This window comes from Dyella sp. 2HG41-7 (assembly GCF_021390675.1).
Lineage (GTDB): Bacteria > Pseudomonadota > Gammaproteobacteria > Xanthomonadales > Rhodanobacteraceae > Dyella_B.
The window spans coordinates 629,926-1,091,298 of the sequence record NZ_JAJEJV010000004.1 but is presented as its reverse complement, the minus strand read 5'-3'; the positions used below and the strand labels follow the sequence as shown (position 1 = coordinate 1,091,298).

395 protein-coding genes, 1 tRNA gene, 1 other RNA gene and 3 riboswitches (1 of these 400 only partly in view) are annotated in these 461,373 nt (G+C 60.4%); of the genes, 168 read left to right on the top strand and 229 right to left on the bottom strand.

Going from position 1 to position 461,373, the window contains the following annotated elements:
• The 3 genes from L0U79_RS06220 to L0U79_RS06210 form a co-directional block, all read left to right on the top strand.
• Positions 1–1,074 carry the 3' portion of an alpha,alpha-trehalase gene (locus L0U79_RS06220; protein ID WP_233841014.1) on the top strand. Its footprint begins 618 nt before the window's first position, so the window shows 1,074 of its 1,692 coding nt (coding positions 619–1,692); the start codon falls outside the window, past its left edge; the stop codon is at positions 1,072–1,074.
• An 82-nt stretch (positions 1,075–1,156) separates the two neighbouring features.
• The gene (locus tag L0U79_RS06215; protein ID WP_233841013.1) at positions 1,157–2,233 is read left to right on the top strand and encodes an alpha/beta hydrolase fold domain-containing protein; all 1,077 of its coding nucleotides are present in this window, start codon (positions 1,157–1,159) and stop codon (positions 2,231–2,233) included.
• Between the two features lie 79 nt (positions 2,234–2,312).
• On the top strand, positions 2,313–3,752 hold the full coding sequence (locus L0U79_RS06210) for a sigma-54 dependent transcriptional regulator (RefSeq protein WP_233841012.1): 1,440 nt from the start codon (positions 2,313–2,315) through the stop codon (positions 3,750–3,752).
• 44 nt (positions 3,753–3,796) lie between these two features.
• On the opposite strand, the gene L0U79_RS06205 is transcribed toward L0U79_RS06210, so the two are convergent.
• The 4 genes from L0U79_RS06205 to L0U79_RS06190 all read right to left on the bottom strand — a co-directional run bounded on the left by L0U79_RS06205 (position 3,797) and on the right by L0U79_RS06190 (position 10,212).
• A complete protein-coding gene (locus tag L0U79_RS06205) occupies positions 3,797–5,386 on the bottom strand; it encodes a response regulator (protein ID WP_233843845.1) in 1,590 nt (529 codons plus the stop codon).
• Between the two features lie 77 nt (positions 5,387–5,463).
• Positions 5,464–5,907, bottom strand: a complete 444-nt coding sequence (locus L0U79_RS06200) for a response regulator (RefSeq protein ID WP_233841011.1) — start codon at positions 5,905–5,907, stop codon at positions 5,464–5,466.
• Complete coding sequence (locus tag L0U79_RS06195; protein WP_345778420.1) at positions 5,904–7,739, bottom strand: ATP-binding protein; 1,836 nt, start codon at positions 7,737–7,739, stop codon at positions 5,904–5,906. Before L0U79_RS06195 ends, L0U79_RS06200 begins: the two co-directional genes overlap by 4 nt.
• Positions 7,740–7,875: 136 nt before the next feature.
• Positions 7,876–10,212, bottom strand: a complete 2,337-nt coding sequence (locus L0U79_RS06190; RefSeq protein ID WP_255682495.1) for a GH92 family glycosyl hydrolase — start codon at positions 10,210–10,212, stop codon at positions 7,876–7,878.
• 236 nt (positions 10,213–10,448) lie between these two features.
• Between L0U79_RS06190 and L0U79_RS06185 the strand changes: the two genes are divergently transcribed.
• From L0U79_RS06185 to L0U79_RS06170, 4 genes are all read left to right on the top strand, one after another.
• The gene (locus tag L0U79_RS06185; protein ID WP_233841010.1) at positions 10,449–11,498 is read left to right on the top strand and encodes a LacI family DNA-binding transcriptional regulator; all 1,050 of its coding nucleotides are present in this window, start codon (positions 10,449–10,451) and stop codon (positions 11,496–11,498) included.
• Between the two features lie 95 nt (positions 11,499–11,593).
• Positions 11,594–12,838 carry an L-fucose:H+ symporter permease gene (gene fucP / locus L0U79_RS06180; protein ID WP_233843842.1) on the top strand — a complete coding sequence of 415 codons (1,245 nt, stop codon included), beginning with the start codon at positions 11,594–11,596 and terminating at the stop codon, positions 12,836–12,838.
• A gap of 171 nt (positions 12,839–13,009) precedes the next feature.
• Entirely contained in the window at positions 13,010–13,987 is a 978-nt protein-coding gene (locus L0U79_RS06175; protein WP_233841009.1) for a carbohydrate kinase, read from the top strand.
• Positions 13,984–15,201, top strand: coding sequence for an AGE family epimerase/isomerase (locus L0U79_RS06170; protein ID WP_233841008.1), 1,218 nt, complete (start codon positions 13,984–13,986; stop codon positions 15,199–15,201). The genes L0U79_RS06175 and L0U79_RS06170 overlap by 4 nt, the downstream gene beginning before the upstream one ends.
• 61 nt (positions 15,202–15,262) lie before the next feature.
• Here the strand turns inward: L0U79_RS06170 and L0U79_RS06165 are convergent, their stop codons facing one another.
• Positions 15,263–16,258 carry a DUF4105 domain-containing protein gene (locus L0U79_RS06165; protein ID WP_233841007.1) on the bottom strand — a complete coding sequence of 332 codons (996 nt, stop codon included), beginning with the start codon at positions 16,256–16,258 and terminating at the stop codon, positions 15,263–15,265.
• 80 nt (positions 16,259–16,338) lie between these two features.
• Here L0U79_RS06165 and L0U79_RS06160 point away from each other — a divergent pair, with 80 nt between their 5' ends.
• A complete protein-coding gene (locus tag L0U79_RS06160) occupies positions 16,339–18,249 on the top strand; it encodes an alpha/beta fold hydrolase (RefSeq protein WP_233841006.1) in 1,911 nt (636 codons plus the stop codon).
• A 50-nt stretch (positions 18,250–18,299) separates the two neighbouring features.
• Here L0U79_RS06160 and ssb read toward each other — a convergent pair whose 3' ends face one another.
• Complete coding sequence (ssb, locus tag L0U79_RS06155; protein WP_233841005.1) at positions 18,300–18,800, bottom strand: single-stranded DNA-binding protein; 501 nt, start codon at positions 18,798–18,800, stop codon at positions 18,300–18,302.
• Positions 18,801–18,989: 189 nt separating this feature from the next.
• On the opposite strand from ssb, the gene L0U79_RS06150 reads away from it, so the two are divergent.
• The gene (locus tag L0U79_RS06150; protein ID WP_233841004.1) at positions 18,990–19,994 is read left to right on the top strand and encodes a polyprenyl synthetase family protein; all 1,005 of its coding nucleotides are present in this window, start codon (positions 18,990–18,992) and stop codon (positions 19,992–19,994) included.
• A gap of 73 nt (positions 19,995–20,067) precedes the next feature.
• Here L0U79_RS06150 and L0U79_RS06145 read toward each other — a convergent pair whose 3' ends face one another.
• The 3 genes from L0U79_RS06145 to ubiH form a co-directional block, all read right to left on the bottom strand.
• The gene (locus L0U79_RS06145) at positions 20,068–20,862 is read right to left on the bottom strand and encodes a dienelactone hydrolase family protein (RefSeq protein ID WP_233841003.1); all 795 of its coding nucleotides are present in this window, start codon (positions 20,860–20,862) and stop codon (positions 20,068–20,070) included.
• A 66-nt stretch (positions 20,863–20,928) separates the two neighbouring features.
• Positions 20,929–22,131 carry a UbiH/UbiF/VisC/COQ6 family ubiquinone biosynthesis hydroxylase gene (locus tag L0U79_RS06140; protein WP_233841002.1) on the bottom strand — a complete coding sequence of 401 codons (1,203 nt, stop codon included), beginning with the start codon at positions 22,129–22,131 and terminating at the stop codon, positions 20,929–20,931.
• A complete protein-coding gene (gene ubiH, locus L0U79_RS06135) occupies positions 22,128–23,354 on the bottom strand; it encodes a 2-octaprenyl-6-methoxyphenyl hydroxylase (protein WP_233841001.1) in 1,227 nt (408 codons plus the stop codon). The genes L0U79_RS06140 and ubiH overlap by 4 nt, the downstream gene beginning before the upstream one ends.
• A gap of 90 nt (positions 23,355–23,444) precedes the next feature.
• On the opposite strand from ubiH, the gene L0U79_RS06130 reads away from it, so the two are divergent.
• The 3 genes from L0U79_RS06130 to L0U79_RS06120 are packed head-to-tail and all read left to right on the top strand — an operon-like array spanning position 23,445 to position 25,558.
• Complete coding sequence (locus L0U79_RS06130) at positions 23,445–24,044, top strand: hypothetical protein (RefSeq protein ID WP_233841000.1); 600 nt, start codon at positions 23,445–23,447, stop codon at positions 24,042–24,044.
• Between the two features lie 15 nt (positions 24,045–24,059).
• Positions 24,060–24,626: a cob(I)yrinic acid a,c-diamide adenosyltransferase gene (locus L0U79_RS06125; RefSeq protein ID WP_233840999.1), complete on the top strand. Its 567-nt coding sequence runs from the start codon at positions 24,060–24,062 to the stop codon at positions 24,624–24,626.
• 11 nt (positions 24,627–24,637) lie between these two features.
• Positions 24,638–25,558, top strand: coding sequence for a histone deacetylase family protein (locus tag L0U79_RS06120; protein ID WP_233840998.1), 921 nt, complete (start codon positions 24,638–24,640; stop codon positions 25,556–25,558).
• Between the two features lie 262 nt (positions 25,559–25,820).
• Here L0U79_RS06120 and msrB read toward each other — a convergent pair whose 3' ends face one another.
• Positions 25,821–26,228: a peptide-methionine (R)-S-oxide reductase MsrB gene (gene msrB, locus L0U79_RS06115; RefSeq protein ID WP_233840997.1), complete on the bottom strand. Its 408-nt coding sequence runs from the start codon at positions 26,226–26,228 to the stop codon at positions 25,821–25,823.
• Between the two features lie 82 nt (positions 26,229–26,310).
• On the opposite strand from msrB, the gene lptD reads away from it, so the two are divergent.
• The 6 genes from lptD (at position 26,311) to L0U79_RS06085 (ending at position 33,434) form a co-directional block, all read left to right on the top strand.
• Positions 26,311–28,770, top strand: a complete 2,460-nt coding sequence (gene lptD, locus L0U79_RS06110) for an LPS assembly protein LptD (RefSeq protein WP_233840996.1) — start codon at positions 26,311–26,313, stop codon at positions 28,768–28,770.
• A gap of 108 nt (positions 28,771–28,878) precedes the next feature.
• Positions 28,879–30,225, top strand: a complete 1,347-nt coding sequence (locus L0U79_RS06105; RefSeq protein ID WP_233840995.1) for a peptidylprolyl isomerase — start codon at positions 28,879–28,881, stop codon at positions 30,223–30,225.
• Positions 30,226–30,247: 22 nt separating this feature from the next.
• Complete coding sequence (pdxA, locus tag L0U79_RS06100; protein ID WP_233840994.1) at positions 30,248–31,255, top strand: 4-hydroxythreonine-4-phosphate dehydrogenase PdxA; 1,008 nt, start codon at positions 30,248–30,250, stop codon at positions 31,253–31,255.
• On the top strand, positions 31,252–32,046 hold the full coding sequence (gene rsmA / locus L0U79_RS06095) for a 16S rRNA (adenine(1518)-N(6)/adenine(1519)-N(6))-dimethyltransferase RsmA (RefSeq protein WP_233840993.1): 795 nt from the start codon (positions 31,252–31,254) through the stop codon (positions 32,044–32,046). Before pdxA ends, rsmA begins: the two co-directional genes overlap by 4 nt.
• Positions 32,047–32,149: 103 nt before the next feature.
• Entirely contained in the window at positions 32,150–32,533 is a 384-nt protein-coding gene (apaG, locus tag L0U79_RS06090) for a Co2+/Mg2+ efflux protein ApaG (protein WP_233840992.1), read from the top strand.
• A gap of 52 nt (positions 32,534–32,585) precedes the next feature.
• The gene (locus L0U79_RS06085; protein WP_233840991.1) at positions 32,586–33,434 is read left to right on the top strand and encodes a symmetrical bis(5'-nucleosyl)-tetraphosphatase; all 849 of its coding nucleotides are present in this window, start codon (positions 32,586–32,588) and stop codon (positions 33,432–33,434) included.
• A gap of 102 nt (positions 33,435–33,536) precedes the next feature.
• Here L0U79_RS06085 and secA read toward each other — a convergent pair whose 3' ends face one another.
• Both secA and L0U79_RS06075 read right to left on the bottom strand, forming a co-directional pair.
• Positions 33,537–36,260, bottom strand: a complete 2,724-nt coding sequence (gene secA, locus L0U79_RS06080) for a preprotein translocase subunit SecA (protein WP_233840990.1) — start codon at positions 36,258–36,260, stop codon at positions 33,537–33,539.
• Positions 36,261–36,450: 190 nt separating this feature from the next.
• Positions 36,451–37,383: a M23 family metallopeptidase gene (locus L0U79_RS06075; protein WP_233840989.1), complete on the bottom strand. Its 933-nt coding sequence runs from the start codon at positions 37,381–37,383 to the stop codon at positions 36,451–36,453.
• A gap of 28 nt (positions 37,384–37,411) precedes the next feature.
• On the opposite strand from L0U79_RS06075, the gene L0U79_RS06070 reads away from it, so the two are divergent.
• On the top strand, positions 37,412–37,891 hold the full coding sequence (locus L0U79_RS06070) for a DUF721 domain-containing protein (RefSeq protein ID WP_233843841.1): 480 nt from the start codon (positions 37,412–37,414) through the stop codon (positions 37,889–37,891).
• 203 nt (positions 37,892–38,094) lie between these two features.
• On the opposite strand, the gene lpxC is transcribed toward L0U79_RS06070, so the two are convergent.
• The 17 genes from lpxC to rsmI all read right to left on the bottom strand — a co-directional run bounded on the left by lpxC (position 38,095) and on the right by rsmI (position 56,480).
• Positions 38,095–39,009 (bottom strand): UDP-3-O-acyl-N-acetylglucosamine deacetylase, encoded by a 915-nt coding sequence (gene lpxC / locus L0U79_RS06065; protein ID WP_233840988.1) that lies wholly within the window; start codon positions 39,007–39,009, stop codon positions 38,095–38,097.
• Between the two features lie 484 nt (positions 39,010–39,493).
• Entirely contained in the window at positions 39,494–40,675 is a 1,182-nt protein-coding gene (gene ftsZ, locus L0U79_RS06060) for a cell division protein FtsZ (RefSeq protein WP_233840987.1), read from the bottom strand.
• A gap of 123 nt (positions 40,676–40,798) precedes the next feature.
• Positions 40,799–42,031, bottom strand: coding sequence for a cell division protein FtsA (gene ftsA, locus L0U79_RS06055; RefSeq protein ID WP_233840986.1), 1,233 nt, complete (start codon positions 42,029–42,031; stop codon positions 40,799–40,801).
• Complete coding sequence (locus L0U79_RS06050) at positions 42,028–42,765, bottom strand: cell division protein FtsQ/DivIB (protein ID WP_233840985.1); 738 nt, start codon at positions 42,763–42,765, stop codon at positions 42,028–42,030. Before L0U79_RS06050 ends, ftsA begins: the two co-directional genes overlap by 4 nt.
• Positions 42,762–43,700, bottom strand: a complete 939-nt coding sequence (locus tag L0U79_RS06045) for a D-alanine--D-alanine ligase (RefSeq protein ID WP_233840984.1) — start codon at positions 43,698–43,700, stop codon at positions 42,762–42,764. The genes L0U79_RS06050 and L0U79_RS06045 overlap by 4 nt, the downstream gene beginning before the upstream one ends.
• On the bottom strand, positions 43,697–45,139 hold the full coding sequence (gene murC, locus L0U79_RS06040) for a UDP-N-acetylmuramate--L-alanine ligase (RefSeq protein WP_233840983.1): 1,443 nt from the start codon (positions 45,137–45,139) through the stop codon (positions 43,697–43,699). The genes L0U79_RS06045 and murC overlap by 4 nt, the downstream gene beginning before the upstream one ends.
• Entirely contained in the window at positions 45,136–46,209 is a 1,074-nt protein-coding gene (gene murG, locus L0U79_RS06035) for an undecaprenyldiphospho-muramoylpentapeptide beta-N-acetylglucosaminyltransferase (protein WP_233840982.1), read from the bottom strand. Before murG ends, murC begins: the two co-directional genes overlap by 4 nt.
• Positions 46,206–47,444, bottom strand: coding sequence for a putative lipid II flippase FtsW (gene ftsW / locus L0U79_RS06030; protein WP_233840981.1), 1,239 nt, complete (start codon positions 47,442–47,444; stop codon positions 46,206–46,208). Before ftsW ends, murG begins: the two co-directional genes overlap by 4 nt.
• 4 nt (positions 47,445–47,448) lie before the next feature.
• The gene (gene mraY, locus L0U79_RS06025) at positions 47,449–48,531 is read right to left on the bottom strand and encodes a phospho-N-acetylmuramoyl-pentapeptide-transferase (protein WP_233840980.1); all 1,083 of its coding nucleotides are present in this window, start codon (positions 48,529–48,531) and stop codon (positions 47,449–47,451) included.
• A complete protein-coding gene (gene murF / locus L0U79_RS06020) occupies positions 48,521–49,888 on the bottom strand; it encodes a UDP-N-acetylmuramoyl-tripeptide--D-alanyl-D-alanine ligase (RefSeq protein ID WP_233840979.1) in 1,368 nt (455 codons plus the stop codon). The genes mraY and murF overlap by 11 nt, the downstream gene beginning before the upstream one ends.
• Entirely contained in the window at positions 49,885–51,363 is a 1,479-nt protein-coding gene (locus L0U79_RS06015; RefSeq protein ID WP_233840978.1) for a UDP-N-acetylmuramoyl-L-alanyl-D-glutamate--2,6-diaminopimelate ligase, read from the bottom strand. Before L0U79_RS06015 ends, murF begins: the two co-directional genes overlap by 4 nt.
• Positions 51,360–53,180 (bottom strand): penicillin-binding protein 2, encoded by a 1,821-nt coding sequence (locus L0U79_RS06010; protein WP_233840977.1) that lies wholly within the window; start codon positions 53,178–53,180, stop codon positions 51,360–51,362. The genes L0U79_RS06015 and L0U79_RS06010 overlap by 4 nt, the downstream gene beginning before the upstream one ends.
• Positions 53,177–53,449 carry a cell division protein FtsL gene (gene ftsL / locus L0U79_RS06005; protein WP_255682470.1) on the bottom strand — a complete coding sequence of 91 codons (273 nt, stop codon included), beginning with the start codon at positions 53,447–53,449 and terminating at the stop codon, positions 53,177–53,179. The genes L0U79_RS06010 and ftsL overlap by 4 nt, the downstream gene beginning before the upstream one ends.
• A complete protein-coding gene (gene rsmH / locus L0U79_RS06000; RefSeq protein WP_233840976.1) occupies positions 53,446–54,384 on the bottom strand; it encodes a 16S rRNA (cytosine(1402)-N(4))-methyltransferase RsmH in 939 nt (312 codons plus the stop codon). The genes ftsL and rsmH overlap by 4 nt, the downstream gene beginning before the upstream one ends.
• Positions 54,385–54,434: 50 nt before the next feature.
• Positions 54,435–54,881 carry a division/cell wall cluster transcriptional repressor MraZ gene (gene mraZ, locus L0U79_RS05995; protein WP_233840975.1) on the bottom strand — a complete coding sequence of 149 codons (447 nt, stop codon included), beginning with the start codon at positions 54,879–54,881 and terminating at the stop codon, positions 54,435–54,437.
• Between the two features lie 311 nt (positions 54,882–55,192).
• Positions 55,193–55,554: RNase P RNA component class A (rnpB, locus tag L0U79_RS05990), an RNA gene on the bottom strand.
• Positions 55,555–55,640: 86 nt separating this feature from the next.
• A complete protein-coding gene (gene rsmI, locus L0U79_RS05985) occupies positions 55,641–56,480 on the bottom strand; it encodes a 16S rRNA (cytidine(1402)-2'-O)-methyltransferase (protein ID WP_233840974.1) in 840 nt (279 codons plus the stop codon).
• Between the two features lie 80 nt (positions 56,481–56,560).
• Between rsmI and L0U79_RS05980 the strand changes: the two genes are divergently transcribed.
• The 4 genes from L0U79_RS05980 to L0U79_RS05965 are packed head-to-tail and all read left to right on the top strand — an operon-like array spanning position 56,561 to position 60,791.
• On the top strand, positions 56,561–58,423 hold the full coding sequence (locus L0U79_RS05980) for a penicillin-binding protein activator (protein ID WP_233840973.1): 1,863 nt from the start codon (positions 56,561–56,563) through the stop codon (positions 58,421–58,423).
• Positions 58,423–58,779: a YraN family protein gene (locus L0U79_RS05975; RefSeq protein WP_233840972.1), complete on the top strand. Its 357-nt coding sequence runs from the start codon at positions 58,423–58,425 to the stop codon at positions 58,777–58,779. Before L0U79_RS05980 ends, L0U79_RS05975 begins: the two co-directional genes overlap by 1 nt.
• A gap of 33 nt (positions 58,780–58,812) precedes the next feature.
• Positions 58,813–60,183 (top strand): FAD-linked oxidase C-terminal domain-containing protein, encoded by a 1,371-nt coding sequence (locus tag L0U79_RS05970; RefSeq protein ID WP_233840971.1) that lies wholly within the window; start codon positions 58,813–58,815, stop codon positions 60,181–60,183.
• The gene (locus L0U79_RS05965; RefSeq protein WP_233840970.1) at positions 60,180–60,791 is read left to right on the top strand and encodes a uracil-DNA glycosylase family protein; all 612 of its coding nucleotides are present in this window, start codon (positions 60,180–60,182) and stop codon (positions 60,789–60,791) included. The genes L0U79_RS05970 and L0U79_RS05965 overlap by 4 nt, the downstream gene beginning before the upstream one ends.
• Here the strand turns inward: L0U79_RS05965 and rhtC are convergent.
• The gene (rhtC, locus tag L0U79_RS05960) at positions 60,774–61,403 is read right to left on the bottom strand and encodes a threonine export protein RhtC (RefSeq protein WP_233840969.1); all 630 of its coding nucleotides are present in this window, start codon (positions 61,401–61,403) and stop codon (positions 60,774–60,776) included. The two genes, L0U79_RS05965 and rhtC, sit on opposite strands and share 18 nt — an antisense overlap.
• A gap of 189 nt (positions 61,404–61,592) precedes the next feature.
• Here rhtC and L0U79_RS05955 point away from each other — a divergent pair, with 189 nt between their 5' ends.
• The 11 genes from L0U79_RS05955 to L0U79_RS05905 all read left to right on the top strand — a co-directional run bounded on the left by L0U79_RS05955 (position 61,593) and on the right by L0U79_RS05905 (position 78,504).
• On the top strand, positions 61,593–62,852 hold the full coding sequence (locus L0U79_RS05955) for a nucleoside permease (RefSeq protein WP_233840968.1): 1,260 nt from the start codon (positions 61,593–61,595) through the stop codon (positions 62,850–62,852).
• 57 nt (positions 62,853–62,909) lie between these two features.
• A complete protein-coding gene (gene dusB / locus L0U79_RS05950; RefSeq protein WP_233840967.1) occupies positions 62,910–63,896 on the top strand; it encodes a tRNA dihydrouridine synthase DusB in 987 nt (328 codons plus the stop codon).
• 80 nt (positions 63,897–63,976) lie between these two features.
• Positions 63,977–64,885: an alpha/beta hydrolase gene (locus tag L0U79_RS05945; protein ID WP_233840966.1), complete on the top strand. Its 909-nt coding sequence runs from the start codon at positions 63,977–63,979 to the stop codon at positions 64,883–64,885.
• 49 nt (positions 64,886–64,934) lie between these two features.
• Positions 64,935–65,765, top strand: coding sequence for a class I SAM-dependent methyltransferase (locus tag L0U79_RS05940; RefSeq protein ID WP_233840965.1), 831 nt, complete (start codon positions 64,935–64,937; stop codon positions 65,763–65,765).
• A gap of 198 nt (positions 65,766–65,963) precedes the next feature.
• A complete protein-coding gene (gene metK / locus L0U79_RS05935; RefSeq protein ID WP_233840964.1) occupies positions 65,964–67,166 on the top strand; it encodes a methionine adenosyltransferase in 1,203 nt (400 codons plus the stop codon).
• Positions 67,167–67,359: 193 nt separating this feature from the next.
• On the top strand, positions 67,360–67,875 hold the full coding sequence (locus tag L0U79_RS05930) for a hypothetical protein (protein WP_233840963.1): 516 nt from the start codon (positions 67,360–67,362) through the stop codon (positions 67,873–67,875).
• A 680-nt stretch (positions 67,876–68,555) separates the two neighbouring features.
• On the top strand, positions 68,556–71,579 hold the full coding sequence (locus L0U79_RS05925) for an N-6 DNA methylase (RefSeq protein ID WP_233840962.1): 3,024 nt from the start codon (positions 68,556–68,558) through the stop codon (positions 71,577–71,579).
• Positions 71,576–72,310, top strand: a complete 735-nt coding sequence (locus tag L0U79_RS05920) for a hypothetical protein (protein ID WP_233840961.1) — start codon at positions 71,576–71,578, stop codon at positions 72,308–72,310. The genes L0U79_RS05925 and L0U79_RS05920 overlap by 4 nt, the downstream gene beginning before the upstream one ends.
• Before the next feature lie 758 nt (positions 72,311–73,068).
• On the top strand, positions 73,069–73,656 hold the full coding sequence (locus tag L0U79_RS05915; protein ID WP_233840960.1) for a cysteine dioxygenase family protein: 588 nt from the start codon (positions 73,069–73,071) through the stop codon (positions 73,654–73,656).
• 45 nt (positions 73,657–73,701) lie between these two features.
• Positions 73,702–75,099, top strand: coding sequence for an FAD/NAD(P)-binding protein (locus L0U79_RS05910; protein ID WP_233840959.1), 1,398 nt, complete (start codon positions 73,702–73,704; stop codon positions 75,097–75,099).
• A 381-nt stretch (positions 75,100–75,480) separates the two neighbouring features.
• Positions 75,481–78,504: a TonB-dependent receptor gene (locus L0U79_RS05905; RefSeq protein WP_233840958.1), complete on the top strand. Its 3,024-nt coding sequence runs from the start codon at positions 75,481–75,483 to the stop codon at positions 78,502–78,504.
• Positions 78,505–78,886: 382 nt separating this feature from the next.
• On the opposite strand, the gene L0U79_RS05900 is transcribed toward L0U79_RS05905, so the two are convergent.
• From L0U79_RS05900 to L0U79_RS05880, 5 genes are all read right to left on the bottom strand, one after another.
• On the bottom strand, positions 78,887–79,060 hold the full coding sequence (locus L0U79_RS05900; RefSeq protein ID WP_233840957.1) for a hypothetical protein: 174 nt from the start codon (positions 79,058–79,060) through the stop codon (positions 78,887–78,889).
• 222 nt (positions 79,061–79,282) lie between these two features.
• Positions 79,283–79,771 (bottom strand): Hsp20/alpha crystallin family protein, encoded by a 489-nt coding sequence (locus L0U79_RS05895; RefSeq protein WP_233840956.1) that lies wholly within the window; start codon positions 79,769–79,771, stop codon positions 79,283–79,285.
• 213 nt (positions 79,772–79,984) lie between these two features.
• Complete coding sequence (locus L0U79_RS05890; protein ID WP_233840955.1) at positions 79,985–80,470, bottom strand: Hsp20/alpha crystallin family protein; 486 nt, start codon at positions 80,468–80,470, stop codon at positions 79,985–79,987.
• A gap of 154 nt (positions 80,471–80,624) precedes the next feature.
• A complete protein-coding gene (locus L0U79_RS05885) occupies positions 80,625–81,092 on the bottom strand; it encodes an Hsp20 family protein (RefSeq protein ID WP_233843839.1) in 468 nt (155 codons plus the stop codon).
• Between the two features lie 512 nt (positions 81,093–81,604).
• The gene (locus L0U79_RS05880; protein WP_233840954.1) at positions 81,605–83,854 is read right to left on the bottom strand and encodes an ATP-binding protein; all 2,250 of its coding nucleotides are present in this window, start codon (positions 83,852–83,854) and stop codon (positions 81,605–81,607) included.
• An 815-nt stretch (positions 83,855–84,669) separates the two neighbouring features.
• Here L0U79_RS05880 and L0U79_RS05875 point away from each other — a divergent pair.
• The 3 genes from L0U79_RS05875 to L0U79_RS05865 all read left to right on the top strand — a co-directional run bounded on the left by L0U79_RS05875 (position 84,670) and on the right by L0U79_RS05865 (position 88,481).
• Positions 84,670–85,770, top strand: coding sequence for a collagen-like triple helix repeat-containing protein (locus L0U79_RS05875; protein WP_233840953.1), 1,101 nt, complete (start codon positions 84,670–84,672; stop codon positions 85,768–85,770).
• Between the two features lie 125 nt (positions 85,771–85,895).
• Positions 85,896–87,581 (top strand): POTRA domain-containing protein, encoded by a 1,686-nt coding sequence (locus L0U79_RS05870; protein ID WP_233840952.1) that lies wholly within the window; start codon positions 85,896–85,898, stop codon positions 87,579–87,581.
• 501 nt (positions 87,582–88,082) lie between these two features.
• On the top strand, positions 88,083–88,481 hold the full coding sequence (locus L0U79_RS05865; protein WP_233840951.1) for a hypothetical protein: 399 nt from the start codon (positions 88,083–88,085) through the stop codon (positions 88,479–88,481).
• A 69-nt stretch (positions 88,482–88,550) separates the two neighbouring features.
• Here L0U79_RS05865 and L0U79_RS05860 read toward each other — a convergent pair whose 3' ends face one another.
• Both L0U79_RS05860 and L0U79_RS05855 read right to left on the bottom strand, forming a co-directional pair.
• Positions 88,551–89,720, bottom strand: coding sequence for a hypothetical protein (locus L0U79_RS05860; protein WP_233840950.1), 1,170 nt, complete (start codon positions 89,718–89,720; stop codon positions 88,551–88,553).
• A gap of 311 nt (positions 89,721–90,031) precedes the next feature.
• On the bottom strand, positions 90,032–90,313 hold the full coding sequence (locus L0U79_RS05855; protein WP_345778449.1) for a MerR family DNA-binding protein: 282 nt from the start codon (positions 90,311–90,313) through the stop codon (positions 90,032–90,034).
• 130 nt (positions 90,314–90,443) lie between these two features.
• Between L0U79_RS05855 and L0U79_RS05850 the strand changes: the two genes are divergently transcribed.
• A complete protein-coding gene (locus L0U79_RS05850; protein ID WP_233840948.1) occupies positions 90,444–91,061 on the top strand; it encodes a cation transporter in 618 nt (205 codons plus the stop codon).
• Positions 91,062–91,186: 125 nt separating this feature from the next.
• Here L0U79_RS05850 and L0U79_RS05845 read toward each other — a convergent pair whose 3' ends face one another.
• Entirely contained in the window at positions 91,187–91,456 is a 270-nt protein-coding gene (locus tag L0U79_RS05845; RefSeq protein ID WP_233840947.1) for a hypothetical protein, read from the bottom strand.
• Between the two features lie 387 nt (positions 91,457–91,843).
• Here L0U79_RS05845 and L0U79_RS05840 point away from each other — a divergent pair, with 387 nt between their 5' ends.
• A complete protein-coding gene (locus L0U79_RS05840) occupies positions 91,844–92,959 on the top strand; it encodes an RICIN domain-containing protein (RefSeq protein WP_233840946.1) in 1,116 nt (371 codons plus the stop codon).
• Here the strand turns inward: L0U79_RS05840 and L0U79_RS05835 are convergent.
• From L0U79_RS05835 to L0U79_RS05825, 3 genes are all read right to left on the bottom strand, one after another.
• The gene (locus L0U79_RS05835) at positions 92,920–93,135 is read right to left on the bottom strand and encodes a hypothetical protein (protein ID WP_233840945.1); all 216 of its coding nucleotides are present in this window, start codon (positions 93,133–93,135) and stop codon (positions 92,920–92,922) included. The genes L0U79_RS05840 and L0U79_RS05835 overlap by 40 nt on opposite strands.
• On the bottom strand, positions 93,135–96,068 hold the full coding sequence (locus tag L0U79_RS05830) for a UvrD-helicase domain-containing protein (protein ID WP_233840944.1): 2,934 nt from the start codon (positions 96,066–96,068) through the stop codon (positions 93,135–93,137). Before L0U79_RS05830 ends, L0U79_RS05835 begins: the two co-directional genes overlap by 1 nt.
• Before the next feature lie 243 nt (positions 96,069–96,311).
• A complete protein-coding gene (locus L0U79_RS05825) occupies positions 96,312–97,403 on the bottom strand; it encodes a hypothetical protein (protein ID WP_233840943.1) in 1,092 nt (363 codons plus the stop codon).
• A 749-nt stretch (positions 97,404–98,152) separates the two neighbouring features.
• Here L0U79_RS05825 and L0U79_RS05820 point away from each other — a divergent pair.
• Both L0U79_RS05820 and L0U79_RS05815 read left to right on the top strand, forming a co-directional pair.
• Positions 98,153–99,265: an IS1595 family transposase gene (locus tag L0U79_RS05820; protein WP_233840942.1), complete on the top strand. Its 1,113-nt coding sequence runs from the start codon at positions 98,153–98,155 to the stop codon at positions 99,263–99,265.
• Between the two features lie 163 nt (positions 99,266–99,428).
• Complete coding sequence (locus tag L0U79_RS05815) at positions 99,429–99,713, top strand: hypothetical protein (RefSeq protein WP_233840941.1); 285 nt, start codon at positions 99,429–99,431, stop codon at positions 99,711–99,713.
• A gap of 75 nt (positions 99,714–99,788) precedes the next feature.
• Here L0U79_RS05815 and L0U79_RS05810 read toward each other — a convergent pair whose 3' ends face one another.
• Together L0U79_RS05810 and L0U79_RS05805 are read right to left on the bottom strand one after the other, a co-directional pair.
• Entirely contained in the window at positions 99,789–100,337 is a 549-nt protein-coding gene (locus L0U79_RS05810) for a hypothetical protein (protein WP_233840940.1), read from the bottom strand.
• A 106-nt stretch (positions 100,338–100,443) separates the two neighbouring features.
• Positions 100,444–101,541, bottom strand: a complete 1,098-nt coding sequence (locus L0U79_RS05805) for a D-alanyl-D-alanine carboxypeptidase family protein (RefSeq protein WP_233840939.1) — start codon at positions 101,539–101,541, stop codon at positions 100,444–100,446.
• A 263-nt stretch (positions 101,542–101,804) separates the two neighbouring features.
• On the opposite strand from L0U79_RS05805, the gene L0U79_RS05800 reads away from it, so the two are divergent.
• Positions 101,805–103,688, top strand: a complete 1,884-nt coding sequence (locus L0U79_RS05800; protein ID WP_233840938.1) for an ATP-binding cassette domain-containing protein — start codon at positions 101,805–101,807, stop codon at positions 103,686–103,688.
• Positions 103,689–103,879: 191 nt separating this feature from the next.
• Here L0U79_RS05800 and ppc read toward each other — a convergent pair whose 3' ends face one another.
• Positions 103,880–106,603: a phosphoenolpyruvate carboxylase gene (gene ppc, locus L0U79_RS05795; RefSeq protein WP_233840937.1), complete on the bottom strand. Its 2,724-nt coding sequence runs from the start codon at positions 106,601–106,603 to the stop codon at positions 103,880–103,882.
• Positions 106,604–106,702: 99 nt separating this feature from the next.
• Positions 106,703–106,784, top strand: a riboswitch (S-adenosyl-L-homocysteine riboswitch).
• Positions 106,785–106,846: 62 nt separating this feature from the next.
• Here ppc and ahcY point away from each other — a divergent pair.
• Positions 106,847–108,280 carry an adenosylhomocysteinase gene (gene ahcY / locus L0U79_RS05790; protein WP_233840936.1) on the top strand — a complete coding sequence of 478 codons (1,434 nt, stop codon included), beginning with the start codon at positions 106,847–106,849 and terminating at the stop codon, positions 108,278–108,280.
• 56 nt (positions 108,281–108,336) lie between these two features.
• Here ahcY and L0U79_RS05785 read toward each other — a convergent pair whose 3' ends face one another.
• Together L0U79_RS05785 and L0U79_RS05780 are read right to left on the bottom strand one after the other, a co-directional pair.
• A complete protein-coding gene (locus L0U79_RS05785) occupies positions 108,337–110,472 on the bottom strand; it encodes a beta-galactosidase (protein ID WP_233840935.1) in 2,136 nt (711 codons plus the stop codon).
• Between the two features lie 63 nt (positions 110,473–110,535).
• Entirely contained in the window at positions 110,536–111,879 is a 1,344-nt protein-coding gene (locus tag L0U79_RS05780) for an amino acid permease (RefSeq protein ID WP_233840934.1), read from the bottom strand.
• A 164-nt stretch (positions 111,880–112,043) separates the two neighbouring features.
• A riboswitch (S-adenosyl-L-homocysteine riboswitch) is annotated at positions 112,044–112,126 on the top strand.
• Between the two features lie 18 nt (positions 112,127–112,144).
• On the opposite strand from L0U79_RS05780, the gene L0U79_RS05775 reads away from it, so the two are divergent.
• The gene (locus L0U79_RS05775) at positions 112,145–113,050 is read left to right on the top strand and encodes a hypothetical protein (protein WP_233840933.1); all 906 of its coding nucleotides are present in this window, start codon (positions 112,145–112,147) and stop codon (positions 113,048–113,050) included.
• 216 nt (positions 113,051–113,266) lie between these two features.
• A complete protein-coding gene (gene dinB / locus L0U79_RS05770; protein WP_345778419.1) occupies positions 113,267–114,367 on the top strand; it encodes a DNA polymerase IV in 1,101 nt (366 codons plus the stop codon).
• An 86-nt stretch (positions 114,368–114,453) separates the two neighbouring features.
• On the opposite strand, the gene lpdA is transcribed toward dinB, so the two are convergent.
• From lpdA to L0U79_RS05755, 3 genes are all read right to left on the bottom strand, one after another.
• The gene (gene lpdA, locus L0U79_RS05765; protein WP_233840932.1) at positions 114,454–116,271 is read right to left on the bottom strand and encodes a dihydrolipoyl dehydrogenase; all 1,818 of its coding nucleotides are present in this window, start codon (positions 116,269–116,271) and stop codon (positions 114,454–114,456) included.
• A 13-nt stretch (positions 116,272–116,284) separates the two neighbouring features.
• The gene (gene aceF / locus L0U79_RS05760; RefSeq protein ID WP_233840931.1) at positions 116,285–117,652 is read right to left on the bottom strand and encodes a dihydrolipoyllysine-residue acetyltransferase; all 1,368 of its coding nucleotides are present in this window, start codon (positions 117,650–117,652) and stop codon (positions 116,285–116,287) included.
• A 142-nt stretch (positions 117,653–117,794) separates the two neighbouring features.
• Positions 117,795–118,634: a mechanosensitive ion channel domain-containing protein gene (locus tag L0U79_RS05755; protein ID WP_233840930.1), complete on the bottom strand. Its 840-nt coding sequence runs from the start codon at positions 118,632–118,634 to the stop codon at positions 117,795–117,797.
• Between the two features lie 253 nt (positions 118,635–118,887).
• Between L0U79_RS05755 and L0U79_RS05750 the strand changes: the two genes are divergently transcribed.
• Positions 118,888–119,946 carry a hypothetical protein gene (locus L0U79_RS05750; protein ID WP_233840929.1) on the top strand — a complete coding sequence of 353 codons (1,059 nt, stop codon included), beginning with the start codon at positions 118,888–118,890 and terminating at the stop codon, positions 119,944–119,946.
• Positions 119,947–120,024: 78 nt separating this feature from the next.
• Here L0U79_RS05750 and L0U79_RS05745 read toward each other — a convergent pair whose 3' ends face one another.
• Positions 120,025–120,834, bottom strand: coding sequence for a DUF2884 family protein (locus L0U79_RS05745; RefSeq protein WP_233840928.1), 810 nt, complete (start codon positions 120,832–120,834; stop codon positions 120,025–120,027).
• Positions 120,835–121,055: 221 nt separating this feature from the next.
• Here L0U79_RS05745 and L0U79_RS05740 point away from each other — a divergent pair, with 221 nt between their 5' ends.
• Both L0U79_RS05740 and L0U79_RS05735 read left to right on the top strand, forming a co-directional pair.
• Positions 121,056–122,711: an FAD-binding dehydrogenase gene (locus L0U79_RS05740; RefSeq protein ID WP_233840927.1), complete on the top strand. Its 1,656-nt coding sequence runs from the start codon at positions 121,056–121,058 to the stop codon at positions 122,709–122,711.
• Positions 122,708–123,721 carry a 2-dehydropantoate 2-reductase gene (locus L0U79_RS05735; protein ID WP_233840926.1) on the top strand — a complete coding sequence of 338 codons (1,014 nt, stop codon included), beginning with the start codon at positions 122,708–122,710 and terminating at the stop codon, positions 123,719–123,721. The genes L0U79_RS05740 and L0U79_RS05735 overlap by 4 nt, the downstream gene beginning before the upstream one ends.
• On the opposite strand, the gene L0U79_RS05730 is transcribed toward L0U79_RS05735, so the two are convergent.
• The 7 genes from L0U79_RS05730 to L0U79_RS05700 all read right to left on the bottom strand — a co-directional run bounded on the left by L0U79_RS05730 (position 123,718) and on the right by L0U79_RS05700 (position 127,696).
• On the bottom strand, positions 123,718–124,056 hold the full coding sequence (locus tag L0U79_RS05730; protein ID WP_233840925.1) for a DUF2845 domain-containing protein: 339 nt from the start codon (positions 124,054–124,056) through the stop codon (positions 123,718–123,720). The two genes, L0U79_RS05735 and L0U79_RS05730, sit on opposite strands and share 4 nt — an antisense overlap.
• A gap of 50 nt (positions 124,057–124,106) precedes the next feature.
• Positions 124,107–124,691, bottom strand: coding sequence for a DUF924 family protein (locus L0U79_RS05725; RefSeq protein ID WP_233840924.1), 585 nt, complete (start codon positions 124,689–124,691; stop codon positions 124,107–124,109).
• 2 nt (positions 124,692–124,693) lie between these two features.
• Positions 124,694–125,131: a DUF2383 domain-containing protein gene (locus L0U79_RS05720; protein WP_233840923.1), complete on the bottom strand. Its 438-nt coding sequence runs from the start codon at positions 125,129–125,131 to the stop codon at positions 124,694–124,696.
• A gap of 108 nt (positions 125,132–125,239) precedes the next feature.
• Positions 125,240–125,992, bottom strand: a complete 753-nt coding sequence (locus L0U79_RS05715) for a DUF2884 family protein (protein WP_233840922.1) — start codon at positions 125,990–125,992, stop codon at positions 125,240–125,242.
• Between the two features lie 64 nt (positions 125,993–126,056).
• Positions 126,057–126,584 carry a hypothetical protein gene (locus tag L0U79_RS05710; protein ID WP_233840921.1) on the bottom strand — a complete coding sequence of 176 codons (528 nt, stop codon included), beginning with the start codon at positions 126,582–126,584 and terminating at the stop codon, positions 126,057–126,059.
• Entirely contained in the window at positions 126,584–127,132 is a 549-nt protein-coding gene (locus L0U79_RS05705; RefSeq protein ID WP_233840920.1) for a peroxiredoxin, read from the bottom strand. The genes L0U79_RS05710 and L0U79_RS05705 overlap by 1 nt, the downstream gene beginning before the upstream one ends.
• A gap of 105 nt (positions 127,133–127,237) precedes the next feature.
• Positions 127,238–127,696 carry a hypothetical protein gene (locus L0U79_RS05700; protein WP_233840919.1) on the bottom strand — a complete coding sequence of 153 codons (459 nt, stop codon included), beginning with the start codon at positions 127,694–127,696 and terminating at the stop codon, positions 127,238–127,240.
• 260 nt (positions 127,697–127,956) lie between these two features.
• Here L0U79_RS05700 and L0U79_RS05695 point away from each other — a divergent pair, with 260 nt between their 5' ends.
• Both L0U79_RS05695 and L0U79_RS05690 read left to right on the top strand, forming a co-directional pair.
• A complete protein-coding gene (locus L0U79_RS05695) occupies positions 127,957–128,373 on the top strand; it encodes a universal stress protein (protein ID WP_233840918.1) in 417 nt (138 codons plus the stop codon).
• 110 nt (positions 128,374–128,483) lie between these two features.
• Complete coding sequence (locus L0U79_RS05690) at positions 128,484–129,305, top strand: ferritin-like domain-containing protein (protein WP_233840917.1); 822 nt, start codon at positions 128,484–128,486, stop codon at positions 129,303–129,305.
• 288 nt (positions 129,306–129,593) lie between these two features.
• On the opposite strand, the gene L0U79_RS05685 is transcribed toward L0U79_RS05690, so the two are convergent.
• The 3 genes from L0U79_RS05685 to L0U79_RS05675 form a co-directional block, all read right to left on the bottom strand.
• Positions 129,594–130,067, bottom strand: a complete 474-nt coding sequence (locus tag L0U79_RS05685) for a DUF6491 family protein (protein WP_233840916.1) — start codon at positions 130,065–130,067, stop codon at positions 129,594–129,596.
• 72 nt (positions 130,068–130,139) lie between these two features.
• Complete coding sequence (locus L0U79_RS05680; RefSeq protein ID WP_233840915.1) at positions 130,140–130,874, bottom strand: hypothetical protein; 735 nt, start codon at positions 130,872–130,874, stop codon at positions 130,140–130,142.
• 60 nt (positions 130,875–130,934) lie between these two features.
• Positions 130,935–131,807: a LytTR family DNA-binding domain-containing protein gene (locus L0U79_RS05675; protein ID WP_233840914.1), complete on the bottom strand. Its 873-nt coding sequence runs from the start codon at positions 131,805–131,807 to the stop codon at positions 130,935–130,937.
• Between the two features lie 109 nt (positions 131,808–131,916).
• Here L0U79_RS05675 and L0U79_RS05670 point away from each other — a divergent pair, with 109 nt between their 5' ends.
• A complete protein-coding gene (locus L0U79_RS05670) occupies positions 131,917–133,161 on the top strand; it encodes an MFS transporter (RefSeq protein ID WP_233840913.1) in 1,245 nt (414 codons plus the stop codon).
• Positions 133,162–133,295: 134 nt separating this feature from the next.
• The gene (locus L0U79_RS05665; protein WP_233840912.1) at positions 133,296–133,610 is read left to right on the top strand and encodes a hypothetical protein; all 315 of its coding nucleotides are present in this window, start codon (positions 133,296–133,298) and stop codon (positions 133,608–133,610) included.
• Positions 133,611–133,711: 101 nt separating this feature from the next.
• On the opposite strand, the gene aceE is transcribed toward L0U79_RS05665, so the two are convergent.
• Positions 133,712–136,405 carry a pyruvate dehydrogenase (acetyl-transferring), homodimeric type gene (gene aceE / locus L0U79_RS05660; protein WP_233840911.1) on the bottom strand — a complete coding sequence of 898 codons (2,694 nt, stop codon included), beginning with the start codon at positions 136,403–136,405 and terminating at the stop codon, positions 133,712–133,714.
• Between the two features lie 399 nt (positions 136,406–136,804).
• Positions 136,805–139,093, bottom strand: a complete 2,289-nt coding sequence (locus L0U79_RS05655; protein ID WP_233840910.1) for an NADP-dependent malic enzyme — start codon at positions 139,091–139,093, stop codon at positions 136,805–136,807.
• Between the two features lie 233 nt (positions 139,094–139,326).
• Here L0U79_RS05655 and L0U79_RS05650 point away from each other — a divergent pair, with 233 nt between their 5' ends.
• Complete coding sequence (locus L0U79_RS05650) at positions 139,327–139,821, top strand: DUF2165 domain-containing protein (protein ID WP_233840909.1); 495 nt, start codon at positions 139,327–139,329, stop codon at positions 139,819–139,821.
• On the opposite strand, the gene L0U79_RS05645 is transcribed toward L0U79_RS05650, so the two are convergent.
• Positions 139,822–141,096, bottom strand: coding sequence for a flavohemoglobin expression-modulating QEGLA motif protein (locus L0U79_RS05645; protein WP_233840908.1), 1,275 nt, complete (start codon positions 141,094–141,096; stop codon positions 139,822–139,824).
• Between the two features lie 7 nt (positions 141,097–141,103).
• Positions 141,104–142,159 (bottom strand): ribosome small subunit-dependent GTPase A, encoded by a 1,056-nt coding sequence (gene rsgA, locus L0U79_RS05640; RefSeq protein WP_233840907.1) that lies wholly within the window; start codon positions 142,157–142,159, stop codon positions 141,104–141,106.
• Between the two features lie 214 nt (positions 142,160–142,373).
• Between rsgA and L0U79_RS05635 the strand changes: the two genes are divergently transcribed.
• From L0U79_RS05635 to L0U79_RS05620, 4 genes are all read left to right on the top strand, one after another.
• On the top strand, positions 142,374–143,621 hold the full coding sequence (locus tag L0U79_RS05635; protein WP_233840906.1) for an aminotransferase class I/II-fold pyridoxal phosphate-dependent enzyme: 1,248 nt from the start codon (positions 142,374–142,376) through the stop codon (positions 143,619–143,621).
• A 3-nt stretch (positions 143,622–143,624) separates the two neighbouring features.
• The gene (locus tag L0U79_RS05630) at positions 143,625–144,230 is read left to right on the top strand and encodes an SGNH/GDSL hydrolase family protein (protein WP_233840905.1); all 606 of its coding nucleotides are present in this window, start codon (positions 143,625–143,627) and stop codon (positions 144,228–144,230) included.
• Between the two features lie 268 nt (positions 144,231–144,498).
• On the top strand, positions 144,499–147,399 hold the full coding sequence (locus L0U79_RS05625) for a TonB-dependent receptor (RefSeq protein ID WP_233840904.1): 2,901 nt from the start codon (positions 144,499–144,501) through the stop codon (positions 147,397–147,399).
• Positions 147,400–147,511: 112 nt separating this feature from the next.
• Positions 147,512–149,359 (top strand): sulfotransferase, encoded by a 1,848-nt coding sequence (locus tag L0U79_RS05620; RefSeq protein WP_233840903.1) that lies wholly within the window; start codon positions 147,512–147,514, stop codon positions 149,357–149,359.
• Positions 149,360–149,368: 9 nt separating this feature from the next.
• Here the strand turns inward: L0U79_RS05620 and L0U79_RS05615 are convergent, their stop codons facing one another.
• The gene (locus L0U79_RS05615) at positions 149,369–150,679 is read right to left on the bottom strand and encodes an aspartyl/asparaginyl beta-hydroxylase domain-containing protein (RefSeq protein ID WP_233840902.1); all 1,311 of its coding nucleotides are present in this window, start codon (positions 150,677–150,679) and stop codon (positions 149,369–149,371) included.
• A gap of 169 nt (positions 150,680–150,848) precedes the next feature.
• Between L0U79_RS05615 and L0U79_RS05610 the strand changes: the two genes are divergently transcribed.
• The 3 genes from L0U79_RS05610 to L0U79_RS05600 all read left to right on the top strand — a co-directional run bounded on the left by L0U79_RS05610 (position 150,849) and on the right by L0U79_RS05600 (position 154,483).
• The gene (locus tag L0U79_RS05610; RefSeq protein ID WP_233840901.1) at positions 150,849–151,709 is read left to right on the top strand and encodes a UDP-2,3-diacylglucosamine diphosphatase; all 861 of its coding nucleotides are present in this window, start codon (positions 150,849–150,851) and stop codon (positions 151,707–151,709) included.
• 151 nt (positions 151,710–151,860) lie between these two features.
• Positions 151,861–152,790, top strand: a complete 930-nt coding sequence (grxD, locus tag L0U79_RS05605; protein WP_233840900.1) for a Grx4 family monothiol glutaredoxin — start codon at positions 151,861–151,863, stop codon at positions 152,788–152,790.
• Between the two features lie 97 nt (positions 152,791–152,887).
• On the top strand, positions 152,888–154,483 hold the full coding sequence (locus tag L0U79_RS05600; protein ID WP_233840899.1) for a sulfotransferase: 1,596 nt from the start codon (positions 152,888–152,890) through the stop codon (positions 154,481–154,483).
• Between the two features lie 109 nt (positions 154,484–154,592).
• On the opposite strand, the gene L0U79_RS05595 is transcribed toward L0U79_RS05600, so the two are convergent.
• Together L0U79_RS05595 and L0U79_RS05590 are read right to left on the bottom strand one after the other, a co-directional pair.
• The gene (locus L0U79_RS05595; protein WP_233840898.1) at positions 154,593–157,709 is read right to left on the bottom strand and encodes a TonB-dependent receptor; all 3,117 of its coding nucleotides are present in this window, start codon (positions 157,707–157,709) and stop codon (positions 154,593–154,595) included.
• 635 nt (positions 157,710–158,344) lie between these two features.
• Positions 158,345–159,019 (bottom strand): Fe2+-dependent dioxygenase, encoded by a 675-nt coding sequence (locus L0U79_RS05590; protein WP_233840897.1) that lies wholly within the window; start codon positions 159,017–159,019, stop codon positions 158,345–158,347.
• A 150-nt stretch (positions 159,020–159,169) separates the two neighbouring features.
• Between L0U79_RS05590 and L0U79_RS05585 the strand changes: the two genes are divergently transcribed.
• Entirely contained in the window at positions 159,170–160,732 is a 1,563-nt protein-coding gene (locus L0U79_RS05585; RefSeq protein ID WP_233840896.1) for a sulfotransferase, read from the top strand.
• 88 nt (positions 160,733–160,820) lie between these two features.
• On the opposite strand, the gene L0U79_RS05580 is transcribed toward L0U79_RS05585, so the two are convergent.
• Together L0U79_RS05580 and L0U79_RS05575 are read right to left on the bottom strand one after the other, a co-directional pair.
• On the bottom strand, positions 160,821–163,991 hold the full coding sequence (locus L0U79_RS05580; protein WP_233840895.1) for a TonB-dependent receptor plug domain-containing protein: 3,171 nt from the start codon (positions 163,989–163,991) through the stop codon (positions 160,821–160,823).
• A 352-nt stretch (positions 163,992–164,343) separates the two neighbouring features.
• Complete coding sequence (locus tag L0U79_RS05575; protein ID WP_233840894.1) at positions 164,344–165,132, bottom strand: AMP nucleosidase; 789 nt, start codon at positions 165,130–165,132, stop codon at positions 164,344–164,346.
• Positions 165,133–165,358: 226 nt separating this feature from the next.
• On the opposite strand from L0U79_RS05575, the gene L0U79_RS05570 reads away from it, so the two are divergent.
• Together L0U79_RS05570 and L0U79_RS05565 are read left to right on the top strand one after the other, a co-directional pair.
• On the top strand, positions 165,359–166,303 hold the full coding sequence (locus L0U79_RS05570; RefSeq protein ID WP_233840893.1) for a DegV family protein: 945 nt from the start codon (positions 165,359–165,361) through the stop codon (positions 166,301–166,303).
• Between the two features lie 45 nt (positions 166,304–166,348).
• Positions 166,349–166,975 (top strand): DUF4124 domain-containing protein, encoded by a 627-nt coding sequence (locus L0U79_RS05565; protein WP_233840892.1) that lies wholly within the window; start codon positions 166,349–166,351, stop codon positions 166,973–166,975.
• Positions 166,976–167,092: 117 nt separating this feature from the next.
• On the opposite strand, the gene L0U79_RS05560 is transcribed toward L0U79_RS05565, so the two are convergent.
• The gene (locus L0U79_RS05560; RefSeq protein ID WP_233840891.1) at positions 167,093–167,875 is read right to left on the bottom strand and encodes an SDR family oxidoreductase; all 783 of its coding nucleotides are present in this window, start codon (positions 167,873–167,875) and stop codon (positions 167,093–167,095) included.
• Between the two features lie 141 nt (positions 167,876–168,016).
• Here L0U79_RS05560 and L0U79_RS05555 point away from each other — a divergent pair, with 141 nt between their 5' ends.
• Together L0U79_RS05555 and L0U79_RS05550 are read left to right on the top strand one after the other, a co-directional pair.
• Positions 168,017–168,232, top strand: a complete 216-nt coding sequence (locus L0U79_RS05555) for a hypothetical protein (protein WP_233840890.1) — start codon at positions 168,017–168,019, stop codon at positions 168,230–168,232.
• A gap of 79 nt (positions 168,233–168,311) precedes the next feature.
• Positions 168,312–169,133 carry an ATP-binding cassette domain-containing protein gene (locus L0U79_RS05550; RefSeq protein WP_233840889.1) on the top strand — a complete coding sequence of 274 codons (822 nt, stop codon included), beginning with the start codon at positions 168,312–168,314 and terminating at the stop codon, positions 169,131–169,133.
• A 94-nt stretch (positions 169,134–169,227) separates the two neighbouring features.
• Here L0U79_RS05550 and sppA read toward each other — a convergent pair whose 3' ends face one another.
• Positions 169,228–171,102: a signal peptide peptidase SppA gene (sppA, locus tag L0U79_RS05545; RefSeq protein WP_233840888.1), complete on the bottom strand. Its 1,875-nt coding sequence runs from the start codon at positions 171,100–171,102 to the stop codon at positions 169,228–169,230.
• Positions 171,103–171,157: 55 nt separating this feature from the next.
• Complete coding sequence (locus L0U79_RS05540) at positions 171,158–172,564, bottom strand: MATE family efflux transporter (RefSeq protein WP_233840887.1); 1,407 nt, start codon at positions 172,562–172,564, stop codon at positions 171,158–171,160.
• Positions 172,565–172,665: 101 nt separating this feature from the next.
• Here L0U79_RS05540 and L0U79_RS05535 point away from each other — a divergent pair, with 101 nt between their 5' ends.
• Together L0U79_RS05535 and L0U79_RS05530 are read left to right on the top strand one after the other, a co-directional pair.
• Positions 172,666–173,841, top strand: a complete 1,176-nt coding sequence (locus tag L0U79_RS05535) for a DUF3667 domain-containing protein (RefSeq protein ID WP_233840886.1) — start codon at positions 172,666–172,668, stop codon at positions 173,839–173,841.
• 401 nt (positions 173,842–174,242) lie between these two features.
• A complete protein-coding gene (locus L0U79_RS05530; RefSeq protein WP_233840885.1) occupies positions 174,243–176,417 on the top strand; it encodes a primosomal protein N' in 2,175 nt (724 codons plus the stop codon).
• On the opposite strand, the gene L0U79_RS05525 is transcribed toward L0U79_RS05530, so the two are convergent.
• The 12 genes from L0U79_RS05525 to L0U79_RS05470 form a co-directional block, all read right to left on the bottom strand.
• Entirely contained in the window at positions 176,414–177,871 is a 1,458-nt protein-coding gene (locus L0U79_RS05525) for an efflux transporter outer membrane subunit (RefSeq protein WP_233840884.1), read from the bottom strand. The genes L0U79_RS05530 and L0U79_RS05525 overlap by 4 nt on opposite strands.
• The gene (locus tag L0U79_RS05520; RefSeq protein WP_233840883.1) at positions 177,864–179,066 is read right to left on the bottom strand and encodes an efflux RND transporter periplasmic adaptor subunit; all 1,203 of its coding nucleotides are present in this window, start codon (positions 179,064–179,066) and stop codon (positions 177,864–177,866) included. The genes L0U79_RS05525 and L0U79_RS05520 overlap by 8 nt, the downstream gene beginning before the upstream one ends.
• On the bottom strand, positions 179,056–182,292 hold the full coding sequence (locus L0U79_RS05515) for an efflux RND transporter permease subunit (protein ID WP_233840882.1): 3,237 nt from the start codon (positions 182,290–182,292) through the stop codon (positions 179,056–179,058). The genes L0U79_RS05520 and L0U79_RS05515 overlap by 11 nt, the downstream gene beginning before the upstream one ends.
• A gap of 326 nt (positions 182,293–182,618) precedes the next feature.
• Positions 182,619–184,022, bottom strand: coding sequence for a HAMP domain-containing sensor histidine kinase (locus L0U79_RS05510; RefSeq protein WP_233840881.1), 1,404 nt, complete (start codon positions 184,020–184,022; stop codon positions 182,619–182,621).
• Positions 184,015–184,689, bottom strand: coding sequence for a response regulator transcription factor (locus L0U79_RS05505; RefSeq protein ID WP_233840880.1), 675 nt, complete (start codon positions 184,687–184,689; stop codon positions 184,015–184,017). The genes L0U79_RS05510 and L0U79_RS05505 overlap by 8 nt, the downstream gene beginning before the upstream one ends.
• An 87-nt stretch (positions 184,690–184,776) precedes the next feature.
• Positions 184,777–185,634 (bottom strand): RNA polymerase sigma factor RpoH, encoded by an 858-nt coding sequence (gene rpoH / locus L0U79_RS05500; RefSeq protein ID WP_233840879.1) that lies wholly within the window; start codon positions 185,632–185,634, stop codon positions 184,777–184,779.
• A 198-nt stretch (positions 185,635–185,832) separates the two neighbouring features.
• Positions 185,833–186,714 carry a pirin-like C-terminal cupin domain-containing protein gene (locus L0U79_RS05495; protein WP_233840878.1) on the bottom strand — a complete coding sequence of 294 codons (882 nt, stop codon included), beginning with the start codon at positions 186,712–186,714 and terminating at the stop codon, positions 185,833–185,835.
• A 103-nt stretch (positions 186,715–186,817) separates the two neighbouring features.
• Complete coding sequence (gene ung / locus L0U79_RS05490) at positions 186,818–187,528, bottom strand: uracil-DNA glycosylase (RefSeq protein WP_233843837.1); 711 nt, start codon at positions 187,526–187,528, stop codon at positions 186,818–186,820.
• Positions 187,529–187,627: 99 nt separating this feature from the next.
• Positions 187,628–188,476 (bottom strand): response regulator, encoded by an 849-nt coding sequence (locus L0U79_RS05485; protein ID WP_233840877.1) that lies wholly within the window; start codon positions 188,474–188,476, stop codon positions 187,628–187,630.
• Positions 188,477–188,684: 208 nt separating this feature from the next.
• Positions 188,685–189,662, bottom strand: coding sequence for a permease-like cell division protein FtsX (gene ftsX, locus L0U79_RS05480; RefSeq protein WP_233840876.1), 978 nt, complete (start codon positions 189,660–189,662; stop codon positions 188,685–188,687).
• Positions 189,659–190,348, bottom strand: a complete 690-nt coding sequence (gene ftsE, locus L0U79_RS05475) for a cell division ATP-binding protein FtsE (RefSeq protein ID WP_233840875.1) — start codon at positions 190,346–190,348, stop codon at positions 189,659–189,661. The genes ftsX and ftsE overlap by 4 nt, the downstream gene beginning before the upstream one ends.
• Before the next feature lie 105 nt (positions 190,349–190,453).
• Positions 190,454–192,106: a DEAD/DEAH box helicase gene (locus tag L0U79_RS05470; RefSeq protein WP_233840874.1), complete on the bottom strand. Its 1,653-nt coding sequence runs from the start codon at positions 192,104–192,106 to the stop codon at positions 190,454–190,456.
• Between the two features lie 363 nt (positions 192,107–192,469).
• Between L0U79_RS05470 and trxA the strand changes: the two genes are divergently transcribed.
• The 6 genes from trxA to L0U79_RS05440 all read left to right on the top strand — a co-directional run bounded on the left by trxA (position 192,470) and on the right by L0U79_RS05440 (position 199,226).
• Complete coding sequence (gene trxA, locus L0U79_RS05465) at positions 192,470–192,796, top strand: thioredoxin TrxA (protein ID WP_233840873.1); 327 nt, start codon at positions 192,470–192,472, stop codon at positions 192,794–192,796.
• Positions 192,797–192,953: 157 nt separating this feature from the next.
• The gene (gene rho / locus L0U79_RS05460; protein WP_233840872.1) at positions 192,954–194,705 is read left to right on the top strand and encodes a transcription termination factor Rho; all 1,752 of its coding nucleotides are present in this window, start codon (positions 192,954–192,956) and stop codon (positions 194,703–194,705) included.
• Positions 194,706–194,905: 200 nt separating this feature from the next.
• Complete coding sequence (locus tag L0U79_RS05455) at positions 194,906–195,571, top strand: response regulator (RefSeq protein ID WP_233840871.1); 666 nt, start codon at positions 194,906–194,908, stop codon at positions 195,569–195,571.
• Between the two features lie 13 nt (positions 195,572–195,584).
• Positions 195,585–197,084 carry an ATP-binding protein gene (locus L0U79_RS05450; RefSeq protein WP_233840870.1) on the top strand — a complete coding sequence of 500 codons (1,500 nt, stop codon included), beginning with the start codon at positions 195,585–195,587 and terminating at the stop codon, positions 197,082–197,084.
• 139 nt (positions 197,085–197,223) lie between these two features.
• Positions 197,224–198,591 (top strand): glutamate--cysteine ligase, encoded by a 1,368-nt coding sequence (locus L0U79_RS05445; RefSeq protein ID WP_233840869.1) that lies wholly within the window; start codon positions 197,224–197,226, stop codon positions 198,589–198,591.
• On the top strand, positions 198,588–199,226 hold the full coding sequence (locus L0U79_RS05440) for a LysE/ArgO family amino acid transporter (protein WP_233840868.1): 639 nt from the start codon (positions 198,588–198,590) through the stop codon (positions 199,224–199,226). Before L0U79_RS05445 ends, L0U79_RS05440 begins: the two co-directional genes overlap by 4 nt.
• A gap of 16 nt (positions 199,227–199,242) precedes the next feature.
• Here the strand turns inward: L0U79_RS05440 and L0U79_RS05435 are convergent, their stop codons facing one another.
• Complete coding sequence (locus L0U79_RS05435; RefSeq protein WP_233840867.1) at positions 199,243–199,704, bottom strand: DoxX family protein; 462 nt, start codon at positions 199,702–199,704, stop codon at positions 199,243–199,245.
• A gap of 279 nt (positions 199,705–199,983) precedes the next feature.
• Here L0U79_RS05435 and L0U79_RS05430 point away from each other — a divergent pair, with 279 nt between their 5' ends.
• The 5 genes from L0U79_RS05430 to L0U79_RS05410 all read left to right on the top strand — a co-directional run bounded on the left by L0U79_RS05430 (position 199,984) and on the right by L0U79_RS05410 (position 203,959).
• Positions 199,984–200,253, top strand: a complete 270-nt coding sequence (locus L0U79_RS05430) for a hypothetical protein (protein ID WP_233840866.1) — start codon at positions 199,984–199,986, stop codon at positions 200,251–200,253.
• A 29-nt stretch (positions 200,254–200,282) separates the two neighbouring features.
• Positions 200,283–201,167, top strand: coding sequence for a DUF692 domain-containing protein (locus L0U79_RS05425; RefSeq protein WP_233840865.1), 885 nt, complete (start codon positions 200,283–200,285; stop codon positions 201,165–201,167).
• Complete coding sequence (locus tag L0U79_RS05420; protein WP_233840864.1) at positions 201,164–201,934, top strand: DNA-binding domain-containing protein; 771 nt, start codon at positions 201,164–201,166, stop codon at positions 201,932–201,934. The genes L0U79_RS05425 and L0U79_RS05420 overlap by 4 nt, the downstream gene beginning before the upstream one ends.
• A 76-nt stretch (positions 201,935–202,010) precedes the next feature.
• Complete coding sequence (locus L0U79_RS05415; RefSeq protein ID WP_233840863.1) at positions 202,011–202,976, top strand: AraC family transcriptional regulator; 966 nt, start codon at positions 202,011–202,013, stop codon at positions 202,974–202,976.
• Between the two features lie 188 nt (positions 202,977–203,164).
• Positions 203,165–203,959 (top strand): FadR/GntR family transcriptional regulator, encoded by a 795-nt coding sequence (locus L0U79_RS05410; protein ID WP_233840862.1) that lies wholly within the window; start codon positions 203,165–203,167, stop codon positions 203,957–203,959.
• 7 nt (positions 203,960–203,966) lie between these two features.
• Here the strand turns inward: L0U79_RS05410 and L0U79_RS05405 are convergent, their stop codons facing one another.
• The 4 genes from L0U79_RS05405 to L0U79_RS05390 form a co-directional block, all read right to left on the bottom strand.
• Positions 203,967–205,544, bottom strand: coding sequence for an exo-alpha-sialidase (locus tag L0U79_RS05405; RefSeq protein ID WP_233840861.1), 1,578 nt, complete (start codon positions 205,542–205,544; stop codon positions 203,967–203,969).
• 97 nt (positions 205,545–205,641) lie between these two features.
• Entirely contained in the window at positions 205,642–208,464 is a 2,823-nt protein-coding gene (locus L0U79_RS05400; RefSeq protein ID WP_233840860.1) for a TonB-dependent receptor, read from the bottom strand.
• A gap of 178 nt (positions 208,465–208,642) precedes the next feature.
• A complete protein-coding gene (locus L0U79_RS05395) occupies positions 208,643–209,827 on the bottom strand; it encodes a 1,4-beta-xylanase (RefSeq protein ID WP_233840859.1) in 1,185 nt (394 codons plus the stop codon).
• A gap of 45 nt (positions 209,828–209,872) precedes the next feature.
• A complete protein-coding gene (locus L0U79_RS05390; RefSeq protein ID WP_233840858.1) occupies positions 209,873–211,021 on the bottom strand; it encodes an aldose epimerase family protein in 1,149 nt (382 codons plus the stop codon).
• A gap of 326 nt (positions 211,022–211,347) precedes the next feature.
• Here L0U79_RS05390 and L0U79_RS05385 point away from each other — a divergent pair, with 326 nt between their 5' ends.
• From L0U79_RS05385 to L0U79_RS05350, 8 genes are all read left to right on the top strand, one after another.
• Positions 211,348–212,061, top strand: a complete 714-nt coding sequence (locus L0U79_RS05385; protein ID WP_233840857.1) for a FadR/GntR family transcriptional regulator — start codon at positions 211,348–211,350, stop codon at positions 212,059–212,061.
• Positions 212,058–213,014, top strand: a complete 957-nt coding sequence (locus L0U79_RS05380) for a 2-dehydro-3-deoxygalactonokinase (RefSeq protein WP_233840856.1) — start codon at positions 212,058–212,060, stop codon at positions 213,012–213,014. The genes L0U79_RS05385 and L0U79_RS05380 overlap by 4 nt, the downstream gene beginning before the upstream one ends.
• Complete coding sequence (locus L0U79_RS05375; protein ID WP_233840855.1) at positions 213,011–213,646, top strand: 2-dehydro-3-deoxy-6-phosphogalactonate aldolase; 636 nt, start codon at positions 213,011–213,013, stop codon at positions 213,644–213,646. Before L0U79_RS05380 ends, L0U79_RS05375 begins: the two co-directional genes overlap by 4 nt.
• Positions 213,643–214,791: a galactonate dehydratase gene (gene dgoD / locus L0U79_RS05370; RefSeq protein WP_233840854.1), complete on the top strand. Its 1,149-nt coding sequence runs from the start codon at positions 213,643–213,645 to the stop codon at positions 214,789–214,791. The genes L0U79_RS05375 and dgoD overlap by 4 nt, the downstream gene beginning before the upstream one ends.
• A 26-nt stretch (positions 214,792–214,817) precedes the next feature.
• Positions 214,818–215,582: an SDR family oxidoreductase gene (locus L0U79_RS05365; protein ID WP_233840853.1), complete on the top strand. Its 765-nt coding sequence runs from the start codon at positions 214,818–214,820 to the stop codon at positions 215,580–215,582.
• A complete protein-coding gene (locus tag L0U79_RS05360) occupies positions 215,579–216,469 on the top strand; it encodes an SMP-30/gluconolactonase/LRE family protein (RefSeq protein ID WP_233840852.1) in 891 nt (296 codons plus the stop codon). The genes L0U79_RS05365 and L0U79_RS05360 overlap by 4 nt, the downstream gene beginning before the upstream one ends.
• A gap of 70 nt (positions 216,470–216,539) precedes the next feature.
• Positions 216,540–217,928 carry a sugar porter family MFS transporter gene (locus L0U79_RS05355; RefSeq protein WP_233840851.1) on the top strand — a complete coding sequence of 463 codons (1,389 nt, stop codon included), beginning with the start codon at positions 216,540–216,542 and terminating at the stop codon, positions 217,926–217,928.
• A 162-nt stretch (positions 217,929–218,090) separates the two neighbouring features.
• On the top strand, positions 218,091–219,653 hold the full coding sequence (locus L0U79_RS05350) for an RICIN domain-containing protein (protein ID WP_233840850.1): 1,563 nt from the start codon (positions 218,091–218,093) through the stop codon (positions 219,651–219,653).
• Between the two features lie 70 nt (positions 219,654–219,723).
• On the opposite strand, the gene dcp is transcribed toward L0U79_RS05350, so the two are convergent.
• From dcp to L0U79_RS05310, 8 genes are all read right to left on the bottom strand, one after another.
• Positions 219,724–221,937, bottom strand: coding sequence for a peptidyl-dipeptidase Dcp (dcp, locus tag L0U79_RS05345; protein WP_233840849.1), 2,214 nt, complete (start codon positions 221,935–221,937; stop codon positions 219,724–219,726).
• Positions 221,938–222,054: 117 nt separating this feature from the next.
• A complete protein-coding gene (locus tag L0U79_RS05340; protein WP_233840848.1) occupies positions 222,055–223,167 on the bottom strand; it encodes a glycosyltransferase in 1,113 nt (370 codons plus the stop codon).
• A 176-nt stretch (positions 223,168–223,343) separates the two neighbouring features.
• Positions 223,344–224,486, bottom strand: a complete 1,143-nt coding sequence (hpnH, locus tag L0U79_RS05335; RefSeq protein WP_233840847.1) for an adenosyl-hopene transferase HpnH — start codon at positions 224,484–224,486, stop codon at positions 223,344–223,346.
• 132 nt (positions 224,487–224,618) lie between these two features.
• Positions 224,619–225,221, bottom strand: a complete 603-nt coding sequence (gene idi, locus L0U79_RS05330) for an isopentenyl-diphosphate Delta-isomerase (RefSeq protein WP_233840846.1) — start codon at positions 225,219–225,221, stop codon at positions 224,619–224,621.
• Positions 225,214–227,496 (bottom strand): hydroxymethylglutaryl-CoA reductase, degradative, encoded by a 2,283-nt coding sequence (locus tag L0U79_RS05325; RefSeq protein WP_233840845.1) that lies wholly within the window; start codon positions 227,494–227,496, stop codon positions 225,214–225,216. The genes idi and L0U79_RS05325 overlap by 8 nt, the downstream gene beginning before the upstream one ends.
• Before the next feature lie 103 nt (positions 227,497–227,599).
• Complete coding sequence (locus L0U79_RS05320) at positions 227,600–228,700, bottom strand: hypothetical protein (RefSeq protein WP_233840844.1); 1,101 nt, start codon at positions 228,698–228,700, stop codon at positions 227,600–227,602.
• Positions 228,697–229,725, bottom strand: a complete 1,029-nt coding sequence (mvaD, locus tag L0U79_RS05315) for a diphosphomevalonate decarboxylase (protein ID WP_233840843.1) — start codon at positions 229,723–229,725, stop codon at positions 228,697–228,699. The genes L0U79_RS05320 and mvaD overlap by 4 nt, the downstream gene beginning before the upstream one ends.
• Positions 229,726–229,786: 61 nt before the next feature.
• Positions 229,787–230,356, bottom strand: coding sequence for a DUF2147 domain-containing protein (locus L0U79_RS05310; RefSeq protein WP_233840842.1), 570 nt, complete (start codon positions 230,354–230,356; stop codon positions 229,787–229,789).
• Between the two features lie 81 nt (positions 230,357–230,437).
• On the opposite strand from L0U79_RS05310, the gene hpnI reads away from it, so the two are divergent.
• The 5 genes from hpnI to L0U79_RS05285 all read left to right on the top strand — a co-directional run bounded on the left by hpnI (position 230,438) and on the right by L0U79_RS05285 (position 236,147).
• Complete coding sequence (hpnI, locus tag L0U79_RS05305) at positions 230,438–231,592, top strand: bacteriohopanetetrol glucosamine biosynthesis glycosyltransferase HpnI (RefSeq protein ID WP_233840841.1); 1,155 nt, start codon at positions 230,438–230,440, stop codon at positions 231,590–231,592.
• A gap of 78 nt (positions 231,593–231,670) precedes the next feature.
• Positions 231,671–233,098, top strand: a complete 1,428-nt coding sequence (hpnJ, locus tag L0U79_RS05300) for a hopanoid biosynthesis associated radical SAM protein HpnJ (RefSeq protein ID WP_233840840.1) — start codon at positions 231,671–231,673, stop codon at positions 233,096–233,098.
• 137 nt (positions 233,099–233,235) lie between these two features.
• The gene (hpnK, locus tag L0U79_RS05295; RefSeq protein WP_345778448.1) at positions 233,236–234,111 is read left to right on the top strand and encodes a hopanoid biosynthesis-associated protein HpnK; all 876 of its coding nucleotides are present in this window, start codon (positions 233,236–233,238) and stop codon (positions 234,109–234,111) included.
• On the top strand, positions 234,108–235,130 hold the full coding sequence (locus tag L0U79_RS05290) for a flippase-like domain-containing protein (RefSeq protein WP_233840838.1): 1,023 nt from the start codon (positions 234,108–234,110) through the stop codon (positions 235,128–235,130). Before hpnK ends, L0U79_RS05290 begins: the two co-directional genes overlap by 4 nt.
• Before the next feature lie 15 nt (positions 235,131–235,145).
• Positions 235,146–236,147, top strand: a complete 1,002-nt coding sequence (locus L0U79_RS05285) for a ferritin-like domain-containing protein (RefSeq protein WP_233840837.1) — start codon at positions 235,146–235,148, stop codon at positions 236,145–236,147.
• 47 nt (positions 236,148–236,194) lie between these two features.
• Here the strand turns inward: L0U79_RS05285 and hpnA are convergent, their stop codons facing one another.
• On the bottom strand, positions 236,195–237,172 hold the full coding sequence (hpnA, locus tag L0U79_RS05280; RefSeq protein ID WP_233840836.1) for a hopanoid-associated sugar epimerase: 978 nt from the start codon (positions 237,170–237,172) through the stop codon (positions 236,195–236,197).
• A gap of 368 nt (positions 237,173–237,540) precedes the next feature.
• Here hpnA and L0U79_RS05275 point away from each other — a divergent pair, with 368 nt between their 5' ends.
• The 7 genes from L0U79_RS05275 to L0U79_RS05245 all read left to right on the top strand — a co-directional run bounded on the left by L0U79_RS05275 (position 237,541) and on the right by L0U79_RS05245 (position 246,868).
• Entirely contained in the window at positions 237,541–238,710 is a 1,170-nt protein-coding gene (locus L0U79_RS05275; protein ID WP_233840835.1) for a phytoene/squalene synthase family protein, read from the top strand.
• On the top strand, positions 238,707–240,683 hold the full coding sequence (gene shc / locus L0U79_RS05270) for a squalene--hopene cyclase (protein ID WP_233840834.1): 1,977 nt from the start codon (positions 238,707–238,709) through the stop codon (positions 240,681–240,683). The genes L0U79_RS05275 and shc overlap by 4 nt, the downstream gene beginning before the upstream one ends.
• Positions 240,680–241,405: a purine and other phosphorylase-like protein, family 1 gene (locus tag L0U79_RS05265; RefSeq protein WP_233840833.1), complete on the top strand. Its 726-nt coding sequence runs from the start codon at positions 240,680–240,682 to the stop codon at positions 241,403–241,405. The genes shc and L0U79_RS05265 overlap by 4 nt, the downstream gene beginning before the upstream one ends.
• A 47-nt stretch (positions 241,406–241,452) precedes the next feature.
• Positions 241,453–241,821 carry a copper resistance CopC family protein gene (locus L0U79_RS05260; protein WP_233840832.1) on the top strand — a complete coding sequence of 123 codons (369 nt, stop codon included), beginning with the start codon at positions 241,453–241,455 and terminating at the stop codon, positions 241,819–241,821.
• A 127-nt stretch (positions 241,822–241,948) separates the two neighbouring features.
• A complete protein-coding gene (locus L0U79_RS05255) occupies positions 241,949–243,604 on the top strand; it encodes a CopD family protein (RefSeq protein ID WP_233840831.1) in 1,656 nt (551 codons plus the stop codon).
• Positions 243,605–243,674: 70 nt separating this feature from the next.
• Entirely contained in the window at positions 243,675–244,577 is a 903-nt protein-coding gene (locus L0U79_RS05250) for a polyprenyl synthetase family protein (RefSeq protein WP_233840830.1), read from the top strand.
• 143 nt (positions 244,578–244,720) lie between these two features.
• On the top strand, positions 244,721–246,868 hold the full coding sequence (locus L0U79_RS05245; protein WP_233840829.1) for a site-specific recombinase: 2,148 nt from the start codon (positions 244,721–244,723) through the stop codon (positions 246,866–246,868).
• 18 nt (positions 246,869–246,886) lie between these two features.
• Here the strand turns inward: L0U79_RS05245 and L0U79_RS05240 are convergent, their stop codons facing one another.
• From L0U79_RS05240 to L0U79_RS05230, 3 genes are read right to left on the bottom strand one after another with little or no spacing between them, the layout of a single operon-like run.
• Positions 246,887–247,237 carry a hypothetical protein gene (locus L0U79_RS05240; RefSeq protein WP_233840828.1) on the bottom strand — a complete coding sequence of 117 codons (351 nt, stop codon included), beginning with the start codon at positions 247,235–247,237 and terminating at the stop codon, positions 246,887–246,889.
• A 52-nt stretch (positions 247,238–247,289) separates the two neighbouring features.
• Positions 247,290–247,967 (bottom strand): dethiobiotin synthase, encoded by a 678-nt coding sequence (gene bioD, locus L0U79_RS05235; protein WP_233840827.1) that lies wholly within the window; start codon positions 247,965–247,967, stop codon positions 247,290–247,292.
• Complete coding sequence (locus L0U79_RS05230) at positions 247,964–248,668, bottom strand: DUF1211 domain-containing protein (protein ID WP_233840826.1); 705 nt, start codon at positions 248,666–248,668, stop codon at positions 247,964–247,966. The genes bioD and L0U79_RS05230 overlap by 4 nt, the downstream gene beginning before the upstream one ends.
• 76 nt (positions 248,669–248,744) lie before the next feature.
• Between L0U79_RS05230 and L0U79_RS05225 the strand changes: the two genes are divergently transcribed.
• Positions 248,745–249,242 carry a GAF domain-containing protein gene (locus tag L0U79_RS05225; protein WP_233840825.1) on the top strand — a complete coding sequence of 166 codons (498 nt, stop codon included), beginning with the start codon at positions 248,745–248,747 and terminating at the stop codon, positions 249,240–249,242.
• An 18-nt stretch (positions 249,243–249,260) separates the two neighbouring features.
• Here the strand turns inward: L0U79_RS05225 and yihA are convergent, their stop codons facing one another.
• Positions 249,261–249,923 (bottom strand): ribosome biogenesis GTP-binding protein YihA/YsxC, encoded by a 663-nt coding sequence (gene yihA / locus L0U79_RS05220; RefSeq protein ID WP_233840824.1) that lies wholly within the window; start codon positions 249,921–249,923, stop codon positions 249,261–249,263.
• Positions 249,924–250,039: 116 nt separating this feature from the next.
• On the opposite strand from yihA, the gene L0U79_RS05215 reads away from it, so the two are divergent.
• From L0U79_RS05215 to L0U79_RS05195, 5 genes are all read left to right on the top strand, one after another.
• Complete coding sequence (locus L0U79_RS05215; RefSeq protein WP_233840823.1) at positions 250,040–250,828, top strand: c-type cytochrome; 789 nt, start codon at positions 250,040–250,042, stop codon at positions 250,826–250,828.
• Between the two features lie 57 nt (positions 250,829–250,885).
• A complete protein-coding gene (locus L0U79_RS05210) occupies positions 250,886–251,776 on the top strand; it encodes a thiol:disulfide interchange protein DsbA/DsbL (protein ID WP_233840822.1) in 891 nt (296 codons plus the stop codon).
• A gap of 87 nt (positions 251,777–251,863) precedes the next feature.
• Entirely contained in the window at positions 251,864–252,523 is a 660-nt protein-coding gene (locus L0U79_RS05205) for a thiol:disulfide interchange protein DsbA/DsbL (protein WP_233840821.1), read from the top strand.
• Positions 252,524–252,581: 58 nt separating this feature from the next.
• Positions 252,582–253,364 carry an endonuclease/exonuclease/phosphatase family protein gene (locus L0U79_RS05200; protein WP_233840820.1) on the top strand — a complete coding sequence of 261 codons (783 nt, stop codon included), beginning with the start codon at positions 252,582–252,584 and terminating at the stop codon, positions 253,362–253,364.
• On the top strand, positions 253,361–253,753 hold the full coding sequence (locus tag L0U79_RS05195; RefSeq protein ID WP_233840819.1) for a hypothetical protein: 393 nt from the start codon (positions 253,361–253,363) through the stop codon (positions 253,751–253,753). Before L0U79_RS05200 ends, L0U79_RS05195 begins: the two co-directional genes overlap by 4 nt.
• On the opposite strand, the gene L0U79_RS05190 is transcribed toward L0U79_RS05195, so the two are convergent.
• Positions 253,682–255,292: a glycoside hydrolase family 17 gene (locus L0U79_RS05190; protein WP_233840818.1), complete on the bottom strand. Its 1,611-nt coding sequence runs from the start codon at positions 255,290–255,292 to the stop codon at positions 253,682–253,684. The two genes, L0U79_RS05195 and L0U79_RS05190, sit on opposite strands and share 72 nt — an antisense overlap.
• A 166-nt stretch (positions 255,293–255,458) precedes the next feature.
• On the opposite strand from L0U79_RS05190, the gene L0U79_RS05185 reads away from it, so the two are divergent.
• The 3 genes from L0U79_RS05185 to L0U79_RS05175 all read left to right on the top strand — a co-directional run bounded on the left by L0U79_RS05185 (position 255,459) and on the right by L0U79_RS05175 (position 260,176).
• On the top strand, positions 255,459–257,555 hold the full coding sequence (locus L0U79_RS05185) for a transglycosylase SLT domain-containing protein (protein WP_233840817.1): 2,097 nt from the start codon (positions 255,459–255,461) through the stop codon (positions 257,553–257,555).
• A 421-nt stretch (positions 257,556–257,976) separates the two neighbouring features.
• Positions 257,977–258,924 (top strand): complex I NDUFA9 subunit family protein, encoded by a 948-nt coding sequence (locus tag L0U79_RS05180; RefSeq protein WP_233840816.1) that lies wholly within the window; start codon positions 257,977–257,979, stop codon positions 258,922–258,924.
• 19 nt (positions 258,925–258,943) lie between these two features.
• Positions 258,944–260,176 carry a multifunctional CCA addition/repair protein gene (locus L0U79_RS05175; RefSeq protein ID WP_233840815.1) on the top strand — a complete coding sequence of 411 codons (1,233 nt, stop codon included), beginning with the start codon at positions 258,944–258,946 and terminating at the stop codon, positions 260,174–260,176.
• 80 nt (positions 260,177–260,256) lie between these two features.
• Here the strand turns inward: L0U79_RS05175 and L0U79_RS05170 are convergent, their stop codons facing one another.
• From L0U79_RS05170 to L0U79_RS05150, 5 genes are all read right to left on the bottom strand, one after another.
• Positions 260,257–261,462 (bottom strand): SAM-dependent methyltransferase, encoded by a 1,206-nt coding sequence (locus L0U79_RS05170; protein ID WP_233840814.1) that lies wholly within the window; start codon positions 261,460–261,462, stop codon positions 260,257–260,259.
• Positions 261,462–262,223 carry a twin-arginine translocase subunit TatC gene (gene tatC, locus L0U79_RS05165; protein ID WP_233840813.1) on the bottom strand — a complete coding sequence of 254 codons (762 nt, stop codon included), beginning with the start codon at positions 262,221–262,223 and terminating at the stop codon, positions 261,462–261,464. Before tatC ends, L0U79_RS05170 begins: the two co-directional genes overlap by 1 nt.
• Entirely contained in the window at positions 262,210–262,572 is a 363-nt protein-coding gene (tatB, locus tag L0U79_RS05160; protein WP_233840812.1) for a Sec-independent protein translocase protein TatB, read from the bottom strand. Before tatB ends, tatC begins: the two co-directional genes overlap by 14 nt.
• Positions 262,573–262,589: 17 nt before the next feature.
• Complete coding sequence (gene tatA, locus L0U79_RS05155; RefSeq protein ID WP_233840811.1) at positions 262,590–262,832, bottom strand: Sec-independent protein translocase subunit TatA; 243 nt, start codon at positions 262,830–262,832, stop codon at positions 262,590–262,592.
• Between the two features lie 62 nt (positions 262,833–262,894).
• Positions 262,895–263,581: a lipid-binding SYLF domain-containing protein gene (locus tag L0U79_RS05150; protein WP_233840810.1), complete on the bottom strand. Its 687-nt coding sequence runs from the start codon at positions 263,579–263,581 to the stop codon at positions 262,895–262,897.
• A gap of 109 nt (positions 263,582–263,690) precedes the next feature.
• Here L0U79_RS05150 and hemH point away from each other — a divergent pair, with 109 nt between their 5' ends.
• Both hemH and L0U79_RS05140 read left to right on the top strand, forming a co-directional pair.
• Positions 263,691–264,746 (top strand): ferrochelatase, encoded by a 1,056-nt coding sequence (gene hemH / locus L0U79_RS05145; RefSeq protein WP_233840809.1) that lies wholly within the window; start codon positions 263,691–263,693, stop codon positions 264,744–264,746.
• Positions 264,743–265,612: an alpha/beta hydrolase gene (locus tag L0U79_RS05140; RefSeq protein WP_233840808.1), complete on the top strand. Its 870-nt coding sequence runs from the start codon at positions 264,743–264,745 to the stop codon at positions 265,610–265,612. The genes hemH and L0U79_RS05140 overlap by 4 nt, the downstream gene beginning before the upstream one ends.
• A gap of 6 nt (positions 265,613–265,618) precedes the next feature.
• Here the strand turns inward: L0U79_RS05140 and L0U79_RS05135 are convergent, their stop codons facing one another.
• Genes L0U79_RS05135 through L0U79_RS05115 form a run of 5 tightly spaced genes read right to left on the bottom strand, consistent with a single transcriptional unit; the run spans position 265,619 to position 269,973 of the window.
• Positions 265,619–266,794, bottom strand: coding sequence for an ABC transporter permease (locus tag L0U79_RS05135; RefSeq protein WP_233840807.1), 1,176 nt, complete (start codon positions 266,792–266,794; stop codon positions 265,619–265,621).
• Complete coding sequence (locus tag L0U79_RS05130; RefSeq protein WP_233840806.1) at positions 266,791–267,525, bottom strand: ATP-binding cassette domain-containing protein; 735 nt, start codon at positions 267,523–267,525, stop codon at positions 266,791–266,793. Before L0U79_RS05130 ends, L0U79_RS05135 begins: the two co-directional genes overlap by 4 nt.
• Positions 267,522–269,111 (bottom strand): alpha/beta hydrolase, encoded by a 1,590-nt coding sequence (locus tag L0U79_RS05125; protein WP_233840805.1) that lies wholly within the window; start codon positions 269,109–269,111, stop codon positions 267,522–267,524. The genes L0U79_RS05130 and L0U79_RS05125 overlap by 4 nt, the downstream gene beginning before the upstream one ends.
• A 7-nt stretch (positions 269,112–269,118) precedes the next feature.
• Positions 269,119–269,316 (bottom strand): helix-turn-helix transcriptional regulator, encoded by a 198-nt coding sequence (locus tag L0U79_RS05120; protein ID WP_233840804.1) that lies wholly within the window; start codon positions 269,314–269,316, stop codon positions 269,119–269,121.
• A 45-nt stretch (positions 269,317–269,361) separates the two neighbouring features.
• Positions 269,362–269,973 carry a hypothetical protein gene (locus L0U79_RS05115; RefSeq protein ID WP_233840803.1) on the bottom strand — a complete coding sequence of 204 codons (612 nt, stop codon included), beginning with the start codon at positions 269,971–269,973 and terminating at the stop codon, positions 269,362–269,364.
• Between the two features lie 492 nt (positions 269,974–270,465).
• Between L0U79_RS05115 and L0U79_RS05110 the strand changes: the two genes are divergently transcribed.
• The 5 genes from L0U79_RS05110 (at position 270,466) to L0U79_RS05090 (ending at position 276,167) form a co-directional block, all read left to right on the top strand.
• Positions 270,466–270,999: a hypothetical protein gene (locus tag L0U79_RS05110; RefSeq protein ID WP_233840802.1), complete on the top strand. Its 534-nt coding sequence runs from the start codon at positions 270,466–270,468 to the stop codon at positions 270,997–270,999.
• 91 nt (positions 271,000–271,090) lie between these two features.
• Positions 271,091–271,834, top strand: a complete 744-nt coding sequence (locus tag L0U79_RS05105) for a fimbria/pilus periplasmic chaperone (protein ID WP_233840801.1) — start codon at positions 271,091–271,093, stop codon at positions 271,832–271,834.
• Positions 271,835–271,905: 71 nt separating this feature from the next.
• A complete protein-coding gene (locus L0U79_RS05100; protein ID WP_233840800.1) occupies positions 271,906–274,617 on the top strand; it encodes a fimbria/pilus outer membrane usher protein in 2,712 nt (903 codons plus the stop codon).
• A 91-nt stretch (positions 274,618–274,708) separates the two neighbouring features.
• Positions 274,709–275,791, top strand: a complete 1,083-nt coding sequence (locus L0U79_RS05095; RefSeq protein WP_233840799.1) for a fimbrial protein — start codon at positions 274,709–274,711, stop codon at positions 275,789–275,791.
• Positions 275,792–275,888: 97 nt separating this feature from the next.
• Complete coding sequence (locus tag L0U79_RS05090) at positions 275,889–276,167, top strand: hypothetical protein (RefSeq protein WP_233840798.1); 279 nt, start codon at positions 275,889–275,891, stop codon at positions 276,165–276,167.
• 301 nt (positions 276,168–276,468) lie between these two features.
• Here the strand turns inward: L0U79_RS05090 and L0U79_RS05085 are convergent, their stop codons facing one another.
• Complete coding sequence (locus L0U79_RS05085) at positions 276,469–276,861, bottom strand: hypothetical protein (protein WP_233840797.1); 393 nt, start codon at positions 276,859–276,861, stop codon at positions 276,469–276,471.
• Between the two features lie 449 nt (positions 276,862–277,310).
• Positions 277,311–278,057 (bottom strand): FAD-binding oxidoreductase, encoded by a 747-nt coding sequence (locus L0U79_RS05080; protein WP_233840796.1) that lies wholly within the window; start codon positions 278,055–278,057, stop codon positions 277,311–277,313.
• A 96-nt stretch (positions 278,058–278,153) separates the two neighbouring features.
• Here L0U79_RS05080 and L0U79_RS05075 point away from each other — a divergent pair, with 96 nt between their 5' ends.
• From L0U79_RS05075 to L0U79_RS05065, 3 genes are read left to right on the top strand one after another with little or no spacing between them, the layout of a single operon-like run.
• Positions 278,154–279,104 carry an ABC transporter ATP-binding protein gene (locus L0U79_RS05075; RefSeq protein ID WP_233840795.1) on the top strand — a complete coding sequence of 317 codons (951 nt, stop codon included), beginning with the start codon at positions 278,154–278,156 and terminating at the stop codon, positions 279,102–279,104.
• Positions 279,101–279,877, top strand: coding sequence for an ABC transporter permease (locus tag L0U79_RS05070; protein ID WP_233840794.1), 777 nt, complete (start codon positions 279,101–279,103; stop codon positions 279,875–279,877). The genes L0U79_RS05075 and L0U79_RS05070 overlap by 4 nt, the downstream gene beginning before the upstream one ends.
• A gap of 11 nt (positions 279,878–279,888) precedes the next feature.
• Positions 279,889–280,608, top strand: coding sequence for a pseudouridine synthase (locus tag L0U79_RS05065; protein WP_233840793.1), 720 nt, complete (start codon positions 279,889–279,891; stop codon positions 280,606–280,608).
• Position 280,609: 1 nt separating this feature from the next.
• Here the strand turns inward: L0U79_RS05065 and L0U79_RS05060 are convergent, their stop codons facing one another.
• Positions 280,610–282,160 carry an MDR family MFS transporter gene (locus tag L0U79_RS05060; RefSeq protein WP_233840792.1) on the bottom strand — a complete coding sequence of 517 codons (1,551 nt, stop codon included), beginning with the start codon at positions 282,158–282,160 and terminating at the stop codon, positions 280,610–280,612.
• A 76-nt stretch (positions 282,161–282,236) separates the two neighbouring features.
• On the opposite strand from L0U79_RS05060, the gene L0U79_RS05055 reads away from it, so the two are divergent.
• On the top strand, positions 282,237–282,941 hold the full coding sequence (locus tag L0U79_RS05055; protein ID WP_233840791.1) for a TetR/AcrR family transcriptional regulator: 705 nt from the start codon (positions 282,237–282,239) through the stop codon (positions 282,939–282,941).
• Positions 282,942–283,059: 118 nt separating this feature from the next.
• Here the strand turns inward: L0U79_RS05055 and L0U79_RS05050 are convergent, their stop codons facing one another.
• From L0U79_RS05050 to L0U79_RS05040, 3 genes are all read right to left on the bottom strand, one after another.
• Positions 283,060–285,492, bottom strand: coding sequence for a protease pro-enzyme activation domain-containing protein (locus L0U79_RS05050; RefSeq protein ID WP_233840790.1), 2,433 nt, complete (start codon positions 285,490–285,492; stop codon positions 283,060–283,062).
• Positions 285,493–286,144: 652 nt separating this feature from the next.
• On the bottom strand, positions 286,145–286,843 hold the full coding sequence (locus L0U79_RS05045) for a helix-turn-helix transcriptional regulator (RefSeq protein WP_233840789.1): 699 nt from the start codon (positions 286,841–286,843) through the stop codon (positions 286,145–286,147).
• Positions 286,844–286,869: 26 nt separating this feature from the next.
• Complete coding sequence (locus L0U79_RS05040; RefSeq protein WP_233840788.1) at positions 286,870–287,823, bottom strand: LysR family transcriptional regulator; 954 nt, start codon at positions 287,821–287,823, stop codon at positions 286,870–286,872.
• A gap of 91 nt (positions 287,824–287,914) precedes the next feature.
• Between L0U79_RS05040 and L0U79_RS05035 the strand changes: the two genes are divergently transcribed.
• Entirely contained in the window at positions 287,915–288,889 is a 975-nt protein-coding gene (locus L0U79_RS05035; protein WP_233840787.1) for an NAD-dependent epimerase/dehydratase family protein, read from the top strand.
• Positions 288,890–288,994: 105 nt separating this feature from the next.
• Here the strand turns inward: L0U79_RS05035 and hrpB are convergent, their stop codons facing one another.
• From hrpB to gspE, 12 genes are all read right to left on the bottom strand, one after another.
• A complete protein-coding gene (hrpB, locus tag L0U79_RS05030) occupies positions 288,995–291,499 on the bottom strand; it encodes an ATP-dependent helicase HrpB (RefSeq protein WP_233840786.1) in 2,505 nt (834 codons plus the stop codon).
• An 88-nt stretch (positions 291,500–291,587) separates the two neighbouring features.
• On the bottom strand, positions 291,588–294,002 hold the full coding sequence (gspD, locus tag L0U79_RS05025; protein ID WP_233840785.1) for a type II secretion system secretin GspD: 2,415 nt from the start codon (positions 294,000–294,002) through the stop codon (positions 291,588–291,590).
• A gap of 3 nt (positions 294,003–294,005) precedes the next feature.
• A complete protein-coding gene (locus tag L0U79_RS05020) occupies positions 294,006–294,725 on the bottom strand; it encodes a general secretion pathway protein GspN (RefSeq protein ID WP_233840784.1) in 720 nt (239 codons plus the stop codon).
• Entirely contained in the window at positions 294,722–295,366 is a 645-nt protein-coding gene (gene gspM / locus L0U79_RS05015; protein ID WP_233840783.1) for a type II secretion system protein GspM, read from the bottom strand. The genes L0U79_RS05020 and gspM overlap by 4 nt, the downstream gene beginning before the upstream one ends.
• Entirely contained in the window at positions 295,363–296,523 is a 1,161-nt protein-coding gene (locus L0U79_RS05010) for a PilN domain-containing protein (protein ID WP_233840782.1), read from the bottom strand. Before L0U79_RS05010 ends, gspM begins: the two co-directional genes overlap by 4 nt.
• Complete coding sequence (locus L0U79_RS05005) at positions 296,520–297,395, bottom strand: type II secretion system protein GspK (RefSeq protein ID WP_233840781.1); 876 nt, start codon at positions 297,393–297,395, stop codon at positions 296,520–296,522. Before L0U79_RS05005 ends, L0U79_RS05010 begins: the two co-directional genes overlap by 4 nt.
• On the bottom strand, positions 297,392–298,114 hold the full coding sequence (locus tag L0U79_RS05000) for a prepilin-type N-terminal cleavage/methylation domain-containing protein (RefSeq protein ID WP_233840780.1): 723 nt from the start codon (positions 298,112–298,114) through the stop codon (positions 297,392–297,394). Before L0U79_RS05000 ends, L0U79_RS05005 begins: the two co-directional genes overlap by 4 nt.
• A complete protein-coding gene (locus tag L0U79_RS04995; RefSeq protein ID WP_233840779.1) occupies positions 298,111–298,521 on the bottom strand; it encodes a type II secretion system protein in 411 nt (136 codons plus the stop codon). The genes L0U79_RS05000 and L0U79_RS04995 overlap by 4 nt, the downstream gene beginning before the upstream one ends.
• Positions 298,518–298,970, bottom strand: a complete 453-nt coding sequence (locus tag L0U79_RS04990) for a GspH/FimT family pseudopilin (RefSeq protein WP_345778418.1) — start codon at positions 298,968–298,970, stop codon at positions 298,518–298,520. The genes L0U79_RS04995 and L0U79_RS04990 overlap by 4 nt, the downstream gene beginning before the upstream one ends.
• A 152-nt stretch (positions 298,971–299,122) precedes the next feature.
• Complete coding sequence (gene gspG, locus L0U79_RS04985) at positions 299,123–299,563, bottom strand: type II secretion system major pseudopilin GspG (RefSeq protein ID WP_233840778.1); 441 nt, start codon at positions 299,561–299,563, stop codon at positions 299,123–299,125.
• A 59-nt stretch (positions 299,564–299,622) separates the two neighbouring features.
• Positions 299,623–300,840: a type II secretion system inner membrane protein GspF gene (gspF, locus tag L0U79_RS04980; RefSeq protein WP_233840777.1), complete on the bottom strand. Its 1,218-nt coding sequence runs from the start codon at positions 300,838–300,840 to the stop codon at positions 299,623–299,625.
• A 171-nt stretch (positions 300,841–301,011) separates the two neighbouring features.
• Positions 301,012–302,745, bottom strand: a complete 1,734-nt coding sequence (gene gspE / locus L0U79_RS04975) for a type II secretion system ATPase GspE (protein ID WP_233840776.1) — start codon at positions 302,743–302,745, stop codon at positions 301,012–301,014.
• A 222-nt stretch (positions 302,746–302,967) separates the two neighbouring features.
• Here gspE and L0U79_RS04970 point away from each other — a divergent pair, with 222 nt between their 5' ends.
• Positions 302,968–303,753: a TatD family hydrolase gene (locus L0U79_RS04970; RefSeq protein ID WP_233840775.1), complete on the top strand. Its 786-nt coding sequence runs from the start codon at positions 302,968–302,970 to the stop codon at positions 303,751–303,753.
• 163 nt (positions 303,754–303,916) lie between these two features.
• On the opposite strand, the gene L0U79_RS04965 is transcribed toward L0U79_RS04970, so the two are convergent.
• The 3 genes from L0U79_RS04965 to L0U79_RS04955 form a co-directional block, all read right to left on the bottom strand.
• The gene (locus L0U79_RS04965; RefSeq protein WP_233840774.1) at positions 303,917–304,447 is read right to left on the bottom strand and encodes a pseudouridine synthase; all 531 of its coding nucleotides are present in this window, start codon (positions 304,445–304,447) and stop codon (positions 303,917–303,919) included.
• 49 nt (positions 304,448–304,496) lie between these two features.
• Entirely contained in the window at positions 304,497–305,408 is a 912-nt protein-coding gene (locus L0U79_RS04960) for a methyltransferase (protein ID WP_233840773.1), read from the bottom strand.
• A gap of 420 nt (positions 305,409–305,828) precedes the next feature.
• Positions 305,829–306,491, bottom strand: coding sequence for an NYN domain-containing protein (locus L0U79_RS04955; RefSeq protein WP_233840772.1), 663 nt, complete (start codon positions 306,489–306,491; stop codon positions 305,829–305,831).
• 180 nt (positions 306,492–306,671) lie between these two features.
• On the opposite strand from L0U79_RS04955, the gene L0U79_RS04950 reads away from it, so the two are divergent.
• Entirely contained in the window at positions 306,672–307,529 is an 858-nt protein-coding gene (locus L0U79_RS04950; protein ID WP_233840771.1) for an energy transducer TonB, read from the top strand.
• 7 nt (positions 307,530–307,536) lie between these two features.
• On the opposite strand, the gene L0U79_RS04945 is transcribed toward L0U79_RS04950, so the two are convergent.
• Complete coding sequence (locus L0U79_RS04945) at positions 307,537–308,454, bottom strand: LysR substrate-binding domain-containing protein (RefSeq protein WP_233840770.1); 918 nt, start codon at positions 308,452–308,454, stop codon at positions 307,537–307,539.
• 359 nt (positions 308,455–308,813) lie between these two features.
• Here L0U79_RS04945 and L0U79_RS04940 point away from each other — a divergent pair, with 359 nt between their 5' ends.
• Complete coding sequence (locus L0U79_RS04940; RefSeq protein ID WP_233840769.1) at positions 308,814–309,758, top strand: aldo/keto reductase; 945 nt, start codon at positions 308,814–308,816, stop codon at positions 309,756–309,758.
• Here the strand turns inward: L0U79_RS04940 and L0U79_RS04935 are convergent.
• The 11 genes from L0U79_RS04935 to L0U79_RS04885 form a co-directional block, all read right to left on the bottom strand.
• Positions 309,755–310,129 (bottom strand): DnaJ domain-containing protein, encoded by a 375-nt coding sequence (locus tag L0U79_RS04935; RefSeq protein WP_233840768.1) that lies wholly within the window; start codon positions 310,127–310,129, stop codon positions 309,755–309,757. The genes L0U79_RS04940 and L0U79_RS04935 overlap by 4 nt on opposite strands.
• A complete protein-coding gene (locus L0U79_RS04930; protein ID WP_233840767.1) occupies positions 310,126–310,848 on the bottom strand; it encodes a hypothetical protein in 723 nt (240 codons plus the stop codon). Before L0U79_RS04930 ends, L0U79_RS04935 begins: the two co-directional genes overlap by 4 nt.
• A complete protein-coding gene (locus L0U79_RS04925; protein ID WP_233840766.1) occupies positions 310,845–311,708 on the bottom strand; it encodes a DUF2167 domain-containing protein in 864 nt (287 codons plus the stop codon). Before L0U79_RS04925 ends, L0U79_RS04930 begins: the two co-directional genes overlap by 4 nt.
• A gap of 82 nt (positions 311,709–311,790) precedes the next feature.
• Positions 311,791–312,828, bottom strand: a complete 1,038-nt coding sequence (locus tag L0U79_RS04920; RefSeq protein WP_233840765.1) for a TraB/GumN family protein — start codon at positions 312,826–312,828, stop codon at positions 311,791–311,793.
• 148 nt (positions 312,829–312,976) lie between these two features.
• Entirely contained in the window at positions 312,977–315,202 is a 2,226-nt protein-coding gene (locus L0U79_RS04915; RefSeq protein ID WP_233840764.1) for an NADP-dependent isocitrate dehydrogenase, read from the bottom strand.
• Between the two features lie 223 nt (positions 315,203–315,425).
• Positions 315,426–317,483 carry a type II secretion system secretin GspD gene (gene gspD, locus L0U79_RS04910; protein ID WP_233840763.1) on the bottom strand — a complete coding sequence of 686 codons (2,058 nt, stop codon included), beginning with the start codon at positions 317,481–317,483 and terminating at the stop codon, positions 315,426–315,428.
• Between the two features lie 108 nt (positions 317,484–317,591).
• Positions 317,592–317,885, bottom strand: a complete 294-nt coding sequence (locus tag L0U79_RS04905; RefSeq protein ID WP_233840762.1) for a hypothetical protein — start codon at positions 317,883–317,885, stop codon at positions 317,592–317,594.
• A 23-nt stretch (positions 317,886–317,908) separates the two neighbouring features.
• Positions 317,909–320,287, bottom strand: a complete 2,379-nt coding sequence (locus tag L0U79_RS04900) for a DUF6531 domain-containing protein (protein WP_233840761.1) — start codon at positions 320,285–320,287, stop codon at positions 317,909–317,911.
• Positions 320,288–320,438: 151 nt separating this feature from the next.
• Positions 320,439–320,909 (bottom strand): hypothetical protein, encoded by a 471-nt coding sequence (locus tag L0U79_RS04895; protein ID WP_233840760.1) that lies wholly within the window; start codon positions 320,907–320,909, stop codon positions 320,439–320,441.
• Positions 320,910–320,953: 44 nt separating this feature from the next.
• Positions 320,954–321,226, bottom strand: a complete 273-nt coding sequence (locus L0U79_RS04890; RefSeq protein ID WP_233840759.1) for an RHS repeat domain-containing protein — start codon at positions 321,224–321,226, stop codon at positions 320,954–320,956.
• Positions 321,227–321,411: 185 nt separating this feature from the next.
• A complete protein-coding gene (locus L0U79_RS04885; RefSeq protein WP_233840758.1) occupies positions 321,412–322,158 on the bottom strand; it encodes a helix-turn-helix transcriptional regulator in 747 nt (248 codons plus the stop codon).
• Between the two features lie 326 nt (positions 322,159–322,484).
• Here L0U79_RS04885 and L0U79_RS04880 point away from each other — a divergent pair, with 326 nt between their 5' ends.
• Positions 322,485–322,883, top strand: a complete 399-nt coding sequence (locus L0U79_RS04880; protein ID WP_233840757.1) for a hypothetical protein — start codon at positions 322,485–322,487, stop codon at positions 322,881–322,883.
• Positions 322,884–323,400: 517 nt separating this feature from the next.
• Complete coding sequence (locus tag L0U79_RS04875) at positions 323,401–326,562, top strand: TonB-dependent receptor (RefSeq protein WP_233840756.1); 3,162 nt, start codon at positions 323,401–323,403, stop codon at positions 326,560–326,562.
• Positions 326,563–326,610: 48 nt separating this feature from the next.
• On the opposite strand, the gene L0U79_RS04870 is transcribed toward L0U79_RS04875, so the two are convergent.
• The 3 genes from L0U79_RS04870 to L0U79_RS04860 all read right to left on the bottom strand — a co-directional run bounded on the left by L0U79_RS04870 (position 326,611) and on the right by L0U79_RS04860 (position 334,609).
• Positions 326,611–329,754 carry an efflux RND transporter permease subunit gene (locus L0U79_RS04870; protein WP_233840755.1) on the bottom strand — a complete coding sequence of 1,048 codons (3,144 nt, stop codon included), beginning with the start codon at positions 329,752–329,754 and terminating at the stop codon, positions 326,611–326,613.
• 205 nt (positions 329,755–329,959) lie between these two features.
• On the bottom strand, positions 329,960–333,199 hold the full coding sequence (locus L0U79_RS04865) for an efflux RND transporter permease subunit (protein WP_233840754.1): 3,240 nt from the start codon (positions 333,197–333,199) through the stop codon (positions 329,960–329,962).
• 153 nt (positions 333,200–333,352) lie between these two features.
• Positions 333,353–334,609: an efflux RND transporter periplasmic adaptor subunit gene (locus L0U79_RS04860; protein ID WP_233840753.1), complete on the bottom strand. Its 1,257-nt coding sequence runs from the start codon at positions 334,607–334,609 to the stop codon at positions 333,353–333,355.
• 474 nt (positions 334,610–335,083) lie between these two features.
• On the opposite strand from L0U79_RS04860, the gene L0U79_RS04855 reads away from it, so the two are divergent.
• The 4 genes from L0U79_RS04855 to L0U79_RS04840 all read left to right on the top strand — a co-directional run bounded on the left by L0U79_RS04855 (position 335,084) and on the right by L0U79_RS04840 (position 338,164).
• Positions 335,084–335,605 carry a c-type cytochrome gene (locus L0U79_RS04855; protein WP_233840752.1) on the top strand — a complete coding sequence of 174 codons (522 nt, stop codon included), beginning with the start codon at positions 335,084–335,086 and terminating at the stop codon, positions 335,603–335,605.
• A gap of 102 nt (positions 335,606–335,707) precedes the next feature.
• On the top strand, positions 335,708–336,394 hold the full coding sequence (locus tag L0U79_RS04850; RefSeq protein ID WP_233840751.1) for an alpha/beta family hydrolase: 687 nt from the start codon (positions 335,708–335,710) through the stop codon (positions 336,392–336,394).
• 195 nt (positions 336,395–336,589) lie between these two features.
• Positions 336,590–337,699, top strand: coding sequence for a cell division protein ZapE (gene zapE, locus L0U79_RS04845; protein WP_233840750.1), 1,110 nt, complete (start codon positions 336,590–336,592; stop codon positions 337,697–337,699).
• A gap of 84 nt (positions 337,700–337,783) precedes the next feature.
• The gene (locus tag L0U79_RS04840) at positions 337,784–338,164 is read left to right on the top strand and encodes a peptidase C13 (RefSeq protein WP_233840749.1); all 381 of its coding nucleotides are present in this window, start codon (positions 337,784–337,786) and stop codon (positions 338,162–338,164) included.
• Positions 338,165–338,215: 51 nt separating this feature from the next.
• On the opposite strand, the gene L0U79_RS04835 is transcribed toward L0U79_RS04840, so the two are convergent.
• Positions 338,216–339,424 carry a glycoside hydrolase family 27 protein gene (locus tag L0U79_RS04835; RefSeq protein WP_233840748.1) on the bottom strand — a complete coding sequence of 403 codons (1,209 nt, stop codon included), beginning with the start codon at positions 339,422–339,424 and terminating at the stop codon, positions 338,216–338,218.
• A gap of 100 nt (positions 339,425–339,524) precedes the next feature.
• On the opposite strand from L0U79_RS04835, the gene L0U79_RS04830 reads away from it, so the two are divergent.
• Both L0U79_RS04830 and L0U79_RS04825 read left to right on the top strand, forming a co-directional pair.
• Positions 339,525–339,821, top strand: coding sequence for a hypothetical protein (locus L0U79_RS04830; RefSeq protein WP_233840747.1), 297 nt, complete (start codon positions 339,525–339,527; stop codon positions 339,819–339,821).
• A gap of 109 nt (positions 339,822–339,930) precedes the next feature.
• Positions 339,931–340,140: riboswitch (cobalamin riboswitch) on the top strand.
• 287 nt (positions 340,141–340,427) lie between these two features.
• Entirely contained in the window at positions 340,428–342,830 is a 2,403-nt protein-coding gene (locus tag L0U79_RS04825) for a ribonucleoside-diphosphate reductase subunit alpha (protein ID WP_233843835.1), read from the top strand.
• A gap of 93 nt (positions 342,831–342,923) precedes the next feature.
• Here the strand turns inward: L0U79_RS04825 and L0U79_RS04820 are convergent, their stop codons facing one another.
• Positions 342,924–343,217, bottom strand: a complete 294-nt coding sequence (locus L0U79_RS04820; RefSeq protein ID WP_233843834.1) for a GIY-YIG nuclease family protein — start codon at positions 343,215–343,217, stop codon at positions 342,924–342,926.
• Between the two features lie 178 nt (positions 343,218–343,395).
• Between L0U79_RS04820 and L0U79_RS04815 the strand changes: the two genes are divergently transcribed.
• Positions 343,396–344,355, top strand: coding sequence for a ribonucleotide-diphosphate reductase subunit beta (locus L0U79_RS04815; protein WP_233843833.1), 960 nt, complete (start codon positions 343,396–343,398; stop codon positions 344,353–344,355).
• A gap of 14 nt (positions 344,356–344,369) precedes the next feature.
• Complete coding sequence (locus L0U79_RS04810; protein ID WP_233840746.1) at positions 344,370–344,801, top strand: GNAT family N-acetyltransferase; 432 nt, start codon at positions 344,370–344,372, stop codon at positions 344,799–344,801.
• Positions 344,802–344,877: 76 nt separating this feature from the next.
• Here the strand turns inward: L0U79_RS04810 and L0U79_RS04805 are convergent, their stop codons facing one another.
• Positions 344,878–345,519: a DUF2076 family protein gene (locus tag L0U79_RS04805; protein WP_233840745.1), complete on the bottom strand. Its 642-nt coding sequence runs from the start codon at positions 345,517–345,519 to the stop codon at positions 344,878–344,880.
• Positions 345,520–345,733: 214 nt separating this feature from the next.
• On the opposite strand from L0U79_RS04805, the gene L0U79_RS04800 reads away from it, so the two are divergent.
• From L0U79_RS04800 to L0U79_RS04785, 4 genes are all read left to right on the top strand, one after another.
• A complete protein-coding gene (locus tag L0U79_RS04800; protein WP_233840744.1) occupies positions 345,734–346,120 on the top strand; it encodes a BlaI/MecI/CopY family transcriptional regulator in 387 nt (128 codons plus the stop codon).
• A gap of 1 nt (position 346,121) precedes the next feature.
• The gene (locus L0U79_RS04795; RefSeq protein ID WP_233840743.1) at positions 346,122–348,044 is read left to right on the top strand and encodes a M56 family metallopeptidase; all 1,923 of its coding nucleotides are present in this window, start codon (positions 346,122–346,124) and stop codon (positions 348,042–348,044) included.
• Positions 348,045–348,176: 132 nt separating this feature from the next.
• The gene (locus tag L0U79_RS04790; RefSeq protein WP_233840742.1) at positions 348,177–349,478 is read left to right on the top strand and encodes an ABC transporter permease; all 1,302 of its coding nucleotides are present in this window, start codon (positions 348,177–348,179) and stop codon (positions 349,476–349,478) included.
• Between the two features lie 7 nt (positions 349,479–349,485).
• A complete protein-coding gene (locus tag L0U79_RS04785) occupies positions 349,486–350,703 on the top strand; it encodes an FtsX-like permease family protein (RefSeq protein WP_233840741.1) in 1,218 nt (405 codons plus the stop codon).
• Positions 350,704–350,710: 7 nt separating this feature from the next.
• On the opposite strand, the gene L0U79_RS04780 is transcribed toward L0U79_RS04785, so the two are convergent.
• Complete coding sequence (locus L0U79_RS04780; RefSeq protein ID WP_233840740.1) at positions 350,711–351,676, bottom strand: hypothetical protein; 966 nt, start codon at positions 351,674–351,676, stop codon at positions 350,711–350,713.
• A 4-nt stretch (positions 351,677–351,680) separates the two neighbouring features.
• Positions 351,681–354,029 carry a S9 family peptidase gene (locus L0U79_RS04775; RefSeq protein WP_233840739.1) on the bottom strand — a complete coding sequence of 783 codons (2,349 nt, stop codon included), beginning with the start codon at positions 354,027–354,029 and terminating at the stop codon, positions 351,681–351,683.
• 207 nt (positions 354,030–354,236) lie between these two features.
• On the opposite strand from L0U79_RS04775, the gene L0U79_RS04770 reads away from it, so the two are divergent.
• From L0U79_RS04770 to L0U79_RS04725, 10 genes are all read left to right on the top strand, one after another.
• Positions 354,237–354,986 carry a glutathione S-transferase family protein gene (locus L0U79_RS04770; RefSeq protein ID WP_233840738.1) on the top strand — a complete coding sequence of 250 codons (750 nt, stop codon included), beginning with the start codon at positions 354,237–354,239 and terminating at the stop codon, positions 354,984–354,986.
• A 61-nt stretch (positions 354,987–355,047) separates the two neighbouring features.
• Positions 355,048–356,040 (top strand): aldo/keto reductase, encoded by a 993-nt coding sequence (locus tag L0U79_RS04765; protein ID WP_233840737.1) that lies wholly within the window; start codon positions 355,048–355,050, stop codon positions 356,038–356,040.
• Positions 356,006–356,440 carry a RidA family protein gene (locus tag L0U79_RS04760; RefSeq protein ID WP_233840736.1) on the top strand — a complete coding sequence of 145 codons (435 nt, stop codon included), beginning with the start codon at positions 356,006–356,008 and terminating at the stop codon, positions 356,438–356,440. The genes L0U79_RS04765 and L0U79_RS04760 overlap by 35 nt, the downstream gene beginning before the upstream one ends.
• Positions 356,441–356,508: 68 nt before the next feature.
• On the top strand, positions 356,509–357,333 hold the full coding sequence (gene queF, locus L0U79_RS04755) for an NADPH-dependent 7-cyano-7-deazaguanine reductase QueF (protein ID WP_233840735.1): 825 nt from the start codon (positions 356,509–356,511) through the stop codon (positions 357,331–357,333).
• A 387-nt stretch (positions 357,334–357,720) separates the two neighbouring features.
• Complete coding sequence (locus tag L0U79_RS04750; RefSeq protein ID WP_233840734.1) at positions 357,721–358,323, top strand: hypothetical protein; 603 nt, start codon at positions 357,721–357,723, stop codon at positions 358,321–358,323.
• 194 nt (positions 358,324–358,517) lie between these two features.
• Positions 358,518–361,076: a bifunctional lysylphosphatidylglycerol flippase/synthetase MprF gene (mprF, locus tag L0U79_RS04745; protein ID WP_233840733.1), complete on the top strand. Its 2,559-nt coding sequence runs from the start codon at positions 358,518–358,520 to the stop codon at positions 361,074–361,076.
• A complete protein-coding gene (locus L0U79_RS04740) occupies positions 361,073–361,873 on the top strand; it encodes a virulence factor (RefSeq protein WP_233840732.1) in 801 nt (266 codons plus the stop codon). The genes mprF and L0U79_RS04740 overlap by 4 nt, the downstream gene beginning before the upstream one ends.
• Before the next feature lie 230 nt (positions 361,874–362,103).
• A complete protein-coding gene (locus L0U79_RS04735; protein ID WP_233840731.1) occupies positions 362,104–362,331 on the top strand; it encodes a CsbD family protein in 228 nt (75 codons plus the stop codon).
• Between the two features lie 329 nt (positions 362,332–362,660).
• Positions 362,661–362,894, top strand: coding sequence for a CsbD family protein (locus tag L0U79_RS04730; RefSeq protein WP_233840730.1), 234 nt, complete (start codon positions 362,661–362,663; stop codon positions 362,892–362,894).
• A 90-nt stretch (positions 362,895–362,984) separates the two neighbouring features.
• Positions 362,985–363,158 (top strand): DUF1328 domain-containing protein, encoded by a 174-nt coding sequence (locus L0U79_RS04725; protein ID WP_204682777.1) that lies wholly within the window; start codon positions 362,985–362,987, stop codon positions 363,156–363,158.
• Positions 363,159–363,215: 57 nt separating this feature from the next.
• On the opposite strand, the gene L0U79_RS04720 is transcribed toward L0U79_RS04725, so the two are convergent.
• Positions 363,216–364,055, bottom strand: coding sequence for a class I SAM-dependent methyltransferase (locus L0U79_RS04720; protein ID WP_233840729.1), 840 nt, complete (start codon positions 364,053–364,055; stop codon positions 363,216–363,218).
• Positions 364,056–364,124: 69 nt separating this feature from the next.
• Between L0U79_RS04720 and L0U79_RS04715 the strand changes: the two genes are divergently transcribed.
• Entirely contained in the window at positions 364,125–364,586 is a 462-nt protein-coding gene (locus L0U79_RS04715; protein WP_233840728.1) for a GNAT family N-acetyltransferase, read from the top strand.
• Here L0U79_RS04715 and L0U79_RS04710 read toward each other — a convergent pair.
• From L0U79_RS04710 to L0U79_RS04695, 4 genes are all read right to left on the bottom strand, one after another.
• On the bottom strand, positions 364,581–365,462 hold the full coding sequence (locus L0U79_RS04710; RefSeq protein ID WP_233840727.1) for an alpha/beta hydrolase: 882 nt from the start codon (positions 365,460–365,462) through the stop codon (positions 364,581–364,583). The genes L0U79_RS04715 and L0U79_RS04710 overlap by 6 nt on opposite strands.
• Positions 365,463–365,576: 114 nt before the next feature.
• The gene (locus L0U79_RS04705; protein WP_233840726.1) at positions 365,577–366,323 is read right to left on the bottom strand and encodes a DUF4386 domain-containing protein; all 747 of its coding nucleotides are present in this window, start codon (positions 366,321–366,323) and stop codon (positions 365,577–365,579) included.
• 144 nt (positions 366,324–366,467) lie between these two features.
• Positions 366,468–366,544: transfer RNA gene (locus tag L0U79_RS04700), tRNA-Arg, on the bottom strand.
• A gap of 147 nt (positions 366,545–366,691) precedes the next feature.
• Entirely contained in the window at positions 366,692–368,596 is a 1,905-nt protein-coding gene (locus L0U79_RS04695) for a M61 family peptidase (RefSeq protein WP_233840725.1), read from the bottom strand.
• A 318-nt stretch (positions 368,597–368,914) separates the two neighbouring features.
• Between L0U79_RS04695 and L0U79_RS04690 the strand changes: the two genes are divergently transcribed.
• The 5 genes from L0U79_RS04690 to L0U79_RS04670 all read left to right on the top strand — a co-directional run bounded on the left by L0U79_RS04690 (position 368,915) and on the right by L0U79_RS04670 (position 372,196).
• Positions 368,915–369,559 (top strand): outer membrane beta-barrel protein, encoded by a 645-nt coding sequence (locus L0U79_RS04690; protein ID WP_233840724.1) that lies wholly within the window; start codon positions 368,915–368,917, stop codon positions 369,557–369,559.
• Positions 369,560–369,780: 221 nt separating this feature from the next.
• Entirely contained in the window at positions 369,781–370,143 is a 363-nt protein-coding gene (locus tag L0U79_RS04685; RefSeq protein ID WP_233840723.1) for a hypothetical protein, read from the top strand.
• Between the two features lie 360 nt (positions 370,144–370,503).
• Positions 370,504–370,956, top strand: coding sequence for a hypothetical protein (locus L0U79_RS04680; RefSeq protein ID WP_233840722.1), 453 nt, complete (start codon positions 370,504–370,506; stop codon positions 370,954–370,956).
• Positions 370,957–371,133: 177 nt separating this feature from the next.
• Positions 371,134–372,000, top strand: coding sequence for an SPFH domain-containing protein (locus L0U79_RS04675; protein WP_233840721.1), 867 nt, complete (start codon positions 371,134–371,136; stop codon positions 371,998–372,000).
• A 7-nt stretch (positions 372,001–372,007) separates the two neighbouring features.
• Positions 372,008–372,196: an Arc family DNA-binding protein gene (locus L0U79_RS04670; RefSeq protein ID WP_233840720.1), complete on the top strand. Its 189-nt coding sequence runs from the start codon at positions 372,008–372,010 to the stop codon at positions 372,194–372,196.
• A 55-nt stretch (positions 372,197–372,251) separates the two neighbouring features.
• Here L0U79_RS04670 and L0U79_RS04665 read toward each other — a convergent pair whose 3' ends face one another.
• The gene (locus L0U79_RS04665) at positions 372,252–373,286 is read right to left on the bottom strand and encodes an alpha/beta hydrolase (protein WP_233840719.1); all 1,035 of its coding nucleotides are present in this window, start codon (positions 373,284–373,286) and stop codon (positions 372,252–372,254) included.
• 308 nt (positions 373,287–373,594) lie between these two features.
• Between L0U79_RS04665 and L0U79_RS04660 the strand changes: the two genes are divergently transcribed.
• Complete coding sequence (locus L0U79_RS04660; RefSeq protein WP_233840718.1) at positions 373,595–375,364, top strand: alpha-glucosidase; 1,770 nt, start codon at positions 373,595–373,597, stop codon at positions 375,362–375,364.
• A gap of 457 nt (positions 375,365–375,821) precedes the next feature.
• Positions 375,822–376,118, top strand: a complete 297-nt coding sequence (locus L0U79_RS04655) for a hypothetical protein (protein WP_233840717.1) — start codon at positions 375,822–375,824, stop codon at positions 376,116–376,118.
• Positions 376,119–376,185: 67 nt separating this feature from the next.
• Here the strand turns inward: L0U79_RS04655 and L0U79_RS04650 are convergent, their stop codons facing one another.
• The 12 genes from L0U79_RS04650 to L0U79_RS04595 all read right to left on the bottom strand — a co-directional run bounded on the left by L0U79_RS04650 (position 376,186) and on the right by L0U79_RS04595 (position 388,568).
• Entirely contained in the window at positions 376,186–376,851 is a 666-nt protein-coding gene (locus L0U79_RS04650) for a hypothetical protein (protein WP_233840716.1), read from the bottom strand.
• A 303-nt stretch (positions 376,852–377,154) separates the two neighbouring features.
• On the bottom strand, positions 377,155–377,460 hold the full coding sequence (locus L0U79_RS04645; RefSeq protein WP_233840715.1) for an STAS domain-containing protein: 306 nt from the start codon (positions 377,458–377,460) through the stop codon (positions 377,155–377,157).
• 10 nt (positions 377,461–377,470) lie between these two features.
• Positions 377,471–378,652 (bottom strand): methyl-accepting chemotaxis protein, encoded by a 1,182-nt coding sequence (locus L0U79_RS04640; RefSeq protein WP_233840714.1) that lies wholly within the window; start codon positions 378,650–378,652, stop codon positions 377,471–377,473.
• Positions 378,653–378,668: 16 nt separating this feature from the next.
• Positions 378,669–379,766: a chemotaxis response regulator protein-glutamate methylesterase gene (locus L0U79_RS04635; RefSeq protein ID WP_233840713.1), complete on the bottom strand. Its 1,098-nt coding sequence runs from the start codon at positions 379,764–379,766 to the stop codon at positions 378,669–378,671.
• A gap of 55 nt (positions 379,767–379,821) precedes the next feature.
• Positions 379,822–380,478, bottom strand: coding sequence for a chemoreceptor glutamine deamidase CheD (cheD, locus tag L0U79_RS04630; RefSeq protein ID WP_233840712.1), 657 nt, complete (start codon positions 380,476–380,478; stop codon positions 379,822–379,824).
• Positions 380,475–381,350 carry a protein-glutamate O-methyltransferase gene (locus L0U79_RS04625; RefSeq protein ID WP_233840711.1) on the bottom strand — a complete coding sequence of 292 codons (876 nt, stop codon included), beginning with the start codon at positions 381,348–381,350 and terminating at the stop codon, positions 380,475–380,477. Before L0U79_RS04625 ends, cheD begins: the two co-directional genes overlap by 4 nt.
• Before the next feature lie 95 nt (positions 381,351–381,445).
• Positions 381,446–383,170 (bottom strand): methyl-accepting chemotaxis protein, encoded by a 1,725-nt coding sequence (locus L0U79_RS04620; RefSeq protein ID WP_233840710.1) that lies wholly within the window; start codon positions 383,168–383,170, stop codon positions 381,446–381,448.
• Between the two features lie 13 nt (positions 383,171–383,183).
• Complete coding sequence (locus L0U79_RS04615) at positions 383,184–383,669, bottom strand: chemotaxis protein CheW (RefSeq protein WP_233840709.1); 486 nt, start codon at positions 383,667–383,669, stop codon at positions 383,184–383,186.
• Between the two features lie 277 nt (positions 383,670–383,946).
• Positions 383,947–385,596 carry a methyl-accepting chemotaxis protein gene (locus tag L0U79_RS04610; RefSeq protein WP_233843832.1) on the bottom strand — a complete coding sequence of 550 codons (1,650 nt, stop codon included), beginning with the start codon at positions 385,594–385,596 and terminating at the stop codon, positions 383,947–383,949.
• Positions 385,597–385,725: 129 nt separating this feature from the next.
• Complete coding sequence (locus tag L0U79_RS04605) at positions 385,726–387,717, bottom strand: chemotaxis protein CheA (RefSeq protein WP_233840708.1); 1,992 nt, start codon at positions 387,715–387,717, stop codon at positions 385,726–385,728.
• 171 nt (positions 387,718–387,888) lie between these two features.
• Positions 387,889–388,251 carry a response regulator gene (locus tag L0U79_RS04600; protein ID WP_233840707.1) on the bottom strand — a complete coding sequence of 121 codons (363 nt, stop codon included), beginning with the start codon at positions 388,249–388,251 and terminating at the stop codon, positions 387,889–387,891.
• Positions 388,252–388,265: 14 nt separating this feature from the next.
• Entirely contained in the window at positions 388,266–388,568 is a 303-nt protein-coding gene (locus L0U79_RS04595) for an STAS domain-containing protein (RefSeq protein ID WP_233840706.1), read from the bottom strand.
• Positions 388,569–389,461: 893 nt separating this feature from the next.
• Here L0U79_RS04595 and L0U79_RS04590 point away from each other — a divergent pair.
• Both L0U79_RS04590 and L0U79_RS04585 read left to right on the top strand, forming a co-directional pair.
• Positions 389,462–390,592, top strand: coding sequence for a flagellar hook-length control protein FliK (locus tag L0U79_RS04590; RefSeq protein ID WP_233840705.1), 1,131 nt, complete (start codon positions 389,462–389,464; stop codon positions 390,590–390,592).
• Positions 390,589–390,867, top strand: coding sequence for a flagellar biosynthesis protein (locus L0U79_RS04585; RefSeq protein WP_233840704.1), 279 nt, complete (start codon positions 390,589–390,591; stop codon positions 390,865–390,867). Before L0U79_RS04590 ends, L0U79_RS04585 begins: the two co-directional genes overlap by 4 nt.
• Positions 390,868–390,993: 126 nt before the next feature.
• Here L0U79_RS04585 and L0U79_RS04580 read toward each other — a convergent pair whose 3' ends face one another.
• The 33 genes from L0U79_RS04580 to L0U79_RS04420 all read right to left on the bottom strand — a co-directional run bounded on the left by L0U79_RS04580 (position 390,994) and on the right by L0U79_RS04420 (position 422,129).
• Complete coding sequence (locus L0U79_RS04580) at positions 390,994–391,401, bottom strand: DUF2802 domain-containing protein (RefSeq protein WP_233840703.1); 408 nt, start codon at positions 391,399–391,401, stop codon at positions 390,994–390,996.
• Complete coding sequence (locus L0U79_RS04575) at positions 391,391–391,867, bottom strand: chemotaxis protein CheW (protein WP_233840702.1); 477 nt, start codon at positions 391,865–391,867, stop codon at positions 391,391–391,393. The genes L0U79_RS04580 and L0U79_RS04575 overlap by 11 nt, the downstream gene beginning before the upstream one ends.
• A gap of 9 nt (positions 391,868–391,876) precedes the next feature.
• Positions 391,877–392,971, bottom strand: coding sequence for a flagellar motor protein MotD (motD, locus tag L0U79_RS04570; RefSeq protein ID WP_233840701.1), 1,095 nt, complete (start codon positions 392,969–392,971; stop codon positions 391,877–391,879).
• Positions 392,968–393,708: a flagellar motor protein gene (locus L0U79_RS04565; protein WP_233840700.1), complete on the bottom strand. Its 741-nt coding sequence runs from the start codon at positions 393,706–393,708 to the stop codon at positions 392,968–392,970. Before L0U79_RS04565 ends, motD begins: the two co-directional genes overlap by 4 nt.
• A gap of 133 nt (positions 393,709–393,841) precedes the next feature.
• A complete protein-coding gene (locus tag L0U79_RS04560; RefSeq protein ID WP_233840699.1) occupies positions 393,842–395,779 on the bottom strand; it encodes a chemotaxis protein CheA in 1,938 nt (645 codons plus the stop codon).
• A gap of 25 nt (positions 395,780–395,804) precedes the next feature.
• Positions 395,805–396,449 (bottom strand): protein phosphatase CheZ, encoded by a 645-nt coding sequence (locus L0U79_RS04555; RefSeq protein WP_233840698.1) that lies wholly within the window; start codon positions 396,447–396,449, stop codon positions 395,805–395,807.
• Entirely contained in the window at positions 396,446–396,853 is a 408-nt protein-coding gene (gene cheY, locus L0U79_RS04550) for a chemotaxis response regulator CheY (protein ID WP_233840697.1), read from the bottom strand. The genes L0U79_RS04555 and cheY overlap by 4 nt, the downstream gene beginning before the upstream one ends.
• A gap of 254 nt (positions 396,854–397,107) precedes the next feature.
• Positions 397,108–397,842 carry an RNA polymerase sigma factor FliA gene (locus L0U79_RS04545; RefSeq protein ID WP_233840696.1) on the bottom strand — a complete coding sequence of 245 codons (735 nt, stop codon included), beginning with the start codon at positions 397,840–397,842 and terminating at the stop codon, positions 397,108–397,110.
• A gap of 1 nt (position 397,843) precedes the next feature.
• Positions 397,844–398,797 (bottom strand): P-loop NTPase, encoded by a 954-nt coding sequence (locus L0U79_RS04540; protein ID WP_233840695.1) that lies wholly within the window; start codon positions 398,795–398,797, stop codon positions 397,844–397,846.
• A 160-nt stretch (positions 398,798–398,957) separates the two neighbouring features.
• Positions 398,958–400,286: a flagellar biosynthesis protein FlhF gene (gene flhF / locus L0U79_RS04535; protein WP_233840694.1), complete on the bottom strand. Its 1,329-nt coding sequence runs from the start codon at positions 400,284–400,286 to the stop codon at positions 398,958–398,960.
• A gap of 208 nt (positions 400,287–400,494) precedes the next feature.
• Positions 400,495–402,585 carry a flagellar biosynthesis protein FlhA gene (gene flhA, locus L0U79_RS04530; protein WP_233840693.1) on the bottom strand — a complete coding sequence of 697 codons (2,091 nt, stop codon included), beginning with the start codon at positions 402,583–402,585 and terminating at the stop codon, positions 400,495–400,497.
• A gap of 30 nt (positions 402,586–402,615) precedes the next feature.
• The gene (gene flhB / locus L0U79_RS04525) at positions 402,616–403,755 is read right to left on the bottom strand and encodes a flagellar biosynthesis protein FlhB (RefSeq protein WP_233840692.1); all 1,140 of its coding nucleotides are present in this window, start codon (positions 403,753–403,755) and stop codon (positions 402,616–402,618) included.
• Between the two features lie 182 nt (positions 403,756–403,937).
• Positions 403,938–404,705 (bottom strand): flagellar biosynthetic protein FliR, encoded by a 768-nt coding sequence (gene fliR / locus L0U79_RS04520; RefSeq protein WP_233840691.1) that lies wholly within the window; start codon positions 404,703–404,705, stop codon positions 403,938–403,940.
• Positions 404,702–404,971 carry a flagellar biosynthesis protein FliQ gene (fliQ, locus tag L0U79_RS04515; RefSeq protein ID WP_233840690.1) on the bottom strand — a complete coding sequence of 90 codons (270 nt, stop codon included), beginning with the start codon at positions 404,969–404,971 and terminating at the stop codon, positions 404,702–404,704. The genes fliR and fliQ overlap by 4 nt, the downstream gene beginning before the upstream one ends.
• The gene (gene fliP / locus L0U79_RS04510) at positions 404,968–405,891 is read right to left on the bottom strand and encodes a flagellar type III secretion system pore protein FliP (RefSeq protein WP_233840689.1); all 924 of its coding nucleotides are present in this window, start codon (positions 405,889–405,891) and stop codon (positions 404,968–404,970) included. The genes fliQ and fliP overlap by 4 nt, the downstream gene beginning before the upstream one ends.
• Entirely contained in the window at positions 405,888–406,274 is a 387-nt protein-coding gene (gene fliO / locus L0U79_RS04505) for a flagellar biosynthetic protein FliO (protein ID WP_233840688.1), read from the bottom strand. Before fliO ends, fliP begins: the two co-directional genes overlap by 4 nt.
• Positions 406,271–406,627 (bottom strand): flagellar motor switch protein FliN, encoded by a 357-nt coding sequence (fliN, locus tag L0U79_RS04500; protein WP_233840687.1) that lies wholly within the window; start codon positions 406,625–406,627, stop codon positions 406,271–406,273. The genes fliO and fliN overlap by 4 nt, the downstream gene beginning before the upstream one ends.
• A complete protein-coding gene (gene fliM, locus L0U79_RS04495) occupies positions 406,624–407,640 on the bottom strand; it encodes a flagellar motor switch protein FliM (RefSeq protein WP_233840686.1) in 1,017 nt (338 codons plus the stop codon). Before fliM ends, fliN begins: the two co-directional genes overlap by 4 nt.
• A gap of 13 nt (positions 407,641–407,653) precedes the next feature.
• Positions 407,654–408,142: a flagellar basal body-associated FliL family protein gene (locus L0U79_RS04490; protein WP_233840685.1), complete on the bottom strand. Its 489-nt coding sequence runs from the start codon at positions 408,140–408,142 to the stop codon at positions 407,654–407,656.
• A gap of 289 nt (positions 408,143–408,431) precedes the next feature.
• Positions 408,432–409,778 carry a flagellar hook-length control protein FliK gene (locus L0U79_RS04485; RefSeq protein WP_233840684.1) on the bottom strand — a complete coding sequence of 449 codons (1,347 nt, stop codon included), beginning with the start codon at positions 409,776–409,778 and terminating at the stop codon, positions 408,432–408,434.
• Between the two features lie 97 nt (positions 409,779–409,875).
• Positions 409,876–410,310 (bottom strand): flagellar export protein FliJ, encoded by a 435-nt coding sequence (gene fliJ, locus L0U79_RS04480; protein WP_233840683.1) that lies wholly within the window; start codon positions 410,308–410,310, stop codon positions 409,876–409,878.
• On the bottom strand, positions 410,310–411,674 hold the full coding sequence (gene fliI / locus L0U79_RS04475; RefSeq protein WP_233840682.1) for a flagellar protein export ATPase FliI: 1,365 nt from the start codon (positions 411,672–411,674) through the stop codon (positions 410,310–410,312). The genes fliJ and fliI overlap by 1 nt, the downstream gene beginning before the upstream one ends.
• Positions 411,671–412,306 (bottom strand): flagellar assembly protein FliH, encoded by a 636-nt coding sequence (locus L0U79_RS04470; RefSeq protein WP_233840681.1) that lies wholly within the window; start codon positions 412,304–412,306, stop codon positions 411,671–411,673. Before L0U79_RS04470 ends, fliI begins: the two co-directional genes overlap by 4 nt.
• A gap of 214 nt (positions 412,307–412,520) precedes the next feature.
• Complete coding sequence (gene fliG / locus L0U79_RS04465) at positions 412,521–413,510, bottom strand: flagellar motor switch protein FliG (RefSeq protein WP_233843831.1); 990 nt, start codon at positions 413,508–413,510, stop codon at positions 412,521–412,523.
• Between the two features lie 10 nt (positions 413,511–413,520).
• Positions 413,521–415,218: a flagellar basal-body MS-ring/collar protein FliF gene (gene fliF, locus L0U79_RS04460; protein ID WP_233840680.1), complete on the bottom strand. Its 1,698-nt coding sequence runs from the start codon at positions 415,216–415,218 to the stop codon at positions 413,521–413,523.
• Positions 415,219–415,288: 70 nt separating this feature from the next.
• Complete coding sequence (locus L0U79_RS04455) at positions 415,289–415,459, bottom strand: hypothetical protein (RefSeq protein WP_233840679.1); 171 nt, start codon at positions 415,457–415,459, stop codon at positions 415,289–415,291.
• Between the two features lie 7 nt (positions 415,460–415,466).
• Positions 415,467–415,799, bottom strand: coding sequence for a flagellar hook-basal body complex protein FliE (locus L0U79_RS04450; RefSeq protein ID WP_233840678.1), 333 nt, complete (start codon positions 415,797–415,799; stop codon positions 415,467–415,469).
• Between the two features lie 36 nt (positions 415,800–415,835).
• Positions 415,836–417,296 (bottom strand): sigma-54-dependent Fis family transcriptional regulator, encoded by a 1,461-nt coding sequence (locus tag L0U79_RS04445; RefSeq protein WP_233840677.1) that lies wholly within the window; start codon positions 417,294–417,296, stop codon positions 415,836–415,838.
• 363 nt (positions 417,297–417,659) lie between these two features.
• Entirely contained in the window at positions 417,660–418,256 is a 597-nt protein-coding gene (locus tag L0U79_RS04440; protein ID WP_233840676.1) for a PilZ domain-containing protein, read from the bottom strand.
• 260 nt (positions 418,257–418,516) lie between these two features.
• Positions 418,517–418,822, bottom strand: coding sequence for a hypothetical protein (locus L0U79_RS04435; RefSeq protein ID WP_233840675.1), 306 nt, complete (start codon positions 418,820–418,822; stop codon positions 418,517–418,519).
• Positions 418,819–419,253, bottom strand: coding sequence for a flagellar export chaperone FliS (gene fliS, locus L0U79_RS04430; RefSeq protein ID WP_233840674.1), 435 nt, complete (start codon positions 419,251–419,253; stop codon positions 418,819–418,821). The genes L0U79_RS04435 and fliS overlap by 4 nt, the downstream gene beginning before the upstream one ends.
• 3 nt (positions 419,254–419,256) lie before the next feature.
• Positions 419,257–420,720, bottom strand: a complete 1,464-nt coding sequence (gene fliD, locus L0U79_RS04425) for a flagellar filament capping protein FliD (RefSeq protein ID WP_233840673.1) — start codon at positions 420,718–420,720, stop codon at positions 419,257–419,259.
• Positions 420,721–420,896: 176 nt separating this feature from the next.
• A complete protein-coding gene (locus tag L0U79_RS04420) occupies positions 420,897–422,129 on the bottom strand; it encodes a flagellin (protein WP_233840672.1) in 1,233 nt (410 codons plus the stop codon).
• A gap of 483 nt (positions 422,130–422,612) precedes the next feature.
• Here L0U79_RS04420 and L0U79_RS04415 point away from each other — a divergent pair, with 483 nt between their 5' ends.
• From L0U79_RS04415 to L0U79_RS04405, 3 genes are all read left to right on the top strand, one after another.
• Positions 422,613–427,616 (top strand): glycosyltransferase family 92 protein, encoded by a 5,004-nt coding sequence (locus L0U79_RS04415; protein ID WP_233840671.1) that lies wholly within the window; start codon positions 422,613–422,615, stop codon positions 427,614–427,616.
• A gap of 387 nt (positions 427,617–428,003) precedes the next feature.
• Positions 428,004–428,942, top strand: a complete 939-nt coding sequence (locus L0U79_RS04410; RefSeq protein ID WP_233840670.1) for a helix-turn-helix domain-containing GNAT family N-acetyltransferase — start codon at positions 428,004–428,006, stop codon at positions 428,940–428,942.
• A gap of 166 nt (positions 428,943–429,108) precedes the next feature.
• Entirely contained in the window at positions 429,109–429,411 is a 303-nt protein-coding gene (locus L0U79_RS04405) for a hypothetical protein (RefSeq protein WP_233840669.1), read from the top strand.
• Between the two features lie 179 nt (positions 429,412–429,590).
• On the opposite strand, the gene L0U79_RS04400 is transcribed toward L0U79_RS04405, so the two are convergent.
• The 6 genes from L0U79_RS04400 to L0U79_RS04375 form a co-directional block, all read right to left on the bottom strand.
• Complete coding sequence (locus L0U79_RS04400) at positions 429,591–429,863, bottom strand: hypothetical protein (RefSeq protein ID WP_233840668.1); 273 nt, start codon at positions 429,861–429,863, stop codon at positions 429,591–429,593.
• A gap of 877 nt (positions 429,864–430,740) precedes the next feature.
• Complete coding sequence (locus L0U79_RS04395) at positions 430,741–431,247, bottom strand: hypothetical protein (protein ID WP_233840667.1); 507 nt, start codon at positions 431,245–431,247, stop codon at positions 430,741–430,743.
• A 106-nt stretch (positions 431,248–431,353) separates the two neighbouring features.
• A complete protein-coding gene (locus tag L0U79_RS04390) occupies positions 431,354–431,743 on the bottom strand; it encodes a hypothetical protein (protein WP_233840666.1) in 390 nt (129 codons plus the stop codon).
• Between the two features lie 676 nt (positions 431,744–432,419).
• Entirely contained in the window at positions 432,420–432,815 is a 396-nt protein-coding gene (locus L0U79_RS04385; RefSeq protein WP_233840665.1) for a VOC family protein, read from the bottom strand.
• A gap of 205 nt (positions 432,816–433,020) precedes the next feature.
• Positions 433,021–433,305: a hypothetical protein gene (locus L0U79_RS04380; RefSeq protein WP_233840664.1), complete on the bottom strand. Its 285-nt coding sequence runs from the start codon at positions 433,303–433,305 to the stop codon at positions 433,021–433,023.
• A 65-nt stretch (positions 433,306–433,370) separates the two neighbouring features.
• On the bottom strand, positions 433,371–433,712 hold the full coding sequence (locus tag L0U79_RS04375; protein ID WP_233840663.1) for a hypothetical protein: 342 nt from the start codon (positions 433,710–433,712) through the stop codon (positions 433,371–433,373).
• Positions 433,713–434,011: 299 nt separating this feature from the next.
• On the opposite strand from L0U79_RS04375, the gene L0U79_RS04370 reads away from it, so the two are divergent.
• On the top strand, positions 434,012–434,824 hold the full coding sequence (locus L0U79_RS04370) for a YkgJ family cysteine cluster protein (RefSeq protein WP_233840662.1): 813 nt from the start codon (positions 434,012–434,014) through the stop codon (positions 434,822–434,824).
• A 227-nt stretch (positions 434,825–435,051) separates the two neighbouring features.
• On the opposite strand, the gene L0U79_RS04365 is transcribed toward L0U79_RS04370, so the two are convergent.
• A complete protein-coding gene (locus tag L0U79_RS04365) occupies positions 435,052–435,600 on the bottom strand; it encodes a GNAT family N-acetyltransferase (protein WP_233840661.1) in 549 nt (182 codons plus the stop codon).
• Between the two features lie 362 nt (positions 435,601–435,962).
• Between L0U79_RS04365 and L0U79_RS04360 the strand changes: the two genes are divergently transcribed.
• A complete protein-coding gene (locus L0U79_RS04360) occupies positions 435,963–436,487 on the top strand; it encodes a hypothetical protein (protein WP_233840660.1) in 525 nt (174 codons plus the stop codon).
• Between the two features lie 206 nt (positions 436,488–436,693).
• Here the strand turns inward: L0U79_RS04360 and L0U79_RS04355 are convergent, their stop codons facing one another.
• From L0U79_RS04355 to L0U79_RS04290, 14 genes are all read right to left on the bottom strand, one after another.
• On the bottom strand, positions 436,694–436,960 hold the full coding sequence (locus L0U79_RS04355) for a hypothetical protein (RefSeq protein ID WP_233840659.1): 267 nt from the start codon (positions 436,958–436,960) through the stop codon (positions 436,694–436,696).
• A gap of 295 nt (positions 436,961–437,255) precedes the next feature.
• Positions 437,256–437,978 carry a methyltransferase domain-containing protein gene (locus tag L0U79_RS04350; protein ID WP_233840658.1) on the bottom strand — a complete coding sequence of 241 codons (723 nt, stop codon included), beginning with the start codon at positions 437,976–437,978 and terminating at the stop codon, positions 437,256–437,258.
• A 29-nt stretch (positions 437,979–438,007) separates the two neighbouring features.
• Positions 438,008–439,246: a flagellar hook-associated protein FlgL gene (flgL, locus tag L0U79_RS04345; protein WP_233840657.1), complete on the bottom strand. Its 1,239-nt coding sequence runs from the start codon at positions 439,244–439,246 to the stop codon at positions 438,008–438,010.
• A gap of 16 nt (positions 439,247–439,262) precedes the next feature.
• A complete protein-coding gene (gene flgK / locus L0U79_RS04340) occupies positions 439,263–441,158 on the bottom strand; it encodes a flagellar hook-associated protein FlgK (RefSeq protein WP_233840656.1) in 1,896 nt (631 codons plus the stop codon).
• Positions 441,159–441,348: 190 nt separating this feature from the next.
• Positions 441,349–442,308 carry a flagellar assembly peptidoglycan hydrolase FlgJ gene (flgJ, locus tag L0U79_RS04335; protein WP_233840655.1) on the bottom strand — a complete coding sequence of 320 codons (960 nt, stop codon included), beginning with the start codon at positions 442,306–442,308 and terminating at the stop codon, positions 441,349–441,351.
• Positions 442,308–443,396 carry a flagellar basal body P-ring protein FlgI gene (locus L0U79_RS04330; protein WP_233843830.1) on the bottom strand — a complete coding sequence of 363 codons (1,089 nt, stop codon included), beginning with the start codon at positions 443,394–443,396 and terminating at the stop codon, positions 442,308–442,310. Before L0U79_RS04330 ends, flgJ begins: the two co-directional genes overlap by 1 nt.
• A 47-nt stretch (positions 443,397–443,443) precedes the next feature.
• Positions 443,444–444,139: a flagellar basal body L-ring protein FlgH gene (gene flgH / locus L0U79_RS04325; protein WP_233840654.1), complete on the bottom strand. Its 696-nt coding sequence runs from the start codon at positions 444,137–444,139 to the stop codon at positions 443,444–443,446.
• Between the two features lie 11 nt (positions 444,140–444,150).
• On the bottom strand, positions 444,151–444,936 hold the full coding sequence (gene flgG, locus L0U79_RS04320; RefSeq protein WP_233840653.1) for a flagellar basal-body rod protein FlgG: 786 nt from the start codon (positions 444,934–444,936) through the stop codon (positions 444,151–444,153).
• A 21-nt stretch (positions 444,937–444,957) separates the two neighbouring features.
• Positions 444,958–445,698, bottom strand: coding sequence for a flagellar basal-body rod protein FlgF (flgF, locus tag L0U79_RS04315; protein ID WP_233840652.1), 741 nt, complete (start codon positions 445,696–445,698; stop codon positions 444,958–444,960).
• A gap of 22 nt (positions 445,699–445,720) precedes the next feature.
• Complete coding sequence (locus tag L0U79_RS04310; RefSeq protein ID WP_233840651.1) at positions 445,721–446,947, bottom strand: flagellar hook protein FlgE; 1,227 nt, start codon at positions 446,945–446,947, stop codon at positions 445,721–445,723.
• Positions 446,948–446,989: 42 nt separating this feature from the next.
• Positions 446,990–447,676, bottom strand: a complete 687-nt coding sequence (locus L0U79_RS04305; RefSeq protein WP_233840650.1) for a FlgD immunoglobulin-like domain containing protein — start codon at positions 447,674–447,676, stop codon at positions 446,990–446,992.
• A 14-nt stretch (positions 447,677–447,690) separates the two neighbouring features.
• The gene (flgC, locus tag L0U79_RS04300; protein WP_233840649.1) at positions 447,691–448,122 is read right to left on the bottom strand and encodes a flagellar basal body rod protein FlgC; all 432 of its coding nucleotides are present in this window, start codon (positions 448,120–448,122) and stop codon (positions 447,691–447,693) included.
• The gene (gene flgB, locus L0U79_RS04295; protein WP_233840648.1) at positions 448,122–448,532 is read right to left on the bottom strand and encodes a flagellar basal body rod protein FlgB; all 411 of its coding nucleotides are present in this window, start codon (positions 448,530–448,532) and stop codon (positions 448,122–448,124) included. Before flgB ends, flgC begins: the two co-directional genes overlap by 1 nt.
• A gap of 190 nt (positions 448,533–448,722) precedes the next feature.
• Positions 448,723–449,649: a chemotaxis protein gene (locus tag L0U79_RS04290; RefSeq protein ID WP_233840647.1), complete on the bottom strand. Its 927-nt coding sequence runs from the start codon at positions 449,647–449,649 to the stop codon at positions 448,723–448,725.
• Positions 449,650–449,808: 159 nt separating this feature from the next.
• Between L0U79_RS04290 and L0U79_RS04285 the strand changes: the two genes are divergently transcribed.
• The 5 genes from L0U79_RS04285 to L0U79_RS04265 all read left to right on the top strand — a co-directional run bounded on the left by L0U79_RS04285 (position 449,809) and on the right by L0U79_RS04265 (position 454,218).
• Positions 449,809–451,119: a methyl-accepting chemotaxis protein gene (locus L0U79_RS04285; RefSeq protein ID WP_304488646.1), complete on the top strand. Its 1,311-nt coding sequence runs from the start codon at positions 449,809–449,811 to the stop codon at positions 451,117–451,119.
• Positions 451,120–451,313: 194 nt separating this feature from the next.
• Positions 451,314–451,997: a flagellar basal body P-ring formation chaperone FlgA gene (flgA, locus tag L0U79_RS04280; protein WP_233840646.1), complete on the top strand. Its 684-nt coding sequence runs from the start codon at positions 451,314–451,316 to the stop codon at positions 451,995–451,997.
• A gap of 92 nt (positions 451,998–452,089) precedes the next feature.
• Positions 452,090–452,401, top strand: a complete 312-nt coding sequence (flgM, locus tag L0U79_RS04275; protein WP_233840645.1) for a flagellar biosynthesis anti-sigma factor FlgM — start codon at positions 452,090–452,092, stop codon at positions 452,399–452,401.
• A 6-nt stretch (positions 452,402–452,407) separates the two neighbouring features.
• The gene (locus tag L0U79_RS04270) at positions 452,408–452,854 is read left to right on the top strand and encodes a flagellar protein FlgN (protein WP_233840644.1); all 447 of its coding nucleotides are present in this window, start codon (positions 452,408–452,410) and stop codon (positions 452,852–452,854) included.
• 77 nt (positions 452,855–452,931) lie between these two features.
• Positions 452,932–454,218 (top strand): HDOD domain-containing protein, encoded by a 1,287-nt coding sequence (locus L0U79_RS04265; RefSeq protein ID WP_233840643.1) that lies wholly within the window; start codon positions 452,932–452,934, stop codon positions 454,216–454,218.
• 221 nt (positions 454,219–454,439) lie between these two features.
• Here the strand turns inward: L0U79_RS04265 and L0U79_RS04260 are convergent, their stop codons facing one another.
• Both L0U79_RS04260 and L0U79_RS04255 read right to left on the bottom strand, forming a co-directional pair.
• Complete coding sequence (locus L0U79_RS04260) at positions 454,440–454,958, bottom strand: energy transducer TonB (RefSeq protein WP_233840642.1); 519 nt, start codon at positions 454,956–454,958, stop codon at positions 454,440–454,442.
• A gap of 5 nt (positions 454,959–454,963) precedes the next feature.
• Positions 454,964–456,250, bottom strand: coding sequence for an acetyl-CoA C-acetyltransferase (locus tag L0U79_RS04255; protein ID WP_233840641.1), 1,287 nt, complete (start codon positions 456,248–456,250; stop codon positions 454,964–454,966).
• 125 nt (positions 456,251–456,375) lie between these two features.
• Between L0U79_RS04255 and L0U79_RS04250 the strand changes: the two genes are divergently transcribed.
• Complete coding sequence (locus tag L0U79_RS04250; protein WP_233840640.1) at positions 456,376–457,518, top strand: hypothetical protein; 1,143 nt, start codon at positions 456,376–456,378, stop codon at positions 457,516–457,518.
• Between the two features lie 123 nt (positions 457,519–457,641).
• Entirely contained in the window at positions 457,642–460,128 is a 2,487-nt protein-coding gene (locus L0U79_RS04245; RefSeq protein ID WP_233840639.1) for a GGDEF and EAL domain-containing protein, read from the top strand.
• Between the two features lie 11 nt (positions 460,129–460,139).
• Here the strand turns inward: L0U79_RS04245 and L0U79_RS04240 are convergent, their stop codons facing one another.
• Positions 460,140–461,162 carry an HDOD domain-containing protein gene (locus L0U79_RS04240; RefSeq protein ID WP_233840638.1) on the bottom strand — a complete coding sequence of 341 codons (1,023 nt, stop codon included), beginning with the start codon at positions 461,160–461,162 and terminating at the stop codon, positions 460,140–460,142.
• Between the last annotated feature and the right edge of the window lie 211 nt (positions 461,163–461,373).

Here is a 461,373-nt window from a genome sequence, read left to right as displayed (position 1 = left end):
GAGAAGCGCGCATGGCTCGAAAAAGCGTACCCGCTCGCCGTGCGCAATCACGACATCTGGACGCGCCCGGAACACCAGGCCGGCAACACCGGCCTGGCGCGCTATTACGATTTCGGTAACGGCCCGGTGCTGGAAGCCCAAACCAGCAGTTACTACCGTGGTGTGATCAAATGGTTGATCGCGCATTCCACGGACAATCCCGGTTATCTGATCAAGGCGACCGAACATCCCAACGATGCCGAAGCGGAGCGCCTGAAAACGGAGAGCTGCGACGTTCGCGCATCCAAGGTGTGCGCAGACGATTGGTTCGGTGGATATCGCCTGACCGCCGACTACTACCACGGCGATCGCGCGATGCGCGAGTCGGGCTTCGATACCAATTTCCATTACGGCCCGTTCGCGGGATCGACGCATCACTACGCCGATGTGAGCTTGAACAGCCTGCTCTATCGCTACGAACTGGATTTGCACGACTTCGCCCAACAACTCGGCAAAACCGCCGACGCCACGCGCTGGGCGCAGGCTGCCGCCGCGCGCAAGGAAGCGATGGACAAATATTTGTGGCGCGCCGACGACGGCATGTACCGCGATTACGATTTCGTCGCGGGCAAGCCATCTAACTTGCCGTACCTCACGACGTTCTATCCGCTATGGGCCGGTGCGGCCTCGCCGCAGCAAGCCGCGGCAGTACGCAGCAAGCTTTCCATTTTCGAACTGCAAGGCGGATTGACGATGGATGATCGTCCCAGCGGCGCGCAATGGGACAATCCGTTCGGTTGGGCGCCCACCAATTGGCTTGCGGTGGCCGGTCTCGATGCCTATGGCTTCCACGACGATGCGCATCGCATCGCTGGTAAGTTCAGCGCCACGATCGATCGCAGTCTTGCCGCGGACGGCACCATTCGCGAGAAGTACAACATGGCGAGCGGCAATGCGGACGTAAAAATCATCGCGGGCTACACCACGAACGTGATTGGTTTCGGCTGGACCAATGGCGTGTATTTGATGATGGAAGAAATCCTTAGCGGCACGAAGACGAAGGCCGCCGTTCCCCCGCAATCGGCGACGCCATGATGTATTGCCCGTCGTTTCGGCACGCGCGGGAACGATGGGCGTTCGGCGTTTTATTCGCAAACGAGTCTTGAGGAAAAGCATCATGCGTGCATTGCGTTTCTCACTCTTCGCCTCAGCCTTGCTGTTAATCGTCAACGCAACAAGTTCAACGGCGTACTCGCAGGACAAAGCACCGAGCTTCCAACCCGACGGCAGCGTGACCTCGCCCGCGCTCTCCATTCCGTATTCCGTCTACGCGTCGCCGGAAGCGCGTGCGTTCTTTCCCAAAATGCTGGCCGCCGGCAGCAAGGCGCCGCCGCTTTCCGCGCCCATCGCGCAGAATCGCGCGTTCTACGACCGCATGAACAGCGATCGCGCGACGCGCATGGAGAAGATGTATCCCGTAAAGATCCACAGCGAGACGATCGCAGGCGTTGGCACCGATATCGTGCTGCCTGCGCAGGGCGTCTCCGAGGCGAACCTTCATCGCGTGCTGATCAATCTGCACGGCGGCGCGTTTCTCTGGGGCGCGCATAGCGGCGGTCTGGTAGAGTCGATACCGATCGCCAGCATCGGGCGCATCAAGGTGATCACAGTCGATTATCGCCAGGGCCCCGAACATACATTCCCCGCCGCGAGCGACGATGTCGAAGCGGTGTATCGCGCGCTGCTCAAGCAATACAAGCCCGATGAGATCGGCATCTACGGCTGCTCGGCCGGCGGCATTCTCACTGGCGAGGCGGTCGCGCGCCTGATCACCGACAAACTGCCGACGCCCGCCGCCATCGGCACGTTCTGCGGTTCGCTGTTGGATATCGATGGCGATGCCGCCTACGTCGCGCCGGTGTTGAACGGACAAGGCGTGCCCGAGCATCGCCTCACGTTCGCGGACCTGCCCTACTTCCATGGCTCCAATCCCCACGATCCGCTGGTGCAACCAGGCGTGTCGCCAACCCTGTTGGCTAAATTCCCGCCAACCCTGCTGATCACCGGCACCCGCGACGGCACGATGAGTTCGGTGCTCGCCAGCCAGCAATTGCTCGACCGGGCCGGCGTGCCGACCGAACTGCACGTATGGGAAGGGATGTGGCATTCCTTCTTTTCCGACCCGGAAATGCCGGAATCGCAGGATGCCTATCGCGTAATTGTGAGGTACTTCCTCAATCACCTTGGTCGCTGACTTACATGGACTCAAGATGCTTTGCCACTGGCGTGTGCGGCGAGTATCCTGAACGGCAACCCACCCTCGCCTCCGAATCATGAGCCAACAGACCGTACTGGTCATCGACGACGAACGCGACATCCGCGAGCTCCTGACGATCACCCTGGGCCGCATGGACCTGAAGGTCGATGCGGTCGGCACGGTGGCCGAAGCACGTCAGGCGCTTTCCGAGCGCAGTTACGATCTTTGCTTTACCGACATGCGTTTGCCCGACGGCAGCGGCCAGGAAATCGTCGAGCTGATCGCGGCCCAATACGACGAAACGCCCGTGGCGATGATCACCGCCTACGGCAACGTTGACGCAGCCGTCACGGCGCTGAAGGCCGGCGCGTTCGACTTTGTTTCCAAGCCCGTCGACATCCAAATGCTGCGCCGATTGGTACGCACGGCCTTGAAGCTGGCCGAAGAAAAGCGCACCGGCGCCGGCGCCAGCACCGCATCGACCGGCTCGGCCGAACGCCTGATCGGCGATTCGTCGGCCATGCAGCAGGTGCGCAACACTATTGTCAAACTGGCGCGCAATCAGGCGCCGGTGTACATCGCCGGCGAATCCGGCGTGGGCAAAGAGTTGGTGGCGCGTCTGATCCATGAGCAAGGGCCGCGCGCGACCGGGCCGTTTATTCCGGTCAACTGCGGCGCCATTCCGTCGGAGCTGATGGAAAGCGAATTCTTCGGTCACCGCAAAGGCAGCTTCACCGGCGCGGTCGCCGACAAAGAAGGTTTGTTCCAAGCCGCCCACGGCGGCACGCTGTTCCTCGACGAGGTGGCCGAACTTCCCTTGCATATGCAGGTGAAGTTGCTGCGCGCGATTCAGGAAAAAGCCGTGCGCCCGATCGGTGCGCGCGAGGAAATCGCGGTGGACGTGCGCATCCTGTCCGCCACGCACAAGAATCTCGCCGCGCTGGTCGAACAAGGTCAGTTTCGTCAGGACTTGTTCTACCGCATCAATGTGATCGAACTGCGCGTGCCGCCGCTGCGCGAACGTCGCGGCGACGTTCCCTTGCTCGCCGATTTCGTGTTGCGCCAATTGGCAAACAAAAGCGGCGCCAGCGCGCCGGTGCGCCTGTTGCCCGAAGCACGCCAAGCGCTGGAGGAATACGGATTCCCCGGCAACGTGCGCGAGCTGGAAAACATCCTGGAACGCGCGGTGGCGATGTGCGACGGCGATCGCATCGACGCCAGCGATCTGATGCTGCCGCAGCGCCCGCAAAACCACAGTGCGGATACCGGCGCCCCGATGCACGCCACGCATCACGCGCCTTCCGCGTTTTCGCCGAGCCATGTGCCTGCGTCGTCGCCCAGCACGAATACGCCTTCGAGCGAGCTGCCGCTGGACGACTACATCAGCAACCTCGAGCGCACCGCGATCATGAAGGCGCTTGAAGAATCGCGCTACAACAAGACGGCGGCGGCGAGGAAATTGGGCATTACGTTCCGCGCGCTACGCTACAAGCTCAAGAAGCTCGGCATCGATTGATGTAAATCGCCATCGCTCCTCCTCGGCCGTCGAGGAGGAGTGCGCTACGACCGCGGCTTTTCTTTATCGTGACCGCCTACGTGCAAGGTATGACGCACCGCCTGAAGCAGCGCGCGCGTGCTTACGGGCTTGTTCAATCGATGCACGCGGTTGCCGGGCATTTGCAGGTTGGTCGAATCCGCCGGACTGTTTGCGCGGCATAGCACCAGTACGCCGTTGCGATAGCCGTACTTGCTGAGCGCCGCGAGCGTGCGCTCGCTGGTGAATAGACTCATATCCGCGTCCAGCACCACCAGATCGGGCAGGCCGCAGGCTTCGATCCATTGCAGCGCGGCAGTGCCGCTCTGGCTGCCGTGCACTTCATAGCCCCAGGCGTCGAGCGTGTCGCTCAGCAGCGTAAGCTGGCCGGCTTCTTCCACTACCAGCAGCACATGCTCGGCATTGCCGTGCAGATGCGCATCGGTTTCGCTCAAATCGGATGTATCGGCGAGCGGGCGCGACAGCGGAATATACAAATCGAAGCACGAACCCTCGCCCACGATGCTGTCCATGCGCATCGCGCCGCCGTGGCTGTAGACGATGCGACGGCACGACAGCAGGCCCAAGCCCGTTCCGCCTTCCTTGGTGGTGAAGAACGGTTCGAACAGCCGACTGCGCACTTCTTCGGTCATACCCATGCCGTTGTCAGATACGGACAAGCGCACGAATTCGCCGGGTTGCGCCTCTTCGTGCTCCTGAAAAAAGCTCCGCTCCAACGGCACCTTGCTGGTGGACACACGCAACACACCGCCGTTGGGCATCGCTTGAATCGCGTTGAGGCAAAGATTGAGCAGGCACTGCTGCAGTTCGGTGTGATTGCCCTCGAAGGTGAGCTGCGGGTCGGCGACATCGATATCCAACGTCACACCACGCGGCACACTGCCCTGCAACAGCAGCGACAACGCATCGACCAGCGCCTGCACTTTGACCTGTTCGGCGCGGCGCGCGCCGCGCGCGAACGACAACATGGATTGCACCATTTCCAAACCGCGCCGACCGCAGTCGCGCACCAGCGCGCCCAAGCGCGCCAGGCGCGGATCGGATTGGTAATCCTGCAAGCTGTCGCCCGCCAGCAGCAGTGGCTGCAGCAAGTTGCGTAGGTCGTGGCTCAACCCACCCGCCAGCATGGCGAGGCTTTCGAAACGCTGGATGCGGATCAACTCCGCCTCGGCGCGCGCCCGTGCGCGCTGCTCGTCGGCTTCGCGCATGGCGCGACGCACCGCGCTCGCCAATCGGGCGGGATTCTGTTTGAGGATGTAATCGGTGGCGCCTTCGCGCAGCGCCGCGATGGCCGCTTCTTCGCCCAGCGTGGCGGACACGTAAATAAAAGGGATATTCGCGCTGTGTTCGCGCAGCAGTTCCAATGCGCGCTGCCCGGAGAACCCGGGCATGCTGAGATCCGACAGCACAATGTGCGGCCCGAAATCCTTCAGCGTCTGCACGTAGGCCGGCTCGTCGTCGACCAGGCGCACTTCGTAATCGATGCCATCGGCCTGCAGCTCGGTAAGGACCAGCTCCGCATCGAGCGGGCTGTCCTCGACCTGCAGAATCCGTATCCGCGGCAGCGAGCGCTGTTGATTGGACTTGTCCGGCATCCAATCATCATATTTCAATGCGCCACCGCTGGAAGAGGCGTTCACGCCCTCGGCGGCATTCGGGCCGTAACGGCGCTTCATTCGGGCTCCGGCGACTGATTCAGCACCGCCCAGAACTGGCCCAGCGTGCGCACTGCCTGAAAAAACTGGTCCACGTCGACGGGCTTGATGACGTAGGCGTTCACGCCCAGATCCCAGCTGCGCGCCAGATCGCTTTCCTCGCGCGAGGACGACAGGATCACCACCGGCGTGCGGCGGAATCGTTCGTCGGAGCGCATTTGCATCAGCACATCCAACCCGTTCATGCGCGGCATTTTGATGTCGAGCAGCACCACGGCGGGTTCGTCGTCCGGGCGTCCGGCGAAGCTGCCGCGCGCGTAGAGCCAGTCCAGGCAATCCACGCCGTCCTCCACGTGCACCACCGGATTGATCAGGTGTGCGTCGCGCAGGGCGTCCATGGTCATTTCCGCATCGACCGGACTATCTTCAACCAGCAAGATGGTTCGCAATGGACTGTTCATGGCGATGCCGTTGGCGGTTCGATGGCCGATAGCGTGAAGTGAAAGCGGGCGCCGACTCCCGGCTCGCCTTCTGCCCAGACGCGACCTCCATGACGCATCACGATACGCCGAACATTAGCCAGACCGATACCGTTACCCGGAAATTCGCTGGCCTTGTGCAGGCGCTGGAATACACCGAAAAGTTTTTCGATGTAGCGCATGTCGAAGCCCGCACCATCGTCGGCCACGGTGAATTCGTAGTCGCCGCCTTCGCTGCGCTGCACGGAGACGCTGATATTCGCGATGTCGCGTTGTCCGGTGTATTTGACGGCGTTGCCGATCAGATTTTGCCAGACCGTGCGCAGCATGTTTTCATCGCCCACCACCACCGGCAGCGATTCGATCTGCCACTGAATTTTGCGACCCGGCGCTTCGGATTCGGCGAACGAGCATGCTTCCTCGACGAGCGATTGCATATCGACCGCCTGCAGACGAAGCGCTCCGCGCCCCAGGCGCGAGAACACCAGCAAATCTTCGATCAGCTGCGCCATGCGATGCGAAGCTTCGCGAATCACGCTGAGATAGTGAAGCGCCGTGTTATCGGCGCCTTCGCCCAGATGCGTTTCCAGTTTTTGCGCGAAGGCCGTGATGTGTCGCAACGGTGCGCGCAGATCGTGCGAAACGGAATAACTGAAAGCTTCCAGTTCGCGGTTCACGTCGGAAATCTGCGCGACTTTGCTTTCGAGCTGATGATTGAGCTCCATCACTTGCTGCTCGACCAGCGCACGCGCGGTGACATCGCTGACTGTCAGCAGTAGCGCAGGATTTTGGCTGTCGCGCTGTTGCAACCGGCGCGCATTGATCACGACATGGCGCTCCACGCCATCGATGGTGCGCTGGGTGAGTTCGAAATCCCACAGCTCGCGATCGCGCGACAGCACATCGCGCAGACGCTGCAGCAACACTTCGTCCGCCCATGCGCCTTGGCCGATGTCTTCCAGGTATTCCTCACGGCTTTCCTCGGGAACGCCGTACAACTCGCTGAAAGCCGCGTTCACCAGCAAGGTGTGAAGATTATTGTCGAGCAAGGCGATGGGTTCGCGCACGGCCTGCAAAATCATCTGCGAGCGTTGCACGGCTTCGCGCTCGCGCACTTCGGCTTGCAGTCGCCGTCCAATCTGACGCTCGGACACCACCACCACGATTAGCAGCATCAGGAGCTGCGCCGCAGCGGTCATCGTGACGACCAGGCGACTGTTGTAGGACTGCTTTTTGGCGGCCTCGCGACGCTGCTGCAATGTCTCTTCCGCATTGGCGACGATCTTGTCGGTCACGTCGTCGATGTGGAACAGCGCGTCGGCATCGCGCAAGGCTTGCGTGGCGCCGGCGCGATCGTTCTGGCGATAGCGCTGGATCGCTTGATGCAACAACGCCAGGCGACCGTTTTCCACCGCGCCCAATTGATCCACCAGACGTTGCTGCATGACGTTGTCGGCGGTCATGCGGCGCAATTCGTCCAACAGGCCCGGCACCGTGCCCTCGGCGTTCAACGCCGTGGTTTCGGCGTGGGCGACCGGATCATCCGCGAGCAGATGCTGCAGCGCCGATTCGGCAGCGTGGGTTTGATCGGCAATGCGGTAAGCCAACGCTTTGACTTCCGCCGAACGGGTCACCAGTTCGCCGGCTTCGAAGGATTGCTGCGAACTGCCGCGCGTGATCATGTACGGCAACGCCACAATCACGAGCACAGCAAGCAGCAGGCCGCCGGTGCGCCATGGCATCGCCGCTACTTGTCGCACTCCCCCTGGAATCATCAACCGCCCTTGATTCGTAAGCGCTACGGCACAGTGCATGCATTCTGCGCATGTTTGCACTCGCTGACCAGTGCGATAGCACTTCGCTTACAAAAATATCCTGTTAGAGCGCGTTAACTCGCTGTTTCGGCGGTTTCGACGCCCTCTCCCATCCAGGAAAGGGCGTCCAATCGCATTATTTCTTGGAATAGGCGCTCATGGACGCAGGGCGCGCGGAGATTGCCTGGCCCCAGGTCTTGTTCGGCTGCGCCTGCATGGTGAAGTGCAGCTCGCCGCCGGCAAGGATGTCCGCGTGCTTCAGATAAACACGATCCAAAGGCTTGCCGTTGAGCGTGACATCGCCCACGAACGGATGCTCGCCATCCATCGGCGAGGCCGTGATGGTGAAGGTGTGGCCATTGCTCAAATGAATCGCGGCGCGCGGCACAAACGGCCGCCCGATGGCGTATTCGTCGCTGGCCGGGGTAACCGGATAGAAACCCAACGCGGTGAAGATGTACCAGGCAGACATCTGGCCCAGATCGTCGTTGCCGATCAAGCCGGCCGGACCCGGACCGTACTCGTTGTCCATGATCTGTTTGAGGCGTTGCTGCGTTTTCCACGGCTCGCCGGCGTAGTCGTACAGGTAGGCGATGTGGTGGCTGGGCTCGTTGCCGTGTGCGTACCAACCGATCAAACCTGTGATGTCCTCCACATTTTTGAAGATCGACGGATCGACCTTGGCGTCGAACATTTGATCGAGCTTGTTTGTGAAGGATTCGTCACCGCCCATCGCGGTGATCAATCCGGCCACGTCCTGCGGCACATACCAGGAGTACTGCCAGGCATTGGCTTCGGTGTAATCGTCGCCGTAGCCTGCACTGGTGGGATCGAACGGTTCGCGGAATTTGCCGTCGGTAAGTCGGGCGCGCATAAAGCCGGTCTTGGGATCCCATACGTTGCGCCAATACGTGGCGCGTTTGTCGAACGTGTTGACGATGTCGTGCTTGCCCATCGCCTTGGCCATCTGCGCGATGGCCCAGTCGTCATAAGCGTATTCCTGCGTCTTGGAACCGCCTTCCACTTCCTTGTCGATGGGCACGTAGCCGAGCTTCATGTAATCGGCGAGGTCACCGTAATCGCCGTAGGTGGCAGTGGACACCATCGCCTTCATCGCCTTGTCGGCGTCGAAGCCGCGAATGCCTTTGATATAGGCATCGGCGATGATCGCGACCGAGTGGTAGCCGGTCATGCACCACGTTTCCAAACCTTGATACGCCCACACCGGCAACATGCCGAACGGACTGGCCTGCTGCGAGGCGATCAGCGAGCGCACAAAGTCCACCGAGCGATCGGGATGCAGCAGGATCATCAACGGCTGTTGCGCGCGATACACGTCCCACACCGACCAGCTCGAATAAAAATCGAAGCCGTCGGCGTGATGCACCTGATAATCCGGTCCACGGTATTCGCCATTGACGTCGGTGCTGAGGCTCGGCGAGATCATCGCGTGATACAGCGCGGTGTAGAACTGCGTGCGCAAAGCTTTGGAGCCGTCGACATCGATGCCCGCCAGCGCTTTGTCCCACGCGGCGGCGGCATCGCTGCGGTGCGCGTCGAAATTCCAGCCCTGGCCATCGTGATCGAGATTGGCGATCGCATTGGCTTCGCTCACGGAAGAAATCGCCGTTTTCACCAACAGCGGTTGCTTGAGGTCGCCGAAGTCGAACACGCCGACGATGGCGCGACCGTTCTGCGCGTTGCTGTCCTGCGCTTGATAGCCCGGACCTTTGAAACCCTTGTAGAGAACATCGGATTCGCGGTTATAGAGCTCGCGCGACGTCATCGGCTGATTGAAGCGCATCGCAAAACACAGTTCGCGACCTGGCGCCCAACCGCGCGTCACGCGGCATCCGGTGACGGTGCCGTCCGCGCGCACCTGCAGGTTCGACCACACCACTTTGCCAGGATAGTCGTAGATGCTCGGGCGAAGATCGAGCAACAGATGCGCCGGTTTGCCGGTCGGGAAGGTGTAGCGATGCCAGCCCACGCGACGGCTGGCGGTCAGTTCGGCGCGGACACCGTAGTCGCTCAGCGTGACGGCGTAATAGCCGGCCTGCTCCACTTCGGTGTTGTGGTCGAAACGCGAGCGGTAGCCGCTGCCGGGCACGTTCTCATCGCCCGGATCGAGCTTCACATCGCCCGCGATCGGCATCACCAGCACATCGCCGAGATCGGAGTGACCGGAGCCGGAGAAGTGCGTATGGGAGAAACCCATGATGGTCGGGTCGTTGTACTGATAGCCGGCCGCCCACTTGTACGCGTGCTTGAAGTCAGGCATCGCCGTGTCGGGTGACAGCTGGACCATCCCGAACGGCACCGTGGCGCCTGGGAAAACGTGTCCGTCACCGCCCGTGCCAATACGGGGATCGACATCGGCGGCGTGCTGCTCGGCCGCCTGGGCCGCGGAAAGCGCCCCCAGCGATGCCATGATGGTCAGGACAAGACACGAGCGGATCAGGCGATGGTTCATGGGGATAGGGGCCTGTTAATGTCTTCGGGTTGGGATTGGCGAGCCAGCCGGTGGAACCTCGTAACTGGCCAAAGGTCCCTTTCGAGACGGGGTCAGCCGGGGGCCGGATGGTTTGGATCGTTCCAAATGGCGCAAACTACCATTTGGGGGAAGAACTTGGCATGTTGCAGTGCGTGATCACAAAAATGCCGGTTCGGGTAAATTTGGATCGTTCTAAAAGCGAGGACCTGGCATAAATGGGGAACACACCGCCGGTCGGCCGCAAGGTCACCCTTAGCGATATTGCCGCGGGCTGCGACGTCTCCCGGGCGACGGTGTCACTTGTCCTGCGGGGCAGTCCACTGGTCAACAAGCACACCCGCGCGCGCGTGGAAGAAGAACTTCGCCGCCAGGGCTACGTCTACAACCGCGCGGCGGCGAATTTGCGCCGGCGCACGTCGTCGAGCATAGCGCTCGTGCTCAACGATTTGGCCAACCCGTTCTTCGCGGAATTCGCGGCGGGGGTCGATGAAATTTTGGGCGACACCGGTTTCGTCACCTTGCTGGGCAGCACTGGCGAATCGACCGAACGCGAATTGGCGGTGCTCGGTTCGCTGATGGAACACGGACCGGCCGGCATCATTTTGTCGCCTGCCGAAGGAAGCGACGCGCAACAGTTGCTCTCCGCCGTCGGTTCGCAGACGCCGCTGCTGCTGTTCAACCGCGAAGTAAGCGGCGATGTCGCCGCGTGCGATCACTGGGATCGTCTGTTTCTGGACAACCAGCGCGGCGCGCGCCTCGCCACCGAACATTTGATCGGCCAAGGTCATAAACGCATTGCGTTCTACGGCGGCCATCAAGGTTCGAGTTCGTGCCGTCAACGTCGCAGCGGCTATGCCGACGCGATGCAAGCCGCAGGCCTGCAGGTCGAGTCGAACTGGGTGGTGGAATGCATTCCCAACCGTTTGGACGCTGTCGCGCAGAGCGATCAGCTGTTCAACGGCAAACACGCGCCCACCGCCGCCGTTTGCTACAACGATGCGGTCGCGCTCGGTTTGATGCTCGGCTTGCATCAACGCGGATTGCAGCCCGGCACCGATTTCGCGCTCACCGGCTTCGACGATATCGCCGAAGCGGCCGTCAGCGCGCCGCCGCTGACGACGCTTGCCGTAACGCCGCGCGATCGTGGCAGGCAGGCGGCGGAATTGATACTTCAGCGCGTACGCGATCCGTCCGCACCGCCGCACCAAACCACCGCACCTGTGCATTTGCTCGTGCGCGAAAGCAGCAGCCCGCCTCACGCCTGACCATCCGGAAACCACACATGGCATTTACCGCACCCACTGCGCCGTCTTCCGGAACGTCGACGGCATCAAGCGATTCTCGCTACACGTACTACCCGATGGCGCTCACCGTGATTACCACGGTGTTTTTCATGTGGGGCTTTCTGACGTGCTTGAACGATATTCTGATTCCGCATTTGAAAGCGGTGTTCGAGCTGAGCTACGCACAAGTGATGCTGGTGCAGCTCACCTTCTTCGGTACCTACTTCCTGATGTCGTTACCGGCCGGACGATTGGTCGCCCATCTCGGTTACAAGAAAAGCATCGTGACGGGCCTGGTAATTGCCGGCATCGGCGCGCTGGGTTTCTGGCCAGCGGCGGGACTGCGCTGGTATCCCGCATTTCTCGGTGCGTTTTTTGTGCTCGCAACAGGCATCACAGTGTTGCAGGTAGCGGCCAATCCTTACGTAGCGCTGCTTGGGCCCGAAAAAACCAGTTCCAGCCGACTCACCCTGGCGCAAGCGCTCAATTCGTTGGGCACAACGATTGCGCCTTGGTTCGGCAGCATGTTCATTCTTTCTACCCAGGTTAAAAGCGCGGCTGAAATCGCCAGCCTTTCCGCCACGCAGCAGATGCTCTATCGCACGCAAGAAGCGCAGGCTGTGCAAACGCCTTATATCGGCCTGGCCGTTGTGCTGATTTTGTTGGCCGTGTTTGTATGGATCTTCCGACTGCCGACGCTAAAAGAAAGCACCGAGCAGGCCGATACCGGTCATCACACGCTGTTGGATGCGTTGCGGTATCCACATGTGATGTTCGGCGTCTTCGCCATTTTTTTCTATGTCGGAGCTGAAGTATCGATCGGCAGCTTCATGGTGAACTATCTTTCAGGGCCGACGATCGGTCACATGACGGAACAAGTCGCGGCGAAATATGTGGGGCTCTATTGGGGCGGCGCGATGCTGGGCCGCTTTCTCGGTTCCGTGTTGCTCGCGAAATTCTCGCCGCGCAAGTTGCTAAGCATCTTTGCAGTGGTGAACGTGATCTTGTTGCTGACAACAATATCGACTAGCGGCGATGTGGCGGTTTACAGCATCGTGGCGATCGGCCTTTTCAATTCAATCATGTTCCCCACCATATTCTCGCTCGGCATCGAGCGCATGGGCCCGCTCACTGGCAAAGCCTCGAGTTTGCTGATCATGGCGATTGTCGGTGGCGCAGTGGTCCCTCAGTTGCAAGGTTTTCTGGCCGATCACATCGGCGTGCAGCATGCGTTCTATTTGCCGTTGCTGTGCTACGCGTACATCGTCTTCTACGGTTGGAGCGGCTCGAATATTCGCAGTGCGCCGGTCAATCCGGAATAGAAATTTGTTTTCTCTCCGTGTCGGGAGAGGTGATGTGAACAGCACGTTTGCGGCCACAACCGGAAACGCACCGCGGTCTCGATACCACGCACGATCGCCTGTCACTGCACCGCTCGTCACGACGCGGCAAGGAAGAAAGATCACAATTCGTTTTCAATTTGGGGTTTTTTGATGAAACGTTCCATCCTCTGCTTCGGCGAGGCATTGATTGACATGCACGGCGAGGGCGCCGACGGCCACGGCTTTGCACGTCACTTCATTCCTTTCGCCGGCGGCGCACCTGCCAATGTGGCGGTTGCGGTCGCCAAACTGGGTAGTCACGCGCGTTTTGCGGGTATGTTGGGGCTTGATCGTTTCGGCGATTTCTTGATGCACAGCCTGCAACAGGCGGGCGTGGATACGGCCGACGTCGCGCGCACCGGCGAGGCGAATACCGCCTTGGCGTTCGTTACCCTGGATGGACGCGGCGAGCGTAGCTTCGCCTTCTACCGTCCGCCATCCGCCGATCTGCTGTTCCGCATCGAGCATTTTCGTCCGCAGACGTTCGAGAACACTGCGGTGTTCCATATCTGCTCCAACAGCATGACCGATCCCGACTTGGCCGACGTCACGCTCACGGGCATGCGTCGCGCGCGACAGGCCGGCGCGCTGGTGAGTTTCGATCTCAATCTGCGCCCGGCGCTTTGGCCGCGCGGTTCCGAGCCGCGTTCCCATGTCTGGCCGGCGCTGCTGCAAGCCGATGTGGTGAAACTCAGCGCCGAGGAGTTCGACTGGCTGGCGGATGAGGGCGAAGAGGCGTTGCTCGAACGCTTGTGGAGCGGCACTGCGCGCTTGCTGATCGTGACGGACGGCCCGCATCCCTTGCGTTGGTTCCATCCGGATGCGCAAGGCGAATTGCCTTGCTACAACGTGCCGATGGTGGACAGCACTGGCGCCGGCGACGCGTTCGTCGGCGGCTTGCTCTATCAATTCGAGCATCAGGAAATCACCGCCGACAATCTCGACGCATGGGTCGCCACTCTGCCCCGCTTGCACGCCGCGCTGCGTTTCGCCAGCGCGTGCGGCGCGGTGGCGGTGACCCGTCACGGCTCGTTCGCTGCGATGCCTCACGCCGACGAAGCCATTCAGTTTATGGAGACTTACGCATGACCACGCCGGCTCATCCGGATTTTCGTTCCGAATCATTTCTGCGCGAGCACATCGCGCAAACCATGGCGTTCTACCATCCGCGCGCCATCGATCCCACCGGCGGCTTTTTCCATTACTTTCGCGACGACGGCACGGTGTACGACACCAGCCATCGTCATCTGGTAAGCAGCACGCGCTTCGTCTTCAACTACGCGATGGCCGCGATCGAATTCGGCAAGCAGGAATATCTGGACGCCGCCCATCACGGTCTGCGTTATCTGCGCGACGTGCATCGCGATCCATCCACAGGCGGATACGCCTGGACGCTGCGCGACGGCAAGCCGGAAGATCGCACCAATCATTGCTACGGCGTCGCATTCGTACTGCTCGCCTATTCCACCGCACTGAAGGCCGGCGTCAAAGAAGCCGCGGCGTGGATGGACGAAACGTGGCAGCTGCTGGAAAAACATTTCTGGGATGCGCAAGCAAACCTCTATCGCGACGAGGCTGATCCGCAGTGGAACTTCAGCACGTATCGCGGGCAAAACGCCAACATGCATATGTGCGAGGCGATGCTCGCTGCGTATCAGGCCAGTGACGAACCGCGTTATCTCGAGCGCGCGCTGACGCTTGCGCAAACCATGACGCAACGCCAGGCCAAGCTCGGCAACGGTCTGGTGTGGGAGCACTACCACGTCGATTGGACCATCGACTGGAATTACCACCTCGACGATCCCAAGCATTTGTTCCGCCCGTGGGGTTTCCAGCCCGGTCATCAAACCGAGTGGGCGAAGCTGTTGATGATCCTCGAACCGCTGCTGCTTGAACGCGGGCGCGAGGAAACGTGGATTCTGCCGACGGCGCAGCATTTGTTCGATACCGCGCTCAAATATTCGTGGGATTCGGTCAACGGCGGCATGTGCTACGGCTTCGCGCCGGACGGCACGGTGTGCGACGGCGATAAATATTTCTGGGTGCAGGCCGAATCGCTGGCCGCCGCTGCGTTGTTGCACGCACGCACGGGCGATGCGAAATACGACGAGTGGTACGGCAACTTGTGGGCCTACTCGTGGGATCACTTTGTCGATCACACCTACGGCGCGTGGTATCGCATCCTCACGCAGGACAACAAAAAGTACAGCGGTGAGAAAAGCCCCGCCGGCAAAGTCGACTATCACACCATGGGCGCGAGCTACGAAGTGATGGCCTTGATCCGCAGCGGCGGCAAGCCATAAGCCAACGTTGAAAACGGATGCGATGCGTATGCGAAGGCCCCGTTTCGGGGCTTTCGTGCTTTTACAGTCCCGGCTCCGGCGGTGTTCGAATCGCTCGCGAAAAATCGTCGCCCGGCTTGGTGGCGCGAGCGCGCATCGTGATATCGCCTTGCGCGGTCAAAACGGCGAGCGGATAACGTTTGTCCAGCGCGCCGACTTGATAGAGATAGCTGGGCAAATACGCTGTCAGCAGCAGGCGATAGTCGTACGGCAACTTCGGATCGATCTGCTTGGCCATGTCGTACACGATGCTTACGCAGTTCGACGTCGCGGTGTTGTAGAACGCCGGCTTCACGGTCAATTCGTTGGCTTCGCGTATGTAGGAAACAAACAGCGCGCGCATCGCTTGCTTGCTCATTTGCAAGTGATAGAGGTGGTCGGTTTCGCCGCGAACGTTGGTGCGCAAACGTATTACGTCGCTTTCGTCTGCGGCGACGATGGTGCGTTCGAAATGTTTGAAAAAGCCACCAATCGACGAAAAATCCTTATCCCTTTGCCGGCGCACTTCCACCGATAGCACCACGCGCGAACCGTCGTCGAAGCCGAAAGACATCAAGGCATGCACGATCCCCGGCATGCCCCACGATGAAAGAATCACATCGACGCCGGACAGACGATCCAGATCGTATTGGCGTGTTTCCCACCGGATGTCGTAGTCGGTTTCCGAGCGCCAGTTGAAGTCGCGCACGTTGTGCAAGGTGACACGACTCCCATCGATATCGCCCGTCATTGAACGCGCCACATCGTCCGCCCAGTCTCGATGATTGGAGGGCGCGATGGTGCTCCACCACGCCAACAACATCATGAAGCAGAGCGCATAAACGCCGATGGGCAAACCGGTACGGCGCACCCAGGCTGTCACAATCAACGCCACCACGAAAGCCGCCCAAACAATGCTGGCGATCCAGCGCGACGCCGTTTCGCCTGGAAATTGATACCAGATGGCCAGCGCGCCCCAGCCGCCGGAGAGCGCGGCCGCGACAACGGGCAGCACGTTCAAGGTCGACCGTACCCACATTCGCCTTCTCCGCGTCGCCAATGCATGGATAATAGAACGGCAACGACCGCTCATCCTGCTTCCATGACCGAGAAGAACCGATGAAAGGCCGCAAGGCAAACTGGATATTGCGCGTCGTTGCCATGACGCCCCTGCTGCTGTCCGCTGGATGCGCCATGGTGGGCATTCACCACGTGACGCAAAAAGACTATGCCGCGCAACGGCGCAGTGATGTGCTGAGTACGCGCGCCCTGAGCGACAGCACCATCCAATCGCTCAATGTGGTGGCGCTCAATCGCGATACATGCGCGGCAAATTTCCCTCGTTGCACCAACACTCTGCTCTACTCCGACGGATTGAATGACGAACGCCGCCTGTCCGCGCTTTCGGAATTGTGGTTGTCGTTTGCCATCCAGATCGATCGCGCCAGCAAAGGCGAACCCATCAGCGATACGGCACTCGATGCCTACCTGCAATCGGCGCGTTACGCCTACGCTTATTTGTTCTATACCGCGCGCGCGCCTGGCGAACGCGTCTTCGAAACGCGCCAATCGCAAGTACTGAGTTTTTACAACTACGCCACGCAACGCGCGGTGGCGAGCTTCTTCAAACTTCTTCCCAAGCTTGGCACGAATTGGACAAGTGCGCCCGTCGCGGGATGGCAACTGCTAAAGCCCGATTCCGATGTTTATCTCGGCTCCGGCGATCATATCCCGCACGATTTGATTCCCGCCGAAGGATTGCGCTTTAGCGGGCTGCGCAACGTGTATCGCCGCGACGGCTTCGGCTCGGAATTCGTCGCAATTGGCGCGACGCCTCCCGACACCGGTCCGTGGCGCGAATCCAATTACGTACCGATGACCGCCGTGCTGAAATTTCCGGGCGAAACGTTGCAAAGCGTGCTCGATACGCACGACGTCCGTGTGTACGCGAAAAATCCGTACATCGATAGCAGCATCTCTCTTGATAGCCAGAACATTCCGCTAGCCGCCAACTTCACTGCCGCGTACGGCGTCTGGCTCGCGCAGTCGGGCTTCGCAAAAGATTCCCTGCGTGCGCTGTTCGGTCGTGGTGGCATCAACAAACCCGAAGTTCTGCTGATGCAGCCCTACGACCCAAATCGGCTCACCGTGATCATGCTGCACGGCCTCGCCAGCAGCCCTGAAGCGTGGATCAACGTCGTCAACGAAGTGATGGGCGACGAACAACTGCGGCACACGTATCAAGTGTGGGAGGTGTATTACCCCACCAACGCGCCGGTGGCGGCCAACTTGATGCAAATCCGCAAGGCCATCGACGAAACCTTGCAGCACTTCGACCCCTCCGGACGTGCCACCGCATCCAACCATATCGTAGTGATCGGTCACAGCATGGGCGGCGTGATCGCTCGCTTGCTGGTTTCATCGAGCGACGACAAGTTGTGGAGCGTCGTGCCCGAGCGCCCCGGTTTGTCGGACGAACAACGTAAAGCGCTGCGGCAACGCCTTGCGCCTTATCTGCAATTCGAGCCGATGCCACAGGTTTCGCGCGCGGTATTTCTTGCCGCGCCGCACCGCGGGACGCCGGTCGCACAATGGAAGTTGGCACGCTGGATAGGTGGCTTGATCCGGCTGCCTCTGACGTTATTGGAAGAAGGCAAAAACATCACCGATTCGATGCAAGGCAAAAACGCCGAACCCGGCGCTGCGGCGCGCATCCCCAACAGCATCGACAACCTCAGCAACGAAGACCCTTTCATCAAGGCGTCCAGCACGCTGCCGATCTCGCCTGCCGTGCACTACCACACCATCGTAGGCATTTATAAATCGAACGGCCCGCTCGCCGAATCCGACGACGGTGTGGTGCCTTACGCAAGCGCGCATCTGGATGGCGCAGATTCCGAACTTTCCGTGCCGTCCTGGCACGATGTGCAGGAGACGCCACAAGCGATTATCGAACTGCGGCGCATCCTTCGCTTGCATGCCAACGAGCTGCATCGTCTATGGCCGGAAGGCGCAAATTCGCCGCAATAAAAAGCCCGCCATCTCGGCGGGCTTGTTTCGAACGTGTTGCATCGACGAAATCAGAACGGAATATCGTCATCGTCGAACTGATTGCTCATCTCCGGCGGCGGAGCCGACTGACGCGGCTGCGAGCTGGCGTATTCGCCGCCACCCTGACGCGGGCTGCTGCTCTGCTGGCGTTCGCGATAACCGCCCGCGCCGCCGCCCATGCCGCCGCCTTCGCCACCACCGCCCAGCATCTGCAGGTCGCTGGCGACGATGTCGGTGGAGTAACGCTCGACGCCGTCCTTACCGGTGTATTTGTCGGTGCGCAGCGAACCTTCGATATAGACCTGACGGCCCTTCTTGAGGTATTCGCCGGCGATCTCCGCCAGGCGACCGAACAGCTTGACGCGATGCCACTCGGTGCGCTCCTGCTTTTGGCCGCTTTGCTTGTCGGTCCACTGCTCGGAGGTCGCGACGCTCAGGCTGGCGACCGCGGTGCCGCCGGTGGTGTAGCGGACTTCCGGATCCGCGCCAAGGTTGCCGACCAGGATGACTTTGTTGATGCCGCGGGCCATGAGATCCTCGAAAACGATGCCTTATGAGGGCTGATCGAGCATGCTAACACACGGTCGGGGACCGCATCCGGCGGCCTTTTGGCCGCATCCGCGTCAGCCGCCGCTTGCTTGCGTGTAAATATCCGGCAAGATCACACGTAAAGCGATTGTGACCTCTATAATTGGGGTTCTATGTCCAGCCCCAGCCGCATGAACACCTCCGTTCTCCAGACTATCGATCCCGCTCGCGATTTTGCTGGGGTTCGCGCCCTCGCCGAAGGCGATATGCAGCGCATCGATGCCCTGGTGCGGCAACGACTCGCCTCCGACGTGGTGCTGATCAACCAGATCGCCGACCACATCATCGCCGGCGGCGGCAAACGCCTGCGGCCGATGCTGCACGCCTTGGCGGCCCGCACGGCTGGCTACGGCGGCGACAAGCACATCAAGCTGGCGGCGGTGATCGAGTTCATTCACACCTCCACCCTGTTGCACGACGACGTGGTGGACGAGTCGGATCTGCGTCGCGGCCGCAAAACGGCCAATGCGCTGTGGGGCAATGCAGCCAGTGTGCTGGTGGGCGATTTTCTGTATTCCCGTTCCTTCCAGCTGATGGTGGAGCTGGACGATATGCGCATCATGCGCATCCTGGCCGATACCACCAACACCATCGCCGAAGGCGAGGTGCTGCAGCTGCTCAATATCGGCAATGCCGATGTGGACGAGGCGGCGTATCTGGCGGTGATCGAGCGCAAGACCGCGGTGCTGTTCGCCGCCGCCACGGAACTGGGCGGACTGCTGGGCGGACTGCCCGACACGCAAGTGGCCGCGCTGCGCCGCTACGGCATGCAGCTTGGTTACGCGTTCCAGATCGCCGACGATTTACTCGACTATGTCAGCGATGCGCGCACGCTCGGCAAAAACATCGGCGACGACCTCGCCGAAGGCAAGCCCACGCTCCCGCTGATCTACGCCCTGCAACGCGTCGGCGCTGAGCAGGCGCGCGAAATGCGCCACGCCATCGAGCATGGCGGACTGGAATCGCTGGATCACATTCTTCTCGCCATTCGCGAATCCGGCGCCATCGAACGCACGCGCGAGTGTGCGCTACGGCATGCGCGGGCGGCGCGCGAAGCATTGGCGGCGCTGCCGCCTTCGTCATACCGCGATGCGTTGACGACGCTGGCGGACTACTCCGTCCAGCGCACGTTCTAGTTCAAGTTCATCGGATCATTCGCCAGATTGGGGCTTCGCTAAACGTCGCCCCAACCCATGCAGCGCACGACTCTTAGGGCGTGCCGCTGAATGCTGCGTGCAACCAGTCGTGCATCAACCGGTAGCTGCGCGCCGCCGCTCGCGGGTCGTACTTGCAGCCCGGCGAGTTTTCTTCCGTTTCGGTGAAGCAATGCACGGCATTGCCTAGCACCACGAATTGCCAATCGGCAGGGCTTGCGCGCATTTCATCCATGAACTTGTCGGCGTCGGGCATGGTGCCTTTGTCGTCGGCGCCGTTCATCACCAGCACGCGGGCTTTGATGTTCTTGGCCAGATCCGGGTCATCGGTCTTCAAGCCACCGTGGAAGGACACGACGGCCGCGATATCTGCGCCGCTGCGCGCCAGATCGAGCACGGCCGTGCCGCCGAAGCAGAAGCCGATCGCGGCGAGCTTGGTGGTGTCGATCGGCGCGTTTGCAGCTTGCGCTTTCAATTGCGCAAGCGCTTCGTCGATGCGTTTGCGCATCATCGCGCGGTCGCCGTACAGCGGCTTGGTGGCTGCCTGCGCCTGATCGGCATGCCCTTCTTGCGGCCGGACATTTTCGCCGTACATGTCAGTGAGCAGGATCACGTAATCCTTGCCCGCGATCATGTCGGCTTTTTTTACAGCCGTGTCGTTGATGCCGTACCAATTGGGCACCATCACCAAACCCGGACGTTTGGCATGGCCGGCGTCGTCGTACACCAGCACGCTTTTGAAATGCGTGCCGTCCAGGGTCCATTCCACTGGGCGATGCACCATTTTGGCCTGCGCGGCAACGCTCACGCCGGCGAGTAACGCAAGACAAACCACTCGAGCGAAACGCATGATGTGATCCCTCTGTTTGATGAAAAGCAGCAAAAAAACACGCCCGCTGCAATAGCGGGCGTGTAGTTATAGACCGGCCGCGTGCGACGCCAGCCGTCGTTTCAATGGCAGCAAACGATCGACGATGCGAACACCCATGCCGCGCGCCGCCACCCAAGGTGCGCTTTGCCAGGTGTAAATGCGCGCAAGCGCGTCGAATCCGTAGGCATCGAGCGTATCGGCGCTGCGACGGCGGCGCGCGTAACGGCGCAACACGTGCGCGGATGCGAAATCGCGCCCGTCATCACGCGCTGCGACCAGGGTATCGCGCAATTCGGTGACGTCCCGCAAACCCAAATTGGCGCCCTGCCCCGCCAGCGGATGCACGACATGGGCCGCATCGCCGAGCAGCACGAAGCGCTCCGCCTGATACGACTCGGCAAGCTGCAATTTCAAGGGAAATGCTGCGCGTTTCGTGGTGCCAGTGATGCGCCCGAGGCGAAAGTCGCTGGCGATGCCGAGCTCTTGCATAAAAGCCTCGTCGTTCAGCGCAAGCACGCGCTGCGCTTCGCTTTCCGGCAGCGACCAGACGATGGAACTGCGACCGTCCGCAAGCGGGAGCATGGCGAGCGGACCGGTAGAAAGAAAGCGCTGCCAGCACGTATGCGCATGCACGCGTTCGGTTTCTACGTTCGCCACGACCGCGCGCTGCGTGTAATCGCGTCCGCGCGTGGCGATGCCTGCGCGTTCGCGCAGCGGCGAGTTACCGCCATCGGCAGCGACCAGCAAGCGTACGGCGACGCTTTCGTCATCTGCCAATTCCAGCATGACGCGATCGGATCGCATCTCGAAATCTTTGACGGTGGCTGGGCACAACCGTTGCACGCCGGCGGCTTCCAGCGCCTGCCACAGCGTCCACTGCACCAGATTGTTTTCGACGATGTAACCGAGTTGATCGCGGCCTTCGCTCGCCGCATCGAAATCGATGGCGGCGCCGCTTTCGGCGTCCCATACATGCATATGCGCATAGGGACAGGCGCGCGCGTCGCGAATGGACGTCCAAACGCCGAGCTCATCCAGCAGCGCGATGGAGGACGGCGCCAAGCCGACCACGCGCAGATCCAACTCATCCTCAGGTTGCCATGCCGATGGCGCGCGCGACTCAAGCAACGCGGTATTGAAGCCGGCGCGACTCAACGCAAGCGCCGCCGCAGCACCCACCATGCCGCCGCCGACGACTGCGATATCCAACGCCGGCGCGCGACGCTGTCCTGCCGGAACAGTCCTCATGGCAAACGCTCCAACACGGCGCGCGGCGGCTCGCCACGGAATCCCATGCCGCGTTTGGCCAAGGCTTGTTGCAAGGGCGGCACGCGGTCGTAGGCCAATAGAGCGAGCGAACGGAAAGGCGCCAGCCAGGGTTGCGGCATGCAAGCGAAACGCACCAGATCGTGGCTCATCGCCATGGTGCCTTCGCGATCCGGCGCGCGGCGCGCGGCGTAGCGTTCCAGTAGTGCGCCGGAACCGGGGTCGGTGGTTTCAGCGATCAATTCCGACAAGGTCAACGCATCGCGCAAGCCGAGATTGAAACCTTGCGCGCCGATGGGATGCACGGTCTGCGCGGCATTCCCGACCAGCACGGCGCGCGGCGCGATCAAGCTGCGTGCGGCGACGCGGCGAATCGCATAGGGATGACGTTTGCCAGGGCGACTCAAGCGACCCAGTCGCCAGCCGAAGCGGCGTTGGGCCAACGCGATGAAATCCGCATCGTTCAATGCCGCGACTTCTGCACCAATATCTGAGGCAACGGTGAGCACCAGACCGCAGCGTCGTTCCGCCAGCGGCAGCATGGCGATGGGGCCTTCATCGGAAAAACGCTCCCATGCGCGGTTTGCATGGTCGCGTTCCGGCGTCACGGTGCATACGAACAACGTTTGTTCGTAGTCGTGCACATCGGCTTCGATGCCGAGTTGTGCGCGCACGAACGATTCCGTTCCATCCGCACCCACCAACAAGGCGGCATCGACATGCTGCATGCCTTCGGGCGTTTTGATGTCGGCGCGCCAGCCGTCCGCAAACTTGGTCAATCCCGTAAGGCTGGCCGGCGCGAGGCGAACCAGACGCTGGCAGCTGTCCAACCTTCGCAACAACGCGGCGCCCAGTTCGCGCGCCGGCAATGTCCAGCCCAGCGCATCGACGCCGTGTTTGGCGGCATCCAACCTCGCACTGCCGAACTCGCCCGCACGACTTACATGAATATGACGGATCGGCGTGGCTTGCGCCGCGGCGAGCGGCCATACGCCGATTGCCTCCAGACCGTTCACCGTAGCGCGCGCCAACGCGAGGTTGCGTTCGTCGTAACTGGGCTGGGCATCGGCGCGCGGCGCGGCGGCTTCGACCAAGGTGACGCGACATCCCGCCGCATCCAATGCGATGGCCAGGCTGGCGCCGACCAGTCCGCCTCCGACGACCAGCACGTTGCCTTCGGGTGAAAAGGGGGGAGAGATAGTCATAGGGGGATGATACGCGGTGCCTGTGTCACTTCGCATTGGGCTAAACTGGGTGTCTTCCTACGGGCTGTCTGCTTTTCTACGGAGTGTTTCATGGCTACAACACAGACCCAGCGTCTTGGCATTTTCGCAGCGCTCGCCTTGGTCATGGCGGCGACTCGCGTGCATTTGTCGCTGTTTCATCACGACATTTGGGATGCGTCGTGGGGCGTGTTCTTCTTGGCCGGCTTCTGGTTGAGCGGCTCCGCCCGCTGGGCCTTCCCCTTGCTGATGGCCGAGGCGGTGCTGGTCGACTACCTCGTTATTACCCATATGGGCATCAATTTCTGGACCCATTACTGCGTGTCGCTGGGTTACTGGTTCCTGGTTCCGGCTTATGGCGCTTTGTGGATCGGCGGCAGTTGGCTGGCGAAGCATCAGCGCGGCCTGAAGCTTTCTACGCTCGGCTGGGCGATCGCAGCCCTGCTGGTGAGCGAAAACGCCTGCTACATCATTTCCAATGGCAGCTTCTATTGGTTGAGCAGCCACGTGCCGGCGCCGAAGACCTTCGCGGCGTGGTTCGAAAATCTTGGCGACTGGTACCTGCCGTTCCTGCAGACGACTGCGCTGTATGTCGGCCTGGGCGCGGTGCTGCATGTGATGGCGGTGCAGCTGTCCCGCCTGTCGCAGCACAGCGGCCAGACGCAACACTGAGCTGACGCCTAAAACATGGGTAATCGGCTTTCGAAGATCTACACCCGCACCGGCGACGATGGCACCACCGGCCTGGGCGACGGTTCGCGCGTGCCGAAGGATTCCGCGCGCGTCAACGCCTACGGCACCGTCGACGAACTCAACAGCACGATCGGCATGATGCTGGCCTGCGAGGGCGTCGATGCGGATATCCGCGAAACGCTTACCCAGGTGCAGCATGAGCTGTTCGATCTGGGCGGCGAGCTGTGCATTCCCGGCATGGCGATGATCGAGGATGCCGACATCGACCGGTTGGAACAGGTGCTGGACCGTTTTAACGAGCCCTTGCCTCCGCTGAAGGATTTCATCCTGCCGGGCGGCGGCATGGCCGCGTCGTGCTGCCATTTGGCGCGCACGGTGTGCCGCCGAGCCGAACGCGAGGTCATTGCGCTGGCGCGCGTGGAAGCTGTCCGGCCGCAGGCGCAGCGCTATCTCAATCGGTTATCCGATCTGCTGTTCGTGCTGGGTCGCGTGCTCGCGCGTGCCGGGGGCCACGGCGAAGTGCTCTGGCAGCACGAGCGCCGCCGTAAGCCGACCGCTTAACGAGGCACGGCATGCTGCAGTTGTTTACCCACAGCATTTGCCTGCAGCACAACCCAGGGCCGGGTCACGCGGAATCGCCCGCCCGTCTGCGTGCGGTGCTGGACGCGCTGGATCAGGATCGTTTCGCCGCTCTCGATCGCGTGGAAGCGCCGCGGGCGACGCGCGAGCAACTGCTGCGCGTGCACACACCCGCTTATGTGGACCGCATTCTGGCGATCACACCCGAATCGGACACCGTTCGGCTGGATGAAGACACACTGATGTCGCCCGGTTCCGCCGAAGCCGGCTTGCGCGCGGCGGGAGCGCTGGTGGCTGCGGTCGATGCAGTGATGTCCGGACAAACCGCGCGCGCTTTCTGCGCCGTGCGACCGCCCGGTCACCACGCTACGCCCGATACCGCGATGGGCTTTTGCCTATTCAACAATGTCGCCGTTGGCGCCGCGCACGCACTGGCCGCGCATGGCATCAAGCGTGTGGCGATTGCGGATTTCGACGTGCACCACGGCAACGGCACGCAAGATATTTTCCAGCGCGAGCCGTGCGTGCTGTTTATCTCCTCGCACCAGTCGCCGCTCTATCCAGGCACGGGAATGCCCGACGAGCAAGGCGTGGGCAACATCGTCAACGCGCCATTGTCGCCGGGCGACGGTTCCGACGAATTCCGCAGTTTGTGGAACGACGCGTTGCTGCCGCGGCTGCATGCGTTCAAGCCGCAGCTGGTGATGGTGTCCGCAGGATTCGATGCACATCGCCAGGACCCGTTGGCGGACATCCGACTGCAAACCGAAGATTACGCCTGGATTACCGAGCGCCTGGTCGATCTGGCGCGTGCGCACGCGGACGGTCGGCTAGTCTCCACGCTGGAAGGCGGCTACGACCTACACGCACTGGCGGCGAGCGTTAGCGCGCACGTTAGTGCGCTCATGGACTAGGGCCTGTTCGCACTATTTGCGTAGCCCGCGTTGTCGATGAGTGTCCGACAGGTGGTAATGCGTGGCGCCGGCTTGACTGGCCGTCAAGCCAAGCCGCGCGCTGCCGCATGGCGGCCACTCATCGACAACCCGTAGGGCCGGGTCTGTTTGCACGCCATCCTGCGTCATCGCTCAGTCGTGTACGGACGTACACTCCCTCGCTCTCCCTTGGCTGGCGCGCAAACAGCTCCCTGCGCGGCTACGCAAATAGTGCGAACAGGCCCTAAAGCCCTTTGCTGGGCTCGAAATCCAACGCCAGCGAATTGATGCAGTAGCGCAACCCCGTGGGCTTGGGGCCATCCGGAAAAACATGCCCGAGATGGGAATCGCATTCGGCGCAACGCACTTCCGTGCGATGCATGCCGTGGGTTTTGTCGGGCACTAGGTTGATCCCACCTCGCTTGATCGGCTGAAAAAAGCTCGGCCATCCGGAACCGGAGTCGTATTTAGTTTCGGACGAGAACAAGGGCGTCCGGCACGCCACGCATACATAGGTGCCCAGTTCCTTATGGCGGTACCACTTGCCGCTGAACGGCGGCTCCGTCGCCGAGCAACGGCAGATGGCGAATTGCTCCGGAGTCAGGCTCGCTCGCCACTGCTCTTCGGTCTTGCCGGTCTTTTGCTCGTTCATGCGCTTACTCGCTCGGGAGGTCTGCCGTACGAAAGGGCTTTTCTGTTAGCTTAACGCCCTTCGTTGCCGATTGATCGCCTCCGTGAAGCCCAAGAGCCTGCCGCCCTCGCGTTCTCTGCCTCCACGCCGCCTGCTAGCAATCGCTGCTGCCGCTGCGCTGTTCAGCAGCCAGGGCGTTCATGCCGCATCCCAGAGCAAGCATCCGAAGGCCACGCTGGACGGCTCCGAAGTGGTCTGCCCGCTGGGCACCTTTATTTGTCCGCCCCGCCCCGACAACTTCGCGCTGTGCCGTCCCAACGGCATGCTTGAGTTCTACGACCCGTTCCTGACCAAAGATTCGTCGCTGCGCACCACCGCCAAGACCGATGTGGCGTCCGATCATGTGGAAAGCCCTGATCAGATCGTTTATCACCTGAGCGGCCACGTCAAAACCATTCGCGCCGACCAGGAACTGCACGCCGACTTCGCCGACTACAACAGCGACACCACCGACTACGACGCGCGCGGCGGCGTGCATTACCAAGAAGCCACGCATTTGTTGTCCGCCGATCACATCACCGGCAATACCGATAGCAGCACGGGCCTTGCCACCGGCAACGTGCGTTACCAAATGCTCGATTCGCACGGCAACGGCACCGCAGTGCAAGCGCAGATGCTCGACGCGGATCGCAACCGCTACACCGCCGCCTCGTATTCCACCTGCGACATCGGCAATCACATCTGGGAAATCCGCGCCAAAGAAATCGACACGGACGACACTACCGCTCGCGGCGTTGCGCACAGCGCGACCATGAGCATGTTCGGCGTGCCGTTCTTCTATTTTCCGTGGATGTCGTTCCCGCTCAACAACGATCGGCAGAGCGGCTTTCTGTATCCGTACTTCGAACATACGAGCCGTGCGGGCTATCAGTTCCGAATTCCGTACTACTTCAACCTGGCGCCGAACTACGACGCGACGCTGACGCCGCGTTACTACACCCAGCGCGGCGCGATGTTGGCCGGCGAAGTCCGCTACATGTTTCCCAGGACGAACGGCGAATTCGAAATCGAATTCCTGCCGCGCGACAATTACAACGACCAGAAGCTCACGTCGACTTCGATCGATACGCAAGGTCAGCAGCGTTACCTGTACAAGTTTGTCAACAACACGAGTCTTTGGCCCGGATGGTCGCTCAATACGAGCATCAATCGCGCGTCGGATCAAAATTATCTGCGCGACTTCGGCGACGATCTTTTCACCATTTCAACAGCGCAGCTGTTTTCCAGCATTTACGTGAACGGCTCAGGAAATTGGTGGAGCGCCTCGTTTGGCGGGGATGTGTGGCAGAACGTGGATCCGTCCGAGCCGAACAGCGTCGAGCCCTACAAACGTCTGCCGCGCGCCACGTTCAACGCGGATATTCCTTTTGCTCGCTGGTATGACGTCGGACTGACCAGTGAAGCCGTGGACTTCCACAAATTCAATCAAGTGGAAGGATCGCGACTCGATTTGTATCCCTATGTCGACGCGGACTTCCAAGGCCCCGCCTGGTTCATTCGTCCGAAGCTGGCGTATCGCTACACCACTTATTCACTCGACTCGGGTTACCAGCGTTACAGTTACTACGCGCCTGTCAGCAACGGAATAACGTCGCCGTTCACGCAAAGCAATCCGAGCCGTTCGCTACCGATCGTCAGCCTGGATCAGGGCCTGATTTTTGAGCGCAGCACGTCCATGTTCGGTTCGGACTACACGCAGACGCTGGAACCGCGGCTCTATTATCTCTACGTCCCGTACCGCAATCAGAACAACTTGCCACTGTTCGACACGGGACTGATGGCGTTCGACGACTGGATGTTGTTCGCCCCGAACCAATACTCGGGCGCGGACCGCCAGATGAACGCGAACAACTTGACGGGCGCGATCACCACGCGCCTGCTCGACGATGGCGGCGTGGAGCGTTTGTCGGCAACGTTCGGCCAGATTCGCTATTTCACGCCGCAGCGCATCCAGGCCCCGTGCACGGGCACGTCGACGCAAGGTTGTGCGCCGGTCACGGACTGGACCGGTTCGGACTACGTGGCTGAACTGAGCACGCAGTTGAACGACCAGTGGACGGCCAGCACGGAGTACCTCTGGAATCCCGTCACACGCAAAACCGATCTGGGCACCTTTACCATCCAGCGCCGCCTCGGCTTCGACGGCATCCTCAACTTTTCCTACCGGTTCCGTCGCGGTCTCTTGGAACAATACGACGTCTCGGCGGTCTATCCGCTCACGGAACGTTGGCGCCTGATCGGTGATTGGACGTATTCGGTGATGGACAAGCGCACCGTGGAAGCGGTCGCAGGCGTGCAATACGAAGGATGTTGCGTAAAGGTCAGCGTCATCGCCCGCCACTACGTCACCGGTTACGATGGTGTCATCACTAGCCTACCGCCGGGCCAGGTGCCTCCGGGCAGCGATACGGCCGTCATGTTCCAGTTGGAATTCAAGGGCATGGGTACGTTTAGCGGTCAGACGGACAGCATCCTGCGGCGTGATATCCTTGGCTATCAATAAGCGCGCCCACGAGGTCTGGGCGCCACTCGAGAACCAGGCCGGCGAGGCCGGATTTCGGGATTTATCTCCATAACCCCGTCGCCACCGGCGACAGAAGGCTGTTCACTGATGAAGCAGATTTTTGCATTATTCCTGCTGACGATCGCTTCGGCGATTCCGTCGCTAGCCCAGGCCCAGCTCCTGTCGCCGCAGGATTCAGGTCAACAGCCGGTCGATCGCATCATCGCCGTCGTCGAAGACGACGTTATCTTGCAAAGCGAATTGAACGACGCCGTCGCTGCGATCCAGCAGCAGTACGCCAATCAGCCCGGTCAGCTTCCGCCCATCGATGTGTTGCGCCGCCAAGTGCTCGATCGCCTGATCCTGATGAAGCTGCAGTTGCAGCGCGCCGACGACCAAGGCGTGCGCGTGTCCGATTCCGATGTCGATCAGGCTGCGCAGTCGGTCGCCGAACAAAACAAGATGACCCCCGACCAGTTGCGCGCCGCCGTGGAGCAGTCGGGCATGAGTTACGCTGCGTATCGCCAGCAGCTGCACGATCAGCTCGTGGTGCAGAAGCTGCATCAGAGCGTGGTGCGCGATTCGGTGAACGTCACGGAAAGCGAAGTCAACAATCTGCTCAACAGCTCCAACTACAAAACGGGCGAAGTGCATCTGGCGCATATCCAGATCACCATTCCCAGCGGTGCGTCGGCCGCCGACATTCAAGCCGCGCAAACCAAAGCCGAACAAGCGCTGGCCGCAGTTAAAGGCGGCATGGCGTTCAAGGCCGCGGCGATTCGTTTCTCCGACGCACCCGACGCACTCGATGGCGGCGATCTTGGCTGGCGTCGCATCGATGAAATTCCGTCCGCGTTCGTCGACACCATCAGCAGCCTGAAGCCGGGTGAAGTCAGCGGCATCCTGCATGGTCCGACCGGCTTCCACATCATCCAGTTGGAAGACCAGCGCGCGCAGTCCAAGCAGATGGTGACCGAGTTCCACGCGCGTCAGATTCTGGTCCGCCCCAGCGAATTGTTGTCGGCGACGCAAGCTCAGCAGAAAGCGCAAGACCTCTACAACCGCATCGTCAACAAGCACGAAGACTTTTCCAAAATCGCCAAAGACAATTCCAATGACGACACGACGGCTAACGCCGGTGGCGACATGGGTTGGTTCCAGCAGAACGAATGGGGCACCTTGGTCGCCCAGAAGTTGCAGGATTTGAAGGACGGTGAAGTCTCCCAGCCGTTCCAGAGCGAAGCGGGTTGGCACATCATCCAACGTCTCGGCACGCGCAGCAGCGATATGACCAACCAGATCGCACGCGATCAGGCGCGCCAATCCATCGGCAACCGCAAAGCCGACCAGGCCTACGACGATTTCCTGCGCGGCCTGCGCTCCAGTTCGTACGTGAAGATTCTTGCGCCCGAGCTGCAAGATCCCAACAGCACGGACACCAAGGCGTCGTCGTAATGACGACGCACACCGACTAGCCGTGAACCGTCACGCGCTTCCACGGCTCGCACTCACAGCAGGCGAGCCGGCCGGTGTCGGTCCCGAATTGCTCGTTCGATTGGCCGCCACATCCATGGCGGCCAATTTCGTTGCGATCACCGATCGTGCGTTGCTCGAACGTGCCGCCGCGCGTTGCGGCGCGGCGATTCAACTGATCGACGACGATGGGGCGGATGTCGAACATCGCACGCCCGGTACGTTACGCGTGCGGCACATTCCACTGATATGCGATGAAGTGCCCGGCTCTCCCGATCCGCGCAACGCTCAACACGTACTGGCGACGCTGACCGAAGCAGCAGACGGTTGCCTCGCCGGACTCTACGCTGCGGTCGTCACCGCGCCGTTGCAGAAATCGTCGATCAACGACGCGGGCATTCCCTTCCGCGGACATACCGAATTTTTCGCCGAGCGCAGTCGCACCGACGTGGTCATGATGCTCGCCAGTCCCGAATTGCGCGTCGCGTTGGCCACAACGCATTTGCCGTTGCGCGCCGTATCGTCCGCCATCGATGCCAACTCGCTAGAGCGCACGCTACGCATTGTTCACAACGAGCTGCGCGCGAAATTCGGTTTTGCGCAGCCGCGCATCGCGGTGTTGGGGCTCAACCCTCATGCCGGCGAAAGCGGTCATATCGGGCGCGAAGAGATCGAAACCATCATTCCGACCATGCACAAGCTGCGCAAAGAAGGCATGTCGCTGATTGGACCGCTGCCCGCCGATACAGCATTTGTGCCCGCGCAACGGCAGCATTACGACGCCGTGCTGGCGATGTATCACGATCAGGCACTGCCCGTGCTCAAAAGCGAAGCATTCGACCGCACCGTAAACATCACGCTCGGCCTACCCTTTATTCGCACCTCGGTCGATCACGGCACCGCGCTGGATCTCGCCGGCTCGGGCAAGGCCGATCCCTCCAGCTTAATCGCCGCCGCGCACATGGCGTTGAACCTGGTGGTGCGGCAACGCCCTGAAGAAGTCATCGCATGAGCGCTCGTCCCAAGAAAAGTTTCGGCCAGCACTTTCTGCACGAACGTCGCTATATCGAGCGCATTGTCGCGGCCATATCGCCTCGCCCGGACGACTTTCTGGTGGAGATCGGTCCCGGCGAAGGCGCGCTGACGTTTCCGCTGCTCGCTGCCGCCGGCAAGCTCACCGCCATCGAGCTCGATACGGATTTGATTCCTGAGCTCAATGCCCGCGCCGCCGACATCGGTTCGCTGACGATCGTGCATGCCGACGTGCTGAAAGTGGACTTCACCGCCATGGCGCACCGCGAAGGCGTGTCGCGACTGCGCATTGCAGGCAATTTGCCGTATTACATCTCCAGCCCGATCCTGTTCCACTGCGTCGCGCACGCGGCGGCGATCACCGACATGCACTTCATGTTGCAGAAAGAAGTCGTCGACCGCATGGCCGCCGAACCGGGCAGTAAGGTGTATGGGCGACTCTCGGTCATGTTGCAGCTTGCGTGTCGCGTCGAGCCGTTGTTCGATGTGCCACCCGGCGCATTTCGGCCGCCGCCCAAAGTAGATTCGTCCGTCGTAAGACTTATCCCGCTGTCGCCCGATGAGCGTCACGACGCGGACCCGGCGCGCTTGCACGCGGTTGTGAAGGCCGCCTTCGCCCAGCGCCGCAAGACGCTCTCCAACGCGCTGCGCCAGCTTATGGACGCAGAGGCCATCCGTTCCGCCGACGTCGACCCCAAGGCGCGCGCCGAGACGCTCGCGCCTGCGGACTTCGTTCGGCTGGCGAAAGTGCAAGTCGCCTCCGAACGATAGCGCAACCATGGCGCATAGGCGGACTCGGCCGTCACGCCGAATACCATTCACCGTGCGTGCGCGCGGCGATTCCCAGCGCCGATGACAACGGTACAATCGCGTTATGAATGAGAAATCCCCGTACACGATTGACGTGCAGGTGCAGACCCGCTTCGTCCCCGATCAGTCCGCTCCGAATGAGAATCGCTACGTATTTGCGTACACGATCCATTTGCACAATGCCGGCGGCGTTCCCGCGCGCTTGCTCACTCGTCACTGGGTCATCACGGACGCCAACGGCAAGGTGGAAGAAGTGTACGGTGAGGGCGTCGTGGGCGAGCAGCCGTGGATGCGCCCGGGCGACGACTACGAATACACCTCCGGCGCCGTACTGGAAACCGCGGTGGGTACGATGCAAGGCAGCTATCAAATGATGGCCGACGACGGCACGCGGTTCGAAGCCCCGATTCCGGCGTTCACGCTTTCCATTCCCCGCACGTTGCATTGATTGAGGAAACGCTCATGACATGCACGTGGCGCACCGTCGAGGCGATTCGCTGATGGCCATCTATGCAATCGGCGATATCCAAGGTTGCTATCCGGAACTGCAGCGCTTGATCGACAAGCTGCGCTTCGATCCGGCCTGCGATCAATTGTGGTTGTGCGGCGATCTTGTCAACCGCGGCGGCCAATCGCTGGAAACGCTGCGACTGGTGCATTCCCTGCGCGAAAACGTGGTGGTGACGCTGGGCAATCACGACCTTAGTCTGCTCGCGATCGGTCAACGCAAGCAGGACGCGCAGGCGCGCGTGAATCCGGAATTGCGCGAAGTGTTGTTCGCCGACGATTCACCCATATTGCTCGAATGGCTGCGCTGCCAGAAGTTGCTGCATCACGACGAAACCATCGGCTGGACGATGGTGCACGCCGGCCTCGCGCCGAGCTGGACCTTGAAGCAAGCACAGCGATGCGCCGCGGAAATCGAACGTGAACTTTCCAGTCCGCGTCATCCGCGTTTGCTGAAGAATCTATTCGGCAACCGCCCGGCTGCATGGGCAAGTCGCCTGCAAGGCATCGAGCGCATGCGCGCCTCGATCAATACGCTGACCCGCATGCGTTTTTGCGACGTCAACGGCCGCATCGATTTCGAAGGCAAGGGCGCGCCCGGCACACAAAAACCCGGCATGTATCCGTGGTTTGAAGTACCCGGCGTGCGTAAACGCGACACGCGCATCGTGTGCGGACATTGGTCGGCGCTGGGCCGATTCGTCGGTATGGGCGTTTACGGCATCGATACCGGTTGCGTGTGGGGCGGCAAACTCACGGCGTTGCGTTTGGATACCGAAGAGCCGCAGTACATCACGGTGGACGCCGAGCCGCATCGCAAGCGCTTACCCGGCGGGGACTGAGCGTCGCGATACGTGCTGCGCCTGTCGCGTTGCCGATCTCTCAAAAAGCAAAGGCCGGAAGCGCGCTCACGCGACGCTTCCGGCCTTTTATTTTCAGAGCGATCAGCTCAACTGCCCGTGGCAGTGCTTGTACTTTTTGCCCGAACCGCAGGGACACGGATCGTTGCGGCCCACCTTCGGACCGGCCGCCGCCGGGTCGGCCGTTATTGCACCTTGCGGCGCTGCATCCAGCCCTAAGGCGCCGCCGACCGGCGCGCCACCACCACTGGCCTGCATCTGGCGCTGCATGCGCTCGGCGATGCGTTGCTGTTCGGCCTCCATCGCAGCGACTTCTTCTTCGCTGCGAATGCGGATACGCGCGAGCATCTGCACCACTTCGGTCTTGATACGCGCCAGCATCTGCGAGAACAGCTCGAAGGATTCTCGCTTGAACGCCTGCTTCGGATCCTGCTGCGCATAACCGCGCAGATAGATGCCCTGGCGCATGTAATCCATGCTGGACAGATGTTCCTTCCACGCGTTGTCCACCACGCTCAGCATGATGTGCTTTTCGAGCTGACGCATGGTTTCGGGCGTGATCTGCTGTTCCTTAGCCTGGAACAAGCTTTCGACCAAGCCGTGCACGTGCTTCTTCACCGATTCGGCATCGGCTTCCGACTGATGCTCCAACCACGACTTCAGTTGTGCGGACAGGCCGAAATCGCTTTCGAGTTCGCGCTCCAGCCCAGCGAGATCCCATTGCTCGTCGATGCTGTCGGCAGGCACGTAACGACGCACCACATCCTCCACTACGTCCTCGCGAATATCGATGACGGTGGCGGAGACATCGTCTTCTTCAAGCAGTTCGTCGCGCTGGCGATAGATCACCTTGCGCTGATCGTTGGCGACGTCGTCGTATTCGAGCAGGTTTTTACGGATATCGAAGTTGTGCTGTTCGACCTTGCGCTGCGCCTTTTCGATCTGGCGGCTGATCATGCGATCTTCCAGCGCCTCGTCTTCCTTCATGCCGAAGCGCTTCATCCAGCGCACCAGGCCTTCGCCGCCGAAAATGCGCAGCAGGTTGTCCTGCAACGACAGATAGAAACGCGAGGAACCCGGGTCGCCCTGACGACCCGAGCGACCACGCAGCTGATTGTCGATGCGGCGCGATTCGTGACGCTCGGTGCCGACGATATGCAAACCACCGGCGGCGACGACTTGCTCGTGGCGCTTCTTCCATTCGGACTTGACGCGCGCGCGATCGGTTTCGCTGATGTCTTCCGGCAGCGCAGCGAGCGCCGCTTCCAGACTTCCGCCCAAGACGATGTCGGTACCGCGACCCGCCATGTTGGTGGCGATGGTCACGGCGCCCGGCGTACCGGCCTGCGCCACGATGTGCGCTTCGCGTTCGTGCTGCTTGGCGTTGAGCACTTCGTGCGGAATCTTTTCTTTGCCAAGCAACGTGGACAGCAGTTCGGAGACGTCGATCGACGCCGTGCCGACCAGCACCGGCTGACCACGCTTGTGGCAATCGCGAATGTCCTCGATAACAGCCTTGTACTTCACGTCCTGGCTGAGGAACACCATGTCCGAGTTGTCTTTGCGGATCATCGGCTTGTGGGTGGGAATCACCACCACTTCCAAGCCGTAGATCGACTGGAATTCGTAAGCCTCGGTGTCAGCCGTACCGGTCATGCCGGCCAGCTTTTTGTACATGCGGAACAGGTTCTGGAACGTCACCGTCGCCAGCGTCTGGTTCTCGCGCTGAATCGGCACGCCCTCTTTCGCTTCCACCGCCTGATGCAAGCCATCGGACCAACGACGACCCGGCAACGTGCGACCCGTGAATTCGTCGACGATGATGACTTCGCCGTCGCGCACGATGTAATCGACGTCGCGCTGATAAATCGCGTTCGCGCGCAGCGCGGCGTTGAGATGGTGGACGATGGCAAGGTTGCGCGCGTCGTACAGGCTGCCGTCTTCGTCGATGACCTTCGCCTGTTGCAGCAGTTCTTCAGCGTGCTGCATGCCCTCTTCGGAGAGATGCACCTGCTTTTGCTTTTCGTCGACCCAGTAATCGCCGGGGCCGTCTTCCACTTCCTGGCGCTTCATGCGCGGAACGATCTTGTTGACCGCGATGTAGAGCTGCGGCGAATCTTCCGCCGGACCGGAAATGATCAGCGGCGTGCGCGCTTCGTCGATCAGGATCGAATCCACTTCGTCGACGATGGCGTAGTGCAGGCCGCGTTGCGTGCGCTGCTCTTTGGACAACGCCATGTTGTCGCGCAGGTAATCGAAACCGAATTCGTTGTTGGTGCCGTAGGTGATGTCGGCGCCGTAGGCCGAGAATTTGTCGGCGTGATCCATGCCCGGATACACCACGCCCACGCTCATGCCGAGGAAGTTGTACAGCTTGCCCATCTGGGCGGCGTCGCGTTTGGCGAGGTAGTCGTTGACGGTCACGACGTGCGTGCCCTTGCCTTCGAGCGCATTCAGATACACCGGCGCCGTCGCGACGAGCGTCTTGCCTTCCCCCGTGCGCATTTCGGCGATCTTGCCCATGTGCAGCACCATGCCGCCAATAAGCTGCACGTCGTAGTGACGCATGCCGAGTACGCGCTTGGCGCCCTCGCGCACCACCGCAAACGCTTCCGGCAGCAATTTGTCCAAGGTTTCGCCCTTGGCCAGGCGTTGCTTGAATTCGTCGGTTTTGCCGCGCAATGCCTCGTCGCTGAGCTTTTCGAGTTCAGGCTCCAGCGCATTGATGCGCGCGACGGTTTTGGACAGCTGGCGCAGTACTCGTTCGTTACGGCTGCCAAAAAGACTCGTCAGGGCACGGTTGAGCATCGATCTTCCGGATCTGGAAATAAGGAACGCCCGCCGGGTCCAGCCCGGACGGACAAAGAGTTGATGATACTAGGGTCAGCCGGGTATCCCAAACGCGGGAACTCTCGGAAACGCCGTATCCCGGATCAAGGGGTGGCGGTGCTCTAGCGCGCTTTCAAGAGTGCCGCCCGGCGCTAAGGATACCTTGCGCTCAGCGATGGTCTTTCACGTACGCGAGCGGATTGACCACACGCCCGTTGTGCCAAACCTCGAAATGGACGTGCGAGCCGGTGGAGCGGCCGGTAGAACCGGCCTGGGCGATTTCATCGCCCACCCGAACGTGCTCGCCGGGGTGCACCAGGAGCTTGCTGTTGTGCGCGTAACGCGTCATGTAGCCGTTGCCATGGTCGATTTCCACGACGTTGCCATAGCCGCTGCGCACACCGGCGTAAGTCACCATGCCTTCGGCGACGGTATGCACCGGACTGCCGGCGGGCACCGCGATATCCAGCCCCGTGTGGCGCGCGGCAAGGCCGTCGAACGGATCGGCGCGCACGCCGAAGTACGAAGAGATGTAGCCATCCGCCGGCATGCCAGTCGGCTTCAAGTCGGAGTCGATACGCGCATTGAGCAAGAAGCTCTGCATGGCGGCGAATTGCGCCTGTTGCGTATCGAACTGGGTCGCCAGCTGATCGATGCTGGCATCCAACGTTTGCGGCAGCGCGTAGGCGCTGGTGCCCGTTGTCACTTCCACACCGCCGACCGGCGGCGGCTGATCGAAATTAAATTCGTTGCTATCGAGTTTGCCGACCTGCACCAGGCGTTCGCCCAGCGCATTGAGGCGGGTTGCCTGCGCCTGGAGCTGGCCAAGTTTGACGGCGAGCGCATCGAGTTGACGGTGCGCGTCGTCGCGCAGATCCCCGAGTTGCTTGTCTTGCGTCTTCACTTCTTGATGCAGCGTGCTGATTTCGGCCAAGGCGCGATCGCGCGGACTGGCTACAGCCAACGCCACGCCGGCGCCGAGACCGGCCAACGCCACGATCACCGCAGCTCCGATTCCCCACACGCGCCAACGAAGACGAGGGTTGGTGAGATCCAATGTCCTGGGCACCTTCCCTGCGCGTGAGACGAGTATGATTTGCATGTCGTTACCGGTTCGAAAGTTTTTATTGATGCAGCGCGATGTCCCGCCTTCCCACCGCACAGGTCATGGATTGAAATCCATCACCGATGTCGGACCTGTCGCCGCACTGGCCAAAAAGGCCGGCAAGCTGGAGGCATTGGACCGCGCACTACGCCAAACGTTGCCATCGCCGTTGCGCGAACAAGTCAGGTTCGCCAATCTGCGCGATGACCGCCTAGTTTTTTTGGCTTCCTCGCCGGCCTGGGCATCGCGTTTGCGTTTGCAACAGGCACAAATCCTCGCCGCCGCCCGCGCCATAGGCGCAAACGTCAGCTCAGTCATCGTGAAAGTGGCCCCCCTTCCTCCGCCTGATCCCCAGCCGGAGCAATCAAAACCGCTTTCAACCGCGGCGGCGCTTCATTTGAAGGCTGCCGCAAGTTCAGTCCACGACCCGGAACTCCGGGAAATGTTTCTCGAACTGGCGTCCATCGCCGAAACCTCGGATTCCCCCCCCGACAAGACGCCCTGAGCTGCAAAGCGTCGTTCCGGAAGGCGCGCAAAGACGCCTGCTCCGTTGCAGGATTTGGTTTTATACCATGCATTGCCCCACCCAGGTCTCTAGAACCCGTCGCGATATCGTGAACGTGGGGAAGGCAAAAGTGTGATCTTGATCACAAAAATGAACAGACCGGACCCAAGGGCCCGGTCTGAGGGGTGAAGCGGCTGACTTTTTTAGATCGCCTGGGCGGGGTGCGCGTAGGAGATCGGCGCGGTGGCCGGGTCGTCCTGATAGCTGACTTCTTCCCACGCCGTGACATCGGCCATCAGTGCGCGCAGCAACTTGTTATTGAGCTCGTGACCGGACTTATGCGCGTAGTACGCACCGATCAAACTGTGACCGAGCAGATACAGATCGCCGATCGCATCGAGAATCTTGTGTTTGACGAATTCGTCTTCGTAGCGAAGACCGTCTTCGTTGAGGACGCGATAGTCGTCGAGCACGACCGCGTTGTCCATCGAGCCGCCGAGCGCGAGATTGTGTTCGCGAAGCATTTCGATGTCGCGCATGAAACCGAACGTACGCGCGCGACTCACTTCCTTGACGAACGACGTGGTGGAGAAGTCGATCTCGGCGCGCGAGGTGCGCTTGGAAATGATCGGGTGATTGAACTCGATCGAGAAGCCGACCTTGAAGCCTTCAAACGGCTCAAAACTGGCCCATTTATCGCCTTCCTGCACTTTCACCGGCTTCTTGATGCGGATGAAGCGCTTCGGCACCGATTGCTCTTCAATGCCCGCCGATTGCAGCAAGAAGACAAACGGACCGGCGCTGCCGTCCATGATCGGCACTTCCGGTGCGGACAGATCGACATAAGCATTGTCGATGCCCAAACCCGCCATCGCGGACAACAAGTGTTCCACCGTTGAAACACGTACGTCGCCGTTGACGAGCGTAGTCGACAAACGCGTGTCGCCCACGTGGTCGGGACGTGCATGAATTTCTACCGGCGGATTGAGATCCGTACGACGGAAAATAATGCCCGTGTTCGCTGCGGCCGGACGCAACGTCATGTAGACCTTATCGCCGGTATGCAGACCGACGCCGGTGGCACGGATGATGTTTTTAAGCGTACGCTGCTTGATCATTTATTGGGTACCTGTAAGGGGCAGCAGCCAATTCGAGCTGGGATGCTAACACAGTCTTAACCTGCGGAAAAACAAACCGTACCGTACAGTCCGGTCAATCCTTCATTTTCCTTTCATCAAATAATGCGATTCATTCGCATTTTGACGATGCAAGCACCACAGGTAGATCAAGTACTTGCGATCTGACACAAAACCCCGCGCCGGGGACGGGAAATGATCCGGCAACGGGATTCTGGATCAGCGGCGCGAATCCCCCTCCACGCCTGCTGATCGTGCGCCATCCATAGGCCGCACTGTCTATCGCATTCAACGCGCGAACGCGACGCCAGCCGACATCAGATGCCCCCTTTTGCTGCCTGCAAACCGGCGGCAACCGGGCAACGGACAGGGAGGATACCCCTCCACGCCCGGCACAGGGAACTCTGACAAGTTAATGCGTCGTTAGTTCATGCTCTTCACACTTTTTCACATTTTTGAGTGCTCGTTAGTCGGCCTGACGGCGCAAGAAGGCCGGAATGTCCAGGTAGTCGAAGCTCGGATCGGCACTCTTGGCCGAGCCCTCGCCGCCGCGCGGGTTGCTGGTGACCATGTCCGGCTGGGCGTAATCCACCACTTCGTTGCCCGTACCGGTACGTAGCACCATCGGGCGCGGACGTTGGCGCATCTCGACCTGCTGGGTCACGACCGGACGAATCGGCTGACGGGCCGTCGCGCGGTTCAGCCCGGTGGCCACCACCGTCACGCGCACGTCGTCCTGCATTTCCGGATCGAGCGAGGTGCCGATCACCACGGTCGCGTCTTCGCTGGCGAAGTCGTGGATGATGCGGCCGATTTCGTCGAACTCGCGCATGGTGAGGTTCGGACCCGCGGTCACGTTGACCAGGATGCCGCACGCGCCGTTGAGGTTGACGTCTTCCAGCAGCGGATTGTTGATAGCGGCTTCGGCGGCAGCCTGCGCGCGATCATCGCCGCGAGCCGTGCCCGAACCCATCATCGACAGACCCATTTCACTCATCACCGTACGCACGTCGGCAAAGTCGACGTTGATCAGGCCGGGGCTGGTGATCAGATCGGCGATGCCCTGCACCGCGCCTTGCAGCACGTCATTCGCGGCTTTGAAGGCGTTGAGCAAGGTCACTTCGCGACCGAGGACCGACAGCAGCTTTTCGTTCGGCACCGTGATCAGCGAATCGACGTGCTGCGACAGGTCTTCGATACCCTTCAGCGCAACCTGCATACGACGACGGCCTTCGAACGGGAACGGCTTGGTCACCACCGCCACCGTCAGAATGCCCTTCTCTTTCGCCAACTGCGCCACGACTGGCGCCGCACCCGTGCCGGTGCCGCCACCCATGCCGGCGGTGATGAACACCATGTCGGCGCCTTCGAGCATTTCTTCGATACGCTCGCGATCTTCCAGCGCGGCCTGACGGCCGACTTCCGGATTCGCGCCGGCGCCCAGGCCCTTGGTGACGTTCGCGCCCAGTTGCAGATGCATCCGGCCGCCGCAGCCTTTCATGGCTTGTGCGTCGGTGTTGGCGACGACGAAGTCGACGCCTTCAATGTTGGAGTTGAGCATGTGCGCCACGGCGTTACCGCCGCCGCCGCCCACGCCGATGACTTTGATCACCGCATTGGGTGCCAATTTTTCGACCAATTCAAACATTTCCCGTCCTCCGTAGAGCTTTCGTTGTCGTTGTAACCGCGGTACGACTCCTGTCTTCCCGTGGTGGTGAGCGAACCTCCATTCGCCCTGGCTGCGCCTCCTGCGCGGCCGAAATTCGATGCTTTAAAAATTCTTGGTGATCCAGGTGCGCAACTTGTCGACCAAACCGCCCATGCTGCCGCCGCTGGGTCCGCTTACGCGCATGCCGCCCGACCGCGCGCCGTGCAACAGCAAGCCCACGCCGGTGGAATGCAGCGGATTGGCGATCACTTCGCCCAGACCATTCACGTGCTGCGGCACGCCGATGCGCACCATCTTGTGAAAAATCTCTTCGGCCAACTCCAGCGCGCCTTCCATCCGCGACGCGCCGCCGGTGAGCACTACGCCCGCCGCAACCAGACTGTCGTAACCGGAACGGCGCAATTCGTCCTGCACCATTTCGAAGATTTCCTCGTAACGCGCTTGCACGCTCTGCGCGAGCGACTGACGCGCAAGTCGGCGTGGCGGACGATCGCCCACGCTCGGCACCTGGATGGTTTCTTCCGCATGCGCCAGTTGCGCGAGTGCGCAGGCGTATTTGATTTTGATTTCTTCGGCATGCGCCGTCGGCGTGTGCACGCCGTAGGCGATGTCGTTGGTCACCTGATCGCCACCCACCGGCAGCGACTTGGTGTAGCGAATCGCGCCTTGCGTGTAGATCGCGATATCCGTGGTGCCCGCGCCGATATCGACCAGACACACGCCAAGTTCGCGCTCGTCGTCGGTCAGTACGGATTTCGCGCTCGCGACCGCCGACGGCACCAGCTCGTCCACCGAAAGACCGCAGCGCTGGATGCACTTGCTGATGTTCTGCACCGCCGCCGCGGCGCCGGTCACCAGATGCACCGATGCTTCCAGGCGCACACCGCTCATGCCCACGGGCGAGCGGATGCCGTCCTGGCCGTCGATGCGGTATTCCTGCGACTCCTTATATAAGACCTTTCGATCCGCCGGGATCGCCACCGCGCTCGCCGCTTCCAGCACTTGGTCCAGATCGCCTGGCGCGACTTCGCGATCGCGGATGGCGGCGGTGCCGTGCGAATTGCGCGTTTCCAGATGACTGCCGGAAATCGAGGCGTACACCGAGCGGATATCGCAGCCGGCCATGAGTTCGGCTTCTTCCACGGCACGCTGGATCGAGTGCACGGTGGATTCGATATCCACCACCGAGCCGCGCTTCATGCCGCGCGATACATGCGAGCCGATACCGATCACTTCGATCGGTTCGCCCGGTTCGTATTCGCCCACGATCGCCACGACTTTCGACGTGCCGATATCCAGGCCGACTACCAACTGCTTTTCGTTTTTGCCTTTCATGTGCGGGGCGTGCCTCCGGCGGTCGGGGCGGCCGGCGCTTGCGGCCATTTCACGGCAAAGCCGTTGGTGTAACGAAGATCGGCGTACTCGAAGCCTTGCGGATGACCGGCGACCACTTTTGCGTACACATCGAGGAAACGGCGCAGACGTCGACCGGCCTGATTGCGATCGCCGATCACGATTTGCGCGCCCGATTCGGTCGCCACGCTCCAGCTGCCGCGATCGGTCAGCGTTACGCCGACGATGCGCAAATGCTCGCTGGAGAATGCCCGCTGCACATCGGCGAAAAAGCTCACCACTTCGGCAAGGTGATCGTCGGGGCCGTGCAGATCGGGAAGCTGGTTGTAGGTCGCCGCATCCGGCACCGCGAAAACTTTGCCTTCGCGGCTGATCAACTGTTGCGAGTTCCAGCGCGCAAACGGCTGACGTTCGTAGATGCGCAACAGCAAGGTATCGGGCCAGCGTTTGCTCGCTTCCACCGATTCCACCCACGGCAACGCGGCGACCGCTTGTTGCACGCTGTCCAGATCCAATGCGAAGAAGCCTTTGCCCAGGCGCGGCAGCACAGCGGCGCGAATTTGATCCGCGCTCACGTGCTTGAACTCGGCCTGCACCGTCAACTGGGTGACCGGCCAGCGGTCGGCGGCGAACCAGCCGCGCAACACGCCGACGATCGGCAAGACCACCAAGGCGATGGCCAAGCACCAAGCGACGAGGCGAATGCTTCCCCTCATGCATCCTCCCTGAAACTGGTTTCGAGCACGCGCCAGCACAGTTCCTGGTAATCGATACCGGCAACCGCCGCGGCCTTCGGCACCAGCGAATGCGATGTCATGCCCGGCGCGGTGTTCACTTCCAGCAACCAGTTGCGGCCTTGGCGATCACGCATCACGTCGACGCGACCCCAGCCGTAGCAACCCAAGGCGTCGAACGCTTCGAGCGACAACGCGCGCAGCGTCGCTTCGGCTTCGCCTTCCAGACCGGGGCAGATGTAACGCGTGTCTTCGGCTATGTATTTGGCGTTGTAGTCGTAGAACGCGCCCTTCGGCACGATGTGGATGCTGGGCAGCACCTGGCGGCGAAGAATGCCGACGGTGAGCTCGTCGCCTTCAATGAGCGTTTCCATCAGCAGATCGCCGGGATATTTCTCGGCCAGCGCGACCGCCGAATCCAAGTCTTTTTCTTCGAACACGCGCGTCACACCGACGCTGGAGCCTTCGCACGCCGGCTTTACGATCAGCGGAAAACCAATCTGCTTGGCGGCCTCGTGCACGTCAGCGCCGCGCGGCAACGCGACGAATTTCGGCGTCGGCAGACCCAGCGATTGCCATACGCGCTTCGAACGCGTTTTGTCCATCGACAACGCGGAACCCAGCACGCCCGAACCGGTGTACGGCACATTGAGCGACTCCAGCGCGCCTTGCAGCACGCCGTCTTCGCCGCCGCCATGCTGGCCGTGCAGGATGTTGAACACGCGCGCGAAATGTCCGGCGCGCAAGGCGTCCAACAACGCGGGAATGCCGTCTATCGCATGCGCATCCACGCCGCGCGCTTGCAACGCGGCCAATACGTTGCGACCTGAGTCGAGCGACACCTCGCGCTCGGCCGAGCTGCCACCCATCACGACAGCGACGCGACCAAATTGTGCGGGGTCCGTGATTTTTTTCATGTCTCGCTCGTCCTCAATTGACCGATCTGCGCCAGCTCCACGGCGGCACTGCCGATATCGCCGGCGCCGAGCAGCAACAGCAAATCGCCGTCGCGCAGCAACGTCGGCAAGGTGTCTTTCAATTCGCGCGGATGGCTGATCAGCACCGGATCGACCTTGCCGCGCGCGCGCACCGCGCGCGCCAACGCACGACCGTCCGCACCGGCAATCGGCGCTTCGCCGGCCGGATACACTTCGGTAAGCACCAGCACATCGGCATCGGCCAATACATTGGCGAAATCGTCGAGCAGATCGCGCGTGCGGCTGTAACGATGCGGCTGAAAGCCCACCACGAGACGCCGCTCCGGCCAACCGCCGCGCACTGCCGCAAACACTGCGGCGATTTCGCGCGGGTGATGACCGTAGTCGTCGACCAGCATCGCCTTGCCCTGATCGAGCGCGATCTCGCCGCGACGATGGAAACGACGACCGACGCCCTGGAAGTTCGCCAACGCATGCGCGATGGCTTCCGCCTCCACGCCAAGCTGCCAACCGACCGATGCGGCGGCGAGCGCATTGAGCACGTTGTGGCGACCCGGCAAATTCAGCACCACCGGCATCGGCTTGCCGATGCCCGGCAGCAGCAGATCGAAGTGCATCTCGAAACCTTGCTGACGCACATTGATCGCGCGCACGTCGGCGTCGGAGGAATCGATGCCATACGTCATGACGCGGCGCGCGGTGATCTTGGCCAATTCCCGCACTTCCGGGTCGTCCACGCACAACACGGCCAGTCCGTAAAACGGCAAGCGATGCAGAAAATCCGAAAACGCCTTACGCACAAGCGCGAAATCGCCTTGATAGTTTTCCAGGTGATCCGCATCGATATTGGTGACCACAGCGATCACCGGCGACAGCAGCAAGAACGAACCGTCCGATTCGTCGGCTTCGGCGACCAGATACTGCCCCGTGCCCAAACGTGCGTTCGCGCCGGCCGCGTTAAGCTGTCCGCCAATCACAAAGGTGGGATCGTAATTGGCTTCGGCCAGCACGCTGGCAGCGAGGCTGGTCGTGGTGGTTTTACCGTGCGTGCCCGCGATGGCGATGCCGCGACGGAAGCGCATCAATTCGCCCAACATTTCCGCACGCGGAATCACCGGAATGCGTGCTTCGTGCGCAGCCATCAGTTCCGGATTATCGTTCTTGATCGCACTCGATGTGACTACGACATCCGCATCGCCGATATGAGCAGCCGCGTGACCGATGCGCACATCGATACCGAGCTGACGCAGGCGCTGCGCCGTCGACGATTCGCTGCGATCCGAACCGGACACCGCATAACCAAGATTGTGCAGCACTTCGGCGATACCGCTCATGCCGACGCCGCCAATGCCGATGAAATGCACGCGACGGAAGGTGCTCATCAAATCTTCATGGGCGAGCAAGCGACGCGGCGTCATGCGGCCACCTCCACACAGGCACGCGCAATAGCCGCGGCGGCATCGGGTTTGGCCAAGGTGCGCGCGGCTTCGGCCATCGCAAGCAAGGTGGCGCGATGGCCCAGCAACGTGGTCAATCGCTGCGCCAGATCGTTCGTATTCAGATCACGCTCCTGGATCAATTCGGCCGCGCCGGCAGCGACCAGCGCTTCGGCATTGCGTGTTTGGTGGTCGTCCACCGCGTGAGGGAACGGCACCAACACCGCGCCCAAACCGCATGCAGTGAGTTCGGCGAGCGTCAATGCGCCTGCGCGACACACCGCCAAGTCGGCCCACGCATACGTGCCCGCCATGTCTTCGATGAAGGGAACGATGTTCGCTTCCACGCCCGCATCGGCATATGCCTTGCGCGCTTCGTCGATGCCGCGATTGCCGCATTGATGCAACACGTCCGGTCGCTGATCGGCGGGTATTTGTGCAAGCGCTTGCGGAACGGATACGTTCAGCGCACGCGCACCGAGGCTGCCGCCCAATACCAGCAGACGCGGCTTGCCGTTACGACCGGCCATGCGCTGCGCCGGCGACGGCAACGAAGCGATCGTGCTGCGTACAGGATTTCCCACCCATTCCGCGTTCGGCAAGCTGTCGGCAAAACCCGCCATGACGCGACGTGCGTGAACCGCCAGCCTTCGATTGGTGAAACCCGCAACGCGATTCTGTTCGTGCACCAAGAGCGGCCGATGCAGCATGCGTGCGGCGATACCGCCGGGGCCTGCGACGTAACCACCCATCGACAACACGCTGCGCGGCTTCAAGCGAATCAACACTGCAAGCGACGACAGCAACGCGCGCAGCAACATCCACGGCGCGAGCAGTCGCGTCTTCAAACCTTTGCCGCGCAAACCGCCGACACTGATGGTGTGCAGCTCGATGCCGTGCGCGGGCACCACCTTGGTTTCCATGCCGCCCGCCGCGCCCAGCCACACCACCGGCACGCCTTGCGCGCGCAGCGTTTCGGCCACGGCAAGGCCAGGGAAGATGTGACCGCCGGTGCCGCCAGCCATGATCAACACGGGAGCCTGCGCGGTCATGCGGCCTCCGCTTCGCGCTCGCGCGCATTGGCAGGATTCGCATCGGACACCGTGGCTTCAGACACGCGTGTCGCCATATGCCGCGCGTCGAGCGCGCGGTTGATTTCGTACGTCGCGCGCAATAAGACGCCGGCCATCGCACAGGTCAGCACGATCGACGAACCGCCATAGCTGATAAGCGGCAAAGTGAGACCCTTGGTCGGTAGCGCGCCAAGGTTCACGCCGATCGACACCATCGTCTGCAGGCCGATCATCAGCGAGATGCCGAAGGCGATATATCCGGCAAATCGCTGCCCGACTTCCACACCTTTCAAACCCATATGCAAACCGCGCCACACGGTCAAGGCGAACAGCCCCATCACGGTGATGATGCCGACCAGGCCGAGTTCTTCGCCGATCACCGCAAAAATAAAGTCGGTATGCGCTTCGGGCAGATACGAGAGCTTCAAGACGCTCGAACCCAGACCCACACCCGCCCACTCGCCGCGGCCGATCGCCATCAGCGATTGCGTCAACTGGAACCCGTCGTCGAAGGGGTGATCCCACGGATGCAAGAAGGTGGTCAAACGCTTCATGCGATAGCTTTCGCTGGTCGCCGCGATCGCCAGCAATGGCATCAGCGGAAGCCCCATGATCAGTAGGAAGATTGGGCGCGCGCCACCCAACCAGACCATCGCGATCGTCACCGCAATAACCAGCGTGGCCGAGCCGAAATCCGGCTGCGCAAGCAGCAGCAACACGATGATGCCCGACACCGCAATCGGCTTGATCAAACCAAGGAAGCGCGTCTCGATACTTTCGCGGTGACGCACCAGATAGCTGGCGATATACACCACCAGGATCAGCTTCACCGCTTCGACGGGCTGGAACGACGTGACCAGCAAATTGAGCCAACGGCGCGCGCCATTGAGCCGCATGCCCAGATGCGGCACAAACACCGCCAGCAACATGATGAAGGCCACCAGCATCAGGAAGAAAGCGTACTTTTCCACCACTTTCAACTCGGTGCGCATCGCCACGCCGGCAGCCACCAGTCCCAACGACAGAAACATCAGGTGTTTCTTCAGAAAGTAGAACTCACCCCAATGCTGAGAATCGGCCACCGCGATGGAACTGGACGTCACCATCACCACGCCCACACACGCAAGACCGACCAAGGCCACCAGCAGCGGCAAGTCGAACTTGCCGCGCGGGCCTTGCCGGCGCTTTGCTTGCGTTGTGTCGAAACCGAACATTTTCTTAGCGCACCTTCAGCGTTGCCAAACCGATAAGCACCAGCACTACGCTGATGATCCAAAACCTCACGATGACCCGCGGTTCGGGCCAACCTTTCAATTCAAAGTGGTGATGAATCGGCGCCATGCGGAAGATGCGCTTGCCTGTCATCTTGAAGCTGGCGACTTGCATCATCACCGACACCGTTTCCATCACGAACACGCCGCCCATGATCAGCAGCACGATTTCCTGCCGCACGATCACTGCGATTGCCGCGAGCGCGGCACCGATCGCCAGCGCGCCGACGTCACCCATAAACACTTGCGCGGGATAGGTGTTGAACCAAAGGAAGCCCAACCCTGCGCCCGACAACGCGCCGCAAAGCACGGCGAGTTCGCCGGAACCGGGAATCGCGGGAATCGCCAGGTATTCGGAGAACACGCGGTTACCGGCGAGGTAGGCGAAAATGCCCAGCGCACCAGACACCAATACTGTCGGCATAATCGCCAGACCATCCAAACCATCGGTGAGGTTCACCGCGTTGGAAAAGCCCACCACCATGAAATACGCGGTCACTACGAAGAACGCGCCCAACGGCACCGCGACGTGCTTGAACACGGGTACATAGAGCGCCGTTTCCGCCGGCAGCGTTGCCGTGTGATAGAGAAACAACGCCGCGCCGAGGCCGAACACCGATTGCCAGAAATATTTCCAGCGCGACGCCAAGCCACGGCTGTCCTTCAACACCAGCTTGCGATAGTCGTCGTAGAACCCGATGGCGCCATAGCAAAGCAGCACCGCCAGCACGAGCCACACGTAACGATTGCCGAGATCCGCCCACAGCAGCGTGGACACGGCAACGGCCATCAGAATCATCACGCCACCCATCGTGGGCGTGCCGGCTTTGGATAGATGCGTTTGCGGACCGTCCTTGCGCACGACCTGCCCCGCTTTCAGCGCAGCGAGTTTGCGGATCAGCGCAGGACCGAACAGCAACGACATCGCCATCGCCGTCAACGTCGCCATGATCGTGCGGAAGGTGATGTACTGAAACAGGTGCGGCGTGGCGAAATGCCGTGCGAACCATTCGGCCAGTTCAAGCAACATGCGGCGCACCCTCCTCAGGTCGAGCACTCTTGAGCGCAGCCACCACCTTTTCCATGCCCGACGAATGCGAGCCCTTGACCAGGCACGTCACACCGGCATGCAATTGCGTGCGGAGCGCGTCGATCAGCGCCGCTTTGTCTGCAAAATGTTGTGCGCCTGCGCCGAACGCCTCGACCGCCGCCGCATTCAACGGTCCCACGGCGAAGAGTTTCTCGATGCCACGTTTGTGCGCGTGACGACCGACGCCGGCATGCAGCGCGCGCGCATCCGCGCCCAGTTCCGCCATATCGCCCAGCACTAGCCAGCGTTCGCCATCGGCGAGCGCCAAGGTGTCGATCGCCGCATGCATGGAGCTCGGATTCGCGTTGTAGCTGTCGTCGATCAGCGTCCAGCCTTGCGGCATCGCGATGCGCTTCAGCCGTCCTTCGACGGCAGTCGCCTGCTCCAGGCCTTCTACGATGGTATCGAGCGGCACATCCAGCGCGAGCGCAATCGCGCTGGCGGCGAGCGCATTGGCGATGTTGTGGCGACCGGCCAGCGGCAGCTGAACTTCCGCATCGCCATGTGGCGTGCTCAACACGAAATGCGAACCGTCGACGCGCTGTTCCAGAATATCCGCGCCGACATCGGCTTTGTGATCCAAGCCGAAACGCAGCACGCGGCGACCGCCCGCCAAGCCGGTGAAAAAGCTGGCGAACGCATCGTCGGCATTGATCACCGCCACGCCGTCCGCGGGCAGCGCGCGATACACCGCGCCCTTCGTTTCTGCGACGATTTCGATCGTGCCCATGCGCTCCAGATGCGCCGGCGCGATCAAATTCACCAGGCCGATATCGGGACGCGCAATCGCGGCGAGGTAATCGATATCGCCCGGTTTGCCGGCGCCCATTTCGAGCACGGCATATTCGGTGTCTTCCGGCATCCACAGCAAGGTGAGCGGCAAGCCGATCTCATTGTTATAGCTGCCTGTATTGACGTGCGTGCGGCCGTGGCGCGACAGGATGGACGCCGTAAGCGTCTTCACCGTGGTCTTGCCGTTCGAACCGGTGATGCCGATCACGCGGGCATTGCGCTGTGCGCGTACTGCGCTCGCCAAATCGCCCAGCGCCAGTTCCGCGCTCTTTACTTCGATCTGCGGCAGATCGCTTTCCACGCGATGCTCGACCAACGCACCCACCGCACCGCGCGCTTTCGCGTCGGCGAGATAATCGTGGCCATCCACGCGCTCGCCTTTAAACGCGACGAACAAATCGCCCGGCTTGATTTTGCGCGAATCGATCTCGATGCCGGTCACGCTGGCGTCGGCGCCAGTCATGTGTCCGTGGGTCCACATCGCGATGGTGCTCAGCCGCATCACGCGTGTCCCTCCAAGACGGTACGAGCTACGGCCATGTCGTCGAACGCGCGCTTGCCGCTTGCGCCTTCTTGATAGGTTTCATGGCCTTTGCCAGCGATCAATACGACATCTCCCGTGCGGGCCATCGCGATGGCGGCGCGGATCGCGACTTCGCGATCGCGCTGCACGGTGGCGGTTTGTGGCGACGACATGCCGGCGAGGATTTGCGCGACGATCGCGTCGCCATCTTCGCCGCGCGGATTGTCGTCGGTAACGATGGCGACATCGGCCAGGCGTTCGGCGATCTCGCCCATCTGCGGACGCTTGCCCGCATCGCGCTCGCCGCCGCACCCGAACACGCAGATCAATCGCGCGTCGCAATGCGCGCGAAGTGCGGTGAGCGCCTGTTCCAGTGCATCCGGCGTGTGCGCGTAGTCGACGACGACCAACGGCAACCCGTGCAAACCGCCGATGCGGTTCATGCGGCCGTTGACCGGCTGCAGCGTTTCGATGGCGTCGACGATGCGCTCGAACGATTCGCCAAGCGCACCGAGGCAACCTATCACCGTCAACAGATTCGCGACGTTAAAGCGACCGAGCAGATGACTGCGAACTTGCTTCTCGCCCCACGGCGTGCGCAGCTTGAATGCAACGCCTTCCGCCGACGTCTCAACGTCGCAGGCGGTGATGTCGGCGCCTGCATGTCCAGCGCTGCTCATGCGCAACGCTCGGACGCCCGGCGCCAGCGTGCCGATCAATTCACGACCAAAAGCATCATCCACGTTGATCACGGCCGCTTTCAGCCCCGACCATGCAAACAGCCGCGCTTTGGCGGCGCCGTAGGCTTCCATGCTGCCGTGGTAATCCAGATGATCGCGCGTGAGATTGGTGAACGCGGCGACCTTGAAAGCCGTCGCCGCCACGCGTCCTTGTTCGAGCGCGTGCGAGGAAACTTCCATCGCAACATGCGTAGCGCCGTCGCGATGGAATTCGGCGAAGAGCTGCTGCACGGCGATCGCATCCGGCGTGGTGCGGTCGCCTTCGCGCAGCTGACCATGCAGACCTGCGCCCAGCGTGCCGATGGTCGCGGCGCGATGACCGAGTTTTTCCAGCGCCTGCGCCAGCAATTGCACGGTGGATGTTTTGCCATTCGTGCCGGTTACGCCGATCACGCACATCGATTCGGATGGACGCCCGAAGAAGCGCGCGGCAATTTCGCCCACGAAGGTGTGCAGGCCATCGATCCAAAGCACCGGCACGCCCGGGTCTTCCAGATCTACCGGCTGCGGCGCTTCGGCCAGAATCACGCTGGCGCCACGTTGTACTGCGCCGCGCACGAATTCGATGCCGTGTCCGCGCGTACCGCGCAACGCGAAAAACGCGTCGCCGCTGCGCACCTGGCGCGAATCGAGCGCAAGCCCGGACACGAGCATCGGCCCGACGAAGTTGGTCTCGGCGATGCCCTGCAGCAGATGGTCGAGGCGTTGGCCACTCATGGTTCGGCCATCTCCGCTGCGCCCGCATCGTCCTGATTGTTTTGCTGGGGCACGCTGCCCGCCAATCCGCCGCCCGCTTGCAGGGGACCGCCGACGTACCAGCGGCCGATATTGTCAGGAGGCACATCCATCAGACGCAGCGCGCCGGTCATCACGCTTTGAAAAACCGGCGCGGAAACCAGGCCGCCGTAATAGATGCTGGACTTGGGATTGTTGATCACCACCACGCCCACCATCACCGGATCGGTCGCGGGGACGATGCCGGCGAACAGCGAGTTGTAACTGTTCTTGGCGTAACCGCCACCCGAGGCCAAGTGCGCCGTACCGGTTTTACCGGCGACGATGTAGTTGGCGATCTGCGCGCGCGTGGCCGAACCGCCCGGCGCCGTCACCGTTTCCAGCATGTCGACAAGTTCACGCGCAATGCGCGGCGAAATGATCTGCTTGCCTGCATCGCCGCCGCCTTTGATAAAGGTGGGCGTGTGCATGATGCCGCCATTCGCAAGCGTGGCGTACGCCGCGGCCAATTGCAGCGACGTAACGTTGAGGCCATAACCGTAACCCATGGTCGCTTTTTCGATCGGACGCCAGCTGTGTCCGACCTTGAGGAAACCGGAGGATTCGCCCGGAAAACCGCTGCCCGTGCTGTCGCCGAAACCGAACGCGCGATACGAGTCGTACAAGAATTTCGTATCCAGCGACAACGCGATTTTCGCGGCGCCAATATTGCTCGACTTAGTCAGCACGCCTGTCGGCGTCAGCATGCCGTTGCCGCCGGACTCCACGTCGCGGATGTCCTTGCCCATGAACATCCAGTGGCCGTTGCCGGTGTCGATCAACGGCGCCGTCGGCGTGTACTTGCCGCTGGCAAGACCGGCCGCCATGGTGAACGGCTTCATGGTCGAACCGGGCTCGACGACATCGGTCACGGTGCGATTGCGGCGTTGCGCCGGTTGACTGCCTGTCACCGCATTGGGGTTGTAGGTGGGCAAGCTCACCATGGCGAGAATTTCGCCGGTGCGCACATCCAGGATCACCATCGAGCCGGAATCGGCGTTGAGATCCTGCAACTGCTTTTTCAGTTCGCTGTATGCAAGGAATTGAATGCGACGGTCGATGCTCAGCGTAAGATTCTGACCAGGCTGCGGCGCGTGCACCTGCTCGACGTCTTCCACGATGCGGCCCATGCGGTCACGGATCACGCGCTTCGCACCCGGCTTACCGGACAGCCAGTTGTCGAAGGCCAGCTCCAAGCCTTCTTGACCGTGGTCGTCGACATTGGTGAAACCGAGCACGTGTGCAGTAACTTCGCCGGAAGGGTAATAGCGCTTGTATTCGCGCTGACCGTTGACACCGGGAACACTGAGCGCCAGCACAGCTTGTGCCGCATCCGGGCTCATCTGACGGCGCAAATAAGCAAATTCGCGGTCGGAACGCTGTTCGAGATACGACTTCAAATCGTCCGCCGTCGTACCCAGCGCCTGCGCCAGCGCGGGAATGCGATCGGCGTTGTCGAGCACTTCGGAGGGCACGCACACGATGGACACCATCGGCGTGGACACGGCGAGCGGCTCACCGTTGCGGTCGAAAATCGTGCCGCGCGACACCGGAATAGGCACCACGCGCAAGAAACGCGCATCGCCCTGATCCTGATAGAACTGCTTGCGCACCACCTGCAGATCGAACGCGCGCGCGACCAAACCCAGCGACGCCACCCCAAGCACACCGATCACCAGCAACATGCGCTGACGCGTGGTCGGCCCCGTCGCCTGGCGGCGCGCGGAGGATTTCGCGATGGGACGCTGCAGCCGGTTCATGGCCGCACCAACTGCACGTCCTGCGGACGCGGCGTAAACATGCCAAGTTTGGTGCGCGCCTCGCTATCGATGCGACGCGGCTCGGCCCAGGTGGCCTGCTCCAGTTCGAGCTGGCCGAATTCGATATTCAACGCATCGCGCTGGCTCTGCATCTGCGAAAGCTGCACAAACAGCGCGCGACTTTGATGCCGTGTCCAAACGACGGCAATCGCACTCACCATGACGGCAGCCAGCAGAAGAAGAAGCGAGAAGGTGCCAATCGCCTTCAAGCGCGGCCCTCCTCTGGCATTTTTTCCGCAACGCGCAGCACCGCCGAACGCGAGCGCACATTCGCGGTCTGCTCGGCGTCGGAAGGAAACTGCGCCTTGCCGATGGCTGTCAATCGCGCCGGCGCCGCCGCCACCGGCGGGCCGCGGCGACTGCCCTGCACGCGACCGGAATGGTCGCGGATAAACAATTTCACGATGCGGTCTTCCAACGAATGGAAGCTGATCACCGACAAGCGACCACCCGGCTTGAGGCGATCGAGCGCAGCGTCGAGTCCGCGCTGCAACGCTTCCAATTCGCCGTTGACGCGAATGCGCAGCGCCTGAAACGTGCGCGTGGCCGGATGCTTGCCCGGTTCGCGACGACCGATGGCGCGCTCGACCAAGGCCGCCAATTCGCCCGTTCGGGTGATCGGCGACTCATTGCGACGCTCGACAATGATGCGGGCAATCTTGCGGCTGAAACGTTCCTCGCCATAGATCCACAGCACATCGGCGATCTCGCGCTCGTCGGCGGTGTTGAGAAAATCCGCCGCGCTTTCGCCCTGGGTAGGGTCCATGCGCATATCGAGAGGCGCATCGGCCATAAAGCTGAAGCCGCGCGCGGCTTCATCCAACTGCGGCGACGACACGCCCAGATCGAGCAACACGCCATCCAGCCCCGGCGACGTTTCGTCCCATTCGGCCATCGTGGAGAAATTGCCGTGGCGAATCGCCACGCGCGAATCGGCGGCGAATTCCTTTTGCGCGGTGGCGATGGCTTGCGGATCGCGATCCATCAGCAGCAGTCGACCGTCGGAACCCAGGCGCGACAGCACAGCGCGGGCGTGACCGCCGCGTCCGAACGTGCCATCGAGATAACGCCCGCCTTCCCGCACGGCGAGACCCTCCACCGCTTCATTCAGCATCACCGGGATGTGCAGCAACGGATCGGCCATGCCGCTCTCCCGCTCTTATTCGTCTCCGCCCCGACCTTGACCGTCACCGGTCAAAGCCGCAGGTCCGCCATGTCATCGCTGATTTCGTCTTCGCCGATGGTCTGGCGGATCTTGGCCAGGTGGGCCTGTTCGCTCCAAAGCTCGAACTTGTTGCCCATACCCAGCAAAACCGCCTTTTTTTCGATGCCTGCAGCGGTGCGCTGACTGCCCGGCAACAAGATGCGCATCGCACCGTCCGGCTCAACCATCGCTGCGGCGCCGACCAACTTCATCTGCAAGGCACGGTGCACGGCCTTGACGTTCGGCAACGCGTTTACCTGGTCGCGCACCCGCTCCCATTCGGCGTGCGGGAACAGCCAGAGGCAGCCCGACTCGAAAGGGTTGTAGGTGATCACCAACCGATTGGCGCAGGCCTCCGTCACCAGCTCCCGATACGCAGTCGGAATAGCCAGTCGGCCCTTGTCGTCGACAGTGATGGCGGTTTCGCCCTGGAACACGACCCTGTAACTCCACGAAATCCCACGATTTCACACAGGGTCCCACGATAGTCTCGCCCCTTGAGACTGTCAAGCAATTTTTGCTTGTGAATCAAAGAGAAAGGCAACAGTGTGGCCAAATTTCCAGCGATTTCTAGGAAGCACTCAGAGGTGCTTGATCGTGGTGGATTTTTTGCTCACAGAAGCCTTTCCCTACAAACTCATCCAAACGCCAAAAAGCCATCCGCATGAACCGATTGTTCATGCGGATGGCGCAGCATGCGGATGAAACCATCCCGACGACGCGAGACGGCGACACCTACGACTGGAAGAGGCGGAGTCGGCCTGTAAGCCGGGTTCTGTACGCCTTTCGGCGCGACAGTCATTCCTCTCGGCCAGGCGTCACCGCCTGGCTCCAGCAACCTACCCGGGAACTACGCGGGCCGCGTCATCGTTCCCCTCTTGGTCTTGCTCCGGGTGGGGTTTACCGTGCCACGCGACGTTGTCCCCGCGCGCGGTGCGCTCTTACCGCACCGTTTCACCCTTACCTGTGCCCTTGCGGGCCATCGGCGGTTTGCTTTCTGTTGCACTAGCCGTCAGCTCACGCTGCCCAGGCGTTACCTGGCACCCTGCCCTATGGAGCCCGGACTTTCCTCGATGCGCTTGCGCGCGACGCGACTGTCCGGCCGACTCCGCCATTCATTATAGCGGCGGCGTGCGCGACCCGAAACGAAGAAAAATCCGAAAAACAGCAAAAAATGCGCGCGACGGCGCAACGGTTCAGCCGTCGCCTTTATCGCCGTACAGCAGTTTTCTCGGCGCACCGGTAATGGCTGCGGCCAACTTTGCCGCCTTTGCAGGCGGCAGCTCTTCGCGCAATAGCGCAAAGACGCGTTGGCCTTCCGCAAGTTTCGCATCCGTTTCTTCGCCACGACCGGCAACGAGAATCACGCATTCGCCGCGCTGTTGATTGGGATCGCTTACGACACGTGCTACCAACTCCGACAGCGGCTCGCCCAGTACGGTTTCGAACATCTTGGTCAGTTCACGCGCCAGCACCGCCTCGCGCTGCGCACCAAATACGTCGCGCATATCGGTAAGGCTTTCTACGATGCGATGCGAGGATTCGTAAAAAATCAACGTACGCGGATCGGCCGCAAGTTCTTCCAGACGCGTGCGCCGCGCAGCGGATTTGGGCGGAAGAAAACCCTCAAAAACGAATCGATCGCTCGGCAATCCCGCCACCGAAAGCGCTGCAATCGCCGCACACGCGCCAGGCACTGGAATGCATCGAATACCCGCTTCGCGCGCCGCGCGCACAAGACGAAAACCCGGATCGCTGATCAGCGGCGTGCCCGCATCCGAGATCAGCGCAACGGATTCGCCTTGTTCAAGACGACGTATCAACGCAGCCACCGCTTCGCGTTCATTATGTTCATGTAATGCCACCAGCGGCGTGCCGATATTGTGCTGAATCATCAGCGGACGACTATGCCGTGTATCTTCCGCGGCAATGACAGCGACGTTGCGCAACGTATCGATAGCGCGGGCGGACATATCGTCGCGGTGGCCTATTGGCGTGGCGACTACCCACAGCGAGCCAGTCTGGTTGGTTTGCATTCCGAATAACCTTTCGCGACGAAGCAACGGTGCGATCGGCTATGATCGCGCAATTACCCCTCTTGGATCGAGGAAACCCCATGCGCCCCAGTCGTCTGGTCGCGGCAGGATTGCTGATTTCGTTGATGGTGAGCGCCTGCGTACCGTCTGCCGTGCCGCGTTCGCCCGCCGAAATCGCCGCTGCGCAAAGCGCCGCCGACATGGTCAACCATGGGCAATTCGATCAAGGCGCACAAGCTTACGTCGCGCTCGCTCAGCAAACGTCGGGGCGTACCGATCATTACAATTTGCTTGCGGCCGAGGCTTATCGTCAAGGGAACGAACTCGATAAAGCCATGCCGTTAGTGGCGAATATCGACCGCGACCGACTCAGCGACGACGACCCCACGCGCCTGGATCTGCTTAAAGCGGAAATTGCGTTGAAGCAGCGCGATCCTGCGACAGCGCTGCGCCTCACCACGCAACCAAGCCTGAACGTTCCCGCCGACTTGCGCACTCGCCTGTTGATCCTGCGTGCGGACGCGCTGGCCGGCACCGGCGATTTGTGGGGCGCCGCACACGCGCGTATCGAGATGGACAATCTGCTGCAAGGCGACGATCGCACGCGCAACCGCGATCAAGCCGTCGCGCTGCTTGCGCGCATGGGAGCCGATCCGCTCAAGCAACGTGCCGCGGCAATGCAATCCGGCGACGCCATGCTGCCGTGGATCAACGAAGCACTGGGTCGTCTCGGTGTAACCGTAGCGCAAGCGCAACCCAATCTTGAGCAACCGGTGGGCACGCTGGTGGCAGGCAGCGGCGCCAGCGTTCGCGAAGGCTACAAAATGCCTGCGCACATCGCCTTGCTGTTACCGAACAACGATGGCCTGGTGTACGCAAGCACCGCCATTCGCGAAGGCTTTTTTGCCGCTTATTTCCAGGCCTCCGACACACACGCGCCGCGCGCCACCATTCGCGTATACGACAGCGGCGGCAACGCAGCCAGCGCGATCAAAGCCTATAACCAAGCGGTAACGGACGGTGCGCAAATGGTGGTGGGACCGCTGACGCGCGCCGAAGTGGTGGCGGTGCTCAGTCAATCGACGCTGCCTGTGCCGGTGCTTGCGCTCAATCACTCCGACAGCAAAACCTTGCCCGCAGGCACTGCCAGTGAGTTTGCATTGATGCCGGAAGACGAAGGCGCGCAAGCGGCCGATCACATGATCGATCGCGGCATTCACAACGCCTACGTCATCATTTCCGGCGACGATTTCGCCAAACGCGCCGCTGCCGCTTTCAAAGCGGAACTGGAAGCCAAAGGCGGTAAGGTCGCCGGCAACGCGCAGCTCCCTTCCAACGTCAATTACGGCGATGCCATTGCGGGATTGAATGCTGGCAGCGCAGACGCCGACGCAGGCATCTTTATCAGCATGCGCGTGGAACAAGCGCGCCTGCTCTTGCCGCAACTACGCGTCGCGCGCATCAGCTTGCCCGTGTTCGCCACGTCCCATATTTATGGCGGTAGCGACAACGCTACAGCGGACCGCGATCTGGAAGGCGTGGAGTTCTGCGACGCGCCATGGTTGTTCGATGCGCAAACCGGCTTGCCCAGCTATCAAGACGTCGCAACGCAATTGCCCGCCGCACGCGGCGGCACCGCACAACTGTTTGCCTTCGGCATGGATGCCTGGAATCTCGTGCCGTACCTCGATTGGCTACGCAATCATCCGGGCAGTTATTTGCCGGGCGCGAGCGGCCAGCTCGCCGCGGATACGTTTGGACATGTGAAGCGCGTGCTGACCTGGCTGAAATTCCAGGACGGCGTGGCGCGCCCCATGAACGGCACGCTGCAAATGGACAACGCGCCCGGCACGCCTGCGCCGAGCAGCACCGCGCCCGCGCCGGCCAACAGCGCACCGGCGCCCGCCAGCACTGCACCTGCCGCGCCAACTTCGGGCGGCTGATGCGCGCATCGGGAAGCGCGTTCGAGCAACGTGCATGCACGGAACTTGAACGCGCCGGACTCACGCTGCTCGTGCGCAACTACACGACGCGCTACGGCGAGCTGGATCTGGTGATGCGCGATCGCGACACCATTGTTTTCGTGGAAGTGCGGCATCGACTTCGCGCCAGCCATGAGACTGCCGCCGCGTCCATCACCGCCACCAAACAAGCGCGCCTTGTGCAGACCGCGCAGCTCTGGCTTGGCGCGCATCCGCAGCATGCACAACGGAGCTGCCGTTTCGACGTTGTCACCTATGACGGACCGGGCGATAACGCTCGGATGGAATGGCTGCGCAACGCCTTCGAGGCCGGCTGACGAACCGTCGACCTTGGTGGGATACTGAGAGCGATGAAACTTCCCACAGCCCTGCTCGAAACCCTGCGCTCGATCTTCGGCCCCGATGCATGCTCCACGCATGAGGCCGAACGACTGGCATACGCGTATGACAATTCGCGTCGCCATGCGTTGCCGGACGCTGTGGTTTTCGCACAGGAGCACGATCAGATCGAAGCGCTGATACGCGCCTGTCGCGAATATCGTGTGCCGGTGATCGCACGCGGTCGCGGCACCAACACGACTGGCGCTACGGTGCCGGTGGATGGCGGCGTGGTGGTGAGTTTCGAACGCATGAATCGCATTCTGCGTATCGATCCCGACAATCGCTTCGCAGTGGTCGAGCCCGGCGTGCTCAACGGCGATTTGCAGAAAGCGCTCGCCCCGCATGGTTTCTTTTGGCCGCCGGATCCGACGTCGTCGCCCTGGTGCAGCATCGGCGGCAATCTCGCTTGCAACGCGGCCGGACCACGCACCGTGAAGTACGGCAGTCCACGCGAGAACACGCTGGGGTTGCGTGCGGTAGCGGGCACGGGCGAAAGCTTTCGCTGCGGCACGTACACCAGCAAAGGCGCGACAGGCTATGACCTCACGCGCTTGCTTATTGGTTCTGAAGGCACGCTTGCGCTGATTACCGAAGCCACGCTCAAACTGACGCCCAAGCCGACAGGACTACGTACGCTGCGCGCCACCTACCGCGATGTCGGCAGCGCCGCGCACGCCGTCGCGCGCATCATGGCGCAGCCGGTCACTCCATGTGCGCTGGAATTCATCGACGATGTCGCCCTGAAACTTGCGCACGATCACGGCGGCGATACGGTTCCGCTCGCGGGCGCGATGCTGATGATCGAAGTGGACGGTGAGCCCGACACGCTTCCTTCCGCCGTTGAGGCCGTCTCGCGCGCGGCGCGTGGCGAAGGATTGGAAGAACTGCGCGTTGCGCAAACGGCGGAAGAGACACAAGCCTTGTGGTCCGCGCGCAAAGCGTTATCGCCTGCGCAGCGCACGATTTCGCCCAACAAGATCAATGAAGACGTGGTCGTGCCGGTCAGTCGCCTTCCCGAACTGGTAAGCGGCATTCGCGAACTTTCCCGCAAACACGACGTATTGATCGTCACGTTCGGTCACGCCGGAAACGGAAATCTGCACGTCAATCTGCTGCCGCGCGACGACGCAGAACGCGAGCGCGCACACGCCTGTCTCGCCGACGTGTTCGCATTGGTTATTGCGCTGCAAGGCACGTTATCGGGCGAGCACGGTATCGGTTTAGCGAAGCGCGAATTTATGCCGCTCGCGCTGGAAGCCGGCACGCTAGATTTGATGCGCCATGTGAAAGCCGCCTTCGATCCGGATGGCATTCTCAATCCGGGCAAATTGTTGCCGTGAAACAGACTGAATCGTTCGAGGCGCTGCTCGCCGAGATTCGTGCGTGCCAGATTTGCGCCGCGCATTTGCCGCATGGAACGCGCCCAGTCGTGCAAGCCAGCATATCGTCACGGCTGTTGATCGTGAGCCAAGCGCCGGGGCGCAAAGTTCACGAGACCGGGATTCCATTCAACGACGTCAGCGGCGATCGATTGCGCCATTGGCTCGGTATCGATCGAGAAACGTTTTACGACGCGCAACGCATCGCTATCGTGCCGATGGGCTTCTGCTTTCCCGGCAGCGGCCGCAGCGGCGATTTGCCGCCGCGAGCGGAATGCGCCCCAACTTGGCATCCGCGCATCATGCCGCAACTCAAACATATCGAACTGACGCTCGCGATTGGCCAATATGCGCAAGCCGGAATCTTAGGCGCGCAATGCGGGGCGTCGCTGACCGACACCATGCATCATTGGCGCGAACATCTTGCGCGCGGCATTCTGCCGCTGCCGCATCCGAGCCCGCGCAATCAGGCGTGGCTGAAACGTCATCCATGGTTCGAATCGGAATTGATTCCCGTGCTACGAGAACAGATCGCTGGAGTGCTGAATTCTTCAGGTCGTACGCGGTGAAAAAATCAGGTGCAAGCCGAACAACATGAATACCGCGCCTGCACAGCCGTCAATCCAACGGCTGATACGCAAATAGCCGCGACGCATCACCGGCAACGCAAAACATCCGGCGACAAACGAAAACCACAGGAACGTCTCGGTCACGACCAACGCCCACAATCCCCAGCGCGCGCCAGACGACACACCCGCGCCGACGAATGCGGAAAAAATGCTGCCGAAATAGATCACGACTTTCGGATTGGCGAGATTGGTGAGCAAGCCATTGCGCAAGGATCGCTTGGCACCCGCGAAAACCTGCACCGATTGCGCCGCTTGCGTTGTCGACGGTTTGCCTAACGCGCCGCGCAACATCTTCAATCCCATCCAGCACAGATAGAGACCGCCGCCGATCGCAATCAGGCGCTCCAGCCAAACCAAGCGTTGCAGCAGCAGCTGCAGGCCCAGCAAGGCCAGCGCCGCCCACATCGCGACGCCCAAGGTAATGCCGGCGACGCCCGCCATCGCTTCGTGACGCGAACGGCTCACGGCCGTTTGGGAAACAAAGAAGAAGTCCGGCCCGGGACTCATCAGGGCGATGATATGCACGATCGCGATGGTGATGAACAAGCTCATGGGCAGTCTCCGTCAAACAGAAACGCAGTGTAGCGGCACGGCGAGCACGCAGGTATCGGAAAATCCCTGGTTTTCCCGCGGAGAACCTTGCCGGCCAGCCGTAGCTTCCTCTACGCTGCCGAAGCTTTTTGGCGTGGGGACGGTCCCCTGGCCGCTACAGGGGAAGACACACATGCGGAAATCTAGCCCATGAGCCTGAAGTTGCGACTCATCGCGATGAATTTCCTGCAGTACTTCGTGTGGGGCGCGTGGTTGATCACCATCGGCGCGTATTGGTTCCAAAATCGGCATTGGTCGGGTTCGCAGTTCGGCGCGATCTTCTCGACCATGGGCATCGCTTCGTTGTTTATGCCCTCGCTGCTTGGCGTGGTCGCGGACAAATGGATTCGCGCCGAACGCTTGTATGGCTGTCTGCATATCGCCGGCGCCGCCGTGCTCTGCATCGTGCCGACGATCGACAATCCCAGCACGCTGTTCTGGGTGATGCTGGTGAACATGATGTGCTATATGCCCACCATTTCGCTGGCGATTACGGTGGCCTACAACGCGCTCAAGCGCGATGGCGCCGATGTAGTGATCGTATATCCGCCGATTCGCGTGTGGGGCACGGTCGGTTTCATAGCGGCGATGTGGGTGGTGAGCTTGCTGCATCTGGAGACCACGACGGGCCAGTTCTACGTCGCTGCGGGCGCCGCGCTGTTGCTTGGCATCTACGCATTTACGCTGCCGCCCTGCCCACCGCGTTTGCGCGGCCAGGATCATCGTTCGTGGCTGGATGCTCTGGGCCTCACGTCGTTCGCGCTATTCAAGCGCGGCAAGATGGCGGTCTTCTTTATCTTCGCGATGCTGCTTGGCGCAGCGCTGCAGCTCACCAACGCGTACGGCGACACGTTTCTGCACGACTTCGCGCACGTCGATGCGTATAAGAATCTGATCGCGGTGCGTTATCCCGCCATCATCATGTCGATTTCGCAGGTATCGGAAACGCTGTTTATTCTGGCGATTCCGTTCTTCCTCAAACGCTTCGGCATCAAGACGGTGATGCTGATCAGCATGCTGGCGTGGACGCTGCGCTTCGGCCTGTTCGCGTTCGGCGATCCCGGCTCGGGGCTGTGGATGATCGTGATGTCGTGCATCGTCTACGGCATGGCGTTCGATTTCTTCAATATTTCCGGTTCGCTGTTTGTGGAAGGCCAGAGCGATCCGGCGATCCGCGCCAGCGCGCAGGGTTTGTTTATGCTGATGACCAACGGCGTCGGCGCGGTGCTGGGCAGTTCGATCAGCGGTCTGGTGATCGATGCCTATTTCACGCGCGCCGATCATTCGCTCGATTGGCATGGCATCTGGATCTCGTTCGCCACGTATTCGCTGATCGTGGCGGTGCTGTTCGTGTTCCTGTTCAGGCACAAACACGAGCCGGAGGCGCTGCTGGCCGTCTCCGCGCACTGAATTCGCCGTTGCGCCCCCGTTTTAGGGGAGCCAGCCGATCGCAGTTACAATGCCGCGATGCAGATCGGCCCCTACCGTATAGACCCGCCCGTGGTGCTCGCGCCCATGGCCGGCGTCACCGACAAGCCTTTCCGCCTGCTGTGCAAACGGCTGGGCGCGGGCTTGGCCGTGTCCGAGATGACCACCGCCGATCCGCGCTTGTGGCAAACGCGCAAGTCCATCAAGCGCATGGATCATGAGGGCGAACCCGAGCCGATCAGCGTGCAGATCGCCGGCTACGATCCGACCATGCTGGCCGAGGCGGCGCGCTTTAATGTCGCCAACGGCGCGCAGATCGTCGATATCAATATGGGCTGCCCCGCCAAGAAAGTGTGCAACGTCTGGTCCGGTTCCGCGCTGCTGCAGGACGAACCGCTCGTGGCGCGCATCGTGAAGGCTGTGGTGGACGCGGTGGATGTTCCCGTGACGTTGAAGATTCGCACTGGCTGGGATCGTCAACACAAAAACGCGCTGACCATCGCGCGCATCGCCGAAGACAACGGCATTGCCGCGCTGGCGGTACACGGTCGCACGCGCGCCGACAAATACGAAGGCGACGCCGAATACGAAACCATTGCGGCAGTGAAAGCGGCCGTGCGAATTCCGGTGCTGGCCAACGGCGACATCAACACGCCGCAGCAAGCCAAACACGTGCTCGATGTAACACGCGCCGACGCGGTAATGATCGGCCGCGGCGCGCAGGGGCGTCCATGGATTTTTCGCGAGATCGCGCATTACCTCGCAACGGGCGAGCTTCTTCACCAACCTTCGCCCTCGGATGTATCGACCATCCTACGCGGCCACCTGGAACATCTCTACGCGTTCTACGGTGAGCAAGCCGGCGTGCGCATCGCACGCAAGCATCTGGGTTGGTACGCGAAAGATCGCCCGGAAAACGAAGCGTTCCGCGACGTGGTGAATCGCGCCGAAAACGCGGACGACCAACTGCGTCTTACCTACGACTACTTCGAAGCACTGCAGGAAACCTGGCGCATCGCAGCGTGACGCCAGCGGTTGGCAAGCGCCCGCAAACCCTTGCGACGTCGAAGCAGGCATCATCGGCAAGCCGCTTCCGACTATCGACAATGATGCATCCTCTGCTCGCTAACGTACGGCTACGCCCGATTCTCATCGGCATAGTGCTGTGTATCGCCGCGCTTCTTGGCGGTTGCAAAACGACTTTGTTTGCGGGCTTGAATGCAACCGATCGCCGCGCAGGCATCGAAGCGCGACACAACATCGTGTTCGATGCCGATCATCAGTTGAAACTGGATGTCTATCGCCCCGCGCACGCCACACATGCACCGATTGTGGTGTTCTTCTACGGCGGAAGCTGGGTACACGGCGAACGCGCGTGGTATCGCTTCGTAGGTACTGCGCTGGCTGCGGAAGGCATCGTTGCGGTAATTCCGGATTACCGTAAATATCCCCAAGTCACGATGGACGGCTTTATGCAGGATGCTGCGCGAGCCGTTGCGTGGACGCACGCTCATGCCGACGATCTTGGCGGCGCGGCGAACGATATCTTTGTGATGGGACATTCCGCGGGCGGCCAAATCGGCGCACTGCTGATGACCGACCCATCGTGGCTCGCGCCTTACGGCTTGCATCCGAACAATCTGGCCGGCTTTATCGGCTTGGCGGGTTGCTACGATTTCATGCCGATTCCCGCCAACGAAAAAGACATGCTGGGCGCTTTTGGACACGACGCCGCATCGCAAGCACGCGCGCAACCGGTGCGCTTTGTAAGCGACAAGGAGCCGCCCATGCTTCTGTTGCAGGGCGAAGCGGACCGTGAAGTTGCGCCGTCCAACGCGATATCGCTCGCGCACGTACTGCAAGCGCACCATGACGAAGTCACCTTGCGCCTATATCCCGGCGTGAGCCACAACGCACTGGTTTTTGCGCTGTCTCGCCCGCTCCGCGACGATGCGCCAACGCTGGAGGATGTGCTGACCTTCGTTCGCGCGCATCCCGGCGGTGGAGTAAAGTAGAAGCGCTGCGTGCGTCGTTCCATCGCCTCATTTTTGATGGATATTTGCCATGAGCAATATCGCGAAAGGCGACTTTCCATACATTCACGGCTTCTCCGACGAGGAGCAATCGCGCCTGATCCGACAAGCGCGCATGTTCGAAGGCACGTTGTTCAGCCATATCGATTACAGCGGCGTCACCCGTTTGCTTGAGGTCGGCTGCGGCGTCGGTGCGCAGACGGAGATTTTGCTTCGACGTTTTCCGGATTTGCATGTAACCGGCATCGACCGTTCGCCCATTCAACTGGCTGCCGCCGAACACAATCTTTCTTCCAGGGCATGGTGCGAATCGCGCTACACGCTGCGCCAAGCGGACGCAACGGATCTGCCTTTTCCCGATCGCAGTTTCGATGCAGCTTATTTGTGCTGGGTGCTGGAACACATGCCAAGTCCTGCGCGCGTGCTCAGCGAAGTGCGCCGAGTATTGAGCCCCGGCGCCGTCGTGTATGTCACTGAAGTGCTGAATTCGTCGTTCTTCCTCGACCCTTATTCGCCCAACTTGCTGCGCTATTGGATGGCGTTCAACGATCATCAATACGACACCGGCGGCGATCCTTTTATCGGCGCGAAGCTCGGCAACTTGCTGCTGGCTGGCGGCTATCGCGATGTGCGGACGGAAGTCATGAACATCCATCTCGACAACCGCCAACCGGGGCGGCGTAAGCAGATGATCGAGTTTTGGGAAGACGTGCTGCTTTCAGCCGCGGAGCAACTGATCGCCGCTGGCAAGACCGACGCCACCACGGCGGAGGGCATGCGCAGCGAGTTGCAGGCTGTGCGCAACGATCCGAACGCGGTGTTTTTCTTTGCGTTCGTGCAAGCGACTGCTCTCGTCTATTGAAGTCCGTCCAATTCGGCCTCACCTCCCCTGGCAACGCGTTTGGACGTCCATTTGGAGGCCTCAAGCGTCGCGCAGCCTGAACCCGGCCTCACCCGTCACATAGGTATGCCAGACTGGGCGGTGAAACCCGGGCCGGGTCCGTGTATCATTCGCGTTTTCCCCCTTTCATCTCTTTATCCGTAGAGAAGGATATAAGCCGTGACGAGCAACTTCCTCTTCACCTCCGAATCGGTCTCCGAAGGCCATCCGGACAAGGTCGCCGACCAAATTTCCGATGCGGTGCTGGACGCGATTCTGGCCCAAGATCAGCGCGCCCGCGTGGCCTGCGAAACCATGGTGAAGACTGGCGTCGCGATCGTCGCTGGCGAAATCACCACCAGCGCCTGGATCGACCTGGAAGCGCTCACCCGCAAGGTGATCGTGGACATCGGTTACGACTCCAGCGACGTCGGTTTCGACGGCGAGACCTGCGGCGTGCTGAACCTGATCGGCAAGCAGTCGCCGGACATCAACCAGGGCGTGGACCGCAAGAAGCCCGAAGAACAGGGCGCTGGCGACCAGGGCTTGATGTTCGGCTACGCCACCAACGAAACCAAGGATTACATGCCGGCGGCGATCTACTACTCGCACCGCCTGGTGGAACAGCAGGCCAAGGTCCGCAAGGCGAAGAAGTCGCCGCTGCCGTGGCTGCGCCCCGACGCGAAGAGCCAGGTCACCCTGCGCTATGAAAACGGCGTGGCGACGGCCATCGACGCCGTGGTGCTCTCCACCCAGCACGATCCGGACGTGAAGCAGAAGGACCTGGTCGAGGCCGTGCGCGAGCACATCCTCAAGCCCGTTTTGCCGACCAAGCTGCTGCACAAGGGCACCAAATTCCACATCAACCCGACCGGCAAGTTCGTGATCGGCGGCCCGGTGGGCGACTGCGGCCTCACCGGCCGCAAGATCATCGTCGACACCTACGGCGGCTGGGCCCGTCACGGCGGCGGCGCGTTCTCGGGCAAGGATCCGTCGAAGGTCGATCGTTCGGCCGCCTACGCCGCACGCTACGTGGCCAAGAACATCGTGGCCGCCGGCATCGCCGACCGTTGCGAAGTGCAGGTGAGCTACGCCATCGGTGTGGCTGAGCCGACCTCGATCTCGGTCACCACCTTCGGCACCGGCAAGATCAGCGACGACAAGATCGAAAAGCTGATCCGTAAGCACTTCGACCTGCGTCCGTACGGCATCATCAAGATGCTCGACCTGATCCACCCGATGTATCAGCAGACGGCCAGCTACGGTCACTTCGGCCGCACCCCGTACGAAGTGAAGGGTCCGGATGGCAAGACCTACACCGCGTTCTCCTGGGAGAAGACGGACAAGGCCGACGCCCTGCGCGCGGACGCCAAGCTCAAGTAAACCGGCATCCAAAGCTGCAAAAGAAAAACCCCGCGATATTCGCGGGGTTTTTTATTGGTCTATCGCCATTTGGTAGCAAATGCCCCAAGACAAGTTGGGGCGCATCCCTCGAACATTTCTAAGTGGGTCAGGAGTTTGAACGGCAGGCCGTCTGCCGTCATCTGGCCCACCTAGACCAAGAGGGCCGTTCGCTATGACCGACGCACCAACGATGCGCAAGGTTAGCTTTTACGAGATTTATGGCACACCGGAAGGCGACAAAGCTCGCCTAGGTACGGGAACCTTTCAAGAGGTCTTCTCACGCGACGTCGGTGCGCCTCGCATTGGCTGCTTTTTCAGCCATGCAACTGATGTCTATCTGCGCAACTTTGTGCGCTTTGGCCGAGCTCATTTTGATGAGCGAACTCAAAATTTTGTATCCCGCTACGGTAGTTCGCTCGAAGAGACCGGTGGTCCGTTTTGGTTGGTACACATGTCCGATGATCTCATCAGGACAGGACTGGCCCAAATACCCCACGACCTTTCTGTGCCACCTGAAGGTTACTGGATCAGAGCGATTTTGGAGCAGCAACCTCGTTTGATTGCCTCCGCACAGGCTCTTGCTGAACTAGCCGGCGAAGAATCGTCAGGAGACTCCCCCACTATCCATGTTCTTTTTCAAGGATCGCTGGCAGAGGTTATAGCGCTCGGCGACCCAGAACGGCACTAGTCGCAATCCGTTTCCGTGACCATGTTCTATGTCGCGCTGACCGGCGTCCGGGGTCATGGATGAGTGCGAATTTTAGTCGTTCACAACAAATCAATTCGTTGCTAATAACGAATTGATTTGTGACTATACTAAGCGCATGCGCTATCTGCCCGCTCAAGCCAAGGAGGCCCTCGGAATCTCAGAGGAGACCTTTCGCCATTGGAGGCGCGCCCTCCCTCCGTTGAAGGATAAGCGGGGGTATGGGCCCTGTTTCACGCCCGGAGACTTGCTGGCGTTAAAAGTAGTGGCCCAATTGCACCTCTTTGGAGTTCAAGTGCGCCATATCACTCCTCACGCCGAGGCGCTTTTTAGGGTATGCGCCCAGGGGCCTTGGTTTGGATTAGGCGATAAGGTCATGATTTACGATGGTCAGGGAATTGAATTGCTTAATGTGCAAGAGGAGCGTCGCTGGTCCGGACGGGCGCGGGTGATGATTCCTTTACTGCCTCTGATTGATCAGCTTCGCGTGTGTTTATCGGAGGAAGAAACGCGGCCCTCGCAGCCGGACATTGTGTTTCCACCCCTGGAGGTATCTCGCGGGAGGGCAGGATGAGTATTCGTCGCGATCACTGGTATGTCGATCCTTCGAGCGCGCATGGCCCCAATAGGTGCTCTACTCCTTTTAGTAAGGAGGTGCATTGATGTTGCCGCGTACTTTGACGCAACGAAGTCTCGCGAGTGCCCTGGGAACAGGCTCGGACGATGTCGTGGCGCTTTCATTAGGCAAGCGTTCCCTTGCACCTGAGCATTTGGATTTTCTGGGTCTCGTCCAAGCGCGCGCGCGACAGGAGCCAGCGCCCGACGCAGTCGTGTTGCGTGACGGGCAGCCATTGCTATACGTGTGGGACATGCGACATGACCCGACACATGATCCCATGGCATGGCGCCGTGATATGGAAAAACTCGCGCTTCGCTCGGATGCACCTTATGTCGCATTGCTTCGACCGGGTGTCGTGCAGATCTATGCCTTAGGTCAAGCGCGCGGTGAGGACGCTGAGCCCTTGCTCGAAGAGGCTGAGCTTCACCCGGGATTGCTGGCCAAACTCGCATTAGGGGATGTTCCACACCGTGCGGATGGCGTTAGCACGCATACCCTAATGCTTGAGCTCTTGAACGCGGTCACCGAAGAGCTGATCAAACTGCGCCGTGTGAGTAGCAAAGAAGCCTTAGCGCTCGTTGGCCGGGCACTATTTCTTCGATTCCTTCATGACCGAGGCATCCTTCCCGATATCAATCCAATGCCCGGCGTCCCCCGGTTCGTCGATTGCATGGCGACACCCGCGTACGCATCTGCGAGTTCACAATGGCTCGATGACACCTTCAACGGAGATTTGTTGCCGTTGCCAGAGCATGGAGCACAAGCGTATTTCAATTGCTTGCTGCGTCCCAACGGTACGTCTGCACTCGATGATCTGAGCGCAATCATTCGAGGCGACAAGCCGGTGGGTGATGGCGCATATCAGACCCAGTTTTCCTGGGCTGATCTGCATTTCGCCTATATTCCCGTAGGTTTGCTGAGCCAAGTCTATGAAGCGTACGTCCATCGTTTCGATTCCGACAGCGCAAAACAACAAAGCGTCTATTACACACCACGCCACTTAGCAGAGTATGTAGTCGATCACGCGCTGGCAATGCTTGGTGAGAATGCGCATCTTGCACGCATTTTGGATCCAGCAGCAGGTGGCGGCGTGTTTCTACTAGCTGCTTTGCGTCGTCTCGTGCAAGGGCGCTGGCGTGCCACGGGTAAACAACCGACGACGAAAGTCATCCGACATATCTTGAACACCCAACTGGTCGGCATGGACATCAACCCTGCTGCGAGGCAACTCAGTGCGTTGGCATTGTATTTGACGGCCCTAGAGTTGGACCCCCAAGTGAATCAGTTACGTCATCTGAAGTTCAAAGAGCTTCAGGGGCGCGTGCTACTCGGCACGGAAGATTGGATCGATGAAGATAGCGGACTGAAACTCGGAAGCTTGAGCCATCCTGCCGCTCATGCGTTGAACGGAAAATTCGACGTGGTGCTGGGAAATCCTCCATGGACCTCCGTGTCCGACAAACCCCTACAAAAGGCGTTCGAGCAAGTGGCGCAAGCCGCCATGACTGAGCGCGGCATGCAACCGGTAAGCAATCCAGATGGTGTGCCAGATCTTCCCTTCGTATGGCAGGCCACCCGCTGGGCGAAACCCGGTGGGGTTCTCGCCTTCGCCCTACATGCGCGATTGCTAATCAAGACCAGTCACTTGGGTCTGGCAGCGCGAAAGACAGTTTTTCGTGGGCTTGATGTGACGTATGTGGTCAACGGCATGGAGCTGCGCGGGTCGTCGGTTTGGCCCAACCATGACGCGCACTTCTGCTTGCTTTTCGCGAGGAACCAGGCGGCGAGCGATGAAAGCCGCTTCTATGCCGTGACTCCCGTAGTCGATCGCGCCTTAAACGATGAAGGGCGTCTCCGAATTGATAGCAAAGATGCGTGGGCATCGGATGCCTCAATGGTTGAACAGGTGCCACATCTTTTCAAAACACTTGCCAAAGGCAACGGCCTGGACGTTGCCTTGTTAGAAAAAATTCAGCGCAATACGCAGCGCGTACTGGATCCATCTGAAACGCTCCGTCCTACTCTTAAAGCCTACGCTGATCGTGTAGGGATTCATCATGGGCATGGTTATCAAACAAGTAGCGAAAACGAGGACGCTGGCTTTCTCAAAGGGCTGCCGATGATGCCTGATCCTCGTCAAGCCGTCTGGCCTATCGTCCCTGTAAAGGATCTTCCACCTTTCGAGCACGATCGGGTGCACCGAGCGCGCGAATCGGAGATCTACGACGCACCGTTAGTATTGCTGCGTAAATCGCCAAGTACACTTCCAAACGCACCCGTGGCAATGCTCGCCTTGAAAAGAGTGGCCTACCGCGAATCGTACATCGGCTACAGCTGTTCACAGATTGCTGAGCCGCACTTGATGGCCACCTATCTATGGGCGTTGCTCAATAGCAAACTGTTTCTTTACTACGCGCTCATGACCAGCAGTATTTTTGGTTGCGAACGCGCAGCGATGCAGAAATCCGACGTGGAGCAGTTTCCTATCGCACCATTAGAGTCATTGCCCGAAGTCCATCGGAAAGGTATTGCTACCCTTCTTAAAATGGTCAAGGAGGGCAATGTAGTGATGTCGGCAGTGAATGAAATCACGAATGCCATTTATGACCTGACGACGGCGGATGTCACACTCGTTGAAGATAGGCTCGCAACCGCGTTGCCGTTCACGCGCGTCAAGCGTGCTGCCGAGGCGCCGCCCAAGGAGGCGGAAGTAACGCGGTATCGTGAGACATTGACCAAAATCTTGAAACCTTTTGATTTAAGTGGCGACACGCTTGAAGTTACTGCATATCCGCAGAGTCCGTTATCGCCTTGGCGGTTCGTTCGCATTGGAGGGGCTTCGAGTGATGCAGCGCCACCGGTCTCCGACCTTCTAGGTGCAATCAATATGGCCGACGCCATGGATTGCTCGCTGGTGGAGTTCCATAGTGAGAACGCTGCCTATTTAGGTGTCCTCAATCAGCGTCGTTATTGGACGTCTACTGCAGCACGAACACTTGCACTCGACCTCATCAAGCGTAACGACCCCATACTCAATCGAGACCGCAGGAGCGCGCGTGCTTCATGATCGGTGCACACGGAAGTCCGGCCAAACTTATATCGAAGGACACAGGTTTTCCTCTAGTCCTTTCCTCGAACATCCTAGCTGTGGTCGGCAAGGCCCTTTATCAGGCATGGGAACTGATCTGTGCGGAACCACAGAAGCATTTAGCGCCATCTAAGCCAGGCAATCCCGAAGAAGATCGATATACGGATGCGCTCTGTGAGATTTTGCTCTACTGGCTGAAATCCCAGAGCCCAGTGGACGGATTCACCGCCGACGTTTTTGAAAACGTGGGCCGTGGTGAGAATTTGTCTAACTACAATGCCGAAAATATCAACAAGCAACCGGACTTGGTAATTCGGCTCGCCAACCCGCCACTGATTCAGGCCCGACGTTACGTGGGTATTTTCGCTGAGACCAAAATCGTCTCGGCGAAAAAACAGCTATCGCATTACACCGCGGATGGCATGGCTCGCTTTATTCGCGGCGATTATGCCTGGGCAATGCAGGATGGCGTCATGCTCGCGTATCAAAGGGAGCCCCATCGGTCCCTGTCAACGTTAGATACCAAGCTGAAAAAAGAAGCGGCGCTTCTAACCACGCAGCAGCAAGGTAGTTGCCTTATGACATCAGGTATCCCTGCGCAAATAGGTGCACTAAGTACACATGAGCGACAGTGGCTGTATACCGCCGGTGGAAAACCAGGTGCCGTTCGCATCTGGCATCTTTGGGAGTTTGGATTACCGTCTGAATAAGCCGTTTTTGCGTATTCGGTCTTCTCGCCTTTTCTACTCTATATGGTCATTTGGATGCTGCTGTTGATGGCGTCAGCTCGGCTAGCCGCTCGGCCGTGAACTTGGAACTTGTTCGGTGTCTTAGTGGATCATGGCGAGCGGTCTTTCCTCGGCGCGAGCGTTGGTCGAGGATGCGTCTGATCGCAACGCGTTTTTCCCTCGGAGCCTGTTTGGCCTACGCATTTGCCATCTTCCGTTGAGACGGCATGTGTAAATAGAAAACAAAGTTGTAGCGTGGAAATGCAGCAACTGATTGATTATGCGTTGTCGCAGAGTGATCCGCGGTCTTAAAGTTCTATCCTGACTCGCCCCAAGATCGATCTCCGCGCGAAAATAAAGTTCTTACGTCGCACATCTGGTCCGAGTAGCGCCGTGCTGATCAAACGGGCATGTTTCCTTAACGGCACTGCATCGCGATTCACGATTGGCAAAGGCTACACGTCCACCTGCGTTCGCACTTACACCGTTTTCTAACAAACCACCGCACAAAACTTTACGTTGGCTCGGCGCTTTTAGTACTTATTCGAAAATCCTATTTCGTGAGATGAAATTTATATCAGTTGCTTTTTGGGCCATTATTTTGGCTGCATCAACGCCAATTCGCGCGTGTATGTTCTTAATGGCATAACGACGTGCCATTTAGTTGGCGTGTTCTAGCGACGTTTTAACGATCCATGTGGTTCGCTTGATCCCGAGTACGCCAACACCTGGGGTCATCGATGTACGACGCACTCGCAATTTCTATCGACACGTGGCGCGAACGTGTTCTGACGACGATCGACGCGCACGTGGATCAGCGCGAGAACGTTGCCGTGAGCGACATTGTCGCCGCACTTTCGCACGTCGCGACATGGAGCGGCTGTCCGCACGCAGCCACGCTTTCCTCACCGTCGACGGCGCCATCGTATCGGCGAATACCGTTAGGTGTCGGCAAAGCGCGCAACTATGAAGCGCTGTTGATCACATGGCCACCTGGCTATGCGACACCCATCCACGACCACGACGGCCTGTGGGGCATGGAATTTGTGCTCGACGGCGCGCTGGAAGTGGAATCGTTCCAACTTTGCGCGACTCTCCCTATTCACTTGGTGCGCGATCACCGTCTGATCGTAGGTGTCGGCGATCACGTCGCATTTTCGCGCGCTGATTATGCACATCGGTGCCGCAATCTTTCCAAACATCGCCAAGCGCTTTCGCTGCATGTGTATGGTGGCGAGTTGAATCGCTATCGCAGTTTTGTGGACGACCAAGGACAATGGTTTTCCAAACTGCATCAAGCGGTGCGCGAAGATGTACCGACCACGTAAGTACGACTTTCCCACTTTCCGTACTCCGCAAAAAGGTCCTTCACCATGTCAGACATTGCAATCATCGGCGGCGGTGCGGCGGGAGCGTCGCTGTTTGGCGCGTTGCTTTCGCGTAAAACGTCAGAGTCCGTACACTGGATAACAGGCCGTTCGCCCTCCAAGGGGCTAGGTGTTGCCTACAGCACGCCCCACAATCATCACCTACTGAATGTGCGCGCTGCTGGCATGGGCCTGTATCTCGATGCAGACGAGGATTTCGTTGGATACAGCGCGCGATGTCGCCCCGGCTCCAAGCCGACCGACTTTCTTCCTCGCCAGCTGTTTGGTCAATACATCGATTCGCAACTGGCCAAACGCATTCATCGTGCGAAACATGACGATCGGCGCTTTGCCATCAGACCGTCCATCGCTTCAAGCATCAAACCTTCTGGCGACGGTTATGAGATCGCACTCGATGACGGCGAAAAAGTCACGGCGGAGCGTGTTGTCTTGGCGCTTGGCGCACTGCTGCCGCGTCCGTTGCGCACGATTTCCAAAGCCGCGCTTGCCAGCGGCGCGTATGTCGTGGACCCGTGGAGCCTCGACGCCCGCGCTAATCATCCGCGCCGGCTCATCGTGATCGGCACGGGGTTGACCGCGATCGACACGTTGATCTCCGCATCCATTCGCTGGCCGGATTGCGAGCTGATCGCCGTTTCTCGACACGGCTTGCTGCCGTTCGTGCACCCGACGCTTCCCATCGATCCGTTTCCCCGGCAGACGGAATTGAATTCGAGACTGCTGGCGTGCGACGGACCTGCGGCCATGCTTACCGAAATCCGCCGCGCATTCCGTGAGTACCAGGACACCGACTGGCGCAGCGTGATCGATGGCATGCGTCCGATTAACGCCAAACTTTGGCAAGCCTTCACGCCGCGTCACCGCAAACAGTTTCTGCGGCACGCACGATGGGTGTGGGAATCCTCGCGTCATCGCCTTGCGCCGCAATCGGCCGACATTATTCAGCAGCTGCGCGACGAGGGGCGACTTCAGGTCCACGCCGCTCGCGTACTTGACGTGGATGGCAAAGGCCCTCTTAGCGTTACGGTGCGTTCTCGCGCTCATCAGATCGTGACCAAGCTTGAGTCGGACATCGTCGTACAGGCCACTGGCTTGGACACCGCCGTGGCGTTCGCCGAGCACTCGCTGCTCTCGGGACTTTTGCAAGAGGGTCATGCCGTCGCGGACCCGCTACAGCTCGGCGTGTTGGCCGCGCCTGATGGACGATTGATCAACGCCACAGGCGAGATACAGTGCGGCCTCTACGCCATCGGATCGTTGCTTCGCGGGAACCTTTGGGAATGCACCGCCATGCCTGAGATTCGCGGCGCGGCTGACGCATTGGCAACGCAATTGACCTTGCCGCGCACCGAACCTAGCGGAAAGCGCCCGTTGCTCGTCTAACCGCTCGCTCTTAGCGACATCATCTGCGCGGGACGCTTCATGCGTTCCGCGTAACTCTATTTTTCTCACTCGCCTGCTCGCTGGCGAGACGGGCATGCTGCGCATTGCGATAGTCCTCGCTTATCACCAATGCTCATACCGACAGCGCAAACGCTCATCACGCACATGCAGCATTTTCGCTGTAATGCGGGTAACCATATAGACGTCCATTTGCGTCGGTGTGCCTTGCACATCAGGGGACGCATGGTGTCGGGATGTGCGGTCCCGCTCGATAAATCTACCGATTGCGCCGGAACGTAGGCTGACACGGACTCCCCCTCTCCGTGTCACGCACAGAAGCGTACCGACCTGACGTCAATCCACAAAATAGAGAGTGCACCTTTGAAAAAGATCTCCCCTACACTGAAGCGCCTTGCAGCGGCCCTAGCTGCCGGCTCGGCGTTTACCAGTCCGCTGGCGCTCGCGCAATCGACTACCGGCAGTATTTTCGGCGATGTGTCCGACGCGCAAGGCTCAACCATCCAGATCAAGAGCAACACGGGTGTTTCGCGTATCGTTTCCGTGGACAGTCACGGGCGCTTCGTCGCTACGCAGCTACCGCTCGGCACGTATACCGTTTCGCTGATCCGCCACGGCGCTGTCGTGGATACGCGCAACAACGTCTCGCTGAAGGTCGGCGCCGGGACAGAAGTGTCGTTTGCTCCTGTAACAACCACGACCCTTAGCGCCATCCACGTCAACGAGAATACGGCGCCCCCGATCGACGTGACGAGCGTGGACTCGCGCACTGTCGTCACCGCCAAACAACTCGCCGCACTGCCACTCTTTCGTTCGGCGGAGGCCATCGCGCAACTTGCGCCAGGTGTCGTGAACAACAGTGGCGGATACAGCGGCCCTACGGGGCAATCGCTGGTCAGTTTCGGCGGTTCGGCCGCCAGTGAAAATGCGTATTACATCAACGGATTCAACACGACCGAGCCGCAGCGTGGACTCGGCGGTATCACCTTGCCGTACGGCGCCATTGAACAGCAGGAAATTTATACAGGCGGCTACAGCGCCCAATACGGCCGATCCGACGGCGGCGTCATCAACATGGTGGGCAAGCGCGGCACGAACGATTGGCATTTTGGCGCCCAGGTGCTTTGGGAGCCCGATTTTGCACGGTCCGACCGCACCAATACGTATTACACAAACGGCCTGCCGCCCTCGCCCATCGCAGGCAATCTGTACGATCTCAATAGCAAAGACCGGCAATGGACACGCACTTACGATGCCTACGTGGGCGGTCCGCTTATCAAGGACAAACTGTTTCTGTTTCTCGCTGCGGAAACTTCCACGCAAGCCGGTGACACCGTCAATCCCGTCGCGACCAGCCAGAGCTACGGCGGTAGCACGCAAACGTATCAGCGTTTTCACGATAGCCTGCCCAAGTGGTACGGCAAGCTGGACTGGAACATCACCGACAGCAACATCCTGGAGTTGACAGGCGCGTCGAACCGTGAGGAAACACAAGGGAACATCTACGACTACAACTACAACACACAACAGCGTGGAGAGTTCATCAACGAAGCGGACACGATCAAAACCGGTGGCAGCCTCTACACCGCCAAATTCACCAGCTACATCACCGACAATCTCACGTTGACGGCGACGTACGGCAAGATGAGAACCGACAATTACGACTCGCCCGGCGGCTACAACGGCAACTTGACCTACGTGTCGGGCATTCAGAACCAAAATCCAGCGTTGAACGGCGGAACACCGATCGGCAATAGCCAGGTGACACAGTCGCTCTACAACCCTAACCGTCATGATCAAAGCAACAATCTGCGCATCGATCTGACGTACCAGCTCGGTCAGCACACGCTTTCGCTCGGCATCGATAACCAAAATGCCCGAGCCATCGATCAAGGTAGCCAGACGTCCGGTCCAGGCTACTACTGGGATTACGCCTACACCACCACGCCCAATATCGCGCTGATTCCCAACCTGGGTGTCGGCGCACCGGCTAACTATCCCCATGGCGCATCGGGCTACTACGCCATTCAGTACATCAACAGCTCGATCGCCAGCGTGCGCTCTGCGCAACGCGCGCAATACATTGAGGACAAGTGGCAGGTCAGCGATCGCTGGGTCGTGTCGTTAGGTTTACGCAACGACCAATTCACCGATTACAACGCGGACTCACAAGCCTATGTGTCCCAAACCAAACCGCAGTGGGCGCCGCGGCTGGGTTTTAGCTGGGATGTCAACGGCGATGCTAGCTTCAAGGTATTCGGCAACGCGGGGCGCTACTACCTGGGCATGCCGCTCAATCCCGCACTCAATGCTGCCGGTGCATACGTGGCCACCCAGCAGTACTTTACTTACGGTGGCATCGCTGCCGACGGTACGCCCACAGGTTTGACCGCCCTTTCCAACGCCGTCTCGCCCAACAATACCTACGGTGTATTGCCGGATCCTAAAACCGTCACGGCGCAAAACCTGAAGTCGGAATATCAAGACGAGTTTATTCTTGGCTTTACCAGAGCCATCGATAACCAATGGGTATACGGCGCTAAATTCACGCGACGTATTCTTCGTAACGATATCGATGACTATTGCGATGTGCAGGCGATCGAGAACAAGGCTTCCGAACTTGGCTATGTCGTCAATGCCACCAATAGTTGCTATTTGATCAATCCCGGCCGGGTTAACACGTTTACGGTGATCGACGCCAGCGGCGCCTATCGTAGCGTGCAACTCACGAATGCAGAATTCGGCTTTCCAGCGATGAAGCGCAAGTACTACGGGCTAGAAACGTTCCTCGAGCATCCGTTCGATGGAAAGTGGTACGGCAAGATCGACTACGTCTTCTCGCGCAGTTACGGCGATACAGAAGGACAGTTGCGCTCGGATATTCAACAGACCGCCGCGTCAACCAGCATCGACTGGGACTTCCCGGAACTGATGTCGTCCAGCAACGGCGCGCAAAGCAACGATCACACGCATCAGCTCAAAGTATTCGGCTATTACCAAATCACGCCGCAGTGGCTGGTCTCGGGCAACCTTCAGATCGTGTCAGGCAATCCGCGCAATTGCCTGGGCTATTACGGCCCCAACCAAACCGACCCCGATGGCTACGGTAGCTTTTACCACTGGTGCGGTGGACTGCCCTCACCACCTGGCACGTATCGCTTGCCGTGGAACAAACAGGTGGACGTGGGTATCACTTACGCACCTCCGGTTTCGGTTGGCAAATTGGCGTTCTCGCTGAACGTCTTTAATTTGTTCAACTCGCAGACCGTCCTGAACGCCTATCCGTATTTCCAGATTTCGCCAGGCACGCCCGATCCTTTATATGGGGCGGCAGTGGTTCGCCAACAGCCTCGCTACGTGCGCTTGAGCGCCACTTACGACTATTGATCGAACAACAGCCGTTGCCACGGATGGCAAGCGGCCAGCTGGGGCATCCATGCCGTACGCGCGCGAACATGTATCAAGCAATATTAAGCAGTAACGATTGGGCGTAGATCATCGGCATCGATGGCCTCGGCGCGCATCGTCAGCAACAGCTAGCAGCAGCGACGTTGGCCAAACTGCGACGGTTGGGCCATCCACGACGGTTTTTGTGCCAAATTGGTAGCTAAGAAAAATACGCCAATAACGTGATGACAATTGGAATGAGCAATTCTAATCGCTGCTTTCACCATGACATGTCGTTTCTCTAAGACTTCCTCCAGCAAGGAGGGCCTTCTCTGGGTCGAAGAATGCAGACATCAGAATTCCAGGTACGCAGCCAGAAGATTCAAGGCGCATCGGCGAGCGGCAACGCCCCGCCATCGACGATCGTGTTGTCGAGCGCAAGCGCGTTGAGACCTTCCACGCAACCGAGGTTGCCTCGGTAACGATCCTTGCCGTACTCACCAGTAACGGCACCGTACGTCGAGCTGCCGCAGGCATTGCAGAAGTAGTGACGCATGACTTTGTCGTTCCAAAGGTGAACGGTCAGGTCGCGCTCATCGGCGTGCGGCGTGAAGTCGGTGTCCGGAATGCAGAGTTATTAGAGCGGCCGGACTGTTAGTGGTTGTGCCCGCCACAGGTTGCTCCTGTCAAGCTTGAAATGACAGCGTCACACACACCTTGCTACCTGAACCTTCGTGATCAGAACGCGTCAAGACGTTTCAGATGCCAAGCAGCAACTTTACGCGGGCCGCCAGAGCGGTTTTATCGGGTCACCTTCACTGCGGCCATAGGCATGGGTGCCGACCTCGTCCATCCTGATTTGACGAGACGCGCTGGGCGGACGCTTGCGAACGATGACATACAAAATGCCATGGTGAGCCGTGACCGTCATGTTGTGTGGATCGGCGCTGCTAGGCAGCGCGAAGCGCCGGTGAAAGGTACCGTGCCGGCGTTCGATACGCATGAAGGAATCACGACTTTCCTGGGATTCGGTCTTGCGCTCGCCCTTGATGGTAAGCACGCCCCGCTCCATGTGCACGTCAACGGTCTTGAGGTCGATGCCGGGGGCATCCACGTAGAAAATGAAGCGATGTGGCTCTTCCTTGATGTCCACAAGAGGAACCCACTGGCGGGCAACAACGGTGGCGTCATTCGGTGAAACATCCTGACGCGGATGTCTCTCGAATACCCGGTCAAAGAGTTGTTTGACAGGGTCGTGCGGCCTCATGCGATCAGGCCATTCGGATGGAAGAAGTATTTGCTCTGGCATGGTAGTACGTCGTTAACAAAGGTGACAAACGAAGACACTGAAAATATCCCGCGCTTTTTTGGCGTCCTGCACCACTACTAGCTGCCTCCGACCTCTCGTGGAGGGAGGACGGAGATGGGCGCGGTATGGATGCGCCCATCCGTCAAGGTGGCTTAGCAAATGTCCAGCGCATCAGTGTTCATCCGCGCCCTTCTTGCCTACCCGGATGCGGCGCGGGGTGGTTTCGGGACGCTTGGGGATGATGATCTGCAGCACACCGTTGCGCCCCGTTGCCGTGATGCCATCCGGATCGGCGCTGTCGGGTAGCGCGAAGCGTCGATGGAAGGCACCGTAGCGCCGTTCGATACGGCTGAATTGCTTGTTCCCTTCCTCGTACTCAGTTTTGCGCTCACCTTTGATGGTGAGCATGCCCCTGTCCATCTGCACTTCGATCGCATCGGGTTCGACGCCAGGAATATCCGCGTAGAGAATGAAGCGCTGCGGCTCCTCCTTGATATCGACACGTGGCGTCCATTGGCTGGTGACCACCGAAGAATCGTCGGAGGAGTTGTTCTGAAAAAAACCTCCTTCAAACACGCGATCAAACAGTTGCTTGACAGGATCCAGTGCCATGGACTGGCTGGGCCATTCGGAACTGCGGATCATTTTGCCATTCATGGAAAAATCCTCCAGAAAACTGCCTATCGAACACGATCGGCCTTCATCCTGGTGCCTTAAAAAGGCCTGCGCGACGCGACAGGGGGTGCGCGCAGGCAAAAAAAGGCGCATACCAAAACCGCGTTACGTCATGTGAAACGGAACGGGATGGGGATTAAGCAGCGACCTGCTGCTCGATCTGCCGAACTTTCGCCACTACCGCGTCGCCGGTGTTGATCTCGATCCGGCGTGGCTTCATCGACTCGGGCAGTTCACGCTTGAGGCTGATGCTCAGCAAACCGTCGGCGAGATGAGCATCCGTGACGTGGACGTGTTCGGCCAGTTCAAAACGACGGATGAACGGACGGTAGGCAATGCCGCGGTGCAGGTATTCGCCTTCGACGTCGTTTTTGCGTTCACCGCGAATGACGAGCAGGTTTTCCTGCATGGAGATTTCGATCTCGTCACGCTTAAAGCCGGCCACCGCCATGCTGATGCGATAGCGATCGTCGGAAAGCTTCATGGTGTCGAAGGGCGGCCAATTGTCAGACGGCTGTGTCTGGGCCGCTTCGAGCAAACCGAAAATACGTTCAAAACCTATGCTTGAACGGTGCAGCGGTGAAAAATCAAGAACAGTGCGCATGGCCACATTCTCCTAAGAGCAACATGGAAAAGGACTATTCGCCGCGCCGCGGGCGGTCGCGGCAAGCTGGACCCGTAGCGCCCAGCGGGGAAGATTTTATGCATCCGAATCGCAATTTCAAGCCCGGATTTTTGGCATTCAACCTTTATTCAACTTGCTGAAAACGCGGCGTCACTTGTCGTTTTAGGAACCCGTACAAAGTGAAATTTTGAGCTTAGTTTCATCGCGGGTTCTCGGCTAGATGGCGGCACGCACAAGCTGTCGGCTGGTGATACGCGCTCGCGCTCATGCCCATGATCGCCGCTCGCTCAGCCCCTTGTCGATCATCTGGCGTACTCACTCACACCGGGTCGGTGCGCCGACGGTTTTTTTTCGCAGAACGTCCCGGATGACGGAACACCTATTTCGATAGCAGTAGGCGCCACGTTGGTGACAGCCTAGGCGCCAGCAAGCGCTGCTGGCTGAGCAGCTGCTGGAAACTCCGCTGTTGCCCTACGAACTCCCAATGCGGTCTATCTGTTCTCGTCGAGGGCATCCCTTACTTTTGCAGCTAAGTCATCGTATCGAAATGGTTTGGTTAAGAGTTTCACCCCTCGATCCAATCTTCCTTGATGAACAATCGCGTTTCTTGAATACCCAGTGGTGAAGAGGACCTTTACACCCGCCTGGATGGTTGCCGCCTCTCTCGCGATATCCGCACCCGTCATGCCTCCGGGGAGTACCACATCCGTAAAAATGAGATCGACTTTTTGATTCGAAAGTATCGCGATAGCTGAAGGGCCATCGGCAGCCTCAAACACGCGATAACCCAGACCGCACAACGCCGTAACGGAGTAGGCGCGGACAGCAGGATCGTCTTCAATGACGAGAATTGTCTCGCCCACGATGGCTTCCGGTACAACATTGCAGCTCTGTGTTGCGTCGCTGGCGAGGTCAACCTCAAGACGAGGCAAATAGATTTTAACGGTCGTTCCTTGCCCGAGCTCGGAGTAAATCTTTACGTGCCCGTTGGATTGTTTGACGAATCCGTAGACTTGGCTGAGTCCAAGACCCGTCCCTTTTCCTTCAGCCTTCGTCGTGAAGAATGGCTCAAAGACGCGGGAAAGGGTGTCCGGACCCATCCCCAAACCTGTATCGGTCATGCTTATAACGATGTACTGGCCTGCAACCACTTCCGCATGCTGACTGGCATAACCTTCATCGAGGTGTGCGTTGAACGTTTCAATCGTAAGTCTGCCACCGGAAGGCATCGCGTCACGCGCATTCACCGCTAAGTTGAGCAACGCGGTTTCTAGCTCGTTAGTATCGGCCTCTGCTTTCCAAAGTCCGGCACCCAGTACGGTTTCGACATCAATGGTTTCACCCAATATGCGATGGATCATTTCCGAGACACCTTTGACGAGAGTATTCACATCAATGGGCTTAGGGTTTAGTGGTTGGCGACGCGCAAATGCCAGCAAACGTTTGGTCAATGTCGTCGCTCGATCTGCACCCGCCATCGCATACGCGACGGCACGCCGCAAACGTGCCGGCTCCTCCGGTAGATCACGGGTGAGGAGCTCGAGATTTCCAACAATGATCTGCAGAAGATTATTGAAATCGTGGGCAATGCCTCCCGTCAGCTGTCCCACGGCCTCCATTTTCTGTGCTTGACGAAGGGACTCGGTACGCTCTTGCACCTCTCTTTCCAAATTTGCATTGAGTTCGCGCAACATGCCTTCGGCACGTCGACGCTCTTCAATCTCGATCTGAAATGCATGGAACAAGCGCACGTTGTCGATGGCGATAGCCGCTTCACCAGCAAGCCCATCTAGATTTTGTTCTGACCGGTCAGTAAACATGGCCTCCTTCGAATGACCGAAGAATAGGCCTCCAAGCACTTCGCCCGAGCGTGAAACTACGGGGACCGCAAGATAGCTTCGCACGGGGAGATGCCCTTCGGGCATGCCGTGATATGGGGCATTTTTCCCGTAGCGCGGGTCTAACATGATGTCATCGGAGCGAACGATACCTTCGCCATTGAACGTAATCGCGAACAGCGGAGAGTTGCGCGGCATGGGAAACTTAGCGAAGGCCTCTCGCGAAGCACCTGAGAGGGCGTAGAGCATGTAACGCTCGCCCGCATCATCAATGACGTTGTAGAAAAAGGCGCCGAACTCCGCGCCACTTAAGGCAACTCCAGCATCTGTAACAGCCTGTACGATTGCATCGAGGTTGTTTTCCCTCGCGAGAGTCGAGCCAGTGTGATTGAGGATTTCTAGTGCCTTCGTTTGCTCTCGTAGCCTTAACTGAATTTCATGTTCCGCTGTACGATCCCGCAGTATCTTTAATAATCCAATTACCTCTTGGCGATCATTGACCAGCGGCTTTGTTTCACCAATCGCCCACAGTCGTCGACCGCTTTTGTGAATACGCCATCCTTCCGACCCACCCCTGCCCGTCTGAAGCGCGTCTGCAATTTCATTCGTTAGGTGATTTTCACTGCCGCTTTCCAATGGAAATATTCGGTTCAGCGGCTCACCCACCATCTCGACTTCTGACCATCCCAGCACGTGCTGAGCGCCGTCACTCCAACCCGTAACGATACCGTGGCTGTCCATGGTGATGATGGCCGTTTCAGTAGCATTTTGGAGTATCTGCGCGTAGCGTTCGACGAGTGACGATATGGCGTGGTCCCCGTTCGAATCGATTTGTAACTCATGGAATTGAGCCTTGGACAGCGGGATCCTCGAAGAATATGGATGTCTCTCGTTCTCAGCCATGCCTTCTCTCGTCGATGTTATGCCGCATACAAGTTTGTCATGGCATCAAGCTACGGTGACGTAGTCGTTCCCGGTAGCACATGCGGCAGCGGTTGTTCCTTGATGACGCAAAAGCATAGGACACCCCATGCGGTGGAGAGAGAGAAACGGCCATGTTTCAGAAGGCTAAACTCGCTCACAATCCTTAACGGCATTTCTCACTTTCGTCACAACACCTTTACAGATGTGTATGCAGGATCAAAGTTGCCCGATTCCACTCATGTAGGCATTCAGGCACGTTAGATCTGTGCACGGGGGTTCAAGGTTGCACGCGACACCGGCATGCATGAGCCGGTCGGGGGATAGCGGTTTGCATTCATCGAGCGTGTCCACTTGGTGCAAGGCCAAGGAGGACGCGCGCACACATGGAGTGACGAGTCATGCGAAACACATCTTCGGGCAACATCCTCAAACAAACGCTTTTGGCGAGCCTAATTGCCGCGTCCGTCTTGTCAGTGGCGGCGTGCAGCGGATCAGGTGGCGTCCATCATTCATCCGGAGGCGTCGCTGTGGCTCCCTCCGGGAGCGGATCAAGCGGCACTGGGTCAGGTGGTTCTGGGTCGGAGGGCTCAAGCGCCTCCGGAAGCAGCGGCAACAGTGGGACTGGTAGCAGCGGTGGATCCGGAACGGGTGCCGGTTCTGGTTCAGGCGGAGGCGGGATCACCGGCACGGGCGGTAGCGGAAGCGGTGGTGGGGCCGGCGGAAACGGTGACGGAGGAAATGGCGGTGGTGGAAGCGGCTCTGGCACGCCCCCACCCAGCACTCTGCTCGGTAGCGTGGCGACCGGCGCGGGCGGAACGGTGGCCGGCCTTGGCGGTGCAGTCAGCACCATTGGCTCCCAACTTACCAATCAATCGGCGTTGGGCAACAACGGCGTCACCAAAGGGTTGAGCGGTGTCGTTACCAACACCGGTGACGCTGTGACGGCATTGGGCGATGGCGTAAGCAGTGGACTCGGCCAGATCGGTAGTAGCAAAGACCCGGTCGGCACGACTGTGCAAAGTCTGGGTGGTGGCGTCAACGATTCGGGCCAAGCCGTCAACGATCTCGGCCAGACTGTTGCCAGCGTCGGTTCCTTCCAGGGATCGCCGATCCAACCGATCACCTCTACGCTCGGCGGCGTCGTCTCAACGGTCGGCAATGACATATCGGCGGGCAGTACGCCGCTCGATCATAATCTCAGCACGGGGCTGGTGAAGGCGGTGACGCAGACCGCCAGTAACACACTGACACCCGTCGCAACACTGGGCCAAGGCAGCAGCAACGGTGCTGGCAATCTGGTCGCCGCGGTGTCACAAGCCGGCGGCAACGCCACCAGCGGCGTAGGTAGCGTTGTTTCGTCAGTGGGCGCGCAAGTGGCCAGCACCGGTTCGTCTGTGCCCGGCGCATCATCGGTCACACAACTGGTGGGCAACACCGTGCAAGGCACCGGGACTGCGGTCACGACACTCGGCACTGGCGTCACCGCCGGCTTGGGACAATCCGGCAACATTAGTAATCCGGTCGGCGTGACGGCAGCCGGTGCTACGAATGCGGTCACGGGTGTAGGCCAGACGCTGGCAAGTGCAGGCCAATCACTGACCAGCGCCACCAACTCTGGCGCTGCCTCGGGACTGGGCCCAGTCGCTGGCGCAGTGGGCACGACCGTCACCACCGTGGGCAACACGGTCGCCTCGGTGGGCGGCGCGGGTACCACCGGCGTGAATGGCTCGCTGCAACCGGTCACCCAGACGGCCAGCAATGTGGTCAATGGCGTAGCGAGTCTGACGGGCACCAGCGGCACCGGCGGTGTGCTAGGTGCCGTGACGGGCGGCACATCATCCAGCAGCAGTAAGGATCAGGGACTCACCGGTTTGCTCGGCAAGCACGGTCTCTGAGCACGGTGTAAGCGCACATGGAGCGAAGGCGACTTTCGGTCGCCTTCGCCGTATCGCTGCGCACGCACTCGCACGATCGATCGTTCCCCGCCTAACCACCAAGACCAAGACCACAGGGGCATTGCATGAAGGCATGGATCAGCCTGGCCATCGGCGTTTCGCTGGTGATGTCGATGCAAGTGGAAGCACAGGTGCGCCCACCTGCAAGCGCCAACCCGCTACAAAACCTGCCCCGGGTGGAAACGCCGACGGCACCCAAGATCAACACTCATGTGCAAACGCGAGCCGCCAATCCGCGCCTGGCTGCGCTGCTCGTCACACCCATCACGCCATCACGTTTCGATGTGGTCGGCGTGCATGCCGTACCGTTCAAGGACGTCGCGGTCTTGTTCAGTCGGATGACCGGCAAGACGGTACACGTTTCCGACGTGCTCGATGCCGCGGCGAAGATCAGCACCATTTACCAAACGCACGGTTATGCACTGTCGTTCGGCTACGTGCCCCCTCAGGATTTCGCCAAGGGCACCGTGCACATCACCGTGGTGGAAGGCTATGTGGCCGATGTCGACATTCGCGGCGACGCCGGCAATATGACATCGAAAATTCGTGTCATCGCGGCGCACATCATCAGGGATCGTCCGCTGCGCCAGGCGACGTTCGAGCGCTACCTGCAAGTGCTGGGCATGTTGCCCGGTTTGCACATTGATGCCAACGTCCCGGCACCGACCACCACCGACGGCGCCACGCACCTGGTGCTCACGGTCAAGCGCACGCGCTTCAACGCCACGACGGGCATCGATTTTGATCATCCTGGCGTGCAGGGGCTCACCACCCTTACCGAGAACGGCATGCTGCCTCTGGCCGAGCAGATCGGTCTTTCCACGTTGCTGCCTCCTGGTCCTGGGCATCAACATCTGTATGCGCTGACTTATTTGCAGTCATTCGGTTCGGATGGTGCGCAGCTGCACTTCAACGGTTCGCATTACCAAGGTAGCCCCAATACCGACAATCAACTGCCTTACTACCTTCGGCAAACCATGCATCAGGATCAATTCGCGCTCGCCGCGAGCTATCCCTTGCTGTTGGACAATCACACCAATGTCACCGCCACCGGTGGCGCGTACGTCACCACGCTCGACGAGACGTATACCAACACCATCACCGGCGCACGACTAACCCAACATGATGGGCTGCGCGTCTTCAATGGGAAGCTGGATTACTTGAAGACGGGTGGCACCAGCCTGCAAAAGATCAACATAGAGATCGCACGCGGCATCGATGGACTCGGCGCGAACGCCAACGTGATGACGCGCTTCGGCAACTTGGTGTTTGTCTCGCCGGTGGATCCGACCTTCACGCGTTATGACGCTACCTTCTTGCAAAGCAATGTTTGGCCGCATCGCTTCGGCACGGTGTTTAGCGTGACCGGCCAATACAGCCACAACACGTTGCCCACTACCGAACAGATCAGTTTCGGTGGTCCGCGTTATGGCCTGGCCTACGATCCGGGAGAAACCGTGGGCGACCGCGGCTGGGGGGCATCACTGGAAATAAACCAACGCTATGAGCTGTCGAACCGTTGGGTCAGGCAAGTGACGCCTTACGTCGTTACGCAGTTTGCGCGCGTATATCTCAACGTTGGCGAGCCGGCCCCGGCAAAGCTCGGCACGGCAGGGCTTGGCGTGCGATGGACAGACAAGCATTACTACGCATTTGACCTCACCGTGGCACAGCCCATCGGGGACAAACCGTTGGGCTCGGCCCATCGCTCACCGCGTGTGAACTTCACCTTCAGCTATCAGTTGCGTTGAAAGGGTCTCTTTAGACTGCTCCGGAAATCACGACACCGAAACCGTAACAGCGACGGTTATCGTGACGACACAAAATACGAATAGCTTTTGTCTGTTTTCGACCCAAGCAGACACCAAGGACACTTTGCGAAGTCGATGAGATGGTCCTCCAGTTCAGCATCAAGTCCTGAAGAGGCATTCGTCTCGCACCCATTCAAGTCGCTTACACGATCAACCAAATCCCCGGACAGCAATAGGAAAAGGCCGGTATACATCCTGATTGGAAATGGATTCCGGCCTTTGGAGACGACGGGCGGCTCTTTATTGATGCGAATCGCCGTATTCAACCACTGCAAGAAAAGGTCCCGTCTACAAGCTTCGGTTCCGTCGGGCAATCGATCACATCAGAGCCATCTCAGCAGTTCTATTTCCTCCGAGCCGGCGTCGCCATTGCGTGGATTCCTGCCTTACACGGCTCCCGATTTTTAAGACCAGTTCCCGAACCTCACGAATGAACAGGCGGTGTCGGTTGCAGAGCTCTACAAGGCACTCATCACGCCTGAGGCCCGGCATCCCATCGCCAAGGCTTTGCTGGAGACCCCTCGTGATGGCTACGCGCTTGCAACGCATCTTAGGGCCGAACACGGCATCGTGAAGTCCGCAGGCTTGGCAAACTATCTAAGCTTTGTTGCCATTGAAGTGGAAAACATTCATCGCCTCGCAGGGCTTGGCGTTGAAGAAGCACGCTGGGCCATTGGCACATGTGGCCTTGCTCCTGGCCTCAATCCTCACCACAAGCAGTTGGAGGGGAAGGTCTACAGCGTGCAAAAGGGATTACTTGTGAGAGGCTATTACATTCGTCCAAGTGCTGAACTCGGATGCACCTGCCATGGTTCGCCCGTCATTCCTGGGTTCAAATAACTCTCCTATTACGTAGCCCGAGAACGCTGGTGATTGCACGCACACCGCGTATATCTGGTGTTGACGCCGTCACGATGGCATAGGACGCCGTCTCGTCTCGCTCAAGTTGTTTTCCAGTTTCGCATTTGATGGCGACGTCGGGACGGTTTCGACCATCGCTGCATCGACTCTGTTCTGCAATCGAGGTCCAACGGTTCCCGTGTCGTCCCCCACATAAACATCCATCATTTTTTGAAGGTGAGGAAGTATCGCCTCTACGACTTCAACGCGAACTGTTGTCCACCCTTCGACCTTAGAGCTTGGGTCCCATGTGGAAGGCTCTAGCGTCTCTTCGTATTTGGGGCCGCTGACCCCATTGAGAAGAACATCAACAAATGGCTCTCTGTCTAGTCCATCCAGAAAAACATCATTGACGGTAAAAGATTCGTTCTCCAACTCTCTCCTCAATACCGCTTGGTCAAAGGCCGACAACGGAACACAAACAGCATCCTCGCCAACATAGCCGAGGTAGTGAATCCAATCCAAACTGCTGAGCAGGTCTTTTAAGGTATGTTCCTTGAAAAAAAGTTTTCCCTGAGCACAGTCTCGGGCGCTTTTTTCCCAATCATTTCCTTCATCAGTGATGCTTTGGGCAGGCACATCTTCGTTTGCAAAAAGAATTTCATGACCTGTTCTAACCAAGCGAACCAATTGCGACTCTCGCCACTCTTCAACAGGTTTACCGCGCCGTGGTGGTCGACGATGAACATTTAGAACGGGTCGTTTCTCCTGCGCCATGACATCGAACTTTCTTTCTCCACGGTTCGCCTCACCCCGACTGTCCTCTTCTAAAACATTATCGATGGTCACTTTCAAAAAGCGGAAGTCCGCCTTCTTAGCCTGAAAGATGGCGAGCCTGACATGGAGCTCGTCAATGCCGATGACCAAGGCAAAGTCGGCGCCGCGATAAGCCTCCGTATCGGGGTCCGAAGAGGAGGACCGCCCCGTGGACTTATGAAAGTGCCCCCACATGCACTGCACTTCACTGCTTTGCCCAGAACCGAAAATCAGAGAGCACAGTGGAAACGAAGCCGTCACGCCCCCAAGGAACGCCGCCGTGACAGTCTCCTCGTCCATCTGAGAAATCAATTTCAGCTTTTTGAATCGCTCGGCGACCGAACAAAATGACGCCTCTACGGGACCAGGGCTTGGTGATATCCGATGTCCATACTCGCCAAGCAAAGTCTCACGAATATCCATTCCGACCCCTACTCATCTGGAAGTAGAACCGTACTAGATTTGCTAAAGCGCCTACAAACAGTGTTGCTTGTAGCTGTACTTGATAGCCCTTTAACCCCGTCAAAGGCCAATCAGCGCTCGAAGCTTATACGTGGGCCTCAGGTGTTTTGAATGGCTACGCCTTCTGCACGTACCGAGGCGATTGCATCACGCGCTGACCAGACTATCGACCGGTCTAATCAAACGCAGCGCTGGCAACACGAGGTGGAGATCGTCGGCCTGATCGTCAGTTCACCGAGGATGACGCAGTCCGGTCCCTGGCCGCCGGCGCACTATCGATCGCAGCTCTCCACAAACGCCGCCACGCTGCGTTCCAGTTCCCTCAGCTCCACCAGTTTTTTCCTGATACCCGTCAGGTGTTGAGAGGCGATCTCCCGTACCTTCGTGCAGGAACGCCTCCCGTCATGCATCAACGACATCAACAGGCGGACCTGATCGATGGAAAAACCAAAATCACAGCACCGCCGGATGAAGGTCAGGCGGCGCACGTCCGCCTCACGATAGACCCGTTGGTTTGACGGATCAACTTCGTCGTGCGACGAGCAGCGACTGATTGATAGAACGTGTTGATAGAAAAGTGACCCATAGCGTCTGCAATCAGATCACTCGCCGCTGACCATTGTCTCCAATATGGCATCCATTACGCTATGGAGCCGGATAGTGACGATGTCATAGGAGTCGCGCTTGAACACAGTTACGGGCGAAGAGACAAACCGAGCGTTTCGACGAGCCGTGCTTGCGGTGATCTGCCTCAATTTAGGCTATTTCGGCATCGAGTTCGCGGTCGCCTTGCTCATCCGCTCCGTCTCTTTGTTTGCCGACAGTGTGGACTTCCTTGAGGACGCCTCCGTCAATCTGCTGATTCTGGTGGCTCTTTCATGGAGCATGCGCGCACGCGCGCGCGTCGGCATGATGCTAGCCCTGGTCTTGCTCGTCCCGGCGCTTGCTGCGCTTTGGTTCATCGTCACCAAGCTTCTGGGCACTTCTGTCGCTGCGCCCGCGCCGGTGCCACTCACATTGACGGGACTGGGGGCGTTGGTCATCAATTTCTCGTGTGCGCTATTGCTTGCGCGCTATCGCTTCCACCATGGCAGTTTGACGCGCGCGGCGTTTCTCTCAGCGCGTAACGATGTACTTGCCAACGTCGCCATCATCGTGGCGGGTGGCGTATCGGTTCTCTGGCCCACCCGATGGCCGGACCTCATCGTGGGCATCGGCATCATGATTATGAATGTGGACGCCGCGCGCGACGCCTGGCAAGCCGCGCGATCTGAGCATCGCCAATCAGAGATGCCGCGCTAACTGGCAAACTCGCACAAGAGCATGGGGACCTTCACTTGAGAACCTATAAGCTGGTGCGTCTCCGCACTTCACCGCCTCCGCAATGTTGGTGACCGGACCGCTAATCAATAACCGGACGTCCGCGATTAAGGGTGGACTAAACCGCCTTCTTCAAGCACCACTGCGACAGCCTCCATTCCTTTGGAGGTTAGCTCGAAAACATACTTATCCTCGGTTTGAATGAGCCCCTTCTCAAGAAGGCTGATCATCACACGCACTGATGAGCGCACTTCTTCCACCGTCGCGCAATCGAGCTGACCAAAGGACACTCGATTTTGCAAACGTTTGCCTGCTTGACGGGCGAACTTCACTAAGAAGTGCTTTTCCTGCGGGGTCAGGCACGCCACTCGCGCCATTGAAGTCCCTCCGAAGTCATGGATGACACTACATCCTACTCATCCAACTCTTAAGTTCGACAAAAGGAAAGGTGCCAATCTTGTGAATGCTTTGCTTGCTCGCGGCTAGATAAATGGGGAAACCATAAATTGGGAAACCCGATTGCACACAGAGCAAAGTAGCCCATCACGATAAATGCCGATCTGTGCGAGGAAGCAGACTCATCCGTTGAAAATGGGCGTGTAAATCTCTCACGCTCCATCAACTTATACCTGCATAAACTTATTGTTGGGAACAACCGCGTATATCAAACACGCCGCCGCGAATCGCAGCGGGGGGTATTTCGCACGTGCTCGTATGCGAGCCATTTGCGTCGTCAATAAGGGGTCAAATCAACGGAGGCATTCATGAAAGCGAAAAAGAGCTTGTATAGCTTGCCATTGCTTTTGCTGTTTCCATGCTTCGCCCACGCCGGCGACGTACCCGGCACCTATGTTACGTATCAATGGAGTTCTTCGGTTACCGGACTAACTTCGGTGGACTACGACATCAATGTGCAGGCCGATCCGGGTTATCGCGCGAATGTGCGCTTTGCGGATCATTTCCGCCTGGTCGGTAGCAGCAACGGCGGCTATGTCGGTATGGAGGACAGCAGCCGCGTCGGCCCTAACTTCGTGTTTACGGTACGGGGCGCGACGCAATATACATCCGGCGATCCCGGGAGCAGTTGCACTGTTTACAGAGGCGAAAACCCTCGTGTTACCTGCCGCATACCGATGTGGTCCACAGTCACTGAGTATCAATTCCACGTCGCCTACGAAGGCGGCCAGTGGCTGGGCGTTACGGTTACCGATCTCTACAACCCTGCCTTGTCTTTAAAGCTAGGCAGCATCCTTACTGACGCCACCAGTCTTTCACCGCAGGGTATGGTGAGCCGGACGACATATCTTGAAGGCCGCTCGCCCAATGCAAACTGCTACAACCAGCCATTCAGTGATGTGATATTCGATGCGCCCAGCAGCAACGGTGTCCAAGCCACCGTTTCAGGCACCGGGACGAACACAACGTGCAGCGACTTCAGCGATGTCCTGAATGGTGAGCAGTTCAACGGCGAAGGCAATTTGCTGCGCGGGCTGTACCAGGGCGACGATAGCCTTTGTGTGGATTCGGGTGATGACCACACCAACGATGTGCCGGCTACCACCCAGAGTTGCAACAAAAAGAAGGAAGCCCAAGCCTGGGTGCTCGGGAGAGACGGCACCATGCGGCTACAGAGCAATCTTTGCCTGGACGTCGCCACTCCCGACTCGCCATCCGGCGCGGCGGTGATGGTGGATCAATGCACGGGCAGCGCCAGTCAACAGTGGTCGATCGGGGGCGCCCGCAATCTTCTATTTAGCAACCTCGCCGGCACTCAGTATTGCCTGACGGAGGGGGCTGCCGGTACACAGTTGACGATACAGGAATGCACGGGAGCCACGGGTCAAAATTGGTCTATGCCAGTGTTGCCGGTGCTGCCGTAGACATAGTTCTGATGTGATCGATGGCCCGATGGAACCGAAGCTTGTAGATGGACCTTTTCTTGCAGCTGTTGGATATAGCGATTCGCATCAATAAAGAGTCGTTCGTCATCCCCGAAGGCCGGCATCCATTTCCAATCAGGAGGGATCCCGGCCTTCGTCCATTGCTTTCCGGTCATTAGTCGCTCCTATTTCGCGCTTGGTAGCCACAGCGAACGGATCGTGTGCAACGGCTGATACTGCTGTTGGGACGAGTTCGAAGCGACCCAACTTTGCACTTCGGACATGGCTTTCGGTTCAACCCTCCGTCCACGCATTCGATAAATCCGTAGTTCTGCGCTAGTTCCCAAAGCTCGAGCGCGTATTCGCTGGGTGCCTCGCCGTCCGCCAAGACAACGACTTGATGCCGCGCACGGGTCAGTCCTACATAAAATAATCGCCGCTCTTCCTCGTTGAGGTCTTGCAGTTTGGGTAATACGAGGTCCAATAAGGGTTCCGGAGGACGTTCGTCCGGGAATCCTCGAAAACCCGAATCCAGACCAACAAGTATGACAAAGTCGGCCTCCAATCCCTTTGAACCGTGCACACTCTGCACGTCGAGCTGAAGGCGCTTGGCGTAGCGGGCTCTAAGGTTCTTGGCGACCTCTTCGCTCTCAAATCCCCGCGGAGCGGTGGTATCTGCTGTCGTTCGCATGAGAATTTTCACAGTAGGCTTCGCAAGCTCCAGTTGACGCCCGGTCACGGCAATTTGATCAAGCTCCGCGATCACAGTCTCCAATCTCGCTCGATCATTGCCCTGATGGAAAACGACGCGCACGCAGTTGGGAAGTTTTGCAGCATAAGCGGTCACCTCCTTTTGCAACTGACTTGCGTTGCGCAGGACCAGTTCTCTGGAGATTTGGGCAATGCCGTCCGCACAGCGAAAGGTCTTGCGTAGCTTCACCTGTGCGACATGACGATTAAAGTAAGTTCCAATGCCGGTGAAGATACCGACGTCGGAGCCGGCGAAGCGATTGATCGTTTGCCAATCATCGCCCACGCAAAACACGATGGAATCATCGGATCCCTGGTCCAGCACGGAGCGGACCAAAGTCGCGCGTAATCGGGAGATGTCTTGGAACTCATCGACGAGAACAAACCGGAAGGGCGTTAGGACTCTCTTGTCTTGCAATAGCGACAAGGCGTCACGAAGCATATCCGCGTAATCGATCCGCTCCGCCTTCTTAAGTGAACGCTGGTAAGCCTGGAAGACTTCGAAAGCAACCCGCAGAAACAGCTTTGTCCGGTAGGGATGTGATTGCTGCGATGCTTCGGCCTCGACCTCGTTTTGGGTCAATCCAGACTCTTTGAATCGCAGCACGAAATCGATGATGAGTTTTTCCAAGTCCGTTGATTCGCGGAAGCTGGCGATCGCCTTCTTGTAAAGTTCCGGCGAAGGCTCCGACAGTTTGAGACCCACTCCACGCAATGCGTTCTCCAGATGGGTCCATATCGAACCATCCCGATATTGTGCACTGGTGGTTTCGATGAAGATCAAGCGTTTTTCCGATGGCTCTTTGCACCATCTGGCAAACATGTGCCGCTTGGTTTGCGCTTGTTTGGCATATTCATCGCCACCCATCCAGGAGGGTGCCCTACCGTCACTGTCCAACGCGAAGTGTTCGTGGACAACGCGAATGGTCTTCGTCTTTTCATTGGTAAGCTTTACGGTCCATTCGTAAGTAAAGTCGGGTTTATAGGGCCGGCGACTCATGCCCAGGCGTTTTGCACCGTCCCAATCCAATTTCTCATACTCGAAGGCGACACCACGTAGCATCAGCCAATTGGCGATGCTTCGTTCTTCGAGCGAACGAACGTGCAGGTTGACATCTAGAGTAGGTATGCTCGGCTCGTAGTACTTCTTTTGTTTGTCACGCTTCGCGCGAATTTTCTCGCGACAGCAATCCTCGTATAACTGAGCGCATTGTTCTAAATCACCGGCGACGCCGATCGGTTGCGGATCGTCGTAGGGAACCAGGAGAAGCCATTCTGCGAGCGCACCGCGGAAACGTGCGTCCGTTTCGAGCAGCGTGCTGATCGTATCCTTGAGAAATCTCCCCTCTTCACCCTTGTCTTCTTCGAGGACTTTCGGCTCATAGCTTTCGCCGTAATGTTCGACCATGACTGAAAGGCCGAATGAGTGAAAAGTTTTGGATTTAACGTGGACTTTCCGCCCCAGTGCTCTCTCCAATTTTACATTGAGGCGATCCGCGAGACTCTTTGCGGCGTCTTTGTTGTACGCGAGGGCGAGGATCTCGCCGTCGTTAAATAGCCCAGATTTGAGCGCGAATCCGATCTTGGCCACGATGCATGAGCTTTTGCCTGACCCGGCGGCAGCAAGCACCAACGTTGCGTCTTCAAAAGTAAGAACCGACGCAATTTGCTCCTCCGTCAGCTCGCTGCTCTCGACCGTTCTGAAGTAACCACCTTCCGCAATCTTCATGTCTGCGGCGTATGTCTTATTGTGGGTTTCGCGCGCCGCGGCCATGTCGTTGAAGTGGCCAGCCAGACCCTCGAGTCTTGCCAAGGACGCGGCGGCCTGACCCCTTTGCTCTTTGGTCAACCCGCTGTGCAGGCTGGTCGATTGCCATTGGGCTTGAAGATCGGCGTATTCCTTTTGTTGCTCGCGAATCAGTCGGGTCGCCGACGAGTGGCGCACGTAGCGCAAGGGGTTGTACACCTCTTCGACCTTCTCGATCAGCTGCGTCTTTCTCAATTCGAGTTGGATCAGTCGTTCGTTGATCCATGTGGCTATCGCGTTGTTGATGGAATGGCCAAACGCATTGACATCATGGTCTTCCATGACATAAGCAATATCGTGCCACTCTGGGCCGATACGAAATTGCACCCAAAGTTGACCGTAGCCGCGGCGCCGGAAAGGCCAGCGTGCAATTCGCCTTTTGAGTGCCGTTATGTCCTGAAAATCGACGCGCGCGCCGTCGAGGATGAGATAGGCTTTGTTAAAATGCAGCGTCCGGGCGCGGCGCAGATGCAGCCAAGCCAGCCACCACGTCTCTTTGTACTCCAACGCCACATTTGCAATAGCGTTATCGCGCGTCATTCCCTGCATCATGGTTCGATCGCTATCCCTGGCTAGCCGAGGCTAGGACCTCTTGGTCCTAATCTTTTGCTATCGGCCGATGTTGGCATTTCCTTCAGCGCTGAAAGGCTGCCTCTCACTTTGCTCTGGGCCGCGCATCGAGAATCATTGAGATTTCCTAATAAAGGGTCGCTTGTCAACGCGTTTGATCTGCGCAAACCCAATGGCGCCCATCGGTGACGTAGACGAAAAGGCCTAGTCCGAAGCGTGCTGTTTTTAATCCTCGGTCTCTATCGAACCATCAACCAAGTACGGGCGGGCACGATTATGACTGCGCGAACCTCGGCGTGGTTTGACGGGCAAGCAGAAACGGGTATCGCGCGGCGGTGGTCGGATGGTGTCGCGAATGTCTTGCTCGACCTGCCGCCATGCCTGAGCCTGTTGTTGACGCGCTTGCATGAGTTCTTCCCATTCGTCGCGCTCAAAAATGCCTCCCTCAAGGAAAACCTGGCCTCCAACAAGGTTGAAGACGCTTTGTTGGGCCAGCCCGATGCGGCTAGCCGCCAGTTCAAGCAGTTCCCGATTTTCAGCGAGCCATTTCAATCGGGGAGAGGGAAGCACGATCGGGAAAGAGGCGTTCTGCGGCTGAGAATAGGGAGACTGCTTCAAATGAGCATACGTGAGCGCCTTGACGTACTGACGCTGGTTCTGCGTTGCCTGGTCCAGGTTCGGCGTTTTCCAACTATTCCGCACCAGGCGGTCTTCCACCAGCTTCTGCACGAGCTCACGGACTTCATCAGGGAGTTCGATGGCATGCAACCACAGGGATGTGCATGCGCGCAGCGATGAACTCAGTTGAAGGGCTGTCTCAAGCGCCACCTCACCGAGTGCTTCGCGAAACAACGCCGCGAGTAATGCCACATGGTCCGCAGATGGATGCGATTCCAAATGCGTCAACATCGTGCTGTAGACATGATCCCGATCGGCGCTCTGGCCGAATGCGGGATCATCGCGGAAAAACACCCTGCCCAATTGTCGATCCTTCACCGATGCGCGATACCACCCGCGCGCTTGGATCAGCTCATCGATAAAGCGTTGGTAATCCTCAACAGTCCATGTAGGGGCCGCCAACATCGACCATAGCTTCGAATGAAATGCATCTCGGGCGACATCGAGGTTCGGGTCGCCGCCGCTGGCGTGAACCCGGTCAAACACGGACTCACCCTTCCATGTCTTGCGGGGAACAGAAGGGTCGCTACCCAGACTGCGCACCCGTTGAAAGAACCGCAGTCGCGCACCCTCGGCCGTGCCGTGCGGCAGATAGTCCTCATCCAATCGCTCGTCGGACTTGCCGGTGATCTGCTTCACCAACCAGTACCAAACCCAGTTTCTCAACCTCTGGGCGATGTCTTTGGGTGGCTGACCAGGATGGTTGCGAGGAGACGTGGACATGGAGTGGAGTATTCATGCAATTCGCTGGAATAGTAAATGCCAACAAGTCAGCCTTAAATGCTGGGCACGTCTTGCCCGCCGTCCGACACGGCCCACCTCGATAGGCAGTGCGATGGCTTCCCACCGGTCCCCAGCCTCCATCCAACCCATAGCGACCGTGCGCGGCGCCGATCTATGGCGAGCATTGGGGTTCGACAATGCGCGCGCCTTTCAGCGCGCCCACCAGGCAGGACGCATCGGTCTGCGCTTGTACCCCATACCGGGTCAGTCGCGAGGCCTGATGGCCCGCGCCGATGAATTGGCTGCCTATCTCGTCAAGACGGAAGGGAGCGCTCTGGCGTCGGCCGTGGCGGACCGTGCCGGGCCAAACGATGAACCGTCGTCGAAATGCGCGCGCGAGGAGGACATATGACGTAGCCCGTTCTTCCCATTATCCGGGCCCGTAACGCACGAAAGCCCAGAACCCTGGCAGGGGTTATCTGGGCTTTCGTAGAGGTGCAAGTTCTAAGGCCTGCACCCCTAGTGTGCGATACCGCGTCCGCTTTTGCAACGCGCCTCACCAAGGCGCGGCGGAAGCGTGCGCGCCCGGTGGACTGGTTCGCCCAGTCCGGCGGCCTGGCCGGTTGTTCGGCAGGCCTCGTCTTGACTCAAACCGGGTTCGACGCATGGCACAGCATTTTTTGCACGCCAAGGAATCACGTAATTTCGCACGCACGATTTCAAATCTCACCAATGACGAAGCCGAAAAGTTACTGGCTTTCGCTCGTTGGGGAAGTCCCGACAAACAGGGATGCCCTGAATGTGCATCCTTTCGCGAGCACCATAGGCGCGTCAAAAGACGGCGTTGGCGGTGCGCGGACTGTACGCACGAATTCAGCGTCACAAGCGGGACCCCGCTTCACGGGCACAAGTTGACGTTCATTGAAATGGTCCGACTCATCGCCGTGTTCGAGAACGGCGCGAAGGGCAAGGCTGCGCTGGAGGCAAGTCGAATCACGGGGCATACACCCAAGACCACTCAGGTGTTCTTCGGAAAAATCCGCGAGTGGATGATACACGCCATGGATCTCAATCCTTTGCACGGGATCGTTCACATTGATGGCGGGTATTTTGGTGGCAAGCCACGCAAGCCCAATCGGCGGACAAAAATGCCGAAGGATGCCCTCAAGGTGCGATTTGGCAAGAAACCTGCCAAGGATCCAAGCAAACCTTGGATTGAAGCCGGCATGACTCAACAGAATTGGCGCAAGCGTGCCAACAAGCGTGTCGTCATTTCCCTGTGCGAGTCTGCCGGACATGGACTGGGTTCCAAACGAGCCATGGCTTTTGTGTGCGCAGCGGAAAACGAGGCCGAGGTCGTGCGCCTTGTCAAACGTTTCGTCCAGCCGGGCTCCATCGTGATGAGCGATGAAAGCAGCGCGTACAGCACATTGAATGCCTTTGTCGATCACTACGCCGTTTCCCACGCCCACGAATTCAGCACGCCCGAAGGGGTATCGGACAACATGTGTGAAACGCTATTTAGCCGATTCCGGCGCGCCGAATACGGTGTTTACCATGGTTATCGTCCCAAGTATTTGCAAGATTACGCCTGCGAATTCGTGTGGCGCGAGAACCACCGTCGATGTGCCCAGAAAGAGCGCTACCAGTTGCTATTGAAGGAGCTGATGACGTCTCGCAAATCGGTATGGTGGCGTGGCTATTGGCAAGGCCGACATCGCACGCATGAGCTTGGCCTGGACTATTTTTGGAGGCGACTTGTAGCGTCGCCAACATAAAACTTGGCGCGGCACGCAAAAAAAGGGCATGCCAGGAACGGCTTGGCGATAGAAAAGCTCTTTCGGTGATCCCACTGCAAATCGTCTGCTTTCATCGCAAAGCCCGAGCGAGAATCGCACTCATTTATTGGACCTTTTATACATGAGCGATAAGTGAGCTACGATGGGCGGCGAGGCTGTGGGAGGGGTAGAAATGGGCACGCCGCCGATGAGTCTGAGCGAGTTCCAAAAGAGCATCCTCGCTACGGTAAAACGGCTTTGTCATCACTCTATTGTCGAAGTCGTACCGTTCGGCCAGATCGCTTCGGAGTACCAGCCGAAAGACCTTCTAACTCTCATTGAACAATTGCTCGTGCTTTGCGAGTTAGGTCTTTTGATTCAGAGTGACGGACTCATATTTTCCCTCTCTGAAAAGGGGAATGAAGCTGCGGGTTTAGTCGAGCGTTAGGGCTGCTTGAGACGGTCGTCGTATTGGTTGGTAAACAGTCGTGTACAAACCGTACCGCAGAACGAGGACAAGACGCTAGGTCGATAAATCCGAATCGGTTTGGTAACACCATGGATTTGCTGCCACGGTTGAAAGCCGCCAAAGCGTTTGCGTCACGCCATCATGACGCCCTCGATCGGATGCATCTACCTTGCGCTCAAGGATGCCTTTGGTGGCAAGCTGGCGTAACCGGCAGCGCACAGATCGTCGGACATATTCCGCATCCCACACTTGAAAGTGCTCACTGAGGTGAGATATCCGGCGAATGATTTCATTCGTGGTCATCCACCCATCATGCTCGCGGAGCACCTTCAGGATTGATCGCCCTAGTTGCCCAAAAGGAACGAGATAGGTATTGCTCTGCGGTTTCACCGGGCGAATATCTGTTGGTTCAATAACGATTTCGTGCAAGCGAATCGTTTCATCCAACGCGGCTAATTTGCTGCGGATTGCGCTGGCCTTGTTTTCCAGCTCTTGAATTTTTGATACCAATTCATCGCGGGTTTTTTCCAACTTAACAAGCGCTCCCGAGAACCGGGAGCGCTTGTTAATCAGCCATTTGAGCGAGGATGGTGTACGCCACATGCCTCAAAACTTAACCGAGACGCCGATCCATGGCTTGGGGCATTTGCTACCAAATGGCGTGGTCTATCGAACTGGGCTCAGGTATCTGCCGTCGCCGGTCGATCCGTCAATCGTGACTGTTGGATGCGGACGCCAGCACGACCTTCTTGCTGCTCTTGCGATGCGCAAGGCGACGCGTGCTCGAGTGCTTGGTCGTATGCGCCGCCTTGGCGACGCGCGGGCAGCTCTTGCTGCGATGCGCGGGACAGCTGCTGCGGCGATGCGCCGGCGCGGTTTCGTCCGCCTCCGCCGTTTCGATCGGCGACAGTGCGGCCAGAACGCGGCGGGTCGTGCTCGGTACGCCAGCGCGCGCCACCAGGGTATCGGGCGTCGGCTGATTGTCGAAGCCATCGTCCAGCAAGCGCGCCATCAGGTTATCGCGAGCCGATGCGGTGCGGCCGCCCAACACCACGGCGAACAGGCGACGGCCGTCGCGCACGGCGGTCGAGGCCAGATTGAAGCCCGACGCGTCGGTGAAGCCCGTCTTCAGCCCGTCCATGCCGGGATAACGGTCCATCAGATTGTTGTGGCCACGAATCAGCCGACCACGGAAGACAAAGTCCTTCGTGGCGAAGTAATGGGTGTACTGCGGAAAGTCGTGATACAGCGCCACGGCCAGCTTGACCATGTCGCGCGCGGAACTGAGGTTGTTGGGGTCCGGCAGGCCATTGGCGTTGGCGAAGTGAGTGGAGCTCATGCCGAGCAGCGCGGCCTGGGCGTTCATCATGTCGGCGAAGTGGCTTTCGTTGCCGCCAAGGCTTTCGGCCACGGTAGTCGCCGCATCGTTGGCCGACTTGGTCACCATACCGAGAATGCAGTCGTTCACCGACACGGTTTCGCCGGCACGCAGACCGAGCTTGGTCGGCGCGCGCGAAGCGGCCCAGGTGGAAACGGGAAGCTCTTGGTCGACTTTCAGCTTGCCGTTCTGCATCGCCTGGAAGGTGAGGTACAGCGTCATCATTTTGGTGAGCGACGCCGGGTAGTTCTGCTGGTCGGCGTTCACCGCGCTGAGCACTTCGCCCGTGGCGGGGTCGACGACGATGGCCGCATAGCCTGCATGCGCCACGGAAACGAACGCGCTGGCGCCGAGCAAAAGCAACGCCGCGAACAGGCCCCAAAGCCGGCTCAGCAACCGCATTGGCTGACTGGATTGGATGACTGCCACGGCCTCTTTCACTCCCAGGAACCGCGGTCTCGCCCGCGTTGCGCAACCTTAATGCATGGCGACTGCGAATTCCAGAGGAAAAGCTTTAATCGGCCATGCTAAGTACATGTTTTTCTAAATTTTACCGCCGCCGGAAGCGTAAATTTTCGTTATGCGCCGGTGACGACCTTCTGACTCTTTAGCGACATTTGGCCGTAAATTCTTTAGCGGAACCTTTCATGACACCCCCTCGGTGGACCCCGTCGACCGGCTAAAATGGGCGGATGTCTCTGATCCAACTTCAGCGTGTCGACTTCAGCGTCGGCGGCCCTCTTCTGCTCGAACATGTCGACCTCTCCATCGAGGCGAACGAGCGCGTATGCATCGTCGGTCGCAACGGCGAAGGCAAATCCACCTTGATGAAACTCATCGCGGGCGAACTCAAACCCGACGATGGCGAAGTGCGTGTGCAAAGCGGCGTTGTCGTCGCGCGCATGGCCCAAGAAGTTCCACAAGCCACCGCAGGCAGCGTGTTCGATGTCGTCGCCGAAGGTCTTGGCGATCTCGGTCATCTGCTCGCGCGTTATCACCATCTGCTTGCAGAAGGCGATCTCGATGCATTGGGCGACGTGCAAAATCAGATCGAAGCGCAACACGGCTGGGATTTGGATCGTCGCGTTTCCGACGTGCTGACAAAGTTGGAACTGCCTGCCGATACGGATTTTGCGGCACTTTCGGGCGGCATGAAACGTCGCGTATTGCTTGCGCAAGCATTGGTGCGCAAACCTGATGTCTTGCTGCTCGACGAGCCGACCAACCATCTGGATATCGAAGCGATCGGTTGGCTCGAAGGCTTTCTCAAACAATTCGTCGGCAGCATCGTATTCGTCACGCACGATCGCAGCTTTCTGCGCGCGCTCGCCACGCGCATCGTGGAAATCGATCGCGGCCAACTCACCAGTTGGCCCGGCGATTACGACAATTATCTGCGCCGTCGCGAAGAACGTTTGCACGCGGAAGCGCAAGCCAATGCGCTGTTCGACAAAAAACTGGCGCAGGAAGAAGTGTGGATTCGCCAAGGCATCAAGGCGCGCCGCACACGCAACGAAGGCCGCGTACGCGCGTTGAAAGCCTTGCGCCGCGAACGCGCCGAGCGTCGCGAATTGGGCGGTACTGCGAAGATGGCCCTCGCCAATGCGCAAGCGTCCGGCAAGAAGGTCATCGAACTCGACCGCGTGCATCAGTCCTACGACAACCGCGTACTGATCGGCGATCTCAGCACCACCATCATGCGCGGCGACCGCGTCGGCATCATCGGCCCGAATGGCGCCGGCAAGAGTACGCTGCTGAAAATTCTGCTCGGCGAACTGAAACCGCAACGCGGCGACATCACGCTGGGAACCGGGCTTGAGATCGCCTACTTCGACCAGCACCGCTCGCAACTCAACGACGCCTTGAACGCGCTGGACAACGTGGCCGAAGGTCGCGAGTACATCGAGCTCAACGGTCAACGCAAACATATCATCGGGTACTTGCAGGATTTTCTGTTTTCGCCCGAGCGAGCGCGAGCGCCGATCACGCGACTTTCCGGCGGCGAACGCAATCGATTACTGCTGGCGAAACTGTTTGCGCAGCCGTCCAATCTGCTGGTGATGGACGAACCGACTAACGATCTGGACGTCGAAACGCTGGAGTTGCTGGAAGAGTTGCTCACCGACTACAAAGGCACGCTGCTGCTGGTCTCGCACGATCGCGAATTTCTCGACAACGTCGTATCCAGCACGCTGGTGCTGGAAGGCGAAGGTACGGTCGGGGAATACGTGGGTGGCTATAGCGATTGGTTGCGGCAGAAGCCTGGCGAACGTGCGTCTGCGGAAGCCTCTACGCCAGCAACAAAATCCAGCAACCCGACTGCACCAACAATTGCGGCGGCCGATGCCGAAAAAACGAAACGGAAGCTTAGTTACAAAGACGCGCGCGAATTGGAGCAACTTCCCGCGCGCATCGAGCAACTCGAAGCAGATATCGCTGCACGCGCCGAGGCGATGAACGATCCGTCGTTCTATCAGCAGGACAGCGCCGCGATTCAACGCGCAAACGACGCACTGGCAAAAGTGCAGGCCGAGTTGGAAATCGCGTACGCGCGATGGTCGGAGCTCGAAGGCTGAAACATCGCGCGATGCAGATCCCCTCCCGTGCTTACTGGGGAGGGCTAGGGCGGAGTTGTATGCGCTCGCCGCACAGTTGTAGTTCATCGCGAGGTTGCATTACCCCACCCCAACCCTCCCCTACTTTGTAGGGGAGGGAGTCCATTCGCGATGCGCAGGGAATTCTTCGTCATCCCAAAGCACGTGCACGCTCAACCCGTATTCTGCAAACCCTGCGCCACGCCGTTCACGCAGGCGACTAGTGCGCGCAACAAATGCTCGTCATTGCGATCCGCCGCGCGCCAGCGCTGCAGCAAGTTGACCTGCAGCAAACTCATCGGATCGACGTAGGGATTGCGTAGCCGAATCGACAGGGACAAGCGCGGATCGCCGCGCAACAAATCGTCGCTCTGCTTTAACCGCAGAACCCAACGGCGCGTGCGTTCGAATTCCTCACGAATCATGCCGAAGAACGTTTCATGCAGCGGACCGGCCAATTTCGAGAACGCTTCGGCGATATCGAGATCGCATTTGGCGAGCACCATCTCGACGTCGTCGAGCGCGTTAGCGAAGAACGGCCAGTCACGCGCCATATCTACCAAGGCGGACTCGCCATGCTTCGTGGCGGCATCTTCAAGCGCGGTGCCCAGACCGTACCAACCCGTAATGATGGAACGGCATTGCGTCCACGCAAACACCCACGGAATGGCGCGCAGATCTTCCACGCCGCGCATGCTGCGGCGGCGCGAAGGACGCGAACCGAGCGCCATCTGTTCGATCACATCGATTGGCGTCGCCGCGCGGAAATAGTCGACGAATCCTTCGCGATCCACAAACGCGCGATACGCACGACGGCTTTCGGCCGCCATGGCGGTCATGATCTCGCGCCATTCGCCTTCGCGCGGCTCGTCGTCGCGCGGACGCACACTCGCACGCAGCACCGCGCCCACGGTCTGTTCGATATTGCGCAACGCCAGCGCGCGCACGCCGTATTTGCGATGGATGACTTCGCCTTGTTCCGTCACGCGCAGAATGCCGTTGACCGAACCTCGCGGCGACGACATCAGCGCCGGTGTAATGCGCGCGCCGCCGCGACTAGCGGAGCCGCCGCGGCCGTGGAAAAACGCCAGGCGAATGCCCGCCTCTTGCGCCACCTCCAGCAATTCCACCTGCGCGCGCTGAAGACCCCAACGCGACGCTAACGTGCCGCCGTCTTTGCCGCTGTCCGAATAACCCAGCATCACCCACTGACATTCGTCGCGCTCGCGCAAATGCGCGCGGTAAACGGGATCGTCCAGCAACGCGCGCAAGGTATTCGGTGCGTTTTTTAGATCGTCGACGGTTTCGAACAGCGGCGCGATATCGAGCGGCACGGCAATGCCCTCGCCCGTTTGCGTCGGCTTGACCAAACCGCCATAGCGCGCCAACGCCAGCACCGCCAACACGTCAGCGGCGGTGCGCGCCATGCTGATGATGTACAGACCGATCGCGTCTTCGCCGTAGTGTCCGCGCGACGTGTGCAAGGTCGCGAAGACGGCGCGCAGCGACTCGGCTTGCGCGTCGTCGACAACGTCCAGGGATTTTTCGCCGCTGGCGTAAGGCCGCAACGCGGCGACGCGTTCGGTGGGCGTGCGTTGCGTCCAGCTTTCATCGCGAAGCAACGCCGCCAACGCATCGTCGTGCACGCGCGAATCCTGGCGCACATCCAGGCGCGCCATATGGAATCCAAATGTACGTGCGCGCCAGATTAGACGGCGCACGGCGTACGCGCCTGCGTTCAAACCGCGATGATCGATCAGGCCGTGCACGATCAGCAGCAAGTCGTCCAGCAGTTCGTCGGCGGAGCGATAACCTTCGACGTGCCCTTCCTCCAATGTCGCTTCGAGGCGCGCACGAATCAGGGTGAGAAAGCAGCGATACGGCATATCCGCATGACGCGGGCGAATCGTGGCAGCGGCGCGCGGAAACTGTTCGCGATAATCGGCAAGACGCTTCAACAGCGCTTCATCGAAATCCACGCGATCGTCGGTTTGACTGAGTTGACGCGCGAGTCCGTCCACATCGGCGATGTAATGTTCCAACACATGCGCGCGTTGCGTCGCCAAGCTGTTGGCGATGGTGTCCGCGCCCACATTCGGATTGCCGTCCATATCGCCGCCCACCCACGTGGCGAAACTCAGCAGCCGCGGCAACGGCACGGCGACGCCGTACACGTTTTGCAGCGCATCGGCGAGCACTTCGTAGAACGCGGGAACAATGCGATAAATCGGATTGGCGAGATAGAAGCCGACGTGATGATGTTCATCCTGCACGCTCGGGCGAATCGGCGATGCTTCGGCCGTCTGCCAACCGGCGGAGAGCGCCATATAAATGCGGTCGTCGTCTTCCTTGCGTTCCTGCGGCGTGCGGGTGGGATCGAAGTTGTCGACCAGCGCGCGCACGATCGCTTGTTCTTTTTCGAGCAACGAACGTCGTATCGCTTCGGTGGGATGCGCGGTAAAAACGGGCTCGACTTTCAGCTTGTACAACCACTGCAGCAATTCGTCGGGGCCGACGCCCTGCGCCTTCAAGCGCTGCAACACATCGAGCAGCGATTCGGGTTGCGTGGCGGCGCCTTCGCGCTGGTAGTCGCGGCGACGGCGGATGCGATGCACCCGCTCGGCCGTGTTCACGGCCTGGAAGTACGCGGCGAACGCGCGCGCCAGCGCTTCGGCGGCCTCGGCATCCAGATCGGCCAGCGATTCGGCCAGATCGTCCACGGCCCGCCCCTCGCGACGGCGACGGATAGAGGCGGTGCGCACCTGCTCGACCCGCTGAAAGAAGCCTTCGCCACCCTGCTCGGCCAGCATGCGCCCCACCATCGCGCCGAGACGATGCACGTCTTCGCGCAGCGGGCCATCGTGGGGCAGAAATTCCGGGTCGCGACTAGCTTCCATGGGGCCTCCAGGGGATCAGTCCCCTAGCCTAACCAATTTATGACGCAATGCAGCGTTCCAAGTCGTCATAAGTAACCATCTATGGATAAAATGGGCGTCTTCGCCGAGGGGCGCTGCGACCGTAGGGAATGTCTACGGCCAGGCTCGGTGGATGCTTCGACTGAAACGGCGCTCATGACGCGAACCTCGCGTCGGCCTGGCCTTCCGGGCCGGGTTTCCCCATGAGACTCGGAGACATCCTCCATGAATGCTGTTACTAACGATTCCGCAACGCACGACTACAAAGTCCGCGATATCGCGCTGGCCGAGCTCGGCCGCCGCCGCATCCGCATGGCCGAAGAAGAAATGCCCGGCCTGATGTCGATCCGCGCGCGCTACGCCACCAGCAAGCCGCTGAAGGGCGTGCGTCTGTCCGGTTCGCTGCACATGACCAAAGAAACCGCTGTGCTGATCGAGACGCTGAGCGCCCTCGGCGCGTCGGTGCGCTGGGCCTCGTGCAACATCTTCTCCACCCAGGACGATTGCGCCGCCGCCGTGGCCGCTGCCGGCATTCCGGTGTTCGCATGGAAAGGCGAGACGCTGGAAGAATATTGGGATTGCACGCTCGACATGCTCACCCATCCGGGCATGAAGGGTCCGGAGCTGATCGTCGACGACGGCGGCGACGCCACGCTGCTGATCCACAAAGGCGTGGATATGGAAAACGGCGACAACTGGGTGAACACGCCCAGCGGCAACCATGAAGAACAGGTCATCAAGGATCTGCTCAAGCGCACCGCGAAGGAGCGTCCTGGTTTCTGGAAGAAAGTCGCGGCCGACTGGAAGGGCGTTTCCGAGGAAACTACCACCGGCGTGCATCGCCTGTATCAGATGATGGAAGCCGGCAAGCTGCTGGTGCCCGCCATCAACGTCAACGACTCGGTCACCAAGAGCAAGTTCGACAACCTCTACGGCTGCCGCGAATCGCTGGCCGACGGCATCAAGCGCGCGACCGATCTGATGGTCGCCGGCAAGGTGGCCGTGGTGTGCGGTTACGGCGACGTGGGCAAGGGTTGCGCGCATTCGCTGAAGGGCTTCGGCGCACGCGTCATCGTCACCGAAATCGATCCGATCAATGCGCTGCAGGCGGCGATGGAAGGCTTCCAGGTCACCACCGTGGAAGACACGCTCGGCATCGCCGACATCTACGTCACCACCACCGGCAACAAGGACATCATCACGCTGGAACACATGGCGGCGATGAAGAACAACGCGCTGGTGTGCAACATCGGCCACTTCGACAACGAGATCCAGATGGATCGCCTGAACACGGCCAAGGACGTGACGCGCGAAAACATCAAGCCGCAGGTGGATCGCTACACCTTCGGCAAGACCAATCACAGCATCTACATGCTGGCCGAAGGTCGTTTGGTGAACCTCGGTTGCGCGCACGGCCATCCGAGCTTCGTGATGTCCAACAGCTTCAGCAACCAAACGCTGGCGCAGATCGACTTGTGGGCGAACAAAGACACGTATGAAAAGACGGTCTACCGCTTGCCCAAGCAGCTGGACGAAGAAGTGGCGCGCCTGCATCTGGAACAGATCGGCGTGAAGCTCACCAAGCTGACGGCAGATCAGGCCGCCTACATCGGCGTGCCGGTGGAAGGTCCGTACAAGCCGGATCACTATCGTTACTGATCGCGGGTCGCAGCGTCGATCCTACGAGCCCCTCTTCCTCTGGAAGAGGGGCTTTTTTAATGGCTCACTTCGGCGTTCGTGCTGCGCACGGCATCGACAAAGGTGCCGAACGGAATATCGGTAATCCCAACCAAACCGATATGGCTGTTCTCGCCGTCGAGCACACGCCCCGTCACGGGCTGATCGACATATTCGAACCAATGCGTGCCGACAATCGACCGATCGCTCGCGGCGGCGTGCACGAATCGCGCATACGCTTCACCGCGTTGCTGCTCGTTCCACACCGACACGACGCCCTTACCGAATGGGCCGCGATCGTTCGAGCCAAAATGGAACTCGGTGATCAGCACAGGCTTGTCGAGTTTATGCAGCGCGTCCATATCGACGCCGTGCTGCGGCACATCCGTATACGTGTTGAAGCTGATGACATCGCAATACTGCGCGCACGCCGCGACGGCTTCAGGAGTATTCACCGCAAAGCGACCGCCGAGAAACAGATGATGTGGATCGTGACGATGCAGCGCCGCCGCGACGAGGCTGAAGTATTGATCGGCGTAGCGGCGCAGCCATGCGCTGTAATCCTCGGCGATCGCCGGATGCGCCTCATTCGGTTCGGGCGCCGGAAAATTCGCGGCGTCCAGCGCGGACCAATCGGCGAGCGCGATGCCCCATGCCGCCGCCAATTTGGAGGCTGTACCGTATTTCTTTTTCAGCGCGGCGATAAACGCCTGCTTCGCATCGCTGCGCGCTTCGCCGCGCAACGTGCCCATCGCCAAACCCCACCGGCCTTGCGGCCCCTGGCCGGCCCAGGCCAGTTCGTTATCGGCGAAATACCCAAGCAACCACGGATCGTCACGCAATGCAGCCGTCGCGTTTGTCACCGCCTTTTCCACCGCTTGGGCAAAGCGCGGGTCGAAGGGATCGGGCATGCGCCCCCAATAATCGTATCCGCTGGAAACATTGCCGAAGTCGCCGTCGATAGGCATGGACTTCGTGTACGCCAAGCGATGCATCTTGCCGAACGCGTCATCGCTCCAGTTTCCCAGCGTATTGAATCCCCAGGCCTGCAGGCGATCCATCGTGCGCGTGCGCCACGCAGCGCGCCTTCCATCCCCATCGATGCGATAGAGATTGGCGGCGTAGAAATCGAACCAACGTCCGTGATTGCCGCCGATACCCGAGCTCGCGAGGCGCTGAGGATCGCGGCTGTCGCTGGAGCCGTAGAACGCGCTCCACGGCGCGCGATCCGGCGGAAGATCCACGAACATAAATTCGCGCCCTTCCACATAGGTGCGCGTGTCGTCTGCCGTGACCGTGTCGACACCAAGCGAAAAGAAAGCGTGTCCGTCGGGCGTGACGAGCTGCCACCGACCGTTTGCTTTTTGCGTGTGGAACCAGCCGGTGCGCGTCAATGCAAGGCTCTCGCGACCGCCGTACGTATCCAAGCCGCGTCGCGCACCCAGTTGCGTCTCCAGATGTTGGCTTTCTTGCCGATGCGCGTTGCGCAAGGCGGCATCGCTATCGATCTTTTCCGGCCACTTGCCGCGCGTGAATTGGCCCCACTGATCGACAATGCCCCGATACGCATCCTGCATCGCGTTATCGTCGGCGACCGTGTCCATCTTGCCGAGCAAAACCTGCTGCGCCGCTTGCGGCGCCGGCATGCTGAAGCGGATCGCGCGCACCTGCGCAAGGTCGATAGAACCTTCGACGGTGATCGCCACAAAGACGGGACGGCCGTGATCGTCGAATGGCATCGGCGGTCCCACCTGCATGCCTTGCGCACGCGACGATGTCGCATGCAAAGGAATGATCGCGGTTTGTTCCGGGCCCGCTGGCAAACCTAGCACCGCATGCAGATGTCCACCATGATTGTCCTCAAGATCGACATCAAGCGTGATGGCCCACGGCATCGCGTTCTGCACCTGAATTTGTAGCGCGCCCTGCCCCGAAAAATTCCATGCGCCGGTACTTGGCGTCACCGCAAGCTGCGGTTGCGGCGACGGCTGAAACGCATAGCGCCCCAGCTGCGTGCCGCGCGCATCGTGCTCCATCTGCCCGACGCGCTGCACATGCTGCGTTTGAATCTGCACGCCCGTGGAAGCCGATGCGAGATTGGCGACCTCGCCTGCCGTGCCGTCGAATGACGACAACCCCAGAATCATCCCCATGCAAAGCGCGGTGCGTTTCATCAGTCCCTCGCGGTCAATGGATCGCTTCAGTATGCAGAGCGATCCATCACTTCGATGTGCAGATCATGATCCTCTTGCGCGCAGGCGGCTCCATCCGCGCCACGCGGCGTAGACGGGAATGCCGCAAGCGATGATCAGCAAACTCATTCCCGCGTCGCCAGGTGTATTGATCACCGTGGCCGCGATGACGCCCAGCACCGTGCACACGAACACAAACGGCAAAACCGGATAAAGCGGCACGCGAAACGGCGAACTTTCCGCACCGAATTTGCGCCGATACCAGAACAACGTGGCGATGCCGAACGCATGCCCCAACCATTCGCCGACCGTCGTGTAGTTGACCAATTGATCGAACGTGCCGGTAAGAATCAGCACGATCGCCCACACGCCCAGTACCGCAAGCGCCACCTGCGGCGAACGCCAGCGCGGATGAATTTGTCCCACGGACCGAAAGAACATGCCATCGGAACCCATGGTTTGCAGCACGCGCGCGCCACCGGCGATGGCGATGCTGCAGTAACCAAAGGTGGAGCATGCAATGCCAATCGCCATGATCGTCGCGCCATGCGGTCCGAAGATGTTGCTCATCAAATCGGCGGCCGGCGCCTTGCTTGCCGCAAGCCCCGCGTGCCCAAGGCCCACGAGGTAGGCCACATTGACCAACACGTAGCACACCGCGACGCCAACCAGGCCCAACGTGAGCGCGCGCGGCAAGGTGCGCTGCGGGTCGCGCACTTCGCCGGCCATATCGTTGAGATAGTGGAAACCGCCGTACGTAAACAGCACCGGCAACAACGCGCCGATCCATGCGCCGCCGGACACCTGATGCGTCGTATCGATAGCGAGTATGCCGCCCAGATGGCCGTGCGCCAGCGCCAGCCCCACCACCAGCAACAACGCGATTGCTGCAAGCTTCAGCAGCGTAAACACGTTTACCAGCCACGATCCGGCGCGAATGCCGAATAAGTTGATGCCGACGATAAAGACGATCGCGCCCGCCGCCACCGGCTTGACCCACCAGACCGGCAAACTCACGGCCCGGCAGGCGTAATCGGCAAACGTCACTGCCACCGCCGCCACGCTGCCCGGATAATTGATCAGCGCCATCGTCCAGCCGAACAGAAACGCCGGCAGCGATCCGAAGGCATCGCGCAGGTAAAGATAGATGCCGCCCGCTTGCGGACGTCGTGCGCCGAGCTCGCCGTAACACAGCACGCCGGCCAATGTGAGCAATCCGCCCAGCGCCCACAGCGCCAGCAATGGCAGGCCGGATGACGTGCGTTCGGCCACGGTGGCGGGCGTGCGGAATATGCCGCTGCCGATCACGCCGCCGACCACGATGGCCGCGCCGCTCCAAACGCCGAGGCTGCGCAGATAGGAAGGAGAGGACGAGGTGTCGTTAGTCATAAGTGTCGACATTAACCCGAGTCGGCACCGAATGTCCGGTGACCTTTGCCCTATCTCCCGCGGGTTCGCATCGCCACGCAATGACCACCGTCACATTGACACGTCGAAATCGGAGCTCCGATACTTGAGTGGTCACGCGCCGTGACCTACTACGACGGCGCATCGGCCCCGAGGGGTGCTGCGACGGACATCGGTCCGCCACGCTCGGTCCGCCGACCACCCCAAGATGCAAGGGCGCCCACCCCAATCATTTGGAGGTGTTTGTATGTCTGCGCCCGTTTCCGAAATTCGTCTTGCCATCGCCTCGTCCCACGAGTTTCCCAACGTCCATGTGGACGATGTCGTGTTCGTTGCGATGTTGGAATTGCTGGATATTCAACCCACGGTATGCGTGTGGAACGATCCTGCTGTCGATTGGACCGCGTTCGACGCCGTGTTGATACGCACCATCTGGGACTACTTCGAGCACTACGACGCATATCTCGCTTGGCTGCAAACGCTAGAACGACAAGGCGTCACCACCATCAACGACACGCAAACGCTGCGCTGGAACGGCGACAAGCGTTATCTACTCGATCTCGAACGGATCGGTATCCCGATAATTCCAACGCGCGTGGTGCATGGACGCGACTTGCAGGAAGCATCGCTCTCCTTATCGGATCGTCATGTGGTGATCAAACCCACCGTAAGCGGCGGTGCTTGGCATACCGTGCGAGGGGAAACGGGCACAGCGGAATTTCAACATGCGCTGACGCAGTTGCCGAAAGAATTCGACTATCTCGTGCAACCGTTCGTACCCGAGGTCGCCAGTAACGGCGAATGGTCGCTGCTCTATTTCGACGGCGCGTATAGCCACGCTGTTCTCAAACGTCCGACAACGGGCGATTACCGCGTGCAAGAAAAACACGGCGGCACCATGGAGCAAGCCACACCCGACGATGCCATCTTGAACGCCGCCGGCAAAACGGTTGCCGCGGTCTCGGCCTTGGGTTTTCGCAAACCTGCCTACGCCCGTGTCGACGGCGTGGTGGTCGGCGATCAATTCCTCATCATGGAATTGGAGTTGATCGAACCGTCGCTGTTCCTGGCCGAACGACCCGACGCCGCCGAACGTTTCGCAAGGCATATCGCTGAACGCGTGCAACGTTTAGCGCGCGAAGACGCGATGTAACAGTGTCGATAGCGCATCCTGCGCCCGTCTTATCGCGGCGGGCGCAGGTGTGTTTGCAATAGGTCAGCCGACTATCAATACTAATCGCGCATGGATCGCGCTGGACGTTCGGTCCATAACTTTCCGAAACGCCGGTACGCCGCGCGACTGGCATCAGGACAACCGAGCTACGGCTTCTCTCATCAACTTCGTCGTTAACCTTCTATCGCCACGCTTGTGCCCGACGCGCCACGCAAGATTCTTCACGTCGACATGGATGCGTTCTACGCATCGGTGGAGCAGCGCGACGATCTTTCGCTGCGCGGCAAGCCCGTCGTTGTAGCGTGGCGCGGTGCGCGTTCGGTGGTATGTGCGGCGAGCTATGAGGCGCGCAAATTCGGCGTGCGTTCGGCCATGCCAGCGGTGCGCGCGGAGCGACTTTGTCCTCAAGCGATTTTCGTGCCGCCGGATTTCGTGCGTTACAAAGCGGTGTCGCGGCACGTGCGTGAGATCTTTGCGCGCCATACCGATCTGATCGAACCGTTGTCGCTCGACGAAGCGTATCTCGACGTCACCGCGACCAAGACCGGCTTGCCAAGCGCAACCGCTACCGCCGAAGCGATTCGCGCCGCGATCCGCGAAGAAACGCAACTCACCGCGTCGGCCGGCGTCGCGCCGAATAAGTTTCTCGCCAAGATTGCTTCGGATTGGAAGAAGCCGGACGGATTGTTCGTTATTCGCCCACATCAAATTCTCGATTTTTTAGCCCCATTGCCGGTGAATCGCCTGCCCGGCGTGGGCAAGGTGATGGAGACGAAATTGGCGGCGCTTGGCATTCAAACCGTCAACGAATTGCGCGCGTTCACGCTTGCCGATTTGGAGTTCCGCTTCGGCCGCTGGGGTCGTCGCCTACACGAACTCTCGCTAGGCATCGACGATCATCCCGTGCAACCGAATCAGCTGACGATGCAGGTGTCATCCGAAGACACCTTCGAAAACGATTTGACGCTCGACGAACTCGAACCACATATTCGTCGGCTTGCGGAAAAAACCTGGACTGCGCACGAACGCGAAGCGCAACGCGGACGTATTGCGCGCACCATTGTGCTGAAACTCAAGACGTCCGACTTTCACACGCTTACGCGTAGTTTGACGCCATCCATCCGTCCGCACTCGGCGAACGCATTGGCGGATATCGCATGCGCGCTTCGCGATCGAGTGGAGCGTCCTGCCGACAGCCGCTATCGCCTCGTCGGCGTCGGATTGTCGAGCTTTGTCGATCAGGACAGTTTTGTGTCGCAGAGCGATTTGTTTATCGAAGACGATACGGCTCGGTAAAATGCCGCACGTCATGCGGCGTTCGCCCAAAAAGAAAAGCCCGGATCGCTCCGGGCTTTTTTGTGCTGCGATCAACGCAACGCGTGTTACTTTTTCTTCGGCATGTACAGATCGGTAATGGTGCCTTCGTAAGCTTCGGCAGCCATGCCGACCGATTCGCTGAGCGTCGGATGCGGATGAATCGTCAAACCGATATCCGCCGCCTCCGAACCCATTTCGATCGCCAAGGCGATTTCCGAAATCAGATCGCCCGCATGCGGACCCACGATGGCGCCGCCGACGACGCGATGCGTTTCTTCGTCGAACAGCAACTTGGTGAAGCCTTCGGTGCGATCAATGCCAATGGCGCGACCGCTGGCGACCCACGGGAACTTGCCCACGCCGATCTTCAAGCCTTTTTCTTTCGCTTCGCGTTCGGTGACGCCGACCCAGGCGATTTCCGGATCGGTGTATGCCACCGACGGAATCACGCGCGCATCGAAATGGCTCTTCATGCCGGCGACGACTTCCGCGGCGACTTTCGCTTCGTGCGTGGCCTTGTGCGCCAGCATCGGCTGGCCGACCAGATCGCCGATGGCGAAGATATGCGACACGTTGGTGCGCATCTGCGTGTCGACGTTGATAAAGCCGCGCTCGGTCACCGCAACGCCGGCCTTGTCCGCACCGATCTTGTTGCCGTTCGCCGAACGCCCCACGGACACCAGCACGCGATCGAACACGGTGGTCGCCGGAATGCTTTCGCCTTCGTAGCTGACTTCGATGCCTTTCTTGGTGGCTTTGGCTTCCACCACCTTGGTCTTCAAGTGCACGCCCTTGAGCTTGCCGCCCAAACGTTTGGCGAGCGGCTTGATCAAGTCGGCATCGGCGCCGGGAATGATCTGGTCCATAAATTCGACTACGGTCACTTCGCTGCCGAGCGCGGCGTACACGGTCGCCATTTCCAGACCGATGATGCCGCCGCCGACCACGAGCAATTTCGCCGGAACGTCTTTCAATTCCAGTGCGCCGGTGGAATCCATGATGCGATCGTCGTCCCACGGGAACGCGGGCAGACGCACTGCTTGCGAACCGGCGGCGATGATGGCGTTTTCGAAACGGATCAGCTTTTTGCCGTCGGCCGTTTCCACTTCCATCTCGTTCGGCGACACAAAGGCGCCGACACCTTGCACGGTGCGAACCTTGCGTTGCTTGGCCATGCCGGCGAGACCGCCAGTGAGCTGGCCGACCACCTTGGTTTTGAAGCCGCGCAACTTGTCGATATCGATCTTTGGTTTGCCGAAGCTCACGCCGTGTGCGGCCATGGCTTCCGCTTCATCGATCACCGCGGCGGCATGCAGCAACGCTTTGGACGGAATGCAGCCGACATTGAGGCACACGCCGCCGAGCGCTGCGTAGCGTTCCACCAGCACGGTATCGACGCCGAGATCGGCCGCGCGGAACGCGGCCGTGTAACCGCCGGGGCCGGAGCCCAGCACGACGAGTTTGCATTCGATATCGGCGGCTCTTCCAGATGACGCTGCCGCTTGCGGCGCCTTCGCCTCCTCTCCCTTCCGGGGAGAGGATTGAGGTGAGGGGGTGGGGCTTGCGGAAGGCGTCGGCGAGGTTGGCCCCTCACCCCTGCCCTCTCCCCGAGAGGGAGAGGGGGACGCGGTGTCGGCTTCGCCGACGGTTTCCAAAATCGCAATGACCGCACCTTCGGAAACCTCATCGCCCACCTTGAGCTTGAGTTCCTTGATGACACCCGCCGCGCTGGCCGGAATTTCCATTGTCGCCTTGTCCGACTCCAGCGTGATAAGGCTTTGTTCCTTCGCCACGGTGTCGCCGGCTTTCACCATCACTTCGATCACCGGCACGCCTTCGTGACCGCCGATATCGGGGACTTTCAATTCAATCGTATTGGCCATGATCGTCTCCCCGTCAGAGCAACAGGCGGCGGATGTCGCCGAGCTGCGTGGCGAGGAAGGACGCGAAACGTGCGGCCAATGCGCCGTCGATCACGCGATGGTCGTAGCTGAGCGACAGCGGCAGAATCAGGCGCGGTGCGAATTCCTTGCCGTTCCACACCGGCTTGGTCTGCGCCTTGGAGACGCCGAGGATCGCCACTTCCGGCGCGTTGACGATCGGCGTGAACGCCGTGCCGCCGATGCCGCCGAGCGAGGAGATCGAGAAGCAGCCACCGGACATATCGGCCGGGCCGAGCTTCTTGTCGCGCGCCTTTTTGGAAATCTCGCCAAGCTCGATCGCCAGATCCAACAAACCTTTCTTGTCGCAATCGCGGATCACCGGCACCACCAGGCCGTCGGGCGTATCCACCGCGATGCCAACGTGGAAGTACTTCTTAAGGATCAGCTTCTCGCCGCTTTCGTCCAGCGAGGCATTGAACTGCGGGAATTTCTTCAGTGCTGCGACCACCGCTTTGATCTGGAACACCAGCGGCGTGATCTTCAGATCCTTGTTCTCTTCGCCGAGCTTTTTGCGGAAAGCTTCCAGCTCGGTGATGTCGGCGTCTTCGTGCTGGGTGACGTGCGGGATCATCGCCCAGTTACGCGCGAGGTTCGCGCCGGAAATCTTCTGGATGCGCGACAGCGGCTTTTCTTCGATCTCGCCGAACTTGGCGAAGTCGACCTTTGGCCACGGCAACAGATTGAGACCGCCGCCGCCCGTCGCCGCACCGCCTTGCACGGGACGCGCGCCGGAAGCGAGCGCATGCTTGACGTAAGCGGTGATGTCTTCGCGCACAATGCGGCCGTTGTGGCCGCTGCCCTTCACCTGATGGATGTCCACGCCCAGCTCGCGCGCAAACGCGCGGATGGCCGGCGTGGCGTAAGGCGCGTCGCCCGGCATCACCAGTTTGGCGTCGAATGGCGGACGGGCTTGCGGCGCCACATCGCCCTCGGGCGCATTGCCCGGCAGCACGCTGCGACCGCCGATCGGCGCGGGTTCTTCCTTCGCCTGCGGGGCGGGTGCGGGGGCTGGCGCGGGAGCCGGGGCGGGCGCTTTAGCAGGCGCTTCAGCCTTGGCCGGCGCCGGCGCGGCGGCGCCATCGGAAGCCTCGATCATGGCGATCAGAGCGCCCTCGGAGACTTCGTCGCCGACCTTCAATTTCACTTCCTTGACCGTGCCGGCGAAGGGCGCGGGCACTTCCATCGTGGCCTTGTCCGACTCCAGGGTGATCAGGCTTTGATCCTTCTCGACCGTATCACCGGCCTTGACCAATACCTCAATGACGGGCACATCGGCGTGACCGCCGATATCTGGAACGCGGGCTTCTTTCAGGTCGGCCATGATTTCTCCTGCGGAACGAGGGCGGCCGCATGGGGAGGGCTGAGGCGACCGCAAGGCTTCCATCATAGCAACCGTCATGCTTCACGGACATGCCAAAAACGCCAATAGAAGGCCATGCGCATACGTATGCGCAGAATTTGTCCTACTTTTTGATCTCGACCGTCCCGCCCACCACGCGCACCTCACGTTGCGGATAGGGAATGTGGATGCCTTCGGCGTCGAAGGTTTCCTTCACGGCGCGCAGCAAATCGGTCTGCGCCGGCCAGAAATCGCTGGTTGAGCTATACGCACGCAACAGCAAAATCACGGCGCTTTCGCCCAGGCTGTCGGTCCAGACGGTGGGCGCGGGGTCTTGCAAAATACGCGGATCGGCAGCGGCCAGACGCTGCATGACGGCGATGGCCTTACCGATGTCGTCGCCATAACCGATACCTACGCGCAGCTCGAAACGCCGCGTGCCCCGGCGGCTGTAGTTGACGATGGCTTCGGCGCCGATCTTCGCATTGGGCACGACGGCTTCGCGGTTATCCGCCAACACCAGCTGCGTATGCATCAAATTGATGGCGAGCACCGTGCCATCGATCCCGCCCGCCTGGATGTAATCACCGATCTTGAATGGGCGGAACACGATCAGCAGCACGCCCCACGCCAGATTGCTGAGCGACCCCTGCAAAGCAAGACCGATCGCCAAACCGCCCGCACCCAGCGCGGCCAGCAATGGCGCGCTCGGAACGCCGGCAGTCTGTAAGGCGATCACGATCAAGACGGCGATCAACACGCCGTACAGCAGATTGCGCAAGAAACCGCTCAAGGTCGGATCGATCGATGCCCGGTGCATCGCGCGCTGCAGGAAATTCGAGACACGCGCCGCCAACCAACCGCCGATCAGCAGCACCAGCAAGGCGCCAATCAAGGCCGGTCCGTGCACTTGGAAGAACGCGATCAGGTCATCGCGTGAAAGGGCTAGAAGGCGCTCGAACATAAGGCAATCCCTGGCAGAACTGGGCAAAGCCTAGCAGCGCGGAAACGCGAATGGAGCGCAAACCTTTCACGCTTGTGCAACGCAGCTGGACAAGTGCGCTGCAGGGCGACATATAGCGAAAGCCCGCCAACGCTTGGGCAGGGGTTAGCAGCACATTTCGATGAGTGAAAGATTCTGGCGGCAACGTATCGCCAGTGCGGTGTTTGTTGGTGCGTGCGACACGTAACCATTCCTTCTACCGGAGAACATCGACATGCTCGCAACGCAGAAGAAGATGCTTGAGCGCACCGTGCTGACGGCCTTGATATGCGCGATGGCCGCATGCCTGCCATCCCAGGCGAAAGCCGCCACCGCGCCGAGCTCCATGTTGTTCAGCCCCTACAAAGACATCACCGTCGATATGAACTGGAGCAACGACACGATGCAGACGGCGGCGTCGGGAACGTCGCTTCCCTTGGTCGGCAGCGGCAGCTTTTTCGCCACGCAGGAACCGCAGCTTGGCGCGGTGACGTTGTCGTTTGCGACCGGCGCATGTGGCAGCGAAAGTTGGGCCGGACTTTCCGCGCCGGCCTTTATCTCGGCGAATATCGGCGCGTTGTCGAGCGCGGGACTGAATTACATCGTTTCTACTGGCGGCGCCGGAGGCGTATTTACTTGCGCTACGCCGAGCGCCTTCGCCAGCTTTATCGCCAGCTACTACACGCCGCAGATGGTGGGTGTCGATTTCGATATCGAGAGCAGCCAGACGCAGGCCGAAATTCAGCAGCTGATCGCCGATGTAGCTGCCGTGCAAACGCAATATCCGAACCTGCATTTTTCCTTCACTGTAGCGACGCTGGCCGCGTCGAACGGAAGCTACGCGGGCGTCAATGCGTTGGGGCAGGAAGTCGTGCAAGCCGTGCAAGCGTCCAATCCCGCCATCGCCAACTACACCATCAACCTGATGGCGATGGACTACGGCAAGACGCAAACCGCCAACTGCGTCGTGGTGAATGGCGCATGCGAAATGGGGCAATCGGCTGTTCAAGCCGTGCAGAATCTCGAACACACCTTTGGCATCGCACCTGCGCATATCGAAATCACGCCGATGATCGGGCAAAACAATACGTCGGGTGAAATCACGACCGTGGCCGATATCGACACCATTACCAACTACGCGATCGCGAACGGCTTGGCGGGCTTGCACTACTGGTCGCTCGATCGCGACACACCATGTTCAGGCAAGAAGTCGGTGTCGAACTCATGCAACGGCGTAAGCGGCAGCACGTCGCTGCAATACACCAATGAGTTCTTGAAAGATCTCGGTCGCTAACGTCAACGGGAGAGAAAAAAACGCCCGGAAGGGAAGCCGGGCGTGTGACTGTCCATGCTGGGGAACATGGTGGGGGGGCTAACGTTTGGCGTATTGGCTCGCCTTGTCGGTACGTTCCTTGTCGATGGAAATCAGCTGCAGGCGCTCGCCATTGGCGAGGCGGAATTGAAATTGTTGTTCCAACTGTTGAAGCTGGCCTAATTGCGGACACAACGCCTGCGCACGTTGACTGAGCTTGTCGGCAGGCTCGTTGATCGCCTTGTCGAGTGTGGTGTCCAGGGAATCGGTGCGTGCTTGCAATGCCGCCAGTCGATGGGGATCGCCGCTCAGCGCATCTTTCACGACATCGCCCGTCACCGTTCCCACCATATCGGCCACGGTATGTTGCAAGTTGTGGTCAAAGAATTCGGCGCCATCACCGGATTGCCACGTGCCGCGACCCAGCGTGTCGTCGATATGTTGTCGCGCATCGGCATGACGGTCGCGCAGTTCCTGCATCAGGCGCGTACGTTCGTCGGCGTCTTCAGACAACGTCGCAACCACGGTTGTAAGCGCGGCGTAACCGATGTCTACACCATCGCGCGCTATGGCGGCCACGGCAGGCACCAAATCGCGCACCTGTTGTTCGTAGTCGCGCAAGCGCACAGCATCGGCATGGGAAACGGATACGTCGTGGCCATCGACGCGCAGCGCGCCGTCGTGCATGAAAACGTCGCCGGGATCGCCATCATGACGCGTAAACGCAATGCCGCTCGGCTTCACCTGCACGTCGTAGTCGGTGGAGTAAGGGCACTCCAGATCGTGATGCGCATGGAAGCCGCTCGCCTGCGCGCCACCCGCAAAGGCGAGCGCGAGCAAGGGTAACGATGAAAGCAGATAACGACGCATAAACGAGTCCCTCCCAGGAATACCATCCGAACTGCTATTGCGTGTTTGGATGCGCGCCAGTGCGCATAAGGTTTAACCCGCAGCGGTTCGATGGCATGAGCCGTACGTCATTCCCTGCCATCGGTCATGGACCGCGCGATCCACCAATGGCGCAGCGCACATAGGCAAATATGCGGGTGCGCGATAAGTTGCTGTCTGGGCATGCGGATCAGGGGCCATCGATGGAATCCAGCGATGCGATCGTGGTGGGAGGAGGCCTCGCCGGCCTGGTTGCCGCCACAGAGCTGACCGATGCCGGCAAACGCGTCGTGGTGGTTGAACAGGAGCCTGAGCAAAGCCTGGGCGGACAAGCGTTCTGGTCCTTCGGCGGCCTGTTCTTCGTCGATTCGCCCGAGCAGCGTCGCATGGGTGTGCGCGACTCGCATGAACTCGCCCTGGCGGACTGGATCGGCACGGCCGCGTTCGATCGCCCGGAGGATCACTGGCCGCGACAGTGGGCGCAGGCGTACGTCGATTTCGCGGCGGGCGAAAAACGCGCGTGGTTGCACGCGATGGGCATGCGTTGGTTTCCCGTGGTGGGTTGGGCCGAACGTGGCGGCTACGGCGCGTTCGGTCACGGCAACTCCGTGCCGCGTTTTCATGTGACGTGGGGCACCGGTCCGGGCGTGCTCGAACCGTTCGTACGGCGCGTGCAGGAAGCACAAGCAAAAGGGTTACTGACGTTCGCATTCCGTCACCGCGTCGACGGATTGCTCGTCGAACGTGGCGCGGTCGTCGGCGTACACGGTGCACGATTGGCCGACGACTCCATCGAACGCGGCAAACCGAGTTCGCGCGAGGTCGTGGGCGAATTCGAATACCGCGCGCAAGCGATCATCGTCGCGTCCGGCGGCATCGGCGGCAATCACGAATTGGTGCGAAAGAATTGGCCGGAACGATGGGGCGCGCCGCCGCAGCATATGTTGTGCGGCGTGCCCGCGCATGTCGATGGCCGCATGCTGGGCATTACCGAATCGGCGGGCGCGCGGCTGATCAACCGCGACCGCATGTGGCATTACGTCGAAGGCATCGAAAACTGGAATCCGATCTGGCCGATGCATGCGATTCGTATTCTTCCAGGCCCGTCGTCGCTGTGGTTCGATGCGTGCGGCAATCGTCTACCCGTTCCGTTATGGCCCGGTTTCGACACGATGGGTACGCTCGAACATCTGCGGCGGACCGGTTTCGACTACAGCTGGTTCATTCTCGATCAGCAGATCATTCGACGCGAATTCGCGCTCTCCGGTTCCGAACAGAATCCCGATCTCACCGGAAAGAGCTGGCGACAGGTCGCGAAGCGCGCAGTCGGCAAACAAGCGCCCGCACCGGTGGAAGCATTCAAACGTCATGGCCGCGATTTCATCGTGCGGGACAAGCTGGACGACCTGGTTGTCGGCATGAACGAACTCGCGGGAAGCCAGTTGTTGGATGTCGCGCATCTGCGCCGCGAGATCGAAGCGCGTGATCGTCAATTCGACAACCCATTCGCCAAAGACAGCCAAGTGATGGCGATTCACAACGCACGGCGTTATCGCGGCGATCGGTTGGTGCGTGTGGCGAAACCGCATCGCATACTCGATCCTGCCAACGGTCCGCTTATCGCGGTGCGTCTGCACGTTCTTACGCGCAAAACGTTGGGTGGACTTGAAACCGATTTGCAGGCGCGTGTGCTTGGTCACGATGGCGCGCCGATACAAGGTCTGTACGCCGTGGGCGAAGCCGCGGGCTTCGGTGGCGGTGGACTGCACGGTTATCGCGCGCTGGAGGGGAGTTTTCTCGGCGGATGCCTGTTTTCAGGACGTGTCGCAGGACACGCCGTTGCCATGGGCGTCGCATGACGTTACGGCCGCGCATCGCCATCTACGGCGCCGGCATGGTCGGCACGTATCTGGGCGGGCGATTGCACGCACATGCGGACGTGCGTTTTATCGCTCGTCCACGTGTCGCCACGATGTTGAAAGAACGTGGGCTCACCGTTAGCGATCTGCACGGTTATCGACAGCATCTTTCGTCCGCATCCCTCGATATCGCCACGCAAGCCGATGCCGCACGGGATGTCGACGCCGTACTCGTGACGGTGAAATCGGCTGCCACCATGGACGTCGCGCATGAATTGACGGAAGTGCTCGCACCTGGCGCGCTGGTGATCAGCTTTCAAAATGGCGTGCGCAACGCGGCCGAATTGCGCGCGGCGCTTCCCGCTTGTCAGGTGTTGTCGGGGATGGTGCCGTTCAATGTCGCGCAACCGGAACCCGCGCATTTTCATCAGGGATCTTCCGGCGAATTGATGGTGGAGCGCTCGCCGGCGCTCGCACCGTTGCTTGCAGCGTTTTCCGCCAGCCAATTGCCGCTGCAACAACGCGACGATATGCAAGCGGTGCTGTGGGCGAAGCTGCTGATCAATCTCAACAACCCGCTTAACGCCCTCAGCGGATTGCCGTTACGCGAGGAACTTGCGCACCGCGGCTGGCGCCAATGCTTGGCGCTGCTGCAGCGAGAAGGCTTGCACGTATTGCATGCCGCAGGCATTCGTCCCGCCCAGCTGACAGCCCTGCCCGCACGTTGGCTGCCAACCGTGTTGTCGCTGCAGGATGCGATGTTTCATCGGATCGCATCGCGCATGCTTGCCATCGATCCCTTGGCCCGCTCGTCCACCTGGGACGATCTGCAGGCAAAGCGGCGCACCGAGGTGGATTACATCAACGGCGAAATCGTCGCGTTAGCGAAGTCGAAGGGCTTGCACGCGCCGGCCAACGCTTATCTTGTTCGGCTGATTCGGGAAGCGGAGAAATCCTACGTTCGATGGGAGCCGCAAGCGTTGCTGCGAACACTGCGCAACCCGCCTTAGCGCGCCACGTCTTCGATATGCGCGACTTTGCCGTCGACAATGGTGATGGTGGTGGTATGTCCGTCGCGCCGGTATTGCCACTGCGTGCCTTTGTTTTCGGCGCTCGCCACTTTCAGTTTGCTTTTGCCCTTGCCGGAGGATTTCGACGCGCCTTTGCGAGCGCCGCTTTTGCTCGAACCGGAACTCTTTGCGTGTCCGGAAGGCTTCCCCAGCAATTCCTTGACGCGCTCGGCGCTATCGCCCACCGACAATACCTGACTGCCAACGCGCAAACTTTCCAGCGCGTGCGCGCTGAAGGTCATCACCAACAATGCAAAACACAACAACCGACGCATGACATGCTCCTTGTCGTAACGAGGCCAAGTTCCATGGCTTTGGCCGCCAACTAAAATCCAGAATTGGGTTGATCGAGATACTTCTGTTCTTCCGAGGTATTGGTTCGGCCAAGCATCGCATTGCGATGCGGAAAGCGGCCGAAGCGCGCGATCACCGATTCGTGTCGCCGAGCATAATCGAGAAAATCGGTGTAGCGATCGCGCTCTTGTGCGGGCACGTCGTCGCACAAGGCTTCGAGCAATCGCACGCATCGCCGTTGCAGCCTTATATCTTCGGCATGTTCGAGTGGCATGTAGGCGAAGACGCGCTCGGCGGCCGTCAAACGACGGTCAAAACCTTCCTCGATGCCCCACACGGCGAGTTGCTGTGCCGGAAGGTCTTGGGCCCATGCACGTGGATCATGGCGATACAGGTTGCGCGGAAACTGATCCAATACGATCAGCAGCGCAAGCCATCCTTGCGGGTTGTTCGCCCAGTCGCCGAGCTCGCCATCGATCGCGCGTTGTAGGGTTCCGGTGAATCGATTGCGGATCGCTGCATCGAAATCGGGATCGGCCGCGAACCAATGTTCGCTATTGGCAGGATCGAACCAGAACTGCAGCACCGCCAACGCGTCAGGCGCTGGGGCGGACACGCTTAGTGCCCGACGCCGATCGCCTTGGACAGGCTATTCATATCCAGGTCGATGGAATGCAAGCGCGACAGCTGGCGACGCAGCGCCGTGGTCATATCGCCGGGGCCCAGCTTCGAAAGGCTGCGTTCGAACGCGCGCAAAAGGATTTGCTCATGGTGCGCTAACAAACGTATCCAGGCGTCGTCGTTGCGCGGTATCAGCGTGTCGAATTGATAGCGCACCGCGCCGATCACGCGACGCCGCGTTGCCGGCGCGTTGTCGTGACTGCGCATTTGCGCCTGCAATTCGGCGATGACCTGGCTCAGGGACTGCGCCTCTTCTTCCAGCACCGTACGCAACCCGGGTTCGCCCACCTGCGTCGCGGCATGGCGATACAGCGCGCGCAGCTCGATGCTGCGGCGGATCAGGCCATTACACAGATGTTGGATTGCGTGCGACACGAGGTCGTTTCCTGCCTGGGCGGTCCACGATGGGCGACATGTTGCAGGACAAGGACTTAGCGGCGGTTAAATACACCTGTCATAAGGACCTTTCGCTCAGCTGAGGTTTCATTGGCCGACCTGAATAAGATTCAACGGACGTCCATTGCTCGCGCGCAACCCTTCCTGCAAGGCCGACAGGCGCTGAATATCCGGGCACAGCGCCTGAATGTCGGGTCGCAACACCTGCAGCCGCTGTTGCAGACGGGGCTGAAAACCGCTCGCCAGATTCGAAGCCTGATCGCGCAACGCCGCCGCTTGCTGCAAATCGCCGCTCATCGCGGCAGTGATGGCCTGTTGTCCCAGCGACCCGGCAATCAATGGCGCAATATCGCTGATCAACTGATTGGCATATTGATTGGCGGCATCGCCGTGCCAATCGTGCGTGCTTTCGCTCGCGGCGACGCGCTGGTGCAGATTCGATGCATCGGTTTGCAGGCGACGCTGCAGTTCAACACGCGTTTCGTCGTCGAGATTGAGCGTGGCCGACTCCTGTTGGATTGCCTGCACCGCGATATCCACGCCGCGCTGCACGACGGCTTTGACGCGCGGCACCAGCGCTTCGGTCTCACGCAGAAACAGCGCGACGCGATCTTGATCTTCCGCATTGAGCGACACCGCCTGCCCGTCGGTCTGCAGGCTGCCGGAACCGATCACGACGCGCGTCGGCGCCGGCGAAGCGCGATCGAACGTCAACCGGCTCGGTTGCACGGTCAGGTCGTAACTGCTGGTCGCATGGCAAACGGTAGAAAGATCCTGCGCGTGCAGACAGCCTCCGGCGAGCATCAGCACCCACGCAGCCTGCCAACGGTTTACACGCATGTCGCCACTCTCCATCGCTCGAAGGCTCACAGCGATAAAGGGCAACGGGATAACTGCCGCTGAATCAGCCTGGACGTGGCCGAAATTGCAGGCGTACCGCGGGCTGGCCCAACTGCCAGGCGAGCCATAGCAACGCAATGACTGCAACGACCCTAAGCGCCAGGGTGGTCAGGAGCACTCGCTTGAATTCGGCCAATTGCAGAAGAGACGGGTCGCCCGCTTGATCGAGCGCACTCCATTGATGCCACAGCAGCACGCCGCGATAAGCGCTCCACACGCAGAGCACCAGGGCCACCGCGCGCAGCACCGAACGCGCCCAGGCTTGCCGCATGATGCATCCGGCGCAAGCGACGATCACCACCAGCGACGCCGCGAGATAACCGAGGTCCCAAGTCAGCATGTCGCGCAGCGCCTTGGCGCTGTCGGTGTCGCCAGACGACACGTTCTGCATCGCGCCCCACACTTGCTGCGCGTGATGGATGTATTGCACGCCGCCGAATGCGGCAAACAGCAGCAATACCCAGGTCAACATGCGCCACCAGGCGAAGCCGGGTTTCTTTCGCAAACCCGAATCGAAACGTGAAATGAGCATCAGGCGGCAGCCTTCTTCAACGTGCCGAGATCGGTCAGCACTTGGCCTGCGTTTTCCTTGGGATCGACGTCGCGATAGATCTTCGCGATCTTGCCGTTCGGGTCGATGAGAAACGTGGTGCGCTTGGCGAAATGGAATCCGACCGCGGACGTCAGCACGCCATAGCTGATAGCGACCTGGCGATTCGCATCGGAAAGCAGCGGAAACGGCACGTGGTATTTCGCGGCGAATTCCGTATGCGATTTGACATTATCCAGACTCACGCCGACGACGTCCGCACCGGCCTGACGCAATTTGACGACCTCATCGCGGAACGTGCAGACCTCGGTGGTGCAGCCGGGCGTGAAATCCTTCGGATAGAAATACAGCACGAGCCAATGGCCGTGATAATCGGCCGGACTGCGCCAGTGACCGTTTTGATCCTGCAGGCGAAACGCCGGCGTCGGCTGGCCTACTTGCGGATTTCCTCCATGCACTTCGGCAAGCGCAGGAATAGCCGAAAGGCCTAAAAGGCCAATCATCGCAAGCGCGATCAACAAGCGACGCATGGACAAAACTCCCACTGCACAAGGTGGAACGGAGTATACGCTGACGCGCACAAACGAAAGGCGCCGCAAGGCGCCTTTCGTCGATCGCTTGGAACGTGTTGCGCCTTAGCGGGCCGGTTCGATTTTGAACGCGTCGATCGCTACGCCAAGGTTGATACCTTCGCCCGTACCGCTAAGCGCGATGGACGTGGTGCCCTTGCTCAACACCTGAGCCGTACCGCTACGCACCACACCCGCCGAAGCGCCGGCCTGCGCGTAGCTGCCGTACACATCGCTGATGCCGTACACATTGCTGATATCGCCACGACCGCTGACGTGGAACTTACCGGCCGTCAGTCCGCCGCCGTGCATGCTGATCGTCACAGCGGAAGCCTGTCCGTTATCGCACGTCACACTGCCATGCCCTTCGGCATGCTGGTAAATGGCCGACCACCCCGAAAGACTATAAGTCAGGTGGCACTTCACCGGCGCTTTCGCTGCGTGCGCCGACATAGCGGGCAGGCCCGTCAGGGCACCGGCGCACAGCACCATCGCAGCCGTCAAACCGAACGTACGCTTACTCATAGGGGTCTCCTTACGCATCGGCATGGCTCGTCCACGCCGTGGGGGAAAGTGTCGGCGCGGCGATCTGAACAAAACGCCAAGATCGCCGTGGCGCGTTCAGGATCGGCAAGTTTTTGTGATGCCGCCGTTGACGCGCCACAGGCCCTCCGTCCGTATCGACGGCATGCTGCCCTTCTGTTGTTTCCTATCGCTTGATGATTAACTAACAACGCGCCGCGCACACTGGAACGCGGCACGGGTGCTCTGGCGATGGAGGAAACATGCCCAAGTATTCGCTCGTCGGTTACGACAGCTCCGAAAGTTCGCAGCGCGCCTTCCGTTTCGCCATGGACATCGCAAGGGCCTGCAACGGTCGGGTGCGAGTCGTTTCGGTACTGCAGGTGACCCAAGGCGGCGCCGACGCCTGCGCCCTGATGATGACCGACTCGGCCGCCGAACGGACCCGGGAGCTGCAGCAGGAGCTGCGCCATCTGGCCGCCGATGTCGACGCCCTGGTAGACCTGGAAATTACCCACGGTAGCCCGGGCGACGCCCTGCTTACCCAGGTGCGGCAGCACCCCATCGACCATATCGTGATCGGCCATACCGTACGCGGCGCCCTGGGCCGCTGGCTATTGGGCTCGGTATCCGAGGACGTGCTGGCCGGGGCCCATGTGCCGGTGACCGTCGTCCGGTAGGCATAAAAAGAGCCAGGTCGGCTTGTATTAATCCGGACGGTCGTTCACCGTTTATCCTGTTGTCCCCGATCTGTCATAGACCGGGTGGCTATTTGCACAGGAAACGCAACGTGGATTACAGCATCGTCCTGCCTTGGACTCTGGAAAGTCTGAATTTCGCCGAGATCGACATGGCGCGCGTACGGCACGACGAGAATCTCTTCATGCTGTTGTGCAGCGCGTCTTTCGTCGAAAGCGGATCGGATCTCTACACCCATAACCTGATCGCCCATTTCGACGGCGACCTGGAGCTGCAAGGCTGGCTGCGCGAACACTGGGAGCATGAGGAAATGCAGCACGGCCGCGCCCTCGCCGCCTACGTGCAGCATGTATGGCCGGAATTCGACTGGAACGCCGGCTTCCAGGCGTTCTGGAACGACTACGGCGCGTTGTGTACCGATGAGCAGCTCGAACCCTCGCGCGGCCTCGAACTGGCGGCGCGCTGCGTGGTGGAAACCGGCACCGCGAGCCTCTATCGCGCCTTGAACGACATCGTCGACGAGCCGGTGCTCAAGCAGCTGACGCATCACATCAAGAGTGACGAAGTGCGCCATTACAAGCACTTTTATCAGCATTTCCAGCGCTACCGCGAACAGGAGCAGCTGGGACGTTACAAGGTGTTTCGCGCGGTGCTTCGTCGCGTCAACGAAATTCGCAACGAAGACAGCGATATCGCGCTACGCCACGTTTTCAATCAGTGCTATCCGCAGCACAAAGGCGACAACGTCCAGTTTCAGAAAGTGGCCGGTCCCGCGCAGGCATTGTTGCGCCGACATATTCCGGCTGAGATGACGGTGAAAATGCTACTGAAACCGCTCAATCTGCCGCCGCGCCTGCAGCAGGTCGTCGAAAAACCGCTGGCGAAAATCAGCGAAAAATTGTTTCTGCAGTAACAGCGACGTTTAACGCGAAGCGGTTTCCTCCGCCTCGCGTTCTTGGTGCTCGTCGTGTTCCGCAGGCCGGGGCCAGTGATACCAATCCTTGTGCAGCGAGAATTGCCGGCATGCGAGGCATGCCGTGATTTCCCATTGATATCCGCAGCCAGGACAAACGCCACCGGTCCAGAACGTATTCCAGTTCGTACCGCAACCGCCCATGTTGTGCGAACAAAGCCAACGGCTCGTCGCGAGCGGACGCCAGGTGCATTTCGGGCAGTAGATCTCCGGCTCGCGCATCGTGTTCTAGCCGCTGTTACCTGACGGCGGCGGTGCGCCCGAATCGCTGCGCGGAACGCTATCGACGTGGCGTTGGCTTTCTTGCTCCAACTTAAACTGCGTCAAGTCCACCGGACGAATTTGCTTGATGATGCACGGAATATACGGGCGTCCGGTAAGCACTTTATCGAAACCCGATTGCACCGTATTGGCGAAACTGGTCAGACCGATGGCGTTGGTGAAGGTGAGATTGTTGCAAGGCCACAAGTCCAACAGATATGCCTTGTTGGGCACGGTGTACACCACCAGCTGAGAGTCGCTGAGGGGCTCCCACGAATAAATCTGCGCGCCGAATATCAAACGGAAGCTGCGCACCGGCGCGCCCGCGGCGGCACTGTACGCCTGCTGGCGCTGTTGCATACGTTGCGCGTAAGGCACGCTCGAGCACGCCGCTAGCAGCGCACCCAATAGCGCAAAACCAAGGATCTGCATCTTCGACATAACGCCTGTACTCCTTAACCGGGCCATACGCCGTTAACGCACCACGTTGCGGCCAGTGCACAGCCACAGCGTTTATTTCTTGCCGACCGGCGTCCATTTCGACGAATCGTAACCACCTACTTCGAACAACAACGTTTGCTTGCCGCCGTCCTGCATTTCCACATCCATGGTGATGCGCTTGGTTTTCTGCATGGCGTCGATAAACGCCTTGTCGTCGCGAATAAACATGGCCGGCTCGCCCGTGGTCGGCAGGAACGCGCGCAACGGATGCGGCTTGTCGTCGAACTTCGCCTGGATCGTGCAATTGCCCTTGCAGACGAAACCATGCCCATTACCGAACAAGAACACGCTCTGTCCCCATTGGGTATGACGGCGCAACACAAGTCTCACTACATGATCGCCAGATGGGCGCGTGGAATACAGACTCGCCGTGGATTGCGTGCCACCTTCCATCGGGCCGACTTGATACGCCCACAGCGCCGTAAGGCGACGCTTTTCGCTGGTTTCTTTCCAACGCTTTTCGACGTCGGGCAGCGTCTGCTGCACTTCTTTCGCGGCATCGCTGGTGGGGAATTGTTTGACGATGGTTTCGCCGAGCTGGCCGGCCATCTCGTCGTTCTTCATCTGCAGCAACTGACGATAGGTCGTCAATTCCTGGTTCGCCTCGTTGGTCATTTGCTGCGCTTGCGCCTTGTCGGCGTCCGCTTGCGATGGTGTGTTTTGATCCTGTTGCGAACAGGCGGCGAGCGCGAGCCAGCTGTAGGCGGCGGTCACAACGAAAGCGTGGCGAAACAGCGAACGAATCATGAGCCGCATCCTTGAATGACAGGCCGCTAGCTTGAAACGAGCGGATGCCGGGCGCAACCGTTATGCGGCGGCGGACTGCCCGAAGCGATCCCGAAGCGCAGCGCGGTAGCGTCGGCTGCACGGAATCGTCACCCCATCACGCATCAAAAGCCGTGCATCGCCGGTATCCAGCGGTTCGATTTCGGCCAGAAAATCCAGGTTGACCAAATAGCTGCGGTGCACGCGCACGAAACGCTGCATATCCAGCCGTGCTTCGATACCGGCCATGGTGGCGCGCAACGGATAGTCGCGACCGCGCACATGCAGGTTCACGTAATTGCCGGACGCTTGCAGCCATTCGATCTCGCGCGCGGCGAGTAGAAATTCCTTTCCGAGTTTTCGCACCAGAAAGCGTTCGGGCTGTTCGATGGATTCCACCGGCGGTCCGACGTCCGGCTCCTCAAGCAAACGCGCTTCGCCTTGAAAACGCACGACCCAGAATCGATACAACGCGATGGCCACCAGTATCCAAAAATACGAGCGCACGTCTTTGAGGTATTCGTAGCCGAAGTCCGTCCACCATGAGCCGAATTCGTAATGAAGACCGGCCATCGCATAGACGATTTTGCGGAGCGCCACCATGCCGACCACGTGGAGCAGACTGAAAAGCACGCTGTAAGCAAGGTGCCTCGGCAGATTCGTCTGCCAAGTTCCGAAACGAATCGGCCAGCGCCGCGATGCCCACACCAGGGCGGGTACCAAGGCCAACATGACGACGCTGCTGCTCGTCTCCCACGTCCACGGCTGCCAGGGCGGAAGGTCGCGATGATCCATCATCGAAACCATGCCGTTGAAAAGCGTGTTGACGACGAAGAACGCTGGCCAGAATCCGATCTCGAACGATCGCCGCCAGCGCTGAAAGCTTTCGAAGGTGAAGCCTTGGCGTATCTCCATGACGGGATTCTACATAGAGAGGACGGCAGGCATTGTCTTTCCTCATGGCGCCGCTTTGCGCGATCTTCGCGCCACCGGAGATAATGCCGGCTTCGGATAAGGATCCCGCATGTCATCCCCTGCTTCGCCTGGTTCGAAAGACTCGCTCTTCGATCACCGCGCCTATATCGCCTTTTGGTGCGCGCGCACCGCATCCAGCTTCGGATTCCAAATGCTCTCGGTCGCCGTGGGCTGGCAGATTTACGCGATGACGGGGCGCGCGTTCGATCTGGGCCTGATCGGCCTGGTGCAATTTTTTCCATCCGTGTTGCTGGCGTTGCCTGCGGGACATCTTGCCGATCAGCTTGATCGGCGACGCATCGTGTTGATCGGGCAGATTGTCGAATGGGTGGCGATCGTGCTGCTCACCACGTTGACGCTGCTGCACGCCATCGACGAAGTGGGCATCTTGCTGCTGCTCTTTACGATCAGCACGGCCAAGGCATTCGAATCGCCATCGATGCAATCGATGGTGCCGGCGTTGGTGCCGCCCGCGTTACTGCCGCGCGCGATGGCTGTGAACGGTTCGGCGATGCAGGCGGCGATGATCATGGGACCGGCCTTGGGCGGTTTTCTTTACGTCGCGGGCCCGGGTGTCGTGTATGCGGTATCGGCCGTCTTGTATTTGATTTCCACCGTCATGGTGTCGCAGTTGCGCTACGAACAGGCGCCGCCGAAACGCGAACCGGCCACACTCAAAACATTGTTCGCCGGCGTGCATTTCATCCGCGAGCGCAAAGATATTCTCGGCGTGATTTCGCTGGATCTTTTTGCGGTGCTGCTCGGCGGCGCGACGGCGCTGTTGCCGATCTTCGCCAAGGACATTCTGCACACCGGTCCTTGGGGTTTGGGTCTGTTGCGCGCGGCGCCCGCCGTCGGCGCTTTGTTGATGTCGTTTTGGCTGGCGCGTCACAGCATGGAACGCAACGTCGGCAAGATCATGTTTGCGTCGGTCGCCGGCTTCGGCGTGGCGACCTTGGTGTTCGCCGTGTCGAATGTGATGTGGCTTTCGTTGCTCGCACTGTTCTCGTTGGGTGCGTTCGATATGGTCAGCATGGTGATCCGCGGCTCGCTGGTGCAGCTGGATACGCCCGATGCCATGCGCGGGCGCGTCAGCGCGGTCAATGCGATTTTTATCAACACGTCCAACCAGCTCGGCGAATTCGAATCCGGCATGGTGGCCGCGTGGCTGGGTGCGGTCGGCTCGGCGGTGGTGGGCGGTATCGGCACCCTCGTCGTGGTGGGATTGTGGATGGCCATGTTTCCCAGCCTGCGTCGGCGCCAGCGGTTGCATATGGAATCATCGTCCACCTGAATTCACTGCGCGTGCGTCAGAAGCTCTAGGCAAGCGAGAAAAGCTATGGCTGAATGTCAACGCGCGGTTAACGTCCCACTCACGTGGCCGCTGGCAAGGTCAATAACCCGGAATGCGAAGGAAGGAATAGCGCCATGAGCAGGCAAGCCGACATCGAACGCCGACTCGACCACCTTGGCAGCCGCATGCGCGAGTACGCGAACGGTACCGCCGACACGGCTGACGATCTGCTGTCTCGCGGACGCCGCGCCGTCAGCCGCTTCAGTCGCGGCGATGCCAGCAAGCGTATCGCGCGGCGGGCGGAGGATCTGGCCGACGAAGCCAACTACCAGTATCGCCGTTTGCGTCGACACGCCACGCGTCATCCGGTCGCGACGGCCGCCATCGTTGCGGGCACGGTAGGCGCGTTGTTCTTGTTGTTCCGCGCGCTGCGCAGCGACGAAGATTAATTGACGATGCATGCGAAGTTCGGCGACGCCACGGCGTCGCCGACATGGCGCCATCAATCAAAAAGCCCGCCTTTCGGCGGGCTTTTTGATTAATGCAGAGATCAAACCGTCTGCGGGTTCGGCTTGTCCGGATCAAGCTTGTACTCGCGAATCGCGCGGGCGACATCTTTGGCGTTGACCTTGCCGTCCTTCGCCAGCGCCGCGAGCGCGGCGTGTGCGATCCAGTAACGATCCACTTCGAAGAAGCCACGCAGATGCTCGCGCGTATCCGAGCGACCGAAACCATCGGTGCCGAGTACGGTGTAACGCATGCCGTCCGGCATGAATGCGCGGATCTGATCGGCGTATTCGCGCACATAGTCGGTGGCGGCAATCGCAGGGCCCTGATGGCCTTGCAACAAACCGGTGACATACGGCACGCGCTGATCGGCTTCCGGATGCAGACGATTCCAACGCTCGGCATCGAAACCATCGCGACGCAGCTCGATAAAACTGGGCACGGACCAGATATCGGCGGTGACGCCGAAATCCTTCTCCAACAATTCCGCTGCTGCGATCACTTCGAGCAGGATCGTGCCCGAACCGAGCAACTGCACGCGCGGCTCGCTCTTCTTCGGCTTGCCCGCATCCTTGAACAAGTACATGCCCTTGACGATGCCTTCCTCGACGCCTTGCGGCAGATCGGGATGGCTGTAGTTCTCGTTCATGACCGTGAGGTAGTAGTACACGTCCTCTTGGTCTTCGAGCATGCGGCGCGTGCCGTCCTGCATGATCACGGCGACCTCATACGAGAACGTCGGATCGTACGCGCGCACGTTCGGAATCGCACCGGCCATCAGATGCGAATGACCGTCTTCGTGCTGCAAGCCTTCGCCGTTCAAGGTAGTGCGGCCCGAGGTGCCGCCGATCAGGAAGCCGCGCGAACGCATGTCGCCCGCCGCCCACGCCAGATCGCCGATGCGTTGGAAACCGAACATCGAGTAGTAGATGAAGAACGGCAGCATCGGCTGGTTGCTGATGCTGTAGCTGGAGGCCGCGGCCATCCATGCGGCCATGCCGCCGGCTTCGGAAATGCCTTCCTGCAGCACCTGGCCTTTCTGGTCTTCGCGGTAATACAACAGCTGATCGGCGTCTTGCGGACGATACTTCTGACCGAACGGCGCGTAGATGCCGATTTGACGGAACATGCCTTCCATACCGAAGGTGCGCGCTTCGTCGGCGACGATCGGCACCACGCGCGGACCAATGGCCTTATCGCGCAGCAACAGATTCATGCCGCGCACCAGCGCCATGGTAGTGGAGATTTCGCGGTCGCCGGTGCCCTTGGTGATCTGCTCGAACGCGGAAAGATCCGGCGCCTTGAGCTTGATGTCGCTGTGGCGGCGACGCTGCGGCAGATAACCGCCGAGCGCCTTGCGGCGTTCCTGCATGTACTGCACTTCCGGCGAATCTTTGCCGGGGTGGTAGTACGGCACGTCTTTGAGTTTTTCGTCCGAAACCGGAATGTTGAAGCGGTCGCGGAAATGACGCACGGCTTCGTCGTCCAGCTTTTTCTGCTGGTGCGTGGGGTTCTGCGATTCGCCGGCAGCACCCATGCCGTAGCCCTTCACCGTCTTGGCGAGGATCACGGTCGGCATACCCTTGGTGTTCACCGCCGCGTGATAGGCGGCATACACCTTGTGCGGATCGTGACCGCCACGGTTCAAGCGCCAGATGTCGTCGTCACTGAGGTTGGCGACCATCTCACGCGTCTCCGGATACTTCCCGAAGAAATGTTCGCGCGTATACGCGCCGCCGAAGGCCTTGCACGCCTGGTATTCGCCGTCGATGGTTTCCATCATCAGCTTGCGCAGCACGCCCTTGGTGTCGCGCGCGAGAAGCGGATCCCAGTAGCTGCCCCACACCACCTTCAACGCATTCCAGCCGGCGCCGCGGAAGACGCCTTCCAGTTCCTGGATGATCTTGCCGTTGCCGCGCACCGGACCGTCGAGGCGCTGCAGGTTGCAGTTGATCACGAAGATAAGGTTGTCCAGACCTTCGCGGCCGGCGAGCGAGATCGCGCCGAGCGATTCGGGCTCGTCGGTTTCGCCGTCGCCCATGAAGCACCAGATTTTGCGGTCGGTCTTCGGGATCAGTCCGCGGTGTTCGAGGTACTTCCAGAACTGCGCTTGGTAGATCGCCTGGATCGGGCCCAGGCCCATCGACACGGTCGGCACCTGCCAGTAATCGGGCATCAACCACGGATGCGGGTACGAGGAGAGACCACGGCCGTGACCCGCCACTTCCATGCGGAAGAGATCGAGCTGCTCGTCGCTGATGCGGCCTTCCAGGAACGAACGCGCATACACGCCCGGGCTGGAGTGACCCTGGTGGAACACCAGATCGCCCGGATGATCGGCACTCGGCGCGCGCCAGAAGTGATTGAAGCCCACGTCATAAAGCGTGGCGGACGACGCGAAACTGGCGATATGACCGCCCAGCTCGCCGGGTTTGCGGTTGGCGCGAACGACCATGGCCATCGCGTTCCAACGGATCAGCGAGCGAATGCGCCATTCCATCGCGGCGTCGCCGGGCATCTTGGCTTCCAGATGCGGCGGAATGGTGTTGACGTATTCGGTGGTTGGATCGAACGGCAGGTAGCCGCCCGAGCGACGCGTGGAATCGACCAGACGCTCCAGCAGAAAATGCGCGCGTTCGGTGCCTTCGCGGTGAATGACGGCATCCAGCGATTCGACCCATTCTTGGGTTTCGGTGGGGTCGGGGTCCTGATGGAGGATATCGTCGAGCTGATCCATGGAGGTCTCCGCGGCGCCAAGCGCCGCCTTGCGGTGGGTGCGCGTCACTGGGGAAAGCGACGAAGCCGGAGCATCGATCCGGAGACTCAGGGGCCGGCACGGAGGGAACCGCGTGGCGTATTCGCCGCAGAACGAGCTAACCCTTCGATTCTAGCCCCGAGGCGGCGTTCTCGCCAATTGTCCGACGATACATACGTATGCGAAGGGTTTTATATGTGCGCAGGCGCGCTTGTTCTTCAGAACGGTTGGGAATATGGCTGCCCACGAACACCGAGAAATGGATACGGTGACGTTCCATGTTGGCGATGGTTCGGCGTCGACGGCGTAACAATAATCGACGCGAGGTTGGCCCCTCACCCAGCCCTCTCCCCGGAGGGGAGAGGGGGTTAAAGGCGGTGGTTAGCTCCGCTCGCTTTGCGCGGCGCGGATTTGCGCATCCACTACAGCGATGGCGGTCATATTGACCACGCGCCGTACGGTGGAGGTCGGCGTGAGGATATGCGCGGGTTTGTCCACGCCCATCAGAATCGGACCCACCGCCACGCCGTCGGTCATCACGCGCACCATGTTGTACGCGATGTTGGCGGCGTCGAGATTCGGCATCACGAACAAGTTCGCGCGTCCGTTGAGCGTGGTGTTGGGGAACATGCGGCGACGGATTTCTTCGTCCCACGCGGTGTCGCCCTGCATTTCACCGTCCATTTCCAGGAACGGCGCGCGCGCGCGAAGAATCTTCCACACCTCGCGCATCTTGGCCGCGCTGGCGTTTTCGTGGCTGCCGTAGTTGGAGTGCGACAGCAGCGCCACTTTCGGCTCCACGCCGAATAGCTTGAGGCGATAGCTGGCCTGCAGCGTCGCTTCAGCGATTTGTTCGGCGGAGGGATCGCATTGCACGTGCGTGTCGAGGAAGAACCACGTGCCTTTGTCGTTGATCACGGCGGTCATCGCGGACGTGCATTGCACGCCGGGATCGAGACCGAACACGCTGCGGATATAACCGAGTTTCTTGTGATAACGCCCGACCAGGCCGCAGATCATCGCATCGGCTTCGCCGCGCTTGACCATCATCGCGGAGATCAACGTGGGGCGCGAACGCATCAGATTCTTGGCCGCCGCCGGCGTGACGCCGCGACGCTCGGTGAGCGCGTGGTATTGCTGCCAGTAATCGTTGAAGCGCGGATCGTCGTTGATGTTGGTGAGTTCGAAATCGACGCCGGCGCGCATGCGCAAGCCCAAACGCTCGATGCGCGTTTCGATGACATCGGGACGACCGATCAGAATCGGATACGCCAACTTCTCGTCGATCACCGTCTGCACCGCGCGCAGTACGGTTTCTTCTTCGCCCTCGGCATACACCACGCGCTTGCGGTCGGCACGCGCGCGTTCGTAAACCGGCTTCATGATCAGACCCGTTCGATAGATGAACTGGCTGAGTTTTTCGATGTAGGCCTCCATGTCCTCCATCGGTCGCGTGGCGACGCCCGAGTCCATCGCAGCTTGCGCCACGGCGGGTGCCAACATCACCAGCAGACGCGGATCGAAGGGACGCGGAATCAGATATTCCGGCCCGAAGGTCGGCGATTCGCCGCCGTACGCGCCGGTGAGGTCGCCCGATTCCATCTGCGCCAGCGCCGCGATCGCCTGCACGCAGGCCAGCTTCATCGCTTCGTTGATGCCGGTGGCGCCGACATCCAGCGCGCCGCGGAAGATGTACGGGAAGCACAGCGCGTTGTTGACCTGATTCGGATAATCCGAACGGCCGGTGGCAATGATGCAATCCGGACGCACGGCTTTCGCGTCTTCCGGCAGGATTTCCGGATTCGGATTGGCCAGCGCCAGAATGATCGGCTGCTTGGCCATGCTCGCAACCATCTCCGGCTTCAGAATGCCGCCAGCTGAGAGACCCAGGAACACATCCGCGCCATCCACGATTTCGGCCAGCGTGCGCGCCTTGGTGTCGCGCGCGTAACGCTGCTTGTCCGGGTCCATATGATCGCGGCCGGTATAAAGCACGCCTTCGCGATCGAACGCCGTGATGTTTTCACGCTTGGCGCCCAGCGCCACCAGCATATCCAGGCACGCGATGCCGGCGGCGCCGGCGCCGGTGGTGGCGATTTTCACGTCTTCGATGCGCTTGCCGACGATCTTCAGCGCGTTGATCACGGCGGCGCCGACGATGATGGCGGTGCCGTGCTGATCGTCGTGGAATACCGGAATTTTCATCCGCTCGCGCAGCTTGCGCTCGACGATGAAGCATTCCGGCGCCTTGATGTCTTCCAGATTGATACCGCCGAAGGTGGGCTCCATCGCGGCGATGATGTCCACCAGCTTGTCCGGATCGCGCTCGTTGAGTTCGATATCGAACACATCGATGCCGGCGAATTTCTGGAACAGCACGCCCTTACCTTCCATCACCGGCTTGCCGGCGAGCGGACCGATGTCGCCCAGGCCCAGCACCGCCGTACCGTTGGTGATGACCGCGACCAGGTTGGAGCGCGCGGTGTATTCGGCGGCATTGCGCGGATCGTCGACGATCGCTTCGCAGGCATAGGCCACGCCGGGTGAATACGCGAGCGAAAGATCGCGTTGCGTCACCAGGGGTGTGGTTGGTGTGACCTTGATCTTGCCGGGGCGCGGCAGGCGGTGATATTCGAGGGCGGCTTGGCGGAAGTCGTCGGAATGAGCCATCGGATGATTGCAACGAATGGGAATGGGGAAAGGAGCCGCGCGGCGGCATGTCGCAAATGGTAGCACCCACCCGCCGGTGCACGGCGAAGAAAAATGCCCAATTAGTCGTACAAAACGCGTCGATTTGCGCCTACATGAGGTCAGCGGTTATTGATGCAGCGCGGCAGAAAACGTTGCCGCCTACGAATCTCGGATCGGATACTTGAGGCTCCATCTTCGTCGCGACGAAACTCATGCCCACCCGCCTCGCAAAAATCCTGCTGCCGCTGATGTTGGCCGCCTTCGCGTTTATCGTGACCTTCGACAACATCGTCGATTACGGCTCGAACTTCCTGTTCGTACAACATGTGCTATCGATGGATACGACCTTTCCTGGCAACGCGCTAATGGGTCGAGCCATCACGAACCCCACTATGTGGCACGTAAGTTACGGATTGATCATTGCCGCCGAGGGCGCGACGTGCCTGCTATGGCTCAACGGTGCCATCGCACTGTGGAGGGCTCGCCGTAAAGACGCGGCAAGCTTCAACGCGGCGAAAAACGTCGTCACCGCCGGTTGTGTGCTCGGCTTCGCCGTATGGTTCTTCGGCTTTATGGTGGTGGGCGGCGAATGGTTCGCCATGTGGCAGTCGAAAATCTGGAACGGTCAGGAAGGCGCATTCCGGTTCTATATGGCGATACTCGGCGTACTGATTTTCGTCAACCAGCCGGATGCCGATCTGACGTGATCACACGCCTGTCGACAGCGTTCCGGCTTCCACCTTCGACATACGCACGCGGTTGATGAACAGCGAAAACGCCAGTTTTCCCGCCAGGCCATGCACGTGCTGCATCCACGGCGGCAGCCAGCGCGGCGCGACGATGGCGCCGGATTGGAAATAGGGTTCCAGACTCATCACATCGCCCAGAGTCATTTTGCCGGCGAAGAGATAACGCAGCAGATCCATGCGCCGTTCCTTCAGCGCCCAACGGAAGAAGGTGTGCACGTCCATCAGGCCGGACAGATAGACATTGTCCTTGGCGAACGCGGAACCGCCCGTCAACGGCACGCCGCGAAACACGCGCTGCGCAGAATGGAAACTGTCCGCCACGGATTGCCCGCATCGATTGAAGTAGCGATACACCTCGACGAAATCCGCGCCATTGAGGGCCATGTCGAGCGCGAGAATACGCAGGCTGATGCGCTTGAGCCGCGCGATATCGATCGCGCCCGACATCAGCTCGGCAAACACCGCCAAACCTTCCTGCGTGGCGGTCACGCGGGGCGACGTGCGCGCCAGCGACGCGAGCAGCGGCTGCGCACGCCCGTTCAACGCGGTCAGCGAATGCACAAAGGCTTCGTGGTTGAGCAACTGGTGCCGATCGTACTGGCTGAAGCGCGTGCCGCCGCGCAAGCGAATGCGCGTCGCGCCGGCGGCGGCTTTGGCGGTGAGGTCGTTATCCACTTCCACCCCAATCACGCCTTGCCCGAAAAATTCGTCCAGCACTTTGGACAAATCCGCGCGCAGCACTTCGGAGGAAATGTTGGTGACGATGTCGTCGTCTTGCAGATCCGCGCCGAGTTCGTCGGACAATTCGACAAAGTAATGCGCCGCATCGAGATTGCTGCGATCGCTGCCGGGAATAACGTCGCCGGGCTTGCCATAAAGCTGGATGGAAGGCGCCGTGACGCCGTCTGTGCCGACCGCTTCCAGCATCTCGGCGGCGATTCGCCACGACTCCGCCGTGCGGCGTAGGTATTCGCCGATAGGGTCGCCATTGCTCGCTTCGCTTTCGATGGCGACAAGTTCTTTGCGAACGTCGGAAAGATCTGGCTTTTTGTAGGTTACTTCCGGTAAGGAGTATTGGCCTTTGCCGTACTCCTCGATCATCCGATCTTCCAGCGATGCCGGCCAGCTCACCGTCGACAGAATGTTGATGCCTCGCACCGCGGCAAGCAGGCGCTTATCCAAGGCGGCGTAAGCGTCCAGTCCGGCCGGAACCGTGTCGGCGGGTGTGTTCAAGATGCAGCTACTCCCTTTCGCGTGAGCCTCGCGGGCCGTGGGGTTTGGTGATCGGGCGCCCACCGCGCTGACGACGCAGGCGAGATTCCAGCATCGCGGCCTGCTCCTCGCGCTCGTCGCGCAGCTTTAGATAGTTGCGCCAGCGTTCGGGTGTCAACTCGCCGTCATGCAACGCTTCTTGTACGGCGCAACCCGGCTCGCTGCCGTGACCGCAATCGGCAAAGCGGCATTTTTCCGCGAGCGCTTCGATATCGGCGAACAGATCCAGGCTTTCTTCGCCGGTCAGCTTGAGTTCGCGCATGCCGGGCGTATCGATCAAGCAACCGCCGCTGGGTAATTGAAGCAAGGCGCGATAGGTCGTGGTGTGCCGACCGCGGCTGTCGTGTCCACGTACAGCACCGGTCGCCATTTGCTGACTTCCCAGCAAGGTATTGGTGAGCGTGGATTTGCCAGCGCCCGACGAACCGACCAGCACAGCGCTGTCGCCCACTTTGAGGTATCCCGCCAACGCACCGGCGCTGGCGGGATCCTTGCCGTTGATCGCGTGAATCGGCGTGCCGGCGGGCAGCCGGGTTTTCAGGTCGACAAGGCGCGGATCGGCATCGTCGCCGAGATCGGTCTTGGTAAGAATCACCACCGGCTGCGCACCCGACCCTTCGACAAGGGACAGATAGCGCTCGATGCGCGCCGGATTGAAATCACCGTCCAAACCGGTCAACACCAACACATAGTCGATGTTGGTGGCGATCACCTGACGTTCGTAGCGCTCGCCGGCCGCCGCGCGCGAAAGCACGGTGCGTCGCGATTGCACCATCACGATATGCGGCGGCTTGCCCGGCTCGATCTCCACGAAATCGCCCACGGCAGGCCGCTCCGCCGGATCCAGGCCACGCTTGAGGAAGTGCCCGCTGGGCTGAGCGCCGAAGGTCTGTTCGCCGTCGTGCACTTCGTAGCCGGCGCGATGCTGCGCGACCACGCGCACCACGCGCCGACCGTCGCCGGGCAAGGCTTGGCCCCGCCATCCGATATGACGGAGCCGTTCGATGATCTGTGCATCGCTCATAAGCCCGATTATGCCTGCCCCATGAGACGACGTGGAAATGCGCGCAAAACCCGCACCGATCACGTGCTAAACACTCGCTGTCCCGGTTCACGGATTCTCGCGCTTAGCCCTTTTTCGCCTTAACCCGGCCCCCACACCGCCCGCGACCGCTGTTAGCATCAGATTCGAACCGGCGGTATGCCGGGTTCTCCCGTAAAAACAAAGGATTCGAACGTTGGCCCCGATCAAGCCCAGTGCGCACCTGGCCGAAGTGCGCTACGAAATCCGCGGCGCGCTCACTCGACGTGCACGCGAATTGGAAGCGGCCGGCTTGCCGATCATCAAGCTCAATATCGGCAATCCCGCACGTTATGGTTTCACCGTGCCCGATCATCTGCGCGAAGCCATCGCCGCACATCTGCACGAAAGCGAAGCCTACGGTCACGAGCAAGGTCTGGATGAAGCGCGCGAAGTCATCGCCGCGCAGCAGCGCGCCCGCGGCGCGCGTCATGTGCAGGTCGAGCGCATTTTTATCGGCAACGGCGTCAGCGAGCTGATCGATCTGAGCCTGCGCGCGTTGCTGCAACCGGGCGACGAGGTGCTGTTGCCGAGCCCGGATTACCCGTTGTGGAGCGCCGCCACCATACTCAACGGCGGCGTGCCGCGTTACTACCGCTGCCTCGCCGAAAACCGGCATATGCCGGACCCGGAGGAAATCGAAGCCTTGATCACCTCGCGCACGCGTGCGCTGGTGCTGGTCAATCCGAACAATCCGACCGGCGCAGTCTATCCGCGCGCGTTGTTGGAACGCATCGTCGAGATCGCAGCGCGCCATCGTCTGCTGCTGCTCTGCGATGAAATCTACGACGAGATCCTTTACGACGGCACGCCGTTCCAGCCGTTGGCCGAAGTCGCAGGCGCCACGCCGTGCATCAGTTTCGGCGGCTTGAGCAAAGTGCATCGCGCCTGCGGTTACCGCGTGGGCTGGCTCAGCCTTTCGGGCGACCCGACGCGCACGCACGAATACCGCGATGCGCTGCAACTGCTCGCCGCACTGCGCCTGTGCGCCAATGTCACGGCGCAATGGGCGGTGATTCCGGCGCTGCAGGATGCGCCGACCATCAACGCCCTCACCGCGCCGGGTGGACGCCTGCACGACGCACGTCAAGCCGTGCTGGACGGTGTCGCATCGAGCCGCTATTTGGATGTCGTCACGCCGGGCGGCGCGCTGTATGCCTTCCCGCGCGTGCGCAGCGATCGCATCGCCAACTTCAACGACAACGATTTTGCGTTGCGCCTGTTGAACGAGGAATCGGTGCTGATCGTGCCCGGTTCCAGCTTCAACGTGCCGAATAGTCGCCACATGCGTTTGACGCTGCTACCGCAGCCTGCGCAATTGCGCGAAGTGTTCGCACGCATGGAACGCGTGCTGGAACGCATGGCGGCCGAAGAGACACCCCGCGAAACCGCGGCGGTCGGCTGATTCATGGCTTTGCGCTACCTCGCCCTGGGCGATTCGTACACCATCGGCGAGGACGTACCCGCCCAGGCGCGTTGGCCGATGCAATTGGTCGAATCGTTGCGCCGACGCGGCGCGGCGATCGACGATCCGCTTATCGTCGCCGTCACCGGTTGGACCACCGACGAGCTGTCCGCCGGCATGGATCAAGCCGTACTCGCGGCCGAATATGATCTGGTCACGTTACTGATCGGCGTCAACAATCAGTATCGCGGCCGCTCCGACGAGGACTATCGCGAGCAGTTCCGAGCCCTCTTGTTGCGAGCCATCGCATTGTCCGGTCATCGCCCGCATCGCGTGGTGGTGGTTTCGATTCCCGACTGGGGCGTCACGCCTTTCGGCCACGCCAGCGGACGCGATCTCAAACAGATTGCGCACGAGCTGGATCACTTCAACGCCATCGCTCGTGAAGAAGCGAGCCACGCGGGCGCGCCGTTTGTGAACATCACAGGTATTTCACGCGAACACGCAGGATTGGTGGCTTCCGACGGCCTGCATCCATCAGGTGCGCAGTATGCGCTGTGGACCCGTGCCGTCGAACCTGTGATCGTCGAAGCCGTCGCGCAAGCCTGATCGACCGAAGCACCACAACCTTCAGTGTCGGCAAGCATGACCGATGGCATCGGTTGTGCTTCGCGCTTCGTTTCGTAATTTGCATCGACGACAGTTCTTTACTCTTCGTCGGATTCCTGAAACAGTTGCCAAAGGGGGCGCCGGAGTAACGCGAAAATCGTATTTGTATGAGTAAAAAGATGGATACGCAGCTGGCCGAAAAAAAGAAACGGCCACGCAAGGATGCGTTGCACCGGTGATCTTCTAATCGTTGAGTTGGGGAGTCATCATGCACGCACACTACAATCGCTTATCCGTTGCAGTACGTTTGGCTTTGTCAGTCGGAATAGCCTCATCTGCGCTCATCGTCCACGCTCAGGACACGACACCGCAGCAAAGCACTTCCACCCAGAACAACAACGCGCAAAGCAGCAACGCGCAAAACGCGAACGAACAACCGCAGGCTTCCAAAGCAAAAACACTGGAAGGCATGACGGTGACCGGCTCGTTGATTCGTCGCGTCGACACGGAAACGGCCAGCCCGGTGATCACGCTGGACCGCACCGCCATTACCAACAATGGCGCCCCTACCCTCGGCAACGTGCTGCAGCAGCTGCCTAGCATTTCCGGTTACGCCACCAACCCGGCCAACAACAGCAACGGCGGCGGCGTCGCCAGTCCGACCCTGGAAGGCGGCGACGGCGCTTCGCGCGTGTCGCTTCGTGGTCTCGGCGCAAGTCGCACGTTGGTGCTGGTCGACGGTCAACGGCTGTCCAACGCCGATCTCAACATGATTCCGCAGAACATGATCCAGAACGTGGACGTGCTCGCGGAAGGCGCCTCCACCGCGTACGGTTCGGATGCGATCGGCGGCGTGGTGAATTTTCATCTGCGCAAGGATTTCAACGGCGCGGAGTTCAGCCTCAACGACGGCATCTCCAGCCACGGCGACGCGCAACGTCGCGGTTTCAGCTTCACCACGGGCGCCAGCGGCACCGACGGCAACATCGTAGTGGGCCTGGATTGGAACAAGTACACACCGGTGCTGGCCCCACGGCGCGGTTTCTCGCAACGCGCTCTGTATCTGTCCAGCGGCGTTATCACACCGGCGGGATCGGGCACGATTCCAACGGGACGCTTTCTGGTTCCGGCAGGACTCTCGCCGGGCGGATGTAATGTGAATAGCGCAGGCAACACCTACGTGACGTTGGCGCACGGCAACGGCAGTAGCCTTAGCGACTACCGCTGTTATGGCGGTCCGAACGACACGTTCAACTACAACGCCTACAACTACATCCAGACCGAACAGAAACGCGCGAACTTCTTCGTGCTCGGCAATTACAACATCACGCCGGACCTCACCGCGTTCGCCAACATCTTCTACGACCGCACCAACTCGGCCGGCCAGGATGCGCCAGCGCCGACCGGCACCGGCGACGGCTGGTACGTCACAGCGAACAATCCGATCAATCCGTTTGGCGTCACCTTCGGCACCCCGCCCGGTTACACAGGCACCAGTTACGTGATCAATACGCGCCTTACGGGCCTGGGCACGCGTTTGCATACCTTTGATACCGACAATCTGCAAGTAAACACCGGTCTGCGCGGACACTTCGGTCAAAGCAGCTGGACGTGGGACGCGAGCCTCAACTACGGCTACACCAATCGTCGGCAGGTCGATTACAACGAAGTGAACATCGCCGACCTGCAATCGGTGATCAATTCCGGCGGCAATATTTTCGATCAGGCCGATCCGGCCGTCACGGCGCTATTGAAGAACGGCGTCGACTCGCCGGTCTATACGCTCACCGATACGATGAAGCAGCTGCAATTCAATGCTTCGGGCGAACTGTGGGATCTGCCCGCCGGCGCTATGCAGCTTTCCGCCGGCGCGCTGTATCGCTGGAACTCGATGAACTACACGGTGACGCCGGATGCCATTCTCGATCCCGCCACCGCCACCTGCGCGGTGCTGGCCGAAGCGTGCGGTTCGCCGGGTCGCGGCAGCATCAACGTGAAAGAGCTTTACGCCGAAACGCTGATCCCGCTGTTATCGGAACAACCTGGCGCTTATTCGCTGAATCTCGATCTGGGCGTACGCGCGTCCGACTACGACACCTCCGGCACCACTACCAACAAGAAAATCGCGGTGGAATGGCGGCCGATTGCCGACCTGCTGGTACGCGCCACCGCCACGCAAGTATTCCGCGCTCCGAATCTGGACGAATTGGACGACGGCATCACCATCGCCAACCCCACCATCAACGATCCGTGCGTGGGATTGAGTTCGGCGACGTTGGCGGCGCATCCGGCGGCCTGCCAAAACGTACCGCCGCAATGGGCGGGCAATCCGACGCCGCAGATCACGGGCTTTTACTCGGGCGGCAAGCCCGCGGGCGTGAACCTGAAGCCTGAGCACGGCATGTCGTACGACCTCGGTCTGGTGTACTCGCCAAGTTGGTTGACCGGCTTCTCGTCCACCATCGACGCGTGGCGCATCAATCTACGCGACTTGCTCACGCCGCTCGCGGCACAAACCGTGCTCAACGCGTGCTTCGCCAACGACAACAGTCCGTATTGCCAGTTCATCCATCGCTATCCCAGCAACAATGCGCTGGCCGGCGCGATCTTCTTTATGAATACGCCGGAAGTGAATCTAGGCAACCTCAGCACCAGCGGCGTGGATTTCAGCACCAGTTATGCGATTCCGCATTTCGACCTGGGCAGTTTCGACCCCGGTAAATTCAAGCTGACCCTCAACACGTCCTACACCAGTTCGTTCTACAACGACGCCACGCCGGGACAGCCGGGTGCACGCACCATCAACTACGCGGGCACGTATACGCAGCAATTCGGCAATATCGCCCGCTGGCGCGGATCGTTGACACTCAACTGGTCGCTGGGCAACTGGAGCGCGCAATGGCAAACGCGCTACATCCATCATCTGACCAACCTCAATGCCGACGCCATCACCGGGGCCAGCGCACCGATGGCCTCGATTCTGTATCACTCGGCACAGATCGCTTACACGGTGCCATCGATCAAGACGCGCTTCGAATTCGGTGTGGACAACATCACCGACAAGGCGCCGCCGCTGATCTATCAGAACGGCTTGAACTACAACGTCGATACGGCGACCTACGATGTGCTGGGCCGCTATTACTGGGCGCGAGCGACGGTGAAGTTCTGACGTCGCCCGGAGTGAGTTAGATTCCCTCTCATGCTTGCAACCGTTTCACCCCCTCCCCTTCGCTCAAGGGGAGGGTGTCTTTCGGGAGCATGAGTGAGGAATATATGCGCTAATGGCTTCCCTTCCCGACGAACAAACGATCGCGAGCGCCATGCTTGCCGCCTTCCATCAAGGCGACATGACGCGTGTGCTTTCTCTAAGCGAAAGCCTGTCTGGCGACAACGAAACGACCCTGCTGCTGCGCGCGCTCGCCCTGCGCGCCACCGGCCACGTGCGTGACGCGGTGCCGCTTCTTGTGCGACTGACGCAGCTTAAACCGCACACGTTCGAATACTGGAACAATCTGGGACTGGCCGCTCAAGAAACAGATCAGACGGAAATATCCGAGCAATCCTATCTGCAAGCGTTGACGCTGGCGCCACAACAAGCAGACGTGCACTACAACCTCGGATTGCTCTATCTCCAACAAAAAAACTGGCTAGCAGCGCGCGATGCGCTGTTGGAAGCGGTGCAGCTTGCGCCCGACTTTATCGAAGCGCGCCTGCAAGCCGCGCATGCCTGCCATGTGTGCGGCGACAACACGCATGAAGAAATCATGCTGGAAAACGCCATCGATTGGCCACCGCAGCCTGCCGAGCAGGCGCTGACGCTGGCGAGCATGCTGTCCACCTTGGGCAATCAGGACGTCGCCATGCACGTACTGAAACAGGCCTTGCTACCGAACAACGGTGCCTCGCATGCGCTGCGCTTGCGCATCTCGGCGTTGCGTGCCGCTTTGTACGAGCGCAGCAATCAGCTCGACAAGGCCGAAGCCGAACTGACGCAGCTGCCATTGGAAAATCTCCATGAACAGCAACCGCAACTGTCCTGCGCGGCTTGGCTAGCGCATGCGGCCGTCGGAGCGCGGCGCGGTGATTCGCAACACGCCGCGGAGCTTTACGAACGCATCGCGGTGACGACGAGGGACGCCGAAGTGCTTGCGCAAGCCGCGTTTGGATTAGCCACTGCACGCCATCAGCAAGGACATCATCGCGATGCCTGGAAGGCGCTGCAGGATGCGCACGAGGCGCAACTCACGATCGCACGCGCCATCGTGCCCGAGCTGATGACTGAAGACAGCGAACCGTTGCCGATGGCGAATTTGACCGCCAATCGGGCCGAACGCCATCGCTGGGCCACGCTGACATCGCCATCCGCCAAACAAAGCCCGGTATTCATCGTCGGCTTCCCGCGCTCCGGCACCACTTTGCTGGAACAGATGCTGGACGCACATCCGAGCTTCCGCGCGATGGACGAGCGCGGGTTCGTCTATGAGCTCACCGAGCGTATGACGGCGATCGGTCAGCCCTACCCCTCCGCCCTGACGGACCTCACGCAGTCAGACGCGGATCAGTTGCGCGCCTTGTATTCAGCCATGGTACGGAAGGTCGTGCCCGATTTGGGTGCGCGACAGTTGGTCGACAAAAATCCGCTCAACATGTTGTGCCTTCCGATGATCGCGCGATTGTTTCCGAATGCGTCGATCATTCTGTGCGTGCGACACCCTTGCGACGTCTTGCTCAGTTGCTACATGCAATCATTTCGTTCACCGGCGTTTATGGTGTTGTGCAGCTCGCTCGAACGCTTGGCACGCGGTTACGTACGCGCCTTCGAACACTGGTTCGATCAAGTCGACGTGTTGGCGCCGCGCGTGATGACATGGCGTTACGAGTCGGTCGTCGCTCATTTCGACGAAAACGTTAAGCAATTGGGGCGCTTCCTCGCTATCGACGACCCGACGCCCATGACGCGTTTTGCGGAACATGCTCGCCATAAGGGATACATCAGCACGCCGAGCTATGCGCAGGTCACGCAGGGCATTCATGCTCGCGCGGTGCAGCGCTGGCTTGCTTATCGCGATATGTTCGAGCCTGTCTTGCCGATCCTGCGTCCCGTCATGGAGCGTCTCGGGTATACCTGAACGCGTCGATTAATCAGCACCACTCGCGCTGAAGTCACCGATAGCTTCGATCAACTCGGCCACTGCCGCGCGCTCTGCCTCCGTAAGATCAGGATTCCAGCAATCCAGAATCAGCACCACACGCGTCTGCTCGCTGCGATTCCAAGCCTCGTGCTCGAAGGTGTCGTCGAACGTCACGCATCGACCTTCTCGCCAAATATGCGTGGCGCCGCCAACACGCAAAGCGCATTGAGGCGGAACAATCAGCGGTAGATGCGTCACCAGGCGCACGTTGGTCACGCCCGTATGCGGAAGAATATGGGTGCCGGCGCTCAGCACGGAAAACAGGGACTCCGGCGCATGATTGCGAATGCGCGCCAACGGCACGCTATCCAGCAACGCAGCGGTGCGCGGGCACGCTTGCAGGTGCGCTTCATAGCGCTCTCCGTGCCGGAAGAAAAAGTAAGCATCCCAGGCGGCGGGCGCAGAGCCCGACGATCGCAGCATTTCCTGCTGCGCCTGCCCGGGCTGCGGCGCGCCGAGAAAAGTCTCCAGGCTAAACTCCTGGGCCAGTACGCGTTGCAACTCTTCGCGGATGTCGCCGGTGGCGGCCTCCAGCGTTTCCTGCCATGGAAAGCGTTCGCGCGGGTAATAAGGTTGACTGGGGATGCCCGGAAAATAGAGAAATTTCGGACGTTGGCGCGCATCGGGCATTTCGATGGAACGCTCGCCGAGATAGACGTCCAAACAATGCGTCACGCGCTCCAGTTCGTCAGCGCCGTAACGCTGTTGCAACGGCTCCAGCACGCCATGAAAGAAAGCGAGCCGTCCGGCGTCGACGAAGCGCATGGCGTGTTTTACGGTATCGCGAAGTCCCGGCGCTGTCGTTTCATCGTTGAGCCAGCGACCTTGGTTTTGCGCCGAGCGCAACGCGCCGAAATAGGTTTTCAAGGCTTCGTGGGGCTCGCCGAGCTGTTCCAGCGCTTGCCCCAAGTGCAATCGCGCGACGAACATATCCGGCGCGATGCGCAGGGTCTCGCGCAATGTCGCGGCGGCTGACGCGCCATCCGCCGTCGCCAAATGCACGGCACCGAGTTGCTGCAAAACGTTCGGGTCTTCGGGATGGATAAGCGCCGCCGCCTGCAGGCGCGCCAACGCCAGATTCAGCTCGCCGTTGGCGACATGGCAGCTGGCCAGCAGCTGCAGGGCCTCCACGTCGTCCGGCCGCCGGTCCAAAACCTGTTGAAACAGCGCCTGCGCCTCACGCACATCGCCGCGCTGCAGGCACGCGTGGGCGGCCTCGCGCCACTGTGCGACCTGCATGGCGGCCGATGTGTTCATGAACGCCTCCTCCCCGCACTACTGTGGTTTTAGCGCATAGCGACAGGCGCTTTCCACCTTTGCGAGCGAAAAAAGGCGCCACGGCAACCTGTTTGCAACCATTTCGCCATCGCTCGGTGACGTTGCGACATCAAACTGTGCTCCCGGGAACCTACCGGGGAGCGCCGTTATGGCCATTCTTCGCTGCCGAAGCGCCTTCATATCCGACGTACATCTGGGCACACCGGACTGCAAAGCAGCTTATCTGCTGGATTTTCTGCGCAGCCTGCAGTGCGAGAAGCTCTATCTCGTCGGCGACATCATCGATCTGGAATCGCTGAGCCGCCGCCGATGGTGGCATCCCGATCACGGCACCGTGATCGCGGAAGTGCTGGATATGGCCCGCCGCGGGGTCGAGGTCACCTATATCCCCGGCAACCACGACTGCGCGCTGCGCGGCCTGGTGGGCCAATCGATTTGCGGCGTACGCATCGAGCTGGATGCGATTCACGTAGGCGCGGACGGCCGTCGTTACCGCGTTAGCCACGGCGACGAATACGATCCCGAGCAGATCGGCCGTAGCTGGATGCTGCATATCGGCGAGGCCATGCACCGCTTCGTCTGCTGGGGCAACCGGCGCGTCAATGCGTGGCGCCGCCGCATGGCGCTGCCGTATCTGCCCTTGTCGATCATCGTGAAATCGCACATCGGCAAGGCACTGGCGTATATCCGCGCGTATGAAGAGCGTGTCGCGGCGGATGCGCGCGAACGCGGCGTCGACGGTCATATCTGCGGCCATATCCATTTTGGCCAAGTGCGTACGATCAACGGCGTGGTGTATCTCAACGACGGCGATTGGGTGGAACACTGCACCGCGCTGATCGAAGACGAAGCCGGGGCGATGGAATTGATTCACTGGAGCGAACAGCCCACCGCGCTCGGCCACGCGAGCCGCGAACTCGTACGTCCCTCGCCGATGGCCGCCCTGGCCCTCGCACCGCTCGCCCGTCGCCAAAAGCAGGATCTCGACGAACTGCAATCGGCGGCGTGAGCCCCGTTGCAAGCGAGCGGTCGAATTAGCGAGCCCGCGCCATGGCGGGGTTCTGCTATTCCTTTCTTGGCGTGAAAGCCTTGAAGCGGCACGGACCGCCAGCATATGGAGGGGGTACAATCGCCTACTCTCTGCTGGAGTTTCCGCCCTTATGTCCCTCGACACCGCCACCCGCGACCGTATCGAAACCTTGCTCAAAGACCACCGCGTGGTGCTGTTCATGAAGGGCACGCGCGCTCAGCCGATGTGCGGCTTCTCCGCCGCCGCCACGAATACGCTCAACGAATTGCTGCCCGACTACCACACGGTCAACGTGTTGGAAGATCAGGAAATCCGCGAAGGCATCAAGGCGTTCGGTAATTGGCCGACGATTCCGCAGCTTTATGTCGATGGCGAACTGATCGGCGGCGCCGACATTATTCGTCAGATGTATGGCAGTGGCGAATTGCATCAGTTGTTCGGCGCCGCGGCGCCGGACCGCACGCCGCCGGAAATCACCATCACCGATAAAGCGGCTGAAGCCATCCGCGCCGGCACCGCGAATGCGGAAGGCCTCGCGCTTCATTTGGAAATCGGCCCGGATCATAGCGCCGGCTTCCAGCTTGCTCCCGGTGGCGATCACGACATCGTCGTCACTGCCAACGGCATCGAAGTGCATTTCGATCCGGCCAGCGCGCAGCGCGCCAAGGGCATCGTGATCGACTGGGTTTCCACGATGCAGGGCGAAGGCCTTAGCCTCAAGTTTCCCGGCGCCGGCAACAACGGCATTCAGTCGATGAGCGTGCAGGAGCTGCAAAAGCGCCTCGCCGCCGGAACCATCACCCTGATCGACACGCGCCCGGCCCAAGGTCGCAGCATCGCCGCGCCGCTTCCGCAGGCGCGCATCCTGGAAGAAGAAGGCTACGCCGCGCTCGCCGCGCTGCCGAAAGACACCGCGCTGGCATTTATGTGCCATCACGGCATTTCCAGCCGCGGCGTTGCGGAGCGTTTCGCTGCGCATGGATTCACGCAGGTGTACAGCGTGGACGGCGGTATCGATGCGTGGGCCGCTGAAATCGATTCGAGCGTGCCGCAGTACTGAACCGGACGTCACCGACATAAGCGTTTTGCGCGTGGGGGCTTTGGCCCCCACGTTGCGTTTGGGTTTGCCCTCGGCGGTTCCCGGCTATCATCGGCGGATGAATCAAGAAACTCTGCCGGTAGCTCCAGGCGCGCTGCGCCAACATATTCGTCGGTGCATGGAGAACGATCGTCTCGCCGATGCGGAAACCGCGCTGCAGTCGCTGCTTGCGCAGTCGCCAAACGACACGGAAGCCCTGATCGATCTTGCCGACGTCTTGTTTCGACAAGGGCAGTTTCGCGCATCGAATCGCCCGCTGCTCCACGCGAGCCGTCACCTGCCGTATGACGCTCCGCTGATCTTCACGTTGGCGGAGCATTTGGTGGCACGCGGCGAGATTGTCGTCGCGCGCGCCTGTCTCGATTTGCTTGCGCAAGCGCCCGAGCCGCCGGCGGAGTTGCTCGCCGCACAAGCGAGCCTGCGTTTCTCGCTGGGCGAAATCTCCACCGCGCTGGCGCTGATGGAAGCGGCTGTGCGAGGCGGCGTGGATACGCCGACCCAATTGCACATGTACGCCATGCTGCTGCAATTCAGCGGTCGCATCGACGACGCATGCGCGGTTCTTGAACGCTGCATTGCGCGCTGGCCGACGTTCGGCGACGCTGCGATGGTGTTGGTCAATCTGCGCAAACAACGTCCTGAAACGCAGCGTCTGCAGTGGCTCGAAAAACAACTGCAACAGCTGCCCGACGCGAAAACGGATCGGGACCAGGCGTTTATCCGCGCAGAATTCGAATATGCGTGCTTCAAAACGCTCGACGATCTGGGACGCCACGACGAAGCCTGGCATGCGCTTGCGCGTTGCAATGCGCAGATGCATCAACTCAATCCGTACGAGGCATCCTCGGAAGAAGCCGTCACGTCGGCATTGATCGGCATGTCGTCGGTGACGCGCAAAGAATTGCCGCGCGCGAGCGACTTTCGCGGCCCGACGCCGATTTTCATCGTCGGCATGCCGCGCTCGGGCACAACATTGCTCGACCGCATGCTTTCCAGTCATTCGCAGGTCGCTTCCGCCGGCGAATTGATCGAGTTCTGGCGCCAGCTGCATTGGGTCGCCGATGTGCCGCCGGCTTTGTCGCAGGGGCTGCTCAAGGTGATTGCGCGCAGCGAAGACATCGACTATCGCGAACTCGGCGAACGTTATCTGAAGCAAACGCAATGGCGCGCGCGTGGGCGCGCGTTTTATGTCGACAAGTTGCCAGGAAATATCCAGATGATCGCGTTCATCCGGCGCGCGCTGCCGCATGCGCCGATCTTGCACATGACGCGTTCGCCGATGGATACATGCTTCTCCAATTTCAAGGCGATGTTCGGCAACATCTCGCCTTATAGCTACGACCTCGACGCGCTGGCTCACTACTATGGCCAATACGCGCAGCAAGTACGCCACTGGCATACGGCGCTTCCTGGCGCGATGTTCGACGTACCTTATGCGGCGCTGGTGCAGGATCCGGCTGCGATGCTACCCAAGGTGCTCGCGCATTGCGGATTGGAGATGGAAGAAGCGTGCCTGCGCCCCGAAGCGAACGAGGCTCCCATCGCGACGCCGAGCAGCGCGCAAGTGCGCGAGTCGATCCATACGCGCGGCATCGAGCAATGGCGCAGCTACGCCACACAACTCGATCCGCTGCGCGTAGCGCTGAAGCTCTAAATTCTTTCCGTTCGCGCGCCATCGGCGACGCAGCGCTTCGACATCGCCCTAAAAAAAGCCACCGATCTTGCGATCGGTGGCTTTGTAGTGCGATCAGTCGACGTGTCGATTAGTAATCGTAGGTCAACGTCAGGCGAACGGTGCGGGGATTCTGGAAGTAGATGCCCTGACCGTAGGTGTTGTTGATGTAGATCGTGTTGGTCGAAGCGCTGTACGCGTTCTCGCCGACGGCGTCGGTCTGCACCGGACGCTGCTGGTCGAACAGATTGAACACGTCCAGGCTGACCGTCATCTTCTGCTGCGCGAAGTCCGGACGGTAATGCACGCCGAGGTTGAGCGGGAACGTCCACGGCGTGTGGCCGATCGAGCCTGGGGGCATGCGAATGCCGTGGCACCAATGGTAGTTACCGCTGCCGAAGTTGTTGTAACCGCTCGGATCGCCGACTTCACCCGGGCCGTAGTATGCAGCGCCCGAACCGCCCGGACCGTAGTAGCCCAAGCATTCCTGCGGCAGGCCGGACTGAGCCAGCATGGTGGCGGACAGCAACCATTCCGGGGTGATCTCATACGCGCCACGGAAACGGAACTGATGCTTGCGTGTGTTGATCAGCTCGCCGTCCTGACCATTCATCAGCTGCCAGGAGTCCCAGTCTTCCGTCTTGGAGATGTCCTGCTGACCGAAGTCGGAGCGCACCTGACCTTCGGTGTTACCCCAACCGTGGGTGTAGGTGTAATCCATGCGAGCCATCCACTTGCCGTCGAACGGATGCTCCAAGTAGAGATCCAGCGACGCGATCTTGCGGCGGGCGCCATTGATGTAGCCCCAGTCGTGCTGCGTCATCGGCACGATCGTGCGGGCGCTGCCGTCGTCCGACACCAGCAACATGTCGTTCGTCTTGCCCGGGTTGATCAGGCGGCAGTAATTCGCACCGTACAGCGAGTTGGAGTAGTTGGCCGGATTCAGACCCATCGTGGCCATCTTGGCCGCGATCAAGCCGGGCTGGCACTCGTCGTCGATGGCCACCTTCAAGTTGCGCCACATCGCCTTCGCGCCGTAGTTCCACTTGGCGTTGAGCTGCTTGTCGAAGCCGACGATGTATTCGTCCACGTACTCCGGCTTCAAATTGCGCGCGGTAACCTGCTGCGGATCTTTCGCCGAACCGGTTTCGCCGTCCGGCGAGGTGGTCGCATGCAGCTGCGTCAAGCCAGTCGGAACGCCGTTGCCGTCGATGCCGGTGTAGCTGTAGTTGGTGGTCAGGTAGTACGAACGGTTCGCCGCACGCTCCGCCACGTCATCCGGCAGCGCGAGGTAGTAGCGACCAACGTTGCCGTATACCTTGAACGAAGAGTCGCCATTGACGTCCCAGGTGGCGCCGACACGCGGTTCCCACTGGTTGATCTGGTTGGTGAAGGCTTCGCCCAGATCGTTGTAGTTGGTGTAGTGCTCGTTACGCACGCCGACCTTCAACAGCACGGTGGACGAGACCTGCCAGGTGTCCTGCAGGTAGTACGCCTTCTGCGCCGTCGTCATGCTGGTGGCCCAGCCGATCTCGCGCTTCTGCACCACGCCGCCGGGGAGGTAGCGCCAGTAGTAGTTGAGCGACGGATTGAACGGGTTGGTCTGCGAGATACCTTGGTCGTGGGCTCGATAGAACATGTTATCGATACCGGCGGCCAGATCGTGGCTACCCAACTTGTAGTCGAAGTCGACGCGCAGACCGCGGGTTGCGTTTTTCGCATCCGGCGAGATCCACGACGTGTTCGTCTGGTTGTTGGAGAGGTTGGGCTGCGTGCCGTTCGGCAGCACTTCGTTGTACGGACGCGAAATGAAAGGCAGCGGGCTGGTGTTGCCGTAGGCGATCGGGTTCTGGAAGTTCGCCTTGCCGAACAGAACGCTCAACGTGGCCGCATCGGTGATGTAGCTGGTGAAGTGGCCGATGTAGAACTGAGCGTTGTCCTTGTGCGCGTCGGACGGACCGGAATACGCACCGAACTTGCGCGTGGCGTAATCGAACGCATACAGACTGCCCGCGCCGTCGCCGGCGTACAGGCCGCGCTGGCTGTTACGCAGCGTGGTCAATTCGAGGATGTTGCTGTCGGTAATGTTCCAGTCGATCTTGCCGTAGAACTTGGAGCTCTGCTGGTTGGTCACGCTGTAGTTGGTCGACGGCGCGTTCGTGTCCACGCCCACCAAGGTGCTACGCGTCTTGGTGACTTCAGGTGCCAAGAAGATAAACAGCTTGTCCTTGATCAGCGGACCGCCGACGTAGGCCGAATAGATCGTTTCCCACTGCTTGTTTTCGTTGCGGTACTGACGCAGCGTGCCGGGCTTGGTCGGCTCTTCGAGCGCGTAGTTGACCTGGCTGGTCGACGGCGGCACGTACGGATTGCCGTAGACGTTGTTGTCCGGATTGCTTTCGAGATAGCGCGGCTGCCACACAACCTGACCGCCGAAATGCCACTCGTTGGTACCGCGCTGACCGATCTGGCTGATCACGCCACCATCGGAACGGCCGTACTGTGCGTCGTAACCGCCGGTGAGCGTTTCCTGCTGCTGGATCGCGCCGTAGGGGAGCTGGAAGCCACCCAGGTTCTTGTAGGGCTCGGCAGTATTGAAGCCGTTGACGTAGTACGCGTTCTCACTGACAGACGAACCGCCGAAGGACACCAGCGCGTTGCCGCCCGGGCCGGAGAAGAAGCTGCTGCCCGAAACGGTGTTCGGCGCCAACAGGGCGATGGACTCGGCATTGCGCGTGATCGGCAGCTTTTGCAGTTCGGCTGCGGTGATGACGGTGCCCGAGTTGGTGTTCGTGACGTCGATGGGCGGCAGCGCGTTGGCCGAGACCGTGACGGTGCCCAGCGACTTGGCGTTGGCGGAGTTCGCGCTAACGAAATCCACGCCGGTGGCGCCCGAGGTAACGGACGCGTTTTCATGCGTCGTGACCGGCTTGCCGTCCTGCTTCAAGGTGACGGTATACGTACCGACCGGCAGGTTACCCACTTGGTAGCGGCCATCGGCGCCAACCGCAACTTCGCGCGTTACGCCCGTTGCGCTGGACGACACCTGCACGGTTTCACCGGACGCGGCCGGAGCCTGACCGTAGATGCTGCCGGTCACGGCCTGAGCCATCGCACCACCACTGAAGGCCAAACCGAGCGCTACAGCAAGCGCGGTATGGCGCACCGGGGCACGACGCGCGCGGTGAGTTGAATTTTCTATTTGCATTGACAGCTCCCCTAATGAGCTATGGACGACACCCAAATAAGTAGTCATCGCACCGGTCACGTAGCGCTTTCCCCTCCAGGCAAAGCGGCACGGCCACCCTGAGTGCTTTGACGACACCCTCCCCGCAAGCACGATTGGTAAAGCCTTTTTTAACTCGTGCTTAGCAATTGCGGTCGGACCGAGCGTAATAGGGGCATCAAATGTAAGTCAAGAACTTACGATCTGTAAGTAATAACTTACGCCATAAGTCAATGATTTGTCGTAAAAAACCGTCGTTCGGGCCAAATCTGAGGCCCCGGCAAGATGATGACCTACGATTTTTTACGAGGATCAAACCTTACTTCGCAAAATCTGCGCGATTCGGACGCAACAAATATCGAACGCCGGGCGAGCGCCTACATCGCTTGGTCAGCACTCAAACGAGATGCGTCCGCACTTTCAAACGCCCATGAGGGAGCACCGACGCAAGCTGGCGATGGGACATACCCATTGCGGGTATCGCCTAGGAACGCCTCATGCAAGAGTGGAATTTTCTGCATGGCGTGTCTCGCGACTGGCGCCAGCTATTTGGACGAAGGTCGATAAGCAAATCGGCGCTTCGTGCATGCGCCTTACTTACCGCACAAAACGGCGAATCAAATTTCCGCCCACATGCGCAGCAAATTGGCGTGCGATTTACTGACGGCATCGAAAAGCGGGCTCTTGCCCTCGCGATTGAAGATTTGTCGTTTGGCGTTGTCCAAATCCCACAGCAATTCGCGCTGAGCGGGATCGCGCACTTGGCTTTGCACCCAGATGATCGCCGCATCGCGCACGCCGCGCGTGACAGGTGTTACGTGGTGCAGCGTGTTCGCGGGATATGCGATCGCCGCGCCTGCCTCAAGCTTGAATTTGCTGCCGATGCCGCTCATGAAAACGGTCAACTCGCCGCCGTCGTAACTGCGGGGGTCGGAAAGAAAAATGGTAATGGCGATGTCGCTGCGTACAGCCGTGTTAAAGCTGCCCATGACGGGCGCGTCCACATGAGGGCCGTATTCCATGCCCGGCCCGTAACGATTGAACAACACCGACGTCGTCGCCGCGGGCAACAACGCAGCCTGCATTTCATTGCTGCGCATAAACGCTTCGCCTACCGTGCGCGCAATCTGCTCGTATTCGGGCGTACCCAAGGTCGCTTGCAGATTTCGCTTTACTTCGCGCGCGGACCAGCCGGCCGTACTGGCTCCATCTGCAAACGGAACGCTTTTCAGCTTCGACTGGATGATCGCCAGCTCATCGGGACTGAGAACGGAGGGAGCAAAGTAAATCAAGGCAGTAACCCTTCATAAGGTTGCATGGCGCCGTCCATGGTAATCGCACGCTGTGCCAAGCGGAACGGCCAAGGCCGTATTGCGGTTTTTTGCCGCGAAGAACATGCAAAACTAGGCGTCGGCCTTCAAACCATCCATATCAGGTAGCCCATGTCGCCTCCCTCCCTCTCTCCCGCAGCACGCCAGTGGTTGAGCGAAGCCGGTAAGGCGTTATCCGAAGGGCGCGCGGATTTGGCCGAACAACCCTTGAAACGCGTGCTGGCCGAAGCACCCGACTTCGCCAATGCGCAGTTTCTGTATGGCATCGCTTGCCAGATGCGCGGCGACAGCGTCAATGCCGCCGCATTTATGCGCAAGGCGGCGCTGCAACGCCCGGATGATCCAAGCATCCTCACCAACCTTGGCGGCGCGCTCTACGATTCGGGCGCCACGGAAGAAGCCTTCACGCATCTGCGCCGCGCTACCGAACTGGCGCCTATGCAAGCTGCGGTCTGGTTCAACCTTGGCAAAGCGCTGAAATTGAACTGGCAGCTGGATGCGGCAGCAGACGCCTTGCGGCGTGCACTCGATCTTGACGCACGACACATCGCTGCGCGCACTACGCTCGCCGATATCTTCACGATACGCGGCGACATTTCCGGCGCCGTCGCCCAATACCGCAAGGTGCTCGCTCTGCAGCCGGAACACGCACTTGCATGGCACGGGCTGGCCAATCTGAAAACCGTATCGCTGACTCAACAGGATGCGCAACAAATCCAGCACATTCTGCAAAGCTCGCGGCTTGCGCCCGATGACCGCGTATTCCTGGGTTTCAGCCTCTACAGGGCGCTGGAAGATCAACACGACTACGCCGGCGCCTTTCAAGCGTTGCGCGAAGCCAATGCACTTAAGCGGCAATTGATTGAGTGGAACGCTGCTGTTGAGCACGCTCATGTTGGCGACATCGTCGAAGCGTTTCGCCATCCGATGCCAACGCCGCTCGATCCAACCCTCGGGCGCGAGGTGCTTTTCATCGCAAGCATGCCTCGTTCCGGATCGACACTCGTCGAGCACATCCTTGCCTCGCATCCGCAAGTGGAAGGCGCGAATGAGATTTCCGACTTGTCACACGTCATCGAAAGGGAATCGAAACGGCGCGGCAAAGCATTTCCGCATTGGGCGGCAGATGCGACACCGGAAGATTGGGCGCGACTGGGCAAGGACTATCTTGCGCGCACCGCGCACTGGCGCAAAAAACGCCCCTATTTCACCGACAAAGGATTGCAGAACTGGCAATGGATCGGCGTTATTCGCGCCATGCTGCCGGGCGCCAAGATCATCAACTGCCATCGCGATCCCGTCGAAACCTGTTTTGCCTGCTATCGACAGTTGTTTAGCGAAGGCATTCTCTTCAGCTACGACCTGGACGATCTGGCCAGTTACAGCAACGACTACGTGCATCTTAGCAACTTCTGGCAGCAGCATTACTCGGGCTACGTGTTCGATCTTTCCTACGAAGCATTAGTGCAAGAACCCGAAGTACTGATTCGGCAATTGCTCTCATTCTGCCAACTGCCCTTCGACGAAGCTTGCCTCTCGCCACATCAAACACAGCGCGACGTGCATAGCACAGCCAGCGCTGCGCAAGTACGGCAACCCATTCGCAGCGACACGGCGCGCAGCCCGCGCTATCGGGATTTTCTGCAACCGCTTATCCAGCGTCTCGATCGCTGAAACGAAGAAGGCCGCCGGTTTCCCGGCGGCCTTCTTCTTTGTTCCGTTGCCGGCGCCATCCTTGGCGCCGGTGAATCCGCAACGGGAATTACCAGTCGAACTTCACGCTGAAATCCACGTAGCGCGGCAGTTCCGTCGAAACCGCGGTCTTGTACAGCGGGTTGTAGTAACCCGTCGAACCTTGGTAGATGACGTACGAGTTGTTGATGTTCGAGTACAGCAACGCAGCCTGTTCGTTGAACAGATTGTGCACTTCCGCCTGGAACGTGAGGTGCTTGTCCGCCCACGCCGGAATGTACGTCAAGCTCAGGTTGAGCTGATGAGTCCACGGCGTATGACCGCTGGTTCCCGGAGGAGAACCCATGCCGCCGAAAGCCACACCCGTGGGCGAGTTGCCGCTCGGCACGCCGCCGCAGAAGTGCTGGTACGGGCCACCGTACAGATCCGGATCGATCGTGGCGCCATAACCGCTCAAGCAGATGTTGGGCGCACCCGACTGGATGATGTACGTGCCGCTGATCATCCATTCCGGCGTAATGGCATACGAACCGAAGGTCTTCAGGGTATGGCGACGGCTGTTGGCCTGCTCACCGTTGGCATACGCCATGATGTCCGGGAAGTCCCACTGCGCTGTGGTCGAACCCGACTCACCGCCGTTTCGCTGGTTCGTCGTCTGGCCCGTCGCGGTTTCGGTCGGACCTTCGCTGCTGCCGTACGACTTGGCGAACACGTAGTCGACCTTGGCGTACCACTTGCCGTCCCAGGTGTGTTCCAAATAGTTTTCCAACGCGTAGTAATTACGCGACGGCTTCGGGAACGTCGAGATGATGTTCGTCAAGACGCCCTGTCCGGTGTTCGGATCCCACACCGACAGACCGCAGGGCTGCTGGATGTAGTTGGACTTGCCAGGATTGACCAGCGCACCCACGACGTTGCCGCAGGCAACGAGGTTGGTATCGTCGACAAGGTTGCCGGCCCGTTCCCAGGTTGCCTGCATGCCCCAAACCAGACCGGTATTGCCGATCATCTTCTGGAGGCCCAACACGTATTCGTCCTGGTATTCCGCCTTGAGGTTCTTAGCGGCGTAGTCCAAGGAATTACCGGGGACGCCATTCTCACCGTCCGGCGAATAGTAGCCAGGCGTCGTTACGCCCGGTGCCAGGTTGATGAGAACCGGAGTCAAGCCCGTCGGAACGCCATTGGCGCTGATGCCGGTGTAGGTATAGGTGACTTCGCCATTGATCGTACCCATGGCGGAGTTACGCGCGGCCAGACCTGCCGGCAGCGCCAAGTAGTAGCGACCTGCGTTACCGAACACCTTGAATGTGCTATCGCCAAACACGTCCCAGCTGAAGCCCAGGCGGGGCGCCCATTGCGGCTTGGTTTCCCGCACGTAGGCAACACCGTTCGGACCGAAGTTCTGGAACTCGTCGTTACGAATGCCGAGGTCGAGCAGCACGCTTGGCGTTACCTGCCAGCGGTCTTCCACATACTGTGCCTTCTGGCGGACGGCCAGCGTGACGTCCGAACCGAACAGACTCTGCGTCACGTAATTGCCCGGAACCGGCGTACTTACGTACGGAGCCGTTGTCGCATAGGGCGGCAAGCTGCCCGGCGTCAGGTAAGCCCAGGAACCGCCACCAAGAATTCGGCTACCGTCGTGATCGTCACGGTTCTGCATGTTGTCGATGCCGAACTTCAGATCGTGGTCAGCCGTGATTTTCCAATCCAAGTCAACGCGCAGATTGGCGACTTTGGTCTTGTGATTGGGGTTGCCGATCGTCGTATCGACCAGGTTCGGCACGACAACGCCAGGCGGTACAGCTACGCCCGAGTTGAAGGTAACGGGTGCCGCGTTGCCACCGCCAGCCAGGCTGGAGTAGTACTTACCGTCCATCTGGCCGTACAACACTTCGAGGGTGAGGTCGTCGGTGATGTACGAGGTGTACTTGAGGATGCCGAGGTCAAACGTGTTCTTGGTCAGCACGCCCGGACCGTAGAACGAGCCGACGCTCTGGTTCGAGTAGTTGTAGTTGTAGAAGTTGTTGTTGGTTTGGTTGTCCTGAGTGTGGACACCGGTCAACTCCAGCACGTTGCTGTCGTTGATGTTCCAATCCAACTTGCCGTAGACCTTGGGCTTATTATCCGCAGTGGACGACCAGAAACCTTGCGGCTGCGAGATACCGTTGGAGCCCAGACCGTACTGGTTGCTGTCGTGCTCCCATTCGGCCGTCAGGAAGAAGAACAGCTTGTCTTTGATCAGCGGACCACTGATGTACGCGTCGTACACGGTCTGCCAAATGCTGTTCTGCCTGTTGCCCCTTTCAATCTGGCCGTAGCCAGGAGCATAGGCCGTGGTGCCTTGACTCGGCGCCAGCCAGGAAGAACCGACCGGCGTCAGCGGATTGCTGTAATAGACGTTGTCGGCATTGCTGTCGGCGAAGGCCGGCTGCACGGACACATAAGCACCGGCGTGGAAGCTGTTACCGCCGCGCGCGCCGATCTGACTGATCACGCCGCCAGTCGAACGACCGTACTCAGGACCATAGCCCGAGGTGATGGTCTGCTGTTCGGCAATGGCGAAGTAAGGCAGCGCAACGCCGCCCGAGCCACCGATGGGGTCGGTGGTATTGAAGCCGTTGAGGTAGTAAGCGTTTTCCACAACGCTGTTGCCGCCCATGGAAACCAGCGGCGTACCGGTCGGACCGGTACCAAGCGATGACGGACCACCGGTCACGCCCGGAGCCAGCAGCGCGATGGCTTCAGCGCTGTGTGCGATCGGCAGCGTCTTCAATTGCTGCGCGGTGATCACCGAGGTCTGGCGTGTGGAGGACACGTCAATCGCAGGCATCGAGTTGGCCGTGACCGTGATGCTTGAAAGGTTCTTGACGTTCTTGTCCGTCTCGGCCGTTGCAAACGCCACTGGCGTACCGCCTTGCACCGTCACCGACACATGATCGTGCGTGGCGATGGCATTGCCGCCCTGCATCAGCGACACCGTGTATTCGCCCGTCGGCAACTGATTGACGCCGTAACGGCCGTTGTTATCGACAGCGACTTCGCGGGTCAAACCGGTCTGCGTGTTGACGACGCGAACCGTTTCGCCTGCAGCCGCCGGCGCGGTACCGAAGATCGAGCCCGTCGTGGCCTGCGCCAACACCTGTCCCGAAAAACCGAAACCCATCGCAACGGCGACGGCCAGCGCGGTGTGGCGCACCGGCAGCTTGCTCGATGCGGACACAATTTTCTTAATACTCATTTAGGAGCTCCCCAGCAGCAAAAAAACCCAGAGGCAAAGAAAAACCGTCAACGAAAAACCCCGCCCAGCGCGGTTCCCAATGCCGGCCGGATCGCTAACGATTTTTTACTTCCCCATCCCCGACAAATTGCTCGAGCCAAACACCTTTTTTAACGGCTCTTTAAGCACTCTGTTACCCCTGAAATTAAGGGCTCGAATAACAAAAAGTCAACAACAAATTCCCACGTGTAACAACTTTTCCAAGTATTTCGCAAGTAATTACGTAAACCGCATTTTCTCTCGCGCAAAGAACCGCATTAGCTGGACATCAACAAAAGCATACGAATATTAAACGCAAGAAAAAACGCATCGATTAATCCCCTAATTCGTCCTCGAATCGAAGGTGTTTGACGCTTCGCCCATTTCGCCGCACCAGCTTCAGCGCTTCGATGCCGATGCGAATATGCGATTCGACGAATTGCATCGTGACGCTCCGATCGCTCAATTCGGTTTTTACGCCTTCGGGAATCATGGGCTGATCGGACACCAGCAAGAGCGCGCCGCACGGAATATGGTTGGCGAAGCCCGCCGCGAAAATGGTGGCGGTCTCCATATCCACCGCCATGCATCGCGTTCGACGCAGATATTCCTTAAATGTTTCGTCGTGCTCCCACACGCGGCGATTGGTGGTGTAAACGGTGCCAGTCCAATAATCGTGCCCAAGGTCGCGAATCATGGTGGAAACGCCACGCTGCAATTGGAACGCGGGCAATGCCGGCACGTCGGAAGGCAAATAATCGTTGCTAGTGCCTTCGCCGCGAATGGCGGCAATCGGCAACACCAAATCGCCGATTTGATTCTTCTTTTTCAAACCGCCGCATTTCCCCAGAAATAATGCAGCGCTGGGCTGAATCGCGCCGAGCAAATCCATCACCGTCGCGGCATTGGGACTACCCATTCCGAAGTTGATGAGCGTGATGCCGTCCGCCGTCGCACTAGGCATCGGGCGATCGCGCCCCTGCACGTCGACGCCATGCCATTGCGCGAAGAGGTCGACGTAATGGGCGAAGTTGGTAAGCAAAATGTGGCGGCCGAACTGCTCAAGCGGCACGCCTGTATAGCGGGGCAACCAGTTGGTGACGATCTCGTGCTTAGTCTTCATTCAGAGCTCTTTTTCGAGCGCGGCGAGTCATCGCTGCGCGTTATCGGCGGCATGCCAAATTTCAAGTGCGGCCATCTTAGAACCAGCGGTCGGCAGGTTGCTGCGGCTCCGTGAACCCGCTGACAACTGCGCGGGAAGCCGCCCGGAACCTTTATGCGCTGCGACAATCACTTAGGATAGGTGCGTGCTATGGTGAGCACGCCAAACAGTGAGGGGAGTTGGCGACATGCGAATGGGCTTGGCCATCGATGCGTCTTGCGATTTGCCGCAGGACTTTTTGCAACAACACGACATCGCCGTCATGCCCATCGCGGTGCAGATCGACAAGGCCGTGTTCAAGGACAATCGCGATCCGGCCGAAATCGAGCGCTTCCTCAATCTCAAGCTAAGTAGTCGCAGTCATTCGGCGGAAACCGAGCCGTGCTCGGTCGAAGACGTACAGAAACTGTTTCTGGAAAAGCTCGTGCTGGAGCGGGACTGCGTGTTCTGCCTCACCATCACCGCAGCGCGCAGCCCCATCTACGACAATGTCGTCAAGGCGAGCTTTGCGGTATTGAAAAACTATCGCAGCGTGCGCGAACCCGCCGGAATTACCGGTCCGTTCTTGATGCGTGTGTTGGATACACGCAGTCTGTTCGCCGGATCCGCGCCGTGCGTGGTCGAGGCCGCGCGCCTAATGCAGGCGAACGAAACGCCTGCGGCGATACGCGAACGCGTGGCGTATATCGCCGAAAACTCCTACGGCTACATGCTTCCGCGCGACCTCTATTACTTGCGCGCACGCGCCAAGAAAAAAGGCGATCGTAGTGTTGGTTTGTTTAGCGCGGTGCTCGGCTCCACGCTGGATATCAAACCGCTGATTCGCGGTTATCGCGGCGACACCATGCCGGTCGGCAAGGTGCGCGGCTGGGAAACGGGATGCGAAACCCTGTTCGGCTATGCCGCCGACCGCGTGCGCGCCGGATTGCTGGTTCCGGTGATGTGCACGGCTTATGGCGGCGATCTCGCGGAACTCCCGAAACTGCCCGGCTTCGACAAACTCGCCGCTGCCTGCGAGGAATGCGGCGTCACCTTGATGCAGGCGCCGATGAGCATTACCGGCATGGTCAATGTCGGCGAAGGCGCGGTCACGATCGGTTTTGCGGCAGAAGAACACGACGTCGAGTTCTGAGCCTGTCGCCCATTCGATAAGCGAAAAGCACGAGAGCATTGCAGCATGATTCGCCTGGCCATCTGCGCGGTGCTGATACTCGCGCTGCTTCTCGTGGCAGCGCTTTGCGCGCCTTCGCGCGCGCACGCCCAAACGCTCACCGTTTACAAGTGCCGCACCGCGCAAGGTCAGCTGATCTACCAAGGCGCACCGTGCAAGCAAGGTCAGCAACAACAAACCATGCAGCTCGACGACAGCGGCCCCGCTGCCTCGCCATTGCCGGAGTCTCCCAACGCGCCACCGGCCGCCGCCGTTGCGCCACCCGCTCCGCCATCCGCGCCGCCTACACCGCCATCGACGATGTATCGCTGTACGCGCGCCACCGACCAAACCACCTATTTAAGTGCCAACGGCGATCCGCCACCCTACTACGCACCGCTCGCGATGACCGGCATCGTCCCCACGCCCTTGGGACATATCACGCCAGGCGTCAAAGCCAACGCCGCGATGGTCGCCAGCCATTACATACAAGTGCAGGATCAATGCGTACCGATGACGCTGCAAGACACGTGCTCGACCTTGCGCGATCAATTCGACGACAACGAACGCAAACTGTCGCGCGCCTTCAAGAGCGATCAACCGCCGCTGCTTCAACGCGAAAAGGAACTGCTCGATCAACTCAAGCATTGCTGAGCAAAGTTTGCGCACGATGTGCATCGCGTCACTCAAGTGACTGTCGCACAAGCGTTGTGAAGAGTTGTCCACAGCGTTACCACCAGGGTTTCCCCAGCGGCTGTGGAAAAGTAAGTCTCAAAATCCGAAGTTGAGAAACCCGCCATCTACCGCGAGCACTTGTCCGGTGATGTAGCTGGCGGCCGGCAAGCAGAGAAAGGCGATCGCTGCCGCCACTTCTTCCGGCTCGCCAATGCGACGCAACGGCGTACGATCGAGCACTTCATCCAGATAATCGGAATCCGCCAACGCGGGCTCGGAGCGCTGTGTGCGGATGTACCACGGTGCCACCGCATTGACGCGGATGCCGTCGATCGCCCATTCCGCCGCAAGATTGCGCGTGAGCTGATGCAACGCGGCCTTGGTCATGCCGTACGGTGAGCCGGTGCGTACATGCGTCATGCCGGATACCGAACCGACATTGACGATCGCTGCGCTGGCGTGCTGGGCAAGATGCGGATGCGCGAGCCGGCACATTTCGTAGGCGGAAAACAGGTTCTGCTCGAAGATGGCGCGGTATTCCGCTTCCTCGTAGTCGACGGTGGCTTTCGGGGAATTGCCGCCGGCGTTGTTGACGAGCAGCGAGAGCGGCATATCCAGATCCGCCACCCAATCGAAGATCGCGAGTCGGTCTTCCGCTTCGCTTACATCCGCGGCGAACGTCATCACTTCCACGCCGGAGAAATCGTCCGTCAATTCCACACTGACCTGTTCGAGGTAATCGCTGTCGCGCGCCACCAGCAACAGGTTCGCGCCCAAGCCGGCCAATTCGCGCGCGGCGGCATATCCGATGCCTTTGCTGGCGCCGGTGATCAGCGCGGTATGGTCTTGCAATTGCCAAGCGTCGATGCGGCTGTTCATGCGCGAAGCTTAGAGCTTGTCCGCTGCCTCTGCCTAGTTCATCGCCGGGATCGAGCGGGTTGTGCGCCGTGTCTACTTAAACGACTTGTCCGAAACGCCCACTGGCGAGACACTGAACGCGTCCCTGATCGAGGCCGCGCCATGAAAACCGCTACCGCACTGTTCTGCTTGCTGGCGCTTGGCGCCTGCAGCAACAAGCCGCCTGCGCCGCAATCCGATCCCAAGTCCGCCGCCGCAGCGCCTAGCGCGCCATGGGACGGTATGAAGCAGGACGAGCAACGCGCCAAGGACGTGAAAAAGTTGGTGGAAAAGCAAGCGGCGGATCAAGACAAACAGATCGAACAGCAAACACAATAGTTTTTACCTACACAGCGGCGTTTGGACGTCTGAACGTCCATCGCTTGCCATCGCCCACCGATGCAGGCAAGGTTCGGGCATGAGTCCCGATACCACGCACCACGCAGCTACTCCTTTGCTTGAGATCCATGAAGCCAGCGTGTTGCGCGGCGAACGCCTGATTCTCGATCGGCTCAGCTTGCGTTTGGCAGCCGGCCAGCACACCGCCATCCTCGGCGCCAACGGTTCGGGAAAATCCACGCTGATCCGGCTGATCGCGCGGCAGCTTTATCCGCTTGCGCGGCAGGACGGCACGCCAGTGGTGAAGATATTCGGCTCCGAGCGCTGGAATGTCACCGAGCTGCGCAGCCTGATCGGCATCGTATCGCCGGCGGTGCAACGGGATTACACCAGCGACTCGCCGTTGGAAGTCTTCGATGCCGTCGTATCCGGCTTCTTCGCCGCACGCGGTCTCGGTTTGGACCACCACGTGACCGACGTTATGCGCCAACGCGCTTATGAGGCGCTGGAGCAGATGGAAGCGACGTCGTTGATAGGACGCGAGATGGCGAGCCTCTCCACCGGCGAAGCGCGTCGCGTATTGATTGCCCGTGCGTTGGTGCATCGTCCCCGCGCGCTTTTGCTGGACGAACCTTGCGCGGGCCTGGATCCGGTCAGCCGTCGGCGTTTTCTCGAAAGCCTGCGCCATCTGGCGCAACGTGGCGTCACGCTGCTGCTTGTCACGCATCACGTCGAAGAAATCCTTCCGGAAATCGATCACGTGGTGCTGTTGCGCGACGGACGCATGCTGCGACAAGGTAGCAAGGCCGAGGTGTTGACGAACGACGCATTGACGACGGCGTTCGGCATGCCTATGCGCATCGCGCGTCAAGGCGCGTATTACCACGCCAGCGTAGACTGAATCCCTTTACACGCTGCGACTTGCATAGCGTGCCGCAACGGCGTGCTCTTCTCTCTTGGAAGAGAGCGCCGGTTTTACGCGACGCTCAATGTATTCAATGCGGCGTGCAGAAACAATACGAATACACGTTCGGCTGCCCCGCTTGCGCCGTGCTCAGCATATTCAACTCCGGCGCAAATGCCGGCAACTGCGCGAACCAGTTCGGCAGCTTTACGCCGTAACTTTGCAGACCCGCCACCATCGCCGATTGATTGAGGCTCACCACAAATCGCTCGAACGTGCCCATCGGTTGTTCCTGATAGCGCACGGAGTAGCCCTTTTCCAGCTTCGCCAGATCCGCAGCTTTTTGAATCGCCGCGTCGAGCCCGCCGAGTTGATCGATCAAACCGCGCTGCTGCGCCTGACTACCCGTCCACACACGACCTTGCGCGATCGTGTCGATAGCGGCGTAATCCTTGCCGCGCGCCTGCGCCACGCCGCCTACGAAATCGTGATAGCCCTTGTTGATGATGGACTGAATCACCGTGCCGACCTTGGGATCGAGCGGACGACTGATATTGAACGCACCGGCCAACGGCGACGTGCTTACGCCATCGGCGTTGACGCCCAGCTTGCCGAGCGCGCCGGGCACCGTGAAAAACATGCCGAAAATGCCGATCGAGCCGGTGATCGTGTTGGGCTCGGCGTAGATCTGATCCGCATTCATCGAGATCCAGTAACCGCCGCTGGCCGCGACGTCGCCCATCGAAACGACGACAGGAATGCCGGCTTTGCGCGTCAACGCCACTTCGCGTCGAATTTCTTCCGCCGCATACACTTCGCCGCCGGGCGAATTCACCCGCAACACCAACGCCTTGGTGCGCTTGTTTTCGCGCGCGCTGCGAATCAGCGCGGCCGTCGACTCGCCGCCGATGGAACCGGGCGGTTGTTGCCCGGAAGCGATCTCGCCTTCCGCGACCACCACCGTGACGGCGGTGCGGCTCAGATTGTCCTGGCTCGGCATCTGATCGGCGTAGCGATCCAGGGGCACGCCGCGGAATCCGTGTCCATCTTTGCCCGCAGGCACGCCTTGCGAGCGAAGCGTGTCGATCAACTCGTCGCGCGTGGCAAGACCGTCCACCAGGTGCTCATCGAGCGCGAGTTTGGCTAGATCGCCTTGCGCCGATGCAATGCGATCGGGCAGACCGTCGATATCCGCACGCACCACCGCTGGATCGAGTTTGCGCTGCTTCGCGATACGGGCGATGTAGTCGTCCCACAAGCCGCCCATCCAGTAACTGTCCGCTTCTTTGGATTCGGGCGATGCATGATCTAGTATGTAAGGTTCGGCGGCGCTCTTGAACTGACCGACGCGGAACAAGTAGACATTCACGCCTAACTTGTCGAGCAGATCTTTGTAGAACAGGCGATAGTTCGCCAAACCCGTAATCAGCAGACCGCCCTGGGGATCGAGCAAAATGCGATCCGCATGCGCCGCCAAGTCGTACTGGTATTGATCCAGATACGAAGCCCACGCAATCACCGGCTTGCCTGATGCGCGAAAACGATCCAGCGCCGCGCCGACTTCCGTCAGCGCCGCAAAACCCGAGGCTTGCAGATGACTGGGATCGAGCACGATGCGCGTGATATGCGAATCCTTGGAGGCCGCGTCGATCGCGCCGACGATGTCGCGCAACTGCACTTCCTTCGGTTCGTTACCGGAAAGCTTGGACAACGCGCGTTGCATCGGATTGATGCTGTATTGCTCGACCAGTCGCCCTTCCGGACGCAGCACCAACACGCTGTTGTCCTGAATGTCGTTGAGGTGCTTGGACGCGCCGAGGGCCAGGATGAACAACCCCACCACCCACAGGAACAGGAAGAACACCAGGTTGAGAATGATCAACCGCACGATGTTCAACCCGCGCCCGAATACGCGCAGAAACGCCCAGAATCCGTTCGGCTGCCGCAGAGGCGGGGGTGTCGTCATAAAACTCTCGGATGGAAGGGTATGGCTGCCAGCGTAATGGTTCTGGCAGCGCCGGTCATGAGGGAATCCTCGCATCCGCCGCGTCCGGCGCAACAGGGCCAAACGTCCCGTAACGAAGTCGGGATGAGCTGCGCCAGAATCGTATAAATAAAAGCAAGGCCGCCATGCTCAGGCCGGCGATCAGCCCCATCCAGATACCCCGGGCGCCCAGCTTGAGGTGGAACGCCAACCACCACCCCACCGGCATGCCGACCATCCAATACGCGAACAGCGTGATCGCCATCGGCACGCGCGTGTCTTTCAGGCCACGCAAGGCGCCGTTGGACGCCACCTGGATGCCGTCGGAAAACTGAAACAATCCGGCGAGCAAAAGCAACTGCACCGCCAGCTCAATCACCGTGTTGTCGCGCGTATACAGCGAGGCGATCAAACGCGGGAAACCCAGCATCATGCACGCCGAAATTGTCTGCGTGACCAAGGTCAGCCCGATGCCGCAAAAACCGGCATAGCGGATACCGGGCACATCTCCACGCCCCACGGCATTCCCCACGCGCACGGTAATCGCCATCGCCAAGCCCAATGGCACCATGAAAAAGAACGCGGCCACGTTCAACGCCACCTGATGGCTGGCCACCATGTCTTCGCCCATCGTGCCGATCAGCAGCGCCGCCGCCACGAACAGGCCTGCCTCGGCCAGCAGCGTGATCGCCATTGGCATGCCGATATGCACCAGCTGCCCGATGCGCCGCCAATCCGGCCATTCGAAATGCGCGAACAGCCCCATGCCCTGGTAGTTGCGATGGAAGAAGATGTAAATCGCGAACGCCAGCATCTCAACCCACAACGCCGTGGCCGTAGCAATGCCGCAACCGCGCGCGCCCTGTGGCGGCAGACCGAGCTTGCCGAACATGAAGACGTAGCCCAGCGGCAACAACAGCAGCAGGCCGCCGAAGGCGAAATACATGGAAGGCCGCGTGAGCGACAAACCCTCAGACAAACCGCGCAACGCGAAGTAGCACGTTAACGCCGGCGCGCCCCAACTGATGGCGCGCAAAAAGGCGTCCACATCAACATAAAGCCCTGGCGATACGCCGATTAATCTGATCAACGGCTCGGCGTGACGCACGGCGAACCACAGCACCACACCCATCATCAGCGCCAGCCAGATCGCCTGATGAAACACGTCGCCCGCCGCGTGCCGACGGCCGGCGCCGTCGAGCTGTGAAATCACCGGCGGCACCGACATCATCATGCCGATACCGCTCACGATCGCCAGCGACCAGATGCTGGCGCCCACCGCCACGGAACCGAGCACATGCGCGCTGACGTGCCCGGCGAGCACAGCGTCGATCACATTGCTGCCGATCGCGGCAAGCTGGGCCAGCATCAGCGGCAAGGCCAAGCGCACGGTCGCGCCGATCTCCCGCGATACCCGGGCTCGGTCGAGATGGAAGGGTTTCATAAAGGGATACTCCGAGCCGCTTAGTGTACCGCGCTGCGATTGGCAGTTTCCCCCGTCCGCCCAACCTGCCAAGATTCGGCGCTGAATCGTAGGGGAAGCGCATGTCGAACAAGGAATTGACCTCGTACGAGGGCGCATGCTGCGCCAACTGCCAAACGCCGCTGGAAGGCGAGTACTGCCACCACTGCGGGCAGTCGGTCCATAGCGTGCTGCGGCCGGTGCATGGATTGTTCGAGGAGTTCTTCGAAACTTTCCTGCATATCGACGGGCGCATCCTGCATACGCTGCCGCCGCTATTTCGCAAACCGGGTTTTCTGACGCTGGAATATTTCAGCGGACGACGCGTGCGCTACATCGCGCCGTTCCGTTTGATGTTCGTGTTGTGTCTGCTCTCTTTTTTCGTGCTGCATTTGGCGACGGATGTCATTACGCACCGCATCGAAGAGCGCCATCGCTCGGCCGCGCTGGTCGTCACCAACGACGATTTTGCGCAAGCCCAAACCGCGCCTGAGGTATCGGCGGTCCTCAGCAAAAGACTGGCGGCTCTGGAAGCCACCCGCTCCGTTGGCAACGCCGCGATCGTCGCCCAGATCGACAAAGCCGAGCAGCAGCTCCGGGATCAGGCGAATGACCGATTGACGGAACTGGGCGCGCCGGCGAAGGCATCGACCGTGGTCGCCGCTGCGCCACCCCCTCATGCCGAACAACCGGACAAGCCCATCAATCCGGTGCACATCTCCTGGCTGCCCGCATTCGCCAATGAACGCCTGACCGAGTTCCTGGAACACGCGCGCCGTAACCTCAAAGCCTTCGACTATACGAATCACCACGGCACCGTCGCCGAACGCCAAGAGGCGATCGATCATCTCGTCGCCGGCTTCTATGGCGTGCTCCCCGGCACGATGTTGGTGTTGGTCCCCGTGTTCGCGCTGTTGTTGACACTCTTTTATATCTTTAAGCGCCGGCTCTACATGGAGCATCTGATCGTCTCCCTGCACAGTCACGCGTTCATCTTTTTGAGCCTGTTGCTGATCGTGCTCGTCGGTATCTTGTCCACGTGGCTCAAGCCGTATTCCTCGTTCGCCGGACACGCTGTGAGCATGCTTCAGCTTCCCCTGTTCCTATGGATACCGGCCTACCTGCTCATCATGCAAAAGCGGGTCTACCGGCAGGGATGGGCGATGACCGTCGTGAAATTCTGGTTTATCGGGTGGTTCTATTTCTGGCTGCTCGTCTTGTTCCTACTGGTCGCCGCCGCGCTTGGCATTGTTCACTGACTGTCATTTTCGGACCCCTAAAAGCCCGGTTTTGCACAGCGTCAAGGTATTGACATACACGTGTGTCAAGTCCGTGAGATCGGCGCGGGCAAGAACGATGCGCGATTTTAAGTTATTGACATACCTGATTATTTTTAGCTGATCAAAAGTTGAACAGCGTGTCACGAGGGCCGTTTTAATGCGCGAAAAGGCATCCGATCAACGGCGCATCCACAGACTTATCCACAACTCTTGTGGATAAGGGAAAAATCGTGTGCTGATGAGCCACTTAGCGGGTTTTCCTAGATGACAGGGCAGCAATCGCCGGCAAGCATCCACCACGCCACCCTTCGCGGGCGAATTGTCAGCGCGCGTGCAGCGACGCGATACACTCGACCCATACCGGCTCCACGTTACCGACCATGCCTTCCGTTCTCCGCGTCGCCCTGCCGGTGCCCCTTCCCACTTTGTTCGACTATCTGCCGCCGGTAAGCGGCAATGTCGCGACAGGCAGTCGCGTGCTCGTGCCCTTCGGACGCAACAAAGCGGTCGGCGTGGTGGTGGAAACCGATGTGCCGGCGCTCGTCGGAAACACACGATTGAAGCGGGTGCTGCGCGTGCTCGACGACGCTCCGCTGCTGAACGCGGAATTGATGCAGACCTTGGCGTGGGCCGCCGATTACTGGCTCGGCGCGCCGGGCGAAGCGTACGCCAACGCGCTGCCTCTGCTGCTGCGCGAAGACAAGCCGTGGCCGGAAACGCAGGAACCGATTTGGCAGCTGACGAACGCCGGCCATAGCGCGCTCGACGCGGGCAGTCGGCGCGGCAGCAGTCGCGCCTTGTTGCAGAGTTTGGTCGCTGGCCCTTTATCCGCTTCCGAACTGGACATGGCATTGTCCGATTGGCGCGCTGCCGGGCGACGGCTTCTTGAGGCCGGCTTGATCGAGCGCGGCGAACCCGCGCCCGTATCGGGTTTCGTTCCCAACGCGCCCGCACTTGCCTTGCACGCCGAACAAACGACGGCCGTTGCGGCGGTGACGGAAGCGTTCGGCCGATTCCAACCGTTTCTGCTCGACGGCGTAACGGGCAGCGGCAAAACCGAGGTCTACCTCGCGCTGATCGAACGCGCGCTCGCGCAAGGCAAGCAAGCGCTGCTGCTGGTGCCGGAGATCGGCCTCGCGCCGCAAACGGTGCGCCGCCTGCGCGAACGACTGGGCGTGCCGGTCGAAGTGCTGCATTCCAATCTCGCCGAAGGCGAACGCGCGCGCGCATGGCTGCGCATGCGCTCGGGCGAAGCGAAGGTGGTGCTCGGCACGCGTTCGGCGGTGTTTACGCCCTTGCCGCACGCGGGCGTCATCATCGTCGACGAGGAACACGACAGCGCATACAAGCAGCAGGAAGGTTTCCGTTATCACGCGCGCGATCTCGCACTCGTACGTGGGCGCGCGTTGCAGGTGCCGGTGGTGCTCGGCTCAGCCACGCCATCGCTGGAGAGCTTGGCGAACGTCGAAGCCGGGCGCTATCACGCGTTGCATTTGCGCTCGCGCCCCAGCGCCGCGCATCCGCCGCAGGTGCAGATCATCGATATGCGCGCGCAGCGTCTGGATCACGGTCTTTCGCCGGCGCTGATGCACGCGGTAGCGGATACGGTGGCGCGCGGCGAACAAGCGCTGGTGTTTCGCAATCGTCGCGGCTATGCGCCCGTGCTTTTATGTCACAGCTGCGGCTGGCATGCGGAATGCCCGCGTTGCGATCACCCGCTCACGCTGCACGCCGCGTGGCGAAAGCTGGTGTGCCATCACTGCGACAACCAGACGCCCGTGCCCGCCACCTGCCCCGTCTGCGGCGGTCAGGATTTGAAACCTCAAGGCCAAGGCACCGAACGACTGGAAGAAGCGCTCACCGCGCATTTCCCGCAAACACCCGTGCTGCGCATCGACCGCGAAACCACACGACGTCGCGATGCATTCGAACATTTGCTTGGCAACTTGTCCGTGGATGCGCCGGCGATTTTGGTCGGCACGCAGATGCTGGCGAAAGGTCACGATTTGCCGAATCTCACCCTGGTCGCCATCGTCGGTGTCGACGAAGGTTTGCTTAGCGTCGACTTCCGCGCAGGCGAACGATTGGCGCAGCTGGTGGTGCAAGTCGCCGGACGCGCTGGTCGCGCACGCAAGCCCGGACGCGTGCTGTTGCAAACGCATCATCCCGACCATCCGATGTTGCGCGCGCTGCTCGCGCAAGGCTACGCGGCGGCGGCCAAAGACTTGCTCGCCGAACGGCGGCAAACCGGATTACCGCCGTTTGGTCATCAAGTACTGTTGCGATGCGAAGCGCATCAACGCGCCGCGGTGGATGCGTTTCTATCGGAAGCGTGCGCGGCGTTGCCGAACGCCGAAACGCTGCAGATCGCCGGCCCCATGCCCGCGCCGATGCCGATGCGCGCAGGGCGTCAACGCGGGCAACTGCTGATCGAATCGTCAAACCGTCGTCACTTGCACGCAGCCATGCGTCCGTGGTCGGCGCAGCTTTCGCAACTGCCGTCCGCGCGCAAAGTGCGTTGGTCGCTGGATGTGGATCCGATCGATCTGTACTAGCGCGCGCTCGCCGCCTCAGGCGCTGCTGCAACATCCATTCCGGTATCGCGCGACCAACCGCCGCCAAGCGCACGAATAAGATCCACGCTTGCCTGCAATCGCCGCGTACGAATCGCCTCCGCACTGCGCTGCGCCGAGAGCGCCGCGGTTTGCGCAGTCACCACATCGAGATAGTTCACGATGCCTTCGCGATAACGATTGGTGGCAATGTTCAACGTCTGCTGCGCCGCTGCGAAAGCCTGATCTTCTTGGTGGGCTTCGACGCCAAGCTGATGCAGCAACGCGAGATCGTCTTCCACCTGACGGAACGCATCGAGCACGGTTTGTCGATAAACATCGGATGCCTCGGCAAACTCCGCATGCGCTTCACGCAGCTTGGCGCGGCGCAAGCCGCCGTCGAAAAGATTCAACGTCGCCAACGGCCCCAACGCCCAGAACCGATTGCCGGTGGCGAGCAGACTGCCCATGCCGGTGTCCTGAAAACCGATATTTCCCGACAAACTCAAGTCCGGGAAAAACGCCGCACGCGCGACGCCGATGCCGGCGTTGGCCGAAAACACGCGACGTTCCGCCGCCGCAATATCAGGACGCCTCTCGAGCAACGTAGACGGTACGCCAACCGGTGTAACGGGCACCTGCAGCGGATCCTGCGTCGATGCAAGGGAGAAACTCGAGGCCGGCACACCCACCAGCGTTGCGATGGCGTGCTCGGTGATCGCACGTTGCGCAAGCACGTCGGTCACTTGCGCCTGCGCGTCGTCGAGCTGTGCTTGCGCGCGCGACACATCGAGACCCGAGGCGATACCGCCGCCGTGACGGTTTTCGGTGAGATCCAACGCGCGCTGATACGCTTTCAGCGCATCCTGCAGCGTGCTCAATTGGATATCGTAACCGCGCAGCCGCATGTAATCGTTGGCGAGTTGCGATTCGAGGCTCAATTTCGCCGAGGCGAGATTCGCCTGCGATGCTTGCGCAAGCGCGTGACCTTCGCTGATTTCATTGCGAATCCGACCCCACAGATCGAGATCGTAATCGGCCGCGAGACCGATCGTGTCCGCATCGTATTCGTTCGGCTGATTGCTGCCGCGCAACGGACGATTGTTGGACTGACGCGCGCGCTCAGGATTGGCCATCGCGCCGAAAACGGGGAACAACCCAGAGCGGAGCTGACTTTCAAATGCGCGCGACGCATCGTATCTCGCAAGTGCGGCAGCCAAGCTTGGATTATCACTATCCAGCTTCATTTCCAGCTGATTCAACGCGCTGTCGTTGTAAACCGCCCACCAGTTGCCGCGCGACGCCTCATCCGACGGCGCCGCAACCTTCCACGCCGTATCACCTTCCTTGAAGCTGGTCGGCATCGGTGGCAGCGTCGGGGCATGGTACGCGGGCGCGAGCGAGCAACCGCCCAACGCGACAGCGATGCCGAGTGCCGCAACGACGCGCTTAATCACTGCGTTTCCCCGTATCTTGCGCGGCCAGATTTTGCGCAGCTTCCGCTTCCACGTGCACTTTGTCGCCATCGAGCAGCGAATCGGGCGGATTCTCGATCACGCGATCGTCCGACGTCAGGCCTTGATCGATCTGCAAGGTCGAGCCGAGATCCACAGCAATATGCACATCGTGCAAATGCGCGCGACTGTCCGGGCCGAGCACCGCCACTTGCGCGCCGTGCGCACGGAAAATCAGTGAGCTTGCCGGCACGCTGACCATATGCGGATTCGTCGACACGCCCACGCGCACATCCGCATAGTCGCCCGGCTTCAACGCGCCGTCGGTGTTGTCCGCCACGAATTGCGCAAGCAGACTGCCGGAACTCTGATTGATCGCGTTGGAGTTGCCGAGCAAGGTCGCTTCAAACATGCGTCCAGGTTGTTCCGGCACGGCGAGCTGAACTTTCATGCCTGCCTTGATGCTGTTCGCGTCGACTTCCGGCACCGGCACGTACAAGCGCATGCGACTGGTGTCGGCAACGGTAAACAGCTCGGGACCGCTTTCATTGTTGGCGGTGATCAAATCGCCAACATCCGTGCGGCGCGCGGTGACCACGCCGTCGAACGGCGCGACGATCTTCTTGAACGACTCCAATGCATTCAGGCGATCCACGTCGGCTTTCGCGGCGAGCACGGTCGCCTGCGCGGCTGCCGCTTCGCCGCTCTTTTCATCGGCTTCTTGTTTGGAGACCGAATCGGAAGTGAGCAAATGTTGCCAACGCTTCGCCGTGATATTGGCAAGATTGGCATCGGCTTGCGCCTTGGCAAGCACGGCCTTGGCTTGCTCCAGCTGTTGATCCAGCTCCGGCGTATCGATCGTCGCCAGCACATCGCCGGCTTTGACCTTGTCGCCGATATCTTTGTACCAGGCCTTCAGATAGCCGCCAACGCGCGCATGGATCGGCGCACTGTTCCAGGCAGAAAGATGACCCGGCAGCGAAATGAAATGTTCCTTCGCGGAATCCATCGTCGGTGCAAGACGCACGCTGGGAATGAGCTGCGCATCGGTCCATTGCACCAATTCATGCCGCTCGTGGTAACGGATGGCCAAACCTATTGCAACCACCAACAACGCGACGATGGCGCCGCCGATACCGAGCGGTTTAAGCCGCGGCGTTTTCTGCACAACTTGGACGTGGGCGGGATTATGCGACATGAGGAAGCCCCGGAACGGAATGCGGATTTTCAGCGGTTTTTTCACGGCCGTGCACGATGCTGAAGATCACCGGCACAAACAAAAGGGTGGCGCAGGTGGCGAAGAGCAGGCCGCCGATCACGGCGCGACCCAGCGGCGAGTTCTGCTCGTGCGCCAGCGCCATCGGCATCATGCCGATGATCATCGCCAACGCCGTCATGCACACCGGACGGAAGCGCGTAAAGCCCGCTTCCAGTGCGGCCTTCAACGCGTCGCCGTGCTCGGCCAAGCGTTCGCGCGCAAAGCTCACCACCAGAATCGAGTTGGCGGTCGCCACGCCCATGCACATGATCGCGCCCGTCAAGGCCGGCACCGACAGCGTGGTGTGCGTGATAAACAACATCCACACGATGCCGGCCAGCGCCGCAGGCAACGCAGTGATGATTACGAACGGATCCAGCCACGATTGGAAGTTCACCACGATCAGCATGTAGATCAGCACGATCGCGCCAAGCAAACCGAAAAGCAGCCCGGAAAACGCCGTATGCATGGCGGTCACCTGGCCGAGCAACTGCACGATGGAACCTTTCGGTCGATCCTTGGCCGCATCGTTCAAGACTTTTTGGATGTCGTTCGCGACGCCGCCGAGATCGCGCCCTTGCACCGATGCATAGATATCGAACGAAGGCGCGATGTTGTAGTGCGTGACCACCGCGGGACTCGCCGTGCGCTTGATCGTGGCGAGCGCACCGAGAATCTGCCGCGCACCGGTCGCCGACGACGTAACCGGCAAGCTTTGCAAATCCGCGAACGTGTCCATGCGGTATTGCGGCGTCTGTGCCACCACCGCATACGACACGCCATTGGACGGATTCAGCCAGAACACCGGCGCCACCTGCAGACTGCCGGCGAGCGAGGCGACCATGCTGTTGGTGACATCGTGCTCGGTGATGCCAAGCTCGTCGGCGCGCACACGATCGACATCCACGTTCAACTGCGGCGCACCCGTGGACTGCTGCAAGCGAACGTCGGCGATGCCCGGAATTTTGCGCATTTCACGCAGCAAGCGAATGGCGTAAGCCTGATTCTCCGCGTTGTGACGACCCGAAATTTTCACATCCAACGGCGCGGGCGCACCGAAGTTGAGAATCTCGCTGGCGATATCGGAAGGAAGAAACGCAAAGCTCGTTCCCGGAAACTCCCGTGGCAACGCGGCGCGAAGTTTCTTGACGTACTCGTCGGTGTCGCCGTGATTCGCATTCAACAACACCTGGATGTCGCCATCCTGCGGCCCGATGGTGCCGCTGTTGTTGTAGACCATATTGGTACCGCTCAACGGCAAGCCGATATTGTCGATGATGCTGTCCAATTGATCCGGCGGAATGACTTGGCGAATCGCGTTTTCGACACGATCAAACTCGGCGGCGCTTTCCTCGATACGCGTACCGACCGGCGCGCGAACATGAATCGCAATGGCGTCCGATTCTGTCGATGGGAAAAAGTCCTGACCCAGGAACGGCAGCAGCACGAACGACACGACGACCACAGCCAGAAAACCGATCACGAACCGACGGCGCGCACGCAATGCCAGTGACAAACAAGCGTAATAGGCATCGCGAATCTGCGAGAAGCGATGTTCGAAGCGTTGCTGAAAAACCACCAACGCAAGGCGCAGGCGACTGCGTTTTACCGCCGGGCGCTGATCGCCTTCGTGATGATTGATGTACGCGTCTTCAGGATGATCGCCCTTGCCTGCTTCCGTTTGGTGCGGCTTGAGCAGATACATCGCCATAGTCGGCACCAGCGTGCGCGATAGCACGAACGAAGAGGCCATCGCGAAAATCACCGCCAGCGCCATCGGGCGGAACAAGAATCCTGCGACGCCTTCCAGCATAAACATCGGCACAAACACGATGCAGATGCAAAGCAGCGACACGAAGGCCGGCGTCACGATCTGCTTGGCACCGTCCATGATCGCCGTGTGCACGTCTTTGCCTTGCTCAAGATGCCAGTTGATGTTCTCGATGGTGACCGTCGCGTCGTCGACGAGAATACCTACCGCCAGCGCAAGGCCGCCGAGCGTCATCACGTTGAGAGTTTGGCCGAATACGGCGAGCAGCGCGATTGCAGATAGCACCGCTAACGGAATAGACACGGCGATGATCACCGTCGAACGCCAGCTTCCGAGAAACACCAGAATCATCACCGACGTCAGCAGCGCCGCGATAATGCCTTCGCGCGCTACCGAAGCGATGGCGCTGCGCACGAAGATCGACTGGTCGCCGAGCAATTTGATCTTCATCGACGACGGCAGCGTTTCTTCCGCCAACGGCAACAACTTCTTGATGCCCGCGACTACGTCCAGGGTCGAGGCATTGCCGCCTTTCAACGCAGGCATTAGCACGGCGCGGTGCCCGTCCACGCGCACCACGTTGTTCTGCGGCGGCGAGCCGTCGCGCACGTGCGCCACCTGGCCGATGGTGATGGTGGCGCCGTCCACCGTCTTGATCGGAAGATTGTTGAGTTCTTCGATCGCCACGGGACTGTCGTTGAGTTCGACCGTGTATTCGTAGTTGCCGACCTTTACGTCACCAACGGGCACGATCTGGTTCTGCGCGGCCAACGCATTGCCGACGTCCTGCGCAGAGAGTCCTTTCGCGGCAAGCGCCTGCGGGTCCAGGTCCAACATCACCTGGCGCTGCTTGCCGCCGTAAGGTGTGGGAATGGCCACGCCCGGTACCGAAATCAGCATCGGTCGCAGAAAGTTTTGCCCAAGATCGCGGATGGTTTGCTCGCCGAGCTTGGTGCTCGACATCGCCATCTGCAGCACCGGCACGGTGGACGCGTTGTAGTTGATGATCTGTGGCGGCGTGATACCGGGCGGCATCTGCTTGAGCACCGTCTGCGAGATCGAGGTCACCTGCGCGGTCGCCGTGCGCACGTCCACGCCCGGCTGGAAGAAAATCTTGACGACGCCGATGCCCGGCAGCGACTGCGATTCGATGTGCTCGATATCGCTGACGGTCGAGGTAAGCGAGCGCTCGTAGTAGTAGATGACGCGGCCGGACATCGCGCTTGGCGACAAGCCGTTATAGGTCCACACCACGCTGATCACCGGAATACCAATGTTCGGGAAAATATCGGTCGGCGTGCGCATCGCGGCCAAGGGGCCGACGATAAGAATAAACAGCGCAAGGACAACGAAGGTGTAGGGGCGCGCGAGCGCGATTCTGACGAGACCCAACATGCAGCGGCTTCCAGCGACACGGGCTAACGGAGGCTGCATTATCGAAAAACGCCTGCCGTGGCGCCTTTCGCAGGCATGAAGATTGTTTCATAAAAGGGCCGAGCACCGACCGACGGTCATTAATCGGCATGATTGGAATTCGACGATTCCGTTTTTTTGCTCGTCATCCCAGCGAAAGCTGGGATCCAGCGACTTAACAAAGGGCCAAAGGCACTGGGTCCCAGCTTTCGCTGGGATGACGCTGAGGCGACTTGAAAAATCCCGACCGGGCGTGCGCGTGGAAAGTCGGGAGACTTCAGGCCCTGTATCGGTGTGCGATAGGCGATCTAAGCGGTCGAATGCGAAGACTGCAGACGGCATTGCATACTGATCGATGTGCCCTCATTGCCATCCCCGATGGACAACCCGAAGTCGTGCAGCTTGGCGATGGCCGCGACGATGCTAAGCCCCAGCCCGTGACCCGGCACATCGCGCCCCGCATCACCACGATAGAACCGCTGCCAGATGACCTGCCGCTGCGCTTCGGGGATGCCAGGACCGCTGTCGATCACTTCCAGAAGCGCGGACTCTGCATCGACGCGCACCGCGCTCAGCGACACGCGACCGCCCGAGGGCGTGAATTTGATCGCGTTGCTGACCAGATTTCCCAGCGCCTCGAACAGCAGATCGGGGTCCGCCTGCACGATCAGATCTGGATCGATCTGCAACGCGAATTGCAGTTGCTGGTCCTCTGCCAGTGGCGCATACAGTTCGTGCACGTGCTGCAGCGTCTGGCCCAGATCAACTGCGACGAAGCCTTCGCGCCGGCGCCGATCTTCCAACTCCGAAATGCGCAGCAGCGCGCGGAAGCGTGCGAGCACTTCATCGATGTCGCTGACGCATTGTTCGATCAACGCGGCGTGCGGATCGTCTTCCTTCATTTGCTGTTGCACGCGGTACAACTGCGAACGCAAACGCGTCAACGGCGTGCGCAGATCATGCGCGATGTTGTCGCAGACGCCCTTCACTTCGCCCATCAATCGCTCGATCTGGTCGAGCATGTTGTTGACGATGGCGGCGAGTCGGTCCAGTTCGTCGCCGCGTTCGCCCACCGGCAGGCGACGATGCAAATCGCCCTGCACGATCAATTGCGTGGCCGATTCGATCTGCCGAATGCGCCGACGCGGTGCGCGATTGAGGATCAAACCACCGATCAAACCGGGCACCAAAGTAAAGGAAAGCCCCCACCACAACGCGTGCAAAATGATGCCGCCCACGCGCGCGGCAATGCGCGTGGCATGCGCGAGCACGAGTATTTGGCCGTTGTCGAGGCGTGTCGCGATCACTGAAAGTGTGGGCGTTTGCGGCGCGAACGGGCCGCTCTCCACATTTTCGGTGGACATGCGCACGGTGACCATATCGGGCTTGAGGCCCTCGGGTATCTGCAACACATCGCCGTACAGCCACTTGCCGTGCGCGTCGAACAAACCCCACGCGTTGTAGTTGGTTTGCTCGAGCACCATGTAGTCGTTCAACGCCACCAGCATGTGGTCTTCGTTCAAGCTGCGCAGATAACCAATTTGCTGCTTGAGCTGCGTATCCGTGCGGTTTTCCAGATAGTGCCGCGCTTCCCAATAAATGGACCCCAGCAGCACCGTGCCCCAGATGACGAAGAACACGCCGTAGGCAAGCAGCAAACGCGAGGTGGTGGCGCGCCAGTGAATTCCGAGATTTTGGGTGGGATTAGCCAAGTCGATATCCCGATCCGCGCATGGTGCGAATCAACGACGGTTCGCCTTCGTTGTCGACCTTGCGACGCAAACGCGCGATGTGCACGTCGATCAGATTGGTGCCGGGATCGAAGCGCAATCCCCACACGCTTTCGAAAATCATCGCGCGCGTTAGCACTTGGCCCGGGTAGCGCATCAGGAATTCCAGCAGACGATATTCGGTGGGCAGCAACGTCAATTCGCGACTTCCACGGCGCGCCGTGCGCGTGATGATGTCCAGTTCCAGATCGGCGACGCGCAGCTTGGTTTGCGAAGGTTGTTCCTGGCGATGCCGACGCAACAGCACTTCGATGCGCGCCGCCATTTCGTCCGGTGCAAACGGCTTGGTGAGATAGTCGTCGCCACCGGCGCGCAAGCCGCGCACGCGTTCGTCCACGTCACCGAGCGCGCTGATCATCAGCACCGGCGTGGTGATGCCGCGTTCGCGCAATTGCTTTACCAGCGTGAGGCCGTCCATGCCCGGCAGCATCAAGTCCAGGGTGATGGCGTCGTAATGTGGTTCCTGGGCGCGCTGGAAACCCTGCGCGCCATCGTGCACGCGGTCGGCGCTGATGCCATGCGCGGCCAGCTCCAGCACGATTTCGCGTGCGGTGATCTCGTCGTCTTCGATGACCAGGATGTGAGGCATGGGCGTCCGCGTTGAATTTCACGCGGGACTTAAACACAAAACGGCCTCCGCGAGGGAGGCCGTCGTGATTGCCGTGTCAGTACGGCTTCAGGCTGCGAACAAACCGCGCATCTTTTTCATGGCGTTGGCTTCGACCTGGCGGATGCGTTCGGCGGAGACACCGTATTCATCGGCAAGATCTTGCAGCGTGGCCTTTTCCTCGTTGAGCCAACGACGCTGGATGATGTCGCGCGAACGCTGGTCCAGCTTTTGAAGTGCGGACGACAGCGTTTCCAGCTGGTTGTCGGACTGGTCGGCGTCAGCCACGTTTTCGTACGGATCGGCGCCTTCGTCGATCAGAAACGCTTCCGGTGCCGGCTTGGCATCCTCTTCCGCATCGGCCGGGGCTTCGAAGCCGATATCGCGACCGGACAGACGCGATTCCATTTCGCGTACGGTGGCTTCCGGCACGCCAAGGTCCTTGGCGACCGTGCGCACTTCTTCGGCATTCATCCAGCCCAGGCGCTTCTTGCTCTTGCGCAGGTTGAAGAACAGCTTGCGCTGCGCCTTGGTGGTAGCCACCTTGACGATGCGCCAGTTGCGCAGGATGAACTCGTGCATTTCCGCGCGAATCCAGTGCACGGCGAAACTGACCAGGCGCACGCCCTGGTCGGGGTCGAAACGCTTGACCGCCTTCATCAGGCCAATGTTGCCTTCCTGAATTAGGTCGGACAGCTGCAAACCGTACCCGTTGTAACCGCGAGCCACATGCACCACGAAACGCAGGTGCGACATCACCAGCTTGCGGGCCGAGGCGAGATCGGCATCTTCATGATATCGACGCGACAGATCCTGCTCTTCCTCTTGGCTGAGCACGGGAATGCGATGGACGGCCGAAATATAGGCATCCAGACTGCCGACGACGCTAGGAACCGGCAGATTGGCCGTTACCAAGGCTTGGGACATGTTGGAACCTCCAGAGATATGGGGTTGAGCTTAGCACTCGGATACTTAGAGTGCTAAAGGCACCGATGAGTTCCGGCGCCTTTTGTGTACTAAATAGTACACGAATACCCCGGGCATGTCCATCCCGGATGGGTGCCCCAAAGCCGGAGTTCAAGCATGACTTGTGGCCGGTTAAAGGCTGGGCTGACGCCGCTTGATTCAAGTGAACGGGCGCACCGTACCGAACTTTCCGGCCTGAAAATCTCGAACGGTCTGCTCCATCTCCTCAATGCTGGTCATCACGAAAGGACCGTACTGAACCACCGGTTCGTGAATGGCCGGGCCAGCAATGACCACGAAACGGACCTCGCCGCCTGGCGACCCCAATACAAGCACTCCGGGCTGATCGGCGGATACGGCCACTGCTTGACCCGGGACCAAGGTGACCTTCGCTTCACCGGCGATATCACGCACGGAAAGACTGCCGGTACGCGCATAAACCCAAGCATTCCAGGCGGCTTGGAGGGGGAGTCGCGTTGTCGCGCCATCGGCTAGCCAACCGTCCAGGATGAGAATCGGCTCTGGGGTTATCAGCGGACTTGTCTTGCCCTCCAAGGAGCCCGCCAACACACGCAGCCGGAGGCCCTCGACCTCCACAACCGGGACATCTTGCGGCCGCAGCAGCATGGTGGCGGGCGCCATCTGCTTTAACCGTTGAGATAGATTGACAAAGAGCTGCAAGCCATTCAGGCGCGGGTTATCGCCTTCGGGTTGCTGGGTATGCACGACGCCGCGACCAGCCAGCGTCCAATGCAGGCCACCGGGTTCGATCCTGTGATCGTTGTGGACGCTGTCGTGACTGCTCATCCAGCCCTGCGTGTCCTCAAATAACACCGTTACGGCCGACATGCCTGCATGGGGGTGCACTTCGAAGGTAGGGCCCGTCATAACGAAGTGATCAACCAATACCAGCGGACTCATCGCTTCGCCGAAATCCGTGTGACGAAACTGCCGGATGTCGCAATGCGCGCCTACCGGATGCGGCTCGGGGGCGACTGGATTCGTAAAATGCAGGCTGTTCATTGAGGTGGATGTATTCATGGCCATGCTCCTCACCAGAGTTCCTGTGCATTCCGGATGGCCGCAGTCACCGTGCCGATGACTCCGCCATACCAAAGGGTCGGTCACAGCGAAACAATTGTAGTTATTCGTCGCGCAGCTGAGCTCGAAGCGGCAGCGACCAGTCGATGGGCGGTTGCCCCTGTTCCTGCAGGTAACGGTTGGCACTCGAAAAGTGTCCACAACCGATAAACCCTCGATGCGCCGACAAGGGCGAGGGGTGCACCGACTTCAGGACCGCGTGGCGGGAGGTGTCGATAAGCTGCCCTTTGCGCTGGGCGTAAGAGCCCCAGAGCATGAAGACGATCCCCTCGCGCTCCCGATTGAGCGCATCGATCGCCGCGTCGGTGAAACCTTCCCACCCTTTGCCCTGATGCGAGGCGGCCTGGCTCTGCTCCACGGTAAGCACCGCGTTGAGCAACAGCACCCCGCGATCCGCCCAGGGTGTCAGGCAGCCGTGGTCAGGCGGCGAATAACCGAGATCGCGCTGGATCTCTTTGAAGATGTTCACCAGCGACGGCGGCGCCGGCACGCCGGGGCGCACCGAGAAACACAAACCATGCGCCTGCCCCGGGCCGTGATACGGATCCTGCCCGAGTATCACGACGCGCACGGCCTCGAACGGTGTGTGCTGAAACGCGTTGAAAATCTCGGGGCCCGGCGGATAAATCACTTTGCCGGCACGTTTCTCCGCGCGGAGAAATTCGGACAGCGTGCGCATCTCAGGTCGCTGCAAATAATCGCCGATGCGACTTTTCCAGGACGGTTCGAGTTTGACGCGTTCTTCTTCGCTCATCGGGGCTGCGTGTTGATCGTTAGCCATCCCCGAATCATAACGATTAGGTCGGCCACGCGTATGCGCACCGCGCCGACGCGACACGTCAGCCGAGAGCGATCAGATTGCTCCGGCGCTATCGCGTCCGCGCAGATGTTGCGCCACGCGCAACTGGAACAGCAGCTTGGTCACCAGCAGTTTTTCTTCGACGGGCTTCTCGACCAGATCGTTGGCGCCCGCGCGAATCAACGCGGCCTGATTGTCCGGGTTCTCGTCGCCCGTCATCACCAGCACCGGTAACTTGCCTTTGCCGTAGCCAAAATCGAGACGGATGAATTTCAGCAAATCGCCGCCGGTCAATTCGCCTTTGAGGCTCACGTCGGTGAGCACCAGATCGGCGCCGACCGTACCTTGCGCGCGCTCGGATTCGAGCAAGGCCAGTGCGTCTTCCACGCTGACCACGTGACGCACGGTGAGCCCGATTTTTTCCAGCATGCGGCGCGTCGCCAGCGCCACCACGCGGCTGTCTTCCACGTACAGCACCACGCCTTCGGCGGCGCTTTCCGGGCGCACGTAACCGCGGATGAATTCCGCCAGCGCTTGGAAACCGAGCGATTTGTCGAAGTAATCGGTGACGTGTTCGCCCAAGGCGCGTCGATGCAGACGATCATCCACATCGCCGGACACCACCACGATCGGCACATAAACTTGCGGCGCGGATTCGCGCACGTAGCGCGCCAGTTCCAAACCGTCCATATCGGGTAGGCGCAGCGAGATCGTAATGAAATCGAACACGCCGTTTTCGAGCAGCCGATGCGCTTCCGCACCCGAGCCGCAACCGACGACCTCGGCCTGCGGCAATTCCGCTTGCAGGACGCGCGAAATCAGCTGGCGAACCACCTTGGAACCGTCGACCACCAGCACACGCGGCGCGGTGCTCAGATCACGGCTGCTGATGCTTGAACTCATCAAAAACCCCACCGTCCCGGTTTTGCGTGGCTTCCGTGCTCCATGTCGTCAAGCGCCCCCTGCGCCTGTAGGCACACATTCTATCCGGTTGTGAGGAAACAGCCGCGTTACGAGCCGGCCATCGACCACATCGCTATGGTGAATCAGACAGGCAACGGGCTGTGCGAACGGCTTCACCGCTCGCCACATTCGTACGTGGGCGGGCGATTTACGCCGCCTTACGCAATTGCCAGGCGCTCACCAAGCGTGCGCCCAGCCAACCCAGGAAAGCCGCAGCGACGGGAACGCTCAACAACAGCCACGGCGGCAAGCCGCCAGCCTGGAATTTCCCTTCGTAGACCTGACTAAGCCGAGCCACCGGTTCGGCCAAGGCAAATTCGATGGCGATCGCCAACCCCACCGCCAGGATGCCGCTGAAGAGGCCATACCAGACGCCCGCATAGAGATAGGGACGCCGCACGAACGCGCGGCTGGCGCCTATCAGCTTCAGCACGCCGATTTCCTCGGCGCGGCTGGTGATATCCACGCGCACCGTATTACCGACCACCAGCAGAACCGCCAGCGCAAACAGCGCCGCCAGAATCATCACAGCGCGATTGCCCACACCGAGCAAAGCGTCGAGTCGCTCACGCCAGGTGCCGCTGTCCTGGACCATATCGACGCCTTGCATACCGCGCACATCGTCCACGAGATGACTGACCGCATCGGCGGAAACGCCATCTTGCGGTTGCACCTGAAGCACGAACGGCAGCGGATTGTCGTCGAGCGCGTGCAGCGCATCGGAAAATCCTTGCATCTTGCTCAATTCGTCCATGCCCTGTTGCGGCGATTTCACCGTCACGCTGGCGACGCCGTCGTGCTGCTGGATCTGCTTGGCCAGCATCTGCGCATTGCCAGCGACTTGATCGGGCTTCAGGAAGACATTCACGACCTGATTGCGTCCCAGCGCATCGCCGAGCGTTTGCACGTTCGAAAGCAGCATGTAGAACGCCAGCGGCAACGCCAACGCCAGGCCCATCACCGCGACGGTGAGCAAGGTTCCGACGGGCTTGGATGCGAGGCGACGCAAACTCGCGCCAGCGCTCCAGCTGTGATGCTCGCGCCAGCTCGAAACCGGGCGACGATGACTGCGTTCGCTGCGCACAGGTGCGGGCGTCGGCGTTTGCGTGTCGGTCGATGCGCTCATAGCACCTCCTCCGCGGAAACGTCCGCCACGAGGCGACCGTGATCGAGCACGACCACGCGCTTCCTCATGCGTTTGATCAAGGGCAGATCGTGCGTCGCCACCAGCACGGTAGTGCCCACCTGCTGAAATTCGGCGAACAGTCCCATGATCTCGAATGCGAGTTGCGGATCGAGGTTGCCGGTGGGTTCGTCGGCGATGAGCACGCTCGGTTTGGCGACGATGGCGCGCGCGATACCCACGCGCTGCTGCTCGCCGGTGGAAAGCGATGCCGGCAATTGCCGTTCGTAATCGAGCAGGCCGACTTTTTCCAACGCCGCGCGCACGCGACGACCACGCTCAAGCGGCGCGATGCCGCCGATCACCAACGGCAACTCGACATTGGCGAATACGGTGCGATCCATCAGCAAGTGATGATCCTGAAACACCATGCCCAGGCTACGGCGCAATTTGGGTATGCCCGCGCGACCGATCTTGGCGAGACTTTGGCCATCGAGCGTGACATGGCCATGCGAGGGTCGCTCGATCAACGCCAGCAGTTTGAGCAAGGTGCTCTTGCCAGCGCCCGAATGCCCGGTCACAAACGCCATCTCGCCTTTGGCGACTTCGAACGTAAGCTGCGAAAGGGCTTCATGCCCTCCTTCATAACGCTTGCTGACCTGATCGAAGCGGATCACCGCGCTGCCCATCCTAGAACGTGATTGGATGGGCGCAAGGATAAGGGAAGCGTTAGCGTTGTGCGCACCTTTGCGGGATGCGTCGCCAAAAATTTGCGCGGCGACGCATGCGCGGGTTCAGCGCCCCGTAAACAGACGCGCGATTCGGCGGAAGAAGCCGACCTTTTGCGGCGCGGCTTGTTCGCCCGACGGCGTTTGCGCCACGACTTGCCGCGAAGGACGGCTGCCGCCGTTCGACACGTTTTGATTGGCCGCCATCTCCGCGGCGGGCGCCGCGCCCGGACGACGACGACCGCGACCGCCGCGACGACGGCGACGCTGGCCTTCGCCTTCTGCGCCTTCTTGCGCAACGGCTGGCCGCGCCTCGACCTGAACATTCGTGTTCGCTGCGGCTGGCTTGTCTTCGCGCGGCTTGCGCGGACGATCGTCGCGACGCTGCTCCGAACGCGCCGGGCGATCGCCGCTGCGACCACCGCGACCGCGACGCGAACCGCCGGGTTTCTTGCTGTCGCCGTGCGGCGTCACTCTGTCGCCGAATGCCTCGCTGTCGGCGGCGGCATCGGCGGCGTACTGCGCATCGATCTGCTTGGGCGCCGGCATCAGCAGCAACGCCGGATCCATCGTCGCTACCGGAATTTTCTGGCCGATATAAGTTTCGATATCCGGCAACGACATCGCATACAAATCGCAGGCGAAGCTGATCGCATCGCCCTCGGCGCCAAGGCGCGCGGTGCGGCCGATGCGATGAACGTAATCTTCGGCGTCTTGCGGCAAGTCGTAATTGAACACGTGACTCACGGCCGGAATATGCAGACCACGCGCGGCGACGTCGGTGCACACCAGGATATCGAGCTGACCGTCCTGAAAACGCTGCAGCAACTTCTGGCGCTTGAGCTGCGGCACATCGCCGGAGAGCGCGCCGACGCGGTAACCCTGTCGCTTGACGCGATCGGTGATGCGCTCGGCGGCGGCTTTCGTATTCACGAAAATAATGCTGCGTTCGGCCTTGGTTTGCTCAAGCAAGTTGAGCAACAACGGCATCTTTTCTTCCTTGGCGGGGAAGTACACCTGCTGACGCACGCGATCGGCGGTGACGTTGTCCGTCTCCACCACCAGCTTCTCGGCGTTGTGCATGTGCTCGTACGCGAGCTCCAGCACGCGATGCGACAACGTGGCGGAGAACAGCAGCACCTGGCGCTGTTCGCGCGCAGGCAAGCGGCGGAAGATAAAGCGCACGTCCTTGATGAAGCCCAGATCGAACATGCGATCGGCTTCGTCGATCACCATCACTTCCACGCCGTTGAAGCCGAACACGTTCTGCTTGTAGTAGTCGAGCAGACGACCCGGCGTGGCGATGATGATGTCGCAGCCGTCTTTCAGCTGCTGGCGCTGTTTGTCGTAATCGACGCCGCCGTAGATCAGCGCGGTGCGCAGGCCGGTGTAGCGGCCGATGTTCTTGGCGTCTTTCTCGATCTGGATCGCCAGTTCGCGCGTAGGCGCGATCACCAGCGCGCGCGGATCGGAATCCTTGCGTTCGGCCACGGCAGGTTGCGTCAGCAGCCGATTCATCATGGCGACCAGGAAGGCGCAGGTTTTGCCGGTGCCTGTCTGGGCCTGCCCGGCCACGTCGCGACCGGTAAGGGCCACGGGCAGCGTCAGCGCTTGAATCGGCGTGCAGCGCGCAAATCCGGCCTCGTCGAGGCCTTTCTGCAACAGCGGATGCAAGTCGAATTGGGTGAAGAAGGTTTCGGTAAGTACGGTTTGCGACATGAACGGGGAGTCAGGTACGGGCCGGCGACCAAGCTCGGGCCCGGTCCCGCAGTCAGTCAGGCAACCTTGGGACAGTGGATGAATGCGATGCTCGCAATGGCATCGAAAGCACAGCTAAACCCCCGCCAGCATAGGTGAAACGGCTCGTAAAACGGCCTCACCTATGCCAGCGGGACAAGCTGCGGGGCACCCTTGAATCGCTTGAATCGCGTCCCGACTTAGGCTGGAATGGAAACCTTGCCGCAACGGCAAATTCCACTTTCCCGGATCGACCCGCGCTTCATGGGCACTTAAGTAGTGTAACTGATGAATAGCACGCGGTCTTAACCCCGACCCACTCTCGCCTTATTCGGAGACACCACGGTGAGCGAACTGATTACCCATGTGAGCGACGACGCCTTCGACCAGGAAGTGCTCAATTCCGACACCCCCGTCCTACTGGACTTCTGGGCCGAATGGTGCGGCCCCTGCAAAGCCATCGCCCCGGTGCTGGACGACTTGGCCAAGCAGTACGAGGGCAAGCTGCGCATTGTGAAGCTGAACATCGATCACAACCAGAAAACCCCTCGCACGTACGGCGTACGCGGCATTCCCACGCTGATGGTGTTCAAGAACGGCAAGGTGGAAGCCACCCAGATCGGCGCGGTCAGCAAGGGCCAGCTGGTCCAGATGATCGATAAAGCGATCTAATTCGCCGCCTCACCATCCGTCGCTGCAGCCGCCCTTTACGGCGCTGCGCGACGGGTGCTAGATTCCTTATTCAGTTGGGGCTGTCCAGCCCTCTCGCGCGTTCCGCGCAACGCTCGTCCTCCCTCCTGTCATCAACGGCGCCCCGTGAGGTTTGCCCGTGTCCGATATCGAAAGCAAAGAATCTTCCGACGCTACCCGCGCCGAAACCAAGTCTGTGAGTGAAACGCCTACCCGCACTCGTTCGCCACGCCGATCCGCGCCTGCCGCGGCGCCAGCCGAAGGAAACGCGTCGAGCGATCGGCCCGCTCCCGCCGAACGCCCTGCACTGCCTCCCGTCGAGGTCCGTACAGAAGCGCCGGCAACGTCCGCGCCCACGCAGGAGTCGCTGCGCTACAGCAACGGCCAAGGCGGCGAGAATCAGGAACCCCGCGAGAACAACCAGGGCGGCAACGCCGGTGGCGGTGGTTATCAGGCCAATCAGCAAGGTCAGGGCGGCAACGATCGCCGCAATGATCGTAACGACCGCAATCGCCGCCGCCGTCACGAGCGCGGCGGCCAGCGCCCGCAAGGCCCGGGCGGTCAGCCGCGCAATCCGCACGGTTTGCCGGTCGACGACGAGAACGCGGATATCGGCAGCAATGATCGCGTCATCAACCTTACCGAGCTGAAGCGCAAGAATCCGATCCAGCTTTTGGAATTCGCCGAATCGCTCGGCATCCAGGAAGGCGTCGCCCGCCAGCGTCGCCAGGATGTGATCTTCAACATCCTCAAGGCGCACGCCCGCTCCGGCGGCGGCATCTGGGCCGAAGGCGTGCTGGAAATTCTGCAGGACGGTTTCGGCTTCCTGCGTTCGGCCGACGAATCCTACTTGGCCGGCCCCGACGACATTTACGTTTCGCCCAGCCAGATCCGCCGCTTCAACCTGCGCACCGGCGACTACATCACCGGACGCGTGCGTCATCCCAAGGAAGGCGAGCGCTACTTCGCACTGCTGAAAGTGGACGACATCAACGGCGATCCGCCGGAAGCCTCGAAGAACAAGATGCTCTTCGAGAACCTCACGCCGCTGTTCCCGCGCAAAGCTTTCAAGCTCGAACGCGGCAACGGTTCGACGGAAGACATCACCGGACGCATCCTCGATCTCGTCGCGCCGATCGGTCGCGGCCAGCGCGGCCTCATCGTGTCGCAGCCGAAATCCGGTAAGACGATGATGCTGCAGAACGTGGCGCAGGCGATTCAGTACAACCATCCCGACGTTCACCTGATCATGCTGTTGATCGACGAACGCCCGGAAGAAGTGACGGAAATCGCCCGCACCGTACGCGCCGAAGTGATCAGTTCCACCTTCGACGAACCGGCCGTGCGTCACGTGCAGGTCGCCGAAATGGTGATCGAGCGCGCCAAGCGCCTGGTCGAACACAAGAAAGATGTGGTGATCCTGCTCGACTCGATCACGCGCCTGGCCCGCGCCTACAACACCGTGGTGCCGAGTTCCGGCAAGGTGCTCACGGGCGGTGTGGACGCCAACGCGCTGCAGCGTCCGAAGCGTTTCTTCGGCGCCGCGCGCAATGTGGAAGAAGGCGGCTCGCTCACCATCATCGCCACCGCGCTGATCGACACCGGCAGCAAGATGGACGAGGTGATCTACGAAGAGTTCAAGGGCACCGGCAACATGGAAGTGCACCTGTCTCGCCGTATCTCCGAAAAGCGCGTGTATCCGGCCATTGACATCAACCGCTCCGGCACCCGCCGCGAAGATCTGCTGATCGAACCGGACCTGCTCGCCAAGATCTGGATTCTGCGCAAGCTGCTGCATCCGATGGATGAGCTGGCCGCGATGGAATTCATGCTCGACAAAATGAAGAACACCAAGTCCAACGACGAATTCTTCAACTCGATGAAGCGCTGATCGCATCAAAGGCACGTAAAAAGAGCCGCCGAAAGGCGGCTTTTTTTATGAGGCGATCCACGCAAAAGCGCCCGTTTCAAGCGCGGCGAACCTTACAGTAAGTTTTCGTTATCGGCGCCTCAACGCTTACTCGTCGACAGACTTGGGATTCGTACAGTATTAGCTGATAGGATTTTGAGACTCCCCACTCTTCAAGTCGTATGCGCATCCTGCTAGTTGAAGACGATCCCTTGGTTTCCGACGCCATCGTGCGCGGTCTGGCCACCGCCGGTTACGTGGTCGACGCGGTAGGCGACGCCGAATCCGTGCAATCGCGCCTGGATACCACTCACTACGATCTGGCCATCGTCGACCTGGGTCTGCCCGGCGAAGACGGCTTCACCCTGGTACGCCGCCTGCGCCGCGACGGCAGCTCGCTGCCGCTCTTGATCGTGACGGCCCGCGACGGCCTGGACGACCGCGTCAACGCGCTGGATCTCGGCGCCGACGACTATCTGGTCAAGCCGTTCGCCCTGCCCGAATTGGCCGCGCGCTGCCGCGCGCTGATCCGCCGCGCCACCGCGGCGGCGGCCAATGAAATGGTGGTCGGTCGCCTGCGCATCGATTTGGCCGGTCGCCGCGCCATGGACGACACCGGGCGCGTACTCGAACTCACGCGCCGCGAATGGTCGATTCTGGAGTGCCTGGCGCATCACAGCGGCCGCGTGGTGAGCAAGGAACGCCTGATTCAGGCCATCGTGAGCTGGGACGAGGAAATCTCCGGCAATGCGATCGAGGTGCACGTATCGCGTTTGCGCGCGAAACTAGGCGAGGCGGCCACGGTGCGTGGTATCCGCGGCCTGGGTTATCGCCTTGATGACGCGTAGCACTCGATAACGAATGTCCCTGGGGTCCAAATCGCGACGTGCGCCGAGCATCCGTGGGCGGTTGCTGGGTTACTTGTTGCTGCCGCTGGTGCTGCTGTTGGTCCTCAGCATCTGGGCCGACCATCGCACGTACGTGACGCCAATGTCCGAAGCGTTCGACCGCGCTTTGTCGCGCGCAGCGGTCGCGATGGCCGCGCGCGTGCAGCGCGGCGCCGACGGACAGCTTTATATCGAACGATCGGATGCGGGCCCGATGCGGTTTGGTCAGCCGGACGAGCACATGCCGCCACCGCCCGAAGACGTGCCTTTCGAACGGGGCGGCCCGCCGAATCGCTTCGGTCCGGATATTCGATCGATGTCCTGGATGCGACTGTACCCGGGGTCGAAAGAAAGCTTCGTCTATCGCATTAGCCTTCCAGACGGCCAAACGCTGGACGGCGACAAAGGCTTGCCCGTCGCGCAAGGCAACCAGATCGACAATTTCTCGTACGGCGATGCCGACTACAAGCAACTGGCTTTGCGCATCGTCAGTTATCACACGGAGGTTGGCGGCCAACCGGTGATCGTCACCGTTGGCGAAACCGTGCATCGGCGCGACCGAGCTACGCGTCGACTCGATACAGTGGTCGGACTGAGCGACGGCATCCAGCTGTTGCTGGTGTTGGGCTTGTGCTTGCTGGGCATCACGGTCGCTTTGCGCCCGATCAATCGCCTGCGCGACCGTATCGCCAACCGTCAACCGCAATCCCTGCAACCGCTGCCGCTGGAATCGGTGCCCAGCGAAGTGCATCCGTTGGTGGAATCGCTCAACACGCTGCTGCTTACCGTGCGCAATTCCGCGCTGTCGCAGCAGCATTTTCTGACGAACGCCGCACACCAGCTGCGTACGCCGCTGACCGGCTTGAAAGCCCAGCTGGAAGTCCTCGCCAGCGAAACGCAGGACGAAGCCCAACACGAGCGCATCGAACGACTGCAAAACAGCGTGGATCGCCTGGCGCACACCGCCAATCAATTGCTGGCGCTTGCGCGCGCAGAACCTTCGGCGCACAACCCCGGCGATTTCGCCGTCGTCCAGCTCGATGCCTTGATCGGCACCGTGGCCGATTCGATGCTGGACCGCGCCATCGCCCACAACATCGATCTCGGCGCCGAATGCGAACCGGCGCCGGTGCGCGGCGTGCATTGGCTCTTGCACGAATTGCTGATCAATCTGGTCGACAATGCCATCCGCCATACGCCGGATGGCGGGCGCATCACGCTGCGTTGCGGCTTGTTCAATCGGGCGCCGTATTTGGAAGTGGAAGACAGCGGCCCCGGCGTTCCGCCCGCCGAACGCGAGCGCGTGCGCGAACGGTTCTATCGGTCGGCCGGCAGCGATACGCAAAGCAGCGGTTTGGGTCTGGCGATCGTTGAAGAGATCGCGCGCGGCCATCGCGCCCGGTTCGAGATATTGACGGCGCTGGAAGGAACGGGCGCGCGCATGCGCGTGACGTTCCCGCCGTTTGCCGCTTAAGGCGCTCGCCTCGACGCGCCGTCCTTTTCCACCGGTATCCGTGTAGCTGTACTGTCACGTACAATTTTTTCGGTCGCCCCCCTTTTCGCGGGGGTGCGATGCCTCCATAGTCGGAGGCCACCCCCGTGAGGCATGACACGTGTCCATACCTAGTGCCGTCAAAAGCACGCCGATCTACGGCCGCCAGCAACTGATCGATTACCTCGCTGCCGGCGAGAAACCGCGCGATGCCTGGCGTATCGGCACCGAGCACGAGAAATTCGGCTTTCGGACCGACGATCTGCGTCCGCCCACGTTTGAAGGCGAGCACGGCATTCGCGCGCTGCTCGAGGGCATCGCCTCGCGTTACGGCTGGGAGATCGTCCGCGAAGGCGACACGCCGGTGGCCCTGGTTCGCGACAAGGCCAACATCACGCTGGAACCGGCCGGTCAGCTCGAACTGTCCGGCGCGCCGCTGGAGACTATTCACCAGACCTGTTGCGAAGTGAACGGTCATCTGGAAGAAGTGCGTTCCGTGGCCAACGGCCTGGGCCTGGGTTTTCTCGGCATGGGTTTTCAACCCAAGTGGACGCGCGACGAGATGCCGTGGATGCCCAAAGGCCGCTACAAGATCATGCGCGAATACATGCCCAAGGTCGGCTCGCTCGGCCTGGACATGATGAAGCGCACCTGCACCGTGCAAGTGAACCTTGATTACAGCAGCGAAGGCGACATGGTGCGCAAGTTCCGCACCAGCCTCGCTTTGCAACCCATCGCCACCGCGCTGTTCGCCGACTCGCCGTTTACTGATGGCAAGCCCAACGGCTATCAGTCGTATCGTTCGCATGTGTGGACGGATACCGACGCCGATCGCACCGGCATGCTCGACTTCGTGTTCGACGACAGCTTCAGCTACGAGCGCTATGTCGATTACATGCTCGATGTGCCGATGTATTTCAGCTATCAGGACGGCCGCTACATCGATCTGGCCGGCAAGGACTTCAAACGTTTCATGGCCGGCACGCTCGACGAACTGCCGGGCACGCAAGCGTCGATGAAAGACTGGGCCGATCACCTCACCACCGCATTCCCCGAAGTGCGCCTAAAGCAATATCTGGAAATGCGCGGCGCGGACGGTGGTCCTTGGAATCGTCTTTGCGCGCTGCCCGCCTTGTGGGTGGGCCTGCTGTATGACGACGAATCGCTCCACGCCGCATGGGATCTGGTGAAAGACTTCACTCGCGAAGAACGTCACGCCTTGCGCGACGGCGTACCCAAGTACGCGCTCAAGTTGCCGTTCCGCAACGGCACCGTGCGCGATCTTGCACGCGAAACCTTGCAGATCGCCGCGCAAGGTTTGAAACGCCGCAATCGACTCAATCGCAACGGCGCGGACGAAAGCATTTTCCTTGAGCCGCTGATCGAAATCGTCGAGGCCAATCAGACGCCGGCCGAACGCAAGCTGGAGCTGTTTCACGGCGCGTGGAACGGCAGCGTGGATCCGGTCTTCAAGGAATTCGCATATTGATCGCCGCCACCTCGCCGCACGCGCCGTTCCTCGCCGGGTTGTTGCTCGGCGCATCGCTCATCGTCGCGATCGGCGCGCAAAACGCATTCGTGTTGCGGCAAGGTTTGTTGCAAGCGCATCGCTTGCCGGTCGCGCTGTTCTGCGCGTTATCCGATGCGGTGTTGATTTGTGCGGGCGTCGGCGGCCTGGGCGTCGCCATCGGCCAGCATCCGCGCATGCTGGCCGTGGTGGCGTGCGCCGGTGCACTGGTGTTGCTGTGGTACGGCATCCAGGCGCTGCGGCGCGCGTTTCATCCTGAAGTACTCACCGCCGACACGCACGGCGCATCCAGCAGCGTGTGGCAGGTGATTGCGGCGTGCGCCGGTTTCACCTGGCTCAATCCGCACGTTTATCTCGACACCGTGTTGCTGATCGGCAGTCTCGCGTCGGCGTGGCCGTCACCGGGGCCGCGCACGTGGTTTGCGATCGGCGCGGCGACGTCTTCGTTTATCTGGTTCTTCGGTCTCGCATTCGGCGCAAAATTGCTAGCGCCGTTGTTTCGCAAGCCGATGGCGTGGCGCGTGCTCGATGTTCTGATCGCGTTGATCATGTGGAGCATCGCGATCAAGTTGCTGCTCGCCTTTATCGTGCACTAGGGCCTTTTCGCACTATTCAATCGCGCGTGCGGATGCCAAGCCAACGCGCCACCAGCGTATCGAGGCTAATCTTGCCGGGGCCCGCCATCAGGAACCAGAAGAAGATCAACGAGTAGACCACTTCGTCGGCTTCGACAAAGTCGTCCAAGCCCATGATGTTGCTCGACACCACCAGCGTTACCGCCACGATCATGTTGATGATCATGGGGATGGTGACCAGTCGCGTGAACAAACCGAGCATCAGCAACAAACCGCCGAGCAACTCCGTCCACGCCGACAACGCGGCGCTGAAGGCCGGATGCGGAATGTGCCACCCCACGAAGCGCTGCGTGAAACCCTCCAGGTTATGCACCTTGGCGATGCCGGTTTCGAACCAGAAATAGCCGAACGCCAGCCGCACCACCAACGGGCCGAGCCAGCGCCAGGCATACAGAATCTCAAGCAGGCGAGAGGCCTTGGTTGCTAGGAAATGACGCATTGCACATGTTCCTTTGAATGAACTGAGCGCATGATGCGCGGGCTTGCCCACCCCAACCATATCCGGACGTCCAGGCTTTCTTGCTGGGAATCCTGCCCTGACACCTAGCCAAAGCGTACCGGACGATTGGGCATAAATGCAGGATGCGCGGGCGCAGCGACCGAAGGATCGGGGCAGCACAATGGCTCTGTCCGTCGCTGCAGACGCTTAGCCCTGCACGGCGGACGAGACATTCCCCTGTGCCGCGTTGCGGCGACCACAACTTCTGGAGCCATAGATATGAACATCAAGACAGTCAATGCCAGCGCCATGGCCGTGATGGTGGCCGGTCTGTTCGCCGCTGCGGCCGTGTCCGCCGCGCCCGTCGGCTCGCCCGCCGGCGATCAGGCCATGGTCAAGTGCATGAATTCGTCGTCCTGCAAAGGCCAAGGCGCCTGCAAGCAGGCTTCCAATTCCTGCAAAGGCCAGAACTCCTGCAAAGGCCAGGGCTTCACCATGCAGAAGACGCAAGCCGACTGCGACGCCGCCCAGGCTGCCGCGAAGAAGTAATCGCGCTCGGCGGAGCGCATGCACGACGCATGCGCTCCGTCACGTTCATGCAAGCGACATTCGCGATGACCGCCACACGCTCCAACAAACTTCCTTATCTCGGCTACGGCCTCGGTTTGCGCGTAGAGCATTACGAAGCGCTGCTCGCCCAACCGGCGCAAGTCCAATGGCTGGAAGTGGTATCAGAAAACTACATGGTCGATGGCGGCCTGCCGCTGGTGTGGCTCGACCGTTTTCGCGAGCGTTTTCCGCTTGTGATGCATGGCGTATCGATGTCCATCGGCAGCGCCGACCCGCTCGATAACGACTACCTTACGCGACTCGCCGCGCTAGCCAAACGCGTCGAACCGGCGTGGGTCTCGGATCATCTTTGCTGGACCGGCGTAGCGGGCGTCAATCTGCATGATTTGATGCCGCTGCCCTACACGGAAGAAGCGCTGGACCATGTCGTCGGCCGCGTCAAACGCGTGCAGGACGTGCTTCAACGCCGCATTCTGCTGGAGAACGTATCCAGCTACGTAAGCTTTGCGCAGTCGCAACTCACCGAATGGGAATTTCTCGCCGAAGTCGCCGAACGCGCCGATTGCCTGATTCTGCTCGACATCAACAACGTGCACGTCAGCGCGATGAATCACGGCTTTTCGTCGCTGGATTATCTACGTGGCATTCCGGTATCGTGCGTACAGCAATTTCATCTCGCCGGATACGAACAAGGCGAGCGGTTGATCATCGATACGCACGATGCGCCCGTCTCCAACGCGGTGTGGGATCTCTACATCGAGGCCGTGCGTCGCTTCGGTCGCGTATCGACCATGATCGAACGCGACGACAACTTCCCGCCGCTATCGGAGCTGCTCGCGGAACTCGACCACGCGCGCAATCTCGCCGAACCGCTGTTGCGGGACGCGGCATGAGTACGTTGCAATTGATCCAGGAATCGATGCAGCGCGCCGTGCTCGATGCCAGATCGGCAACGCTGCCGGATATTCGTAGCGATAACGTCGCGGACGTCGGCGACCGACTGGCGATTTATCAGCACGGCTATCGCATTCGATTGCGCGATGCGTTGAAAAAAGAATTTCTCGGTCTTCAATGCATGGCCGGATCGCAATTGGACGCGCTGCTCGACGACTACATCGCCGAGCACCCATCCGCGCACTACAACATTCGCTGGCACGGTTCCGAATTGGCTGCGTATCTGCGCGAAACCCATCGCGACAAACCGCAGTTGGCGGATATGGCGCAGCTGGATTGGGCCATTTCCATCGCATTCGACGCTGCCGACGAACCAAGCCTCGGTACGGACGAACTCGCATCCGTGCCGCCGGCGGCGTGGGCCAATCTCCGGCTCGACTTGCAAGCCAATCTCCATCTGCTGACGGTGACTCATAACGTGGACGCCTTTCGTCGCGCCGCCGACCGCGCGACCGCGCGCCCGGGCGTGCGCCGGCTCGCCAAACCGCGCCGCATCGCAGTCTGGCGCCATGCCACAACCGTTCACTACCGGGTACTGGAAAACGACGAATGGCCCGTCCTCAGCGCCGCCCGGCGCGGCGAGCCGTTCGCGGCTTTGTGCGCCCTGTCCGCCGAACACCACGGCGATGCCCAGGCCGCGCCGCGCATGGTGTCGCTGCTGCGGACATGGCTGGCGGCCGGCCTTATCCGGGGGCTGACGACCTGATTTCGGTCACGATGTAACTTCGGCGAAACCTCCTGCGAATAGTTGGCATGGTTCCCAACGCAGGACGTGTTGCCCTATGTACATCGAGCACCCCTCCGTACTTGCCGGCGTTCCCCTCGCACCGGGTGTGGATCCCGCGTTGGAATCCCTGCTCAGCCAGTCGATGTTCCGGGTTGAGGTGGACGACGAGCTATTTCGCTGCGATTCCCGGTTTCTGGATGAGCCGCGTTTCGATTGCGGCGTGTTTCACCTGATCGGGGCCGGACACTGCGAGGTCGATGGCGCGATGCTCGACGAAGCTTGGCAGCTGGAGCCCGGCGATCTGGTGGTCTTTCCGCACGGCGACCCTCATCGCCTGCGCGCCGCGCCGAACAGCGACGCGCTATTTACCGGCATGATCTGCGGCGAACTGCATTTCTCCGATCACGCCCATCATCCACTTCGACATGCTTTGCCGGCTTGTTTTGTCGTACGCGCGGCGCAGGCCGATCCGCTGTTTCGCAATCTGTCGAGCATGATGATCGAGCTGATTCGCGCGCGGTTGCCTGGCCGTCGGGTGCTGCTGAACAAACTTGCCGACACCCTCTTTACCCTTGCCATCTGCGACTACGCGCATCGTCAAACGGATCGCCGCGGCCTGTTTTCCGCCCTCGCGGATGCGCGAATCTGCAAGGTATTGCAAGCGGTGCACGACAATCCGGGGCATCCATGGACGATGCAATCCATGGCCTCGCTGGCATGCATGTCGCGTTCGGCATTCGCCGAACGTTTCGCGCAGCTGATGAAGGTACCGCCGATGCAGTACGTCACCCAGTGGCGCGTCAACATCGCCGAACGGTTGTTGCAGGATCGGCAATTGTCGGTGGCGTCGATCGCCGAGCGGCTGGGTTACAGCAGCGAAGCGGCATTCAGGCGACTGTTCAAACGCGTCAGCGGCATGTGCCCTGGCCGTGTTCGCGCCAGCGCCTCCCATTTGGGCTCTGAGCATCGCATTCGCAGGGATGTTTCGCGGGATGGGCGCCCATCGTTGGTCTCCGCATAGCCGTCATCCTGCTGTAAGGGCGCAAAAAATTGTCCCGGCCCGCGTCTGTGGCCGCGCCCCGGAATCGTGGCATCATTTCTCGAAGCGCCGTGAAGAGCGCTCGGCTCGGCGTCGCCCGGTCGCGGTAGATGAACGACTCGGTCGGCCCGTCCGGCACGGCTCTTATGGCATTGAAGGAGATCGGCGGCATGGCATCTTTTCGAAGCGGCAGGGACGACGGCGCTATCAAGCCTGCTCGCCCCGCGCTTGCACGACGTGTCCGCAGCGGCGCAGGCCCCATTGCCGCGCGCAATTTGCACGGCCATGTGGTGCAGGTGCTCGGTCAGCGCATCGTCAGCGGCGCGCTGAAACAGGGTGAAGTGTTGCCGCCGGAAGCGACCATGGCCGAGGACATGGACGTCAGCCGTACGTCCTTGCGCGAAGCCATGAAAGTGCTGTCCGCCAAAGGCCTGGTGGAAGCGCGCCCGAAAGTGGGCACACGCGTGCGCGATGCGCGCTTCTGGAACCAGCTCGATGCGGATGTGCTCGCATGGCGCTGCAGCTCCATGCCCACGGCGGATTTCGTGCAAAAGCTCTCCGAAATGCGCGAAATCATCGAACCCGCCGCCGCCGCAAGCGCCGCACGTCATCGTAGCGTTACGCAACTCAAGCGTATGCAGACGGCATTCGACGCGATGGAAGCGGCGCCCGATCCGGAAGCCTGGACCACCGCCGACATCGATTTCCACGAAGCGATTCTGGCCGCCACCGGCAACGAACTGCTGATTTCGCTGTTCTCGGTGATCGAAACGGCGCTCAGCAGTTATTTCACGATGTCGGCGCGCACGGCCGTCAATTTCAAATACTCGTTGCCGCAACATCGCTCGGTATTGATCGCCATTCGCGACAAGCAACCGGATGTGGCGCACAAAGCGATGCTGAAAGTGATCGCCGATGCGCGGGAAAATCTGAGCAACAACAAGCGGCGCAGCAGCAAAGCGTAATGCTGCGCTATTTGACGAACTCGATGTAATCCACGTCGTAAGCATGCTCGGCGCCGCCGAGGACGATGACGTTATCGCCATCGCGCAAGTCGACCTTCACGTCCATCACGTTCCAGCCAGTGCCGCCATCGGCCTTGCTGCCGCTCGCTGCGACGCTTGAACCGTTGACGTTGACGCGCGGCGTCGCTGGCAAGCCGATATCTTCATAGCGCACGCGCAACGTATGCGCGCCACCGTGATCGCGGTGAATATCAAATTGCAACTTGCCGTACGGCGCAGCCGCGATACGCGCCATGCGTCGATTGGATGCATGCGGATTGCCGATGACCACTGCATTCGTGCGCGCCGCATCTTCGGCTTCGTAACGATCGAAGTTGAGTGGTGCATCCGCGTAGAGCATCACGTTGTAGGCGGCCTTCCATGCCTGATCGAGTTGCGGCGCCGACGACGAGGTGACATGCAGAAAACGGCCATCCTTCTGCTGCAGCAATGCCTGCGTCCAACCCGCGTGGATATTGCCGGTCACTTTCTGCACCGGCGCAGGCACTTCCCACCACGGCCCGCGACCGCCGTCGTTGTTCCAATACAAGCTGCGTCCGGCGGTGTCGCCATTGCCGCCGGCGCGTTCGGCGGATATGACGATCACGCCTTGCGATCCGCCCACCGGAAACCACGTCACCACCGGACATGCGGCAGGCCAGGCGCCGCCTTCGGTCTGCACGGCAGTACCGTGATCGGCCGGATCGCCAAACGTCAGTCCATCGGGGCTGAATTTCACATGGACTTGGCCGTTGTTGGCTCCATCGATATCCTCGTAATTCATCACGTACCGGCCGTCGGACAAGCGCGCCACGATGGCCATGCCGGGACGCTCCACGCCGCCGGGCATCGCCACGTCCATCGTTTCGCTGCCCCAGGTTTTGCCGCCATCGGTGGAAAGCTTGTGCGCGAGGATTTGATTGAAGCCTTCGCGCTTGTGCTGTTCACTGGAGTAGTACGCGATCATCCGTCCATCGTCGAGGATGTGGACGTTCGGCTCCCAGACGCCGTGATTGTCTTTGTCTTCCGGGTGACCGCCGCCTTTCACGATCGAACCGCGATAGCGCCACGACTTGCCTTGATCGGTGGAGGCGTAGAGTTGCAGGTCTTCCTCGACGACATGTCCTCGCTCGTCGTTGCGCGTGGCGTTCGCCGCGAGCAACAACGTGCCTCGCTTCAAATCGCCGCTATCGCGCTGCATTTGCGAAATATGCGGCTGCCAGCGCAGTTGCCACGCCTTGTCGCCAGCGTGCTCCTGATCGACCACGTTCTGCATAAATTGCCAGGTCTTTCCGCTGTCGTTGCTTACGTACAGCGGAACGCCCGTCATGCCATTCTGTTCGAATACCAACAACAGACGACCATCCGCGCGCGCATCGCTCTGCTGCGACATGCGCACCACCGAGGCATAACCCGTGCCCGCGGTAAGAACATGTCCGCTGGCGACATCCGGCGGAACGTCTTGCGCCTGTGCGATGTTCGCGGCCGCCATCACGAATAGAAGACCGCCGACGCGACTTGCGAGATGGCATGCCATTCGACGCATGATGACTCCTCGAACACCGCTGAAATAGGTGGCGATAGCCAGGCTATCGCCGGGAATAAAAAGAGGAGCGCCAAGGGGTGGCGCTCCCGAGGGGGAATCAAAGCTTGAAGCGGAAGCCCAAGCTCACCGTGCGATCCTGGTAACGGATGTCGCGCGGACGCGACGTACCGTCACCCCAGTACTGATGCAGGTTCGCACCGAGCAGATTGGTCATGCCGAGCACGATGGCGCTGTGATCGTTGAGGTTGTAAGCCACCGACAGATCCACCTGGTTAGCAGGCGCGATTTCGTCGTTTACGCCGGCCACGTTCTGCGCGTTGAAGCCGTCGATAAAGCGACTGCGGTAGTCGTAGGCCAAACGGAACGACCAGTTGTACTTTTCATACATCAGCACGACGTTGCCGTTGTTCTTGGACACGTTCTGCAGCGGCGTGGTGGTCATCGGCCCGCCCAGATACTGCGGCGACTTGGTGGAACCGTTGATGTAGGTGTAGTTCACCTGCATACCCAGACCATTCCAGGCGCCCGGCAGGAAGTCGAAGAACTGCTGATACGCCAATTCCACGCCATCCAGGAAGCCGCTGCCCGCGCTTTCCGGACTGCTGATCTGGTACGGCAGACCGCCGATCGTTTCGTCGGTGACATACGTCTGTACGTAGCCGTTGATGCTGCGGTAGAACGCGCCCGCACTCGCGTAGCTACCCGGCGCGAAGTACCACTCCAACGACAAGTCGTAGTTGTTGGAGCGCACCGGCGTGAGATACGCGTTGCCGCTGTTGCCCTCGCCCGCACGGTTGATGGTGCCGGGGTTGAGCGAGATCGACGGATTGAGATCGCCGAAGTTCGGATACGTCACCGTTTTGGCCGCTACGAAACGCGCCTGCAACGCGTCGTTGATGTGTAGCACAGCGCTGACATTCGGCAGGTAAACCGGCGCGCTGGTGGACAACGCGAGTGGCGTGTACACATTAGTCGCGCTGTCGTACGAGTAGGCGTGCAGATTGCGGTTGATGTCTTCGATGCGCACGCCGATCAGACCGTCCAACGGCATGCCAAACAGCGTGGTGTTATACGCCGTCTGCAAGTAACCGGCGAAATTCTTTTCGTCGATGCTGTAGAAACGGCCCGGATTGACCGGCTGCAAACCTTCGTTGGTGCCGTACAAGGCGCGAATCGCGTCCGCGTTGCCGTTCAAATAGTTGTAGCAACCGGTCAGCCAGCCGCCCGGCAACGCCGACGAACTCGGCATCGCGCAGAAATAACTGGCAGGGAAGCGCGCCAGCACCTGGTTGGCGGGATTGGGCGCGAGCGCAATCGCACCAGTGCCGCCCGGCGGCGGAATCGAAATCGTCACGCTGCCGTCGTAACTGGCGCGATGATCATCCGCGCGTACGCCGAACTGCAGGTTCTGGAAGAAATCCGAATCGAGCGTCCACACACCGTCGGCGCGCCAGCTCAGTTCCTTACCGCGCTGCACCGACCAGTTCTGGAACAAGCCATTCAAGTAGTAGTTGGCAGCGTTGTTTTGCGGACTACCGAGCAACGACCAGTTCTGCTGATTGCCCGACGTGCCGTTCCACACCGTGGTGATCGGGCCCTTCAAGAACGTATCGACGATGAACGTGTTGTCCATAAACGAGCTAAGCGTCGAAGACAGTTCGGTCGACAGCGACAACGATTCGTTGTGCCACTTCGCGCCGATCGCGTTCTGAATATCGTGACCGTGCTGCGCATGCGCCTGCGTGCTTGTCGCCGCATAGCTGTTGCCGCTCCAGGTTGCGCTGGTTGCATCGCAAATGGTTTGACCGAAATACTGACCGGGCAATTGATCCGCGTAGCAATGATTGCCGACGGTGTACTTGCTCGGCGACACCACGCCAGTGGGGAAGGAGAAGAAGAACGGCTGGCTGTAGCTGTCTTTATCCCAGTCGTACAGACCTTCGGCGTAGACTTCGGTGTGATCGTTCGGCGCCCACTGCAGCGCGTAGTTCAATTCAGGACGACGGCGATAACCCAGGTTGTAGTCGGCGCCGAAACCGTTCGGCACTTCCACCAGCGTGCCCGACGGGCTGCGCAACGGATTGCCGCTGCCGTCGGTCAGCAAACGCGGAAAGTCGCCCCACACGGCTTTGTAATCGTAGTGCTGCGTGATCATGCTGGCGTTGACGAGTGCGCCGAAGTCGCCGGCATCCGTCTTCCAACGGTCGCTGATCAAGAAGCTGCCGGTGCCATCGGTGCGGGCCGCATCGGCGCTATTGATGCCGGTGACTGTGCCGGCCACTTCCAGTCCTTTGAAATCGAACGGGCGATACAACTGCATATTCACCAAACCCGCGATACCGCCGGCAGGCAAACTCGCATCGCTGGTCTTGTACACCTCGACGGATTTCACCGCCGTGGCGGGAAGATTCTGAAACGCATACTGGCGACCGACGCCGCTCACGATCTCGCGACCGTTCAACGTCGTGACGACGTTAGGCAAACCGCGCACGACCACACTGTTGGTCTCGCCCTGGAAACCTTGTGCGACCTGCACGCCGGTAATGCGCTGCAACGCATCGGCCACGCTGTTGTCGGGCAACTTGCCGATGTCTTCCGACACGATCGAATCGACGATGTTGTCCGAATCCTGTTTGATTTCCGCGGCGGAACCCAAGCTGGAACGCAGCGGCGTCACGACCACGGTGGAAAGCGTGGACGCTTCTTGTTGCGTCGCCTTTTTCTTTTGATCCTTGGCGTTCTTGCCGGTGTTGTCCGTGGACTGCGCGTCGCCGGTTTGCGCAGCGCTGGTGCTGGCGGCCGGTTGATTGACGCTCGACGGCTGCGCCGTCGTCGTATCCGCGCGAGCGGTAGCCAGCGACGAGGCGATGGCGACGGCAAGCAGGGTCATGGTGCAAGTGATACAGGTGTTGCGCTTCATGTTCTCTCCCCTTCCGGCTTGGACGGCCCCCTCTGCGTGATGGCTGTCCGGGTGGTGTTGGATGTGTGTTTTTAAGCCAGTTTCACTATTAATACTACTATATGATCAGCGGCGTCCAGTCGCAGCAACGGGCCGCACCCTGCGGCCTTTTTACGCAGCAAATGTCAGAACACGGCGCTCACTTCGCAGCGCCTTCGGCAACCGGCAACATCGCGGCTTCGGCGGGCACCATGCCTTTCGGCGCCGCGCTCAACGCACGGAAAATAGCGGCTTCACGCTCGCGATACGGCGTACCGTCTTGTTGTAGCAAATCGTGGAACCAAATCACCGGCGGCTGCAACGTGTAAGGGTGCTGCCACGAGTCCCACGGAAAAATCGTCTGCGTTTTACCGGAGACGAAACCCCAGTTGACCATGCCGACGTCGAGCTTCTTGCCCAGCGGGAGCACGCTATCGACCGTCGAACCCGCACTACGCGCCATGTATTCCGTGCAAATCAACGGACGACCATAACCGCGAAGTTGCTGCACACGACGCAGAAACGCTTCCGGAAAATCGTAGTTGTGGAAGGTGATGATGTCCGACTCGGTCAGCTGCGTGCGCTCAACGGCATTGAGGTTTTTCAGCTTCGACCAATCAGGATCGTGCCAGACGCCGCTCGTCAGTGGCTGCGCCGGATTTTCGCTGCGCGCCCATGCGAACACTTGCGGCAGCAACTGCGCAACGCGCTGAAATTTATCTTTGGGTTCGCCAGCGGCGTAGTTTCCGCCGCCATCGTTATCGGGCTCGTTCCAGACGTCCCAAGCAAGCACGCGATTGTCGTGTGCGAAGCTGCCGACAATATCCTTCACGTAGGCTTCGAGCTGCGGATATTTCGACGGGTCGTCGAGAATTTTGGTACCTGGCGCCTGCACCCATCCGGAGTTGTGCACGCCTGGAATAGGCGGATGTTGCGGACCGAGCACGGGATTGGGATCCCAGCACGAATCGAACAGCACCAGGATCGGCTTGATGTGATGCTTGGCGGCGATCGTCAGAAACGTATCGATGCGTCTCTTGAAACCATCGCGATCCTGATCCCATAACATGTTGTGCAAAAACACGCGCATGGTGGTCATGCCAAGACCTTGCGCCCAACCCAGCTCTTGATCGATGCGCGCCGGATCGAACGAAGCAGCCTGCCACATGTCGAACTGATTGATTGCGTCGGAAGGTACGTAATTACTGCCGACCGGCCACGCTTGCTTGGCGTACCACGCGTTCGCTTTGGCTGCACTCCACGGCTGCGCATCGCCGGCGTACGCCGTCGACATCCCAAGCGCCAACGCCATCGCCAAACATCCAGCCCATCGCAGTCGCATCATGATTCCCAATCACCTTCTGATTCTGTTTGCCCTAAGCGAGCAGATTTATTTCTTTGCAGCGTTATCGATACCGAACCGGTAAACGATGACGTTTTTATAGGTTTCACCCGGCGCCAATCGCGCCGATCCAAAGTCGGGATGGTTGGGCGTGTCCGGAAACAATTGCGGTTCCAGCACGAACGCATCGCCTTGCCGATAGATGTGGTGATCCTTGCCGACCGTGGTGCCGTCCAGAAAATTGCCCGAATAGAACTGCAGTCCTGGCTTCGTCGACCACACCGTCATTACACGGCCGGAACGCGGATCTTCCACACGCGCGACCACACGCGACTCGACTTCTTTGCGGCTGATCACCCAGTTCATGTCGTAGCCGTGACCGAACAGCAATTGTTGCGAAGCGCCGTCGCGGATATCACGACCGATCGGTTTAGCGACGCGAAAATCGTAGGGGGTGTTCGCGACTTGCGTGATGTCGCCCGTGGGAATGGCCGCCGCATCGCTGACGGGCGTAATGCTATTACCAGGAATCGTCATTTCCTGGTCCATCACCGAGCCGGAGCCTTCACCACCCAGATTCCAATAGGTGTGATTGGAAAGATTGACGAGCGTGGGCTTGTCGGTCGTCGCCTGGTAGCTAATTTTTAGCTGGTTTTCATCGCTCAGCGCATACGTGGCTTTGACCGTAACCGCGCCCGGATAACCCTGGTCGCCGTCGGGACTTACGTATTCCATCGTCACGCTGGGCGTGGGGCCGGATTTGACGTCCAGCACCTTCCAAACCTGCTGATCGAAACCCTTGATGCCGCCGTGCAGCGAATTGGCGCCGTCGTTCAGAGTGAGGCTGTAAGTTTTTCCGTCCAGCGTGAATTTGCCGTGCGCAATGCGGTTGGCGTAACGCCCCACCGTGGCGCCGAAGTATTGGCGACGATCGAGATAGCCCTGCAAGCTGTCGTAGCCGATTACGACATCCGCCAGTTTGCCGTTGCGATCCGGCACTAATAAGGACTGCAACGACGCGCCGTAACTCATGACACGTGCGCGCATGCCGTGGCTATTGGTCAACGTCACGATCTGGACGTCCTGCCCATCCGTCGTGTGTCCGAACGACGTTTGCGTCGCTTCGCCCGCCATCGCCACGCACGGCAGCAGGGTGGCCGTCATGGCGATGCAACCGATCACGGCAGCTGGTTTCATTCGGTAAATCCCCTTACGAAATGGCACAGTCATAGGCCCTGTCGCTTCTGCGCATATTGTATGATTATATACGTACAGGGCAGGACGAGCTTTACGCACTGCAGCATACGTTTTTAACGAATGACGCAAAGACATGGGGATCGTGTATCGCATACGTGAAAGCATCCTGTAGTGACTTGAAAAAAACGGCGTTATAAGCGAACGACATGACAAGCCGAGCATCGACGAGTAGCACACCGAAGTGTCATGACTAAGCCAGCCGACCACGCAAGACCTTTCGCAATGCAACACGATTTCTTTTATTCCACCACTCAAGACGAGAGCCCATGAGAGTCGCAAGCGCCCGTAATCTGCACGGCCACGTCACCCAGGAACTGGGCGTGCGTATCGTGAGCGGGGCGCTGCGCCCGGGCGACGCGTTGCCGCGCGAAGAAGTGCTCGCCGAACAAATGGACGTGAGCCGCACGGCGCTGCGCGAAGCGATGCGCGTGCTTTCCGCCAAAGGCTTGGTCGAGGCGCGACCGAAAGTCGGCACGCGCGTGCGCGAAGAACGCTATTGGCATCAGCTCGATGCCGACGTTCTTGCGTGGCGCTGCGCATCCATGCCGCCGGCGGATTTCGTGCACAAACTTATTGAGATGCGCGAAATCTTCGAACCCGCCGCTGCCGCGTTTGCCGCGCGCCGCGGTGAAGCTGCACAAGTCAAGGATATCGAAGCGGCCTATCGTGCGATGGAAGCGGCGCGCAACAGCGACGAATGGGCGGCGGCCGACCTGCAATTCCACGAATCGGTGCTGCTCGCGACGAATAACGAACTGATGATCTCTTTGTTTTCCGTCGTGGAAACCGCACTGGGATCGTTTTTTGTGCAGTCCGCACAAAAGAGTGGCGATTTCAAATATTCCCTGCCCTATCATCGCCAGGTATTCGAAGCGATACGTCGGCGTCAGCCGGAAGTGGCGCGGCGCGCGATGCAACAGATGATTCTGGATTCGCGCGCCAACATGACCGGCAAACGCCGCACCAGGAAATCGGCATGACGACGGATGTACGATTGATTGGCTTGGATTGGGGCACGAGCAGCTTGCGCGCCTATCTTTTCGATGCCGATGGAAAAGTGATCGCGTCGCGACAACAGCCGTGGGGCGTGCGTCATTTGCCCGAGGGCGGATTCGATGCCGCCCTGCAGGCGATGACGCGAGATTGGCCCGCGTGCGCTGTCGTCGCGGCCGGCATGGTCGGCAGTCGTCAAGGTTGGCGCGAGATACCTTATGTCGATGTACCCGCCGATGCAGCGAGCATCGCAAGCGGCATGCTGCGCGTGGACGCGTGCCACAGTCATACATTGTGGATTGCGCCGGGTCTGCGCCAAGCAGCGCCCGCCGATGTCATGCGCGGCGAAGAGACGCAGATCGTCGGAGCACTGGCGCAACAGCCGAACCTTCGCACCAACGCGCGGTTCGTGTTGCCCGGGACGCATAGCAAATGGGCCACGGTCATCGATAGTCGCGTCACTGCGTTCCACACAGTGATGACCGGCGAAATGTATGCATTGCTGATGAAGCATTCGATTCTCGGCGCAGGCGCGTCGAGCGATCCTGCGCTATCGCACAACGAGGATGCGTTTGTTCGCGGCCTCAACGCCGTCAAGGAAAGCGGTGCCGAAGGCGCTATCAGCCGCCTGTTTTCAACGCGCGCCCGCATGCTGGCCGGCGAGCTGACCGGCGCCGAGGTGCCGGATTTTCTGTCAGGCCTTTTGATTGGCGAAGAATTTCGCATCGCCCGTTTGCGCGATGGCGCGCATCCCGCATCGTTGTGCCTGATCGGCGACTCGTCGTTGTGCCAGCGCTACGCCACCGCGGCCGTCCAATTTGGTAATGCACCGCCCGTCATTATCGACGATGCCGCCGCGCAAGGATTGTGGCAACTGGCCTCCGCGGCGGGATTGCTTGCACAAACCACCACTCATACCTATTCCGGAGTAGCACCATGATTCGCGCGTGGCTCGACACCCTTCCCCTGGTCGCCATTCTTCGCGGCCTGAAGCCCGAGGGGGCGTTGGATATTGGGCACGCGCTGGTCGACGCCGAGTTTCGCGTGATCGAAGTGCCGATGAATTCGCCCGAACCGCTCGACAGCATTCGCTTGTTGTCGAACGAGTTTGGACAACGCTGCTTGATTGGCGCGGGCACGGTCTTGCAGGTGGAACATGTCGCACAGATCGCGGCAGCCGGCGGTCGACTTATCGTGATGCCGCATGCCGATGTCGCCGTGATCGCCGCCGCCAAACGCGCCGGCATGTATTGCATCCCCGGCGTCGCCACGCCGACGGAAGCGTTCGCCGCGCTGCATGCCGGCGCCGATGCGATCAAATTATTTCCCGCCGAATCGCTGACGCCGCCCGTGCTTAAAGCATGGCGAGCCGTGTTGCCGCGCGATTTGGCGTTGCTGCCGGTGGGTGGCATTACGCCCGACACGATGGCGCCCTATATCGCCGCAGGGGCCAATGGTTTCGGCCTCGGTTCCGCACTTTATGTACCCGGTCGCGACGCCGCCGATGTCGGACGCCGCGCCCGTGACTTCGCACACGCCTGGAAGACCCGTTCTCAAGGAAACAACGCATGAAGATCACCCGTCTCACCACCTTCCTCGTTCCGCCGCGTTGGCTGTTCGTGCGCATCGACACCGATGCGGGCATCAGCGGCTGGGGCGAGCCGGTCGTGGAAGGTCGCGCGCACACCGTAGCAGCGGCGGTCGAAGAGCTATCCGATTATCTGGTCGGCAAAGATCCACGCCATATCGAAGACCATTGGAACGTGATGTACCGCGGCGGCTTTTATCGCGGCGGCCCGATTCTGATGAGCGCGATCGCCGGCATCGACCAGGCGCTGTGGGATATCAAGGGCAAACACCTCGGCGTTCCCGTGCACGCGCTGCTGGGCGGCCCGGTGCGCGAACGCATTCGCGTGTATTCGTGGATCGGCGGCGATCGTCCGGCCGATACGGCGCAAGCGGCGAAAGATGCAGTCGCGCGCGGCTTTACCGCGGTCAAGATGAATGCGACGGAAGAAATGCATTTCGTCGATACGCATGCCAAAGTGGAGCGCGTGCTTGAAAACGTCCAAGCTGTGCGCGATGCGGTTGGCCCGGATATCGGCCTCGGCCTGGACTTCCACGGCCGCGTGCACAAGCCGATGGCGAAAGTGTTGATGCGCGAACTCGCCCCGTTCAAGCTGATGTTTATCGAGGAGCCGGTGCTTTCTGATCATCTGGAATGCATCCCCGAACTCGCTACCATCTCGCCCGCGCCGATCGCCTTGGGCGAGCGTCTGTATTCGCGCTACGACTTCAAGCGCGTGTTCACCACCGGCGGCGTGGACATCATCCAGCCCGATCCCTCGCACGCTGGCGGCATTACGGAAACGCACAAGATTGCGATGATGGCGGAGGCTTACGACGTCGCGCTGGCGCTGCACTGTCCGCTCGGCCCGATCGCGCTGGCGGCGAATTTGCAGCTCGACGCGATTTGCCACAACGCATTTATCCAGGAACAAAGCCTGGGCATTCACTACAACGCCACTAATGATCTGCTCGACTACATTACCGACCGCAGCGTGTTCGCCTACGAAAACGGTTATGTCTCGATGCCGGGCGGCCCGGGTTTGGGTGTTGAAGTAAACGAAGCGTATGTGGCGGAACGCGCGGCGGTCGGTCATCGTTGGCGCAATCCCATCTGGCGCCACAACGACGGCAGCGTGGCCGAGTGGTAAGCGCCTTTTCTTTCACGAGATCCGACATGTCCACGTTTGCCACGTATCCAAGCTTGACCGATCGCTCGGTGCTGATCACCGGCGGCGCCACCGGTATCGGCGCCGCTTTTGTCGCGCATTTCGCGCAGCAAGGCGCGCGCGTCGCGTTTCTCGATATCGACGAAAGAGGTGCGGCGGCGCTGTCTTCGTCGATATCGGGCGTGCGTCACGCGCCGCAGTTTTTTCCTTGCGACGTAACGGATATCGCAGCACTGAAAAACACCATTGCCGCGGCAAGCCAGCGCGTCGGCACGTTCGGCGTGTTGATCAACAATGCCGCCAACGACCGTCGTCATCGCTTGCAAGACACCACGCCGGAGGAATTCGAGCAAAGCATCGGCGTCAACCTTCGGCATCAGTATTTCGCCACGCAGGCCGTCGTGTCTGGTATGCGCGAGCTCGGCGGCGGCTCCGTCATTTGCCTGGGTTCCACCGGGTGGATGATCAAGAATGCCGGCTATCCGATGTATGCGATGGCTAAGTCGGCCATTCGCGGCCTGGTGAACGGCCTTGCGCGCGAATTGGGCAAGGATCGTATTCGCATCAACGGCCTGGTTCCGGGCTGGGTGATTACCGAAAAGCAACGTGAGCTTTGGCTCGACGAAGCCGGCGAAGAAGAGATCCGACGCAAGCAATGCATGCCCGGTTATCTCGGCGGCGACGACATCGCACGCGCCGCTTTGTTTCTAGCCTCCGACGACAGTCGCATGTGCACGGGTCACGATTTCATTATCGATGGCGGCTGGGCATGACGTTGAAAGCCGAACTGCTGCTGGACGTGCACAACACGTTGGGTGAAGGCGTCACGTGGTGCGCGCGCAGCCAATCGTTGTACTGGACGGATATTCAGCAGTCGGTGCTGTGGCGTTATCGCCCCGCCGACGGCAGCACGCGTCAGTGGACGATGCCGGAGCGACTGGCGTCGTTTGCGCTATGTCAGGACGAAGGTTGGCTGCTGCTTGGGTTGTCGAGTCGACTGGCGTTCTTCCACGAAGATAGCGGCGAGCTGATCGAGATCGCGCAAGTCGAACACGGCCTGCCCACGCGACTCAACGATGGCGCGTGCGATCGGCAGGGGCGGTTCGTGTTCGGAACGCTGCACGAACCGGTGGGCGACGAACCGCGGCGCGCCGCCGGCAGCTTCTATCGGTTGAATGCAGATCTCACGGTCGAGCAACTGCCGCTCGGCCATGTCGCCATCAGCAACAGCATCGCCTTCAGTCCCGATGGCTGGACGATGTATTACTGCGATTCGATGGCCGGCGTGATTCGTCGCTGCAATTATGGCGATCGTGTGACCGCCGATACCACGCATATCGATCTGTCGCATCTCGATGGCGATCCCGATGGCTCGGCCGTCGATATGGAAGGCGGCTTGTGGAATGCGCAGTGGGGGCTGGGTCGCGTCGTGCGTTATGACCGTGACGGCAAGGAAGATCTCGTCGTCACCGTGCCGACGCGACAGCCGACACGCATTGCCTTTGGCGGCGAACGCTTCAACACGCTTTACATCACCAGCGCGCGCGACGGTCTATCGCCCGATGCGCTGACGAAAGATCCGCATGCCGGCGGCTTGTTCGCCATGGAAGTTCCCTTCACCGGCATGCCCGAACCGTTGTTCGCAGGCCGACCTGCATGAATTTTTTTCGCGTCAAGATGAAGATGTCGATGGAGGCATCCGCGCGACGCAACCGACCGGGGAGTCATTCATGAGTGCCATTGCTACACCCGTGGCGACACACGCCAAGGCCACCGCCATTTTTACCTGCGTGCTCGCTGCGCTAGCCGGACTGATGTTCGGTCTGGACATCGGCGTCATCGCCGGCGCGCAGCAGTTTATACAAAAGGACTTCGCGATCAGCGACAACACCATCGAGTGGATTGTCTCGATCATGATGGCCGGCGCCGCGGTCGGTGCGCTCAGCGCAGGCTGGCTATCCAGTCAACTGGGACGCAAGCGCTCGCTGATTCTTGGCGCGGTGTTGTTCGTCGCAGGATCGGTGGTGTGCGGCGTAGCGTGGACACCCGAGGTATTGATCGTAGGCCGCTTCGTGCTCGGCCTGGCGATCGGCATCGCCAGTTTCACCGCGCCGCTGTATTTGGCCGAGATCGCGCCGGAATCGATTCGTGGCGCGATGATCTCGCTGTATCAGTTGATGATCACCATCGGCATCCTTGTCGCGGCGCTTTCCAATGCCGCGCTGAGTTACACCGGCAACTGGCGCTGGATGCTGGGCATCATCGCGATTCCCGGCGCACTGTTTCTGGTTGGCGTGGCCTTTCTGCCGGAAAGCCCGCGTTGGCTGATGATGCGCAACCGCGAACCCGAGGCCGAGCAAGTGCTGCATCGTTTGCTCGGCAGCACCGACGCCATCGCCCGCGAAATCGGCGAAATCCGCGAGCAGCTGAAGACGCCGCAACGCGGCATCCACATGTTTTTCCAGAACGCGAACTTCCGTCGTTCGGTGGGTCTTGGCGTGCTGCTGCAAATCATGCAGCAGCTCACCGGCATGAACGTGGTGATGTATTACGCCCCACGCATTTTCGAAGGCATGGGTTACGCGACGGAAGCGCAGATGTGGTTTACGGTCATCGTCGATCTGGTCAACGTATTGGCCACCTTTATCGCGATCGGCCTGGTGGACAAATTGGGTCGCAAGCCGATTTTGTACATTGGCTTCGTCGTCATGGTGCTGGGCCTCGGCGTGGTCGGCACGATGATGCATCTGGGCATCCACACGCACGTCCAGCAGATTTTCACGGTGGGCATGCTGCTGGTCTTTATCGTGGGCTTCGCGATGTCCGCCGGTCCGCTGATCTGGACGTTGTGCTCGGAGATTCAACCGCTCAAGGGTCGCGATTTCGGCATTGGCTGCTCCACCTTCACCAACTGGGCGGCCAATTGGTTGGTCGGCGTGTCCTTTCTGAGTCTGCTCAACGGCATCGGCAACGCGGCGACGTTCTGGCTTTATGCCGCGTTCAACGCAGTGTTCATCGTGTTGACGATCTGGCTGGTGCCGGAAACCAAAGGCGTCACGCTCGAACAGATCGAACGCAATCTAATGAGCGGCAAGCGACTGCGCGAAATCGGTCGCTGATTATTTGGCGGGTTTAAGGGTCGTTTGCACTGCGTGCGCGACCCTCGTTTGGGGAACTCCCGGCCGACGTTCGTCGGCCGGTCATAACACACACAAGAACGACACATTCGGCTTTGTCTTCAACTCATCGCATTGCTGCATCCGCGGCAAAGGAGATGCTTTATGAAACACCCGAAGTTCTGGTCGGCTTGGAGTTCCCTGTTGCTACTGTTAGTGGCGTTATCGCTCGCTGTCGGCGCGCGACCGGCTCATGCGGCCACGGGGACCTTGCTTAACAGCAGTACGCTTTACCCACGCGTGGTTCGTTTGGAACATGGTTCGCCTTCAGTGAATGGAATGCTGGTGGCGAGCACCAACGGCGTCATTTTTCAGAGCACGAACAATGGCTCGAGTTGGAACTTGATCGGTACGGTGCCGGCCATCAGCGGCAGTTCCGAATATTGCTGTGCGACGCTCTACGAGCTTCCTCAGCAAGTCGGCGCGCTGGGAGCCGGGACGCTGATATTCGCGGCCACTTACAACAATACGACGACACCGGCCATCGAGGTTTATACCAGCACCAACCAAGGTATCTCGTGGACGTACCACAGCACGCCCGTGACACGCGGCGATAGCACGCACGGTTTGTGGGAGCCGCAATTCGAAGTGGCCAACGACGGCGCATTGGTGATGTTCTGGTCCGACGAGACCGATGGCTGTTGCAGTCAGAAGCTTGCGCAAATCCGTACGTACAACGGCCAGACGTGGCAGGACGAAACCAATACGGTGGCCAGCACCGTGCAAGCGGATCGCCCCGGCATGGCGACGGTAAGCAAGTTGCCGAACGGCCATTTCTTTATGAGCTACGAGTTGTGCGGTCCGGCTGCATGCACCGTGTTCTATCGCACGTCGACGGACGGTTGGAATTTTGGCGATCCCACCAACACCGGCACCAAAATCGCGACGACGTCCGGCCAGTATCTGGAACATGCGCCGGTCAATGTGTGGAGCCCGTCGGCCATCTCAAGCAACGGTGCGATCGTGCTGGTCGGTCAGGTGATGTACGAGTCCAACAACAGCGTGTCGAGCTACAACGGCAAAGTCTTGTTCGTGAATACGAATGTCGACGGTAGCGGCAATTGGTACACGATCAACGCACCCGTGCAGGTTCCGACGGCGTACGACAACTATTGCCCGAACTATTCCTCGGCCTTGTTGCCCGCCACCGACGGCTCGAATATTTTGGAGTTGGCGTCGGATTACAACAATGGCGGATGCATCACGTACTACGGCAGCGAATCGTGGAACAACCTGCCTGCCGACGGATCGACGTTCGCCTTCCACAATATGCAAGACACCGCATTGTGTCTGGACGACACCGGCTGGGGCACGACCAACAACACCAGCGCGGAACTGTGGGATTGCAACGGCTTGTCGGTGCAGAACTGGACGGTGCACGCCGAGGGCGGTGGCTGGTACAGCATCCAGAATCAGTACTCGGGCTTGTGCGTGGACAACACCGGCGGCAGCACGACACCTGGCAACAAAGTTACCTTGTGGGGTTGCGTGGGCAACGCCAACCAAGCGTGGCTGTTTATGGACCTCGGCAACGGCACGTACAAACTGATGAACCAGGCATCCGGTTCATTGATGTTGGACGATACCGGCGGATCGACCACGCACGGCACGCAATTGCAGATCTGGACCGATAACGGATTGCCACCGCAGCAGTGGCAGCTCAACTGACCGACGTAGCACCGCACGACAAAAAAAGGCCGGCATGATGCCGGCCTTTTTCATTGCGCGATCGTGATGCTTATTTCGCGGGCTCTTGCTTCAAGCCACGGTTGATCAGCATCGGCTTGATGTCCGGGTCTTGTCCGCGCCAATCTTTGTACAGTTTGGCCAGCTCCACCGTATTGCCGCGCGAAAGAATCATCGCCCGGAAACGATCGCCGTTGTCGCGCGTCAGGCCGCCGTGCTGCTTGAAGCCTTCGAACGCGTCGTCGGCAAGCATCTGCGTCCACAGGTACGCGTAGTAGCCGGCGGAGTAACCGTTGCTCCAGATGTGCAGGAAGTAGCTGGAGCGATAGCGCGGCGGAACGTAGGAGAGATCCGTGCCATCCTTCTTCAGCGCTGCCGTTTCGAAAGCGTCGGCGTCTTGCTTGGGTTCATCGGCGCCGAGCATATGCCAGTTCATATCGAGCATCGCCGCCGAGACCAGCTCGGTCATGTCGTAGCCCTTGTTAAACATGCCCGCCTTCTTGATCTTGTCGACCAGGGCCTGCGGCATCGGCTGGTGCGTTTGATAGTGCTTGGCGTAGTTGGCGAACACTTTCGGATCGACCGCCCAGTGTTCGTTGAACTGCGACGGGAATTCCACGAAGTCGCGCGCGGTCTGCGTACCGGAGAGCGTCGGGTATTGCTCATCGGCGAACAAGCCGTGCAAGCCGTGGCCGAACTCGTGGAACATGGTCACCACGTCGTCCATCGACAACAGCGCCGGCTGACCGGGCGCAGGCTTGGTGAAGTTGGCGACGTTGTAGATCACTGGCTTGGTGCCCAGCAGCTTGGATTGCTGGACGAAATTGTCCATCCACGCGCCGCCGTTCTTGTTGTCGCGCTTGAAGTAGTCGAAATACGCCAGCGCCATCGACTTGCCGTCTTTGTCGAACACTTCGAACACGCGCACGTCCGGGTTGTAGACCGGAATGTCTTTGCGTTCTTTGAAAGTCAAACCATAGAGCTGGTTGGCGGCGTAGAACACGCCGTTTTGCAGCACGTTATCCAGTTCGAAATACGGCTTGATCTGGGAATCGTCGAGATCGTATTTGGCCTTGCGCACTTCTTCGGCGTAATGCTCCCAATCCCACGGTTCGAGCTTGAAGGTAGGTTGCTTGAGCGCCGCCTGATCCTTGTCAATCTGCTTCTGGATATCCGCAGCTTCCATCTTGGCGCGCGCGACGGCCGCCGGCGCAAGCTTGTTCATGAAATCCATCACCGTTTCCGGCGTCTTGGCCATCTGGTCCTGCAGCGTCCACGCGGCGTAGTTCGGAAAACCGAGCAGCTTCGCTTCCTGCGCGCGCAATTGCGCGAGGCGCGTGATGAGGTCGCGCGTGTCGTTAGCGTCGCCCTTCTCCGTGCGCGTCCACGACGCATCGAACAACGCCTTGCGCGTATCGCGATCGGTCAGGTCCTGCAGCAGCGGCTGCTGCGTGGTGTTCTGCAGCGTGAGCACCCACTTGCCATCGAGGTGACGATCTTTCGCCGCTTGCGCGGCGGCGGCAATGTCGGCGTCGGAAAGACCGGCAAGCTTGCTCTTGTCATCGACGACCAAGGCGCCCGCCTTCGACGCGGCGAGCAACTTGTTGTTGAACTGCGCCTGGAGTCCGGCTTCTTCTTTGTTGTAATCCTTGAGCTTGGCTTTGTCGGCGTCGGAAAGCTTCGCACCGGCCATGACGAAGTTGCGGTACACCACGTCGATCAGGCGCTGCGATTCGGGATCGAGCTTCAACGAATCGCGCTGGTCGTATACGGTTTGAATGCGCTGGAACAGTTTGCCGTTGAGATGAATCGCATCCTGGTGCGCGGCGAGCTTGGGCGCTTCGTCTTCCTGCACTTTCTGCAGGGCGTCGTTGGTGTTGGCCGACGTCACGCCGTTGAACACCGCCATCACGCGGTTGAGCAGCACGCCGGATTTTTCCAGCGCGACATAGGTGTTTTCGAAGGTCGGCGCATCGGGATTGTTGGCGATCTTCTCCACCTCATCCAACTGCTGCTTCATGCCTTCTTCGATGGCGGGCTGGTAGTCGGTGTCCTTGATCTTGTCGAACGGCGGCGCCTGATACGGCAGCGTGCTGACCGTGAAGAACGGATTGCTTGCCTGCGCCTCGACGGCAGCAGAGGTCGATGCCTTGGCCGGCGCCGTGCCGGAAGCCGCGGGCGCCGCGTTATTGCCGTTATTGGGCGACTGGGAACACGCAGCGAGCACGACGGACGTGGCGATCGCAAGAAGACGAAGACGAGGCATGAAAGCTCCCGAAAGTGGCTTTCCCGTGAACGGGAATCGAAGGGTTTAGCCTCCGACTGTAGCCAGAGGTCACCCATCTTCCAAGCCTGTCCGAAGGCATAGGAGCCTAAGGCCTCGTCAAGTGCTGTAAGTGCGGTCCTTCCAGCGGGAGCGGACGCCACGCCAGTAGCGAATGGCTGAGCTCCAGGTCATACCCAGGTAGAGCGCGGCGCCGAACGGCAACAACAGAGCCCACGCCAGCCGCATCTGGTAGTAACGCAGCATGGGCAGATAGCTGATCATCATCGCCACCAGGGCGATAAGACCCAGGCGCCAAGTCTCGGGATAGCCCAGCAGCACGAACGGCAAACCGTAGGCCAGAGCGAAAAGCACCGTCACCACCAGCAGCACGACGGTGGAATAACCGAGCTGCGTGAAGGCGGAGCGCGCCACCATGTCGTGAATGGAACGCAGACTGCCATACGGACGCAAACTCACCACATCGCGGCTCAAGCCGAGCCAAATGCGATAGCCGGCGTTTTTCACCTGGCGCGCGAGCGTGCAATCGTCGATCAGCGCATTGCGCAAACTGGCGAACGCGCCGGCGCGATGCAGCGCGTCCGTGTCGACGAGAATGCAACCGCCAGCTGCCGCCGCGACGTGGCGGAAGTTGGAATTGGACAATGCGAAGGGATAGATGAGCTTGAAGTAATACACAAACGCCGGGAGCAGCAAACGATCCCAGAAACTGGTGCGCCGCAGGTCGGCCATCAACGAAACGAATTGCCTGTTCTCGCGTTCTTTATGCGCCAGCAACGCAGGCAGCAATCCGGGCTGCAATTGGATATCCGCATCCAGCAGCAAGGTGATGCGCGTGTCCACATGCGCCTTGCCCTGCTCCAACGCCCACAACTTGCCCGCCCAACCTTCCGGCAAAGGCTGACCGCTTACGACGCGTGTGTGCGGAAAGGACGCGGCGATTTTCGCCGTATCGTCGGTGGACTGATCATCCACCACGATCACTTGCAGACCATGGCCTTGCGCTTGCAAACCGCCGAGCGTGAGACCGATGACATCGGCCTCGTTGCGTGCAGGAATCAGTACGGTGATTTCGCTGAGATCGACCGACCCCGCATGGGGGTCGGCTTCGATTCGTTCACGGGTGCTCCAGGACCGCCACGGTGTCAGCAGCAGCCCTACCCACATCAATGCCGGCAGCGACGCGGCGATCCATCCAAAGAGCCCGCTCATGATCTCCACGTAGCTTGCGTTGTGTCTGAGCGGTTGCCAGGTGGCAGTGCGTGGCGCAGCGCCAGACTGGCCGTCTGGTCAAGCCGCGCGCTGACGCCTGGCAACCGCTCAGGCGCAACGCGGGCAACGAGGGGATCATGAGCGGACTCTGGTCCCATCGTTGGCGGCTTTGAAGATCAATGATTGGCGTCGGTCGTCGTGGACGATTCGCGGCGCTGAATGGAGCTGATCGGAATCTTGATCGCGGTGGCGTCGGCGCGATTGCCGTACTTCACCGGGAGATCCGGCGCCATCGGGCCATCGGTGCGCGGGCCGAACATCGACACCTTCATCGCCTTCAGCGGATGGGCGAACATATCGTCCACCGCCGTGCCTTCAAAGCCGCAGTGCGCCATGCAGTTGTCGCACTTCGGGTTGATGCCGACGCCGTATTTTTCCCACTCGGTGTCTTCCATCAATTCCTTGTAGGTCTTGGCGTAGCCTTCGTCGACCAACAAGTAGCACGGCTTCTGCCATCCGAAGATGTTGTACGTCGGGTTGGACCACGGCGTGCACTGGTAAGCCTGGTTGCCGGCGATGAAGTCCATGAACATCGCCGACTGATTGAACGCCCACTTGCGCTTGCGTTCTTTGCCGATCTTGAAGATGTCGCGGAACAGCTGCTTGCTCTCGGTGCGGCCGAGGAACACGTCCTGACGCGGCGCATGCTGATAGCTGTAGCCCGGCGAGACGGTGATGCCTTCCACGCCAAGTTCCATCGCGTAGTCGAAGAAGTCGGCGACTTCTTCCGGCGGCTCGCTATTGAACAGCGTGCAGTTCACCGTGACGCGGAAACCCTTCGACAGCGCGAGCTTGATCGCGGTGACGGCTTTCTCGAACACACCGTCCATGCACACGGATTTATCGTGCTGCTTCTCAAGGCCGTCCAAATGCACGGACCAGGTGAAGTACGGCGACGGCTTGTATTCGTCGATGTGCTTGGGCATCAAGATAGCGTTCGTGCACAGGTACACGAATTTCTTGCGCTCGATAAGGCCTTCGACGATCTTCGGCAGATCCTTGAGGATCAGCGGCTCGCCGCCGGGAATCGACACCACCGGCGCATCGCACTCATCCACCGCCGCCAAGGCCTGCTCGACGCTCATGCGCTTCTGCAGAATTTCCTTGGGCTGATCGATCTTGCCGCAACCGGCGCACGCCAGATTGCACTGGAACAACGGCTCCAACATCATCGCCAGCGGGTAGCGCTTTTGACCACTCAGCTTTTTCTTGAGGATGTATTGCGCGATCGTGGTTTGTTGAATAAGAGGGATACCCAAGGGATTCTCCGGAATGTCAGTACGCTTCGATGCGATCAAACGTGTGCTGATGGCAGCATCGGTAGCGTGGAATACTTACCAGTACAGTATAACCCACCTGGATGAGGCGGTTATGCCGGCTTGGCTTAACGTTTAGCCCTTCGAAAGCGGCGCGAAGACGTGAGCGTGCTCGCTGCGAATCCTTGCCCATTCGATCTTGAACCAGGGCGTGAAGGCTTCGGGCGTGGCCGCCATTTCCGCATCGAGCGCGTCCGGCGCGATATAGCGCAGGCCGGAAATTTCATTCACGTTCACGGTCGGCGCTTCGTCGCTGCGGCCGGCATACACCCAGCACAGTTCGTGTTCGGCGCCGTCGGCGTCGAATTGCGCGTGGTATTCGAACTTGAACAAATGTTCGAGCGGACAGGCGAGCCCAAGCTCCTCGCGCAAGCGACGATGAATGGCGCTGTCCAAGGTCTCGCCGCGGCGCGGATGGCTGCAGCAGGTGTTCGACCAGAAGCCCGCCCACAAGCGTTTACCCGACGCGCGCTGCTGCAACAGCAACTCGCCTTTCGAATTGAACACGAACAACGAGAACGCACGATGCAAGGTGCCCTTGCCCATGTGCGCCGCGGCCTTGTCCATGAAACCGATTTCGCGATCGTCGTGATCGACCAGGACCAACGGCTCGTCGTCGAACGACACGATCTCGTTCGAATCGCGCCAATCCTGACGTTCCACTTCTGCGTTATCCAATGTCGACCTCCATCGCCTGGTAACCGGCGTCGCGTATCGCGGCCGCGACTTTCTCGCGGTTCTGCGGGCACAGCGCGACGATCGAACCGCCGCCACCACCACCTGTGAGCTTGGCGCCGATTGCGCCGTGTTCGCGCGCGATCTGCACGAGCTCTTCCACTTCCCAACTCGACACGCGCAACGCGTTGAGCAGACCGTGGCAAATGTTCATTAAATCGCCGAGGCGTTCCAGATCGAACTGCTGCATCGCTTCCACGCCTTGCAGCGTGAGCGCGTCGATCTGCTGGAAGATGCCGTCGTACAACGCGGGATTGCGCTGCCACGCCGTGCGCACCTTGCCGACCGTCACCGCTGTGAGCGATTCCTTGCCGCTGATACCGATCACCAACGGAATGCGCTTGGGCAGATGCAGCTCGCGCACCATCGGCGACTCGCCCTTCTTGCTGGCGCGTTTGTACAGCAGCGTTTTGCCATACGTCGCCACGGTGTTATCGATGCCCGACGCCGAACCGTGCGCGATTTCTTCGCAACGGAACGCCAGCGCGTTGATCTCTTCGTCGCTCAGGCCCAGCTTGTAGTGCTGGTCGAGCGCGCGGATCACCGCAACCGCCATCGCGGCCGAGCCGCCCAAACCCATCGCGCGCGGCACGTTCGGGAACACTTCGATGCGCATCGAGCGCTCGGTCAGTTCCAGCGAATCGAAGATGATGCCGAGCGAACGCTGGAACGAATCGCGGTGCGCGGGATCGCGATGCAAGCGATATTCCACACCCCAGCGCGGGATAAACATATCCACGCCGCCGGATTTGGTGTCTTGCGCGACGGCGCGCACGGCGAGCGGCACCGGCGCGGCGATCGCATGACTTCCGTACACCACCGCGTGTTCGCCAAGCAAAATGATTTTGCCGTGACCGCATGCGCGATGATCGACCGACGGTTGCTCGGCCGTCGTCGCCGGCACGCCGCGGGATTCCTTGCGTACCTGCTCGACGATCTCCTGCGCTTTCCAGATCTTGATCTCGCCGCTTTCCACCAGGCGCTCCACGACCGTGTCGAAGATTTCCGGCGTGGCGCCCGCCGCCACGGCAACGCTGCGCGCATGCAGCGTCATATGACCTTGCTGAATGCCTTCGGTGACCAGCGCACGCAGCGCCGAGAAGTTCTGCGCCAGACCGACGGCGCCCATGATTTCGGCCAGTTCGCGCGCCGTCTTGACGCCGAGCAGGCGCAAGTTGAGCGCGACCGTGGCGTTCGATTGCAGCGGACCACCGACGGTGCCGACCTTCATCGGAATATCGAGTTCGCCGATCAGCTCGCCCTTCTCGCCTTTGTACCAACGCGTCAGCGACGTGTAACGACCGCCGCGCGCGGCGTACGCATGCGCGGCCGATTCGATCGCGCGCCAGTCGTTGCCGGTAGCCAGCGCGACGGCATCGACGCCGTTCATGATGCCCTTGTTGTGCGTGGCCGCACGATACGGATCGATGCTGGCGAATTCGTTTGCGAGCACGATGCCGTCGCGCACTTCTTCGCCTTCGAAACCTTTGCCGGTGAGTTGATCGGCAGGAATCACGCAACGCGCGCGCACCATCGAACGATCGGTGAGGTTGGAAAGAATGCGCAGGAATACGCGGCCGCCGGTCATCGTTTCCACCAGCGAAGCGATGCCTTCGCACATGGTGTTGACGAGGTTGGCGCCCATCGCGTCGCGCGTGTCGACCAACAGATGCACCACGAGCATGTCGCCGCCTTCGGGGCGCGGATGCACGTGCACTTCCAGATCCTGCGCGCCGCCGCCACGCGCCACCATCTGCGGATGCAGACTGTTGGCGAGATTGAGCAGTTCGTCTTTACGTTGCAGCAACGTAGCTTTGGCGTGCGCCAAGTGCGGCACATCCACCACTTGCACCTGACCGATCAGCACCGGCTCAGTGCTTTCCACCGTGAAGCCGCCCGTGCCGCGCACGAGTTTCGCCGCGGAGGACAACGCCGCGACGATCGACGGTTCTTCCACCACCAGCGGCACGATGTAGTCGCGACCGTTGACGAGGAAGTTGAGGCCAAGACCCACCGGCAAGCCCATCACGCCGACGACGTTTTCGATCATCTTGTCGGCTTTGTGGATCTTCAGCGTGTGCTCGCCGGAGACGAGCGCTTGATAGTCCTCGGCCGAAAGCCAACCGCGCTCGTGAATGATGCGCACGCGGTCGGACACCGAGAGTTTGTAGAAAGCAGGGAATCGGGACCGTTCGGCACTCGTTGATTCGGCGCTCATAATTCTTAAGCACTCCGTGATAGGTCGTAAGCCGCACACCCTGGCTTCACGTCGATGCAAATAGAAATGGCTCGCGAGCCATGACATTCGACAGGGTTTGCGTTCACGTCAAAATCCTTGAGGGGGGAGATTTCGCGTCTGGCCGCATATGGCAGCTCACGCCCTGGTTATCAAGCCCCAGGGGAACAACTTGCATATCGGCGGAAACAATGGCGCGTCCAAATGTCGCCAACCTTTCCGCATCCTCGGCAAAGACCACGCCGAAGTCGCCGCCTGCGCCGCAAGGCTTATAACTGACATCGGTGCCTGAAACCATATCGGCGAGTCGTTTTTGTGCGGGAGAATAGATTTCCAGACCGCACGCAGCGCTGAAATGCTGCAATCCACGTGCATAGTCTTTCGTAAGGCCAATGAAAGATTGTACGCGCTGTTGCGCAAGCGCATCGATCGCGGCAGCAGAAATCGAACTCAATTCGTCCATATGCGCCACATAATCGGCCGCATGGGTATCGCGCCACAGTGCCAAACGTTGTAGCGAGTCGCTGGTGGAGACGGACTGTCCCGACCAGACAAACAGGCAATGCAAGCCGTTCATGCGCATCGCTTCGTAGGTGGGCTCGCGCGTTGAGCCGACGAGTTGATACGCGATCAATCCGCCCGCCACGCTGGCGGCAATGTCGACGCCGCTGCCGCGCCCGCCCTGCCAATTTCCGTGCATGTTCAACAACTGCCGCATCCATCGCGTGCGATCGGTGATGACATCGCCATGCCCGGCGTACGTTGCCAGCGCGGAAGCAAGCGCTACCGTCAAGGCCGCACTCGAACCGAGCCCCAACTTGGCGCGCACCGATCCTTCGACGTGGAAAAACCCGGAGGTATCCAGATGCAGATCGAAACCGCCGCGCGATAAAGGCGCCAGGCCTTCATCCAGCAGCCCGTGCCACACGTGATCAACGAGCGAGAGTTTGGCCTTGGTCGCCTCGTCGCACTGCCAATGCAGATTGCCGTCGCTCCCGATCGCGATCTGTGCGCCATGAACGCCAAGATCCGGCGCATACACATTGCATTCACGATCTTCACGCGCTGCGATGCGTACGTTGGCGCGGCGATCCACCGCCAGCACCAGGGCGCGCGCGCCTTCCAGCACGGCGTAATCGCCCAACAGAACCAGCTTGGCCGGTGCGCTGGCGGTGAGTTCCATCATGCCTCCACGGCATCCGAGGCGATGGCGTGGGCGCCCTCGCCCAATCCGGTATCGAGCACTTCGAGCACACCGGGCACATCGCGCAAAGCGGCTTTTACTTGCTCAATCGCAGACGGTGCGCACACCGCTTTCAATTGCGGGCCGGCATCGACGGTGAAGAACACCGGCACGCCTTGCTGACGCAGCGCGCGCACGCGGTGCATGCATTCCACGGTCGCGCCATTCCAATACAACAGACCCGGCTGCGCCGCGAGCGCCAGCGCGTGCATCTTCAAACAGCTGTATTCGGAGATGCGCGCCAGCGCATCGAAATCGTGTGCGCGGATCGCATCGCGCGCCACGCTCAGATCCGCTTCCTGCGTATCGATCCATGCGGATTGATACGGCGAAGTTTCCGCCGTGCGGCGCATGCCTTCGGTCGAACCGACCTGCTTGGCCGCCGTCGAAGTAATCGCAACGGCTACGCGCAATGGCCATGCACTCGCATCGAGCAAAGGTTGCGCGATGGAATCGCTGCCATCGGCCAGCTTGCCGTGCGCCCATTCCACATAACCGCCGAACAGCGAACGCGCCGCCGAACCGGAGCAGCGACGCGCCAATTCGGATTGCTCGGTGAGATTCAAATCTAAACCGAGCGCGCGCGTGCCGGCGTGCACCAGTGCGGCAAATCCCGATGCGGAAGAAGCCAAACCTGCTGCAGTAGGGAAGTTGTTGCGGCTCGCAACGTCCGCGCCGTAATCGACGCCCGCGCGCGTGCGCAACAAATTTAAGCACGCGGTGATGCGCTTGGATTCCGCGTCATCGCTGCGACCGTTGAGGCTCACGCGATCGTGCTTCTGGCCGGGCACGAAACGCACATCGGTGCGCGTCCACAAACTTTCCAGTGTGATGGAAATCGAACCGACCACCGGCAGATTGAGCGCCGTGTCGCGCTTGCCCCAGTACTTGATCAGAGCGATGTTGGGCTGTGCTTGGGAAGCAGCACGCAGTTCACCGGACAGATCGGTGCGTGGTTCGCGGTTCATGATGTCTCGCAGGGAAAGGGGTCGACGAAATACGAATAGCTAAAAGAAACCGGGGACGTCGCTACTTGGCCGGCGCATCTTCCACGAACGGCAATTGCCCGGGGGCAGGTGTTCTCATGGTCACCCGACTCCACACGGTATTGCCGCCGAACAGGCTGATGCCGATAAAACCGCGCAGTTGCAAACGGTTCGGGCCAAGCATCCGAACCAGGCAATTATAGGTGCGTCCGTTATCCGCATTATAGATGCGGCCGTCGATCCACCGGGTTTTATCTGGTTCGAAGCGCAGGCTGGTGAGCAATGGCAGACCGTCCAGGGTGCGGGAACGCAAGGCGGGATCAGGGTTTTTACGGTCCGTGACGATCTTGCCGTTGAGCTCGGGACCATCCTCCGGGCCGTAAGTATCGTGCAGCTGCCACACGATGTAACCCTGATACTGGTTGCCGATTTGCTGGATGCGGATCACCGCGTCGCGGCTTTCCACCAGCCAGTCACCGACGATGGCCGAGGGACTTGGGGAGTAGGTCTTCGCCTCCTGCGCCAAGGCGTGCGCGGACGCGCAACACAGAAGCATGAGCAGCGCCCATTGCCACACTCGACGCCAACAGCCGGTTCGGTCCGGCACATTCATCGCACACCCACTTGCATACCCATCATGCCGCCCTTATCTCGCGCTCTTCGTGCCCCATCGATACCTGTAGCATAAACGTCCATGTTTCCGAGCTGGTTATCGACTCACCTTACGCGTGGACTAGGCATCGCGTTCGCCTTTGCGGCGACAGGGTACGCCTGTGTTGCGCTGTGGGCGATGCTGAAACGGCCGCGCCGAACATGGGCGTCCAACGACACGCAGCCGCGACCTGCGACCGTGCTCAAACCCTTGCATGGCGCAGAACCCAAGCTATACGAGAACCTGCGCAGCTTCTGTGTGCAGACGCATCCCAATTATCAGATTGTCTTCGGCGTGCGCGATCCGGACGATCCGGCCATCGCCGTGGTCGAGCGCTTGCGTCACGAATTTCCACAGCAATCGATCGCCTTGGCGATCGATTCGCGCGTGTATGGCGCGAACTTCAAAGTCAGCAATCTGATGAACATGCTGCCGCACGCGCAGCACGATGTGCTGGTGCTGGCCGATGCCGATATCTATGTGAAACCGGACTATCTGGCGCGCGTCGTCGCGCCGTTGGCCGACCCGAGCGTGGGCATCGTCACCTGTCTTTACTACGGCATTCCGGGGCCTTCGTTCTGGTCGCGGCTTGGCCGTCTATTTATCGACGACTGGTTCGCGCCTTCCGTGAAACTGTCGAACGCTTTCGGATCGACTCAATTCGCATTCGGCTCGACCATCGCCTTGCGTCGCGATGCACTGGCGACCATCGGCGGTTTCGATGTACTGCGCGACCTGCTGGCCGACGATTTCTGGCTGGGCGAGCTCACGCGACGCGCCGGTTTGCAGACCGTGCTGTCGGACGTGGTGGTCGGCACCGAGGTCGGCGAAAGCACACTGAAAGATTTGTGGACGCACGAACTGCGCTGGCTGCGCACCATCCGCGCGATCGCTCCGGCGGGTTTTGCCCTGACTTTCGTGTGTTTTACCGCGCCTTTGCTACTTTTGGGGTTGTGCCTGGCGCCCGGACCGGTTACCGCCGGCCTGGCCCTGCTGGGTGGCGCGGCGCGGGTTTTGATACACTTTTTGCAGCGGCGCATCAGCGATCAAGCCTTCGCCTGGCATGAAGTCCTGTTGATTCCCCTCCGCGACGCCTTATTGCTGATGGAATGGGCAGTTGCCCTGGCCGGTTGGCAGGTAAAATGGCGCGGTCAGGTTCTGCATGCACGAGGCGATGGTTCAGCGCCACGGACCTAACCTGTTAGGTCGACACTTTTTTTGAGTTCTATCTGCTGTTCACGGGCACATTGAACGCCCCCGCAGGAGTCATTCGTAATGAAAACGCTTTTTCTGCAAGCTCCTTCCTTCGATGGCTTTGATGGCGGCGCGGGTTCGCGCTACCAAGCCAAACGAGAGATCAAGAGTTTCTGGTATCCGACCTGGCTCGCACAGCCGGCCGCGATGGTGCCCGATTCGCGCGTGCTCGATGCGCCGGCCGACGAGATCTCGGTCGAAGAGAGCTTGAAGATCGCCGCCGACTACGACCTGGTGATCATCCACACCAGCACGCCGTCGTTCCCGACCGACGCCAAGTTCGCCGAGCTCCTGAAAGAGCGCAAGCCGAACGTGATCGTCGGCCTGGTCGGCGCGAAGGTGGCGGTCGATCCGACCGGTTCGCTCACCGCATCGAAGGCGATCGACTTCGTCGCGCGCGAAGAATTCGACTACACCTGCAAAGAAGTCGCCGAAGGTCGCCCGTTCGAAAGCATCACCGGCATCACCTATCGTCTTGCCGACGGCACCGTGCAGCACAATCCGCCGCGCGCGATGATCGAGAACATGGACGATCTGCCGTTCGTCGCGCCGATCTACAAGCGCGACTTGAAGATCAGCAACTACTTCATCGGCTATCTCAACTATCCGTACGTGTCGATCTACACGGGTCGCGGCTGCCGCTCCAAGTGCACGTTCTGCTTGTGGCCGCAAACCGTCGGCGGCCATCGCTACCGCACGCGTTCGGCTGCGAACGTGCTGGCCGAAGCGAAGTGGATCAAAGAGAACATGCCCGAAGTGAAGGAGCTGATGTTCGACGACGACACCTTCACCGACAGTTCCAACATGGAACGCGTGCACGAAATCGCGCGCGGCCTTGGCGCGATGGGTTGGACGTGGTCGTGCAACGCGAAGGCGAATGTGCCTTACGAATCGCTCAAGATCATGAAGGAAAACGGTCTGCGTCTGCTGCTCGTGGGTTACGAGTCGGGCGACGACCAGATCCTGCACAACATCAAGAAGGGCCTGCGCACCGATATCGCGCGCCGCTTCACCGAAGACTGCCGCAAGCTGGGCGTCACCATCCACGGCACCTTCATCCTCGGCCTGCCGGGCGAAACGAAGGAAACGATCGACAAGACGATCCAGTTCGCCAAGGAAATCAACCCGCACACCATCCAGGTGTCGCTGGCTGCTCCGTATCCGGGCACCGCGCTGTACAAGCAGGCCGTTGAGAACAATTGGCTGAAGGAAAACGAGGCGGTCAACCTCGTCAACGACAAGGGTGTGCAGCTGGCGCTGATCGAATACCCGCATCTGTCGAAGCAGGAAATTTTCCACGGCGTGGAGAAGTTCTACCGTGCGTTCTATTTCCGCCCGTCGAAGATCTGGGAAATCGTCAAGGAAATGCTCACCAGCTGGGACATGATGAAGCGCCGTTTGCGCGAAGGCGTGGAATTCTTCCGCTTCCTGCACGCGCACGAGGCTTAATTGATTAAATCGCGAGCGCAGCGAGCCACATTCGCCTCCTCTCCCTCGTTTACCAAATTTGTAGACGGGGGAGAGGATTGAGGTGAGGGGCCACGGCTTGCCTCAGACCTCTCATGACATCGCGCTCCGAATCAACAATCACGCAAGAGCGACCCCTCACCCCAGCCCTCTCCCCGGAGGGGAGAGGGAGTAGGGATAGTCGCCCACGCCTCATCGTCACCGCCGACGATTTCGGTTTGCATGAGGCCGTCAACGAAGCCGTGGAACGCGGCTATCGCGATGGCGTGCTGCGCGCCGCCAGCTTGATGGTGGCGGCGCCTGCCGTGGCCGACGCCGTAGCGCGCGCCAAGCAGAATCCCGATCTGGCCGTGGGTTTGCATCTCGTGCTCGCCGATGGCCGTGCGATGCTTCCTCCCTCGCGCATTCCCGATCTGGTCGATGCCCAAGGCATGTTCAGTTCGAACATGGTGAGCAACGGTTTCCGTTTTTTCTTTTTGCCGCATGTGCGCCGCCAGCTCGCCGATGAAATTCGCGCGCAATTCGAGGCGTTCAAAGCGACCGGGCTTAAACTCGATCACGCCAATGCGCACAAGCATTTCCATCTGCATCCCACGATTTTGTCGCTGATGCTTTCGATTGGCCGCGAATACGGTCTGCGCGCGATTCGCCTGCCTTCGGAACCCGGCATGGGTCCGTGGCTGCGTCCGTGGTTGGCGTTGATGCGCCGGCGCTTGGATCGCGCTGGCGTTGCGTACAACGATCATGTGTTCGGTTTGCGCCACAGCGGCGGCATGGATGAAACGGTGATGCTCGATATTCTGCGAGAACTGCCGCGCGGCCTGTCGGAAATTTATCTGCATCCGGCTTCGCACGGACACCTCACCGACAGCATGGCGGAATATCGCCACGCCGACGAACTCGCCGCACTGCTCTCGCCGCGCGTGCGCCAAACCATCGCCGATCGCTATCACTTGTGCGAAGGCTTTTCCGATCCGACGGCGGTCGCAGCATGAACATGAAGTTGCTTAGTTATATCGCCGGCATTCTCGGCCTCGGCGTCGCTATCGCATTGGTGGCGCACCAGGGTTGGTCGGAAATCATGACGGCGATCGATCACGCCGGTTGGGCGCTGCTGTGGCTGCTGCCGTTCCACGTGTTGCCGTTGCTGCTGGATGTCGTGGGTTGGCGCGTGCTGATCGCGCCGCGCGACCCGCATCGGCAAGCCACGCTGCCGTTTTTGTTCTGGGTGGCTTCGATTCGCGAGGCCAGCAATCGTTTGCTACCGGTCGCCAATATCGGCGGCGAAATCATCGGCATCCGCCTGGTGAAATGGCGCGGCATCGGCGGCGCCGCCACGGCGGCGAGTGTGATCATGGAAGTTCTGCTCACGCTGGTGAATCAATATCTGTTCACCGCGCTGGGTATCATTTTGCTGATCGAGCTGACCAGCAATATCAGCGCGTTCAGCACGGTGATTTCAGCCTTGGCGGCGAGCGTGCCGTTGCCGATTTTCCTGATCATCCTGCTGCGCCATGGCAAGGTGTTCTCGCGCCTGGAAGGTTTCGCCGAGAAGTTGCTGGGCGGTCGTTCGACGTTGACCGAACTGATCGATGGCGCGAATCTCGATCAGGAAATCCGCGAACAGTATTCGCGCCCCCTGCGTTTGATCGTCGCCACCGGCTGGCAGTTCGCAGGCTATGTGACGGGCAGTTTCGAAACGTGGCTGGCGTTGCATCTGCTGGGTTATCCGATCAGCGTGTGGGATGCGATCGCCATCGAAGCCGTAACGCAGGCGCTGCGTCATATCATTTTCGTTGTACCGGCTGGCCTGGGCGTGCAGGAAGGCGGCTTGGTGTTGTTCGGCAACATGATCGGTTTGCCGCCCGAAGCCAGCGTTGCGCTGTCGCTGGTCAAGCGCATGCGTGAAGTCGGTTTCGGCGTGCCCGCGTTGATTTCCTGGCAATGGGCCGAAGCGCGCCGGCTGTATACCGGCAACTCCGCGCGCGCCGGTTCCGGCCAACCGCCTATTTGAAGAGATGTTCCAGTGATGACGTTCGAACACGACGCCTTTGATCCCGAAGCACTAGTCCCTGGCTATCGCGAGCCAGTGCTGCCGACGGACGAACCGGATGCGGCCACCATCGCCGCATCCGAAGCGCGTACGCGCCGCTGGTTGAGCAACGCACGCGAACGCGTGAAGTACGGCTCGAACGCGCACAAGCAGATGATGTGCAAGATGTTCGAGGACACGTTCAATCCCTACCGTCCATCGGTGCTCAAATGGCCGACGTTGGATGAAGCGGCCCTGCATCGCATCACCTCGCTGCCGATCTGGGACATCGCCGTGCAGACCGAAGGCAAGGCGCGTCTGCGCATGGCAGCCTACGCGCGCACGCTTACCGATCCGGACATGCGCAACGTTCTCGCGCAGAATGCGTGGGAAGAGAATCGCCACAAAGAAGTGCTGTCCAAGATGGTGCAGCACTACGGCATTCCGCTCGTCGCCGAGCCGCCGTACGAATATCCAAAAGACCCGGAATGGGCGTACCTCGTCACCGGCTACAGCGAGTGCATCGATAGCTTCTTCGCGTTCGGTCTGTTCAAAGTCGCCTACGATTCGGGCCTGTTTCCGCCAGAATTGATCGAGACTTTCGAACCGGTGATGCAGGAGGAATGCCGACACATTCTGCTGTTCGCCAACTGGGTGGCGTGGCATCGCCGCAACCTCAATCTGTTCCAACGCATCGCGTTCGAATGGAAAGTGTTTCGCGTGTGGTGGTTCCTCGGCATGGAACGCATGGAACTGGCCAAGAGCCTGGACGGCGACGGCAACGAACACGCGCAAGACAACAACTTCACCGTCACCGGCGCGCAGTCGATGACGGAGAAAGAACTGAGCGTGGCGGAATTGATGGCGACCTGCCTAAGCGAAAACGATCGTCGCTTTTCCGGCTACGACGAACGCTTGCTGCGTCCGACGACGATGCCGTTCCTGGTCAGGCTCGCGTTGCCGGTGTTGAATTTCTTCGAGCGGCGCAAGCGCAAATGATCGGCTGACGTCGGGGCACGCATTCGCGCGCCCTGACGCACATCACGTCAACGTTGCTGCTGGAACCAGCGCACCGCATCTTCCAACGCCAATCGCGCCGGACGCGCGGTGTAGCCGAGTTCGCGCTCGGCCTTGGCGATAGTGAAAAACATGCGTTTTTTCGACATGCGTACTTCTTCGACCGTGGCGATCGGATTCATGCCGGTCAGGCGCGCCCACGCTTCGGCGACATAAGCCACCGGCATCACGGCGGCGTGCGGCAAACGCACCTTGGGTGGAGAGCGCCCTGCGATGTTGGCGATTTCCGTCAACACATCGCGCAGACTCATATTGAAGCCGCCGAGAATGTACCGCTCGCCGATTGCGCCGCGTTCGTACGCCAGCCAATGGCCTTCGGCGACATCGTCTACGTGCGCGATATTCAAACCGGTATCGACATACGCCGGTAAGCGCCCCAGCATCGCATCGCGCACGATGCGTCCCGTCGGCGTGGGTTTGATGTCGTACGGCCCGATCGGTGTGGACGGATTGACGATGACCACCGGCGAACCTTCCGCCGCGAATTGTCGGGCCACTTCTTCGGCGAGAAATTTGGAGCGCTTGTAGTGGCCGATCATGTCGTCCACCGTCACCGGCGTGCTCTCACTTCCCGGTGTGCCGTCTTTGGGAATGCCCAGCGTCGCCACGCTGCTGGTGTACACGATGCGCTGCACACCGACGCGCGTGGCCGCCTCCAGAATCGCGCGCGTGCCGTCGACATTGGCGCGATAAAGTTCAGCGGGATCCGGCGCCCAAAGGCGGTAATCGGCGGCGACATGGAACAAGGCATCGCAACCGTCGCAAGCGGGCAGCAAGCTTGCCGGCTTGGTAAGGTCGCCTTCGACCACGTCCACATCGAGGTTTTGCAGATTGCGCCGATCCGAACCGGCCCGCGCCAGCACGCGAACGCGGTGCCCATCGCGCAACAGACGGCGCGCCACCGCCGAGCCCACGAATCCGGTGGCGCCGGTCACCAGGGCCTTCACAATGCACCCGTCCAGATCGTGAGCGACCGCGCGCCGGCGGCGATGTCCGTGATGGAAGAAGTCGTGTCTGTCATCGCGGAATTATGGACGAAAATCGCGGATCGATGCGCCAAAACCGCAGCGCTGCCGGCAGCATCCTTTCATTTGCATTTCAAACTGTGACGCCCGCGATGCACCTGCGGACTTGTTCAAGCAACCCCGGTGCTTCAGCATATTGGAATGCCTACCCCACCCCGCCAGCCTCCGGCCAGCCGTGTTGCACGCATGTCCTATCAGACATTTCCCAGTATGAAAACGGCCCGCGTTATCGCCGTTTCGGATTCGTACCCGCATGGGTGTGTCATAATTCCGGCGGTCGAGGCATACCCATGATCGAAATAAACAATGCCACCGCCGGTACCGGAAGCGCAAAGGCCGACGCCTATCAGGATGCCATCCTGCCGAAGGTTTCCCGGACTTTTGCGCTGACCATCCCGCAGCTTCCCCCGGAGCTGCGCCGTGCGGTCGCGAATGCATACCTACTCTGCCGCATTGCGGACACCATCGAAGACGAGCCGGCATTGTCGGCCGAGCAGAAGCGCGCGTTCGAAAACGCGTTCGTCGATGCCGTCGTCGGCGAAACCGACGCGCACGAAGTGGCCGACGAAGTCGCGCCGCTGCTGTCCGACAGCACGCTGGAAGCCGAGCGCGATCTGATGCGGCAACTGCCGCTGGTGCTGGAAGTGACGCGCAGCCTCGCGCCGTCGCAACAGGCGTCGATCGTGAAGTGCCTGCGCATCATGTCGCACGGCATGCACGAGTTTCAGCGCAAGGCCGGTTTGCAAGGTTTGCCGACGCTGCACGATCTGGATCGCTACTGCTACTGCGTCGCCGGCGTCGTGGGCGAAATGCTGACGGAACTGTTCGTCGATTTCGAACCGTTGCTCGCTCCGCATCGCAACACCATGCTGCGTCTGGCCGTGTCGTTTGGCCAAGGCTTGCAGATGGTCAACATCCTCAAGGATCAATGGGAAGACCGCACGCGCGGCGCCTGCTGGTTGCCGCAGGATATGTTCGCGCAGCACGGCGTGAAGTTGAGCACGCTGCAGGCGGGTAAGCAGAACGCCGGTTATGCGGCCACGATGTCGGAGCTGGTCGGCATTGCGCACGCGCATCTGCGCGAGGCGCTGGAATACACCTTGCTGATTCCCACCAAGCACGCTGGCATTCGCCGCTTCTGCTTATGGGCGATCGGCATGGCGCTGCTGACGCTGCGCAATTTGCAGAACAATCTGGATTTCTCCGCCGGCACGCAGATCAAGATCTCGCGCAAAGCCGTGGCGCGCACCATTCTGATGACGCGCGTGCTGGGCAAATCCAACACTGGCCTGCGTTGGTTGTTCGCGATCACCGCGCGCGGCCTGCCGGTGACGCCGCTCACCGCCGAATGGAGCGAGCCCTCGACGCCCGCCCGCACCTGGCCCAAACGTTCCATCCCGCACATCGCCGATGCCGCCCAGTGGCGCGAACCGGCCGATGTCGAAGCACGACACCGATGAATTCTTCCGCGCCTAGCACCGCCACCGCCGCCACGGCCGATCTTTTCCAAACGCCTCATACCCACGGACTGGACGAAGCGATCGACCGGGGTCGTGCCGCGCTGCTGGCGCGTCAGCATCACGACGGACATTGGTGTTTCGAGCTGGAATCCGACTGCACGATCACCGCCGAATACATCCTGCTGATGCATTTCATGGATGAAATCGACGACGTGCTGCAGGAAAAGATGGCGCGCTATCTGCGCGCCACGCACGTGAAAGACGGACACGGCGGCTGGCCGCAATACCACGGCGGCGACATCGACCTGTCGGGCACGGTGAAAGCGTATTACGCGCTGAAAGCGGCGGGCGACGATCCCGAAGCCGAACATATGCGCATCGCGCGCAATGCCATTCTTGCGCACGGTGGCGCAGCGAAAGCCAACGTGTTCACGCGCATCCTGCTCGCGCTGTTCGAGCAGGTGCCGTGGCGCGCGACGCCGTATGTGCCGGTGGAAATCATGCTGCTGCCGCGCTGGTTTCCGTTCCACATCGACAAGATTTCGTATTGGGCGCGCACCACGCTGGTACCGCTGACCGTTCTTTGCTCGTTGAAAGCGAAGGCGGCGAATCCGCGCAAGGTGCATATCCGCGAGCTGTTCGTTACGCCGCCGGAGCACGAACGCCACTACTTTATTCGCGGCGGCCTGCTCAATCGCACATTTCTCGCGTTGGACAAGATCGGGCGCTTCATCGATCGCTTCATACCGAAAGCCATCCGCCAGCGCGCCGTGAAAAAAGCCGAAGCGTGGTTTCTGCCGCGTTTGAATGGCGAAGACGGCATCGGCGCGATTTTCCCGCCAATGGTCAACAGCTACGAAGCGATGGCGCTGCTCGGTTATCCGAAGGATCACCCCGCGCGCCAGACTTGCCTGCGCTCGATCCAGAAACTCGTTGTCCATCGCGACGACGGTACGGCGTATTGCCAGCCGTGCGTATCGCCGATCTGGGACACCGTGTGGAGCGCGTTGACGCTGATGCACACCAGCGACGATACGCAAACGCAAGATGCCATCGCCAAGTCCGTCGATTGGCTCACGTCCAAGCAAGAGTTGGAATTGAAGGGCGATTGGGCCGTGCGCGCCCCCGATGCCGCGCCCGGCGGCTGGGCCTTCCAGTACAACAATGCGTATTACCCGGATATCGACGACTCCGCCGTCGTCGCGGCGCTGCTGCATATCCAGGATCGTCGCCGCGGCGAATCGGGTCGCCATCGCTTCAACACCGATCGCGCGATGGACTGGATGATTGCGCTGCAATCGAAGAACGGCGGCTTCGCCGCATTCGATGCCGACAACACGCATTACCATCTCAATGCGATTCCGTTCGCCGATCACGGCGCCCTGCTCGATCCGCCGACGGAAGACGTCTCCGGTCGCGTCGCGGCGTGCCTAGGCGTGCTGGCGCGTCCGCAAGATCGCGACGTGCTGCAACGATGCATCGCTTATTTGCGCAGCACGCAGCTTGAAGACGGCAGCTGGTGGGGCCGTTGGGGCAGCAATTACATCTACGGCACCTGGAGCGTGCTCGGCGGCCTTGCGCTGGCGGGCGAAGATCCGCAGCAGCCGTATATCCGCAAAGCGGTCGAGTGGCTGCGCTCGCGCCAGCATGCCGACGGCGGCTGGGGCGAAACCAACGACAGTTACATCGACCACGCGTTGCGCGGCACGAACGAAGGCGTCAGCACACCGCAGTCCACCGCATGGGCCTTGCTTGCGCAGATGGCGGTCGGCGATGTGCGTTCGGATTCGGTACGGCGCGGCATAGCGTTCTTGCTCGCACAGCAGGAAAACGGCGGATTGTGGTATCACCCGTCGCACAATGCGCCGGGTTTCCCGCGCGTGTATTACCTGAAATACCACGGCTACACCGCGTATTTCCCGCTGTGGGCGTTGTCTCGCTACCGGCAGTTGCTGCAATCGGCCACGGCTTGAACATCGGCGCAACCGGCATCGTCGTCGCGTTGGCGTCGGAAGCCGACACGCTGACGTCGCGCGCCGCGAAACCCGATCAGATCACTGCACTCGGCGACGACTCGGCGCTTTGGCTTAGCGGCATGGGACCTGACGCAGCACGACGCGCTGCAGAAGGATTGGCGGACGCGGGAGCCAGCGCGCTGGCTGTTTTCGGCGTCGCCGGCGCACTTCATCCGCAGTTGCGCAACGGCGCGCTGTTCTGCCCCGAACGCGTGATGGACGAGGAAGGCCGTGACTTCGCGACCGATGCTTCGTGGTGCGCCGACGTGCAACGCACGCTTGCGGAGATCGATACGCCGCTGCGTACCGAAGGCGCCCTGCTCAGCGTCGCTGCGCCGCTGCTGACCGTCGCCGCGAAGCAAACCGCGCATCAGCGTTATGCGGCGCTTGCTGTGGATATGGAAAGCGCCGCTGTGGCCGCCGTCGCCCAGACGCGCGGCCTACCCTTTATCGTGATGCGCGCCATCGTCGACGAGGCGAACGACATGATTCCCAGCGCGCTGAACGATAGCGTCGATGCCTGGGGCCGGCCGCGGCCGCTCCATCTGATGGCCGCGCTGTGCAGGCATCCGTCAGTGTGGGGCGAGCTGCCCCGTCTATACTCCCGCATGCAACGGGCCACGCAGGCGTTACGCGCCGCCGCCAAAGCGGTTGGGCCGACGCTCGGTTGGCATCGTTAAACAACTTCGCACTACCCCGATTACCGACTTTTCTGGAGAGCATCACCATGTCCCTGCGTCATCGTTTCGGAACCTTCCTGGTTGCCGCCGTTTGCGCCGTCGCCAGCATGACCGCTTCCGCGCACGCGATCCTCGTCGACAGCACGCCCAAGGCCAACGGCACCATATCCGCCGGTCATGTGCAACTCGTTTTCAAATACAACAGCAAGATCGATCAGCATCGTTCGCGCATGACCTTGATCGGTCCGGACAAGAGCGAAAAAGTGCTGACCATCGCCACCGACAGCAAGAGCAACGAGCTGGACACGCAGGCGGATCTGGCACCGGGCGCATACACCGTGCGCTGGCAGGCGTTGGCGCTGGACGGACATATCACGCGCGGCGATTTGCCGTTTACCGTCGTCGCCAAACAGTAATTCGCCGATTTCGAAATCGGTAGCGTAGGTTGGGGTGAGCGTTAGCGACCTCCAACACCGCCATCTTCACTACATCACGATGTTGGGGTTCGCATACGCTCACCCCAACCTACCAGAGCGATTCCCTGTGGAACTACTCGTCGATATCTTCGGTTACCTGAGCATCATCCTGCACGGTTTCACCATCGTTGCGCAGTCGATGACGCTCGGCGGCATTCTGTTCCTGGTCTTTCTGCTGCGACCCTTCGCGCATCTGCTGCCGCAAGGCGCGGATCTGGAGCGGCGCATTGCGCGACTCACCACTTATAGCGCCATCGGCCTGATCCTCGCCGAAATTGCCGGCGTCGGTTTGCAGGTGGCCGTGGTGATGTCCACGGTGGATTTGAGCTTTCTGGATGTGATGCATGCGCCGTTCGCGATTGCCGGCACCGTCAAGATCCTTTGCGCCTTGGCCGTGATTCCGTGTCTCGGCAAGCGCATTTCTTCGAGGTCGCTATCGTCCGTGTTGTTGCTCGCAATCGGCGCGATCGAGTTGACTGCGGCAACGTTCACCACGCACGCGTACGCGCGCCTCAGCGATAACACGTTGTTGTTGTTTGTCGAAGGCTTGCATCAATTCGGCGCCGCGATCTGGGTCGGTGCGATTCCCTGTTTTGTGGTCGTGTTGAGCCGTTTGAGCGATGCAAACGGTTGGCGCATCGTCGGCGCGCGCTTTTCGCGCATGTCGATGATCGGCGTCGCCAGCATCGTGATTTCCGGCGCGGTGATGAGCTACTACTACATCGGCAGCGTCCAGGGTTTTTACGGCACCGCGTACGGCGTGATGGTGGGCGCGAAAATCGCCATGTTTATCGCGCTGTTGTTGCTGGGTCTTGGCAACTTGCTGGTGACGGAACGACTGCGCAAAAACCAGGATACGTCGGTGATTCGCCTGCGCCGCTTCGCCGAAGTGGAAATCGGTATCGGCTTCACGATCTTTTTCGCGGCGGCGTCGTTGACCTCGGTGCCGCCTGCGGTCGATCTCACGGCCGATCGCGTGACCTTGCACGAAATCGCCGTGCGCAACGCGCCCGCGTGGCCGCGACTGACCTCGCCCGATCACGACCAGCTCGCGATTTCCGAAATGCAGTCGCAGCTGGATCACGAAGCCTCGCAGCGCGGACAAGTCGCGGCGCAAGCGAATATTCCCGGCTCGGGCGTGTTGCCGCCGCGCAACGCCGACGACATTGCATGGTCGGAATACAACCATCATTGGGCCGGCATCTTCGTGCTCCTGATCGGCCTGCTCGCACTGCTCAATCGCGCAGGCCTGAAATGGTTGCGGCATTGGCCGCTGCTGTTTCTGCTGATGGCCGGCTTTCTGCTGGTGCGATCCGATCCGGAAGTGTGGCCGATGGGCCACGAAGGTTTCTGGATCGCTTGGCGCGATGTGGAAGTGGCCCAGCATCGCTTCTTTGTGGCGCTGATCGTGATGTTCGGCCTGTTCGAATGGGCCGTGCGCACGGGTCGCCTGCACAATCCCAAGGCGGCGCTGGTGTTTCCGCTGCTCGTCTCAGTGGGCGGCGCGATGCTGCTCACGCACAGCCATCAGATCTCCAACATCAAAGATCAGCTGCTGATCGAACTGACCCATACGCCGCTGGCCCTGGCAGGCGTGAGCGCCGGCTGGGCGCGCTGGCTGGAGCTGCGCCTGCCTGGGCGCGGCGGCCGGATCGCCGGGTGGGTATGGCCGATCTGCTTCATGCTCGTGGGCGTGATTCTGCTTTGGTACCGCGAAGCCTGAGAGCGGCGATGTTAAAATTGCGGTCTGCCTCCGCTGGGAGGCGACCGCAACCCCTTTTTCCGGATATCGCATGAGCCTGACTTCCCCCGAGGTTTCCGCGTTTGCCGATCGCGTCACGGCCTACCTGCAACGGCTGGAACGCGCGACGGACGCCCTGCTTCCTCCCGCTTCCACGCACCCCGAGCGGCTTCATCACGCTTTGCGCTACGCCTGCGAGGGCGGCAAGCATCTGCGCGCTTTGATGGTTTACGCCGCGGGCGAAACGCTCGGCGTGCCCGCCGAACAACTCGATCCCGCCGCCTGCGCCGTGGAACTTATCCACGCGTATTCGCTGGTGCACGACGACCTGCCGGGCATGGACAACGACGATCTGCGTCGCGGCCGTCCGACGGTGCACAAAGCCTTCGACGAAGCCACGGCGATTCTGGTCGGCGATGCGCTGCAGACATTCGCGTTCGAAGCTTTGGTTAACGCCAGCGCGCTCAACGCGGAACAAAAAGTGCGCATGATTCGCAGCCTCGCGCATGCGTCCGGCTCGCTGGGCATGGTCGGCGGCCAGGCCGTCGACATGGCCTCGGAAAACCTCACGCTGACGGTGGCGCAGCTGGAATCGCTGCACGCGCGCAAGACCGGCGCCCTGATTCTCGTCACCTGCCAGCTCGCCGGCATCGCCGCCAACGCGCCCGAAGCCGTGGAGATTGCGTTGGAGCGTTACGGTAAATGCATCGGCCTCGCCTTCCAGATTCAGGACGACGTGCTCGATCAGATTGCCGACACCGCCACGCTCGGCAAAACCGCCGGCAAAGACCTCGCGCAAAACAAGTCGACCTTCCCTTCGTTGATGGGCCTTGAACAAGCGCGCCAGCGCGCGGACGCCTTGTTCGACGAAGCGCGCGACGCGGCGCGTAGCCTGCCAGGTAACGCCGAGCCGCTGTTGTGGCTGGCCGATCATATCCAGCAACGCAATCATTGAGTTCGCGCCCCGACATACTCCGGGGCGCTCTTGATGTAGCAACACCTGTGGTTTGCGGTCGTGTGCGCTAACGCACGACCGTTGCACGAATCCCTCGCAAAGCGGAAGCTCGTGACCAACAACGACAGGAAAGGCGTTGACCCATGCCCACCCCCATCGCGAATTTATGGCGAAAATGGCGTGAGTCGCGCAGCGCGGGGCGGCAGATCGACGCCCTGCTCGCCCACGCCGATCCCGACGCGGCCTTGGCGGTGCGCAACGAATGGCTGATCGAGGTCTCGCATTGGCTGCATCGCGAAGGCACGCTCGCCAGCGATGTCGCGCAACCGGATCGAACGCCGAAATACCGACCGCACGTACGGCTGCGTTATCTATTGCAGTTGCTCGATCGCAATCCCGCTTGGAGAGCGAATGTTGCACTGACGCTCCAGAGCATCGTTCGCGATACGGATGCGATGGCCCTGCTCTGCGATTCGGGCATGCCGGCGCATGCGGGCTTCAGCGGCGCCTTGTTCGAACGCCTGCAAGATTCGCTGATTCCGCCCGCGCCTAACAGCCGTGATCTGTCCGCCCTTTTCGCACTGATCTTTCAATCGGCCAACGATGCGCAGTGGGTGGGAACGCTGCCGCGCGAACTGCTGGCGAAACTCGGTGATCTGTTTGCGTACCGGGAGAGCGCGGAAGACGCTCGCAGTGAGCGCGAAGAATCCACTTCGCCATCGCCCAGCCGTCTTTCCATGGAATTGCTGGCGGCGCTGCACAATGTCACCGGACAAATCGGTTCGGCCGGCTTGTCCAAAGCCATCCGCACACGCCTCACCGAGAAGCGGCTCGACGCGTTGCCTTTCTACAAGTTGCCGCGCGCCATGCTCGCCATCGAAACAGCCGCGCAAACCGATGCCGCAAACGCGCTCGACGAACATCCCAGCGGCATAAGCCGCACCGTGTTGCAAGAGGTGAACTACCTTCGCGCATTGCTGGACGAATGCCATCGGTCCCTGCGCGATGTGCACACGCATCTCGATCAAAACGGCGTTAGCGTCGACATCGTTTTTCAGATCGAACGCATGCGTGCGCGCATCACCCGCGCCGAGCGTCTGCTGGAAGCGTGGCTGGCTATTCAACGCCAAGGCGAATCCATCGAACCCGTCGCCAGCCTGTTTGCCGATCTCATTGCCGCCAATCAGTCCAGCCGAAGTATCGGCAGCCTGATACGCAAAAACTTTTCCTTGCTGGCGCGCAAGGTGGTCGATCGCAGCGCGGAGGATGGCGAGCACTACGTTGCCTACGATCGCAAAGAATATTTGCAGATGCTGTGGGCGGCGATCGGCGGCGGACTGGTGACAGTCGCCACGGTCTATATCAAATTCTTTATCGTCGCTGCGCATATGCATCCGATGATCGAAGGTTTGTTCGCCGGCATCAATTACGCGTTGTCGTTCCTGCTGATGCATTTTCTGCACTTCACGCTGGCGACCAAACAACCGGCGATGACGGCGCCGATGTTGGCGCAGAAGCTCGACGACATCGGCACGCCGCAAGGCATGGGCGATTTCGTGCAGGCGGTGGTCGCGCTGATTCGCACACAGGCGGCTGCGATTTTCGGCAATCTGATCGCCGTTTTTCCGGTGTGTTTAGCGATCCAGCTCGGCGCGCGTTATGCGCTCGGCGTGGATATCATTTCACCGGAAAAAGCCCACGCGACCTTGCATTCGTTCTCGTTGCTGGGCGTCACGCCGTTCTATGCCGTGGGAACCGGCATCTTGTTGTGGTCGTCGAGTTTACTGGCCGGCTGGGCCGACAACTGGTTCGTGCTGCATCGATTGCACGATGTGCTTTCCTACAATCGCCGTTTGCGCTTTGTGATGGGCGAGCGCGGCGCCGTTCGCTTCGCCAATTTTTGGAGTCATCATGTCGCGGGCGTGACCGCCAATCTTTCGCTCGGCCTGATGCTCGGATTGGTTCCGTCGATTCTTACCGCGTTTGCGTTGCCGTTCGAGGTGCGCCACGTCACGCTATCGACCGGATCGATCGGCGTATCGCTGGGCGTGCTCGGGCAAGCGATGTTGCGCACCTCGGAACTTTGGTGGGCGGTGGCCGGCACGGCCAGCATGGCGGTGCTGAACGTGGCCGTGAGTTTTACGATGGCCTTTCAGATGGCGTTGCGTGCGAGGCCGATTCAAGGTCGCGCACGTCACGAAATCACCAAAGCGGTCTGGCGGTACGTGCTTGCGCACCCATGGCGACTGCTCTTTCCTGTCAAATCGCCAGCGGCCGCGGATTCGGTTTAAGCACGATTGCGCTGGATTTTAGGCAGGACGCACGTCGTGCAATTGCCAGGTGTTGCCGATCAGCCAATTCATGCGCTGGCGCAGAATGCTCATCGGAAGATCGCTGATCACTTCGACGTCGGTGTGCAGATCCGTAGTTTTCGCGATCACCTTGGCGAGCTGATCGGTGACGCCCAAGCGCTCATCCACGCTGTCAGGATCAGGCTGCAACGCGCGCCAACGTTGAAACAACAACGGACTGCGCAACGCCTCTTGCAATGCCGCGGCGAAATCGTTCGGGCCGGCGCCGTCGTAGCTCAACGCAGAGTTGGGACCGCGCGCATGCGACAAGTCCTGGATTTGCAGGTAGTAGTGACTGCGGTTGGTCATGATTTCTCCCTATGCGACCGTATTTGTTGAGCGCCGCGCAACCTTTATCCTTTCAAAAACGCAGCGCAGCCTGATCCAGCAGACTGCACGCGCGCTCGGGTGGCATGCCGTGTGGAAGAATTCCCAGATACGGCGCCGACAGCAGTTTACGCAACGTGTCGATATTCTCCTCCATCGCCGCCATATTTGGATCGATGTGGTTCGCAATCCAGCCAACGAGTCGGCAGCCGTCTGCTTGAATCGCCTGCGCACTCAGCAAGGCGTGATTGAGACAACCCAATCGCATACCGACGACAAGCACCACCGGCAAGTTCCACGCCTTGGCGATCTCCGATGCGAACAAACCCGGCGCCAACGGTACGAGCCAACCACCCACGCCCTCGACGACTACCGTGTCGTAATGCGCACGCAAGTGATGGAACGCCGTCTGCAGCGGCGACAACGTGATGGTGACGTGCTCGTGCGCCGCTGCAAGGTGCGGTGACAGCGGCTCGCGCAGCGCGATCGGATTGATGTGCTCGTACGCCGGCGCAGGCGCGCTGCTGGCGGCTTGCAGCGCCAATGCATCGTCGTTGCGCAATCCATGCACTGCTTCCACGCAACCGCTGGCCACGGGTTTCATACCGCAAACGCGCTCGCCCGTCCCACGCAACGCATGGATCACCGCACACGCGGCATGCGTTTTGCCGATACCGGTATCGGTGCCGGCGATAAACAACGAACGACTCATGCCAGCTTAGCCTTTGCTCGCGTTGCCCAGCGCCCGGTCAGCCAATACGTCGGGCTCAAAAGGACGTAGATAAATCCCGGCAGCGCCGTCCATGACGGCGCATCAGGAATCAGCAATGCCGCAACGAGCGAAAGGGTCGCGACGCAAACGGAACCCGATTGCGCGAACAAATTCTGTCGAGCGTCGATGCGCTCGATCGCGGAGATCGATGCTTTCCGCAAGCTGTGCCGATAAAGACCGACGAGACACCCGGCCATGCATGCATAGGCGAGGCCGTAGCAGAGATAAAGCGCTTTGATGTCGCGTACGCTGTCGATCGTCGGTGCGCCGGCCAATTCCTGATGCGCGAACGATGCATACAGCGCACCGAACATCGCCTGGAACAACATGTTGAGCGGATACACAAAAATGAGCGCAAAGAACACCAGCGCCAAGCTGAGCAGCATGCTGGTGGTGTCGTGCAGCCGGAAATGATCGCGCCAGCGCACCTGACGATGCCAAAAGATCATCAATGTAGCGAAGCTGCACGCGAACGCCGGTATCCGCTCCAGCGCCGTCACCAAATCGTGCAGATTGTGCGGTATCTCGGCGCCGGCGATCGCCAGCACGCTCACCGCGAAGGCGAAGGCCGCATCGATGAATCCGTCCAGGCGGTGCACCTCCACGCGCCCGCTGTGCGTAGCCTCATGCTGCTCGCTCATGATCTATCCCCTTGCATCCGGTCCGCGGACGACCCATCTTGGACGGATCAGTGTGCAGCAATCAGGCCCGTCCGTCATGTTCGAAATCAAAACCGGCACCACGACAAGCAAATCCGAGCAATACGCCGAACTGGTGGAACAGGCCCGCGGCATGCTTGCGGGCGAACCTAGTCTGATTGCTAACGCCGCCAATTTTTCCGCGCTGGTGTTTCACACGCTGCCGGATTTCAACTGGGCCGGTTTCTATCTCTATGACGGAAATGAACTGGTCGTTGGACCGTTTCAAGGCAAACCCGCCTGCATCCGCATCGCGCTTGGCCGAGGCGTATGCGGCAAGGCGGCGCAGACGCGCGAAACGCAACTCGTGCACGATGTGAACGCGTTCGACGGCCACATCGCATGCGATGCGGCGTCCCAATCGGAAATCGTAGTGCCGCTAGTGAAAGCGGACGGCACGCTGCTAGGCGTGTGGGATGTGGACAGCCCGTCGGTCGGCCGTTTCGACGACGAAGACCGCGCCGGCATGGAAGCGTTGTGCGCCGTGTTTATGAACGCCGTCAACGCGCAAAGCTAATCCGCGCCACTTGTACGGTCACCAATGCCGGCCGATATCGACATCGGCGCGCACATCGCCTTCCAGCAAGGTCATCACGGCCGCGCGCGCTTCGTCCACGCCCGTGCCGTCTGAAGCCGAAAACACCTGCATCGTTATCGCGGAGCTGGCGCCGAGATCTTTGCGCAGCGTCGCCAACGCCTGTCCGGCCTGATTCCGCGATAGTTTGTCCGCCTTCGTCATCAGCACGTGGCAGGGCAACAGGGTGCCGAGACAGAAGTCCAGCATCATCCGATCGAATTCCTTGAGCGGATGACGGATATCCACGATCAGCACCACGCCACGCAGGCTGCGCCGCACATGCAGGTATTTGTCGATTTCATGCCGCCAGTGATCGCGCAAGGCATCGGGCACCTTGGCGTAGCCGTAGCCCGGCAAGTCGATCAAACGCGTTTCCACGGGCTGCGACGTTTCACCGCGCACCACTACAGGCAAGGAAAAGGCGACCATCTGCTGGGTGCGCCCCGGGGTTTTGGAGGTGCGCGCCAAACCTTTCTGGCCGGTTAGTGCGTTTAACGCGCTGGATTTGCCTGCATTGGAACGACCGGCGAACGCCACTTCGGCGCCTTCGTCGGCAGGCAATTGGTTGACGCGATGGGCGGCGAGCACAAATTCGGCGCCCTGCAGCGGATTGGTTGGCATAGTGCGTGGTTTGACCGACTGGTATGGGGTAGAGATAATTTCGAAGTTCTGCCAGTCACGGTACGCTGAGGGTGCGTACCGTACATCCAATAGCAGTGTTTCCTGGAGGCAAGTGTATGAGTTTTCGGCTCGCCGGTTGCCGGCCCGCTGTTGTAAATGCCGTAGCCTTGGTTCTCGCTCTTTCTTCCGGCGCTGTTTGGGCGCAGAACGCCACCGGTCAGGCGGCCACTAAAGCCCCGGCCGCCGCCTCCACCGCCGCCAAACCGGCCGCCGCTGCTCCCGCACCCGCCGCGGCAGCCAACAGCGATTGGATGGCCTCCACCAAGCCGGGCGACGCCACCGCCGGTCAGGGTAAGGCCGCCGCCTGCGGCGCCTGCCACGGCATGGACGGCAACTCCAGCGATGCGCAATATCCGAAGCTGGCCGGCCAGCACGAGATGTACATCGCGCACCAGCTGCATAACTTCAAGAATGGCGAGCGCCAGAACGCCATCATGCTAGGCATGGCCACGCCGCTGTCCGACCAGGATACGCGTGATATCGGCGCCTATTTCGCCAGCAAGCAGCCGCTGCCGGGCGTGGCCGATCAGGCCTTGGTCGAGCAGGGCCAGAAGCTCTATCGCCAGGGCGACACGACGCGCGGCATTCCCGCCTGCATGGCGTGCCACGGCATCGATGGCCGTGGCAATCCCGGCGCGATGTATCCGGAGCTCACCAGCCAGCACGCGCAGTACATCGAAGCGAAGCTGAAAGACTTCCACAACGGCACGACCTGGGGCCAGGAGGCGCACGCGCAGATCATGCCGGCCGTCGCCAAGAACCTCGACCCTCAGGACATCGCCGCGCTCGCCAGCTATATCGAAGGCCTGCATGTGGCCGATCACAGCGTGAAGGCCTCGCCGTAACTAATCGACGTTCGTGTTGTCCAAGCGTTTTCCGTTTTACCTATCTTGAGGCCCGTCATGCTTAAGCGTTTGTCTTTTCTCTGTGCGGCGCTGATCGCGCTTGCCGCCTGCAGCCAGAACGGCTCCGACACCACGGCATCGCAGCCCGCACCGGCTCAGACATCCGCGCCCGCCGCACCGGCCTCGGCAGCGAAACCTGTGGCGGCGAGCACGGCGGCTCCGGCCACCGCATCGACGGCTGCGGCATCGGCCAGCACCGCCGCGGCGCCCGCCGCTGCCGCCAGCGCGGCTGCGCAAAAGCCGTCCGCGCCGGCCGAACCCTTCGTCGATAACGGCAAGTGGGTGGAAGGCAAGAACTACTTCCTGATCGAACCGCAGCAGCCGACCGGCAACCCGGACAAGATCGTGGTGACGGAAGCGTTCTCTTACGCCTGCCCTGCCTGCAACGCGTTCCACACCACCGCCGATCAGATCGCAAGCGACCTGCCCTCGAATGCGGTGATGACGTATCTGCCGGTGTCGTTCCGCCCGGATGAAAACTTCCCGCTGTTCCAGCGCGCCTATTTCGCCGCCAAGGCGATGGGCGTGGCCGAGAAGTCGCACGATGCGATGTTCGATGCGGTGTGGAAGTCCGGCGAACTGTCTTCCGACGATCTGTCGACCGGCCGTCCGAAGCCGCAGTCCGCATGGCCGACGATCGACGATGTGGCGAAGTTCTACGTCAAGTACGGCGCGGACCCCAAGCAGTTTGTCGCCGTGGCGAACTCTTTCAGCATCAACACGCAAATGAAGCGCGCCGACGATATGGTGAAAGCGTATGCCGTCGACGGCACGCCGACGATCATCGTCAATGGCAAATACCGTTTCACGCCAAGCAACGCGGGCGGATACCCGCAAACGATCGAGCTGACGAAATGGCTAATCGCCAAGGAAGCCGCCGGCAAGTAAGCACGAACCCCAAGCGCCCGGCCACCCGGGCGCTTCGCTTTGCAGTCACCCCTTTTTGACGACACCCGTCATCGCGCAGGTAGAACCATGTTCAAGATTTCCCGCTACCGCATCGCCGCCATGCTCTGCGGCTTGTTGCTGACCACCGCCTGCAGCGCCGCGGGTCCGGATGCCTCCGCAGCCGCGCCTTTTACCGATGGCGATCAATACGTCACGCTTCCCGCGCCGTATCAGCGCGTCAGCGCCAGCGGCAAGGTCGAAGTGGTGGAAGTGTTTTCCTACGGCTGCATCCATTGCGCCGAGTTCTCCACGTACGTCGACAAGCTGCGCAAATCGCTGCCGGCCGGCGTGGAATTCAAATTCGTGCCGGCGCCGTTCAACGACGCATGGGTGCCGTTCGCACGCGGTTACTACGCCGCCAAGAAACTAGGCATCGTCGAACGGACGCACGACGCGTTCTTCGACGCTAAGTTCAAGCAGCAGTACCCGATCAATTCGATGGATGAGATCGCCGATTTCTATGCGAGGAACGGCGCGAACCGCGCCGAGTTCCTGAAGATCGCCAACTCACCGGAAGTCGACGCGCAGATCAAGAAGGACTTCGCATTGATCCAGACTTGGGGTGTCGATAGCACACCGACCATCGTGGTCGACGGCAAGTACCGCAGCGCCAATATCAAGAGCTTTGCCGAGCTGGTCGATCTCACCAAATGGCTGGTGCAGCAAGAACTGAACGCCAAGCACTAACAACCGGTCTCGATGCGGCTTTCACAAAAGCTGCATCGAAAGCCTTTAAGTTGGCCCAATGACTCGCGCCTCCGCCAAGCATCAACGGCTGCGCCTCCTCAGCTGTAACATTCTGGCCGGGGCCAGCGTGCAGCGTTATCGGCAATACGTCACGCGCAGCATCAAGGCGGTGCTGCCGGGACGCAGCAAGCTCGACAATCTCGATCGCCTGGCCGAACTACTGCCGCAATTCGACGTGATCGGCCTGCAAGAAGCCGATGCCGGAAGCCTGCGTTCGGGCTTTCTCAACCAGACGCGCTATCTGGCCGAAACGTCCGGCATGCCGTTCTGGAGTCATCAGCCCAATCGACCGGTCGCGCAGCTTTCGCACACCGCCAACGGCCTGATCTGCCGGCTGGAACCGCAGGCGGTGATCGACTATCCGCTGCCCAGCCGCATTCCCGGCCGGGGCGCGTTATTGGTGCGGTTCGGCGACGATATCGATGGGTTGGCCGTGGTGATCGCGCATCTGTCGCTGAGCGCGCAAGCGCGCGCCAAGCAATTGGGATTCATCGCCGAGGTGCTCCAGGATCATCCGCACGCGGTGCTGATGGGCGATTTGAATACCGACGCGCACAGCCCCGAGATGCGCCACCTTTTCGCGCATTCCAGCCTGCAACCGCCCGTGCAACCCGTACCGACATTTCCGAGCTGGAAACCGCGGCGTGCGCTCGATCACATCCTGGTGTCGTCGGACATCCGCGTCGAAAAAATCTGGACGTTGCCGCAGGCTTTCTCCGATCATCTTGCGCTGGCCGCCGAGATTCAGCTGCCTTCCGCTTCCATCAAGACGCACCGATGACCGCAAAACGATTGATTCCCGTTGTTCTTCCCTGGTGCCTGATCGTGGTGATCGGCCTGCTTGCGGCATGGCTGCGGTACGGCTTTATCGAGATACCCTCACTGGGTTATCTCTGCGAGGACGGCCATGCGCCGGCATGGTGTTCCGTGCGCGAGGCGGTGGTGATCGGCTTCAACAGTTACGGCTACGGCATTGCCGCCTTGGTCGTCACGGCGCTTTCGTTCGTGTGGAAAAAACGGTGGCTTGCTTGTCTCGCGGCCGCGCTCGGTGTGTTCGCACTGATCATGTACTGCTATTTCGCCGGCGCGGCGGCGCTGTTAGTGGGCTGTCTGCGGCTGGTGCGCACGCAGGCGGACCGCATGCCAACGCCAAGCCACCAGCACGGGTAAGGCGATCGCAAGATTCAGGCCCAGCCACAGCCAGGTCACCTTGTTCATGCCCATTTCCTGCACGATGGGCGCGATGGCGAGCGCAGGACCCACGCACGCAAGAAAACGTTGCTCGGCCGACGGCATGGACTTTTCATGTGTCAGCAATCCGAACACGCCGTAAGCGACGCACGGCAACGCAAACAAGCCCATCGGAAAATCGAGATAGCGCCCGTCGAACGCCATCAGGATGTCGTAGAAGGTGAGCGCGAACATCGCGCCGAAGCGCCACCATTGCGCTGGTTCGGAATGATCGTGATGATCGGCAAGATGCGCCGCAATGCGCCGCGCCAGCACCGCCGCAATCGCCAGGCCGCCAAGCAAACACGCAGACGAAAGGATCCACTCCCACGGCAACTCGCAGGCGTAGCGCATCTGGCGGATCTGCCACATCACGGCAGTACCGGAGGCAAAACCCGCCAGCAACAACGCGATCCATCCACGGATGCCATGCCAGCCGCGACGCGAGCCGCCAATCGCCAAGAATGCAAGCGCGCCCATGCCGCCGGCTAACCATCCCAACCACCATGTTGGGTCTTCCGTCACCGGACCGAACATCGGGAATTTAGGCTTCGCGTTGGAATCGAAAATGCCCCAGTAACCGCCGACGGTACCTTCCAATGCACGTTTCCACGGCTGATCGAAGGTTTCGATCACGTTGTAAGGCATATGTATCCGCGCGGCGTAACGCAGAAAGCTGCGTATATACAACGCTTCGTCGACCAAGCTAGGTTCAGCGGAACGACGCAGACGCCCCGCGCTTGGCCAACCGGTCTCGCCGATCATTACCTGCTTGCCGGGAAACATGTGCTGCATGCGTGCGTACACATCTTCGACATGAGGCACGGCATCGACAGCGGCGACCGGATCGTTTTCCCAGTACGGCAAGATGTGGATGGTGACGAAATCCACCGCCTTGGCCATCTCCGGATGTCGAACCCAGTCTTCCCACACGTCGGCGTAAGTGACAGGGATGGCGGCCGGTATGCCGGCTCGCACGCGCTGGATGTATTCGATAATGTGCTTGGGCGAAAGCTCGCCGCGCAAAAGTACTTCGTTGCCGACGATCACGCCGCGAATCACGCCGGGATTCGCATTGGCGGTGGCGATGCCCTGCTCGATCTCTTTTTCGTTTTGCTTCGGCAGGCCGCTCAACCAGATGCCCATCAGCACCTGCATGTGATAGCGCGCAGCGATGGCCGGAATCGCGGCCAGTCCATTGCTCTGCGAATACGTGCGCACGCAATCGAAGCGTTGCGACAACGCCCGCAGGTCTTCGTCAATGCGTTGCGGCGTGATGATGAAGTTGCGGTCGAACGGCGTTTCGCCCACTTTGCGGAACGGTGCGTAAGACACGCACGCGATGCGCGCCGATGGCGCATCCGGCAAGTCGACCGGCCGTCCGATTTGCCACCACCACGCCAGACCGGCGAGCGTGGCCAGCACCAGCGTCAACCAGGCAAGTCCGTAATGAGCTACGTTTTTTGACGGAGGCGACATGCAAGTCCTGTAGGGCGAGGTGCTGCCGAAACGCGCAAGCTTAGCAGGGGACGCCTTGCGCGGCGTTTCGGCCCATTTACCGCTGCGCTGCGTGAAGAAGCGTTCAGGACGCCGCAATACCATCCATTACACTTGCCCTGGATTATCCGCAGGATTTGGAGTTTCCATGGCCTCGCTTGCCGGATCGCGCCTCGGCCGCCGTTTGTTGACCTTCATCGCCGGCGGGATGCTGGCCACCACGGCTGTCGCCGCCCAGGCGGATGACGCGACGCTTCAAGCGCAACGCGCTGCGTTCAAACAAGCTTACGCGTCCGCTGCCCAAGGTGGCGACGGTTGGCGCGCGCTCGCGAGCGGCCTGCAGAACTATCCGCTCTATCCGTATTTGCAAGCGGCTTCGCTGGAGCACGATCTGCAGCAAGTGGATCGCCCGACGGTCGAAGCGTATCTGCGGCAGTATCCGGGCCTGATTCCGGCCAATGATCTGCACCGCGATTTCCTGCAGGAATTGGCGCGGCGGCAAGACTGGACCGATTTCGTCGCGATGTATCAACCGGGTCTCGGCGACGCGCTCACCTGCGACGCGCTGCAAGCTCAGCTGGCGGGTGGGGCGAAGTTGGATTTCGACCGCGATCTTGCCGCGTTGTGGTCGGAGGCCTCCCTGCCTTCCTCGTGCGACCCCGTGATGCAAGCCGCGCACGACCAGGGGTTGCTGACACCGGCACGTCTTTGGGCGCGCATCGATGCAGCTGTCAATGCGGGCAAGGCCAATACGATCACCGACCTGATGTCGTGGCTGCCGCCGGACGATGCGCAAACCGCGCAGCATCTCGCCCTTGCGCTCAACGATCCTGCCGCCGCCGCGCAGGCCGCCAAGCAATGGCCGGATACGACGCGTTCGCGCCAGGCCGTTACCTTGGCGCTCGTTCGCTTAGCGCGGCGCCAATCCGATACGGCCGACACCGCATGGCAGGAGCTCCAGCCGCGCTTCGCGTTCACGCCGGAACAGCGTGATCGCGTGTTGAACGCGTTGGCCATCTTCCATGCGACCGATTACGACGCCAACGCACTGGCACGACTCGTCAATCTGCCGGCATCCGCGCAGACATCGATCAGCCGCGAGTGGCGCGTGCGCGCGGCGCTAGCAGCAAAAGATTGGACGGCGGTGGTCGCCGCGATCGAAGCGATGCCGCCGGAACAACGCCAGGACGACGAGTGGCAATACTTCCGTGCACGCGCGCTCAGCGAGCTTGGACGTAACGACGAGGCGCAAACCGTTTACGCAAACGTCGCCGAGCAATCCAGCTATTTCGGATACCTGGCTGCCGATCACCAAAACGTTTCCTACGCATTGTGCAGCACGCAGCTCGCCGCCAACTCGCAAAAGCAAGATGAAGTGCTGGACATTCCCGGCATGCGGCGCGCGTTCGAACTGTTCGCAGTCGATATGCTCAAGCAAGCGCGTCGCGAGTGGAATCTCGCCTTGGCTAACGCCGATGCGAATACGGTGCAGCAAGCCGTGATCCTGGCGAACAAACGCGGCTGGTACGACCGCGCCGTGTTTGCGTTCAATAAAGGCGATGCATTGCACTATTACACGCTGCGCTTTCCGCTCGCCGGCCAGGATGGGCTGGTCGCGCAAGCACAACAAGCAGGCATCGATCCCTCGTGGGCATACGGCATTCTCCGCCAGGAAAGCGCCTGGATGAGCGATGCGCAATCCGGCGCCGACGCGCGCGGACTTATGCAATTGGTTCCCGGTACGGGCGCGGAAGTCGCGCGTCGCAATGGATTGCCGTGGCGCGGCGGCGATAGCCTGTACGATCCGGCCACCAATATCCAACTCGGCACGCGCTACCTGGCGCATATGGCGCAACGCTATGACGGTTCGCCATGGTTGGCCAGCGCCGCGTACAACGCAGGTGCAGCGCGCGTGAATCAGTGGCTCGACGCGCGCGGCTCGCTGCCGCCGGACATCTTCGTCGCCACCATGCCATTCAAGGAAACCCGCGAATACGTCGCGCGGGTCATGTACTACAGCGTGATCTACGATTGGCGCCAGCACGGCGCCGCTTCGCCGATCTCCACACGCATGGTCGCCATCGGCCAACCGTATCGGTCAGATTTGCCCAGCACGCGCAAAGATCTCACCTGTCCCGCGCCGCCGCCCGTCGCTAACGCCGCCTCGGCGCCAGCTCCCGCTGCGGCGACCTCCGTGCGGGCAAAGCCGGCAAGCCATACGACCGCCAAAGACAAGGGACACTGAGACTGGGTTCCCTGTGCATCGCCCTGGCGCTTGCCAAAACCTGGAAATCGCGCGAAAACCCTAGGGCCTGTTCGCACTATTTGCGTGGCCCGCGTTGTCGATGAGTGGCCGACAGGTGGTAGTGCGTGGCGCCGGCTTGACTGGCAGTCAAGCCAAGCCGCGCGCTGCCGCATGGCGGCCACTCATCGACAACCCGAAGGGCCGGGTCTGTTTGCACGCCATCCTGCGTCATCGCTCAGTCGTGTACGGACGTACACTCCTTCGGTCTTCCTTGGCTGGCGCGCAAACAGATCCCGGCGCGGGCCACGCAAATAGTGCGAACAGGCCCTAGCATTGAACGGAGTAAGCGATCGCAAGATCGACCCCTCATTCAGGCCTGCCCCGATGGGAGCGAGTGAGCAGGCGGCAAGAGGACTTCGCCATGACCACGCAACGCATCGTCATGCTCGGCGCTACCGGTTTTGTCGGAAGTTATCTGGTGCCCCGTCTCGCCGCCGACGGGCACCACATCACGCTGCTTTCGCGCAATCGCGAATTGCACCGCGACATGGCCGTGTTGCCGAATGTTGTTATTCGCAGCGCGGATGTTTACGACGATGGCGTGCTTTGGCGCTATTGCGACGGCGCCGACACCGTGATCAATCTTATCGGCATACTCAACCATGTCGGCCGCCATACGTTTCAGCGCGCGCATGTGGAGATGACTCGACGGCTTGTCGACGCCTGCCACGCCACCGGCGTGCAACGACTGCATCAAATGAGTTCGCTCAAAGCAGGACAAGGCGAATCCCAATACCTGAAAACACGCGGCGAGGCGGAAACGCTAGTCCAACGATCGCCGCTCAATTGGACGATTTATCAACCGAGCGTGATCTTTGGTGTCGATGACGGTCTGATTACGCGCTTCCTGGGATTGCTGCGAAAAATGCCGGCCTTTCCGCTCGCGCGCGCCAACTCGCGCATGGCGCCAACGTTTGTCGGCGACGTCGCCGAGGCGATCGCGCGCTGCGTGGCGGACGACAGCCGCTCCTCTCGCCGCAGCTTCGAGCTCTATGGCCCTGAAGTACTCACGCTCGGCGAGATCGTGGCGGCCATACGCGATGCCGCTGGATTGCATACGCGCATTGTCCCTTTGCCCGATAGCCTCGGCCGTCTGCAAGCGCGCTTTGCAGGCATGCTTCCAGGCAAGCCGTTCTCGCTGGACAACTTTCTTTCGCTGGGCACCGACTCCGTGGGCGTCAGTAACGGCTATGCAGCGCTGGGCATCGCGCCGCAGCCCTTTACGCCTTCGCTGCCTTACATCCTTCACGGCGCGCGGCAACGTCGCCTGGATATGGCGCGCCAGACCTTCCGCCATCGCGGTCGTTAGGGCCATGGCACAATGAGGCATGCGTACTTATCTGGTTGGCGGCGCGGTCCGTGACAAATTGCTTGGACGCACAGTGGTCGACCACGACCACGTGGTCGTCGGCGCGCACCCGGAAGAGATGCTTGCGCTCGGCTACAAACCGGTCGGCAAAGATTTCCCGGTATTTCTGCATCCAGAAACCAGCGAGGAATACGCGCTCGCCCGCACAGAACGCAAGACCGGGCACGGCTATCACGGTTTCGCCTTTCAGGCCGATTCCAGCGTGACGTTGGAGCAAGATCTCGCGCGGCGCGACCTCACCATCAACGCCATTGCGCAGGATGAAGCCGGTCATCTCGTCGACCCCTACGGCGGCAAACGCGATATCGAACAGCGCGTGCTGCGACACGTTTCACCCGCTTTCGTGGAAGATCCTGTTCGCCTGCTACGCGTCGCACGTTTCGCTGCGCGTTTCGCACCGCTCGGTTTCACCGTCGCCGATGAAACCATGGCGTTGCTGCAGCAAATGGTGCGCGACGGCGAGGTCGATCATCTCGTTCCCGAACGCGTGTGGGCGGAAACGCGCAAGGCGCTCAGCGAAGCGCAGCCTTCGGCTTTTTTGCGCGTTCTGCGCGAGGCCGGTGCGCTGGCGAAGCTGTTTCCAGAAATCGATGCACTGTACGGCGTACCCCAACGCGCCGAGTTTCATCCGGAAATCGACACCGGCGTGCATCTGGAAATGGTGTTGGATATGGCCGCCAAGCTTGCGCCCGGCAATGATCTCATCGGCTTCTGCGCGCTCACCCACGATCTCGGCAAGGCGCTTACGCCCAAGGAAGAACTGCCGCGTCACGTCGGCCACGAACACCGTGGTGTGGAACCACTACGCGCGCTCGCCGCACGATTGAAGGTACCCGCAGAACACGCCGAGCTCGCAGAGCTTGTCTGTCGCGAGCATCTCAATGCGCATCGCGCGTTGGAATTGAAGCCGGCCACGATTTTGAAATTGTTGGCAACGCTGGATGCATTGCGCCGACCGGAGCGACTGGACATTTTTCTCACTGCGTGCCTTGCCGACAAGCGCGGACGGCTCGGTCATGAGCACGACGAATACCCCCAAGCAGCATGGTTGCGCCACGCACGCGATGTCGCCGCAGCAATCAACTCCGCTCCGTTTTTGGAGCAAGGACTAAAAGGGCCCGCCATTGGCGCCGCCATGGAAAAAGCACGGATGGAAGCGATCGAAATCGCAAAGCTGGAACTGAAATTCTAACTAAAGCTTCGCGCGTACGCAGTGCGCTCAAGCTCTTGGACAAAGCTATACAACACAGGCAATCCGCCGAACGTAGTCACTCAAAGCCGATCGCCTTGATCGGCTTCGAGCAGCTCGACAGGCAACGGCAACGCCGGCATGCCGCGCGCCAACAGCATCGCTTGAAAACGCTCGCCCATCTGATCCGGCAAGGTGAGTTTTTTCACTTGTTGCGCGAGGTTGTAACGCGCGACGTCGTCGGGCGCAGCGTCATAGGCGCGCTCGAAAACATCTTGCAAACCGGCAGCGATCAGGAATTGCGCCTGCGGAAGATAGCCGGCCACGCTAAAACCCGCGCTGTTGCACGCCTCGGCCAGGGCGGTGAAATCCACCGACGCGGTGAGATCGTTGAGGCCTGGCAAAAACAACGGATCGCTGTGCGCGCGATGACGGTAATGCGCCATCAGCGTGCCATCCTGGCGCTCGGGCAGATAGAACTCGCGGCGTACATAACCGTAGTCGATAAAGAGCATCAGGCCCGCTTCGAGCGAACCTGCCACGGCCTGCATCCAGTAAGGCAACTGAGGCAAAATTTCCGAGCGATACCCGTCCTCGAATTCCCTGCCTAGATCGCGTTCGACATGCCGTACGGCGCCAGCGACTAGCGCGTCGGCCGGGCGATCGACGCGCAGCAGGCGCGCTTCGCCGTCGAGCGCAACGTACTCTTCGTAGACTTCGCCGTGACGCATCACGAAGCGCGTGGTCGGCAGCGCATCGATCACTTCGTTGGCGAAGAGCACGCCTCGCCACGACGCTTCCGGCGGGCGATCGATCCACACGACACGCGCCATCACGTCCGACGACAATGCCGCCGCAAGCCGTTCGCGCTGTCGTTCGCGAAGATCGGCGCTGGGTTCGAGAATCAAATAACGATGCGGAAGTACGCCGTTTTCGGCCATCGCCAACAGAGCCGCTTCGGCGAATGCGCCGCTGCCGCCGCCAAGCTCGAGAAAATCCGCCTCGTCGCCCAACATGCCGAGCACAGGCTGCACCACTTGAATCACGCAACGCGCAAACAACGAGCCGAGCTCCGGCGCCGTGACGAAATCGCCGGCTTCGCCGAATTTGGTCTTGCCGGCGCTGTAGTAACCCAGACCGGGCGCGTAGAGACAGCGCTCCATGTATTGCGAAAACGGTATAGGCCCGTGCGACGCGATGGTTTCGCGCAAGTGTTGCAACAAGCGTTCGGAATGCGCCAGCTCGTCGGCGGGCGGCTCGGGTAAGCGAGAAGTCTTGGAGCGATTCATCAGGAATGCGACGGCGCGTCGGCCGTCGCCGGCTTCAGCAACCAACGCACCGCCAGGATGCCGAGCTCATAAAGAAAGCACATCGGAATGGCCAGCATGATCATCGATGTGATATCGGGCGGCGTCACCACGGCAGAGATGGCGAACGCACCGACAACTGCGTAGCGTCTGCCCTTACGCAATTTATCCAGATCGACGACGCCGACCGCAGCAAGCACCACCACCGCCACTGGCACCTCGAAACAAAGGCCGAAGGCGAAGAACATCAGCATCACGAAATCGAGGTAGTGCGTGATGTCCGTCATCATTTCAACACCCTGCGGCGTCACCGCCGTCAGGAAACGGAACGCGGCGGGCAACACTAGAAAAAAAGCGAACGCGCAGCCGATGTAGAACAGCACCAGTGCCGCCACCAACAACGGTCGCGCCAGACGCTTTTCATGCTTGTACAAGCCCGGACTCACGAACGCCCACAGCTGATACAGGATCACAGGCATCGTGATAAACAGCGCCGCGTAAAACGCCAACTTCAACGGTGTAATAAAGGGACTGGCCACTTCGGTGGCGATCAAATGCGCGCCTTGCGGCAACCGGGAAACGAGCGGCGCCGCCAGCCATGCATATAGACGATTGGCAAACGGCACCAGCGCCGCCAACACCACGGCCAACGCCAGAATGGCCTTGATCAATCGCGAGCGCAGTTCGAGCAGGTGGGAGAACAGACCTTCCTGCAGATTCAAATCGGGATCAGACGCTGCCATGTGGCGATTCCTTGGCCGCATCCGTCTCGACGATATCCTTCTGAACATCCGCGATGTTCTCGCGCACTTCCGCGGCGGTCGAAGCAACTTGTTCGCGCGTGTCCTGGGCGGCCTTGTTCATATCGGCCTGCAACGCCTCGGCGCGTGCCGCCGCTTCGCGCGCGGTGCGCTTGAGCTCTTCGATTTCCAGCTCCCGCTCCACCTCGGCACGCACGCTTTCCCAGCCCGAACGCAGGCGACGCACCAAAGCGCCGGCCGTGCGTGCGGCGTGCGGTAACTTTTCGGGGCCGAGCACAATCAATGCGATCAGCGCCAGCAACATCAGCTTGCCGAGGCTGAACTCGATCATGTGGGAATCCTAGGCGCTTACTTCGATTCGCTGGAATCGCGTTGCTTGCTCGCGGCGCTGCCGGCGCTCGGCGGAGGATCGGCCTGCAGCGTTTCCTGCGCCTTGCGCTTCTCTTCGTCCTCGTCGCTGTGCATGGCTTTCTTGAAGCCACGCACGGCGTTGCCGAGATCGGAGCCAACCCGCGTCAGTTTGCCGGTGCCGAACACCAACAGGATGATGACGAGCAGGATCGCCCAATGCCAAATGCTGTCCAAACCCATGAGTACCTCGTTACGGGGTCTGCGCCGTCAGGGAGCTGCGGGGGCAGCTCCGGCGTTCCGTATCAGCGTGCAGTGTACTCCTCCAGGGCATCCCGGAAGTGGACAACCCCCGCCGGAACGTTGCTGACGCCGCCCTCGAAAATACGGCGCGGGGTAACGCCTTTGCCGTAGGTCTGCGCATTGGCGTCGTAATCGATCTTCAGCACCGATCCGTCCAGCGCCACGCCTGCAAACAGGCCTCGGGCACGCGAATAGGAGTAAATCTCCGCTTTCAGCTGCTGGTCAGTCGCCGCCGACGCCGTGCGCCCCACGGGGCCGGCCGCTGCGGAGGCATCCGCGCCGATCGTGAACTTGCCGTTGACGATGTTATCCACGCCGCGCTGCGTGCGGAAAACCAGGATCACATCCGTCTTGGAAACGCCGATCTGGAAGCCCACGCTGCCGCCACCGAAGGAAATAAAGCTGGGGTTGGACCAGGTGCCGTCCGGATTCTTCACCGAAATCAGACCCTCACCGCGCCGGCCACCAAACACGAAACCGACTTTCAGCACATCGGGAATCACCGCGATCGCCTTGGCGTCCCGCAAAAGATCGGTGGGGATGGATTTGTCGGGCGCCTGCTCGATTTCATTGAGCACGCGCACCGCGCTTTGCGCGCGCTGCTCGGGCGTATCGTCGTCCGCGTGCACCACGGCGACGGGCAACAAGGCGAGGGCGACGAACGAAAGACAACGCAATGCTTTGAACATAAGCAGCTCCGGTCGATTCTTGGGAACGCAATCGTGATCGCGATGATGATACCCGGCGTGCGAAGGGCTTGTGGCAGACTTGATCGGGTAACCAGCCACCCTCGCCACGATGCCACGCAGCCACTATACCGGCCTAGCCGGCCCATCCCACGACCATCCTGCCAAGGCTGGCGTACTGCTCGTGAACCTTGGCACACCGGCTGCCCCGACGGCGAGTGCGCTGCGGCCTTATCTGGCCGAATTCTTGAGCGATCCGCGCGTGATCGAATATCCGCGCTGGCTGTGGTGGCTGATCCTACACGGCGTGATTCTGCGCGTCCGGCCTGCGCGATCCGCGCACGCCTATGCGCGCATCTGGACGCCCGAAGGTTCGCCGCTTCGCGTTGGCTCGGAAAAACTCGCCGCGGGACTGGAAGCCAGACTGCGTGACACCACCCGCGGACCAATGCGCGTGGCGCTCGCGATGCGCTATGGCGCGCCGTCCGTGCGCGCGCAGATTGAGCAAATGCAGCGCGACGGCGTTCGCCGATTGCTGGTGCTGCCGCTTTATCCGCAGTATTCCGGCACCTCGACGGGATCGGTGATCGACGCTGTGGCCGATACCTTCAAGCAACTGCGCTGGCCGCCGGAATTGCGCATCGTCAACGATTATCACCACGACGCCGGACATATCGCCGCCTTGGCGCGCTCCATCGAACGGTGGTGGAGCACGCATGGGCGTGGCGACAAATTGCTGCTGTCGTTCCACGGCATTCCGCAACGCTATGTGGATGCCGGCGATCCGTATTTTCATCAATGCCAGACCACGGCGCGCTTGCTGCGCGAACGATTAGGGCTGGACGAGTCGCAGTTTGTCGTGAGTTTCCAATCGCGCGTGGGACGCGAACCGTGGCTGCATCCGTATACGGATGAAACCGTGAAGCGTCTCGCGCAGGAAGGCGTGAAGCGATTGGATGTCGCGTGCCCCGGCTTTTCCGTCGATTGCCTTGAAACGTTGGAGGAAATCGCGCTGCAGAATCGTGATTTCTTTACCGCGGCCGGCGGCGAAACGCTGCGCTATATCCCTTCGCTCAACGATAGCGAAGAACAACTCGACAGCCTTACCACACTGATTTTGCGGCACGCCCAAGGCTGGCCGGAATTTTCACCGCGCGAAACCCGATGAGCGCGCATTCGAGCACATTGCCCATCGAACAGCGCATCACGCTGTCGCATCATCTTTCGCTCACCGCGCAACTATGGGGCGATGCGGATGCGCCGCCACTGCTGGCGCTGCACGGTTGGCTGGACAACGCCGGAAGCTTCGCTTTTCTCGCACCGAAGCTCGCTACGCGCTTTCGCGTGATCGCGCTGGAATTGCCGGGCCACGGCCATTCCAACCATCTGCCGGCCGGCATCAGCTATCACTACGTCGATTACGTCAGCGCCGTGCTCAACGCCACAGATGCGCTGGGATTGGATCGTTACCACCTTCTCGGTCATTCGCTCGGCGCCGGCATTGCGTCGTTAGTGGCCGCCGCGACACCGCAACGCATTGATCGCCTGTCGCTGATCGAAGGCTTAGGCCCGTTGGGCGACGACGGCTCCAACACCTTGAAGCGCTTCCGCGACGCCTTCGCGACGTCGGCGGCGAGCGGTAAATCCTTGCGCGTTTTTGCAGATATCGACCAAGCGATTAGCGCGCGCACCATGGCGAGCGGATTGCGCGCCGACCTTGCTCGCCCCATCGTCGAACGCGGCCTCGCGCAAGTCGACGGCGGTTATCGCTGGCGCAGCGATCCCCGCCTGACCCGACCCAGCGCGGTGCGTTTGGCCGAAGGGCAGATCCGCGCATTGCTCGCCGGCATTGAAGCGCGCACCGCACTGTTGCTGTCCGCACCGATGACGCCCTATCTGCCAACCGCCATGATGGAAGCGCGTGCGGCGCTGGTGCCGCGTATTTCAGTGACACACATGGACGGCGGCCATCACCTTCACCTGGAACATCCGGACGCCGTCGCTGCATGGGTGCTTGCGCACCTTTCTCACTAGCTCGGCTTACGACGAAATCGCAAGGCGCTCCGAGCGATAAACCCACGCCGTAATCAGCGTCGCGACGGCCGCCACCAGCAAACCCGACACAACACAGTGGGAAACTTGCATCGCCGTCAGCGACTCGCCGCGCAACAATTGCGTAATGCCAACCTGCTGCCCGAGCAGCGGCACGTCGAACATCCAGTTGGACACCTTAACCGGCATCACGCTCAGTAGCACCGAAGGCAACGCTGGCACCATCATCAGAATCGACAGATAGGTCTGCGCCTCGCGATAGCTTTTTGCGAACGCCGCGACCAACGTTTGCAATGATGCAAGCAGAACTACCAGCGGCAACATGATCAGCAAAACCTGGCCGGCGAACGAAGGCCCTAGGTTCAACACCATGCCAAGACGCTCGGTAGGAAGGAAGTTACCGCACACGCCGAAGGCAATCACGCTGATCAACAAGCTGCACAACGAAAACACGCAAATCGCGCCGAGTTTGCCCAACAGAATTTTCCAGCGCGCCACCGGATTGGCGAACAACGGCTCCAACGATTGCCGCTCGCGTTCGCCCGCCGTGAGGTCGATCGCCAGATACATGCCGCCCATGAAAATCGTCAGCACGAAGAAGTACGGCATGATGGCGAACAACTGCCCCGCTCGCGATTGCGGCGTGGATTGATCGCGATCGTCCACCGATACCGGCGCCATCATGGTCGGGGCCAGTCCCCGCGCGACCAAGCGCATCGCCGCCTGATGACGCGTATAGGTTTCCACCATGCGCCGCACGCGATCGACGGAACTGCCGGTATCGCGCTGCGAGGAGTCGTAAATCAACTCCACCTGCGAGGTCTGGCCCTTGCGCCAGGATGCGCCGAAATCGGCCGGAATGCGCAGCACCACGTCCGCATCTTGATTGCGTACAGCCGCTTCCGGATCGGCAACTGCCGGCTGCGGCACCAGGCCTTGTTGCTTAAGGGCATCGATCATGTTTGGCGCATATTGCGCACCGATCACCGGCACTTTGATGGGTTGGTCGGCCTTGTTGAGTTCCCGCGTAATCACCGTATTGATGATCATCACGAAAATCAGCGGCCCGATCAGCGGCCCGTAAATCAGCGCGCTGGTGATGGTGCGCTTGTCGCGCAGGTTTTCCCTGACTTCCTTGAAGAAGACGGTTAGCGACGTTTTCATGCGGCCAACCCCTCTTCGCTGCCGATGATCTTCACGAAGGCATCCTCCAAATTCGCCTCGCCGGTTTGCGCGCGCAATGCATCCGGCGTTTCGTCAGCCACCACGCGACCGTGCGCGATCACCACGATGCGATCGCATAGCGCGGCCACCTCTTGCATGATGTGGCTGGAAAACAGCACGCATCGCCCTTCTTCTTTCAGATGGCGCATGAATTGGCGCAAGCCGCGCGTCGCCATCACATCCAGGCCGTTGGTCGGTTCGTCCAGAATCACGTTACGCGGATCATGAACCAGCGCGCGCGCAATCGCCGTCTTGACGCGTTGCCCTTGCGAGAAACCTTCGGTGCGACGATCGGCGATATCGGCCATGTCCAGGGCTTTAATCAGATCTTCGCGGCGCGTGCGAAGCAGCGCGTCGCTCATGCCTTGCAAGCGCGCGAAGTAGTCGATGTTCTCGCGCGCGGTGAGCCGCTTGTACAAGCCACGCGCATCGGGCAGCACGCCAAGCTGGCGACGCACCGCTTGCGCATCCCGCGCTACGTCAATGCCGTCGACCAATACTTGGCCATTATCCGGTTGCATCAACGTGTACAGCATGCGCAGCGTGGTGGTTTTGCCGGCGCCATTCGGCCCGAGCAAGCCGGTGATTTCGCCGTCGCGCGCGGTGAAGCTCACGCCGTCCACGGCTTTTACGTCGCCAAAATATTTGCGCAAATCCTTTACTTCGATCATGGCGAGGCTCCATTGAAGTCGATAAACGCAGGCGTATCGCCTAATTTGTCCAGGCAACTGGCGTCGAGTTGTTTGGGATCGGGTTTGTCGATGTACTTGCCCAGCAATTGCGGCATGCAGCCGCGCGGCAACAACGAATGCCCCTGCCCCTTGAAAACCAGCTGCCGCCCATTCGTAAGACCGGGAAGAATTTGCGCGCCGTATTCCGGCGGCGTGACCGGATCGAATTCGCCGGACAGCATCAAGATCGGTTTGTCGCTTTTCAGCGGCGCATGGAAATCGGCGGGACGCGTGCCGTGCGGCCACACATCGCATTGCGCCTTGATCGCATCCATCAAGTGATTGCTGAGGATGGTGTTCTGGTCCTGAGGCCTGGGTTGCAACAGATCGGCGTCTTCGCTACAGATCACGCTCATCGACATGCCGCTGTTCATGTCGCCGCTCAGATCGCCGCTCAACAATTTGGCTTGTCCCAGCAGCGGACCGACATCGCCATGCGCGGCCGCGTTGATCGACAGCGGCAACAGCGCCGCCGTTTCGGGCTGATAGGCAAACATGCGCACGACGCTGGCCAGCGAGTATTCGGTCAGCGGGCGAACCACGGTTTCGTAGGTTTCCGGATCGCGAAAACTGACGTTATGCGGATTGGCGCGCAACGCGTCACGGAGCTGATAAAGCGTCTGCATGGAATCGCCGAAATGCTGTTTGCAAGCCGCAACCGCCATGCAACTGGCGAAATCTTTCTTCAGTGCGTTATCGAGATTGATCGCGAAGTCTTCGCCGAAAATCACCTGATTCGGCACCACCGAATCGAGCACCACGCTGCGCACGCTATCGGGATAATGCTTGAGATATTGCTGCGCCATGCGCGTGCCGTACGACACGCCGATCAGATCGAATTGCGGCGATCCCAGCGCCTTGCGCACATCTTCCAGATCCTGCGCGGCGATGGTGGTCGTGTAGAAACGCGGATCGGCTTTTTCACGCACTTCGTCCAAGCACGTGGCGACCGCCTTGCGGAGCTTGTTCAGATCCAACGTAAGCGCGCTATCGTCGGCGTCTTTTTCCGCATTTTTTTCCGCGTTTTCGCAGCTCAACGGATTGGAGCCGCCGGTACCGCGTTGATCAAGCAACACCACATCGCGATGTTTGCGCACGTCCGCAAAAGCACCCGCTTCGAGCACCCAGGATTCCGTCGCCGCTTCACCCGGCCCACCCGAAAGCAGTACCGCCATATCCGATGCGGGCACTTGCGCATCGCTGCGTGCGATCGCCAATCGCAAGCCGATGCGTCGGCTATGCGGATCGTCGCGATTTTCGGGCACGTCGAATGTAGTGCACCATGCCTGCGTCGTTGCGCCGCTTCCAGGGCGTCCCAGTTCGCACGATTTGAACGTAAGCGATCCACGACGCCAGATGCGCGCAGGTTGCGACGGTTCCTTGGTTTCAACGGGCGGCGCAATCGGCGATGCGGCGCTCGCAGCTGTCGCCGGCTTATCGGCGCGATGCAAGTATTGATAGCCCAGGTAACTGGCAGCTATCACGGCGATAGCGATGCGTAAAACCGTTCTTCCTTTTATGGCCATGTGTCCCTCACTCCCCTTCGGGCACGAAAATCATTTCGATCGGCAAACCGAATAAGCGCGCGATCTTGAATGCCAGCGGCAAACTCGGATCGTATTTCCCTGTCTCGATGGCGTTGATGGTTTGCCGCGAGACATCCAGCTTCTGCGCGAGGTCGGCCTGCGACCACCCGCGTTCGCTGCGCAATTCACGTACGACGTTGTTCATGAGATCGCGTGCACTCGCATGACGCGCGCAAGGCTTCGCATGCAGTTACTCATCGCCGCGCTCGCCCTTCGGGCCGCGGCGCCAATAGATGACGCCATACACCGCGCCGAACACGAGAAAGCACCCACCCGCACCACACAAAATGCCCAGGCGCAGCGCATCCAGCGACGATCGACTGAGCCACGCAAGCAGCAACACCGTCACGCCGGCGAGCAGAAACCGTGCATATTTCGGAAGCGCCGACTCGCTTTCGCAGGACAGACTCCCGCCATAAGAACGCGTCACTCGCCAGCGCGCCAAGCCATAGCTGAGCATCAGCACGGGAAAAACCCAGATCAAAACCGAGCCGTCCACCTTCATCACGCCGGCGATGCTTAGAAAGCCGCCGACCAGACTCAGTACGCCGACAACCGCGGTGGCGATGCCCAAACCGATGAGATGCGTATAACGCTCCAACTCATCGCTGGCGCGAATGCGCCGCGCGAGCATCGCAATCACGTAAATCATCGGCAGCACAGGCACGAGCGCCAGCAAGCACTTCACCGCGACGCTGTTCGTCGCGCGCACCAGCGGCCACGCCAGCAGCATGTAGGCGGTGTACATGCCCATCGCGATGAGCACACGCCGCTCGTATTGCTTTTGTGAAAGTTTTGTCATCGCACGCCTACTCAAACGGCCGACAGAAACAGTCGACCCGCGCCGATGCCAAATCGAACGAATCCGATGGCGTAATGACGATCCATTTCCCCTCCAGAAATCGGATGTAAAGCACCCTTTACATAAGCCTATTCCTGTCGAAATGGAGATGTCAAGCTTCCTTTACAGCCGAACGCCAAAAAGATGCGCCTGGTCCAGTCTGCTGACCAATCACGTCACTTTTTGACAGGCACCCCAGGGGATTTGGAGAACTGATTCACACTTTTTCCGAGTGTTAAGTAGGGAAAAGTTATTGAATTGTGTAGGGGATGTATAGAAATTTGCCCTGCTTTCCTGGCAATGTGACGGGGATCACGCTTTGGCCTGAATGTTGCTCCTTTGGGAAGCAAGGCGTGGGTCTGCTCGTTAGGGGCGGGGAAACGCCCGGCCTACCGCTAGTGCTTTACCGAACGCTGCAACCTTACCTAGACAAGCAAAACAAGGAAAATCGCAATGAAGAAGACCCTCATGACCGCTGCAGTGATCGCCGGCTTCGGCATCGCAGCGTTCGCCTCGACTTCGGCCCTCGCGGCCTCCACCGGCACCATCAACTTCTCCGGCAAGGTGTTCGCGGACACCTGCACCGTCAACGTCAATGGCGGCTCCACGGTGACCTTGCCGCCGGTGATGGTGTCGGCGTTTGGCGGCGCGGCAAACACCGTCGCCGGTGCAACCAACTTCAACGTTGCGTTGACCGGTTGCGACACGAATATTTCGACCGCACAGATGGCCTTCAGCGGCACCAACGTTGATACCACGTCGGGCAACCTGAAGAACTCGCTCACGAGCAACAACTCGAACGTCGAGATTCAGCTGCTCAGCGGCGCCAGCGTCGTCAACACCAACACGCAGGCCAACGCACCCAAGATCACCCTGACCAGCGGCGCAGGCACTGCCGCGCTCACGGCTCAGTACATCTCGACGGCCACGACCACCACGGCAGGCCTCGTGACTTCGTCGGTCAACTTCACGCTGACCTACAACTAAGTTCGGCGCCAGGGTGCTGCGGCCATGCGTCGTGGTCGCAGCACTCCATCACTGTTTGCGGCGCCGCATTGACCCTGTACAGGACACCTCGATGAAAAGCCTGCTCTGCGCAGCCCGCGCAGCCTTGATAGCGCTTTCCTTGACCGCCGTCAGCGCCAACGCGAGCGTGCTGATTGCCGGTACGCGCGTGGTATTTCCCGCGCAGGAAGGCGAAGTCACCGTGCGGCTGTCCAACGACAACACCCATCCTGCGTTGGTCGAAGCGTGGATCGACGATGGCGACGCCAACTCCACTCCGGACAAGGTCAATGTGCCGTTTCTGATCACACCGCCGCTGTTCCGCATGGAAGAGCACAAAGATCAGGATCTGCGCATCATCGCCACAAATCCGCACTTGCCCAGCGATCGCGAATCGCTGTTCTGGCTCAACGTGCTGGAAGTGCCGCCCAAGCCAAGCGGTACGCAATTCGAAGGCAAGAACACCCTTCAGTTCGCGATTCGTTCGCGGCTCAAATTTTTCTATCGTCCGGCCGGTTTGGCTGGCGATCCGGCCAAGGCCCCTGCACAGGTGACGTGGAAAGCCGTCGCCAACGCAGGCGGCTATGCGTTGGAAGTGCATAACCCCACGCCTTATCACGTCACCATCGTCAAGCTGTCGCTGGATGTTGATGGCAAGCCGTACAGCGCCGACACCGGCATGATCGACCCGCTAGGCACCTTGCGCCTGCAGATCAAAGGATTGGCATCGGCGCCGGCAACGGGCACCGCCATCGCCTACACCATCGTCAACGACTTTGGCGGCGTCACTGCCTTCAAAGGTAGCGTGGCTCCGTGACGAATCGGCGCACATCGCGCGGCGTAGCTTCTGCGCCTAAGCATGGTGTGTGCCGCCAGGTTTTGCTGTGCGTGGGAATTGCCGCGGCGCTGAGCAGTTGGACGTGCGCCGCTGCGGCACCCGCTGCGGCATTGGCCGATGCATCGGCCAGCGCGGCCGCCAACGGCGCGGATGCCAGCGCGAACGGAGGCTATGCCGACTTCGACCGCAGCATGCTGTCCGGTTCCGGCCAGAACACCACCGATCTGTCGCGCTTCGAGCATGGCAATCCGGTGCTGCCGGGCAGCTACAACACCGACATCTATCTCAACAATGTCTGGGTCGGACGCAGCGACGTGCGCTTCGCGGCTGCATCGGCCAATGCCAGCGCAACGCCGTGCGTTGACAGCGAGATGCTCAACCAGTTGAAGCTGCATCTGACCAATCTGTCCGATGAAGCCAAGGCTCGCCTGAGCGATCCGAAAGCCTGCGTTAGCTTGAGCAGCCTGATCCCTGGCGCGACCATGGCATTCGACATGACGCAGCTGCGCCTGGACACCAGCGTGCCGCAGGCGTATCTCGGCCAAATGGCGCGCGGTTACGTGAGTCCGGAGTACTGGGATGCCGGCGTGCCGGCCGCGCTGCTGAATTACAACTTCAACAGCTACCACACCGCCTCCGAAGGCCAGAGCCAGACCACCTCATATCTGGGCTTGAACACCGGCATCAATCTCGGCCCCTGGCATTTGCGCGAAGACGCTACCGTCAATTGGCAGTCCGGCGCCGCCGGTACACCGTCGCGTCGCCAGTGGCAAAACATCGATGCCTATGTGCAGCGCGATCTGCCCTCGCTGCGCGCGCAACTGACGATCGGAGACAGTTACACCGATGGCGCGGTTTTCGACAGTTACGGTATCCGCGGCATACAGCTCGGTACCGACGATCGCATGCTGCCGCAATCCTTGCAGGGCTATGCGCCTGTGGTGCACGGCGTGGCCCAGACCAACGCCAAGGTCACTGTGCGGCAGAACGGCGTAGTGCTCTACGAAACCACCGTGTCGCCTGGCCCGTTTGCGCTCAACGACCTCTACCCGACCGGATATGGCGGCAACCTGCTGGTCACGGTGACCGAAGCTGATGGCCGCACAACGACCTTCACCGTGCCGTACGCGTCGCTCGCGCAACTTATACGTCCCGGCGTCACGCGCTTCGACATCGCCGCCGGCGAGTTGCGAAACGCGACGATCCACGCTAAGCCGGCTGTGGTTCAAGCCACTGTCCAACACGGCTTCAACAATCTGTTGACGGGCTATGCCGGCATCGTGGGTTCGCAAGGCTACGGCGCTGTGCTGGCGGGCGCCGCGATCGACACACACTTCGGCGCGTTTGGGATGGACATCACCCAGGCAAACGCGCACATCCCCGGCTATTCGACGCAGTCCGGCCAGAGCGTGCGCGTCACGTACAGCAAAATCATGACGTCGACGCAGACAGCGCTGTCGGTCGCCGCCTATCGCTATTCGACGGGCGGCTTTCTCAGCCTGACCCAGGCCGAACAAGCGCGCCAGTACGCGCGCGAAGGCATCAATGCCTTCGATGTCGTGCCGCAATCGAATCTGTCGGACCAAAATCTGCTGACGCCCGCCCAGCAGGCTGCGCTCGCAGGAAGTGACTTCACCACCAATCCGATTCTTTCGACGACGGGAGTGCAGCGTCAGCGCAGCAATTTCACGCTTTCGCTCAGCCAACCGCTGGGGAAAATCGGTGGCTCCATCTACGCCAACGTAACGGCCAGCAATTATTGGAACCAGCATGGTAACGACACACAGTTCCAAGTCGGCTACAACAACCATTTCCATCAGATCAGCTACGGCATCTCCGCGACGCGTTCGGTGGATCCGCTCGGCCGTTACGACAACCAGTATTTTGTGAGTTTCTCGCTGCCGCTGGGTCACAGCGAACATTCGCCGACCTTTATGCTGAACCTCAGCCACGACCAGGAGACGGGTTCGCAAACGCAGGCGATGTTGAACGGTACGTTGGGCAGCGACAACCAGTTCAACTATGGCGCCACCGCGACACACACCGGTGACGGTGGTGGAAACGCAGGCTCAGTGAACGTGGGCTATCGCAGTCCGTTCGCGGTATTCAATGCCAGCTACGGCGACGGCGGCGGCTATTCGCAAGCATCGGTCAGCGTGAGCGGTTCCGTGATTGCGCATCCAGGTGGCGTTACGTTCGGCCAGCCGATCGGCGACACGGTTGGCATCGTCTATCTGCCGGGTGCCGCCGGTGCACGCTTGACCAATTCACCCGGTGCGCGCGTCGATCGTTTCGGCTACGCGGTGGTGCCGTACCTGATGCCTTACCAGCTCAACACCATCCAGATCGATCCCAAGGGATTGCCACTGAATGTCCAGCTCGATGCCACCAGCACGCAGGTCGTGCCCCACGCCGGCGCGGTGGTGATGATGAAGTTCAAGACGCATAGCGGCCGCATGTTGATTGTGCAGGCGCGCCTCGAAAATGGCGTGGCTTTGCCTTTTGGCGCCGAGGTGTTCGACGACAAAGGGGCCGCGATGGGTGTGGTCGGTCAGGCCGGACAAATCCTGCTGCGCGGCGTTGGATCAGCCGGCCAGTTGACAGCGCGCTGGCAGGATAACAGCGGTGCCAACCATTCTTGTTCGTTCCCCTACAAGCTTGCGGACCACGCTAAAAACAAACAAACGCGTGTCGAGGAGATCAATGTGACCTGCTCGATGGCGTCGCCTACCATGGCCATGACGGGCGAGCAGGGGCAATGAAACGTATGAAATACGGATTCGCTTGCGCAGCCGGAACCACCGTTCACCGTTTTGTGAAAGCGGATGCTGCTATTGCATTGCGGAGACCGTCATGACACAAGCCGTCTCGCATCGACTGCACTGCGCTCATCACCGACATCTAAGCTGGTGCGGATGGTTACTGATGTTGTTGGTGCTCATCCTGGCGCCCATGGGCAAGGTGGACGCACAGACGAGCGGTTGCATGTTGGATGGCAGTTCGCCGGCCACGCAAGGAACTACCAATTTCAGCTTGCCGTCGACGATAACGGTCTCCGCCAACACACCGATTGGCACCGTATTGGCGACATCATCGGTCACACAGACCAATCCTGTGCCGGTTTACGACTGCGCCGGCACTGTCCCTTACGGCATCGTCAACAACGTGGGCACGACGCCGGGGGCTGGCGTGGGCACCTATCCGACCGGCATTCCCGGTATCTCGTACGAGATCGTGCGCGGCGGCACGACCGAATATTCCTGGCCCAATTCCAGCTTGAATACAGGTCTGCGCGGTTGCACTTATAAGAACGGGCAGCAGGCTTGGAATTGCCCTGACGGAACGACGGCCTACCAGTTCAGCGTCACGACGCAACTCAGCCTTGTCGTCACCGGACCCATCAGCAACAGCACGGTTCCGGCCGGCGTGCTTGGATATTGGCAGTGGCAGGCACTCGGCAACGGTGGCGCAACCTCTACAGCGCAGATCGTCGCTTTCTCCCTGGCCAATTCGGTCACCCTCGTCATCAACCCGTCGTGCTCGGTGACCGCTAATCCGGTCAACGTCACGCTGCCGTCCATCAGCAGCGCGTCGCTGGGAAGCGTTGGCGCTACCGCAGGCACCACGCCTTTCGCGATAGCGTTGAACTGCCCAAGCGGAGCAGCGGGCGCGACGTTGTCCATTCAGCTGGACTACAACGGCACCGCCTCCGGCATTCAAGGTGTGCTGACGCCGACCGGCGGCAGCAGCGCGGGCGTGGGCGTGCAGGTACTCAACCAGTCCAGCAATCCGGTGACGTTCGGTACGCAGCAAACAGTCGGCACGATAGCCACGGGGTCCAGCAACATTTCGTACTTTGCACGCTACTACCGGACTGGAACCATCACCCCGGGCACGCTGCAAGCATCGGCGACCTTCACGCTGCTGTACCAATAAACAACGGCCGTCGTCTTTTCGTCGCGGGGGCTAAAGACCCGCGTAAAATCCAACCAGCAATCACACCGCCGCCACTCTTTCCATTCTGGTGAACTCCATGAACAAACTCGTCGTATTTGCCATCAGCATGGTGTTTGTCAGCGCGGTTCATGCACAAGCGGCGTCACACGCAAAACCCGCGCCCCGTATCAACAAAGCACCAACGAATGCTTCCGTCATTCAATCGGGGGCCCCTGCATCGTCGACAAACCCAAGCCACGCGGTCAACACGCCCTCGGTAAGAGGAAACGGTGCTCCCGCATGCTTCCAAGGTTCGGCGACAAAGGACAACCCGACGACGGCGCCCTGCCGCCATGTCAAAACAAGTCAAATTTGAACGGTTGCCATAGGGCCTGTTCACACTATTTGCGTAGCCCGCGTTGTCGATGAGTGGCCGCCACGCGGCAGCGAGCGGCACTTCAGGCGCTCGATAGCATCTGGCGCAAGCCGCTCGTCGTAAACAGAATGACTTGCTCGTGTCAGAGGCGGCTGTATATCTTCAGCGCACTGACCGGCGCGTCGAAAAATCGTAACGTTCCTGCACAGCCCATCGCCATCGCGCGGACTTCGTGCACAAATCTGTTATGCGCAAATGGACGCTTAAGTTTTCGAAGCTGCGTCCCGATAAATACGCCGTGTCAGTCGTAGGTCTGCGTCATCAACACGGGGTCCGCCGATCCTGGCTGAGCTGCACGGACATAGCCGGCAAAGTATCTGAGTACGTGATCGGGCTCCGCGTTGGACAGATGCACGACTTCAATATCGTAAGGGCGGTACGCGTCCGTTACGACGCCCGCGGTCGTTGGCTCTAAGCAGTTCCGTTCAATAGGCCGGTGCGTTTGAGCAGCGTTGAAAACCTGATTCATCTCGCTGGGTGTAACAACAGCACTGCATGTCGGCTCCACGACCGCACCGACAAAGGTAATGGTCCCGCCCTCGATGTTTCCGCCGCCACTCGCCCGCACGGCCGAAGACGCGAACAACATCGCGACCGAGCAACTCGTCAAAACCAACCACCGTTGTGCACGCATAGTGCTGCCCTCCACCGGCCCCACGCGTTTCGCGGGTACCTGAAGGCACCAATCGGCTGCGGTGCGCCGGCCTTAAGAGCCTCCGCCGGGCAGGGTTATGGAATTGCGAAGTGCGTCACACTCTTTATGAGAATCGACCGTCAAAAGACTCGCGCGCGTCGGTTTTCACTGCATTTGTGTCGGTCAGGTGAATTCTCTGTAAAACAATTGCTTACGTTCGCATATTCGGCGAGCGAGACGCGTTGGTTATTTGTCGCGATCGTCATCGGAACCGGGAGGCGTTTCGATCCGTCGGTTCAAGGGCAGTTGAACCGTCACGGAAAGGCTTTCTCTTGGGACCGATGCGTCATGGTGATGACGCTTACGCGACGTGTCATCTCGCGCACTTTCCTTATCGGCAATATTTCGACGCGCTTTAGATCTAATGAAAAACTTTCATACGCCAAGCGTCAGCGAGACGAGATGTACTTCTCGCGGCGGATCTGCGGAATCGGCAGGCCGCATTCCTTCAAAGCGTTGAACGCAGCGTCGACCATGTTCGGATTGCCGCACAAATACGCGATATCTCTTTCGGCGGCGGGCTGCAATTCTTGAAGCACGCTTTGCACGTGGCCTGGACGATCGTTGGGCCGCGGCACCGCGCGCGGCTGACGGCTGAGGCATCCGTAGAACGTGAAACCAGGATGCGTCTGCGCGAATGCTTCGAATTCTTCGCCGTACAACAGCTCGGTTTCGTTGCGCGCGCCGTAGAGCAGCACCACTTCGCGATCGCCTTTGGCGAGCAGCTTTTCGAACAACGGCAACATCGCGCGATACGGCGTGACGCCGGTGCCAGTAGCCATCAACACATAACGCGGATGCGCGTCGGCATCCTGCAGGCAGAAGCGTCCGTACGGACCGCTCGCCTCGATGGTGCCGCCGATCTCCAGTTCGCTCAGAAGCTTGGTCGCGGCGCCGCCGTCCACGTAGCTCACCGCGATTTCGATCTGCTGCACCGGCGCATGGCCGTCGCCGACGGTGGCAATGGAGTAGCTCCGCTTGGTGGCGGCGCCGTCGTCGTAGTGGAAATGGATCTGCAGGAACTGGCCCGGGATAAAGGCCAGCGGCTGTCCGTCGACCCGCTCGAACACCAGATGGCGCACGGAAGGCGCCAGCATGCGGCTGTCGGCGAGGCGTAGGGTGAAGTGGTCGGCCATGCGGGTATCCAGGGAGAAACGGTGAGTACGCCCGGCCGATCCGGTCGTCGGGACAAGGCCCGCTATAATAGAGGGCTAGACCCATCGGTGCAGCCCATGTCCCCCACTCCCGCACTTGTCGTCGAAAATCTCAAGAAAACCTACGGTAACGGCGTTCAGGCGCTTAAAGGCGTCAATCTGACGGTACAGCCCGGCGATTTTTTCGCCTTGCTGGGCCCCAACGGCGCCGGCAAATCCACGCTGATCGGCATTCTCTCCTCGCTGGTGAATTCCACCGAGGGCGACGCGCAGATTTTCGGCGTGTCGGTGAACAAGCGCCGCAATGAAGCGATGAAGCTGATCGGCCTGGTGCCGCAGGAAATCAACTTCAACCAATTCGAAAAGCCGTTCGATATCTGCGTCAACGAAGCCGGCTTCTACGGCATCCCGCGCAAGATCGCCGCCGAGCGCGCGGAGAAGTACCTCAAGGAATTGCGCCTGTGGGAAAAGGCGCAGGACCAGGCGCGCATGCTTTCGGGCGGTATGAAGCGACGCCTGATGATCGCGCGCGCCATGATGAACGAACCGCGCCTGTTGATCCTGGACGAACCCACCGCGGGCGTCGATATCGAAATTCGCCGCTCGATGTGGCAGTTCATCAGCGGCATCAACGCCGCCGGCACCACGGTGATTCTCACCACGCATTATCTAGAAGAAGCCGAACAGCTCTGCCGCAATATCGCGATCATCGATCACGGCAACATCGTGGAGAACACCACGATGAAGCAGTTGCTGTCGAAACTGGACGTGGAAACCTTCGTGTTCGACGTCACCAATCTGCCGAACGCACTGCCATCCCTGCCCGGCATTACCTTCCGCCGCGTCGACGATCACACGCTGGAAGCGGAAATGCCCCGCACGCAGGCGATGAACGCCTTGTTCGACACCTTCAGCACGCATGGCATTACGGTCACGTCCATGCGCAATAAAACCAATCGCCTGGAGGAGTTGTTCGTGCGACTCGTCGAAAACGGCAGACAGGAACCGGCCAAGGAGAAAGTCGCGTGAGTAATTCGGGCAATCTCGTTGCGCTTTACACCATCGTCCGCCGCGAAATCGTGCGCATCATGCGCATCTGGACGCAGACGCTGATTCCGCCGGCGATCACGATGACCTTGTACTTCGTGATCTTCGGCAAGCTGATCGGCAGCCGCATTGGCACGATCCAGGGTGGCTTCAGCTATATGCAATACATCGTGCCGGGCCTGGTGATGATGAGCATCATCACCAACAGCTACGGCAATATCTCCAGCTCGTTCTTCGGCGCGAAATTCCAGCGTTCGGTGGAAGAGATGTTGGTGTCGCCGATGTCGAACTGGGTAATCCTGCTTGGTTACGTCACCGGCGCCGTCACGCGCGGTTTGGTAGTCGGCGTGCTGGTTTTATTGATCGCTTTGCTTTTCACGCATCTGCAGATTGCGCATCCGCTGGTTACGTTTCTTTCGGTGCTGTTCGGAGCGACGATTTTTTCGTTGGCCGGTTTCGTCAATGCGATCTACGCGAAGAAATTCGACGATATCGCGCTGGTGCCGACCTTCGTGCTCACCCCGCTCACGTACCTGGGCGGCGTATTCTATTCGGTCAGCATGCTGAGCGAGCCATGGCAGTCGATTTCGCGCGTCAATCCGATTCTCTACATGGTCAATGCGTTCCGCTACGGCGTGCTCGGCATCAGCGACGTGCAGGTCGGGATCGCCTTCGGCGTGATGTTGATGTTTGTGATCGGTTTGTCCGCAATCGCGCTGAATCTGCTCAAGCGCGGCGTGGGTCTGCGTTCGTGATCTGCTGAACGATGCGCGTCAACAAGTACATCAGCGAAGCGGGTTTGTGCTCGCGCCGTGAAGCGGACGAGCTGCTGCTGGCCGGGCGCGTCACCATCAACGGCGAAGTGGTGAGCACTGGCGCCAAGGCGCTGGAGGGCGACGAGGTGCGTGTCGATGGCGAGATCGTGCATGCGCGCATTCTCGGCACCACACCGTCGGCCAAACGCGCCGTCTATATCGCGCTGAACAAACCGGTGGGCATCACCTGCACCACCGACCAGAGCGTGGACGGCAACATCATCGACTATGTCGACCACCAGGAACGCATCTTTCCGATTGGACGCCTGGACAAAGATTCCGAAGGTTTGATCTTGCTCACCAGCAACGGCGATATCGTCAACGAAATTCTGCGCGCGGAAAATCATCACGAGAAGGAATACCTGGTCGCGGTCAACAAACCCGTGACCGACGAATTCCTCGCCGGCATGGCGCGCGGCGTGCGCATCCACGGGCAGATGACCAAACCCTGCCGCACGCGCAAGATCGCCAAGTTCGGCTTTGGTATCGTGCTGACGCAGGGGTTGAATCGACAGATCCGCCTGATGGCGACGGAGTTCGGTTACCGCGTCACGCAGCTGCGCCGCGTGCGCATCATCAACGTCAAGCTCGGCCATCTGAAACCGGGCCAGTGGCGCAATCTTACCGATGCGGAACTGAAAGGCCTGCTACCCGGCCGCACGCAGTGGTGAATCAGTGCCGCTTGCGCAGCGGCACGTCTTCCAGCAACCAGGTCAACGCAAACGCCAGCAGCATCACGACGGCGGCGATGTCGTACATTGTGTGCAAGGCGCTGCCGAAGGCGTTCAAGTAGTTCGCACGGACCGCATCGGGTAGCAGATGCACGCTGTCCGGCCCCAGCGAATGCGGTAGCACCGTGCCTTGCGGAAGCATCGCATCCAGTCGCGCATGCAGACCATTCGCAAACAGCGCGCCGAACGCCGCCACGCCGATCGAGCCGCCGATAGAGCGGAACAACGTGGTGGCGGATGTCGCCACGCCCATGTGTTTGATATGCACGTTGTTCTGCACGGCAAGTATCAGCACTTGCATCACCATACCCAGCCCCATGCCGAGCAGGCAGATGTAGAGGTACAGATAGCCAATAGGCGTATCGTTGCTCAACGTGCCCAGCAAACCCATGGCGATGCACGACAACAGCGTGCCCGTAATCGGAAAGATGCGATAGCGACCGATGCGACTGATGATGCGCCCGCTCGCAATCGAGCTCACCGTAAGACCCAACATCATCGGCAACAGCTGCATACCCGCTTGCGACGGCGTGGAATATTTCACCACTTGCAAGTAGAGCGGTAAAAACGTCATCGCGCCGAACATCGACATGCCGATGATGAAACCAACTAGGCAGCAAAGCAGAAACGTTCGTTCCTTGAACAGCGCCAGCGGAATGATCGGTTCGGACGCGTGACGCTCCTCGTAAACAAATCCGCCCAACGCCACTACGCCAAACACCAGCGTGAACCACAACTGCCCCGACGACCACGGCAGAATCACGCCGCCCTGCGTGGTAAACAACACCACGCACGTGAGCGCGGTCGCCAGAAATGCGGCGCCCATATAGTCGATTTGATGCTTGACGTGTGCGACATGCGGTCTGAACACCGCGCCGATTACCGACAGCGCCACCAAGCCTAGCGGCAGGTTGATATAGAAAATCCAGCGCCACGAAAGGTGCTCGACCAGAAAGCCGCCGATCAACGGCCCGATCACCGTCGCCAGCCCGTAAATGGCGCCGAACATACCTTGAAACCGTCCGCGTTCGGCAGGCGGAATCACATCGCCGATGGCCGCCATCGTCACTACGAGCAATCCGCCGCCGCCCAATCCTTGCAACGCACGCATCAGGATGAGCTCCATCATGTTCTGCGCCAGACCGCAGAGCGCCGAACCGACCAGAAACACCACGATCGCCGCCTGCAATACGATCTTTCGGCCGAATAGATCGCCCAGCTTGCCGTACAGCGGCACCACGATGGTCGACGTGAGCAGATACGCCGTCACCACCCACGAAAGACGTTCCAGACCGCCCAATTCGCCAACGATGGTCGGCAAGGCGGTAGAGACGATGGTTTGATCCAACGCCGCCAGCAGCATCACCAGCATCAGCGCCGAGAACAACAGCCGGATCGGCGGATGTTCCGGCTGCGGCGACGGCGCGCGCTGCGGCTCGATCCCTTCGAAGGAATGCGCGGTTTCGTTATGCAGAGCGGAATCGGCGCTCATGTTCAGGCCGTTTGTAATTAATTGACGAGTTAATTAATATATAGTGCACTGGTCAGTTCAGTCAATGGTCGCCTCGATGGCTCTTCAGCAAGCCGATAAGCCCGCATCGCGCACACCGAAAACGACGTTGCGCAAAAAAACGGCCGCCCGCCGTCCGGGACGCCCGTCAGGCTCGGTCAACAAAGTGGAACAACGCAATCGCCTGCTCGGTGCGGCGATGAAGCTGTTCGCACGACAAGGCATCGCCGAAACGACGCTGTCTGCGATCGCGCGCGAAGCCGGCGTCACGCCGGCGATGGTGCACTACTACTTCAAGTCACGCGATCAGTTGCTGGATGTCTTGATCGACGAACGCATTCAGCCGCAACGCCTCGCCATCGGTGAAGCGTTCAAGGTCGATGTCGACGATCCTGTAAAAGTAATTACCAATCTGGCGGAGCAATTGATGCACACCGCCACGCATCATCCGTGGTTTCCCGCCCTGTGGATGCGCGAAGTGATCAGCGATAACGGCATTCTTCGCGAGCGCATCCATAAGCGCCACGGCAAGCCGCAGTATCAAGCCGTAATCGATGTTCTTGCGCGCTGGCAAAAACAAGGTCGCATCAATCCGGATATCGAGCCGTCGCTGCTGTTCGTATCTATCTTCGGCCTTATTGTGTTGCCGCTGGTCGCCTCGAAATCCTGGAACAACGATCCGGCGAAACAAAAACTCACGCCGGAAGATATCGCCCGACACGCTGTGGCGTTGCTCACACGCGGTGTAAGCCCACCCAATTAGTGCAAAAAAGGGCGAGCTGTCATCCCCTGCACGCTGCGGAATGACAACTCGCCGAAGTTGCCGCGCTAACTGCGCATAGGTTGCGCGTCCCTGCGCGGGGTCATCCTTGAAGTGATGCTTACTGCGCGTTCAACTTCACCTCGCCCACCACGAACGAGGTTTCGGCGCCGCCGGTGCCATGCTGCGTACCGGTGAACTTCAAGGTGAAGGTCTTGCCGATATACGAAGCAACGTTTACCGAATATCCGGTATAGGCCGAATTGGCGTTGAGGTTGGAGTACGTCGCCAACGTGGTGGTGACGCCGCCGCTGATCGCTTGCACTTTCAGCGTATCGATCGCCGACGAGGAGGTTTGCGTGGTGTCGATATGCAGCTGATAGGTCAACGTCGCCGCGGTATGGCCGGACGGAATCGTCACCGACTGCGACAACGTATCCGTATGCGCGACGCTATAGCCGTCCAGCCACATAAACCAGCTGCCGGTATACGGGCTTTCGCCCGTGCAGTAATCCGCGCTGCTGCTCTGGCTGCTGCACAACACGCCCGAGCTCGCCGTCCACGACGTCCCGTTAGTGAAGTCCGGATTGGCGATCACTTGCACCGATCCACCGCCGCCACCGCTGCTCACCGTGACGGAATGACTGACGCTGTTGGTCGCGCCTGTGTTGTCGGTCACTTTGAGCGTAACGGTGTACGTGCCCGCAGCCGTGTAGGTGTGACTCGGGCTTGCGGCGGTCGACGTGCCGCCATCGCCGAACGTCCACGCATAGGCGTTGATGGTGCCGCCAGTATCGGTGGAGGTGTTGGTGAAGTTTACGGCTAAGCCGCTCACGCTATCGGTGAAGGCTGCAACCGGCGAGCCACCCGTCGACGTGCCGCCACCTGCCAGACTGCTGAACTGGCTGACGATCGCGCTGCCCCAGCCGGTGGTGTAATCCCAACCGGTGGCTGCGTTTTCGCCGCTGTTGTTGCCGGACGTCACGTCGTGGAACGCTGCGGCATAGTTGCTCGCCGACGACTGGGCCACTTTGTAGATCACGGGCGATGCAAAGCCGAGGCTCGTGCCATTGGCTTGCAACACGCGCGCCCACATGCCCACCGCGAGCGGCGCTGCAAGGCTGGTGCCGCCGATCTGCTGATTGGCTTGGCCGTCGACATACACCAGTGCGCCGCTATCGGGACTGGCGTCGAACGCGATATCGGGCACGCCGCGATACGTTTGGTTGGTGACGCCCGCCACGCCCTTCTGCCAGCTCGGAATCGGCTCGAAGGTGCTGGGGCTGCCGCCGGTCGCGCCTTCGCTTTCGTTGAGGTTGTTCCACACCGTTTCGCTCTGCCACGTGGTGTTAGGGCTGGTGTAAACCTCCGTACCGCCCACGGCCGTCACGTATTGCGAACTCGCCGGCCAGCTTGGCGTCACGCCGCCATTACCGCATTCGTCCGCGCCGGAATCGCCGGCGGAAACGAAGAAAGTCTGACCTTGTGCAACGGCCTGCTTGAAGGTGGTGTCGTTCGATGCGGCAGCGCCGCTCGACTGCGCATCGGTTTCGCATTCGCCCAGCGAAACGTCGATGGCCTTCAAGTTGTTGTCCGACACGATCAGGTTGTAGTCGGTGGCGAGACTCGCATCGGTCAAATCAGTCGCCACGTAGAACGTATATTGCGACACGTTGGTGAACGCGATGATGTCCTGGCTATCCAGATCCCACTCGCCGTCGCCGCTGGTGTCGCTGCCACTGGTATTGCCCTTGTAACTGATCGATACGTTCGGATACGTCGCCGCCAAATCGCTGGAGATATTGGTCATGCTGCCTTCGGCTACGGAACCAATCGGCACGGACGTCACGTTCGCCATGCTGCTAGCGCCATAGATCGACGGAAAATCGGAAGGTGCATGCCCCACCGCCGAACCCGTCGCGAACGGCGTCACGTTATGCGTGTGCACGACGTTCGGATTGAGCCGCTTGGCGAACACATGCGCCACATGCACGTTCTGCATGCCGAGCACCGATTTGACGACACCCTGCAAACTGCCGGGAATCTGCACGGCGCTGTTGTTGGCGTACGCGTCGCGACCTTCCTTCGTTTTCACATGCACAAAGGTCGTATTGAACGCGGTCTGCGCGGAATCGGCGTGACCGTCGGCTTCCACCAACGCGCGATTGGGAGCGATCTTGACGTTGCTGAAGCCGGCCTTGGTCAAGTAATCGACCACGGCTTGCGCTTGCTCTGCGGTGGGCGCGTATTGCGCATTGAATTGCGCGGAGGTCAGCGGCTTGAAGCCGGGTTTGGCGATGTAGTTGTCGAGTTGCTGCTCGTTGCGCAGCTTCAGCGTCACAACGACATGCATCGGCTGCGAAAAGGCCAGCGGCCCCATCACTTGGTCGCCACTGCGCAAGCTGGCGGCCGGATGCAGGTTGACCATGGCGGCGGAACTCGCCGCAGCCGGATTGCCTGCGTCCGATAGCGGCGCCGCTTGCACGTAAGCAGCGTTGACCGCGACCAGGCCCAATGCAATCAGCATGGCCTTGGAACGAAAACGACTAGACATATCTCACTCCCCAGGAATGTTGAGGGCGCACGAACCCGATGAGGTCGCACGAACCTCACGACAGTGATGTCGCGCACACACGCGACGCGGATTGGAACGGTGGAATCCCCACGATCCCCGCGAGCTTCGGCGCTCTGCTGCTCCCCCCTCGCTCCCTTTGCGGGCAGTGCCGAATGCAACGCTCGAACGACGCATCCCCTTGCCACTGTGCGCCGTCAAGGAATCACTCGCCGAGGTCCGTGTGGCGAATGTTTTCGAAAGTAGCCAGCGAAAAATAATGCGTCAACGTGATTGTTTTGCAGAGGACGCGAACACAAGGAATTCACGACGCGCCACGTGCATCTTCAATCGACCGTTCGTCGCGCGCGATGCCGCGTGTGGTCGAAGCGCGCACAAAATTTCCTTGTGTATCAAGTCGTCGACTATCGCTTTGAAGGCGCGCGCACTTTGCCGTTCACGCACAATTCTCCAATTCGCTCGCTTCGGCGACATGAAGCGGCAATCGCGACGGCGCTCTTAGCAAGTTAGCCGCAAGCTTTTGTCTTGAAGCATGCACTGCGACTTCACATTTGCACGATCCAACCGTTCGCCCGCTTGCGTGCGCTTCGTGAAGACGCATCGACATGCATGAACCCCCGCTAACCTGCCTGCTTCAATGCTCGATGCGAACGCCGAGATCGGCGAGTCGACGCAAGCCATCCGCCGTCGGCAACAACGCGCGATTGCGTTGCGCCTGTCGCAGCCATCCGGCATCGAGCATCGCACTCGTGATCGCAACGCCGAGCGCACCGCCAAGATGAAGACGGCGCTCCGTCCAATCCAGACAGCCGCGCCCGCGCAAATGCAACAAACGTTGCGTCGAACTCGCCTGCCAACCGGCCTGCACCAAAGCGTCCGCCGCCGGCGGCAGCAGACACATGCCTTCGCTTTCAGCACGCAACCAACCGCGTTGCAGCCAGGCTTCGCACAGCGCCACGCCCAGCTGCCCCGCAAGATGGCGATAGCACGTCCGCGCACGGCACAGCGCCGCATCGCGCGGACTGGATTTGGGCACAACGCGCGTCGCATGAGGCAACGCCATCGCTTCCAGCCAAGCCGCAACATCGTCACTTGCCAAACGGTAATAGCGGTGGCGCCCTTGCTCATGCAGACCAAGCAGGCCGCCGTCGAGCAAGCGCTTCAGATGCGCACTGGCGGTGGCCGCGCTGACGCCCGCGACGTTCGCCAATTCACCCGCGGGCCGCATGGTGCCATCCATCAGCGCAAGCAGCATTGCAGCGCGCGCCGGCTCGGCCAGCATCGCGCCCAGCTCGGCCAACTGATAACGGTTGAGTGGGCTGGCTTCGTTCATGCGTAAAGTCTAGTCCGCACGCGCTTTCAACGTTTCGTTGCAGATCGAAGCGTGCGCGATGTGCCGCGCTTTTTCTTTGACGGAGAACCGGGCTGCGCATACGCAATCAGCGCGGCTGCGAGGTGGTCGTACAACGCGCGCGTCAAAGCATTGCGGCGCAGATCCTCGTGCATCGCCAACCACGTATCCATATTGAGTTCAAAGCTGTCTGCCAGCAGCCGCACCAGATTCGGATCGCGCTGCGCGATACCGCTCTGGCAAAAACCAATGCCATAACCGGCGCGCAACATCGCCAGCATGGCGAGATCGTTGTCTGTGCGCAGCGCGAACAGCTCGCGCGTATAAGGCAGGCCTGCGGGTCGCATACTGCGGATATACGGCGTTTCGCGATCGAATCCGATCAACGCATGCGAGGAGAGATCCGCCATCGTCTTCGGATGGCCATGCGCTTCCAAGTAACGTTTGTGCGCGTAAATGCCCAACGGAATATTGCCGATGCGGCGCGCCACCAACGCATCCTGCACGGGACGCCCCATGCGCACGGCGATATCGGCATCACGACGCAGCAGGTTTTCCATCTGGTTCGAGAGCGACAGTTCGATGACTGCACCCGGATGCATCTTGCGAAACGCGGTTAGCATCGGTGGCAGCACTTCCACGCCGATCACGTCGCTGGCCGTGATGCGCACCACACCGGACATCGCATCGTGACGCGTGGTAGCAGCGCGCCGCAACGCGGCCGACGCCGACGCCATCGCTTGCGCGTGCGGCATCAAGGCGTGCGCGAGGTCGGTCGGCGACAGACCTTGCGGAGAACGGGCAAACAGCGAAACGCCGAGTCTTTCTTCCAACTCGCGGATATGCCGGCCGAGGCTCGGCTGCGTCATGCCCAGCATGCGCGCCGCGCCGGACAGACTTCCTTCGCGCATCACCGCGAGGAAGGATCGGTACAACTCCCAGCCGGGCTCTTCGTTAGCCATACATATTTGTATAACAGATCAACGTTATTAGGCAATTTTCTTTGATCCGCGCGACGCCCAGAATGTGCACAACTTCCACGGAGACACGGTCATGCGTACATCCAAAACTGCATTGGTTATCGGCGCCAACGGCGGCATCGGCCGCGAGGCCTGCCTGGCGCTGAAGCGTCACGGTTGGCAAGTTCGCGCCCTGGCGCGCAGCGCGCCTAGCGAGCGCGACGGCATGGAATGGGTGCAAGGCGACGCCATGCAGCGCGCCGACGTGCTCGCGGCGGCACAGGGCGTGGACGTGATCGTGCACGCAGTGAATCCACCTGGCTACCGTCAATGGGACAAACTGGTGATGCCGATGCTCGACAACACCATCGCCGCCGCCAAAGCGACCGGTGCGCGCATCGTACTGCCCGGCACGATCTACAACTACGGCCCCGATGCGTTTCCGTCGCTGCGCGAAGATTCGCCGCAGCATCCGCACACGCGCAAAGGCGAGATCCGCGTCGACATGGAACGCCGCCTTGCCGATGCCGCGCGCGAGGGCGTGCGCACCCTGATTCTGCGTTGCGGCGATTTCTTCGGCCCGCATCCTGGCAACAACTGGCTTTCGCAGGGATTGCTCAGCATAGGGAAGCCCGTGAAAACGGTTCGCTATCCCGCCGAATACGCGCACAAGCATGCATGGGCATACTTGCCGGATGTGGCGGAAACGATGGTGCGTTTGCTTGAACGCGAACACGATTTGAAGGCATTCGACCAGTTCCATTTCGGCGGTTACTGGCTGGACGGTCACGCCATGACCGATGCGATACGCCGCGCCGCGGACAATTCGCAGATCGCGCTGCGTCGCTTTCCGTGGTGGATGATCTCCTTGATTGCGCCGTTCAACGAGACGCTGCGGGAGACGCTCAAGATGCGGTACTTGTGGAAGACGCCGATCCAGATGGATGACTCCAAACTTGTCACGTTTCTAGGCGGCAAGCCTTATACGCCGCTCGATGAAGCGCTGCGCACGACGCTTGTTGGTTTGGGCTGCGCAGACATCGATCACGCACACTACAAAGCCGCATAGCGGTCGCATGAACCAACTCCCTCCCCTACGTGTAGTAGGGGAGGGAGTCATCGGAGGCAACGTGAAGCAGACACTGAACATGCATCCACCTCGCCACTGAAAACACTAAGTCCCTCGCGGCTTCGCACGATGCGTCGGCGTCGCCGTCCACGGATCGTCCGGCCACGGATGCTTGGGATACCGCCCCTTCAATTCCTTCTTCACCTCGGGATACGTGCGCTCCCAAAACCCCTTCAAATCTTGCGTGACTTGAATGGGACGGCCCGCAGGTGAAAGCAGATGCAAGGTCACTGGAATACGACCGTTCGCCACACGCGGCGTATCGGCAAGGCCGAATAGTTCTTGCAACTTGACCGCCAACACCGGCGCTGCTCCCGGACTGTATTCGAGACGACGCGTTTGACCGCTCGGAACGGTGAGGCTGTCAGGCGCTTGCGCATCCAGAAGCTTGCGTTGCTCGTAGTCGAACAAGGCAGCGAGCGCTTGCGAAAGATCGTCTTCCGATAACGCATCGAGCTTGCGCTTGTTTTGCAAATAAGGTGCGAGCCAATCCTCCAACGTTTCCAGCAAGCGGTTGTCGGAAACATCGGGCAATCCAAGTTCCGGCACCCATTCGCGCAGCGATTGCATGCGCAAGCGCAGGCGCCGCCCATGCTCGCTCCATGGCAACGCAGCGAGACCGCGCTGACGAATCGCGGCCAGCAGTGCGGGAACGGCGTCTTCCGGCAAAATCGGAACGCTGCGCCGCTCCAGTACGATCGCGCCGAAACGGCGCTCTTCGAAGGCCTCTACGATCGCACGTTCATCATTCCACCGCACGTTGCGCAGGCGTTGGAACTGCGTGGAGTAATCTTCTTCCAACACGCGTGAATCGAACGGCGCCGCGGAAAGGATCAGGCTATCGCGCGCTTCGTGCCGCAGATCCAGTACGACCAGCCACGGTTCGCCCATCAATGCGGTTTGATCGTGCAAGCGCGCGCCACGACCGTTGGCGAGCGTGTAACGCAAGGGATTATTTTCGTCCTGTCGCGCAATGCGATCGGGGAATGCATGGATCAACAAATCGCCAACCGCATGACTGTCCGGCACGCCGCTTGCCGCGCTACGCATCTTCAGGCGCTGACGCCAACCTTTGCTGGCCTGTTCGATCGCCGCCAATGCGCCCGCGTCCGCTCCGTGACTGGAGCCGGTCGCGCTGCGTCGGTCACGCCATGCATGCAGCGCGGCGACTCGCACGCGAAAGTCGTCGCTGCGTGCTTGCTCTCCACGCAATGGCGAGCGTGCATCCATCAACGCGAGCAAATCCGCAACCAGAGCATGCAAGGTTTCGGGCGCGCGCAATGCTGCCGCACCAAGACGTGGCGTGGCGCCTAACTCGAGCATGCGGCGTCCGAGCGCGGTGATGCGTTGCTGTGTGTCGAGTGCGCCGAGACGTGTGAGCAGATCGCGCGCTTGCGCAAGCGCGCCGCTGGGCGGTGGATCGAGCCAGGGTAATTGCGCGCTGCCCCACGCTGCCAATTCCAACGTGAGACCCGACAACTCCGCTTGCGCAATTTCCGCTGTGCGCGATGCATCGAGCCGTCGGCTTTGCGGCCATAAGCGATAAGCGACGCCCTCGGCGACACGTCCCGCGCGGCCGGCGCGCTGATCGGCAGACGCCTGCGAGATATTTACTGTCTCCAAGCGCGTAAAGCCTGAATTAGGATCGAAACGTGGCTCGCGCGCGAGGCCAACGTCGATCACCACGCGAATGCCGGGCAAGGTGACGCTGGATTCGGCGACGTTGGTCGCTAATACGACACGGCGCATGCCCTCTTCCGCCGGCGCCAACGCGAGTTGCTGCTCGGCCAACGATAATTCGCCGTGCAATGCGACGACATCGAGATCGTCACGTTGCACCGCCTGATTCAGCATGCCTTGCAGGCGCGCAATCTCGCGACGGCCCGGCAAAAACGTCAGTACGTCGCCATCGTTTTCTTCCAGCGCCTGTCGCACGACGCGCACGAGATGTTGCTCGACGTTTTCCTGCGTTCGCGACGGAGGATAGTCGATACGAACGGGAAAGCTGCGGCCTGGGCTGCTGATGCGCGGCGCATCCAGCCATTGCGCAATGCGTTCGCCATCGAGCGTGGCAGACATCACCACCAAACGCAGATCAGGCCGTAAGGTGTTTTGAATATCCAACGCAAGCGCGGCGCCAAGATCACCCGCGAGATGCCGCTCGTGAAATTCGTCGAACAGAATCGCGCCAATACCGGTGAGTTCGGGATCGTCTTGAATCAGGCGCGTGAGAATACCTTCCGTCACCACTTCGATGCGCGTGGACGCACTGACTTTCGATTCGAAGCGAATGCGATAACCCACCGTCTGGCCGACTTGCTCGCCCAGTTGCTGCGCCATAAATTGCGCCGCCGCGCGCGCCGCGATCCGGCGCGGTTCGAGCATTACGATCTTTTTGCCGTCGAGCCACGCTTCGTTGCGCAACGCAAGGGGCACCTGCGTGGTTTTGCCGGCGCCGGGCGGCGCTTCCAGCACCAGTCGCGGCTGCTCAGCCAGCGAGGCGCGGATATCCGGCAATAACGGCGCGATGGGAAACTGCGGTGCATTCATGCACACGATGATAATCGGTCCGCTGCCGCATCCGGACCGCGCGTGCGAAATCCCCTCCTCGCTCTACACCGAGGAGGGGCGCGATGCGTTATCGACGCAACGGATATTCCAGCGGCGGAGGCGTCTGGCCACGCAGCGGCGCCAGCGACTGGAATTTCTCCTGGTATTCGTCGGTGATCTGCTTGGCATCGTCGCTGTCGGTAATCACGCGCGGGGTAATTAGCACGATCAGTTCCTGACGCGTCTTGTTATCGCCGGTGCTGCCGAACAACTTGCCCAAGATCGGAATCCGATTCAGACCGGGAACACCGGTGTTGCCTTTCGTGACCGCCGACTGGATCAACCCGCCAAGCAACACCGTCTGACCATTTTGCACGCCAAGCTGCGTGGCGATCTGGCGTTGCGAAATGGTGTAGTTGCCTTGGCTGTTGGCCGTGCCATTGATCTGGCTGACCTGCTGATCGATGTTGAGATAGATCAGGCCACCCGGGTTCACGCGCGGCTGCACATCGAGAATGATGCCGGTTGGGATGTATTGCACTTCGCCCACGGTGGTGCCGGTGCCCGTGCCCAGGCCGGTGTAATAGGTCTGATTCACCGGCACCTGATCGCCCACCTGGATATGCGCGATCTGGTTGTTGAGCACGACCAGCGACGGTGCAGAGAGCGTCTTGGTGTTTTGGTTGGTTTCAAGCGCGTTAATCGCGACCTGGAATTTCTGGTTCGAACTAAGGAACGAATAGAAGAATGGTTGTCCACCGTAGGTGTTGGTGGACGTGCTGCCATTTCCGATGCCGCCACCCAAGCCGATCATGCGATGCGCATACGGATTGCCCGGCGTGATGGTGCCGTTGTTGTCCGTGGTTCCGGCCAAGCCCTGCAGATACCACTGCACACCGAACTGGAAGTCGCCGGTCAAATCCACTTCGAACACGCGCGTCTCGATCTGCACTTGCAACGGCGGCAGATCGAGTTGTTTGACGACGCCGAGAATTTCCTGCCACTGCGCGGGACGCGCGCGCACCAGCAATTGATTGTTGGCGCTGACCGAGCCGATGCGCACGCTGCCGTCCTTGGAGCTGTAGCCCTGATCCTGGCTTTGCGTGTTGGCGAGGCCGCCGTTCATGCCCACGCCGTTGACGGCGGTCCCGCCGCCGAGACCGCCGGTCGAGGATGAGCCGAATCCACCACTTGTGCCGGACGAATAGCCCGTCGATCCGATACCGCCGCTGCTGCCACCCAAGCCGCCGGACGAAAGACCGCCAGAGGAACCTGTGGTGCTGCCGAAGCCACCTGCAGTGCTACCCATACCGCCTGCCGAACCGCCGCCCGCGTTGTTGCCGATGCCGAGCGTGGTGGCGCCGCCTGCGCCGGGCGCGACGCTGCCGCCGCGATCGTTGGAACCACCACCGCTGCTGTCGGTGTAGATCTGCGCGAGGTAATGCGCCAGATCCGCCGCGCTGATATTGCGCACGTCGTAGACATAAAGTTGCGGCTCGTTGCCACCGCCCAGATCGATCTTCGCGATCCAGTTGCCGATTTCGTTGAGGTAACTGGGTTGCGTGCTGATCACCACCAGTGCATTGGTGCGCTTGATCGGAATGAAGCGGAACATGCCCGCCAGCGGCGTGTCGCCTTTGGTTCCGAACATGCCGTCGAGCTGCGGCATCAGATCTTCAATCTGCGCGTGCTGCAGGTTGAATACGCCCACCGACATGCCGCGCAACCAATCGACATCGAAGGTGCGAATGGTGCGATTGTAATTGGCCAGTTCGTCCGGCGTGCCGGACACCACGAGCACGTTGCGCGCGTTGTCGACGAGCAAAATGGAATCGGCGCGCGCAAACGGCTTCAACAGTTTTTGCATCTGATCGGCGGAGATGTAATGCAGCGGAAACAGCCGCGCTTGCAATCCTCCGGCAGGCGCAATGGCGCCGAGGCTCGGCGCGACATTGCCGGCAACCGCATCTTTGTCGGGCATCACGACATAGCGCCCGTCGGTTTTCACCAGCGCGTTGTGCGTCCAGGAAAGCAGCGTTTCCAAGATCGGCATGGCCTGGCTGCTATCGACCGGTTCGGACGTGGAGAACGAGATGTTGCCCTGCACGCCCGGCACGATCGTGTAGTTCTCGTGCAGCAGATCGCCAAGGATCGCTTTCACCACCGCCTGCACCGGCTGATTTTCAAAATTGAACGTCACCGCGCCCGCGCCCGACGCGGGACGACGCGGCGTCGCCAGCGCAGTGGGCTGCACGAATTGTCCGGTTCCGGGTTTGATGCTCGCTACCGACGGCGCCGGCGGCGGATTATTGAGGTTGCTGTTGAGCGCCTGCGGTTGCGGTGCGGGCTTTTCAGTGCCCGCGACCGCTTCGCGTTCGAGCTCGTGATTGTCAGGCTGCGCCAACGGCCGATTGTTCGCGCAACCGCTCAGGAAGACGACCAACGCGATCGCGCCGATTTGCAGGCAGCGGCGTGGATAGGTGTGCATACGCGTGTTGGACATGTGTCAGTGTTCTCCCTGATTCCCGTTTTGCTGTTGCTGGGAACGCTGCTTAAGAATGGCTGCCCTGAGTTTTTGTAACCGCTCCGACTGCGCGTTGTTTGGCGGCGGTGGCGGCTCATTCGGACCGTGATGTAAAACTTCGCCGGGCGGCACCATGGGTATCGCTTGTTCACGCGATGCGTTTTCCGCTGGCGCTGGCGCCGATGAAGGCATCGCTTGTTGATCTATCGGAGCGCCCGCAGGCAGCTTCAGTTCCGTGCGACCAGTAGGTGATGCAAAGATCGCCGAGCGCGGCAACACCTGGATGAGCTTCCAATTGCCATCCGGCAACACCGCTCCCTCGCGCACGCTCACTTGCTGACTCGTATCGTCGGGCTTGGCGTTGGCCGGGCCGAGCAAAGCCATATGCAGTGTGGGCGTGAGAATGATGCCGGTCAGCTGCAGATCGCCCAGGCTAACACCTTCGGTCCCGCCGCCGCTGGTGACGATCGGCTTGCGGTCGGCGGCGAACAGGGGGTGATCCCACACCTTGGCGTAGGTCGGCAGCGGCGGCGGCACCGGCAAGGTCACCGCACGCGCGGTGGGCAGCGGCGGCGCAGGACGTGGTGGATCCCAGCTCACGCCGCGACCCGCGCCGAAAAGCAGGGACAAAAGCACGACGCCGAACCCGGCGACCACGATGCCGAGCATGGGGGTAAGACTGCGCTGCGCGGCGGCGTTCATTCGTCCTCGCCTCCCGGCGGCTGCCCATTCGGCGGCGGCGGCGCGCCGGGCGCGGCGTGCACATAACCAGCGAGCGTGAATTGCACTTCCAGCGGCGCGACGTTCTTTTGCGCATTCACCAGCGGATTGCGATACACGCTGAAATCCTGCACAAACAAGTACGGCTTGCCCTTTTCGAGCGTGTAAAGCAGGCCGATCAAAGGCTGCATATCGCAATGCAGGCTGATGCTCACCACCACTTTTTGATAGGGATCGTTCGGCGTGGCGCCCGGATTGTTGACCGGCATCTTCTGGCTGACTTCGCAGCTGCCTTCTTGCGCATGCGCAGCAGCGTCGTCGACCACCCGCTGCATCAACGCCGCGGAAGCGGCGTTCGGATCGCTTTCCGGTAGGAATGTGCTGCTGTCGGTCTGATTGCGACCGAGTTGCGCGATACGGTTTTCAAGCTGCGGTTTCTCCGCAATGGCGGCGGCATAGCGGCTTTGCGTGTCGCGCAGATCGTCCATTTGGCTATCGATGTCGCGCAGCGGCGCCACGAACCACCAATGCAGCAATAAGAAGTACGCCAGCACCAACACCAGCAACAGCAAACCGATGGCGGCGATGCGGCTTTCCGCGGGCTTCATGGGCCGGAGGTTCATGGCGATCCTCCCGCGCTACTGCTGGCGGCCGGTTTGCCCGTGGCGGGATTGCGCAATTGCGCGTCCATAAAGAATCGTTCTTTGTTGGTCGCTGGATCGCGCTGAATGACGCCTTGGAAATTCGCGCCGGTGAGCAACTTGCTGCTCTGCAGTACATCGATCAGCGACGCCGCTTTCGCGCTTTGCCCCTGCATGCCCACGCGGCCGGCGCTGTCGATGGTGAAGCGCTCCAGCCATGTGTCGTCGGGAATGCGCGCTGTGAGATCCTGCAGCACATCGACGATGGCGACGGAATCGGTTTTGCGTTTCGCAAGAAAACCCGACGCGCTGGTGCTGTCTTCCAATTGCTTGCGCAGCAGCGCGATTTTCTGGGCGTCGCCGCGCATATCGTCCACCTGCGTTTGCATGGCGGTCAGCGCTTCCTGGCGATTGTGCAGCCATTGCCCCAGGCACAGCACGATCAACAACGCTGCGGCGGCGGCCAATGCGAGATTGAGGCGCCGGCGCGGATCGCGATGCGGGCGCGCCATCTCCGGCGGCAACAGGTTCACGCCCAGTCGCGCGTCGCCCTTGCACAGATCCACCGCGTCGATCGCGATGCCGGCGTTGCGCAGATGTTCCAGCTTCGCATCCACCACGGCGCGCGGCGCGACTACCAGTTCGGCGGCGATGCGGCCGACCGGCGCAGCACCGGGTACTTCGCGCAAGTCGTAGTACACCTGATCGACGCGGAACGGCGTTTGCCGATCCATTTCGAACGCGCCGATCTGACGCAAGTTGTCGCGTGCCGCTTCGGGCAACAACAAACGTTTGTGCAAGATGGCTTCTTGTGACAAGCACAACGCGAGCCGCAGATCCTGACGATCTACATCGGCGACCGCGGCATTCAACAAGCCTTGCTGTTCGGGCGCTTCGAGCGCATCGCTCCAAGGTGCGGAAATTTGCGCCTGACCGCTGCGCCGCACGTACCATTGCCCTTCGTGGTGATGCAGCAGGCACCACACGTTGCCGCCGCTAAAAAAGGATTGCCAGCGCACGGGCAACAGATTGCGCAATTCGCCGCCCCACCAGGCGAAGAACGCCGGCAACGGCGATCCGCGCCAGGCACGGCGTGCGCGATCAAGCTGCGGTCGCAGTGTCTGCGTCGCGGAATTCACTCCTCATCTCCCTCTTGCCAGCGCAACACCGCAAAAGCCTGCGCACCAGGCCTGAATCCCTGCAAGCGAACCGTGGTGCGCAAGACCGCGCGCGTTCCATCGGCGAGTATCGCTTCCGAGCGGATACTATGCGTGATGCCGTTGTTGGCGACCAGCCCCGGGGCGGCATTCGCCCCCGCGTTGGCCGGACGTGCGGCAATGATCGCCGCCGCATGTTGCAGGTCCATGCCAGGCGCCGAGGCCAAGGCGATCAGCGGCGCGGTGTTCGGATCGGGACTGGATCGGCCCGACCAGATCGTGACGTAGGGCGCGACTTTTGCGTACATCTCAGGGGTGACGCCCAGCACCATCTGCAGTTCTTCCACGCTGGCGAACGGACCGCTGCGCGGCGCGTAGTCGCGACCCGCCGCCGCGTAGGCAGCCTTGCGTTGCGTAGTTTGCTGGGGCGTCAACGAAAAGCTGCGCCAATCGATAATCGCCTGCGCGATGGCGCTGGCGTGTCCCGGATCGACGCCGACATTGCGAAACAAATTGGTGAGCACGTCGGGCGTGGCCGAATTCAAATCCACCTTGCCGCTTTCCGAGGTGATCGACACGCCGACTTTGGCCTGGTCAAACAGCATCGGATACACGCGACCGTCGGCGATCCACCGATCGTTGACGTTGGGGGACTGCAACGCGTAGACCGCGCGCATCAGTCCCGCCTCCGCCGCATAGTGAGCCTGGGCTTGCTGGAATTGATAATTCGCCTGCAATCCTTCGGTACGCGCCAAAGCCGCGTAACCGCCCAGCAAAATCGCCAGCAACGTACACGCCCACATCACCACCAGCAGACCCACGCCGCGCTGATTGCGTCGACCGATGCGCATCATGGCCCGGCTCCCGGACCACGCAGGCCGCGCAAAAGATTGCCGGGTCCTTGCATCGCCGCAGCATTGACGCGCAGCGGCACGCTCAACAGCGGCCAACGACGATCGTGCGGCAACGCCAGATTGATGGTGACCAGATTCGGCATCGTGCCTGAGGATTTCCACGTACTTTGCCAATCCGTCGGCCGGCCCATCTGATCGACGCCGCGATAACTGAAACCGCCGTCGATAACGTGATCCATCAATACCTGCGGATCACCTAACGGTTTGACCGCGCTGCCATCCGGCGGCAGCACCGCCAGACTCGCCACCAACTGCTTGCCGTGCTCGCCCTTGATCAGCTTCAGCTCGACCATTTGCGGCCCCATCCGTCCCAGATAACCGGGCAATGGCGCGACAAAACGCATGGTTTCGGCGCTACCGTCGAAGAAGATGACATTGCCGTTGTCGTCATGCTCCAACGGTTGCGCCATCGCTTGCGCCAACTCACGACGCAGAAATTCCTGTGCGGAACGCACTTCGTCGAGTTGCTCGATCTTCACCTCGCCGGCCTGCACGGTATGCGTGGCCGAACGCACACCCGAATACACGCCGAGCAACAACAACGCGAGCAGCGCCATCGCGCCGAGCACTTCGAGCAGCGTAAAGCCGTGGACATACTTCGTGCGAGCGCTTCCCCGCATGCGAGAACGATGATGCGTGGAGCGAATGAAACGCTTCATGGCCCGCTACCGCTGCCCATGCGCAGCGTACTGAAACGCGCGGTGTGCTCGAACGGCGCCTCTCCCCACATCACGTCGAGATCGAGCTTGAACATATGAAACGCATACTGCGTTGTCGGCGGCGGCACGCCGGGCGCCACCCACGGCGTGACTTGCAAACGCCAGCGGTACGTATCGTCAAACTTGCCTTGCGTCGTACCTGCCTGCACGGGCTCCAGCACGAATTGGGAATCGAGCTTCGAGCGCGCCCACAACGCAGCATGGGTGTAATCGGATGCTTTTTGCGACAGCCTTATCGAGCCGCCCGCCACTTCCATCAGCGCGCCGAACGCGATCGCCAGCAGCATGATGGCGGCGATCATTTCCAGCAGACTGAAACCGCGCGCGTGGCGAGGCGACGCGTTCACGAGTGCGTACCCGTGTCGAAAATATTGATGGCGCCGGTCAGCCACGACACGTTGACGTGCCACTCGCGCTGCCCGCTGCGTAAAGTGATGCGCCCACCCGTGGAACTGCCGTCGGGAAAGAAACGAATGCGAGCCGTATCGCCGCGCGATTGATCGCTCGCGGCGCTGGTGATCGAGAGATCCAACCCTTTCGGCAAATGCACATCGCGCCTATCGGCGCCGCGATACGTCGCATCGCGTGTATCGAGCTCGAAGACGCTTTGCTGCTGATGCACGATCGCTTGCGTGCGCGTGGCGCGGAGCGATGCGGCGAGTTCGCTGGCCGCCGCGTTGATGCGCGCACTCGCCAGGCCATGCGCCACAGAAATCGAAACCGCCGCCGCGGCGATGCCGATCAGGATGATGACCGCGAGCATTTCCAGCAAGGTGAAACCTCGCGCACCTTTCACTCCCCCTCCCCTCTGAGGAGAGGGTCGGGGTGAGGGGCCAAGGCTTGCCGTAAATCCCATAAAAACGCGCGTAGAACCACTCTCATCGCAAGAGCGGCCCCTCACCCTAACCCTCTCCCCAGAGGGGAGAGGGAACGGGGCGCGCGCATTCGTCATTGCCAGTTACCTACATCCGCGTCGTAACCGTCGCCACCAGGCTTACCGTCACGGCCGTAAAAGATCAAATCGTAGTTCCCGTGCTCGCCGGGGTGCTTGTAGCCAAAGTCGTGCCCCCACGGATCTTTGAGCTGCGACGGCTTTACATAAGGCCCTTGCCAATTGGTCGCATTCGCCGGTTTGGAAACGAGATCCTCCAACTGCGCGGGCGCCGAACCGTTGTCGAGCGCATACGCGTCGATTGCCTGGCTCAAAGTGGTGAGCTGCGCCTTGCCGGCGCCGAACTTGCCCTTGTCCACACTGCTGCCAACCTGTCGCACCACGATGGCGCCGACGATGCCGATCAGCACGATCACCGCCAGCATTTCCAGCAAGGTGAAGCCGGCGTTGCGATACGGTCCACGCAGCTGCCGGGTTCGAGGATATCTGTACTGCATAGGTTGGTTTCTCCGTGTCGAAGCGTGAACTGAAAAGCTATGAATTCGGACAGCGCCGATCATTGAATGTTGCTGGTAAGACTGAGCAGCGGCAGCAGGATGGCCGCCATGATGATGGCGACGAACCCCGTCATTACGATGGTCAACGCGGGCACCAGCGCGGCCAGCAGGCGATCGATCGAACGCCGGCTTTCCAGCTCGAACGTATCGGCCACTTTCAGCAGCATAGTGTCGAGCTGACCGGCCTCTTCGCCCACCTGCACCATTTGAATGGCCAGGCGCGGAAAGCGTTGTGATTGCCCGAGCGCCAGACTCAAACCGTTGCCGCCTTTGACCATGTCGGTGGCCTGGACCAGCGATTCATCCAGGGCGCGATTGGACGTCACCATGCGCGCGATGCCCAACGCCGACAGCAGCGGCACGCCGTTCTTCACTAAGGTGCCCAGCGTGCGCGCCAGCCGCGCGGTTTCCACTTTCAAAACCAGCGGGCCGACCAGTCGGAGTTTTAAGAGACGTTCGTGCCACGCCAAACGCAACGCCGGATCGCGCATGCGCGCGCGCCACACCAGCACGCCGCCGACGATCAACACCAGGATCAACCACCACCAATCCTGCAGTGTGGTGCCGACCGCCAGCACGACGCGGGTGATCCACGGAATCGGCACCTGCATATCCTGAAAAATCGGCACGAACTGCGGCACGACATAGGTAAGCAGCAAGAGCAGCGAACCCAGCACGCCGACCATCAAAAACGCCGGATAGATCAGCGCGTTGATAATGCTGCCGCGCAGTTGCTGCGAGCGTTCGAGATAATCGGCGAGACGGCGCAGGGTATCTTCCAGCGAACCGCCCACTTCGCCCGCGCGCACCAGCGCGATATAGAGCTTGGGAAATACGCCGTGCTCTTCGTCCATCGCCTGCGACAACGGTGTGCCGCCACGCACGCGATCGCGCACGCGTTCGATCAGTTTTTTCGCGTGCTCGCCTTCGGGCAAATCCATCAAGATGCCGAGCGCGCGATCGAGCGGTTGACCCGCGCCCAATAGCGTCGCGAGCTGATGCGTGAACTGCGCGAGCTGATCGCCGCTGAAAGGACCACGCTTAAAGAAGCCGGCGAATCCGCCGCTTGCGCCGCCTGCATCGGCGGGCTTGGCTTCGAGCGGCGTGTGACCTTGATCCTGCAGGCGCACGATCACTTCGTCGAGGCTCGCGGCCTCCATATGTCCTTGCACGATTTCGCCGGAGGCGCTGACGGCGCGGTAGCGGAACTGGCTCATATAAAGACCAGCTCTTCGCGTTCGCCTCCTCTCCCCTTTGGGGAGAGGATTGAGGTGAGGGGCGTGTCTTGCGTCGACGCCACATCGACGTGGGCTCCGATGATGATCGGACGCGAGAATGACCCCTCACTCCAGCCCTCTCCCCGGAGGGAAGAGGGCGAAGAAGTGCATTTAACCCTCCTGCGTAACACGCAACACCTCCTCGATGGTGGTGATGCCCGCCACGGCCTTGGCGATACCGTCCTCATACATCGTACGCATACCTTCGGCGCGCGCTTGACGTTCGATTTCACTGGCGTCGGCACGTTGCATCACTAGGCGGCGCAGCGAATCGCTCATCACCAGAAATTCCATGATGGCGCGACGGCCGCGATACCCGGTGGGATTGGACGCGCTGCTGCCCGGCTTCCACAAGCGAATGGGACGTTCGTCGGTGTATTTCTCCAGCTCGAATTGCTGGACGACTTCCGGCGGCGCTTCATACGGAATCGCGGTTTCCGCATCGAGTCGACGCACCAGGCGCTGCGCAAGAATACCGTTAACGGTGGAGCCAAGCAGATAATCTTCCACGCCCATATCGAGCAAGCGCGTCACGCCGCCCGACGCGCTGTTGGTATGCAGCGTGGACAACACCAAGTGACCGGTCAGCGCGGATTGGATGGCGATGCGGCAGGTTTCCAGATCGCGCATTTCGCCGATCATGATCACATCCGGATCCTGACGCATGATCGAGCGCAGTGCGTTGGCGAAATCCAGCCCGATTTGCGGCTTCACCTGAATTTGGTTGATGCCTTCGAGCTGATACTCCACCGGATCTTCGACGGTGATGATCTTGACGCCCGGCGTGTTGATCTTCGACAACGCGGTGTACAACGTGGTGGTTTTACCCGAGCCGGTAGGACCGGTGACCAGCAGAATGCCGTGCGGACGCTCCAGCACGTCGACGAAACGCTTCTGGAAGTGGTTGGTGAATCCCAACGATTCGAAATCGAACACCACCGTTTCGCGATCGAGAATACGCATCACCACCGATTCGCCGAAACTGGTGGGGACGGTGGAAACGCGAAGATCCAGCTCTTTGCCTTGCACGCGCAATTGAATGCGTCCGTCCTGCGGCAAGCGACGCTCGGCGATATTGAGTTTCGCCATGATCTTCACGCGGCTGATTACGGCGGCGGTGGAACTGGACGGCGGCGCTTCCACTTCGTGCAACACGCCGTCGATGCGATAGCGCACCTTGAGGCGATTTTCGAACGGCTCGATATGCACGTCGGACGCGCGCTGCTCGACCGCACGCTGGAGGATCAGATTGACAAGACGAATCACCGGCGCTTCGGACGCCAGATCGCGCAGATGCTCCACATCGTCTTCTTCGGCCGCGCTGCCATCGAGGTTTTCCACAATGGCGCCCATCGCGGAACGACCTTGTCCGTAATAACGTTCGATCAAATCATCGATTTCTGACCGAAGGCCGATGCACAACGCCACCGGCTTACCGGAAGCCAGCTGCACCGCATGCAATGGATAGGAGTCGGCCGGGTCCGCCACCATCAATGCGAGACCGTCGTCGCCAAGGCGCACCGGCACCACATGTTGCTGCTTGAGAAAACGGATAGACACATCGAGATCGGCCGGCGGCATATCCGGCGCATCGCGCGCCGCCAATAGCGGCGCTTGCAAGCGCTCGGCCCAGGCTTCGGCAAGATCACGCTCGGAGACCAATCCAAGTCGGGCGAGCAGCGCCGTCAGCGTGCCCTCGGGAGCTTCTTCGTGCAGGCGCTTGGCGCGCGCCAGATCGTTGTCTTTCAGGCGCCCACGCGCGACCAGCAGTGCGCACACTGCCGATTCGTGGTCTTCCGTGCCTTTTACCGTCCCGAAGGACGCCGGCTTCAACGCTGCCGACATATTCCACCCCGTTGGTCGTTATGGAATTTCAGGCCCCCGGCGTCCCCACGCGTCGAATGGCGAATCCCATTCGTAACACATCCACAAAGTGGCTGGCGAGCCTTGCTTTGGAGCCGCGATCGTGCACCGGGGCGTTCGTTCATGCTGCAACGCGCGAAGAAGCAGCAAAAACGCGACGCCTTGACGGCTTATGGGACAATGGAAACTCAAAAAGGGTTCTGCATGCAGCTTATCGATATTGGGGCCAACCTCACCCACGAATCTTTTCAGCACGACTTTCAGGCGGTGCTGGAGCGCGCATTGGCGCATGGCGTGAATCAAATGATCGTCACGGGGGCGTCACATACCGGTAGCGATCACGCGCTCGAGCTTGCCCGTTCGCATCCCGGCAAGCTCTACGCCACGGCGGGCGTACATCCGCATCACGCCGTCGACTACAACGACCACACCGACGCGCACCTGCGCAACCTCGCGCATGCGCCGGAAGTTCGCGCCGTCGGCGAAACCGGCCTGGACTATCACCGCAATTATTCGCCGCGCGATGCGCAGCTCACCGTGTTCGAGCGGCAATTGCAGATTGCGGTGGACGTGGGCAAGCCGCTTTTTTTGCATCAGCGCGATGCGCATCACGATTTCCTCGACCTGCTCAAACGCTATCGCGACAAAGTACCCGCCGTGGTGGTGCATTGCTTTACCGATACGCGCGAAGCCTTGCTTGACTATCTCGCCCTGGATTGCCATATCGGCATCACCGGCTGGATCTGCGACGAACGACGCGGCACGCATCTGCGCGAATTCGTGCGCGAGATTCCGGCGAACCGCCTGATGATTGAAACGGATGCGCCGTATCTCCTGCCGCGCACCGTGCGTCCGCAGCCGAGCCATCGACGGAACGAACCGATGTATTTGAGGCATATTTGCGAGGAAATCGCGCGGGATCGTGGCGAGCCGGTGGAAGTGACGGCGGCGAACAGCGCAGCGGCGACGAAGGCATTCTTTGGGTTGTAATGTTTCCAAGACATTGCAAGCGTTTGTATCGTGCCTCACGTCATTCCGGCGAAGGCCGGAATCCAGTGAAACACGTTGTGCGAAGCACTCATTACAGAACGCTTCGTGTACTTCGCACGGGATTTTTGACTGGATTCCGGCCTTCGCCGGAATGACATTGTCGCTAGAGCGCGCGCATCTCGCCTGGTTTTAATCCATCCAACGCATGGTTGCCGATGCTCACACGTATCAGGCGCAAGGTCGGAAACCCCACAGCGGCAGTCATCCTGCGCACTTGCCGATTGCGCCCTTCGCGCAACGTGATCGTCAACCAGCTGGTGGGAATGTTTTTGCGAAATCGCACGGGCGGATCGCGCGGCCACAGCCATGACGGTTCTTGCGCGTGCTCGGCCATGGCCGGCAAGGTCGGACCATCGTTCAATGTCACGCCGCGTCGTAGCGCTTGCAGCGCTTCATCAGTCAATGCACCGTCCACTTGCACCAAGTAGGTTTTCGGTTGCTTGTGTTTGGGATCAGTCAAACGATGTGCGAGGCCGCCATCGTCGGTGAGCAGCAACAAACCTTCGCTGTCGTGATCGAGGCGCCCGGCGGGATAGACGTCTTTCTGCCGCACGAAGTCCGCCAACGTGGGACGTCCATCGTTGGTCGTGAACTGGCACAGCACACCGAACGGTTTGTTCAGCGCAATAAGCATGATGGGTTTCGTTCAAACCCTCTCCCATTTGGAAGAGGGTTCGCCCCGATCAATGCGTCGTCGCGCTCGACGACGATGCGGCAGGCGTAGCCGCTTTCTTTGTGCCGGCTTTGACAAAGCGCAACGTCATACGATCCGATTCACCGATGGCCAGGTACTTGTCGCGATCCTGATCGCCCAGCGTCAGCGTCGGCGGCAAGGTCCACACGCCTTTGGCGTAATTTTTGGTGTCTTTCGGATTGGCGTTGATCTCGCTTTGCTCATCCAACTTGAAACCGGCGTCGGTGGCCAGCTTGATCACGTAGTCGGTCGGAAGGTAACCACTGCTCTTGACCGCGTCGAAGCTGGCGCCGGGCGCCGCGCGATGATCCTCGACGCCAAGCGTGCCGCCGGGTTTCAACACGGCATAAAACGCCTTGAAATACGCTTCGGCCGTACCCGCTTCCGCCCAGTTATGCACGTTGCGGAACGTCAGCACCATGTCCGCCGAGCCGGGCGGGCCGAACACGGGCGTCTTAGGATTGAAAACCACGATGCTGGCCTTGCCGTACTCGGCGGGATCGGCTTTGAACTTGTCGCGCAGAACATCCGCGTTCTGCCGATCCTCGGAACCGTTGCCGCCCGGAACCGCCGCAATGTAATGACCGTTGTCGCGCAACAACGGCGCGAGGATTTCGGTGTACCAACCGGCGGCCGGCGTAATTTCGATCACCGTTTCGTCGGGCTGCAAGCCAAAGAATTGCAACGTGCCTTTCGGATGACGGTAAACGTCGCGCGCCTTGTTGTGCGCGGAGCGCCACGAACCGGCGATCACCGCATCCAACTGGCCCGCGGTGAAATCGCTGGCGCTGGTCGGCGGCACCAGATCGCCCGAAGGCTGATCCTGCCCGGCCTGCTGCGCGTGAGCCGCACCGGCAAGCAACAACGCAACGGATAATCCGAAGGCGAATCTGATCTTCATGGCTACTCCCGAGTGTACGCGCGGCAACGTGCCGCCAGCGTCGTGCAGCGACGGGATCTATTTTACGATTAGTTTACGACTGCCGCACAGTCATTAGGGTCTGTTCGCACTATTTGCGTGGCCCGCGCCGGGATCTGTTTGCGCGCCAGCCAAGGAAGAGCGAGGGAGTGTACGTCCGTACACGACTGAGCGATGACGCCGAATGGCGGGCAAACAGACCCGGCCCTTCGGGTTGTCGATGAGTGGCCGCCATGCGGCAGCGCGCGGCTTGACTTGACAGCCAGTCAAGCCGGCGCCACGCACTACCACCTGTCGGCCACTCATCGACAACGCGGGCCACGCAAATAGTGCGAACAGACCCTCAGACGGCCAAAGTCGGCAAAAACCTACCTTGGCCGTCAAAAATATTCCTGCCGAACGCTAGAACGGTCTCGGACACACCGACTGCAGGCCGTCGATATGCTCGTGCAAGTCCGGCGCAATGCCCTGCCACATCGGGTCGAGAATGAAATCGATGCCTTCGTAGCGCGCCAACTTCGCCGCCGGAATGAAATCGGCGTCGCCGGCGACCAATACGATCTGATCCACCTGCTTCTTGTAGGCCAGCGCAGCAATGTCGATGCCGATCTTCATATCGACCTGGGTCTGGCGCATATCCGGCTCGAAGTGCTCGTCGGTAAGGTCTTCCCAATAAAGAGATTCGTCGCGCAGCTGCTGATAAGCCTGATGTTTGAGCTTCCATTCGCCGCGATCGGTGAGCCGCCCCAAGCGCAGCGCCATCTTGCGTTGGCGACGCAACTGATCGTGCAGATCGCGACGAAAACCTGCGGCGCCGGTGCGGGAAAAATCGATGCTCTCGCCGCTTACCGGTTTGATCAGCACTTTTTCCAGCGGCGGGCAGTCGTAAAAGAAAATGCGATACAGCGCTTCGCGCGGACGATCCAAGGCTTTGAGGTGTTCGAGCGCCATGCCGAAAACGGTTTTGGCGACCGTGCGGGCGTCGTTGACATCGCGATCGCTCCACACTTTTCGGTAGCGGGCAAGGAAGAAAGCGCCGTCAATGAGGATGGCGGTACTCGGCATAGAAAATCCTTATGACTTGCCAATAAAACAGGATGCAGTGCCAATCAATAATGTTCGGCGATCAGCAGTTTACGCCAACGATATCAACACAGTAACCATTCAGATCGGGTGATTTTATACGTCGTCACGACGGTATTTTGCTTGGCTATACTCATCCATAACTTCCAGGGGATGCCGTATATGAAGCGATGGATGTTGGGAACGTTGTGCTTGCTGTTGGCGTGCACAGCGTGGGCAGGACGCAGTGCGAACGCGGTACGCAAGCTCTCTGAAGCGAGCATGTTGGTGACGGGCTGGATCGAAGTCATGCCAGACGGCACCGTACATCAGTACACGGTCGATCACCCGGAGAAGCTTCCTTCCGTCGTGGTCGACTTGATGCAGAAGGCTGCGCCGAACTGGAAGTTCCATCTCAACGACAACATCAACGCGATTCACCGCGCCCGCATGAATGTGCGCATCGTCGCCAAACGCATCGACGACACCCACGATTCGATCAGCATCGCCAGCGCCAGCTTCGGTGAGCCGAACGCGACGCCAACCGATCAGGTCAGCTTCAAAGACCGGCCATTGCCAATCTACCCGCCCGAAGCCATTCAATATCGCGTGGAGGGTACGGTCTATTTATTCTTGCGCGTCGGCAAACAGGGGCAGGTCGAGGATGTTGCGGCCGAGCAAGTGAACTTGGATGAATACGGTGACGAAAACCAAATGGAGCATTTCCGACACATGCTTGGCAGCGCCGCGGTAAACGCCGCCAAGAAGTGGACGTACCATCTCCCGAGCACGGGCAAGCACGTCAGCGATCCGTACTGGTACGTCCGCGTCCCGGTTAATTTCGGCCTCATCGACCGATCGCACCCGTCGAACAAAGACACATACGGTCAATGGGAACCCTACATTCCCGGCCCGCGTGTATCGATTCCCTGGGCGAAGCAAGATGCGAAAGCGTCCCCGTCCTCCGACGCTATCCCGCCGGGCAGCATCTCCGCGGCCGAACCTTCCCTGCAATTGATGAGCGAACTCGGCGGCACTTGAGTTCTTCTCAGGCCGCAGCCTCATCGCGTCGAGGCTGTGGCATGTCGCGGCAATACGCTGCCGCTTCGTCATGCAGCCAAGTGCGAAACGTAGCCATGCCGCGATGGTCTTCCGAGCGCAGCGGATACACCAGAAAATACGCCTCGGGCACCGGCAAATAGCGATCGCCGAGCACCACCAGCCGCCCCGCATCGATCAACGATTTGGACGTCACCATGCGTCCCAACGCGACGCCCAATCCTTCCAGCGCCGCCTGACGCAACGCATCGACCGTATCCACATGCGCGACGTAGCGCCGCGGCGGCTCACCACCGTAATGCGCGAACCAATCGACCCAGCGATTGTTGCGATTGGGGTCGCCGATCAACGGCCAGTTCGAAAGATCGAGCGGATCTTTGTCGGCCATGCGAGCCACCAATTCGGGCGCCGCCACCGGCGCAATCCATTCGCCGAACAGGTATTCGCTGCGCAGACCTTCCCACTCGCCTTTGCCGTAACGCACGGCGGCGTCCACGGCTTCGAGGTCGAAATTCACCAGCGCCGTGGTGGATTGCAGATTGAACTCCAGCTCCGGATGCGCCGAAAGCAAGTCCGGTAATCGCGGCATCAACCAACTGGAAATAATGCCGGGGCTGGCGCTCAAGGTCAGCGCATCGTGGCGGCGTTCGCGATAGCGCGACAACGCGTGTTCGATGCCGTCGAAATGTTCGCCGACGGATTCCAACAGGCTGCAGCCTTCCACCGTCAACGTCACGCCGCGCGGACCGCGTTCGAACAAACGGCGCTCCAGCCGCTCTTCCAGTTGGCGCATTTGATGGCTCAACGCGCTTACCGTGAGATTGGCCTGTTCGGCAGCGCGCGAAAGATTGCCCAACCGCGCCACCTGCACGAACTGATGCAATAGACCGAGCGGCACCCGACTCATGTTGAATAATCCTCAAATCTGGCTTGTGAATATATCGCTTTTTCCTGTAACCCCAGCCCATTACCTTGAGCACACCCACCCCAAACGTGGAACCGTTTGCCATGCGCTCGCCATGGATCGATCTGCTGTTCCTTCACGGCCACGTCACGCCCGCCCAGTTGGCCTGGCGACCCGATGCGCCGGCTTGCGACTGCAAGCAACCGTCCGTCGAGGTGGATGTCGCCGAGCTTCCATTGCACCCTCGCCCGAAAAACGAGCGCGCTTGCTGCGCTTGATTCCTGCACACGCACACCCAACTCGGTAAGGTTATCGGGTCATCGCACGATGACGCGCCCGCCAGCCTTCCCGAGGATTTGTTCATGCAATTGCGCCAACTTGGCCGCTCCGCGCTTTCCGTCGCTCCGCTCGCCTTCGGCGGCAATGTGTTTGGATGGAGCGTGGACGAACAGCGCTCGTTCGAATTGCTCGATGCCTTCGTCGACGCCGGTTTCAATCTGATCGATACGGCGGACGTCTATTCGGCGTGGGCGCCGGGCAATCGGGGCGGCGAATCGGAAACCATCATCGGCAAATGGCTCAAGCGCAGCGGCAAGCGCAACCAAGTGCTGATCGCCACCAAGGTCGCCAAGTGGGTCGAACACCGCGGCCTGTCGCCGATGAACATCCGCCAGGCCGTGGAAGGATCGCTCAAGCGCCTGCAGACCGACACCATCGATCTTTATCAGGCGCACGAAGACGATGCCACCGTGCCGCTGAGCGAAACGCTGGGTGCGTTCGCCACCTTGATCGAAGAAGGCAAAGTGCGTGTGATCGGCGCTTCGAATTACGGCGTCGACCGTTTTGCCGAAGCGCTGAACATGTCGAAGCAACACAACCTACCCCGCTACGAAAGTTTGCAGCCCGAGTACAACCTGATGAGCCGCCCGGGTTACGAGCGAGAGCTGGAACCGCTGGTTCGCGAAGAAAGCATCGGCGTTATCAACTATTACGCGCTCGCCAGCGGATTTCTCAGCGGCAAATATCGAAGCGACGCCGATCTGGCCAAGAGCAGCGCGCGCGGCGGCGCGGTGAAAAAATATCTCACGCCGCAAGGCTTGAAGGTGCTGGCCGCGCTGGACGATATCGCCGCATCGCATAAGGCGACGCCATCGCAGGTTGCGCTCGCGTGGCTGATGGCTCGTCCCGGCATCACGGCGCCCATCGCCAGCGCCACGTCGGTGGACCAATTGCGCGAGCTGATCGGCGCCGCATCGCTTTCGCTCTCGCCCAGCGACATCGATGCGCTGGATAAAGCCAGCGCCTAACGACGTCGGGATTTCATCGCCGCCTCGTAGGCGGCGTTGATTTCTTTGGTCTTGGCCTCGGCCATCCTGCGAATGTCTTCGCCCATCTGCGCGACTTTGTCCGGATGGTATTGGCTGATCTTCAACCGATAAGCGCGGTCGATCTCCGCCTGGTCGGCGTTTTCGGGCACGCCTAGCGTTTCGAACCACGCGGGACCGCGCGGCTCCGCCGATTCCCAGTTCCGCTCCCACGTCTGTTGGCGCGGCGAATCGCTTTGCGGGCGCTCATTGCGCGGCGCGCTTTTGTCTACCGTTGGAGACAGGTAATTGCTGACCAGGCGATAGCCGAACAGCAAGCCGGCAGCAATAACGATGATGTCGACGGCGGTCATCGGCACAATGCCTCGAAGTCGTTCAAATACGCGGACAACGCCAAGAACTGCGCATCGCCGGGCTCGATAAATCCAAGGCTGATCTCGATCCGCTGACGCAGAACGGCCGCCAGCTGCTTGACGGCGGCCTCGGGCAGCAAGGATGTTGCGGCAACACGCAGATCGATATTCAACGACTGACGCAAACCGATCTTGCGCACGATGTTCAACGCGAATGGCGCGCACAACAATGCATCCAGCGCCACGGCCGCCACGGCGCGGCGCGTGAGATTCAACGCCTTTCGGTAACGGTAGACCTGCATCAGGATCGCCACGATAACCGTGTAGACCGACGCGATCCATGCCAACAGCAGCTTGGGATCGTGCGACACCAGCAACACGTACGGCAGCCCCACGACAAACAAGGTCAACAGCAGCCACATCCAATACGACATCGCCGAAAGCGCAATGCGTACGCGCGCAATGCGCAAAGGTTTTCCGCCTTCGACCGGCTGCCCTCTTTCCGACCAGCTCATACGAAAAAGCGGTTGATGCGGGCAAAGCGGCGACGGCAGAAACACATGCCGCCCCGCGAGCACGAGACTCGATCCTGCCGAAACGCCGTAACCGCGACGCTTGCCGACCAGCACGATCTCGTTGTGGAACAGCAGCAGCGCGGAGTCGTAGAGATACAACGCTACGACTCCGCCCAGCAACATCCACCCGTCGTGCAACGTCATGGCGTCTGCTGTTTTTTCTTGAAAAGATTTTTGAACCACGCGCCCATCGCGACAAATGCGGCTAACACGAATTTCCACGCCGCCACGAGAAATCCACCAATCACGGTGAACAAACCTTTCTTCGCCGCAACGGCCAATGCGCCGCCGGTGATCAACGCCGCCAGACCGTATTCGGCCACGTGATCGCCCGGGCGATAGTCCGCGTAATTTTCGCCCTGAGCGTACTGGAAGCCGGGCAAGGTACTTTTGAAATCGCCGATGGCTGCGGTGAGTTTTTCCGGCGGTGTCACCACCACGACATCCATCACACCGTGCCTGCCGAGCAGACGCGCGTTGTAGTTGACGATCTGGTGATGCGACGGCACGTCCTCGGCGAGGATCGACCACGTCAGCGATTTAATTTGCGCGTCGTATTCCGGCTGAGCCTTCCATCCAATGATATTGAGCTCGCCCCATCCGCGCGATTTGCGCTCTTTATTGCTTTGCTCCGTACCGTCGCGGTACGACTGAAGAATCGCATCCGGATCGAGCTTTTCGTCATCCCTGACGTAACCGATATCTTCGTACGAGAAAAACGCCACCCAGTCGAGGTTCTTGGGTGCGAGCGTGTACTCGTCCGCATCCGTGGGCGGATTATGAAAAATTTCATTGAGCGAACGTGTGCCGGGCGCATCCAGGAACGCGTAACCATCCGGCACATTCAGCGTCGCGTGACTGCCGACTTTGACGGTCGTCGGCCCCATCTGCCACGGCAACGATGCGATCGGACTTTTGCCTTCTTGACCCTGCTCGCCCTGTGCGGCGACCGCGCTGCCAAACAACAACATCAGCGCCATCAGCGCCGAAACGAATCGCTTCATTTCCTTCCCCTTAGCCGAGTGATTCCGTACACCCCAAAACAACTCTAGCAGGGTGGTTGGAACACGTGTCGATTCGGTCGACTTATCGATCCCACTCGTCGGGCGCCTGGACGGAATAGCCCTGGGCTTTCAGCCTCGCCAGAACCCCTTCCGAATCCAACACTTGCCCCATCGGCAATATCGCGAAGGTTTGATTGTTGAGGGCAAGGGCGGCTCTCGCCGCATCGAGCCATGCCTGGTCGATGCGCTCGGGAAGATCGTGCAGCCCAAGTTGCTGCGCAAAATCGGCGTTGACGACAGCGATGATGCACGACTCGTGGCGGCCGTTTACGGCAAAGCTGCGCAAGGCCTGGATATCGCCGGTCGACCACGCATTGGCGCGTTGCGCGAGCGTACCCATGTCGTTCTGCACCGTATCCATGGTTTGGTTGAGGCAACTGATGTCGTGCAGGTTGGTCTGCTTGATCGTGTCCAGCGCATCGCGCGGATGCGCCACCACCAGCGTGTATGTCACTGGTACGCGTTTGACATCGTGTCGGTCCGCCATCTTGCGTACGGCTTTGTTGATATCGCTGCCGTTGGTGAGTCCCGCCTTGTCCAAGGCTTTTTCATAGAGCTTCTGCGCAACCAGGATGGGACGCCAATACTCGATGCCGCGACTGTCGCCGAAATACGGCTGCTTCAGCGTCTCCCAGCGCGCGTACATCTCCGGCGGCAGAATCTGCTGCAGGTTCTCGCCGTTGGGATTTTTGCGTGCGCCGTAGGCGGAAGGAATCAGCGCAAGTTTGCTGATAAAGTTCGCGTCGATTTTCAATTCCGCGGTCGGCGCTTCGAGCAACTCCTGCGAATGCGCCACGGCCTGCTCCACTTCCGTCGAACGCCATTCCATCTTCTTCGGCAACGGCGTCAGCGTGCCGAGCACCCACATCACATGGCCGTCCTTGCTCACCTTCCATAAACCAGGTCCCGGCTGTACGCCCGTTACCACCACGGTCGACAAAACGCGCGCCTGCGCGGGAGACGAAGAAGCAGAACTGCTCGCCGCAGGAGGAGTCGATTGCGACCACGCCGTCGCGGAGAAAACGACGGCCAACAATCCAATGGCCAAGGAAACACGCATGAGATGGTTCCTGGTTCGCTGGGGAGACAAGCAGTTCTGGCGGATTCTAGCGGCACGTTGTGTCGAACGTGTACTCATCCATATGGCACACGGCACGCGGACAAAAAAACGGGGCCTGTAGGCCCCGTTTTTCGCACATCGATGATGTTTACAGTGCGGCAAGCGCGTTGTTAAACGTCTCGCTCGGCCGCATCGCTCGGCTCACGAGCGCGAGGTCGGGATGGTAATACCCGTGGATATCCACCGCTTTACCTTGCGCACCGTTGAGCTCGCCGACGATCTTCGCTTCGTTGTCGGTGAGCGTTTTGGCGAGCGGCGCGAACTTCGCTTTCAACGCGGCATCGTCGTTCTGCTCGGCCAACGCTTGCGCCCAGTACATGGCCAGATAGAAATGGCTGCCGCGATTGTCCAGCTCGCCCACTTTGCGCGCCGGCGATTTGTTGCTGTCGAGGAACTTGCCGTTAGCCTGATCCAGCGTCTTGGCCAGCACCGCCGCGGCCTTGTTGTTGTAGCGATTGCCCAGATGTTCCAACGACGCCGCCATCGCCAGGAATTCACCCAGCGAATCCCAGCGCAGATAGTTCTCTTCCAGGAACTGTTGCACGTGCTTGGGTGCGGAGCCACCCGCGCCCGTTTCGAACAGACCGCCACCAGCCATCAACGGCACGATGGAAAGCATCTTCGCGCTGGTGCCCAGCTCCATGATCGGGAACAGGTCGGTGAGGTAATCGCGCAGTACATTGCCAGTTACCGAAATGGTGTCCTGGCCTTTGCGAATGCGTTCCAGCGAGAACGTGGTGGCGTCGACCGGCGACAGCGTGCGGATGTCCAAACCGCTGATGTCGTGGTCCTTCAGATAACGTTCCACCTTCTTGATGATCTGCGCGTCGTGCGCACGATGCTTGTCGAGCCAGAACACGGCAGGCGTGTTGCTAAGGCGGGCGCGCGTGACCGCGAGTTTCACCCAATCCTGCACCGGCGCGTCCTTGGTCTGGCACATGCGCCAGATGTCGCCGGCTTCGACGTTGTGTTCGAGCAGCGTCTTGCCGTTCGCGTCGGTGACGCGCACCACGCCGTCGGCGGTGATGTGGAACGTTTTGTCGTGTGAACCGTATTCCTCGGCGGCCTGCGCCATCAGGCCCACATTGGGCACGCTGCCCATCGTGGTGGGGTCGTACGCGCCGCTCGCTTTGCAATCGTCGATAACGGCTTGATACACGCCGGCGTAGCAGCGGTCCGGGATCACCGCCTTGGTGTCTTGCAGTTTTCCTTCGGCGTTCCACATTTTGCCGGAGTCGCGAATCATCGCCGGCATGGAGGCATCAATGATCACGTCGCTAGGCACGTGCAGATTGGTGATGCCCTTGTCGGAATTCACCATCGCCAGCGCCGGACGCTTGGCGTATTCGGCCTCGACATCCGCCTTGATCTTCGCCTGCAGATCGTCGGACAACGAACCGATGCGCGCATACAGATCGCCGATACCGTTGTTCGGATTGAAGCCGATGCTCTTGAGCGTATCGGCGTGCTTGGTCAGCACGTCTTTATAAAACTCGGTAACGACGTCGCCGAACATGATGGGATCGGAGACCTTCATCATCGTGGCCTTCAGATGCAGCGAGAACAGCACGCCCTGTTTCTTGGCGTCCTCGATCTGCGCGTCGACGAAGCTGGCGAGCGCTTTCTTGCTCATCAGTGCGGCGTCGATAATTTCGCCGGCCGTGATATTGGTCTTTTCTTTCAGCACAGCGGTGGTGCCGTCTTTGCCGACCCATTCGATCTTGGCGACCGTAGCCTGCTCGACCACGGCGGATTTTTCGCTGCCGTAGAAGTCGCCGCCGTCCATATGCGCGACGTGGGTCTTCGAATCCTTGCTCCACGCGCCCATCTTGTGCGGATGCTTGCGCGCATAATTTTTCACCGACAGCGGCGCGCGGCGGTCGGAATTGCCTTCGCGCAGCACCGGATTCACCGCGCTGCCCTTCACCTTGTCGTAGCGCGCGCGGATGTTCCAGTCGCTCACGTCTTTGGGATCTTCCGGATATTCCGGCAAGGCATACCCTTGAGATTGCAGCTCCTTGATCGCGGCCTTCAGCTGCGGCATCGAGGCGCTGATATTGGGTAGCTTGATGATGTTGGCGTCCGGCGTGGTGGCCAGCTCGCCCAGTTCGGTAAGGTCGTCGGAAACTTTTTGCTCGTCTTTCAGAATGTCCGGGAATTGCGCCAGGATGCGGCCCGCCAGCGAGATGTCGCGCGTTTCCACCTGGATGCCCGCCGTGGCGGTATAGGCTTTGATGATCGGCAGCAGGGACTGCGTGGCGAGGTACGGAGCTTCATCCGTCAGCGTGTAGATGATCTTGGGCGTCTGGGACATGGGTCGGGCAACCTCTTTGGCTACGGCACGGTGCGAAAGGGAAACGCCGCTAGACCTCAGGGCGGGACAGGCGGCGCGCCCCACGCTAGTGGCGTCGGATCCGCCGAAATCAAGCCTTCGGAAGGCTTGGGGAATCCGGAAAAGCTCCCCATTGTCGCGTTTTCGAGGGGCGCGCGAAAGCCACAGCAGGTGACCTTGGCTTCAAGCGGAAATAGGCCTGAAGTTAGCGCTTGGCAGGCAAAGGCTGCAGCGCTTTGAGCTTGCGCCGATATTCTTCGGTAATTCGACGAGCGTCGTCGCTGTTTGCAATGACTGTCGGCGTAATGAGCACGATCAGCTCCGTACGATCATGGGAGCGCGAGGTCGTCCCGAACAGATGTCCAAGCAAAGGAACGCGCCCTATTAGGGGAACGCGTGCATCGCCTTGAGAATCGTTTTGCTGGATCAATCCACCGAGCAGCACGGTCTGCCCGCTTTGCACGATCGCGTGCGTGCTGATTTGTCGTTGTTGGATGGTTGGGTTGCCATTAGCATTCGCCGCGGCCGTGGTATCCACGTTGCTCACTTGCTGCCCGACCGTCATGTACACGAGCCCGCCAGGATTTACGCGCGGCGTGACATCAAGAATGACGCCCGTGTCCTGATATTCCACGTTGCCAAGGGTCGCATTCGCGCTGCCGGACGTATCGATGTAGTTCTGCGTGATCGGAATTCGACTACCCACTTGCACATGAGCAGACTGCTTGTTGGCAACGATCACGGAAGGCGCAGAAAGTACACGTGTGTTGCCGCTGCTCTCCATCGCATGGAGCGCCACTTGCATGCGATGGTTGACGAAGGAATAGAAAAACGTGTCGCTGGGATTATAGGTGGCGCTCGCTTTTCCTACCGCAATTTGCCTTGGATTGGATGCCTGGCCGCTATCGGCAGCCTGACCCGCCAAGCCTTGGAGATACCACTGCACGCCAAACTGGAAATCGCCCGTCAGGCTCACTTCCAGTACACGCATCTCGATCTGCACTTGCATTGGCATCGCGTCGAGCCGATGGATAGCCGGCAACATGTCTTCCCACTGCTCAGGCGTTGCACGAACCAGCAGCTGATTGCCAGCATCCGCTGCGGTAATACGTACGCCGTTCGCAAGCGTCGCATTGGCCTTGCCCGCCCCTGCGACACCTGCCGCCTGAGGGGAAGACGGAGCCACCGTTCCGCCCGCGCTGCCGAAGGCGGGCGCATTGCTCCCTAACCCACCGACAGATCCATTCGCCGCACCTGGCCCCAAAGTCGCCACAGCGAGCCCGGGCCCGACGGCGCCACTTTTTTGAGGCGATGCGCCGCTACTCTCGCCGTAAATGTCGTTGAGATAGCCTGCGAGATCTTCCGCATCGATATGGCGCGCGTCATACACGTAGAGCTGTGCTCGATTGTCTTTGCCCCGGTCGATACGCTCGACCCAGTCTTGCACTTCTTCCAGGTAGTCGGGCTGCGTACTGATGGCGATCAACGTATTGGCCTGCTCCACGGAAACGAAACGCACCATGCCCGCCATCGGTGTATCCGCCTTAAGACCGAACAGCGTGTCCAGCTGACTCTGCAAAGCCCCCACATCGGTATGTTGCAGATTGAACACCGCCACGGACATTCCCTGCAGCCAGTTCACATCAAACGAATCGATGGCTTGCTGATAATTCTGCAACTCTTCGCTAGTACCCACGAGCGTCAGCAAATTGCGCTGATCGTCCACTTGCAAAAGTGCCTCTGACTTCGCAAAGGGCGCCAGCAGCTTTTGCATTTGCGACGCTGCAATGTAACGCAGGGGAAACAGGCGTACCTGCAAGCCCGATTGCGAGGTCGCATTCAAACGGGGCACAAGATTCCCGGCCAGCGCTTGCTTGGCGGGGAGCACCATATAGCCGTCACCTTTGCGAACCAGTGCGTTGTCGGTCCAGGACAGCAACAACTCCAACACGGAAAACGCTTGCGTTTGATCCACGGGTGCGGCCGTGGAAAAAGTGACGCGCCCATCCACCCCTGGCGCCATCGTGTACGGCACCTTCAATAAGTCGCCAAGAATCACCTGCACGACGGCCTGAATAGGCTGATCCTCGAAGCGAAAATTCACCTCGCCGCTCGCGTCTGAACGCACGCGTGGCTTGGCGAGACTGGAGGGATGAACAAACTGGCCAGTTCCTTTAGTCAACGCATGTGCCGCTTGCGCTTCGCCGGTAGGATGCAGCGCTGGCGCACCAACCGATAGCGGCATGGGGACAGGCTTGCCCACGCCGTCAAGCGCCTCTTGATACAAATTGTCTCCGCCGCGATGCGGCGCATACGCGCATGCACTCAAACAAAGCGCTACAACAGGAACAATACGTGATATGCGCACTGATCAACGGCCTCCTGCCGTGTCCGATGCCCCACTCCGCCGATGCATCACCACTTGCTTAAGTGATTCGAGTTTTGCCTGCCGCTCGCTGGTGTCGTCCATCGACGCGGACGACCCGCTGGCGGCCACATCGCCATCTCTCGTCATCATCGGCTCTTGTTGCGGCACTCGATTCACCGCTGCACCGGACACCACGTCGACTTTGTTGCTCGCCGTCTTGTCGCGAGAAGGAAAAATCAATTCCGCCGAATCGTTGCCTTTTCTGAACACCGCGCGACCGGCATCCAAAGTCGACAATGTCCATCCCTGATATGACGCACCTACCGATAGACGTTCTTGAATTTGTCGGTGAGCGTAATGGCCTTGGTATTCGCATCGACAACGAGGGTGGACGCATCACCCGGCGGCGGCACATAGACCGAGCCGGTGGCGGTGGGAATTTTTACGAACTTCTTGGTGCCGCTATCAAGACTCAGCGTGACGGCGTTGTCGACCAACTGATCCATCATCCAACTTGCCGACAGCGAGCCCACCACGGTGTTGGTGAGATTGGGCGTGGGCGAGGTGGAAAGGTCTTTCAGTACATAGGCCATCACGGCGGAAGGCACGGCGGATGTTGGATTGTCGGTGCCGAAGGCGAGATAGCTGTCGCTGTCGATCATGGCCGACATCATGTAGTTGTGGCGCCAGCCATTGCCCAGTTCGGTGGGTTGCGCGGTGTTGTTGGAGTTGTAGGAACGCGTAAGCGCGAGATTGAAGGGGAACTTGTCGGTGCCGACATCGATGTCTTGGTGGTCGTAGAGATACGCACCGGAGAACATGTCGATGGGTTCAGCTGTTACTGGAGAAGGCATAGACCACTGGCTGGTCGCCGCTGCCGAAAACATGGCGGTCAACGGGCTGGTGTAGGTGATTTGCGTGGCATAGCCGCCGTAATAGCCACCGGAAATCAGGTAGGCCATGGTGAAAATGTTGCCCGCACTGTTGAATTGGTAATAACCGCTGCCCGTCCAGCTAGCGACTTTGCGCGCACCGTTCTGCGGGATAAAAAGTTGACCGTTCGCTGGGTTGGCCTGCAGATAGGCGGCCATGGAGGCTTTGTCACCGGCGCTCCAGTTGGTCAATAGATTTTGTACCTGACTCCAATTGGCGTTGGTGGCCTCGATAAAACCGGTGCCATCTGTGTTGGCAAAGTCGAACATGCGCACGGTTGAAACGGCGGGGTTCTGTTGCAACTGATCGACGGCCGTCGATTCAAGCGTACTGTTGAACAGGTTAATGCCGATGATCGCGGCACGCATGTCGTCGGTCGCCATGCTGGCCTTGAAGGGGCTGGCACTATTGGTCTGCGCGGGAAAATCCACATAAGCCGCACCCGAATTGCCGGCAATGCCCATGGCCGCATGGCGTACGTCGATAAAGCCAAAGTAATCGCCGAAGAACTGCGTCGCGCGATCGGATTGACTAAGGTAGGCCGTGCCAATCGCCGCCAGACTTTCGCCCATTGCAGGTTCGGCGGTTTGGCCCGCTTGCGTAAAACGCTGAACCGCTTTTTGATGGCGCGTGAGCGTATCGCGCCCCAGTTCGCCCGCCACCAGCATCAGTGCATAGACACCTCCTGTTTTTACTTGCGGCCGAACGGTCCAGGTGGAGAAGTTGGCGCCTGCCGGATAGGGGTGCTGCACCGTCATCGACACGGTTTGCGTCGGCGCGGATGTCGCGTTGCCCGTCGCTAACGTGACGCCATCCAGCGCGAGCACGGGTTGCGAAGAAGCGTTGTAAGTGAGGGTGAGACGTTTGCCGGCGATCTGGCTGGCATACACGTTTACGCTGAACGCGGCACCGGAGCCGTCCGCGTTGTTCGATACCGCAACGGTGTAAACCGTTTCGAAGGAACTCGGCAACGCGCTGTAAAGCGTTCCCGTTGCTGGAAAGGTAGAACCGTAATAGTCGCTGGTGATGTCCCGCCCACCGTAAATCTGTTTGCTCGAACTGGAAGGCTGATTGGCCTTCAGGTAGTTCGCCAAGTTGCCCGAATAGGCATTGAGCTGACTGGTGAGCTGAGCGCGGCTGAAGCCTTTGACCGAATTGACGCCTGCCGGCATGCCCGGGATAGCCGTTGCGCCGCCCGCCACGGCAGCAAGCAAGTTGCTGCGCGAATAGCCCATGGCCTGGCCCAGATCGATAGGCTTGTAGGCGGCGTACGACTTAAACGATGGGTCCAACTCATACCGCAATCCGTTGGAGACAGCTTCGGTCCAAACCATGTTGATGGTGGTGTTGGTGGCATCGAGGTTGCCGGAGAAACCACCATTGCCAAGCGCTGTGGACACCGCGGCAACGCTGTTTTCGACGCCCAGCAAGTTGGCCATGGCGCTGGTGGGCACGGTCACCGCACCGTAGCGGAAATTGGCGCTTATGCACGACTGCCGCAGCAATTCCACGAACAGCGTGTTTTGATCAATGCCGTTGCCGCGTCGATCCAGATACGTACCCAACGCGCCCTTCTTCGATCCCCAGGTGGGCGAGTAGTCGACGTTGTAATAGACGTATTCGTAGATCAGTCCGAGGTTGTATTCCAACGCACGCGCGAGCGCGGCAATTTCCGGTTCTGCCGCAGGCGGGGTACACGTAAGAGTAGGCAGTGGCGCCGCCACCGTAGCGGGTGCGTAACTCGCGCTGCCGGCTGCAATAACCATGACAGCTGTGGCTGCCAACGCTTGACGCGTCTTCCGTAGAAACGAGCGCATGAGATGCTTACCTTCCTGGTAGATGGCCGTACGACGACGTAGACCAATGCATGGAGATAACTTTGTGCGTGGCGCGCGAGCTTCACGCGCAGCACTGGTATTACTGAATGACGGCGTTGCTGACGGCGGAGCCGGATGATTGACTTGCGCTCGACGTCTTTATGGCGGCCTTGCCTCGGTCGATTGCGAAGTCGGCGCGCGGAAATCCAAGCGGTGTCGTGGTGGTGGTGGGTAGGGCATGGCCGAGCGTTGGCCGCTCCAACGGGTTGGCCAAAACTTCGCCGTTGACGCCAGACAACGATGGCTGTGCTTCGGCCGAACCGACACTTGGCACGTTGCGCCGCACTGGTACGCTGCTTGGAAGCACAGCGCGACTCGCTTGAAATCGCTGCCCTTCGTCGAGCCCCACGAGCGGCATGCTCAGCTGGGATGGCGGCATAGGTGTTGCAATCGACACCGGCTGTGACGCCACCGGTTGGGACTTCATGTTTTGCGCTTTCACGCCCGGGATGACCACTGCAAAAACGACTGCAAGCAAGACCGTCGGCGCCTTCGAAAAATAGGTATTCATCGTGCAATTCCGTTGCGTAGAGTGTTACGTCCAGACTGCTGTATTTAATAAGTGCTGGCTTGAATACGGTTGCCCGCTGCGTCGTAGCTGTATGTCGCCGTATTTGCTGGATAGGTCTCCTGGATCAGGCGCCCCAGACTGTCGTACTGATAGCTCACCGCCAACGACCCAGCGGTTTGTATTTGGGCGCCTCGCCCAATTTGAGACGGCGACGCAAGCATGGACTGAAGCTGTCCGGACAACGCGTACGCCTGAGAACCCATTGCGAATATCGCCGCAAGAGCCAAAGCGATCGTTGCCGCCAACCGTGTTTTCATGTGCCCGCTCCGTTGTTTTGAGGATGGCTGCGTTCTCGTGGCGCCTACCATTTCAACGATGCTGAAAGATTCGTGCGCCCGCGTGCATCCGTAGAAAGTACGGTGAACGACAGAAAGCGGCGTTTTCTTACAATGTTTTCGTCGCACTCCTCACACGACTCGCGCTCCGCAGGCCGTTCGACACATCAATCCCGCAAAATGAGCGACAGCTGCCTGTTAAAGAGCGTTTTTGGAATACAGCGCAGATAACCGAGATAGATGGCCTTTTCGATCAAAGCAGCCTTGCCCGCGCACATAAATTTTTGACGAAGCGCATCGATATGACCTTCGACAGTGCGCACCGATATCCGGAAGATCTCAGCGATCCGATTGGCCGATTGGCCGCGAATCAGAAAAAAAAGAACTTCCGACTCGCGTGTCGTCAATGTGGCGGATTCACCTACGCCATCGCCTACGCAATAGCTACCTCGCGCTACTTCACCTGACTTCAGGTCGCCGCTATAAATACGACCAAGTAACGAGCTCAGCTCAATTGTCATCGGCGCCGTGATGTCTTGACCATGAAAGCTGATGCCGATCGCCTTGCCACTCCGATTGCGGAACGGTCGCTTTGTCGTCAGGAAAGCGCGCCATTGTCCATCGGCAAAAGGATGTACGTTCAACACGCGCAGTGATTTACCGCCAAGAACGACCTCCTTATCCTGTTCCCGAAATGTCGCGGCACAGGCAACCGTGCCACACGGCATGTCGAAGTCCGTCTTCCCGGTGACGTCCCGATGGTGCTTCATGCCGATGATCCTGCCGAACTCCGGATTGGCATATAAAAAAATCGAATCGGAATTCTTACATCCCCAATAGCCTTGCTGACCCTCAAACATCGTGTGAAGCTGCGCTTCGATATCGCGCAGTGCGTCCACATCCATCATTGTCATGAACGCACCCGAATGCCATTGACGTGATCGGCAATGGAAAACGAGTTCGAAAAGTTCAGCTCAGTCATCAATTTCCACAAATTCACGGAACGACCTCTGGTAGTCGCGCGCGTCGCGCACATTGCATTTCTCCCCTGTCACTTCCATAAAAGGCGTACCTGTAAACGCTGCCAAATCATCAGGCGTTTAGAGAACCGACTCAGGGAGAATGTGCGTGTAGGGCATTTCTAATGCTTAAAGCAAAGGAACCACCCCTTCAATGTCGCGGATGCGGAACCTCGACTTTGAACCCGCCAAGTTCATGATTGCCACTACGATGGGCTACCATGCACCAATTCTTGCCACCGATGGGGAGTCGCATGCACGGATTGAGTCAGCGCATCGTCGATTACATCGCCGAATTGATGCCGTTGTACACGTTTCAATTTGCCGACGGTCACGATTGCGCGTTGTCGTTGGTCGATGGGACGCTGCTGATGCCGGTCAACGAATCCGGCGCGGAACGCGAAGAAGGATGGGTGGCGGTGTTGTGGCAAGGCGATGCGCATCGTCGTTCGGAAGTGCCCGGCCCCTTGTTCGCTTATCAAGCTGCATTGCGTTGCGCCGAACTTCACGGCATCGGGCGGACGCCGGCGGAGGTCGGCGCGCATCGGCATATTCTATTAACTCGCCTTAGCGATATCTGCGGCGAACTTACGCATATCGAATTGGCGACGCGGCTTTAACGCTTTTGGACGGCTATTTCGACGGTATTTCGTCGAAAGTTCGAACGAATTGGCATCGCGCAACGCACGCAAAGTCTTTCGTTTCGCGCGTCGATCTCTTTGCGAAAAGCCCTTGGCGAAATGCGTTTTATGACAAGCCGTAGGTGAGTCGATTGGAACGGCTTTCGCCGCTGTTTCCCCGCTATCTCTAACGCATTGATTTTCGATCACGATCCGCTTCTCAAATCGCCGCCGTCGATTGCGACACGCGCCCAATGCGCTTTTGCTAACGCGTCTACATTTCATACTGAAAATACCGCATCGACTTGCTCACATGGCGCGCAACGCAAGTTTTCGTGATGGCATTTTCTTTTAAAGAATTTCCGAGCAAATTGGCTCTTTAGTCATTGGCGATTTCTTCATAAAACCTTTATGGGTCGCGCACTCCCCCATAACGGCGCGATCCCGGTGGCTCTCCAAACCAGGGAAGGAATAAGCATGCGTGTCCCCACACCCAAGCAGACAGGGAGGAATTGTCGTGAACGCTCGACATCAAAATCTGACTATGGCCATTCGCATGGCCATGGCGCTGGGAGGTTGTGTCTTGGCGACGGTGGCCAAAGGCCAAACGGCAAACACCGCACCAACTCCAGCACCAACCGCAACGCAAACAACGACGTCATCCAACGCAACGCAGACCACGACCGCGCAAACAACTAACGCGCAAACCGCCGCGCCTGCACCGCAGAAAACCGTCACTTTGCAAGGCATCACGGTAACCGGCTCGATGATCCGCAGCGTGGATGTGGAAACCGCGCAGCCGGTAACGGAACTCACGCATCAGGCGCTGCAAGAACAAGGCTTCGTCAGCGTCGGGCAAATTTTGCAGAACGTGTCGTCGGTCGGTTCGGCCGGCACCAGCAATCAGAGCACGCTCGGCAATATCGTGGGCCAGTACGTGAGTCTGCGCGGACTCGGTGCGCCACGCACGCTGGTACTGGTCGACGGTCAGCGATGGACCACAGATATCTTCGGCCAAACCGATCTCAGCACGATTCCCAGCTCGATTATCGATCGCGTGGAAATTCTGCAGGACGGCGCGTCGGCGATTTACGGTTCCGATGCGATTTCCGGCGTCGTCAACATCATTACGAAAAAGGATTTCGACGGCGTGCAGCTGGATACCTACAACAGTGTGTATTCGCCTGGCGGCGACGGCAGAACCGGTCAATTCAGTTTGACCGGCGGGAAGAAATTTTCCCGCGGATCGATCCTGTTGAACATGACGTTCCAGAATACGAACGCATTGAATGCGGACGATCGCGCTTACAGCAAATACGGCTATTTCAGCTTTGGGCCGAATTATCCGCAGAGCATGCAGCAATCGCCTTTCGGCACGATCACCGGCGCGCTCAATCCGGCGACCGGCTTGCCGGAAAGCTTGCCGCAATTGGCCAACGGCCCGCTCACCGTCAACATGGGCCAGAACGGGTTGAATATCGCCAACTACCACGTCAATACGTTTGGCGCGCAATATCCCTCGCCGTATTTCAACAACGACTACGCCAATTCGGCGTTTCTCGAAACGCTGGTGCCGAACAATCGCCTGAAATCCTATTTACTCAAGGGCGATTACAAGGTGACTGATCACATCACCGCCAGCCTGATCGGCACGTACAACACGGCCGACTCCACCGTGGGCATCGGCGGTTATCCGCTAAGTTCGTTGACGCCTGCCAACGGCGCACATCTCGCGCAAGCGCTGGGACTGCCAGCAGGGACTTTCCCGGCGACCTATTTCCCAACGCTGTCGCCGAACAGCTATTACAACCCGTTGCCGGGAAACAGCCTGCAGTTCAACCTGCCGCTGCAGTATCCCAACCGCGTGGTTGACAACAACATCAAGCAATACGGTTGGCGCGCAGGCCTGGACGGCGATTTTGCGTTGGGCGAACGGCAGTTCAGTTGGGACGTGGGTTACAGCGACTATCGCTATACCCAGTCGAGTTTCGGGCCGGGCAATCTCAACATGGTGAACGTGTACAACGCCGTCGGGCCTTCTTTCCTGGGACCGAACGGCGTGGTGGAGTGCGGCACGCCGGGTCACGTGATCGCCGGTTGCGTTCCGCTCAATCCGTTCTCGGGTTCGGGTGGCCTCACGCCGGCCGAGATCAACTACCTCAACATCGTCGCAGGCACGCGTTCGTACAGTCAGATGAAGATCGTCAGCGCCGATCTGACCGGCGATATGTTCACGTTCCCGCAGTCGCTGGGCAGCGGCGACGCGACGTTCGCGATTGGCGCGGATCATCGCGGCGTGTCTGGCGGCGCCACGCCGGACGAATTCACGCAACTGGGGCTCAATACCAATCTGCAGCAAAATCCCGGACGCGGCGCCTACGGACTCAACGAGGCGTATCTGGAAGTCAACTTGCCGGTGTTGAAGGATATGCCGGGCGCACAGTTGTTGAACTTCGATCTTGCGCATCGCTTCTCGCGCTACAGCAACTTCGGCAACACCAACAACAACCAGTTCAAGCTCTCGTGGCAGCCGATCACCGATCTGCTGGTTCGCGCCAGCTACGGCACAGGTTTCCGCGCGCCGGCCATCGCGAACTTGTACGGCGGCACGATGCAGAGCTTCACGACCTACACCGATCCGTGCGACGCGAATTTCGGTTTGACCGGCAACGCCACGGTGAAGCAACGTTGCTTGAACGGCTTTGCGGGTCTGCCTGCGTTACCTGCGGGCTTCACGCAACTGACGGCCAACGGTTCGCCGATTCCGAACCCGAACTTCACCAGCACCACGCCGTACTTCACCGGCGCGAATGCGGCGCTGAAACCGGAAACGTCGCGGACGTATACGGCGGGCTTCGTCTACAGTCCGCACTATGTGAGCGGCCTGAACATCACGGCCGACTGGTACCGCATCCGGATCGCCAATGTCATTACGCTGCCGACCGCCAGCAGCATTCTCGACAACTGCTACCTGCTGGGCGATGCGCAGCAATGCACGCAGTTCCAGCGATCCACTGCGTCGGGACCGACGTACGGCCAAGTGATCAATCTGCTGCAGGCGTTGGTCAATCAAGGCTTCGTGGAGGAACGCGGCGAAGATCTGAGCTTGAGCTATCTGTTCCCGGAGACGCCTGTGGGACAGTTCAAGTTCGACTCGAACAGCACGTACATCCATTCGGTGAAGGAGCAAATCACGCCGAACGGACCGGTGATCTCCAACACGCTGGGTTCGTACGACACCGTGCTCGGTCCGATCTGGCGCTTCCGCTCCACGGTCAACATCAACTGGAAGTACAAAAACTTCGGCGCGACCTGGACGCTTCGCTATTACTCGTCGCTATCGGAGCCGTGCATTCCACCTAATCCGGCGTTGAACGAAGTCTTCCCCTGCAACAATCCCAACAAGGACCTCGTCAACTCGCCGACAGGATTGAACACGCAAGGCGGTCTTGCGTTCAACGACCTGCAAGTGAATTGGGATGCACCGTGGCACGGACGCATCGCCGTGGGCGCGACGGATGTTTTCAATCGCAAGGCGCCACTGTCGTACACCGGCGTGTTTAGCGTGGCCGGCCCGCTTGGCCCGACGGGAACCGACGGCTACAGCCAGTTCCCCTACAACCCGCAATACGACATCGGTCGCGTGATATATCTCAAGTACGAGCAGAAATTCTTCTAAGTGATCGCACCGCCACTTTCTCCCTTGCTTGCAAGGGAGAAAGTGCCGTCACGATGGTCGCGTCAACACAGGCTGGCTTCCGCCTTTGCGCACTTTGCGGCGCGCGCGCCATGCCGCCCAACGTTCGCTTAGGCAAGAGAAGATCACGTAGAGCGCAGGCGTGCTGAGCAGCGTCAAGCTCTGCGAAATCAGCAAACCGCCGATCAGCGCGATACCAAGCGGACGACGCAAGTCGGAGCCTTCGCCAAGACCGATCGCGATCGGCAATGCAGCGAGAATGGCCACCATCGTCGTCATCATGATCGGGCGGAAACGCACCAAACTCGCTTCGCGCGCCGCTTCCAGCGGCGACTTGCCGTGCTCGCGCTGCGCGACCAGGGCGAAGTCGATCATCATGATCGCGTTTTTTTTCACGATGCCGATCAGCAACACCAGGGCGATTTGCGCGATCACCGAAAGTTCGGTGTTAGTGAACCACAAGGCGAGCAAGGCGCCGACGCCTGCTGCGGGCAGCGTGGAAAGAATGGTGACGGGGTGAATTAGGCTTTCGTAAAGAATGCCCAATACGATGTAGACCGTAATGATCGCACCGAGCAGCAGGAACAACATGCCGCTCTGCGATTGCTGGAAGCGGCGGAAGTCGCCGCCGATATCGAGCTTGATATCGCCCGGCATGCGCATGTTGTTGGCGGTGGCCTGCACGATCTGCAATGCCTCGCCCATGCTGATGCCCGGCGCGAGATTGAAGCTCAGGCTCATGGTGGTGTATTGATTCGTGTGCGACACCTGCGTGGGCGCAAGCCCCGGCTCCTGATGCGCGAAGGCGGAGACGCGCACCATATTGCCGTTGGTCGAACGCACCAGTAGATCGTCGATGGATCGCGGCGTGGCGGTTTGTCCAGGGATCGCGTTCACCACCACTTTGTACTGGTTGAGATCCGAGTAGATCGTACTCACCTGCCGCTGACCGAACGAATCGTAGATCACCGAATCGATGGTGCCGACATTCACGCCCAGCGCCGCGGCCTTGTCGCGATCGATCACGACGTTCTGTTGCAGCCCGGCGTCGTCCAGATCGCTGCCGACATCGCGCAGCTTGGGATTCTTGCGCAACTCGTCGACCAGCTTGGGCAGCCACAACGTCAGCTTGTTGTTGTCGTCGCTCTGCAGCGAAATTTCGTATTGCGCGCCCTGGCCGGTACCGCCGCCACCGAAACTTGGCAAATCCTGAATGGCGCGCAGTCGTACATTGAGATCGGGATACTTCGCCGCTTTCTTGCTCAACCGCGTCAGCGCGGTGAACGTGTCGTCCTTGCGGCCTTCCGCATGCGTCTTGAGCTGAATATCGAAGGTGCCCGCAGCGCCCTGTCGCGTGCTGCCCAAACGCGAACCCACAACCTTGACATCGCGATCGTGCAATAGCATGTCGATCAGACGCTGTTGGCGATTGACCGAATCCTGGAAGGAAACGGTCGCGCCCGACGTCGCGCGTCCGCGTATCAATCCGGTGTCTTGCGCGGGGAACAGGCTGGTTTTGATTTGGCCGGACATCGCGATCAGCACGGTGAGGCCAATCAGGAACAGCGGCGTAAGCGAGAACAGCAATGCGTGATGTAGCGAGAAATCCAACAACGCCGCGTAGGTCTTCTGCATGCTTTCCTGCATGCGTTCGAGCGTGCGACTCAGCTTCGACGGCTCTTTTTCTTCGTCGTGCCCTTTGAGAAAAAGTCCGCACAGCGACGGCGTCAGGGTTAGCGATACCAGCGCCGATACGACAATGGCCGCCACCAGCGTCAAGGTAAATTCCTTGAAGAACATGCCGGTGATGCCGCCCATAAACAGCAACGGAATAAACACGGCGACCAGCGATGCGGTAATCGACACGATGGTGAAGCCGATTTCGCGCGCACCCGTCAACGCCGCTTGCATGCGCGACATGCCCTGGTCGATATGGCGAATGACGTTTTCGATCACCACGATCGCGTCGTCCACCACAAAGCCGATCGCCACCACCAGGGCGAGCAAGGTGAGGTTGTTCAAGGTGAAATGCAGCGCGTACATGATCGTCGCCGCGCCGGCGAGCGAGAGCGGCACGGCCGCCGCCGCGATCAAGGTCGGCGCGAGGCGACGCAGGAACAGCGCCATCACCATCACCACCATCGCCAGACTGATCAGCAGGGTGGCTTGAACCTCGTGCAACGACGCGCGAATGGTCGGCGTGCCGTCGAAATACGGTATGAGTTTCGTGCCGGGTTGCAGAAAGCTTTGCAACAGCGGCACTTCCGCCTTCACCCGATCCGTGGTGCCGATGATGTTGGCGTCCGATTGCTTGTAGACGTACATCAGGATCGCCGGCTTGCCCTGGAACCAGGCCGCCTGATACGCATCCTGTTGACCGTCGTAGACCTTGGCGATGTCCCTCAATCGCACCGGCACGCCCTTGCCGTTGGTGGAAATCACCAGATCGGCGAAATCGGCCGCGTCGTGCAGCGCGTCGTTCGCCTGCACCGCCATGGTGGTCTTGCCGTCGGTCAGGAATCCCTGCGGTTCGAACACATTGGCCGCGGTCAGCGCATTGCGCAGCTGATCGGGCGAAATGCCCATGGCGTTGAGCGCGCGCAAATTCACATCGACGCGCACGGCTGGCGTGGCGGCGCCGGTGATATCCACTTCCGACACGCCTTTGAGCTGACGCAGGCGCTGCGCTAACAGCGAATCGGCGACGTCGTACAGATCGCGCGCCGATTGCGTTTCGGAGGTCAACGCAAAGACGATGATCGGATCGTCGTTCGGGTTGGCTTTTTCGTAACTGGGCGGACTGTTGAGACCCGACGGAAGATCCGCTTGCGCGGCATTGATCGCGGCTTGCACATCGCGCGCAGCGTCGTCGATGTTGCGCCCGCTATCCATCATCAAAAAAATCTGCGTACTGCCCAACGAACTGGACGAACGCATGGTGTCGATGCCCGGCACCTGACCCAGATGACGCTCCAGCGGCGCCGCCACCGTGCCCGCCATGGTTTCGGCGCTGGCGCCTGCCTGGCTGGCGCTGACGAAAATCACGGGAAACTGCATGTCCGGCAACGCGGATACGCCCAACAGCAAGTAGCAGATCACACCGATGACGAAGGCGCCCATCGCCAACAGAGAAGTGCCGATGGGACGTCGAATGAAAGCCGCGGAAATATTCATGCTTGAAACAACGTGCGAGCTGCGGATTGGTTGAGGCTGTCGCTCCCTCTCCCCTCCGGGGAGAGGGTTGGGGTGAGGGGTCGGCCTTGCGAGAATGCAAGTAAATCAAATTTCGCGCTGCAAGACGCAACTCCGCCAGCGCAGCCCCTCACCTCAGCCCTCTCCCCGGAGGGGAGAGGAGGCAACTGCCGGCCATCCCTTCATGTCATGTCGCGCCGCGTGCGGCGTGACGAAGCGCTCGCCGCTCTCGTCGCTCGCGCAGCCAATCGGAGAACCGTTCCATATAGAGATAAATCACCGGCGTGGTGTAAAGCGTCACCAGCTGCGAAAGCAACAGACCGCCGACGATCGACACGCCAAGCGGACGGCGCAATTCCGAACCGATGCCGGTACCCAAGGCGAGCGGCAATGCGCCGAGCATGGCCGCCGCAGTGGTCATCATGATCGGGCGGAAACGCAGCAGGCACGCGCGGCGAATCGCGTCGCGCGGCTTCATACCGGTGCGCTGCGCCTCGATCGCGAAGTCGATCATCATGATCGCGTTCTTTTTCACGATACCGATCAGCAACACGATGCCCACGATGCCGTCCACCGACAGGCTCATGTTGCAAAGGATCAGTGCGAGTAACGCACCCACGCCGGCCGGCGGCAAGGTCGAGATGATCGTGATGGGATGGATGTAGCTTTCGTACAGCACGCCTAGCACGATGTAGATCACGATGATCGAGGCGAGCAGCAGCAACGCTTCGTTACTCAGCGACGACGAGAACTCAGCTGCCTTGCCGATGAACTGACCGCGCACTTGCGGTGGAAGGTTGAGCTGCTTTTCGACCGTATTGATCGCATCTACCGCTTCGGAGAGTGAATAACCCGGCGCCAGGTTGAACGACACCGTCACCGCCTGCAGCTGCTGTTGGTGACTGATCACCAGCGGCGAGGTCGTCACTTCCGCATTCACCAGCGACGCCAACGGAATCGCACCGCCCGCACCGATGATGATGCCGGTGTTGGCCGTGGCGATGCCGGTGGTGGTGGACGAGTTGCTCGACGTCGCCTGTCCGAACGTGGTGGCGTTGCTGCCCGTCAACGCGCCGCTGCCGTTGCTCTTGACGGTGAGCTGATTGAGCAGCGCGGTGCTGGTGCGGAATTGCGGTTCCACTTCAAGCACCACGCGATACTGATTGAGCTGCGTGAAGATGGTGGAGATCTGACGCTGACCGAACGAGTCGTACAGCGTGTCGTCGATGGTCTGCACCGGCACGCCGAGCGTGCTGGATTTGTCGCGATCGATGGTGAGCTTGAGCGCCGTACCTTGATCGGCCAGATTGTTGTCCACGTCCGCGAGCTCAGGACGCTGACGCAACGCCTGCGTCATCTGCAAGGCGTACTGCGACAACTCGGGTCCGTTCACGTCGGACATCGAGTACTGATACTCGGTGGCCGCCACGCGCGTATCCAGGGTCACGTCCTGCACGGGTTTCAGATACAGCTCCACGCCCGGAATATTGGCCGCGGCGTTCTGCAAACTCTGCACGACTTCGTCCAAGCTGCCGCGCTTGCTGCGATCCTTCAGCACGATGCTGAGCTGGCCTTGGTTAAGCGTGGGGTTGATGGTGCCGGCGCCGATAAAGGCCGCGACACCGGCCACGTTCGGATCCTTCTGCAACGCATCGGCGACAGCCTTGGTGCGCTGCTCCATCTGCGGGAACGCCACGTTCTGATCGGCCTGCACCACGCCGGTGACCAGGCCCGTGTCCTGTTCGGGCAACAGGCCTTTGGGAATGACGATGTACAGGAACACGGTGACGACCACGGCGATAAACGCGACCGCGATCATGGTGCGCTGATGATCAAGCACCCAATCAAGCGTGCCTTCGTAGATCGCGACGGTGCGCGCCCACACCGTGCGCTTGCCCGCCGCGGCGTGACGCTCGTGCGCGTCGTCGCCTTCGGGCAGCGCATCGGGACGCAGCAGGTACGCGCACATCATCGGCGTGAGCGTCAACGACACCAGCATCGAGATCACCACGGCCGTGGCGAGCACCCATGCGAATTCGTGGAACAGGCGGCCGGTGACGCCGGGCATCAGCAACAGCGGCAGGAACACGGCGATCAACGACACCGTCAACGACAACACGGTGAAGCCGATTTCCTTCGCACCGATCTCCGCGGCTTCTTTCCCTTCCTTACCTTGCTCGATGTAGCGCACGATGTTTTCGATCATCACGATCGCATCGTCCACTACGAAGCCGGTCGCAACGGTCAACGCCATCAGCGACAAGTTGTCCAGCGACATGCCGGCGAACGACATCACGCCGAACGTGCCGAGCAGCGACAGGGGCACCGCGACCGACGGAATGATCGTGGCCCACAGGCGGCGCAAGAACACGAAGATCACCGCCACCACCAGCGCGATGGTCAGCAACAGGGTGAACTGCACGTCTTCCACCGACGCGCGAATGGTGACGGTGCGGTCGGCGAATACATCCAGATGCACGTCCGCCGGCAACACACTGCGCAGCTGCGGCAAGATGTCGCGGATGGACTGCACCGTCTGCACGATATTCGCGCCCGGCTGGCGACGGATATCCAACAACACCGCCGGCTTGCCGTTCGCCCACGCCGCGAGCTGATCGTTCTCGACGCCGTCGACCACCTTCGCCACGTCGGCCAAACGCACCGGCGCGCCGTTGTTGCTGTTGTAGGAAATGATGGTGTTCTTGTATTCCGCCGCGGTGACGAGCTGGTCGTTGGTGGAAATGGTGTACGACTGTGAGACGCCGTTGAGCGTGCCTTTGGGCGCATTTACGTTGGCCTCGGTCAACGCATTGCGCACGTCTTCCATGGTGAGGCCCAGGTTGGCGAGCTGCGCCGGATTCACCTGAATACGCACGGCCGGACGCACGTTGCCGGCGATCGACACCAGACCCACGCCCTGCACCTGCGACAACTTCTGCGCGAGGATCGAATCGGCCAGATCGTTCACGTCGCGCAGCTGGCGGCTGTTGGATGTGAGCATCAGCGTCATGATCGGCGCGTCCGCCGGATTCACGCGGTTGTACACCGGCGGATACGGCAGCGTGCTAGGCAGCGTGCCGCGCGCCTGATTGATCGCCGCTTGCACGTCTTGCGCGGCGATATCGATGTCGCGGTCCATATTGAACTGCAACACGATGGTCGACAGACCTGCCGACGAGTCGGACGTCATCATGTCCAGACCGGAAATCTGACCCAGGTTGCGCTCCAGCGGCGTTGTCACCAACGACGCCATGGTCGACGCGCTGGCGCCCGGATACGTGGTGGTGACCACCAGGCTGGGCGCTTCGATTTCCGGCAGCGCGGATACGGGCAGCTGGCGATAGCCGAGCACGCCGAGCAACATCACCGCCACCATCAACAGTGCGGTGGCGATGGGTCGGCGGATAAAGAGCGAGGAGAATCCCATCGGAGAGCCGTCTTAATGGTGGGGACGCGGGACCGAGGACGTGGCGCGGACGGACAACGTCGCCCACACACCGCGACGCATCGTCGGTGTGTGGAGGTAATGCGTTGTCGCGCTCGTGCTATTCATGCCTCGTGTCGACTTCATTGCGTTTGATCAGGAATCGGAGCCGCCGCGGCGCTTCGATTTCTTCTTGTCCGCATCCGTGGGGCTCGGCGCTGCGGGCACTTCGCCGGGTTTCAGCGCTTGCACCTTGCTGCCGGGCTTCAGACGGAACTGGCCTTCGGTGACCACTTGGTCGCCTTCGTCCAGGCCCTTGCTGACCATCACGTGGCTATCGCCCACTTCGCCTGCCACCGCGACGGCTTGCATCGCCACCGTCTGATCCGGTTTCAGCTTGTAGACGAAATCGCCATCGGGACCGCGCTGCACTGCCTGCGCCGGAATCACCAGACCGCCAGCGACCGTGCGCACGCGCAGGCGCACGTTCACGAATTGACCGGGCCACAGCGTGCTCTTGGGATTGCTGAAGATAGCGCGCAGCTTGAACGTGCCGGTGGACGTGTCGATCAAGTTATCGACCACTTCCAGCGTGCCGGTGGTGTCGAGCGGATGCGCGTCGGCGCGATCGAGCGCGATCACTTCCAATTTCTCCGCGCCGTTCTGGAACGAATCGTGCACCGCCTCGAGGTTTTGCTCCGGCAGCGTGAAGAGCACATAGATCGGCTGCACCTGCGTGAGCGTGACGATCGCGGTGGTGGTGGTGACCACGTTGCCCGGATCGACCTGGCGAATGCCGGCCACGCCATCGATCGGCGAAATGATCTTGGTGAAGTCGAGCTGCACTTTGGCCGAACGCGCGGCGGCTTCGTCGGCAATCACCGTTGCTCTGAGCTGATTGACGTTGTTGCGGTACGTGTCGATGTTCAACGCCGCGACGTAACCGTTGGCGACCAACTTCTGATTGCGATCCAAGGTGCTGTTGGCCGTGGCGAGCGATGCTTCGTCCTGCTTCTGCTTCGCTACCGCCTGATCGTACGCAGCCTGATACGTGCGCGGATCGATCTGGGCGATCACGTCGCCCTTGTGCACAGCTTGGCCTTCTTTGAAATTGATCGCCCAAAGCTGGCCGCCGACCTGCGGGTTGATCGTCACGTTGTTGAGCGCGGTCACCGTTCCGATGGCGGTGAGATAGACCGGCACGGCCTGCTTCACCGTGGGTTCGACCGTCACCGGCACGGGCGTGTTGTCCTGACCGTTGGCGCCACCCGGGCCGCCGTTTTGACCGGCCGCCTGACCGCCGTGGCGCCCTGCCCCGGCCGTCTGTCCTGGTTTATGCAGCAAGCGGAATGCGACCCCGCCCACCACAAGCACGGCGATCACGATCAACGCGATCTTCCAAAAACGCGACATGTGAAACTCCTGGAATAGACGGCGGAGCCTCCCGACCCCGCCGACACAAACGATGCTTTCTTGCCCTACATCAGTGGAACAAGCATAGGGGCTGCTTAACGACGTTGGACAATGCCAGTTGACACAGGTGCCTTATGACCGATGGCAGGGTCCGTGAAGCGCTCCACGCACGTTGGCGCACCTCAACTGCCAAGCGTAACAGCGAAGCATGACCGCCTGTCTGCAAGGTGGCGCCGACCTGCCTTATTGACGATGGCGTACACGAACGCCATTGCAAGCCGCTTGCGACCCTGCGACGCGGTACCTCAACTTGTTGTGGGCTTCGTCTATACTCCGAGGCTTCGTGCCCGTGGCGGCCGGATTGTTCCGATTTGCCACGGCATGGTCGCCTGGGGGCGGCGAGGCGGTCACGGGGGACGTGACGGCTTTCCAGATTAATCATTCGATGACTGGAGTACATGCGTGAGCGGTTCCATGAGCAAATCCGACCAGAGCTTCCTGCATCAGTTTTCGTTGCTTATCGCCGGTCTCGGCATACTGACCCTGGTCCTGATCTTCACCGCATGGACGATCTACGAGCACGAGCCGAAGGAAACCGACCCGAACGCCGCGCAACAACTTTCCGCCAGCATGGCCCCTAACGGTGCGGTCTATGCAGGCAACACCGGTCGCGCCGCCATGTTGGCCGCGCAGGATGCCGCCGCCAAAGCAGCCGCCGCGCAGGTCGCTTACGGCGGCACCACCGACGGCAAGACCATCTACGACAACCTTTGCCACAGCTGCCACACCGCCGGCGTCGCGGGTGCGCCCGTGCTGGGCAACAAGGCGATGTGGGCGCCGCGTATTGCCGAAGGCCTGGATACGCTGATCAAGCACGCCACCGATGGCTATAAAGGCCCGGACGGCAACAACATGCCAGCCAAGGGCGGTAATCCGGCGCTGACCGATGCGCAGGTGAAAGCGGCCGTCACCTGGATCGTGAATCAGGCGAAATAAGCCGGATTTCGCTTCGCCGACAACGCCGCCTCCGGGCGGCGTTTTTGTTTGGAACGCGGGCCACAAGAACGTGCGCCATGCCGGCCCGCTATCATGGGCGTCATGACGTCCACCGCCCCCACCGCCGATCCGTCCGAATTTCCGGACGCACTCACCGAATTCACCCTGCAAGGCCCCGTCGGCCAGCTCGAAGCCATCAGCGATGTGGCAGAGCGTGCGGACGCGCGCCGCGGCGTCGTAGTGATCTGCCATCCCAATACCAAAGATGGCGGCACCATGCGCAACAAAGTGGTGACCATGCTGGAACGCAGCCTGCGCGAAAGCGGCTTGGACACGCTGCGCTTCAATTTCCGCAGCGGCGGCGAATCGGCCGGTGAATACGACAATGGCCGCGGCGAAAGCGACGACCTCACCGCCGTGGTCGCATGGGTGCGCAAAGTGCGCCCGAACGACGTGCTGTGGCTGGCGGGCTTTTCCTTCGGCAGCTATGTCACCTTGCGCAACGCCGTGAAGATGAAAGCCGACGCCTTGATCAGCATCGCGCCACCGGTCGGCCGCTGGTCGCACGAAACACTGGCGTTACCCACCTGCCCGTGGTTGGTCGTGATGGGCGAAGAAGACGAAGTGGTGGAGCCGCAGTCGGTGTTCGATTGGGTCGACAGCCTCGAACATCCGCCCGAGTTGACTCGCATGCCCGAGACGGGACATTTCTTTCATCGACGCCTGATGGATTTGCGCGGCGTCGTGAAGCATTGGGTGTTGGATTATCTGCCGCCCGCGCGCGATTGATGCCCTTCTTTCACTCCCTCTCCCCTCCGGGGAGAGGGTTGGGGTGAGGGGCCGCGCTTGCCATGACCACAACAACACGAAGAATGTTTTCTGCAATCACAGCGCTCGACATTTCTTCGCAAGATTGACCCCTCACCCTAACCCTCTCCCCAGAAGGGAGAGGAAATAGTTCGCTAGCTTCAAGGTTTACAGACGATGGCTGAAATTTCGCCCAGCGCACGTTATCAAGAAGGCGTTGCCGCTCACCGCTGGAGCTCCGACCCCGCGCAGCTTGCCGTGCTGCCGGAATTGGACCGCATGCAAGCGGCGCTGTGCGCTGTCAATGAAAACGGCAACGGCTTGTTTGGCCGTCTAAAGTCGTTGCTTGGCGCCGAAGAACGTCGCGCCGTTCCGGGTTTGTATCTATGGGGAAGCGTGGGACGCGGCAAAACATTTCTGATGGATCTGTTCGCTGCGAGCTTGCCGCACGGCGTCGCGCTTCGACGCCACTTCCATCGCTTTATGGGCGAAGTGCACGAACAATTGCGCGATCTGGGCGAACGTCAGGATCCGCTGGTCGAAGTCGCCGCGAACATTGCCGCGCGCTGCCGCGTGCTTTGCCTGGACGAGTTTCTGGTCAACGACATCGGCGATGCGATGATCCTGGCCAATCTGATGGAAGCGCTGTTCGCGCGCGGCGTCTCCTTGGTCACGACTTCGAACACCGCGCCGGACAATCTTTATAAGGACGGCCTGCAACGTGCGCGCTTTTTGCCGGCGATCGCCTCCATCAACCAGCATTGCCATGTAGTGGAAATGATTTCCGCGCACGACTGGCGATTGCGCGCGCTGACGCACGCGCCGGTATATCACACGCCGCCCGGTCTTGAAGCGGAGCGTGCGTTGACGCGAATCTTTTCCAGCCAAGCGCAAGGCAATGTGGTCGACGGCGGCGACATCGTGATCAACGATCGCCCGATTCCGGTGCGCAAGCGCGCCGGCAATATCCTGTGGTTCGACTTCGCCGCGCTTTGCGACGGTCCGCGCGCGGTCGCCGACTACATCGCGCTCGCCAAAACGGCGCCGGAAATCATTCTTTCCAACGTGCCGCAATTCACCATCTACAGCGAAGATCCCGCCAAACGTTTCGTGCAATTGGTAGACGAGTTCTACGACCGCCACGTCAAGCTGATTCTTTCCGCCGGCGCGCCGATCACCGAGCTGTACGATGGCGAGCGACTGCGCGCGGAATTCGGTCGCACGGAATCGCGGCTGATCGAAATGCAAAGCGAAGAATATCTGGGGCTTGCGCATCGGCCCGAGTAAGCGCATCGGCGCTCGACGCGCGCGCTGTTCCGCGTTCTTGCATGCTGTTACCGTGCCGCTTACGCCTGGATTCGGGAGCTCTCGATGCTGACTGTCTTCGCTATTGCTTTGCTCGCCGGCGCACCCGCCGCGCCCGACACCTTCAACGAACGCGTGCAGCGCGCCAAGATGTTGGAAGCGAGCGCCACCGGCCCCGCCTATCAAAAGCAATTCTGGGCCAAGACCGGCAATCCGATGACGGATACGCTCAAAGGCTGCCTCGCCAGCAACGCACCCGCGGATAAATCGCCGTTTACGCTAGTGGCGGATATTTCGCCCGACGGCCGTCCGCTGAATGTGGAAGTGCGCGCACCGACGCCAGTCGCCAAATGTCTGGCCGGTCAATTCTCGAACTGGACCTTTCCCGCGCCGCCCAAGCAGACCGGATCGACGAATTATCCGATCGAGATCGATGTGAGCATGTAAGCGCGCGAAAACATGCAGCGCCGACGTTGTGTCGCGCGCTGCATCGATGCATTACGGCGTGGATGACTTGCCCAGTTTCAGCATCACCACGCCGAGGGACGGCACGCTGAACACATGCTTGTCGTCGATCTCACCGAGATCGCGCTGCGCCCACAAATCGCGTGCAGTCACCTCGCCGTGCAATCCCAGCGCTTTGAAATCCACCGTCGCGCTCAAATCGTGATTGAGCGTATTGAACAAACCTACGGCCATGGTGCCGTCGGCCAGCGGACGCATCCAAAGTTGGATCGGTCCTTCTTGCATCACGCGGCGGCCGGCTTTGCCGAGCGCATCTTGATTGACGGCAAGCACTTCGGGATTGGTGAGCACGTCGCGCGTCGTGGCATCCATCGTGAAGAGATCGTTGCCGGCGATCAGCGGCGCCGCGAGCAATGCCCACAAACTCATATGCGTGCGTTCGGTCGCTTGCGTATCCATACCCTTGTTGCCGATTTCCAGCATGTCCGCGTCGTTCCAGTGACCGGGTCCGGCGAAACGCTGCAAGCCTAGCTGCGCATTCGCGTTGAACATCATGCTGTCGTAATTGGCTTGAATATCGTCGGTGGAGCGCCACAGATTGGCGCCGACCTCGGCGCCCCACGACCACACGCGTCCCCAGCCATAACTGCACAGCGCGTACACGATCGGACGGCCGGTGGCCGCCAGCGATTGATGCATCAGGCGATACGCCGATTTCATCATCGCCGTCTGCTCGGCTTCGCTTTTACCTTCCATATGTTTGTGGAAGCTGCACAGATCGTATTTGAGATAGTCCACGCCCCAGCTGGCGAACAACTTCGCGTCTTGCGCTTCATGTCCGTAGCTGCCGGTGAAGCCGCCGCAGGTTTGTTCGCCAGGCGAGGAGTAGATGCCGAACTTCAAGCCTTTGCTGTGCACGTAATCGGCCAGCGCTTTCATGTCTGGAAATTTCTTGTTCGGATGCAAGACGCCTTGCGCATCGCGCTCGCCTTGCCAGCCGTCGTCGATGATCACGTACTGATAACCGGCTTTCGCCATACCGCTGCTCACCATCGCATCAGCGGCGTGGCGAATGTCCGCGTCGGTGACATCGGGGCCGAAATGATTCCAGCTGTTCCAGCCCATCGGGGGCGTGCGCGCGAGCGTTGCAGCGTCGGATGGCGCGGCCGTCGCGAACCACGGCATCATCAGCATGCTCAACAACACCAACCACCGTGTTACGGCTCGACTGCGCTGGCTCATCGCTTCGCTCCTTATCGACAAGCGTCGGAGCATAGCCGACACGGAGCTTGTGTCATGTGTTGCGTTACGATCTTTGGGCATATCTACCGGGAGTCGCCGCATGCGCGCACCAACGGGTTCGGTTGTCGGGCTGTGCTCCGCGTCCGCCACGATGTCGGCGATGGGAATGGCCTTTCTCGGTTACTGGGGCGTGCACGAACCCACGCCGTGGAGCGCGCGCGACATCATGGTGGTGTGCCTGGCCTTTCTCAGTTTCATCGCCCTGGGCGCCACGATCTGGATCGCGACCACGCCGATCGCCGACGGCGCCGTCGAACGGATCGCGCCGGCGCGTCGAAGCTTCGCCGCCGGGTTGGTGTTGATGTGGGCGGCGATCATCGTGGCGATCGCAAAGTAGCCGCGACCCGTCTTGATCAAAAAATTTTTAAGCCGCATCCGGCTTGGCGCCACGCCGCTTATCCACCGGCTTATCCACAAGTTATTGGGTTGACCGATCCCGACTACCCCGATATGTTGTGCTCGTCGGTCGTCGCAATCGGAGCAATCTGAGGGCGACTCGGGAATCCGGTGGGAATCCGGAACTGCCCCGCAGCGGTAAGCGGAGACCAAAGCCCAATGACGCACTGGCCTTCGCCGGCCGGGAAGCAGGGTGAGTAGGCGGGCCGCAAGGCTCACATCCGCAAGTCCGAAGACCTGCCGACACGGCATGACCGGAATGTCATGCCGCTCGTGACGGCCTCCGCGGGGAGGTATGTCGCACGACGCGGATGTCTTACCCGTGTCGGGCGATCGACCGCGCAAACCGCCACATCAGCCCTGCGCGCGGGAGCAGGCGGTTGAGACCTAGGAGTCTGTCCTCTTCAACCGGATGCGTCCGGCCTGGACAGGCTCCATAGCCGGAGCGCCCACCATGCAGCCTATCGATACCGAATCGCGCGAGCGTAACGACGTTCGCGCTGACACGTCCGCGTTTTCCGCCGACGCCACGAACACGAACCTCACGATGTCCGCCACTGCCGAAACACCGTTCGCCCTCACGCCCCCGCACAACCCCGGCCAGATGCGCGTCACCAAGCGCAACGGCCGACACGAAGTCGTCGACGTCAACAAGATCGTGCGCGCCGTCACGCGCAGCGCGGAAGGTTTGCACGGCGTCGATCCGTTGCGCGTCGCGCTGAAAACCATCGGCGGCTTGTACGACGGCGCCAGCACGCAAGAGCTCGATCAGCTTTCCATTCGCACCTCCGCAGCCTTGACCGCGGAAGAACCCGAATACGGCCAGCTCGCCGCGCGCCTGCTCAGCGCCTTTATCGACAAGGAAGTGAGCGGCCAGGAAATCCAGAGTTTTTCGCAATCCATCGCGCGTGGCGCGGAACTGGGCATCGCCAATGAGCGTTTGCGCGATTTCGTGATGGCCAATGCGCGCAAGCTCAACGACGCGATCGATCCGCTCGCCACGCGCCGCTTTGAATACTTCGGTTTGCGTACGGTCTACGACCGCTATCTGTTGCGTCATCCGCAATTGCGCAAGGTGATCGAAACACCGCCGTATTTTTTTATGCGTATCGCCTGTGCGCTCGGCGGCAACGATATCGCCGAGACGCTGGAGCTGTATCGTTTGTTCTCCTCGCTAGAGTACATCGCCAGCTCGCCGACGCTTTTCAACGCCGGTACGGCGCACGAACAGTTGAGTTCGTGCTTCCTGCTCGATTCGCCGCAGGATTCGTTGGAATCGATTTACGAGAAGTACGGCGACGTCGCCAAGCTCAGCAAATTCGCCGGTGGTATCGGCTTGGCATATTCGCGCGTGCGCTCGCGCGGTTCGCTGATCAAAGGCACCAACGGACACTCGAACGGTTTGGTGCCGTGGCTAAAAACGCTGGATGCGTCCGTCGCCGCCGTGAATCAAGGTGGCAAGCGCAAAGGCGCGGCGTGCGTGTATCTGGAACCGTGGCACGCGGATATCGAAGAGTTTCTGGAACTGCGCGATAACACCGGCGATGAAGCGCGCCGCACGCACAACCTCAACCTCGCCAACTGGATTCCCGACGAATTCATGCGCCGCGTCGAGCACGACGGCAACTGGTCGCTGTTCGATCCCAAAGTCGTGCCGCATTTCGTGGACACCTGGGGCGAAACCTTCGAACGCGCCTACCACAAGGCGGAAGCCGAAGGTTTGGCGGTCAAAACGGTCAAGGCACGCGAACTGTATGCACGCATGTTGCGCACGCTGGCGCAGACCGGCAACGGCTGGATGACTTTCAAGGATCGCAGCAACGCCACCAGCAATCAGACGGCAAAGCCTGAGAACGTCATTCATCTCTCGAATCTGTGCACCGAGATTCTGGAAGTCACCAACGCCGGTGAAACCGCGGTTTGCAATCTCGGCTCAATCAACCTCTCCCGCCATGTCGTGGATGGCGCGTTCGATTTCGCCAAACTCGCCACCACCGTGCGCACCGCGGTGCGGCAGCTCGATCGTGTGATCGATCTGAACTTCTATCCGATCGACACAGCCGCGACGGCCAATCGCAAATGGCGCCCGGTGGGCCTGGGTGTGATGGGCTTGCAGGATGTGTTCTTCAAGCTGCGCCTACCTTTCGATTCGGCCGAAGCGCTAGCGCTTTCCACGCGCATCGCCGAAGAGATCTACTACAACGCGTTGGCGCAATCGAACGCCTTAGCCGAGCAAAGCGGCGCGCACCCGGGCTTTGCCGAAACCCGCGCGGCCCACGGCGAATTGCAGTTCGACTACTGGAAAGCCGCAACGCCGCACGACACCGCTCGCTGGGACGCGTTGCGCGACGCGATCAAAACGAATGGCTTGCGCAACTCGCTGCTGATCGCCATTGCGCCCACCGCAACCATCGCGTCCATTGCCGGCTGCTACGAATGCATCGAGCCGCAAGTCAGCAACCTGTTCAAGCGCGAGACCTTGTCGGGCGACTTTCTGGTAGTGAATCGCTACCTGGTGGAAGAGCTGAAAACATTGGGATTGTGGACGCCCGAAGTCCGCGACGCGATCAAGCTTGCGGAAGGTTCGATCCAGAACATCGCCGCGATTCCGGAACGCCTGCGCTCAATCTATCGCACCGTGTGGGAGTTGCCGCAGAAAGTGTTGATCGACTTGGCCGCCGCACGCGGTGCGTATATCGATCAAAGCCAGTCGCTGAATTTGTTTATGGAGAACCCGAACATTGGGCAGCTGAGCTCGATGTACATGTACGCGTGGAAGTCTGGCGTCAAAACGACGTATTACTTGCGCTCGCGTCCGGCGACGAAGATAGCGAAGACGACGGTGACTGCGTCGGCGACTGCTGTGCTTGCGCCCAGCGCGCAGGATGAAGCGACGGCCGCCGTGTTCTGTTCTCTCGAAAATCCCGAGTACTGCGAGGCTTGCCAATAAAGTCTCGTCGCCCCGGCGAAAGCCGGGGCCCAGCGACTTCAGTTACAGACGAGCAAAAGACACTAGGCCCCGGCCTTCGCCGGGGCGACGGGTTTAAAGCAAGGTTGGATAAAGGTCGTTCCAGTACGGATTGAAACGCTCAACGAGTTCTAACTTCCATTGGCGATGCCACTTCTTCAATAACTTCTCGCGGCTTATCGCTGATTCCATCGTTTCGTGCAGCTCATACCAGACGAGGCAATATGCAGCGTGAGCTCTCGTGAAGCTCGAAATAAAGCCAGAACGATGTTGCCACACTCGTTGAACCAGATCCGAGGTTACCCCGACGTACAAAACACCGTTCCGTCTACTAGCAAGTATATAAACACTGGGTTGCCGCGATCTCATGATGACGATTTTCGGCATCCATTTGCTTCCGGCAAATCCTCCAACACCCCTCACACTCGTCGTCCCGGCGAAAGCCCGGACCCAGCGACTTCCTACAAAATTTCCTGAGGACATCACGTTGAACGCCTCGCAACCCCAACACATCCTCGACCCCGGCTTCGAACTCACCCTGCGCCCGATGCGCTACCCCGAGTTCTACGAGATGTATCGCAACGCGATCAAAAACACCTGGACGGTGGAAGAAGTGGATTTTTCGCTCGACGTCACCGACCTCAAGTCGAAGATGACGGATGCGGATCGTCACCTGATCCATCGTTTAGTGGCATTCTTCGCTACGGGCGACACCATCGTCGCGAACAACCTGGTGTTGAACCTTTATCAGCACATCAACGCGCCGGAAGCGCGCATGTATTTGTCGCGCCAGTTGTTCGAAGAAGCGCTGCATGTGCAGTTCTATCTCACGTTGCTGGACACTTACATCCCCGATCCGAACGAGCGCAATAAAGCGTTTGCCGCGATCGAAAACATTCCGTCGATCAAGCAGAAAGGTGCGTTCTGCTTTAAGTGGATCGACTCCGTCCAGGACTTGCGGCGACTGGAAACGCGCGAGCAGCGCCGTCAGTTTCTGCTGAACCTGATCTGTTTCGCGGCCTGCATCGAAGGGCTGTTTTTCTTTGCCGCGTTTGCGTACGTGTATTTCCTGCGCTCGCGCGGACTGCTGCATGGCTTGGCGTCGGGCACCAATTGGGTGTTCCGCGACGAATCGGGTCATATGGCGTTCGCTTTTTCCGTGGTGCGCACCGTGCGCGCGCAAGATCCGGATTTGTTCGACGACGCGATGCGTGCAGATGTCGAAGCCATGCTGGAAGAAGCCATCGCCTGCGAAACGCAGTTTGCCGAAGACGTGCTTTCCGGCGGCGTGGCCGGCTTGTCGGTGAAGGATATGCGCCAATACCTGGAATATTGCGCCGATCAACGCCTCGCCCAGCTCGATCTGCCGAAGAAGTACGGCGCCAAGAACCCGTTCGACTTTATGGACCTGCAGGACGTGCAGGAAGTCACCAACTTTTTCGAGCGGCGCGTGTCGGCCTATCAGGTGGGCGTGGAGGGAGAGGTGGCGTTCGACATGGCGTTCTGATGCAATCTGTCGTCATGAACATGCCGCTTGTCATTCTTACCGATACGCCGGACCCTGCCGATGTGCTGTCGGTTCGCGCGCAGTTGAGTCAGTTCAATCTGGCTGCCACGCGCATCGACGATCAACGCGCGCTCGCCGTGCTGGTGAAAGATCCCGAAACCGGCGACGTGCTAGGCGGGCTTACGGGCCGCACGTCGCGCGGGATGTTGTTTGTCGAGGTGTTTTTCGTGGCCGAATCGCTGCGCGGCACGGGCTTGGGTAGCCGCGTGTTGCGCATGGCCGAAGAGGAAGCGGTACGTCGCGGCTGCCGCCACGGCTTGTTGCACACCAATACGTTTCAGGCGCCTGAGTTCTACAAGAAAAACGGCTGGGTGGAGATGGGATCGATTCCCAGCGATCCGCCGGGCAATTACCGCATCTTCTTTAGCAAGCAGCTCGACGCTTAACGCGTTTGCGTCGTTGCAAAACAAAACAGCCTCCGCGATGGAGGCTGTTTGCGTTATGGGCGTTGCGATCGGTGATTCACGTCCAGCTGCTGTCGTCGTCGAATCCGCCGCCGTCGAAGTTGTTGTCGTCGAAATCAGTGTTGGTGAAATCCTGACCGCCGCCGTTCGACGCGTTGCCGTCGTCGTAGAAATTGTTTTCGGTGACGTTTTCGATCACTTCGGGCTGGCCGCCGAAGCCGCCGCCGAAGAGTCCGCCGCCATGATGACCGCCGAGCAGGCTTTCAATGCCGTCGAACAGGAACATGCCGCCGGCGACACCGGCAGCCGTGGTTGCGGCGCTTTGCAGGAAACTCGGCGCGGCGCTTTGCGGCGCGGGCGCGCTGCTGCCGCCGAACAAACGATCGCGCCAGGTTGGGGCCGCTTGCTGTTGCGGCATCGGCGGCGGCGCCGAGCCCCATGCGGAAGGCTGTCCGCCGAGGAAACTGCCGCCGCCCTGTTGGCCCGCCGCTTTCGCTTGCAACTGCGCAATTTGCGCCTTGGCTGCGTCCAGCGCGTGCTGTTGCAACAAGCTGCGTTGCACGAGCAAGTACAACGCATCGGGCTGACCGGCCAGGCGCTGGTGAATCAGCGCATCGGCCTGCGCGTCCTTGGCCACGCCGTTGACGGCGGCCAGGCGCTGAAGGAAATCGTCGAGAAGAGTTTGTTCCTGGGGAGTCATGGGGATATCCGTTGGACTGCTAAGGGCGCCGGCACGATGCAGGCATCGAAGAAAGTATGCGCAGCTTGTGTGACCTCAAGGGGTGACCTTCGTGCTATGTCCCTTGGCGCTCAGACGGGAGCGCATTCAGTTTCGGCGGTCGAAAGGCCTATTGACTACAGGCGTAGTCATGGCGTAGCGTTGACTACAACTGTAGTCAGGCGAGTGCACCATCATGACCAAACCCTCGATCGGCGACCAGGAGCTCGCGCTCCTGCATTACCTGGCCGAACACGAACACGCGTCGGTGGGCGAAGTGGCCGCCGATTTCGGCGAGTCGCGTGGCCTGGCGCGCTCCACCGTGTTGACGATGATGGAGCGCTTGCGCGCGAAGTCGTATCTGAAACGCCGCCATGTGGAAGGCGTCTATCGCTACACCACCGCGACGGGACCGGGCGAAGCGTTGAACAATGCCGTGGGTCAGTTTGTCGAGAAGACGTTGTCCGGTTCGCTCTCGCCGTTCGTCGCGTGGATGTCGCAGAAGGCGGACGTCAGCGATAACGAATTGGCCGAGCTCGAGGCGCTGGTCGCGCAACTGCAATCCAGGCGCAAGGATGCTTGATATGGATACCTTGATCCCTCTCGCCGACACGCTGTTGTCACGCCTGATCTGGACCACGGCGCAAGCGACCGTGCTGATCGCGGGATTGTGGTTGTTGATGCGCTACGTGCCGCGGCTGGCGCCTTCGATTCGTTGCATGTTGTGGTGGCTCGTCGCCGCGCAACTCGTGCTTGGCATGGCCGTGAAAACGCCGGTGCAATTGCGATGGCTGACGCCCGCACCGGTGGCCGTGGACAGTTCGGCGCATGTCGCCGTCGAGTACGTGCACGCCACCAACCCTGCCTACGTTCCCCGCGCGCTGTCCGCGACGGCAGCGTTCGGCAGCGCATCTGCGTCGCACGTGGCGACGTCCGCGTGGTCGTGGTCGGAAGCGCTGGTGTTGCTGTGGCTGTCCTTTGTCGTGCTGCAGATCGTGCTGACCGCACGGGAATGGTTCGAAAGCCATGCCTTGCTGCGCGAAGCAAAACCGTCGGAAAGCGCCGCATTGCAGACCCTTTACTCGAATCAGGCGCGCGCGCTCGGCATGCGTCGCATACCGGCACTGCGTGTCTCCGATGCGATCGTCTCGCCGCAAGTCAGCGGTCTTTGGCGCCCCGTCGTGCTATTGCCCGCCGAACAAACGTTGTCGTCGGACGAATTGTCGATGGCGATCGCGCACGAGCTGGCGCATGTCCGACGCGGCGATTTGTGGCTGGGCTGGATACCCGCTGTCGCGCAGCGCCTGTTCTTTTTTCATCCGATGGTCGTGTGGGCGATGCGCGAGTACGCGGTGTACCGCGAAGCTGCGTGCGACGCGCAGGTGCTGCAGCGTCACGACGCAACGCCCCAACACTACGGGCATCTGCTGGTGCGCCTGGGCGTGGTAGATCCGATGCATTCCAGTCTTGCCGGCGCGTCGTCGACCTTCCTCCATTTAAAGAGGCGATTGATCATGCTGCAGCAAAGTGTGAACGACGGCACGCCGCGCGTGCGCAGTTGGCTGCTCGTTGCGGCGATTGCTGCGGTGGGCATTCTTCCTTATCGCGTGACCGCCGGCGATGCCGCATCGCAGTCGACGGCTCCGCCAACAACCGCTTTCGTGTTCGCGTCCACGCCGCAGTCGTTTGCGACGCCTGCCACGCCGCCAACACCGGCCACACCGCCCACACCCGTGACGCCGCCGACGCCCATCACGCCGCCGACACCGCGTACGCCCGCCACACCGCCGACGCCTCCAACGCCGCCGACACCACCTACGCCCGATGCGCTGGTCATTCACGACGCGGGACGCGGCGCGCACCACATCGACATCGACACCAACGCAAACGCGGCACGTGGCATTGCACTGTTCGATGGCGACTCGGTGATGATCAGCGGCAGCGACATCGATGTCGCCAACGCACAACGTCTGCGCAAGCAAAACGATGCGATGCTCTGGATTCGCAACGGCCAGAAGGCGTATGTCGTGCGCGACGCCAAACTGATTCACGAAGCCAAGGAAGCGTACGCGCCACTCAATCAGCTAGCGCGCGCACAGGGCGAACTTGCAGGAAAGCAAGGCGAATTGGCGGGTCGCCAAGCCGGACTGGCCGCACGAGAGGGCGCACTGGCAGATCGCGAAGCGCAACTCGCGTCGCGTCGCGCCAACCTCGACGCGCAACGCGCTTCACTGCAAAACGCCGCTACCTCGGATCGGCAGGAACAAGCCGCTCTGGAGCAAGGCCAAATGGCGGGCATGGATGCCGAGCAAGCTGCGATCAATCGCGAGCATCAGAAAATTCAGCAAATGAGCGAAGCGCTGTCACAGCAGCAACGCGATCTTTCCATGCGCCAGGAAGATATGTCGGCGCAACAAAAGCGCGCCACGGAAGAGGCCGATCGACAACTGGACGAAGTTGTGAAAGACGCGCAGGCGCGCGGCCTGGCGCAACCCGCGCATCTTTAAGACAAAGAGGTAAAGCACGATCGGCTTTACCTCTTTCTCCCGCATCACGCAAAGCAGCTAGCCGACAACCGCCCGCATTGCTGGGCGGCAGGGATCGTGCGTCTTTTTATCCCGCTTTCACGGAGCGATGTCATGTTCGGGTATTACCTCACGCTTGCCGTTCACAGCCTTCGTCGCAGCCGAGTCATCACCGCGTTGATGATTGCCGCGATCGGCCTGGGGATCGGCGCAAGCATGACGATGATCACTGTTATGCACATGATGTCGGGCGATCCGTTACCCGATCGCAGTGGGCAGTTGTTTGTGCCTTTGATCGATCCGTTTCCACTCGATCACGAGAAATCGAAAAACAACATCGCGTACGCCGATATGACATGGGTGGATGCGATGAACCTTCTGAAAGCGGCGCGCGCAAAGCGGCAAGCCGCCATGGTGGCGGGCGTTTTACCGATTCGTCCGGCGCAGAGCGCCGAGCATCCGTTCTTCGAATTTGGACATTTCGTTACCTCCGATTTCTTTCCCATGTTTGGCGTACCGCTACGCGAAGGCTCTGGCTGGACGGCACAGGACGATCAAGCGCATGCGCGCGTCATCGTGATCAGCGAGGAGCTTCGTCGCAAACTGTTCGGCACGGCGCCCGCCGTCGGCCGCACGATGCGCCTCAAAGACACCGACTTTCGCGTGATCGGCGTATTGGGCAATTGGCAGCCGCAACCCACGTTTTACGCGCAAATCGACGATCGCGCATTCGGTCGCGCGGATCAGTTCTTACTGCCTTTGCAAACGGCGCAGGAATTGAAACTCGACGCTGGCGGCCGTATGGCCTGCTGGGGCAGCAACGGCGACGCACGCACCAGCGATCACTGCACTTGGTTGCAGTTCTGGGTGCAGCTGGATAGCGCAAGCGACGTCCGTGCTTATCGCACTTACCTCAACGACTATTGGCGCGATCAAAAGGCGCACGGCCGCTTTCCCCGCCCCGTCGATGCGCAGCTTTACGGCTTGATGGACTGGCTCGCCAATCAGCGCGTGGTTCCGGACGACCTGCGCATGCAACTGTGGCTTGCGCTCGCATTCCTCGGCGTGTGCATGGTCAACATCATCGCCTTGTTGCTCGCCAAGTTTCTTCGACGCAGCAATGAAATCAGCGTGCGCCGCGCACTAGGCGCACGTCGGCGCGACATCTTTCTGCAGCTTGGCATCGAATCGGCCGTGGTCGGTTTCGCGGGCGGCGCGCTTGGGTTGGTTATCGCCGAACTCGGTTTATGGAGCATCCGCCGACAACCGGATGGCTACGCGCAATTGGCGCATATGGATGTCGCGATGCTGCTCGGCACATTCGCGCTTGCCGTTGTGGCCAGCGTGCTTGCCGCGCTGCTGCCCGCGTGGCGAGCCTGCAACGTGATGCCCGCTCTGCATATGAAAACTCAGTGAGGTCGCCATGTTCAAACTTCCGCCCCTTATCGCGAGCCTTACGCGGCATAAACTCACCGCGCTGTTGCTCGCGCTTCAAGTCGGTCTGACTTGCGCCATCGTCTGCAATGTGGCGTTTATGATCGTGCATCGCGTAGCGCAACTGCGCTTGCCGAGCGGCGTCGCCGAAGACGAACTGGTGATGATCGAAAATACGGATCTCAAAGAACAGACGCAGGCGCTGACACGACATAACGCCGACGTCGCGGCGCTACGACAAATACCGGGTGTGAAAACAGCGGTGGCGGTGGACTCCCTGCCCTTCAGCCATATGGATTGGCGCAACGGCATCTCGCTAGTGCCCGATGCGCCCGCGCGCGCTATCGCCTCCGCTTACAACGGCACGCCGGGCGAACTCGCCACACTGGGCTTGCATCTGGTGGAGGGCCGAGACTTTCTGGATAGCGAGTACCTACCCGTCGGCAGCGGGCAGGACTGGAATGGCCTGGATCGCATATCCGTCGCCATCGTGACCCGCGCGCTGGCCGACAAACTGTTTCCTGGCCAGGATCCGCTCGGCAAGGTGATTTACCCTTCCGAAAAGCCGGTGCGCATCGTCGGTGTCGTCGATCATCTGCTGCAACCGCGATTGAGCGACGACGGCGAAAACGAATTCGCGACGCTGCTGCCGATGCTGCCGGATTCGAACGGCATCACCTATGTCTTGCGCACAGCGCCGCAAGATCGCGAACGCGTGCTCAAGCAAGCGGCGGATGCGCTGAATCGGCTCGATGGCGATCGCATCCTTCGCTATCCGCAGACCTTTACCCAACTTCGCTCCGATTACTTTCGCCACGACCGTACGATGATCGGGCTGCTGATTGCCGCCGCAACGTGCCTGCTTTTCGTGACCGCGTTGGGCATTGCCGGCTTGGCGAGTTTCTGGGTGCAGCAACGCAGGCGCTCCATTGGTATTCGCAGAGCCGTGGGCGCCAGCCGCCATGACATCTTGCGTTATTTCCAGACCGAGAATTTCCTGATCGTCACGGCCGGCGTGCTGCCCGGCTGCCTGCTCGCCTATGCGCTGAATCTGGTGCTGATGGCGCACTACGAACTGCCGCGATTGCCTGCGCTTTATCTGCTGGCCGGCGCATTGGCATCGTGGCTGCTCGGGCAACTCGCCGTCGTGGGTCCGGCGCTGCGCGCCGCGGCGGTGCAACCGGTTGTCGCCGTACGCAATGCTTGAACGCGGCTTATTTACCCGACATCTCGCGCAGCGCGTCGAGCGTGTGCGTTTGCGCTTGTGCCGGCGACCACGATGCGATCTCCACCAACGAATAGCGATGACGCAATTGGCGTATCACCTGCAAGCCTAGCCAATAACCCGTGCGGTTCGGCACACCGGATTGATAGGGTTTCGGCGCTGCGTTGAACCAGCGCGAAAACATCTCCGGATGCTGGACGTCGATGACCTTGGCATGCGCGTCCGCAAGAAAGCGTTGCGCGATCTCGGGCAATTTTTCTTGAGGAATGTGACCCAGATTGTCCTGCAGCAACAATTCGCCATCGGCGTGCCCGGGAGCCAACAATCCGCTGACATACGTTGCCAAACCTTCTTCGAACAACGGCAACGTGAGCTCCGCATCCGGCATCACCCCATCGTTGCGAATACCGGCATGCTGCGCGTGATAAAGATGAAAAAGTTCGTGCGGCACCACGATATCGAGATTGGCGTGTTCCATCAGCAAGGTGTCCGCTGCGAACGCCAACACCGGTTTGCCGTTGGCGAGTACGCCGCTCTTCGCATCGAAGTTCGGCGCAAGCAGGATCGTCACCGGTGGATGCGTATCGGCATCGGGAAACAATGATTTGAAGCGCACAGATTGTTTCGCGACCGCATCCTGCAATGAGCGAACTTCTGCAGGGATATCCGCAGCCAAAGCGGGATATCGCGTAAACCGCCTACGCAGCCAGATCTGTCGGCGCGCCTGCCAGTAGGGATCGTGCTGTTTTTCCCAAACCACCGCGTCGTAGATATCGCGACGGGGCGTTTCGATATCGTGATCCCAGGCCTGTTGCTGTTGCTCGAAGGGCTTGCCTTCAGCGTCAGACCAGAAACGGGTAAACGATGTGCTGATGGATGGCGCCTGCGCATGTAACGCAGGCGCCAAGCTTGCGAGCAGCAGCGCCAAAACGCGTGCCCTGCTGCTCGCGACCATCAGATTAACGCCACGGCCAAGGCTTCAGCGCGTACTCGTTCGGCGGGGTATCGCCAGCCAGATTCGTCACGAAGTAATCCCAGCGACGACGCGTGGCGTACGGCGTGGCCGCCGCATAGCCGTGATGCACGTTCGGGATAAGCAACATGTCGAAGTTCTTGTTGGCCTTGATCAACGCATCGATCACCAGCATGGTGCTGTACGGCGGCACGTTGTCGTCGATCGAGCCGTGCACCAGCATCAAGCGACCTTTGAGGTTCTTGGCGATGTCTTGGTTGGCCTGATTGTCGTAGTTGGTCGTGCCGTCTTTGTTGGTGACCAACAGCGCCTGCCACTTTTCGCCCCAATCGTCTTCGTATTCGCGATTGTCGTGGTTGCCGCTTTCAGCCCAACCCACTTTGAAGAAGTCCGGATAGCTGAATAGCGCATCCGCCGTCGCATTGCCGCCGCCGGAGTGACCCCAGATACCGACGCGATTGACGTCGATCCACGCATAGCGCTGGCCGAGTTCTTTGATCGCGGCGACTTGATCCGGCAACGTGTTGTCGCCCATCTTGCCGTACCACACGTCGTGGAAGGTCTTCGAACGCCACGGCGTGCCCATGCCGTCGATGGCGACGACGATAAAGCCCAGCTCCGCCATCGACTGATTGTTGGCATATCCCAGCTCAAAACCAAAGCTGTCGACCGATCCGGTCTGCGGACCCGGATAGATGTAATCGATGATCGGGTACTTCTTGCTCGCATCGAAATGCGTGGGCTTGTACATCAATCCGTACAAATCGGTTTTACCGTCGCGCGCCTTCACCACGATCTGTTCCGGCGGCTGCCAACCCGTAGCGGTCAGGCGCGAAATATCCGTCTTGGCGACGGTGGCGATGGTGTGGCCGTCGTTCGCATCGCGCAGCACCGTAACCGGCGGCTTGTCGACCGTAGAGTAACTGTCGACGAAGTATTTGCCGTCGTCGGACATGGTGATCGTGTGATCGGCCGATTCCGGCGAGAGCAGCACCGGCTGACCGCCGTCCAGGCTCACCTTCCAGAATTGCTGGTAATACGGATTGACGCCCGGCGTACGACCGACGCCACGGAACCACACCGTGCGCGTTTTATCGTCGACCTTCAGCACTTCGGTGACGTTGCCTTCGCCCGTGGTGACGGCGTGCTTAACCTGACCGTTGCTCAGATCGTAGAGATACAAATTGCCCCAATCGTTGCGCTCGCTAAACCAGATCGCTTCGTTCGCATTGGGCAGGTAACGCCAGTTCACTTCGCCGTTGCCGCTTTCGTAATACGTGGCGACGTCTTCGTGGAACACCGTGCGTACTTCACCGGTTTTCGCATCGGCGATGCGGAAGGTTTCGTGCTTGTGATCGCGCGAGGTGGATACGAACGCGAGCGTCTTGCCGTCCTTCGCCCACTTCACATCGTCCCAGCCGCCATTGCGGCCGCAGCTGACGTCGTCGCACAAGCTGGAGCGGTGTTGATCCGGATCCATCTTCACACGCACGACTTTGCGCGCGGGCACATCGATGATCACGCGCTCGATCATGGTGATGTCTTTATCGCCTGGCATGGGGTATTTCCACGCCTCCAATTCCGGGTGGCCGACCTTGGTGGTGACCGTGTACATGTCGCCGTCTTTGCGCTGATCCTGTTGGAACGTCGCGATCTGCTTGGAGTCCGGCGACCATTCGAGAATCGCTTCGTCAGAGTGCTTCCAGCCAGCGTTGTCGGTGGCGTAGCCGAAATTTTCCACACCATCGGTGGTCAGCTGCGTTTCCTTGCCGGTGGCGACGTCGCGCACCCACAGGTTCCAGTTGCGGATAAAGGCTTCTTGCTTGCGATCGGGCGACAACACGCCGGGTTCCTTGCCGGTTTTCACCAGCTTGGCCTGGTCCTGGCAATCGCCGGCTTTCTTCAGATCGCACAAGTAGTGCTTGCCGCCTACGACAATGTCGTCGCGCCCGTCGGCGGCGACGCGAAAATCCATGACGTGGAGCTTGTCGGCCTTGACGTTCTTGTCGCCGGCCTTGGTCAGCGCTGCAGCCAGTTTCGCCTGGTCGAACAGCGGCTCGGCCTTGCCGTTGGTGGCGTCCATACGCTTGTAATGGTCGCCTTTGGCGTCGTGATCGACGTACCAGAAGTGCGTGCCATCCATCCAATGCACCATTACCACGGCGTGATCCACCAGCGGCATGGTGTTGTACACCATGTACTTTTCAGCTTGCGCATAGTCTTGCGCCGTGAGCGTGCGGCCTTCGGCCATCGCGCCGCCAGGAATCGATGCCAGGCCCAGCAGCCCGCACACCAGCGCGCCGTAAAGACGCGACCTGCCGTTTATCGAATGCATGTTTGCTCCCAATGAAAAACGAGCGGCCGCGACGGCGGCCTCCCCCAAAATCGTGTCACAACCTTTGATCGTAATGCCCGGCGCGCCCGGCCACCCCTGCCAAAGGTCCTTGCAAGACTGTGCGAACGCAGCATGGCGTTCTATTGTGTAGCGCGCCGTCCCCACCGCCGTGCCGCCCTTGGTGGCCGCCTGATTCGGAGATTGATCATGTCCATGCGTCTAACCGTGATCGGCAACTATGTGTCGCCCTATGTACGCAAGGCTTTGGTATGCCTGGAGTTGAAAGGGCTCGACTATGAGGTCGACCCGATCGCACCCTTCGTCGGCAATGACGAATTCAGCCGATTGAGTCCGTTGCGGCGCATCCCGGTGCTGATCGACGGCGACCTGATCCTCAACGACTCGTCCGTCATTTGCCAATATCTGGAAGACAAGCACCCCACGCCCTCGCTTTATCCCGTCGACGTGGCCGATCGCGCCAAGGCGCGCTGGCTGGAGGAATACGCCGATACGCATCTGGCGGATGTGTTGATCTGGCGGATGTTCTATCAAGTCGCCGTTCGTCGCCACGTGTTTCAAGAACAAGCCGATGAAAGCATCGTGCAACGTGCGCGCGACGTGGAAATTCCCGCCGCGCTGGATTATCTGGAAACGCAATTGCCGGAAGACGGCTTTATCTTCGGCGCGTTGTCCATCGCCGACATCAGCATTGCCTGTTATTTCCGCACCGCTTCGTTCGTGCGCTATGTCGTCGATCCCGCACGATGGCCGCGCACCGCGTCGCTGGTCGAACGGACGCTTGCGTTGCCGTCGTTTCAGAAATTGGCGCGACTGGAAGACGCTATGCTGCGCATTCCGCTTGCGCAACAACGCGATGCGCTGGCGGCGGCGGGCGCGCCGCTGACCTGCGAAACGATGGGCACCCTGATCGCAAAACACGGACTGCCGCGGGGTTGACTTCGCTTATGCAGCGACTATTTCAAAATAAATAGTCCCCACTCTCTCCCGCGAGATTTTCATGGAAACACGCACGCTCGGCAAAAATGGCCCCATTGTTTCCGCCATCGGTCTCGGATGCATGGGTATGAGCGATTTTTACGGCGCGCGCGACGACGCCGAATCCATCGCGACGATTCAGCATGCGCTCGACCTCGGCGTCTCCTTGCTCGACACGGCCGACATGTACGGTCCTTACATCAACGAAGAACTGGTCGGCAAAGCCATCAAAGGGCGTCGCGACCAGGCGTTTATCGCGACCAAGTTCGGCATCATGCGCGATCCGTCGGACCCGACCAAACGCGGCGTCAACGGCCGGCCGGAATACGTGCGCAACAGTTGCGACAGCAGTCTGAAGCGACTGGGCGTCGATCATATCGACCTGTATTACCAGCACCGCGTAGATACTAGCGTGCCGATTGAAGAAACCATCGGCGCGATGGCGGAACTGGTGACGGCGGGCAAGGTGCGTTATCTAGGCCTGTCCGAAGCGTCCGCGCAAACCATCGAGCGCGCCAGCACCGTGCATCCGATCTCTGCGCTTCAGAGCGAGCTTTCATTGTGGACGCGCGATCCGGAAGAAAACGGATCGTTAGCGATGTGCCGCAAACTCGGCATTGCGTTCGTCGCGTATTCGCCGCTGGGCCGCGGTTTTCTCACCGGCGCCATCACCAAGCCGGAAGATTTCGACGATGACGATTTCCGCCGCACCAATCCGCGTTTTCAGGGCGAAAATTTCGCGCGCAATCTGATGTTGGTGAAGCAAGTGGAAACGCTGGCTGCGGAAAAAGGCTGCACGCCGGCGCAACTGGCCTTGGCGTGGGTGCTGGCCCAAGGCGACGACATCGTGCCGATTCCGGGCACCCGTCGTAGCGCGCGTCTGGATGAAAATCTCGGCGCGCTCAAGGTGCGCCTGGACAAGAACGAGCTCGAATCGATCGACCGCATTTTCCCGCCGGAAGCCGTGGCCGGAGAGCGGTATGCTCCGCAAGGTATGGCACACGTCGTCAAGTGATTCCGTGGACACGATCAGGCGCATACAACCGGAAACGGTTTTTGCGATACCCGGCCTCTGCGCCGCGACCCGGGTTGGGAACGTGTTGTTTGTCTCGGGACAAGTTCCCCTGGGTCCGGGCGGAGAGCTGGTCGGCGTCGGCGATTTTCGGGCGCAGGCCGAGCAGGTCTTCGAGAATCTGGGCGAAGTGCTGCTCGCTGGCGGCAGCGGGTTCGACCGGATCGTGAAACTGACGGCTTTTTTCGTGGATATCGCCCGCGATTTGCCGGTTTATCGAGAGGTCCGCAACGAATACATCGCCGCCGACGATGCGGCGGCCGGTTCGGCGGTGCAGGTGAGCAAGCTGTTCCATCCTTCGGTATGGCTGGAGGTGGAGGCGGTGGCGCTTTGCAGGGATTGATCATCGCACCACGACTCCCTCTCCCCGGAGGGGAGAGGGGATTGGACCTCGCGTATTACAATTATTGGATGACCACCCCCGAACACTCCCCGCTCGGCAAGCACACCGCTTACGCCGATCGTTACGACCCCACGCTGCTGTTTCCGATTCCGCGCCAAGCCAAGCGCGACGAAATCGGCGTGCGCGAACCGCTGCCCTTCCAAGGCGTGGATATCTGGAACGCCTACGAATTGTCGTGGCTGGATATGCATGGCAAACCGATGGTGGGCGTGGCGGAATTCCATGTGCCGGCGAATTCGCCGAATATCATCGAGTCCAAATCGTTCAAGCTGTATCTCAACGGTTTCGCGCAGGAACCGCTGGCGAACGTGGCCGCATTGCGCGCGCTGTTGCAGCAAGATCTCACGCGCGTCGCGGGCGCGGTGGTGAACGTGACGATTCGCGCGCCACGCGTGGCGCAGCACACGTTTGCCGACCTGGCTGGCGAATCCATTGACGAGCTGCCCGTCGCCATCGACGACTACGGTCCGCCCAAGGCCGATTACCTGCACGCGAACTCGGATGCAGAGATCGTGGAAGAAACCTTGGTCTCCGATCTGCTCCGCTCCAATTGCCCCGTCACCGGGCAACCCGACTGGGGCAGCGTGCAGATCGCTTATCGCGGTGCGCCGATCGATCGTGAAGGATTACTGCGTTACCTGGTGTCGTTCCGCACCCACAATGAATTCCACGAGCAGTGCGTGGAGCGCATCTTCGTGGATGTGATGAAGCGCTGCGCGCCGCAGCGTTTGAGTGTCTATGCTCGCTACACCCGTCGGGGTGGGTTGGATATCAACCCGTTCCGGAGTACGGATGCCGCCTTGCCGGGCAACTCTCGCGCAGTGCGCCAGTAATCCCGGAGTATGCTCTGATCAATTCTGCGCGGGCGGCATGATGTTCAGAAGGCTCGCAGGGTGTGTTGCGCGGCGCAGGGCAGACTGGCCGTCTGTTCAAGACGCGCGGCGCAGCCTGCGAGCCTTCTGAACATCACCCTTCGGGCCGGTTCTATCCGTCCGCATCCCTTCGGCCCATCGTCTCGACAGACAGCCAGTCTGCCTTCGCCGATGACCCTGTGGTCTGCGAACGGATAGAACCGGTGACGCCCGTGCAGAATTGATCAGAGCATCCTAAACTCTGCGCCCCGGTCATCGGCACTTCAGATCGCTGGCGCTAGCCTTAACAACTGCATTCGAAACCGCCGGTCTCCGGTCACGTTTTTCCTTATTTTCGGAATCCCGCCCATGAAACTTTCCGCACGTTCCGCCGCCGTTTATAGCGTCGCCTTGGTTGGCCTGCTGGCCCTTAGCGCCTGCGGCAAGAACGAGCAACAACAGTCGGCCAATCAGCCGGCTGCCTCGAGCACCGCCCCCGCCGCAGCCAGCACCGCCGCCAAGCCGGCTCCGGCCAGCACCGCACCGGCCAAACCCGCCACGGCTGCCGCGCCGGCTCAGCCGGCACCGGCCAGCACGGCCGCGCCGGCTGCCGCCGCCGCGCCTACCGCCGAAGGCTTCCAGGTGAGCACGGTGACGTTGGGCGATACGGTCAATGCCGATCACAAGGTCAAGAAAGATCTGAGCAGCTTCTCGCCGAGCCAGAAGACCATCTACGTCAGCGTCGAAACCACCGGCAGCACGCCGGGCGCCACGCTCAATGCGAAGTGGACGTACCTGGACAAGAGCCAGATGATCATGAGCACCAGCCAGTCGATCGTGGCCGATAGCCCGAGCGTCACCACCTTCCGCTTGCAGAACCCGGACCTGTGGCCGGAAGGCAAGTACAAGGTCGACATCTCGGTCGATGGCAAGCAGGTCGCGAGCAAGAACTTCGAAGTCAAGAAGATCTAAGCCTCGCAACACGTTCGATGCCGGGGCGCTCCATTGGAGCGCCCTTTGTTTTGCGAAACACCACCGCAAGTTATTACCTGTCATGCCAGGTATGGCACCATCGCGGTCTAGGGTAAGCCTGTGTATGGTTTCTGAGAGGCGTTGGTAGCGTGGAGCAACAAGGCGGGGCCGAAGTCCTTAGCCAGGAAAACGCCTTGAGCCGGCCTGGCCCGGTGTGGTTGCGCCGATTCGGCGGGCCTGCGCTATCGGTATTGATGCTCGGCCTGGCGCTGTTTGCGCTGTATCGGCTGGCGGGCGAAGTCAGCTATCACCAAGTGGGCGAATACATGCATCGCCTGCGTCGCGGTCGCATCGGTCAAGCGATCGTGCTTACGATGCTCGGTTACGCGGTGATGCCGCTGTACGACTTGTTCGCACTGAAATCCATCGACCGCAAACTGCCGACGCCGCGCGTCGCGCTGATTTCCTTTATCAGTTACGCCTTCAGCAACACGCTGGGCATGGCGATGCTGGTGTCGGGATCGATCCGCTATCGCTTTTATATCCAGTCCGGCTTGTCGACGATGGATGTCGCCAAGGTGGTGGTGTTCTGCACGATCAGCTTTTGGCTGGGCCTGTTTGCAATCACCGGCGTGACGTTGTTGCTGGTGCCGATTCCTCTAGGATTGCCGCTTTCTCATCAGCGCTTGCTGGTGGGCATTGCGCTGTGTGCGATTCCGTCATTGTGGTTGATCGGCGGCGCAATGCTTCGCCGTCCCATCAAGGTGTGGCGTTGGAAGATGCAGTTGCCGCCATTGTCGGTGGGTCTTCAGCAGGTCTTCGTCGGCGCGCTGGATTGGGGACTGGCCGCGGCGGTGCTTTATGCCTTGATGCCCGATTCGCTGGGGCTGCATTTCGGATCGTTTCTCGCCATTTTTGCGCTGGGGCAGATCGCCGGTCTGATCAGTCATGTGCCAGGCGGCTTGGGTGTGTTCGAAGCGGTGATGTTGGCGGGCTTCGGCGCGACCGGTAATCAAGCCTTGTCGGCGCCGATTCTTGGCGCGTTGGCGGCGTATCGCGGCGTGTATTACTTGCTGCCGCTGTGCGCGGCCACGGTCGCCGTGGTGATTCGCGAAGCGCGTGGTCTGCGTCAAACCGCGCTGCTTACGCCATGGTTCAACGGCATTTTGCCGCCATTTTTCGCCGGACTCACGCTGGTATCCGGCGCGGTGCTGCTGTTCTCCGGCGCAACTGCCGTGTTGCCGGGTCGATTGGAATTGCTGAGCGATCTGCTGCCGTTGCCGGTGATGGAAGCCTCGCACTTTTTGGCGAGCGTGATCGGCATGTCGCTGTTGATACTTGCGCGCGGATTGCAGCGCCGACTCGACGCGGCGTATTGGTTGACTTTGGTGCTGCTGGTGGCGGGCGCGGTGGCGTCGCTGCTCAAAGGTATCGATTACGAAGAAGCCGGCTTGCTGATGTTGCTCGCCGTCGCGCTTGCGCCCGCGCATCGATTGTTCTATCGACGCGCGTCAATGTTCGACATGAGCTTTTCGTTCGGCTGGGTGCTGGCCTGCGCCACGGTGCTCGGCTGCACCGCGTGGCTGGTGCTTTTCAGCTATCAGCACGTGGAATATCGCAACGACTTGTGGTGGCAATTCAGCTTCTATCACGGCAATGCGCCACGCGCGTTGCGCGCCCTGGTCGGCGCGACCGGCGTGGCGTTTTTGTTTTCGCTCACCACCCTGATTCGCTCGGCGCGTGCGCGCCCAACGCTGCCGAATGAAACCGACATCGCGCGCGCGTTGCCGCTGATCAAGCACTACACCTCCGCGCAAGCGCATCTTGCGTTGATGGGCGACAAAAGCCTGCTGTTCGATCCGGACAACAAAGCCTTCATCATGTACGGCATCGCAGGCCGCAGCTGGGTGGCGATGGGCGATCCGGTCGGTTTGGACGATCGCGCGCGGCAAGAGCTCGTGTGGACCTTCCGCGAACGCTGCGAACGCGCCGGCGGATGGCCGGTGTTCTATCAGGTGAATCCGGCGGATCTGGATCTGTATCTCGAAGTCGGCATGAGTCTCTTGAAAGTCGGCGAAGAAGCGCGCGTGCAGCTGGATCAATTCAACCTCGATGGCAAATCGAAGAAGGTGCTGCGCAATACGGTCAACAAGCTCACGCGTGACGGACTGCGCGTGGAGATCGTGCCCGTCGAACAATTACCGTCGCTGCTGCCGCAATTGAAATCCATCTCCGATGCATGGCTGCGCGACAAACGCGTGCGCGAAAAAGGTTTCTCGCTCGGCGCATTCGAAGAACGCTATTTGTTGCGCACGCCCATGGCGGTCGTGTGGCAGGAAGATAAGCCGGTGGGATTTGCGAATTTGTTCTTGTGCGAAAGCATGGAAGAAGCGTCGGTGGATCTGATGCGCTACCTGCCTGATGCGCCGTCCGGCTTGATGGACTATTTGTTCGTGGAGCTGATGCAGTGGTCCAAGGCGCAAGGCTACCGCTGGTTCAACCTCGGCATGGCGCCGCTCTCGGGCTTGCAGAGCCGCCGCCTGGCGCCGCTCTGGAGTCGTTTCGGCGCGCTTATCTTCGGCCGCGGCGAACGCTTCTATAATTTCCAGGGCCTGCACCGCTACAAAGACAAGTTCGATCCCGAATGGGAGCCGCGGTACCTGGCAGCACCGGGCGGCATTGCGTTGCCGGTGGTGCTCACCAATGTCGCCAGCCTGATTTCGGGCGGCCTAAGCGGAGTCGTGCGTCGATGAAATTGCGTGTCGCTGTTGCTGTTGTCGTTGTGGCAGTCGTCGCCGCGCTCTTCATTTGGAAACCGTTTCCGCGTCCCAGCCTGGACGAAGCCACGGTCAAACTGATGCCGACCGCATCGGCGCCGGCCGGTCACGACGACGTGGTCGCAATTTTCTATTCCGGCGACGGCGGTTGGCGCGATCTGGACAAAGAAATGGGCGCGCGCCTTCAAGCGCGCGGCATTCCGGTGCTTGGCGTCAGCTGTCTGGATTACTACTGGCGTCTGCGCCCTGCGGACGAGTCCGCGCGCGACCTCGATGCGCTGATTACCAAGTACACCACGCAGTTGCACAAGCAGAAGGTGTGGTTGATCGGCTTCTCGTTCGGCGCGGACGTGCTGCCCACCATCGTCGGCAAACTCAGCCCCGCCAATCGCGATCGCATCACGCAGATGACCTTGCTCTCGCCAAGCACGGATGTGAACTTCGAGATCGAGATGGAAGGCTACATCATGGTGCGCGAGAACTGGTTGAAGACGCACCTGCAGGAACTCAAGCAATGGCTCAATCCGGTGCCGCACTATCCCGCGTTGCCGGCGCTGACCGCATTGCAGGATAAACCGCCGACGGTTTGCTACTACGGCCGCGACGACGGCGACGACACCGTGTGCAACGACCCGCACCTGCCCGCTTGGGTGAAGGTGCACGTGATGCCCGGCGATCATCATTTCGATTACAACTACGACGGACTCGCCACGCGCATGATCGGCGAGCTTCCCGGCGATCCGTCCTCCGCGACACCACCCGTCGCACACTGACGTATGGCGCGCCGATGACTACGGCGTGCATATCGGCCTCAAGCATCGCTGCGACGCTGCAACGGCGTCGACGACTTCGCATTTTTCACCAAGCTAAATCGTCGTGACATCTGTGCACACCGCAGAGACGAATGATTTACAAGCGAGGTGATCAAATCGGTCAATGCACGGTGTGCATGCGCACCAGTGCGATCTCTCACTACCTGTGGCCAATTTAGCGAGGTACCGCCATGAATCAGGACATGATCCGGGGTCAATGGAAACAACTTGCCGGCAACATCAAGAAACAGTGGGGCAAGCTCACCGACGACGATCTGAAAGTCGCCGAGGGAAGCACGGAGTACCTAGCGGGCAAGATCGAAGAACGCTACGGCATCGCCCGCAATGAGGCCGAAAAGCAAATACGCGAATTCGAGCGTCACTTAGACAGCAAGCATAGTCCGACAACGCATCATTAAGTCCATCCAATGCGGCCCCGCACCAGCACGCGCCACTATCGAGCGCGTTAGGGCTGGTGCGGGGAAACAGGCCAGCGATCGCGCTGGCCTTGTTGTATCCGGCGCTCACGAAATTTTGCCCAACTTCTTGCGCTTGCATGCGTCGACGATACGTCGTCGAAAACAACGCGAGCCGTCCGTCATCGCGTGAACGTTCGTGGCGCGATTTTTCACATGCCTGAATCGCCCTGCTCAACAAGGACGATCCTTTCACGGGCACGCTGGTCGAATCGGTTGCGTGAGATGCGGCACGTCTTGCATCGCCTAACGACCGAATCTAAGGGAACCACATGAATCGCGACACGATCAGCGGTCAATGGAAGCAGATCAGCGGCAGGATCAAGCAGCAATGGGGCAAGTGGACCCACGACGATTTGAAAGTTGTCGAAGGCCACTCCGATATGTTGTCCGGCCGCATGCAAGAACGTTTCGCGGTGGCTCGCACCGACGCGCAACGGCAAATTCGCGCGATCGAGCGGGATCTGGATATCAGCCGTTACAGGCCTAGTCCGCGCCACCACTGAGCCCTGCGTCGCATCCGCATCGCAGCGCGGTCGCCGCAACTTTCGCATGGGGAGCAGCGCTCTCCGAACCTTCCTTCGCTGGAGATCATCATGCTCTATTGGGCAGCCGTATTTTTTATCATCGCCATCATCGCCGCCGTATTCGGTTTTGGCGGCATCGCCGCTGGCGCGGCGAGTATCGCGAAAATTCTTTTTATCGTCTTTATCGTGCTGTTCGTGTTGTCGCTGATCTTTGGCGGCATTCGCCGCGGTCCACGACTCTGACGAGTGTTTTGGCGCCACTACCGTCTCGTGGTGGCGCCATACGTTCGCAACGTCGCATCAACGACTTTGGAACACGCTCACGCGATGCGTATCGCCATGATCCTCAGTGACCAACCAGGGCTCGTTCGCGATCACCGTCGTGCACGGCCCAAGCGTCCAGAGCCGAATCGTCCGCCGCTCCGCCTGGCGCCGCAAATCATCCAGCACTGAGCGCAACAACGTTCCAGTAAATGGCGTGTACAGATAAAACACCGAGCCTTCGGATAAATCGGTGGCCCTTACGTCCTGGGCGATAAACGACGCTCGACCGATGTTGAGCGCCTGCGCACATTGGCGCGCACTCACGACATAAGCATGCTCCAATTCAATGCCGATGCAACGCGCAGGCGTGCAAATCGCCGTCAATAACGCGACGTGCCCGAGTCCAGAACCCAGATCCATGACCACATCGCGCTCATCGAGCTGCGCGCGCGCGATGAAATCGAAAATATGTCGCGCAGGCGTGGGCTGATAAAACACCATCTCGTTGGCCAGTTCCGAAACATCGCCGGGCGCTTCGAAATTCAGCACGCCAGCGACCAAGGCGTCGAGCGGATCGTAGCGTTCGGCGCGATCTTGCTGCCGCAACGCTTCGGCCCAATCGCATAACGACTTCGCACCACTACCTTGACGAATATCGTCGCGAATCGATTGAAAGAGCTGCTCATTGATCGCCTCCCATTCCGCCATCACGGCGTTGGCGCGTTGACAGAGCGAAGACTCCAACGACGATTCGTCGTAGACCAGCCATGCTTCCAGACGATCCAGCGCATCGATGCGGCGCGCCAATTGATCCGGCTCGCGCAGCGATCGATCCTGTAGCAACGCATCAACGGTGTTTTGCAGCGAAGTGGTCATTGGCCTGCGATTCCTCCTTCACTAGGATGGACACGGACATGACCGCCATCAATAGGCCAAAGGCCCCGTATGAACTCGCAGCCTGCCATTCGACCGATCAGGAAAGCGGACTACGCAGCTTGGTTGCCGCTGTGGGATGGCTACAACGCCTTTTATGGAAGACAGGGACCAACGACGCTGGCAGCCGAGATCACACAAGCCACGTGGTCGCGTTTTTTCGACGCGTACGAACCAGTGCACGCCTTGGTCGCCGAACACGAAGGCAAGCTGATCGGCCTCGCCCACTATCTTTTCCATCGCAGCACGACGCAGATCGAACCAAGCTGCTATCTGCAGGATCTTTTCACCGATGAAAACGCGCGCGGCACCGGCGTGGGACGCGCGCTGATCGAAGCGGTGTATCGCGCCGCCGCGGATGCGGGTTGTCAACGCGTGTACTGGCACACGCACGAAACCAATACGACGGCGCGCCAGCTGTACGACAAAATGGCGCAGAACTCGGGCTTTATCGTCTATCGCAAAGCGCTATAGCGACGCCGTGCGGCGCAGCCATTCGCTCAATTGCGCCAGCACCTGATGGCGACCGGTTTCGGTTTCGTTGAACAGTTCGTGGTACAGCGTATCGAAGAATCGGCTGGTAAGAAGCTTGGTCGCCCATGCGCCGTTGGCGAAATCCCGACTGCCGGACGGATCGGCCAGGCGATCGCTACCTGCCGCCAGCAATAACGTCGGCACACGCAAGCGCCACGCATCGGCAATGCTCGATGCGCCCGCGCGAAAAATAAAATCGGCCATGCGCGGCGTCACCCATCGCGTACAAAGTGGATCGTTGCGATACGCCTCGATCACTTTTTCATCGTGCGACAAACCATCCAACGGCAGACCGTTGCGTAGCGGAAGATTCGGCGCCACACGCGCCAAGATCGCCGCCAAGCGCTTCAACCAGGGCGCCTCGAACGCGCGCAACGCGGGCGACGACAGCACCAGTCGGGGCGGCTCGATTCGGCCGTCCAGTACCGTCCGCAATGCGACCAGGCCGCCCATGCTGTGACCGAGCAACACCGGCTGCTTTCCGAGCTCCTCGGCATAGCGCTCGTAGACCGTCGCCAGGTCGCTCAGCAAATCGTCGCGGCGACGCAAGGCCGCACGCGGCCCCGGCGACCGGCCGTGACCGCGCTGATCGTAGCTGCGCACGGCGTAGCCATGTGAGACAAACCATTTGGCGAGCGTCTCGTAGCGCCCGCTATGTTCGCCCAGTCCATGCACGATCAAGACGGCGTTGTGCGCCGATGCGTTGGGCCAGTCGCGCACATACAAACGTTGCCCGTCGGCCATGGTCATCCACGACGACGCATCGTCGGCTTCGCCGCGTCCCGCCGTCGACTCAACTCGCGCGTGTCGTCCCATCACCGCCCCCGTTTTGGCTTGCGTACATTAACGCCCGCACCTCGTTTGCGATAGCCGGGAAATCAGCGACGACCTTCACGATTTCGCCGACCTGCGTTCGACGCATGGATCGATTCAGCGCGACGGCGCCAGCCGCATGCCCTCGCCCCACGCCCGCCACTTCTCCACGTTCAATCCTTTGATGGCAAACCATAGCGCGCACAGACCTTCGCCCGGCAAGCAAGGGAACAGCAGGTACGGAAGCAATTGCGCGTGCAGTTTCGGCGCGATGAAACTCACGAAGCCGTCGGTGAAATAACACAGGCCGGAAAGACTAAGCAGCACGCCTACGATGCGCGGCAAGAAATTCGAACGGAAGATCAAGCATCCAAACAACAATTCGTCGATGCCGTAAAACAGAAACGAAATCAGCAGCCCTGTATCCTGCAATTGCACGGACACGTAGGACAAGGTTTGCAACTGCTGCGCACTGAAAGCGCTCAACGCACCGCCTTCCATCGCTAACTTCAACGGCACATAAGCATTGAGCATATCGATGCTTTCGATCGCCGTGCCGACCAGCCCACACCCCATCGAGACCGCTGCGATAACCACGTTCACGCGTCGAAACAGGATGAAACCGATGATTTCGTTGGGAACGTTACATAGCAGCAAAACGAGATGCGCGGCAAACCCCGCGCGAAACAAGGTTTCGTGCGCCATGATGTTGTGAAGCGTCGCCGCAGCATCGCCATCGACGATCAGCGTGTTGCGCACGCAACCGATATCGAACGCACCGCACACGATGCCCGTCAGCGCCAGAATGCCGAGCATCCGCGCAAGCGCGAGCGGCGAATACGATTCCGAATCGAGATCCGACATCACGAAGCCCTCCGGTCGTAGGAGCTCCTGACCTATTTCGCACGCGATGGATGACAGCTTAAAGATGCGCTCGCCCAGCGATGGTTTCGCGTGCTGAAAGTACTCGCTTTCCATGGGGAAAAGCGTCGGATGCAGCAACGAAAATGGCGCGCCCGGAGGGATTCGAACCCCCGACCAATGGCTTCGGAAGCCACTACTCTATCCGGCTGAGCTACGGGCGCGTGACGAAGCGCTGACGCGTGCGATCCGAGGGATGTGCGTCAGGCGGACGGGAAGTATAGCGGAGTTGGGCGGGGGCGCCCAAGGCGCAACGTAGCCCCCTCACCCCAGCCCTCTCCCCAACGGGGAGAGGGAGGAGCGGAAACGGATCAGCGTGCTTTGATCAGCTGGCTCAACGTATCGGGCTTGCTGGTATCGCGTTCCAGATGCGGATACTTCAGGCCGCCGTGATAGTCGATGCGCACGGTCTTGTACTCGTCGAAGTTCTTCACCAACAGTTCGATGGGCTGATTGGTGTCCTTCGCCGCTGCGGTGACAGCGTCCTTGAGCGCATCCGCATCGTAGCTGCGGCCGTTGATGGCCACGATGGTCATGCCCGGCGAGAGACCGGCGTTGAATGCAGGGCCGTCCCACAGCACATCGCCGATCGCGCCTTCTTTGCCCACCGATACGCCCAGCGAGAACGTAAGATCGGCGGTGTGACGGAAACCTTCGGCCGCCTTGATCGCATCGGACGGCTTGTCGGTATAGACCAGCTTCCAGCCGTGCGATTCCAGACCGCCGGTGAGCGGACCGTGCCCGTCCAGACGCGTGCGCAGGTAGCTCTTCCAGTCGAACGGCGCGATGTCGTTGAGCGTCTTGACCACATCTTCGAAGGTGTAGGGATCGACATCCCACGCACCCGGATTCACGCCGAAGAAGGCTTTACCGAAATCGTCGATGGTTTTCTTGCCGCCGGTGAGTTCGCGCAGCTTGCCGTCGACATCCAACCAGATCATTTCGCCGGCGGAGTAATAATCCTCGCTCGCCTGATAGTTGCGATACGGCAACGGACGACGCTGAGCGATGGTCGGATCGTTGGTGGTGTCTTGCACGTTGCGCCACGTGGCGAGGCCCGGACGGCCCTTGTCGTACGTCGCAGCGACGGCGGCGACCATTTCCATGTATTGCTTGTCGCTCCACAACCCGGCGCGTGCGGCCATCACCTGGCCCCAGAACTGCGTCTGACCTTCATACACCCACAGCAGCGTGTCGCCCATCGTCACATTGAAATTCGGCGTGGCCAGATCCGCGCCGCGACGATACTTGCCGTCCCACGAGTGATTGAATTCGTGCGAGAGCAGATCGCGCATGATCCAGCTCTTGTCCCATTCGGTGAAGTAACCGGTGGGTGTGCCGTCTTCGCTGGAGCGATGATGTTCCAAGCCATTGCCGCTCATCTTGTTGCTGAGCGAGAGCAGGAAGTCGTAGTGATCGTAGTGATGCGCGCCGTACATCTTGTACATCTGCTGCACAAGATTGCGATGGATCTTCAGCTGTTCCGGCGTGATCTCCAGATACTTCGGATCGTCCGCAACGATGTCGACATGCACCGGCGTCGCGGCGCCCGGATCGAGATCAACGCGCTTGAAATACTTACCGGCGTAAATCGGTGAGTCGACCAGGTCGTCATAGTTGATCGGCTTGAAATGCACGGTGCTGCCGTCTTGCGAAGCGACATCCAGGGCGGAACCGAATTGCCAACCGGTCGGCAACGTCACGCTCGCATCCGTCTGGATTTGACGCGCGTAATAACCCGCCGGATACAAGGTGACCGTGTTCCACTGCAGGTTGAGCATTTCCGGTGTCATCACCACGCGACCCTGACGGGTGTCCTGCGGTGAGAGGAATTGGAAATCCACCTCGACGCTGCTCGCGCCTTGCGGCACGTCGACATGGAAGGCGCACACGTTGTACGGATCGCGCGTCCATTCCAGCGTTTTGCCGTTGGCCTTCACCACGAGGCCGGCGAACTTGTCGATCGGACCGGTGGGCGAGTGATGACCCGGAATCCACTCCGGATACAGCAGTGTCAGCGGACCCGCCGCCGCCGGAATCACCTCGTGGACGCGGAACACGCGATGGGCGACATCGGTGGCGTCCACATCGATTTTCAGCGAACCGGCCGCATACGGCGTGTTCTGCGGTGCGGGGATGTCGTCGGCGTAGACGGCGAAGGCGGTGCCTCCCAGCGCGATGGCGAGGGTGGCGGCGGCAAGCGGGGTGAGTTTCAAAGGCGTCTCCTGGTGCGACCAAGCCGCCAACATGAACGTGAGGGCGGCGTAAGGCCACGATCCTAGCCATGTGCACACGCGCCGCTCCCCTGCCAGAGGTCACGCGCAGGCCTTGCCACGCCTCGAATTCGAGCTTTTTTGAGAAGCCACACGAAGGATCGACAAAACTGAACGACCAAGTCCGCCGAAACCATACGGCAAAGGTTCGTTCAGGACGGACGTTACATTCTTGTTACGCCGCGACACCCCGCGCGGCCCGTCGGATGCGACTTCCCCATCGCCCCGTCGGCCAAGAAAAAAGAGATGGAGTCTTCCACCATGAATAAGCTCGCCCTTTCGGCCGCTGTGGCCGCCCTTGCTTTGTCCCCCGTGCTGACCCAGGTCGCCCACGCCGACGACACCAGCACCCCTGTCACCACCAACGACTACGCCAATTGGCAGAACGACTTTTTCGTCGCCGGCCAGCTGGGCCAGACTCAGTTCCGCACCGCCGATCTGAGCCATGACAACAGCGTGTTCCAGAACGTGCGCTTCGGCTGGCGCTGGAACGGTCTGATCGGTCCGGAAATCGGCTACGTGTACCTCGGTCGTCCGAAGACGGACGTGACCGGTGACGGCAGCACGTCGCTGTCGGTGAAGCCGCGCGCCGCTACCCTGGGCGTGAACGCCAAGTACAACTTCTATCAGAACTGGTTCGTGACCGGTCACGCCGGCTACATGCGTTCGCAGACCAAGTTCGATGAGGTGTCCGGCGATCTCGGCGCCCGCTACAAGACCTGGAACAACGGTTTGTATGCCGGCCTGGGCGTTGGCTACGACCTGACCAACAACTTCAGTGTCGGTCTCAACTACGACAACTACCGCGTGCAGTCGGGCAACAGCACCAGCTCCGAGTACGTGGACGCCGGCCACGGCCGCACCAACGTGGCGGCCTATTCCGCCTCGGTGGAATACCGCTTCTAATCGCTCTTTATATGTAGAAGCGCACTGCGGGCTTTATCGCTTGCAGTATCAAAAATCCCCCGGGCGACCGGGGGATTTTTTTTGTGGTGGCCGCAAAGCATCGGGCGTTGCCTCCACCACATCGATTAACGCCCAGCAATCGACCCTAAAGTTCGGTCCGTCCGCGCCGATAGTGAATCAAGCCGCTGTTTCGTGGCGTTTCCGGCCAGAGGACCAACACAATGAAAACCGTACTTGCCGCGACCCTCCTGCTGGTCGCCCCCATCGCCGCCCATGCGGGTTGCGCTGCTACCGATTTCGCCATTCAAGACGTCAAAGTCGCTGCCACCGGCACCGGCATTGCCACCCATCTCAGCGTGAAGGCCAAGCTGGTCAACAACTGCGCTTCCGCCGCCGCCGCTCAAATTCGTCTCGACGCGAAAGACGGTTCGGGCAACGTGCTGGTTTCCAAGCAAGGTTGGCCCGCTGGCACCACCAATATCGGCCCCGGTCAATCTGTCGATTTCGACATGGGTCGCTTGCTGCATTATCAATCGGATATGCAGACGTATTCGCTCAGCGTGGTCGATGTCCGCGCCTGGTAAACGTGTCTAGGTAAAGAGTGTGTGTGAACCTGCCGGCGGTGCTAGCCCATACCGCCGGCTTTTTTTGCGCGCGATAAAACGAGTGCGTGTTTCGTTGTGTTCGCGATTCGCTCCGATGCGCGGACGAATTCGTTTCTTTGCGCGTGCCGCGTTCGATGATCGTATCGGTATACCGCTATCGCTTAGCCGATTTGCGTCGCAGCAAACCATCGATCCATGCGGCGTTGTTGTCCAGCAGTCAGCGAGCTGTCCGATTCCTGAAGTCGCCCCCATTTCGTTCAGGATGCAGTGTGCGCTTATCGCCTAGCGTCTGGCTCGTCGCGTCACGAACGCGGCACATCCCCAATGGAGGCCACACCCATGCGTAAGTCCATTCTTGTCGCTGCTATCGCCACTGCCAGCGTATTGAGCATTCCCGCCTTCGCTCAAGTTCACGTCGGCGGCAGTGCCGGTGTTGGTGTGAGCGCTGGCGCCCATGCGCCGAACACGCTCAATCCAGGCCCCGTCGTGCAGAGTGCGACACAAACGGCAGGCAGCACGGTCGCGGCTACCGACGCCACGGCGAAGCATGCGAGCCATATCGCGAAACACACCGCGCACAAGACCGCGCATACCGCCGCCGTTTCGGCGAACGACGCCACCAAGACCGTCGACAAAACCGCCGCAAGCGCGAGCGACAAAGCCGCGACCGATACGGCGGCCGCCGCCAACAGCAACGTCAACGCCGGCGCGTCGGTCAATGGCAGCGCAACTGCTAGCGGCGCCAAGACGGGCGCAAGCGCGAACGCCGACGCCTCGGCAGGCGGGCACTAATCGGCGCCGCGTTTGCGTTGAAGTTATCGAAGCGCTCGCGAAGTGAAAACGCCGGATCCCTTCGGATCCGGCGTTTTCTTTTACCCCTTGTTCGTTTACCCCAGAGCCCCTCCCTCAGGGCACTGGCAAGTGATATCACTTTGATATATATCTGGCCACCTCACCGGAGGTATCGCCATGAATGAACGGAACGGATTTTCGGTAGCTGGCATCCCATTCGTCTTTGTCTGCCTGGTGCTTTTTCTCGTCGCGCTGGGCTTGCTGTTTCATCTCGAAGTCGACGCATCGCCCGGGCCGCGCTTGCTCGGCATCGTTTTGTTGGTGGCGGAAGTGTTCGGGCTGAAGGGCTTTTTCCAGGTCGCGCCGAACGAGGGACAGGTACTTCAGCTTTTCGGACGCTATGCGGGCACGGTTCGCGAGGAAGGTTTGCGCTGGACCAATCCGTTCTGTACGCGCCGCCGCGTTTCATTGCGCACGCGCAACTTCGAAAGCAGCAAGTTGAAGGTCAACGATAGCGACGGCAATCCGATCGAAATCGCGGCGGTCGTCGTGTGGCAAGTAATCGATACCGCCGAAGCGATGTTTTGCGTCGATAACTACGAAAACTTCGTCACGATCCAAAGCGAATCCGCGCTTCGCCAAATGGCGCAAAGCTATCCGTACGACGCCCACGAAGCCGGCCAGCCGTCACTTCGCAGCCACGGCGAAGAAATCAACAATCACCTGCGCGACGAAATCCAGGCCAGGCTCGGCAAGGCCGGCGTGCAAATCAGCGAAGCACGCATCAGCCACCTTGCCTACGCGCAGGAAATCGCCCAAGCCATGCTGCAACGGCAGCAAGCCGGCGCCATCATCGCCGCTCGCCAACGCATCGTCGAAGGCGCGGTGGGCATCGTCGCCATGGCGCTGGAGAAACTGCGCGGCCAAGGCGTGGTCGATCTCGACGAAGAACGCAAAGCGGCGATGGTCAGCAACCTGCTCGTCGTGCTCTGCGGCGAGCGCGCCACACAGCCCGTGGTGAATACGGGTACGTTGCATAACTGACGGCGACATGGCGACCGAAAAAAAACCTTTTCCATTGCGCATCAACGCGCATGTCCTAGAGGCCATGCAACGATGGGCCGACGACGAATTGCGCAGCGTTAACGCGCAAATCGAATTCGTGTTGCGCGAGGCGCTTTACAAGAACGGAAGATTGAAAGCCGGCAAGACCAAACCTGTCGTGGATAAAGACGGCTGACGTCGAAAACCGCGCGAACGATCCGCATCGCACCGGATCGTTCGCGCATCCTCTATTAAAGGTGATCCGCGTCGATCACCGCCTGCGTAAACGCCTGCGGCGCTTCTTCCGGCAAGTTATGCCCGATGCCGCCGCTGATCAGCCGATACTGGTATTTACCGGTGAATTTCTTCGCATACGCTTCCGGTTGCGGATGTGGCGCGCCGTTGGCGTCGCCTTCCATCGCGATGGTCGGCACGGCGACAGCGGGAAATTGCGCCAGGCGTTTTTCCAATGCGTCGTATTTGGTTTCGCCCTTGGCCAGATCCAAACGCCAGCGGTAGTTGTGGATCGTGATGGCGACCTGATCGGGATTGTCGAACGCCGGTGCGCTTCTTTCGAACGTGGCATCGTCGAAATTCCATTTCGGCGAAGCCAGCTGCCAGATCAACTTGGCGAAATCGTGATGATTCTTCTCATAGCCGAGACGACCGCGCTCGGTGGCGAAGTAATACTGATACCACCACTGCAGTTCGGCCTTCGGCGGCAGCGGCGTCTTGCCGGACTCCTGGCTACCAATGAGATAACCGCTCACAGTAACCAGCGCTTTCACGCGTTCCGGCCACAACGCGGCCACGATATCCGCCGAGCGTGCGCCCCAATCGAAACCGCCGAACACGGCGCGCTTGATATGCAGCGCATCCATGAAGTCGATCACGTCTTGAGCCAACGCAGCCGGCTCTGCATTGCGCGCCGTCTTGTCGGATAGGAAATGCGTGTCGCCGTAGCCGCGCGCATACGGAACCAGCACGCGATAACCCTTCGCCGCCAGCGCTGGCGCAACCGCCTGATAGCTGTGAATGTCGTAAGGCCAGCCATGCAGAAGAATCACGACTGGGCCATCGGCCGGCCCCATTTCGGCGTAAGCCACATCCAATACGCCAGCGTGGACGTGCTTTAGCGAACCCCACGGATCTTGTGATACGGATTTGGCCGTGTTCGCTTGCGTGGATTGCGCATGCACGTCCATCATGCCGCCCTGAGCGACTAACACGGCGACAACAGCCGCACCAAGCATGCGGCGACGCATCGCTTTCGTTTTCCAGATCATGATTTTTCTCCTGTAACTAAATAGTCCGCATGGCGATTCGGTTTCGCACATACCAGCGCCTACCGATCGACCAAGGCTCAAGGCGGCATAAACGCCAATCTCAGTAGCGCAGTATCACCCACATCGTCAAAAGCGTAAGCCGAGTCATCATGCATGACGCTCATGACAAGGTGGCATATACCAATCCAACACGTTTGGGCACTTGTGCGCGACAGGTACTGCGCATTGCGTTCGTCAAACCGATACCCCGCCGCTAACGACACGGCATAATGCCCTGTCGAACCAAGACCGCCATAAGGAATTCGCCGATGAAACTTATCCGCCGAATCATCCTCGCCACCGCTTTCTTGAGTACGTGCGCGATCGCGCAAACCGGGAACGTCGCGCGGACCGACAAACCGTGGTGGAACGGCGCGGTGTTCTACGAGATTTATCCGCGCAGCTTTGGCGACAGCAATGGCGACGGTGTCGGAGATTTGAACGGCATTACGCAACATCTGGATTATCTCCAGCGGTTGGGCATCGATGCGATCTGGATTACTCCGATGTATCCGTCGCCGCAAGTCGATTTTGGTTATGACATTTCCAATTACGAAACGGTCGACCCGCAATACGGCACCCTGGCCGATTTCGACAAACTGATCGGCGCCGCGCACCAACGGCATATCAAGGTGCTGCTGGATATGGTGCTCAACCACACCTCGGACAAACATCCGTGGTTTATCGCCTCGGCGGCGTCGCGCAGCAATCCAAAGTCCGACTGGTATGTATGGAACGACGGCGCCGACGCCAACGCGTCCGGCATCACGCCGTTCCAAAAGCGCTATCAGCATGAAGGCAAAGTGCCACCCAACAATTGGGAATCGGTCTTCGGCGGTTCGGCATGGCAATGGGTGTCCGCGCGACATCAGTTCTACTACCACCGCTTCTACATCCAGCAACCCGACCTCAATTGGCGAAACCCTGAGGTCGAAAAAGCCATGTTCGCGTCAATCCGTTTCTGGCTCGACCGCGGCGTGGACGGTTTCCGGTTGGATGCGATTTCCACTCTGTTCGAAGATCCAAAACTGCACAACGATCCGGAGTTGCCAGGCACCAACGATCAGGGCGATCCGAATCTGCGCTCGCAATACAGCGACAATCTTCCGGAAGTGCACGACGTGATGCGTCGCCTGCGCGCCGTACTGCAAAGCTATCCCGGCGACCGCGTATTGATCGGCGAAACCTACACGCCCAACGTCGCCGAACTAGAGAAATGGTACGGCGGCAAAGAGCAAAACGAATTGCAGCTGCCAATGGATACGCAACCCGGCTTCGGTGACGGCGCCAACTTCAGTGCGAATTGGTTTCGTCAGTCGCTGCAGATGTCGCAGCAAGTAACCGGCGAACCGCTGATCGTGTTCGACAACCACGACAACACGCGCTCCATCGACCGCTTCGGCGACGGCGCGCATAACGTCGCGCGCGCCAAAATCATCGCGACATTGTTACTCACCACCCGCGCCAGCGCCCTTACCTATTACGGCGCGCCGATCGGCATGGTCACCACCACGCCCACACGAAAAGAAGATGTGCGCGATCCAATCGGCATCACTGGCTGGCCGAAACAAAAAGGCCGCGACGGCGAACGCACGCCGATGCAATGGACGACCGGTCTTCAGGCCGGCTTTTCTAGCGCGAAAAAAACGTGGCTGCCGATCGCCAGTGACTACCGCACGGTCAATGTGCAAAGCGAACTGAAAGATCCCGAATCGCTGCTCAACTGGTATCACCAACTCATCGCGCTACGCAAAACCGAGCCGGCTTTGCGCGATGGCACCATGCAGTTCTTGGATAACGCCAACAACAAAGTGCTGACCTTCCGGCGCAACGGCCCCGAACCGGTGATCGTCGCAATGAACTTCACCGACTTCGCGCAACCGCTCGCCGCCAATCTTGCGTCTAGCCACATCCGTACGCTCGCCACCACAGCGCCCGAGCTGCAGCACGCTACGTCGATACAGGGTGTGAGCCTGCCGCCTTATGGGGTGTGGGTGTTCAAAGTTGACGGAGCCGGAGATTCAGCAGGCGCCAAATAGCGCCCCCACTGTCATCCGTTTTAAGGCGCCAATCACCGATGACCAGTGCCTCTGACGCAACGTCAGGCGACGTAAATCGTGCGCGCAATTCTTAGGACAGTGTGATTCCACACCCTAGGACCATCACGCGCGCTCGTACATGGAACTCCAAAGCGCTTACCGCACATTACAGTCCGCGACTACCCGCATTCTTACTTTCACTCCGTTGGCGCGCGTGCATTGGTGTGAATAACTATGCAGGGGCCGAATGCCGTCCTGGTGGTTTCTCGGCCCGACCGGAATGCTTGCGACACCCAGACGACCATCGGCGCGAGCCAGCTGGTCTTTAGCGGGGCGAGGATTTAGCGATAGACGATATAAGTGACTTTACGTCGCTTGTAAAAACAAGCTTGTGCACAGCGCGCAGGCGAAAAAGGACATTTCGATGCGTACATGTAGGCAAAGGAGCTGCCTGTGGGTGGCGGCGTTGTTGGTGCTTTCCGGTTTGTGTCGTGCCCAATCGGCGACCCCAGACCAGGAATATCAGAAGCTGATCCAGGTCGATCGAAACATCGAGCCGTTGGGTGAGCATCCGTTCGGGGAAAACATCAATCTGTACGACGGGACATTGTCGTTCAACGTCACCGACGTCAGCTTGCGCGGCAATGGCCCTACGATCACGGTGAAGCGAAAACAAGGGTCACGGTGCACGCTCATCGAGCGATTTGGCCTTTCAGCACCTTCGAATCTTTGCTGGCCAGGTACGTTGCCATAGATCGGCCTCTCGCTTCGCGAAAGCTAACGACAGAAAGTCCATCCTGCCCATGCCCCCGTTTTGCTCCTCAGGGATTGGCCGAAATACCCGCCGACAAATCTTTCTCCATGGAAACCAGATTCGCATTCGTTTCGCGCAGCGTGCCGCGCAACTGGCGCACGGTGTGCAGAAACGAGGTCGGATCGACGGGTCTGCCGATCTGCAGATCCGTTCTTAAGTCGGTGGCCTTGGGCAGATCCATTCCCGCGTAGATACCGTGTTGTTCCCAGTCGAGTATCTCGCGGAGTTCGGTATAGGCGGTCGAGTAGGCGCGAAGCTGGTCGGCGGGCATCCACGTCACAGCCTGGTTCGCGACCGCCATGTTCCACGCGTTGACCGGGGTGTCGGGGAAAAAGATACTTATTTCGTAGTCGGCGCGATGTGCATGAATTTGCTGGTTGATGACATCGTCCGGCGTGTTGTTGGTTAACGCGGTAGCGACCAGATCATCCATGCGGTCCAGCTTCTGCAAAACCTTTTCATTCTTGGCGACCGCGCCGCGGACGCTATCGAGGTCCGTGCGCAATTCTTCTCTGAGCTGCGCGCTGGCCGCGGATGACGCATGCGCGTGATGCATGTGTTCGATCCACGCTTCCAGACCCAAGGCGGTCAGGATGCTGAGCACGATCATCAGGTAGTGCTTTAGGAAGTCTTTGACTCCTTTCAGAGGCTTTTCAGGCAGCTCGATGTGCATCGCGTCCGGCTCCAGAACGATCCGTGCGCAAGACTAGCGAGTTTGGGGGCGCGTCGAAAGCGTCGAAAGGCGGAGGCGCCCAGCTTTTGCTCGTCATCCCAGCGAAAGCTGGACGTAGCGCATAGCGCGGAGAACGTCCGAAGGACAGCCCCAAAGGGGTGAGCGCAGCGAATCATCCAATGACTTTGGAGTGCGTAAAGACGCTGGATCCCAGCTTTCGCTGGGATGACGGTGAGGCGGTTTGAATTATCCGCGCGAAGGGCGCAGTCGTCGTGACTGTATGCGGAAGGCGAAATGCTTAGCTCAGTGCAACGTAAACAGCTTATCGAACCCGGCCACCCGCAACGTACCGCGCAACGAGTTGCTCGCGTTGACGATGCGAATCTCCGCCCGATCGCCACCCGCGTGTTCGCGCAGCAGCAACAGCATGCCGAGCGCGGAGCTGTCCATGCTGTCCACTTCGCCCAGATCGATCACATAGCTGCGCGAGGGTTTGCGGTCGCCCAGGCAGGCTTCGTGGAAGCTGCGGTGGACGCTGAAATCGAAGTGGTTGTCGAACTGGAGGGTCACGCAATCCTGTTCGAGGTCATGTTGGACGTTGAGGCTCATGACGGTCTCCTTAGAACAATTCGATTTCGCCGGCGTCCATGGTGTTCTGCAAGGCAGGACCACGCGACCGGATACGGGCTTTTTCGCGCTGCAAGGCAAGGCGCTCGCGCACGCGTTCGGAATGCTGGCGCAGCACCTGCACATCAAAGTTTTCGCAGGCCAGCGATTCGATATCGCGCGTGGTGTCGGCGGCGACGCCCTGCAGTTCGACCAGGCGCACGCGCGTCTGGTTGAGCAGCTGGCTGAGGATGTCTTCGAACTGAAGCGAACGGATGGTGGTGGACACGTCGTTGCCGAGGCCGCGATTGATCTCGACAACCTGATCGGCCACGGCGCTGGTGCGCGCGTCGCTTTCGGTGACGTGTTCCATCATCGCGTCGATGCCGCCTTTCGCCGACAGCGCCACGTTCAAATCCTGCGAGGCCAGATCGCCGACCAGACCACGCACCTGTTCCATCGCGATGCGCGCGCGTTCGACGTGGCTACCGATCTGTTCGTTGAATTGGTTGGAGTGGCTAGCGAGGTTGCGAATTTCACCGGCGACCACCGCAAAGCCGCGGCCGGCTTCACCCGCGCGCGCCGCTTCGATGGCGGCATTCAGCGCAAGCAGATTGGTTTCTTCGGCGATCGTATTCACGTTCTTCAGCAACGCAAACACCGCGTCCATTTCCTTCGACATGCCGTCGATGCGATAGACAATGCGCAGGCTTTCGCGCGACAACTGCACGATCAGGCCGACGAAATGCTGCAGCAGGTCGCCGGTGCGCGCGGCGAAATCCTGTACGGATACGCCGCCGTTCTGCGTGCCGATAATCTGCTTCAACAACGACTGCTGCATGCCAGTTTTCTGCGACAGGCCGTCGAAGCCGCCGCCAAGTTCGGAGACGGCGTCGCGCAGCAAGTCCAGCGCCTGATGCAATTCGCGCGAGGCATGTCCGAGTTCGTCGACCAGGGCGCCGCGAATATCTTCCAGTGCTTCGCGTACCGGCGCATGGTCGGGCGCGGGCGGCGCCTCCACCACGATGGCGGCGGCCATTCGGCGGCACTCGAAAATCCAAACACCGCACAGCGCGGTGATCAGCACCGGCGCCATCCACGCAGGATGCCAGACAAGGCCCAGCAGCAAGGCGACGAGACTCGCGCCGATGCCGACGTAAGGGCGTGAAGCAGAGGTGGGGATGATCACGGACATAAGAGGTTCCGATACGTCAGGACGCAGCGCGTCGTGCGGTTGCGATAGGTTGTTGCGCCAGCACCAGCAGGCGCTCGGCAATTTTTTCCAGCGGCATCTTTTCGTCGGCCGCACCCAGTTTCCACGCGGCGCCGGGCATGCCCCACACCACGGAGCTGGCTTCGTCTTGCACCAACGTAGGTGCGCCGCTTTCGCGCATTTCCAGCAGGCCACGCGCACCGTCGTCGCCCATGCCGGTCAGCAGCACGCCAATGGCGGCGGCGCCGATGCTTGCCGCAGTGGAACGAAACAGCACATCCACGCTGGGCTTGTGACGATTGACTTGCGGACCGTCGTGCAAGCGACACACGTGCTTGGCGCCGTCCCACATCACCAGCAGATGTTCGCCGCCGGGCGCGATGTATGCGTGGCCCGGTTGAATCGGTTGGCCGTCACGCGCTTCGCACACACGCATGGCCGAGCAGTTGTTCATGCGCGTCGCAAACGGACCGCTGAACGCTGCGGGGATATGCTGGGTGATGACCATCGGCGGCGCATCGGGCGGCATCGCTTCCAGCAGTACGCGAATCGCTTCCGTGCCGCCGGTGGATGCGCCCACCGCGATGATGCGCGTGCTACCGCGCGTACCCGGCGACTGCGAACGCGGCAACACCACATCGGCGGAAAGCCGCGGCGCCACATCGAGTTTCTGCACTTGCGTAAAGGCGCGCGGACGCGTGCGTGCGGCCAGCTTTACCTTTGCGCAAATTTCCTGCGCGCTTTCCGCAAAACAGTTGGCCAGATCGCTGGAGGGCTTGGTGAAGAAATCCACCGCGCCGATTTCCAACGCGCGCAGCGTCACTTCCGCGCCGCGCTCGGTCAGCGACGACACCATTACCACCGGCATCGGTCGCAGACGCATCAGGTTTTCGAGGAAGGTCAGCCCGTCCATGCGCGGCATTTCGACATCGAGCGTCAGCACGTCGGGATTGAGCTGCTTGATCTTCTCGCGCGCGATCAGCGGATCGGCGGCCACGCCGACCACCTCGATGCCTGGATCGGAATCGAGCATGGCTGACAACAGCTTCCGCACCAGGGCGGAATCGTCGACTACCAGGACGCGAACTTTATCCATTACTGCTTACTCGCTTTATGCATCGGCTGTGAGGTGTTCGTTCAAAGGAAGAGCTTCAAAACAGCTCCACCTCTCCCTTTATCGGATCGTTCGCCAAACGCTTGAGGTAACGTTGCTCGTTGGCCGCCAATTCGGCGTCGCGCTGGCTGCGCAACTGGCGCACGCGCACCCTTCCGCTGGCCGGAAAAAACTGCAATTGGCGCGGATAGATATCGCCCACATCCGACGCCACCAGCGGCAATTTTTCCATTTCAAGATAACGCGTCACGAAGGCGATATTGCGCTTGCCGACATCGGTCATCTGCGCCAGCACGCGGCCGCCGCCGAAAATCTTTACCGTCAGTGCTTCGCGCTTGCCGCCGGCTTTCAAAATGGCGTTGATCAGCTGCTCCATCGCGTCGCTGCCGTAGCGCGCCGCACGGCCGACGGCGGCCGACCAATCGTTGCGCTCGCCGCTCATCGGTTCGGGCAACATGAAGTGGTTCATGCCGCCGATGCGCCGTTCCGCATCGCGAATGCACGCCGATACGCACGAGCCGAGCACGGTGGAAACCATCTCTTCTTGCGCGCTGACGTAGTACTCGCCAGGCAAAACCTTGACGGTCATGCAGCTGTGCGTGGGGTCCCAGAATCGACGCATATGCTCGAATCCGGGCAACACGGGGGCAGCGGTGTTGGGCGCAAAGGCGACGCCCGGCAGTGGTGCTGTCATGGGACGGATTTCCGATAAACAGTGCGGCCGACCAGTTCGAACGAATCGGTAAGGCCGTACATCGATTCGGAATGACCAAGAAAGAGATAGCCTCCTTGCTCGAGCAAGCCGGCATAGCGCGAGAACAAACGCTGCTTGGTCGGCTTGTCGAAATAGATCACCACGTTGCGGCAGAAAATCGCGTCGAACGGACCGCGCATCGGCCAATCGCTCAACAGATTGAGCGGCTGAATGGTGACCAGCTCGCGCAGTCGCGGATGCACGCAGGCGTAGCCTTCGTAACGTCCCTCGCCGCGCAGAAACCAGCGGCGACGACGTTCGTCGCTGATGCCGCCCATGCGATCGAGCGGATACATACCGGCGCGCGCCTGCTCCAACGCCTGCGGCGAAAGATCCGTCGCCAAGATGCGCGCATCGACCTTGCTGCCGGTGCGTTCCAACGCTTCGGCCAACACCATCGCCAACGCGTAAGGTTCTTCGCCTGTGGAGCAACCTGCAGACCAGATGCGCAGACGTCCGCCGTCTTTCTTTTCCTGCAGCCAGCGCGGAAGCAGCTCGTCGATCAACAGATCGTAGTGGTGCATTTCGCGGAAGAACGATGTGACGTTGGTGCTGATGGCGCTGGCCAGTTCGCCCATTTCGCCATCGGGCTCGCTGCGCAACAGATCGCAGTAGCCTTTGAAATCTTTCAATCCCAAGGCGCGCAGACGGCGCTGCAGGCGGCCTTGCACAAGCTGGCGCTTCTGGTCGCTGAGCGAAATACCGCAATACTGATAAACGAAGTCGCGCAGAAACTGGAACTCGGCATCGCCCAGCAACGGCCCACTCATCGAAGATGTCGAATTGGTATCGGAGAGAGTTGCCGTCGTCATTGCCAAACCTGCTGGGCGCTTAAATCAGCTTTGCTTTCTGTTTCCTCTCCCGCGCGGGGAGAGGTTTTGTTTTTTCCTTCGCTCGAATCGATGCGTCAGAATTCTTTCCACACGCCGCTGTCGGCGGTTTCCGGTGCGGGGCGGCGCGTCGGCGCAGCAGCCGGTGCGGACTGGCGCACGGCGGCGAACACGGCTTCGGTTTCGGCCATGATTTCTGCCGCTTTCGGCTTGGCCGATGCGCTGGCCGCTGCTTCGTCGCCGAGACGGAAGAAGTTCACCTGACGCGACAGTTCGCCCGCCTGTTCGTGCATGGCGCGTGCGGCGGCGGAGGCTTCTTCCACCAGCGCGGCGTTCTGCTGCGTCATTTCATCCATCTGCGACACGGCGTTGTTCACCTGGTCGATGCCGGCGGATTGTTCCTGACTGGCCGCGGCGATTTCCGCCACGATGTCGGTCACTTTCTTCACACTGTCGACGATGTCGGCGAGCGCCTTGCCGGATTGATCCACCAGCTCCGAACCCGTGCGTACCTTGTCGGCGCTGTCGTTGATCAGCAGCTTGATTTCCTTCGCCGCACCCGCGCTGCGCTGCGCGAGGTTGCGCACTTCCGTCGCCACCACCGCGAAGCCGCGACCTTGTTCGCCGGCACGAGCGGCTTCCACCGCGGCGTTCAAAGCGAGCAGGTTGGTCTGGAACGCGATCTCGTCGATCAGGCTGACGATGTCGGAAATCTTGCGGCTGGAGCTATTGATTTCGCGCATGGCGGTGACTGCCTGCGCCGCCACTTCGCCGCCGCGCTCGGCCTGTTCGCGTGCGCCGCGAGCGAGCTGGTTGGCGTGGCTGGCGTTTTCCGCGTTCTGTTTCACGGTGGAAGTCATTTCTTCCATCGACGACGCGGTTTCTTCCAGGCTCGACGCTTGTTCCTGCGTGCGCTGGCTCAAATCGTCGTTGCCACGCGCAATCTGCTGCGCCGCCGTGCTTACCGCATCGGAGCCCTGGCGTACTTCGCCGACGATATCGACCAGGCGTTGATCCATCGTGCGCAGCGCGTTAAGCAATTGCGCTAGCTCATCGGTGCCTTTCACTTCGAATACGTGACCGAGTTTGCCGCCGGCGATTTCATTCGCTACGTTCTTGGCGTGGTTCAGCGCACGCGAGATGGAGCGGATCAACAAGGTGGAACGCAGCAGCGCGAACAGCAGGCCGGCAGCCAGCGCGATCAGCGTCAGCATGCGGATGCGCTGATAGCTCTTGATCTGATCGGCAAAGATCTGACCCGCTTCGTCGCTCTGCACTTGCACGAGTTTCGACAGCGCGTCCTGGCGCTGCATCATCAGCGGGCGCAGTTCCATCTCGACGGTGTCGGAGGCGCCGGTATCGGCTTGCTTGATCGCGTCGAACACGTCTTGCTTGGCTTGCTCGTAATCCTTGTCGGAAGAGTGCCAATCTTTGTTCGCTGCAGCGACCGCAGGGCTCATGTCGAGTTTGGCGAAACGTCCCGTGTAATCGGTCATTTCCTTTTGATAGCGATCGAATTCCGCCATCTTCTGCTTCACTTGATCGGCCTTGCCGACCAGTGCCGCCGCTTCGCTGAGCGTGAGGAACGATTTCAGCGAATCGCTGCGCACCACGTCCAGATACTGCGAGGGAACCAGTTCCGACTGGTAAATGTGCTGTGTGCCGGCGTTCTGCTTCGACATCGAATACAGACCGATGGCCGCGCCGGCTAGCAGCATTACGCCGAGCAGGCCGACCAGCATGATCAGGCGGGCCCGGATGGAGAGCGACTTGAACTTGATTTTTGGGAAACGCAGTTTCATGGGTTGTATTCCTTCAGGCCACAGCTTTCACGTCACTGGCCGCATTGAGTGCGGCGTCGAGCATCTGCGCATCCTGCGGTTGCAACAATTTGTCTGCGTCGAGCAGCAACACCATGCGCTCGCCGACCGACGTCAATCCCTTCAGATATTCGGTATCCACCGTGGTGCCCATGTCGGGCACCGGACGTATCGCATCGCTCGTCACGTCGAGCACGTCGGATACGGCATCCACCACCACGCCGAACTGGCGATTGCCGACCGTGATAATTACGGTGACGGTGGTGGCGTTGTATTCCTCGCGCGTCAGGCCGAAGCGCAAACGCAGATCGATCACCGGCACGATCGCGCCGCGAAGATTGAGCACGCCAAGCACGTAGTGCGGCGACTGCGGAATGCGCGTCACGGGAGTCCAGCCGCGAATTTCGCGCACGGCCAGGATGTCGATACCGTATTCCTCGTGCGCAAGGTTGACGGTGAGGTACTGCGCCTGATCTGACATGTTTCGCCTCGTCGTTGGAGCACCCACACGGTGCCCCCGTTCGTAAAGGGAATCGGCGCTGCTGGCCAAAACTTGAGGCGTTTGCTGGCTTTTTTGGCTGTGTGGGGAGGGGTGAAATGTGAAGGCGCGGGGGTCGATAAGGCCCCGTCGAAGCGAGGCTTCGGGGCCGTTTTCCCGCTAGATTGGCCCCTCACCCCAGCCCTCTTCCTCGCTCCTCAAAGCGCGGCCATCCATGGCCGCTCCCCGCGTCCCGAAGGGGAGAGGGAGTCCGGCGTCGCTATTCGGCGACGGCGACCAGGGCGTCGAGGTTCGGCGTCCGCACCGGGACCTGCTTCGGCGCCGGGCGAGTCCCCTGCATCGTCCCGTAAACCCGGAAATAGCCCATCTGCGCGTGCAGACGGTCGGCCTGCTCCTGCATGGCGCGCGCGGCGGCGGCAGCTTCTTCCACCAGGGCCGCGTTTCGCTGGGTCGCTTCGTCCATCTGCATCACCGCGCCATTGACCTGGTCGATGCCGCCGGATTGCTCCTGGCTGGCCGCGGCGATCTCATTGACGATGTCGGTGACTTTCGTGACGCTGCCGATGATGCCCGCCAGCGCCTGGCCGGATTCGTCCACCAGCTGCGATCCGGCCTGCACTTTTTCCGCGCTGTCGCCGATCAGTGTTTTGATTTCCTTGGCGGCGCGCGCACTGCGTTGGGCGAGATTGCGCACTTCGGTCGCCACCACTGCGAAGCCGTGACCATGCGCGCCGGCATGCGCCGCTTCCACGGCCGCGTTCAGTGCTAGCAAATTGGTCTGGAACGCGATTTCATCGATCAGGCCCACGATATCCGCAATCTGCGCACTGGCCTGCTGGATGCTGCGCATGGCCGTGCTGGCGTGCGCGGCAACTTCGCCACCACGTTCGGCCTGAATGCGCATCGCCGCCGCAAGCTGGCTGGCGTGCTGGGCGTTGCTGGCGCTTTGCTTGACCGTGGCGGTCATTTCTTCCATCGACGCGGCGGTTTCTTCCAGGCTGGAAGCCTGTTCCTGCGTGCGATAGCTCAAGTCGTCGTTACCGCGCGCGATCTGCTGCGCCGCCGCCGTCACGGCCTGTGCGCTCTGCTGCACTTCGCCCACCACGTCGGTAAGTTTGCCGCGCATCCGTGCGAGCGCATCGAGCAGGCTGCCGGGCGTGAAGACGTGCACGTCGTCACTGCGCAGATCGCCATCGGCGATGCGTTGCGCCATCGTCAACGCGTCGTTCGGTTCGCCGCCGATGCTCTTGCGAATGCTGCGCATGGATTCCCACACCACCAGAATCACCAGCAACCCGACTAGACCCGCGCGCAACAAGCTGCCCATCAGCATCTGCTGGAATTGCGCGTCGATATCGACGAAATACGCGCCCGCCGCCACGTGCAGATCCCACGGTTTATAGAAGGACGTGTAGGTGATTTTGTGCTTGTCGCCCTTGCTGCCGGGCATCGGCCACATGTATTCGGTAAGACCGTGACCGTCGCGCTGATCGGCCGCCAGCATCTGGCGATACATGTATTTGCCGGTGGAATCCTTGTCGTCGCGAATGCTGCCGCCCACGCGCTTGGGCATGATCGGGTGCATGCGCATGGTCAAGCCGGAATCGAACACGTAGACGTAGCCAGTGCCGTCGTTCCAGCGCAACGCGGAAAGCGCAACCAAGGCGCGCCGCTGCGCTTCCGCATCGCTAAATTCGCCTTGCGCGGCGCGATCGTGAAAGCTCTGCATCAACGACACGGCGGTCGCCACTTCGTCGCTCAGCGCGCGCTCGCGCGCTTGCATCTGCAAGCCGCGACTGTCGATCGCCGACATCACCGTCAACGCGACCAACCCGATCACGACGATGGCGATGACCAGCCACACCCTGGCCGACAGGCTCAGGCGCGCGAGTATTTTCAAAGGGGACATCATCACGACAACCTTCAATGACATGGGGAAACAGGGCGCGAAGCCCCACGCGTTCCATGCATCGCCGCGCACTGCGCGCGCGAGAATCATTGCAGCGCTGCGCCTTTGCGCAACGCTGCGTCGAGCGAACTACGCCGCCTTGCGACGCGATTGCAGACGAATCAAGCCGGCCACATCAATGATCAACGCCACCGAACCGTCGGCAAGAATGGTCGCGCCGGAGATGCCGTCGACACGGCGATAATTGGCTTCCAGCGACTTCACCACCGCCTGCTGCTGCCCGATCAATTCGTCCACCAACAAACCGACTTGGTTGCCATCCGCTTCGACCACGATCACCAGCGCGTCCTCGATATTCTGTCGCGCATTGGCGCAACCGAACTGCTGATGCAAGCGCACGATCGGCCGGTATTCGCCGCGGAAGCGGAACAGCTCGCCACCGCCAGTCACGCTGCGCACCTGGTCGGCCTTCAACTGCACCGATTCCACAATGGAAACCAGCGGCACGATGTAGCACTCATCGCCCACCGCCGCACGCAGACCGTCGATGATGGCAAGCGTCAACGGCAAGGTAATCGTGAAGGTAGTGCCCTGGCCGGGACGGCTTTGAATGGCAACATTGCCGCCTAAATCCACCACGTTGCGGCGAACCACGTCCATGCCCACGCCGCGTCCCGACAGATCCGTCGTGACCGCCGCCGTGGAGAAACCCGGCTGGAAAATCAACTCGCCGACCGCTTCGTCGCTGAGCCCTTCGCCGCTCTTGATCAAGCCTTTTTCAAGCGCTTTGGCGACGATCGCGTTGCGATTCAAACCCGCACCGTCGTCGACGATTTCCACCACGATGGAACCGCCGCGATGGAACGCTTCCAGACGCAGCGTACCCATGTCGCCCTTGCCCGCCGCACGGCGTTTTTCCGGCGTTTCCAGACCGTGATCGATCGCGTTGCGCACCAGATGCACCAGCGGATCGCCGATCTTTTCGAGCACCGTTTTATCGAGCTCGGTCTGCTCGCCAACCATTTCCAGTTTCACCTGCTTGCCCAGCTTCTGGCTGAGATCGCGCACCAGACGCGGAAAGCGGTTGAACACCGAACCGATCGGCAACATGCGTATGCCCATCACGCTTTCCTGCAGCGTGCGCGTGTGTCGCGCCAACTGCGCCAAGCCGTGCTGCAACATCGCCAGACGCGACGGATCGAAATCCTCGCGGAACTGATCGAGCATTGCCTGCGTAATCACCAGCTCGCCGACCAGATCGATCAAGCCGTCGATCTTGTCGATGCCTACACGCACGGTGCCAGCATCGTTGCTGCTCGCCGCCGCACGCGCCGTTCCTGCCGCGGCGCCCGCACCGGCGGGCGCAGCAACGGCTTCGACCGGCGGTGCGGGCGGTGGCGCGGCGGCAACGAGCGGCTCGATGACCAGATCGCATTCGTCTTCGACCCATTCGAACACCGCCGCGATGGCTTCGCGTTTGACCGCACCGGTCAATTCGGCGCGCCAGGCAAGGTGGCATTCGGAAGGGTCGAGTGCGTCCAGCGCGGGCACACGATCCAACTGTGCCTCGACGACCAGCTGACCGAGCGCAGCCAGTTCACGCATAAGACGCAACGGGTCGTTGCCGCCGGCCAACATGCCGGCGTGGGGACGGAATTGAATAATCCAGCCGCTGGAAACCGTGGGTTTCTCGGCGGTTTTCGCAGCGACTTCCGATGCATCGCGTCCCGCCGCCAGCGCCAACTGCGATTTCAACGCATTGCTGGTTTCGTCGGCCAGCGGCAAACCGCTTTGCGCGCGCGCAAACATCGCGCGCAGGCAGTCGACGGTGCGAAGCAACAGTTCCACCAATGTGCGATCGATCGCACGACGCCCGAAATTGCGGCCGTCGCGCAATTGATCCAGCAGCGACTCCGCTTCGTGCGTAAACGCCGCCATTTCCGGAAAACCGAACGTGGCCGCGCCGCCCTTGATCGAATGCGCCGCGCGGAAAATACCGTGCACCAGCTCGGTATCGCCGCCCTCGTCGAGCGCCAACAAGCCGGCCTCCATCGTATCGAGGCCTTCGAGGCTTTCCTCAAAGAAAACTTTGTGGAATTGGGCGACGTTGATGTTGCTCATGGAAAGGGGATCCTGGATTAATCCTGATACTGCTCATGCCTCACGTCATTCCGGCGAAGGCCGGAATCCAGTTTGACTATGCGTCCGAAGGACACAACATCGATTCTGAGTGCTTCGCACAACGTGTTTGAACTGGATTCCGGCCTTCGCCGGAATGACGGTGAGGCGAGTTCAACCAAGCACGCGCTTGACGGTCGCCAGCAACTGCTCCGGATCGAACGGCTTCACCAACCAGCCCGTCGCACCCGCAGCCTTGCCTTCCATCTTCTTATCCGTGTTGGATTCGGTGGTCAGCATAAGAATCGGCACACCCTTGTAATCGGCGCGCGTGCGCAACTCGCGCACCATGCTGATCCCGTCCATCACCGGCATATTCACGTCCGCCAATACGAGATCGAAACGCGACGACGAGGCTGTATCCAGCGCCATCTGCCCGTTCTCCGCCTCGCTCACCTCATAGCCGGCGCTACGCAACGTAAACGCCACCATGCCGCGCATCGATGCCGAATCGTCCACTGCAAGAATCTTTGCCATCTTCCACCTCAAGTTCAGGCCGACGGTTTCGTCGGCAGTGCCAATACCTGTGCCAACCCGAGCTGCGTCGCTGCGTCATGCAACGGCACGCTCGCGCCCGCCCAATTCACCTGACGCGCGCGCTTCTGCGCTTCGCGTTGAAATACGACCAGCAATTGCAGCGCCGCCGTGTCGACACGGTCCACGGCGGAGCCGTCGAGGACGATTTGCGGGGAGTCCAGGGCGCCGGTGAGTTGCTTGTGCAGGTCGCCGACGTCGGCGATGCGGCAGTCGGCGGGGATGGCTATCCGCGTTTCGGTTTTGCTTTTGGTTGCCATGGCGGGGGTCCGCTGGGTTGGTCTCTTGTTGCCTTTATCGGCGCAGTGTTGGGTAGCTTTAGGTGGCGAGTTGCTGAAGTGTTGGTTGTGCGCGCTATTCGATATTTCGCGGGTTTTGAGATTGCCTGCGGCGCTTTCGGTCCGGAGGACCGAGTCACTTTCTCTTGCTTGCCCAAGAGAAAGTAACCAAAGAGAAGGGCACCCCCGAGGGTGCGCTTGGCGGGCGTCCTGCCCGCCAAGTCCGTGAAGGACTGACGGGGCTTTTCGACAGGGCATCCTGCCCTGACGAAAAGGCATGGGCGTCCTGCCCATGCCCCCTATCGGGGCCTGATCCGCCAGCCCTTCACCGCACCCAAGGGGCCCCGGGTAGAGCAGCGCGCCGTCGTGGCGCGCACTCGGTGCCAGCGCTTTGCGCTGGTAACCCAGGCACGGCCAAAACTGCAGGAATCGATGGCAATGCGGAGAACTTCATGCCCTTACCGGCGCAAAGCGCCGGCACCGAGTGCGCACATGGATGTGCGCAACGTGGGGCCCCTTAGGGCGCGGCAGATGGGCGAAGGAAAGCCCGCAGGGTGGCCGGCATGGATGCCGGCCAGTTTTTCGTCAGGGCAGGATGCCCTGTCGAAAAACCCCGTAGCCCATCTGCGTACTCGGAGGGCAGGATGCCCGGAGAGCGCGCCCTTTGGGGTGCCATTTCTTTTGGTTACTTTTCTTTGGGCAAGCAAAGAAAAGTAACTCGGTCCTCCGGACCGAAAGCGCCGCAGGCAATGCCAAATCACCCCAAAAAAACACAAAAAAACCCCTAAAGTCCAACCACCACCCGCCGATAACCTTCCCAAAGGTTCGCGACCACCCGTGCCAAACCCGGCACACCGCCAACCAAGGACGCAAGCGTGATCATCCAGCCAACCAGCGTTGCCGCACTGACCTGGCTCGGTGCCGCCGCCGGCGCCAGCTCCGAAGGCTGGCGTATTGGCAGCGTGTTGTCGGCGCGCCCGCTGGGCGTGAACGAACAAGGGCTGCTGGTGTTGCAAGTCGGCGCGATCACGGTCGAAACCGAAGCGCCGGGCACCAAGCTGCCACCGCAATTCCAGGTTCGCGTGCTGAGTGTCGGCGCGCAGCCGCAGTTGGAAATTCTCGGCGCGGATTCGCAACTCGATACGACGGTTCATCAGGCGCTACGAGCGCGCTTGCCGCAGCAGAACGGCTACGCGCCGTTGCTCGCCACGGTGGGCGCGCTGTCGCAGTGGTCGGTCGCGAAGCAGTTGCCGCCGTATCTGCGTTCGGCGCTGGCGTTGCTGGAGCACAGCATGAGCACACCGCGCGAATTGACGACGGGAGAAGGGTTGCGTCAGGCGGTGAATCGCAGCGGTCTGTTTCTCGAAGCGCAACTTGCGCATGCGCCGGCGAGCGACGCCAATACCGCGCACGACGATGTGAAAGGCGCGATGTTGCGTCTAGTGGCAATTCTCAAAGGTCAGGCCACGCTAGGCGAAAGCAGCGCGGACGAAGTGGATCCACCTTTGCTGTATCGGGGTGTCGTGCCGCAGGGTCGGTTGCCGTTGCCGCCGGATTTGCTCTCGACGAACGACGCGACGGAATTTCTGCCCCGTCTCTACACCGATGTGCAGGCCGCGTTGGCGCGTTTGGAAGTGGCGCAATTGCAGGCCAATCCGAATCACTGGATCGTCGAAATTCCGGTGCAGGACGACGAAGGCGCCGATGTACTGCAGTTGTCGCTCAAGCACGAGGAAGATGCGCAGCAGGATTGGACGATGGGCTTTTCGCTGGATTTGCCGTCGCTCGGCCCGATCGTCGGCGAGTTGCAGTTGCGAGGCTTGCGTTTATCGGTGCGATTGTGGGCGCAGCTTCGCGACACGGTTGATCTGCTGGAAGCGCAATTCGACCATGTGCGAAAACGTCTCGACGCCACCGGATTGTTTCTGGATCAGCTCACCTGCCAGTTCGGTTTGCCGCAGGCCGGCAATAGCATGAGCGCCGTCTTTTTGAAGGCCACTGTATGAGTACGCCGCTCCCCGCGCCGCAACGCAAAGTCGTGCTTCGCTTGCCCGGCGGCGATGGCTCGCAAGCCTCATCGGGTCGTACGGCGCGCGATGTCGAAAATCTGTTTCGTCACGCGCAAGCGCTTGGTTTGCCGCTGCATCACGATCCGCAGATCGCGGCGTTGCTGATCTCGCTACGCATGAGCGCGGATGTGCCGCCGCAGTTGTACGCCGCCGCTGCGGCGGTGTTGGCGACTATCTACGAAGCATCACGCGATAACTCCCTCTCCCCGTAGGGGAGAGGGCTGGGGTGAGGGGCTGGTCTTGCGGGGGACTCTGTTTGAACAATGGGTATATAAAGTTCAACGCCAGTGTGTCCCCTCACCTCGATCCTCTCCCCGGAGGGGAGAGGAAGAAAAGCGTCAGGCGCGTTTGGCGTACAAACGCAGCACCAGCTCCGCTTCGTGTCGCGACAAACCGCAACGCGACATCAGTTGTTCCGCATCGCCACCTTCGCGCGCTAGCTGCTGCGCCAATTCGTAATCGTTAGCGGGCGATTGGCGAGCGGCTGCGCGCAGCGCGCCCATCTGCGTGGCCGGCACTTCGACCGAACGGCGCGGCGCAACCACATCCGAAGCAGGCGTCGAACGTCCTTCCAACGCGCTCAAGCGATGATCGATCTTGTTTAGCGCGTTGACGATCAGCAGCTCGGGAACGCCACCGGTATCACCGCGTTTTACGCCTTTCAACTGACGCATCTGATACATCAGCAACGCAATCGCAACGGTCTGAAGTACAAGCGCTGCGATTACCGCAAGATCACGCCACATCTTTCAACTCCTTATGAAGGCGGCACAACGTAGGTACGTCGAGCAGCGCGACAAAGCCGCCATGCCAGCCCATCACCACTTGCACGGGATCGTCCACACGCCCGGAGCGCGCCGGTGGCAGTTGGATGGCGTCCGCCTTCGGCTGCAGCAAATCGCCCACTGCATCCACGCGCAAACCGACGCGATGCGATTCGTGCGTGCACACCACAATGCGCACGGTCGACGGATCGCCCGGCTCGCTATGACTCAAGCCGAGACGACGACGACCATCCATCACCGGCACGATATTGCCGCGCAAATGGCAGATGCCGAGCAGATCGTCCGCCGCGCCGGGCACGGGCGTTGGCGATGCATCGCGAATGACTTCGCTGACGCGGCTTAAGAGCACGGCGTAATGTTGGCCGTCCAATTGAAAAGACAACCAAGGTTCGCGTGCAAGCGCTTCGATATTGGGAACAAGGCTCATGCGCAGCGGTTATCCCTTGGTATCCGGTGTATTCGTATGTGTCGATGCGTCGCTTGGCGTGGTCACCAGACTCGCCACCGGTGTGATCACTGACGGCGTGGGAAGCGTTGGCGCCAACGATGGCGTGATCGATGGCGGCGGCGGGTCCGTTTTCGCAGGTTGTGCGGCGGCGACCGATGCGGGCGACGGCACGTTTTCCTGATCCTGCGTCGCGCCATCGTTCGCGTCGGCGGTCTGATTGACCTGGTCGCTATTCGTGTAGAAGCGGCGCGGCGCAGCTTTGTCGCTCAACACCACCACCAGCACGCGGCGGTTGCGGTTGCGGCCGTCTACGCTCGTGTTGTCGGCGGCGGGACGATATTGGCCCCAGCCGACAATGCCTAAACGCTCCGGGTCGACGCCATGTTCGGCGAACAACCGCGCCACGCTCGCAGCGCGCGCCGCGGAGAGTTCCCAGTTGGACGGATAAACCGTCGTATTGATCGGCATATCGTCCGTGTAGCCTTCCACACGCAGCGGATTGGCGAACGGCGCAAGAATGCTACCGAGACTGGTCAACACATCGTTGGCCGACGGCGACAACGTCGCAACGCCGCTGGGAAACAGAATGTCCGTGCGGATTTCGATTTCCAGCCAGTTCGGCGTGCGGCGCACGGCGACAAGGTTCTTGTCGATCAGCGGCTGCAGCGCGTGTTCCACCTGACTGCGGATGCGGTCGAGATTTTCCTGCTCGTCGCTGATCTTCGTTTTGTCTTTGTCGGATTGCGTGTCCGGCGTCGTCGCCGGCGTCGGGATATGTTGCGTCAGCACGGGCAACAGAATTTGCGCAAGCGGCGTGCGCGGAATCGGCGCTGGCTTGTTGGTCGGCACCGGTATGCTCGATTGCGGCGCATTCGGCGTCACCGGCTGAATCACCGAGCGCGAACCGTTGAACGCCGACGAGATCGCCTGCGCCAAGGCGCGGTATTTGGTGGTGTTGACGCTGGACATCGCGTACAGCACCACGAACAACGCCAACAACAGCGTGAGCAAATCCGCGTAGGGAATCACCCAGGCTTCGTGATTGGGATGGTCTTCGTGTTTGTGTTTGCGGCGGCGACTCATACGAGATAGCCCTGCAACTTGCTTTCGATCTGGCGCGGATTGTCGCCCTCGGCAATCGAAATCAAACCTTCGATCAAAATCTCGCGCACTTGCGTCTGTTTGGTGATCAGCGATTTCAAGCGCGCGCCGATCGGCAGCAACAGCAAGTTGGCGAGACTGATGCCGTAGATAGTGGCGACGAACGCCGCGGCGATACCGTGGCCGAGCTTGGCCGGATCGGTAAGATCGCGCATCACCGCCATCAGACCGAGCACGGCGCCGATGATGCCCATGGTCGGCGAATAGATGCCGCCTTGCTCATACACCTTGGCGGCGTGCAGGTCGGCTTGCTCGCGCGTCTCCACTTCCAGTTCGAGCACGCTGCGAATCGCTTCGGGCTCGCTGCCGTCGACCAGCAGCTGCAAACCTTTCTTCACCAGCGGATCGTCTTCGGCGTCGATATGCGGTTCGAGACCCAGCAAACCCTGGCGACGCGAGATTTCGCTCCAGCCGATCACGCGGCTGATCAAATTGGCAGGCTGCAATTGCGGCGGCTTGTACACCATGCCCAACATGCCGATCGCGCGCTTGAGCACCTTGCCTTGCGTATGCAGCAGCAACGCAGAGATCGTGCCGATAAACACGATCACAAAAGCCGCCGGATTCCACAGCGCGGAAACGTCTGTGCCTTTGAGAATCGCGCCGACGATCAGCACGACGAAAGCTAGGATGGTGCCGGCGATGCTTATGACGTCCATGTCGACGCCTCGCAAATAACCTCGCACTCGTCGCCCCGGCGCACGCCGGGGCCCAGCGTCTTTGCTGGAACGAAGTCACTGGGCCCCGGCGTGCGCCGGGGCGACGGGTGAACGGTGTCGTTGAGTGGTTTCATCAGGCCGACACCTTTAACGAAGGAAGAAGACGCCCGTCGTCTTGCGACAACGCAGCGAGATCCAACACCAACGCAAGACGCCCGTCACCCGTCACCGTCGCGCCAGCAACGCCAGGCACGCCTTCGAACAACGGACCGAGCGGCTTCACCATCACGTCTTCGCGGCCGATCACTTCATGCACCAGGCAACCCAGATGCATATGGCCGACATGCAACACCACCACGTTGCGTCCGCCTGCGCCGTGCACGCCCGCCCAATCGGCGAGATCGCCCAGCACCAGCGCGCGACCGCGATGCGCGGCGACGCGACGGCCGTCGAGCATGTGATCGTGCTGCGGATTCAACTCGAATACTTCGCTCACGTTGCTGAGCGGCAGTGCGAACAAGCGATCGCCGACGCGCACCATCAACACGCGCAAGATCGCGAGCGTCAGCGGCACGGTGAGTTCCAATGTGCTGCCGTGACCCAGGCGCGACTGCACCTGCAGCGTGCCACCCAGTTCGGCGACGCGCGTTTTCACCACGTCCATGCCGACGCCGCGTCCGGAAATATCGGAAATCGTGGCGGCGGTGCTGAAGCCCGGACGGAAGATCAATTCGTAGCATTCGACTTCCGACAAGCGCGCCGCTTGTGTTTCGTCGATGACGCCCTTCTCCACCGCTTTGCGACGCAGCACTTCCGGATCCATGCCGCGACCGTCGTCGCTGACGGAGATCACGATGCGCTCGCCGCGCTGACTGGCCGACAGTTTGACTTTGCCTTTCGGCGACTTGCCTGCGCGTGCGCGACCGGCCGGATCTTCCAGACCATGGTCGACGGCGTTGCGCAACAAGTGAATCAGCGGATCGGCCAGCGCTTCGACCAGGCTGCGATCGAGATCGGTATCTTCGCCTTCGGTGACCAGCTCGATGTCTTTGCCTAGCTGACGCGCGAGATCGCGCACGATGCGCGGAAAACGCTGAAACAAACGACCGACCGGCTGCATGCGCATGCCGAGCACGGCGGTTTGCAGATCGTCGGATACGCGATCCAGATCGCCCGCCATGGTCGCCAACATTTCATTGTCGCTGCGCGTGGCCAAACTCAACAAGCGATTACGCAGCAGCACCAATTCGCCGGCGCGACTGACCAAGGTATCCAGACGCGCGGTATCCACGCGCACGGTATTTTCGGCGGGCGCTTTGGCCGGCGCGGCGGTACGCGCTGCGGGAGCGGGAATAGGAGCCGGCGCAGGTGCGGGCGCCGCCGCAACCGTTTGACCTGGCGCCGCACCCTTGCCGTGCAAATTGTCCAGCAACGATTCGAATTCGTCGTCGCTGATTTCTTTCTTCTCGTCGACGACCGGCTTTTCGGAGCCGGGCGCGGCGCCTTGGCCGTGCAAAGCATCGAGCAAGCTTTCGAATTCGTCGTCGTTGATTTCATTGGAGGCGTGATTGGTCGCGCCGGGCGCGCCGCCTTCGCCGTAGAGCGTATCGAGCAGCGCTTCGAATTCCGCCTCGATCGGATCGGCCGAGCGTGCGGGTTTCGCCGATGCGTTCGCCGCAGGCGCGTTGTCCGCCACTGGCTGCAAACGTGCGAGCAAACTCGCGGGCGGCTGCGCCATCGCATCGCCGCTCGTCAACGCCGCCATCATCACGTTGAGCAGATCCAGCGATTCGAGCAGCGCATCCATATGCGCCGAGTTCAGCACCAGCTTCGCGTTGCGCGCGTCGTTGAGCAGTTCTTCGGCGCAATGGCACAACTGCACCATCGGATCGATGCCGAGAAAGCCGGCGCCGCCTTTCACTGTATGAAAGACGCGAAACACCGCATTGAGCAATTCGCGATCGTGCGGCGAGGCTTCCAGCTCCACGAGCTGTTCGCCCAGCCGTTGCACCAATTCTCCGGCTTCCACCAGAAAATCGTCGCGCAGCTCGCTGTCCAGGTTCGCATCCATCAACGTCTGTATCCGCAGGTTACGATCAAAAACCGAATTCGCTCAGCAGACGATCCACTTCGTCCTGGTCGTGAACTTTGGCGACTTCCATCGGCGCTTCGCGACCGGCCAGCGCACCGGTGAGGCGCACCAGTTCCAGCAGCGACGATTCCACGCTTTCGATAAAGGTCACCACTTTCTTGACGCGCTGACCGGCGAGATCCTGCCAGGACTGCACCAGCACCATGTCGTTGAGGCCTTCGCTGCACGCGCTGGCGAACACCTGCGCCTGACGCGCCAGCACGGCGGCCGGGTCGGTCTCGCTGTTGTTGAAATCCAGCACCGCAACGGCGTTCTGCGAAAGCGCTTCGGCTTCCGGGCGAATGCGGTCGACGAAATCCAGGCTGCGATGCGCGGCCTGCGAACTCATCTCCAACACTTCGGCCAGATGCTTGCGCGCATTGATCATGCTGTCGGGCATGCCTTCGTTGGCGAGATCGGCGCCAAGACGGCTCATCGCGCCGTGCAGGTCGCGCGCCAGCACGCCGAGCGCGCGGAACAAATGCTGCTCGCGTTGACGCACCATCGTGTCGAGCGCTTGCTCGAACGCGGCGCCGTCTTTGCTGTTGAGCAGGTCGATGACTTCAGGCGGTAGCGCTTCGGCTGCGACGGGTTTGGCAATAGCGTTCATGCGGAAGCTCCACGGGCGGCCAGGCGCTCGAAGATTTTGTCGAGCTTTTCTTTGAGCGTCACAGCGGTGAACGGCTTGACGATGTAGCCGTTCACGCCGGCCTGCGCCGCGGCGATGATCTGCTCGCGATTGTTTTCGGCCGTCACCATCAGCACCGGCATGCCTTTGAGCTTGGGCTCGGCGCGAATCGCCTGCAGCAATTCGATGCCGGTCATGTTGGGCATGTTCCAGTCCGTCACGACCATGTCGAAACTGTTCGCCTTCAACATCGTCAACGCGTTGTTGCCGTCGTCGGCTTCCTGGATCAGCGGATTGCTGAAACCGAGCTCGACGAGCAGGTTGCGGACGATGCGTCGCATGGTGGAGAAATCGTCTACCACCAAAATTTTCATGTTCTTGTCCAAACACGTTCTCCAGATGCTTGAAACGGGGAAGGGATTCGAGAAACGAGTGAGGCGCGAAACGTGGGTGGTTTTCTTCCCTCGGAAGAAGGTTCCGCATGGGTCGGGTCGGTGAAGCCAGGACGCGCTTCGTTGACCTTGGTTCCCCTGCGAACCCTCTTCCGAAGGAAGGGGTTTGCACGCATCGATGCGCCGGTTGCCTTGGGTGTCGCTAATTGCTGAAACTCGTTGCCTGCTCCTTCGCTCGTACGTTGTTGCTAGCCGCGCCAATCGCCCATGCGCGCGCGCAGCCTTACCAAAGCCTGGCCGTGGATCTGGCAGACGCGAGATTCCGTCACGCCCAGCACCATGCCGATTTCTTTCAGGTTCAATTCCTGTTCGTAATACAGGGACATCACCAGTTGTTCGCGCTTGGGCAACGTGCTGATCGCTTCGGCCAGCGCTTCGCTCATGTTGTTCTGCTCGAAGCTGTCTTGCGGCCCCAAGCTGTCGTGATCCACCACATCCAACGCGCTGCCTTCGCCGCCTTCGCCGTCGTCCGGCGCCGTAAGGCTGAGCAGTCGCGCGCTGGTCGCGTCGGACATCACCTGGTGATATTCCTCGGCGGTCATGCCGAGACGTTTCATCACTTCGGCGGTTTCCGCATCCGCGCCCGTTTCGTTTTCGATCTGCCGCACCACTTCGGCGACCTCGCGCACCTTGCGGTGCACGGAGCGCGGCGTCCAATCGGTGCGTCGGAGTTCGTCCAGCATCGCGCCACGAATGCGGATGCCCGCATACGTTTCGAAGCTGGCCGCGCGATCCGTCGTAAAGTTTCGCGCCGCCTCCAGCAAGCCGATCATGCCCGCCTGCATCAGGTCTCCTACGTCAACGCTCGGAGGCAAGCGACCCATCAGGTGGTAAGCGATGCGGCGCACGAGCGGCGCATGCTTGCGTACTAATTGGTCTGCATCTTCGCGTTGCAGCTGCAGATATTCCGAAGCCACATTCATGTCACCACCCCGCAGCCGGCACGCTCTGGCCGCTGAAAAAGGCAATCCGTCCGAGATCCGGGCACGAGGGTTTACCCCATGTATCGACCGCACCCGCCAATTGCTTGAATCCGACCGCCGCGCGGCTGGATGGCCACAGATCGACCACCGCGCCCTGGCGCCGGATCGCCTGCCGCAGCCATTCGTCGTGCGGCACCATGCCCATGTAGTCGAGCGCCACGTCGAGGAACCGGCCGCATACACGCGCCAGTTTTTCAAAAAGTTTTTTCGCGTCGCCCGCCTGGCGAACCATGTTGGCGACAATATGGAAGCGCCGCACGTCGAAGTCGTGGGCAAGAATTTTGATCAAGGCGTAAGCATCGGTGAGCGACGCAAGCTCGTCGCACACCACGATCACTACGTCGTCGGCCGCGGCGGCGAACATCGCCACGTTGTCGGAGACGCCCGCTGCGGTATCCACCACCAGAAACTCCGGTGGCTGGATCAGTTCGTCGAACGCGCGGATCACCGCCGCGTGCTCGCCGTTGCCCATCTTCGCCAAGCGGCGAATGCCCGAACCGCCCGGCACCACTTTCAGACCGTGCTGCGCCGGCATGATCAGATCCTGCAGCGCGCACTTCCCGTCCAGCAGATGCCCCACGTGGCGCGCAGGGCTCAAGCCCAGGTGCACGTCTACGTTGGCGACGCCCATGTCGGCGTCGAGCAACATCACGTCGCGCCCGGCCATCGCCATCGCCATCGCAAGATTCACCGCGACCGTGGTTTTGCCGACACCGCCCTTACCGCCTGCTACCGCGATCGTGCGCGTGATGCGCGTACGCGGAACGATCGGCCGTAAGCTTGCCGCCTGATGGAGCGCATCGGTTTCTTCCCGATGCACGCGGGCGGTCGAAAACAGATTGTGCAAGCCTGCTGCCTGGTTCACTTGCAGTGCCTCGTTCGTACCAAAAGTCATTGAGCCTGTCCCATATTTCTGCGTAGTTCGCATGGGGTCTGAGCGGTCGTCAGGTGGTGACGCGTGGCGCAGCGCCAGACTGGCCGTCTGGTCAAGCCGCGCGTTGCCGCCTGGCGGCCGCTCAGGCACCGTGCGGACAACGAAGGGGTATGGGACAGACTCATAATCCTGCCACCGCCAGGCCGAAGCGATCGGCCATGTCGAGGTCCTCACCCGCCGGACCCAGCCGGCGTTGCTGCTGCGCGGCGCGGCACACAAGCACGCGCGCATCGGCAGCACTGATATCTTCGGGAACGCGCTGACCGTCGGTGGTGCAATCCAGCGGAATGCGGTGACGGATCAGCACCGACAACAAGCCGCCGAGACTGGGCGCTTCGTCGAGCTTGGTCGCGATGCACGCGCTCGGTTGCAGCGGCAGATACGCGCGCACCGATTCGTCCAGCGCGGTGGACTGCGCATTCGCCGCCAGCACCAGGCAGGCACGCAATTGCGTGGCGCCTTGCGCGGCGGCGTCGCGCAGCACATCCATCTGTTGTTGCAGGCGTGCATCGTTGCCGGACACGCCAGCGGTATCGACCAGCACCGTGTGGTGATCGCGCAGCAGATGCAGCGTTTGCGCAAGACCTGCGGCGTCGTATGCGGGATACACGCGCACGCCGAGCAGGCGACCGTAATGTTCGAGCTGTGCGGCAGCGCCGATGCGGTAATGATCGGTGCTCACCAGCGCGACCTTCGCCGGACCGTGATGCATCACCGCGCACGCGGCGAGCTTGGCGATTGTGGTGGTTTTGCCCACGCCCGTGGGACCAACCAGCGCCGTGACGCCGCACACGTCGGCCAGACCGCGGCCGCTGACTTTCAAGCTGCGGCTGAGCAAACCCAGCGGCAGATAACGCGCCTGGTCGACGTTGATGTCTTCCGGCAATTCATCGATGAGCTGACGCGAGACGTCGGTATCGATACCCAGACGCGACATATCGCGCAACACGCGGGCGCGCATCGGACTGCGGCGCTCCATATCGTTCCACGCGAGACTCGACAACTGCTGTTCGAGCAGCTGGCGCAGGCCGCCGAGTTCGTTGCGCATGCGCGCGGTTTCCAGCGCGTTCTGCTCCAGCATCGGCTGCAGCGCAGCGATTTCGTTGGACGGCAGCGGCAACGGAGGAGGAGGCGGCGGCGTGGCTGCGCGTGTTTCTTTCGCGACGGTTTTGACGACTTCTTTCGGCGTTTCTTTGACGATCTCTTTCACGCGCTCTTTCGGCGCGTCTTTCGCGACTTCTTTCACCGGCGGCTTGGCCGCTTCCGGCGTCGGCGCGTTGATGCGCGCAGCTTCGCGCATCAGCGCTTCGTCGTAGTCGACGGCGGCGATGATCTCGATGCCTTCCTCAAGACGGCGCGTGGAAAGGATCACCGCATCGGCGCCCTGCTCCGCGCGCACGTCGCGCATGGCCTGGCGCATATCGGAAGCCAGGAACCGTTTGATCTTCATGGTGCATTCCTCACTTTTACTTCCTCTCCCCTCTGGGGAGAGGATTGCGGTGAGGGGCCGGTCTTGCCGAGATGTTCGTTCGAAGCACGCTTCGATTGCGGCTCAACGCCAGGTTGACCCCTCACCCCAGCCCTCTCCCCGGAGGGGAGAGGGAGTAGCGTGCGCATGCGGAACATCATCGTCGCCTACCTCACTCGTTCTTCGTTACTCAACGTCCGATCGCTTGCACCAAGCGCACGCGACGGTTGTCCGGTACTTCGTTGTAAGCCAGCACATGCAGGTTCTGGGCCACGTGGCGCGTGAAGCGAGAGAGCCACGGACGCAGTTGCGGTTGCACCAACATCACCGCCGGTTCGCCGCTCGCTTCCTGTCGCCGCGCCGCTTCTGCAACGCTTTGTTGCAGACGATCGGCGAGACCCGGTTCCACGGCGGCGCCTGCTGCACCACTGCTTGAAAGGGATCCGAGCAAGATCTGTTCCAACTCCGGAGCGAGCGTCAGCACGGGGATTTCCGTGCCCAAACCCGCGATTTCCTGGACGATCTGACGACCCAGCGCCACGCGCACATAGGCAGTAAGCGCGCCAGGATCCTGACTCTGGCTCGCGTGCTCCGCCAAAGACTCGACGATGCTGCGCATGTTGCGGATCGGCACCCGCTCGGCGAGCAGGTTTTGCAGCACTTTCACCACCACGCCCAGCGACAGGCGCTTGGGAACGAGGTCTTCCACCAGTTTCGGCGCGCCCTGGGCCAGACGATCCAGCAGTTGCTGCACGTCCTGGTGGCTGAGCAGTTCGTGCGCGTGGTTTTGCAGAATGTGCGACAGATGCGTAGCGATCACCGTCGCCGGATCGACCACCGTGTAGCCAAGCGCCTGCGCGTGGTCGCGTTGATTGTTTTCGATCCACACCGCTTCCAGCCCGAACGCAGGATCGCGCGTGGCGACGCCGTTCAAGGTGCCGTGCACGCGGCCCGGATTGATCGCCAGATGGCGCTCGCTGTAGACCTCCGCCTCGCCCATCGGCACGCCCATCAGCGAGATGCGATAGGTGTTGGGCCCCAGATCCAGGTTGTCGCGAATGTGTACGGCCGCGACCAGAAAACCCAGTTCCTGCGACAACTTGCGACGCACCGATTTGATGCGCGACATCAATTCGCCGCCCTGGTTTTTGTCGACCAGCGGAATCAGGCGATAGCCCACTTCCAGGCCGACCGGATCGACGCTGGCGACGTCTTCCCAGCCCAGCTCCAGGCGTTCGGTGGCTGCCGGCGTCGGCAATGCTTCGGTCGACGCTTTGGCGAGGCGTTCTTTGGCTTCCTGTTCACGGCGAATCATCAGCCACGCCGAGCCGCCGCACACGCAGGCCAGCATCAGAAACGCGATGTTCGGCATGCCGGGAATCAAGCCCATCACCGCCAGCACCACACCGGCAACCGCCAGTGCGCGCGGTTGGGCGAACACCTGCCCGACCATCTGCTTGCCCATGTCCTGCGACTTGGACACGCGCGTCACGATCACGGCGGTGGCGATCGACAGCATCAGCGACGGCACCTGCGCCACCAAACCGTCACCGATCGTCAACAAGGTGTACGTCCGCGCCGCTTCTCCGGCGCTCAGGCCGTGCTGCAGCATGCCGACGAAAAAGCCGCCGATGATATTGATGAACAAAATCAGGATGCCGGCCGTGGCGTCGCCGCGCACGAATTTCGACGCACCGTCCATCGAGCCGTAGAAGTCCGCTTCCTCGCGCACTTCCTGGCGACGCTCGCGCGCCTGCTCCTGCGTCAGTAGACCGGCGTTGAGATCGGCGTCGATCGCCATCTGCTTGCCGGGCATCGAATCCAAGGTGAAGCGCGCGGTCACTTCGGACACGCGCGTCGCGCCCTTGGTGATCACCACGAAGTTGATGATGGTCAAGATCGCGAACACCACCAAACCGACCGCGAAGTTGCCGCCGATCACGAATTCGCCGAACGCCTCGATCACCTTGCCGGCGGCGCCGGGGCCGTCGTGGCCGTGCAGCAAAACTACGCGCGTGGAAGCGATATTCAGCGCCAAACGCAGCAAAGTTCCCATCAACACCACGGTCGGGAACGCGGCAAATTCCAGCGGGCGCATCACGTAGACCACCGCCAGCAAAATCACCAGCGACAACGCGATGTTGAAGCTGAAGAGAATGTCCAGCACGAACGGCGGCAACGGCAGCATCAGCATCGCCAACATCGCAAGCATCACGATCGGCGCGCCTGCGCCGCGTCGACTGACTTGCTTGAAGGTATCCAGAACGCTTGCGGTTGCCATGCGTGTCGCCTTGATTTTTTACGGTGTGAATTACGGTTGGCGGTAACGGCCCTGCAATTCCGGATCGATATCCGGATGCGGAACGTCGGGAATGGGTCCGCCGCGCTCGGTCGCCTGCTTGAGCTGGTAGACGTAGGCAAGGATCTGCGCGACGGCTACGTAGAGCGCGGACGGAATTTCATGTCCCAGCTCCGTGGTTGCATACAAAGCGCGTGCCAACGGCGGCGCTTCGACCAAAGGCACGCGATGCGCCTCGGCGACCATGCGAATCTGCTGCGCCATGATGTCGACGCCCTTGGCAATCACGCGCGGCGCGCGCATGCGCGAGTCGTCGTAACGCAACGCCACGGCGAAATGCGTGGGGTTGACCACGATCACGTCGGCCTTGGGTACTTCCTGGATCATGCGGCGGCGAGCCAACTGATGCTGCATCTGGCGAATGCGACCTTTCAGATGCGGGTTGCCTTCCGATTCTTTGTGCTCGTCCTTCACTTCTTGCTTGGACATGCGATGCTTGCGTTCGAAATCGAAACGCTGCCACAGCGCGTCGATACCGCCGATCACCGCCAGGATCACCGAAAAAATCAGCGCCGCATGCGCCACCAGCGCCAACGCCTGCGCAATACCGCTATTGACCGCGCCGCGATCGGTCGCCATCACCGCAGCTTCGTCATGGCGCAACAACACCACCAGCGCCACCCCGATAAAAGCGACTTTCAACAGCGACTTGGCCAGCTCGATCAAGCCATTGAGCGAAAACAGTCGGCCGAATCCCGAGATCGGATCGAGCCGCTGAAAATTCGGCACCAGCGCTTCCGAGCTGAAATTGAGGCCGCCGATCGCCACCGTCGAACCGACGGCGGCGATCATCGTCGCCGCGAAAATCGGTAGCAGCAAACCGAGCATGTCGCCCATCGCCGCGTGCATCGCGCGCGACATCAGCGCATCGCTGAACAATGCATCGCGCGAATAAGCCATGCCCAGCGCATAGATGTGGCGCATATGCGCGAACATGCTGGAACTGTAAGACAGCAGAATGCTGGCGCCGGCTAACACGACCATCGCGCCGGAGAGATCGCGCGATCGGGGAACTTCGCCTTTTTCGCGCGCGTCCTGTAAGCGTTTTTCTGACGCTCGTTCGGTGCGATCTTCGTTTTCCGTATCGGCCATGGCTTACACCTGCGCCGAGATGCGTACCCTCCCCTGCTTGCAGGGGAGGCTTAGGGTGGGGTTGCATGCGCTTGCCGCAGATTTGAAGTTCAACGCGAGATTCGACTGACGCCAACCCAGCCCTCCCCTGCCAGCAGGGGAGGGAGTGGAGCGCGCGAGACAAGAGACTCGGGCATCCATCATCAGAGCCCCACCAAATGCCGCATCAAATCCCAACCAGCGCCTTGCAGCGCCGAATACGTGCTTTCCAATCCGCGCAGACCCAACCACAACGCGATAAAGCCCATGCAGATGCTGATCGGAAAACCCACCGCGAACAGATTCATCGACGGCGATGCGCGACTCGTCGCGGCGAAGCCGATGTTCACCAGCAATAACGCCGTCATCGCCGGCAACGCGACGCGCAACGCGCCAGAAAACAAATCGCCACCGGCCGACACGATCGCCCACATCGACTTTTCGTCGAGACCCGTCGCGCCGGGCGGCATGCTGCGAAAGCTGTCGGCCAGCAAGGAAATCACTTGCAGATGACCGTCCATCGCCAGAAACAGCAACGAGACCATCACCATGTAAAACTGTCCCAGCACCGGCACGCTGGTGTTGCTGGTGGGGCTGATCATTTCGGCGAAGCCTAGACCCATGCTTTGACCGATCAGAATGCCGCCGTACGACACCGCCTGAAAAACCAGTTGCAGCACGAAGCCGATGCTGCCGCCAATCAGCATCTGCGACACCATCGTCGCCACACCGCTCGCGCTCAACAGATCCATCTGTGTGGGCGCCAATGGCGACAACACCATCGTCAGCACCACGATGATCGCCACGCGCAGTCGCGCCGGCACCACCGTTGCGCCGAAGATCGGCGCGATCATGCAAAAGCCGCCCACGCGACCCAGTGCCCAGAGCATGCCGGACAACATATGGATCAGCGTGGACAGCTCGATCGTCACTTCACCGCATCCGGAAGGCCGACGATGATGTCGTGCGTAAACTGCATCAGCGTGTGCAACATCCATGGACCGACCAGCAAGCCGACGGCCGCCATCGCCAGCAGCTTGGGAATAAAGCTGAGCGTCATTTCATGAATTTGCGTCGCCGCTTGAATGACGCCGACCAGCAAACCGACCAGCAACGCCGTCAACAGCAGCGGCGCGGCGACCAGCATGCCGATGTAAAGCGCGTGCTGGCCAAAGTGGAGTACCCATTCCGGCGTCATGTGTAAAAGCTCCCCGCCAAGGTGCCGATCAGCAACGACCAGCCATCGACCATCACAAACAACATGATCTTGAACGGCAGCGAGATGATCGACGGCGACACCATCGCCATGCCCATCGACATCAATACGCTCGCCACCACCACGTCAATCACCAGAAACGGAATAAACAGCAGAAAACCCATCTGGAACGCGGTCTTCAATTCGCTGGTCATGAATGCCGGCATCGCGACGCGGAACGGCACGTCGTCCTTGCTCGCATACGGCTGTTCTTTGGCGAGATGCGTAAACAGCTGCAGATCAGAATCGCGCGTCTGATCCAACATGAAGTGCTTGAACGGCGCCGCGGCCGCGGGAATCGCGGCCTCAGCGGTGATCTGGTGATCCATGTACGGCTTTACGCCGTCCTGATACGCATGATTGAGCACCGGCGACATCACGAAGAACGTCAGGAACAGCGCGAGCCCCAACAAAACCTGATTGGGCGGCGTGGATTGCGTGGCGAGCGCCTGACGCAGAAAGCTCAGCACGATGATGATGCGCGTAAACGACGTCATCATCAGCAGCACAGCCGGCAGCATCGTCAGCACCGTCATCAGTGCGACCAGCTGCAGCGACAGACTCCAGTTCTGGCCACCGCCGGCGTTTTGCACGGTCATCACGGGGATGCCGGCCGATTGGGAAATCGGCGCGATAGGTGCGATGGGAGCAACGGCTGTTGATGCGGTCGTGGTAGTTGCCGCATGACTCGCGAACGAGGTCAGCGCCAATCCCAAGACCACAACGAGACAACACAAAAACCGCCATACACCGTCGCCCCGGCGCACGCCGGGGTCCAGCGACTTTGCGGCCGTAACGTCACTGGGCCCCGGCTTTCGCCGGGGCGACGAGGAATGAAGCAATGCGGCGAGAAACGTGCTCATGATTTACGCCCCACGCGACGCAACAACTCAGCAAAAGGCGGGAGCGGCGCAGACGCGGGCGTCACGTCCACCGGCGCTTCGCCTTCATAAACATGCAGCGCACGCACGCCACCGGCGCCAACCCCAACCAGCAAACGCTTGCCATCCGCCTCAATCAGCATCACGCGTTCGCGCGTGCTGATCGGCATGGTTTCGATGCAGCGCAAACGACGACCGCCAACGACCTGGCGCGACTGCAAACGGCGCGTCAGCCAACCCGCGGCGAAGATCAGCGCGACGATCGCGCCCAGACTCAACACGACGCGGATCAATTCCCCGGTCACGCTGATATCGGGCACGCTCGCCATCGGCGCGCGCGCCAAGATGTTGGAGACAATGCTCATCGCAGCTTGCGCACTCGTTCCGCGGGGCTGATCACGTCGGTCAGGCGAATGCCGAACTTTTCGTTGATCACCACCACTTCGCCGTGCGCGACCAGCGTGCCGTTGACGAACACGTCCAGCGGTTCGCCGGCTGCGCGATCGAGTTCGACGACCGAACCTTGGTTGAGCTGCAACAGATTGCGGATGCTGATGCGCGTGCGGCCGACTTCCATCGCCAGCGTCACGGGCACATCGAGAATCATGTCCAGGCTGACATCGGCCTTGTCGCCGCCGGCCTCGTTCAAGGTACCGAACTCAAGCGGTTGCTCGCCGTTTTTGGATGCGCCATGGAGGGCGTCGATGCTCTGGTTCATACGTTTTTGTCTTGAGTGAATTCGAGATTGGGAAGCGGCGCGCGACGTCCGGCCGCAGTTTTGTAACGTACGGCGTAACGGCCGTTGGATTGACCGTATTGCCCGCGAAAAATCGGAACGTCTTCGGCGAACACAGTGGTGATATCAGGCAGATTGACCGGGATCACATCGCCGATGCGCAGCCCGAGGAACTCGCCGATGCTGATATCGGTTTCCAGCAACAGCGAACTGACTTCGACTTCCGCATCCAGCACTTCATCGTGCAGGCAATGGATCCAGCGCTCGTCGCGCTCGCCCATGCGATCGCTCTGCACGCCGGCGTCGAGCATGGTGCGGATCGGCTCCACCATCGCGTACGGCAAGGTGAGATGCACTTCGCCGCCACCGCCGTCGAGCTCCACATGGAAGCGCGACACGACCACCGTTTCGGTCGGGCTGACGATGTTGGCGAACTGCGGATTGATTTCGGAGTTGATGAATTCGAATTGCACATGCATCGCAGGCGCCCACGCCTCGACCATCGAAATGAACACTTCGTTGAGCAAGATCTGGATCACGCGATTTTCGGTGGGCGTGAAATCGCGACCTTCGATGCGCGCGTGATAACGGCCGTCGCCGCCGAAGAAGTTGTCGATCACGCTGAACACCAGGCGCGGCTCCATCACGGCCAGCGCGGTGCCGCGCAGCGGCTTCACCTTGATCAGGTTCAGGTTGCTGGGCACGGCGAGGCCGTGCACGTATTCGCTGAACTTCTGCATCTTTACGCCCAGCACCGACACTTCGCAGGTCTTGCGCAGCACGCCGAACAGCTGCGTGCGGAAGAAGCGCGCGAAACGATCGTTGATCATTTCCAGCGTCGGCAGGCGACCGCGCACAATGCGGTCCTGCTGCGTGAAATCGAAATCCAGCACCGAACCCGGCGGAGGCGGCAGATCGCTTTCGGTTTCGATCTGGCCGTCGTCGACGCCGTTGAGCAGGGCGTCGATTTCTTCCTGGGAGAGCAAGTCGCTCATCGAACGGTCTCCGTTACTGCATCACGAAGCTGGTGAAATACAACGCGTCGACATCCGGCTTGCCGGTCTTGTCGGCCACGATCTTGCGCACGTCGTCCAACGCTTCCTGCTGCAACTTTTGCTTGCCGGCCACATTGCTCAGGCCCGCGTAGGTCTGGCTGCTGAACAACATCACCAGCGCATTGCGGATGACCGGATCGCTGTCTTTCATCGCCTGGACGGCGGCCGGATCGTGCGTCATCAAGGTCACGCCCACCTGCAGATAACGGGTGGAATCCTGGTCCTGGAAATTGACCACGAAAGCGGGATCCAGCGGCAGGAACAACTCCGGTGTTTTGGGTGCTTCCGCTTTCGCCGCCGCTTGCGCGCCGTGCGAACGCGTGAACATGAAACCGCCACCCGCGCCGAGCAGCACGATCGCGCCAATCACCATGATCAAGCCGCTGCGCTTCTTTTTGACGGGAGCGCCCGATGCTTCTTCGACAACCTCGTCGTTAGCCATGAAAAAATCCCAACTCCAGTGAAAGACATAAGGCCGCGCGTGCGACAACGCGGACTTTTCTACGGGAGTTTTAGCAAGCGGCGTGCCACACCCGAAAACCGCATAACGGCGGGCTTTGCGCGATATGTGACGACGCCCTGCGGCGTTTTATTGACGCGCGACGGGATGCAGTCGCGTGACACGCGTGGCGATTACGTCATGGGCACGACGCGCCGCGCGGGCAAAAAAAAGCTCCCCCATTGGGCAATGGAAGGAGCGAGGAGAGAGCTTGCGATGAAAGTAGTTGGCGTCAGGCGAACGCGTCGACCAGACCCACAGCCGCCTGGGTGATCGCAGCGACCGGCGACTCGGCCGTTTCTTCCGCGCCATCCGAACCCTGATACGAAGCTTGCTGTTGCTGCGACGCGCCGAACTGCTGCTGCGCGTGCTGACCGACGGTGGCGTGGCCGAGCGACAAACCCTGGCCGCTCAGCATCTGGTTGAGCTGACTCAATCCCTGCTGCACGGCGGCGGTCGCTGCGGGATGCTGCGTCATAAACGACACGTCCACGCGACCGTGCTCCACGCTCACTTTCACGTCGAGCGGGCCGAGATCCTGCGGGTTCAGGCGTATCTGCGCCTGCTTGATGTCTTGCCCGCTGAGCCAGGTAATTTGTTGTCCCAGTTCTTTCGCGAAACCGGACGAACCGACCTGCGCGTTCACGCCGAGATTGTGCGCGCCGCTTGCGTTCGTGCCGGTAGGCACGACGGGCGCGGTCGCCGTGAGATTGCCCAGCGCGGTCAGGCCGGCCGTGCTTTGCGAGGTGTTATCGGTGATGGCGGATGCCGCCGCCGCGAAGGTGTGCGTCGCCGCAACCATGCTGCCCGCCAACGCTTGCGTCACGTCATTCGCGCCTTGCGTCGCCGCCGTGGCGTCGGTCGAGGCTTGTGCCGTTGCCGCCGCATTCGCGTCGCCGCCATTGGCGCCGCTTGCGCTGAAATCGGGACCGGATAGCGAATCTTTCTGCAGCCCGGTCATGGCGCCAGCGAGGCCGTTGCCTGCCGTGCCATTGGAAGAAACGCCGCCGACGGCGTTGTTCGCATTGCCGTTTGCATTCGTTGTCGTTGTCGCGGCCGTGGCCGCAACCGGCAGCGGCACGGGAACGATGGGCGCGAGCGGCGCAATCGGCGTTGCGGCCGTGGCCGGCTGCTTCGTCGCTGGCGTCGTGGCTTTGGCGGTCGCGCCATTCGTCGATGCGCTGGCGTCGCCATGCGTGTCGCCGCTAGTCGCATGGTCGATCAGGCTCAAGACCGCGCTGGCGAGCGTGCCGACGCCAGGGAGACCGATGTCGATGCCGCTGTCGTCGCTCGTATCGTTGCTCGAAGCAGGCAATGTCGTATCCGTGCCCGGTTTGGCGGTGTCGCTGCTTGTGCCGGCGCTTGCCTGGGTGTTCGTTGTCTGGCTGTTGCTATCGTTTTGCTGCGCGTCGCCATTCTGCGATGCGCTCTGATCCGACGCGGCCTGCTGCTGGTGTTGCGCGTTCTGCAGATGCGACGTAAAGCTCGGGCCGTGCTGGTTGTGACTGCTCGGCGGCGGCGTGCTGCTCGCCTGCGTGGGCGGCGCGATCGGAAGTGCGGTTAGCGGGCTGGCGCTCATGCGCGAATACTCGATGATTTGGCTTGGATAGCACTGCGAACAACGCAGCAAGAAGCGCGCCAGCGTTTTGCAATCGGAATATCGTCACGGCGCTTCATCACGGCGCGCTCGTGCGGCGGTTGCGGTGCTGCATGCGCTCGTCCACTTCGGCTTGCTCAAGTCGTTGTTCGCGCATGTCTTCTTGCTTGCGCAAGCGCGCCACCACGGTGTCCAGCGCGTTTTCGCGTGCATGCGCCTGCAGCCAGCGATCACGCGCGCCGTCCACTTGACGCTGCATGCGCTCGACCAAACGGCTCTGTTGCACGATGGCCTGATCGATGCGGTCGACGAATTGTTGACGGTTCAGCAAGGCGCTTACCGTCAGGCCGCCGTCGCTAAGCTTGTAATCGTTGCGGTAGCGCTTGAGCTCATCCAGCTGCTGTTCGGCGTGCGCGAGTTTCTGCTGCTGTTCGGCCAGGCGCTGCAATGCGTCTTTCTGGCGGCGCTGCGCCTGGTCTACGGCGGGTTGCAGTCGTTCCGAGCGCGAGGCCATTACGCGATCTCCGCGGTCAGCGAGCCCAATCGGTCTTGCGCGGTGCGCAGTTCAACCGGCTCGTCGACTTCCTGTTGCAGGAATCGAGTCAGGCGCGGCCACATGGCGATGGCCTGGTCGACCTGCGCATCCGAACCTTTCTGGTACGCGCCTACGGCGATCAAATCCTGGCGCTGCCGATAAGCGGAATAAACCTGACGAAAACGCTGCGCGGCGCGCATTTGTTCTTTCGCCACCACCGCCGGCATCACGCGGCTGATCGAGGCTTCGATATCGATGGCGGGATAGTGGCCCGCTTCGGCGAGATCGCGCGACAGCACGATATGGCCGTCCAGAATCGCACGCGCGGCGTCCGCGATGGGATCGTGGCGATGATCGTCGCCTTCGGTCAGCACGGTGTAGAACGCGGTGATGGAACCGCGTCCTTCCGCATCGTTGCCGGCGCGCTCCACCAATGCTGGCAGCATGGCGAACACGGACGGCGGATAACCCTTGGTGGCAGGCGGCTCGCCGATGGCCAGCGCGATTTCGCGTTGCGCCTGCGCGTAACGCGTCAGCGAATCCATCAGCAGCAACACGCGCTGGCCGCGATCGCGAAACCATTCGGCGATGGCCGTCGCATATTGCGCGCCGCGCAAACGCTTCAGCGGCGGCGCATCGGCCGGCGCGGCCACGATCACAGCGCGCTCGCGCCCTTCGTGGCCCAGCGTCTGTTCAACGAATTCTTTCACTTCGCGGCCACGTTCACCGATCAAGCCGACCACCACGACATCGGCGTCGGTGTAGCGCGTCATCATGCCCATCAAGGTGGACTTGCCGACGCCGGATCCGGCGAACAAGCCGATACGTTGGCCGCGACCCACGGTGAGCAGCGAGTTGATCGCGCATACGCCTGTGTCGAGCGGCGTGTCGATCGGTTTGCGCGCCATCGGATTGATCGGTTCGCGCTTGAGCGCAGCATGGCTGTCCGCGCGCAGCGGACCTTCGCCGTCCAACGGTACGCCATCGGCGCCGACGACGCGGCCGAGCAAAGCTTCGCCCACCGGCAAATTGCCCGCGCGCGAACACGGACGCACGCGCGCATTCGGCAACACGCCGTGCATTTCGGTAACCGGCATCAACAGCAAACGCTCGTCGGCGAAACCAACGACTTCGGTATCCAGTGCGCTGCCATCGGCCGCATCGACCAGGCAACGCGCGCCGAGCGGCGCTTCGCAGCCTTCTGCTTCCAGCGTCAAGCCGACCACGCGGCGCAGACGTCCTTCGACCGTCAGTATTTGCGCCGCTTGCGCACGCTGCGTGCGCAGCGAGAGTTGCCGACGCCAGCGTTGTTGTTTGGTTTGCGCGGCGCCGTCGGCGGTCATGCGGAGACCTCGTCCTCGCCGTCGTCGATATCGTCGCCGATCACCGCATCGACCACCGCCGCCAGACGCGTCGCGACGCGTGCGTCTAAACGCGAGCTTTGGCTTTCGAGCACGCAATCGCCGCGTTGCAGGGCGGGATTGGCGCCGAAGCGCCAGTGCGGTTCAGTCGCAGCCAGTTCTTTCAAAAGTTCCAAATCGCGCGGATGCACCCACACGCGCAACTCGCGCGTCGCCGACGGCAACGCGGCGGCGGCTTCGCGAATGGCGTGCTCGATCACGGAAGGATCGAGCTGCAATTCGCGGCCGACCACACGGCGGGCGATCACCGTGGTGAGCAGCGCCAGTTCGCGCTCCACCTCATCGTCCAGCGATGCGAGCGGGCGCGCGGCGGACGTGCACAGCGCGGTGAGGCGCGCCAAGCGCTCATCCAATTCTTTCTTTGCGGCGGCGCGGCCTTCGGCCAAGCCCGCGGCATAGCCTTCCTCCCGCGCCTGGCGTTCGATTTCTTCCAGTTCGTAAACCGTGGGGCCCGGCGCTTGTTCGGGCTCTTGCGCGGCAGGCGCGGCGCCTACCGACGGCGGTTCCCAGCGATCGAATGCGGTGGCCGATTCGCGGCTGAGTACGTTGGCCATCACCAAGCCTCGCGCGCAACAAACTCCCTCTCCCCTCCGGGGAGAGGGCTGGGGTGAGGGGCCGCGCTTGCATGAATCGTCACGCTAACGTTGCGGCTTTCTTTTGGTGAGTTTTGCGACGAAAAAACATTAGGCGAGGTTTGCCCCTCACCCCAACCCTCTCCCCGGAGGGGAGAGGGAGTTGGTTTGCGGCGAGAGGAAAAATCTCTACCCATCACACAAACTCATCGCCGTTGGCGGAAAGACTGATCTGCCCCGCGTCGGCGAGCTTGCGCGCGATTTGCAGCACTTCTTTCTGCGCGCCGTCGACTTCGCTGAGCTTGACCGGACCCTTCACTTCGAGATCGTCGCGCAGCATGTCGGCGGCGCGCTTGGACATATTGGCGAAAATCTTTTCGCGCACCGCCGGTTCGCAACCCTTGAGCGCAATGATCAGTCGTGCAGACGGCACTTCGCGCAACAGCGTCTGCATGCTGCGGTCGTCGATCTCGGCCAGATCGTCGAACACAAACATCAATTCTTCGATCTTGGTGCCGAGGGTGGCGTCGTGACTGCGGATTGCGGTCATCAACTCGGTTTCGCGCGCCGTCTCCATTGCGTTCAAGATCGCCGCGGCGGCCTTCAAACCGCCCACGGTGGCCGATTTCAACTTGGACGAGGTGCCGGAGAACTGACGCTCCATGATTTCGTCCAGTTCGTTGAGCGCTTGCGGTTGTACGCCGTCGAGATTAGCGATGCGCATCACCGCGTCGCTGCGCACGCGCGGCGACAGATAGCCAATCACTTCCGCGGCCTGATCCGGTTCCAGATGCGCCAGCACCAGCGCGATGATCTGCGGATGCTCCATGCCGATCATCTCGGCAATGGCGCGGCTTTCCATCCACTTCAGCGATTCCAGGCCCTTGGTGGAACGACCCAGCAAAATGCGGTCGATCAAACTGCCGGCCTTGGTTTCGCCGAGCGCATTGACCAGCACTTTGCGAATGTAATCCTCGGTACCCACGCCGAGCGCGGTCTGACGACCGATATCGTCGCTGAGGTGACCGAGCACTTGTTCCACTTGGTCGCGCGATACATTGCTGAGCGTCGCCATCGCGGTGCCTACGGCTTGCACGTCACGCGCACTCAGATGCTTCAGCACTTCGGCAGCATCGTTCTCGCCGAGCGTCAGCAACAGAATCGCCGCGCGCTGCGCGCCGCTGATTAGGCTCGTATTAGCCGCCATCGTCGCCCACCCAATTCATCACAACCTGTGCGACTTGTTTCGGATTCTCTTGCACCAGCTTGCGTGCGAGACCGATTTTCTGTTCGTACGCCATATTCTGGATTTGCGGCGAGGTGATGCGCACTTGATCTTCGCGATCGTGCTCGCGCACGTCGTCGGCGATGCGCACCGAAACGGTCGGCACAGGACCGGCCAAGACCGGCATCGGTTCGACGCCGCCGCGCAACAAGCCCTTGAGCATCGGCTTCAGCAAACCGAATGCGATCAGCAGCGCGATCAGAATGCCGGCGCCCTGCTTGATCAGATCCAGCATGCCCGGACGCTGCCAGAACGGTTCGGCGACCGGCGCAGTGTCGACCGGCGAATCGGAGAATGCCTGGTTGACGACGCTGACGTTGTCGCCGCGTTGCGCATCGAAGCCGACCACGTTCTTGGTGAGATCGGTCAGATGCTGCAATTCCTGCGGCGTAAGCGGAATGCTCTTGCCCTTGCCATCCGTCGCAGGTTTGTTGTCGACCACGACCGCCACGGTCAAGCGCACCAGACGACCGGCGGGATCGCTGACATGACTGATGGTGCGGCCCAATTCGTAATTCTTGGTGGAGCTGGACGACGTATCGCTCGGCGTCGCAGCCGCCTTTGCCGTCGTATTCGCACCGGCCGCGCCAGTCGCCGCAGGCGGCGTGCCGGCGTTGGGTTTGGCGGCCGTCGGTTGCGCCACGGTATTCGGCGGCTGATTGCTGAGCGCACCGGCGACATCGCCGCCTGCGCCATCCATTTTCTGTTCGCTGCTGCTTTGTTCGCTGCGCAGCGCGGGGTTGGCGCTGTCGTAACTCTCGCTCGCTTTTTCGGTCTGGCTGAAATCGAGCGCCACATCGACCTGCGCGCGCACGCGGCCCGCACCGACCAGCGGCGTCAACAGCGTTTCGATGCGTTGCGCATAACTGTTTTCCATGCGCGTGGTCAGACGCATGCGCGTATCGCCCACGGCCGCGGCGCTATCCGGATCGGAAACGGTCAGCAGATTGCCTTGCTGATCCACCACCGATACTTGCGACGGATCGAGATCCGGCACGCTGGCCGACACCAAGTGCACGATCGCGGCGACCTGGCTGTTGTCGAGCTGACGACCCGGATACAAGGTCAGCAACACCGATGCGCTGGCCGGATGGTTGTCGCGAATAAACGCGGACGGCTTCGGCAAGGCCAGATGCACGCGCGCGGAGCGCACGAACTGCAATCCGGCGATGGTGTTGCCCAGATCGGTTTCCAGCATTTCGCGATAGTGCGTGCTTTCGGCCAGATCGCTCATGCCGAACGGCGAATCGCTTTGCGGAACCGTGCCACCCGCAGTACTGCCTTGCGGCAATCCCTGGCTGGCCAAGCGTAAACGGGTGTCGGCCAAAACATCGGCCGGCACCGAAATCGACGCGCCGTCCGCACCGAGGCGGAACGGCGTGTTGCTCGTTTGCAATGCTTGCGTCACCGCCGCGGCGTCTTTCGGATCGAGACCGGCGTACAGCAACGCGAAATTCGGACCGCGCGACCACAACACGATGCCCACGCCCAAGGCCACGGCAGCGGCCACACCTACCAACAGCAGGAGCAGTCGCGTGGTGGGATTGCGCATGATGCTCTTCAGCTGATCTTGGCGCGTGAGAGCAGAGGTGGGCGTGGCGTCGGCCATGGGGCGGATTTCGAATCAGTAAGTGGGAGTGTCGTGTTCGATCGACCGCGCGAAGGCGGGTACTTCGATATCAGTGCAAGGTGCGCGGCTCGTAGAACGGACAAGTCATCTTGCGAAAACGCTTGGCGACCGGCCGATTGATCACGATCTGGCCGCTTGCGGGCCGTTTCGCTTTCGGCGTTTCCACGTTGCGGCACTCGGTGGCCTGGCGATAAAGAATGCGTTTGGCACGGAAGGTCATGGCTGCATCAAACCGGCATGTTCATGATGGTGGTGTACGCGTCGACGAGCTTGTTGCGCACTTCGACCAAACCGCGAAACGCGAGATCCGCTTTCTGTCCGGCGATCGATGTTTTGACGATGTCCGCGCCCGGATCGCCGCGTTCGAACGCGTTGACCTGTGCTTGCGCATCGCTCTGTTGCGCGGCGACGGCGCCGAGCGATTGCTTGAACAGCGTGCCGAAATCCGAGCCGAGACCGCTCGACGCACCCGGCGTCGACACCGCAGGCATCGTGCCGGACGCTTGTGCGCCCATGGCACGCAACTGTGAAAGCACACTATTGACGTCGATCTGACTCATGTCGGTTTTCCAACGCTTGTCCGGTTATAAAGTGCTTCAAGCAACGGCCGTGCCACTCTGCGGCGGCGCGTCTGCAGCGCGGCAACACGCCTGCAAACCGTATTTGCGCAGCTTTTCCACCAGCGTCGTGCGCTGCATGTGCAAAAGTTTGGCGGCATGCGCAACCACGCCGTCGGTGATGTCGAGTGCTTGACGGATCAGACCCACTTCGATGTCGGCCAAGTGATCTTTCAGATCCACGCCGCCTTCCGGCAACAGGATTTCGGTGTCCATCAAACTGCGGCCGTTCACCGGCGCGGGTTTGTTTTGACCGTCGAGCATGGCGCGCAGAATGCTGCCGCCGGTTTCGTCGATCGGCTGCGCGCCGCGGTATTTCTCCGGCAGATCGGTCGCGCGCACTTCGCTGTTCGGATACAGGATGGCAAGGCGTTCGACCAGGTTGGAAAGTTCGCGCACATTGCCCGGCCAGGTGTGCTGACGCAGCGATTGCATAGCGCTACCACTGAAGCGAACGCTTTGCAGGCCCCGGCGCAGCAGACGCTGGTTGAACTCGGCGATCAGCTCCGGCATGTCTTCCAGATGTTCGCGCAGGGACGGCATTTCCAGCGGGAACACGCTGAGGCGGTAATAAAGGTCTTCGCGGAAACGGCCGTCGGCGGTGGCCGCTTCGAGATTGCGGTGTGTGGCGGCGATGATGCGCACGTCGCAACGCTGCGTACGGTTGCTGCCGACGCGCTCGTACATGCGTTCTTGCAGCACGCGCAACAGTTTCACCTGCATCGGCAAGCTCATGTCGCCGATTTCATCGAGGAACAGCGTGCCGCCTTCGGCCATTTCAAAGCGACCCTTGCGGGTGCTGATCGCGCCGGTGAAGGCGCCTTTTTCGTGACCGAACAATTCGCTTTCCAGCAACTCGGCGGGAATCGCGCCGCAGTTGATCGCCACGAACGGTTTGTCGCGGCGGGGCGAGCAGTCGTGAATCGCGCGCGCCACCATTTCTTTACCCGTGCCGGACTCACCGAGCACCAGCACGCTGGAATCGAACGGCGACACTTGACGGATCAGCGCATTCACGCGACCCATCGCCGAGGAACTGCCCACCAGACGCAGAGGCGCCGGGTTGCTGGCCGGACGCAGCGAAGGCGCGCGACGCACGGCTTCGGCCAAGCGCTCGTAGCGCAGCGGGAAATCCAGTACTTCAATCTGTGCCGCGTAACGCGAGCCGCCTTTGGTCAGGCGCTCCAGCTGCGGCGAATCGGAACCGACCAACACCAGCAGTTGATCCGCAGGCACGTCGAGCGACGCTAACGCTTCATCGCAACGCTCGTCATCATCGATACCGCCGACATACACCACTCGCCATTCGTGAGAGATCGAATCGTTCGGCTGGGATGCATTCCATCGCTGCGGGAAGAAGCCCATGAATTGCATGGCGGACGTGACGATGTCGGCACGCGTTCCGTTCGTTTCGATGATGAGTACGTTGCTGTTTGGCATGTGCACGAGTCCTGCTGCGTTACTGCGACTGCTGTCGAACAACAACGATTCCCGTCCCAAGTCGTGTTGTCCCCTGTGTGTCAGCTATCCGTCGTGACACGTGATGCAATCCAGCAAGAAGTCCGCCAAAAAATTTTCGGCATGCCATACCGTGCGGGCGGACTCGTCCACGATGTGACGGAATTCGCGCACGTCGCGTGTGTGAATTCACATTCGTAGCGAGGCGAAGAAACCGTTTACATCAAGGGTTTATCTCGGACTTTACGACTGCCGGTGCGCCCGGTTCAGTGATGTGATGGGCCATGCCATACGTGTGGGCGACGTGATTTCGGCGTTAGGGAATGTCAGATGACGTGATAGCCATCACATTCTGTGCTTGCTCCCCGACACATTTTCATTTGCGCCCGTCAAACGGGCTTCTGCCACTTTTCGCCGATGGTGACAAAAAACGAAACGTTCCAACCCATCTTCGACCACTTCGCTCAATTCACAAAAGTAAACGAAAGCGTTGTTGTCACTAAGTGACGCTCCACGTTGCGCAAACAGTTCGAGCGGAAGTGCGCGGCATGCGTCGAAATGCAGACGCACCAACAGGTTGTCGACACTGGGAAGCACGTTTTCCGGCAGCACCAAACCCACGGCGTTGAAGCTCACCGGGTGACGCGGCGGCAACAATGCGTCAGGCAGAAGAAGGCGGTCGACGATATCGAGCAACACATTGATTTTGCTGTCCATGCGCTGCAGCTCTTGCATCAGCGGATCGTCGTCGTCGGTGGCGTTTTCGCCTCGGCGCTCATCCAACGATGCAAGCGAACGCAGGATGTGCACATTGCGCTCATTGAGACGTGCGATGGCTTCAGGCACCGGATCGAAGGCGTCCACCGTCAGGTTGGGACGGCCTTGATACGCGACCCGCTCCGAAAACGCCTGCCACCTTTCATTAGCTTGCGCAGTTTGCATGAACTCCCCTCTCTCCGTCGGTCTTTCGACGGTGTAACGGCTCTTGGCTTCTATTATTCACAACGTGTGCCATCGCGTCGCTCTTACTCCCTCTCCCCTTCGGGGAGAGGGTTGGGGTGAGGGGTTGCGCTTGCGGAAAATCTGGGTTTTCTCGGGAAAAAGTAGCTTTTATAAGCGTGTCGAAAATCCGCATCACGCGAGGTTCGCCCCTCACCCCGACCCTCTCCCCGGAGGGGAGAGGGAGAAAAGCCGGCGGCGCGTCAATGCGACGACGTTATATAAGTACGCAGCGCCCGATGGTTGTATTGGTGCTGGCTGAGCTGCTGCTCGACCGCGTCGTGCACCAGTTGCGCACGTTCCAGCAACGCACGGTTGTGTGCCTGCAACGCGAGCAAGGTTTCCCGATGTTGCGGACCGGTGCTGCCCGGTTGCGCCTGCTCTAAGAAGACTTGGCGCTCGACGTCGAGTTCGGCCACGCGTTCCCAGTTGTCGTACATCGCAGCGTCGATCATTTGCACGGTGATCGCCAACGCACGCTGCAGACCGTCTTGGGCCCGGTCGTTCATAGCGCGGCTTCTTTCACCTTCGCCTGGTTGAGTTCGGCCAGGTAGGTTTCGCGGATCGCGTGCCAGGCTTCGCGAATGGGCGCAATCAGGCGCTCGCATTCGTCCAGCGCGCGCACGTCGTCGTTCAATTGCGCGTGCAGAAGCCTGCGATTGATATAGTCGTACAGCGCATCGAGACGACCGGTAAGCGTGGGCTCGACGTTGTGATCGAGGCTTTCGCGCAGCGCGTTGACGATGCCGATGGCCTTGCCGAACGCCGCGCCCTTGGCCACTACATCTTTATGCAGGATATGGCCGCGCGCCTGATTGATGCGATCGACCAGGCCATCCAACAACATCGCCAAAAGCTGGTGGCGATCGGCGCCTTCGACGCTGCCCTGCGCGCGGGTTTGTGCGTACAGCGAACTACCGTTTCGCGACATATAACTCATACATCAACCCTTGCTGCTACTGCTGACGTTGTTCATCGCATCCATGGATTGCGTGAGGTAGGAGCTGGTGTTGTTGAGCGACGTCATCAGCGTGCTCAGATTCGTGTATTGCTTCACCAACTGCTGCTGATACAGCGCCATGCGCTGATTCAGCGCGGTCTGCTGGGTCGCAAGATTGGTCACGGCCGTGTTGAGGCTGTTGATGCGCGTCTGCAACACGCCGGAGCTGCTGTTGAAATTGGTGACGAGCGAGCTCAACCGCGTGCCCAGGCCGTTGGTGCCGGTGAACAAGCCCTGCACCGCCGACGGATTGCTGGAAAGCGTGTTCGCCAGCGTGGTCGAGTTCAGCACCATGGTGCCGTCGGCGTTGCGGGTAATGCCCAGGCTGGCGAGGTTTCCGATGCTGTTGCCCGAAACGCTGCTGCCCAGCACATTCGAAAGCTGGCTCTGGATCGACGACAAGGTTGCGTCGCCCAGCAGCACGCCGGCGGCCTTGGTGGAACTGTCGTAGCTGTCGAGCTGGCTCACCGTGCTTGCGTAAGAGTTGTACGCGCTCACGAAGTCGTTCACCGCCGTGCTGATCGGGGTGGTGCTTTGCGCCACGGTGAGCTGGGAGCTGCCGGTCGACGTGAGATTCAACGTGACGCCGGTCAGTGCGCCGGACACACTGTTGTTGGCGCTGGTGACGGCGATGCCGTCGATGGTCAACGACGCATCGGTGGCCGCGCTGCTGGGCGTATTGAGCGACGTGGCCAGCGTGCTGACACCGCTGCTGCTGCCGCTGCCCGCGCTCACGCTGAAGGCGTTGGCCGTGCCGGTGCTGGTTGAGGTCAACACCAGCTGGCTACCGTTGACGCCCGATACGATCGTCGCCGTCACGCCGGGATTGCCGCTGCCATTGTTGATGCTGCTGGCGATGGCCGACAGCGTATCGGTCGCGCCGACCGACACATTCATTGTCTTGCTGCCCACCGTGATATTGAGCGTGCCGGTGCCGATGGTCGCCGCGCTGGGTTGCGCCGCGCTGACGCTTTTCTGCGCGGTGGCAAGCGCCGAGACATTGATGCTGTACGTACCCGGCGACGCATCCGGCAAAGTGCTGGCGGTGCCGAGCGACGTATTGGATAGCGTGGAGGTGTAGGTGCTGTACGTCGTGCTGGACGTCAGCTCGTTCAACGCCGCCTGGATGCCGCTCAATGAGGTTTGCAGGGCGGTGAGGCCGGCGATCTGGTTGTTGTCCAGATTCGTCTGGTTGGTGATCTGCGACTGCGGGCCCGATTCCTGCGCATTGACCATCGCGGTGATGATCGAGTTCACGTCCAGCCCCGTGCCCAGACCCAGCGAACTGAGCAAGCCGGTGCCGCTGATGCCGCTGCCGCTCGAACCGGTGCTGGTGGTGGAGGAAGCTCCGCTGATCGCGCTGGAGAGTGCGCTCGACGTGCTGCCTACGCTGGAGATGCTGCTCATGAAGGGCCTCGTTGAAGTTTCTGGCCACCGAACCGCCGGCAAAACTCGCGCTTAAGAACGTGTCGAGTGAAAGCTTTACCTGCTGCTCGCGTGGTTTTTCTGACGGCACACACACCGCCAGACCTCTTGAAGCAAAAACCCGGCCATGGCGTTTCCGCCATGGCCGGTCTTACTGATTAACCCAACAACTTCAGGATCTGCTGCGGCTGGGAGTTCGCGGTGGCGAGCACCGAGATACCTGCCTGCTGCAACACCTGCGACTTGCTCAGCTGCGCCGTGGTCGCCGCGAAGTCCGTGTCTTGAATCGAACTTTGCGAGGACGTCAGGTTGGTTTGCTGTGCGCTCAACGTCGCGATCGTCGACTGGAAGCGGTTCTGCACTGCGCCCAACGTGCTGGCGAAGTTGCTGACCGTGGTCAGCGCCGCATCTACGCGAGAGATCAGGCTGTTGGCATCGTCGACCGTCAAAACATCGCCACCCACCAGCGAACCGGAAGCAGTGATCACGGAGCCGTCGGTGTAGCTGGCGCCCGTGGCTGCAAAGCCCGAAGCCGTTGCGCCGGTGCCGCTGGCGCCGTACGCGACTGCGCCGGTGGTCAGGTTGAACACGGTACCCGCCGCACCCGTAAGGGCCGAACCGGAAACCGCCAACTCGCCGGTGGAGTAGATGTTGATACCGCCGCTGGCATTGACCGCCGCGCTGACACCGGCGACGCCGGCCGCGTTGATCGCATCGGCCACGCCCTGTGCGCTGTTAGCGGTTGCACCGCTCAGGCTGACGACGTTGCCGTCCGAACCTTCGATGGACAGGCCGCTCAAGCTGATCGACTGACCGGTCGCGCCACTGGCGTTCACGAACGCGCCGCTCATGTTGGCCGTGGAGATCTCGGAGGTCTGGCCCATCTGGCCGGTGGTGACGCCCTGGCCGAGCTGCACATTGATGGCCTGGCCGACGTTCGCACCGATCTGGAACGACAAGCTGCTCACCGAACCGTTCAACACGTTGGTGCCGTTGAAGGTGGTCTGGTTGGCGATACGCGTGATTTCCGACAGGTACTGCTGCACCGAGGTGTTGATCGCGGCGCGGTCGGAAGACTGATACGTGCCGTTGGCCGCCTGCACCGCGAGATCGCGGATCGACTGCAGGTTGGACGTGACCTGGCTCAGCGCCGAACCCGCGGTCTGCGACAAGTTGATGGCGTCGCTGGCGTTGGTGCTGGCCTGACCCAGACCACCGATCTGCGTCTGGAAACGCGTGGCGATGGCGTAACCGGCAGCGTTGTCGGCCGCGCTGTTGATCTTCAGACCCGAGGACAAATCCTGGGTAGCGGTGCTCAGTGCGCTGGTCGAACGGCTCAGGTTGTTCTGGGCCTGCAGCGAGGCGATGTTGGTATTAAGAACGAGTGACATGGAAGTCTCCTGGAACGAATAAGTTGTACTCAAACCAGCGGGGTCCAGTGACTTGCTGTGCCGACCGCCTCGGAAACTTTTTCGGCGCTTTCCAGGATTACTTAAGCGTTCCCTTGAAAATTTTTTTCAAGCGTGCCAAGGGGATGGAGCGAAAAAATGTGATGTGAAGCGCTAAAGGTTTTTGCATTGATGCCGAACGCGCACGCTCTTCGCATTTACTCCCCCCCCTGCGTGCAGGGGAGGGCTGGGGTGGGGTTGCAGGCGCTTGCGGCAAGCTCAACGACTTCACCCCACACAACCCTTCCCTACTTCACGTAGGGGAGGGCTACACGTCGCAAGCCTTATCGCGCGCCTCTTCAATGAGGCATCGCCGCCGTTGGCACCAACATTGCTCCCTACCCCTCAAATCCGGCGTTTTGGCACCGGACGCGTCGGAATTCCGACGCCTGTGCCTGCGCCTTATCGATCAGACGAGGAAGGCCAATGCGTTGCGTGCTTGCGATTTGCGCGGTGTTTAAGGACGAAGCTGCGTATCTGCGCGAATGGGTGGAGTTCCATCAGCTCATGGGCGTGGAGCGTTTCTACCTTTACAACAACAACAGTTCGGATCGCTATCTGGATGCGTTGCAGCCGCATATCGCCTCCGGCGCCGTGGTGCTGCACGAATGGCCGCAGCATCCGGCGCAGTTGCAGGCGTACGAGCATTGCCTGCGCGCGCACGGCAGCGAAACGGATTGGCTCGCGTTTATCGATGTGGACGAATTCCTGTTCGCGCCCAACGCCGCGCTGCTGCCGGATGCGTTGGCGGAATTCGCCGATCATCCCGGCGTGGGTGTGAATTGGGTGATGTTCGGTTCCGGCGGCCATAAACAAAAGCCGCAAGGCGGCGTGTTGGAAAACTATCTACGCCGCGGCGATCTCAACGGCGGCGTGCACTATGCGCATCTTCGTCTGCCAGACGGCAGCTACCGTTCGGAAAACGCACATATAAAGAGCATCGTGCAACCGTCCAAGGTGACCGGCTGCCCGAATCCGCATTTCATGCAGTACGCCGACAACGGGCGCGCCGTCGACGAAAACGGCCTAGCCATCGACGGACCGTTCACCAGCAAGGTGTCGGTCAACAAGCTGCGCATCAATCATTACTGGAGCAAGTCGGAAGAAGAATGCCGCCGCAAGTTCGACCGCGGCTTTGCGGACGGTACCGGCGCGCGCGACTGGAACGAGTTCCTGCTGCACGAAGAAATTCTCAACACCACGCACGACGACGCGGTGCTGCGCGTGGTCGCGCAGCTTGGCGTGTTGCCGCCGACGTGGCCGCTGGAATCGTTCGCCCAGAACGAAGAAGGCGTGTGGCATTCGCCGTTGCGCGATCGTCCCGCGCATAAAGCGATTCATCGCCTCGCCACCCAAATCCATGACTTGGTGCAGGACGCGAGCGACACCAGCGTGTATTCGCCTACGCTCGCCAAAGAAATTCACAGCCGCACCAGCGCGCTGCATCTGTCGCCACGCCGAACCAACCTGCTGCATGCATTGGAGCCTTTCAAAGAAGGTACGCGCGTGCTGGAGATCGGTTGCGGCGGCGGCGTGCTGACGCGCGCCTGGGCCGAGCGCAGTTGCGCGATCGACGCCATCGAGTTCGCGCCGCACTGGGCGCGCGTCGCTGCAGCGCGTGTGCGCGAGTTTCCGCATGCGCGCGTGTTCCAAGCCAGTCTGCGCGAGTTGGCCTTGCAACCGAATTACGATGTGGTGTCGCTGACCGTCGGCGACGACTACGCCGAAGCGCTTCCACGCAATGAGGCATTGCGCGATGCCATCGCTATCGCCGCTAACGCGCTCAAGCCGAACGGCACGTTGATTTTGATGACGCCCAATCGCCAGGCGTCGCCCGACCACCGCGATATTCCCACTCGCGCCAAGATCGAAGCCGCGCTGCGTGAAGCCGGGTTGGAAGATATCGATCTGCAACTGGCCTTTCCCGATGTGTGGTTGCCGGAAGTGTTGATCTCCGCGCAAGCAACCAAGCTTGCGCCGAACATGCGACTGGACGATCTCGTTGCGCAACGCCCCTTGCTGCGCGAAGCCGGCAAAGAGGCCGCGCATTGGGAGATGCAATTCGAAGCGGGCACATTTGCGGATTACGCGCCCGGACTGATGCTCGTCGCGCGTCGCCATGGCGCGCCGTCGCCCCTGCGTGCGGACAAGCTGGCGCAATCCTTCGCCGACAATCGCGTGCCGGCGATCAACACCGTCACTGACTACGTACTGGAGGACGGCGCGGTCCGAACGATTCCGCGCACGATGCTCCCCGATCAAACTTGGATCGGCTCCGCGTTCGATCTTGCGCTGGAACCGCGCGAGCTGCCTTCCGGCCGCTCATTACTGGTGCAGCTGCGCAAGGCGCTTCACGATCAGCGCGCTGACGTGCTGGTGTCGTTGCTGCGTCAGTGGGGCGCGCTTATCTACGCGCAAGCTGACGACGAAGACAAAATTCCGGGCGAGTGGCTCGACGCCATGCCCGCGAATGTATACATGGAACCCGATGGCGAAAGCCTGAGTTTCCACGGCGGCGCGTGGCGCGCGCGTACGCCGGTCGAGAAACAAATTCCGGTGTACGTTGGTCTTTGGCAGGTCGCTTACGAGGCCGGTTTGGAATCGCTGACGGGCTTGGCTTCGCCGGTCGAACGCGTGACTTGGCTATGCAAGCGCCTGCAGATCGACGCCTCGGCCGAATGGATCGGGCACGGTCGCCATATCAACGAGGCCTTCGCGCGCGAAATTCACGACGGCGATTGCTGGAACCGCACCGATCGTCATCTCAAGATCATTCCCGAATGGTTGATTCCGCCGCCGCCCTCGGATCTCTACAAACATTGGCAGGCGAAACTGCAGCTCAGCGAAACGGCCATTGCGCAGGCGATGCGCCGTATCGAAGCGGTCGGCGCGCCGCCGCGCATGCATGTGATCGTGATCGATACCGCCAACGACGCGGACGCCATGCAAACCACGCGCGCAAGCCTGGAGGCGCAGCATTATCCGCACACCCAGCTCAGCGTGATCAGCGGCGACGGCGATGTCATGTCGCAACTGAGCACCGAAATCGCTGCCAGCGATGCCGACTGGGTGCAAATGCTTTACGCCGGCGACTTGCTGCATTCGGCCGCGCTGTTGTTGCTGGCCGAGCGCGTGGTCGCGCATCCGTACGTTCGCGCCGTGTATTACGACGAAGACGCACACGCGAACGGCTTGTTCCAGCATCCGGTGTTCAAGCCGGATTTCAATCTCGACATGCTGCGCAGCTATCCCTATCCGGGTCGCGCACTGGCCTTCCATCGCCAGCGTTGCGCCGAGCTGGGTGGCCTGGACGAACGCTACGGCGATATGGCGACATTCGATCTGGTGTTCCGCCTGATCGAAACGGACGGTTTGCAATCCGTCGGCCATATCGGCGAAGTGATGCATCGCGCCGCACTGGCGTACGGTCAGTGGCTGGCGTCGGAGACGGTGAAAGCGCATAGCGCCGAGATCGTGTCCAACCACCTTACGCGCATTCGCGTGGCGCATACGATGGAGCCAGGCTCCCTGCCCGGATTCAATCGCGTGAAGTATCAGCATGCGCACACGCCGCTGGTGTCGATCATCATACCGACCAAGGATCAGCTGCCGATGCTCAACGGCCTGATCGACAGTCTTTTGTCCAAGACCAGCTACATCAACTACGAATTGCTGATCGTCGACAACAATACGGAAGAACCCGCCGCCTGCGCCTATCTCGACGGCATCGAACGCTTGAACAGCGCGCAGTTGCGCGTGTTGCGTTATCCGTATCCGTTCAACTATTCGGCGATCAATAACTTCGCCGCGGCGCAAGCGCGTGGCGAGTATCTGATACTGCTCAACAACGATACCGCCGTGCTGCACGCGGAGTGGATTGAAGCGCTGCTCAATCACGCGCAGCGTCCGGAAGTCGGTATCGTCGGCGCGAAACTGCATTTCCCCGATGGCCGCATTCAACACGGCGGCGTGGTATTGGGTTTGCGTGGTCCGGCCGACCATCCGTTTATCGGGCAACCGATGGAAGCGGACGGTTATATGCATCGTCTGCGGGTGGATCAAAACTACACCGCCGTCACCGCCGCCTGCTTGATGATCCGCAAATCGGTGTACGACGAAGTCGGCGGTCTCGACGAGCAAGATTTCAAAGTCTCCTACAACGACGTCGACCTGTGCCTGAAAGTGCACAAGGCCGGCTACCTCACCGTGTGGACGCCGTACTCGCGCCTGATGCATGTGGGCAGCGTCAGCCAGACCAAGGTGGACAAGACCGCGCAAGAAGCGAAGCAGAAACGCTTCGAGGGCGAACAGGGCGCGATGTATCGCAAGTGGATGAATGTCCTTGCGCGCGACCCCGCTTACAGCACGAATCTCAGCATCGACGGCTCCGGCTTCGAATTGAATCCGCTGAGCAGCCATGCATGGCAACCGTTCGCCACACCGTTGCTGCCGCGTATGTTCTGCGTCGCCGCCGATGAACACGGTTGCGGTCACTATCGCATTCGTCAGCCGTTCGCCTCCATGCAACGCAACGGCATCGTGGAAGGCGTCATCGCCGGCGTGCACTTGCAGCCCGTGGCGATGGAACGGTTTCAGCCAACTTCGCTGATTATGCAGCGGCAGATCAACGAGCATCAGATCAAGCTGCTGGAGAGCTATCGCGATTTCTCGAACGCCTTCAAAGTGTTCGAGCTGGACGATTTGATCCACCAGGTTCCAGTCAAGAGCGCATTCCACAGCATCATCCCAAAAGACGTGGTGAAATCGCTGCGACGCGCCTTAGCGACGGTGGACCGCTTTGTCGTATCAACCGATACGTTGGCCGAAGAGTTGAAAGATTTCCACTCCGATATCCGCGTGGTGCTCAATCGTCTGCCGGTGGATTGGTGGAGCGACTTGTCCACGCAACGCCGCGTGGGACGCAAGCCGCGCGTCGGTTGGGGCGGCGGCTCCAGCCATCGCGGCGACCTGGAGTTGATCGCCGACGTGGTGCGCGATCTCGCTGGCGAGGTGGAATGGGTGTTCTTCGGTATGTGCCCCGACAAGCTTCGCCCCTATGTGCACGAGTTTCATACCGGCGTACCGATCGAAGAATATCCACGCAAGCTCGCATCGCTGAACCTCGATCTCGCGCTGGCGCCGCTGGAAGAAAATGCCTTCAACGAATGCAAGAGCAATTTGCGCTTGCTTGAATACGGCGCTTGCGGCTTTCCGGTGGTTTGCACCGATATGATTTCCTATCAAAACGATTTGCCGGTCACGCGCGTGAAGAACCGCTACAAAGATTGGATGGGCGCGATTCGCATGCATCTGGATGATTTGGATGCTACGGCGAAATCGGGCGATGCGTTGCGCGATGCAGTGTTGAAGGATTGGATGCTGGAAGGCGACAAATTGACGGAATGGCGCGACGCTTGGCTCCCGAACTAACCGCCCTTGCTCCCTCTCCCCTCCGGGATGCGGGGAACGGCCATGGGTCGCCGGGTTTTGAGGAGCGAGGAAGAGGGTTGGGGTGAGGGGCCACCCTCGTGAAAAATTTGCAGTCGGCCGCAATCTTGCCCGTCGTCCCCGCGAAAGCGGGGACCCAGCGACTTTGGTTTCCGCAAAGAGCAACCACACTGGATGATTCGCTTCGCACCCCCCTTTGGGGCCGTCCTTCGGACGTTCTTCGCGCGTTGCGCTTCGTCCCGCTTTCGCGGGAATGACGAGCCAGGTAGCTCCCCGCGAAAAGCAGGCCAGTTTAGGCCAATCCCCATATAGTTGACTCCGTCAACTATACAAGCGTACCCTCGCCATAACCCCCGCGAGGCACGCCCCATGCCCATCTCCGAAGCCCTCTCCCAGCAAGCCGAAGCCGTCCGCAGCTTCAACCGCTTCTACACCCGCCAAATCGGCGTGCTCGACGAAGGTTTACTCGCCAGCCAGTTCTCGCTAACCCAAGCCCGCGTGCTATTCGAACTCGGCACGCGCAAAACCATCACCGCGAAAGAGATCGGCGATTTGTTGGGACTGGACGCCGGCTACCTCAGCCGCATGGTGCAAAACTTCATGTCGGAAGGTTTAGTAACGCGCCAACCGTCCAAAGAAGATGGCCGCCAATGGCTGCTTTCGCTCACACCCGAAGGACGCAAAGCGTTCCGCGAACTCGATCGCGCCTCGCACAAACTCACCGCCTCGCATCTTTCCCGTTTGTCGGAACCAGGTCGGCATCGATTGCTGACATCGATGCAAGAAGTGCAGCGTTTACTGTCACCCGCAAAAGAAACGGCAGAAATTACGGTACGCACGCATCGCATGGGCGATATCGGCTGGGCGATCGAACGCCACGGACAGCTTTATGCTGACGAATTCAACTTGAACAGCGAATTCGAAGCCTTGGTCACCACGCTGTTCGCGCAATTCGCCACGAAACACGATCCCGCCAAGGAACGCATGTGGGTGGCCGAAGTCGATGGCGAACGCGTCGGCTGCGTGTTCGTAGTGCGCAACGCAGACGATCCCAACATTGCGCAACTGCGTTGCCTGATCGTCGATCCGAAAGCGCGCGGCCTCGGTATCGGCAAACGCTTGGTGGACGAATGCCTCGCCTTCGCAAAAAGCGCCGGTTACCCAAAGATCATGCTGTGGACCAACGACCTGCTCGTCTCCGCCCGCCGCATCTACCAAGGCGCCGGGTTTTCGCTGGAGTCGGAAAAACGTCACCACAGCTTCGGCCACGATCTGGTCGGACAGGTTTGGTCGCGCGAACTTACCTGAGTTTTAGCCACTTACACGACCTATTTCGTGTTTCGACGGCCCCGCCTCGCGCCCGCCTGAACATAGAAAGCCCTGAAATTCCGATACCCGCCAACCGGCCAATACGGTAAATTCGCGCCCAGACGCCCGGGTCGTCAGCCGACCCGCGCCGACGGGGGATATCGTCATGGAATACCGAAAGCCGACGCTTAACCGCGGAGTTAATCCGCTGAAAATGAATTGGCTTTGGCGACTGAATTGCCAAGTCGGTTACGTCGGCGTGGACGACGTTATCGCCGCGTTGAACGACGTCGGTATTTATCCAAGCCGCGAACGCGCGCTGGGTTGGCTGAAGTCCGAAGGCGACGACGGTTATTTTCCGCTTTCCATTGCGGAGTTGGAGCAGAACATGCGCGCGCTGGCGAAAGCGCGTGCGATTAGGGATGACGAAGTGTTGGGGCGGGTTGTGAGAAATCAGCCTAAAATTTAATGACGCTTGCAATACGAAAAACTATTCAGGTTTGTGAGTTGTCAGTGCTTACCGTTCGTCATTCCGGCGAAGGCCGGAATCCAGTACAAATACGCGTCCGCAGGACACAAAACTTTTTTGCGTGCTTCGCACAACGAGTTGCGATTGGATTCCGGCCTTCGCCGGAATGACATCAGGCGTCATTGCCACATCGTGCTCCGCACTTTGATCTCGTTCTCCCGCCCCACCCCCGCCAACGCAATACCAATCTGCGAACTCATATCCTCAAACACGCAATAAATCTGCTCGCGACGCATCGTAAGTAGCGAATTGCCGTTCTTGTCGTCCTCTTCGGTGTATGCAATCGCCGCCATCAGATGCAACATCATCTGAAGGGTTTTCAGCTCCTGATAACTCTCTTCCGACAACACATAAAACTGCGGACCCGACGGTCCACCGTGCATGTCTTCCATAAATTTTCTCCACGCGCTTAGGTTACGCCGCGTATTGCGCGCGGCGTAAAGGGTTGCAGGGATTACCTGTCCGTCTTGTAGGAATCAGCTGCTTCCATTTCGACGGAAACCCACTATGGCCCGACACCACGCCGAAGGCGTGGTGGTGAAGTAATTGGAGCGATGCACCGCTGCGGGGGCACGGAAACGTGCGGGTGCCTTATGATCGAGCGTAACCATCATTGACTTCCTTGACTTAAGTTGGTGGTGGCCAGCGGATCGTTTGGTGGTCTAGACCAAGCGATCCGCGTTACTTCACTCATGTCGGGCGTGCCGCAATCATCGAATCGGATGAGCACGCCCGACAAACGAACCTTCGCACGAAGCTCGACACGCAGTCTGTCAGTGATAAGTGCTTCGGCATGCTGGCGAATGCCTACTCGATAGATGCGGGATAACTTGCTCTGGAGTTGTCCGTCAAATCTTGGCCGAGATGTTTGCGTCCGGCTGGAAGCAGAAATAACAGCTACGGCTATCCGTGCAGGTTGTTGGACACAGCAATGACGACCCACAAGATCGTAAGCGTCGCTATTCCAGCCAGCTGGATGCGCCCTTGTGATTGAAGGCAGTCCTTGTGAGTCGGGTAGCGACCTAAAGTTACAGTGAGCATCGCAAGGCGCCCTAAATGGAAAAGCACGAAGTTCCAGATAATCATTTCAAAAATGAATCTGGTAATTGCCTTTAAGACATCCACGATCGCTTCGCGCACGACTAGCCTCAAAGACGATAAATCTGAAGTGTCCGCCATGGGTCTGAAGCGGACTCCAACGCTCTTCGCGCGATGGGTGAAATGAACCCGTTCTATCCGGCGCCACCATCGTAGACGCGATTCGGGTCGTTAAGATTTGCAATTGGCGATAACCAACGGCTCAAGCACCTTCGGAAGTGTGCCTTGTTCATCGTCCTTGGATAATTCATCGTAACGCGGAATGCGTGCGCTTGGGTCACGCGCAAGGAATGACCGGTAGGCCTTCAGCATGCTACGCATACCCGCGAGTTGAGCTGGCATAAGTTTGCCTTTCTCACCGGGATTAGCTATCTGGTACGCCGCGCTTCCAAAGATAAATTGAACGACCAGCTCGGAGCCGTATTTGATGTGATCGTCTGGCAGTGGCGCAAAAACGCCCGGACAAACCACGTCGACTACATCTTTGCTTTTTTCTTCCCAGTCCATTAGCGCTGCGCGCAACGCTGGAGCATTTTCGTTGAGCGGTTGATCTTCGAGAAATCGTGTTACGGGAACGACTTTCGAATTGTCGATCAGCGCTGGGCTATCCGCTGCCGCAGCGGCTCCCGTCAATGCGCACAACACAAACACCGACGTTAAAAGCAAATGATTCTGCATATAGCTTCCCTGTAAAAGTTGACTCATTGACGTCGCAGATCGGTTACCCCGCCAAGGTCCGCTTTAGGTCGAAAGCCGACACTCGCCTAGGCGTCAAAGGTCTCGCCTAGTTGATGATAACCGTGTGCATCTCAGCGACCATCTCCCCGTCTCGAAACAGGCCGTAGAAGACGTCTCCTGCAGCCAAGCCGTTCGTTCCTTTTGTGAGGCAAATTACCTGACGAAGTTGATCGTTCGGCTTGAGTTCCTCAATCATCGCCGCCCAGTCGGTCCTATTCGCCGGATGCTGGACTCCCTGCAGCTCGATCGCGCGGAGCACCTCCTCTTGGGTCATGGGCACCGATACGTCGCAATGAGGTACGCCAAACCGCTTGGCAATTGATGAGAGATCCAAATTCGATGAACGATCCACTTTTGGAAAGACGGGCGAGTGAGCGCACGCCGAGCAAAGAAAAGTGACTGCTAGTGCTATTGAGATGGAGCGAAGATTTTTCACGTGATCCCTAGGTGAGCATGTCAGCTTTGGTTTGTGAGAGGTACTAGTCAGCTTAAACGCCCCGGCAAAGCATAAGCGCCGAATAATAAGAAATAGCAAATTCCACGAATGCGTAGAAGACGATGGTGAGACCAAGCCAAAAGGAATCCGCTGTACGAACCAACAGCGCCCGTATTAACAACATGCAGGCGGAAAGAGCCGTTAGCGCGACTGATGAGAGGAGAAGATAGATCCCGACGTCGCTGCAAGGCGAGGCGACAATGATCCACACAAGCCCAATAAAGAAGACCGCCACGGAAATGAAAAGCGTCCACTTCGCGACAGTCTTAAGCAGGTTCGACAGACGTCCATCCATGTTACTTAGCGACCGAAATGTCGAGGAGATTGGGAAGTTGGTTACTTCTTCAAAACGGGGGCAAGTTAAACGCTGTAAAGGGGACGGATGTAAAGGGGACGGAGGACGGATGTAAAGGTGATGTAAAGGGGACGGGATGTAAAGGGGACGGGATGTAAAGGGGACGGGATGTAAAGGGGACGGAGGTAGTTAAACGCAGCTAACCGGGATGTAAAGGGGACGGAGGTAGTTAAACGCAGCTAACTACCTCCGTCCCCTTTGGCGCAAAGAAGTGAACCTGACACCGTTTTTGGCGTATTACGATGGATCAATTGTTCGGTATTAGGCCTTGGGGCGATGAAGCGCACAGAGCTTATTTCCATCGGGGTCTCGGACATATGCGAGGTACAGAGTGCCCATAGCGGTTTCTCGAAGGCCCGGAGGGTCCTCAATCGATTTTCCGCCATGCACCACAGCGACATCGTGGAACTGGTGGACCTGCTCAGGAGAGTTACATTGAAAGCCGATGGTGCCCCCGTTCGCAAAACTTGCACTTTCGTCATTGATCGGTTCACCCACGACGAAAGTTCCGCCATTGAATCGGTAGAAAAGTCGGGCATGACCAGTCTTCGCATTATTCCGAATTGGCGCTCCGGCACCTAGTGTGCCAAGAACTGCGTCATAGAACTTCTTTGAGCGCTCTATGTCACTCGTCCCGACCATTACATGGCTAAACATTCATTGTCTCCAGAAAGTGTCTTGCTGGATTGCGCAGAAGTAATATTTGTGCCGCCTAACTACTGAATATACGGACTCCGACGTCCGGTCATACATGTTGCGACACGCTGCGTGGACCGCAACGCTGAGTGTAAAGGGGACGTGTAAAGGGGACGGAGGTAGTTAGGCGCAGCTAACTATCTCCGTCCCCTTTGGCGGATGGAACTCATTGGATTTCTGTTGCCATAGCTTTCGCCACCGCCTCAACAGAAGGAACTACCTTCGGGTGTGTGCCATGCCACAATCCGCCAAGGTATCCGGCCAGCGTGCGTCCATTGAGGAGATTCTTGAGCTCATCTGCTTTTGCCGCTCGGAGCAATTCGTGGCAGCGATACATGACAGATAAGCTCTCTTCGCCTTCGGGCTCGCCAGATTCGTTTTCCCACTCTCGCTGGGCCATGACAATAAGCTTCCCGATTGCCAGCTCTAAATCTGAACGATTCCTTGGCATTCGTGGCTCCTGTGACCCTGCGCACCATGTCCGCTTTTGGGTCGGAAGCGGACATCCAATCTGGTCTATTCCACCTTAGAAGTGGGATCGTACCTATCGATAATCTTCACGCATTCACCAAGCAGCGCTCGACGAAACTTTGCCTCGATCCGGGCAAGTCTGTCGTCAGTTTCAAGCATGAGGTCCGAGCGCCACAGAAGACGGGCACCGCCCAAAGGTATTTCTGGCGGAATGTTCGCAATAAAAAAAGCAAAAAGAGGATGCTCGCGCTGATAGGTCTCACCCAACCACGAAAGAATGTTCTCAATTCGAGCAGCCCCAACTGCAAGCCCAACCTGCAGCGAGAGTAAAGCTTTCGCTGCAGACACCAACTTCTTGCGCCGGGAGATCTCTTGCTCTGGAGTCATTCGTCCACCGATGCCAATCTCCGTTACGGTTAATGTTCGCTCTGGGTCGAAAGCGGACCATCCTCTCTCTATAAATTAGCGCAACGAGAAGAATCTTTATCGCTTTCGCCTAATACCCATTTTCGCCACCGCCGTGGGAGTACTGGTACTTGCCCCATTCCTAGACGCTTGAATTCATCAGGGGGCTTACAACGGCGCCAAACCAGAGAGCCATTTGTCCCGGCCTAATCTCCCGATGCTCTGTGTAACTTTTCGGAAGGCGAAACCGAACTGACTAAAAGAGAATCTTGGGGGGAGCCATGTCCGATTTGAATTTCAGCTGCACGCAATGTGGCAAGTGTTGTCATGACCTCAGGCTTCCGCTCACGCGCCTTGAGGCGATTAGATGGTTAGAACAGGGCGGAACGGTCGAAATCTTGTGCGAGGCGATTCCGTGGGTGGATGAACCCGCGGCATCCGATGCGCCAGCGATGCATAAGCGCCTCCGCTCCTTTCCGGCCCTGAGCGGCGAGCTTCCTATTCGGGTGATTGTTGTACTCGCGGCCAGCTTCAAGGGGGCTTGCCCTCACCTACTTCCCGACATGCGATGCGGCAATTATGACGGGAGGCCCCATGTATGCCGTATCTATCCCGCGGAAGTAAACCCCTTCATTTCGGTCATTCCCAGTCATAAGCAGTGTCCTGCCGAAGCCTGGGCGTCGCCTACCCCCTTTATCCGCGCCAATCAGGTCGTGGACGCGCAGACGCAGCTTCATACGACGTTGCTTCGCCACGGTGATCGGCACGATGTTCCGTTCAAGGCCTGGGCCTGTGCGCAACTGAATATCCAGAGCGCCAGCCTTTCGAACGAGGGGTTTGTGTCTCATCAACCTTCACGCGACACGTTACTGGATGTCTTACGGCAAGATATGCCCGATGACGACGCTACCGTCTCGCCCACCAGTTGGACCGTTGTGACGAATCAAGCCACGACATTGGATGCCCTTCGCATGGTTGGCGCCAAGTCGTTGTTTGCGACGGTGCTAAATCAAGAATCGCCTCAATATTTAGGCTTTTTGGCTGACACCCCTGCGACAGAGCCGCCCGCCTGTAAAGGGGACGGAGGTAGTTAAACGCAGCTAACTACCTCCGTCCCCTTTGGCTCGATTGTATGGATTTGGCCCCTGTTCCATCACGATTTTCCTCATTTCCCTATTCGATCATCGAAAAATGGGGCGGGTCATTCTTTCGGTCATGTACCCAACCCAGCCGAGCCAGAGCCCGACGCTATTAAGTCCGCTTCGGGTGGCGGCCTGAACCGGTCGATGCAAACTTAAGGTCGAAAGCTTAGCGACCCGAGTCACGCTGGATAACGGTCGCTATGAATGAGACCGTACAGCACGGTGTCCGTAATCTCCCCGTCGATCATCCATCGCTCGCGCAGATAGCCTTCGCGTTTGAATCCAAGGCGTTCGACCAGCTTGATCGATGGCTGATTGCGAGGATCGATATCTGCTTCGATACGGTGCAATCCAACTCGCTTGAGCCCATGTTCGATCAGCGCATCGGCTGCCTCAAGCATGTAACCGTTTCCCCAGTTCTTGCGACCAAGACAGTATCCAATCTCAGCGCGGCGGGACTGAGAGACCCCATTGAACAACCCACAGTCGCCAAGTATTTCGCCGGTATTCTTGAATTCAATCACGCAGGTCATGCTGTCGCCGACTCTCGAAGACTGCAATTTCTCCGCAACGCGAGCATGCGCCAGTTTGATATCCCGCATAGGCGCGAATGAAAAATAACGCACTGCTTCAGGATCGGACCAAATTTCGAAAAAGGCTGATGCATCTTCCGCGCGAAGGGGACGAAGGCGCAAACGATGGGTATCGATCTTTACAGGTTCAAACATGTCGAATTCTGTCTCCATCATGTTTCAGAGCGGCAGTTAAAACCAGAATGCACAACCCAGAAAGCGCTCTGCTTCCCATATAGACGGAAACGAAGTGTCGGCTTTGGGTCGAAAGCGAACCTAATTCGATCTTATCGTCAGTCGTTGTCGCAGGTCCTTACAGCGCGCTTCCAAGCCCATCATCGAAAGCTCGTCTCGATCAACGAACACATAGCGATGTCCAAACCGGGGTCCAAACCGGGATCAGAGTGGACTTTCCATGAAAGCCGGCTGGAGAAACGCACCCCGATTCCGGTTTTGCTACCTTGTGCTAATCCTACTGCGATGTCAGCATTCCCAAACCATGGAGTTGGAAATGTTGCATGTTGCGAAAGCTACTACTGGCAATATCGTCCCGCCCACCAATTTCAGTTGAGCAAAATCCGGCGAAGCGACACGATGCCGTGATGGTTCCCGGCCCAGGTATCTGCAACTTCATCGGGATGGAGTATTACGCCGGGATTCTAAACAGAACGTTCCTTGTATGTGGATTTAGGAGCTCCGTCTGTGGTGTTCGCATTCGAGGTGTCATAAGCAACCCTCTCTATTTGCCGCCCGCTCAGGCAGTCGATCCCATGGCTTATGTTGATCAAGGCCTGCTTGCACGCTACACGGATGTCACGTTGGAATCGATGGACCTAGTGAGCTTGGATGATGCAAATTTTCGCTATACGCGAGCAGACATCGAATCCATTTCACTTGATATGCAACCCAAATGGGGAATGGGCAATGTTTTATATTCAGGACGCGTCCTTATGAAACTGAAGGAAAGCAAGGCCCGCGAATTCATACTTCTCGGCCTACAGGATGTCCAGCAAGTTATAGATCAGCTCGCCTCATTCAACTGACGAATTAACCTGACACTTTCACTGGACCGGAATTGCGGGCCATACGTAGCGTTTGCTTTGCGTCGAAAGCAAACACTAGTGGAAGAAAAATCTATACCAAAGAAGAAGAACACCAGTGGCGAGTAAAAGCCACCGAGAAATGTCGGATACCGTTTAATACCCCGATTTTCTTGTGCTTAGATTTAATTGAAAGCGGCACTCATATTTCAGTTGGCGCCAAGCAGCAGGCGTATCACGACGAGGTCCGCAACGAAATCGTGGTCGCTATCGACCACCCAAAAACCCAGGCGCTCACCTTCTCCCAAAATTTCGATGTAGGAAAGTCGGAGCTCGCTCGATTCCTGCACAAATAGATCGTCAATAATCACTTGCAGATTGGGGACGCCAATCGTCCAGGAATTTTGGAGCTGCGAATACTTTCCGTTCGCCTGTATTTCTTTCGCAACTTGCCGTAGCAAGATTTCACTGACCATTGACTGTTTCCCGCACGCTCGTTGCGAGAAGTATTTATTGCGAAGCTTCGGCTTGACTTAGGCGAGTGCTATGCGGGTGTGAACTGAAGTATTAGGGACAAAGTGTCGTATAGCAGAAATGAAAACGGTTTGAAGACGGGGTCAGATTCACTTTTTGTTGAAAGCTAAATCGATCGCCGTCACTTTACTTCATCGCGAGGGAGCCCCTCACCCCAACCCTCTTCCTCGCTCCTCAAAACGCGGCCATCCATGGCCGCTCCCCGCGTCCCGAAGGGGAGAGGGAGCGAAGAGGGCATCAGGAAAGTTTGAATAACTTGCCGGGTACGTTCTGAAAATTGACCACGCTCGCGAGCATCGTGCCGCGCGTGTAGGTAAAGCTTTTATCGGTGGTCGGCTGGAAGAATTCGATGAAATCCAGGCTGCGTTTGCCGAGGACGAAGCCACCGATCAGCGGCGGGCTTACGGCGTACATCATCGGAATCAAAGCCATCATCGACGAGGCGGGCACGCCGATCAGGTGTTCTTCCAAGTCGCCTTCTTGCTGACTGTCTTGCGGGTAGAACCACAGCGGTGTGCTGATAAACAGGAACGAGTCCGGGCCCATGCTGGTGAGCAGGGTGCGCAGCAGCCATTTCGCAGTGTCGGCGGTGAGGTGCTCGATGACATCGAGCAAGCAAATGATGTTGTATTTGGCGAAGCGATCGGAAGGGATGCTTTGCGCGAGGCCGTGCCACACGTTGCGATAGATTTTGCGCTCGAACAATTCGGGGTTGTTGCAACTGCCCTCGAAACCGTCGACGCCGTCGACATGCCAATGCGCGCTAATCGGGCTGGCTTTGAGCAATTCGCCGAGACCGCCTCTGCCGAAGCCGATGTCGAGCACCTCGACCGGCGCGGCGTTGTCTTTCATGATGTGAAAGATCAATTCTTTCGGCGACGCGGATTCGCCGCCGGGAACCAGCGTGGAATTCACGATGGGATCGACCACTTGGTAATCTTTGACGATTTGGCGAAACATTTTAGTTCTTTGTATGTGTGTGTGATGCGTCAGCGCAGGTAATCGAACAGACTGGTGCTCTGGATCTTGGCGAACACCTGCTGCGAGGCTTGCAGCGCCGTCGATTGCAGCGAGAGGTTGCTGATGGCGGTGGCCATGTCGACGTTCTGCACATCCGACAATGCGCTCTTATACGTGACGCTGAGATCGGAGTAGCTGGTGCTCTGCTGCTGCAGGGTATCCATGCGGCTACCAACGGACACCTGCGTCGTGGACACCGCATTCATCGCCTGATTGAGCGATTCGAGCTGACGGTTGATGGTGTTGGTGATGGACGCCGTGCTACCGCCGCTCTGCAAGGCGTTGATCATGTTGTTGAGCGTGGTGAAGACATCTTGCGAGTTGGATGCCGTATCCGACTGCACGTTCACTTTGTCGCCGGATGCCGGCGTGCCGCTCATGCTGACGGACATGCCGTTAAAGCTGATGCTGCCACCGTCGGTGTACGTGCCGGTGACCGGGTTGCCGCTGCTGTCCAATACGGGATTGCCGCTGGCGTCCGTCACGCTGTACGCGCCGTTCGCGCCGAAGGTGATGGTGTCGTTGATCGGACCCGATGCGGTGGCGGCGTTGTAGGCGGCGGTGTTGGTGACGCTGTTGGCGCCAACCACCAAGGTGCCCGTGTTGCCGCTGTTGGCGCTGGCGACGAAGGAACCGTTGCCCGCCGGCAACGCCATAAATAACCCGCTGCCCGAATCGCCGCTGGCGACCTGCAAACCGGAGCCGATGGCGGTGAATTGCTGCTGATTGTTGCCGACGTAGCTGACACCGCCGCTGCTGTTGCTGACGAACGGCGTTGTAGTAGTGCTGGTGCCGGCGAACAACGCCTGGCCGTTTGCATCGGTGGTGTTGGCGAGCTGCATCAGCTGGTTGCGGTACTGCGTCAGCTGCGTCGCCATATTGCTTAAATCGCTGGACGACATGGCGCTATTGATGGCGCCCAAGCCAATGTCGTTCACGCTGTTGTACAAATCGCTGACGGAACTCAGCGTGCTGGTTTCGCTGGACAGACGCGTGGTGGCGCTGTCGATGTTGCTGCTGTATTGCGTGTTTTCGGCAAGGATATGGTTGAGGCCGACGATCTGCGCCGCGCCCACCGGATTGTCGGACGCCACGTTGATGGCGTTGCCGGTGCTGACTTCGTTTTGCGTCTGCGCCAAGGTGCTCTGCTGATTCAGCATGGTGTTGAGCTGCTCTTGGTACATCCAGGACGTGGAGATGCGCATCATGACGTAGCCCTATCGATTAGCCGTTCTGAATCGCGGTGATCAGGTTGGTGAACAACTGCTCGGCAGTGGAGATGACCTGGGCCGAAGCCTGATAGGCCTGCTGGAACTGCACGAGGTTCGCCGCTTCCTGATTCAAGTTCACGCCGGCGAGGCTTTGCTGATTGCTGGTCGCCTGGTTGAAGAGATTGGTTTGCGTGGAAAGATCCGACGCCGCCTGGCTGCCCGCGGTGCCGATCTGCGCCGTGAGATTGGCGTAGCTGGTCACCACCGATGTTTTGCCGCCATCGAGCACGCCGGTATCGGACAAACCCGCCAACGACAGCGCGTTGCTGTTGTCGTTGAGGCCGTTGGAGTTGGCGCCGACGGTAAACGTGTCGCCGCTGGCAGGCGTGCCGGTGAGATTCATACTCCAACCGTCTGCGGTGATCGGTTGGCCGGCAGTGAAGGTGCCCGTGGTGGTGTTACCCGCGCCGTCGGTGATGCTGTAGTTGCCGCCCGCGCCAAACGTGATCGTGGCGCCGGAAAGCAGATTGGCGTTGCCGGAATTGGTGACGCTGACCGTACCTGCTTTACCGGTGCCGGTGTTGCTGGTGCCGGCCGATGCCGTCAACGCCGCCGCCGCCGCGATGCCGTTCGGATCGGTCATGCTCACCGACAACGACGACGCACCGTAGCGCGTGGGTTGGATTTCGTAGCTGTCGCCCGTTTGCGCGGTGCCGGACACGCTGAAGGTAAGGCCGTCGGCGGATAACGTGCCGTTGCTGTTCGCGGTGAGCGCCACGTTCTGTCCGCTCGTGGTGCTGAGCGTCCAACCGTTGGTGCCGGTACCCGTGCCGGTGTAACGCAGCAAGTAATCGGATGACGTGAGTGACGATACGTCAGAAACGGATGCGCTGACGGATGCGCCGCCGCTGGAATTTTTGCTCGACGGCAACACTGTGGGCGACGCGATGGTGAAAATCGGCTGGCCTTGCTTGCCGTTGAGATCCAAGCCCGACGCCTGCTGGCTGTTGACGCTGGACGCCAACGCAATCGCCGATTGACCCAACGAATTTTGCGCAGGCTGCAATACGTTGCTGCGGTAATTGATCAGCGCACCCAAAGTGCCGCCGCTCATTTGTGTGGTGATGTCGTTGCCCGAACTGTCGAACACGTCGGTGCTGTTGACGTCGTACTGATTGGCGCCGGACGACAGCGCATACGATTGCGTGCCACTCACCAACGTCGAGCCGGCGGAGGTGTAAACGCTGATCGAACCTTGGTTGTCGGTGACGGCGGAAACGCCGGTCAAACCGGCGAGCTGCTGCACCAACGTATCGCGCTGATCCAGCAGCGCGTTCGGGTTGCCGTTGACGCCAGCCTGCGAGATCTGACCGTTGAGCTTGGCGATCTGCGAAGCCAGATTATTGATGCTGGAAACGGTGTCGCCGATTTGCTGATTGACTTGCGTGGACTGCTGGTTGAGCTGCTGTCCCAGCGTGTTGTAGATGCTGGTCAACGACGACGCGCTGCCCAATGCCGCCTGCCGCACCGACGACGAGCTGGGCGAATTCGCCACGTTGCTGAAGCCGCCGTAGAAGTTGTCCAGCGCCGTCTGCAGATTGCCGCTATTGCTGAGCACGCTGTTGAGCGTGCTGGTGAGGGTGTTCGTGGTGGTGGCGTTTTGCAGGTTGCTGTTACCGCTCCACAGCGCGGTAGTCAGATACTGGCTATACGCGCGCTGCACCGCGTTGACGTCCACGCCGGAACCGATCGTGTAACGACCGTTGGTCTGCCCAATCGTTTCGGACTGCACCACGCTTTCTTCGCTGTAGCCGCTGGTGCTGGCGTTGGCGATGTTATTGCTGACCGTGCTCAGCGCGACCTGCGCTGCGCTCAATCCGGAAATGCCGATGTTGAGAAGGCTGGACATGAAGCATTTCCTTAATAGCTAAGGCACGAATCGCCATGTTTGGAATGAAACGCCTCCCCCTGCGTGCAGGGGGAGGCCGGGAGGGGGTTGCACGCGCTTGCCTCGACGCGAGATGGAGCAACCCCACCCCAACCCTCCCCTGCACGCAGGGGAGGGGGTATGACATCTTGGTTTCGGTTGGGACGTTCGCTCATAAATTCGGCAGACCTGCTGTTTTCTTGAGCGCATCCAGCGCCTGGCGCATCACGGAACTGTTGGCGATCGCCGAAACCTTGCCCGCGTAGGTCGGATCGGTGGCGTAACCGCCTTCGACCAGCGCCCGGGCATAGCCCATCACGTCGTCGCCGTGGCCGCGGGCGGCGGCGTAGCGCGGGTCTTTGCCGATCAGGTCGGCGTAGTCGGCCAGCGACGCGGCGGCGGATTTGTAGGAGCGGAACTGCGCCTGCTTGCGCACGGCAATGCCGCCTTCGTATTCCACGGTCGGCACGTTGACGCGTTCGCCGTCCCAACTGCCGCCGGCCTTGATGCCGAACAGATTGAAGCTGCTGCTGCCGTCCGAATGCGTGGGCATATGTTTGCCCCACTGCGTTTCCAGCGCGGCCTGCGCCAGCACGGTGCGTAGCGACAGGCCCAATTCTTTCGCCACGATGGACGCCTGCGGCGCGAGTTCGCGCACGAAAGCTTCCGCGTCTTGCGGAACCCATTTCATGGCGGAGCGCACGGTGGAACGCGTGGCGTCTTCCAGATCGAACAAGCGTTGGCGCCAGTTGTCGGTAACGCCGGCTGTGTGCGGGTCCACCGCGCCGGTTTTGTGATCGGCGCCTTGTGCAGCTTGATTGTGCCCGCCGAGCTGGCGCACCAGCATGTCGGCGATGCCCAGACCTTTGCCGTGCGAAAGATTCAACGACAACTGCTGGTCGTACATGTCTTGCCACTGATCCGTCGCTTGGCTGTCGAACAATGGATCGCCGAAGTTCGCTTCGCGCATCGACTTCAGCAGCATTTCGGTAAACATGGATTCGAACTGTTTGGCGACAGCGGGCAAAGCGCTGTTGCTGTCCGTCTCGGCTTGATGACGCAGCGCGCTGAACCCGGACAGATCTGTCCAGGTGCTCATGCTTTGCGCAGCGACGTTGCCAATGTCGGCCATTAGATGACTACCAAGTCCGCGTGCAATGCACCGGCTTGCTTCAGCGCTTCGAGAATCGAAATCAGATCCGTCGGCGTAGCGCCCACTTGATTCACCGCGCGCACGATCGAATCCAGACTTACGCCGGGGCCGAACTTGAACATATGCGCGCCTTGCTGCGTCACCGACACTGAGCTGTTCGGCACCACTTGCGTCGTACCGTTGCTGAAAGGACCGGGCTGGCTGACCTGCGGCTGTTCGCTGATGGTGACCTGGATCGAACCATGCGCCACGGCAGCAACGCTTACGCGCACATCCGAACCGATTACGACGGTGCCGGTACGCGAATTGACGATCACGCGCGCCGGCGCATCGCCGGGCGTGACATCGAGCGCTTCGATCGCGCCGAGCCATGCCACTTTTTGGCCGGGATCGGCAGGACCGCGCACGGACACCGAACCGCCATCAAGCGCCTGCGCCGTACCCGCGCCGTACAAATGATTGATCGATTCGACGATGCGATTGGCCGTGGCGTAATCGGCGGTATTGAGGTTCAACACGATGTCGCCACCGTGATTGAACGAGTTGGCGACGGTGCGTTCCACCGAAGCGCCGTTGGGAATGCGACCGCTGGCGGAGATATTGATCTGCACACTGGAGCCGCTGCGGCCCGACGCGCTGACGCCGCCGACCACCACGCTGCCCTGGGCCACCGCGTAGACGTTGCCGTCGGCGCCGTGCAAGGGCGACATCAACAACTCGCCGCCGCGCAAACTTTTGGCATTACCGATCGACGCGACGGTGATATCGATGGTTTGTCCGGGCTTGGCGAACGGCGGCAATTCTGCCGTGATGGTAACCGCCGCCACGTCTTTCAGCTGCGGCTGCACACCCGTGGTGGGCAACGAGACGCCGAACTGCTTGAGCATATTCTCAAGGCTCTGCGTGGTGAACGGCGCCTGCGTGGTCTGATCACCCGTGCCATCGAGGCCGACCACCAAACCGTAACCGACCAGCTGATTGCTGCGTACGCCGGCTACGCTGACGAGATCGCGAATTTTGTCGGCATGCGCAGTGGTCGGCACGAAGCCCAGCGATGCGACGAGCATCGCAACGATACCGCCAGCGGAAATTTTTCTACGCCATTGAGCGTTCATCAGAACGGCATCCACTTGGAGTTGAAGAACTTCGCCAGCCAGCCCTGTGTATTGGCCTGATCCAGCGTGCCGCGACCGGTGTAGGTGATGCGTGCGTCGGCGACGCGCGTGGAATCGACCGAGTTGTCTTGCCCGATATCCTGTGCACGAACGATGCCAGAGATGCGAATGAGTTCCTGACCTTGATTAATCGTCAGCCACTTTTCGCCCTTCACCAGCAAGTTGCCGTTAGACAAACGCTGCGCGACGGTGACGGTGAGCTGACCGGTCAATTGGTTGCTCTGCGTGCTGCTGCCGGCGCCGTCGAAACTGTTGGCGGAGTTAAGCGAGGAATTGGCCGTCTGACCCAGCACGCGCAACGACTGACCGAGCACCTGCGGCGCGCCGACATTCACCTTGTCGGACTTGCTGGTGGTGGTTTCGGATTTCTTGCTGGCCTGCATCGCTTCGACGAGGTTGATCGTCAGGATGTCGCCGATGCGGTGTGCGCGCGAATCGTTGAACAACTCCATGTTCTGCATGTCGTGATAGATCGAACCGTCCGCGGGCGGCGCGGCTTGCTGTTCGACCGGCGCGGTGGCGGCCCACTTCGCGTCTTCCATTTGTTGATGTTGCTGGACTGCGGCGCAACCGGCCAAGCTGCCCAGAACCAGGCAAGCCGTTGCGATGCGCATGCAAAGAGACGAAAAGGACATACCGTTACCACTCAGGTCTTGTTGATTACGAAACTCAACATGTCGTCCACGGCGCTGATCGACTTGGAGTTCATTTCGTAGGTGCGTTGGGCCTCGATCATGTTCACCATCTCCGCCACCACGTTGGTGTTGGACGATTCCAGCGAGCCTTGCGCGAGCGTGCCCATGCCGTTGACGCCGGGCTGCCCGGTCTGCGCCGTGCCGCTGGATTGGGTTTCCAGATAAAGGTTCTGACCCATCGGCTGCATGCCGGCGGGGTTCACAAAGTTGGCGAGCTGCACCACGCCCACTTGCGTGGAGGCGGTGGAGCCGTTGCTGGTGACGCTGACGGTGCCATCGGTGCCGATGGTGACGCTGTTGACGTTGGCCGGCAGCGTGATCGCAGGCACCAACGGATAACCGTCGGCGGTGACGAGCTGGCCGGTGGAATCTTCATGCAGCGAACCGTCGCGCGTGTACGCGACCGTGCCGTCGGGCATGCTCACTTGCAGAAAACCGCTGCCTTGAATCGCCACGTCGAGCGAGTTGCCGGTTTGCGTGATCGCGCCTTGCGTAAACAATTTTTCGCTGCCGACCACTTTCACGCCGGTGCCGAGCAACAAGCCCGTCGGCGAGACGGTCTGCTCGGTGGTTTGGCTGCCGGGCTGACCTTCGTTCTGGTACATCAGATCCTGGAACGACGCACGCGAGGATTTGAAACCCGTGGTGCTGGCGTTGGCCAGGTTGTTGGAGATCACGTCCATCTGCGTCTGCTGCGCATCCAGGCCGGTCTTGGCGATCCAAAGAGAAGAAAACATGACTAGGCTCCGTGGTATGCGTTAGCTGTTCTGCAGCAATTTGCTGCTGTCGTCCGCGTCGTCTTCCGCGGTCTTGATGGAACGCACTTGCATTTCGTATTGACGCGACAGCGAGATCATCTTCACCAGCTCGGTCGATGGATTGACGTTGCTGGCCTCCAGCGCGCCGGACGTCACCGTGACGGTGCTGTCGGTATCGGCGGTGCTGCCGTCGTTCATGTGCATCAGGCCATCGGAACCCTCGCTCATTTGCGTGGGATCCGGATTGACCAGTTTGAGTTGACCCACCGCGGCGATGGTGTCGGGACCCTGCCCCATTGGCACCGTGGAAATCGTGCCGTCTTTGCCGATGTTGATGGACGCGCTGGGCGGCACCGTGATCGGACCGCCGGAACCCATTACTGGATTGCCGCGATCGTCGGTAAGGCTGCCGTCCGCGCCCATCTGCAGATTGCCGGCGCGCGTATACGCTTCGGAACCGTCGGGTGCTTGCACGGCAATCCAACCCGGACCGTTCACGGCGACATCGAGCGAACGGCCGGTTTGCTGGATCGTGCCCTGCGTGTTGTCTTGTCCCGCGCCTTGCGCCACGGCGTTGATGCGCGTGGTGGCGCCAGGACCGAGCACCGGCACGCTTTGAAACGCGCTGAGCTCGCTCTTGAATCCCACCGTGGATGCGTTGGCCAGGTTGTGGCTGACGGCATCCTGCGCACGCATGGTCTGCGTGGCGCCGGTCATCGCGATGTAGACGGAACGATCCATACGTCAGGGCCTGTTTATGCGATTAGCCGCGGCTGACCGCCTGGAACAACGTCTGCGACAACGAATTCACCGTACCCAACATCTGCGAATTCGCTTCGTAGTCCTGCTGCGCTTGAATCATGTTGACCAGCTGCGCGGTGGTGTCGGAGGTGTTGGACGTTTCCAACTGACCTTGTTCGATATCGCCGAACTGACCCACGCTGGCCGTGCCGAGCACCGCCGTGCCGGACGACTGCGTCGCCACCCAACGGTTATTGCCCACTTGCTGCAAACCTTGCAGGTTGGAGAAGTTGGCGAGCGCCACCTGGCCGAGCTGGCTGGTCTGGTTGTTCGAATAGATCGCGGTGACGACGCCGTCGTTTCCGATCGTCACGTTCTCCAGCACGCCGGCTTCGTAGCCGTTCTGGTTGATCGTGCCCGGCGCATACGCGGTGCCGAACTGCGTGGTGTTAGCTACGTTCAACGTCATGGTGGCGGGGAACGATGCGCCGTTGGTCGGCTGCACCGGCGTAAACGCGAGCTGGCCATTCGCGGGCGTCACCAGCGCGCCTGCGCTGTTGAACGTGATCGCCTGCGTGCCGGCACTGTTGCCGTCGATGTAGAGGTTCGCGTTCCAGGTGTTGTTGCCGGTCTTGGCGTAATACACCGTGGCGGAGTGCGAGCCGCCTTGCGAGTCGTACACCGTCAAGCTCGACGCGTTGTTGTAGCTGTTCACGTCGGTCGGGCTGAACGGCGTGTCGATCGGCAGCGATGCGCCGGCCGGCAAGTTCGAGCTGATGGTGATGGTGCTGGTCGGCGTCGCCGCGCTTTGCGCGGTGTTCAACTGCAGATTGGTGAGTGTGCTGGTGTTGAAACCGCCGTTGGCATTGGGCGGATACACCTGCAGCATCGAACCGTCCGCCGTCACGACATTGCCGTTGGCGTTTTCATGGAACGCACCGTCGCGCGTGTATTGGTTGCCGGTGCCGTTGTTGACGACAAAGAAACCGTTGCCGCTGAGCGCCATGTCCAAGCTGCCGTTGGTGGTTTCCAAATCGCCCTGCCCGAACTGCTGCGCGACGTCGGTAAGTTCCGCACCGCTGCCGGTGGCGACCGAGCTCAGATTGAGACCTGTCACCGCATACACTTCGGAGAACTGCGCGGTCGAGCCTTTGAAGCCCACCGTGCCTGCGTTCGCGATGTTGTTGGAAATGACATTCAACTCGGACTGAGCCGCATTGATGCCACTAAGCGCCTGATTGAGAGCCATGCTTTATTCCTCTACGTAAGATGACGACGCGTGTGTTTGCCGTCAGTTGATCTGTGCGACCTGGCTTAGCGGCACGCCGCCGATGCCCGCCACTTGCAAATAGGTGCCGGTGCTGCTGCCGCCGTAGCCGACGCCGGTCACCGAACCGGCTACGTAGGTGGTAAGCGCGGCGGTGTTGCCGCCGTTGTTGGCCGAAATGGTGTAGCTGCCGTTGGCCACGGTATTGCCGCTGGCGTCTTTGCCGTTCCACGAGAACGGTGCGAGTCCAGATTGCTGCGTGCCGAGGTCGATGGTGTTGACGGTGTTGCCGTTGGCGTCTTTGATCGTGACAACGACATCGCCGGCGTTGGCGACATTCACGCCGCCACTGACGGCGCTGCCGCTGTAAGTGAGCGTGTTCGCCGGCACCAACACGTTGCGGCCGACCAGACTTGCGGAGCTCAACACTTGCGACGTCTGCATGCCGCTGTTCACGTTGCTGCTCATGCCTTGCAGACTGCTCTCGATGTTTTGCAACGAGCCGACCTGCGCGAACTGCGCAAGCTCGGAGGCCATCTGCGAGTTGTCCATCGGCTGCGTGGGATCTTGGCTGGTGAGCTGCGTGGTGAGCAGCTGCAGAAAATCCGACTGCGACATGGTCGTGCCGGACGGCGTGCTGGTCACCGTGCTGCCGGTCAGGCTCAAACCCGAGGCGGAAAGGTTGGTGCTTAAGCTGGAAACTGCGGACATGTGGAGACTCCGGATCAGCTGCCCAGATCAATCGTCTTGATCATGAGTTGCTTGGTGGTATTCATCACTTCCACGTTGTTCTGATACGAACGGGAAGCGGAAATCATGTTCACCAACTCGTCGATGGGATTGACGTTGGTGCCGTAGACATAACCGTTGGCGTCGGCCATCGGATTGCCGGGCTCGTAGTTGGTTTCGACCGGTTGCTGGCTTTCGGTGACGCCCATCATGCGCACACCGGTCGCGCCTTCTTCGGCGCCTTGCGAGGCGAGGCCGCCTTGCGCTTGCAGCACCGGCGCAAACAGCACTTCTTTCGCTTTGTACGCGGAGTCGGGACTGTTGCTGACGCTGTTGGCGTTGGCGAGGTTGCTGGCGACGGTATTGAGTCGCAGCGTTTCCGCGGCCATGCCGGAGCCGGCAGTATCGAAGATCTTCATCAGCGACATTAGCCTTGTCCTCCACCGTTGATGGCCAGGCGCAACGTTTGAATCTGACTGTTGATGAAGCTAAGGCTGGCTTGGTAATGCACCATGTTGCTGGCGAATGCGCCTTGCTCGACCTGCGCATCGACGGTGTTGCCGTCCATGCTCGGTTGCAGCGGTACGCGATACTTGAGCGCGTCGGCCGATTGCGTGGTCGTGTCGATCTGACCGGCTGTTGGCGTGCTCAATGCAAGCGATTGGCCATCGCCGCTGCCGCTGGCTTGCTGCAGCACTTGGCGAAAATCGACGTCGCGCGCCTGATAATTAGGCGTATCGGCGTTGGCAATGTTCGACGCAATCACTTCGGAACGGCGCTGCCAAACCTCCAGGGCCTGGCTACTTAAACCGAATGCGTTGTCGAGTGTGTTGCTCATGTCGGATTCCCCGCAGCGACGACTGCTTGCAGGGTGATGAGCAAGTTGTATGCCACGACTTGACAAGGCGGCCGAAACCGCATGGCGCGGCCATTTGCGGCCGCACGCGCGAAACTCGCGAACGCCGTCGCGACGTTATACCGGCGCGCCGGGACGGAATCCCGACATCACCTTTTCAGGCGAAACCCCGTCAATTTGTTGACGGGTCCATTAGCTCCAAGACGGTTTTAGCTAACAAGTCGGGCTGGAACTTCGCAATAAAGCGGTCGGCGCCCACGTCGCGCACCAGCGCTTCGTTGAACACACCACTTAATGAGCTGTGCAACACCACTTTGAGTTGGCGCAGCGCCGGCGTTTCGCGCACGGCGCGCGTGAGCGCGTAACCGTCGAGACGAGGCATTTCGATATCGGAAATCACCAGGCCGACTTGTTCGCTGCCGCCTTCCGTCGCGTCGTTGAGAAATTCCAGCGCTTCCTGGCCGTCTTGCGCGATCACGCATTCGACATTCAGGTGCTTGAGCACGGCGACGACACGCTGGCGAGCGACGGTGGAATCGTCAACGATGAGTACGCGCCTTTGCGCTGCCGGCCGGTGCTCGGCTTGATGCTGGATATGCGCCGAGACCTCCGCCGCGGCGCCGTCGATGCTGGCGAGTACCTGTTCCACATCGATCACGGCCATCAACTGGCCGTCGATGCGCGTCACTGCATTCACGCGATTGCCGAAACCCAGGGTGGTGGACGGTGCTTCCAACGATTCGCCGGTGCAATGCACGATGCGTTGGAAATCCGCCACCAGAAAGCCCTGCATAGAGCGGCTGAATTCGGTCACCACCAAGTGCGCCGTATCGTTATCGCCCAGGGGCGCATAGCCCATGGCCTGCGCCAAGTCGATGGCGGGGATGGTTTTTCCGCGGTAATCGAAGCTTCCGGCCAGCCATTCATGCATGCCCGGCAGCTTTTCCATCGGCGGCTTGCGCAAGACCTCGCGCACTTTGAACACGTTGATGCCGAACAGCTGCTTGTCGCCGAGGCGAAACAGCAGCATGGCCACACGATTGTGCCCGGCCAGACGGGTGTGACTTTCCACGCTGTCCAGCAATGCGGCGCCGCTCATGGGATTCCTGTGATGCGAAGTAAGACTTGGGGGTTATCGGCGTTCGCGGGGCCGACTTGAGATGTGCGACGCGGCGTCTGCGGTGGCACATCACTTGCTTCCTCAACTTTCGAACTTTTCCGCCGATGTTCGAATACCTATAAACGGAACTGCTTGTCTATGAGCCTCATCCGCAGCCAGCCCGTGGCCGCCCTTATCAATGCCGCCCTTGCCGGCGACGACGCCACCGTGGCGTCGTTGAGCCGCAAGCATCCTGCCGCGGCCAAGCTGCTCGCGCCCGTGTTTGCACGGTTGGCGCCGCGCGCGCCGGCGGCGGTCGCCTTGCAATCCCTGGAGCAGCAAAGTCTGGTGCTGACGCACTCACAGACGCTGCACCGCGAACAATCCTCGCTGGAGCAATCCATCGGCGAGACGCGCGACAGCGTCGGACAGTTGACGGACGGCAGCGCCGGCATGTCGACGACCCTGCAGCAGGCGCAAGGTGGCATCGACCAGGCCACCAAGGCGGGCGAACAAAGCTCGACCAACGTGAGCGAGCTCAACGGCCAGCTTCGCCTGCTGCGCAGCGCGCTGTCGGCGATGAATCAGAGCCAGAGCCAACTGACCGAACAAGTGGCGCAGATCCGCGCGCTGACCACCAGCGTGCAGGACATCGCGCATCAGACCAACCTGGTCGCCCTGAACGCCGCCATCGAAGCGGCGCGCGCGGGCGACGCCGGCCGCGGCTTTGCCGTGGTGGCCGACGAAGTGAAACAACTCGCCGAAAAAACTGCGCAGGCGACGGCGGAAATCGAAACCGTCACCAGCTCGATCGGCGAATTTTCGCTGCAAATGAACGGCAACGTGCAGCAGAGTTTGCAGCGCTTGGAACGCGCGCAGACCGGCGTCGCCGAAACCGAACGCAGCTTGCAGCAAGGTAGTAGCAGCTTGCAGGGCACGGGCGAACGCCTGCGCTCCCTGCGCGAAAATCAGGACGCCGTGCATGTGCGCGCCACCACGTTGAAGGCGACGCTCGGCGCGTTGCAGCGACGTGCATACGAAACGCGGCGTCACGGCGAAGCGCTTAGTCGCGCGGCCGCGCTCGCGCATCGTTCGTGCTTGAGCTGGCTGGAAGGCGAAAGCGGCAACGATATCGCCAGCCTCAGCTTGACCGTGCGCGAGTCGGTGATCGGTTTGCGTCAGAGCATGGAATTGGCGCTGCAGGAACCGACCTCGCTCGATAGCCGCTGGTTCGACACCGATGTGCTCAAGCGCAGCCTGGAGCGGTTGACCGCGCGTCACGCTCATCATCCGTCGAACGCGGGCTTGCACGAATCGGCGAAGCGTTTGCGCGAACACGGCGAAGCGTTCCTCGAATTGCTGGGCAACGGCCAGGTCGAGATGGCGACGCAGATGTCCCACAAGTTGGAAAGCGAGCGCGACGCGATCAACAACCAGCTTGCCGCGATGTTGGCCGACGATCTTCCATGAAATTCTTTGGCGGCCCTCTTCTTGCCTCGAGCTTTCGCTCGTCATTCCGGCGAAGGCCGGAATCCAGTACGAACGTGCTGTGCGGAGCACTCAACATAAAAAATATTTTGAGTGCTTCGCACGACGTATTCAAACTGGATTCCGGCCTTCGCCGGAATGACGGCGAGGCGCAAGTGGGGGCTGCAAAGCGAACGATGCATGTGTGCACGGCATTGTTGGGGCTCTCGATTCTAAGCACGGCGCACGCCGACACCACGCCCACCGATCTGCGCGCTGCCGCCGAACAGGCGGTTCGCGCGCAATACGGCAGCGCGGGCAATCGCGTGGTGATCGTTCCGACGCAACTCAATCCGCGACTGCGCTTGAAACCCTGCGCAACGGCGTTGCAAACGCGCTTGCCGATGCGCCAGGGCACGCCATCGCGCGTAGCGGTGGCGGTAAGTTGTACGGGCACGCCGGGCTGGACCATCCAGGTGCCGGTGCAGATGCAGGTGTTTCGCAATGTCTTGGTGACAACCCGACCGCTCGCGCGCGGCGACATGCTTGGTCCCAGTGACGTGCACGTGGAAGAACGCGATATCGCTCGGCTGGGCTACGGCTATATCGAGGCGCTCGATCAGATCCTCGGCCACTCGCTGGGCCGGCCACTAATCGCGGGCGTGGTGCTGGAGCCGGGCGACTTCAACGGCCGGGAAACGGTGCACTCCGGGGAAGAAGTTCAGCTTGTGGCCCAGCTCGACGGCATCGAGGTGCGAACCTCGGGCATGGCGCTGGACGGCGGCGACACCGGCGCCCGCCTGCGCGTGCGCAATGCCAATTCCGGCCGAATTATCAATGGGATAGTGATTGCGGCCGGGCAGGTGCAGGCGCTCCCTTAAACCGAGATACTGAGCGAATCGGCAGATTAAAGTTTTCTCCGGGGACGCCGATACCCATCATGCAGGGGTTTATTGAGAGACCACTAGAAGCCATGAATACAACCATTTCGTCCAACGGTTTACCGCAGCTGCCGCTTGCGACCACCAGCGCCGACAACAGCGCCGGCCAGGCCGCGTCGACCACGTCTGCCGCCAGCACTTCGGCGCCGCAGGCGAACGACAGCGTCCAGCTGACCGACTCGGCGCGCGCCCTTCATCAGGCGAGCAGCACCGACGCTCCGGTCGACACCGCCCGCGTCGAGCAGATCAAGCAATCGCTGGCTGCCGGCACGTACAAGGTCGACCCGAACGCGATCGCCAGCAAGCTGACCTCCCTCGAAAACCAGATCGGCGGCAAGAAGTAAGCACGTATGAGCCCGAATCTGCAGGCCGAACTCGGTGTCGCGTTGCGCACCGTTCTGGACGAGATGAGCGCGACCACCACGCAGCTCATCCACGTCCTGGACGAGGAGCACGAAGCGCTTAATTGCGCCGACGCCAAAGCGCTCAATCGCGCGGGTGAAGCCAAGCAGATGCTGATGCGCCGACTCGAGCAGCTGGATGTGGAACGTCTGCACCTGAGCAGCACCTCTGCCGAAGCCGCGCAACAAGTCGATCCACAATGGCGCGAACTGCTCAAATCGTTGTCGACCTGTCGCGATAAAAACCTGCGCAACGGTGCGCTGGTGGGACAACGACTGGCGCAGGTAAGGCGTGCGCTGTCCGTACTCACCGGCACCGATGCGCCGAACGGAACGTACGGGCAAAACGGCGCGTTGCACGACAACCACCGCTCTGTGCAGCTCGCCCAAGCATAAAAAGAAACTCCCCGGGCACCGCGGTCGAGGTGCTCGATTCGTAGCACTTGCTTCACCTCACGTTCGGTATCGCTAACATGACGACGAGTACAGCTGCTTCCGCGACAACGCCATCGAGCAAGGAAGGCTCTCCACTCAGTGACATGCTGCTTCCGGTCGTGCGCAATCCGATGCTCGATCGCGACGAAGAACTCTTCGCCTACGAATTGGTGTTCTACCGCCAGGGCGCAGGCACCGACGCCGACACCACGCTGACGGGCGGCGTACTTTCCGGCATTACCGATGGCGCGATCACGCGACTGGTGCGCGGCAACCGCGCCTTTATGCGCCTGCCGCGCCAGCTGCTGCTGGAACAAACCGATATCCTGGCGCACACGCCGCGCCTGGGCGTGATCATCGATCCGATCCACGTGCGCGATACGGCCGTGCTGCAACGTCTGCAGCAACTGTCGCTGCGCAATTGCGCGTTGCTGCTCGATCTGGGCGATATCGATCCCAGCTCCATCCAGCCGCACGGTTCGTTGGAACCGCTGCTTCGCTTAGCCAGTTACGTGCGCATCGACGCGAAGAAACTCGACGCCGACACGCTGGCGACGCGTTGCAAACAATTGTTCGAGCGTGGACTTGGCGTGATCGCAAACAATGTCGACGATCACCTCACCTACGGGCGCTGCAAGAATCTGCCGTTCCAGGCGATCCAGGGTCGCTACTTGCTGGTCCCGCAACAGATCGAAGTGCCGGTGCTTACGCCCAATCGTCTGAGCCTGCTGCGCCTGATGAGCGCCTTGCAGGAACAGCACGCCGGTCCGGTGGAATTGGGCGAAATCATTCGTGACGACGCGGTACTTAGCTACAAACTCTTGGGTTGCGTAAATTCCGCCTACTTCGCGTTGCCCCGACAACTGAAATCGATCCAGCAAGCCGCCATCTTTTTCGGTGTCGCGCGGCTGCGCAACTGGATTAACACGATGGCGCTGAGCAGCATGGACGATCGTCCGCCGGAGCTGCTTCGCACCGCGCTGATTCGCGCGCATATGTGCGAGAAACTGGCGCAAGGCATGCCGACCGAACAGCAGGAAATGGCCTTTATGGCCGGTTTGCTCTCGTTGCTCGACACGCTGTTGTGCGCACCGATGGAATTCGTGCTGAGCCATCTGCCGCTCGCGCCGGAAATTCGCCAAGCCCTGGTGGAAGACCGCGGACCGTTCGCGCCATTGCTCGGCCAGGTCACCACGTGGGAGAACGGCAATCTGCAGCAGCTGCAGATGCAGCCGCAAAACATTCGCAAGATGGCGGGCGCGTATTTCGAAGCAACGCAGTGGGCCGATCAGGTTTACTCGTTTGCGGAGCAGCGTACGCATTGAAGCGACGTGCCGTTGGTGCATCGCTAACATCGAAGCTAATTCGAAGTATGTCGTCATTCCGGCGAAGGCCGGAATCCAGTCTAAATACGCTGTGCGAAGCACACCGAACATTTTTTATGTTGAGTGCTGCGCACAACGAGTTTGTATTGGATTCCGGCCTTCGCCGGAATGACGATCGGTGGGTGTGACGTTCACAGCGATTACCGCTATTAAATCCGCGCCTACGACGCCGACTGCCCCGTAAACCGCAACGTCAAGTCTCCGCTCACGCCTTGCGGATGATTCATCGGCACCGCAAACCGCCAATGCCGCGCGATCTCCATCGCATTGGCATCGAGCACATGATCGCCGCTGGATTGCGCGATCGATGCCTGCGTCACATCGCCCTGCCCGTCGACGACCAGATGCAACACGACATTGCCGGTGGCGTGATCTTCCGAGCTTCCGCCCGGTAACGACGTCGTCGGCGTGGAAATCGGAACCAGTGTGTCGTCGGCGTTCGCCGGAGCTGCTGGCGTCGCCGAGGCGATGGCGGACGCATAGTGTTGTCGCTGCACCACGACAGGCCGCTTGATCGTATGTTCGTGATGACGATGCACCGCCAGCGCATGCGCGACGCGATGGCCCACGGCCGGCGCGTCCGCGCGTCCTTCGGTGAGTTCGGTCAGCCACGCGGTGCCGGCCGTACCGATCGCCAGCGTAAGCAAACTCAACGTCGCGGTGACGCGTAACTTCGGCATGACGGCTACGGCCTTTCCAGAATCGCCGTTACGCCCATGCCGCCCGCGGTGCAGATGGAAATCAAACCGCGCCCCGAGCCTTTCTGTTCCAGCATCTTTGCCAGCGTGGCGATGATGCGCGCGCCGGTGGCGGCAAACGGATGCCCCACGGCGAGACTGGAACCGTGCACGTTGAGCTTGGCCGGATCGATGCTGCCGAACGGCGCATCCAGACCCAGGCGATGTTTGCAGTAGTCGGCCGATTCCCATGCACGCAAGGTGCATAGCACTTGCGCCGCGAACGCTTCGTGGATTTCGTAGAAATCGAAATCCTGCAGCGTAAGTCCATGCCGCGCCAGCATGCGCGGCACAGCGATGGTCGGCGCCATCAACAAGCCTTCGCCGTGCACGAAATCCACCGCGGCGACTTCCGCATCGCGCAGATACGCCTGGATTTTCAGGCCGCGCTTGGCCGCCCACGCATCGCTGCCCAGCAACACCGCCGCGGCGCCGTCGGATAGACCCGTTGAATTGCCGGCGGTGAGCGTGCCCATGCCGGACGTTTTGTCGAACGCCGGCTTCAACGCGGCGAGTTTTTCCATCGTGCTGTCGGCGCGCAGAAAACCGTCGCGCTTGATGCCGCGAAACGGTACGACCAGATCATCGAAGAAACCCGCGTCGTAGGCGGCTGCAAGCTTGCGATGGCTTTCCAGCGCGATGCGATCCTGGTCTTCGCGACCGACGTGCCATTCGCGCGCCATCTTTTCGCAGTGATCGCCCATCGACATGCCGGTGCGTGGCTCGGCCACGCCGGGAAACGAGGGTTTCAATTCGCTGAAAGAAAAACCGCGAGCGGCGGTTTTCAGTTTTTCCATCGGCGTCTTGGCGCGATTGACCGCCAACAGACGTTTGCGCAAACGCTGGCTGTAGACGATCGGCACGTCGCTGGTGGTATCCGAGCCGCCGGCAATGCCCGCCTCGATCTGCCCGACGGCGATCTTGTTGGCGACGATGATGGCGTTGTCCAGCGAGGTGCCGCAGGCGCGCGCGGTGGTGATGCCGGGGGTGGTCGGGGCCAGGCCGGAGCTGAGCAAGGCTTCGCGGGCCAGGTTCCACTCGGAGGAATGCTTGATCACCGCCCCCATGGCCACTTCGCCCAACTCCACGCCGTGCAGCCCGAAGCGCTCGACCAGCGCACCGAGCACCTTCACCGACATGCCGAAGTTGCCGACGTCCGCATAGGCAGTGTTGTTGCGACAAAACGGGATGCGTACACCGCCGATGACGCCAACGCGCTGCTGCGTGTTTTCCATAAAAAGACTTGATCCAAATACCAGTTCAGCAAGGCTAACCCGCCCAGACCCCCGGCGAAAGCCCAAATTCTCGGCCACTTAACGAATGTTAGAATTACGACCCGCTTTATAAATGGTGTACCCGCGTGGAATCCGGTTCGCTGCAAGCCCTGCCCGCCGTTTTGGCCCTGGAACTGTCCGCCGGCGAACATCCGCAGCGATGGAGCCTGAGCCGCGACGAAGCCGCCGAATTGGCGGCGCTGGTGGCGGAGGATCTGCATGCGCTGGTTCCGGAGGTTGCGCAGGCCCGATTGACCCTGGGTGGCGCCGCGTTCGATGCGGTGGAGTTGCTGCGCCCCGGTTTTCCCGTGTGGGCGACGCTGGATGAGCTAGCCAGAAGGGTTCCGCGCGGCCAGCTGGAAAATGTGGTGGCGTTCGGCCATCACGAAGGCCGCATGCCGGCCCAGCCGCTGGAGCCGGACCCGGCGTACGCCGATGGCCCGATGCGCTTGCTTCCCTTGAGTGTGCTTGCGAACGAGGACATCGCCGACGCCTTGTCCGAACGTCTGGAAGTGGAATTGGTCGGTCGCGGCGAAGCCGGCGCGCAGACCGCGGACTGGTTGATGCGCCATTTCGGTGTACGGCTGGAGCACGCGCGTTACCTCAGCCGCAACGATCTGCTCGCGCTGACTTGCGTGCAGTACGAACACGTCAATCTGGCCCCGTTATGGCAGTTGCTGGAAGCGGCGATGCTCACGCCCTATCAGCCCGAAACCGCACTGAGCGCACGCGGCCTTGCGCTGCGCTATGCCGACGGCAAAGCGTGGATGCAGTCGCCGGCGCAGTGGTTGGGCGAACAATCCATAGATATGTCCGAGCGCGGTCACGCATTTGCCGGCGCGGTATTCGAATTGCGCCAATACGCGGCCTTGCTGCAGGCGCATGGCATTCCGCTGCAGCTGGATGGCGTTGCGTCCACGCAGTATCTGCACGGTGACGGATGGTTGGCCGAAATCCTGGCTGATACGGATGCCGGCTATGACGCCCCAACGTTGTTCGCGCACGAGGCCGCCGGATTGGGTGTGGTCGCCGTAACGGTCGCTCAGCGCGGATCGGGGGGTCGCGCCCGCATCCTGGCCCACGGTTATCCCCTGCAACCGGCTGCGCTTGGTCAACTTATCGCCACGTTGGCGGACCGTTTCGGCACAGCCAGCGATCTGCATGCGCTCGGTCGCATTCAGCTGGACGAAAATGGCCTGCTCGCCGCACCGGACACGGCCTTGCACTGAGCTGACCGCGCATTTCGCGTCGTTTTGGATAAGCCGATGTATGGCGCGTATGGTCAAAAACATGGTGCAATCGCGACACCGCCCGGCGCATGATGTGTCGATACGCGGTTGAACCGGAACCGTATGGCCAAGGTAACGCGCTCCGTCGAAGACGATACGCTGTCCCCGAATTCCGGGAAGAACCTGCTTGCGCATGTGGTGCAGAGCGTTCCGGCGCTGATGACGTATATCGATACGCAGGAACGCTTCGTCTTCGCCAACGAGGCTCATCGGCGCTGGTTTGATATCGATCCCAACGACATCATGGGCAAGCTGGTCAGCGAAGCGCTCGATCCGGAAAGTTATTTGCGCGTTCGCGCAGCGTTGTTGCAGGCGCTGGGTGGACAGGCTTCCACGTATGAAGGCGAGCTCTTCAATCGCCCTCAGCGTCGTTACGTGCACGGCAGCTTCACGCCGGATCGCGATACGAACGGTCAGTTGCGCGGCGTGCTCACAGTCTTCACCGATATCACCGAACGGCACGCGCTCGAAGAACAGTTGCGCGAAAGCGAACAACGCTTTTCGCAAGCCTTTCAACACGCCGCGGTCGGCATGGCGCTGATCCTTCCCGACGGCCGCTATCAACGCGTGAACGAAGCGCTGTGCGCGATGCTCGGCTACACGGAAGCGCAGATGCGCGCGATGACCTGGCGCGACGTGACGCATCCGGATGATGTGGCCGTCAGCGAAGCGTTCGCTTCGCAGATCACCAGCGGCAGGCGCGAAGCCTTTCATACCGAAAAGCGTTACGTCCATCGCGACGGCCATGTCGTGCACGTGCTGCTCGCCGTGTCGCAGGTGCGCAACGATGCCGGCCAGCTCAACTACGTCGTGAGCCAGGTGCAGGACATCACCAAGCGCAAGCAATACGAAGAAGCGCTGTTTCGCGAACGCCAACTCGCCGAAGTCACCTTGAATTCGATCGGCGATGCGGTGATCACCACCGATATCAACCTGACGATCACCTCGCTGAATCCCATCGCGGAAGCGATGACCGGCTGGTCCAACGCGGAAGCCAAGGGCAGCGCGCTCGACGATGTGTTTCGCCTGCGCGATATCAACAATCGGCAACCGCTGGATAATCCCTTGCGTCAGGCGCTGCGCCGCAACGCCATCGTGGATTTCAGCGGCAGGGCGATACTGCTACATCGCAACGGTTTCGAAACGCCGATCGAAACCTCCGCCGCGCTGATTCACGATCACACCGGCAACGTCACCGGCGGCGTGCTGGTGTGTCACGACATCAGCGAAAACCGCACGCTCGCGCTGAAGATGATTCAACTGGCGCAGCACGATACGCTCACCGGCCTACCCAATCGCAGCCTGCTGTACGCGCGCATCGAACAAGCCACCGCGATGGCGACGCAGCGGCATCGTCAATGCGCGGTGCTGTATATCGACTTGGATCATTTCCGCCGCGTCAACGATACGCTGGGCCATGGCGTCGGCGATCAAGTGTTGCAAGCGGTGGCGCATCAGATTCGCAGCGCGCTGCGCGATAGCGAAGATATCGCGTTCCGCCATAACGGCGACGAATTCGTGGTGCTGCTGCCGCGCGTGGACGATGCGGACGACGCCGCCGCGTTCGCGCGCAAGCTGCTCGATGCCTGCGCGCAGACGCATATTTCGCATCTGCCGCAACTGGATATTCGCGCAAGCATCGGCATCAGCATGTTTCCGCGCGACGGCACCGAACCCGATTCGCTGGTGCGCGCCGCGGACGCGGCGATGTACGAGGTCAAGACGCAAGGTCGTCACGGCTATTGTTTCTACGCGCCGGAGATGAGCCAGCGTTCGGCCGCGAGCCAGCGCATCGAAAACGTGCTTCGTCATGCGCTCGCGCACGGCGAACTCTCGCTGCACTATCAGCCCAAGGTGGATGCGAAACAGCACCACATCGTGGGCGCTGAAGCGTTATTGCGCCTGCATCGCAATGGCGAGGAAGTGTTTTCGCCGGATCAGTTTATTCCGGTCGCTGAAGACACCGGTTTGATCGTATCCATCGGCACGTGGGCGCTGCGCGAGGCCTGCATGCAGGCGCGCACTTGGCAGCGCGACGGCTATCCCATCCCGGTATCGGTAAACGTATCGCCGCTGCAATTCCAATACGCCGGTTTCTACGAGCGGCTCGATAGCATTCTCAATGAAACCGGACTCGATCCGCATTTGCTGGAACTGGAATTGACCGAGCGCACCATGATGAGCGGCGGCGACGGCACCATTCGTCTGTTGCGTCGCATTCGCCAACGCGGCGTGCGTTTGTCGCTGGACGATTTCGGCATGGGCTACAGCAGCCTTTCCTATCTCAAACATTTCCCGGTCGATGCGCTGAAGATCGACCGCGCTTTCGTGCGCGATATCACGCAAGACGCGGAAACTGCCGCGATCACCAGCGCCATCATCGCGATGGCGCGCAGCCTCAATAAAGACGTGATCGCCGAAGGCGTGGAGACCGAACCGCAGAGTGCGTTCCTGCGCGAAGCTGGTTGCTCGCAGATGCAGGGCTTTTTGTTCGGCGCGCCGATGAAGGCGGAGAAATTGCAGGAGCGGCTGATCGTAAACGTCGGCTGACGTTTAACGCATCACTGCCGAAATGCGCGACGCAAATCCTGTTGCGCGCGATCGACCAGGATATCCGGCAATCGGTCCGCGCGTTCCGGCGCAGGAGGGGTCGCGCGATCGATCACGTGGTTGTCGGCCAGCAATTGGATCATCGCCAGGTGATCGGCGGCGAGCAAGGCTTTGCCAAGTTCGGTAACGACCGGCTTGCCGCGGTTTTCCAAACGCTCGCGCAAGGCTTCGATGACGTTCGGCGGCAACTCCCAGTGCCGCGCAGCGCGCAGCGACAGATGATTCGCCAGATGACTGTAACCATTAAGGAAGGAGCGGCTGAAAACGCCGAGCGTGGGCGGCGCCTCTTGATCGAGCACACGCACCATCGCGCCGACGCCAGCATTGCAAACCATGCCGGCGAGATACGCTTCGAACGAATCGCCCTGGCCCTTGGCCATATACATGCAAGCATGCGCGCAGCGTTCCGCGTGATCCCACAAACGCTGACCCGCCGAATGTCCGAGCATGCCCGCACTGGCTTGCAAGATCGGTTTCATCACGTGTTGCGTGACCATCTGACGCAGGCCATCGTGACCCAGCAACACTACGGCGTGCTGCAAACTGGTGATCGGTCGGGCCGTGCGGTAATGCGCGCTGCGGCTGACTCGCATCACTTCGCCGACCAGCACCGGATCGCGCCCGATCAGCTTGGTGATCTTGATGCCGTCGGAGTTTTCGCTTTTAAGCAAGCGCAAGAGTTGCGGCAACACTTCCGGCAAGCGCGGCAAGCTGGCGATATCGAAGCGGTCGCCGCCACACAACTCGTCCAAGCGCCGGAGCATCACCTGCTCCTGCGGACGCCAGTCGACGACATCGGAACCGGGCATGCCGAGCACCAGGCGATAGAACCAGTCCTGGATATCGGCGGTGCTCAGCGCAGCGACTTTCTCTTGCGGCGCCGACTCTTCCGGCCACGGCAGCACCACGCTGAAACGCGGCCGTTCTTTCGGCGGTTCCTCGCGCGCAAACAGTCGTTTCCAGAAGGCAGCCATGTCTATCCGATCCGAAGGTTGTCCCCGTACGGATGGTTATCGGCAGGATGGGCTGGGCCTTAACACTGGCGCTCCCTCCCCTGTTTGCAGGGGAGGGTTGGGGCGGGGTTGCGTGTGCTTGCCGCGCAGTATGGATACTGCGCGAGCCCATGGACTTCCCCCCCCAGCCCTCCCCTACTGCACGTAGGGGAGGGAGCGGGATGTCATTCGC

What these genes read in the sequence shown, in the direction of transcription:
- L0U79_RS04840 (WP_233840749.1), top strand. Translation starts at nt 337,784, where the DNA reads ATGCTGACTGTCTTCGCTATTGCTTTGCTCGCCGGCGCACCCGCCGCG.
- L0U79_RS05975 (WP_233840972.1), top strand. Translation starts at nt 58,423, where the DNA reads ATGCGCGCATCGGGAAGCGCGTTCGAGCAACGTGCATGCACGGAACTT.
- flgL (WP_233840657.1), bottom strand. Translation starts at nt 439,246, where the DNA reads ATGATGCGCATCTCCACGTCCTGGATGTACCAAGAGCAGCTCAACACC.
- L0U79_RS05285 (WP_233840837.1), top strand. Translation starts at nt 235,146, where the DNA reads ATGACGTTCGAACACGACGCCTTTGATCCCGAAGCACTAGTCCCTGGC.
- ubiH (WP_233841001.1), bottom strand. Translation starts at nt 23,354, where the DNA reads ATGACTATCTCTCCCCCCTTTTCACCCGAAGGCAACGTGCTGGTCGTC.
- L0U79_RS05630 (WP_233840905.1), top strand. Translation starts at nt 143,625, where the DNA reads ATGGCTTTGCGCTACCTCGCCCTGGGCGATTCGTACACCATCGGCGAG.
- L0U79_RS04370 (WP_233840662.1), top strand. Translation starts at nt 434,012, where the DNA reads ATGTCCGATTTGAATTTCAGCTGCACGCAATGTGGCAAGTGTTGTCAT.
- L0U79_RS05730 (WP_233840925.1), bottom strand. Translation starts at nt 124,056, where the DNA reads ATGCGTCGGTTGTTGTGTTTTGCATTGTTGGTGATGACCTTCAGCGCG.
- L0U79_RS05980 (WP_233840973.1), top strand. Translation starts at nt 56,561, where the DNA reads ATGCGCCCCAGTCGTCTGGTCGCGGCAGGATTGCTGATTTCGTTGATG.
- L0U79_RS05385 (WP_233840857.1), top strand. Translation starts at nt 211,348, where the DNA reads ATGAGAGTCGCAAGCGCCCGTAATCTGCACGGCCACGTCACCCAGGAA.
- L0U79_RS04800 (WP_233840744.1), top strand. Translation starts at nt 345,734, where the DNA reads ATGACCAAACCCTCGATCGGCGACCAGGAGCTCGCGCTCCTGCATTAC.
- L0U79_RS05000 (WP_233840780.1), bottom strand. Translation starts at nt 298,114, where the DNA reads ATGAAGCGTTTCATTCGCTCCACGCATCATCGTTCTCGCATGCGGGGA.
- L0U79_RS05615 (WP_233840902.1), bottom strand. Translation starts at nt 150,679, where the DNA reads ATGAACACATCGGCCGCCATGCAGGTCGCACAGTGGCGCGAGGCCGCC.
- L0U79_RS04420 (WP_233840672.1), bottom strand. Translation starts at nt 422,129, where the DNA reads ATGTCACTCGTTCTTAATACCAACATCGCCTCGCTGCAGGCCCAGAAC.
- L0U79_RS04360 (WP_233840660.1), top strand. Translation starts at nt 435,963, where the DNA reads ATGTTGCGAAAGCTACTACTGGCAATATCGTCCCGCCCACCAATTTCA.
- tatC (WP_233840813.1), bottom strand. Translation starts at nt 262,223, where the DNA reads ATGGCAGCGTCTGATCCCGATTTGAATCTGCAGGAAGGTCTGTTCTCC.
- L0U79_RS05400 (WP_233840860.1), bottom strand. Translation starts at nt 208,464, where the DNA reads ATGAAGCGCAACACCTGTATCACTTGCACCATGACCCTGCTTGCCGTC.
- L0U79_RS05455 (WP_233840871.1), top strand. Translation starts at nt 194,906, where the DNA reads ATGCGCATCCTGCTAGTTGAAGACGATCCCTTGGTTTCCGACGCCATC.
- L0U79_RS05910 (WP_233840959.1), top strand. Translation starts at nt 73,702, where the DNA reads ATGTCAGACATTGCAATCATCGGCGGCGGTGCGGCGGGAGCGTCGCTG.
- L0U79_RS05575 (WP_233840894.1), bottom strand. Translation starts at nt 165,132, where the DNA reads ATGAAGACTAAGCACGAGATCGTCACCAACTGGTTGCCCCGCTATACA.
- L0U79_RS04350 (WP_233840658.1), bottom strand. Translation starts at nt 437,978, where the DNA reads ATGTTTCGCCAAATCGTCAAAGATTACCAAGTGGTCGATCCCATCGTG.
- L0U79_RS04930 (WP_233840767.1), bottom strand. Translation starts at nt 310,848, where the DNA reads ATGACGTTGCACGACGGGTGGATGTTGCTGGGCGGAGTCGTAGCGTTG.
- L0U79_RS05090 (WP_233840798.1), top strand. Translation starts at nt 275,889, where the DNA reads ATGAACAAACTCGTCGTATTTGCCATCAGCATGGTGTTTGTCAGCGCG.
- L0U79_RS05225 (WP_233840825.1), top strand. Translation starts at nt 248,745, where the DNA reads ATGTTCGAAATCAAAACCGGCACCACGACAAGCAAATCCGAGCAATAC.
- L0U79_RS05190 (WP_233840818.1), bottom strand. Translation starts at nt 255,292, where the DNA reads ATGTCGCCTCCGTCAAAAAACGTAGCTCATTACGGACTTGCCTGGTTG.
- L0U79_RS05620 (WP_233840903.1), top strand. Translation starts at nt 147,512, where the DNA reads ATGGCTTCCCTTCCCGACGAACAAACGATCGCGAGCGCCATGCTTGCC.
- fliQ (WP_233840690.1), bottom strand. Translation starts at nt 404,971, where the DNA reads ATGACGCCGGAATGGGTACTCCACTTTGGCCAGCACGCGCTTTACATC.
- tatA (WP_233840811.1), bottom strand. Translation starts at nt 262,832, where the DNA reads ATGGGTTTGGACAGCATTTGGCATTGGGCGATCCTGCTCGTCATCATC.
- flgM (WP_233840645.1), top strand. Translation starts at nt 452,090, where the DNA reads ATGAATACAACCATTTCGTCCAACGGTTTACCGCAGCTGCCGCTTGCG.
- L0U79_RS04485 (WP_233840684.1), bottom strand. Translation starts at nt 409,778, where the DNA reads ATGAGCGCCAGCCCGCTAACCGCACTTCCGATCGCGCCGCCCACGCAG.
- L0U79_RS05755 (WP_233840930.1), bottom strand. Translation starts at nt 118,634, where the DNA reads ATGTTCGAGCGCCTTCTAGCCCTTTCACGCGATGACCTGATCGCGTTC.
- L0U79_RS04880 (WP_233840757.1), top strand. Translation starts at nt 322,485, where the DNA reads ATGCACCAATTCTTGCCACCGATGGGGAGTCGCATGCACGGATTGAGT.
- L0U79_RS04750 (WP_233840734.1), top strand. Translation starts at nt 357,721, where the DNA reads ATGAAACTTTCCGCACGTTCCGCCGCCGTTTATAGCGTCGCCTTGGTT.
- L0U79_RS05085 (WP_233840797.1), bottom strand. Translation starts at nt 276,861, where the DNA reads ATGCGTGCACAACGGTGGTTGGTTTTGACGAGTTGCTCGGTCGCGATG.
- L0U79_RS06140 (WP_233841002.1), bottom strand. Translation starts at nt 22,131, where the DNA reads ATGAGGACTGTTCCGGCAGGACAGCGTCGCGCGCCGGCGTTGGATATC.
- L0U79_RS05075 (WP_233840795.1), top strand. Translation starts at nt 278,154, where the DNA reads ATGTCCCCCACTCCCGCACTTGTCGTCGAAAATCTCAAGAAAACCTAC.
- L0U79_RS04890 (WP_233840759.1), bottom strand. Translation starts at nt 321,226, where the DNA reads ATGAAAACACGGTTGGCGGCAACGATCGCTTTGGCTCTTGCGGCGATA.
- bioD (WP_233840827.1), bottom strand. Translation starts at nt 247,967, where the DNA reads ATGAGTCGTTCGTTGTTTATCGCCGGCACCGATACCGGTATCGGCAAA.
- L0U79_RS04605 (WP_233840708.1), bottom strand. Translation starts at nt 387,717, where the DNA reads ATGAGCAACATCAACGTCGCCCAATTCCACAAAGTTTTCTTTGAGGAA.
- L0U79_RS05625 (WP_233840904.1), top strand. Translation starts at nt 144,499, where the DNA reads ATGCACGCACACTACAATCGCTTATCCGTTGCAGTACGTTTGGCTTTG.
- L0U79_RS04575 (WP_233840702.1), bottom strand. Translation starts at nt 391,867, where the DNA reads ATGAGCCTTGTTCCCAATATCGAAGCGCTTGCACGCGAACCTTGGTTG.
- L0U79_RS04740 (WP_233840732.1), top strand. Translation starts at nt 361,073, where the DNA reads ATGAAATTGCGTGTCGCTGTTGCTGTTGTCGTTGTGGCAGTCGTCGCC.
- L0U79_RS04560 (WP_233840699.1), bottom strand. Translation starts at nt 395,779, where the DNA reads ATGGATGCGAACCTGGACAGCGAGCTGCGCGACGATTTTCTGGTGGAA.
- ftsW (WP_233840981.1), bottom strand. Translation starts at nt 47,444, where the DNA reads ATGTTCGGTTTCGACACAACGCAAGCAAAGCGCCGGCAAGGCCCGCGC.
- L0U79_RS05020 (WP_233840784.1), bottom strand. Translation starts at nt 294,725, where the DNA reads ATGAACGCCGCCGCGCAGCGCAGTCTTACCCCCATGCTCGGCATCGTG.
- L0U79_RS05365 (WP_233840853.1), top strand. Translation starts at nt 214,818, where the DNA reads ATGTCCACGTTTGCCACGTATCCAAGCTTGACCGATCGCTCGGTGCTG.
- L0U79_RS04935 (WP_233840768.1), bottom strand. Translation starts at nt 310,129, where the DNA reads ATGACCGCCGTCGACATCATCGTTATTGCTGCCGGCTTGCTGTTCGGC.
- L0U79_RS05540 (WP_233840887.1), bottom strand. Translation starts at nt 172,564, where the DNA reads ATGAAACCCTTCCATCTCGACCGAGCCCGGGTATCGCGGGAGATCGGC.
- L0U79_RS05600 (WP_233840899.1), top strand. Translation starts at nt 152,888, where the DNA reads ATGAATCAAGAAACTCTGCCGGTAGCTCCAGGCGCGCTGCGCCAACAT.
- L0U79_RS05065 (WP_233840793.1), top strand. Translation starts at nt 279,889, where the DNA reads ATGCGCGTCAACAAGTACATCAGCGAAGCGGGTTTGTGCTCGCGCCGT.
- L0U79_RS04255 (WP_233840641.1), bottom strand. Translation starts at nt 456,250, where the DNA reads ATGGAAAACACGCAGCAGCGCGTTGGCGTCATCGGCGGTGTACGCATC.
- L0U79_RS04555 (WP_233840698.1), bottom strand. Translation starts at nt 396,449, where the DNA reads ATGAACGCTATTGCCAAACCCGTCGCAGCCGAAGCGCTACCGCCTGAA.
- L0U79_RS05135 (WP_233840807.1), bottom strand. Translation starts at nt 266,794, where the DNA reads ATGAAAACGTCGCTAACCGTCTTCTTCAAGGAAGTCAGGGAAAACCTG.
- L0U79_RS05005 (WP_233840781.1), bottom strand. Translation starts at nt 297,395, where the DNA reads ATGATGCGCATCGGTCGACGCAATCAGCGCGGCGTGGGTCTGCTGGTG.
- L0U79_RS06050 (WP_233840985.1), bottom strand. Translation starts at nt 42,765, where the DNA reads ATGAGGGGAAGCATTCGCCTCGTCGCTTGGTGCTTGGCCATCGCCTTG.
- L0U79_RS04310 (WP_233840651.1), bottom strand. Translation starts at nt 446,947, where the DNA reads ATGGCTCTCAATCAGGCGCTTAGTGGCATCAATGCGGCTCAGTCCGAG.
- rsmI (WP_233840974.1), bottom strand. Translation starts at nt 56,480, where the DNA reads ATGCAAACCAACCAGACTGGCTCGCTGTGGGTAGTCGCCACGCCAATA.
- L0U79_RS04615 (WP_233840709.1), bottom strand. Translation starts at nt 383,669, where the DNA reads ATGTCAGATCAGGCGCAGTACCTCACCGTCAACCTTGCGCACGAGGAA.
- gspD (WP_233840785.1), bottom strand. Translation starts at nt 294,002, where the DNA reads ATGTCCAACACGCGTATGCACACCTATCCACGCCGCTGCCTGCAAATC.
- L0U79_RS05505 (WP_233840880.1), bottom strand. Translation starts at nt 184,689, where the DNA reads ATGCCTCACATCCTGGTCATCGAAGACGACGAGATCACCGCACGCGAA.
- grxD (WP_233840900.1), top strand. Translation starts at nt 151,861, where the DNA reads ATGTCCCTCGACACCGCCACCCGCGACCGTATCGAAACCTTGCTCAAA.
- L0U79_RS06205 (WP_233843845.1), bottom strand. Translation starts at nt 5,386, where the DNA reads ATGCCGGACAAGTCCAATCAACAGCGCTCGCTGCCGCGGATACGGATT.
- L0U79_RS04600 (WP_233840707.1), bottom strand. Translation starts at nt 388,251, where the DNA reads ATGGCAAAGATTCTTGCAGTGGACGATTCGGCATCGATGCGCGGCATG.
- L0U79_RS04865 (WP_233840754.1), bottom strand. Translation starts at nt 333,199, where the DNA reads ATGGGATTCTCCTCGCTCTTTATCCGCCGACCCATCGCCACCGCACTG.
- ftsE (WP_233840875.1), bottom strand. Translation starts at nt 190,348, where the DNA reads ATGGGCAGCGCGGTGATCCGCTTCGATCAGGTCAGCAAGCGTTATGAA.
- L0U79_RS05130 (WP_233840806.1), bottom strand. Translation starts at nt 267,525, where the DNA reads ATGATCGAAGTAAAGGATTTGCGCAAATATTTTGGCGACGTAAAAGCC.
- L0U79_RS04705 (WP_233840726.1), bottom strand. Translation starts at nt 366,323, where the DNA reads ATGTCGGATCTCGATTCGGAATCGTATTCGCCGCTCGCGCTTGCGCGG.
- L0U79_RS05970 (WP_233840971.1), top strand. Translation starts at nt 58,813, where the DNA reads ATGAAACTTCCCACAGCCCTGCTCGAAACCCTGCGCTCGATCTTCGGC.
- L0U79_RS05895 (WP_233840956.1), bottom strand. Translation starts at nt 79,771, where the DNA reads ATGAGGCCGCACGACCCTGTCAAACAACTCTTTGACCGGGTATTCGAG.
- L0U79_RS04445 (WP_233840677.1), bottom strand. Translation starts at nt 417,296, where the DNA reads ATGCCAAACAGCAACGTACTCATCATCGAAACGAACGGAACGCGTGCC.
- L0U79_RS04650 (WP_233840716.1), bottom strand. Translation starts at nt 376,851, where the DNA reads ATGCACATCGAGCTGCCTGAAAAGCCTCTGAAAGGAGTCAAAGACTTC.
- hpnJ (WP_233840840.1), top strand. Translation starts at nt 231,671, where the DNA reads ATGAAAACGCTTTTTCTGCAAGCTCCTTCCTTCGATGGCTTTGATGGC.
- L0U79_RS05210 (WP_233840822.1), top strand. Translation starts at nt 250,886, where the DNA reads ATGCTTAAGCGTTTGTCTTTTCTCTGTGCGGCGCTGATCGCGCTTGCC.
- L0U79_RS05200 (WP_233840820.1), top strand. Translation starts at nt 252,582, where the DNA reads ATGACTCGCGCCTCCGCCAAGCATCAACGGCTGCGCCTCCTCAGCTGT.
- L0U79_RS05835 (WP_233840945.1), bottom strand. Translation starts at nt 93,135, where the DNA reads ATGACCGGAAAGCAATGGACGAAGGCCGGGATCCCTCCTGATTGGAAA.
- flhF (WP_233840694.1), bottom strand. Translation starts at nt 400,286, where the DNA reads ATGAAGATCAAACGGTTCCTGGCTTCCGATATGCGCCAGGCCATGCGC.
- L0U79_RS04950 (WP_233840771.1), top strand. Translation starts at nt 306,672, where the DNA reads ATGAAGCGATGGATGTTGGGAACGTTGTGCTTGCTGTTGGCGTGCACA.
- rhtC (WP_233840969.1), bottom strand. Translation starts at nt 61,403, where the DNA reads ATGAGCTTGTTCATCACCATCGCGATCGTGCATATCATCGCCCTGATG.
- L0U79_RS04675 (WP_233840721.1), top strand. Translation starts at nt 371,134, where the DNA reads ATGAATGAACGGAACGGATTTTCGGTAGCTGGCATCCCATTCGTCTTT.
- L0U79_RS05610 (WP_233840901.1), top strand. Translation starts at nt 150,849, where the DNA reads ATGGCCATTCTTCGCTGCCGAAGCGCCTTCATATCCGACGTACATCTG.
- dcp (WP_233840849.1), bottom strand. Translation starts at nt 221,937, where the DNA reads ATGCCTCGTCTTCGTCTTCTTGCGATCGCCACGTCCGTCGTGCTCGCT.
- dusB (WP_233840967.1), top strand. Translation starts at nt 62,910, where the DNA reads ATGCAGATCGGCCCCTACCGTATAGACCCGCCCGTGGTGCTCGCGCCC.
- fliO (WP_233840688.1), bottom strand. Translation starts at nt 406,274, where the DNA reads ATGAGCATTGTCTCCAACATCTTGGCGCGCGCGCCGATGGCGAGCGTG.
- hemH (WP_233840809.1), top strand. Translation starts at nt 263,691, where the DNA reads ATGCCACGCAGCCACTATACCGGCCTAGCCGGCCCATCCCACGACCAT.
- L0U79_RS04490 (WP_233840685.1), bottom strand. Translation starts at nt 408,142, where the DNA reads ATGGCTAACGACGAGGTTGTCGAAGAAGCATCGGGCGCTCCCGTCAAA.
- L0U79_RS05520 (WP_233840883.1), bottom strand. Translation starts at nt 179,066, where the DNA reads ATGTCGCATAATCCCGCCCACGTCCAAGTTGTGCAGAAAACGCCGCGG.
- L0U79_RS04970 (WP_233840775.1), top strand. Translation starts at nt 302,968, where the DNA reads ATGCAGCTTATCGATATTGGGGCCAACCTCACCCACGAATCTTTTCAG.
- L0U79_RS04620 (WP_233840710.1), bottom strand. Translation starts at nt 383,170, where the DNA reads ATGAAACTGCGTTTCCCAAAAATCAAGTTCAAGTCGCTCTCCATCCGG.
- apaG (WP_233840992.1), top strand. Translation starts at nt 32,150, where the DNA reads ATGAATGAGAAATCCCCGTACACGATTGACGTGCAGGTGCAGACCCGC.
- L0U79_RS04780 (WP_233840740.1), bottom strand. Translation starts at nt 351,676, where the DNA reads ATGGTCGCGAGCAGCAGGGCACGCGTTTTGGCGCTGCTGCTCGCAAGC.
- L0U79_RS04765 (WP_233840737.1), top strand. Translation starts at nt 355,048, where the DNA reads ATGGAAACACGCACGCTCGGCAAAAATGGCCCCATTGTTTCCGCCATC.
- fliN (WP_233840687.1), bottom strand. Translation starts at nt 406,627, where the DNA reads ATGAACCAGAGCATCGACGCCCTCCATGGCGCATCCAAAAACGGCGAG.
- fliS (WP_233840674.1), bottom strand. Translation starts at nt 419,253, where the DNA reads ATGAGTTATATGTCGCGAAACGGTAGTTCGCTGTACGCACAAACCCGC.
- L0U79_RS05735 (WP_233840926.1), top strand. Translation starts at nt 122,708, where the DNA reads ATGACGTTACGGCCGCGCATCGCCATCTACGGCGCCGGCATGGTCGGC.
- L0U79_RS05550 (WP_233840889.1), top strand. Translation starts at nt 168,312, where the DNA reads ATGAGTCCCGATACCACGCACCACGCAGCTACTCCTTTGCTTGAGATC.
- L0U79_RS05830 (WP_233840944.1), bottom strand. Translation starts at nt 96,068, where the DNA reads ATGATGCAGGGAATGACGCGCGATAACGCTATTGCAAATGTGGCGTTG.
- L0U79_RS04265 (WP_233840643.1), top strand. Translation starts at nt 452,932, where the DNA reads ATGACGACGAGTACAGCTGCTTCCGCGACAACGCCATCGAGCAAGGAA.
- L0U79_RS04940 (WP_233840769.1), top strand. Translation starts at nt 308,814, where the DNA reads ATGCAATTGCGCCAACTTGGCCGCTCCGCGCTTTCCGTCGCTCCGCTC.
- L0U79_RS05675 (WP_233840914.1), bottom strand. Translation starts at nt 131,807, where the DNA reads ATGGAGATACGCCAAGGCTTCACCTTCGAAAGCTTTCAGCGCTGGCGG.
- L0U79_RS04710 (WP_233840727.1), bottom strand. Translation starts at nt 365,462, where the DNA reads ATGGGACGACACGCGCGAGTTGAGTCGACGGCGGGACGCGGCGAAGCC.
- L0U79_RS06145 (WP_233841003.1), bottom strand. Translation starts at nt 20,862, where the DNA reads ATGCGTTTCGCTCGAGTGGTTTGTCTTGCGTTACTCGCCGGCGTGAGC.
- ahcY (WP_233840936.1), top strand. Translation starts at nt 106,847, where the DNA reads ATGAATGCTGTTACTAACGATTCCGCAACGCACGACTACAAAGTCCGC.
- L0U79_RS05710 (WP_233840921.1), bottom strand. Translation starts at nt 126,584, where the DNA reads ATGCTCATTTCACGTTTCGATTCGGGTTTGCGAAAGAAACCCGGCTTC.
- L0U79_RS04850 (WP_233840751.1), top strand. Translation starts at nt 335,708, where the DNA reads ATGACGTCCACCGCCCCCACCGCCGATCCGTCCGAATTTCCGGACGCA.
- L0U79_RS05405 (WP_233840861.1), bottom strand. Translation starts at nt 205,544, where the DNA reads ATGCGTCGAATGGCATGCCATCTCGCAAGTCGCGTCGGCGGTCTTCTA.
- L0U79_RS04245 (WP_233840639.1), top strand. Translation starts at nt 457,642, where the DNA reads ATGGCCAAGGTAACGCGCTCCGTCGAAGACGATACGCTGTCCCCGAAT.
- L0U79_RS04860 (WP_233840753.1), bottom strand. Translation starts at nt 334,609, where the DNA reads ATGTCGCGTTTTTGGAAGATCGCGTTGATCGTGATCGCCGTGCTTGTG.
- L0U79_RS04400 (WP_233840668.1), bottom strand. Translation starts at nt 429,863, where the DNA reads ATGGAAGACATGCACGGTGGACCGTCGGGTCCGCAGTTTTATGTGTTG.
- L0U79_RS04405 (WP_233840669.1), top strand. Translation starts at nt 429,109, where the DNA reads ATGGAATACCGAAAGCCGACGCTTAACCGCGGAGTTAATCCGCTGAAA.
- L0U79_RS04815 (WP_233843833.1), top strand. Translation starts at nt 343,396, where the DNA reads ATGCGCTACCCCGAGTTCTACGAGATGTATCGCAACGCGATCAAAAAC.
- motD (WP_233840701.1), bottom strand. Translation starts at nt 392,971, where the DNA reads ATGAGTCGCCGCCGCAAACACAAACACGAAGACCATCCCAATCACGAA.
- L0U79_RS06175 (WP_233841009.1), top strand. Translation starts at nt 13,010, where the DNA reads ATGAAACGTTCCATCCTCTGCTTCGGCGAGGCATTGATTGACATGCAC.
- L0U79_RS04435 (WP_233840675.1), bottom strand. Translation starts at nt 418,822, where the DNA reads ATGAACGACCGGGCCCAAGACGGTCTGCAGCGTGCGTTGGCGATCACC.
- secA (WP_233840990.1), bottom strand. Translation starts at nt 36,260, where the DNA reads ATGCTCAACCGTGCCCTGACGAGTCTTTTTGGCAGCCGTAACGAACGA.
- L0U79_RS04925 (WP_233840766.1), bottom strand. Translation starts at nt 311,708, where the DNA reads ATGAAGCGATTCGTTTCGGCGCTGATGGCGCTGATGTTGTTGTTTGGC.
- L0U79_RS05740 (WP_233840927.1), top strand. Translation starts at nt 121,056, where the DNA reads ATGGAATCCAGCGATGCGATCGTGGTGGGAGGAGGCCTCGCCGGCCTG.
- msrB (WP_233840997.1), bottom strand. Translation starts at nt 26,228, where the DNA reads ATGAACGAGCAAAAGACCGGCAAGACCGAAGAGCAGTGGCGAGCGAGC.
- L0U79_RS04670 (WP_233840720.1), top strand. Translation starts at nt 372,008, where the DNA reads ATGGCGACCGAAAAAAAACCTTTTCCATTGCGCATCAACGCGCATGTC.
- gspF (WP_233840777.1), bottom strand. Translation starts at nt 300,840, where the DNA reads ATGAGCCAGTTCCGCTACCGCGCCGTCAGCGCCTCCGGCGAAATCGTG.
- L0U79_RS05040 (WP_233840788.1), bottom strand. Translation starts at nt 287,823, where the DNA reads ATGGCTAACGAAGAGCCCGGCTGGGAGTTGTACCGATCCTTCCTCGCG.
- L0U79_RS04625 (WP_233840711.1), bottom strand. Translation starts at nt 381,350, where the DNA reads ATGACGACGGCAACTCTCTCCGATACCAATTCGACATCTTCGATGAGT.
- L0U79_RS05585 (WP_233840896.1), top strand. Translation starts at nt 159,170, where the DNA reads ATGTCGCCTCCCTCCCTCTCTCCCGCAGCACGCCAGTGGTTGAGCGAA.
- L0U79_RS06160 (WP_233841006.1), top strand. Translation starts at nt 16,339, where the DNA reads ATGAAAGGCCGCAAGGCAAACTGGATATTGCGCGTCGTTGCCATGACG.
- L0U79_RS06210 (WP_233841012.1), top strand. Translation starts at nt 2,313, where the DNA reads ATGAGCCAACAGACCGTACTGGTCATCGACGACGAACGCGACATCCGC.
- L0U79_RS05390 (WP_233840858.1), bottom strand. Translation starts at nt 211,021, where the DNA reads ATGAAACCAGCTGCCGTGATCGGTTGCATCGCCATGACGGCCACCCTG.
- L0U79_RS04375 (WP_233840663.1), bottom strand. Translation starts at nt 433,712, where the DNA reads ATGACTCCAGAGCAAGAGATCTCCCGGCGCAAGAAGTTGGTGTCTGCA.
- flgJ (WP_233840655.1), bottom strand. Translation starts at nt 442,308, where the DNA reads ATGGCCGACATTGGCAACGTCGCTGCGCAAAGCATGAGCACCTGGACA.
- L0U79_RS05110 (WP_233840802.1), top strand. Translation starts at nt 270,466, where the DNA reads ATGAAGAAGACCCTCATGACCGCTGCAGTGATCGCCGGCTTCGGCATC.
- flhB (WP_233840692.1), bottom strand. Translation starts at nt 403,755, where the DNA reads ATGGCCGATACGGAAAACGAAGATCGCACCGAACGAGCGTCAGAAAAA.
- L0U79_RS05080 (WP_233840796.1), bottom strand. Translation starts at nt 278,057, where the DNA reads ATGGCCGACCACTTCACCCTACGCCTCGCCGACAGCCGCATGCTGGCG.
- L0U79_RS04380 (WP_233840664.1), bottom strand. Translation starts at nt 433,305, where the DNA reads ATGCCAAGGAATCGTTCAGATTTAGAGCTGGCAATCGGGAAGCTTATT.
- L0U79_RS06150 (WP_233841004.1), top strand. Translation starts at nt 18,990, where the DNA reads ATGAACACCTCCGTTCTCCAGACTATCGATCCCGCTCGCGATTTTGCT.
- L0U79_RS06200 (WP_233841011.1), bottom strand. Translation starts at nt 5,907, where the DNA reads ATGAACAGTCCATTGCGAACCATCTTGCTGGTTGAAGATAGTCCGGTC.
- L0U79_RS05435 (WP_233840867.1), bottom strand. Translation starts at nt 199,704, where the DNA reads ATGCGTCATTTCCTAGCAACCAAGGCCTCTCGCCTGCTTGAGATTCTG.
- rpoH (WP_233840879.1), bottom strand. Translation starts at nt 185,634, where the DNA reads ATGTCCCAAGCCTTGGTAACGGCCAATCTGCCGGTTCCTAGCGTCGTC.
- L0U79_RS05325 (WP_233840845.1), bottom strand. Translation starts at nt 227,496, where the DNA reads ATGAGCGCCGAATCAACGAGTGCCGAACGGTCCCGATTCCCTGCTTTC.
- L0U79_RS05955 (WP_233840968.1), top strand. Translation starts at nt 61,593, where the DNA reads ATGAGCCTGAAGTTGCGACTCATCGCGATGAATTTCCTGCAGTACTTC.
- L0U79_RS05670 (WP_233840913.1), top strand. Translation starts at nt 131,917, where the DNA reads ATGTCATCCCCTGCTTCGCCTGGTTCGAAAGACTCGCTCTTCGATCAC.
- L0U79_RS04240 (WP_233840638.1), bottom strand. Translation starts at nt 461,162, where the DNA reads ATGGCTGCCTTCTGGAAACGACTGTTTGCGCGCGAGGAACCGCCGAAA.
- gspG (WP_233840778.1), bottom strand. Translation starts at nt 299,563, where the DNA reads ATGCAGTACAGATATCCTCGAACCCGGCAGCTGCGTGGACCGTATCGC.
- L0U79_RS05840 (WP_233840946.1), top strand. Translation starts at nt 91,844, where the DNA reads ATGAAAGCGAAAAAGAGCTTGTATAGCTTGCCATTGCTTTTGCTGTTT.
- L0U79_RS04585 (WP_233840704.1), top strand. Translation starts at nt 390,589, where the DNA reads ATGAGTACGCCGCTCCCCGCGCCGCAACGCAAAGTCGTGCTTCGCTTG.
- L0U79_RS04565 (WP_233840700.1), bottom strand. Translation starts at nt 393,708, where the DNA reads ATGGACGTCATAAGCATCGCCGGCACCATCCTAGCTTTCGTCGTGCTG.
- L0U79_RS05120 (WP_233840804.1), bottom strand. Translation starts at nt 269,316, where the DNA reads ATGAACAACGTCGTACGTGAATTGCGCAGCGAACGCGGGTGGTCGCAG.
- L0U79_RS06195 (WP_345778420.1), bottom strand. Translation starts at nt 7,739, where the DNA reads ATGCACTGTGCCGTAGCGCTTACGAATCAAGGGCGGTTGATGATTCCA.
- L0U79_RS06105 (WP_233840995.1), top strand. Translation starts at nt 28,879, where the DNA reads ATGAAGCAGATTTTTGCATTATTCCTGCTGACGATCGCTTCGGCGATT.
- L0U79_RS05105 (WP_233840801.1), top strand. Translation starts at nt 271,091, where the DNA reads ATGAAAAGCCTGCTCTGCGCAGCCCGCGCAGCCTTGATAGCGCTTTCC.
- L0U79_RS04820 (WP_233843834.1), bottom strand. Translation starts at nt 343,217, where the DNA reads ATGAGATCGCGGCAACCCAGTGTTTATATACTTGCTAGTAGACGGAAC.
- L0U79_RS05880 (WP_233840954.1), bottom strand. Translation starts at nt 83,854, where the DNA reads ATGGCTGAGAACGAGAGACATCCATATTCTTCGAGGATCCCGCTGTCC.
- L0U79_RS04900 (WP_233840761.1), bottom strand. Translation starts at nt 320,287, where the DNA reads ATGGTTATTGCAGCCGGCAGCGCGAGTTACGCACCCGCTACGGTGGCG.
- L0U79_RS06130 (WP_233841000.1), top strand. Translation starts at nt 23,445, where the DNA reads ATGGCTACAACACAGACCCAGCGTCTTGGCATTTTCGCAGCGCTCGCC.
- L0U79_RS06190 (WP_255682495.1), bottom strand. Translation starts at nt 10,212, where the DNA reads ATGAACCATCGCCTGATCCGCTCGTGTCTTGTCCTGACCATCATGGCA.
- L0U79_RS05395 (WP_233840859.1), bottom strand. Translation starts at nt 209,827, where the DNA reads ATGATGCGACTGCGATGGGCTGGATGTTTGGCGATGGCGTTGGCGCTT.
- L0U79_RS05420 (WP_233840864.1), top strand. Translation starts at nt 201,164, where the DNA reads ATGAGTACGTTGCAATTGATCCAGGAATCGATGCAGCGCGCCGTGCTC.
- L0U79_RS05700 (WP_233840919.1), bottom strand. Translation starts at nt 127,696, where the DNA reads ATGAGTAAGCGTACGTTCGGTTTGACGGCTGCGATGGTGCTGTGCGCC.
- fliP (WP_233840689.1), bottom strand. Translation starts at nt 405,891, where the DNA reads ATGAGCACGTTTCTCGCCGCATTGCTTCATTCCTCGTCGCCCCGGCGA.
- L0U79_RS05150 (WP_233840810.1), bottom strand. Translation starts at nt 263,581, where the DNA reads ATGTTCAAAGCATTGCGTTGTCTTTCGTTCGTCGCCCTCGCCTTGTTG.
- L0U79_RS04285 (WP_304488646.1), top strand. Translation starts at nt 449,809, where the DNA reads ATGAGCCTCATCCGCAGCCAGCCCGTGGCCGCCCTTATCAATGCCGCC.
- L0U79_RS05665 (WP_233840912.1), top strand. Translation starts at nt 133,296, where the DNA reads ATGAGCAGGCAAGCCGACATCGAACGCCGACTCGACCACCTTGGCAGC.
- L0U79_RS05555 (WP_233840890.1), top strand. Translation starts at nt 168,017, where the DNA reads ATGAAAACCGCTACCGCACTGTTCTGCTTGCTGGCGCTTGGCGCCTGC.
- L0U79_RS04730 (WP_233840730.1), top strand. Translation starts at nt 362,661, where the DNA reads ATGAATCGCGACACGATCAGCGGTCAATGGAAGCAGATCAGCGGCAGG.
- L0U79_RS05705 (WP_233840920.1), bottom strand. Translation starts at nt 127,132, where the DNA reads ATGCGTCGCTTGTTGATCGCGCTTGCGATGATTGGCCTTTTAGGCCTT.
- L0U79_RS05410 (WP_233840862.1), top strand. Translation starts at nt 203,165, where the DNA reads ATGGCATCTTTTCGAAGCGGCAGGGACGACGGCGCTATCAAGCCTGCT.
- L0U79_RS05580 (WP_233840895.1), bottom strand. Translation starts at nt 163,991, where the DNA reads ATGAGTATTAAGAAAATTGTGTCCGCATCGAGCAAGCTGCCGGTGCGC.
- L0U79_RS05715 (WP_233840922.1), bottom strand. Translation starts at nt 125,992, where the DNA reads ATGCGTGTAAACCGTTGGCAGGCTGCGTGGGTGCTGATGCTCGCCGGA.
- L0U79_RS05350 (WP_233840850.1), top strand. Translation starts at nt 218,091, where the DNA reads ATGAAACACCCGAAGTTCTGGTCGGCTTGGAGTTCCCTGTTGCTACTG.
- queF (WP_233840735.1), top strand. Translation starts at nt 356,509, where the DNA reads ATGACCACCCCCGAACACTCCCCGCTCGGCAAGCACACCGCTTACGCC.
- flgF (WP_233840652.1), bottom strand. Translation starts at nt 445,698, where the DNA reads ATGGATCGTTCCGTCTACATCGCGATGACCGGCGCCACGCAGACCATG.
- L0U79_RS05185 (WP_233840817.1), top strand. Translation starts at nt 255,459, where the DNA reads ATGGCCTCGCTTGCCGGATCGCGCCTCGGCCGCCGTTTGTTGACCTTC.
- L0U79_RS04810 (WP_233840746.1), top strand. Translation starts at nt 344,370, where the DNA reads ATGAACATGCCGCTTGTCATTCTTACCGATACGCCGGACCCTGCCGAT.
- L0U79_RS04365 (WP_233840661.1), bottom strand. Translation starts at nt 435,600, where the DNA reads ATGTTTGAACCTGTAAAGATCGATACCCATCGTTTGCGCCTTCGTCCC.
- L0U79_RS05375 (WP_233840855.1), top strand. Translation starts at nt 213,011, where the DNA reads ATGATTCGCGCGTGGCTCGACACCCTTCCCCTGGTCGCCATTCTTCGC.
- L0U79_RS06120 (WP_233840998.1), top strand. Translation starts at nt 24,638, where the DNA reads ATGCTGCAGTTGTTTACCCACAGCATTTGCCTGCAGCACAACCCAGGG.
- L0U79_RS06010 (WP_233840977.1), bottom strand. Translation starts at nt 53,180, where the DNA reads ATGAACCGGCTGCAGCGTCCCATCGCGAAATCCTCCGCGCGCCGCCAG.
- L0U79_RS05815 (WP_233840941.1), top strand. Translation starts at nt 99,429, where the DNA reads ATGGGCGGCGAGGCTGTGGGAGGGGTAGAAATGGGCACGCCGCCGATG.
- gspM (WP_233840783.1), bottom strand. Translation starts at nt 295,366, where the DNA reads ATGAACCTCCGGCCCATGAAGCCCGCGGAAAGCCGCATCGCCGCCATC.
- L0U79_RS05495 (WP_233840878.1), bottom strand. Translation starts at nt 186,714, where the DNA reads ATGAATACATCCACCTCAATGAACAGCCTGCATTTTACGAATCCAGTC.
- L0U79_RS05310 (WP_233840842.1), bottom strand. Translation starts at nt 230,356, where the DNA reads ATGAATGTGCCGGACCGAACCGGCTGTTGGCGTCGAGTGTGGCAATGG.
- L0U79_RS06185 (WP_233841010.1), top strand. Translation starts at nt 10,449, where the DNA reads ATGGGGAACACACCGCCGGTCGGCCGCAAGGTCACCCTTAGCGATATT.
- flgK (WP_233840656.1), bottom strand. Translation starts at nt 441,158, where the DNA reads ATGTCCAGCCTTCTCAACATCGGCATTTCCGGATTGAGCGCAGCGCAG.
- L0U79_RS05415 (WP_233840863.1), top strand. Translation starts at nt 202,011, where the DNA reads ATGTACATCGAGCACCCCTCCGTACTTGCCGGCGTTCCCCTCGCACCG.
- L0U79_RS06125 (WP_233840999.1), top strand. Translation starts at nt 24,060, where the DNA reads ATGGGTAATCGGCTTTCGAAGATCTACACCCGCACCGGCGACGATGGC.
- L0U79_RS05915 (WP_233840960.1), top strand. Translation starts at nt 73,069, where the DNA reads ATGTACGACGCACTCGCAATTTCTATCGACACGTGGCGCGAACGTGTT.
- L0U79_RS05430 (WP_233840866.1), top strand. Translation starts at nt 199,984, where the DNA reads ATGAACATCAAGACAGTCAATGCCAGCGCCATGGCCGTGATGGTGGCC.
- L0U79_RS05800 (WP_233840938.1), top strand. Translation starts at nt 101,805, where the DNA reads ATGTCTCTGATCCAACTTCAGCGTGTCGACTTCAGCGTCGGCGGCCCT.
- L0U79_RS04470 (WP_233840681.1), bottom strand. Translation starts at nt 412,306, where the DNA reads ATGGCCAACGTACTCAGCCGCGAATCGGCCACCGCATTCGATCGCTGG.
- L0U79_RS05180 (WP_233840816.1), top strand. Translation starts at nt 257,977, where the DNA reads ATGACCACGCAACGCATCGTCATGCTCGGCGCTACCGGTTTTGTCGGA.
- hpnI (WP_233840841.1), top strand. Translation starts at nt 230,438, where the DNA reads ATGTTTCCGAGCTGGTTATCGACTCACCTTACGCGTGGACTAGGCATC.
- L0U79_RS05115 (WP_233840803.1), bottom strand. Translation starts at nt 269,973, where the DNA reads ATGACAAAACTTTCACAAAAGCAATACGAGCGGCGTGTGCTCATCGCG.
- L0U79_RS04290 (WP_233840647.1), bottom strand. Translation starts at nt 449,649, where the DNA reads ATGAGCGGCGCCGCATTGCTGGACAGCGTGGAAAGTCACACCCGTCTG.
- L0U79_RS06015 (WP_233840978.1), bottom strand. Translation starts at nt 51,363, where the DNA reads ATGAGTGGCCAACGCCTCGACCATCTGCTGCAGGGCATCGCCGAGACC.
- L0U79_RS05245 (WP_233840829.1), top strand. Translation starts at nt 244,721, where the DNA reads ATGCCCACCCCCATCGCGAATTTATGGCGAAAATGGCGTGAGTCGCGC.
- lpdA (WP_233840932.1), bottom strand. Translation starts at nt 116,271, where the DNA reads ATGGCCAATACGATTGAATTGAAAGTCCCCGATATCGGCGGTCACGAA.
- L0U79_RS05655 (WP_233840910.1), bottom strand. Translation starts at nt 139,093, where the DNA reads ATGGCTCATTCCGACGACTTCCGCCAAGCCGCCCTCGAATATCACCGC.
- L0U79_RS04680 (WP_233840722.1), top strand. Translation starts at nt 370,504, where the DNA reads ATGCGTAAGTCCATTCTTGTCGCTGCTATCGCCACTGCCAGCGTATTG.
- mvaD (WP_233840843.1), bottom strand. Translation starts at nt 229,725, where the DNA reads ATGAACCGCGAACCACGCACCGATCTGTCCGGTGAACTGCGTGCTGCT.
- ung (WP_233843837.1), bottom strand. Translation starts at nt 187,528, where the DNA reads ATGAGCGAAGAAGAACGCGTCAAACTCGAACCGTCCTGGAAAAGTCGC.
- L0U79_RS05485 (WP_233840877.1), bottom strand. Translation starts at nt 188,476, where the DNA reads ATGAGTTCAAGCATCAGCAGCCGTGATCTGAGCACCGCGCCGCGTGTG.
- L0U79_RS06215 (WP_233841013.1), top strand. Translation starts at nt 1,157, where the DNA reads ATGCGTGCATTGCGTTTCTCACTCTTCGCCTCAGCCTTGCTGTTAATC.
- fucP (WP_233843842.1), top strand. Translation starts at nt 11,594, where the DNA reads ATGGCGCTCACCGTGATTACCACGGTGTTTTTCATGTGGGGCTTTCTG.
- L0U79_RS05775 (WP_233840933.1), top strand. Translation starts at nt 112,145, where the DNA reads ATGTCTGCGCCCGTTTCCGAAATTCGTCTTGCCATCGCCTCGTCCCAC.
- L0U79_RS05650 (WP_233840909.1), top strand. Translation starts at nt 139,327, where the DNA reads ATGCCCACCCGCCTCGCAAAAATCCTGCTGCCGCTGATGTTGGCCGCC.
- L0U79_RS05320 (WP_233840844.1), bottom strand. Translation starts at nt 228,700, where the DNA reads ATGATGGAACTCACCGCCAGCGCACCGGCCAAGCTGGTTCTGTTGGGC.
- L0U79_RS04385 (WP_233840665.1), bottom strand. Translation starts at nt 432,815, where the DNA reads ATGTTTAGCCATGTAATGGTCGGGACGAGTGACATAGAGCGCTCAAAG.
- L0U79_RS05340 (WP_233840848.1), bottom strand. Translation starts at nt 223,167, where the DNA reads ATGAGCGGGCTCTTTGGATGGATCGCCGCGTCGCTGCCGGCATTGATG.
- L0U79_RS05045 (WP_233840789.1), bottom strand. Translation starts at nt 286,843, where the DNA reads ATGAACGAAGCCAGCCCACTCAACCGTTATCAGTTGGCCGAGCTGGGC.
- L0U79_RS04720 (WP_233840729.1), bottom strand. Translation starts at nt 364,055, where the DNA reads ATGACCACTTCGCTGCAAAACACCGTTGATGCGTTGCTACAGGATCGA.
- L0U79_RS05845 (WP_233840947.1), bottom strand. Translation starts at nt 91,456, where the DNA reads ATGGCGCGAGTGGCGTGCCTGACCCCGCAGGAAAAGCACTTCTTAGTG.
- L0U79_RS04805 (WP_233840745.1), bottom strand. Translation starts at nt 345,519, where the DNA reads ATGACTCCCCAGGAACAAACTCTTCTCGACGATTTCCTTCAGCGCCTG.
- L0U79_RS05560 (WP_233840891.1), bottom strand. Translation starts at nt 167,875, where the DNA reads ATGAACAGCCGCATCGACGCTTGGCAATTGCAAGACCATACCGCGCTG.
- L0U79_RS05095 (WP_233840799.1), top strand. Translation starts at nt 274,709, where the DNA reads ATGACACAAGCCGTCTCGCATCGACTGCACTGCGCTCATCACCGACAT.
- rsmA (WP_233840993.1), top strand. Translation starts at nt 31,252, where the DNA reads ATGAGCGCTCGTCCCAAGAAAAGTTTCGGCCAGCACTTTCTGCACGAA.
- L0U79_RS04715 (WP_233840728.1), top strand. Translation starts at nt 364,125, where the DNA reads ATGAACTCGCAGCCTGCCATTCGACCGATCAGGAAAGCGGACTACGCA.
- dgoD (WP_233840854.1), top strand. Translation starts at nt 213,643, where the DNA reads ATGAAGATCACCCGTCTCACCACCTTCCTCGTTCCGCCGCGTTGGCTG.
- flhA (WP_233840693.1), bottom strand. Translation starts at nt 402,585, where the DNA reads ATGGCAACCGCAAGCGTTCTGGATACCTTCAAGCAAGTCAGTCGACGC.
- L0U79_RS04885 (WP_233840758.1), bottom strand. Translation starts at nt 322,158, where the DNA reads ATGACAATGATGGATGTGGACGCACTGCGCGATATCGAAGCGCAGCTT.
- flgC (WP_233840649.1), bottom strand. Translation starts at nt 448,122, where the DNA reads ATGTCGCTGATGAAGATCTTCGATACTGCCGGCTCCGGCATGGCCGCG.
- L0U79_RS05355 (WP_233840851.1), top strand. Translation starts at nt 216,540, where the DNA reads ATGAGTGCCATTGCTACACCCGTGGCGACACACGCCAAGGCCACCGCC.
- fliJ (WP_233840683.1), bottom strand. Translation starts at nt 410,310, where the DNA reads ATGGCCTCGCGCTCGGAACGACTGCAACCCGCCGTAGACCAGGCGCAG.
- gspE (WP_233840776.1), bottom strand. Translation starts at nt 302,745, where the DNA reads ATGTCGGCAGCGTTGAAGCCGGCGTCCTTCGGGACGGTAAAAGGCACG.
- L0U79_RS04945 (WP_233840770.1), bottom strand. Translation starts at nt 308,454, where the DNA reads ATGAGTCGGGTGCCGCTCGGTCTATTGCATCAGTTCGTGCAGGTGGCG.
- flgA (WP_233840646.1), top strand. Translation starts at nt 451,314, where the DNA reads ATGCATGTGTGCACGGCATTGTTGGGGCTCTCGATTCTAAGCACGGCG.
- L0U79_RS04330 (WP_233843830.1), bottom strand. Translation starts at nt 443,396, where the DNA reads ATGCTCGTCGCATCGCTGGGCTTCGTGCCGACCACTGCGCATGCCGAC.
- L0U79_RS04760 (WP_233840736.1), top strand. Translation starts at nt 356,006, where the DNA reads ATGCTCCGCAAGGTATGGCACACGTCGTCAAGTGATTCCGTGGACACG.
- L0U79_RS05515 (WP_233840882.1), bottom strand. Translation starts at nt 182,292, where the DNA reads ATGTTGGGTCTCGTCAGAATCGCGCTCGCGCGCCCCTACACCTTCGTT.
- murG (WP_233840982.1), bottom strand. Translation starts at nt 46,209, where the DNA reads ATGACCGCGCAGGCTCCCGTGTTGATCATGGCTGGCGGCACCGGCGGT.
- L0U79_RS04895 (WP_233840760.1), bottom strand. Translation starts at nt 320,909, where the DNA reads ATGAATACCTATTTTTCGAAGGCGCCGACGGTCTTGCTTGCAGTCGTT.
- L0U79_RS05125 (WP_233840805.1), bottom strand. Translation starts at nt 269,111, where the DNA reads ATGGCCATAAAAGGAAGAACGGTTTTACGCATCGCTATCGCCGTGATA.
- L0U79_RS04835 (WP_233840748.1), bottom strand. Translation starts at nt 339,424, where the DNA reads ATGAGCCAGCGCAGTCGAGCCGTAACACGGTGGTTGGTGTTGTTGAGC.
- L0U79_RS05275 (WP_233840835.1), top strand. Translation starts at nt 237,541, where the DNA reads ATGATCGAAATAAACAATGCCACCGCCGGTACCGGAAGCGCAAAGGCC.
- mraY (WP_233840980.1), bottom strand. Translation starts at nt 48,531, where the DNA reads ATGTTGCTTGAACTGGCCGAATGGTTCGCACGGCATTTCGCCACGCCG.
- hrpB (WP_233840786.1), bottom strand. Translation starts at nt 291,499, where the DNA reads ATGAATGCACCGCAGTTTCCCATCGCGCCGTTATTGCCGGATATCCGC.
- ftsA (WP_233840986.1), bottom strand. Translation starts at nt 42,031, where the DNA reads ATGAAAGGCAAAAACGAAAAGCAGTTGGTAGTCGGCCTGGATATCGGC.
- L0U79_RS04790 (WP_233840742.1), top strand. Translation starts at nt 348,177, where the DNA reads ATGTTCGGGTATTACCTCACGCTTGCCGTTCACAGCCTTCGTCGCAGC.
- fliD (WP_233840673.1), bottom strand. Translation starts at nt 420,720, where the DNA reads ATGAGCAGCATCTCCAGCGTAGGCAGCACGTCGAGCGCACTCTCCAGC.
- L0U79_RS05860 (WP_233840950.1), bottom strand. Translation starts at nt 89,720, where the DNA reads ATGGATATTCGTGAGACTTTGCTTGGCGAGTATGGACATCGGATATCA.
- L0U79_RS06070 (WP_233843841.1), top strand. Translation starts at nt 37,412, where the DNA reads ATGCAGCGCGATGTCCCGCCTTCCCACCGCACAGGTCATGGATTGAAA.
- L0U79_RS04915 (WP_233840764.1), bottom strand. Translation starts at nt 315,202, where the DNA reads ATGTCCCAGACGCCCAAGATCATCTACACGCTGACGGATGAAGCTCCG.
- L0U79_RS05745 (WP_233840928.1), bottom strand. Translation starts at nt 120,834, where the DNA reads ATGCGTCGTTATCTGCTTTCATCGTTACCCTTGCTCGCGCTCGCCTTT.
- L0U79_RS05820 (WP_233840942.1), top strand. Translation starts at nt 98,153, where the DNA reads ATGGCACAGCATTTTTTGCACGCCAAGGAATCACGTAATTTCGCACGC.
- L0U79_RS04640 (WP_233840714.1), bottom strand. Translation starts at nt 378,652, where the DNA reads ATGTCCGTGATCATCCCCACCTCTGCTTCACGCCCTTACGTCGGCATC.
- L0U79_RS04725 (WP_204682777.1), top strand. Translation starts at nt 362,985, where the DNA reads ATGCTCTATTGGGCAGCCGTATTTTTTATCATCGCCATCATCGCCGCC.
- L0U79_RS04870 (WP_233840755.1), bottom strand. Translation starts at nt 329,754, where the DNA reads ATGAATATTTCCGCGGCTTTCATTCGACGTCCCATCGGCACTTCTCTG.
- L0U79_RS05940 (WP_233840965.1), top strand. Translation starts at nt 64,935, where the DNA reads ATGAGCAATATCGCGAAAGGCGACTTTCCATACATTCACGGCTTCTCC.
- L0U79_RS04960 (WP_233840773.1), bottom strand. Translation starts at nt 305,408, where the DNA reads ATGAAGATCAGATTCGCCTTCGGATTATCCGTTGCGTTGTTGCTTGCC.
- L0U79_RS04440 (WP_233840676.1), bottom strand. Translation starts at nt 418,256, where the DNA reads ATGCAAACTGCGCAAGCTAATGAAAGGTGGCAGGCGTTTTCGGAGCGG.
- shc (WP_233840834.1), top strand. Translation starts at nt 238,707, where the DNA reads ATGAATTCTTCCGCGCCTAGCACCGCCACCGCCGCCACGGCCGATCTT.
- L0U79_RS04775 (WP_233840739.1), bottom strand. Translation starts at nt 354,029, where the DNA reads ATGCATTCGATAAACGGCAGGTCGCGTCTTTACGGCGCGCTGGTGTGC.
- murC (WP_233840983.1), bottom strand. Translation starts at nt 45,139, where the DNA reads ATGACGCCGCGTCGCTTGCTCGCCCATGAAGATTTGATGAGCACCTTC.
- fliF (WP_233840680.1), bottom strand. Translation starts at nt 415,218, where the DNA reads ATGGCCGACGCCACGCCCACCTCTGCTCTCACGCGCCAAGATCAGCTG.
- L0U79_RS05535 (WP_233840886.1), top strand. Translation starts at nt 172,666, where the DNA reads ATGTCGAACAAGGAATTGACCTCGTACGAGGGCGCATGCTGCGCCAAC.
- L0U79_RS04355 (WP_233840659.1), bottom strand. Translation starts at nt 436,960, where the DNA reads ATGGTCAGTGAAATCTTGCTACGGCAAGTTGCGAAAGAAATACAGGCG.
- L0U79_RS05680 (WP_233840915.1), bottom strand. Translation starts at nt 130,874, where the DNA reads ATGATTCGTTCGCTGTTTCGCCACGCTTTCGTTGTGACCGCCGCCTAC.
- zapE (WP_233840750.1), top strand. Translation starts at nt 336,590, where the DNA reads ATGGCTGAAATTTCGCCCAGCGCACGTTATCAAGAAGGCGTTGCCGCT.
- L0U79_RS05695 (WP_233840918.1), top strand. Translation starts at nt 127,957, where the DNA reads ATGCCCAAGTATTCGCTCGTCGGTTACGACAGCTCCGAAAGTTCGCAG.
- L0U79_RS05205 (WP_233840821.1), top strand. Translation starts at nt 251,864, where the DNA reads ATGTTCAAGATTTCCCGCTACCGCATCGCCGCCATGCTCTGCGGCTTG.
- L0U79_RS04855 (WP_233840752.1), top strand. Translation starts at nt 335,084, where the DNA reads ATGAGCAAATCCGACCAGAGCTTCCTGCATCAGTTTTCGTTGCTTATC.
- L0U79_RS05885 (WP_233843839.1), bottom strand. Translation starts at nt 81,092, where the DNA reads ATGCGCACTGTTCTTGATTTTTCACCGCTGCACCGTTCAAGCATAGGT.
- L0U79_RS05595 (WP_233840898.1), bottom strand. Translation starts at nt 157,709, where the DNA reads ATGCAAATAGAAAATTCAACTCACCGCGCGCGTCGTGCCCCGGTGCGC.
- L0U79_RS04545 (WP_233840696.1), bottom strand. Translation starts at nt 397,842, where the DNA reads ATGAATGTGGCTTCGGAATATCTGCAGCTGCAACGCGAAGATGCAGAC.
- lpxC (WP_233840988.1), bottom strand. Translation starts at nt 39,009, where the DNA reads ATGATCAAGCAGCGTACGCTTAAAAACATCATCCGTGCCACCGGCGTC.
- L0U79_RS05360 (WP_233840852.1), top strand. Translation starts at nt 215,579, where the DNA reads ATGACGTTGAAAGCCGAACTGCTGCTGGACGTGCACAACACGTTGGGT.
- L0U79_RS04540 (WP_233840695.1), bottom strand. Translation starts at nt 398,797, where the DNA reads ATGACTTTTGGTACGAACGAGGCACTGCAAGTGAACCAGGCAGCAGGC.
- L0U79_RS05810 (WP_233840940.1), bottom strand. Translation starts at nt 100,337, where the DNA reads ATGTGGCGTACACCATCCTCGCTCAAATGGCTGATTAACAAGCGCTCC.
- tatB (WP_233840812.1), bottom strand. Translation starts at nt 262,572, where the DNA reads ATGATCGAGTTCAGCCTCGGCAAGCTGATGTTGCTGGCGCTGATCGCA.
- L0U79_RS05450 (WP_233840870.1), top strand. Translation starts at nt 195,585, where the DNA reads ATGTCCCTGGGGTCCAAATCGCGACGTGCGCCGAGCATCCGTGGGCGG.
- ppc (WP_233840937.1), bottom strand. Translation starts at nt 106,603, where the DNA reads ATGGAAGCTAGTCGCGACCCGGAATTTCTGCCCCACGATGGCCCGCTG.
- L0U79_RS05570 (WP_233840893.1), top strand. Translation starts at nt 165,359, where the DNA reads ATGCGAATGGGCTTGGCCATCGATGCGTCTTGCGATTTGCCGCAGGAC.
- L0U79_RS05870 (WP_233840952.1), top strand. Translation starts at nt 85,896, where the DNA reads ATGAAGGCATGGATCAGCCTGGCCATCGGCGTTTCGCTGGTGATGTCG.
- L0U79_RS04735 (WP_233840731.1), top strand. Translation starts at nt 362,104, where the DNA reads ATGAATCAGGACATGATCCGGGGTCAATGGAAACAACTTGCCGGCAAC.
- ftsZ (WP_233840987.1), bottom strand. Translation starts at nt 40,675, where the DNA reads ATGTTTGAATTGGTCGAAAAATTGGCACCCAATGCGGTGATCAAAGTC.
- L0U79_RS04635 (WP_233840713.1), bottom strand. Translation starts at nt 379,766, where the DNA reads ATGGATAAAGTTCGCGTCCTGGTAGTCGACGATTCCGCCCTGGTGCGG.
- L0U79_RS04595 (WP_233840706.1), bottom strand. Translation starts at nt 388,568, where the DNA reads ATGGCAACCAAAAGCAAAACCGAAACGCGGATAGCCATCCCCGCCGAC.
- rsmH (WP_233840976.1), bottom strand. Translation starts at nt 54,384, where the DNA reads ATGGCCGATCCGTTGCTGCACATCCCGGTGATGCTGAATGAAGCGGTG.
- L0U79_RS05260 (WP_233840832.1), top strand. Translation starts at nt 241,453, where the DNA reads ATGTCCCTGCGTCATCGTTTCGGAACCTTCCTGGTTGCCGCCGTTTGC.
- L0U79_RS05195 (WP_233840819.1), top strand. Translation starts at nt 253,361, where the DNA reads ATGACCGCAAAACGATTGATTCCCGTTGTTCTTCCCTGGTGCCTGATC.
- L0U79_RS04580 (WP_233840703.1), bottom strand. Translation starts at nt 391,401, where the DNA reads ATGTGGCGTGATCTTGCGGTAATCGCAGCGCTTGTACTTCAGACCGTT.
- L0U79_RS05175 (WP_233840815.1), top strand. Translation starts at nt 258,944, where the DNA reads ATGCGTACTTATCTGGTTGGCGGCGCGGTCCGTGACAAATTGCTTGGA.
- L0U79_RS04455 (WP_233840679.1), bottom strand. Translation starts at nt 415,459, where the DNA reads ATGACCTTCCGTGCCAAACGCATTCTTTATCGCCAGGCCACCGAGTGC.
- L0U79_RS05925 (WP_233840962.1), top strand. Translation starts at nt 68,556, where the DNA reads ATGTTGCCGCGTACTTTGACGCAACGAAGTCTCGCGAGTGCCCTGGGA.
- L0U79_RS04825 (WP_233843835.1), top strand. Translation starts at nt 340,428, where the DNA reads ATGTCCGCCACTGCCGAAACACCGTTCGCCCTCACGCCCCCGCACAAC.
- L0U79_RS04785 (WP_233840741.1), top strand. Translation starts at nt 349,486, where the DNA reads ATGTTCAAACTTCCGCCCCTTATCGCGAGCCTTACGCGGCATAAACTC.
- L0U79_RS04920 (WP_233840765.1), bottom strand. Translation starts at nt 312,828, where the DNA reads ATGCGTGTTTCCTTGGCCATTGGATTGTTGGCCGTCGTTTTCTCCGCG.
- L0U79_RS04770 (WP_233840738.1), top strand. Translation starts at nt 354,237, where the DNA reads ATGTCCATGCGTCTAACCGTGATCGGCAACTATGTGTCGCCCTATGTA.
- L0U79_RS04270 (WP_233840644.1), top strand. Translation starts at nt 452,408, where the DNA reads ATGAGCCCGAATCTGCAGGCCGAACTCGGTGTCGCGTTGCGCACCGTT.
- L0U79_RS05785 (WP_233840935.1), bottom strand. Translation starts at nt 110,472, where the DNA reads ATGAAACGCACCGCGCTTTGCATGGGGATGATTCTGGGGTTGTCGTCA.
- L0U79_RS05055 (WP_233840791.1), top strand. Translation starts at nt 282,237, where the DNA reads ATGGCTCTTCAGCAAGCCGATAAGCCCGCATCGCGCACACCGAAAACG.
- L0U79_RS05140 (WP_233840808.1), top strand. Translation starts at nt 264,743, where the DNA reads ATGAGCGCGCATTCGAGCACATTGCCCATCGAACAGCGCATCACGCTG.
- flgH (WP_233840654.1), bottom strand. Translation starts at nt 444,139, where the DNA reads ATGTCCTTTTCGTCTCTTTGCATGCGCATCGCAACGGCTTGCCTGGTT.
- L0U79_RS04660 (WP_233840718.1), top strand. Translation starts at nt 373,595, where the DNA reads ATGAAACTTATCCGCCGAATCATCCTCGCCACCGCTTTCTTGAGTACG.
- L0U79_RS06170 (WP_233841008.1), top strand. Translation starts at nt 13,984, where the DNA reads ATGACCACGCCGGCTCATCCGGATTTTCGTTCCGAATCATTTCTGCGC.
- L0U79_RS05685 (WP_233840916.1), bottom strand. Translation starts at nt 130,067, where the DNA reads ATGTCGAAGATGCAGATCCTTGGTTTTGCGCTATTGGGTGCGCTGCTA.
- flgG (WP_233840653.1), bottom strand. Translation starts at nt 444,936, where the DNA reads ATGTTTTCTTCTCTTTGGATCGCCAAGACCGGCCTGGATGCGCAGCAG.
- L0U79_RS04410 (WP_233840670.1), top strand. Translation starts at nt 428,004, where the DNA reads ATGCCCATCTCCGAAGCCCTCTCCCAGCAAGCCGAAGCCGTCCGCAGC.
- L0U79_RS05170 (WP_233840814.1), bottom strand. Translation starts at nt 261,462, where the DNA reads ATGAATCGCTCCAAGACTTCTCGCTTACCCGAGCCGCCCGCCGACGAG.
- L0U79_RS05290 (WP_233840838.1), top strand. Translation starts at nt 234,108, where the DNA reads ATGAACATGAAGTTGCTTAGTTATATCGCCGGCATTCTCGGCCTCGGC.
- L0U79_RS04830 (WP_233840747.1), top strand. Translation starts at nt 339,525, where the DNA reads ATGCGCGCACCAACGGGTTCGGTTGTCGGGCTGTGCTCCGCGTCCGCC.
- L0U79_RS05565 (WP_233840892.1), top strand. Translation starts at nt 166,349, where the DNA reads ATGATTCGCCTGGCCATCTGCGCGGTGCTGATACTCGCGCTGCTTCTC.
- L0U79_RS05050 (WP_233840790.1), bottom strand. Translation starts at nt 285,492, where the DNA reads ATGTCTAGTCGTTTTCGTTCCAAGGCCATGCTGATTGCATTGGGCCTG.
- L0U79_RS04305 (WP_233840650.1), bottom strand. Translation starts at nt 447,676, where the DNA reads ATGTCCGCAGTTTCCAGCTTAAGCACCAACCTTTCCGCCTCGGGTTTG.
- L0U79_RS05060 (WP_233840792.1), bottom strand. Translation starts at nt 282,160, where the DNA reads ATGAGCGCCGATTCCGCTCTGCATAACGAAACCGCGCATTCCTTCGAA.
- L0U79_RS05945 (WP_233840966.1), top strand. Translation starts at nt 63,977, where the DNA reads ATGATGCATCCTCTGCTCGCTAACGTACGGCTACGCCCGATTCTCATC.
- aceF (WP_233840931.1), bottom strand. Translation starts at nt 117,652, where the DNA reads ATGGCCGACCTGAAAGAAGCCCGCGTTCCAGATATCGGCGGTCACGCC.
- L0U79_RS04415 (WP_233840671.1), top strand. Translation starts at nt 422,613, where the DNA reads ATGCGTTGCGTGCTTGCGATTTGCGCGGTGTTTAAGGACGAAGCTGCG.
- L0U79_RS04795 (WP_233840743.1), top strand. Translation starts at nt 346,122, where the DNA reads ATGGATACCTTGATCCCTCTCGCCGACACGCTGTTGTCACGCCTGATC.
- L0U79_RS04685 (WP_233840723.1), top strand. Translation starts at nt 369,781, where the DNA reads ATGAAAACCGTACTTGCCGCGACCCTCCTGCTGGTCGCCCCCATCGCC.
- ssb (WP_233841005.1), bottom strand. Translation starts at nt 18,800, where the DNA reads ATGGCCCGCGGCATCAACAAAGTCATCCTGGTCGGCAACCTTGGCGCG.
- L0U79_RS05035 (WP_233840787.1), top strand. Translation starts at nt 287,915, where the DNA reads ATGCGTACATCCAAAACTGCATTGGTTATCGGCGCCAACGGCGGCATC.
- L0U79_RS05530 (WP_233840885.1), top strand. Translation starts at nt 174,243, where the DNA reads ATGCCTTCCGTTCTCCGCGTCGCCCTGCCGGTGCCCCTTCCCACTTTG.
- fliI (WP_233840682.1), bottom strand. Translation starts at nt 411,674, where the DNA reads ATGACCGCCGACGGCGCCGCGCAAACCAAACAACAACGCTGGCGTCGG.
- cheD (WP_233840712.1), bottom strand. Translation starts at nt 380,478, where the DNA reads ATGACAGCACCACTGCCGGGCGTCGCCTTTGCGCCCAACACCGCTGCC.
- L0U79_RS06165 (WP_233841007.1), bottom strand. Translation starts at nt 16,258, where the DNA reads ATGTGGGTACGGTCGACCTTGAACGTGCTGCCCGTTGTCGCGGCCGCG.
- L0U79_RS04665 (WP_233840719.1), bottom strand. Translation starts at nt 373,286, where the DNA reads ATGATCTGGAAAACGAAAGCGATGCGTCGCCGCATGCTTGGTGCGGCT.
- flgB (WP_233840648.1), bottom strand. Translation starts at nt 448,532, where the DNA reads ATGAGCAACACACTCGACAACGCATTCGGTTTAAGTAGCCAGGCCCTG.
- L0U79_RS06085 (WP_233840991.1), top strand. Translation starts at nt 32,586, where the DNA reads ATGGCCATCTATGCAATCGGCGATATCCAAGGTTGCTATCCGGAACTG.
- L0U79_RS04450 (WP_233840678.1), bottom strand. Translation starts at nt 415,799, where the DNA reads ATGAGTCAGATCGACGTCAATAGTGTGCTTTCACAGTTGCGTGCCATG.
- L0U79_RS04690 (WP_233840724.1), top strand. Translation starts at nt 368,915, where the DNA reads ATGAATAAGCTCGCCCTTTCGGCCGCTGTGGCCGCCCTTGCTTTGTCC.
- L0U79_RS04645 (WP_233840715.1), bottom strand. Translation starts at nt 377,460, where the DNA reads ATGAGCCTCAACGTCCAACATGACCTCGAACAGGATTGCGTGACCCTC.
- sppA (WP_233840888.1), bottom strand. Translation starts at nt 171,102, where the DNA reads ATGACGACACCCCCGCCTCTGCGGCAGCCGAACGGATTCTGGGCGTTT.
- L0U79_RS05930 (WP_233840963.1), top strand. Translation starts at nt 67,360, where the DNA reads ATGACCGACGCACCAACGATGCGCAAGGTTAGCTTTTACGAGATTTAT.
- L0U79_RS05470 (WP_233840874.1), bottom strand. Translation starts at nt 192,106, where the DNA reads ATGTCGCAAACCGTACTTACCGAAACCTTCTTCACCCAATTCGACTTG.
- L0U79_RS05780 (WP_233840934.1), bottom strand. Translation starts at nt 111,879, where the DNA reads ATGACTAACGACACCTCGTCCTCTCCTTCCTATCTGCGCAGCCTCGGC.
- L0U79_RS05900 (WP_233840957.1), bottom strand. Translation starts at nt 79,060, where the DNA reads ATGCGTCACTACTTCTGCAATGCCTGCGGCAGCTCGACGTACGGTGCC.
- L0U79_RS04260 (WP_233840642.1), bottom strand. Translation starts at nt 454,958, where the DNA reads ATGCCGAAGTTACGCGTCACCGCGACGTTGAGTTTGCTTACGCTGGCG.
- L0U79_RS04955 (WP_233840772.1), bottom strand. Translation starts at nt 306,491, where the DNA reads ATGCCGAGTACCGCCATCCTCATTGACGGCGCTTTCTTCCTTGCCCGC.
- L0U79_RS04610 (WP_233843832.1), bottom strand. Translation starts at nt 385,596, where the DNA reads ATGTCCCCTTTGAAAATACTCGCGCGCCTGAGCCTGTCGGCCAGGGTG.
- fliM (WP_233840686.1), bottom strand. Translation starts at nt 407,640, where the DNA reads ATGAGCGACTTGCTCTCCCAGGAAGAAATCGACGCCCTGCTCAACGGC.
- L0U79_RS05750 (WP_233840929.1), top strand. Translation starts at nt 118,888, where the DNA reads ATGCTCGCAACGCAGAAGAAGATGCTTGAGCGCACCGTGCTGACGGCC.
- L0U79_RS05920 (WP_233840961.1), top strand. Translation starts at nt 71,576, where the DNA reads ATGATCGGTGCACACGGAAGTCCGGCCAAACTTATATCGAAGGACACA.
- ftsX (WP_233840876.1), bottom strand. Translation starts at nt 189,662, where the DNA reads ATGAGCGCATCGACCGACACGCAAACGCCGACGCCCGCACCTGTGCGC.
- aceE (WP_233840911.1), bottom strand. Translation starts at nt 136,405, where the DNA reads ATGGATCAGCTCGACGATATCCTCCATCAGGACCCCGACCCCACCGAA.
- L0U79_RS05250 (WP_233840830.1), top strand. Translation starts at nt 243,675, where the DNA reads ATGAGCCTGACTTCCCCCGAGGTTTCCGCGTTTGCCGATCGCGTCACG.
- L0U79_RS05380 (WP_233840856.1), top strand. Translation starts at nt 212,058, where the DNA reads ATGACGACGGATGTACGATTGATTGGCTTGGATTGGGGCACGAGCAGC.
- rsgA (WP_233840907.1), bottom strand. Translation starts at nt 142,159, where the DNA reads ATGAGCGATGCACAGATCATCGAACGGCTCCGTCATATCGGATGGCGG.
- L0U79_RS05230 (WP_233840826.1), bottom strand. Translation starts at nt 248,668, where the DNA reads ATGAGCGAGCAGCATGAGGCTACGCACAGCGGGCGCGTGGAGGTGCAC.
- L0U79_RS06045 (WP_233840984.1), bottom strand. Translation starts at nt 43,700, where the DNA reads ATGAAAAAAATCACGGACCCCGCACAATTTGGTCGCGTCGCTGTCGTG.
- L0U79_RS04965 (WP_233840774.1), bottom strand. Translation starts at nt 304,447, where the DNA reads ATGCTTATTGCGCTGAACAAACCGTTCGGTGTGCTGTGCCAGTTCACG.
- L0U79_RS05425 (WP_233840865.1), top strand. Translation starts at nt 200,283, where the DNA reads ATGCGCTCCGTCACGTTCATGCAAGCGACATTCGCGATGACCGCCACA.
- L0U79_RS05890 (WP_233840955.1), bottom strand. Translation starts at nt 80,470, where the DNA reads ATGAATGGCAAAATGATCCGCAGTTCCGAATGGCCCAGCCAGTCCATG.
- L0U79_RS05240 (WP_233840828.1), bottom strand. Translation starts at nt 247,237, where the DNA reads ATGACCAACCGCAGTCACTACTACCTGCAAATCCAGGACTTGTCGCAT.
- L0U79_RS06075 (WP_233840989.1), bottom strand. Translation starts at nt 37,383, where the DNA reads ATGCAAATCATACTCGTCTCACGCGCAGGGAAGGTGCCCAGGACATTG.
- L0U79_RS05215 (WP_233840823.1), top strand. Translation starts at nt 250,040, where the DNA reads ATGAGTTTTCGGCTCGCCGGTTGCCGGCCCGCTGTTGTAAATGCCGTA.
- yihA (WP_233840824.1), bottom strand. Translation starts at nt 249,923, where the DNA reads ATGCCAACCAATCCGCTGCAGGGCGCCGAATTTGTGCTCGCCGCCCAT.
- L0U79_RS04395 (WP_233840667.1), bottom strand. Translation starts at nt 431,247, where the DNA reads ATGCAGAATCATTTGCTTTTAACGTCGGTGTTTGTGTTGTGCGCATTG.